At 64.4% G+C, this 461,373-nt stretch carries 405 protein-coding genes, 5 tRNA genes, 1 pseudogene and 1 riboswitch (2 of these 412 only partly in view); of the genes and pseudogenes, 133 read left to right on the top strand and 278 right to left on the bottom strand.

Going from position 1 to position 461,373, the window contains the following annotated elements; all coding sequences use genetic code 11:
* Nucleotides 1-606, bottom strand: partial view of a LysR family transcriptional regulator gene (locus AC56LN_RS06070; protein WP_499570429.1) — the 5' portion only. 291 nt of this gene lie to the left of the window's left edge; only the first 606 of its 897 coding nucleotides appear in the window; its start codon is at nt 604-606; its stop codon lies off the left edge, out of view.
* A gap of 98 nt (nt 607-704) precedes the next feature.
* On the opposite strand from AC56LN_RS06070, the gene AC56LN_RS06065 reads away from it, so the two are divergent.
* Nucleotides 705-1,910, top strand: a complete 1,206-nt coding sequence (locus AC56LN_RS06065) for an MFS transporter (protein WP_499570428.1) — start codon at nt 705-707, stop codon at nt 1,908-1,910.
* A gap of 5 nt (nt 1,911-1,915) precedes the next feature.
* Here AC56LN_RS06065 and AC56LN_RS06060 read toward each other — a convergent pair whose 3' ends face one another.
* The gene (locus AC56LN_RS06060) at nt 1,916-2,629 is read right to left on the bottom strand and encodes a glutathione S-transferase (protein ID WP_499570427.1); all 714 of its coding nucleotides are present in this window, start codon (nt 2,627-2,629) and stop codon (nt 1,916-1,918) included.
* Nucleotides 2,630-2,721: 92 nt separating this feature from the next.
* The gene (locus tag AC56LN_RS06055) at nt 2,722-3,057 is read right to left on the bottom strand and encodes a hypothetical protein (RefSeq protein ID WP_499570425.1); all 336 of its coding nucleotides are present in this window, start codon (nt 3,055-3,057) and stop codon (nt 2,722-2,724) included.
* Between the two features lie 307 nt (nt 3,058-3,364).
* On the opposite strand from AC56LN_RS06055, the gene AC56LN_RS06050 reads away from it, so the two are divergent.
* Nucleotides 3,365-4,111: a DUF535 family protein gene (locus AC56LN_RS06050; RefSeq protein ID WP_499570424.1), complete on the top strand. Its 747-nt coding sequence runs from the start codon at nt 3,365-3,367 to the stop codon at nt 4,109-4,111.
* A gap of 56 nt (nt 4,112-4,167) precedes the next feature.
* A riboswitch (TPP riboswitch) is annotated at nt 4,168-4,265 on the top strand.
* Between the two features lie 83 nt (nt 4,266-4,348).
* Nucleotides 4,349-6,478 carry a TonB-dependent siderophore receptor gene (locus tag AC56LN_RS06045; protein WP_499570423.1) on the top strand — a complete coding sequence of 710 codons (2,130 nt, stop codon included), beginning with the start codon at nt 4,349-4,351 and terminating at the stop codon, nt 6,476-6,478.
* Nucleotides 6,479-6,881: 403 nt separating this feature from the next.
* Here the strand turns inward: AC56LN_RS06045 and AC56LN_RS06040 are convergent, their stop codons facing one another.
* The 4 genes from AC56LN_RS06040 to AC56LN_RS06025 all read right to left on the bottom strand — a co-directional run bounded on the left by AC56LN_RS06040 (nt 6,882) and on the right by AC56LN_RS06025 (nt 11,269).
* Nucleotides 6,882-7,850, bottom strand: coding sequence for an HDOD domain-containing protein (locus tag AC56LN_RS06040; RefSeq protein WP_499570422.1), 969 nt, complete (start codon nt 7,848-7,850; stop codon nt 6,882-6,884).
* Between the two features lie 139 nt (nt 7,851-7,989).
* Entirely contained in the window at nt 7,990-8,523 is a 534-nt protein-coding gene (locus tag AC56LN_RS06035; RefSeq protein ID WP_499570420.1) for an AAA family ATPase, read from the bottom strand.
* On the bottom strand, nt 8,520-9,113 hold the full coding sequence (gene pnuC, locus AC56LN_RS06030; protein ID WP_499570419.1) for a nicotinamide riboside transporter PnuC: 594 nt from the start codon (nt 9,111-9,113) through the stop codon (nt 8,520-8,522). The genes AC56LN_RS06035 and pnuC overlap by 4 nt, the downstream gene beginning before the upstream one ends.
* 17 nt (nt 9,114-9,130) lie before the next feature.
* Nucleotides 9,131-11,269 carry a S46 family peptidase gene (locus AC56LN_RS06025; RefSeq protein ID WP_499570418.1) on the bottom strand — a complete coding sequence of 713 codons (2,139 nt, stop codon included), beginning with the start codon at nt 11,267-11,269 and terminating at the stop codon, nt 9,131-9,133.
* A gap of 175 nt (nt 11,270-11,444) precedes the next feature.
* On the opposite strand from AC56LN_RS06025, the gene AC56LN_RS06020 reads away from it, so the two are divergent.
* Complete coding sequence (locus AC56LN_RS06020) at nt 11,445-12,752, top strand: GGDEF domain-containing protein (RefSeq protein WP_499570416.1); 1,308 nt, start codon at nt 11,445-11,447, stop codon at nt 12,750-12,752.
* Between the two features lies 1 nt (nt 12,753).
* Here AC56LN_RS06020 and AC56LN_RS06015 read toward each other — a convergent pair whose 3' ends face one another.
* The 9 genes from AC56LN_RS06015 to AC56LN_RS05975 form a co-directional block, all read right to left on the bottom strand.
* On the bottom strand, nt 12,754-13,716 hold the full coding sequence (locus tag AC56LN_RS06015) for an HDOD domain-containing protein (RefSeq protein ID WP_499570415.1): 963 nt from the start codon (nt 13,714-13,716) through the stop codon (nt 12,754-12,756).
* 46 nt (nt 13,717-13,762) lie between these two features.
* A complete protein-coding gene (locus AC56LN_RS06010) occupies nt 13,763-15,229 on the bottom strand; it encodes an efflux transporter outer membrane subunit (protein ID WP_499570414.1) in 1,467 nt (488 codons plus the stop codon).
* Nucleotides 15,230-15,234: 5 nt separating this feature from the next.
* Nucleotides 15,235-18,516, bottom strand: coding sequence for an efflux RND transporter permease subunit (locus AC56LN_RS06005; RefSeq protein WP_499570413.1), 3,282 nt, complete (start codon nt 18,514-18,516; stop codon nt 15,235-15,237).
* Nucleotides 18,513-21,608, bottom strand: a complete 3,096-nt coding sequence (locus AC56LN_RS06000) for an efflux RND transporter permease subunit (RefSeq protein ID WP_499570411.1) — start codon at nt 21,606-21,608, stop codon at nt 18,513-18,515. The genes AC56LN_RS06005 and AC56LN_RS06000 overlap by 4 nt, the downstream gene beginning before the upstream one ends.
* Before the next feature lie 220 nt (nt 21,609-21,828).
* Entirely contained in the window at nt 21,829-23,154 is a 1,326-nt protein-coding gene (locus tag AC56LN_RS05995; RefSeq protein ID WP_499570410.1) for an efflux RND transporter periplasmic adaptor subunit, read from the bottom strand.
* A 288-nt stretch (nt 23,155-23,442) separates the two neighbouring features.
* Entirely contained in the window at nt 23,443-25,299 is a 1,857-nt protein-coding gene (gene sppA, locus AC56LN_RS05990) for a signal peptide peptidase SppA (RefSeq protein WP_499570408.1), read from the bottom strand.
* 29 nt (nt 25,300-25,328) lie between these two features.
* Nucleotides 25,329-26,798 carry a sodium:solute symporter gene (locus AC56LN_RS05985; RefSeq protein WP_499570406.1) on the bottom strand — a complete coding sequence of 490 codons (1,470 nt, stop codon included), beginning with the start codon at nt 26,796-26,798 and terminating at the stop codon, nt 25,329-25,331.
* A gap of 56 nt (nt 26,799-26,854) precedes the next feature.
* Nucleotides 26,855-27,286, bottom strand: coding sequence for a hypothetical protein (locus AC56LN_RS05980; protein WP_499570405.1), 432 nt, complete (start codon nt 27,284-27,286; stop codon nt 26,855-26,857).
* An 86-nt stretch (nt 27,287-27,372) separates the two neighbouring features.
* Nucleotides 27,373-28,962 carry an NYN domain-containing protein gene (locus AC56LN_RS05975; RefSeq protein WP_499570404.1) on the bottom strand — a complete coding sequence of 530 codons (1,590 nt, stop codon included), beginning with the start codon at nt 28,960-28,962 and terminating at the stop codon, nt 27,373-27,375.
* Nucleotides 28,963-29,139: 177 nt separating this feature from the next.
* Between AC56LN_RS05975 and curA the strand changes: the two genes are divergently transcribed.
* Nucleotides 29,140-30,150, top strand: coding sequence for an NADPH-dependent curcumin/dihydrocurcumin reductase (gene curA, locus AC56LN_RS05970; protein ID WP_499570403.1), 1,011 nt, complete (start codon nt 29,140-29,142; stop codon nt 30,148-30,150).
* A gap of 131 nt (nt 30,151-30,281) precedes the next feature.
* The gene (locus AC56LN_RS05965; protein ID WP_499570402.1) at nt 30,282-32,192 is read left to right on the top strand and encodes a PAS domain-containing hybrid sensor histidine kinase/response regulator; all 1,911 of its coding nucleotides are present in this window, start codon (nt 30,282-30,284) and stop codon (nt 32,190-32,192) included.
* A gap of 160 nt (nt 32,193-32,352) precedes the next feature.
* Here AC56LN_RS05965 and AC56LN_RS05960 read toward each other — a convergent pair whose 3' ends face one another.
* Nucleotides 32,353-32,922: a GNAT family N-acetyltransferase gene (locus tag AC56LN_RS05960; RefSeq protein ID WP_499570401.1), complete on the bottom strand. Its 570-nt coding sequence runs from the start codon at nt 32,920-32,922 to the stop codon at nt 32,353-32,355.
* A gap of 184 nt (nt 32,923-33,106) precedes the next feature.
* Complete coding sequence (locus AC56LN_RS05955) at nt 33,107-33,631, bottom strand: cold shock domain-containing protein (protein WP_499570400.1); 525 nt, start codon at nt 33,629-33,631, stop codon at nt 33,107-33,109.
* A 187-nt stretch (nt 33,632-33,818) separates the two neighbouring features.
* Between AC56LN_RS05955 and AC56LN_RS05950 the strand changes: the two genes are divergently transcribed.
* Nucleotides 33,819-34,241 (top strand): DUF7684 family protein, encoded by a 423-nt coding sequence (locus AC56LN_RS05950; protein ID WP_499570398.1) that lies wholly within the window; start codon nt 33,819-33,821, stop codon nt 34,239-34,241.
* A 20-nt stretch (nt 34,242-34,261) separates the two neighbouring features.
* On the opposite strand, the gene AC56LN_RS05945 is transcribed toward AC56LN_RS05950, so the two are convergent.
* Entirely contained in the window at nt 34,262-34,681 is a 420-nt protein-coding gene (locus AC56LN_RS05945) for a DUF1810 domain-containing protein (protein WP_499570397.1), read from the bottom strand.
* 61 nt (nt 34,682-34,742) lie between these two features.
* On the opposite strand from AC56LN_RS05945, the gene AC56LN_RS05940 reads away from it, so the two are divergent.
* From AC56LN_RS05940 to AC56LN_RS05930, 3 genes are all read left to right on the top strand, one after another.
* Nucleotides 34,743-34,970 (top strand): DUF3820 family protein, encoded by a 228-nt coding sequence (locus AC56LN_RS05940; protein ID WP_499570395.1) that lies wholly within the window; start codon nt 34,743-34,745, stop codon nt 34,968-34,970.
* Between the two features lie 77 nt (nt 34,971-35,047).
* Complete coding sequence (locus AC56LN_RS05935) at nt 35,048-35,449, top strand: response regulator transcription factor (RefSeq protein ID WP_499570394.1); 402 nt, start codon at nt 35,048-35,050, stop codon at nt 35,447-35,449.
* A gap of 50 nt (nt 35,450-35,499) precedes the next feature.
* A complete protein-coding gene (locus AC56LN_RS05930; RefSeq protein ID WP_499570393.1) occupies nt 35,500-37,203 on the top strand; it encodes a hypothetical protein in 1,704 nt (567 codons plus the stop codon).
* 7 nt (nt 37,204-37,210) lie between these two features.
* Here the strand turns inward: AC56LN_RS05930 and AC56LN_RS05925 are convergent, their stop codons facing one another.
* Nucleotides 37,211-39,502, bottom strand: a complete 2,292-nt coding sequence (locus AC56LN_RS05925; protein ID WP_499570391.1) for an ATP-binding protein — start codon at nt 39,500-39,502, stop codon at nt 37,211-37,213.
* A 255-nt stretch (nt 39,503-39,757) separates the two neighbouring features.
* On the opposite strand from AC56LN_RS05925, the gene ribA reads away from it, so the two are divergent.
* The 3 genes from ribA (at nt 39,758) to AC56LN_RS05910 (ending at nt 42,933) form a co-directional block, all read left to right on the top strand.
* The gene (gene ribA / locus AC56LN_RS05920) at nt 39,758-40,441 is read left to right on the top strand and encodes a GTP cyclohydrolase II (protein ID WP_499570390.1); all 684 of its coding nucleotides are present in this window, start codon (nt 39,758-39,760) and stop codon (nt 40,439-40,441) included.
* Nucleotides 40,442-40,519: 78 nt separating this feature from the next.
* Nucleotides 40,520-41,986 carry a S1 family peptidase gene (locus AC56LN_RS05915; RefSeq protein ID WP_499570389.1) on the top strand — a complete coding sequence of 489 codons (1,467 nt, stop codon included), beginning with the start codon at nt 40,520-40,522 and terminating at the stop codon, nt 41,984-41,986.
* Nucleotides 41,983-42,933 (top strand): FHA domain-containing protein, encoded by a 951-nt coding sequence (locus AC56LN_RS05910; RefSeq protein WP_499570387.1) that lies wholly within the window; start codon nt 41,983-41,985, stop codon nt 42,931-42,933. The genes AC56LN_RS05915 and AC56LN_RS05910 overlap by 4 nt, the downstream gene beginning before the upstream one ends.
* A gap of 9 nt (nt 42,934-42,942) precedes the next feature.
* On the opposite strand, the gene AC56LN_RS05905 is transcribed toward AC56LN_RS05910, so the two are convergent.
* Entirely contained in the window at nt 42,943-44,547 is a 1,605-nt protein-coding gene (locus AC56LN_RS05905; RefSeq protein ID WP_499570385.1) for a hybrid sensor histidine kinase/response regulator, read from the bottom strand.
* Nucleotides 44,548-44,745: 198 nt separating this feature from the next.
* Here AC56LN_RS05905 and AC56LN_RS05900 point away from each other — a divergent pair, with 198 nt between their 5' ends.
* The 4 genes from AC56LN_RS05900 (at nt 44,746) to AC56LN_RS05885 (ending at nt 48,717) form a co-directional block, all read left to right on the top strand.
* Entirely contained in the window at nt 44,746-45,801 is a 1,056-nt protein-coding gene (locus AC56LN_RS05900) for a sensor histidine kinase (protein ID WP_499570384.1), read from the top strand.
* A complete protein-coding gene (locus AC56LN_RS05895; RefSeq protein WP_499570383.1) occupies nt 45,789-46,505 on the top strand; it encodes a LytR/AlgR family response regulator transcription factor in 717 nt (238 codons plus the stop codon). The genes AC56LN_RS05900 and AC56LN_RS05895 overlap by 13 nt, the downstream gene beginning before the upstream one ends.
* Nucleotides 46,506-46,584: 79 nt before the next feature.
* Nucleotides 46,585-47,802, top strand: a complete 1,218-nt coding sequence (locus AC56LN_RS05890; protein ID WP_499570381.1) for an acyltransferase family protein — start codon at nt 46,585-46,587, stop codon at nt 47,800-47,802.
* Nucleotides 47,803-47,919: 117 nt separating this feature from the next.
* Entirely contained in the window at nt 47,920-48,717 is a 798-nt protein-coding gene (locus tag AC56LN_RS05885; protein ID WP_499570380.1) for a hypothetical protein, read from the top strand.
* Nucleotides 48,718-48,768: 51 nt separating this feature from the next.
* Here AC56LN_RS05885 and AC56LN_RS05880 read toward each other — a convergent pair whose 3' ends face one another.
* From AC56LN_RS05880 to leuC (AC56LN_RS05865), 4 genes are all read right to left on the bottom strand, one after another.
* Nucleotides 48,769-49,383, bottom strand: a complete 615-nt coding sequence (locus AC56LN_RS05880) for a flavin reductase family protein (protein ID WP_499570378.1) — start codon at nt 49,381-49,383, stop codon at nt 48,769-48,771.
* Between the two features lie 39 nt (nt 49,384-49,422).
* Nucleotides 49,423-50,340 (bottom strand): LysR substrate-binding domain-containing protein, encoded by a 918-nt coding sequence (locus tag AC56LN_RS05875; protein WP_499570377.1) that lies wholly within the window; start codon nt 50,338-50,340, stop codon nt 49,423-49,425.
* A gap of 76 nt (nt 50,341-50,416) precedes the next feature.
* Nucleotides 50,417-51,055, bottom strand: coding sequence for a 3-isopropylmalate dehydratase small subunit (gene leuD / locus AC56LN_RS05870; protein WP_499570375.1), 639 nt, complete (start codon nt 51,053-51,055; stop codon nt 50,417-50,419).
* Complete coding sequence (gene leuC, locus AC56LN_RS05865) at nt 51,055-52,470, bottom strand: 3-isopropylmalate dehydratase large subunit (protein ID WP_499570374.1); 1,416 nt, start codon at nt 52,468-52,470, stop codon at nt 51,055-51,057. The genes leuD (AC56LN_RS05870) and leuC (AC56LN_RS05865) overlap by 1 nt, the downstream gene beginning before the upstream one ends.
* Before the next feature lie 282 nt (nt 52,471-52,752).
* Between leuC (AC56LN_RS05865) and AC56LN_RS05860 the strand changes: the two genes are divergently transcribed.
* Nucleotides 52,753-53,709, top strand: coding sequence for a Bug family tripartite tricarboxylate transporter substrate binding protein (locus AC56LN_RS05860; RefSeq protein ID WP_499570373.1), 957 nt, complete (start codon nt 52,753-52,755; stop codon nt 53,707-53,709).
* Nucleotides 53,710-53,719: 10 nt separating this feature from the next.
* On the opposite strand, the gene AC56LN_RS05855 is transcribed toward AC56LN_RS05860, so the two are convergent.
* From AC56LN_RS05855 to AC56LN_RS05705, 31 genes are all read right to left on the bottom strand, one after another.
* The gene (locus tag AC56LN_RS05855; protein WP_499570372.1) at nt 53,720-54,619 is read right to left on the bottom strand and encodes an ion transporter; all 900 of its coding nucleotides are present in this window, start codon (nt 54,617-54,619) and stop codon (nt 53,720-53,722) included.
* Nucleotides 54,616-55,170: an NADPH-dependent FMN reductase gene (locus AC56LN_RS05850; protein WP_482899445.1), complete on the bottom strand. Its 555-nt coding sequence runs from the start codon at nt 55,168-55,170 to the stop codon at nt 54,616-54,618. Before AC56LN_RS05850 ends, AC56LN_RS05855 begins: the two co-directional genes overlap by 4 nt.
* Nucleotides 55,171-55,244: 74 nt before the next feature.
* Entirely contained in the window at nt 55,245-55,550 is a 306-nt protein-coding gene (locus tag AC56LN_RS05845) for a hypothetical protein (RefSeq protein ID WP_499570371.1), read from the bottom strand.
* Nucleotides 55,551-55,552: 2 nt separating this feature from the next.
* Nucleotides 55,553-56,818 (bottom strand): MFS transporter, encoded by a 1,266-nt coding sequence (locus AC56LN_RS05840; RefSeq protein ID WP_499570370.1) that lies wholly within the window; start codon nt 56,816-56,818, stop codon nt 55,553-55,555.
* A 51-nt stretch (nt 56,819-56,869) separates the two neighbouring features.
* On the bottom strand, nt 56,870-57,385 hold the full coding sequence (gene ispF / locus AC56LN_RS05835) for a 2-C-methyl-D-erythritol 2,4-cyclodiphosphate synthase (RefSeq protein ID WP_499570369.1): 516 nt from the start codon (nt 57,383-57,385) through the stop codon (nt 56,870-56,872).
* Nucleotides 57,386-57,406: 21 nt separating this feature from the next.
* Nucleotides 57,407-58,126, bottom strand: coding sequence for a 2-C-methyl-D-erythritol 4-phosphate cytidylyltransferase (ispD, locus tag AC56LN_RS05830; RefSeq protein ID WP_499570786.1), 720 nt, complete (start codon nt 58,124-58,126; stop codon nt 57,407-57,409).
* Between the two features lie 19 nt (nt 58,127-58,145).
* Complete coding sequence (locus AC56LN_RS05825) at nt 58,146-58,841, bottom strand: hypothetical protein (RefSeq protein ID WP_499570368.1); 696 nt, start codon at nt 58,839-58,841, stop codon at nt 58,146-58,148.
* Nucleotides 58,842-58,846: 5 nt separating this feature from the next.
* The gene (locus AC56LN_RS05820) at nt 58,847-59,404 is read right to left on the bottom strand and encodes an NUDIX domain-containing protein (protein WP_499570785.1); all 558 of its coding nucleotides are present in this window, start codon (nt 59,402-59,404) and stop codon (nt 58,847-58,849) included.
* Nucleotides 59,405-59,460: 56 nt separating this feature from the next.
* On the bottom strand, nt 59,461-59,787 hold the full coding sequence (locus tag AC56LN_RS05815; protein ID WP_499570367.1) for a DUF2818 family protein: 327 nt from the start codon (nt 59,785-59,787) through the stop codon (nt 59,461-59,463).
* Between the two features lie 3 nt (nt 59,788-59,790).
* Nucleotides 59,791-61,305, bottom strand: a complete 1,515-nt coding sequence (nuoN, locus tag AC56LN_RS05810) for an NADH-quinone oxidoreductase subunit NuoN (RefSeq protein WP_499570365.1) — start codon at nt 61,303-61,305, stop codon at nt 59,791-59,793.
* Between the two features lie 6 nt (nt 61,306-61,311).
* Nucleotides 61,312-62,814, bottom strand: a complete 1,503-nt coding sequence (locus AC56LN_RS05805; RefSeq protein WP_343025373.1) for an NADH-quinone oxidoreductase subunit M — start codon at nt 62,812-62,814, stop codon at nt 61,312-61,314.
* Nucleotides 62,815-62,836: 22 nt separating this feature from the next.
* A complete protein-coding gene (nuoL, locus tag AC56LN_RS05800) occupies nt 62,837-64,951 on the bottom strand; it encodes an NADH-quinone oxidoreductase subunit L (protein WP_258834887.1) in 2,115 nt (704 codons plus the stop codon).
* A gap of 39 nt (nt 64,952-64,990) precedes the next feature.
* A complete protein-coding gene (gene nuoK / locus AC56LN_RS05795; RefSeq protein WP_183557698.1) occupies nt 64,991-65,299 on the bottom strand; it encodes an NADH-quinone oxidoreductase subunit NuoK in 309 nt (102 codons plus the stop codon).
* Nucleotides 65,296-65,973, bottom strand: coding sequence for an NADH-quinone oxidoreductase subunit J (locus tag AC56LN_RS05790; RefSeq protein ID WP_499570364.1), 678 nt, complete (start codon nt 65,971-65,973; stop codon nt 65,296-65,298). The genes nuoK and AC56LN_RS05790 overlap by 4 nt, the downstream gene beginning before the upstream one ends.
* A gap of 31 nt (nt 65,974-66,004) precedes the next feature.
* A complete protein-coding gene (gene nuoI / locus AC56LN_RS05785) occupies nt 66,005-66,493 on the bottom strand; it encodes an NADH-quinone oxidoreductase subunit NuoI (protein ID WP_183557692.1) in 489 nt (162 codons plus the stop codon).
* A 10-nt stretch (nt 66,494-66,503) separates the two neighbouring features.
* Complete coding sequence (nuoH, locus tag AC56LN_RS05780; RefSeq protein WP_332531045.1) at nt 66,504-67,595, bottom strand: NADH-quinone oxidoreductase subunit NuoH; 1,092 nt, start codon at nt 67,593-67,595, stop codon at nt 66,504-66,506.
* Nucleotides 67,595-69,937, bottom strand: a complete 2,343-nt coding sequence (gene nuoG / locus AC56LN_RS05775; RefSeq protein WP_499570363.1) for an NADH-quinone oxidoreductase subunit NuoG — start codon at nt 69,935-69,937, stop codon at nt 67,595-67,597. The genes nuoH and nuoG overlap by 1 nt, the downstream gene beginning before the upstream one ends.
* Nucleotides 69,938-69,958: 21 nt before the next feature.
* Nucleotides 69,959-71,254 carry an NADH-quinone oxidoreductase subunit NuoF gene (nuoF, locus tag AC56LN_RS05770; protein WP_499570362.1) on the bottom strand — a complete coding sequence of 432 codons (1,296 nt, stop codon included), beginning with the start codon at nt 71,252-71,254 and terminating at the stop codon, nt 69,959-69,961.
* On the bottom strand, nt 71,251-71,727 hold the full coding sequence (gene nuoE / locus AC56LN_RS05765; protein WP_258834891.1) for an NADH-quinone oxidoreductase subunit NuoE: 477 nt from the start codon (nt 71,725-71,727) through the stop codon (nt 71,251-71,253). The genes nuoF and nuoE overlap by 4 nt, the downstream gene beginning before the upstream one ends.
* Before the next feature lie 20 nt (nt 71,728-71,747).
* A complete protein-coding gene (locus AC56LN_RS05760) occupies nt 71,748-73,001 on the bottom strand; it encodes an NADH-quinone oxidoreductase subunit D (RefSeq protein ID WP_183557677.1) in 1,254 nt (417 codons plus the stop codon).
* Entirely contained in the window at nt 73,001-73,594 is a 594-nt protein-coding gene (locus AC56LN_RS05755; protein WP_482899456.1) for an NADH-quinone oxidoreductase subunit C, read from the bottom strand. The genes AC56LN_RS05760 and AC56LN_RS05755 overlap by 1 nt, the downstream gene beginning before the upstream one ends.
* 18 nt (nt 73,595-73,612) lie before the next feature.
* Nucleotides 73,613-74,089 (bottom strand): NuoB/complex I 20 kDa subunit family protein, encoded by a 477-nt coding sequence (locus tag AC56LN_RS05750; RefSeq protein WP_147933132.1) that lies wholly within the window; start codon nt 74,087-74,089, stop codon nt 73,613-73,615.
* Nucleotides 74,090-74,092: 3 nt separating this feature from the next.
* A complete protein-coding gene (locus AC56LN_RS05745; RefSeq protein WP_183557670.1) occupies nt 74,093-74,452 on the bottom strand; it encodes an NADH-quinone oxidoreductase subunit A in 360 nt (119 codons plus the stop codon).
* 172 nt (nt 74,453-74,624) lie between these two features.
* Nucleotides 74,625-74,709: transfer RNA gene (locus AC56LN_RS05740), tRNA-Leu, on the bottom strand.
* 360 nt (nt 74,710-75,069) lie between these two features.
* The gene (gene secG, locus AC56LN_RS05735) at nt 75,070-75,480 is read right to left on the bottom strand and encodes a preprotein translocase subunit SecG (protein WP_343025365.1); all 411 of its coding nucleotides are present in this window, start codon (nt 75,478-75,480) and stop codon (nt 75,070-75,072) included.
* 86 nt (nt 75,481-75,566) lie between these two features.
* Nucleotides 75,567-76,316 carry a triose-phosphate isomerase gene (gene tpiA, locus AC56LN_RS05730; protein ID WP_499570360.1) on the bottom strand — a complete coding sequence of 250 codons (750 nt, stop codon included), beginning with the start codon at nt 76,314-76,316 and terminating at the stop codon, nt 75,567-75,569.
* Nucleotides 76,317-76,463: 147 nt separating this feature from the next.
* Nucleotides 76,464-77,450 (bottom strand): NAD(P)H-quinone oxidoreductase, encoded by a 987-nt coding sequence (locus AC56LN_RS05725; RefSeq protein WP_499570359.1) that lies wholly within the window; start codon nt 77,448-77,450, stop codon nt 76,464-76,466.
* A 102-nt stretch (nt 77,451-77,552) separates the two neighbouring features.
* Nucleotides 77,553-78,521: an MYG1 family protein gene (locus tag AC56LN_RS05720; protein ID WP_499570358.1), complete on the bottom strand. Its 969-nt coding sequence runs from the start codon at nt 78,519-78,521 to the stop codon at nt 77,553-77,555.
* Between the two features lie 94 nt (nt 78,522-78,615).
* The gene (locus tag AC56LN_RS05715) at nt 78,616-79,131 is read right to left on the bottom strand and encodes an Rv1443c family protein (RefSeq protein WP_499570357.1); all 516 of its coding nucleotides are present in this window, start codon (nt 79,129-79,131) and stop codon (nt 78,616-78,618) included.
* A 115-nt stretch (nt 79,132-79,246) separates the two neighbouring features.
* Nucleotides 79,247-79,870 carry a tetratricopeptide repeat protein gene (locus AC56LN_RS05710; protein ID WP_499570356.1) on the bottom strand — a complete coding sequence of 208 codons (624 nt, stop codon included), beginning with the start codon at nt 79,868-79,870 and terminating at the stop codon, nt 79,247-79,249.
* A 74-nt stretch (nt 79,871-79,944) separates the two neighbouring features.
* A complete protein-coding gene (locus tag AC56LN_RS05705; RefSeq protein ID WP_482899463.1) occupies nt 79,945-80,721 on the bottom strand; it encodes a GIN domain-containing protein in 777 nt (258 codons plus the stop codon).
* A 305-nt stretch (nt 80,722-81,026) separates the two neighbouring features.
* Between AC56LN_RS05705 and AC56LN_RS05700 the strand changes: the two genes are divergently transcribed.
* From AC56LN_RS05700 to AC56LN_RS05685, 4 genes are all read left to right on the top strand, one after another.
* The gene (locus AC56LN_RS05700) at nt 81,027-82,436 is read left to right on the top strand and encodes a M16 family metallopeptidase (RefSeq protein ID WP_499570355.1); all 1,410 of its coding nucleotides are present in this window, start codon (nt 81,027-81,029) and stop codon (nt 82,434-82,436) included.
* A 10-nt stretch (nt 82,437-82,446) separates the two neighbouring features.
* On the top strand, nt 82,447-83,853 hold the full coding sequence (locus AC56LN_RS05695; RefSeq protein WP_499570353.1) for a M16 family metallopeptidase: 1,407 nt from the start codon (nt 82,447-82,449) through the stop codon (nt 83,851-83,853).
* Between the two features lie 369 nt (nt 83,854-84,222).
* A complete protein-coding gene (locus tag AC56LN_RS05690; protein WP_499570352.1) occupies nt 84,223-87,237 on the top strand; it encodes a M12 family metallo-peptidase in 3,015 nt (1,004 codons plus the stop codon).
* A 75-nt stretch (nt 87,238-87,312) separates the two neighbouring features.
* Nucleotides 87,313-87,897, top strand: a complete 585-nt coding sequence (locus tag AC56LN_RS05685) for a cohesin domain-containing protein (RefSeq protein ID WP_499570351.1) — start codon at nt 87,313-87,315, stop codon at nt 87,895-87,897.
* Nucleotides 87,898-87,987: 90 nt separating this feature from the next.
* On the opposite strand, the gene AC56LN_RS05680 is transcribed toward AC56LN_RS05685, so the two are convergent.
* The 4 genes from AC56LN_RS05680 to AC56LN_RS05665 all read right to left on the bottom strand — a co-directional run bounded on the left by AC56LN_RS05680 (nt 87,988) and on the right by AC56LN_RS05665 (nt 91,462).
* Nucleotides 87,988-88,188: a globin family protein gene (locus tag AC56LN_RS05680; protein ID WP_183557631.1), complete on the bottom strand. Its 201-nt coding sequence runs from the start codon at nt 88,186-88,188 to the stop codon at nt 87,988-87,990.
* A 68-nt stretch (nt 88,189-88,256) separates the two neighbouring features.
* Nucleotides 88,257-89,255: an EthD domain-containing protein gene (locus AC56LN_RS05675; RefSeq protein WP_499570349.1), complete on the bottom strand. Its 999-nt coding sequence runs from the start codon at nt 89,253-89,255 to the stop codon at nt 88,257-88,259.
* A 45-nt stretch (nt 89,256-89,300) separates the two neighbouring features.
* Nucleotides 89,301-90,281 (bottom strand): LLM class oxidoreductase, encoded by a 981-nt coding sequence (locus tag AC56LN_RS05670; protein WP_499570348.1) that lies wholly within the window; start codon nt 90,279-90,281, stop codon nt 89,301-89,303.
* 5 nt (nt 90,282-90,286) lie between these two features.
* Nucleotides 90,287-91,462, bottom strand: a complete 1,176-nt coding sequence (locus AC56LN_RS05665) for an MFS transporter (protein ID WP_499570346.1) — start codon at nt 91,460-91,462, stop codon at nt 90,287-90,289.
* A 141-nt stretch (nt 91,463-91,603) separates the two neighbouring features.
* Between AC56LN_RS05665 and AC56LN_RS05660 the strand changes: the two genes are divergently transcribed.
* Nucleotides 91,604-92,566: a LysR family transcriptional regulator gene (locus AC56LN_RS05660; RefSeq protein WP_499570345.1), complete on the top strand. Its 963-nt coding sequence runs from the start codon at nt 91,604-91,606 to the stop codon at nt 92,564-92,566.
* On the opposite strand, the gene AC56LN_RS05655 is transcribed toward AC56LN_RS05660, so the two are convergent.
* Nucleotides 92,537-93,382, bottom strand: a complete 846-nt coding sequence (locus tag AC56LN_RS05655; protein WP_499570344.1) for an AraC family transcriptional regulator — start codon at nt 93,380-93,382, stop codon at nt 92,537-92,539. The two genes, AC56LN_RS05660 and AC56LN_RS05655, sit on opposite strands and share 30 nt — an antisense overlap.
* 67 nt (nt 93,383-93,449) lie before the next feature.
* On the opposite strand from AC56LN_RS05655, the gene AC56LN_RS05650 reads away from it, so the two are divergent.
* Together AC56LN_RS05650 and AC56LN_RS05645 are read left to right on the top strand one after the other, a co-directional pair.
* Nucleotides 93,450-93,806, top strand: a complete 357-nt coding sequence (locus AC56LN_RS05650) for a cupin domain-containing protein (protein ID WP_499570343.1) — start codon at nt 93,450-93,452, stop codon at nt 93,804-93,806.
* 113 nt (nt 93,807-93,919) lie between these two features.
* Entirely contained in the window at nt 93,920-94,396 is a 477-nt protein-coding gene (locus AC56LN_RS05645; RefSeq protein ID WP_499570342.1) for a hypothetical protein, read from the top strand.
* Nucleotides 94,397-94,412: 16 nt separating this feature from the next.
* Here the strand turns inward: AC56LN_RS05645 and AC56LN_RS05640 are convergent, their stop codons facing one another.
* The 7 genes from AC56LN_RS05640 to AC56LN_RS05610 all read right to left on the bottom strand — a co-directional run bounded on the left by AC56LN_RS05640 (nt 94,413) and on the right by AC56LN_RS05610 (nt 100,556).
* Nucleotides 94,413-94,772 carry a translation initiation factor Sui1 gene (locus AC56LN_RS05640; protein WP_499570340.1) on the bottom strand — a complete coding sequence of 120 codons (360 nt, stop codon included), beginning with the start codon at nt 94,770-94,772 and terminating at the stop codon, nt 94,413-94,415.
* 5 nt (nt 94,773-94,777) lie between these two features.
* On the bottom strand, nt 94,778-95,005 hold the full coding sequence (locus AC56LN_RS05635) for a hypothetical protein (RefSeq protein WP_499570338.1): 228 nt from the start codon (nt 95,003-95,005) through the stop codon (nt 94,778-94,780).
* A 208-nt stretch (nt 95,006-95,213) separates the two neighbouring features.
* Nucleotides 95,214-96,371: a branched-chain amino acid ABC transporter substrate-binding protein gene (locus AC56LN_RS05630; RefSeq protein ID WP_499570337.1), complete on the bottom strand. Its 1,158-nt coding sequence runs from the start codon at nt 96,369-96,371 to the stop codon at nt 95,214-95,216.
* A 22-nt stretch (nt 96,372-96,393) separates the two neighbouring features.
* Nucleotides 96,394-97,743 carry an amidohydrolase gene (locus AC56LN_RS05625; protein WP_499570336.1) on the bottom strand — a complete coding sequence of 450 codons (1,350 nt, stop codon included), beginning with the start codon at nt 97,741-97,743 and terminating at the stop codon, nt 96,394-96,396.
* Nucleotides 97,744-97,834: 91 nt separating this feature from the next.
* The gene (locus AC56LN_RS05620; protein ID WP_499570335.1) at nt 97,835-98,095 is read right to left on the bottom strand and encodes a hypothetical protein; all 261 of its coding nucleotides are present in this window, start codon (nt 98,093-98,095) and stop codon (nt 97,835-97,837) included.
* Nucleotides 98,096-99,097: 1,002 nt separating this feature from the next.
* On the bottom strand, nt 99,098-99,706 hold the full coding sequence (locus AC56LN_RS05615; RefSeq protein WP_499570334.1) for a PH domain-containing protein: 609 nt from the start codon (nt 99,704-99,706) through the stop codon (nt 99,098-99,100).
* A gap of 43 nt (nt 99,707-99,749) precedes the next feature.
* Entirely contained in the window at nt 99,750-100,556 is an 807-nt protein-coding gene (locus AC56LN_RS05610) for a TOBE domain-containing protein (RefSeq protein WP_499570333.1), read from the bottom strand.
* Between the two features lie 61 nt (nt 100,557-100,617).
* On the opposite strand from AC56LN_RS05610, the gene modA reads away from it, so the two are divergent.
* The 3 genes from modA to modC are packed head-to-tail and all read left to right on the top strand — an operon-like array spanning nt 100,618 to nt 103,122.
* Nucleotides 100,618-101,361: a molybdate ABC transporter substrate-binding protein gene (gene modA, locus AC56LN_RS05605; RefSeq protein ID WP_499570332.1), complete on the top strand. Its 744-nt coding sequence runs from the start codon at nt 100,618-100,620 to the stop codon at nt 101,359-101,361.
* 4 nt (nt 101,362-101,365) lie between these two features.
* On the top strand, nt 101,366-102,049 hold the full coding sequence (modB, locus tag AC56LN_RS05600; protein WP_499570331.1) for a molybdate ABC transporter permease subunit: 684 nt from the start codon (nt 101,366-101,368) through the stop codon (nt 102,047-102,049).
* Nucleotides 102,046-103,122 carry a molybdenum ABC transporter ATP-binding protein gene (gene modC / locus AC56LN_RS05595; RefSeq protein ID WP_499570330.1) on the top strand — a complete coding sequence of 359 codons (1,077 nt, stop codon included), beginning with the start codon at nt 102,046-102,048 and terminating at the stop codon, nt 103,120-103,122. Before modB ends, modC begins: the two co-directional genes overlap by 4 nt.
* 7 nt (nt 103,123-103,129) lie before the next feature.
* Here the strand turns inward: modC and AC56LN_RS05590 are convergent, their stop codons facing one another.
* The 11 genes from AC56LN_RS05590 to AC56LN_RS05540 all read right to left on the bottom strand — a co-directional run bounded on the left by AC56LN_RS05590 (nt 103,130) and on the right by AC56LN_RS05540 (nt 116,281).
* On the bottom strand, nt 103,130-105,025 hold the full coding sequence (locus tag AC56LN_RS05590) for an ATP-binding response regulator (protein WP_499570329.1): 1,896 nt from the start codon (nt 105,023-105,025) through the stop codon (nt 103,130-103,132).
* Nucleotides 105,022-106,398, bottom strand: coding sequence for an ATP-binding protein (locus AC56LN_RS05585; protein WP_499570328.1), 1,377 nt, complete (start codon nt 106,396-106,398; stop codon nt 105,022-105,024). The genes AC56LN_RS05590 and AC56LN_RS05585 overlap by 4 nt, the downstream gene beginning before the upstream one ends.
* Complete coding sequence (locus tag AC56LN_RS05580) at nt 106,395-107,423, bottom strand: ATP-binding SpoIIE family protein phosphatase (protein WP_499570326.1); 1,029 nt, start codon at nt 107,421-107,423, stop codon at nt 106,395-106,397. Before AC56LN_RS05580 ends, AC56LN_RS05585 begins: the two co-directional genes overlap by 4 nt.
* On the bottom strand, nt 107,411-107,878 hold the full coding sequence (locus tag AC56LN_RS05575; RefSeq protein WP_499570325.1) for an anti-sigma regulatory factor: 468 nt from the start codon (nt 107,876-107,878) through the stop codon (nt 107,411-107,413). The genes AC56LN_RS05580 and AC56LN_RS05575 overlap by 13 nt, the downstream gene beginning before the upstream one ends.
* A complete protein-coding gene (locus AC56LN_RS05570) occupies nt 107,878-108,234 on the bottom strand; it encodes an STAS domain-containing protein (RefSeq protein ID WP_183555342.1) in 357 nt (118 codons plus the stop codon). The genes AC56LN_RS05575 and AC56LN_RS05570 overlap by 1 nt, the downstream gene beginning before the upstream one ends.
* A gap of 10 nt (nt 108,235-108,244) precedes the next feature.
* Nucleotides 108,245-109,111 carry an STAS domain-containing protein gene (locus AC56LN_RS05565; RefSeq protein WP_482899494.1) on the bottom strand — a complete coding sequence of 289 codons (867 nt, stop codon included), beginning with the start codon at nt 109,109-109,111 and terminating at the stop codon, nt 108,245-108,247.
* A gap of 128 nt (nt 109,112-109,239) precedes the next feature.
* On the bottom strand, nt 109,240-112,416 hold the full coding sequence (locus AC56LN_RS05560) for an efflux RND transporter permease subunit (protein WP_499570324.1): 3,177 nt from the start codon (nt 112,414-112,416) through the stop codon (nt 109,240-109,242).
* Nucleotides 112,406-113,587 carry an efflux RND transporter periplasmic adaptor subunit gene (locus AC56LN_RS05555; protein ID WP_499570322.1) on the bottom strand — a complete coding sequence of 394 codons (1,182 nt, stop codon included), beginning with the start codon at nt 113,585-113,587 and terminating at the stop codon, nt 112,406-112,408. The genes AC56LN_RS05560 and AC56LN_RS05555 overlap by 11 nt, the downstream gene beginning before the upstream one ends.
* Complete coding sequence (locus AC56LN_RS05550; RefSeq protein WP_499570321.1) at nt 113,584-114,864, bottom strand: TolC family protein; 1,281 nt, start codon at nt 114,862-114,864, stop codon at nt 113,584-113,586. The genes AC56LN_RS05555 and AC56LN_RS05550 overlap by 4 nt, the downstream gene beginning before the upstream one ends.
* A gap of 82 nt (nt 114,865-114,946) precedes the next feature.
* Entirely contained in the window at nt 114,947-115,303 is a 357-nt protein-coding gene (locus tag AC56LN_RS05545; protein ID WP_482899498.1) for a cation efflux protein, CzcI family, read from the bottom strand.
* Nucleotides 115,304-115,336: 33 nt separating this feature from the next.
* Nucleotides 115,337-116,281, bottom strand: coding sequence for a LysR family transcriptional regulator (locus AC56LN_RS05540; protein WP_499570319.1), 945 nt, complete (start codon nt 116,279-116,281; stop codon nt 115,337-115,339).
* A 100-nt stretch (nt 116,282-116,381) separates the two neighbouring features.
* Here AC56LN_RS05540 and AC56LN_RS05535 point away from each other — a divergent pair, with 100 nt between their 5' ends.
* Nucleotides 116,382-117,212, top strand: coding sequence for an SDR family oxidoreductase (locus AC56LN_RS05535; RefSeq protein ID WP_499570318.1), 831 nt, complete (start codon nt 116,382-116,384; stop codon nt 117,210-117,212).
* Between the two features lie 16 nt (nt 117,213-117,228).
* On the opposite strand, the gene AC56LN_RS05530 is transcribed toward AC56LN_RS05535, so the two are convergent.
* The 4 genes from AC56LN_RS05530 to rpsO all read right to left on the bottom strand — a co-directional run bounded on the left by AC56LN_RS05530 (nt 117,229) and on the right by rpsO (nt 123,263).
* On the bottom strand, nt 117,229-119,085 hold the full coding sequence (locus tag AC56LN_RS05530; protein WP_499570317.1) for an ABC transporter ATP-binding protein/permease: 1,857 nt from the start codon (nt 119,083-119,085) through the stop codon (nt 117,229-117,231).
* A gap of 252 nt (nt 119,086-119,337) precedes the next feature.
* A complete protein-coding gene (locus tag AC56LN_RS05525; RefSeq protein ID WP_499570316.1) occupies nt 119,338-120,531 on the bottom strand; it encodes a DUF1444 domain-containing protein in 1,194 nt (397 codons plus the stop codon).
* Between the two features lie 181 nt (nt 120,532-120,712).
* On the bottom strand, nt 120,713-122,815 hold the full coding sequence (gene pnp / locus AC56LN_RS05520) for a polyribonucleotide nucleotidyltransferase (RefSeq protein WP_332531003.1): 2,103 nt from the start codon (nt 122,813-122,815) through the stop codon (nt 120,713-120,715).
* Between the two features lie 178 nt (nt 122,816-122,993).
* Entirely contained in the window at nt 122,994-123,263 is a 270-nt protein-coding gene (gene rpsO, locus AC56LN_RS05515; protein ID WP_183555352.1) for a 30S ribosomal protein S15, read from the bottom strand.
* Between the two features lie 163 nt (nt 123,264-123,426).
* Here rpsO and bamE point away from each other — a divergent pair, with 163 nt between their 5' ends.
* Nucleotides 123,427-123,918 carry an outer membrane protein assembly factor BamE domain-containing protein gene (gene bamE, locus AC56LN_RS05510; RefSeq protein ID WP_482900235.1) on the top strand — a complete coding sequence of 164 codons (492 nt, stop codon included), beginning with the start codon at nt 123,427-123,429 and terminating at the stop codon, nt 123,916-123,918.
* Between the two features lie 19 nt (nt 123,919-123,937).
* On the opposite strand, the gene AC56LN_RS05505 is transcribed toward bamE, so the two are convergent.
* On the bottom strand, nt 123,938-124,828 hold the full coding sequence (locus AC56LN_RS05505; protein WP_499570315.1) for an alpha/beta hydrolase: 891 nt from the start codon (nt 124,826-124,828) through the stop codon (nt 123,938-123,940).
* A 19-nt stretch (nt 124,829-124,847) separates the two neighbouring features.
* On the bottom strand, nt 124,848-125,714 hold the full coding sequence (gene pssA, locus AC56LN_RS05500) for a CDP-diacylglycerol--serine O-phosphatidyltransferase (RefSeq protein ID WP_499570314.1): 867 nt from the start codon (nt 125,712-125,714) through the stop codon (nt 124,848-124,850).
* Between the two features lie 204 nt (nt 125,715-125,918).
* On the opposite strand from pssA, the gene AC56LN_RS05495 reads away from it, so the two are divergent.
* Nucleotides 125,919-126,893: an IS1595 family transposase gene (locus AC56LN_RS05495; RefSeq protein ID WP_499570313.1), complete on the top strand. Its 975-nt coding sequence runs from the start codon at nt 125,919-125,921 to the stop codon at nt 126,891-126,893.
* A gap of 38 nt (nt 126,894-126,931) precedes the next feature.
* On the opposite strand, the gene AC56LN_RS05490 is transcribed toward AC56LN_RS05495, so the two are convergent.
* From AC56LN_RS05490 to AC56LN_RS05475, 4 genes are all read right to left on the bottom strand, one after another.
* Complete coding sequence (locus AC56LN_RS05490) at nt 126,932-127,702, bottom strand: SIMPL domain-containing protein (RefSeq protein WP_499570312.1); 771 nt, start codon at nt 127,700-127,702, stop codon at nt 126,932-126,934.
* A 181-nt stretch (nt 127,703-127,883) separates the two neighbouring features.
* Nucleotides 127,884-128,900 (bottom strand): ketol-acid reductoisomerase, encoded by a 1,017-nt coding sequence (ilvC, locus tag AC56LN_RS05485; protein WP_183555357.1) that lies wholly within the window; start codon nt 128,898-128,900, stop codon nt 127,884-127,886.
* 47 nt (nt 128,901-128,947) lie between these two features.
* A complete protein-coding gene (gene ilvN, locus AC56LN_RS05480; RefSeq protein ID WP_183555358.1) occupies nt 128,948-129,439 on the bottom strand; it encodes an acetolactate synthase small subunit in 492 nt (163 codons plus the stop codon).
* Nucleotides 129,440-131,167 carry an acetolactate synthase 3 catalytic subunit gene (locus AC56LN_RS05475; protein WP_499570311.1) on the bottom strand — a complete coding sequence of 576 codons (1,728 nt, stop codon included), beginning with the start codon at nt 131,165-131,167 and terminating at the stop codon, nt 129,440-129,442.
* A gap of 613 nt (nt 131,168-131,780) precedes the next feature.
* Here AC56LN_RS05475 and AC56LN_RS05470 point away from each other — a divergent pair.
* Together AC56LN_RS05470 and AC56LN_RS05465 are read left to right on the top strand one after the other, a co-directional pair.
* Entirely contained in the window at nt 131,781-133,118 is a 1,338-nt protein-coding gene (locus tag AC56LN_RS05470) for a methyl-accepting chemotaxis protein (protein WP_499570310.1), read from the top strand.
* Between the two features lie 3 nt (nt 133,119-133,121).
* The gene (locus AC56LN_RS05465; RefSeq protein WP_499570308.1) at nt 133,122-134,435 is read left to right on the top strand and encodes a chemotaxis protein CheW; all 1,314 of its coding nucleotides are present in this window, start codon (nt 133,122-133,124) and stop codon (nt 134,433-134,435) included.
* Between the two features lie 17 nt (nt 134,436-134,452).
* Here the strand turns inward: AC56LN_RS05465 and AC56LN_RS05460 are convergent, their stop codons facing one another.
* From AC56LN_RS05460 to AC56LN_RS05445, 4 genes are read right to left on the bottom strand one after another with little or no spacing between them, the layout of a single operon-like run.
* Complete coding sequence (locus AC56LN_RS05460; protein ID WP_499570307.1) at nt 134,453-135,307, bottom strand: ABC transporter permease; 855 nt, start codon at nt 135,305-135,307, stop codon at nt 134,453-134,455.
* Nucleotides 135,304-136,137: an ABC transporter ATP-binding protein gene (locus tag AC56LN_RS05455; protein WP_499570306.1), complete on the bottom strand. Its 834-nt coding sequence runs from the start codon at nt 136,135-136,137 to the stop codon at nt 135,304-135,306. The genes AC56LN_RS05460 and AC56LN_RS05455 overlap by 4 nt, the downstream gene beginning before the upstream one ends.
* Before the next feature lies 1 nt (nt 136,138).
* Nucleotides 136,139-137,143 (bottom strand): ABC transporter substrate-binding protein, encoded by a 1,005-nt coding sequence (locus AC56LN_RS05450; RefSeq protein ID WP_499570305.1) that lies wholly within the window; start codon nt 137,141-137,143, stop codon nt 136,139-136,141.
* 18 nt (nt 137,144-137,161) lie between these two features.
* Nucleotides 137,162-138,037, bottom strand: a complete 876-nt coding sequence (locus tag AC56LN_RS05445) for a TauD/TfdA dioxygenase family protein (protein WP_499570304.1) — start codon at nt 138,035-138,037, stop codon at nt 137,162-137,164.
* A 221-nt stretch (nt 138,038-138,258) separates the two neighbouring features.
* Between AC56LN_RS05445 and AC56LN_RS05440 the strand changes: the two genes are divergently transcribed.
* The 6 genes from AC56LN_RS05440 to AC56LN_RS05415 all read left to right on the top strand — a co-directional run bounded on the left by AC56LN_RS05440 (nt 138,259) and on the right by AC56LN_RS05415 (nt 143,856).
* Entirely contained in the window at nt 138,259-138,831 is a 573-nt protein-coding gene (locus AC56LN_RS05440; protein ID WP_482899513.1) for an RNA polymerase sigma factor, read from the top strand.
* Nucleotides 138,828-139,214, top strand: a complete 387-nt coding sequence (locus AC56LN_RS05435; RefSeq protein ID WP_499570303.1) for a DUF3619 family protein — start codon at nt 138,828-138,830, stop codon at nt 139,212-139,214. Before AC56LN_RS05440 ends, AC56LN_RS05435 begins: the two co-directional genes overlap by 4 nt.
* Complete coding sequence (locus tag AC56LN_RS05430; protein ID WP_499570302.1) at nt 139,211-139,990, top strand: DUF3106 domain-containing protein; 780 nt, start codon at nt 139,211-139,213, stop codon at nt 139,988-139,990. Before AC56LN_RS05435 ends, AC56LN_RS05430 begins: the two co-directional genes overlap by 4 nt.
* Entirely contained in the window at nt 139,977-140,534 is a 558-nt protein-coding gene (locus AC56LN_RS05425) for an RDD family protein (RefSeq protein ID WP_499570301.1), read from the top strand. Before AC56LN_RS05430 ends, AC56LN_RS05425 begins: the two co-directional genes overlap by 14 nt.
* A 170-nt stretch (nt 140,535-140,704) precedes the next feature.
* Nucleotides 140,705-142,762, top strand: a complete 2,058-nt coding sequence (locus AC56LN_RS05420; protein ID WP_499570300.1) for a PAS domain-containing sensor histidine kinase — start codon at nt 140,705-140,707, stop codon at nt 142,760-142,762.
* 92 nt (nt 142,763-142,854) lie between these two features.
* Nucleotides 142,855-143,856 (top strand): SDR family oxidoreductase, encoded by a 1,002-nt coding sequence (locus AC56LN_RS05415; protein WP_499570299.1) that lies wholly within the window; start codon nt 142,855-142,857, stop codon nt 143,854-143,856.
* Here the strand turns inward: AC56LN_RS05415 and AC56LN_RS05410 are convergent.
* The 14 genes from AC56LN_RS05410 to AC56LN_RS05345 all read right to left on the bottom strand — a co-directional run bounded on the left by AC56LN_RS05410 (nt 143,853) and on the right by AC56LN_RS05345 (nt 156,537).
* A complete protein-coding gene (locus AC56LN_RS05410; RefSeq protein WP_499570298.1) occupies nt 143,853-145,454 on the bottom strand; it encodes a choice-of-anchor I family protein in 1,602 nt (533 codons plus the stop codon). The two genes, AC56LN_RS05415 and AC56LN_RS05410, sit on opposite strands and share 4 nt — an antisense overlap.
* 126 nt (nt 145,455-145,580) lie before the next feature.
* A complete protein-coding gene (locus AC56LN_RS05405) occupies nt 145,581-146,270 on the bottom strand; it encodes an RNA pseudouridine synthase (RefSeq protein ID WP_499570297.1) in 690 nt (229 codons plus the stop codon).
* A complete protein-coding gene (ltaE, locus tag AC56LN_RS05400) occupies nt 146,267-147,301 on the bottom strand; it encodes a low-specificity L-threonine aldolase (RefSeq protein WP_499570296.1) in 1,035 nt (344 codons plus the stop codon). Before ltaE ends, AC56LN_RS05405 begins: the two co-directional genes overlap by 4 nt.
* Before the next feature lie 7 nt (nt 147,302-147,308).
* Nucleotides 147,309-148,193, bottom strand: a complete 885-nt coding sequence (locus AC56LN_RS05395) for a class I SAM-dependent methyltransferase (protein ID WP_499570295.1) — start codon at nt 148,191-148,193, stop codon at nt 147,309-147,311.
* Nucleotides 148,194-148,198: 5 nt separating this feature from the next.
* On the bottom strand, nt 148,199-148,540 hold the full coding sequence (fdx, locus tag AC56LN_RS05390; protein WP_482899523.1) for an ISC system 2Fe-2S type ferredoxin: 342 nt from the start codon (nt 148,538-148,540) through the stop codon (nt 148,199-148,201).
* A gap of 163 nt (nt 148,541-148,703) precedes the next feature.
* Nucleotides 148,704-150,593 (bottom strand): Fe-S protein assembly chaperone HscA, encoded by a 1,890-nt coding sequence (gene hscA / locus AC56LN_RS05385; RefSeq protein ID WP_499570293.1) that lies wholly within the window; start codon nt 150,591-150,593, stop codon nt 148,704-148,706.
* A gap of 116 nt (nt 150,594-150,709) precedes the next feature.
* The gene (hscB, locus tag AC56LN_RS05380; RefSeq protein ID WP_482899525.1) at nt 150,710-151,225 is read right to left on the bottom strand and encodes a Fe-S protein assembly co-chaperone HscB; all 516 of its coding nucleotides are present in this window, start codon (nt 151,223-151,225) and stop codon (nt 150,710-150,712) included.
* Between the two features lie 6 nt (nt 151,226-151,231).
* Nucleotides 151,232-151,555 (bottom strand): iron-sulfur cluster assembly protein IscA, encoded by a 324-nt coding sequence (gene iscA, locus AC56LN_RS05375; RefSeq protein ID WP_183555379.1) that lies wholly within the window; start codon nt 151,553-151,555, stop codon nt 151,232-151,234.
* A 53-nt stretch (nt 151,556-151,608) separates the two neighbouring features.
* Nucleotides 151,609-152,004, bottom strand: a complete 396-nt coding sequence (gene iscU, locus AC56LN_RS05370) for a Fe-S cluster assembly scaffold IscU (RefSeq protein ID WP_332530981.1) — start codon at nt 152,002-152,004, stop codon at nt 151,609-151,611.
* A 46-nt stretch (nt 152,005-152,050) separates the two neighbouring features.
* Nucleotides 152,051-153,307 carry an IscS subfamily cysteine desulfurase gene (locus tag AC56LN_RS05365; protein ID WP_499570292.1) on the bottom strand — a complete coding sequence of 419 codons (1,257 nt, stop codon included), beginning with the start codon at nt 153,305-153,307 and terminating at the stop codon, nt 152,051-152,053.
* Between the two features lie 19 nt (nt 153,308-153,326).
* A complete protein-coding gene (gene iscR, locus AC56LN_RS05360) occupies nt 153,327-153,803 on the bottom strand; it encodes a Fe-S cluster assembly transcriptional regulator IscR (protein ID WP_332530980.1) in 477 nt (158 codons plus the stop codon).
* Between the two features lie 206 nt (nt 153,804-154,009).
* On the bottom strand, nt 154,010-154,804 hold the full coding sequence (locus AC56LN_RS05355) for a uracil-DNA glycosylase family protein (protein WP_499570291.1): 795 nt from the start codon (nt 154,802-154,804) through the stop codon (nt 154,010-154,012).
* A gap of 66 nt (nt 154,805-154,870) precedes the next feature.
* Complete coding sequence (gene maiA, locus AC56LN_RS05350) at nt 154,871-155,515, bottom strand: maleylacetoacetate isomerase (protein WP_482899528.1); 645 nt, start codon at nt 155,513-155,515, stop codon at nt 154,871-154,873.
* Entirely contained in the window at nt 155,512-156,537 is a 1,026-nt protein-coding gene (locus AC56LN_RS05345) for a fumarylacetoacetate hydrolase family protein (RefSeq protein ID WP_499570290.1), read from the bottom strand. The genes maiA and AC56LN_RS05345 overlap by 4 nt, the downstream gene beginning before the upstream one ends.
* A 110-nt stretch (nt 156,538-156,647) precedes the next feature.
* Here AC56LN_RS05345 and AC56LN_RS05340 point away from each other — a divergent pair, with 110 nt between their 5' ends.
* Nucleotides 156,648-157,553, top strand: a complete 906-nt coding sequence (locus AC56LN_RS05340; protein ID WP_499570289.1) for a LysR family transcriptional regulator — start codon at nt 156,648-156,650, stop codon at nt 157,551-157,553.
* A gap of 54 nt (nt 157,554-157,607) precedes the next feature.
* Nucleotides 157,608-158,189 carry a gamma-glutamylcyclotransferase gene (locus tag AC56LN_RS05335; RefSeq protein WP_499570288.1) on the top strand — a complete coding sequence of 194 codons (582 nt, stop codon included), beginning with the start codon at nt 157,608-157,610 and terminating at the stop codon, nt 158,187-158,189.
* Here AC56LN_RS05335 and AC56LN_RS05330 read toward each other — a convergent pair.
* From AC56LN_RS05330 to AC56LN_RS05275, 12 genes are all read right to left on the bottom strand, one after another.
* Nucleotides 158,170-158,766: an AAA family ATPase gene (locus AC56LN_RS05330; protein ID WP_499570287.1), complete on the bottom strand. Its 597-nt coding sequence runs from the start codon at nt 158,764-158,766 to the stop codon at nt 158,170-158,172. The genes AC56LN_RS05335 and AC56LN_RS05330 overlap by 20 nt on opposite strands.
* Before the next feature lie 61 nt (nt 158,767-158,827).
* On the bottom strand, nt 158,828-160,129 hold the full coding sequence (locus AC56LN_RS05325) for an MFS transporter (RefSeq protein ID WP_499570784.1): 1,302 nt from the start codon (nt 160,127-160,129) through the stop codon (nt 158,828-158,830).
* Between the two features lie 183 nt (nt 160,130-160,312).
* On the bottom strand, nt 160,313-160,915 hold the full coding sequence (locus tag AC56LN_RS05320) for a hypothetical protein (protein WP_499570285.1): 603 nt from the start codon (nt 160,913-160,915) through the stop codon (nt 160,313-160,315).
* Nucleotides 160,916-161,004: 89 nt separating this feature from the next.
* Nucleotides 161,005-162,402 carry a S41 family peptidase gene (locus AC56LN_RS05315; protein WP_499570284.1) on the bottom strand — a complete coding sequence of 466 codons (1,398 nt, stop codon included), beginning with the start codon at nt 162,400-162,402 and terminating at the stop codon, nt 161,005-161,007.
* 128 nt (nt 162,403-162,530) lie between these two features.
* Nucleotides 162,531-163,724 (bottom strand): PA0069 family radical SAM protein, encoded by a 1,194-nt coding sequence (locus AC56LN_RS05310; RefSeq protein WP_499570283.1) that lies wholly within the window; start codon nt 163,722-163,724, stop codon nt 162,531-162,533.
* Between the two features lie 77 nt (nt 163,725-163,801).
* Nucleotides 163,802-164,524, bottom strand: a complete 723-nt coding sequence (gene ubiG / locus AC56LN_RS05305; protein ID WP_499570282.1) for a bifunctional 2-polyprenyl-6-hydroxyphenol methylase/3-demethylubiquinol 3-O-methyltransferase UbiG — start codon at nt 164,522-164,524, stop codon at nt 163,802-163,804.
* Entirely contained in the window at nt 164,521-165,555 is a 1,035-nt protein-coding gene (locus AC56LN_RS05300) for an NAD(P)/FAD-dependent oxidoreductase (protein ID WP_499570281.1), read from the bottom strand. The genes ubiG and AC56LN_RS05300 overlap by 4 nt, the downstream gene beginning before the upstream one ends.
* Complete coding sequence (locus tag AC56LN_RS05295; protein WP_499570280.1) at nt 165,552-165,968, bottom strand: thiol-disulfide oxidoreductase DCC family protein; 417 nt, start codon at nt 165,966-165,968, stop codon at nt 165,552-165,554. The genes AC56LN_RS05300 and AC56LN_RS05295 overlap by 4 nt, the downstream gene beginning before the upstream one ends.
* Nucleotides 165,969-166,061: 93 nt before the next feature.
* The gene (locus AC56LN_RS05290; protein ID WP_499570278.1) at nt 166,062-166,652 is read right to left on the bottom strand and encodes a tRNA-uridine aminocarboxypropyltransferase; all 591 of its coding nucleotides are present in this window, start codon (nt 166,650-166,652) and stop codon (nt 166,062-166,064) included.
* Between the two features lie 14 nt (nt 166,653-166,666).
* Nucleotides 166,667-168,046 carry an efflux transporter outer membrane subunit gene (locus AC56LN_RS05285; protein WP_499570277.1) on the bottom strand — a complete coding sequence of 460 codons (1,380 nt, stop codon included), beginning with the start codon at nt 168,044-168,046 and terminating at the stop codon, nt 166,667-166,669.
* Nucleotides 168,043-169,134, bottom strand: coding sequence for an HlyD family secretion protein (locus AC56LN_RS05280; protein WP_499570276.1), 1,092 nt, complete (start codon nt 169,132-169,134; stop codon nt 168,043-168,045). The genes AC56LN_RS05285 and AC56LN_RS05280 overlap by 4 nt, the downstream gene beginning before the upstream one ends.
* A 1-nt stretch (nt 169,135) precedes the next feature.
* The gene (locus tag AC56LN_RS05275; protein ID WP_499570275.1) at nt 169,136-170,818 is read right to left on the bottom strand and encodes an MFS transporter; all 1,683 of its coding nucleotides are present in this window, start codon (nt 170,816-170,818) and stop codon (nt 169,136-169,138) included.
* Between the two features lie 197 nt (nt 170,819-171,015).
* Between AC56LN_RS05275 and AC56LN_RS05270 the strand changes: the two genes are divergently transcribed.
* Both AC56LN_RS05270 and AC56LN_RS05265 read left to right on the top strand, forming a co-directional pair.
* Nucleotides 171,016-172,287: a dienelactone hydrolase family protein gene (locus AC56LN_RS05270; RefSeq protein WP_499570274.1), complete on the top strand. Its 1,272-nt coding sequence runs from the start codon at nt 171,016-171,018 to the stop codon at nt 172,285-172,287.
* A gap of 137 nt (nt 172,288-172,424) precedes the next feature.
* Nucleotides 172,425-173,618, top strand: coding sequence for an esterase/lipase family protein (locus tag AC56LN_RS05265; protein ID WP_499570273.1), 1,194 nt, complete (start codon nt 172,425-172,427; stop codon nt 173,616-173,618).
* A 1-nt stretch (nt 173,619) separates the two neighbouring features.
* On the opposite strand, the gene AC56LN_RS05260 is transcribed toward AC56LN_RS05265, so the two are convergent.
* A complete protein-coding gene (locus AC56LN_RS05260; protein WP_499570272.1) occupies nt 173,620-174,180 on the bottom strand; it encodes a DUF2325 domain-containing protein in 561 nt (186 codons plus the stop codon).
* Nucleotides 174,181-174,338: 158 nt separating this feature from the next.
* Between AC56LN_RS05260 and AC56LN_RS05255 the strand changes: the two genes are divergently transcribed.
* Nucleotides 174,339-176,597 (top strand): ATP-binding protein, encoded by a 2,259-nt coding sequence (locus AC56LN_RS05255; protein ID WP_499570271.1) that lies wholly within the window; start codon nt 174,339-174,341, stop codon nt 176,595-176,597.
* Nucleotides 176,590-177,045 (top strand): response regulator, encoded by a 456-nt coding sequence (locus AC56LN_RS05250; protein ID WP_482899547.1) that lies wholly within the window; start codon nt 176,590-176,592, stop codon nt 177,043-177,045. The genes AC56LN_RS05255 and AC56LN_RS05250 overlap by 8 nt, the downstream gene beginning before the upstream one ends.
* On the opposite strand, the gene AC56LN_RS05245 is transcribed toward AC56LN_RS05250, so the two are convergent.
* Nucleotides 177,027-178,676 (bottom strand): response regulator, encoded by a 1,650-nt coding sequence (locus AC56LN_RS05245; RefSeq protein ID WP_499570270.1) that lies wholly within the window; start codon nt 178,674-178,676, stop codon nt 177,027-177,029. The genes AC56LN_RS05250 and AC56LN_RS05245 overlap by 19 nt on opposite strands.
* Nucleotides 178,677-178,841: 165 nt before the next feature.
* Between AC56LN_RS05245 and AC56LN_RS05240 the strand changes: the two genes are divergently transcribed.
* On the top strand, nt 178,842-179,159 hold the full coding sequence (locus tag AC56LN_RS05240) for a hypothetical protein (RefSeq protein WP_499570269.1): 318 nt from the start codon (nt 178,842-178,844) through the stop codon (nt 179,157-179,159).
* Nucleotides 179,160-179,221: 62 nt separating this feature from the next.
* Here the strand turns inward: AC56LN_RS05240 and AC56LN_RS05235 are convergent.
* Nucleotides 179,222-179,297, bottom strand: a tRNA-Asn gene (locus AC56LN_RS05235).
* 131 nt (nt 179,298-179,428) lie between these two features.
* Between AC56LN_RS05235 and purT the strand changes: the two genes are divergently transcribed.
* Nucleotides 179,429-180,643 (top strand): formate-dependent phosphoribosylglycinamide formyltransferase, encoded by a 1,215-nt coding sequence (gene purT, locus AC56LN_RS05230; protein WP_499570268.1) that lies wholly within the window; start codon nt 179,429-179,431, stop codon nt 180,641-180,643.
* A gap of 46 nt (nt 180,644-180,689) precedes the next feature.
* On the opposite strand, the gene AC56LN_RS05225 is transcribed toward purT, so the two are convergent.
* The 6 genes from AC56LN_RS05225 to AC56LN_RS05200 all read right to left on the bottom strand — a co-directional run bounded on the left by AC56LN_RS05225 (nt 180,690) and on the right by AC56LN_RS05200 (nt 184,542).
* Nucleotides 180,690-181,328 (bottom strand): hypothetical protein, encoded by a 639-nt coding sequence (locus tag AC56LN_RS05225; RefSeq protein ID WP_499570267.1) that lies wholly within the window; start codon nt 181,326-181,328, stop codon nt 180,690-180,692.
* 63 nt (nt 181,329-181,391) lie between these two features.
* Entirely contained in the window at nt 181,392-182,033 is a 642-nt protein-coding gene (locus AC56LN_RS05220) for a hypothetical protein (protein ID WP_499570266.1), read from the bottom strand.
* A 140-nt stretch (nt 182,034-182,173) separates the two neighbouring features.
* A tRNA-Asn gene (locus tag AC56LN_RS05215) sits at nt 182,174-182,249 on the bottom strand.
* 57 nt (nt 182,250-182,306) lie between these two features.
* Complete coding sequence (locus AC56LN_RS05210; RefSeq protein ID WP_499570265.1) at nt 182,307-183,065, bottom strand: alpha/beta fold hydrolase; 759 nt, start codon at nt 183,063-183,065, stop codon at nt 182,307-182,309.
* Between the two features lie 76 nt (nt 183,066-183,141).
* Nucleotides 183,142-183,217, bottom strand: a tRNA-Asn gene (locus AC56LN_RS05205).
* Nucleotides 183,218-183,330: 113 nt separating this feature from the next.
* Nucleotides 183,331-184,542: an amino acid aminotransferase gene (locus AC56LN_RS05200; protein WP_499570264.1), complete on the bottom strand. Its 1,212-nt coding sequence runs from the start codon at nt 184,540-184,542 to the stop codon at nt 183,331-183,333.
* A 119-nt stretch (nt 184,543-184,661) separates the two neighbouring features.
* On the opposite strand from AC56LN_RS05200, the gene uvrB reads away from it, so the two are divergent.
* A complete protein-coding gene (gene uvrB, locus AC56LN_RS05195; protein ID WP_499570263.1) occupies nt 184,662-186,749 on the top strand; it encodes an excinuclease ABC subunit UvrB in 2,088 nt (695 codons plus the stop codon).
* A 21-nt stretch (nt 186,750-186,770) separates the two neighbouring features.
* Here the strand turns inward: uvrB and AC56LN_RS05190 are convergent, their stop codons facing one another.
* The 18 genes from AC56LN_RS05190 to ndk all read right to left on the bottom strand — a co-directional run bounded on the left by AC56LN_RS05190 (nt 186,771) and on the right by ndk (nt 206,488).
* Nucleotides 186,771-188,795 carry a hybrid sensor histidine kinase/response regulator gene (locus AC56LN_RS05190; protein WP_499570262.1) on the bottom strand — a complete coding sequence of 675 codons (2,025 nt, stop codon included), beginning with the start codon at nt 188,793-188,795 and terminating at the stop codon, nt 186,771-186,773.
* 87 nt (nt 188,796-188,882) lie between these two features.
* A complete protein-coding gene (locus tag AC56LN_RS05185) occupies nt 188,883-189,479 on the bottom strand; it encodes a MarC family protein (RefSeq protein ID WP_499503164.1) in 597 nt (198 codons plus the stop codon).
* Between the two features lie 184 nt (nt 189,480-189,663).
* The gene (locus tag AC56LN_RS05180; RefSeq protein WP_332530947.1) at nt 189,664-190,203 is read right to left on the bottom strand and encodes a phosphoribosyltransferase; all 540 of its coding nucleotides are present in this window, start codon (nt 190,201-190,203) and stop codon (nt 189,664-189,666) included.
* Nucleotides 190,204-190,227: 24 nt separating this feature from the next.
* Nucleotides 190,228-191,544, bottom strand: coding sequence for an adenylosuccinate synthase (locus AC56LN_RS05175; RefSeq protein WP_183555412.1), 1,317 nt, complete (start codon nt 191,542-191,544; stop codon nt 190,228-190,230).
* Nucleotides 191,545-191,547: 3 nt separating this feature from the next.
* A complete protein-coding gene (locus AC56LN_RS05170) occupies nt 191,548-192,702 on the bottom strand; it encodes an ATP phosphoribosyltransferase regulatory subunit (protein ID WP_183555413.1) in 1,155 nt (384 codons plus the stop codon).
* 271 nt (nt 192,703-192,973) lie between these two features.
* Nucleotides 192,974-193,852: a protease modulator HflC gene (hflC, locus tag AC56LN_RS05165; RefSeq protein WP_499570260.1), complete on the bottom strand. Its 879-nt coding sequence runs from the start codon at nt 193,850-193,852 to the stop codon at nt 192,974-192,976.
* Nucleotides 193,852-195,138, bottom strand: coding sequence for an FtsH protease activity modulator HflK (hflK, locus tag AC56LN_RS05160; RefSeq protein WP_499570259.1), 1,287 nt, complete (start codon nt 195,136-195,138; stop codon nt 193,852-193,854). Before hflK ends, hflC begins: the two co-directional genes overlap by 1 nt.
* Before the next feature lie 4 nt (nt 195,139-195,142).
* Nucleotides 195,143-196,366, bottom strand: coding sequence for a GTPase HflX (hflX, locus tag AC56LN_RS05155; RefSeq protein ID WP_499570783.1), 1,224 nt, complete (start codon nt 196,364-196,366; stop codon nt 195,143-195,145).
* 32 nt (nt 196,367-196,398) lie between these two features.
* Complete coding sequence (gene hfq, locus AC56LN_RS05150) at nt 196,399-196,638, bottom strand: RNA chaperone Hfq (protein WP_183555416.1); 240 nt, start codon at nt 196,636-196,638, stop codon at nt 196,399-196,401.
* 147 nt (nt 196,639-196,785) lie between these two features.
* The gene (gene der / locus AC56LN_RS05145; RefSeq protein ID WP_499570258.1) at nt 196,786-198,123 is read right to left on the bottom strand and encodes a ribosome biogenesis GTPase Der; all 1,338 of its coding nucleotides are present in this window, start codon (nt 198,121-198,123) and stop codon (nt 196,786-196,788) included.
* A 6-nt stretch (nt 198,124-198,129) separates the two neighbouring features.
* Nucleotides 198,130-199,284, bottom strand: a complete 1,155-nt coding sequence (gene bamB, locus AC56LN_RS05140) for an outer membrane protein assembly factor BamB (protein WP_499570257.1) — start codon at nt 199,282-199,284, stop codon at nt 198,130-198,132.
* Between the two features lie 85 nt (nt 199,285-199,369).
* Nucleotides 199,370-200,056, bottom strand: a complete 687-nt coding sequence (locus tag AC56LN_RS05135; protein WP_499570256.1) for a YfgM family protein — start codon at nt 200,054-200,056, stop codon at nt 199,370-199,372.
* Between the two features lie 47 nt (nt 200,057-200,103).
* Nucleotides 200,104-201,456, bottom strand: a complete 1,353-nt coding sequence (gene hisS / locus AC56LN_RS05130; protein WP_499570255.1) for a histidine--tRNA ligase — start codon at nt 201,454-201,456, stop codon at nt 200,104-200,106.
* Nucleotides 201,457-201,601: 145 nt separating this feature from the next.
* Nucleotides 201,602-202,903 carry a flavodoxin-dependent (E)-4-hydroxy-3-methylbut-2-enyl-diphosphate synthase gene (ispG, locus tag AC56LN_RS05125; RefSeq protein WP_499570254.1) on the bottom strand — a complete coding sequence of 434 codons (1,302 nt, stop codon included), beginning with the start codon at nt 202,901-202,903 and terminating at the stop codon, nt 201,602-201,604.
* A 22-nt stretch (nt 202,904-202,925) separates the two neighbouring features.
* Nucleotides 202,926-203,930, bottom strand: coding sequence for a RodZ domain-containing protein (locus tag AC56LN_RS05120; protein ID WP_499570253.1), 1,005 nt, complete (start codon nt 203,928-203,930; stop codon nt 202,926-202,928).
* Between the two features lie 27 nt (nt 203,931-203,957).
* Nucleotides 203,958-204,767: a type IV pilus biogenesis/stability protein PilW gene (gene pilW / locus AC56LN_RS05115; RefSeq protein ID WP_482899563.1), complete on the bottom strand. Its 810-nt coding sequence runs from the start codon at nt 204,765-204,767 to the stop codon at nt 203,958-203,960.
* Complete coding sequence (gene rlmN / locus AC56LN_RS05110) at nt 204,767-205,936, bottom strand: dual-specificity RNA methyltransferase RlmN (RefSeq protein ID WP_499570252.1); 1,170 nt, start codon at nt 205,934-205,936, stop codon at nt 204,767-204,769. The genes pilW and rlmN overlap by 1 nt, the downstream gene beginning before the upstream one ends.
* Nucleotides 205,937-206,062: 126 nt before the next feature.
* The gene (gene ndk / locus AC56LN_RS05105; RefSeq protein ID WP_367610835.1) at nt 206,063-206,488 is read right to left on the bottom strand and encodes a nucleoside-diphosphate kinase; all 426 of its coding nucleotides are present in this window, start codon (nt 206,486-206,488) and stop codon (nt 206,063-206,065) included.
* Between the two features lie 252 nt (nt 206,489-206,740).
* Here ndk and AC56LN_RS05100 point away from each other — a divergent pair, with 252 nt between their 5' ends.
* Nucleotides 206,741-207,424, top strand: coding sequence for a Bax inhibitor-1/YccA family protein (locus tag AC56LN_RS05100; protein ID WP_482899565.1), 684 nt, complete (start codon nt 206,741-206,743; stop codon nt 207,422-207,424).
* A 308-nt stretch (nt 207,425-207,732) separates the two neighbouring features.
* Here AC56LN_RS05100 and rlmD read toward each other — a convergent pair whose 3' ends face one another.
* From rlmD to surE, 5 genes are all read right to left on the bottom strand, one after another.
* The gene (gene rlmD / locus AC56LN_RS05095; protein WP_499570251.1) at nt 207,733-209,103 is read right to left on the bottom strand and encodes a 23S rRNA (uracil(1939)-C(5))-methyltransferase RlmD; all 1,371 of its coding nucleotides are present in this window, start codon (nt 209,101-209,103) and stop codon (nt 207,733-207,735) included.
* A 113-nt stretch (nt 209,104-209,216) separates the two neighbouring features.
* A complete protein-coding gene (rpoS, locus tag AC56LN_RS05090; RefSeq protein WP_499570250.1) occupies nt 209,217-210,212 on the bottom strand; it encodes an RNA polymerase sigma factor RpoS in 996 nt (331 codons plus the stop codon).
* Nucleotides 210,213-210,218: 6 nt separating this feature from the next.
* On the bottom strand, nt 210,219-211,097 hold the full coding sequence (locus AC56LN_RS05085) for a peptidoglycan DD-metalloendopeptidase family protein (RefSeq protein ID WP_499570249.1): 879 nt from the start codon (nt 211,095-211,097) through the stop codon (nt 210,219-210,221).
* A 53-nt stretch (nt 211,098-211,150) separates the two neighbouring features.
* Nucleotides 211,151-211,999 (bottom strand): protein-L-isoaspartate(D-aspartate) O-methyltransferase, encoded by an 849-nt coding sequence (locus AC56LN_RS05080; protein WP_499570248.1) that lies wholly within the window; start codon nt 211,997-211,999, stop codon nt 211,151-211,153.
* The gene (surE, locus tag AC56LN_RS05075; RefSeq protein ID WP_499570247.1) at nt 211,996-212,745 is read right to left on the bottom strand and encodes a 5'/3'-nucleotidase SurE; all 750 of its coding nucleotides are present in this window, start codon (nt 212,743-212,745) and stop codon (nt 211,996-211,998) included. The genes AC56LN_RS05080 and surE overlap by 4 nt, the downstream gene beginning before the upstream one ends.
* 237 nt (nt 212,746-212,982) lie before the next feature.
* Between surE and AC56LN_RS05070 the strand changes: the two genes are divergently transcribed.
* Nucleotides 212,983-213,957, top strand: coding sequence for an NADPH:quinone oxidoreductase family protein (locus AC56LN_RS05070; RefSeq protein WP_499570246.1), 975 nt, complete (start codon nt 212,983-212,985; stop codon nt 213,955-213,957).
* Nucleotides 213,958-213,963: 6 nt separating this feature from the next.
* Here AC56LN_RS05070 and yoaA read toward each other — a convergent pair whose 3' ends face one another.
* Both yoaA and AC56LN_RS05060 read right to left on the bottom strand, forming a co-directional pair.
* The gene (yoaA, locus tag AC56LN_RS05065; protein ID WP_499570245.1) at nt 213,964-216,057 is read right to left on the bottom strand and encodes a DNA repair helicase YoaA; all 2,094 of its coding nucleotides are present in this window, start codon (nt 216,055-216,057) and stop codon (nt 213,964-213,966) included.
* Nucleotides 216,058-216,104: 47 nt separating this feature from the next.
* Nucleotides 216,105-216,305: a YdcH family protein gene (locus AC56LN_RS05060; RefSeq protein WP_343025543.1), complete on the bottom strand. Its 201-nt coding sequence runs from the start codon at nt 216,303-216,305 to the stop codon at nt 216,105-216,107.
* A 193-nt stretch (nt 216,306-216,498) separates the two neighbouring features.
* On the opposite strand from AC56LN_RS05060, the gene AC56LN_RS05055 reads away from it, so the two are divergent.
* On the top strand, nt 216,499-217,263 hold the full coding sequence (locus tag AC56LN_RS05055) for a PP2C family protein-serine/threonine phosphatase (protein WP_499570243.1): 765 nt from the start codon (nt 216,499-216,501) through the stop codon (nt 217,261-217,263).
* Here AC56LN_RS05055 and AC56LN_RS05050 read toward each other — a convergent pair.
* From AC56LN_RS05050 to AC56LN_RS05025, 6 genes are all read right to left on the bottom strand, one after another.
* Entirely contained in the window at nt 217,260-217,946 is a 687-nt protein-coding gene (locus AC56LN_RS05050; protein ID WP_499570242.1) for a hypothetical protein, read from the bottom strand. The genes AC56LN_RS05055 and AC56LN_RS05050 overlap by 4 nt on opposite strands.
* Before the next feature lie 29 nt (nt 217,947-217,975).
* Nucleotides 217,976-219,073 (bottom strand): cell division protein ZapE, encoded by a 1,098-nt coding sequence (gene zapE / locus AC56LN_RS05045; RefSeq protein WP_332530926.1) that lies wholly within the window; start codon nt 219,071-219,073, stop codon nt 217,976-217,978.
* 91 nt (nt 219,074-219,164) lie between these two features.
* The gene (gene lpdA / locus AC56LN_RS05040; RefSeq protein ID WP_482899576.1) at nt 219,165-220,595 is read right to left on the bottom strand and encodes a dihydrolipoyl dehydrogenase; all 1,431 of its coding nucleotides are present in this window, start codon (nt 220,593-220,595) and stop codon (nt 219,165-219,167) included.
* Between the two features lie 179 nt (nt 220,596-220,774).
* Nucleotides 220,775-221,128 carry a PspC domain-containing protein gene (locus tag AC56LN_RS05035; RefSeq protein WP_499570241.1) on the bottom strand — a complete coding sequence of 118 codons (354 nt, stop codon included), beginning with the start codon at nt 221,126-221,128 and terminating at the stop codon, nt 220,775-220,777.
* Between the two features lie 54 nt (nt 221,129-221,182).
* Nucleotides 221,183-222,460 (bottom strand): 2-oxoglutarate dehydrogenase complex dihydrolipoyllysine-residue succinyltransferase, encoded by a 1,278-nt coding sequence (gene odhB, locus AC56LN_RS05030; RefSeq protein WP_499570240.1) that lies wholly within the window; start codon nt 222,458-222,460, stop codon nt 221,183-221,185.
* Nucleotides 222,461-222,535: 75 nt separating this feature from the next.
* On the bottom strand, nt 222,536-225,391 hold the full coding sequence (locus tag AC56LN_RS05025; RefSeq protein ID WP_499570239.1) for a 2-oxoglutarate dehydrogenase E1 component: 2,856 nt from the start codon (nt 225,389-225,391) through the stop codon (nt 222,536-222,538).
* 411 nt (nt 225,392-225,802) lie between these two features.
* On the opposite strand from AC56LN_RS05025, the gene AC56LN_RS05020 reads away from it, so the two are divergent.
* From AC56LN_RS05020 to AC56LN_RS04950, 15 genes are all read left to right on the top strand, one after another.
* Nucleotides 225,803-226,435, top strand: coding sequence for a PepSY-associated TM helix domain-containing protein (locus AC56LN_RS05020; protein WP_482899580.1), 633 nt, complete (start codon nt 225,803-225,805; stop codon nt 226,433-226,435).
* 51 nt (nt 226,436-226,486) lie between these two features.
* Complete coding sequence (locus AC56LN_RS05015; RefSeq protein WP_499570238.1) at nt 226,487-226,996, top strand: DUF2271 domain-containing protein; 510 nt, start codon at nt 226,487-226,489, stop codon at nt 226,994-226,996.
* Nucleotides 226,997-227,017: 21 nt separating this feature from the next.
* A complete protein-coding gene (locus AC56LN_RS05010; RefSeq protein ID WP_499570237.1) occupies nt 227,018-227,836 on the top strand; it encodes a DUF4198 domain-containing protein in 819 nt (272 codons plus the stop codon).
* Between the two features lie 15 nt (nt 227,837-227,851).
* Entirely contained in the window at nt 227,852-228,859 is a 1,008-nt protein-coding gene (locus AC56LN_RS05005; protein WP_499570236.1) for an FAD:protein FMN transferase, read from the top strand.
* Between the two features lie 18 nt (nt 228,860-228,877).
* Nucleotides 228,878-230,221: a sulfite reductase subunit alpha gene (locus tag AC56LN_RS05000; protein WP_499570235.1), complete on the top strand. Its 1,344-nt coding sequence runs from the start codon at nt 228,878-228,880 to the stop codon at nt 230,219-230,221.
* Nucleotides 230,222-230,453: 232 nt separating this feature from the next.
* Nucleotides 230,454-230,810: a hypothetical protein gene (locus AC56LN_RS04995; protein ID WP_499570234.1), complete on the top strand. Its 357-nt coding sequence runs from the start codon at nt 230,454-230,456 to the stop codon at nt 230,808-230,810.
* 143 nt (nt 230,811-230,953) lie between these two features.
* Complete coding sequence (locus AC56LN_RS04990) at nt 230,954-231,364, top strand: lysozyme inhibitor LprI family protein (RefSeq protein ID WP_499570233.1); 411 nt, start codon at nt 230,954-230,956, stop codon at nt 231,362-231,364.
* Between the two features lie 174 nt (nt 231,365-231,538).
* Nucleotides 231,539-232,036, top strand: coding sequence for a hypothetical protein (locus AC56LN_RS04985; RefSeq protein WP_499570232.1), 498 nt, complete (start codon nt 231,539-231,541; stop codon nt 232,034-232,036).
* Between the two features lie 243 nt (nt 232,037-232,279).
* A complete protein-coding gene (locus AC56LN_RS04980; RefSeq protein WP_332533270.1) occupies nt 232,280-232,534 on the top strand; it encodes a hypothetical protein in 255 nt (84 codons plus the stop codon).
* A 169-nt stretch (nt 232,535-232,703) separates the two neighbouring features.
* Nucleotides 232,704-233,336: a hypothetical protein gene (locus AC56LN_RS04975; protein WP_499570231.1), complete on the top strand. Its 633-nt coding sequence runs from the start codon at nt 232,704-232,706 to the stop codon at nt 233,334-233,336.
* 194 nt (nt 233,337-233,530) lie between these two features.
* On the top strand, nt 233,531-234,007 hold the full coding sequence (locus AC56LN_RS04970; RefSeq protein WP_499570230.1) for a hypothetical protein: 477 nt from the start codon (nt 233,531-233,533) through the stop codon (nt 234,005-234,007).
* A 732-nt stretch (nt 234,008-234,739) separates the two neighbouring features.
* Complete coding sequence (locus tag AC56LN_RS04965) at nt 234,740-235,273, top strand: DinB family protein (protein ID WP_499570229.1); 534 nt, start codon at nt 234,740-234,742, stop codon at nt 235,271-235,273.
* 180 nt (nt 235,274-235,453) lie between these two features.
* Nucleotides 235,454-236,743, top strand: a complete 1,290-nt coding sequence (locus AC56LN_RS04960) for a serine hydrolase domain-containing protein (RefSeq protein ID WP_499570228.1) — start codon at nt 235,454-235,456, stop codon at nt 236,741-236,743.
* A gap of 66 nt (nt 236,744-236,809) precedes the next feature.
* The gene (locus AC56LN_RS04955) at nt 236,810-238,354 is read left to right on the top strand and encodes an ATP-binding protein (protein WP_499570226.1); all 1,545 of its coding nucleotides are present in this window, start codon (nt 236,810-236,812) and stop codon (nt 238,352-238,354) included.
* Entirely contained in the window at nt 238,351-239,016 is a 666-nt protein-coding gene (locus tag AC56LN_RS04950) for a response regulator (RefSeq protein WP_499570225.1), read from the top strand. Before AC56LN_RS04955 ends, AC56LN_RS04950 begins: the two co-directional genes overlap by 4 nt.
* Before the next feature lie 3 nt (nt 239,017-239,019).
* On the opposite strand, the gene AC56LN_RS04945 is transcribed toward AC56LN_RS04950, so the two are convergent.
* The 9 genes from AC56LN_RS04945 to AC56LN_RS04905 all read right to left on the bottom strand — a co-directional run bounded on the left by AC56LN_RS04945 (nt 239,020) and on the right by AC56LN_RS04905 (nt 256,409).
* Nucleotides 239,020-240,297, bottom strand: coding sequence for a sugar MFS transporter (locus AC56LN_RS04945; protein ID WP_499570224.1), 1,278 nt, complete (start codon nt 240,295-240,297; stop codon nt 239,020-239,022).
* Between the two features lie 36 nt (nt 240,298-240,333).
* Nucleotides 240,334-242,757 (bottom strand): GH92 family glycosyl hydrolase, encoded by a 2,424-nt coding sequence (locus tag AC56LN_RS04940; protein ID WP_499570782.1) that lies wholly within the window; start codon nt 242,755-242,757, stop codon nt 240,334-240,336.
* Entirely contained in the window at nt 242,757-243,680 is a 924-nt protein-coding gene (locus AC56LN_RS04935; protein ID WP_499570222.1) for a carbohydrate kinase family protein, read from the bottom strand. Before AC56LN_RS04935 ends, AC56LN_RS04940 begins: the two co-directional genes overlap by 1 nt.
* Nucleotides 243,673-244,890 (bottom strand): AGE family epimerase/isomerase, encoded by a 1,218-nt coding sequence (locus AC56LN_RS04930; RefSeq protein WP_499570221.1) that lies wholly within the window; start codon nt 244,888-244,890, stop codon nt 243,673-243,675. Before AC56LN_RS04930 ends, AC56LN_RS04935 begins: the two co-directional genes overlap by 8 nt.
* Nucleotides 244,891-244,912: 22 nt before the next feature.
* The gene (locus tag AC56LN_RS04925; RefSeq protein ID WP_499570220.1) at nt 244,913-245,998 is read right to left on the bottom strand and encodes a LacI family DNA-binding transcriptional regulator; all 1,086 of its coding nucleotides are present in this window, start codon (nt 245,996-245,998) and stop codon (nt 244,913-244,915) included.
* A 179-nt stretch (nt 245,999-246,177) separates the two neighbouring features.
* Nucleotides 246,178-249,495 carry a GH92 family glycosyl hydrolase gene (locus tag AC56LN_RS04920; protein ID WP_499570219.1) on the bottom strand — a complete coding sequence of 1,106 codons (3,318 nt, stop codon included), beginning with the start codon at nt 249,493-249,495 and terminating at the stop codon, nt 246,178-246,180.
* Nucleotides 249,492-252,191, bottom strand: coding sequence for a beta-mannosidase (locus AC56LN_RS04915; protein ID WP_499570218.1), 2,700 nt, complete (start codon nt 252,189-252,191; stop codon nt 249,492-249,494). The genes AC56LN_RS04920 and AC56LN_RS04915 overlap by 4 nt, the downstream gene beginning before the upstream one ends.
* Before the next feature lie 308 nt (nt 252,192-252,499).
* Entirely contained in the window at nt 252,500-255,694 is a 3,195-nt protein-coding gene (locus AC56LN_RS04910) for a TonB-dependent receptor (protein WP_499570217.1), read from the bottom strand.
* A gap of 454 nt (nt 255,695-256,148) precedes the next feature.
* Nucleotides 256,149-256,409, bottom strand: a complete 261-nt coding sequence (locus AC56LN_RS04905) for a hypothetical protein (protein WP_499570216.1) — start codon at nt 256,407-256,409, stop codon at nt 256,149-256,151.
* 445 nt (nt 256,410-256,854) lie between these two features.
* Between AC56LN_RS04905 and AC56LN_RS04900 the strand changes: the two genes are divergently transcribed.
* Entirely contained in the window at nt 256,855-258,345 is a 1,491-nt protein-coding gene (locus AC56LN_RS04900; protein WP_499570215.1) for a SulP family inorganic anion transporter, read from the top strand.
* Nucleotides 258,346-258,424: 79 nt separating this feature from the next.
* Entirely contained in the window at nt 258,425-258,889 is a 465-nt protein-coding gene (locus AC56LN_RS04895; protein WP_499570214.1) for a DUF421 domain-containing protein, read from the top strand.
* Nucleotide 258,890: 1 nt separating this feature from the next.
* Here the strand turns inward: AC56LN_RS04895 and gluQRS are convergent, their stop codons facing one another.
* The 10 genes from gluQRS to AC56LN_RS04845 form a co-directional block, all read right to left on the bottom strand.
* Complete coding sequence (gene gluQRS / locus AC56LN_RS04890) at nt 258,891-259,793, bottom strand: tRNA glutamyl-Q(34) synthetase GluQRS (protein WP_499570213.1); 903 nt, start codon at nt 259,791-259,793, stop codon at nt 258,891-258,893.
* A 10-nt stretch (nt 259,794-259,803) separates the two neighbouring features.
* On the bottom strand, nt 259,804-260,307 hold the full coding sequence (locus AC56LN_RS04885; RefSeq protein ID WP_499570212.1) for a nuclear transport factor 2 family protein: 504 nt from the start codon (nt 260,305-260,307) through the stop codon (nt 259,804-259,806).
* Between the two features lie 64 nt (nt 260,308-260,371).
* Nucleotides 260,372-260,767, bottom strand: a complete 396-nt coding sequence (gene rnk / locus AC56LN_RS04880; RefSeq protein WP_499570210.1) for a nucleoside diphosphate kinase regulator — start codon at nt 260,765-260,767, stop codon at nt 260,372-260,374.
* 320 nt (nt 260,768-261,087) lie between these two features.
* Nucleotides 261,088-262,389 (bottom strand): citrate synthase, encoded by a 1,302-nt coding sequence (gene gltA, locus AC56LN_RS04875; RefSeq protein WP_499570209.1) that lies wholly within the window; start codon nt 262,387-262,389, stop codon nt 261,088-261,090.
* A gap of 96 nt (nt 262,390-262,485) precedes the next feature.
* Nucleotides 262,486-262,752 (bottom strand): FAD assembly factor SdhE, encoded by a 267-nt coding sequence (locus AC56LN_RS04870; protein WP_482899604.1) that lies wholly within the window; start codon nt 262,750-262,752, stop codon nt 262,486-262,488.
* Nucleotides 262,753-262,913: 161 nt separating this feature from the next.
* The gene (locus tag AC56LN_RS04865; RefSeq protein WP_183555470.1) at nt 262,914-263,624 is read right to left on the bottom strand and encodes a succinate dehydrogenase iron-sulfur subunit; all 711 of its coding nucleotides are present in this window, start codon (nt 263,622-263,624) and stop codon (nt 262,914-262,916) included.
* Nucleotides 263,625-263,681: 57 nt separating this feature from the next.
* Entirely contained in the window at nt 263,682-265,460 is a 1,779-nt protein-coding gene (sdhA, locus tag AC56LN_RS04860; RefSeq protein ID WP_499570208.1) for a succinate dehydrogenase flavoprotein subunit, read from the bottom strand.
* Nucleotides 265,461-265,462: 2 nt separating this feature from the next.
* The gene (gene sdhD, locus AC56LN_RS04855; protein WP_499570207.1) at nt 265,463-265,831 is read right to left on the bottom strand and encodes a succinate dehydrogenase, hydrophobic membrane anchor protein; all 369 of its coding nucleotides are present in this window, start codon (nt 265,829-265,831) and stop codon (nt 265,463-265,465) included.
* 3 nt (nt 265,832-265,834) lie between these two features.
* Nucleotides 265,835-266,260: a succinate dehydrogenase, cytochrome b556 subunit gene (gene sdhC, locus AC56LN_RS04850; RefSeq protein WP_499570206.1), complete on the bottom strand. Its 426-nt coding sequence runs from the start codon at nt 266,258-266,260 to the stop codon at nt 265,835-265,837.
* A 228-nt stretch (nt 266,261-266,488) separates the two neighbouring features.
* Nucleotides 266,489-267,253 (bottom strand): GntR family transcriptional regulator, encoded by a 765-nt coding sequence (locus AC56LN_RS04845; RefSeq protein ID WP_499557462.1) that lies wholly within the window; start codon nt 267,251-267,253, stop codon nt 266,489-266,491.
* Nucleotides 267,254-267,567: 314 nt separating this feature from the next.
* Here AC56LN_RS04845 and AC56LN_RS04840 point away from each other — a divergent pair, with 314 nt between their 5' ends.
* The 4 genes from AC56LN_RS04840 (at nt 267,568) to acnA (ending at nt 273,012) form a co-directional block, all read left to right on the top strand.
* Nucleotides 267,568-268,557: a malate dehydrogenase gene (locus tag AC56LN_RS04840; protein WP_183555475.1), complete on the top strand. Its 990-nt coding sequence runs from the start codon at nt 267,568-267,570 to the stop codon at nt 268,555-268,557.
* A gap of 98 nt (nt 268,558-268,655) precedes the next feature.
* Nucleotides 268,656-269,645 carry an HpcH/HpaI aldolase/citrate lyase family protein gene (locus AC56LN_RS04835; RefSeq protein WP_499570205.1) on the top strand — a complete coding sequence of 330 codons (990 nt, stop codon included), beginning with the start codon at nt 268,656-268,658 and terminating at the stop codon, nt 269,643-269,645.
* A gap of 8 nt (nt 269,646-269,653) precedes the next feature.
* A complete protein-coding gene (locus tag AC56LN_RS04830) occupies nt 269,654-270,199 on the top strand; it encodes a hypothetical protein (RefSeq protein ID WP_499570204.1) in 546 nt (181 codons plus the stop codon).
* Between the two features lie 107 nt (nt 270,200-270,306).
* A complete protein-coding gene (gene acnA, locus AC56LN_RS04825) occupies nt 270,307-273,012 on the top strand; it encodes an aconitate hydratase AcnA (RefSeq protein WP_499570203.1) in 2,706 nt (901 codons plus the stop codon).
* 140 nt (nt 273,013-273,152) lie between these two features.
* Here acnA and AC56LN_RS04820 read toward each other — a convergent pair whose 3' ends face one another.
* The gene (locus tag AC56LN_RS04820; RefSeq protein ID WP_499570202.1) at nt 273,153-273,836 is read right to left on the bottom strand and encodes a Fe2+-dependent dioxygenase; all 684 of its coding nucleotides are present in this window, start codon (nt 273,834-273,836) and stop codon (nt 273,153-273,155) included.
* 375 nt (nt 273,837-274,211) lie between these two features.
* On the opposite strand from AC56LN_RS04820, the gene AC56LN_RS04815 reads away from it, so the two are divergent.
* Nucleotides 274,212-275,465 carry a DUF2863 family protein gene (locus AC56LN_RS04815; protein WP_499570201.1) on the top strand — a complete coding sequence of 418 codons (1,254 nt, stop codon included), beginning with the start codon at nt 274,212-274,214 and terminating at the stop codon, nt 275,463-275,465.
* Nucleotides 275,466-275,786: 321 nt separating this feature from the next.
* On the opposite strand, the gene glf is transcribed toward AC56LN_RS04815, so the two are convergent.
* From glf to AC56LN_RS04785, 6 genes are all read right to left on the bottom strand, one after another.
* Nucleotides 275,787-276,941 (bottom strand): UDP-galactopyranose mutase, encoded by a 1,155-nt coding sequence (glf, locus tag AC56LN_RS04810; protein ID WP_482899612.1) that lies wholly within the window; start codon nt 276,939-276,941, stop codon nt 275,787-275,789.
* 249 nt (nt 276,942-277,190) lie between these two features.
* The gene (locus tag AC56LN_RS04805; RefSeq protein ID WP_499570200.1) at nt 277,191-278,348 is read right to left on the bottom strand and encodes a serine hydrolase domain-containing protein; all 1,158 of its coding nucleotides are present in this window, start codon (nt 278,346-278,348) and stop codon (nt 277,191-277,193) included.
* Nucleotides 278,345-278,824, bottom strand: a complete 480-nt coding sequence (locus tag AC56LN_RS04800) for a CYTH domain-containing protein (protein WP_499570199.1) — start codon at nt 278,822-278,824, stop codon at nt 278,345-278,347. The genes AC56LN_RS04805 and AC56LN_RS04800 overlap by 4 nt, the downstream gene beginning before the upstream one ends.
* 4 nt (nt 278,825-278,828) lie before the next feature.
* On the bottom strand, nt 278,829-279,950 hold the full coding sequence (locus tag AC56LN_RS04795; protein ID WP_499570198.1) for a M14 family metallopeptidase: 1,122 nt from the start codon (nt 279,948-279,950) through the stop codon (nt 278,829-278,831).
* Nucleotides 279,951-280,039: 89 nt separating this feature from the next.
* Entirely contained in the window at nt 280,040-280,444 is a 405-nt protein-coding gene (locus tag AC56LN_RS04790) for a hypothetical protein (protein ID WP_499570197.1), read from the bottom strand.
* 153 nt (nt 280,445-280,597) lie between these two features.
* On the bottom strand, nt 280,598-280,912 hold the full coding sequence (locus AC56LN_RS04785) for a KGG domain-containing protein (protein WP_499570196.1): 315 nt from the start codon (nt 280,910-280,912) through the stop codon (nt 280,598-280,600).
* Between the two features lie 287 nt (nt 280,913-281,199).
* Here AC56LN_RS04785 and AC56LN_RS04780 point away from each other — a divergent pair, with 287 nt between their 5' ends.
* The 3 genes from AC56LN_RS04780 to AC56LN_RS04770 all read left to right on the top strand — a co-directional run bounded on the left by AC56LN_RS04780 (nt 281,200) and on the right by AC56LN_RS04770 (nt 283,406).
* The gene (locus AC56LN_RS04780; protein WP_499570195.1) at nt 281,200-282,066 is read left to right on the top strand and encodes a hypothetical protein; all 867 of its coding nucleotides are present in this window, start codon (nt 281,200-281,202) and stop codon (nt 282,064-282,066) included.
* 180 nt (nt 282,067-282,246) lie between these two features.
* Nucleotides 282,247-282,846: a hypothetical protein gene (locus tag AC56LN_RS04775; RefSeq protein WP_499570194.1), complete on the top strand. Its 600-nt coding sequence runs from the start codon at nt 282,247-282,249 to the stop codon at nt 282,844-282,846.
* Nucleotides 282,843-283,406, top strand: coding sequence for a D-glycero-alpha-D-manno-heptose-1,7-bisphosphate 7-phosphatase (locus tag AC56LN_RS04770; protein WP_499570193.1), 564 nt, complete (start codon nt 282,843-282,845; stop codon nt 283,404-283,406). Before AC56LN_RS04775 ends, AC56LN_RS04770 begins: the two co-directional genes overlap by 4 nt.
* Here the strand turns inward: AC56LN_RS04770 and AC56LN_RS04765 are convergent.
* The gene (locus tag AC56LN_RS04765) at nt 283,403-284,044 is read right to left on the bottom strand and encodes a cation efflux transmembrane domain-containing protein (RefSeq protein ID WP_499570192.1); all 642 of its coding nucleotides are present in this window, start codon (nt 284,042-284,044) and stop codon (nt 283,403-283,405) included. The two genes, AC56LN_RS04770 and AC56LN_RS04765, sit on opposite strands and share 4 nt — an antisense overlap.
* Nucleotides 284,045-284,105: 61 nt before the next feature.
* Between AC56LN_RS04765 and cadR the strand changes: the two genes are divergently transcribed.
* Nucleotides 284,106-284,507, top strand: coding sequence for a Cd(II)/Pb(II)-responsive transcriptional regulator (gene cadR, locus AC56LN_RS04760; RefSeq protein ID WP_482899622.1), 402 nt, complete (start codon nt 284,106-284,108; stop codon nt 284,505-284,507).
* A 35-nt stretch (nt 284,508-284,542) separates the two neighbouring features.
* On the opposite strand, the gene AC56LN_RS04755 is transcribed toward cadR, so the two are convergent.
* Nucleotides 284,543-284,782, bottom strand: coding sequence for a hypothetical protein (locus AC56LN_RS04755; RefSeq protein WP_499570191.1), 240 nt, complete (start codon nt 284,780-284,782; stop codon nt 284,543-284,545).
* A 231-nt stretch (nt 284,783-285,013) separates the two neighbouring features.
* Here AC56LN_RS04755 and AC56LN_RS04750 point away from each other — a divergent pair, with 231 nt between their 5' ends.
* The 7 genes from AC56LN_RS04750 (at nt 285,014) to AC56LN_RS04720 (ending at nt 294,847) form a co-directional block, all read left to right on the top strand.
* Entirely contained in the window at nt 285,014-286,048 is a 1,035-nt protein-coding gene (locus AC56LN_RS04750) for a transporter (protein WP_499570190.1), read from the top strand.
* Nucleotides 286,049-286,138: 90 nt separating this feature from the next.
* Nucleotides 286,139-287,107 carry an IS1595 family transposase gene (locus AC56LN_RS04745; protein ID WP_499570189.1) on the top strand — a complete coding sequence of 323 codons (969 nt, stop codon included), beginning with the start codon at nt 286,139-286,141 and terminating at the stop codon, nt 287,105-287,107.
* A gap of 96 nt (nt 287,108-287,203) precedes the next feature.
* Nucleotides 287,204-290,035 carry a hybrid sensor histidine kinase/response regulator gene (locus AC56LN_RS04740; protein ID WP_499570188.1) on the top strand — a complete coding sequence of 944 codons (2,832 nt, stop codon included), beginning with the start codon at nt 287,204-287,206 and terminating at the stop codon, nt 290,033-290,035.
* A gap of 85 nt (nt 290,036-290,120) precedes the next feature.
* Nucleotides 290,121-291,293, top strand: coding sequence for a sensor histidine kinase (locus tag AC56LN_RS04735; protein ID WP_499570187.1), 1,173 nt, complete (start codon nt 290,121-290,123; stop codon nt 291,291-291,293).
* Nucleotides 291,290-291,826, top strand: coding sequence for a GNAT family N-acetyltransferase (locus tag AC56LN_RS04730; RefSeq protein WP_499570185.1), 537 nt, complete (start codon nt 291,290-291,292; stop codon nt 291,824-291,826). The genes AC56LN_RS04735 and AC56LN_RS04730 overlap by 4 nt, the downstream gene beginning before the upstream one ends.
* A 165-nt stretch (nt 291,827-291,991) precedes the next feature.
* Nucleotides 291,992-292,543, top strand: a complete 552-nt coding sequence (locus tag AC56LN_RS04725; protein ID WP_499570781.1) for a response regulator — start codon at nt 291,992-291,994, stop codon at nt 292,541-292,543.
* 204 nt (nt 292,544-292,747) lie between these two features.
* Nucleotides 292,748-294,847, top strand: a complete 2,100-nt coding sequence (locus tag AC56LN_RS04720) for a hybrid sensor histidine kinase/response regulator (RefSeq protein ID WP_499570184.1) — start codon at nt 292,748-292,750, stop codon at nt 294,845-294,847.
* A 52-nt stretch (nt 294,848-294,899) separates the two neighbouring features.
* Here AC56LN_RS04720 and AC56LN_RS04715 read toward each other — a convergent pair whose 3' ends face one another.
* Complete coding sequence (locus tag AC56LN_RS04715) at nt 294,900-298,091, bottom strand: ATP-binding protein (RefSeq protein ID WP_499570183.1); 3,192 nt, start codon at nt 298,089-298,091, stop codon at nt 294,900-294,902.
* Between the two features lie 268 nt (nt 298,092-298,359).
* On the opposite strand from AC56LN_RS04715, the gene AC56LN_RS04710 reads away from it, so the two are divergent.
* A complete protein-coding gene (locus AC56LN_RS04710; protein WP_499570182.1) occupies nt 298,360-300,033 on the top strand; it encodes a methyl-accepting chemotaxis protein in 1,674 nt (557 codons plus the stop codon).
* Nucleotides 300,030-301,310 (top strand): HD-GYP domain-containing protein, encoded by a 1,281-nt coding sequence (locus AC56LN_RS04705; RefSeq protein WP_499570181.1) that lies wholly within the window; start codon nt 300,030-300,032, stop codon nt 301,308-301,310. The genes AC56LN_RS04710 and AC56LN_RS04705 overlap by 4 nt, the downstream gene beginning before the upstream one ends.
* Before the next feature lie 81 nt (nt 301,311-301,391).
* On the opposite strand, the gene AC56LN_RS04700 is transcribed toward AC56LN_RS04705, so the two are convergent.
* The 4 genes from AC56LN_RS04700 to AC56LN_RS04685 all read right to left on the bottom strand — a co-directional run bounded on the left by AC56LN_RS04700 (nt 301,392) and on the right by AC56LN_RS04685 (nt 306,230).
* A tRNA-Pro gene (locus AC56LN_RS04700) sits at nt 301,392-301,468 on the bottom strand.
* Between the two features lie 89 nt (nt 301,469-301,557).
* Nucleotides 301,558-303,444 (bottom strand): MFS transporter, encoded by a 1,887-nt coding sequence (locus AC56LN_RS04695; protein ID WP_499570180.1) that lies wholly within the window; start codon nt 303,442-303,444, stop codon nt 301,558-301,560.
* Nucleotides 303,445-303,646: 202 nt separating this feature from the next.
* Nucleotides 303,647-304,966 (bottom strand): homoserine dehydrogenase, encoded by a 1,320-nt coding sequence (locus AC56LN_RS04690; protein WP_499570179.1) that lies wholly within the window; start codon nt 304,964-304,966, stop codon nt 303,647-303,649.
* A gap of 40 nt (nt 304,967-305,006) precedes the next feature.
* Entirely contained in the window at nt 305,007-306,230 is a 1,224-nt protein-coding gene (locus AC56LN_RS04685; RefSeq protein ID WP_499570178.1) for a pyridoxal phosphate-dependent aminotransferase, read from the bottom strand.
* A 146-nt stretch (nt 306,231-306,376) separates the two neighbouring features.
* On the opposite strand from AC56LN_RS04685, the gene AC56LN_RS04680 reads away from it, so the two are divergent.
* The 3 genes from AC56LN_RS04680 (at nt 306,377) to AC56LN_RS04670 (ending at nt 309,500) form a co-directional block, all read left to right on the top strand.
* The gene (locus AC56LN_RS04680; RefSeq protein WP_499570177.1) at nt 306,377-306,757 is read left to right on the top strand and encodes an Mth938-like domain-containing protein; all 381 of its coding nucleotides are present in this window, start codon (nt 306,377-306,379) and stop codon (nt 306,755-306,757) included.
* 180 nt (nt 306,758-306,937) lie between these two features.
* Nucleotides 306,938-307,405, top strand: coding sequence for a peroxiredoxin (locus AC56LN_RS04675; protein WP_499570176.1), 468 nt, complete (start codon nt 306,938-306,940; stop codon nt 307,403-307,405).
* Nucleotides 307,406-307,661: 256 nt separating this feature from the next.
* The gene (locus AC56LN_RS04670; RefSeq protein WP_499570175.1) at nt 307,662-309,500 is read left to right on the top strand and encodes a PhoH family protein; all 1,839 of its coding nucleotides are present in this window, start codon (nt 307,662-307,664) and stop codon (nt 309,498-309,500) included.
* 82 nt (nt 309,501-309,582) lie between these two features.
* Here the strand turns inward: AC56LN_RS04670 and AC56LN_RS04665 are convergent.
* Nucleotides 309,583-309,734: pseudogene (locus tag AC56LN_RS04665) on the bottom strand (IS1595 family transposase); the annotation flags it as partial.
* Between the two features lie 190 nt (nt 309,735-309,924).
* On the opposite strand from AC56LN_RS04665, the gene AC56LN_RS04660 reads away from it, so the two are divergent.
* From AC56LN_RS04660 to AC56LN_RS04640, 5 genes are all read left to right on the top strand, one after another.
* Nucleotides 309,925-310,281: a YciI family protein gene (locus AC56LN_RS04660; RefSeq protein ID WP_499570174.1), complete on the top strand. Its 357-nt coding sequence runs from the start codon at nt 309,925-309,927 to the stop codon at nt 310,279-310,281.
* Between the two features lie 93 nt (nt 310,282-310,374).
* Nucleotides 310,375-310,776, top strand: a complete 402-nt coding sequence (locus AC56LN_RS04655; protein WP_499570173.1) for a YciI family protein — start codon at nt 310,375-310,377, stop codon at nt 310,774-310,776.
* Between the two features lie 7 nt (nt 310,777-310,783).
* On the top strand, nt 310,784-312,055 hold the full coding sequence (locus tag AC56LN_RS04650) for an RNA polymerase sigma factor (protein WP_499570172.1): 1,272 nt from the start codon (nt 310,784-310,786) through the stop codon (nt 312,053-312,055).
* A gap of 124 nt (nt 312,056-312,179) precedes the next feature.
* Nucleotides 312,180-313,070, top strand: a complete 891-nt coding sequence (locus tag AC56LN_RS04645; RefSeq protein WP_499570171.1) for an MBL fold metallo-hydrolase — start codon at nt 312,180-312,182, stop codon at nt 313,068-313,070.
* A gap of 115 nt (nt 313,071-313,185) precedes the next feature.
* Complete coding sequence (locus AC56LN_RS04640; RefSeq protein ID WP_499570170.1) at nt 313,186-313,431, top strand: hypothetical protein; 246 nt, start codon at nt 313,186-313,188, stop codon at nt 313,429-313,431.
* A 63-nt stretch (nt 313,432-313,494) separates the two neighbouring features.
* Here the strand turns inward: AC56LN_RS04640 and AC56LN_RS04635 are convergent, their stop codons facing one another.
* The 7 genes from AC56LN_RS04635 to rpsF form a co-directional block, all read right to left on the bottom strand.
* Entirely contained in the window at nt 313,495-314,505 is a 1,011-nt protein-coding gene (locus tag AC56LN_RS04635; RefSeq protein WP_482899635.1) for an inorganic phosphate transporter, read from the bottom strand.
* A 21-nt stretch (nt 314,506-314,526) separates the two neighbouring features.
* Nucleotides 314,527-315,153 (bottom strand): DUF47 domain-containing protein, encoded by a 627-nt coding sequence (locus AC56LN_RS04630; protein WP_332531558.1) that lies wholly within the window; start codon nt 315,151-315,153, stop codon nt 314,527-314,529.
* 113 nt (nt 315,154-315,266) lie between these two features.
* On the bottom strand, nt 315,267-316,655 hold the full coding sequence (locus AC56LN_RS04625) for a replicative DNA helicase (protein WP_183555512.1): 1,389 nt from the start codon (nt 316,653-316,655) through the stop codon (nt 315,267-315,269).
* A 119-nt stretch (nt 316,656-316,774) separates the two neighbouring features.
* Nucleotides 316,775-317,227 carry a 50S ribosomal protein L9 gene (gene rplI, locus AC56LN_RS04620; RefSeq protein WP_482899636.1) on the bottom strand — a complete coding sequence of 151 codons (453 nt, stop codon included), beginning with the start codon at nt 317,225-317,227 and terminating at the stop codon, nt 316,775-316,777.
* A 36-nt stretch (nt 317,228-317,263) separates the two neighbouring features.
* On the bottom strand, nt 317,264-317,554 hold the full coding sequence (gene rpsR / locus AC56LN_RS04615; RefSeq protein ID WP_183555514.1) for a 30S ribosomal protein S18: 291 nt from the start codon (nt 317,552-317,554) through the stop codon (nt 317,264-317,266).
* A 28-nt stretch (nt 317,555-317,582) separates the two neighbouring features.
* Nucleotides 317,583-317,882, bottom strand: coding sequence for a primosomal replication protein N (gene priB, locus AC56LN_RS04610; RefSeq protein WP_343025176.1), 300 nt, complete (start codon nt 317,880-317,882; stop codon nt 317,583-317,585).
* Between the two features lie 37 nt (nt 317,883-317,919).
* On the bottom strand, nt 317,920-318,327 hold the full coding sequence (rpsF, locus tag AC56LN_RS04605; RefSeq protein ID WP_183555516.1) for a 30S ribosomal protein S6: 408 nt from the start codon (nt 318,325-318,327) through the stop codon (nt 317,920-317,922).
* A 292-nt stretch (nt 318,328-318,619) separates the two neighbouring features.
* Between rpsF and lexA the strand changes: the two genes are divergently transcribed.
* Nucleotides 318,620-319,249 (top strand): transcriptional repressor LexA, encoded by a 630-nt coding sequence (gene lexA / locus AC56LN_RS04600; RefSeq protein WP_499570169.1) that lies wholly within the window; start codon nt 318,620-318,622, stop codon nt 319,247-319,249.
* A gap of 60 nt (nt 319,250-319,309) precedes the next feature.
* Here lexA and AC56LN_RS04595 read toward each other — a convergent pair whose 3' ends face one another.
* The 20 genes from AC56LN_RS04595 to AC56LN_RS04500 form a co-directional block, all read right to left on the bottom strand.
* Nucleotides 319,310-319,999: a tetratricopeptide repeat protein gene (locus AC56LN_RS04595; protein ID WP_499570168.1), complete on the bottom strand. Its 690-nt coding sequence runs from the start codon at nt 319,997-319,999 to the stop codon at nt 319,310-319,312.
* 174 nt (nt 320,000-320,173) lie between these two features.
* On the bottom strand, nt 320,174-321,415 hold the full coding sequence (locus AC56LN_RS04590; protein ID WP_499570167.1) for a cystathionine gamma-synthase family protein: 1,242 nt from the start codon (nt 321,413-321,415) through the stop codon (nt 320,174-320,176).
* Nucleotides 321,416-321,417: 2 nt separating this feature from the next.
* Entirely contained in the window at nt 321,418-322,938 is a 1,521-nt protein-coding gene (purF, locus tag AC56LN_RS04585) for an amidophosphoribosyltransferase (protein ID WP_499570166.1), read from the bottom strand.
* A 62-nt stretch (nt 322,939-323,000) separates the two neighbouring features.
* Nucleotides 323,001-323,489: a CvpA family protein gene (locus AC56LN_RS04580; protein WP_499570165.1), complete on the bottom strand. Its 489-nt coding sequence runs from the start codon at nt 323,487-323,489 to the stop codon at nt 323,001-323,003.
* 13 nt (nt 323,490-323,502) lie between these two features.
* Nucleotides 323,503-324,483: an SPOR domain-containing protein gene (locus AC56LN_RS04575; RefSeq protein ID WP_499570164.1), complete on the bottom strand. Its 981-nt coding sequence runs from the start codon at nt 324,481-324,483 to the stop codon at nt 323,503-323,505.
* 12 nt (nt 324,484-324,495) lie between these two features.
* Nucleotides 324,496-325,794, bottom strand: coding sequence for a bifunctional tetrahydrofolate synthase/dihydrofolate synthase (gene folC / locus AC56LN_RS04570; protein WP_499570163.1), 1,299 nt, complete (start codon nt 325,792-325,794; stop codon nt 324,496-324,498).
* A 139-nt stretch (nt 325,795-325,933) separates the two neighbouring features.
* Nucleotides 325,934-326,806 carry an acetyl-CoA carboxylase, carboxyltransferase subunit beta gene (gene accD / locus AC56LN_RS04565; protein ID WP_183555523.1) on the bottom strand — a complete coding sequence of 291 codons (873 nt, stop codon included), beginning with the start codon at nt 326,804-326,806 and terminating at the stop codon, nt 325,934-325,936.
* 386 nt (nt 326,807-327,192) lie between these two features.
* Nucleotides 327,193-327,477, bottom strand: coding sequence for a hypothetical protein (locus AC56LN_RS04560; protein ID WP_499570161.1), 285 nt, complete (start codon nt 327,475-327,477; stop codon nt 327,193-327,195).
* Between the two features lie 310 nt (nt 327,478-327,787).
* Nucleotides 327,788-328,588, bottom strand: a complete 801-nt coding sequence (gene trpA, locus AC56LN_RS04555; protein ID WP_482899645.1) for a tryptophan synthase subunit alpha — start codon at nt 328,586-328,588, stop codon at nt 327,788-327,790.
* A gap of 75 nt (nt 328,589-328,663) precedes the next feature.
* Nucleotides 328,664-329,917, bottom strand: coding sequence for a tryptophan synthase subunit beta (gene trpB, locus AC56LN_RS04550; protein WP_482899646.1), 1,254 nt, complete (start codon nt 329,915-329,917; stop codon nt 328,664-328,666).
* Nucleotides 329,886-330,593, bottom strand: coding sequence for a phosphoribosylanthranilate isomerase (locus AC56LN_RS04545; protein WP_499570159.1), 708 nt, complete (start codon nt 330,591-330,593; stop codon nt 329,886-329,888). The genes trpB and AC56LN_RS04545 overlap by 32 nt, the downstream gene beginning before the upstream one ends.
* 8 nt (nt 330,594-330,601) lie before the next feature.
* Complete coding sequence (gene truA / locus AC56LN_RS04540) at nt 330,602-331,402, bottom strand: tRNA pseudouridine(38-40) synthase TruA (protein WP_499570158.1); 801 nt, start codon at nt 331,400-331,402, stop codon at nt 330,602-330,604.
* On the bottom strand, nt 331,399-334,449 hold the full coding sequence (locus tag AC56LN_RS04535) for a motility hub landmark protein FimV (protein ID WP_499570157.1): 3,051 nt from the start codon (nt 334,447-334,449) through the stop codon (nt 331,399-331,401). The genes truA and AC56LN_RS04535 overlap by 4 nt, the downstream gene beginning before the upstream one ends.
* Nucleotides 334,450-334,737: 288 nt before the next feature.
* The gene (gene asd, locus AC56LN_RS04530; RefSeq protein WP_499570155.1) at nt 334,738-335,865 is read right to left on the bottom strand and encodes an aspartate-semialdehyde dehydrogenase; all 1,128 of its coding nucleotides are present in this window, start codon (nt 335,863-335,865) and stop codon (nt 334,738-334,740) included.
* A gap of 26 nt (nt 335,866-335,891) precedes the next feature.
* A complete protein-coding gene (gene leuB, locus AC56LN_RS04525) occupies nt 335,892-336,962 on the bottom strand; it encodes a 3-isopropylmalate dehydrogenase (protein ID WP_499570154.1) in 1,071 nt (356 codons plus the stop codon).
* 54 nt (nt 336,963-337,016) lie between these two features.
* On the bottom strand, nt 337,017-337,664 hold the full coding sequence (gene leuD / locus AC56LN_RS04520) for a 3-isopropylmalate dehydratase small subunit (RefSeq protein WP_499570153.1): 648 nt from the start codon (nt 337,662-337,664) through the stop codon (nt 337,017-337,019).
* A 10-nt stretch (nt 337,665-337,674) separates the two neighbouring features.
* Complete coding sequence (locus AC56LN_RS04515) at nt 337,675-337,797, bottom strand: hypothetical protein (RefSeq protein WP_258835162.1); 123 nt, start codon at nt 337,795-337,797, stop codon at nt 337,675-337,677.
* Nucleotides 337,798-337,851: 54 nt separating this feature from the next.
* Nucleotides 337,852-339,252 carry a 3-isopropylmalate dehydratase large subunit gene (gene leuC, locus AC56LN_RS04510; RefSeq protein WP_499570152.1) on the bottom strand — a complete coding sequence of 467 codons (1,401 nt, stop codon included), beginning with the start codon at nt 339,250-339,252 and terminating at the stop codon, nt 337,852-337,854.
* A 258-nt stretch (nt 339,253-339,510) separates the two neighbouring features.
* Nucleotides 339,511-341,418 (bottom strand): chemotaxis protein CheA, encoded by a 1,908-nt coding sequence (locus tag AC56LN_RS04505; protein WP_499570151.1) that lies wholly within the window; start codon nt 341,416-341,418, stop codon nt 339,511-339,513.
* Nucleotides 341,418-342,287: a protein phosphatase CheZ gene (locus tag AC56LN_RS04500; RefSeq protein WP_499570149.1), complete on the bottom strand. Its 870-nt coding sequence runs from the start codon at nt 342,285-342,287 to the stop codon at nt 341,418-341,420. The genes AC56LN_RS04505 and AC56LN_RS04500 overlap by 1 nt, the downstream gene beginning before the upstream one ends.
* A gap of 155 nt (nt 342,288-342,442) precedes the next feature.
* On the opposite strand from AC56LN_RS04500, the gene AC56LN_RS04495 reads away from it, so the two are divergent.
* The 4 genes from AC56LN_RS04495 (at nt 342,443) to AC56LN_RS04480 (ending at nt 345,141) form a co-directional block, all read left to right on the top strand.
* Nucleotides 342,443-342,661: a hypothetical protein gene (locus AC56LN_RS04495; RefSeq protein WP_499570148.1), complete on the top strand. Its 219-nt coding sequence runs from the start codon at nt 342,443-342,445 to the stop codon at nt 342,659-342,661.
* A gap of 11 nt (nt 342,662-342,672) precedes the next feature.
* Entirely contained in the window at nt 342,673-343,137 is a 465-nt protein-coding gene (locus tag AC56LN_RS04490; RefSeq protein ID WP_499570147.1) for a universal stress protein, read from the top strand.
* 142 nt (nt 343,138-343,279) lie between these two features.
* Nucleotides 343,280-343,924, top strand: coding sequence for a response regulator (locus tag AC56LN_RS04485; RefSeq protein WP_183555538.1), 645 nt, complete (start codon nt 343,280-343,282; stop codon nt 343,922-343,924).
* Nucleotides 343,925-344,346: 422 nt separating this feature from the next.
* Nucleotides 344,347-345,141, top strand: a complete 795-nt coding sequence (locus AC56LN_RS04480) for a Crp/Fnr family transcriptional regulator (RefSeq protein WP_482900240.1) — start codon at nt 344,347-344,349, stop codon at nt 345,139-345,141.
* A gap of 69 nt (nt 345,142-345,210) precedes the next feature.
* Here the strand turns inward: AC56LN_RS04480 and AC56LN_RS04475 are convergent, their stop codons facing one another.
* The 17 genes from AC56LN_RS04475 to AC56LN_RS04395 all read right to left on the bottom strand — a co-directional run bounded on the left by AC56LN_RS04475 (nt 345,211) and on the right by AC56LN_RS04395 (nt 370,006).
* Nucleotides 345,211-345,963, bottom strand: a complete 753-nt coding sequence (locus AC56LN_RS04475) for a hypothetical protein (RefSeq protein WP_499570146.1) — start codon at nt 345,961-345,963, stop codon at nt 345,211-345,213.
* 83 nt (nt 345,964-346,046) lie between these two features.
* Entirely contained in the window at nt 346,047-346,697 is a 651-nt protein-coding gene (pdeM, locus tag AC56LN_RS04470) for a ligase-associated DNA damage response endonuclease PdeM (protein ID WP_499570145.1), read from the bottom strand.
* Entirely contained in the window at nt 346,694-349,153 is a 2,460-nt protein-coding gene (locus AC56LN_RS04465; protein ID WP_499570143.1) for a ligase-associated DNA damage response DEXH box helicase, read from the bottom strand. Before AC56LN_RS04465 ends, pdeM begins: the two co-directional genes overlap by 4 nt.
* Nucleotides 349,150-350,784, bottom strand: a complete 1,635-nt coding sequence (locus tag AC56LN_RS04460; RefSeq protein WP_499570142.1) for an ATP-dependent DNA ligase — start codon at nt 350,782-350,784, stop codon at nt 349,150-349,152. Before AC56LN_RS04460 ends, AC56LN_RS04465 begins: the two co-directional genes overlap by 4 nt.
* Complete coding sequence (locus tag AC56LN_RS04455) at nt 350,777-351,835, bottom strand: ligase-associated DNA damage response exonuclease (RefSeq protein WP_499570141.1); 1,059 nt, start codon at nt 351,833-351,835, stop codon at nt 350,777-350,779. The genes AC56LN_RS04460 and AC56LN_RS04455 overlap by 8 nt, the downstream gene beginning before the upstream one ends.
* An 8-nt stretch (nt 351,836-351,843) precedes the next feature.
* Nucleotides 351,844-353,526: a RecQ family ATP-dependent DNA helicase gene (locus AC56LN_RS04450; protein WP_499570140.1), complete on the bottom strand. Its 1,683-nt coding sequence runs from the start codon at nt 353,524-353,526 to the stop codon at nt 351,844-351,846.
* A 484-nt stretch (nt 353,527-354,010) separates the two neighbouring features.
* Nucleotides 354,011-355,585 (bottom strand): alkyl hydroperoxide reductase subunit F, encoded by a 1,575-nt coding sequence (gene ahpF, locus AC56LN_RS04445; protein ID WP_482899664.1) that lies wholly within the window; start codon nt 355,583-355,585, stop codon nt 354,011-354,013.
* A 100-nt stretch (nt 355,586-355,685) separates the two neighbouring features.
* A complete protein-coding gene (gene ahpC / locus AC56LN_RS04440) occupies nt 355,686-356,249 on the bottom strand; it encodes an alkyl hydroperoxide reductase subunit C (RefSeq protein ID WP_258835175.1) in 564 nt (187 codons plus the stop codon).
* A gap of 146 nt (nt 356,250-356,395) precedes the next feature.
* Nucleotides 356,396-357,598: a hybrid sensor histidine kinase/response regulator gene (locus AC56LN_RS04435; protein ID WP_499570138.1), complete on the bottom strand. Its 1,203-nt coding sequence runs from the start codon at nt 357,596-357,598 to the stop codon at nt 356,396-356,398.
* Nucleotides 357,595-358,200, bottom strand: a complete 606-nt coding sequence (locus AC56LN_RS04430) for a chemotaxis protein CheB (RefSeq protein ID WP_482899666.1) — start codon at nt 358,198-358,200, stop codon at nt 357,595-357,597. The genes AC56LN_RS04435 and AC56LN_RS04430 overlap by 4 nt, the downstream gene beginning before the upstream one ends.
* Nucleotides 358,197-358,988, bottom strand: coding sequence for a CheR family methyltransferase (locus AC56LN_RS04425; protein ID WP_482900241.1), 792 nt, complete (start codon nt 358,986-358,988; stop codon nt 358,197-358,199). The genes AC56LN_RS04430 and AC56LN_RS04425 overlap by 4 nt, the downstream gene beginning before the upstream one ends.
* Nucleotides 358,989-359,023: 35 nt before the next feature.
* Nucleotides 359,024-362,536, bottom strand: coding sequence for a response regulator (locus AC56LN_RS04420; RefSeq protein ID WP_499570137.1), 3,513 nt, complete (start codon nt 362,534-362,536; stop codon nt 359,024-359,026).
* A 154-nt stretch (nt 362,537-362,690) separates the two neighbouring features.
* Nucleotides 362,691-365,234, bottom strand: coding sequence for an excinuclease ABC subunit UvrA (uvrA, locus tag AC56LN_RS04415; RefSeq protein WP_499570136.1), 2,544 nt, complete (start codon nt 365,232-365,234; stop codon nt 362,691-362,693).
* 77 nt (nt 365,235-365,311) lie between these two features.
* Entirely contained in the window at nt 365,312-366,553 is a 1,242-nt protein-coding gene (locus tag AC56LN_RS04410) for a glycosyltransferase (RefSeq protein ID WP_499570135.1), read from the bottom strand.
* A 19-nt stretch (nt 366,554-366,572) separates the two neighbouring features.
* Nucleotides 366,573-367,109, bottom strand: a complete 537-nt coding sequence (locus AC56LN_RS04405; protein WP_499570134.1) for a pyridoxamine 5'-phosphate oxidase family protein — start codon at nt 367,107-367,109, stop codon at nt 366,573-366,575.
* A 138-nt stretch (nt 367,110-367,247) separates the two neighbouring features.
* Entirely contained in the window at nt 367,248-367,727 is a 480-nt protein-coding gene (locus AC56LN_RS04400; RefSeq protein ID WP_499570780.1) for a cyanophycin metabolism-associated DUF1854 family protein, read from the bottom strand.
* On the bottom strand, nt 367,727-370,006 hold the full coding sequence (locus AC56LN_RS04395; RefSeq protein WP_482899672.1) for a cyanophycin metabolism-associated ABC transporter: 2,280 nt from the start codon (nt 370,004-370,006) through the stop codon (nt 367,727-367,729). Before AC56LN_RS04395 ends, AC56LN_RS04400 begins: the two co-directional genes overlap by 1 nt.
* A 299-nt stretch (nt 370,007-370,305) precedes the next feature.
* Between AC56LN_RS04395 and AC56LN_RS04390 the strand changes: the two genes are divergently transcribed.
* The 5 genes from AC56LN_RS04390 (at nt 370,306) to AC56LN_RS04370 (ending at nt 379,916) form a co-directional block, all read left to right on the top strand.
* On the top strand, nt 370,306-372,483 hold the full coding sequence (locus AC56LN_RS04390) for a cyanophycin synthetase (protein ID WP_499570133.1): 2,178 nt from the start codon (nt 370,306-370,308) through the stop codon (nt 372,481-372,483).
* Between the two features lie 87 nt (nt 372,484-372,570).
* Nucleotides 372,571-375,144: a cyanophycin synthetase gene (gene cphA, locus AC56LN_RS04385; protein ID WP_499570132.1), complete on the top strand. Its 2,574-nt coding sequence runs from the start codon at nt 372,571-372,573 to the stop codon at nt 375,142-375,144.
* Nucleotides 375,145-375,195: 51 nt separating this feature from the next.
* A complete protein-coding gene (locus tag AC56LN_RS04380) occupies nt 375,196-376,041 on the top strand; it encodes a MaoC/PaaZ C-terminal domain-containing protein (RefSeq protein WP_499570131.1) in 846 nt (281 codons plus the stop codon).
* A gap of 252 nt (nt 376,042-376,293) precedes the next feature.
* On the top strand, nt 376,294-378,963 hold the full coding sequence (gene mutS, locus AC56LN_RS04375; RefSeq protein WP_499570130.1) for a DNA mismatch repair protein MutS: 2,670 nt from the start codon (nt 376,294-376,296) through the stop codon (nt 378,961-378,963).
* A complete protein-coding gene (locus AC56LN_RS04370; protein WP_499570129.1) occupies nt 378,963-379,916 on the top strand; it encodes a hypothetical protein in 954 nt (317 codons plus the stop codon). The genes mutS and AC56LN_RS04370 overlap by 1 nt, the downstream gene beginning before the upstream one ends.
* Before the next feature lie 59 nt (nt 379,917-379,975).
* Here AC56LN_RS04370 and AC56LN_RS04365 read toward each other — a convergent pair whose 3' ends face one another.
* The gene (locus AC56LN_RS04365; RefSeq protein WP_499570128.1) at nt 379,976-380,509 is read right to left on the bottom strand and encodes an FKBP-type peptidyl-prolyl cis-trans isomerase; all 534 of its coding nucleotides are present in this window, start codon (nt 380,507-380,509) and stop codon (nt 379,976-379,978) included.
* Between the two features lie 77 nt (nt 380,510-380,586).
* Here AC56LN_RS04365 and AC56LN_RS04360 point away from each other — a divergent pair, with 77 nt between their 5' ends.
* From AC56LN_RS04360 to AC56LN_RS04350, 3 genes are all read left to right on the top strand, one after another.
* Nucleotides 380,587-381,708: a JmjC domain-containing protein gene (locus AC56LN_RS04360; RefSeq protein WP_499570126.1), complete on the top strand. Its 1,122-nt coding sequence runs from the start codon at nt 380,587-380,589 to the stop codon at nt 381,706-381,708.
* 2 nt (nt 381,709-381,710) lie between these two features.
* On the top strand, nt 381,711-382,187 hold the full coding sequence (locus AC56LN_RS04355) for a DUF7931 domain-containing protein (protein WP_499570125.1): 477 nt from the start codon (nt 381,711-381,713) through the stop codon (nt 382,185-382,187).
* Between the two features lie 292 nt (nt 382,188-382,479).
* Nucleotides 382,480-382,761, top strand: coding sequence for a hypothetical protein (locus tag AC56LN_RS04350; RefSeq protein ID WP_482899682.1), 282 nt, complete (start codon nt 382,480-382,482; stop codon nt 382,759-382,761).
* A 235-nt stretch (nt 382,762-382,996) separates the two neighbouring features.
* Here the strand turns inward: AC56LN_RS04350 and bamC are convergent, their stop codons facing one another.
* From bamC to AC56LN_RS04300, 10 genes are all read right to left on the bottom strand, one after another.
* Nucleotides 382,997-384,190: an NlpB/DapX family lipoprotein gene (bamC, locus tag AC56LN_RS04345; protein WP_499570123.1), complete on the bottom strand. Its 1,194-nt coding sequence runs from the start codon at nt 384,188-384,190 to the stop codon at nt 382,997-382,999.
* Nucleotides 384,191-384,230: 40 nt separating this feature from the next.
* Complete coding sequence (gene dapA / locus AC56LN_RS04340; protein WP_499570122.1) at nt 384,231-385,115, bottom strand: 4-hydroxy-tetrahydrodipicolinate synthase; 885 nt, start codon at nt 385,113-385,115, stop codon at nt 384,231-384,233.
* A gap of 55 nt (nt 385,116-385,170) precedes the next feature.
* Nucleotides 385,171-385,758: a class I SAM-dependent methyltransferase gene (locus AC56LN_RS04335; RefSeq protein ID WP_499570121.1), complete on the bottom strand. Its 588-nt coding sequence runs from the start codon at nt 385,756-385,758 to the stop codon at nt 385,171-385,173.
* Between the two features lie 4 nt (nt 385,759-385,762).
* Nucleotides 385,763-386,416, bottom strand: a complete 654-nt coding sequence (locus AC56LN_RS04330) for a site-2 protease family protein (protein ID WP_499570120.1) — start codon at nt 386,414-386,416, stop codon at nt 385,763-385,765.
* An 81-nt stretch (nt 386,417-386,497) separates the two neighbouring features.
* On the bottom strand, nt 386,498-387,121 hold the full coding sequence (locus AC56LN_RS04325; RefSeq protein ID WP_183555570.1) for an L-threonylcarbamoyladenylate synthase: 624 nt from the start codon (nt 387,119-387,121) through the stop codon (nt 386,498-386,500).
* A gap of 21 nt (nt 387,122-387,142) precedes the next feature.
* Complete coding sequence (gene htpX / locus AC56LN_RS04320; RefSeq protein WP_499570119.1) at nt 387,143-388,018, bottom strand: protease HtpX; 876 nt, start codon at nt 388,016-388,018, stop codon at nt 387,143-387,145.
* 84 nt (nt 388,019-388,102) lie between these two features.
* Nucleotides 388,103-389,233, bottom strand: a complete 1,131-nt coding sequence (locus tag AC56LN_RS04315) for an extracellular catalytic domain type 1 short-chain-length polyhydroxyalkanoate depolymerase (RefSeq protein ID WP_499570118.1) — start codon at nt 389,231-389,233, stop codon at nt 388,103-388,105.
* 32 nt (nt 389,234-389,265) lie between these two features.
* On the bottom strand, nt 389,266-389,682 hold the full coding sequence (locus AC56LN_RS04310; RefSeq protein WP_229424778.1) for a ribbon-helix-helix domain-containing protein: 417 nt from the start codon (nt 389,680-389,682) through the stop codon (nt 389,266-389,268).
* Nucleotides 389,683-389,823: 141 nt separating this feature from the next.
* Complete coding sequence (locus AC56LN_RS04305; RefSeq protein ID WP_499570116.1) at nt 389,824-390,657, bottom strand: 3',5'-nucleoside bisphosphate phosphatase; 834 nt, start codon at nt 390,655-390,657, stop codon at nt 389,824-389,826.
* A 42-nt stretch (nt 390,658-390,699) separates the two neighbouring features.
* Nucleotides 390,700-391,587, bottom strand: coding sequence for an alpha/beta fold hydrolase (locus AC56LN_RS04300; RefSeq protein WP_499570115.1), 888 nt, complete (start codon nt 391,585-391,587; stop codon nt 390,700-390,702).
* A 163-nt stretch (nt 391,588-391,750) separates the two neighbouring features.
* Here AC56LN_RS04300 and AC56LN_RS04295 point away from each other — a divergent pair, with 163 nt between their 5' ends.
* Nucleotides 391,751-392,275: a gamma carbonic anhydrase family protein gene (locus tag AC56LN_RS04295; RefSeq protein ID WP_499570779.1), complete on the top strand. Its 525-nt coding sequence runs from the start codon at nt 391,751-391,753 to the stop codon at nt 392,273-392,275.
* 3 nt (nt 392,276-392,278) lie between these two features.
* Nucleotides 392,279-393,259 carry an Hsp33 family molecular chaperone HslO gene (gene hslO, locus AC56LN_RS04290; RefSeq protein ID WP_499570114.1) on the top strand — a complete coding sequence of 327 codons (981 nt, stop codon included), beginning with the start codon at nt 392,279-392,281 and terminating at the stop codon, nt 393,257-393,259.
* A gap of 27 nt (nt 393,260-393,286) precedes the next feature.
* Here hslO and AC56LN_RS04285 read toward each other — a convergent pair whose 3' ends face one another.
* Nucleotides 393,287-393,685 carry a VOC family protein gene (locus tag AC56LN_RS04285; RefSeq protein ID WP_499570113.1) on the bottom strand — a complete coding sequence of 133 codons (399 nt, stop codon included), beginning with the start codon at nt 393,683-393,685 and terminating at the stop codon, nt 393,287-393,289.
* 236 nt (nt 393,686-393,921) lie between these two features.
* Between AC56LN_RS04285 and AC56LN_RS04280 the strand changes: the two genes are divergently transcribed.
* Nucleotides 393,922-394,437, top strand: a complete 516-nt coding sequence (locus tag AC56LN_RS04280; protein ID WP_183555578.1) for a Dps family protein — start codon at nt 393,922-393,924, stop codon at nt 394,435-394,437.
* Between the two features lie 185 nt (nt 394,438-394,622).
* On the opposite strand, the gene AC56LN_RS04275 is transcribed toward AC56LN_RS04280, so the two are convergent.
* From AC56LN_RS04275 to pyrG, 5 genes are all read right to left on the bottom strand, one after another.
* Nucleotides 394,623-394,898, bottom strand: coding sequence for a helix-turn-helix domain-containing transcriptional regulator (locus tag AC56LN_RS04275; protein ID WP_499570112.1), 276 nt, complete (start codon nt 394,896-394,898; stop codon nt 394,623-394,625).
* 10 nt (nt 394,899-394,908) lie between these two features.
* Entirely contained in the window at nt 394,909-395,268 is a 360-nt protein-coding gene (ftsB, locus tag AC56LN_RS04270) for a cell division protein FtsB (protein WP_482899694.1), read from the bottom strand.
* A 74-nt stretch (nt 395,269-395,342) separates the two neighbouring features.
* Entirely contained in the window at nt 395,343-396,629 is a 1,287-nt protein-coding gene (gene eno / locus AC56LN_RS04265) for a phosphopyruvate hydratase (protein WP_367610692.1), read from the bottom strand.
* 97 nt (nt 396,630-396,726) lie between these two features.
* Nucleotides 396,727-397,581, bottom strand: coding sequence for a 3-deoxy-8-phosphooctulonate synthase (kdsA, locus tag AC56LN_RS04260; protein ID WP_183555582.1), 855 nt, complete (start codon nt 397,579-397,581; stop codon nt 396,727-396,729).
* Entirely contained in the window at nt 397,578-399,275 is a 1,698-nt protein-coding gene (pyrG, locus tag AC56LN_RS04255; protein ID WP_499570111.1) for a CTP synthase, read from the bottom strand. Before pyrG ends, kdsA begins: the two co-directional genes overlap by 4 nt.
* A 285-nt stretch (nt 399,276-399,560) precedes the next feature.
* Here pyrG and AC56LN_RS04250 point away from each other — a divergent pair, with 285 nt between their 5' ends.
* Both AC56LN_RS04250 and AC56LN_RS04245 read left to right on the top strand, forming a co-directional pair.
* The gene (locus AC56LN_RS04250; protein ID WP_499570110.1) at nt 399,561-401,372 is read left to right on the top strand and encodes a methyl-accepting chemotaxis protein; all 1,812 of its coding nucleotides are present in this window, start codon (nt 399,561-399,563) and stop codon (nt 401,370-401,372) included.
* A 338-nt stretch (nt 401,373-401,710) separates the two neighbouring features.
* A complete protein-coding gene (locus tag AC56LN_RS04245) occupies nt 401,711-403,066 on the top strand; it encodes an MFS transporter (RefSeq protein ID WP_499570108.1) in 1,356 nt (451 codons plus the stop codon).
* 5 nt (nt 403,067-403,071) lie between these two features.
* Here AC56LN_RS04245 and AC56LN_RS04240 read toward each other — a convergent pair whose 3' ends face one another.
* From AC56LN_RS04240 to AC56LN_RS04230, 3 genes are all read right to left on the bottom strand, one after another.
* Nucleotides 403,072-403,755 (bottom strand): putative outer membrane beta-barrel protein, encoded by a 684-nt coding sequence (locus AC56LN_RS04240; RefSeq protein WP_499570106.1) that lies wholly within the window; start codon nt 403,753-403,755, stop codon nt 403,072-403,074.
* A 92-nt stretch (nt 403,756-403,847) separates the two neighbouring features.
* A complete protein-coding gene (locus AC56LN_RS04235; protein WP_499570104.1) occupies nt 403,848-404,603 on the bottom strand; it encodes a DUF6624 domain-containing protein in 756 nt (251 codons plus the stop codon).
* A 62-nt stretch (nt 404,604-404,665) separates the two neighbouring features.
* Complete coding sequence (locus tag AC56LN_RS04230) at nt 404,666-405,925, bottom strand: DUF2254 domain-containing protein (protein WP_499570778.1); 1,260 nt, start codon at nt 405,923-405,925, stop codon at nt 404,666-404,668.
* A 205-nt stretch (nt 405,926-406,130) separates the two neighbouring features.
* Between AC56LN_RS04230 and AC56LN_RS04225 the strand changes: the two genes are divergently transcribed.
* Together AC56LN_RS04225 and AC56LN_RS04220 are read left to right on the top strand one after the other, a co-directional pair.
* Nucleotides 406,131-407,507, top strand: a complete 1,377-nt coding sequence (locus AC56LN_RS04225) for an MFS transporter (RefSeq protein WP_499570103.1) — start codon at nt 406,131-406,133, stop codon at nt 407,505-407,507.
* Nucleotides 407,504-409,873 carry a GH36-type glycosyl hydrolase domain-containing protein gene (locus AC56LN_RS04220; RefSeq protein ID WP_499570102.1) on the top strand — a complete coding sequence of 790 codons (2,370 nt, stop codon included), beginning with the start codon at nt 407,504-407,506 and terminating at the stop codon, nt 409,871-409,873. Before AC56LN_RS04225 ends, AC56LN_RS04220 begins: the two co-directional genes overlap by 4 nt.
* 1 nt (nt 409,874) lies before the next feature.
* Here the strand turns inward: AC56LN_RS04220 and AC56LN_RS04215 are convergent, their stop codons facing one another.
* The 3 genes from AC56LN_RS04215 to AC56LN_RS04205 all read right to left on the bottom strand — a co-directional run bounded on the left by AC56LN_RS04215 (nt 409,875) and on the right by AC56LN_RS04205 (nt 415,240).
* On the bottom strand, nt 409,875-411,656 hold the full coding sequence (locus AC56LN_RS04215) for a glycoside hydrolase family 16 protein (protein WP_499570101.1): 1,782 nt from the start codon (nt 411,654-411,656) through the stop codon (nt 409,875-409,877).
* Nucleotides 411,657-413,062: 1,406 nt separating this feature from the next.
* Entirely contained in the window at nt 413,063-414,472 is a 1,410-nt protein-coding gene (locus tag AC56LN_RS04210) for an MFS transporter (RefSeq protein WP_499570100.1), read from the bottom strand.
* Nucleotides 414,473-414,490: 18 nt separating this feature from the next.
* The gene (locus tag AC56LN_RS04205) at nt 414,491-415,240 is read right to left on the bottom strand and encodes an SDR family NAD(P)-dependent oxidoreductase (RefSeq protein ID WP_482899703.1); all 750 of its coding nucleotides are present in this window, start codon (nt 415,238-415,240) and stop codon (nt 414,491-414,493) included.
* Between the two features lie 157 nt (nt 415,241-415,397).
* Between AC56LN_RS04205 and AC56LN_RS04200 the strand changes: the two genes are divergently transcribed.
* The gene (locus AC56LN_RS04200; protein ID WP_499570098.1) at nt 415,398-416,324 is read left to right on the top strand and encodes an AraC family transcriptional regulator; all 927 of its coding nucleotides are present in this window, start codon (nt 415,398-415,400) and stop codon (nt 416,322-416,324) included.
* Here the strand turns inward: AC56LN_RS04200 and AC56LN_RS04195 are convergent.
* On the bottom strand, nt 416,321-416,833 hold the full coding sequence (locus AC56LN_RS04195; RefSeq protein WP_482899705.1) for a gluconokinase: 513 nt from the start codon (nt 416,831-416,833) through the stop codon (nt 416,321-416,323). The genes AC56LN_RS04200 and AC56LN_RS04195 overlap by 4 nt on opposite strands.
* Before the next feature lie 248 nt (nt 416,834-417,081).
* On the opposite strand from AC56LN_RS04195, the gene cynS reads away from it, so the two are divergent.
* Nucleotides 417,082-417,531, top strand: coding sequence for a cyanase (gene cynS, locus AC56LN_RS04190; protein WP_499570096.1), 450 nt, complete (start codon nt 417,082-417,084; stop codon nt 417,529-417,531).
* A 6-nt stretch (nt 417,532-417,537) separates the two neighbouring features.
* On the opposite strand, the gene gntR is transcribed toward cynS, so the two are convergent.
* Complete coding sequence (gntR, locus tag AC56LN_RS04185; protein WP_499570095.1) at nt 417,538-418,560, bottom strand: HTH-type transcriptional regulator GntR; 1,023 nt, start codon at nt 418,558-418,560, stop codon at nt 417,538-417,540.
* A gap of 341 nt (nt 418,561-418,901) precedes the next feature.
* On the bottom strand, nt 418,902-422,093 hold the full coding sequence (locus tag AC56LN_RS04180) for an error-prone DNA polymerase (RefSeq protein WP_499570094.1): 3,192 nt from the start codon (nt 422,091-422,093) through the stop codon (nt 418,902-418,904).
* A 208-nt stretch (nt 422,094-422,301) separates the two neighbouring features.
* Between AC56LN_RS04180 and AC56LN_RS04175 the strand changes: the two genes are divergently transcribed.
* Complete coding sequence (locus AC56LN_RS04175) at nt 422,302-424,707, top strand: TonB-dependent receptor plug domain-containing protein (RefSeq protein ID WP_499570093.1); 2,406 nt, start codon at nt 422,302-422,304, stop codon at nt 424,705-424,707.
* Between the two features lie 57 nt (nt 424,708-424,764).
* Here AC56LN_RS04175 and AC56LN_RS04170 read toward each other — a convergent pair whose 3' ends face one another.
* Nucleotides 424,765-425,349, bottom strand: a complete 585-nt coding sequence (locus tag AC56LN_RS04170; protein ID WP_499570092.1) for a PEP-CTERM sorting domain-containing protein — start codon at nt 425,347-425,349, stop codon at nt 424,765-424,767.
* 31 nt (nt 425,350-425,380) lie between these two features.
* Entirely contained in the window at nt 425,381-427,675 is a 2,295-nt protein-coding gene (locus AC56LN_RS04165) for a family 43 glycosylhydrolase (protein WP_499570091.1), read from the bottom strand.
* A 391-nt stretch (nt 427,676-428,066) separates the two neighbouring features.
* Here AC56LN_RS04165 and AC56LN_RS04160 point away from each other — a divergent pair, with 391 nt between their 5' ends.
* On the top strand, nt 428,067-428,795 hold the full coding sequence (locus tag AC56LN_RS04160; protein WP_499570090.1) for a hypothetical protein: 729 nt from the start codon (nt 428,067-428,069) through the stop codon (nt 428,793-428,795).
* Nucleotides 428,796-428,821: 26 nt separating this feature from the next.
* Here the strand turns inward: AC56LN_RS04160 and AC56LN_RS04155 are convergent, their stop codons facing one another.
* From AC56LN_RS04155 to AC56LN_RS04135, 5 genes are all read right to left on the bottom strand, one after another.
* Nucleotides 428,822-429,952 (bottom strand): branched-chain amino acid ABC transporter substrate-binding protein, encoded by a 1,131-nt coding sequence (locus tag AC56LN_RS04155; protein WP_499570089.1) that lies wholly within the window; start codon nt 429,950-429,952, stop codon nt 428,822-428,824.
* A gap of 62 nt (nt 429,953-430,014) precedes the next feature.
* Nucleotides 430,015-431,367 (bottom strand): ATP-binding protein, encoded by a 1,353-nt coding sequence (locus AC56LN_RS04150; RefSeq protein ID WP_499570088.1) that lies wholly within the window; start codon nt 431,365-431,367, stop codon nt 430,015-430,017.
* On the bottom strand, nt 431,364-432,026 hold the full coding sequence (locus AC56LN_RS04145; protein ID WP_258835222.1) for a response regulator: 663 nt from the start codon (nt 432,024-432,026) through the stop codon (nt 431,364-431,366). The genes AC56LN_RS04150 and AC56LN_RS04145 overlap by 4 nt, the downstream gene beginning before the upstream one ends.
* A 52-nt stretch (nt 432,027-432,078) precedes the next feature.
* On the bottom strand, nt 432,079-433,632 hold the full coding sequence (locus tag AC56LN_RS04140) for a Do family serine endopeptidase (RefSeq protein WP_499570087.1): 1,554 nt from the start codon (nt 433,630-433,632) through the stop codon (nt 432,079-432,081).
* A 228-nt stretch (nt 433,633-433,860) separates the two neighbouring features.
* Complete coding sequence (locus AC56LN_RS04135; RefSeq protein WP_183555607.1) at nt 433,861-434,331, bottom strand: Hsp20 family protein; 471 nt, start codon at nt 434,329-434,331, stop codon at nt 433,861-433,863.
* Nucleotides 434,332-434,542: 211 nt separating this feature from the next.
* Between AC56LN_RS04135 and AC56LN_RS04130 the strand changes: the two genes are divergently transcribed.
* The 3 genes from AC56LN_RS04130 to AC56LN_RS04120 all read left to right on the top strand — a co-directional run bounded on the left by AC56LN_RS04130 (nt 434,543) and on the right by AC56LN_RS04120 (nt 438,093).
* Entirely contained in the window at nt 434,543-436,456 is a 1,914-nt protein-coding gene (locus tag AC56LN_RS04130) for a M61 family metallopeptidase (RefSeq protein WP_499570086.1), read from the top strand.
* Between the two features lie 191 nt (nt 436,457-436,647).
* Nucleotides 436,648-437,184, top strand: coding sequence for an REP-associated tyrosine transposase (locus tag AC56LN_RS04125; RefSeq protein ID WP_499570085.1), 537 nt, complete (start codon nt 436,648-436,650; stop codon nt 437,182-437,184).
* A gap of 159 nt (nt 437,185-437,343) precedes the next feature.
* Nucleotides 437,344-438,093: an AAA family ATPase gene (locus AC56LN_RS04120; protein WP_499570084.1), complete on the top strand. Its 750-nt coding sequence runs from the start codon at nt 437,344-437,346 to the stop codon at nt 438,091-438,093.
* Between the two features lie 55 nt (nt 438,094-438,148).
* On the opposite strand, the gene AC56LN_RS04115 is transcribed toward AC56LN_RS04120, so the two are convergent.
* The 3 genes from AC56LN_RS04115 to imuA all read right to left on the bottom strand — a co-directional run bounded on the left by AC56LN_RS04115 (nt 438,149) and on the right by imuA (nt 440,787).
* Nucleotides 438,149-438,511, bottom strand: coding sequence for a hypothetical protein (locus AC56LN_RS04115; protein WP_499570083.1), 363 nt, complete (start codon nt 438,509-438,511; stop codon nt 438,149-438,151).
* A gap of 97 nt (nt 438,512-438,608) precedes the next feature.
* Nucleotides 438,609-440,150, bottom strand: coding sequence for a Y-family DNA polymerase (locus tag AC56LN_RS04110; protein WP_499570081.1), 1,542 nt, complete (start codon nt 440,148-440,150; stop codon nt 438,609-438,611).
* On the bottom strand, nt 440,080-440,787 hold the full coding sequence (gene imuA, locus AC56LN_RS04105) for a translesion DNA synthesis-associated protein ImuA (RefSeq protein ID WP_343025089.1): 708 nt from the start codon (nt 440,785-440,787) through the stop codon (nt 440,080-440,082). Before imuA ends, AC56LN_RS04110 begins: the two co-directional genes overlap by 71 nt.
* A gap of 156 nt (nt 440,788-440,943) precedes the next feature.
* On the opposite strand from imuA, the gene hepT reads away from it, so the two are divergent.
* The 4 genes from hepT to AC56LN_RS04085 all read left to right on the top strand — a co-directional run bounded on the left by hepT (nt 440,944) and on the right by AC56LN_RS04085 (nt 446,810).
* Nucleotides 440,944-441,384 (top strand): type VII toxin-antitoxin system HepT family RNase toxin, encoded by a 441-nt coding sequence (hepT, locus tag AC56LN_RS04100; protein WP_499570080.1) that lies wholly within the window; start codon nt 440,944-440,946, stop codon nt 441,382-441,384.
* A 121-nt stretch (nt 441,385-441,505) separates the two neighbouring features.
* Nucleotides 441,506-442,090 (top strand): DUF2760 domain-containing protein, encoded by a 585-nt coding sequence (locus AC56LN_RS04095; protein ID WP_482899722.1) that lies wholly within the window; start codon nt 441,506-441,508, stop codon nt 442,088-442,090.
* Nucleotides 442,087-443,967: an Hsp70 family protein gene (locus AC56LN_RS04090; RefSeq protein WP_499570079.1), complete on the top strand. Its 1,881-nt coding sequence runs from the start codon at nt 442,087-442,089 to the stop codon at nt 443,965-443,967. The genes AC56LN_RS04095 and AC56LN_RS04090 overlap by 4 nt, the downstream gene beginning before the upstream one ends.
* Complete coding sequence (locus AC56LN_RS04085; protein WP_499570078.1) at nt 443,964-446,810, top strand: Hsp70 family protein; 2,847 nt, start codon at nt 443,964-443,966, stop codon at nt 446,808-446,810. The genes AC56LN_RS04090 and AC56LN_RS04085 overlap by 4 nt, the downstream gene beginning before the upstream one ends.
* Nucleotides 446,811-446,817: 7 nt before the next feature.
* Here AC56LN_RS04085 and AC56LN_RS04080 read toward each other — a convergent pair whose 3' ends face one another.
* The gene (locus AC56LN_RS04080; RefSeq protein ID WP_499570076.1) at nt 446,818-447,489 is read right to left on the bottom strand and encodes a class I SAM-dependent methyltransferase; all 672 of its coding nucleotides are present in this window, start codon (nt 447,487-447,489) and stop codon (nt 446,818-446,820) included.
* Between the two features lie 122 nt (nt 447,490-447,611).
* Between AC56LN_RS04080 and AC56LN_RS04075 the strand changes: the two genes are divergently transcribed.
* The 3 genes from AC56LN_RS04075 to AC56LN_RS04065 all read left to right on the top strand — a co-directional run bounded on the left by AC56LN_RS04075 (nt 447,612) and on the right by AC56LN_RS04065 (nt 450,453).
* Nucleotides 447,612-448,268: a DUF4230 domain-containing protein gene (locus tag AC56LN_RS04075; protein ID WP_499570075.1), complete on the top strand. Its 657-nt coding sequence runs from the start codon at nt 447,612-447,614 to the stop codon at nt 448,266-448,268.
* Between the two features lie 228 nt (nt 448,269-448,496).
* A complete protein-coding gene (locus AC56LN_RS04070) occupies nt 448,497-449,375 on the top strand; it encodes a tripartite tricarboxylate transporter substrate binding protein (protein ID WP_482899727.1) in 879 nt (292 codons plus the stop codon).
* Between the two features lie 283 nt (nt 449,376-449,658).
* Complete coding sequence (locus AC56LN_RS04065) at nt 449,659-450,453, top strand: DUF8692 domain-containing protein (RefSeq protein WP_499570073.1); 795 nt, start codon at nt 449,659-449,661, stop codon at nt 450,451-450,453.
* Between the two features lie 36 nt (nt 450,454-450,489).
* Here AC56LN_RS04065 and AC56LN_RS04060 read toward each other — a convergent pair whose 3' ends face one another.
* Entirely contained in the window at nt 450,490-450,963 is a 474-nt protein-coding gene (locus tag AC56LN_RS04060; protein ID WP_499570072.1) for a transposase, read from the bottom strand.
* A gap of 226 nt (nt 450,964-451,189) precedes the next feature.
* Here AC56LN_RS04060 and AC56LN_RS04055 point away from each other — a divergent pair, with 226 nt between their 5' ends.
* Nucleotides 451,190-452,230 (top strand): SDR family oxidoreductase, encoded by a 1,041-nt coding sequence (locus tag AC56LN_RS04055; RefSeq protein WP_183555629.1) that lies wholly within the window; start codon nt 451,190-451,192, stop codon nt 452,228-452,230.
* A gap of 363 nt (nt 452,231-452,593) precedes the next feature.
* A complete protein-coding gene (locus AC56LN_RS04050) occupies nt 452,594-453,265 on the top strand; it encodes a PRC-barrel domain-containing protein (protein WP_499570071.1) in 672 nt (223 codons plus the stop codon).
* A 54-nt stretch (nt 453,266-453,319) separates the two neighbouring features.
* Here the strand turns inward: AC56LN_RS04050 and hrpA are convergent, their stop codons facing one another.
* Complete coding sequence (gene hrpA / locus AC56LN_RS04045) at nt 453,320-457,429, bottom strand: ATP-dependent RNA helicase HrpA (protein WP_499570069.1); 4,110 nt, start codon at nt 457,427-457,429, stop codon at nt 453,320-453,322.
* 54 nt (nt 457,430-457,483) lie between these two features.
* On the opposite strand from hrpA, the gene argA reads away from it, so the two are divergent.
* Together argA and AC56LN_RS04035 are read left to right on the top strand one after the other, a co-directional pair.
* Complete coding sequence (gene argA, locus AC56LN_RS04040) at nt 457,484-458,797, top strand: amino-acid N-acetyltransferase (protein WP_499570068.1); 1,314 nt, start codon at nt 457,484-457,486, stop codon at nt 458,795-458,797.
* Between the two features lie 48 nt (nt 458,798-458,845).
* Nucleotides 458,846-459,118, top strand: coding sequence for an oxidative damage protection protein (locus AC56LN_RS04035; protein WP_183555634.1), 273 nt, complete (start codon nt 458,846-458,848; stop codon nt 459,116-459,118).
* A gap of 166 nt (nt 459,119-459,284) precedes the next feature.
* Here the strand turns inward: AC56LN_RS04035 and AC56LN_RS04030 are convergent, their stop codons facing one another.
* Entirely contained in the window at nt 459,285-459,611 is a 327-nt protein-coding gene (locus tag AC56LN_RS04030; protein WP_499570067.1) for a hypothetical protein, read from the bottom strand.
* A 14-nt stretch (nt 459,612-459,625) separates the two neighbouring features.
* Nucleotides 459,626-460,303, bottom strand: coding sequence for a ribose-5-phosphate isomerase RpiA (gene rpiA, locus AC56LN_RS04025; RefSeq protein WP_332531414.1), 678 nt, complete (start codon nt 460,301-460,303; stop codon nt 459,626-459,628).
* Nucleotides 460,304-460,475: 172 nt separating this feature from the next.
* On the opposite strand from rpiA, the gene AC56LN_RS04020 reads away from it, so the two are divergent.
* A protein-coding gene (locus AC56LN_RS04020) for an efflux RND transporter periplasmic adaptor subunit (RefSeq protein WP_499570066.1) crosses the window boundary here: on the top strand, nt 460,476-461,373 show its 5' portion. The gene runs 308 nt beyond the window's last position; the window shows 898 of its 1,206 coding nt (coding positions 1-898); it begins with the start codon at nt 460,476-460,478; the stop codon falls past the right edge of the window.

The following is a 461,373-nucleotide window of genomic DNA, read 5'->3' as shown; positions in this document are numbered from 1 at the left end:
CGGCCAGGTATTCAACAGTGCCGGCGCCGTGAAGCCCAGCGTGCGATGCCCAGCCAGCGCCGCCGTATCACGCGGCGCCTCATGGCGTTCGAGATACGCGGGTGAAGCCAGCACGCGCAGCCGCGCCGCGCCCAGCCGGCGCGCATTGAGCGTCGAATCGGGCAGCGCGCCGATGCGGATTGCCAGGTCGGCCCGCTCTTCGATCAGGTCGACATAGGTTTCACCGCTGACCAGCTCCAGCCCGATCAGCGGATACGCATCCAGGAATTCGGCGACCAGTGGCGCGAGCAGATGCCCCAGCGCCGGCGTGGCGGCATTCACGCGCACCAGGCCCGCCGGCTGAGAACGGCGCGCCGCCGCTTCGGCCTCGGTGTTGGCCAGGTCGGCCAGAATCGTTCGCGCCCGTCCCAGCAGCCAGGCGCCCTCCTCGGTCAGCTGCAGGCGCCGCGTGGTGCGCTGGATCAGCGTCATGCCCAGGCTGCCCTCGAGGCGCGAGATCGTGCGCGAGACGCCCGACGGCGTCTGCCCCAGGCGCTCGGCAGCGCGTGAAAACGAGCCGGCATCCATGACTGCGGAAAATACAATCAGCGCATCCACATCAATCATTGATGACTCCGAATCAAAAGTCCATTGTAGCCGAGCGTATTTTTCCAGGCTGGCAAAGGCGGCACACTGCACGCCTGTCATCTCTGAGAAAGTACATCATGCCACTCGCACTCTGGGCGCTCGCATTGAGCGCCTTTGCCATCGGGACGACCGAATTCGTCATCGTTGGCCTGATTCCCACCATCGCCGCCAGCCTGCAGGTGTCGGTGCCCTCCGCAGGCCTCTTGGTGAGCCTGTACGCACTGGGCGTGGCCATCGGCGCACCGCTGCTCACTGCCATGACGGGCCGCGTCCCGCGCAAGCAGCTGCTGCTTGGCCTGATGGTGTTGTTTACGATCGGGAACCTGGTGGCCTGGATGGCCCCGGACTACACGGCGCTGATGGCCGCGCGCGTGCTCACTGGCCTGGCGCACGGCGTGTTCTTCTCGATCGGCTCGACCATCGCCACCAGCCTGGTGCCGAAGGAAAAAGCGGCCAGCGCGATCGCGTTGATGTTCACCGGCCTGACCGTGGCACTGGTCACCGGCGTGCCGCTCGGGACCTTCATCGGCCAGCACTTCGGCTGGCAGGCGACGTTCCTTGCGATGTCGCTGCTGGGCGTGATCGCCGTTATCGGCAGCGCCATCCTGGTGCCGTCCGATATCGCCGGCAGCAAGCCGGCGCCGCTGTTGACGCAACTGGCGGTGCTGAGGAAGCCGCGCCTGCTGCTCGTGTATGCGATCACGACGCTCGGCTACGGCGGCAGCTTCATCGCCTTCACGTACCTGGCGCCGATCCTGCAGCAAGTGTCCGGCTTCGCGGCGTCGACCGTGAGCCTGGTCATGCTGGTGTATGGCGTGTCGGTCGCGGCCGGGAATATCTGGGGCGGCAAGCTGGCCGATCGTCTCGGGCCGGTGCGCGCGCTGCAGATCGTGTTCGCGCTGCTGGCCCTCGTGCTGCTGGTGCTGACCTTCACGGCCCCGAGCAAACCGCTGGTGCTGATCACGGTCCTGGCCTGGGGCGCGGTCGCCTTCGGCAACGTGCCGGGCCTGCAGGTGTATGTGGTGCGGCGCGCCGAACGCGATGCGCCGCAGGCGGTCGATGTGGCGTCGGGCCTGAACATCGCCGCCTTCAATGTCGGCATCGCGCTGGGCGCCTGGGGTGGTGGTCTGATCGTCGCGCACCTCGGCCTGATGGCCACGCCGTGGATCGGCGCGCTGGTGGTCGTGGGCGCCCTGCTGCTCACGACACTGGCCGGCTGGCTCGATCGCCGCGACAGCGTGCCTGTAAAAGGCATGACCGCCGCGCCGGCCGCGCTGCACTGACCTGCTTACGCGTCCAGCTCGGGATAGTGGCGGAAGATGCCATCCTGGTTGAATGGAATACGGCGCGGCGATGCCAGGTAGGCCGCGATCTTCGGCCGCGCCGCCACGCGGTCGCGCAGGGCCGTGAGCTGGGGATGCTCTGCTTCGACCTTCTTCATCGCGTTGGGGAATGCATAGCGCAAGCCCTCGATGACCTGGAACAGCGACAGGTCGGCGTAGCTCACGTGCTCGCCCAGCAGGTAGTCGCGCGGTTCGGGATGGACGAGCAGCCGCGCAAAATAGCCCATGAACTTGGGGATGCGCGTCTTCACGAAATCGGCCGCGCGGCGCTCTGCCTCGGCTTTCTGGTCTTCGTAGTACAGCATCGAGGCGATCGGGTGATGCGTGTCGTGCGTCTCGGTGACCAGGTCGGCGATCGTCAGTTGCAGCTGGTGCACCCAGAGCCGGCCAGGTTCGGTGCGCGGCGCCAGGTCATGCTGTTCGCCCAGGTACAGCAGGATGTTGGCCACCTGGCCGATGGTCTGTTCGCCGGCCTTCAGGAATGGCGGAGCGAAGGCGGGATGGTCGCCGACTTCGAGCGCGGCCATCAATTGATCGACGCCGCCATTACCGCGCGCCACGTCAACATAGTCGACGCCCGCTTCCTCCAGCGCCAGGCGCACGAATTCGCCGCGGCCCTGGATCGACGGCCAGTAAAACAGTTCGTAGGGATGCGCCATGATTGTTTTCCTGTTGATGGAGAAAATTCATGGTAAACCGAACAGCACGGCCGGGAAGCACGGTACGCCGGTCAAGCAGGCGGCCTTCGATATCAGGCAACTGCACACCACCGTTTGGCGATCGTTGGCGGCAGATTGAAATGCTTCGCCGTTTCGGCAATCGATGCCTTGTTTGCTTTCTTCCATGCCGAGACCTGGCTGGCGTTGGGCCGTTGAGGACTGCCCGTGCTGTCCTTGTCCTTGGCCGTCTTGGCGGTCGCAGCGCGCGCCCCCTGGCCGCCGACGCGACTGGAGGCCGTGCGGTGCATGCTGCGGGTCTGCGCCATGTCCGCAGCGGTGCGTGCTGCTGACACGCTGTCGTCGACCGGTTCGTTCCCGGTCACAGGGCCCTGCGCGAGGGCGGCTTCCGGCGGCTGGTTGTGCGTCATGGATGTTCTTTCGTGCTGATAAATAAGTGCCGCCATTATGACCTGCTCCGGATCGCGCCCCCGCATTCGGGGCGATCAATGTGACGCGACAAGCCGGGCGCGCCACAGGCATCGCCCGATTGTCGCTATTGAGCAACATCCCACCGTGGGCCGAACCCTGTCAACAGGGCCACTGGCCCCAATCCTGTTGGTTCCTGACGAATCATTACACTTTCTCCAAGCGCACGTTGGCAATCGGGAACATAATTGCACTTAGGAACTAATTTAATAAAGTTCGCCCGCCACTTTCTGCCCAATGGAGCGCTCGATGATCTTCGCGCGATTGACCCAACGCTGGCACGCCTTGCGCCATTGGCGCGAGCGCCAGTCCCTGAATGCCCACGTCCGCTTCGAGGACACGACCTTCAACCGGGCGTACCGCGATGCGGTGCATGGCGACGCCGGCCTGGTCCTGTGGCAGCAGGATGGCGAACATGGCCACTTCGCGCTGCAGTTGCGCGCGGCGCAGCGTGACGATCCGCAGGGCGGGCTGACCTTGATGCTGCTCGCGAATGGCGCGGTCCTGCACCGCCTGTCCTGGACCTGGACCGACGGCGCGCCGCTGGTGACCCACAACGCCGGCCTGTGGCGCGACGCCGGGCCGGCCTTCGATGCCTTCGAACGCGCGTTCCCGAATAATTCACCCAGCTTCTTCGCGTTCGCCGCCTTGCAGGGCGCGGCGCAGGCGCTGGGCATCGAGCGCGTGCTCGCGCTGCGCGCCACCGCCCACCCGGCGTATCACGCAGACCAGCACGCGGCATTCGAAAGCGGCTATGACGGTTTCTGGCGCATTCTCGGCGGCGCCGAATACGATGCGCGCCACTACCAGATCACGCTGCCGTTCTACCTCAAGCCACTGGCCGACATGCCATCGAAGCACCGCAAGCGCGCCGCCCAACGCCGCGAGCAGTGGCGCGCGATCGGCGAGGCGGCGCGCGGCACGCTGCTGCACTATATGGCGCCGGTCGCCACGACCGCTGCCGCTGCCAGAGCGCCCACCATCGCACAAGCCTGACCCCACCACGACGCTTGCCAGATTCACCACGGCCATCAAGCGTCGTGCTACACTCGCGCCTTCGCTAGGGGTCCTGGAACGTTGTTCCGGGTGAGACATACCCTTCGTACCTGATCTGGATAATGCCAGCGAAGGAAAGCGCAAAGCAGCCCTCCCGTTCGTTTGCCCTTCCCCCACGTTGGCTCCGGCTTGATTTCAAAGCGGCGCGCCTCTGTGGCGCGCAAACACGAGCACACCATGACCTTCACTCTGAAGCACCCCGTTCTTGCCTGCGCCATCCTGCAGGCCTTCGTTGTCACGCCTGCCGCAGTCGCACAGGACACCATCCCCTCGGTCGTCGTCACCAGCAGCAAATGGATCGCGCTCGACCGCGCCAGCGTCGGCGGTTTCGCCGAAACGCAGCTGCTCGACGCGCCAGCATCGATTACCTCGATCGGCCAGGGCCAGATGCAGGACCTGTCGATCCGCAGCGTCACCGATGCGAGCCGCTACGACGCCTCGATCGGCGACGCCTACAACGCCATCGGCTACGCCGAACAGTTCTCGGTGCGCGGCTTCACGCTCGACAACGCGACCAGCTACCGCAAGGACATGATCGCCATTTCGGGCGACACGCAGATCCCGCTCGAGAACAAGGAGCGCATCGAAATCCTGCGCGGCCTGGCCGGTCTGCAAGCCGGCGTTGCAGCACCCGGCGGCATGCTCAACTTCGTCACCAAGCGCCCGACCAATGCGCCGCTGCGTTCGGCCACGGTCGAAGTGCGCGAACGCGGCACCGTGTACGGCGCGGTCGACCTGGGCGGCCGCTTCGCCGACCGCCGTTTCGGCTACCGCATCAATGCTGCCGCCGAAGACCTGAAATCGTACGTGCGCGGCGCCGACGGCAAACGCCAGTTCATCTCGGCCGCTTTCGACTGGCAGATGTCGCCGGATGCGCTGTTCCAGATCGACGTCGACCACCAGCACAAGGAGCAGGTCACCGCCCCCGGCTACCAGTTGCTGCGCAATGAAACCCTGCCCACCGGGATCTCCGCAAAAACGCTGCTCAACGACCAGCCATGGACGCGCCCCGTCGACACGGACAGCAGCAATCTGGGCCTGCGCTTCGAGTACCGCATCAGCGACCGCTGGACCGCAACCGTCAACGCCAACAAGCACTGGTTCAAGCGCGATGACTTCACCGCTTTCCCCTACGGTTGCAGCAATGAGGGCGACGGCTACTATCCGGGCTACTGCTCGAACGGTGACTACGACGTCTACGACTTCCAGAGCACCGGCGAGCGCAAGACGCCATGGGGCGCGCAAGCGATGCTGCAGGGTCGCTTCGACACGGGCGCCGTGCGCCACGCGCTGACGCTCGGCATCGCGTACGCCGAACGCCACGACAGCTTCGGCGAATACGTCTACGACTACGTCGGCTCAAGCAATATCTGGCAAAACCAGATCGTGCCGCCGGTGGACAGCAGCCGCGTCACCGGGCCGGTGATGGAACGCCGCGCAACCGAAGAGCGTTCGCTGTTCGTGCAGGATGTCGTGACCCTGGCGCCAGCCTGGACGCTGCATGCCGGCGTGCGCTATGTCCAGCTCAAGCTTGATGCGCTGGAAGAAATCGATCAGGCGCGCGTGAAGTCAAAAGACTCGTTCGCGCTGCCGAACGTGGCGCTGGTGTACGCGCCGGCACCGGACTGGCGCGTGTACGGCTCGATCAGCCACGGACTGCAATACGGCGGCATCGCACCGATGGAGACGGTCAACCAGAACACGGTGCTTTCGCCAAGCCGCTCGAAGCAGTTCGAGTTCGGCGTCAAGCGCAATGTGAACGAGCAGCTGGCGCTGTCGGGCGCCGTATTCGAAATCACCCAGGGCCTCGAGTACACGAACGCCGCCAACGTCTTCGTGCGCGCCGGCGAGCAGACGCACCGCGGCATCGAACTGTCGGCGCAGGGCCGCGCCCTGCCCGGCCTGAACTACAACCTGTCGCTGATGGCGCTCGATACGGACCAGAAGGACACGGGCGACGCCAGCACCGAAGGCAAGCGCGTGACCAATGTGCCGGAACTGCGCACGGCTGCGTGGGTCGAGTACGCGGTGCCGCAGGTGGCGGGACTCAAGCTGGACGCGCAGTGGCAGTATTCGGGCAACAAGGTGTTCGATCCGGCCAACCGGGTCAAGGTGCCGGGGTACCACGTGGCCGGGTTCGGCGCGTCGTACCTGCTGCGCGCGGGTGGTTTGAACACGATCATCCGGGCGCGGATGGACAATGCGTTCGACAAGTTCTACTGGCGCGATGTGACGCAGTCGCTGGGTGGGTATTTGCTGCCGGGGGCGCCGCGGACGTTCAGGGTGTCGGCGCAGATTGATTTTTGATTGAAGCCGGTAGTGGACTACAGTTGCTGTTGTGACTGTGGTTCCTACCAGTGGCGGACGGGTCGACGCTTAGGCACATCAGGATGCGGTCGCGACGTGGACTCTTGAACTATCCCGGCTTTCTACGCTTATCATTTTGAATAATATGATAAGCGCGTCCATTAGGGTCCTGCTGAGCATATCTTTGTGACTGTCCATGCACGCGAGATACCAAGGTGCCGACTATTGCCCGATCTGTTGGTCAGCCAGAAAAATCAGGAGGGCGTGGGGGTTTCGCGCCTCATATCTGTCCGGTCACGGGACGCAATTCTACCGGGATGTCGCACGGCGTTCTGGTTTGGACGACGAAAGACTCGAACGGGACGCCGCACCCTCCTGCTGCACGCCTGGATGCACTCAGGACTTAATCCGACAACTCCTCCAACTTGCCCAGACACCGCCGCTCAAACCCGTTCAGCCCCTGCATCACGAGCGGATCATCGTCATTGATCACACCAGCATCCAGCAGCAGGCGCAACGTGGCGATCCTGTCACCAAGCGCCAGCGCCCTGGCCGGATTCGAGCCTTCCGGCTCATGTGCATGCGCGATCGCCTTGACGACATCCGGCGGGAAATCCCAGTGGCTGGCGATCACCGCCGACAGCTCGCGGCTGGCGACAAAGAACGCAATGCCAAATTCGCCGGAGCCCGGCACTTTGCCTTCGCAGACGCGGTCGGCGATCTGGAACGCCACCTGCAATCCCAGGTTGTGCATCAGGCCCGCCAGATAGGACTCGAACACGCCGGCGGACAATCCCGGCGCCATGACGCTGGCGGCGAATGCGCAGCGTTCGGCATGCTTCCAGACGACGGGCGCCACCTTGCGCGCAACGCCCTGCGTCGTCACGCGCAGCAGCGGACGAAACGCGATGCGCGCGAGCAGCATGCGCAAGCCGTTCAGGCCGAGCATCGTGACGGCGCCTTCAAGCGTTTCGATGGGCGTCACGGGTCGGTAATAGGCACTGTTCGCTTCGCGGATGACTTCGGCGACCAGCACCAGGTCGCGCCCCACCTGAGCGGACAGCGCGCCCGTCGAGATATTCTCGTCCGATAGCGCGGTCAGGAGCTGCGAAATCAGTTCGGGGATACGTGGCACGAGGCCGGAGGCACAGACAGGATCGGCGGCGAGCGAGCGCACTTCGTCCAGGATCTGGGCCTCCTGTTCGGGTGACGCCGCGCAGCGGCTGCTGGCCGTCAGCCAGCGATAATAGGTGGCGTGGACCTCAGTCGCCATGGCCTGACTGTCTTCGCCCGTCAGCGCTGCGCCGACGGCTGCGGGCGCGACGGTTTCCTTCTCCGCGCCGCCCAGCAAGCGACCAATCCAATTTTTCATCGCGTCCCGCCCCGTGTTCAGAAAGTGGCATATTGTAATGCCACAAAGAAACAAATAGTCGGCCTGGACAAACTATTTACTGCCGATCGGCCTTGTCTCTGGCATATCGGCGCAGTTTAAGTCGTACGCTTGAGGTAGATCAATCGGGCGCCGCAAGCAGCTGTTCTACCTGCACCATGCGCTGCGGCAGCTCGCCTGCCAGTAGGGTGTACGCGATGCCGCGCCTGGCCAGTGTTTCGAGGAGCATCCGGTGCACCATCTGGCGCACCGCTTCCGATTCGCGCTGCAGGCCGTCCGGCTCCCAAGGACCGTCGGGTGCGGTGACCAGCGTGACGGCATAGGCGTGACGCGCGGCGAGCTGAGCCAGTTGGGCATCCACCCGGTCCCAGTACACCTGGCTGTACAACGCCGTCATCAGGGCCGTCGTGTCGCAGAACAGGTAGCGCCGCGCGATGCGGGCCGCCGCATCCTCGCGCGCCAGTTGCGTGCGCGCGATGCCGAACTGGTCTTCCTCGCGCGGCACGCGGGCGTGCACGTCGACGAATTCGCGCAGGTACTCGGGCACCCAGACCGTGTCGTAGCGCCGCGCCAGCGCTTCGGACAGCGTGGACTTGCCTGACGATTCGGCGCCCAGGATCGCAATCCTGGCCACACCGGCAACGGGCATGGTCATGCCCGCTTCTCCACATGCGCGGCCCAGGCGCGCAGGCCGGCCATGGCCAGCAGCACGAACACGCCATACAGCACGGCCGTGAGCATCAGGCCCTTGTAGACATATAGGCCGACATACAGGATGTCGACGGCGATCCAGATGTGCCAGTTCTCGAGCTTCTTGCGCGCCAGGAGCAGTTGTCCCAGCAGGCTGCCGGCGGTCAGGAAGCCATCGGCGTGCGGCACATCGGTGTCGGTGAAATGATCGAGGAAGGTCGAGAGCAGCACGAAGCCGGCGACCCACGCGACGAGCACCCAGGCGCGCGCGCCGGGTTTGAGGCGCGTGACGACCAGCGGCGCATTGCCGGCGCCGCGCAGCCACATGCTCCAGCCCCAGATCGACGCGCCGATGAACACGAACTGCAGCCCCATGTCGCCGTACAGCCGCGCCTCGAAGAACACCACCGCGTAGGTGGCCGACGACGCGATCGAGAACAGCCAGGCCCAGTGCTTCTGGCGGATGTTGAGCACGACCGTGACGACGGCCAGCAGGAACGAAATCAGTTCGAGTGGCGACGTCGTCAGGCCGGCGAGGACAAGGGGTTCGTTCATGCGTGGATGTACCCGTCCTACTTCTTCGGATACTTGATCGTCATTTCCTTGAGCAGGTTGTCGGCATGATCGACCTCTTTCATTACCCACAGCATGTAGCGGATATCCACGTGGATCGCGCGCGTGATGGCGGTGTCGAAGTACCAGTCCTTGGTGATCGATTCATAGGTCGAATCGAAGTTCAGGCCCACCAGCTCGCCCCGCCCGTTCATCACGGCCGAACCCGAATTGCCGCCCGTGGTGTCGGCGCTCGACAGGAAGTTGACCGGCACGGTGCCCAGCGCCTTGTCCTTGAACACGCCGTAGCGCTTGCCCTGGATCGCTTCCTTGAGCGCGGCCGGCACGATGAACGGGTCCTTGTCGGTTTCTTTCTCAAGAATGCCTTCGACGGTCGTGAACGGCCCTTTCAGCAGGCCGTCGCGCGGCGCGTACGGCGATACCGTGCCATAGGTCACGCGCAGCGTCGAGTTGGCGTCCGGGTAGACCGGCTTGCCCTGCGACGTCTTGAATGCGATCACGGCCGCCATGTATTGCGGGATCACGCGTTCCAGGTTGCCGTCGATCTCGTTGCGCCCGTTTTCCAGCGCCATGCCGGCGTCGTGCAGGCGCACGGCCAGTGCGATGAACGGGTCGTTCGAGGCGCGGAACGCCTGCGGATCCTTGCCGATCCAGGCCAGGCGCTTTGCGGTGTCGGCCAGCTCGCTGCTGCGGTACATCGCCGGCAGCGCCGCTTCGGTCGGCAGCAGTGCGTCGAGGCCCTGCGGGCGCACGGCGCCATCAATGCGGGCGTAGCGGGCCAACGCGGCCTTGTAGCGCGCTTCGTCCACCGCTGGCACGAACGATTGCTCGAGCCGCGTCAAACGCGCCTTGATGAACGACAGGTCGCGTTCCTGGTAGCCGCCTTCGCGCTCTGCGTCGGGCTTCTGGCGCTCGAGGGCCAGGCGATACAGCGTGCGCGCGCTCTTGAGCAGGTCGCTGTGGGTCGCTTCGTTCCAGGCGGCTTCCTGGCGTTGCAGCGCCATGTCGCGGGCGATCACGGCGTCCAGTTCGGTCAGCAGGTTCTTGTTGGCGCCGGCGTGGCGTTGCTGCCAGGTGCGGAACTCGGCGTCCTGCACGTCCTTGATGGCGGCGATGTCCTTGCGCGCGAAGCCGTCCATCAGGCCCTGCGTCTTTTTCAGCACGTTGTTCAGGCTCTTGGCCACGCTCGCATAGCGCACGTCCCAGGCCGGATTGCCCTTGGTTGCGGCGGCGATGGTCGCCAGGTCGGCCGTGATCGTGGCTGCCTTGGCCGGGAAATCGACGTCGCGTGCGAAGCGGATCTCGCTTGGCAGCTTGTAGCGGCTGGTGCGGCCCGGATAGCCGGCCAGCAGGATCGGATCGCCGTTCTTCAGGCCTTCGGCCGACACCACCAGGAAGTCCTTCGAGCGGTATGGCACGTTGTCCGGCGACGGGTCGGCCGGGCGGCCGTCCTTGCCGACGTAGGCGCGCAGGAACGAGTAATCGCCCGTCTGGCGCGGCCACTCGTAGTTGTCGATGTCGCCGCCGAAGTTGCCGATGCGGTCGGACGGCGCGTGCACCAGGCGCACGTCGCGGATCATCAGCTGCCTGATGCGGTAGTACTCCAGGCCGCGGTGAAACGCCGGCACCGAGCAGCGCGTCGATTTGTCGGTTTCGCACTCGGCGATCAGGGCCTTCACGCGCGCGGCGACCAGCGCATGGCGCTCGCTGCCCGACAGCGTGGGGCTCAGGCCATCCAGGACGCGCTTGGTGACGTTCTCGACCTTTTCGGTCACGTAGATCAGCGTGCTCGGGCCGCCCGGCAGTTCTTCGGCGCGGGTCCTGGCCAAAAAGCCATTGACGATGTAGTTCTGCTCTGGCGTCGAATTGCGCTGGATCGCACCGTAGGCGCAGTGGTGGTTCGTGACCACCAGGCCATCGGGCGACACGAACGAGGCCGAGCAGCCGCCGAGCGACACCATGGCGCTCATCGGATGCTTGCTCAGGTCGGCCAGCTTCGCGGCCGGCATCGTGATGCCGATGCGCTTGAGTTCGGACGAGAGCTGCGGCAGCTGGTGCGGTTGCCACTGGCCTTCGTCGGCGAAGGCGGCGGTCGCGGCGCCCAGGAGGGCGACAGGCAGGAAAATCGATTTGAACAAGACAACACCCTGGATGAAAAAAGCAATGCGGGAGTATATCGCCGTTGTATCCCGGCCGTGGCGATTTATGGCGAAGCGACCGCCGCACCGGTCGCGTCAACACTGCGTCACATTGCTCTGGCAGGATGTAATATTGTCGTTTTGCAAGACAGGCATCCAGGGAAGGCATGCAAACATGACAAGCGAGGCGCCACTGTACCGACATACTGTTCTGTACCTGTGCCAGAGTTTCTTCATCAAGGACAACCGGGCAGAGTTGCTGCTGCACTCGCACAAATACGATTTCGATATCCGCTTCTTCAGCGAGCTGGCGCAGTATGTCGCGGCCATCGAGGCCGATCGCGGCACCAGCCTGTTTGTGATCGATCTCGACGCCCTGCACAATATGCAGGCCGACCTGCAGGATGCGCGCAAGACGCTGATGCTGGGTGAACTGCTGGCGCGCCTGCCGCCCGGTCACAGTTACGTCTACCTGCAATCGAGCCGCCAGGGCAGCCGCTTCCTGCTGCAGCAGCGGCTGGTCGACAGCCATTGCCTGGCGTATGCCGAAAAGCCGATCGCCAACGATGTGCTGGTCGACAAGCTGTTCAACCTGTTCGTGCAGCGCAAGCGCGGCGACGCCGTCACCCTGGTCACGCTCGGCGTACCGGGCAGCCTGAATGACGCGGCGCTGCGCGACCAGCGCATCGACGTCAGTTATCACGCCGAGCCATCGACGCTGCACCTGCGGGTCAAGGAACTGCAGCCCGACCTGGTCTTGATCCCCGACAGCGACTACCTGCGGGTGGACGCCCTGGCGCGCGTGATGCAAAAGAATATCGAGGCCGATCCGGTGCGCGAAATCGTGTTGCTGCAGCGCCGCCCGGACGACGCGCTGGCCCGGCGCGCACTGGGCGATGGCTTCGATGCAGTCCTGCCCGACACCGGCTCGGGCATGCTCGAAGCGCAACTGGCCAACCGCGCGGCCAAGATCCGGATCAACAAGGATCTGATCGGCAAGGACCGCGCAACGGGGCTGCTCAACAAGGTCGGGCTGCGGCGTAAAACACAGGACCTGATCCGCCAGGCCACGCTGGAAGACAAGCCACTGGCCTTCGGCGTCATCGACATCGACAAGTTCAAGACCATCAACGACACCTGGGGCCACCATTTCGGCGATATCGTCATCAAGCGCTTATGCCTGTGCCTGGCGCCGCAAATGGACGAGCGCGATCTGCTCAGCCGCTTCGGTGGCGAAGAATTCGTGGTGGTGTTCTGGGATTGCACGCCGGCGCAGGCGTGGGCGCGCCTGGACGCGCTGCGCGCATCGTTCGGCGCCATCGCGTTCCAGGTCGCGCCGGGCGACGAGCGGCGCTTTTCGTTCAGCGGCGGGCTGGCGGCGTTTCCCGCGCAGCGCAGCGAAAACGAACTGTTCGTGCAGGCCGATGCAATGCTCTACACGGCCAAGCAAGGTGGACGCAACCGGATCTGTCCGGCGCCCTGAGCTAGCCTTTGGCGTCGGACAGCTTGCCCAGGCAGCGCCGTTCGAAGCTGTTCAGGCCATCGGCAACGAGGTTGTCGTCCTCCGCGACGACGTGGGCATCGATCAGCACGCGCAGCTTGGCGATCTGGTCGCCCCGCTCGAGCGCGCGGGCCAGCGCCGATGCGGCCGGCGTGCCGGCGCTGGCGATGGCGTTCACGACGTCCGGCGGGAACTCCCAGTGCGCCGCAATCGACGCCGACAGACCGCGGCTGACGGCGAACAGCCGTGCACCGAACTCGCTCGAGCCGGGAATCTTGCCCGCTTCGGCCGCGCGCTCGGCCAGGCGGAAGGCCACCAGCAAGCCCAGGTTCTGCATCAGGCCCGCCAGGTACGCTTCGAACACGCCGGCAGCCATGCCCGGCGCCATCAGGCTCGACGCCAGCGCGCACTTTTCGGCCTGATGCCAGACGAGCGGCGCCGCCTGGCGCGCAAAGCCGGTGTCGGCCATGCGCAGCAGCGGGCGGAACGCGATGCGCGCCAGCAACATGCGCAGGCCGTTCTGGCCGAGCATCAACAGTGCGGCATCGAGCGACTTGATCGGCTGCAGCGGGCGGTAATACGCGCTGTTGGCTTCGCGGATCACTTCGGCCACCAGCACCGTGTCGCGTTCGACCGAGCGCGCCAGCGCCCCCTGCGATACGGCGTCGTCGGCCAGGTCGCGCAGCAGTTCCGGGATCAGTTCGGGGATGCGGGGCACCAGACCGCTGGCCGCGCCCGGATCGAGCGCCAGCGTGCGCACCAAATCCAGCAGGTGTTCTTCGACGTCGGGCGTGGCTTCATAGCCGGCCTTGGCGGTCAGCCAGCGGTAATAGGCACCGTCGACCTGCTCGGCCAGGTCGGGCGCAGGCTCACTGGCCGGCGCTTCGCTCGCGGCCACGGCTGGCGTCTTGTCGGCGCCCAGCATACGGTCAATCCATTTTTTCATAAAGTCGGTCGGGCCTCGGATGCGTCATTGTAAGCCCTGACGCGACTCAATTGACAATCGCCGGCGCGTTGTTCACCTCTCCGTCGGTCCAGCCACCGCCCAGCGCCTGGATCAGCGCCACCGCCGTCGTCTGGCGGTCAGCCTGCACCTGCACCAGCTGGCGCCGCGCATTGAGCGCCGTGACCTGCGCCTGCACCACCTCGGTATAGCTCACCTGCCCCGACTTGTAGCGGTTCAGGATCTGCTCTTCGACCAGCCCGGCTGCTTCGGCGGCTTCGACGCGCAACTGCTGCTGCTGCTCGAGCACGCGGGTGGCGGCCAGGCCGTTCTCGACATCGGCAAACGCCGTCAGGACCACCTGGCGGTAGCTGGCCACGGTGGCCTGGTGGCGCGCTTCGGCGCCTTCCACGCTGGCGCGCGTGGCGCCGGCATTGAACAGCGTCTGCGCCGCCGACAGGCCGAACGACCAGGCCGCGTTCGACAGCGAGAACAGGTCGCCCACGCGACTCGTGTTGTTGCCGTACGAAGCCGACAGCCCGAAAGTCGGGAAGTAGGCCGAGCGCGCGATGCCGATGTCGGCATTGGCCACGGCCACATTGCGTTCGGCGGCGGCGATGTCGGGCCGGCGCTGCAGCAGTGTGGACGGCACGCCGACCGGGACGGCCGGCACCACGACCTGCCATGGCGTGCTGGCCAGCGCAAAGCTCGACGGACTCTGGCCGACCAGCACCGCAATCGCATGTTCGAGCTCGGCGCGCGAGCGCGCAAGGCCAAGCGCGTCGCTGCGCGCCGTGGCCAGCTGCGTCTGCGCCTGCAGCACATCCGAGCGCGCCGAGACGCCCGCTGCAAAGCGGTTCGACGTAATCTGCAGCACGCGTTCGTAGCCCTCGATGGTGGACGCGAGCATCCCGATCTGGGCATCCGTCTGGCGCAGCGAGAAATAGTTGATCGCCAGCTCGCCAAGGGCCGCAAGGCGCACGCTGGCCAGGTCGGCGGCGCTGGCCTGGGCGCTGGCTTCGGCCGCACCGACCGCCGTGCGCAGGCGGCCGAACACATCCGGCTCCCAGCTTGCGCCGATCTGCAGGCGGTAGGCGCTGGCGGCGCCGCGGTTGGTGTCGCCGCTGCTGCCGCTACTACCGCCGCCGGCACGGTCACCGCCGGCGCCAAGCGACACCACCGGGAACAGCGATGCGCGCTGCTGCGCGACAATGGCACGCGCCTGCGCGTAGTTGGCCACGGCGACGGCGATGTTCTGGTTGGCGGCTTCCACCTGGCGGCTGAGGCGATCGAGTTCCGGGTCGTTGAACAGCTGCCACCAGGGACCGCGCTCGAGCGCGTCGGCGGGTGCTGCCGGCGCCCAGCCCGGCAAGGGCGCGTTGACGCCCTTGTACGATTCCGGCACCGGGCCGGCTGGCAGCGCCGCAGGCCGTTGGTACGCCGGGCCGACGGCGCAGCCGCCAAGGCCGAGAGCCATGGCGAGGAGGGTCAGGTGCAGGGAGGTAGAGATTTGCATGGGCATCATGGTTTGGCGAGCGATGGGCCGGCACCCGGCGTCGGATCGACGTCGTGCGGGTGGCGGGTCAACGCGTGTTCATCGGGTTTGCGGGTGCGCAGCTTGTCGAGCAGGACATACACGACCGGCGTGGTAAGCAGTGTCAGGAGCTGGCTCGCGACCAGGCCGCCGATGATGGCGATGCCCAGCGGACGGCGCAGTTCGGAGCCTTCGCCGAAGCCGATCGCCAGCGGCAGCGCGCCCAGCGCGGCGGCCAGCGTCGTCATCAGGATCGGGCGGAAGCGCAGCATGCAGGCCTCGCGCACCGCTTCCATTGCGGTGAGACCGCGCGCACGCTCGGCCTCCAGCGCGAAGTCGATGATCAGGATCGCGTTCTTCTTCACGATGCCGATCAAGAGGAACACGCCGATCAGCGCGATGATCGAGAACTCCATCTTGAACATCAATAGCGCCAGCACGGCGCCCACACCGGCCGACGGCAAGGTCGAGAGCACGGTGATCGGATGGATCAGGCTTTCGTACAGGATGCCGAGCACGATATAGATGACAACGATGGCGGCCAGGATCAGCAGCGGCTGCTCCTGGCTCGATGCCTGCGCCGCTGCGGCGGTGCCCTGGAAGCTGCCGCGCACATTGATCGGCATGCCGATGTCGGCTTCGGCCTGTCGCACGGCGGCTTCGCCGTCGGTCAGCGTGAAGCCTTCGTTCAGGTTGTACGACACCGTGGTGGCCAGTTCGCCATCCTGGTGGCTGACCGAGGTGGCGGTCGCGCTTTCGGCGAAGCGGGCGATGGCCGACAACGGCACCATCGTCGCGGCGCTGTCGGCCAGCGCCTGGCCACCGGACGGATCGCGCGCCGCCGTCAGGCTCGCTGTCGCCGATGTCGCCGCGCCCGCAGCGCCGGCGGCAGCTGCCGTACCGGTGCTGGAAGAGACCACGTTCTGGCTCCCGCCAGCGGCCCGCGCCGGCACGTACACGTCTTTCAGCGCCTCGGGTGACTGCGCGTACTTCTGCGCCACGCCCATCACGACGTGGTACTGGTTCAGCTCATCGTAGATGTTCGCCACCTGGCGCTGACCAAAGGCGTTGTACAGCGCATTGGTCACGTCGCGCGTGGTGATGCCCATGCGCGCCGCACTCTCCTTGTCGATCGTGACATAGGTTTCCACGCCGTTTTCGGCCTGGTCGGTGTCGACGTCGACCAGCGCCGGTTGCGCCTTCATCGCCTCGGCCAGTTTGGCCGCCCACTGCTTGAGGTCTTCCGCGTTGTCGCTCTTGAGCGTGTACTGGTAGGTCGAATTGCTCGAACGCCCGCCCATGCGCAAGTCCTGCACCGGGTTGAGGAAGATCGAGATGCCCGTGACCTTGGCCAGTTGCGGACGCAGGCGCGCGATCACGGCCTGCGCCGCGACATCGCGCTCGCTCACGGGTTTCAGGTTGACGAACATGAAGCCGCCACCGGCGCGCCCGCCGCCGGTGAACGCGACGACTGTTTCAACCGCCGGATCCTTGCGGATGATCTCGACCAGCTGGTAAATCTTCTTCTGCATGGCCTGCGACGAGATGCTCTGGTCGGCGCGGATGCCGCCATTCATCTGGCCCGAATCCTGCTGCGGGAAGAAGCCCTTCGGCGCATTGGTGAACAGGTAGATGTTCAGGCCGACCGTAAACAGCAGGATGATCATGACCAGCACCTTGCTGGCCAGCGCCCAGTCGAGCGCATGCTCGTAGACGCGCAGCACGCGGGCGAAGCCGCCTTCGGACCAGCGCGCAAGGCGTCCCGGCTTCTTGTCCTTGTCTTCGGGACGCAGCAGCCAGGCGCACATCATCGGCGTGGTGGTCAGCGAGATCACGAGCGAAATCATGACCGCCGCCGACAGCGTCACGGCAAATTCGCGGAACAGGCGCCCCACCTGCCCGCCCATGAACAGTAGCGGGATGAACACGGCCACCAGCGACAGCGAAATCGACAGCACCGTGAAGCCCACTTCGCGCGCGCCCAGCAATGCCGCGGCCATGCGGTCCATGCCGTTCTCGATATGGCGCGCCGTATTTTCCAGCACCACGATGGCATCGTCGACGACAAAGCCGGCGGCCACCGTCAGCGCCATCAGCGACAGGTTGTTGAGCGAAAAGCCCAGCGCATACATGACGCCGAAGGTGCCCAGCAGCGAGACCACCGTGGCCACCGCGGGAATCACGGTCGCGCGCAGGCTGCGCAGGAACACGCTGACCACCGCTACGACCAGCACGATCGACAGCACAAGCGTGAATTCGATCTCGTGCAGCGAGGCGCGAATTGAATTCGTGCGGTCCGATGCAATCGCCAGCTGGATGTCGCCCGGCAGCTGCGCCTGCAGCGACGGCAGCAGGTCGCGGATGCCGTCGACGGTTTCGATGACGTTCGCGTCAGGCTGGCGCGTGACCAGCACGATGACGGCGGGCCGGCCGTTGAACAGGCCCAGTGTGTAGATGTTTTCCGGGCCGTCGAACACGGTGGCGACGTCGGACAGGCGCACGGCGGCGCCATTGCGCCACGCGACCACGAGATCCTTGTAATCGGCGGCGCTGCGGCCATCGCCGCCGGCCGGCTGCGAATAGATCTGCAGGCGGTTGCCGTTGCCGTCGATCTCGCCCTTGGGGCGGTTCGGATTGGTGGCCTGGATTGCGGCGCGCACGTCCTCGGCCGACACGCCATAGCGGTTCAGCGAATACGGCACCAGCTCGACGCGCACGGCCGGCAGCGAGCCGCCGCCGATTTCGACTTCGCCCACGCCCTTGACCTGCGCCAGGCGCTGCTGCACGAGGTTCGACACCGATTCGAAAATCTCGGCCGGTTCCTTGGTCTTGGAGGTCAGCGCCAGGATCAGCACCGGCGCGTCCGATGGATTGGCCTTGCGATAGGTCGGATTGCTGCGCAGCGTGGCCGGCAGGTCGGCACGCGAGGCGCTGATTGCCGCCTGCACTTCGCGCGCGGCGGAATCGATCTGGCGATTCAGTTCGAACTGCAGGTTGATCCGGGTCGATCCGGTGCCGCTGCTGGACGTCATCTCATTGACGCCGGCAATCGCGCCAAGGCGCCGCTCCAGCGGCGTGGCCACGCTCGAGGCCATCGTATCGGGACTTGCGCCCGGCAGCGACGCCGACACCGAAATGGTCGGGTAGTCAACCTGCGGCAGCGGCGCCACCGGCAGCACGAAGTAGGCGGCGATGCCGGCCAGCGCGATGCCGATGGTCAGCAGGACCGTGGCGATCGGCCGCTCGACGAAGGGGCGCGACAGGTTCATGCGCCCGCCCCCTCGGTCTTGTGCGGTGCCTTGCCGGTCAGGCGGCGCGCGGTACGGTCGAACGCCAGGTAGATGACAGGCGTCGTAAACAACGTCAGCAGCTGGCTCAGGACCAGGCCACCGAACATCGCCAGGCCCAGTGGGCGGCGCAGCTCGGCGCCCTCGCCTGTGCCCAGCATCAGTGGCACGGCGGCGAACAGCGCCGCCAGCGTCGTCATCAGGATCGGGCGGAAGCGCAGCAAGGCTGCCTGGCGGATCGCGTCCAGCGGCGACTTGCCTTCTTCGCGCTCGGCCTCGATCGCGAAGTCGATCATCATGATCGCGTTCTTCTTGACGATGCCGATCAACAGGATCATGCCGATGATGCCGATCACGCCCAGGCCCTGGCCACTGACCCACAGCGCCAGCAGCGCACCCACGCCGGCCGACGGCAGCGTCGACAGGATGGTCAGCGGGTGGATATAACTTTCATACAGCACGCCCAGCACGATGTAGACGCAGACAACGGCCGCCATGATCAGCCACAACTGGTTCGACAGCGACGACTCGTAGGCGCCGGACGCGCCGAGGAACGTCATGCTGACCGACGCCGGCATGCCAAGATCGACGGCAGCGGCGCGGATCGCGGCCACCGCATCGCCCAGCGAGGCACCGGCCGCCGTATCGAAACCGACCGTGGCCGCCGGGTACTGCGCCACGTGGATCACCTGCAGTGGCGCCTGGCGTTCGCTGATCGTGGCCACTGCCGACAACGGCGTCGACTGGCCGGAGCCGGTGCGCAGTTGCAGCCGGCCCAGCGCGGCAATCGACATCGCCTTGTCCTTCTGCGCCTCGAGAATCACGCGGTACTGGTTGGTCTCGGTGAAGATGGTCGAGACGATGCGCTGGCCGTAGGCGCTGTAGAGCGCATCGTCAATCGACGCGGCCGTGATCGACAGGCGCGAGGCCGTGTCGCGGTCGATGTCGATGAAGGCGGCAGCGCCGGTCGCACCGGCATCGGTGACGGCCGTGCGCAGCTCGGGCAAGGTGCCGATTTTCGTGGTGAGCTTGCGCGCCCATTCATTGACCAAATCAGTGTCGGCGCCTTCGACCGAGAAACGGTACTGGGTCGGGCCGCTTTCGGCGTCGATCGTCAGATCCTGGGTCGGCTGCAGGAACAGCTGCAGGCCCGCCACATTCGCCACGCGCTCGCGCAGACGCGCCATGGTCTCGGCCTGGTCGCCACGATCGGCTTTCAGGTTGATCAGCATGGTGCCGGTATGAAGCATCGTGTTGTTGGCCGCGTCGACGCCGACGTACGACGCGACCGACTCGACCGCCTCGTCCTGCATGATGCGGCGCGCCGCTTCCTGCTGCAGCTTGGCCATGTCGGTGTACGAGATCGACTGGCGTGCCTGCACGCGCGCCTGCAGCTGGCCGGTGTCCTGGGTGGGGAACAGGCCTTTCGGAATGATCGTCCACATGACGGCGGTCAGCACCACGGTGGCCAGCGCGACGAGCAGCGTCAGGCCCTGGCGCTTCAGCACCCAGCCCAGCATCACGTCGTAGCGCGCAATCACGCGGTCAAAGAACGCCTGGAACTTGACGGCGAAGCGGCCCGGTTTTTCGTTTTCGTGGCTGCGCAGCCAGCGCCCGGCCATCATCGGCACGAGCGTGAGCGAGACGACGCCCGAGATCAGGATCGTGATGGCCAGCGTGACGGCAAATTCGCGGAACAGACGCCCCACCACGTCGCCCATGAACAGCAGCGGAATCAGCACGGCGATCAGCGAGACGGTCAGCGAAATGATCGTGAAGCCGATCTGCGTGGCGCCCTTGATCGCGGCGGCCATCGGGGCCTCGCCTTTTTCGATATAGCGCGCGATGTTCTCGATCATGACGATCGCATCGTCGACGACAAAGCCGGTGGCAATCGTCAGCGCCATCAGCGACAGGTTGTTCAGGCTGTAGCCAAGCAGGTACATGACGCCGAAGCTGCCGATCAGCGAGATTGGCACGGCCAGGCTGGCAATCACGGTTGCGCGCAGGTCGTGCAGGAACGCGAAGATCACCAGCACGACCATGATCACGGCCAGCACCAGCTCGATCTGCACGTGCTTGACCGAGGCGCGGATGCCGGTGGTGCGGTCGCTCAGCACATCCATGCGCAGCGCGCTGGGCAAGCCGGCCTGCAGTTCCGGCAGGCGTTCCTTGATTGCGTCGACCGTGGCGATGACGTTCGCGCCCGGCTGGCGCTGCACGTTCAGGATGATGGCCGGCTTCATATTGGCCCAGGCGCCCAGGCGCACGTTCTCGGCGCTGTCGACAACCTTGGCCACCTCGAGCAGCTTGACCGGCGCACCGTTGCGGTAGGCGACGATCAGGTTCTGGTAATCGGGCACCGTGACCAGCTGGTCGTTGGCATTGATCGCGTACGAGCGCGTCGGGCCGTCGAAGCTGCCCTTGGCGCTGTTGGCATTGGCGGCGGTGATCGCGGTGCGCAGCGTGTCGAGGCCCAGGCCATACGACGCGAGGGCGGCGGTATCGGCCTGGATGCGCACGGCGGGGCGCTGGCCGCCGGACAGCGACACCTGGCCCACGCCGGAGACCTGGCTGATCTTCAGGGCCAGGCGCGTGTTGACGAGGTTCTGGACTTCGGTCAGCGGCAGCGTGTCGGACGTGATCGCGAGCGTGAGCACCGGCGCGTCGGCCGGGTTGACTTTCGCGTAGACGGGCGGCGCCGGCAGGTCGGTCGGCAGCAGCGAACCGCCGGCATTGATCGCGGCCTGCACTTCCTGCTCGGCCACGTCGAGTGTCTCGCCCAGCGCAAACTGCAGCGTGACCATCGACACGCCGGCGGCGCTGGTGGAACTCATGCGGGTCAGGCCGGCCATCTGGCCGAACTGGCGTTCGAGCGGTGCGGTGACCGTGCGCGCCATGACTTCGGGACTGGCGCCCGGGTACAACGTCTGCACCTGGATGGTCGGGAAGTCGACCTGCGGCAGCGCAGCCAGCGGCAGGAAGCGGTAGCCGACCAGGCCCGAGAGCACGATCGCCAGCATCAGTAATGCGGTGGCGACCGGGCGCTGGATAAAGGGGGTGGAAGGACTCACGCGTTGCTCCCGCTGCCGTCGTGGGCGCGGGCCAGGCGCAGGCTGGCTGCTGGCATACCACCGTCGTTCCCGCGAAGGCGGGAACCCAAGTTCGTGGCGCCGTCGACGCGGCATGCGCTTCTGGCGACGCTGGCACCCTTGGGTTCCCGCCTGCGCGGGAACGACGTGCCTTGGCTGCGGGCCAGGCGCAGGCTGGCGCCGTGCACGAGATTCCCAACCATCATCGCTGCGCTCCCTGCGCCGGCCGGCCTGCGCCTTCGCGCCCGCCCGCCCCCGCGCCACGCCCGCCGCCCGGCTTGTCGCCCGGCAGCACGACGCTGGCGCCATCGCGCAGGCGGTCGGCGCCTTCGGTAATCACCTGCTCGCCGGCTTTCAGGCCGCTGGCGATCTGCACCTTGTCCACGGTCGCCTGGCCGCGCTTGACGATGCGCAGCGACACGGTGCGCTTGGCGGGGTCGAGCACGTAGACGAAGTCGCCGTCGGTACCGTGGCGCAGCGCCGTGACCGGCACCTGCACGGCGTTCTGGATCGTGTTGACCGTCAGGCGCAGGTTGACGAACTGGCTCGGGAACAGCTTGCCATCGGTATTGGTAAAGCGGGCCTTGGCGCGCACGGTGCCGGTCGACGTATCGACCTGGTTGTCCAGCGCGATGAAGCTGCCCGTGGCCAGCGCGTCAGTGCGGGTGCGGTCCAGCGCGGTGGCCGGCAGCTTCGCGCCTTGCGTGATGCGCTGCTGCAGCACCGGCAAGCCATCCTGCGGCACCGCGAATTCGACGTCGATCGGGGCCAGTTGGGTGATCACGGCGATGCCGGCGGTGTCGCCGCTGCCTACCAGGTTGCCCACGTCGACCGTGCGCAGGCCGACGCGTCCGCCGATCGGTGCGCGCACCGTGGCGTAATCGAGATTGAGCTGGGCCGTGCCTTCGGCGGCGCGGTCGATCGTCGCCGTGCCTTCGAGCTGCTTGACCAGCGCGGCCTGCGTATCGACTTCCTGGCGCGCGATCGAATCCTGTTCGAGCAGCGTCTGGAAGCGCTTGAGCGTGACGCGCGCGCTGTCGAGCTGCGCTTCGTCGCGCTGACGCTGGCCCCGCGCCTGCAGCAGCGCCATCTGGAACGGGCGCGGGTCGATCGTCGCGAGCACCTGCCCCGGCTTGACCAGCTCACCCTCGGTAAAGTGGATCTTCTGGACAACGCCCGAGACTTGCGGGCGCACCGTCACGATCGCGGCCGGCACCACGGTGCCCAGCGCTTCGAGCGTGACGGGAATGTCTGCCAGGGTCGCCGTCGCAACGCCAACCGTCGTTGCCGGTCCACCCCGACCACCCCCGGGGCCACGCCCCCCGCCGCCACCACCGCCAGGCCCGCCGGCAGACATGCCAGGGCCGCCCGGCCCGCCCGGGCCGCCCGGCGCCGGGTTGATCAGCGTCCAGGCCAGGTAACCCAGGGCGGCCATCGACAGCACGGCAATCGTGCCGCCAATGAGACGGGTGCGCCGGGTACGCGGCGGGCGGCTGGTGGCGGGAGGGATCGGAGAATGCTGGTCCATGCTTGTCCTTGTCGATTTTTTTTGTCAATGCGCGCTACGCACTACTACTCACGGCGACTGTAGCATGCGAATTTCACATGGAATGTTTCGTAACGTACATAGAATAAGGAGCGAACCGGCCTTGAAACGCCGCCACGCAACCTCACTTAACGCCGATTTACACGGTTAGCCCCAGAATGACGGCAGTAAACGGCAACGGGCGCGACACCAAGGTGTTGCGCCCGTCCCGCCTTTGTCTCAATCAGTTACAAAGTCGCTACATGTGCAGCATGCACGCGCTGCCGTGCGTCACCAGTTGCCACAGAAGCAGTGCGTGACGGCGGCAAACGGTTTGCGCTCGGTCGTCAGTTCCGACAGGAACGCCATGTCGCCAGCGACCTGGTTCACCGGCCCGGCAGGAATCGCGTTTTCGATCAGGCCCAGCTTGACCTGGATCGTCATCGCCTGGACTGCCGAGGCGCCCGCCATCTGCAAGAAACGCTCAACGCGCGTGACTGGCCGCTCGACGTACACGACGCGGTAATCCTTGCCCAGCTTGGCGCGGCCGGCAGCCGAGGCCAGCGCATCGTTGTAGCCGCCCAGGCGATCGACCAGGCCGCGCTCCTTGGCCTGGACACCGGTCCAGACACGCCCCTGCCCCACTTCGTCGATCTTGGCCGGCGTGGTCTTGCGCGCCGCTGCTGCCTTGGTGGTGAAGTCGCTGTAGACGTTGTTGATGCTCGACTGGACCAGCTGCTCGAAGCGCGGATCAAGTGGACGCAGCGGGTTGTACGCGTCGGCCAGCCAGGTGGTGGTCACGCCATCGGTGTGGATGCCCAGCTTGGCGGCGACCTTGTCGGCCGTGGGCAGCAACGCGAACACGCCGATCGAACCGGTGATGGTGGCCGGGTCGGCAATCACTTCGTCGGACGCCATCGAGATCCAGTAGCCGCCGGAGGCCGCCACGCTGCCCATCGACACGACCACCGGCTTGCCGGCGGCGCGCGTCAGTTCCAGCTCGCGCCGGATCAGTTCCGAACCGTAGGCGCTGCCGCCCGGCGAATCGACGCGCAGCACGAGCGCCTTGATATTGTCGTCCTCGCGCGCCTGGCGAATCAGGTTGGCCATGCTGCGCCCGCCGATCACGCCGGGGCCGCCGTCGCCGTCGGTGATCGAGCCGGATGCCACCACCACGCCGACTGCATCGCCGAACTGCTTCTGCGGATGGCGTGACAGGTAGTCATAGAAGCCGATCTGGCGGAACGACTTGATGTCGTCGTCGGCCACGCCGCGCTTGATCATCAGGTCGCGCAGTTCGTCGCGGGTTTTCAGGCCATCGACCAGCTTTGCCTGCAACGCCACCTTTGCAGCGCTGCCGCCGGCATTTTCCATGCGCTCGGGGAGCGATTCGATCATGCCCGCGATTGCGCCATCGGGCAGCTTGCGGTTCTTCTCGACCAGGCCCGTATAGCCGGACCACAGCGCGTTGTACAGATACGCATCGGCTTCGCGCGCGGCATCGGACGGGCCATTGGCGATATACGGTTCGGCGGCGCTCTTGTAGGTGCCGACCTTGATCAGGTTGACCGTGACGCCGACCTTGTCGAGCGCATCGCGGTAATAGTTGCGGCGCCCGCCGAAGCCTTCGATCATGACCATGCCCATCGGATGGACATAGACTTCGCTGGCATGCGAGGCGACCAGGTAACGCTTCTGGTCGTAGCTGCCGCTCCAGGCGACGACCGTCTTGCCGCTCTTCTTGACGCGGTCGACCGCCGCGCCGAACTCGCGCAGCATGGCCATGCCGCCGCCCTGCATCTCGTCGAGCAGCAGCACGACGCTCGAGATGTTCGGATCGCGCGCGGCAGCGTCGAGCACGACGATGACGTCGCGCAGGCGCACCGTGCGCTTGGAATCGCCGCCGACATTGTCGAGCACCGTGTCGCGCAGCGTGGTTTCATACTGCTCGACCAGGTCGCCCCGGATCTCGAGCACCAGCGCCGTCTTGTTCGAGAGCGGCTTGACGCCGCCACTGAAGAACAGCGAGACCACGATGATCACGATCAGCAGGAACAGCAGGTTGACGAAGGTGCGGCGGGTCACGTCGAGCGCGGTCCACAGCATGACGAACCCGCGCCGCAGGGCGCTCAGGGGCTTGAAGGCCATCGAAACTCCATAAAAGATTACTGCAAAGGTTAAGCGGACTGCATGGAAGGACGGCCGCCTGTGCGCAGGGAAATCGCGTACAGCCCCGCGAACACCAGCATGCCGTTGATCATCAAGAGTTCCAGCCCGAGCCGGTACGAGCCGAGCAGATACGCCTGATTGTACTCAAGGATCGCGCACAGGACCGGCGCACCGATCGTGACCAGCGGTACAAGGCGGTTGCGCGGCACGCGCGCCGTAAACATGCCGAACGCGAACAGGCCAAGCAGCGGACCGTAGGTGTACGCCGCGAGCTTGAGGATCACGCCGATCATGCTGGGATTGTCGGCGGCCTTGAAGCCCATCACGAGCAGCAGGAACAGGAACGCATAGCCGAGGTGCACGCGGCGGCGCAGGCCCTCGGCCTGAGTTTGGGTCAAATCCTTCCTGCGTTTGATGCCCAGCAGGTCGATGCAGGTCGACGAGGTCAGCGCCGTGATCGCGCCATCGGCGCTTGGAAACAGCGCCGAGATCAGCGCGATCAGGAAGATGATCTGCAGCGCGGGCGGCAGGTGGCCCATGACCACAGCCGGGAAGATCTTGTCGCCGGTGGCCGTCACGCCCACGGTCGGCGCATACAGGTACAGCAGGCCGCCCAGGAACAGGAACGACAGCAGCACGACCACCAGCACGGCCGTCAGCGCCAGCAGGTTCTTTTGCGAGTCGGCCAGCGTCTTGACCGAGATGGTCTTCTGCATCATTTCCTGGTCCATGCCGGTCATCGTGATGGTGATCAGCGCGCCGGCCACGATCTGCTTGAGCCAGAAATTCGGGCTGTTCAGGTCTGTCGTGAAGACGCTCGCCAGGCCGCTCGAGCGCATCTGCTCCAGGCTGTCCGGCACCGACAGGTTCAGTTCACCCAGCAGGAACCAGGCGCACGCGAACAGGCCGAACAGCATGCCGGTCGTTTGCAGCGTGTCGGTCCAGACGATGGTCTTGACGCCGCCCTGGTAGGTGTAAAGCAGGATCATGCCCAGCACGACCAGTGTGCTGAGCCAGAACGGCACGCCCAGGCTGTCGAGGATGACCGCCTGCAGGATGTTGACCACCAGGTACAGGCGCGCCGTGGCGCCCAGCAGGCGCGAGATGATGAAGAACCCGGCCCCGCTCTGGTAGGCGCGCCGGCCGAGGCGCACGTCGAGGTAGTGGTAGATGGACGTCAGCTGCAGCCGGTAGTACAGCGGCAGCAGCAGCCAGGTGACGACGAGGTAGCCGATCACGTAGCCGATCAGGATCTGCGCATAGCCGAAGCCATCGACCCCGACCGCGCCCGGCACGCTGACGAAGGTCACGCCCGAGAGCGTGGTGCCGACCATGCCGAAGGCGACCAGCACCCAGTTGCTGCTCTTGTTACCGATGAAGAAGCTGTCGTTATTGGCGCCGCGCGAGGTGGCCCAGGCTACGGCCAGCAGCAAGGCGAAGTAGCCGATGAGGATGCAAAACAGGAGTAACGGGGACATGAAAAGCCAGGGATGATCGTTTTGCCCAGCAATATACACTGCCGGGCAAGCGGCGTTCAAACCTCTTCGCTGCGTACGCGCCGGAACGGGCCGATACAGGTCTGCATGGTCTGGTCAGCGCACATCAGGAAAATTGTGCGTGACGGATGGAACTGGATGAAGTTGATGACCTGGGCGCCCGGCTTCATGACGTTGCCCGAACAATCGGGCTTGCCGTTGTCCTTCACGATCCGGTCTTGCAGCCGGTAGAAGCCCTGCTTGTCGGGCTGCGCAGAAATGGTATAGACGCTTTCCGAGATCTCGGCGGCGCTGGTGACGAACGTGGTGCCGTCCGCGCGAAAGCGGTATGTCTCGGCACATTCGGTGCCCGGCACGGTGAGCCGCCAGATACCGAGGATCGGATGACCGGCGGCGACATCCGCCGGCGCAGCGGCCAGCGCAGGCGCGCCGAGGCAGGACAGCAGCAACAGGACGGCAGGTGCGCGCATGGGTGACTCCATCAAGCGACAACGCCTGCCCGAAAACCGGACAGGCGTCGTGATTATGGCATCGCCCGTAGGGGCGCGGCGCGCGATCAGCTGTTGTCGGAACCGGCCTTCGGCTTGGCCGGACGACGGCTGCGTGGCGCGGCCTTGCGCGCCGGACGGCCGCCCTTGGTGCGCGCCGGCGTGGCGTCTTCTGCATCCGCCTCCGCTTCTGGCTCAGGCGCGACCTCGTCCTGCGCCGCAGCAGCAGCCTGTGCTTCGGCTTCAGCTGCCGCAGCGGCTTCAGCTGCAGCCTGCTCCGCCAGCTTCTTGGCCGACGGCTTGCGTGGCGCGCGGCGACGTTCCTTCTCGACCGGCGCCGGCGCTGCTTCCATCTCCACCGGCTCGGCGTCGCTCACGACCAGCGTGGGCTGCGATGCCGGTTCGTCGAAGGTCTCGTCCTGGACTTCCGGCGCGTAGGCGACCGGCTCCAGCAGCGCAGGCACATTCGACGCATCGTTGCGGTTGCCACCCTTGCGTCCGCCAGCGCCGCGGCCGCGACGGCCGTCGGTCCGGGCCGGCTGCGCTGCGGGTTGTGCTGCCGGCTCTTCGTACGCTTCTTCCAGTGGTTCCGCCTCGACAGCGACCGGCTCCGGCAGCACCTGTACGTTTGGCGCGTCGTTGCGGTTACCACCCTTGCGGCCACCGCGGCCACGGCCACGGCGGCCATCGTTCTTGACCGCCTCGTCATTGCCCTCGACCGGCGCTGCCGCATCGAGCATGTCCTGTACCACGGCGTCCGGCGCCTGCGTGCCGTCCTGCTGGGCTTCCTGCCCCGCCGCTACATTGCCCGCATGCGCGCTGCGGAAGACATAGGTGCCGGATTTTTCGTCGCGGCCGAATTCGAACAGGCCGCGCGTCTGCGCTTCTTCGAGCAGGTTGCCGAAAGTGCGGAAGCCGTAATAGGTTTCCGAGAAATCGGGACGGCGGCGCTTGAGCGTGTCCTTCAGCAGCGAGGCCCAGATTTTGCCGGTGTCGCCGCGCTCGGACGTGAGCGCGTCGAACGTCTCGACCACCATGTCGAGCGCCTGCACCTTGCGCGCTTCGAGTTCTTCCTTGCGCTTGTCGTCGCCGACATTCGTGTTGGTGTTGTTGCTGGCGTTCGAGCGGCGCGGTTGCGGCGCGGCCTTGCGCTCGTCGCGCTTGGCGGCGGTGCGGCGTTGTTCGCGCACCAGATCATCGTAAAAGATGAATTCGTCGCAGTTCGCCACCAGCAGGTCGGAGGTCGACTGCTTGACGCCGACGCCGATCACCTGCTTGTTATTTTCACGCAGCTTCGAGACCAGCGGGGAGAAGTCCGAGTCGCCGCTGATGATGACGAAGGTGTTGACGTGCGACTTCGTGTAGCACAGGTCGAGTGCATCGACGACGAGGCGGATGTCGGCCGAATTCTTGCCCGACTGGCGCACGTGCGGGATCTCGATCAGCTCGAAGTTCGCTTCGTGCATCGCCGCCTTGAAGCCCTTGTAGCGGTCCCAGTCGCAGTACGACTTCTTGACCACGATGCTGCCCTTGAGCAGCAGGCGTTCCAGCACCGGCTTGATGTCGAATTTTTCGTAATTGGCGTCGCGAACGCCCAGTGCGACGTTTTCAAAGTCGCAGAACACCGCCATGCTGATGTTGTCGGAAGAAGAGGCCATGAGTTGTTTTTTCTGTAGTGATAGGGCAAACGTATGGCGATTATACGCACGCCCTTCCGTTTCGCGCCGTATGACATTGCCTGGCGGCCAGTTTCAGCGATTGCGTGTGGCGCGTGGGCAGCATCGGCCAAGGTTCTTTATGCTATGCCATCCGATTCACTCCAAGGAGCTCAACACATGACCGCAACCACCAACCGCCGCATCGTTCTCGTCTCGCACCCGAAAGGCAAGCCAACTGCAGAGAACTTCCGCATCGAGGATGCGCCGATCCCGACGCCGGGCGACGGCGAACTGCTGCTTGAAACGCTGTTCCTGTCGCTCGACCCGTACATGCGCACGCGCATGAACGGCACCGCCACCTACGCCGCCGCCCTGGAGCTGGGCGACGTGATGGTCGGCGGGACCGTCGCCCGCGTCAAGCAGTCGAACCACCCGGACTGGAAAGAAGGCGACATCGTCGTGGCCTACTCCGGCTGGCAGTCGTTTGCCATCTCGGATGGCAGCAACCTGCGCCGCGTCGATCCGGACAGCGCGCCTGTGTCCACCGCCGTCGGCGTGCTCGGCATGCCAGGCTTCACGGCGTATGCCGGCCTGCTCGAAATCGGCCAGCCGAAGGCCGGTGAAACCGTCGTCGTGGCAGCCGCCAGCGGCGCTGTCGGCTCGGTCGTCGGCCAGATCGCCCGCATCAAAGGCGCGCGCGCCGTGGGCATCGCTGGCGGGCCCGAGAAATGCGCGTTCATCAAGGACGAGCTGAAATTCGACGCCGTCGTCGACCACCGCGCACTGGACTTCGCCGAGCAGCTGGCCAAGGCCTGCCCGGACGGCATCGACGTGTATTTCGAGAACGTCGGTGGCCAGGTGCTCGAAGCCGTCAAGCCACTGCTGAACAACTTCGCGCGCATTCCCGTGTGCGGCCTGGTGTCGCATTACAACGATGCGGGCGCGGGCGCCTCGATCGACCTGAGCCTCACGCTGTTCAAGAGCCTGACCGTACGCGGCTTCCTGCAGAACGAGTTTGTCGAGCGGCTCGAGCCGACCTTCCTGAAAGAAGCCGCAGGCTGGATCAAGGATGGGTCGCTGCGCTACCGTGAAGACATCATCGAGGGGCTGGACAAGGCGCCCGAAGCGTTCATTGGCCTACTCGATGGCAAGAATTTCGGCAAGCTGGTGGTGCGCGTCGCCGAATAATGACACGCCACGCATGACGCCTGGCACGGCGCAGTCCACGTCCAGCAGGACTGCGCCGCCCGGTTTTAGCCCGTCATCCGTCAAATGTGGCCTATAATTATTTAACCTTTGCAACCGCTAGTCGAACATCGATGCTGCCCAACAACCTGTTCGAGTCTGTCTTCAACCGATCGCCCTTCGGGCATTACCTGCTTTCCCCGACACCGGAAGCAACCATCCTCGCCGTCAACGATGCGTTCCTGAAAGCGTCGGCGCGCACGCGCACAGAATTGGTGGGACTCAGCCTGTTCACGGCATTTCCCGGCAATCCGGCCGACCCCGCGGATTCCGGCGAGGTGCTTCTGCGCGACTCGCTGGCGCGGGTGCGCGCCAGCAGCCGCCCCGACACCCTGCCCGCCATCCGCTATCCGATTCCGGTTCTGCTGCCCAATGGCGAGACGGGCTTCGAAGAACGCTTCTGGACCGCGACCAGCACACCGATCTTCGGCACCGATGGTGAACTGGTCTGCATTTCACACAGCAATATCGACGTCACCGACCAGGTCAACTCCGAAGCCGCCGTGCGCGAAAGCGAGAAACGCTTTCGGGCGCTGACCAATGCAACGGCCGACGTCATCTACCGCATGAGCGCCGACTGGTCCGAGATGCGCCGCCTCGAAGGACGCGGCTTCATGAAGGACACGGACTCCCCCACGGGCAACTGGCTCGACGACTACATTCCGCCTGACGACCATGCGCTGGTCCAGGCCGGGATCGCGCGTGCGATGCAGGGCGGCGCGGTGCTCGAACTGGAGCACCGGGTCTGGCGCAGCGACGGCAGTTGCGGCTGGACGCTGTCGCGCGCCGTGCCGATGTTCGACGCGACTGGTGCACTCTATGAATGGATCGGCGCGGCCAGCGATATCAGCGAGCGCAAGGCGTGGGAAGACAAGCTGCGCGAGGCCGACCGCCGCAAGGACGAATTTCTCGCGATGCTGTCGCACGAGCTGCGCAACCCGCTCGCGCCAATCGGCGCGGCGGCCGAACTGCTGCAGCGCGCGAAGCTCGACGATGGCATGCTCAAGCGCACCAGCCAGATCATCGGGCGCCAGGTAAAACACATGACGGCGCTGATCGACGACCTGCTCGACGTCTCGCGCGTCACGCGCGGCCTGGTGGAACTCGACCAGACCGTGCTGGATGTGGGCGCCGTGCTGCACGAAGCGGTCGAACAGGTCACGCCGCTGATCGAAGCGCGCGGCCATGCGCTGACGCTGACGCTGCCCCCGCCCGGCACGCAGGTGCTGGGCGACCGCAAGCGCCTGGTCCAGGTGGTGGCCAACCTGCTGGGCAACGCCGCCAAGTACACACCCGAAGGCGGTCGCCTCGCCGTGAGCGCTTTCGGGCGCGACGGCCAGCTGTGCATCGATGTCCTCGACAACGGGATCGGCATGGCGCCCGAGCTGGTGGCGCGCGCCTTCGACCTGTTCACGCAGGCCGAGCGCAGTTCGGACCGCTCATCGGGCGGCCTCGGGCTGGGCCTGGCGCTGGTGAAAAGCCTGATCGAGCTGCATGGCGGCGAGGTCGCCTGCGACAGCGCCGGGCCAGGCCAGGGCAGCCGCTTCTCGGTCTGCCTGCCGCTGCTGCATGCGCCTGAAGCGGCGGCGCCGGTACCCGATGCGCAATCGGCCGCCGGTCCGGCGCCACTGCGCGTGCTGGTGGTCGACGACAATGTCGACGCCGCCGTCACGCTGGCGATGCTGCTGGAAGCAAATGGCCACGAGGTGCAGGTCGAACACGATCCGCTCGTCGCGCTGGCCGCCACGCTGGACACGCCCCCGCAGGTCTGCCTGCTCGATATCGGCCTGCCCGGCATCGACGGCCTGGAACTGGCGCGCCGCCTGCGCGCCCGCCCCGGCACCGCCGACGCGCTGCTGATCGCCATCACCGGCTATGGCCAGGACAGCGACCGCCAGAAGATCCTGCAGGCCGGGTTCGACCATCACCTGGTCAAGCCGATCGATATCGCGCAGCTGTACACGTTGCTGGACGGTGTCGGCTAGCGCACTACCGCGATCAGATCGCTTACTAAACATAAGGTGTTCCGCAATCGCATACCGGAGCTTTAGGGTTCATAGCTTGTCACAACACAGTGAGACGCAACATCCACGATCTACCCCTCCGACTGTCCTGTATCGACCCTGACCGGTCTTTACAGCGACGCTATCGGGACGTCGATGTATGGACGAAGTCGAAATCTTGCTTTAACAGGGCGTACACGTGTTGATCGACGAAAACACCGTTGAGATATTCTTCCTGTCGTAAGATTCCCTCATGCATAAATCCTAATTTCTCGGCAACCCGCATGCTGGGCGCGTTTCCTTTAGCACATCGCAATTCGATCCTGTTCAGACTGAGCGGCCCAAAACAGAATCCGAGGACTGTACGCACCGCTGCAGTGACTATGCCTCTGCCAGCAAACCGATGATCGATAAAGTATCCAATCTTCGCCTTGAGATCATTTCTGTCGATGTCTTTGACGCGTATTGATCCGCACAATGCTCCTTCAACGAAAAGGTGCCACTCAAAAATTTCACCCTTAGAGGCGCATTCCACAGCAGAGCAAAGGTGGTCATTGGCAGACTCGACCGAAGATAAATTTGCGACAGCAGGCAGAAAGGCTACCAGGTGCTCGATGTTCGTCCGCACCAACGATGCAAGAGCAACTGCGTGCTCGACTGCAACCGGAATGATGGAAACGCCTGAGGAAGTTTGGAGTGGTTGAGGTTGCACGGCGTCCTTATTTGATAAATTGTGCTGTGGTTCGAACGTCGGCTTTTGGCCGAGTTCGTCAGTTGGCTTCAGCCTGGAAACTTGTCGGACTGGAGAGTCACCGATTGTCTTGAGATGCAGATGTTGCCCTCATAGCTGGTTTATGGGCAGATAAGTGACCAGTATTTACGTTGCCGTTTGAAACTCAGTCGCACCATTGCTGCTCGCAAGGAATGCCATCGCGATCACCGTCCATATCAGGAACGTTGCATTTTTCCTGGTGAAATAGCGCATCGGTACAAGATGCCATTTTCGAACACGAGTTCTTCTCTGGCTTGCACTGAAACTCTGGTTGTGACTTGAGTGCATCCCTCGCCGAAACGATCTTGTATACGCTCGCGGAGATTGTGCTATTCGGATGAGAGAGTCGAACATAGCCTACATAACCAAGCATAAGCAGAAGTGCCAGGCCCGCTATTGCAGATAAAAATGCTTCGGCAGAACTTTGCGTGGATAACCTGGTGCCGACGAGCTCAGCACTAGCGGCCCGGAATCGACCTTTTTCATCTCGCCGGATTTCATAGGTGATCAAGCTCCCCAAAAGTGGACGACTTCCCCCCTTGCGAAATGCAGATATGTGCAAGAACATCCGCGCGCTTTCCCCGTTCTGCACTACGAAACCAAAACCGCGTTCATCATTCCACTCGATGATTCTTCCTTGAAGTCGCATGTGTATAAGCCAAATTGAAGAAATAAGTCCATTCCGATCCCGGTGCCAAACATTATCGTCCAGTGTATGACTTGATCGTTGGGTGCAGGACTTTATTGTTCGTCCGCATCGGCTGAAGGCCGCCGCATGCTGCGGCCTGGAGCCTGCGATAATGCCCCCTTTGAACCACCGATCCGGCACCAACACCATGCAAGCCAAAGCCCACTACCTGCAACTGCGCCCACACGACGCCCTGCCCGACCTGACCCACCTGGCGCCATTCATGGCGATCGTCGTCATCGATGACGACAGCGACGAGATGTGGCGCTGGGACGTGGCGCGCTGGCTGGTCGCATCGGGCTGCCGCAGCATGCTGGCCTGGGGCAAGGAATGCGAAAGCTGGCACGACGCCGTCGAGGATGCCGCGCTCGAAGCGTTCGACTACGACGACATTCCGCCCGAGCAGATCGTGACGGTGTCCCAGCATGCCGACGAAGATCTCGACGAGGTGTTCTGGTTTGCGCGCCACCGTGCCAGCCATCCGGCGCTGCGCCTGAGCACGGCAGTCATCCTGCACGTGGCGCTGCGCGGCCGGCCGGACGAACTGCTGGCGCAGCTGGCCGAGGCCTGAGCGCGCCTGCGGTGCCACTGTTATAGCCGGGCCAGCGTTTCCGGGTCGGCCTGGCCGTCGAAGTATTTGTCGATGCAGGCCTGGAACACGGCTTCGTCGGGCGCCACGTCGGCGAACAGCGTCATCGACGAATGAAATTTCAGTTCGTCCGGATGGCTGAAGATGGCGCCGGCCGAATCGGTGGCGAGTGCGGCGACGATGCCGGCGCACTCGCGCAGGCGTTTTCCCAGCACCGGATGCGCCAGATACGCGGCCGCTTCGTCGCCGGACGCCATCGCATACCGCTGCGCCATGGCGCTCGTGCCCAGGCCGGCGATCTGCGGGAACACGAACCACATCCAGTGCGTGCGCTTGTGGCCGGCGCGCAGCTCGGTCAGCACCGCGGCGTACACCGGATCCTGCGCCTGCACAAAACGGTCGAGATCGAATTGATTGTCCATGGTGGCCTCCCTTGTCTCCGGAATCCTACAACGTCGCCGTTGTTTGCTAAAGTGCCGCACAATGAATGCTGACCATTTAGCCCTCCTGCTGGTTCGAGAAATGCCCTACGGTAAATACAAGGGCCGCAAGATTGCCGATATACCCGGCCACTATCTCGGCTGGCTTGCGCGCGAGGGGTTCCCACGCGGCGAGCTGGGCCAGTTGCTGGCCCTGATGTACGAGCTCGATCACAACGACTTGCGCGGCTTGCTCGATCCGCTGCGGACTCCGTCAAGCCGGCGCGGGTAATTGATACTTTCTGGCAATAAATGTGACATACCGCCGATGCGGATCGGTATAATCGGACATTCATTGACGAGTTCATCATGCCGAACGAACAAGCATCACCGCCACTGGTCCTGGTTGTCGAAGACGATGACCACATCGCGCAGGTATTACGTTTCATGCTCGAGCGCCAGGGCTACCGTGTCACCCACCTGGCCGACGGCCGCGCCGCGAGCGCACACATCGCTGCCGCCGCCGAGGCACCGGCCCTGATCCTGCTTGACGTGATGCTGCCCTACCTGGACGGCTTCGAGCTGGTTGCGCTGGTGCGTGCAAGGCCCGACTGGCATGCGGTGCCGATCCTGATGCTCACGGCAAAAAACACCGAACGCGACACGGTGCGCGCGCTCGACGCCGGCGCCAACGATTTCGTCAGCAAGCCCTTCGAGCCCAACGCCTTGCTGGCGCGCGTGCGGCGCCTGATCCAGGTCCAGGGCGCCTGACCGGACCGAAGCGTACGCACCGATTCGGACGCTTGACTTAAAATCAAGTCATGTCCCGTTCGCTCCCACTCCTGTTTGTTCTTTCGCTGTCGACCACCCCCGCGCTTGCTGCCACCCTGCAGCTGTGTCCGGGCCCGCTGGTCGTCTCCCCTGGCGCCATCACCGCGCAGACCACCGCGCGCGACGGCACGATCCTGCATGCCATCGTCACCGAAGAACCCGGCAAGCAGCAGGCCAATTGCCGCGTGCTGCCGCTGCCGACGGCCGTCATGGGCGTGCAGGCGCTGCACTTCCTGCCGCCGGACGCCAGCCCCGGCAAGACCATCCTGCTGCGCGGGATCGAAGCCGACAAGGGCAAGTCGTTCAGCGTCAGCGAACACACGCTGGTCAGCGACCAGCCCGCGCCGCGGCCCCAGGCCCCGATGCCGTTCGGTGCCAGCCTGCTGGGCGCGATGCAGGCGCGCACCCATGGCGACACGGCGCGCGTCAATGCCGACATCAAGGACGGGCGCCTGTACCTGACCTGCCGCGCCGGCGCCAAACCGGCCGGCGTCACACTGCTCGGCCCGTGGTTCATGCCACGCGCACGCGCCGTGCTGCAGGCGGCGCATTCCGGCGACGGCCGCTTTGCACTGCAAGCGACCAGCGGCGCGCCGGGCAAGCCGGACCAGGCATTCGATCTGGGCAGCCTGGACGCCGGGCAACCCGTGCAGACGGCGCGCTTCGACCTGCCCGAACAACTGGATCGAGCCCATTGGCGCGCGCTGTCGCTGGCCTGCCCGCAAGGCGCCGCGAAACTCACGGTCGCCGCGCTGACGCTCCAGCCTGCCGGTGACACGGATGCGGCTGGCGCGCCACGCGCGACCTGGACCTGGAGCCCGAACGAATGGCGCGAACGTGGCGCCGCGCTGCTGGACTGGGCAGTCCAGCAAAAGATCGGCACGGTCTTCATCACGGTCCCGCTGCGGGACGGCAGTGTCGACGACGCGGCGCAACTGGGCGCATTCCTGCGTCAGGCCGGTAGCCGCGGCATCGCGGTCAGCGCGATGGAAGGCGACCCCGAAATGGTGCTGCCTGCAGCCCAGGGCGCGGCCATCGCACGCCTGCGCGCCTACGCCGCCTACAACGCAGCGGCCGCCGACGGGGCGCGCCTGAAGGGTGTCCAGTATCACATCGAACCGTACCTGGTCCCGGCCCACGTGCTGCCCCAGGCGCAGCGCGACCGGCGTTACCTCGAACTGGCGGCAAAACTGCGCCAGGCGGCCGGTCCGCTGACGCTGGACTTCGTGGTACCCCACTGGTGGGCCGACAAAAAGGCACTGCTGGGCGGACTGGCGAAGTATGCCGATATCCTGACGGTCAAGAGCCCGCGGACCAATCCGGCGCAGATCTATCGCCTGGCGGTGCCGTTCCTGGATTGGGGCGTCGAGCATGGCAAGACCGTGCGCGTGGCGCTCGATGCAGGCCCGATCGGCGCCGGTGTCCAGCGCCGCTATGAACGGCGTCCACCCGGCGCGCGCGGCGACCTGCTCGTGTTCACACTGGGGGGCCAGAAGATCCTGCTGTTGCAGCAGGTGCCGGCGGCGCACGAACAGGCGCAGGCCTACGCACTGGCTGCAAGTCAGGAGATCGATGCCGCCGACGCCAGCTTCCACGCCGACAAGGGCGCGCTGATGCGCTTGCTGCCGCAGCTCGAACGCACGTTCGGGGCCTGGGAAAGTTTCGGCGGCATGGCCTTGCACGACCTGCGCTGAACCAGGGTCAGGCCAGCGGCAACTCCACCGTAAACCGCGTTCCCGCGCCGGTCCGGGTTTCGAATCCGATCGACCCGCCGTGCTCTTCGACGATCGCCTTGCTGATGGAGAGGCCCAGGCCCGAGCCGCTGCGCTGGCGCGAGTCGGCAGCGTCGGCCTGCGCGAAGCGTTCGAACACGCGGCTCTGGAAGGCCGGCGGGATGCCGGGGCCTTCATCGGTCACGCTCAGGCGCGCCCAGCCCGGGCGCTGCGCGAGGCCCAGCGTGATGTCCTTGCCGGCCGGCGTGAACTTGATCGCGTTCGACACCAGGTTGGTCAGCACCTGCACCATGCGGTCGTGGTCGATCTCGGCCTGGACCCACTCGGCGCCCGGCGGCATGTCGAGGCGCAGCGTCACGCCCGCCTGGCGGGCCTGACCTTCCATCGCATCGGCCACGTGATGCATCAGCGGCGCGAGCAGCTGGGCGGTGCGCTGGTACTCCATGTGGCCCGCTTCGATCTTCTGGATGTCGAGCAGGTCGTTCACCATCCGCATCAGGCGATCGCAGCTCTGGCTGGCGATCGCGACCAGCCTGGCGGCGTCGGGCGGCAGGTTGCCGGCCATCCCGCCGTCGAGCATCGACAGCGACGCGTGGATCGACGTCAGCGGCGTGCGCAGCTCGTGCGAGACGGTCGAGACGAATTCGTTCTTCATGCGCTCGACCTTCTTGCGCTCGGAAATATCGTGCAGGAAGATCGAGAAGAACGCGTCCTCGCCCCCGCCGGCCAGCGTCACCGTGCTCTCGACCGTGAACTCGAATCCCTGGCGGTTGATCACGGTGCGCTCCATGCGGCGGGCCAGCATGAACTGGCCGTTCTGGCGGAACGACTGCAAGGCCTTGCCGATGCTGTCGCGGTAGCGCTCGGGCAGGATCATTTCTGCCAGCGGCCAGCCCACGGCCTCATGCCTGGTCCAGCCGAACATGCGCTCGGCGGCCGGGTTCCAGTCCACGATCATGCCGCGCAGGTCGACCGCGATGAACGCATCCTGCGCCGCTTCGACGATGGCGATGATGCGGCCCTCGCTGGCGCGCACCGCGACCAGCGCGCGTTCCAGTTCTCGGGTGCGGCGGTCGACCCGCTGCTCCAGCGTGTCGTTCAGGGTCTGCAGGTCGGCGCGGCGCTGCACCAGCGCCGTCACCAGCGCATTGAGCGCGCCCGACAACTGGTGCACTTCGGTGTAGCTGCTGCCGGCCGGCACCAGTTCATGCGTGTCGCCGCGGCGCAGGCCGTCGGCCGAACTGGCCAGCGCCGCCAGCGGGCGCGTAATCCGGCGCGCCAGCAGCCAGCCGCCCAGCGAGAACAGCAGCGCCAGCGCGGCGCCGCTCCACAGGGCGCGTGACCGCAATTGCCGCACCGGCGCGTAGGCATCCTGGATATCCTGGCGCACCAGAACATGCCACCCAAGGCCAGGGTAGTCGCCCACGGCCTTGGTCGACGCGTAACCGACCAGATACTCATGCCCATCCGGCCAGTGCTCAACTGCATACCCGGTGCGCCCTGCGCGCGCCGCGTTCAGGCTGCCCAGCTTCACGGTCGTGTCGAGCAGGTCTTGTGGCCCGAGCAGCACGACGCCTTCGGCGCTGACGATCAGCGCCTGCACCTTGTTGCGGGTCTGGACCGGCGCGATGATCGAGCGCTCGACGTCGCGCGCCCATTCCCACGACAGGTGCGTGCCCATCACGCCGGCCGGCTGGCCGTCGGCACCGAGGAAGGGAAAAGCGACATCGACGAAGCGGCGCGGCTCGCCCTGCTGTACCGGCAGCAGCTTGGCCAGAAGCACCGCCTCGTGCACGTCACCGACATACTTGCCCGCCAGTGCATTGCTGAACCAGGGCCGCTTGGCGACGTTTTTGCCTTCGAGCAGACCGCGCGCCTCGACCAGCACATTACCGTCGAGGTCAGCCAGGCCAATCCATTCGTAGAATCCATAGGTAGACTGCATGTCGGCCAGGATACGGCGGCGTTCGGCCTGGCTGGTCGCCGGCGAAATCAGGTCGTTACGGCGCGCCATCAGGCGTACTTCACGGAACCGTTCGTACAGGCCGCGATCGAGCTTGTCAGCAGTCTGCATTGCCATCTCGCCCAGGCCCGCGCCGATGCTGCTCTTGACCTGCGCGGTCGCCGAGCGTTCGACCACTTCAACCAGCAAGAGCGTGAGAATGCCGCTCATCAACGTAAACGCGAGGGCAAGCCGGGCGCCAAGGCCGCGCGGAGTCAGGCGGTGCCAGAAAGATTGGGTGTTCTGCATGGAAGACATGACTGTGTCGATTCTCCAAGCGTAGCATGCAGCTGATGGCTCAGGGCAATACTACACTTGGTAGACTACCGAGAGTTACACGAAAAACCCGCGTGATTACCCGATCTGCTTAAATGTGTTGTGAGGCCGCCTTGTCAGACTGTAGCCGCAGGTCGCGGTGTTGCAGCGGCGGCCGGGGTGATTCCGCACGGCCACGCCGGATTTCCGATAAACTTGCGCCTTACAAGTCTATCGTCATCGATTGGAAACACCGTCATGCAAGCCGCCGCCATTCCCGCCAACGTCCCGCCCGCCCTGCTCGACTACGCCACCTCGTGTGCGCTGCCGACGCCGTGGGCCGAGTTCACGCTGCATGCCTGGGTCGAACCAGCCACCGGCAAGGAACACCTGGCGATGGCGCTGGGTGACCTGGGCAACGGCGAGCCGGTGCTGGCGCGCGTGCATTCCGAATGCCTCACCGGCGACGTGATGTTCTCGCAGCGCTGCGATTGCGGCGCCCAGCTCGAAGGCGCGCTGCGCCGCATCGCCGATGAAGGCCGCGGCATCGTGCTGTACCTGCGCCAGGAAGGCCGTGGCATTGGCCTGGTCAACAAGATCCGCGCCTACCGCCTGCAGGAAGCCGGCGCCGACACCGTCGAAGCCAATCTGCAGCTGGGCTTTCACGCCGACGCCCGCAACTACGAACTGTGCCGCCCGATGCTGGCGCAGTTCGGCATCAAGGCCGTGCGCCTGATGACCAACAACCCGCGCAAGATCGACGCCCTCACCCGCCTGGGCATCACGGTCACCGAGCGCGTGCCGCTGCTGGTCAACCGCAATGCGCACAACAACAGCTACCTCAATACCAAGCAGGCCAAGCTGGGCCACATGATGGCGCCCATGACGTCCGTCGAGCAGGGCGAGCCAGTGGCGCCGGCTGCGGTCACGCCGTTTGCCTAGCCAATGGCGCGCTAACGCGCGCAAGCCTGGCCGCTGCGATGGCAAGATAGCGGTTTCTTCCTGTCCCCTGGCAACTGCATGAACCGCGCCACCCTCGCACGTTCGTTCACCCTCCTGCTGACTGGCCTGGCGCTCGTGGCAGCGCCCACGATGGTCGCGCCACCGGCAGTCGCGCAGACGGGCGCTGGCGCCGCCGCGCGCGCCGTGCTGGCCGCGCCGGCACCGGCGCCTGGCGCCACGCCGGTGCCGCAGATCGCGGTCGACACGCCCCCGGCCGCCACGCCGACCGAACTGATCCCCGGCGAAGTCGACACGCAGGACGCCCTGCCTCAACCGTCCTCGGCCGCGCAGGACCTGTACGAATCGGCGCGCAGCGACCTGCTGCAGATCCGCATGCTGCTCAAGAACGGGCGCACCCAGTCCACGGTGGGGTCGGGCTTTTTGGTCGGCACCAGCAATCTCGCGCTGACCAATTACCACGTGGTCTCGCAGATGGCGCTCGACCCGGCCATCTACACGGCCGAATACATCGACACCGACGGCAATACCGGCCCGGTCGAACTGCTGGCAGTGGACGTGCTGCACGACCTGGCGGTGGTGCGCATCAACCGCAATGGCAGCGGCTTCTTCAAGGTGCCCGAGCAGAAAGTGAAGCTGCGCCAGGGCCAGCCGCTGTACTCGCTGGGCAATCCGCTCGACCTGGGCTTCGCGATTTCCGAAGGCGCCTACAACGGCGTGCTCACGCGCAGCTTCTACGACCGCCTGATCTTCAGCGGCCCGATCAACTCGGGCATGAGCGGCGGCCCGAGCGTGACGGCCAGCGGCACCGTGGCCGGCATCAACGTCTCGCGCCGGCGCGACGGCGAATCAGTCAGCTTCCTGGTGCCCGTGATGTATGCGCAGGAGCTGCTGCGCAAGGTGGCGCAGCAAGCCGCGCCGCCGCCCGACTTCAATCCGCTGATCGGCAAGCAGCTGCTGGCGCACCAGGCCGGCATGGTCGACCGGCTGCTCGAAGAGCCGCTGACGCTCAAGGGCATGGGGCCGTACCTGGTGCCGGTGCGCGAGTCCGGCCAGGTGCGCTGCTGGGGGCGCTCGAATTCGCGCGGCGCCGCGTACGCGGTCGACGCCATGAGCTGCGTGATGCAGTCGGCGGTGTTCGTGTCCGACGTCCAGCAGACCGGTAATGTCTCGATGACGCACCGCTACATCCGCTCGGGGACGATGGACCCGATGCGCTTTGCCGCGCTGGCCACCGATATTTTCCAGGTCGATAACCTGGGCAGCACGGGCGATCCGCGCCTGACCAAACCATTCTGCACCGAGCGCTTCGTGCACACCCGCACGCTGCCGCTGCGCGCCGTGACCTGCGTGCGCGCCTACCGCAAGTTCGAAGGACTGTACAACTTCACGCTGCTCACGGCCAGCACCGACGCCTCGCAGGCCAGCCTGCAAAGCCGGCTCGATGTCTCGGGCGTGTCGTATGAAAACGGCATGCGCGTCACGCGCGCCTATCTCGGCGCATTCGGGCGCACGGTGCGCAAATGAGCGGCCCCTGGACCATCGAAACGCTGGCGCGCAATGGCGAGGTGCTGCACCGCCATCGCGTGACCACGCTGCCGATCCGCCTCGGCCGCGCCTACGACAACGACTTCATCGTCGACGACGAATACGCCGCGGCGCATCACGCAATGGTCGACCTTGGCCCCGACGGCGCCCTGCTGCTGCGCGACCTCGATACGAAGAACGGCATCAACCACAAGGGCCGGCGCGTCAAGGAACTGACAATGGGCGGCGACACCGTCGTGCGCATGGGGCACACGTCGCTGCGCATCCGCCCGGCCTCGCACCCGGTGCCGCCCGAACTGGTCGACCGCACGATGCACGGCTGGGAAGGCATGCTGCCGGGTGGCGCCGGCATCGTGTTGTGCCTGCTGACCGCGCTGCTGGTGGCCTGGCTGCTCGACGCCGGCGGCGACCCCGAACGCTATGCGCTGTATCCGGCGCTGGCGGTGGGCGCGGGCCTGGCCTGGAGCGGCATGTGGGCGTTTTCCAACCGTCTGTTCGGGCGCCGCGCGCGCCTCGGGCGACACCTGTTCATTGTCGGCTTCGGCCTGGCCGCACTGGTTGGCGTGCGCCTGCTGGCCAGCGTGGTGGCGTATGCGTGGTCGCTCGAATGGCTGACCGGCTACGGCTCGCACGCGGTCGTGGTGACGGTGTCCATGATGATCTACTTCCACCTCGCCACCGTGACGCCGCAGTTCCGGCACCGCCTGCGCCTGTCCTGCGCCGGGATCGCCGTGCTGGTCTCGCTCCTGATCCTGGCCGGGAACATGCAGCGCAATGGCCGCACCGCCGACGAGCTGTACATGCCGGTGCTGCTGCCGCCCGAGCTGCGCGCCAGTCCCGACGTACCGGTGGCCGACTACATGGGCAGCGTCGGCGCGATGAAGCGCGAGATCGACGCCGAGCGCCACGGCAACGCGGGCGAATAAAACAGCGATTCAGTCCAGCGCCGCCAGCAGGCGGCTCACTGTCTCGGCCGCGATCGGTTTGGTGAAGTGCTGGTCGAACCCGGCTTCGCGCGAGCGCGCCTGGTCTTCTTCCGACCCCCAGCCGGTGACGGCGACGATGGTCATGCGCGCCAGCGCCGGCATCGCGCGCAGGCGCGTGGCCAGTTCGAAGCCGGTCATGCCGGGCATCCCGATATCGAGGAACGCGACGTCTGGCACGAACGCTTCGGCCAGCGCCAGCGCATCTCGGCCATTGGTGGCGGTGCGGATCTCGTGTGAATTCAGCTGCAGCAGCAGCGACAGGCTTTCGGCGGCGTCGATATTGTCGTCCACCACGAGGATGCGATAGGTACGGCGCTGCGCCGTGCGGCGGTCCTGCCGCGGGGTGTCGTCGCCCGGCACCGCCATGCGCGCGCCCAGTGGCAGGCGCACGGTGAACGTGCTGCCAAGGCCGGCCCCGGGACTGTCGGCGCTGACGCTGCCGCCATGCAGCGCCACCAGCTGGCGCACCAGCGACAGGCCGATGCCCAGCCCGCCCTGCGCCAGGCCCATGTTGCGGCCGACCTGGTTGAACATCTCGAAGATCGTGTCCTGGTGCCCCGGCGGGATGCCCACGCCGCTGTCGGTCACCGATACCACCGCCTGCCCGCCGCCACTGGCACCGCCGCGCTCCTTGCGCACCGTGAGGCGGATGCTGCCGCCGGGCGGCGTGTACTTGGCCGCGTTGGTCAGCAGGTTGTTGATCACCTGCGCGACGCGGGTCGGGTCGATGTCGAGCAGCAGCGGCTCGCCCCACATGTCGACGTCGAGCACGTGGCGCGCGCCCTGGATCATCGGCGTGCTGGTCTCGACCGCGCTCGCGACCACGCGATTCAGGTCGACCAGCTGCTTGCGGATATCGATCTTGCCACTGGTGACGCGGGCAACGTCGAGCAAATCGTCGATCAGGTGCGTCATCTGGCACGTCTGGCGCTCGAGCATTTCGCGCACGCGCTCGATCGTTTCGGGATTGTCGGCGCGTAGGCGCATGATTTCCAGGCCGGTGCGGATCGGCGCCATCGGGTTGCGCAGTTCGTGCGCCAGCACGGCCAGGAATTCGCTGCGGTGGCGGGTGGCCTCGGCCGACTCGTGCGCCTGGCGCTGCAGCGCCGCTTCGACACGGTGATGCTCGCCGGCGTCGATCTCGAAGGCCGTATGGAAGAACCCGTGCACGGTGCCGGTGGCGTCACGCAGCGGTGAAAAGGCGGCGCTGACGTGGCGCATACCGCTGGCCGGCACCAGCAGCACGTCGTCGAGCCAGGCCGGCGCACCGGCAAGCGCACTGCCAACCAGCGGCGCCAGGCGCGGCCAGGCATCGGGGAGGATGGCGGACAGCGGCTGGCCCAATGCTCGCGGGTACCCTGCCCCCAATAGCCTGGCGTAGGCATCATTGAACAGCACCGGCATGGCCGGCGATGCAGGGGTGCTCCAGCCAACCAGCGCCGGGTGGCGCGCATCGAGCATCAGGTCGACCGCGACCCGCAATTCGGGGGGCCAGCCGGCCGCATCACCCAGCGCGGTGGCTGCCCAATCGTGGTCGCGCACCAGTGCGCGCATGCCTCCATCATCGGAGGAAATGGAAGAAGGTCGGACCGGATCGCTCATGGCGCGATTGTCGCATGAACTCCAATTAACGGTCGGCAATTGAATCCCTGAATGATGCAATTTCGCCGCAGCGGCATTCACCATGCATGCCACTTTGACACGCGTCCGGGAATGCCGGAAGATCGACCGTCTTCCTCCCCGGCCTGCCCCATGCCCTCACGTCGCACCATGCTCGTCGCCGGTATTGCCTGGCTCCTGTTCTGGACGCTGATGGTGCTGGTCGCCGTGGAAGACTACCGGCGCGACGGGGGCGGCGCGCCGTGGCAGCCGGTCTTGTGGGAGACCTCGTCGGCGCTGGTGGCCACCTGTCTGTTCCTGATCCAGCGCCGTTTCAGCGCGCAGCACGACGTGCTGGTCGCCACGCCCTGGCGCTGGTTCGCCCAGCAGGCCCGCTGGCTGCCGCTGTACTGGTTCGGCTTCACGCCGGTCGTGTTCGCGCTGCGCCACGCGGTCTATACATTGGCCGGCACCCATTACGAACACGAGGCCTGGGCCGAGGTGTTCGTCTACGAGGCAATGAAGATCTCGCTGTTTTTCGGGCTGTTCACGACCATCGGCTTCGGCCTGCTGTCGTACCGCGAAATGATGAAGGAGCGCGTGCGCGCCGAGCAGGCCGGCGCCCTGCTGCGCGAAGCCCAGCTCGAACGCCTGACGCGCCAGATGCAGCCGCACTTCCTGTTCAATGCGCTCAACACGATTTCCTCGCTGATGCATACCGATGTGGCGCGTGCCGATGCGATTCTCGTGCGGCTGGCCGACGTACTGCGCGCCACGCTGGCGCTCGGTGAAAAACCGCAGGCGAGTCTGGCTGACGAATTGCGTCTTGCCCAGGGCTACGCCGCCGTGATGCAGGAACGGTTCGACGGACGCGTGACGCTGGCCTGGGACATCGAACCGGCGGCCCTGCCAGTACTGCTGCCCGCCATCAGCCTGCAGCCACTGCTTGAGAACGTGTTCAAGCACACGGTGGCACACCGGCGCGCACCGACGGCGATCCGGGTCACGGCCCGGATCATCGAGGGCGCACTGCGTGTTTCCATCGAGGACGATGGCGGCGTGCTGGCGCCATCGGGTACGCCGGGCATCACGGTGATCAACCTGCGCACCCGCCTGGCCGCGTTGCACGGCGAGCGCGCGGCCCTGACGCTGGATGCGCTGCAGCCGGCCGGCGTGCGCGCCGAACTGAGGGTCCCATGCGCCTCCTGATCGTCGACGACGAACGGCCGGCACGCGAGCGCCTGCGCCGCATGCTCGCGCACGAGCCGGGCGTCACGTCGGTGATGGAAGCAGCCGATGGCGTCGAAGCGCTGGCGCTGGTCGCACGCGATGCGCCCGACGCACTGCTGCTCGATATCGAAATGCCGGAACTGTCAGGCATCGACGTGGCCGCTTCGCTGCCGACGCCAGCGCCACTGGTGGTGTTCGTGACCGCGTACGATGACTACGCACTGCGCGCGTTCGATGCCGAGGCGGTCGACTATCTGCTCAAGCCGTTCGATGGCGCGCGGCTGCGACGCACGCTGGATCGGCTGCAGAGCCGGCTGACCGCAGCGGCACGCGCGCCGGCAAGCACCGGTGCACCTCCGCGCCAGCTGCTGGTGACCGAGCGCGGCACCACCCGCGTCGTGCAGGTCGCCGATATCGAGTGGCTCGAAACGGCCGACAACTACGTCGCGCTGCACACCCACGACGGCGCGCCGCTGCTGCGCCAGTCCCTCGGCACCTTGCTCGACCAGTTGGGCCCGGCGTTCGTGCGCTGCCATCGTTGCGCGGCGGTGCGCGTGGCCGCCGTCAGCCGCATCGTCCCACACAGCAGGGGCGATTGCACGCTGGTGCTGCACAGCGGCGCCGTCGTTCCGTGCAGCCGGCAATACCGGGCGGCCCTGCTCGATCCGCTTCGCCCCGCCTGAAGTCCGGTTCACCCCATGGCGCTGGCGCCGCCACGCAAGGCTGCGCGATGCTGGGGCCTTCAAACGATGAGGACATCCCATGCAGCCATCCGCTCCTGCCACCAGCGACCGCCTGTACTTTCTCGACTGGGTACGCATCCTGGCGTTTTTCGTGCTGATCGCCTATCACGTGGGCATGTATTACGTGAGCTGGGACTGGCACGTGAAGAGCCCGCACGCCAGCGAAGCGGCCGAACCCTTCATGCTGCTGTCGTCGCCGTGGCGCCTGACGCTGCTGTTCTTCGTGGCCGGCGTTGCCTCGCACTTCCTGCTGGCGCGCCTGGGTCCGCGGCTGTTCGTGCGCCGGCGCAGCCTGCGCCTTCTGGTGCCGCTGTTGTTCGGGATGCTCGTGATCGTGCCGCCGCAGCCGTATCTCGAGGTGGTTGAAAAGCTCGGCTACTCGGGCGATTACCTGGCGTTCATGCGGCTGTACCTGATCGGCTACGACGGGTTCTGCCGCGAAGATTGCCTGTCGCTGCCAACCTGGAATCACCTGTGGTTCGTGCTGTACCTGTGGTGCTACACGATGGTGCTAGCCGCCGCCGCGGCGCTACTGGGAGAACTGCGCATTGCCGCGCTTGCGCGCCGGGCCGGCGCCCTGCTGGACGGGTGGCGCCTGATCGTCTTGCCTGTCGTGGTCCTGGGCGTGGTGCGAATCCTGTTGCTCGACCGTTTCCCGCAAGACCATTCGCTGACCAACGACTGGTACAACCATGCCACCTACCTGCCGGTCTTCGTGCTCGGTGCACTGCTGGCGCGCACGCCACGGATCTGGGCCACGATGACGGCGCAGCGCTGGCCTGCGCTATGCCTTGCCCTGGCGGCCTGGGCGGGAATCGTGCTGTGGCTGCTGGGGGCGCACGAGACCATGGCGCCGCACGACATCGAACGCTGGCGCACCGGGATGCGGTTCGTGTACGCGCTGTGCGGCTGGAGCGCCATCATCGCGGCCTGCGGCTTTGCCCGCCGCCACCTGAACCACGACGGGCCGGCCCGGCGCTACCTGACCGACGCGGTGTTCACCGTCTACATCGCGCACCAGACGCTGATCGTCGTGATGGCGCATGCCTTCAAGCCGCTGCAGCTGGCGCCCGGTCTCGAAGCGGTGCTGTTGATGATCCTGACCGCCTGCGGCAGCTTCGCGCTGTACGAGGCGGTGCGGCGCGTGCCGCTGATGCGGCCGCTGTTCGGCCTGGCGCCGCACGCCAGCACGCCCCGGACCACCGACGCCGTGGCCGGTGCGGCGCTGCGGCAGTAAGCAGCAGCCCGCGTTCGAGGTGCACCAAATGAGGACGCGTCGATGCGCGTCAGCCATGCTCCTGGGCTGGCCCGATCCTTGCATATATTCAGGCACACTGAACTGCGGGAGAAGTCGATGTTGACCCAAAACGATGTGCTCGAATACACGGGCATGCATGGCCATAGGATCCGCGTGCTGTGGATCGACCGCGCCCGGGCGCTGGCCTGGACCTACCGGCTGGCCAGCCCGTCGGCGCTGCCCGAACCGACGCCCTTGCACGACCTCGAAGACGAACTGCGCAGCGGCGGAGCGCGCCGGCTGCTTGTCGATCCGTTCGCGGCCGCACCGCCGCAGGAGCCTGTGCCGCAAGGCTACCTGTCCCTGCAAGCCAAGGCATGGTCGGCCGTGCGCGCCCTGCACGCCGACCGCCAGGCGCTGTACCAGCCGCGCGAGCGCGCCATCCTGATGGCCGCTTACGCTGCGGCCCATGGCATCTCGAAGTCCAGCATCATGCGCTACCTGCGCCGTTACTGGGAACGGGGCCAGACGCCGGACGCGCTGCTGCCGGACTACGGCAACTCGGGTGCACCGGGGCGCACGCGAGCCGTCACCGCCGGCGTCAAACGCGGCCGCCCACGCAAGGGCGAGGCCACGGGCACCAATGCCGACGAACGGATGCGCGCGATCTTCCGCGCCGCTGCGGCGCGCTACGCCGCCAGCCACGACGACTTTTCGCGCCGTGCGGCGTACCGCCAGATGCTGGGCGACTTCTTCCAGGGCCAGGATGCAGGTGGTTTGCCGAGTTTCGGCCAGTTCAACTACTGGCTCGAACGCGACGCTGCTGCCCCGCCAGCGGTCACGCTGACACGCCCGTCTGCACCATTGCCGGGCCGCGCTGCACCACGCTTTGCCCACCACGCGGCCATGCCGTAACCCACCAATCCGGTGCGCCGCACGCCAGCGTGGTGCGCACCGGATTGTTTTTTAACGCGGCCGGTGCATCTGGAACAGCTGTTCCGGCCCGACCGAAAAGTAATCCGCCGGCCCACCCGCGCGCAGGATATGGCCGGCGTTGGCGGTGTCGTAGACGCCGTCCTTCAGCGACGCTGCAGCGATATGCACACCCACCACTTCACCCAGCACCAGCCAGGTCGGCACCGTCTCGCCACTGGCCTGCTGCAGCTGGATGATCTGCGTGACCTTGCACTCGAACGCGACCGGGCTTTCGGCCACGCGCGGCGCGGTCACCAGGCGCGATGGCGCCGGCGTCAGCCCGGCCAGCGCGAATTCATCGACCTCAGGGCCGACAGCGGCGCACGAGGCGTTCATGGCCTCGGCCAATGGGCGGGTCGCGAGATTCCACACGAATTCGCCCGTCTCCTGCACATTGCGCAGCGTGTCCTTGGCGCCGATGCTGGCAAATCCGACGATCGGCGGCACGTAGTTGAAGGCGTTGAAGAAGCTGTACGGGGCCAGGTTGCGCACGCCGGATGCACTCAGCGACGAAATCCAGCCGATGGGCCGTGGGCCGACGATGGCATTGAAGGGATCGTGGGGCAGCCCGTGACCTTGACGGGGTTCGTAGAAATGGATCGACATGGGTTGGTTTTTTCGTGAATGGATTGGAATGGTGTGCGTTCAGGGCGCGTTGATCGCGCGGGCCGCATCGGCGCTCAGGCAACTGGCCAGCAACCTGACCGGGGCCGGCAGCGCCAGCGTGCTGCGCAGCGCAAGCAGCAGCGTGCGCTCGGCCCAGTCGTCGGTCAGCGTGATCAGCTTCAGGCCCATCGAGCGCACGTGGGGTTCAGCGGCCAGGCGCGGCAGCACGCCGATGCCCAGGCCGACCATCACCATGCGGCAGACGGCGTCGAAGCTGCGCACCTGGATACTGAGCTTCAGTGGCTTTTCAAGGCGGCTGCATTCAGTGCGCAGCCGCTCGGCCAGCGACGTCGCCTCGGACAGGCTGACGAATTCATAGTCCAGCGCATCGGCCAGCCGTACGCTGTCGTGCGTGGCCAGTGGATGATCGAGCGACACGATCAGCACCAGCCGGTCCTGGCGGTAATCGAAGACGTCGATGTCGCCAACGGCGGTGCGGTCGGCGAACAGGCCGATGTCGGCACGGTTCTCGCGCACCGCCGCCACGACGTCGCCGCTGTTGCGCTCTTCCAGGCTGACGCGGATGCCCGGATGCTCGCGCCGAAAGCGCGTCAGATCGTCCGGCAGGAACTGCGTCACTGCCGAGGTGTTGGCCCAGATGCGCACCTGGCCCCGGCCGCCGGCAGCGAAGTCGGACAGGTCACCGGACATCCGGTCGACATCCTGCAGGATGCCCAGCGCGTGCTGGAAACACGAGCGGCCTGCTTCGGTCAGCGTGACGCCATTGGCGTGGCGGTACAGCAGCCGCGTGCCCAGATGCGCCTCCAGGTCGGAGACACGCTTGCTCGCCGCCGCGACGGCGAGATTGGATTGCTGGGCGCCGCGCGTGATGCTGCCGGTGCGCGCAATCTCGATGAACAGGTTGAGCGTGACCAGATCAAAACGCGCGTAGTTCAACAGCACTCTCCTGGGATGACGACGAGGTGGACAGCGTGCATCTTGCCACAAGCAGGCGGGGTCGTTGCGCGCAGCTTCAGAACACCCAGTCTTCTTCCTTCCTGCGCCATGCCTCGTAGGCCCGGATCTTGTCCGCGTGGCCGATCGTCAGCGCGATATCGTCGAGGCCATGCAGCAGGCGCTCCTTGCGCGCCGGGTCCACCTCGAACCGGCTGACGCGGTCAATGCCTGGCCAGGTGACGATCTGCGCCGGCAGGTCGACCTTCAGCGAAAAACCGGGCGCGGCATCGCACGCCTTGAACAGCGCATCGACCTCGTGGTCCGCCAGCACGATCGGCAGCAAGCCGTTCTTGAAGCAGTTGTTATAAAAAATCTCGGCAAACGACGGCGCGATGAGGACGCGAATGCCGAAGTCGGCCAGCGCCCACGGCGCATGCTCGCGCGAACTGCCGCAGCCAAAATTCTCGCGCGCGAGCAGGATGCTGGCGCCCTGGTAGCGCGGCTGGTTCAGCACGAAGTTTGGGTTCAGCGGCCGGCCGCTGCAGTCCTGGTCGGGTTCGCCGGTATCGAGATAGCGCCACGCATCGAACAGATTCACGCCAAAGCCGGCGCGGCGGATCGACTTGAGAAACTGCTTGGGGACGATGGCATCGGTATCGACATTGCCGCGATCGAGCGGCACGACCAGCCCTTCGTGTACGGTAAAGTGTTCCATCAGCACCACTCCCGGATATCGACGAAATGTCCCATGACGGCCGCGGCCGCGGCCATTTCCGGACTGACGAGGTGCGTGCGGCCACCCGCGCCCTGCCGTCCTTCGAAATTGCGGTTCGAGGTCGAGGCCGCGCGCTGGCCGGGCTGCAGCTGGTCGGCATTCATGCCCAGGCACATCGAGCAGCCCGGCTCGCGCCATTCGAAGCCTGCCTGGCGGAACACGGCGTCCAGACCTTCTTTCTCAGCCTGCTGCTTGACCAGCCCGGAGCCCGGCACCACCATCGCCAGTTGCACGTTGTGCGCGACCTGCTTGCCGCGCACAATGGCAGCTGCAGCGCGCAAATCCTCGATGCGGGAGTTGGTGCACGAGCCGATGAAGACGACGTCGACATGGATGTCGGTGATACGCGTGCCGGGCGCCAGGCCCATGTACGACAACGCGTGCACAATGCCGGCGCGCCGGGTCGGGTCCGGCTCATGCGCCGGATCGGGCACCATGCCATCGACGGTCGTGACCATCTCGGGCGATGTTCCCCACGTTACCTGCGGCTTGAGCGAGGCCACATCGATCGTGATGGTCGCATCGAACACGGCGCCCGGGTCGCTCGCGAGGGTGCGCCAGTACGCGACGGCGCGCTGCCACTGCGCGCCGCGGGGCGCTTCCGGGCGGCCATCCAGATAGGCGATGGTTCTGTCGTCCACCGCGATCATGCCGCAGCGCGCGCCGGCCTCCACGGTCATATTGCACAAGGTCATGCGGCCTTCCATCGACAAGGCGGTGACCGCCGCGCCGGCATATTCGACCGCATAACCGGTCGCGCCCGCGGTGCCGATCTTGCCGATCATGGCCAGCGCCATGTCCTTGGCCGTCACGCCGGGCGGCAGCACGCCGTCGTAGCGCACCAGCAGGTTCTTCGACTTCTTGCCAAGCAGGCACTGGGTCGCCAGCACATGCTCGACCTCGGACGTGCCGATGCCAAATGCCAGGCAGGCAAATGCGCCGTGCGTGCTCGTGTGGCTGTCGCCGCACACGACGGAGAGGCCCGGCAGCGTGACGCCCTGCTCCGGCCCGATGACATGCACGATGCCCTGGCGACGGTCCGTCATGCCGATTTCATCGATCCCGAACTCGCCGCAATTCTTCGTCAGCGTTTCCACCTGCAGGCGCGAGACGGGATCGTCGATGCCGGCCGCGCGGTCGGTGGTGGGAATATTGTGGTCGGCCACGGCCAGGTTCGACGCGATGCGCCAGACCTTGCGCCCGTGCGTGCGCAAGCCTTCGAAGGCCTGCGGGCTCATGACTTCATTGAGCAGGTGGCGGTCGACATACAGCAGCGTCGTGCCGTCATCCTCGACATGCACGGCGTGCCGTGCCCACAGTTTGTCGTACAGCGTGTCGCCTGGCGTGTCTGCCATGATCTGTCGTCTCCATCGCGATCGTTCGATTGCCGGCACTGTCCGCTCTGCGGCGGCGTTGTCGGTGGACCAAGTGTGGCCCGGTTTGCGATGGCCAGGGAATCCCTGAATCGGCAATTCCCGCTTCGCGGATGACGAAGGCTTCGCGGAATGCGAAACCTGCACGACCGATAATACGAATGCCGGACGCGCGAGAAATCAGTACATTGACTTGTACCTTGCTGCACCCAAAGCCCGCCCCAGAGAGCGGGTCATGACGGACACATTCACAGGAGACGTACGATGCTTCGCACCCTTGCCGGCAGCATGCTGCTGCTTGCCTCAGCCGCAACCCTTGCCCAGTCGTTGCCATCCAAGCCGATCACGCTGATCGTTCCCAATCCGCCCGGCGGCGTCGTCGACACGGCCGCGCGCGTGGTCGCGCAACCGCTCGGGCAGCTGCTCAAGCACACGGTCGTCGTCGACAACCGGCCCGGCGGCAGCGGCAATATCGCCTACCAGACGGTGGCACGCTCGGCGCCGGACGGCGCCACGCTGCTGGTGTCGTATTCGGCGTATCACACCGCCAATCCATCCCTGATGACGAAGCTGCCGTGGGCGCCGAAGGATTTCACGCCCGTCGCGCTGCTGGTCACCGCGACCAATGTCGTGGCCGTGCATCCGTCCCTGCCGGTGAACACGCTCGGTGAGCTGGTGGCCTACCTGAAAAAGAACCCGGGCAAATTCAGCTACGCATCGCAGGGCAATGGCTCGCTGTCGCATATCGGGACCGAGCTGTTCAAGCAGCAGACCGGCACCAATATGCTGCACGTTCCCTACAAGGGTTCCGGCCAGGCGATCGCGGACGTGCTGTCGGGACGCGTGCACGTGTTCATCACGACGCCGCCGTCGGTGATGCAGCACGTCCAGTCCGGCAAGCTGAAGGCGCTGGCCATCGCCGGCAAACAGCGTCATCCGATGCTGCCGCAGATCCCGACGACCGCCGAAGCCGGCTATCCCGAGTTCACGCTCGAAGCCTGGGTGGGCCTGTTCGCGCCGGCAGGCACGCCGCTTGCCCTCGTGACGCAACTGACCAATGGCGTGAAGGGCGCGCTGGACACGCCGGAAGCGAAAAAACAGGCCGACGCGCAGGGCGTCGAGATCCACTACCTGAATCCGCCTGCGGTCGCCAGCCTCGTGACGGGCGAGCTCGACTACTGGAACAAGGTCATCAAGAAGGCGAACATCACGCTCGATTGATGCCCTGCCGTCAGGCCTGGTCTGCGGCCAGGCCTGCGCCGCAGTCCTTGCAGAACTGCGCGCCCGGATCGTGGCCCGTGCTGCCGCAGCTCTTGCAGGTACGTAATTCGCCGCGCGGTGCATGGCGCGACAGCTTTTGCGACGTCATCTCGGCGCTGACGATCCCCGTCGGCACCGCCAGGATGCCCCAGCCGAGCAGCATCATGAACGACGCGATGGCCTTGCCCAGATGGGTGTGCGGCGTGATGTCGCCATAGCCGACCGTCGTGATCGTCACCGTGGCCCAGTACATCGCCATCGGGATGCTGGTAAAACCGCTCTCGGGGCCCTCGACCACGTACATGACAGTACCGAGAATCAGGATCAGCATCAGCACGACCGACAGGAACACCATGATCTTGCGCTTGCTGGCCACCAGCGCCTCGCCGAGACGCGTGTACTCGTCGACGTAGCGTGTGAGCTTGAGGATGCGGAAGATGCGCAGCAGGCGCAGGATGCGCACGTCGAGAAAGACCTGGCTGCCCGGGACCAGCAGCGAAATCCAGGTCGGCAGCACCGACACCAGGTCGATCACGCCATAGAAGCTGCGCGCGTAGCGCAGCGGGCGCTGGACGCAGACCAGGCGCGCGATGTACTCGAGCGTGAAGAAGATCGTGAAGGTCCATTCGAGCACCGACATCTGCGCCGCATAGCGCCGGCCGATCGCCGGCACGCTGTCGAGCACCACGGTGAGGATGCTGAGCAGGATGATCGCCACCAGCGCGAGGTCGAAGCGGCGCCCGGCCGGCGTGTCGGTGCCGAAGATGACGTCGAACATGCGCGCGCGCCAGCCGTCCGCCGGGCGGCCCAGCAGGGTTGGCATATCGCGCGGCGCGGTCGGGGCGTGGTCGTGGTCGCTCGCCCGGCTCATCGGGCGTGCTGCGTGACCCAGGCGCCGAAGGCAGCCATGAATTTTTCGAAGAACGCGCGCGTGCTGTCGTCGATCAGCGTGTCGCCTTCGTACTTGGCGGCGACGCCACCGATATACGCTTCCGGCGCAGGCATCGTCGGCATGTTCAGGAACGGCAGCATCTGGCGCAGGTGGTGGTTGGCACCGAACCCACCCAGGACGCCGGGCGAGACACTGACGACGGCGCACGGCTTGTCGGCAAATGCTGCCTTGCCATACGGGCGCGAGCCGACGTCGATGGCGTTCTTGAGCGAACCCGGCACCGAGCGGTTGTATTCGGGCGTGCAGAACAGGATGGCGTCGGCAGCGCCAATCGCCTCGCGGAACACGGTGAATGCGGGCGGCGGCGTGGCGGTCTCGTCGTCCTCGTTGTACAGCGGCAGGTCGCGCAGTTCGACGATCGTCAGCTCAAAGCCGTCCGGTGCCACATCGATGAGGCTGTTGGCAACGCGGCGGGTGAATGATTCCTTGCGCAGGCTGCCGACGAGGACGGCGATTTTCTTGGTGGTCATGGGAATTCCTTGGTTATGCAGGATGTATATTGTCGATCGCTCATGATACCCAGTTTCACCCCGACGCTGGGCCGTTACAGGCGCAGGCGCCGGTACATCTGCAGGAAGCGCTTGCGCCCTGCCTTGCTCAAGACCACGACCGGATCGCCATGCCACGCATACAGGAACGGCGCGCCGCCCTGGCGGTCACTGATGCGTACCGACAGCAGGAACGATGTGCCCAACGGATACTGCGCCAGGTCGAGCAGGCGACGCGAGCACTGCACGCGCATGCCCGTTGAAAACGCCTGGCCAGAAACAGGCGAAATGCACGGCCGGCCACGCCAGTCGAGCCGTGATTCGACGGCCACTTCGCGGTAGGCCCATGCATCGCGCGCCATCGCTATGCCTTCGCCAGCGCCGGCGTACGGACCACGTGCGCCTCGCGGATCGGCAGATTGATGAGCGCTGCGGCAGCGGCCAGAGCCATGTCGGCATACCACATCCAGCTGTAGTCCCCCGTGTGGACGACGGCCAGTCCGCCCAGCCAGGCGCCGAAGAAGCCGCCGATCTGGTGCGACAGCAGCGTCATGCCGAACAGCGTGGCCAGGTAGCGCACGCCGAACAGCTTGCCCACCAGCCCTGCGGTTGGCGGCACCGTGGCCAGCCACGTAAAGCCCAGCGCGCCGGCGAAGATGTAGAACGTCCAGGCCGTCTTGGGCGCCAGCAGATACAGGCCGACGATGACGACGCGGCTCGCGTAGATCCAGAACAGCAGTGACTTCATCCGGTACCGCGACGCCAGCATCCCGGCCGACAGGCTGCCGGCGATGTTGAACAGGCCGATCAGCGCGAGCGCCGTCGCCGACACGGTCGTCGGCAAGCCGCACATGGCGACTTCGCCCGGCAAGTGGGTGACGAGGAAGGCGATGTGAAAGCCGCAGGTGAAGAAGCCCGCATGCAGGCACAGGTAGCTGCGGTCGCGCAGCGCCTGGCGCAGTTGCTGGCCGAGGGCGATGGTGGGTGCTGCCGATGCGGCCGGTGCGGCCGGTGCGGCCGTCGGCAATGCTGGCGCAACGGCAGCGCGCTTGCGGCGCAGCGGCCAGGCCAGCGGAATGGTGAGCAAGGCGGTGGCGGCCAGCGTCAGCATCGCCACGATCCAGCCGGCGCCGGCGATGATGGCGCCCATCAACGGGGCCAGCGCGAACTGCCCGAACGAGCCGCCGGCATTGATGAAACCGGATGCGAATGCGCGGCGTTCGGGCGGCAGGCGCTGGGCCGTGGCGCCGATCAGGATCGAGAAACTGCCCGCCCCTGCCCCGGCCGCCGACAGGAAGCCCATCGTCAGCAACAGCGCCCACTCGGACCCGACGAACGGCGTGGCGGCCGTGCCGACCGCGAGCATCACGCCACCCAGGGCAATCACGCGGCCCGGGCCGTACTTGTCGGCCACGGCCCCAAAGACCGGCTGCGCCACACCCCACATCAACTGCGCCACCGCCATCACGAAACTGATGGTGGCCACGCCCAGGCCGGTGGCCGTGTTGAGCGGTGACAGGAACAGGCCGCTGGTCAGGCGCGTCCCCGTCGTGATCATCATGACGGCGCTGGCAACCAGGATCAGGGTCCAGGCCGCGCGCGGCGACAGGTGGGCGGGGACGTTTGTCATTTGGCAATTATAGGGCCACCGCCCCGCCGCGGGCGACGGTGAGTTGACAGATTAGTCAGCTGGCATGCGAATCAGCAATGCGGTCGATTGCGCGGCCATGCCCTCTTCGCGCCCGAGGTAGCCGAGCTTCTCGTTGGTCTTGGCCTTGATATTGACCTGCTGCGGCGACACGCCCAGGTCTTCGGCGATGCGCGTGACCATCAGCGGGATGTGCGGCGCCATCTTCGGCTGCTGCGCGATGATGGTCGCGTCGATGTTGCCGATCGTGTAGCCGGCCTGCAGCACGCGGTTCGCCACTTCGCGCAGCAGCGTGCGCGAATCGGCGCCGGCAAACATCGGATCGGTGTCCGGGAAGTGCTTGCCGATGTCGCCCAGTGCAGCCGCGCCCAGCAGCGAGTCGATGATCGCGTGCAGCAGCACGTCGGCATCCGAATGGCCTTGCAGGCCCAGGCGGTGCGGGATCGTCACGCCACCGACGATGAGCTTGCGCCCTTCGACGAGCGCGTGGTTGTCATAGCCGGTGCCGATGCGAAACGGTGGAGTGGGATTGTAGGATGCGAGTGCCATGATGATGGGTTGTTGTCTTGGTCAGATGGAGGCGTCGGCGGCCAGGTACATCTCGGCGATGCGGATGTCCGATGGCAGCGTGACTTTGAGGTTGCGCGGGTGCCCTTCGACCAGCCTGGGGGCCAGCCCGAGGGCTTCGACCGCACTGGCGTCGTCGGTGATCGCTTCGGGATCAGTCGCCGCGTCGAGCGCGCGGCACAGCAGTGCGTAAGTGAACATCTGCGGCGTCTGGGCCAGCCACAGGTTGGCGCGGGCCACGGTCGTGATGCCGCCCTCGCCCCTGCGCTTGACGGTGTCGACCACCGGCAGGGCCAGCAGGCCACCGGCCGGATGGTCGCCCGTCTCGGTGATCAGGCGTTCGATCAGCGCCGCGTTCAGGCCGGGGCGCGCGGCGTCGTGCACCAGCACGTGGTCGGTATCGGCCAGCGTGACGCGCACGGCGTGCAAGCCGTTGCGGATCGATTCCATGCGCGTCGCGCCGCCGCAGCGCAAGACCGTCACGCGGCTGGCAGGATCGGTGGCGTCCGGCAGCACGGCGTCGATGAACGGGTCGTCGGGGCTGACCACGACGTAGGTGTGCGCGATCAGCGGGCTGGACAGAAAGGCGTCGACCGTGTGGCGCAGCATGGGCTTGGCGCCGATCGGCAGGTATTGCTTGGGACTGCCGGCAGCCATGCGGGCGCCGACGCCGGCGGCCGGAATCAGGGCCACGTGGCGGGTTACGTCGGGTTGTTCATTCATTGTCATCAACAGCTGGTTGTCATCCATTGCGGCGCGCGGTTCTCAGCAACGACTGTACCTCACCTGCACAAACCTTGCCCAGGCGGGCGTACTCCTGCGGCGTATCGATCGCGGCCTGCAGCACTTCGACCCTGGCCATCTCACCTTTGATATAGGGCATCCAGCTGCGGTCGATCTCTCGCTGCAGCAGCGCCTGCGCCTGGCCGATGGGTGCGTACAGCGGCTTGCCGGCAAAGCGCCCTGCCAGCCGCGCGCGCACGGTCGCCTCGGCCTTCGGCATGAAGGTCTGGTAGGTCGTCAGGTGGCGCATTTCGTGGGCCAGCACTTCGCGGTAGGCGCACGATGCGGGCGGGAATTCGCGGCTGACATACACGACGATGGGCGCGTAATCGAGGCTGACGTCGATGCGCGGCGCCACGCATTCGTAGCCGGTGGCCGGGTCGGCCAGCATGCGCCCGCCGACATTGATGCGCACGCGAGCTTCGGTATGCGTCAGGCCCAGCACCCACGAACCGCGCCGCACGCTGGGCATCAGGCGCGTGAGGTCGTGGTACGAGCGGGTGTTATCGATGCGGTAGCCCTGCTCGCGCGTCGACAGCACCGAGATGCTCTCGCCGATCGTGTCTTCGCAGCGCGCCTGCAGTGGCGTGCGGGTCTGGGCCGACGCTGACGGGATCAATAATGACAGCAGTGCTGCCAACAACAAATACGGCATCTTGCTCAGTCAGGCGTCCAGTCGCCGGCCAGGATTTTCTCGAGCCAGAACGTGCCGATGATCGTCTTGACGTCGGTGATCTCGCCGCGGCGCACGAGGTCCAGCAGTTCGGGGAGCGTGACGCTGAACAGTTCGAGGAATTCGCCCGCATCGAGTTGTTGTTCGCCGTGCGTCAGGTCTTCGGCGAGGAAGATCTCGAGGTGCTCGTCCGAGTAGGCGATGGCATTGTGGATGGTGCAGACGAAGCGCCACTTCGCGGCCGTGTAGCCGGTCTCCTCGACCAGTTCGCGCTTCGCGCAGTCGAGATGGTCTTCGCCCGGGTCGATCTTACCGGCCGGGAATTCGATGAAGACCTTGCCATTTGGGTAGCGGAACTGGCGTTCCAGCAGAATGCGCCCATCCGGCAGCAGTGGCAGGATGACGACGGCGCCGGGGTGGCGGATGAATTCGCGGTGGCTTTCCTTCCCATCCGGCAGGCGGATACGGTCGCGTTCGACCTTCAGGAAGGGTCCATCGTAGACGACGCCGCCATCGAGGCGGGTTTCTTTCAGTTCCGACACTATGTGCTCCTTATCGTTGAGGCTGCGATACGAAGCATCATAAGCGAACCGCCCGATCTCTACCTGCGTGGCTTGTGCAAATACCGCATGACGAAGCCGGGAAATGCGAGCACCAGGAACAGGCACCCGGTCACGGCATGAAATTCCCAGGTCTGAACCGCCACCGAGCCAATGCGCGATTCGAGCAGGCGGGCAATCAAGCCCACCACGAAGTACAGCACGATCAGCTCGAGGAGCCGCACCGGGAACGGCTTGGTGCGGCGCTCCCCGGCCGGCTTGCGGCTGGGGAGCGTCACGAGCCCGAACAGGCGCTCGTTGATGAACGGCAGGTTGGCGGCAGCGAGCGCGAGCAGCACCACCAGCCAGGTGGCCAGGTTCAGATCCACGCCTTACTTGGCCAGCGTGGCCTGCATGGCGCTGTAGCAGACAGCCAGCAGGCTGCCCGGGATCACGCCCATCACGACAATCGCCACACCGTTGAGCGACATGATGATGCGCATGTCCAGCGGGGTCGAGATGGCCGAGGTGTCGGCAGCTTCGTCGAACCAGATGGTCTTGACGATGCGCAGGTAGTAGAACGCACCGATCAGCGAGAACATCACCGCGACGACGGCCAGCCACACCATGCCGGCATTGGCGACGGCCTGCAGGACAGCGTACTTGGCGATGAAGCCCACCATCGGCGGCACGCCGGCCAGCGAGAACATCAGGATGGTCATGACAATCGCGAACCATGGGCTGCGCTTGCCGAGACCCTTGAAGTCGCTGATCAGCTCTGCTTCATGGCCGGCGCGCGCCAGCATCATGATCAGGCCGAAGGTACCGACCGTCGTGAGCACGTAGATGATCGTGTAGTACATGCCGGCGCTGTAGGCAGCGGCGGCATCGGTGGTATCGCTGCCGGTATAGCCCACCACGAGGGCCAGTACGACAAAGCCCATCTGGGCAATGGTCGAGTAGGCCAGCATGCGCTTGATGTTGGTCTGCGCAATCGCGGTGATGTTACCGAAGGCCAGCGAAAGCACGGCCACGACCATCAGCATCTGCTGCCAGTCGGTTGCCATCGATGGCAGTGCTTCGACCAGCAGGCGGATCACGATGGCAAACGTCGCCAGCTTCGGCGCGCCGCCCAGCAGCAGCGTGACAGCCGTCGGTGCACCCTGCACGACGTCGGGCACCCACATGTGGAATGGCACGACGCCGAGCTTGAACGCCAGGCCGGCGACCAGGAACACCAGGCCGAAGACCAGGATCATGCGGTCGGCTTCGCCGGCGCCCGTGACCTGGCTGATCGTCGTGATGTCCAGCGAACCGGTGGCGCCGTAGATCATCGACATGCCGTACAGCAGGAAGCCCGAGGCCAGTGCGCCGAGGACGAAATACTTCATCGCCGCTTCGGTCGAGATCGCGTGATCGCGGCGCAGTGCCACCAGGGCGTACAGCGACAGCGACATCAGTTCGAGGCCGAGGTAGATCGACAGCATGCTGTTACCGGAGATCATGATCATCTGGCCCAGCATCGAGAACAGTGCCAGCACGTAGAACTCGCCGCCCAGGTTGCCCGACATCATGTGACGCTCGCCGACGTACTGGCGCGAATAGATCAGGGTCATGGCCGTGGCCACGTAGGTAAACAGCTTGAGCAGGTTCGACATCGGGTCGGACACATACATACCACTGAAGGTAAACACGGTCGTGCCGGCATTGAAATCGACGAACGAGAACACGGCGCAACCGGCGATTGCCAGCAGCGACAGCGCATACGTCAGGTTGCGCTTGCCGGCCTTCAGGTACATATCGATCAGCAGGATCGCCGATGTCGCGATCAGGAGGAAGATCTCGGCGTACACCGGCACCAGATTGGTGTCGGCTGCCGATAACAGGGTTGGGGTCATCTCATTCATGGCGTTTTATTGAGGCACTTTGCTGACTGCGACATGTTGCAGGAGATCGGTGACCGACACCTGCAGGGTCTCGGCGATCGGCGCAGGGTACAGGCCCATGGCCAGGGTGGCGATGGCCAGCACCGACAGGATGGCGAACTCGCGGCCGTTGAGGTCGACCAGTTCGGCGACATGCTTGTTGGCGACCGGGCCAAAGATGACGCGCTTGACCATCCACAGCGAATAGGCGGCGCCCAGGATCAGCGCGGTGCCCGACGCAAGACCCGTCCAGAAGTTGAACTCGACGGCGCCCAGGATGACCATGAACTCGCCGATGAAGCCCGACGTCGCCGGCAGGCCGGCATTGGCCATCGAGAACAGCACGGCGAAGGCAGCGAACTTCGGCATCGTGTTGACGACACCGCCGTACGCGGCGATTTCACGCGAGTGCACACGGTCGTACAGCACGCCGATACACAGGAACATCGCGCCCGACACGAAGCCGTGCGAGATTGCCTGCATCAGGCCGCCCTGCACGCCCAGGTCGTTGAACATGAAGAAGCCCAGCGTGACGAAGCCCATGTGAGCAATCGACGAGTACGCCACCAGTTTCTTCATGTCCTTCTGGACCAGCGCGACCAGGCCGATGTAGATCACGGCGATCAGCGACAGCACGATGACAACCGGCGCCAGGTACTGGCTTGCGTCCGGGGTGATCGGCAGAGAGAAGCGCAGGAAACCGTACGCGCCCAGCTTCAGCATGATCGCAGCCAGCACGACGGAGCCACCGGTTGGCGCTTCGACGTGGGCATCCGGCAGCCACGTGTGCACCGGCCACATCGGGACCTTGACGGCAAACGCCATGAAGAACGCGCAGAAGATCAGGATCTGCTCTTTCATCGTCAATGGCAGCAGGTGCCAGTCGAGGATGTTGAACGAGCCCGACGCGTTGTACAGGTAGATGATCGCGACCAGCGTCAGCAGCGAACCGAAGAACGTGTACAGGAAGAACTTGAACGCTGCATACACGCGGTTCGGACCGCCGAACACGCCGATGATGATGAACATCGGGATCAGCGTCGCTTCGAAGAAGAAGTAGAACAGCAGGCCATCCAGCGCGCAGAACACGCCGATCATCAGGCCCGACAGGATCAGGAACGAACCCATGTACTGGGCGACACGTTCCTGGATCACTTCCCAGGCCGCCAGCACGACGATGATCGTGATGAAGGCGGTCAGCGGCACGAACCACAGCGACAGGCCATCCACACCGAGGCGGTAGAAAATGTTGAAGCGATCGATCCAGGCCGCTTCTTCAAAGAACTGCATGCCGTGGGCGGCGTTGTCGAAGTTCGTGATCAGGGGAATCGTCGGCAACAGGCTGACGATGGCGCCCACGAGCGAGAGCATGCGTACCATGCCGGCGTTCTTGTCGCGGCCGACGGCCAGGACCAGCACGCCGAACAGGATCGGGAGCCAGATGGCCAGGCTCAGGTACGGTGGAAATGTTGAAATTGTAGACTGCATCATTTTTCGTTATCTCTGCCTGTGATTAACCGCGCCAGAACGGGAAGAAGTACAGCATGGCCGCCAGCACGCCAACGATCATCACGAACGCATAGTGGTAGATGTAACCGGTCTGTGCTTTACGGGTGATGGTCGAGAACCAGCCGACTGCCTTGGCGCTGCCGTTGACGACCAGGCCGTCGATCAGGCCGCGGTCGCCCACTTTCCACAGGCCGCCGCCCAGCAGCAGCGAGCCGCCGGCGAAGACTTTCTGGTTGAACGCATCCATGTAGTACTTGTTGTCCAGCAGGGTGTGCAGTGGCTTGAACTTGGCATAGAACCAGGCCGGCACGCGTGGGTTGATCATGTAGCAGTAGTAGGCGGCAACGACGCCAGCCAGTGCCAGCCAGAACGGTGCGGTCTGCAGGCCGTGCAGGGCCATCGCGGCAGCGCCGTGGAACATTTCGCCCAGTTCGGCCATGGCCGGGTGGTTCGGGTTCACGGTGATGACGCCATCGAAGAACGTGCCATGCAGCATCGGCTGGATCGTGAAGAAACCGATCAGCATCGACGGGATGGCCAGCAGGACCAGTGGCACCGTCACGACCCATGGGGATTCGTGCGGTTTCTGGCCCGGGGCCAGGCCGTGGTGGCCGTGGTCGTCGTGCGCGTCTTCTTCGTGGTGCGAGCCGGAATCGTGCAGTGCGTGCGGATCCGAATGATCGTTGGCAGCCGCCTTGTGATGCGCGTGATCGTCATGATGGTCATGCGCATGGGCTTTGCCGAAACGCTCTTCGCCGTGGAACACGAGGAAGTACATGCGGAACGAGTAGAACGCCGTGACAAACACCCCGGCCAGCACTGCGAAGTTCGCAAAGCCGGTACCTGGCAGGTTACTTGCGTGCACCGCCTCGATGATCGAATCCTTCGAGTAGAAGCCCGAGAAGAACGGCGTACCGATCAGGGCCAGCGAACCGATCAGCGACGTGATCCAGGTGATCGGCATGTACTTGCGCAGGCCGCCCATGTTGCGCATGTCCTGGTCGTGGTGCATGCCCATGATGACCGAGCCGGCGCCGAGGAACAGCAGTGCCTTGAAGAACGCGTGCGTCATCAGGTGGAATGCGGCGACCGAGTAGGCCGACACGCCCAGTGCCACAGTCATGTAGCCCAGCTGCGACAGCGTCGAGTAAGCAACTACGCGCTTGATGTCATTTTGAATGATGCCCAGGAAGCCCATGAACAGCGCGGTGATCGAACCGATGACGATGATGAACGACAGCGCGCCATCGGACAGCTCGAACAGCGGTGACATGCGCGACACCATGAAGATGCCGGCGGTAACCATCGTTGCGGCGTGGATCAGTGCCGAGATCGGGGTCGGGCCTTCCATCGAGTCAGGCAGCCAGACGTGCAGCGGGAACTGCGCCGACTTGCCCATCGCGCCGATGAACAGGCAGATACAGGCGGCGGTCAAGAGCGGCCAGTCGGTGCCCGGCACCGTCATCAGGGCCAGCTGGTCGGCCTGGGCGAACACTTCGGCGTAGTTCATCGTGCCGGCAGCGGCCAGGATCAGGCCGATACCGAGGATGAAGCCGAAGTCGCCGACGCGGTTGACCAGGAACGCCTTCATGTTGGCAAAGATCGCCGTTGGACGCGTGTACCAGAAGCCGATCAGCAGGTACGACACCAGGCCCACTGCTTCCCAGCCGAAGAACAGCTGCAGGAAGTTGTTGGACATGACCAGCATCAGCATCGCGAACGTGAACAGCGAGATGTACGAGAAGAAGCGGTTGTAGCCGTCATCCTCGGCCATGTAGCCGATCGTGTAGATGTGCACCATCAGCGACACCGACGTGACGACGCACATCATCATCGCGGTCAGGGTGTCGATCTGGAAGCCGACGGCCAGCTTGAGCGTGCCGACGGTCATCCAGGTGTACAGGTCCTGGTTGAGCGTGAAGCCGTCGAGCGCGGCCATCAGGGTCATGACCGAAATGACCAGCGCGATCGCCACGCCGAGGATGGTCGCGGTATGCGACACCTTGCGGCCGACGACATTGCCCAGGAACTTGGTACCCAGCAGACCGGCAATTGCCGAGCCTGCGAGCGGTGCCAGTGGCACTGCCAGTAAGAGTGAGGTTGAAATTTGCCCCGCCATGTTGAACCTTATTCGTTATAAGTTATCGAGCGAGACCGATCAGCCCTTGAGGCTGTCGAGGTCTTCCACGTTGATCGTGTCCAGATTGCGGAACAGGACCACCAGGATCGCCAGGCCGATTGCACTTTCGGCGGCCGCGACGGTCAAAATGAAGAACACGAAGATCTGCCCCGCCGCGTCGCCCAGGTAGTGGGAAAACGCGATGAAGTTCAGGTTCACCGCCAGCAGCATCAATTCGATGGCCATCAGCAAGATGATGATGTTCTTCCGGTTCAGGAAGATACCGACCACCGAGATCGCGAACAGGATCGCGCCCAGGATCAGATAGTGTGCGAGGGAGACGGTCATTTGCTTTCCTTCGGTTCGGCAGGTGCGGCGGCAGCAGCAGCGGCAGCGGCCTTGGCCACGTTCGCGGCATCGATGGCCGGCTGGTTCACGGTCGCGACCTTGATGATCTTCAGGCGGTCGTTGCGTTTCACACGCACGGCGTCGGCCGGATCGATGGCCTTGCTGTCCTTGCGGCGGCGCAAAGTCAGGGCAACGGCTGCGATGATCGCCACCAGCAGCACCACGGCGGCAATTTCAAAGCCGTAGATGTAGCGGGTGTAGATCTGCAGGCCCAGTTCCTTGGTGCCGCCGATGTTCAGGGCAGCTGCTTCCGGCGTTTGCTGGAAGTTGCTGTAGCCATGCCACAGCACCGCGCCCATTTCGAGCACGATCAGCGCGCCGACGCCCGAGGCGAGCGGCAGGAAGCCCCAGAAACCTTCGCGCATGCGGTCGATATTAATATCGAGCATCATGACGACGAACAGGAACAGCACCATGACGGCGCCGACATAGACCAGCACCAGCACGATGGCGAGGAATTCGGCCTTCAGCAGCAGCCAGATACCGGCGGCGTTGAAGAAAGCCAGCACCAGGAACAGCGCGGCGTGAACCGGGTTCTTGGCGGTGATGACGCGCAGGCCGGCCAGCACCATCACGGCCGCGAACACGTAGAACAAAATATCAGTAAATGTCATGACTAACCCAGGAGCCTCTTGTAATTAACACTTAGCGGAACTTGGCGTCCGCCTCGCGGGCAGCGGCAATCTCGGTTTCGTAGCGGTCACCCACGGCCAGCAGCATCTCTTTGGTGTAATAGAGGTCGCCGCGTTTTTCGCCGTGGTATTCCAGCACGTGGGTTTCGACGATCGAGTCGACCGGGCACGATTCTTCGCAGAAGCCGCAGAAGATGCACTTGGTCAGGTCGATGTCATAGCGCGAGGTGCGGCGGGTGCCGTCTTCGCGCTGGGTCGACTCGATCGTGATCGCCATGGCCGGGCAGACTGCTTCGCACAGTTTGCAGGCGATGCAGCGCTCTTCCCCGTTGGGGTAGCGACGCAGCGCATGCAGACCGCGGAAGCGGTTCGACATCGGGGTCTTTTCTTCCGGGTACTGGACCGTGATCGAGCGCGACAGAGCGTAGCGGCCGGTCAGGGCCAGGCCCTTGATCAACTCGGTCAGCATCAGGCTGCCGAGGATTTCTTTCATACGTGACATGTGCGTCCCCTTACTTCCAAATATTCCACGACGTCTGCATCCAGGCGGCGATGAACACCAGCCAGATCAGCGTGATCGGAATGAACACTTTCCAGCCCAGACGCATGATCTGGTCGTAGCGGTAACGTGGGAACGTACCGCGCACCCAGATGAAGAACGTGACCAGACAGAACGTTTTCAGGAACAGCCAGAAGAAGCCGATGAAGCCGCCCAGGGTGCCGCCGACTTCGAGGAAGCTGAACGGTGCCGACCAGCCGCCGAGGAAGAACAGCGATGCCAGGCAGGCGATCAGGATCATGTTGCCGTACTCGGCCAGCATGAACATCGCGTACGACATGCCCGAATACTCGACCATGTGACCGGCAACGATCTCGGATTCACCTTCGATCACGTCGAACGGGTGACGACCGCACTCGGCCAGGCCCGACACCAGATAGATGATGAACAGCGGGAACAGCGGCAGCCAGTTCCACGACAGGAAGTTCACGCCCCAGCCGGCGAACGTGCCCATCTGCTGACCGGCAACGATGTCCGACAGGTTCAGGCTGCCCGTGACCATCAGCACGACGACCAGCACGAAGCCCATCGGGATTTCGTACGAGATCATCTGGGCCGATGCGCGCATGGCGCCCATGAACGAGTACTTCGAGTTCGACGCCCAGCCGGCGATGATGATGCCGTAGACCTCGACCGAGGTGATCGCCATCAGCAGCAGCACGCCGGCGTTCACGTTGGCCAGCGCAAACTGCGGACCGAACGGGATGACCGACCACGCGGCCAGCGCCGGCATGATCGTCATGACCGGGCCGATCACGAACAGGCTCTTGCTGGCCTTGGCCGGGATCACGATCTCTTTGATCAGGAGCTTCAGGCCGTCGGCCATCGGCTGCAACAGGCCGCCAGGACCGACGCGGTTCGGGCCGACGCGGATCTGGATCCAGCCGATGAACTTGCGTTCCCACAGCGTGGCGTAGGCGATCGCGATCATCAAAGGTGCCAGCACCGCGATGATCTTGATCAGGGTCCAGACAATCGGCCAGACCGGGCCGAGCAGGTCTGCACCGCCGGCGTTGAATGAATCAATGTAACCGGGCGCGGCCATTACTTGCTCTCCCCTGCTTTTGCAACTTGGATGGAACCGAACATGGCGCCCAGACCTGCCACGGCCGGATGGCCGGCGGCGACCCGCACTGCGTTCGATGGCAGCGTGGCGTCGACATCGGCCACCAGCACGGCCGAACCGGCGCCCTGCGTGACGGTGACGCTGTCGCCGGCCTTGACGCCGATCGATTCAGCCACTGCCTTCGACAGCGTGACCAGCGGCGCGTTCGCGTCGGCGGTGCGCTGCAGCGGCTCGGCGCGGCGTGCCAGCGCATCGGTGAAGTACACCGGCACGTCGGTCACGCGCTCGAGCTGGCCGGCCGGCGCATAGGCGCCAACGGTCGGTGCCAGCGTGGCTTTGTTGTTCAGCTTGCCCGACAGGTCGGTGACACCCTTGCCGAACACCTCGTCGCGGATCGATTCCGACGTGTCGTAGTCGAAGCCTTGCAGGCCCAGGAGGTTACCCAGCACGCGCAGCACTTTCCAGGCTGGACGGGTGTCGCCCAGCGGACGCACGGTGCCGTTGAAGCTCTGTGCGCGGCCTTCGCAATTGACGAACGTGCCCGAGGTTTCCGAGAACGGCGCGATTGGCAGCAGCACGTCGGCGTAGTCCAGGCCATGCTTGAAGGCCGACATGACGACAACCATCTCGGCGCCGGCCAGAGCGGCACTGGCTTGCTGCGGGTTGGCAGCGTCCAGTTGCGGCTCGGCGTTCAGCAGCACGTAGGCTTTTTTCGGCGTGGCGAACGGTGCTTCGTTCTTGCCCGACGTGGCGCCCACCAAGTGGCCGCCGATCGTGTTGGCCGATTCGACCAGATAACCGAACGAGCAACCGGTCTGCTCGGCGATCCACTGCGCTGCGGCGTGGATTTTCGACGCTTGCGGATGTTGCGCAGCAGCGTTGCCCAGCAGGATCGCGCCTGGCAGTTCAACGTCGCCAACGACGACCAGCGACGCGGCGATGGCTTTGGCGATGTCCGATGCTTCGATCTGCTCGAAACCGGCTGGCGCCGCGATGCCCTTGTCGGCAGCGATCGCAACGACGATTTCCGACAGCGCGACGAGCCAGTCGCTCGGCGCGGCGATCAGTTTGTGCGCCACTTTCATCAAGAGTTCGTCGTCCGCGCCGGCCACCAGCGACAGGCGCAGGCCCGACTTGGTGGCGGCGCGCAGACGCGTCGTGACCAGCGGGTGATCCTTGCGCAGGAACGAACCGATGACCAGCGCGCGCTTGAGCGTGCTCAGCTGGGCGATCGGCATGCCGAGCCATGGCGTGACCTGGCCGTCGAGCGAAAAATCGCTCTGGCGCAGGCGGAACTCGACGTTGTCGGAGCCCATGCCACGCACGGCCTTGTTCAGCAGGTGCAGTTCTTCGACGGTCGAGTGCGCAGTCGCGACGGCAGCGATCGCATCGGCGCCGTGCTCGTGACGGATATTGCGCAGGCCGTGGGCGACGTATTCGAGGGCGGTCTGCCACTCGGCTTCCTGCCACATGCCGCCCTGCTTGATCATTGGCTTGGTCAGGCGGTCGGTGTTGTTCAGGGCTTCATACGAGAAACGCTCTTTATCCGACAGCCAGCATTCGTTGACCGCTTCGTTCTCGAGCGGCAGCACGCGCATGACGCGGCCACCCTTGACCTGGACGATCAGGTTCGCGCCCAGCGAATCGTGTGGCGAGACCGACTTGCGGCGCTGCAGTTCCCACGGACGGGCCGAATAACGGAATGGCTTGCTGGTGAGCGCGCCGACCGGGCACAGGTCGATCATGTTGCCCGAGACTTCCGAGTCGACGGTCTTGCCGACAAACGTCGTGATCTCGGAATGCTCGCCGCGGCCCAGCATGCCGAATTCCATGACGCCGGCTACTTCCTGGCCGAAACGCACGCAACGGGTGCACTGGATGCAACGCGACATCTCTTCCATCGAGATCAGCGGGCCCGCTTCTTTCGGGGCCACCACGCGCTTTTCTTCTTCGTAGCGCGAGCCGCTCTTGCCATAGCCCACAGCCAGATCCTGCAACTGGCATTCGCCGCCCTGATCGCAGATCGGGCAGTCGAGCGGGTGGTTAATGAGCAAAAATTCCATCACCGACTTCTGGGCCTGCACGGCCTTGTCGCTGTGGCTGCGCACGATCATGCCAGGCGAGACCGGAGTCGCGCACGCTGGCAAAGGCTTCGGCGCCTTTTCCACTTCGACGAGGCACATGCGGCAGTTCGCAGCGATCGACAATTTCTTGTGATAGCAGAAGTGCGGAATGTACGTTCCGAGCTTGTTTGCGGCGTCCATCACCATCGAACCCGGTGGGACTTCAACTTTCTTGCCGTCTAATTCAATTTCAACCATGGGATCGTTACCTGACCTGGTTTAAAGGTATGAGGGCACGAGGCAGTGCTTGTGCTCAATGTGATATTCAAATTCTTCGCGGAAGTGCTTGATCATGGCCTGCACTGGCATCGCAGCCGCATCGCCGAGCGCGCAAATCGTGCGGCCCTTGATGTTGTCAGCGATGTTGTTCAGCAGATCCATGTCGTCCGGTCGGCCCTGGCCATGCTCGATGCGGTGAACCATGCGGTACATCCAGCCCGTGCCTTCGCGGCATGGCGTGCACTGGCCGCACGATTCTTCGTAATAGAAGTACGACAGGCGCAGCAGCGACTTGACCATGCAGCGCGTCTCGTCCATGACGATCACGGCGCCCGAACCCAGCATCGAGCCGGCCTTGGCGATCGAATCGTAGTCGAGATCGGTTTGCATCATCTGCTCGCCCGGCACCACTGGCGCCGACGAACCGCCTGGAATCACGGCCTTGATCTTCTTGCCACCGCGCATGCCACCGGCCAGTTCCATCAGGGTCGCAAATGGCGTACCCAGCGGAACTTCGTAGTTGCCTGGCCGCTCGACGTCGCCCGAGATCGAGAAGATCTTGGTGCCGCCGTTGTTCGGCTTGCCCAGCACCATGTAGTTCTCGGCGCCGATGTTCAGGATGAACGGGACCGCAGCGAAGGTCTCGGTGTTGTTGATCGTCGTCGGCTTGCCGTACAGGCCGAACGAGGCCGGGAACGGCGGCTTGAAGCGCGGCTGGCCCTTCTTGCCTTCGAGCGACTCGAGCAGCGCGGTTTCTTCGCCGCAGATGTAGGCGCCATAACCGTGGTGCGCGTGCAGCTGGAACGAGAACGTGCTGCCCAGGATGTTGTCGCCCAAAAAGCCCGCGGCGCGCGCTTCTTCCAGCGCTTCTTCAAAGCGCAGGTAGTCTTCGAAGATCTCGCCGTGGATGTAGTTGTAGCCCACGGTGATGCCCATCGCGTAGGCGCCGATGGCCATGCCTTCGATCAGCGCATGCGGGTTGTAGCGAATGATGTCGCGGTCCTTGAACGTGCCCGGCTCGCCTTCGTCGGTATTGCAGACGAGGTATTTCTGGCCCGGGAACTGGCGCGGCATGAAGCTCCACTTCAGGCCGGTCGGGAAACCGGCGCCGCCGCGGCCGCGCAGGCCCGACGCCTTCATGTCGGCGATGATCTGCTCGGGCGTGATCTTTTCTTCGATGATGCGGCGCAGCGCCGAGTAACCACCACGGTTGACGTAGTCGTTCAGGTGCCAGTTGGTGCCGTTCAGATCCTTCAGGATCAGCGGCTTGATGTGACGATCGTGCAGGCTGGTCATTTGTTCAGTTCCTCAAGCAGGGCGTCGATCTTGGCGTCGCTCATGAACGAACACATGCGGTGGTTGTTCACCAGCATGACGGGTGCGTCGCCGCAGGCGCCCATGCACTCGCCTTCCATCAGCGTGAACTTGCCGTCCGCCGTGGTGTCACGGAAGTCGATATTCAGGGCATCCTTGATGCGCTGGGCCGCGCGTTCACCGCCCGACAATGCGCATGGCAGGTTGGTGCACACGGTGATCTTGTGCTGGCCAACCGGCTTGACGTTGAACATATTGTAGAAAGTCGCCACCTCTTGCACGGCAATCGCCGGCATCTCGATGTAGTCGGCGATTTCCTGCATCGTCTCTGGCGACAGCCAGCCCAGTTCGACCTGGGCGTGGGCGAGCGAGGCCATCACGGCCGACTGGCGTTGATCGGCTGGGTACTTGGCCAGCTCCCGATCGATTTTTTGATAGCACTGCGGGGATAACATATTCTTCTCTGCCTTTCGGACTAGCGGTCAATACTGCCGAACACGATGTCTTGCGTACCGATGATGGCGACGGCATCAGCGATCATGTGTCCGCGTGCCATTTCGTCGAGGCTCTGCAGGTGGACATAGTCCGGCGTGCGGATTTTCAGGCGGTATGGCTTGTTGGCGCCGTCGGAGACGATATAGATGCCGAACTCGCCCTTCGGATGCTCGACCGCAGCATAGGCCTCGCCCTCGGGGACGTGGAAGCCTTCGGTGAACAGCTTGAAGTGGTGAATCAGCGATTCCATATTGGACTTCATGTCCATCCGGTTCGGCGGCGCAATCTTGTTATTGTCGATCATGACCGGGCCCGGATTCGCGCGCAGCCACGTGATGCATTGCTTGATGATGCGGTTCGACTGGCGCATCTCTTCCACGCGCACCAGGTAGCGGTCGTACGAGTCGCCATTGGTGCCGACCGGGATGTCGAACTCGACCTTGTCGTAGGCTGCATACGGCTGCGTCTTGCGCAGGTCCCAGGCGATGCCCGAGCCGCGCAGCATGGCGCCCGTGAAGCCCATCGCTTTCGCGTCTTCCGGCGTCACGACACCGATGCCGACGGTACGCTGTTTCCAGATACGGTTGTCGGTCAGCAGGGTTTCGTATTCGTCGACATAGCCGTCGAAGCGCTTCGTGAACGCGTCGAGGAAGTCGAGCACGGAGCCCTGGCGGTGCTCGTTCAGTGCGTCGATGGCCTTGGCGCTGCGGATCGGCGAAGCCTTGTGCTGTGGCATCGTGTCCGGCAGGTCGCGGTACACGCCGCCCGGGCGGTAGTAGGCCGCGTGCATGCGCGCGCCCGACACCGCTTCATAGACGTCGAACAGGTCTTCGCGGTCGCGGAAGCAGTACAGGAACGGGCCCATGGCGCCGATGTCCAGCGCGTGCGCGCCGAGCCACATCAGGTGGTTCAGGATGCGGGTGACTTCGTCGAACATCGTGCGGATGTACTGGGCGCGGATCGGCGCCTGGATACCCAGCAGCTTTTCGATGGCCAGCACGTAGCCGTGTTCGTTGCACATCATCGACACGTAGTCGAGACGGTCCATGTATGGCACCGATTGCAGGTAGGTGCGGGTTTCGGCCAGCTTCTCGGTGCCGCGGTGCAGCAGGCCGATATGCGGGTCGGCGCGCTGGATCACCTCGCCGTCGAGTTCGAGCACGAGGCGCAGCACGCCGTGCGCTGCCGGGTGCTGCGGACCAAAGTTCAGGGTGTAGTTCTTAAGCTCAGCCATTATTTCGTCCCGTAAGTCTCTTCGCGAATCACGCGGGGAATGTTCTCGCGCGGTTCGATCGTGACGGGTTGATAGATCACGCGTTTCTGCTCGGGGTCGTAGCGCATCTCGACATAACCCGAGATCGGGAAGTCCTTGCGGAACGGGTGGCCGATGAAACCGTAGTCGGTCAGGATGCGACGCAGGTCGCCGTGGCCATCGAACAGGATACCGAACAGGTCGAAGGCTTCGCGCTCGAACCAGTTGGCGGCGCGCCAGATCGGCGTGATCGATTCGACCAGCGGCATGTCGTCGTCCGGGCAGAACACCCGCACGCGCACGCGCCAGTTGTGGGTCAGCGACAGCAGGTGCACGACGACCGCAAAGCGCGGTCCTTCGTAGGTGCCTTCGCCATATTCCGAATAGTCGACGCCGCACAGGTCGATCATCTGCTCGAAGGCCAGCGCAGGGGTATCGCGCAGGGCCGTCATCGAGCGGATGTAGTCGGCGGCCTTGACCACCACCGTGACTTCACCCAGCGCGCTGGAAATAGCGGCGCCCTCACCCAATGCAGTCTGCAGGGCGAGTTGAAGGGTTTCGAGTTTTGTCGTCATGGAGTACGCCGTCCGTTTTTAGCGCGCGATGGTATTGGTGCGCTTGATCTTGTTCTGGAGCTGCATGATGCCGTACAGCAGAGCTTCGGCGGTCGGTGGACAGCCTGGCACGTAGACATCGACCGGGACGATGCGATCGCAGCCACGGACGACCGAATACGAATAGTGGTAGTAGCCGCCACCGTTGGCGCAGGAGCCCATCGAGATGACCCAGCGTGGCTCGGCCATCTGGTCGTAGACCTTGCGCAGCGCCGGCGCCATCTTGTTGCACAGCGTGCCGGCAACGATCATGACGTCGGACTGGCGTGGCGACGGGCGGAACACGATACCGAAACGGTCCATGTCATAGCGGGCCGCGCCCACGTGCATCATCTCGACCGCGCAGCAGGCCAGACCGAACGTCATCGGGAACATCGACCCGGTACGTGCCCAGTTGACCAGCTTGTCGGCTGTGGTGGTGATGAAACCTTCGTTTAATACGCCTTCAATAGCCATGGCTTATTCCCAATCAAGGGCACCTTTCTTCCAGATGTACCAGAAGCCCACGACGAATTCGGCGATGAACACCATCATCGTGATGAAACCGGTGAACCCCAGTTCGCGCATCGAGACGCCCCATGGGAAGAAGAATGCCGTTTCAAGATCAAACAAAATAAACAGGATCGCGACCAGGTAATACCGGACGTCGAACTTCATGCGCGCGTCTTCGAAGGCTTCGAAGCCGCATTCATACGGAGACAGTTTGGCATCGTCGGGCTTGTGCGGCCCGAGCAGGCGACCAAGCACCTGCGGGGCAACACCGACACCGATGCCAACCAGGATAAAGAGAAGAACGGGGAGATAACTTTCGAGGTTCACGATGAAGCCTTCTGAACGATCGGTTAATGGAACGCTGCAGAGATGCAGCACCGAATCGTGCGAACCTGGCTTCGAGCCTGCCGCCAGGATCGTACGACAGATCCTCGTAAAAAAGCCAGCTCAGGCATGAGGTAAAGACTCGTGCGCCCTTGCTGGCTTTCTTTCTAAATTTTGGTGCCGACGGCGAGACTCGAACTCGCACAGCTTGCGCCACTACCCCCTCAAGATAGCGTGTCTACCAATTTCACCACGTCGGCTGGAGAACAGTATTTTAACCTGCTTTAGCACTATCTTTCAATGCTCAAATTGCGCAATCACAAAGATATTTGCTATTTATTTGAATCATATCGCCGAACAATCTATTGGACGCTCTTTTACTGACATGAGCATGACAACCTTCGTTGCGACACGACTGTTCATATTGCAAGGCTGCCCGTGGAGGTTGTCCAACCCTGTCACGCGCCGCGGTATTCTACGCCTAAAAACAACAATGCGCCCGATAAAAGGCGCATTGTTTTCGAACCACAACGGCGCGCATGGCGCCGGGACAGCGTGACCTGGTTTTATGCCGGCATCGGTACGGACCTGATCACCGAGCTGGCCACGATGCTGGTTGCTTATTTGGTCGCTGGCGCAGGCACTGCCGGCGCTGGCGCCGGGACTGCCGGCACTGCACTGCCGGCTGGCAGCGTCGGCACGTCGGCTGGCGCCGTCTGCACCGGAGCCGTGACCGGGATACCGGCTGCAGGCGCCTGGGCGCGGCCCATCACGCCGGCGTTGTCGCCACCGCTGCGGTCGTTGCCGATGTAGGCCAGCGTCAGCGTGGTGCCGAAGAACACGGCGGCGGCCACTGCCGTTGCCTTGGACAGGAAATTCGACGAACCGGATGCACCAAACAGGCTGCCCGAGGCGCCGGAGCCGAAGGCCGCGCCCATATCAGCGCCCTTGCCGTGCTGCATCAGGACCAGGCCAATAATGGACAGGGCCGAGATAACCTGCACGACGATAATAAGATTAGACCAGATCATTGCAATTCCATTCCAAGGTTTAACAGCGTTTCAAATTTTTTGTAATTCCAAAATCTTCGCAAAACTAAATGCAGGAGATTATGTCCTTATGCGGCGCGCAGAATGCCGAGGAAATCGGCCGCTTTCAGTGCCGCCCCGCCGATCAGGCCGCCGTCGATGTCCGGTTGCGCCAGCAGCTCGCGTGCATTCTCCGGCTTCATGCTGCCGCCGTAAAGGATTTGTACGGTATCGGCCGCGTCAACGTTGCACTTGCGCACTAATGCGCGCATGTCGGCGTGGACCTGCTGCGCCATTTCAGGCGTCGCGGTCTTGCCGGTGCCGATCGCCCATACCGGCTCGTAAGCCAGCACCAGGCGCGGAACATCCTCGAAGCCCACCAGCTCCAGCACGGCGTGCAACTGGCCGCCGACGACGTCGTTGGTCTCGCCCGCTTCGCGCTGCTCCAGCGTTTCGCCGATGCAGACGATCGGGGTCAGGCCGGCGTCCAGCGCCGCCTTCGCCTTGCGCGCGACCAGCTCGTTCGACTCGCCGTGGTAGCCGCGGCGCTCGGAGTGGCCGACGATCACGTAACGGCAGCCGAAATCCTGCAGCATCGACACGCACACTTCGCCGGTGAAGGCGCCGCACGGCTCGGTCGCGACATCCTGCGCGCCCCAGGCCACGCTGCTGCCAGCCAACAACTGCTCGCACTGGAACAGGTACGGCGCGGGGACGCACACCGCGCACGCTGCCTGAATCTCAGGGCCCAGTCCAGCGAGAATGCCTTGCAGCAGCTCGGCATTGACTGCCCGGCTGCCGTTCATTTTCCAGTTACCTACTACGAGTGTGGGACGCATACTACCCCATGTCAAATAACCCGCTATTCTAGCGGTCGATATTGTGGCGGTCAAACAGTGGCTGACAGCGTCAACCGGCCTGAAACCGCCCGTGGATGCACCGCGCGGGGCCCATGGACCCCGCCGGCGCGCCTGTTGTTTTTATGGTCAGTCGGCCAGCACCTGCAGCACGATCTTGCCCACGTGGGTGCTCGATTCCATCATCGTGTGCGCTGCAGCAGCTTCCGCCAGCGGGAACACGTGATGGATCACCGGCTTGATCTTTTTCTGCGCAAACAGCGGCCAGACCTGCTCGCGCAACTGGCGCGCAATGGCTGCCTTGAATTCGACCGAACGCGGCCGCAGCGTGGACCCGGTGATGGTCAGGCGACGGCGCAGTACCTGGTTCATGTCCAGATTCGCCTGCGCACCACCCAGCAGCGCGATGACGACCAGGCGGCCGTCGTCGGCCAGGCAGTCGATTTCGCGCGCCACGTAGTCGCCCGCGACCATATCCAGAATCACATCGACACCACGGCCGTCCGTAAGTTCCTTGACCACGGCAACGAAATCTTCATCGCGGTAATTGATGCCGCGCTCGGCGCCGAGCGCTTCGACGGCGCGGCATTTGTCGTCGCTGCCGGCCGTGATGAACACGCGGTGCCCCAGCGCGCTGGCAATCTGGGTGGCGGTCACGCCGATGCCCGAGCTGCCGCCCTGCACCAGCAGGCTTTCACCTTCGCTCAGGCGGGCGCGGTCGAACACATTGCTCCAGACCGTGAAATAGGTTTCCGGCAGCGTTGCCGCTTCAAGCGGGCTCAGGCCTTCCGGCACTGGAAGGCATTGCGCGAGCGGCGCGGCGCAGTATTCGGCGTAACCGCCGCCCTGCACCAGTGCGCAGACGAGGTCGCCCTTGGCAAAACCGCTGTCACCCAGGTCGCCGTCGACGATTTCGCCGGCTACTTCGAGGCCCGGCAGATCGGAGGCGCCCGGCGGCACCGGGTATTTGCCCAGGCGCTGGAACACGTCCGGGCGGTTGATACCGGCAGCATGGACCTTGATCAGGACTTCGCCGTTTTTCAGGACCGGCATCGGCCGGTCGCACAGTTGCAGGACGTCGGGCTGACCCGGCTTGGTAATCTCGATGGCGCGCATGGATGGCTCCCGCATTAGCAAAACCGCAATTGTACGGGAGTCGGCGACGGCTTGCCGGTCACCCCGGCGATCGTGCGCGCCACCGGATACAGAGCCGAAAGGCTACGAATAGGTCGTGACCGTCACGCCCTGCTCGACCGCATCGAGCGCCTGGCGCGCCATCGTGCGAATGCCCTCATAGCTGCGCGCGGCGGCGATGAAGCGGCCCGTGTGGCAGAACACGGCATCCGGCACGCCCGTCACGGCAGCCAGGTCCGCTTCGCGCAGGCCCGCCCAGGTTTCAGGCAGGTCGGCGCGCGCATCGAAGCTTTCCGTGTCGACCGACACCGTGTGCAGGATGTAGCGGTTCTCGGTCAGGCTGTGGCTGATGACGAACAGGATCTTCGGCATTTCCTTGCGCACGATGCTGCTCCACGGCAGCGCGGCGTTCTTCAGGAAGAGCAGCTTGCCGCCCTCGAGTACCTCGGCCTGGCGCACCTGCGTGACGGCCAGCATGGCGCCCACGCGGTAGCGCACGGCATTGCCCATGATATCGATGAGAAACTCCACCGCGCGCATGAACTGGCCCATGCGGTACACGTCGACCGCTTCGCCGTAGCCCAGGCGCTGCTCGTCGAGCCAGCCCGGATTGAAGCCCGAGACCACGGCCGACAAGCCATAGCTGCCCGGCGCATTCTTGGCCACGCCGACATCCGACAAATCCAGGTACTGGACGATATCGACGTCAATGGCGTACGCGATCTGCTGGGCCGTATCGTCCGATAAGGTTTCGCCCGTATGGCGCAGCGCCAGCGCGGCGACGCATTGCGCACCGTGGTCGCGCCAGACGAGGCCGGCGCTGGCATACGGCACGCCGGATGGACGGGTGGCGTTGAATTCCTTCTGGTGGTGGTCGAACCGGCCCGTGGCCGGGTCCCACACCCCGCCGACATCGATCGCGAAGTCGGCGGCATCGATTTTGGCCTGCTCGCGCGTACGGATGACGTCAGCGTCGGGGAACAGCACCTTCAGGACGGCGACTGCCCACGCATCATCTGCGTGGAATTTGCCGCCGTGAGTGGCAATCAACATACAAGCTCCAAATTGCCGCTACGCCACGATTGTGTCGGGCGCGCGAGTGAGTCAAAGCCGAAGCCTACCATGCAAGCACGCATTTCAGCCGATCTCAGCGCGCCCGGCCAGCCTGGCGGCGGTCGCCGGCGCCCTGTTGGCCGGTCGCCGCGCGCTCGCCCAGTGCCAGCGCCAGCTTCTTGTGGCGGTGTGCGAAAAACAGCTTGACGAGGTAGCGCACGACGGGCGTGGCCAGGCGTGGCGTAAAGGCCAGGTGGTCCGTAATCTGCGCGCCCCGGCCATCGGCCGACGGCGTGATCACACGTTCATGGCGCCACGAGCGCATCGACAGCAGGTCGGATTCTTCGACGAAGCGGTGGCCCGGCTCCATCTCGGTAAAGCGCAGCTTGGACATATCGATCGGAAACAGACCGAACAGCAAAAACTGGCAGCGGCCCAGAACGGTGTTGAGCGCGGTATCGGGGCCGATATGCGTCATCGCCCTGGGAAAGACCACCTTGAGCAGCGGGCGCATTTCGGTACGCACCCCTTCGAGCGATGTCGACCAGGCCCAGGCTTCGCCGGTCGAGACCGGCACGATGGTCGTCATCGTCAGTGTTACCTTCGCCATTGCGACTCCTTGACAGTGTGTTCACACCATCATGGCCTGCCTTGCACGCCGGTTCGGTTCGCCAACCCGCATAACCGGACGATTGCCGGACTGCTGCGCAGAGCGCGCTGGCGCACTAGGCGTCGCCGCCCGTCTTCGACGTCGTCGGCAGCGGCGTGCCCGGCTTCCAGGTACGCGACAGCGCCTGCGCTTCTTCGATCTGCTCCTGCGTCATGCGCCTGGCGATGGCAGCGCGCTGGTCGACGGCATTGCGGTTGCCGCCGGCCGCAGCCAGGTTGTAGAGCATGTACGCCAGCACGACATCCTGCGGCACGCCGGCCACGTGGTAGCGGTACATCAGTCCGAGGGCGTTCTGCGCCTCGGCATGGCCCTGCTCGGCCGCCTTGCGGAACCAGGTCACGGCGTGCTTCTGGTCTTGCGGCACTGAGTTACCCGTGTAATACATGGCGCCGACCACGTACTGCGCATCGGCCTTGCCCTGGAGCGCGGCCTTCTGGTGCCAGGCGAACGCCTGCTTGTAGTCGCGCGCGACGCCCCGTCCCATGTAATACATGAGCCCCAGCAGATGCTGCGCTTCGGCATGGCCGGCCCTGGCCAGCGGCGTGACTTCCTTCAGCGCGAGCGCATAGTTGCGGGCGTTGTAGGCACTGGCGCCTTCGGGAAAACCGGCATGGGCGCTGCCCTGCAGACCGAACTGCAGGCACAGCGCCAGGAGAATTGCAAAGAGTGGTGTCGTCATGGTTCGTACACAGAGTCCAGGTCGTTGCCGATGCCGCCGGGATACCTCCGCCCGGTGTGGTGGTCGCGCGTCCGTCATTTCCAGTTGACCTTGCCCAGCCCGTCGAGCGCCACCTTGCGATTGACCGGCTTGCCCAGTACCGTCACCGACCCCATCCCCGACAGCGACACATTGATACTCTGGCGCACGTTGACGGTGGCATTGCCGAGCCCCGACAGATCGAGCGCCACCGAGTCGACGCTGCAGCCCTGTGCATCGAGCCCGCCCAGGCCGCCCAGCTCGGCCTTCAGGCGCTTGCTGCGGCCGGTCAGGGTCACGAAGCCGGCGCCGCCCAGGTTCAGGTCGATGCCCTCGCTGTCGATCCCGTGGATCTTCAGGTTGCCCACGCCGCCCAGGTTGGCGGTGATGAAGCGGTAATTAGATGATGATACCGACATTGACCCCGCGCCATCGAGATTGATGTCGAGTGACTGGCCGGCAAAGCCGCTGACCGTGGTGGCGCCGATACTTTCGGACGAGACCGCGCGCAGGTTCGGCAGCACGAGTTCGGCCTGGATGCCGGACGAGCGGCCGAAGTTGAAGCCCCCGCGGCGGCTTTCGGTCTCGATATTGAGCGTGTCGCCGCGCTGCGTGGTGGTGGTGCGCGACAGCAGGCGCGCGTCGCCCGTCAGCACCAGCGTGGCCGGTGTGCCCTGGCGGATCACCAGATCCCCCACCCCTTCGAGCGTCACGCGCACGACCTGCGCATCGACCGGCCGCGTCTCGCTGACCGTGTCCGGCGCGGCGCGCACGAGGCCCGCCGTGGCGCCCAACAGGGCGGCAACGGCGCCCAGCTTGAAAAGGTGATTCATCGCGGTTCTCCGGTATGTTGCGGCCCGGGCGGGTGCCGGGACTTGTCATGATGAAACTATATCCCGAAACGCCGACGCCCCTGCCGTGTGTGCGATGAACTGCAAAAAACGGCGTCCGAACTGCGCGGCGGTGGCAGTTTGCGGCAGCACGACACGGGCCCATGCAGCACGCATGGCCGCGCGTCACCCTGCGCCAGCGCAACAAAAACATTCTTTTAAAGCATGCCATTGCGCTAAGATGTTTCGCCGGCGGCGCACCCTGCCCCGGTCACATTCATTTCATTGCGATCCATTTCGAGGTCCCCATGCGCATGCGCCACTACCCCGCCCTGCTGGCCGGGTTCACCCTGTCGATGTCGGCATTTGCCGCACCGGCCGACGGGTGGACCTTGCCGGTCACCATGAAAAAACTCGACAACGGCCTGACCGTGATCGTGTCGGAAGACCGCACCTCGCCCACCGTCGGCGTCTCGGTCGTCTACCACGTCGGCATGCGCCTCGAGCCGAAGAACCGCACGGGCTTCGCGCACCTGTTCGAACACCTGATGTTCCAGGGCACACCGAATGCGCCGAAGGGCGTGTTCGATACGACGATCACGGGCGGCGGCGGCTGGAACAACGGCTCGACCCGCCCCGACTTCACCAACTACATCGAGACCGTGCCAAGCTCGGCGCTCGAGCCGATCCTGTGGCTGGAAGCAGACCGCATGAAGACGCTCGACTTCAGCCCCGCCACGCTGAAGAACCAGCAGGACGTCGTCAAGGAAGAAATCCGCGTTAACGTGAAGAACCAGCCGTATGGCGGCTTCATGTGGATCGACATCAGCCAGCACGCGTTCCAGAAATGGGAAAACAACCACGACGGCTACGGCAGCTTCGAAGACCTGGAAAACGCCAGCCTAGACGACGTGCGCGCATTCCACCGCGACTACTACGGCCCAAACAACGCGGTGCTGGCGATTGCCGGCGACATCACGCCGCAGCAGGGCTTCGCGCTGGCCCAGAAATACTTTGGCGCCATTCCCGCGCGGCCGGTACCGAATGGCACGGATTTCAGCGAACCCCTGAACACGGCCGAAAAGCGCCTGCAGCAAAGTGACGCACTGGCCCAGGTGCCGGCAATTGCCGCAGCCTGGAAGGTGCCCGAGCGCGGCAGCCGCGACCAGGCGCCGGTCGCCGTGCTGGCCGAGCTGCTGGGCGGCGGCGATGCGTCGCTGTTCTACCAGGGCCTGGTCAAGGGCCGCGAGATCGCGCTGAACGTCGACATCCTGTTCGGCCTGACCAGCCCGTGGGAATACAACGGCCCCACCCTGATGACCGTGCATGCGCTGTACAAGCCCGACAGCAGCGCGGACGCGATCCTCAAGGCCATGGACGAAGAGATCGCCAAGGTTGCCAGGGACGGTGTCGACGACGCGACCCTGAAGCGGGTCAAGACGCGCATGCTGGCCGACTGGAACAACAAACTGGAAAGCTTCGTCAACCGCGCCGACACGATGGCCAAGCTGCAGGTGCTGTGGGGCGACGCGAATGTCGTCAACAAGATTCCGGGCTGGATCGATGGCGTGACCTCGAGCGACATCCAGCGCGTCGTCAAGACCTATCTGGTACCGACCAACCGCACCGTCATCGACCGCAAGCCGGCCGCCATGATCGAGGCCGCCAGGACGGCTGCGGCCCCTGCCACCACTGCGCCTGCCGGCGTCACCAAATAAGGAGCGCCTCATGAACAAATTGATGCTCGCGCTTGCCGTCTCGCTGGCGTTCGCGCCAACGCTGCATGCACAAACCAAGGCCCCGAACGGCATGCCTGCCTACGGCCAGGAAAAATCGATTCCCGCACCGAAGATCAGCAAGCAGACGCTGGCCAACGGCCTGACCGTCTGGGTCGTGCCGCGCCAGGGCTTGCCGCGCGTGGACTTCGTGCTGGCGCTGCGCGGCGCCGGCTTTGCGGCCGACGCCCCGACACAAGGGGGCTTTGCGGCAATGCTCGCCGGGATGCTCAACGAAGGCACGGCCAAGCGCGATTCACGCGCCATTGCCGAAGCGGCGCAAGGCATGGGCGGTGAAGTCGCGGCCAGCCCGGCCGCCGACGGCATCATCCTTTCGGCCAATGCCGTCGCCTCGCAGGCGGGCGGGATGCTGGACCTGATGGCCGAGATCGCGCGCCAGCCGTCGTTCCCAGAGAACGAGGTGGCGCTGGCCAAGGCCAATGCGCTGCAGGCGCTGCGCGTGGCCGAGACCCAACCTGGGTTCCGCGCCGAGCGCGCGATCAAGAAAGCCGTCTACGTCGATCACCCGTACAGCCGCACCGATCCGACTGCCGAGTCGATCAATGCCGTGAACGCGGCGCTGCTGCGCACCGAACACGCCAGGCGCTTCCGCCCTGACCGCGCCCTGCTGGTCATCACCGGCCGCATCACCGAAGCAGACGCGATGAAGCTGGCGCAGACCGCGTTTGGCGACTGGAAGGCCAGCGGCGCCGCATTGCCGGATACGCCCGCCGTCGCCACGAACGTGAAGCCGGCGCGCATCGTGCTCAAGCGTGATGGCAGCGTGCAGTCGACGCTGCGCGTGGGCAGCCCCGGCATCGCCGCCAGCGCCGCCGACCAGATTCCGCTGCGCCTGACCAGCACCATCATCGGCGGCGGCTTCTCGAGCCGGATCAACACCAATCTGCGTGAAGAAAAGGGCTACACCTATGGCGCCTCGGCAGGTGCGCGCATGAGCCGCGCGGGTGGCATGATGGTCGGCGGCGCGGACGTGCGCAACGAAGTCACGGGCGCAGCGCTGGCCGAATACTTCAAGGAATACAAGCGCCTGGGCAGCGAGCTGGTGCCGGCCGCCGAAATGGAGATGAACAAGCGCTACGTCGCGGGCGGCTACCTGCTCAGCAACCAGCTGCAGCGTTCGGTCGCCAATACGCTGGCCGCGAACTGGCTGGTGGGCCTGCCGCCCGAATTCCTGGGCGACTACGTGCCGATGATCCGCAAGGTCACGCCGCAGCAGGTGCGCACGGTGGCGCAGAAATACTTTGCGCCCGAAAAGCAGTCGATCGTGATCGTCGGCGACCCGTCCAAGCTTGACGCGCAGCTGGCGCCGTATGGCGAATTCACGGTGACGGACAAGTAATCCATTCACCGCTGTCGCGATGCCTGCCCCGTGTAGTTTGCGGGGCATTTTTTTCGTCTCAACCTTTTCGTCTTGACCTTTATTTATCAACAAGTATGCAGCGGGAATAAGCGTGCATATTTAGCACGATGAAACGCTCCATGCCAGCGTCACAATTCATCAGATCAATTATTTCAACACGATTGCAACAAGAAAGTATTTACTTGCTTTCAATATCAACGCAGCAATAATATCGATGCGCCCGCATTGCATTTCTTGCATCGTGAAGTTCGGTGTGCAACGCATCGCTGGCAACAGGAAGGCCGCTCCGGAAGACCCATCACCGCTTACCACAACGACACACTTCTACCAGTCGCGAAAGGACTACGCATGAGAACGAAGCCTTTGCGCTTGCCGTACCACGGCAAGCCACGCCAGCCGCACGCTGCTCCGCTGAAGAAAGGATCGCTCGCGCTGTGCATCGCGCTGGCGCTGGTTGCCGGCACCCCATCCGTGCTGGCGGCGCAGGTCGGTCCGGTCCAGGTGCAGAACCAGCGCGCAGCCGCATTCTGGCAAGACGTGACGGTGCCGGCTGCCACGACGACCGCGCGTACCGGCGGCGCCAGAACCCCGGCCCTGCAACTGCGCCGGGTGCGCGCCGCTAGTCTCGACCTGGCCGGTATCCGTGGCGTTGCCCGCGAAGCGCCGATGGCGCGCAGCGGCGACCTGTCGGCGAGCAGCCTGACCATTTCGCTGCCCCATCCGGACGGCGGCTACCAGCGCTTCACGCTCGAAGAGTCCCCGATCATGGAACCGGGCCTGGCGGCCAGGCACCCCGACATCAAGACCTACCGCGGCAAGGGCGTCGACGATCCAGGCGCCACGCTGCGCATGGACATCACCCAGCTCGGCCTGCATGCGTCGGTCCGTTCGCCGGGCGGCAGCTGGTATGTCGATCCCTACTATCGGAATGACACCAGCGTCTACGCCAGCTACACGCGCGCCGACCTGATCAACCCGCGTGGTCCGCTGATCGAGGGCACCATCGAGCCGCAGCTGAGCCTGTCACGCTCGTTCTACCAGGAAGGCGACAGCGTCGTGGTCACCGGCGCCGGCTTTACGCCGGGCGCGAGCGTCAGCCTGAACATCGCGGCCGACGGCGATGGCGTGGCGCTGCAGAGCGTCACGGCCACTGCCGACAAGTCCGGCGCGATCAGCGTCACGCTGCCGGCCGCTGCCACGCGCCAGGGCGCCTTCGACATTACCGCCAACGACGGCCGCAACAGCACCAGCGCACCCTACCGCGTGGTCGACGCCGGCATGGCGGCCAATGCCGTCGTCGGCAGCGCGCTGCGCACCTACCGCCTGGCGCTGGTGACCGACCCGAGCTACGCGAACTACTTCGGTGCCGCCAACGTCACGGCCGCGAAGGTCACGCTGATCAACCGCGTGACCCAGGTCTACGAAGACGAGACCTCGATCAGCCTGGTGCTGATCGACGCAACCGATGCGCTCAACCTGAATACGTCGGCCGAGATGACCACCACCAACGGCCCCTGCGGCGGCGCAGCCTGCTTCACGCCGACCCAGGCAAGCGGCTGTTCGGGCAGCACCCTGACCCGTAACCGGATCGTCACGGGCCTGCTGGCGGGCGCGAGCAACTTTGACGTCGGCCACATCGCCTTCGGACTGGACGGCGGCGGCGTCGCCAGCCTGGGCGTCGTGGGTGGCAGTGGCAAGGCGCAGGGTTGCACCGGCATCCCCACGCCGACGGGCGACTTCTTCGCCGTCGACTACGTCGCGCACGAGCTGGGTCACCAGTTCTCGGGCAACCACACATTCAACGGCACGGTAGGCAGCTGCAGTGGCGGCAACCGCAACGGCGGCACCTCGGTCGAGCCGGGCAGTGGCTCGTCGATCATGGCGTACGCCGGCATCTGCGGCACCGATAACCTGCAGCCGCACAGCGACCCGTACTGGTCGCAGCGCAGCTTCGACGAGATCGTGGCTTACACGTCGGGCGCTGATTTCGCGATCAACGAAGTGCAGGTCGGCGCCCTGACCGGCTTTACCGACGACGGCCAGCAGTTCCGGCTGAGCTTTAACGGCAACCTGTCGGCCCCGATCGTGCGCGGCACCAACTTCACCACCACCGGCATCAAGGCGGCCATCGAAGGCATCACCGGCTGGCCAGCCGGCGGCACCGTGACGGTCAGCGCGCTGAGCGATACGGGATTCACCGTTACCTTCGGCGGCGCGCTCGCCGGCACCGACGTGCCGTCACTGGCGGTGAGCAACGTCCTCGGTGGCGGAAACGGCTTCATCGGTGAAGTCGCGCGCGGCGGGCTGACCAACCGCGGCGGCAGCGTGGCGGGCACGACCAATTCGGCGCCGAGCGTCACCGTGGCCCCGACCTTCACGATCCCGGTACGCACGCCATTCGCCCTGACCGGCAGCGCTGTCGATGGCGACGACGATACCGTGACGTATATGTGGGAGCAGAATGACCGGGGCGGCAGCGCCGGCACCTCGCTGATCGATAACGTCAAGCTCAACGGCCCGCTGTTCCGCCAGTTCAGCACGCGCGCCATCGTGACCGCTGCCGGTACGCTCGAGTACGGATCGCCAGGCCAGAACCAGGTGACCACCGATCCGACCCGCGTGTTCCCGGACATGCCGCAAATCCTGGCCAACAACACCAACGCCGTCACCGGCGCCTGCCCGACGGCCAGTACACCGCTGACGGCTGCGCAGATCGACTGCTACTCGGAGTTCCTGCCAACCGCCGCCTATGTGGGCCTGGCCGGGACCAATGCCGCGCCGCCGTCGCTGAACTTCAAGCTGACAGCGCGTGACGGCCGTGGCGGCGTCAACAGCGCCACCACGACGCTGGTGCTGGCGCCGGCGGCCGGCCCGTTCCTGGTCACGTCGCCCAACACGGCGGCTACCATCAACGCCGGCCCGCAGACCGTGACCTGGAGCGTGGCCAACACCAATGCAGCGCCGGTGAACACTGCCAACGTGAAGATCACGCTGTCGACTGACGGCGGCGCGACCTGGCCACACCTGCTGGCGGCCAGCGTGCCGAACACAGGCAGCGCCAACGTCACGTTCCCGGCACTGCCGACAATGCAGGGCCGCATCAAGGTCGAGGGGGTGGGCAATGTGTTCTTCGACGTCTCGGACGCCAACTTCACGCTGGCGAACGCGCCGGTCGTGGGTGACGTGACCGGTGACGGCGTGGTCGATTGCGCCGACGTGGCGGTGGTGCGTGCTGCGCTGAACAAGCGCACCGGTCAGGCCGGTTTTGATCCGCGCGCCGACGTGAACAGCGACGGCATCGTCAATATCCGCGACCTGAACGTCGTCACGCAGCGCGTGCCCGCCGGCACGGTCTGCACCTGATCCGAACGGCGGGCCGGCTCACCGTAGCCGGCCTGCCAGCACCATTGATTGCATTCTCAACTTTAGGATCACACCATGAGCAAATGGAAGCACTTCCTCGCCGCCGTCCTGCTGGGCGCCAGCACCCAGGCCTGGGCCGCCCCCATCCTGTCGTTCTCCACCGGTCCGGCCGCGCAGGTCGGCACGACCGTTACCTATAACATCGCGATCAACGATATCGCTGACCTGTACGCGTACCAGTTCTCGATCAACTACGATGCGCGCTACCTGCGCGCACTGAACGTGACCGAAGGCGCCTTCCTGGGCACGGCGGGCAGCACGGTCAGCGGCGTTCTGGGCATGGAACCGGGCTTCATCGACTTCGTCTACGGCAGCCTGCTCGGCCCGATCCCGGGCGCCTCGGGCAGCGGCCTGCTGGCCAGCATCACCTTTGAAGCGATTGCTGCGGGAACGTCCGCGCTGTCGTTTGCCGACGTGATCTTCCTCGACCGGGCTGGCAATGACATTGCCGGCTTGAGCGCACTGGCGGGTGAAGGCGTCGTGCTCGCGGAACCGGGCGGACCGGTCGATGTGCCGGAACCGGCCAGCGTCCTGCTGTTCGGCGCCGGCCTGGCGGGTGCTGCCGCGCTGCGTCGCCGCCGCCCGGGCGCTCGCGCGTAATCAGCAACGAGCAACGAGCAACGGGCACAAGCAAACAGGCCTGCACCGCGGTCACGCGGTGCAGGCCTGTTTTCATCGACATCTCTGTCGTTACGCCAATGCTTCCTTGGCCGCCTCTTCAGGCGTGAGCGAATCGTAGAACTGGTCGGTGAACCATTCGATTTCTTCCTCGATATGGTCCTGCGCCTGCCGTACGGTAGCGCCGCCCGCGACTAAAAACCCCTCGACCTCGATACACCAGTTGACGAACGCCAGCGTTTCTTCGTCGAGTTCTTCTTCCTTCTTGGCCATGGCAAATCCCCGTATCACGTTACCGCCGGTCGGCGCGACCGGCGTTGGCGTGATTCTACCGTAGCCGGTCAGCGCTCGGTGGCCACTTCCGGCATCAGGCGATTCATGACGCTGTAGTTGATTGCCGTCCACCACTCCGAGCCTTCGCCGGTCAGCGCCGCTTCGGACTGTGCAATCGCCTCGTGGTCATTGCTGACCAGATAATCCTCGACATCGTTCAGTGACGCAAACGACAGGATCGACACGGCGTCAATCTTGCTGCCTTCCGGGTCCTTCTGGGTCGAGCCGATATTGAGCAGCACCGCGTAGCGCTTCACAAACTCGGTCGTCGCCGACTGGGCCATGACCAGTGGCGCGTGCTCGTCCAGCAGGCGGCGCTGGAATTCTTCGCGTGACAGGTCCGGGTTGCGCATGTGGATCTTGACAAGGCTGACCGGGTCACGGTGACGCGCGCTCGGGATCAGGATGTATTCGCGCGTGATTTCACGCGTGACCATCCGAAACGCGACCTGCTCGTCGGCGATGATCCGCTCGGCAAACTTCTCCTGGCCCAGCACGCGTTCGATATCGTCCTGCTCGGCATACGTGATGTAAGCCAGACCATCCCAGCGCGGGCGCCCGTACGGCGGCACGCACTTCTCGGGTTCCGCCGGCAGCTTGCCGTCGTCGCCGATCATCGCGCGGTACGGTGGCGGGAAGAACGACGACGGGCCCGATGCAATACGGTGCACCTGGTCGTAGCGCAACACATGCTCGGACGAACTGCCCGGCTCATCCCACGCAAATTTCGGGCCGTGCACCTTGCGCCAGTATTCGTCCCAGTGCTCGAAGGCCAGGTTTTCATTGCCTTCCAGCGCCAGTGCGCCGGGACGCCAGTTCGGCAGATGCACCTCGTTGCCGTGCTTGCTTTTGGCCGAGCCTGCATCTTGCGGACGCTCGCTGCGCGGCGTGCTGTCGACGCGGCTGACAAAGGTCGCCGTGACGATCAATGGATGCGAAATCGGCTCGCGGGTCTGGCCCATCGGTGGGCGCTGCAGGTTGTCGCTACGGTCGAAATCTATGGTCATGACATTCCTTTTTCTTGATCGTGCGTTAAAAGACAATGGTAAAAATCAGTCCGCGTGAAACAGCGGCAGCACATGCTCCGCCAGTTCGGCCAGCGCATCCTGCGCGGGCCGGCGCAGCGGCTTCAGGTTCAGTGCCACATGGCTCACGCCTTGTTCCTGCTGATGGTAGAACAGCTCGATGAGTGCATGGCGGCCGGTACGAATGCCGTTGCGCACGAAGCGCATGGGTTCATGCGGGTCTTCGGCCAGGTCGAACATCGTGCCGTAACCGTACGGGCGTACCCACTGCCCCGGCTCGTGGCTGGCGCGCCATGCTTCGATCAGTTGCGGCAGGCGGGCGAAGTCGCTCAGGTGCCAGATCCAGCCGTCACTGTGGCGGGCGATCCACGCCATCTCCTGGCGCGCACGGCCAACGACAATCATCGGCAGGCGCGACGCCGCCGGCTTGGGCACCAGATCAATGCCGCCATCGAGGTTGCCGTAGTGGGCCGTGCGCGCGTGCGGAAAGTCCTGTTCGGTGACGGTCTTGATCAGGCCGAACGCTTCGCGAAAACGCTCGCCGCGGTTATCGAAATCCAGGCCAAACGCCGGATATTCCACGGGCCGGTCGCCCGTCGACAGGCCCAGCACCAGGCGCCCGCCCAGCAACTGGTCGACTGACACGGCTTGCTTGGCCACGATCAACGGCTCGCGCAGTGTCGCCACGATGCCAGCGGTGCCCAGGGCGATGCGGCTCGTGTGCGCTGCCAGAAAGCCCATGTACACCATCGGATCAAGCACCTGGCCGGTGTCGCCGAAGTTCGGGTCGTAGAACGGCACGTCGCGCAGCCACAGGGTGGAAAAGCCGGCCTCGTCGGCCACGCGCGCCATCGCCTGGTGATTGGCCAGCGTCGGGAACGGTGAATCCGGATAGCCTTCGAGCGGCATGATGAAGCCGAAGGTCAGCTTGCCTGGCTTGAAGATGCGCTGGTAGCCGGCGTGGGTTGCCAGTGCGGCCGGCAACGGGCCAATGGGTGCGAGTGTCATGGTCGTTACGCCTTGGCCGCTGGCGTCATACGCGCGACCAGGCCAGTGGCCAGTGCAGCCAGCACGGCAATGCCCGCCGCCACATATCCGACATTGCCCGCGCCCCAGTTGGCCACTGCAACGCCACCGATCACGGCGCCCAGCGCAATGCCGCCATTGGCCGCCGAGACATTGATGGTGCCAGCCAGCGCCTGGGCGCCGGTTGCCGCCTTCATCACGCGGATCTGGCAAATCGGATACAGCGCCGTATTGGCAATGCCCCACACGCCCAGTGCGATGGCAAACCCGATGCTCAGGCCCGCAAACAGCATCGACGCCGCCATGCCGCCTGCCAGCACGAGGCTGAAGATGGCGGTGGTGGCCAGCGGTTTCTGGTCGACCCACAGGCCACCCAGCCAGTTACCGATCAGGCCAACCGCGCCAAAGCCCATCAGCCACCAGCCCACCTGCGCGGGGGCGACGCCAGCGGATTTTTCCAGCGTCTCGGCCAGATAGGTGTAGCCCGTGAACATGGCGGTGAACACCAGGATCGACAGCGCGACGTTGGCCATGAAGAACGGACTTTTCAGAATCTTGGCCTGTTCACGCATGGCGACCGGCTGCGATGCGCGCACCGTCGGCATGCTGAAGAACATGAGCACGGCAACCAGCAGCGACAGCGCAGCCAGCAGGCCGAACGCACCGCGCCAGCCGATCGCATCGGCTGCCAGTGTCCCGAGCGGAATACCAAACAGCATCGCGGCCGATATGCCGAGATACACGGTCGAGACAGCGCGGCCGGCTTTTTCCGGCCCGGCAATCTGGGCTGCGGTATCGCTCGCCGTACCCCAGAACACGGGCAGCGCCAGCGCCGGCAGCAGGCGCGCCAGCGCCAGCACCCAGATGTTTTGTGCGACCGCCGCCAGCGCATTGGTTGCCGCGAACAGCACCAGCACGGCGATGAACAATTTCTTGCGGTCGACGTTGGCCAGCCACGCCGTCAGGAACGGGCCGCACACCATGACGACCACGGCAAACAGCGTGACCAGCTGGCCGGCAGTCGCCACAGTGATGGACAGGTCGCGCGCCAGGGCCGGCAGCAGGCCGACAATCAGGAATTCGGTGGTCACGATGACGAACGCCGCGATGGCAAGAATCGTGATGGACAGCGCGCCCCCGGTGGCCTGGGGCTTGTCTGTCATCGTATCGACGGTAGTAGCAGATAGATTGGGCATTGCGTGGAACTCCAGTAAATAGTTGACGATCATGATATAAAAGATAAAAATTCCTGTGTTGGATAAGAATTCGCGCATCATGTGGAATAAATTTCCAGGAATAAGCCAATGACCCCTGCAGAACGCCTGAAAGGCCTCGAAACCTTCGTCGCCGTCGCCGATGCCGGCAGTTTTACGGCAGCCGCTGACCGGCTCAACCTGACCAATTCGGCCGTCGGCAAGGCGATCGCCCGGCTCGAAGGACGACTGGGGCGGCCACTGTTCGACCGCACCACGCGCAAGCTCGAAATGACGGACGCCGGCAACGTCTTCTACAAAGTCTGCGTGCGCGTGCTGGACGAGCTCGAAGCGGCCGAGCGGCTGCTGGCGCACGACCATATCGCCCCGTCGGGCCGCTTGCGCGTGGACATGCCAGCCACCTTCGGCCGCCTGCACGCCGTGCGGTCGCTGCTGGCGTTTGCCGAGCAATACCCGCAGGTGCAGCCGCATGTGTCGTTCACCGACCGCTTCGTCGATCCGGTCGAGGATGGCCTGGACGTGGTCGTGCGCATCGGCGGCTCGGACACCTGGCCGGCGGCGCTGTGCTACCGGCATCTGGGTGACGAAGAACTTGTCTTCTGCGCGTCGCCCGCCTACCTGGCGCGGCACGGCGCACCGACGACGCTGGACGGGTTACTGCAGCACGACGCCGTGCTGTACGGCCGCGCCGACGGCAGCACGAGTCCGTGGCTGATCAAGGATGGCGCCCTGCCGCTGGCGCGCCAGCACGTGAAGGGGCGCATCGTGCTGGGACAGGCCGAGGCCGAGGTCACGGCCGTGGAGATGGGATTGGGGATCGCGCAGCTGGCAACCTGGCTCGTCGAGCAGCAGCTGCGCGATGGCAGCCTGGTGAAAATCCTGCCGGAGCTGGCCACATCCGGCCTGCCGCTGTATCTGGTGTGGCAGCGCAGCCGCCAGCATGCGCCCAAGGTGACGGCCCTGATCGCCCACTTCGCGCAGACGCTGACCATCCGGCCTGCAGCGGCCGGCGCAGCGGACGCGCTAGCGCCGCAGCCGGTCGCGCCAGCCTGACGGGGTCACGCCGACACAGCCCTTGAAGCGCCGGGTCAGGTGACTCTGGTCGGCAAAGCCGCACTCCAGCGCCACCGCCGCCAGCGGCATCCCGCCCCGGATCAGCGTGCAGGCGTGGGCCATGCGCACCGAATTGAGGTACACGTGCGGCGGCGTGTGGTACGCCGCGCTGAACGCGCGCGTGAGATGCGTGCGCGACATGCCGGCCACGACCGCGAGGTCGGCCACCGTGATATCGCGCTGGAAGTACGTGCGGATGTAGTCCCTGACCTGCGCCATGCGCGCATCGGCGACAAATGCGCCGCTGCGCACGGCGGACGCCCCGGGACGCTCGCCATGGCGCGCCAGCATCGTGCCCAGAAACGCACGCAGCATCGTTTCCGCCCGCAGTGACTCGGCCGGTGTCGCCAGCAGGCTGCCGGACAGCCGCGCAAACGCCGCAGCCATCCGGTGGTCGGTCACGCAGGGTGTGGTGAAATAGCGGCCGGTGGCGCGCTCGCCCTCGGGCGCGATGCAGCTCGCAACGAAATCGTCGGGCACATACCAGATCGCATAGCGAAAGCCGTCGGCGGTGCCGGCGCTGCCATCGTGGTCTTCATCCGGATTGAACAGGACGAAGTCGCCCACCTGGCTGTCGTACTGCGCGCCCTTGCAGCGAAACCTCTGCACCCCGGAGGTGGTCATGCCGATGGCGAAACCATCGTGGCTGTGGCGCTCGAACGCGTGATCGGTGAAGATTGCCCGCATCAGCGTGACGCCATTGGCCAGCGCCGAAAAGGTGGCGTCGTTGACGGGCCGGGCGGGTGCGGGGTGCATGCGACAATTGTACAAGACCCCACGACTCCCGCAGGCGCACCATACCGTTTTCATTCACGGAGAACGCATGAGCGCCGCAATCGACCTGGCCAGCAAACTGGCCACTTTTACCGAAGCCTGGCAACCGCGGACGGTCAGCCGGTTCAACGGTCACGACGTCATGGTCGCCAAGTTGCGTGGTGAATACCACTGGCACGTGCACGACGATTCGGACGATTTTTTCCTGGTGCTCGCCGGCAGTCTGGAGATCGATCTCGACGACGGCACGACCGTGACGCTGGCACCGGGCCAGCTGTATGTGGTGCCGCAAGGCGTGCGGCACCGGCCCCGCGCGCCCCTCGAAGCGCACATCGTGCTGATCGAGCGCACCGGCATTCCCAACAGCGGCGACCTCGCCACGGCGGCCCCGCGCCGCGTGATCTAGCGTCCATACAGAACAGGCCGGATTTCCATTTTGTGTTAAAAATAAGGCAACTGAATCAATCTTGTATTCGGTTGAACAACGTATCGAACAACACAACTTGCTTAGGACTTACCATGAAATCTACCAGCCTGCTTTCTTCCGCCCTGATTGGCGCCGTCGCCAGCGCCCGCTCGATGACCCCGATGGCCACCCTTGCCGCCGCACGCCTGGCCGGCCGCCAGACGTCGGGCAACCTGGTCCTGCTGGACCGCCCGTTGTTCAAGTACGGCGCCCTGGCCATGGGCGCGGGTGAACTGTACGGCGACAAGATGAAGTCGGCGCCGGACCGCACCGTGTTCCTGGGCCTGCTGGCACGCGTTGCGAGCGCCGGCATCGCCGGTGCCGCGCTGGCACCGGAAGGTCGTGAAAAGGCAGGCGCTGCTGTTGCTGTCGCGACCGCCGTACCGCTGGCGTATGCCACGCTGGCCGCCCGCAAGCAGGCAATGGCCAAGATGGGCCAGACCCGCAGCGGCCTGATCGAAGACGCGCTGATCGTCGCGGCAGGTGTTGCCGTGGTGGCGCTGGCAACGCGCGCCGCACGCGATTACTGATGTGTTCGGGCCGGCGTCAGCCGCCGGCCCGCTTTGCCCGATGGCCGAGTTTGGCCAGCGCCTGCAGGACAGTATCGCAATGGTCGCCCTGTACTTCGATCACACCGTCCTTGACGGTGCCGCCTGCGCCGCAGGCAGTGCGTAATTGTTTGCCGAGCACGGCCAGTGCCATGGGGTCGAGCGCCACACCCTTGACGAGCGTGACGCTCTTGCCGCCCCGCCCCTTGCTCTGCAACGACACGCGCACATTGCCATCGCCGACCGGCGCGGCATTGGCCGCTGTCTTGCACGTGCACTGCGCGGCAGGCTGGCGACAGGTCGGGCACATGCGGCCCGTTTCCGTGGAATAGACGAGACCGCCGTTCGAACTGCGCATCGTGATCAGTCCAGGCGCTTGAGGCGCTGCCCCATGATGCCCCAACGGCAATCGACGCCGTCGACCCGGCCGACCAGCGCCCAGCCAGTGCCGATCTTTTCGACGGTGACGGGGCTCTCGATTTCCTTCGCAAGCTTTTCGGCCCAGCCACTGGCGGCGCCCTGCCCCTTGAAGAGTTCCTTGCCGTCGTAAATCACGGTTGCATCGAAGACGGACATGGCGAATATGGTCATTGCTTCCTCTGGACTTCTGAACGAAAGCAGCATCCTACCATCGGTCACCGTGGCGGGCCGAGCTTGCGCAGCAGGTAGTCCGGCATGGCGTGAGCCACCACGGCGGGCTGCCCAATGCCCTGGTGAAGGTATTAAGCTCGAGTCCGTGTCCAAATGTCAGACCTGACCCCGGCTGTTCTGGCGACTGACGAGCGCCCACACGGGCGCGTCAGCGCAGCACGGCCAATTTGGCTTTCTTGCCTTTGCGGAAGGTGTAGATCGTCATTGCGGCGTCGCGCAAATCGCCTTTCTGATCAAAGGCGATGCTGCCAGTAACACCCTCGTGTTTGATAGCGGCGAGCGTTGGGAGGAACCTGGCCGGATCGCTTGAATTTGCGGTCTGCATTGCTTTCGCAAATACCATCACTGCATCGTAAGCATAGGGCGCGTACGTCTGCACGGGGAGCTTGTAGCGCTGCTGGTAACGCTGCGTGAACGCATTCAGGCCCGCTTCCTGCGCAGCGCCAACGCCGCCCGCCACGACGCAGTACACCTTGTCGTCGACCAGTGCGTCACCGGCCAGCAGTGGCATTTTTTCCGAGCAGACGCCGTCGCCCGAAATGAGCTTGGCGCGCAAGCCGAGCGCCTTCATCTGTTTCAGCATCGGCCCGGCCACCGCATCCATGCCGCCATAAAAAATCACATCCGGATCGCGCGCGCGGATCTGGGTCAGGATGGCGCTGAAATCGGTTGCCTTGTCGGTCGTGAACTGGCGGCTCACGACGCTCCCGCCTGCCCCCGCCTTCTTGACGCCCTTGACGAATTCGTCCGCCAGGCCCTGGCCGAAGGCAGTGCGGTCGTCGATCACGGCAATCTTCTTTGCTTTCAGGGTGCCGACCGTATAGGTGGCCAGCGTGCGGCCGATCAGGTTGTCGTTGGCGACGACGCGAAACGCCGTCTTGAAGCCCTGGTTGGTATAGACGGGCGTCGTGGCCGCTGGCGAGATCTGTGGAATGCCGGCGTTGGCGTAGATTTTCGAGGCCGGTACTGTCGTGCCCGAATTCAGGTGCCCCACGACAGCCGCCACCTTCGCATCGACCAGCTTTTGCGCGACCGCGGTGCCGGTCCGTGGATCGCCGCCGTCGTCCTCGGGTTGCAAGACCCATTGGACCTTGCTGCCACCCAGCACGATGCCCTTCGCGTTGAGTTCATCAATCGCCATGCGCGCGCCGTTTTCGATGTCCTTCCCCGAATGGGCGGTGGGACCGGAGAGCGGCGATACGGTACCGATTTTGACTTGCAACACCTTGCCTGCAGGCTGGGCCTGGGCGAGCGGTACGGCGGCAAGGACGAGGGAGGACGCGGCGGCGAAGACAAGAATATGCATGACGGACCTTATGCTGGTGCGCCTAGCGCTGTGGCGCCATCAGGTCGAGCAGGATCGCAGTCTCGGCCTTGATGGTATTGGTGAGTGTCGGCTTCAGGTCCGGCGCCCATTGTGGCGAATGGGTACCCGGCAACGGCTTGCCGGCTTTCTTCGCTGCCTCGAGGCGGCCGGCATCGACCGCCCCCACGTGCAGCAGCAGTGCCTTGACGCCAGGCTGCTGGCCATACATGGCGAAATCCTCCGACGTCATCTTGGCCGGCATCTCCTTGACGAAGTCCGGGCCGACGGCCTTCTCGACCGCCTTGACGGCGCGTGCCACGAGTTGCGGATCGTTGACCACCGAATCGGTGCCCGTCTTGACTTCCACCAGTGGCTCTTTCGGCGCGCCGGCGGCAAGCGCCTCGCCCTTGGCTTCACGCGCAATGCTGGCCAGCACGCGCTGGCGCACTTCGGGCCGGAAGGTACGCACCGTGAGCGCGAGCTTGACCTGGTCCGGCACGATATTGGCCTGCGTGCCGCCCTGGATGCTGCCCACCGTGATGACCACCGGGTCGAGCGGATTGTTCTCGCGCGAGATCAGGGTCTGCAGCGCCATCACCAGCCGCGCCGCCATCACCACCGGGTCGCGCGTTTCGTGCGGCACGGCGCCATGGCCGCCCTGCCCGAACATCGTGATGGTGACAGTGTCGGCCGACGCGCGGAATGGCCCGGCGTGCCACATCACCGTGCCCGATGCCATCGACGCATCGTCATGCATCGACAGCGCGTAATCCGGTTTCGGGAAGCGCGTGAACAAGCCGTCCTTGAGCATGGCGGCCGCTCCCGTCAACGCTTCTTCGGACGGCTGGCCGATCAGCATCAAGGTGCCACTCCAGGCCTTGCGGTTCTCCGCCATCAGCTTTGCCGTGCCATACCAGGCGGCCATGTGCAGGTCGTGGCCACAGGCGTGCGCCACCGGCACGGTGTCGCCGGCAGCATTCTTCGTCGTGACCTTGCTGGCAAACGGCAGGCCGGTCTTTTCCAGCACCGGCAGTGCATCCATCTCGGTGCGCAGCATCACGGTCGGCCCCGGACCATTCTTGAGGATCGCCACCACGCCGGTGCCACCGACGCCGGTGGTCACCTCAAAGCCGAGCGCCTTGGCCCGTTCGGCCAGCTTGGCGGCGGTCTTGTGCTCCGCGAATCCGAGTTCGGGATTGGCGTGCAGGTCACGGTAGAAGGCTTCGAGCTTGGGAAAGTCGGCGGCCAGTTGGGTATCGAACGGCGCCGGAAGCGACGCGGCCTGCGCGGCGACCTGGGACAGGCCAGCCAGCAGGCTGGCGGCGAGGACAGTACGACGGAATGTACTGCCGAAGGTGCGTGAAAATGACATCGTGACTCGCTTCAAGAGTTGGGAAGAGGCAGTTCCAAATTCATTCTGACTGCGCGCTGGCGCGCACGAGGATGGCGGCGCGCCATCGAACTCAGGCTTGTTCCTGCTGGAACTGGGTGCGCTGGGTGCCGATTTCCTGCATGTAGCCCTCGAACTCGGCAGAGGTCTCGACGCGTCGCACGACCTGCTCATTGCTGTCGTTCACCGTGAACACGCCGCCACGTTCCAGCACGCCCAGAATGGCGGCACGAACGTTTTCAAGGGATACGTCACTGCCCGTCGTGGCCAATGCGGTCCAGGTATCCTGGTCGATCGAGACGTCGTGTTCAAGAAATTGCAGGTTGAAGACCATGGTATGTTCTATCTCTGAGGGAATGGGATTCCAACATAGCATGAACGCCGCCGCGACGCGTTTCGCCTGCAATAACAAGCTTAACAAGCGGGGTCAGGTCTGACATTCAGACACGAGCTCAACAAAAAGTCTGTTTATGGATGCCCGAATGAAGGTGGCCGGATATCACTGCCATGTCAGAACACAGTGCATTTTTTCGTGTCCGTCCTGGTGAGCCAGCAATTGCCATGACAAGGTGTGGGACCGTCGCAAACAAAGCCAAGTAGCCTGAGCAACGCTCAAGAAAAAAATATACCGTAAATCAAGAGAATCAAAAACACAGCGACTATCGACCACAACGCGGTCCGTACGACTGGATACCGTTTCGCACCGATTGGAACGAAGATATTCAAGATCAGGTCGGCCAACATACTTTTCCTTTGGTTTCTTCAGCAGCATGCTCGCAAACGTTTGCCGATCCGAAACTGATGACCGCCACGTTATTGCCAATTTTTTGACGGAAACGCGAATATGAGGATCACCCGGCCTAGCGCTGAAAAAAGGCGGTTAAGGGTGAGAAAACACATGAGGGAGACCACCCCCTGAGCGAATCCGGTGACAGGCCACGTGCCAGCGGCAATCAGCAACGGAATTGAAGTAAGCGCAGTGACAAAAGAGACCATGCCAATGAACCACCACGTCTTTTCAATAGTCAAATTCATACTCCATGAAGCCAAGTTCTCCACATCAGGCTGACAGTATCAAAAAATCCCTGACGCCCCAAAACGGCCCGAACCGACCCCAGCGCGACGAGAAAGGCAATCCCGAGGCCGGAAACGGTCATGAAAATAGCCGCCATTGCTACGAGCATATCAGGTTACCGAACTGGAAAAGTCACAGACTATTTCCACAGCCGGCGACCGTTCCAGACAGCAGAACGTCGTAGATCCTGAGGAGCTGTCCTCGCCGTGGCGATATGCCATGGATCAGCAGCGAGCCTCCCAGGCCCGCCGCCGCCCTCAATCAGTTGTGAATATACTTGGTATACACGTCGCTGAAATCGCGCTTGGTATAAGTGTCGAGCATCGCCGTATTCAACGCCGTCAGCAATTCATCGAACTGGCTGACCAACCCGCCTGCGCCGGGCGCGATATTGAGCTTGTGCACCGATGCCGTGGCGTCCAGCGTGCGCAGCGCGTTATTGCGGCACACCGCATCACGCTGCTGCTGCTTGCCGATTGAGATCAGGGCTTTGTAAATGTCCTTGAGCTGCTCGATGAACGCTTTCTTGACATCGATCGAGAACCTGGTGTCGTCCAGATTGAATTTGAGCTCGATATCCATATCGAGCGTGCCGGCCGTTTCAATGGTCACAGCGCTAATCTGGTGCGACGCGTAATCGTAGCGCTTGATCGAACGCTTCGACGAGATGGCCGAGTCGCCATCCACATGGACCAGTCCAAGATTGGTGAAGCAGTATTCGTCCTTCTTGCTTTTGATGAGAAAGAAGATCTGCTCGCCGTCTTCGGTAAACAGGTAGTCATCCGCATCGACATTACCGTAGTCAGCCGGGCTGACAATAACGCCGATATCGCTGATGCCGAGTGCTTCTGCCGCCATACGCTTGAACATGATCGCCTTTCAGTGGTGGGGAAAAAAGATACATTACCACCGTTTATTCGGGCACCCCAAGAATGACGCTGGACGCCTTGAACACGGCGGTTGCAGCTAGCCCCTCCGCCAGCGCCAGCGTATCGACACTCTCGTTGGTCACGGTGGCCGCGACCGTGCCCCCACCACCAAGCGCGATCACGACTTCGGCATTGACCGCGCCGCGCGTCAGGCGTGCGACCGTACCGGCCAGCTGATTGCGCGCCGACAGCCGCACGCCCTCGCCCGCCGTCATGACGATCACCGACGACGATTTGATCAGCGCAAACACTTGCCGGCCCGGCGCCAGCGCCAGGTGTTCGGCGCTCTCGCGCGTGACGATCGCGACGATCTTCTGTCCGCCCGCAATCGCGAGTTCGACCTCGTCATTGACCGCGCCCGGCAAGACGCGCGTCACGGTGCCGAAGAACTGGTTGCGTGCGCTCGTTCGCATCTTGAACCTCGTGAATAATGCGGCATCGTCGGCCGCGCCACCCGCCTGCCGATTGAGCCGTTCCAGAAAATCATGATGGAGTTGCTCGATCATGGCGAAGTTCTCGACCAACTGCGCGCCGCGCGCCGTCAGGCGCGTGCCGCCGCCGCCCTTGCCGCCGGTCGAGCGTTGCACGAGTGGTTCGCCGGCCAGGTTGTTCATCGTGTCGATCGCATCCCATGCCGCCTTGTAGCTCAAGCCGACCTGTTTCGCAGCCGCGGTGATCGAACCGCACCGTGCCAGCGCCGCCAGCAGCCCGACCCGGTCGGTGCCGCCCAGCTGCGCGCCGCCAACCGTCATCCAGACGGTGCCTTCGAGAGCGATCTGCCTGTCATCCATGTGCGCTCCACATTCCGTTATATACTTGCGACTATAACGCTTTTCACGATCCGGAGACGAGATGAACTACCTTGCCAGTGTGCTTGCCGTAATGACCTGCGTGGGCACCGTCCATGCCGGCGAAGTGCAGGTGGCGGTGGCCGCCAATTTCGCCGGCCCGATGGAAAAGCTGGCCGGGCAGTTTCAGAAGGACACGGGCCACAAGGCGATCTTGGCCAGCGGCGCCACCGGCAAATTCTACGCACAGATCCGCAACGGCGCGCCATTCGAGGTATTGCTGTCGGCCGACGACGAAACGCCTGCCAGGCTGGAAGCCGAAGGCCAGGTGGTCGCCAAAAGCCGCTTCACCTACGCGGTCGGCCGCCTCGTGCTGTGGTCGGCCAAAGCCAACTATGTCGATGCCAACGGCGCCGTGCTCAAGACCGGCGACTTCAAGCACCTGGCCATCGCCAATCCGAAGACGGCCCCGTATGGAGCGGCGGCAACCGCCGTCATCGACAAGCTGGGCTTGAGCGCGCGCCTGCAGCCACGCCTGGTCCAGGGTGAAAACATCGCGCAAACCTTCCAGTTCGCCAGCACCGGCAACGCCGAACTCGGCTTCGTGGCGCAGGCGCAGGTCTGGCGCGACGGCGCATTCACCACCGGATCGGGCTGGATCGTTCCTGCGACCATGCACGCGCCGATCCGCCAGGACGCCGCGCTGCTGACCAAAGGCGCCAGGAACCCGGCCGCGCAGGCGCTGCTGGACTATCTGCGCACCGACAAGGCCAAAGCGCTGATCCGCGCCTACGGCTACGAAGTCTAGGCACATGCTCGACGCGTCCGACTTCGCCGCGATCTGGCTGACGCTCAAGCTCGCGACCCTCGTCACGCTGCTGCTGCTGCTGTTCGGCACACCGCTGGCGTGGTGGCTCGCGCGCACCCGCTCGCGCGCCAGGCGCGTCGTCGGCGCGCTCGTCGCCCTGCCCCTCGTGCTGCCGCCGACCGTGATCGGCTTTTACCTGCTGCTGGCGATGGGGCCCAACGGCCCGCTCGGGCAGCTGACCGGCGCGCTGGGCCTCGGTACGCTTGCCTTCACCTTCACAGGCCTCGTGATCGCCTCGGTGTTCTATTCGCTGCCGTTTGTCGTGCAGCCCTTGCAGAATGCCTTCGAGGCCATCGGTGAGCGCCCGCTCGAAGTGGCCGCCACGCTGCGCGCCGGGCCGTGGGACACCTTCTGGTCAGTGGTCGTGCCGCTGGCGCGCCCGGGCTTCGTGACCGGCGCGATCCTGGGCTTTGCGCACACGATCGGCGAATTCGGCGTCGTGCTCATGATCGGCGGGAATATCCCGGACAAGACGCGCGTCGTCTCCACGCAGATCTACGACCATGTCGAAGCGATGGAATACGCGCAGGCGCACTGGCTGGCCGGCGGCATGCTGGTGTTCAGTTTTGTCGTTCTGCTCACCTTGTACACGCTGTATCCGCAGTCGATGCGAGGGACGCAGCGATGACGCCCATCTCGCTGGCATGCCGGATCGACCGCGGCGCGTTCAATCTCGATGTCGATCTGGCCCTGCCCGGACGCGGCGTGACGGCGCTGTTCGGCCATTCCGGCTCTGGCAAGACCACGCTGCTGCGCGTGCTGGCGGGACTCGAGCGCGTGGCCGGGGCCCGTGTCACGCTTGGAGACGAAGTATGGCAGGACGATGCGCGCAAAGTGTTCGTGCCGACCCACGAACGCGGTATCGGCTACGTGTTCCAGGAAGCGAGCCTGTTCCCGCACCTCTCTGTGCGTGCCAATCTCGAATTCGGACGCAAGCGCCTCAAACCGGCCGAGCGTCGCTTCGACCTGCTGGCAGTGGCCGAACTGCTCGGCATCGAACGCCTGCTCGATGCCAGCCCCGCCACGTTGTCGGGCGGCGAGCGCCAGCGCGCTGCAATTGCGCGCACGCTGCTCGCGTCACCGCGCCTGCTGTTGATGGACGAGCCGCTCGCCGCGCTCGACCTGCGGCGCAAACTCGAGATCCTGCCCTACCTGGAACGCCTGCACGACGAACTGGCGCTGCCGGTCGTGTATGTCAGTCACGCGGCCGACGAAGTGGCGCGCCTGGCCGATCATCTGGTGGTGCTGGAAGAAGGCCGCGTGCTGGCCAGTGGCCCATTGGCCGCAACGCTCGCGCGCCTGGACCTGGCGGCAAATTTTCAGGACGACGCCGGTGTGATGATCGAAACGCGATTGCAAGCGCACGACGCCGATGGCCTGTCGCACCTGGCGTTTACCGGTGGCGTGCTGCTGGTGGGCCAGCGTGACGTCGCGATCGGCACCCGCGTGCGTTGCCGCATCCATGCGCGCGATGTCAGCCTGGCGCTGGAACGACCGCGTGGCAGCAGCATCACGAACATCCTGCCGGCGCAGGTCGATGCGGTGGGGCCGAGCGGCACGCCCGGGCAGGTGCTGGTGCGGCTGCTGGTCGGTGACACGGTGCTGCTGGCGCGGATCACCGAGCGGTCGCGGCGCGAACTGGCGATCGCGCCGGGCTGCGCGGTATGGGCACAGGTAAAGGCCGTGGCCTTGCTGGCCTGAGCCTGGATTACCCGCGCAACGCCGCTTCCAGATCGGACAACTCGGCCGGCTTGACCAGGTGCGCATCGAACCCGGCCTCCTGCGCGCGGCGCCGGTCTTCCGGCGAGCCGTAGCCGGTATGCGCCACCAGCCGGATGTGCGCCATTTGTGGATTGCTCTTGATGCGGCGCGCCACCTGGTAGCCATCCACTCCCGGCAAGCCGATATCGAGCACGATCACCTGCGGATCGTGGCGCGCGGCCAACTCTTCGATCTCGTTGGCGTCGGCCGTGGTGTGCGCCTCGTAGCCCATCTCGGCCAGCAGGAAACCCATCATCTCCATCGCATCGACGTTATCGTCCACCAGCAGCACGCGCATGCCACCGCTCTGCGCTTCGGTAGCTGCCTGCGGTGCGGCCACATCGCTCTCGCCGGCGCCGACATGCAGCAGCGGCAGGTCGACCATGAACGTGCTGCCAAGGCCGATGCCATCGCTGGTGGCCGACAGGTGCCCGCCGTGCAGTTCGAGCAGGTGCGACACCAGCGACAGGCCAATGCCCAGGCCTTCCGGCGCGCGGTCGGGCGGCACCTCGACCTGGGTGAACATGCCGAAGATGCGCGGCAGGTTGTCCCTGGCGATGCCGATGCCGTTGTCGCGCACCGCAATGCACACGCGCGCACTGTCGGTCACGTGCACGGCCAGGTGGATTTTGCCGCCGGTCGGCGTGAACTTGGCGGCGTTGTGCAGCAGGTTGCCGACCGACTGGGCCAGGCGCACCGGGTCGCCCGAGACCCAGATCTGGTGATCCGGCTGTTCGACGCTCAGGCTGTGCCCGCGGGCGTTGATCAGCGGCGCCGCGGTCTCGATGGCTTGCGCGATCACGCCATTGATGTCGACTTCTTCATTGCGCAGCACGATCTTGCCCTCGGAGATGCGGGCCACGTCCAGCAGGTCGTCCACCAGGTGCGCCAGGTGATCGACCTGGCGCGTGATCACGTCGCGCGCATGCGCCTGGCGCTCGGCCGACCCTTCGCCGATGGCGCCCAGCAGCGCGGCCGCGTTGCGGATCGGGCTCAGGGGATTGCGCAATTCATGCGCCAGCGTCGCCAGGAACTGGTTCTTGTTGCTGTCGGCGGCGCGCAGCAGCGCTTCCATTTCGCGCCGGCCCGTGATGTCGCTGGTCACGCGCGCCACCCGCACCACCTGGCCGCGCGCATCGCGCACCGGAAACACGCGGTCGCGCACCCAGCGCACCTGGCCGTCGGCGCCGGCGATGCGGAACTCGTCGTCGTAGTGCGCTTCGAACGCCACGCGTTCCCAGCGCGCCGCCATGCGCGCGCGGTCGTCCTGGTGCACGGCGGCCAGCCAGTCGTCCGGCTGCTGGCCCAGCGCCTCGGCGCTGCGGCCCCACACGGTGGCGTAGGCCGGGCTGACATACACCACCTCGCGCGCCGGCACCGAGAACATCCAGAACACGTCGTCGATATTGTCGGTCAGCTGGCGGAAGCGTTCTTCGCTGTCGCGCAGGTCGACCTGGATCTGGCGCATGCGCAGCAGCGCGTTGACGTTGGCGATCAGTTCATCGGCCTCGATCGGCGCGGCCAGGTAGTTGTCGGCGCCGCCTTCCAGGCCACGGATCTTGTCGGCGCGGCCGGTCAGCGCGGCCGACGTCTGCAGCACCAGCACCGTGCTGCTGTCCGATTCGGCCTTGATGCGGCGGCAGACTTCGATGCCGTTGATGTCGGGCAGCTTCACGTCGAGCAGCACCAGCGCCGGCAACGTGTTGCGCACGATCTCCAGCGCGTCGGTGCCGTTGGCCGCTTCCAGCACCTCGAAGCCGGCGCTTTGCAGGATGCGGGTCTTGGCGTAGCGCGCGCCGTCGTTGTCGTCAACGTTGAGAATCTGGGTCGGATGGGAGTTCATGATCCTGTGGGGTCAAATGCTGGTGACGTCGGCGCCAGGCTGCGCGGAAGGGTCAGGGTGAAGGTCGAACCGACACCGACGGTACTGGCCACATCGACCCGCCCGCCGAGCAGTTCGGCCAGCTTGCGGCACAGGGGCAGGCCGAGCCCGGTGCCCTTGCTGCGCCGTTGCAGCGGATGTTCGATCTGGCTGAATTCTTCGAAGATGAGTTGCAGGTTCTCGTGGCTGATGCCGATGCCGGTATCGGCCACGGCAAACGCGATCGTGTCCGCCTCGGGATCGTGCGCGGCAAACACCAGCACCGACCCCTGCTCGGTGAATTTCAGCGCGTTCGAAATGAAGTTGCGCAGGATCTGCGAAATCTTGCCTTCATCCGAATACAGGGGCTCGTGCACGCCGGACGGCTCGAACACCAGCTCGACGCGGCCCTCGTCCACCAGCGGGCGCAACATGCCCTTGAGCGCGCGGAACAGGTTCTCGACCACCACCGGCTCGACCTGTACCTGCACCCGTCCCGCCTCGATCTTGGCCAGGTCGAGCAGGTCATTCACCAGTTCCGACAGGTCGTTGGCGGCGGTGGCAATGAAGCTCACCTGGCGCTCCTGTTCTTCGGTCAGGTCGCCATCCATCCGGTTGAGCAGCAACTGGGCCAGCGCGCGGATCGACGACAGTGGCGTACGCAATTCGTGGCTCGTGTTGGACAGGAAGCGCGATTTCATCTCGTCGGCGCGGCGCAGGCGTTCGGCCTTGTCCTCGATCTCGGCGTACAGCGCCACGATGCCGCGGTTGGTGTCTTCCAGTTCGCGCGTGAGCGAGATCAGGTCTTCCTGGCGCTCGCGCAGCTCGGCCAGTGTCGAGAGCAGCTCCTGGTTCTGCAACTGCAGTTCGTGCACCGGATTGGCGTCCGGGCTGTCGGCCAGGCGCGCACCGATTTCAGCCAGGCGCGGCGCCGTGATGCGCTCGTGCGCCGGCAGCGCCTTGCGCACCGTGACCCTGGTCGCGCCGGTTTCGCCCGGATCGACTTCGCACGCGTCCATCAGGCGATGGGCGGTGATGATCGCCAGTTCGCGCAGCGACTCGGGCCCCATCTGGCGGCCCGCCGGGTCGATGCCATCGCTGCTGCGGGGCTGCCCGGCGCTGATCAGGATTTCGAGATGCTGGCGCCCGTCGCGTTCGCACAGCTGGAATACGGCGCGCCCGCCGGGACCCTGGTAGCTGGCGCCGCGCGCCACTTCGGATACCGCCGTGCCGACCCGCACCTGGTCCTGCTGCGAGAGTCCCAGCAGGGCCGAGATCTGGCGCGCACGCTGGCGCACCAGCACCACATCCTGCTCGCTGTCCAGGCCAACGCTGAGGATGCGCCGGGATGTCATGCGAGGATCGCCGCCCGGCGCACGACGACGACCATCGCGTCGTCGCGCCCGCGAATGAAGTCGCGCATCAGCACCGCCGCGATCAGCGCCGGTGCGCGGCCGTGCAGACCCGGATACTTGTGCAGGTCCCACTGGGTCTGGATGCCGTCCGAGCACAGGATGCACAGCGCGCCGGCCGGAAACGGCACCGAAAACTCCTGCACCTTGCGCATATTGGCGCCGACGATGCCGTTGTGCGAGACCAGTGCGCGCCGGTCGTCGTCGATCACCACGCCGGCGATATTGCCCACACCGGCAAACGTCAGTTCGTCGTTGTAGAAATCAATGCGCGCCGCCGCCAGCGCTGCGCCGCGCGTGCCGCGCAGCGCCTCGTGCGCCGCGTGCACCATCTCTCCGGCGCCGACCGGGCCGCGCTCGGCCAGCGCATCGATCGCGGCGTTCGTGGCCGCTGCGGCATTCGGGCCGTGGCCCAGGCCATCGCAGGCCAGGATCGTGGCGCCGTCGTCGCCGCACGAGACGGCCCAGCCGTCGCCGCATTCGTCTTCGCCGGCGATCGGCGCCCACAGCGCGCCCACTTCGACACCGCGCGGGTGCGGGGCCGGTTCGTCGCGCCACAGGCGCATGAAGAACGCGGCGCCCTCGCCGCGCTTCGTGTACACATCGAATTCATCGGACAGGCGCAGCAGCGCGCCCAGGCCCGTGCCGGCGGTGCCGGCGCTCGAGACGCCATCGAGCAGGCAGTTGTCGATGTCAGCGATGCCGGGGCCCTTGTCGAGCGCCAGGACATCCACGCCGATGCCGGCCGGCGACTGCGCCGGACCGACATGCATGGCGCCGTCGCCGGCGTGCTTGAGGATATTGGTGGCCGCTTCGGTGATAATCAGGGCCAGCTGGCCGGCCTTGACTTCATTGAAGCCCAGCGAGTCGGCCACCTTCTGGCCGGCGCGGCGCACGGCCGCGACATCGCTGGCATGGGTGAGGTTGAAAACGAAGTGCGACGACTGAGAACTGATCAGCGTTTCCATTTGATAATCAGCACCGCAGTGCCCTCCTTCGGACGGCTGTCGATGTCGAATTCGTCGACCAGCCGCTTGGAGCCGCCCAGGCCGAGGCCCAGGCCGCCGCCGGTGGTGAAACCGTCACGCAGTGCGCTCTCGATGTTCGGGATGCCCTGGCCGGCGTCGACGAACAACAGGCCGATGCCAGGGCGCGCGCCGTCGTCGAAGGCATCGAGATGCACCTCGCCGCCGCCGCCGTATTTGATGGTATTGCGTGCCAGTTCACTGGCCGCCGTCACCAGCTTGGTCTGGTCGACCAGCGAGAGACCGATCGCCACCGCGCGTTCGCGCACCTGCTTGCGCACGCCCACCACGTCTTCGTCCGAGCGCAGGCGCAAGGTCACGCGGCCGGTGCGCTGCGCGCGGCGATGCTCCAGCAACGGCGTCTCGAACAGCACCGTCTCGGTTTGCGCGTCGACCATTATCGATAGCTCTTTCCGAGAAGCGCCATGCCCTTCTCGACATTGAGCGCCGTCTGCACGCCATGCAGGGTCAAGCCAAGCTCCACCAGCGTGATCGCGACCGCCGGCTGCATGCCCACCACCACGGTGCGCGCATCGAGCACGCGCGCCATGGCGGCGGTGTTGCTGATCATGCGGCCGATGAACGAGTCGACCAGGTCGAGCGCCGAGATGTCGATCAGGACGCCCTTGGCGCTGTCGCTCACGATGCGCTGGGTCAGGTCGTCCTGCAGCTGCATCGCCAGGCGATCGTGCATGTCGACCTGGATCGTCACGAGCAGCAGGTCACCCATGCGCAGGATCGGGATACGTTCCATAGCAATCGCCTCAGGCTGCGTTCTTGATCATGATCGACGCGCCGGTGCGCTCGAGCGCGACCAGGAACGCATCGGCCAACGTGGCCTTGGTGATCACGTCTTCCAGGTTCACGCCCAGGTGCACGATAGTTTGCGCGATCTGCGGGCGGATGCCGCTGATGATGCAGTCGGCGCCCATCAGGCGCGCCGCAGCGATCGTTTTCATCAGGTGCTGGGCGACCAGCGTGTCGACCGTCGGCACGCCGGTGATGTCGATGATGGCGATCATGGCGCCCGTATCGACGATCTTTTGCAGGATGTTTTCCATCACCACCTGGGTACGGGCCGAATCGAGCGTGCCGATCAGCGGCAGCGCCAGGATGCCGTTCCACAGCTTGACCACGGGCGTGGACAGCTCGAGCAGCTCCTGCTGCTGGCGCACGATGATCTGGTCCTTCGTTTTCTGGAACACTTCAATCGTAAACAAGCCCAGCTTGTCGATCAGCGTGTTGACGGTCCAGGATGCCGTCGCCAGGCCATCGGCATCGGTCTCGAACGCGTCGCGCAGGCGCGCGAACAGCGGCTGCTTGAGCGAGAACACGAGCGTGGCCGTCTCGGCCGGGGTGGAGCCGGCCTTGGCGCGGGTAGCCGAGATTTCGCTGAGCAGGTCGCGCACTTCGTCCCACGAGCGGTGCTCGATGTTTTCGAGTTCACCGCTGCGGGTCGCGACAGCGAACGCCTTCAGCAGCTGCTGGCAATGCGCGCGCAACTGCTCGCGCGCCGCGCCGCTGCTGCGCACCGTGATCGATTCCAGCTGGGCAAGCCATTCTGCGCCAATCCCTGATTCTTCTGCAAGAATCGCCTGGCTGATCCGGTCCGCATAATCGTTCATGCTCATCTGTCGTGTCCTCAAATAGTAGGTGGCTCAGCACATTGTTTCGTCAAGCTTGGACTGATTTGGCAAAGGTGCTGTCAAGTATCCAACTATACCATTTTCAATCTAGACAATTGGCATTGTTCTGTTGACTAGAGGATATTTTTGCGCACCCCGCGCACACCTGCGCGATGGGCCCATTCATACAGCACCGGCAGCAGCAACAGGGTCAGCACGGTCGACGACAGGACCCCGCCGATGACCACCGTGGCGAGCGGTCGCTGGACCTCGGCGCCGGTGCCCGTCGCCAGCGCCATCGGCACGAAGCCGAGCGAAGCGACCAGCGCCGTCATCAGCACCGGGCGCAGGCGCGCCAGCGCGCCATCGCGTACCGCCTCCGGCAGTGCCATCCCCTCCTCGCGCAGGCTGCGGATGAACGCAATCAGCACCAGGCCATTGAGCACCGCCACACCGGACAACGCGATGAAACCCACCGCCGCCGACATCGACAACGGAATGCCGCGCGCCCACAGCGCCGCGACGCCGCCGGCCAGCGCGAACGGGATCCCGGTGAACACGAGCAGGCCGTCGCGCAGGTTGTTGAAAACGAGGTACAGCAGCACGAACACGAGCAGCAGCGAGGCCGGCACGATCAGGCGCAGGCGCTCGGCGGCCGTCGTCAGGTGCTCGAACTGGCCGCCCCAGGCTGTCCAGTAGCCGGGCGCGATGCGGACATCCTGCGCGATGCGCGCCTGCGCTGCCGCGACGAACGAGCCGATGTCGCGCCCGCGCACGTTGGCGGTGATGACCACGCGGCGCTTGCCTTCTTCGCGACTGAGCTGGTTCGGGCCGGGCGCGACGTCGAAGGTGGCGATTTCGCCCAGCGTGATGAAGCTGTGCCCGCCCTCCTTCGTGCCGGGCAAGGCCACCGGCAACCGGCGCAGCGCGTCGATATCGGAACGCCTGTCTTCCGGCAGGCGCACGACGATGTCGAAGCGGCGGTCGCCCTCGAACAGCGTGCCGGCCACGCGCCCGGCAGTGGCCGTGGCGATCATTTCCTGCACGTCGCCGATGTTCAGGCCCATGCGCGCGGCGCGCTCGCGGTCGACCCGGATCTGCAGGATCGGCAGGCCGGACGTGGCCTCGACCTGGACCTCGGCCGCGCCGGCGACCGTGCGCAGGCTGGCGGCGATCTGGCCCGCAGTCGCTTCCAGCACCGCCAGGTCGTCGCCAAACAGCTTGACGGCGACGTCGCTGCGCACGCCCGAAATCAGTTCGTTCACGCGCAGCTGGATCGGCTGGCTGAACTCATAGCTGTTGCCGGGCAGGCGTTCGAGCGCCGTGCGGATCGCCTCCTGCACGGCGGCGCGCGAGCGCTTCGGTTTTGGCCACGTGGATTCGGGCTTGAAGATGATGTAGCTGTCGGCCACGCTGGGCGGCATCGGGTCGGACGCGATTTCGGCCGTGCCGATGCGGGCGAACACGCGCGCGATCTCGGGCACCTCGCGCATCAGGGTCGTCTCGATCTGCTGCTGCATCCTGACCGACTGGGTCAGGCTGGTGCCCGGCACGCGCACCGTCAGCACGGCCATGTCGCCTTCGTCGAGATTCGGTGCGAACTCCAGGCCCAGGCGCGTGGCCATCAGCACCGCCAGAGCGATCACCAGGCCGGCAAACACCATCACCACCGCGCGGTTGGCCAGCGCATAGTCGAGCGCCGGCGCATACCAGCGGCGCGCGGCCAGCATGACGCGGCTGTCCTTTTCGGCGACCTTGCGGCCGATGAACAGCGCCACGGCGGCCGGCACGAATGTCACCGACAGGATCATTGCACCCAGCAGCGCGAACACCACCGTGAACGCCATCGGGTGGAACATCTTGCCCTCGATGCCGGTCAGCGCAAAGATCGGCAGATACACGATCATGATGATCAACTGCCCGTAGATCAGGGGCCGCCTGGCTTCGCGCGCAGCGGCGAAGACTTCGGCAAAGCGCTCTTCGCGGCTCAGGAGGCGCCCGAGCCGGTGCTGGGCGCCGGCCAGCCGGCGCACGCAGTTTTCGACAATGACGACGGCGCCGTCGACGATGATGCCAAAGTCCAGCGCGCCCAGGCTGAGCAGGTTGGCGCTGACGCCGCCGGCCACCATGCCGGAGAACGTAAACAGCATCGCCAGCGGAATCACCAGCGCGGTCAAGAGCGCCGCGCGCAGGTTCCCGAGGAAGAAAAACAGCACGGCGATGACGAGGATCGCACCTTCGATGAGGTTCTTGCGCACGGTGGCAATCGCCTTTTCGACCAGCACCGTGCGGTCGTACACGGTGACCGCCTTGACGCCCTTGGGCAGGCTGCGGTTGATCTCGAGCATGCGCGCATCGACCGCCTGCGCCACCTTGCGGCTGTTCTCGCCGATGAGCATGACGACGGTGCCCAGCACCACCTCGACGCCGTTCTCCGTGGCCGCGCCGGTGCGCAATTCACGCCCGATGCCCACTTCGGCGACGTCACGCACCCGCACCGGAATGCCATTGACGCTGGTGACGACGATATTGCCGATGTCGTCGATCGACGCGGCCTGGCCCGGCGCGCGCACCAGGTACTGCTCGCCTTCGCGCTCGATGTAGCCGGCGCCGACATTGCTGTTGTTGCGCTCGAGCGCGCGCACGATGTCGATCAGTTCCAGCCCGTACGACGACAGCGTCGCCGTATTCGGGGCCACCAGGTATTCCTTGTCGAAGCCGCCGATGGAGTTGATGTCGGTGACGCCCGGCACCGTGCGCAGTTGCGGCTTGATGATCCAGTCCTGGATCTCGCGCAGGTCGGTCGGCGTGTAGGGCGTGCCATCGGGCTTCTTCGCCCCCGGCTCGCTCTCGACGGTCCACTGGTAGATTTCACTCAGGCCCGTGGCGATCGGCCCCAGTGCCGGCACCACGCCGGCCGGCAGGTTCTCGCGCGCGTCCTGCAGGCGCTGGCTCACGAGCTGGCGCGCGAAGTGGATGTCGGTGCCCTCGTCGAACACCACCGTCACCTGCGACAGGCCATAGCGCGACAGCGAGCGGTAGGTTTCCAGGTGCGGCAGGCCGGCCAGCACCGCTTCGACCGGGTAGGTGATGCGCTGCTCGACCTCGAGCGGCGAGTAGCCCGGCGCGGCCGTGTTGATCTGCACCTGGACGTTGGTCACGTCGGGGACGGCATCGATCGGCAGGCGGCCATAATTGTAGATGCCGATGGCGGCCATCGCCAGCACGGCCAGCAGCACGAGCCAGCGCCGCTCGATACTGAGCGTGATGAGGCGGTCGAACCAGGTGGTGGGGTGCAGGTCAGTGTTCATGGCTGGCCTCGCCCTTGCCCTGTTCGGCCTTGATCGTGAAGCTGCCGCTGGCAGCGTAGGTGTCGCCCGGATTCAGGCCGGCCGTGATCTCGATGAAGCGTGCATCCGCGCGGCCGGTGCTGACCGGCTGCGCAATGAAGCCTTCCTTGACGCGCTTGTAGACCACCTGCCGTGTATCGACAGTCTGGATCGCTTCGCGCGCCACGGCCACCGGCACGTCGCTCGAACCGGTCACGATGTCGACATTCACGGCCAGGCCAGGCCGCCAGGCGGCGCCCGGGTTGGCCAGCACCACGCGTGCCTTGGCCGAGCGTGACGCCTCGCCCACCAGCGAACTGACGAAACTCACCTTGCCGGGCGCCGTCGTATCCGAGGCAATCGACCGGATCACCGCGGTCGTGCCGACGCGCACGATGTCCAGGTCGCGCGCCGGCACCACCACGTCGGCCCACACGGTCGACAGGTCGGTCAGCGTGAACACGCGCGTATCGGCGCCCACCACCTCGCCCAGCGTGATGTGCTTTTCGACGATGATGCCGTCGAACGGCGCGCGGATGGCGAGCAGGTTCGAGCCGCCGCTACCGCCTGCGCCCAGCGCCTGCAACTGCTGGCGCACGGTGTCGCGCGCGACTTCGGCCTCGGTCAGTTCCTGCTCGGCTTTCAGCAGATCCTGGCGCGCCGTGATCTTTTCTTCCCACAGCGTGCGCTCGGTCGCCACATTCCTGCGCGCATAGTCGACGCGTTTCTGCGCCGCCGTCAGCGCACCGCGCTGGCCGGCGATGTCGGCGCTGGCAATGCTGGCAAGGATCTGATCCTTGCGTACCTGCTGGCCCAGGTCGGCGCTGACGTCGCGCACCGAGCCGGCTGCGCGCGGCGTGACGTGGGCGGTGCGGTCTTCGTTCAGCGCGATCTGGCCCGGCATGCGGATGAAGGTGTCCAGGTGCTTCGGACCGGCCGCCGCGAGCGTGATGGCGGCCACCGTGATCTGGTTCGGTGTGAAGTGGATGACCCCGTCGTCGGCGTGCGCGGTTTCTTTTTCTTCGGCCTGTTCGGCGTGGTCATCATGCCCGTCGCCTGCCGGCTGCGCGCGGTCGCGCAGCATGACAAAGGCGGCAAGTGCCAGCGCGATGGCCAGCATGATGACGATGATGCGGGTTTGCTGCTTGTTCATGGGTTCTCCTGCACGGCTGCTTGTCCAAGCAGGCGTGCGATATCGGCCTGCGCGCGATGGCTCTCGGCGACGGCATTGAGGTATTGGTAGGTGGACTGCGCCAGCACGCGCTGGGCATCGAGCACGTCGATCAGGCCAAACTTGCCGAGCTCGAAACCGCGGCTGGCGGCACGCTGCGCATCCTGCGCGCCGGGCAGGATCTCGCCGGCGATGAGCGCGCATTCGGCCAGCGCTGTCGCCAGGCGCGCATGGGCCTGACCCAGTTCGGCGCGCAGGCGCGCGCCTTGCGCTGCCTGTTCGTCCTGCGCCTTGTCGACACGGCGCAGCGCATCGAGGACGGCGCCGTCGTTGCGATTGAACAGCGGCAGCGGCACCGACAGGCCCAGCACAGTCCTGTTGCGGGCATCTTGCCCTTCGCGCTGGGCACCGACGATCACGCTGACATCTGGCGTGCGGCGCGCCTGTTCGAGCCGGGCCAGCGCCTGCCTGTGCTCGAGGTTCGCCCTGGCCTGGCGCATGCCGGGCGCGGCGTCCAGTTGCGCCAGCAACCGGTCCAGTGGCGGCAGCGCCGGCAGCGTGACGGTGGCCGGTTCGACGACCTCGAGCCCGCGCGCGTCGCCGGCCCACAGCGCCGCGAGCTGGATCCGCGCCGTGTCCAGCACGCGCCCGGCCTGCAGCGCCTCGATGCGGGCGCTGCCCTGCGCCACGCGGGCGCGGGTCTGCTCGACGGGCGACAAGGTGCCGGCATCGACCCGCTTGCCGGCAGCATCCAGTGCCCGCCCCGCGAGGCTGACCAGTTCCTGCGCCATGCGTTCGCGCGCCAGGGCGGCCACGACATCGTGGAACGCGGCAATCACGTCGGCGCGCACGCGCGCCTGCTCGGCGTTCAGCGCCAGTGCCGCCAGCTGGCCTTCCTGGCGCGCTGCATCGATGCGCGCAGCGCGCTTGCCGCCCAGCTCCACCGGAATGGTCAGGAGCGCCGTGAGCGTGCGGTTGTCACTGCGCTCGCCTTCACGCAGCAGCTCGAGTTCGGGATTGGGCCGCGCCCCGGCCTGGGCCTGTGCGCCTTGTTGCGCGGCGACTTCCTGGCCGGCCGCGCGCAGCGTCGGGTTCAAACGCAGGGCCAGCGCGATGGCGGCGTCGAGCGTCAAGGGCTGCAGGGGGGCGGCCACGGCGGCGGCCATGGGCGCAGCGTGGGCGGCAAGCGGCAGGCCAGAAGATGCCAGCGCGCACGCAACAGCGAACGCCGCCAGCGGCGGTGTCAAACGGTATTTCATGATGGTGCTCCGAACGGGTGAATGTCCGGCGAAGGCAATCGGGCGGCCGCGCGTGGCGGGCCGGCGATGGAGGTTCGCCGCGCTAGATGCGCAGCAGGCGGTCGGGTGGCGGGATCAGATCGGGCACGTGCGAGACGTAGCGCCGTGTTTCGCCGCGCAGGTGCGGCGCCCCCTTGGGCAGGGGCAGATTGGGTTGCGACGACAGGACTGCGCTGGCCGACAGGTGGTGGCAGGCGTCGCAGTCGTTGCAGGGGTCGGCCGGGCTGGCGTCGTCCTGGCTTGCGGCCGTGGACGACGATGCGGTCGACGATGCATGCTTGTGGGTGTGGTGGCCCGGGTGCATGGTCTTTTCATTGTGCGTGCAATAGGCAGCACCCGCCGCCCAGGCGGCCTGGAAAGGCATGGCGAACAGCAGCAGGATGAGGAAAAGACGGCGCATTGGTGTATTAAATACCCTGTAGCCGCTGGAGGGTCAAGCACTATCGACAGCCCGGCGGCCGGCGTCCCGTTTTTGGCCCGCTTCGGGCCGGAATACTTCCTGCAGCACGTCGATGAAGGCGCGCAGTGCGGCAGGCACGTGGCGGTGTCCGGGATAGTACAACGCCAGCTCGCTCGACGGTGCACACCAGTCTTGCAGCAGGGGCACCAGACGGCCGGCCGCCAGATGGTCGCGCGCGCTGGTGTCGGGTACATAGGCGATGCCCTGCCCGGCCAGCGCCGCGTCGACCATCAGGCCGACCTGGTTCAGGATCAGCGTGCCCGGCACGTCGAGCGCCATCGCCTGGCCGTGGCGCGTGAACTCCCAGCGGTAGATCTTCCCGCTTTGCATGCGCATGCGGATGCAATGTTGGCCCAGCAGGTCGTCCGGGACGGCCGGCATGCCATGCACCTTCAGGTAGGCGGGCGAGGCCATCGGCATGAATCGCACTGGCGCACCGAAGCGCGCCATGTGCATATCTTGCGGCACCGCCTCGGCCAGGCGCACGCCGGCATCGAAGCCGCCGGCGACGATGTCCACCAGGCCGTTGTCGACGAACAGGTCGAGTGCAACGGCCGGGTAGCGCGCCTGGAACACGGGCACTGCATGTTGCAGCAGCCAGTGCGCGGTCGGCTCGGCCGTGTTGATGCGCAGAAGGCCGCCCGGCTGCTGGCCGACACCGTTCACGTCTTCGCAGGCCGCGCCCAGTTCGCGCAGGACCGGCTCGATGCGGCGCAGGAACCCCTCGCCCGCCTCGGTCGGTGCGACGCTGCGCGTGGTGCGGTTGAGCAGGCGCACGCCAAGCTTTTCTTCCATCACGCGCATCATGTGGCTCAGCGTCGACGGCGATACGCCCAGTTCATCAGCCGCCTTGCGAAAGCTGCGGCGGTTGGCAATGGCGACAAACGCGCGCAGATCACCGAGGTCGGGCTGGGACATTGCTGGCAATCCTTCACGAATGCATGCGAGATTCATCCGATGATAGCAGCAGATTAGTTCGCTATCGTGGTGGCTCCATTGACCCCGACAGGAGAACAACATGCAACGCACCTGGTTCATCACCGGCACGTCCAGCGGCTTTGGCCGCATCATGACCGAACAACTGCTGGCGCGCGGCGACCGCGTCGCGGCCACGCTGCGTACGCCGTCGGCACTGGCCGACCTGCAGGTGCGCTATCCGCAGCAGTTATGGGTGGCCCGGCTGGACGTCACTGACGATGCGGCGATCGATGCCGTGCTGGCCCGCGCCTTCACCGAGCTGGGGCGGATCGACGTCATCGTCAGCAATGCCGCGTATGGTCTGTTCGGCGCGGCCGAAGAACTCACTGGCGCACAGGTGCGGCGCCAGCTCGACACCAACCTGCTGGGCGCGATCCAGCTCATCCGCAGCGCCCTGCCCTGGCTGCGCAAGCAGGGCGGCGGCCGCGTGATCCAGGTGTCATCCGAGGGCGGGCAGATCGCTTACCCGAACTTCAGCGTGTATCACGCGACCAAGTGGGGGATTGAAGGCTTTGTCGAAGCGGTTGCGCAAGAGGTAGCGCCGTTCAGCATCGAATTCACGCTGGCCGAGCCGGGGCCCACGCCCACCAATTTTGCCGCCGGCCTGGATACGGCGCCGGCCATGGCCGCGTACGACGCAACGCCATCGGGCGCGGTGCGGCGCGCGCTGGCCGACGGCAGTTTCAAATTGAGTGGCGATCCGGTGCAGATGGTGCGGTCCATGATCGATTCGGCCGACCAGTCGCCGGCGCCGCGCCGCATTGCACTGGGTTCGACCGCCTACCGGTCGATCCATGCTGCGCTGACGGACCGGTTGGCCAGACTCGAGGCGCAACAGGCCATCGCGGTCAACGCGGACCTGGAAACGTGAAGAACGCTTTGGCGGATTAATCCACCAGCACGCCTGCACGCGGCTGGGTTGCCGCCTGCGCTTCATGAGCGCTGCTGCGCGCAGGCACCGGCACATCGAACTGATAATCGGCCGCCGCATGCACTTCCCAGCCGCCGTCGCCCGTCAGCCACAACACATGGGTATGGTGACGCAGCACGCCGGCGCGGTGCGCGACGCTGACCAGCGTCGTGCCCTTGTCGCGCAGGCGCTTGTACAGCGACGATTCGTTGGCACTATCGAGCGCGCTGGTAGCTTCGTCCAGGATCACGATGGCCGGCTCGTGCACCAGCACACGGCCGAACGCCAGGCGCTGCTGCTCGCCGATCGACAGCAGCTTTTCCCAGTCCAGTACGGCGTCCAGGCCCCCGACGCGCCCGGCCAGGTACGGCAGGTGGACCTGTTCGAGAATGTCGGTCAGCTGCTCGTCGCTCAGCGACGTGCGGGTGCTTGGATAAATGAGCTGGCTGCGCAGCGTACCCGGCTGCAGATATGGCTGCTGTGGCAGGAAGAAGAAATCCTCGCGTGGCGGATGATGGATCACCCCGCTGCCCTTGTGCCACAGCCCGGCAATGGCGCGCAGCAGCGAGCTCTTGCCGCAGCCGCTGTCGCCGTTGATCAGCAACGCGTCGCCGGGTTCCAATGACAACGTCAGGTCCTTGATCAGCACGCGGTCGGACTGCGGCGGGCACACGGTCAGCGACTCGAGTGCCAGGTGGTCGCCAGGCGTACGTGTGATGCGGGCCTGCGTGTCGCACGGATTGGCGCTTGGCGGCTCGGGCATCACATGCATCGATAAGGTCTGCAGGCGGCCAATGCCGGCAACGAAACGGCTGAGGCTTTCGAAGTTGTCGACGATGACGCCCACCGCCGCCAGCACTGCCGTGAACGCGCCGGCTGCCTGCACGGCGCGTCCCACCTCAAGCTCGCCCGACAGGACCGCATCGGCCAGGATCACGAACGGCAGCACCAGCGTGAGCTGGCTGAAGGTGCGCTGAAACAGGTTCAGTGCGCGCTGCTTCTTGATCAGGCGCGAAAAATTATGGATGACCTTGTTGAACTTGCTGTCGATGTGCGCGCGCTCCTGCGCTTCGCCGCCATAGAAGGCAATCGACTCGGCATTCTCGCGCAACCGGATCAGGCTGAAACGGAAATCCGCTTCGCGCCGCAACTGCCAGAAGTTCAGGTGGATCAGCGGATTGCCAAACACGACCAGTGCGATGATCGTGCCCAGCAGCGCATAACCCACCAGGACGGCCACCAGCACGTGCGAGATCGACCACAGCACGGCGCTGAAGGCCACCAGCTGCATCAGCGAGCCCAGGAAGATCAGCATGAAGTGGACCGAGCGGCCGGTGAACGTGTTGACATCCTCGCAGATGCGCTGGTCGGGGTTGTCGATTTCCTGGTTCGAGCCCAGCTCGTAGTATTTGCGCCCGCCCACGTACCCATCGAGAAAGCGCCGCGTCAGCCAGCGGCGCCACTTGTTCGCGAACAGGTCGCGCATGTAGTAATAGAACGCGTAGATCGGCACGGCGAACGCCAGCACGATCAGGCAAGCCTGGACCGCGCCCCAGAAGCGGTTGCGGTCCTTGCCGGCCAGCGCCGAGGTCAGCTCGCCGGCCTGGTCATTGAGCATCACGGCGAGCTTGGTTTCCACCAGCATCAGCACGATCAGCAGTGCCAGTAGCAGCCAGGCCCGCTTGCGCTCATCGCCCAGCCAGTACGGCTTGGCGACGCTGACGAACTGTTTCCATGCCGCCACCGACAAGGGCGGGCCTCTGCGCTTTTTCTTCGTGTTGCCAGGAATGTCGCGCGGCGTTCCCTCGTTAAGCGTCTGTGTATGGTCCGTCATGATTCTGCAATGCCTGTTCCCGGCGCGTCCGACCACGAAAACGCGTCCGGTGGTACGTTGATTCGTGCTGGCATCGGCAGCGATGGGCTGCGATGTCGGCAAACCTGCGAACTGTATTTACCCAGCTCACGTACGCAGCATACGGTCGCGTCTGCAAGTAATCCGTGCGGAAACAGACATAACGACACTATCTTGATGGAATCCTTAGTCGAAGCAACATCAAAGGGGGCCAGCCAGTTGAAGGGCATGCCGTCAATGCACTTTCAGCAGGGTCAGGTCAGGAAACTGCCTCACACGGTAGCGGATCGGGTAGGTGTCGGGCTCCGGCGTCATCAGGTGCCCCGCCACCGCGCTCACCGTGTCCCAGTCATACATGCCGGCACGCTGCGCCTCTCCCTGCTCATTGAAGCGTACCAGGGCGATCCTGTCTGATTTGGGCAGAAGCGCATCGACACCCTCTGACCAGGTACAGAGGCTGAATTCCTCGCGCGCATGGTTGTCTTGTACCAGCATGAAGCTCGCGACAATGAAGTCGATGTCATGTTTGTCATGCAGATCGTCCAGCAGTGTTTTCTGGTCCGCATAGTCTTCGGCCAGATAGCGCTGGCGCAATTGGGCCAGGCCGCGTGCCACCTCCTCGTCGTCAGGCGTATAGGGTTGTGCGCTGCGGTTCCGGAAATGGTACATCGCTGCCGATACCGTACGGCCCTGCTCTTTCCTGGCAGTGTCGGCCATGGCAAGCATGGCCAGTAACGCACGGCGATCCCCGGCCGGGGCCAGCAAGATGCTGTCGCGCGTGGGAATCATCGCGACCGGGTCGCCGATGCCGGCGCGGTGGACCACGTCCGGCAGCAGCAGGCGCGACGAGTCATAGGCATCATTCCAGTCGCCGACCATCACGCCATCGGGGCCGCGCGCGAACCCGCCACCCGGGATGGCACGCAGATTATCGAGCGCCGCGTCCAATGCCTCGTCGAACGACACTCCCCATGTATCGAGCTGCGCTGCCGTCACGATGCTCATCGAATCGGCGTCATCGACGGCAATCACGGTCACGACATCGTCGCCAAGTGCTGCCGCGGACGTGCCGGGCAATGCCGTTCCCGCAAGACGCGCCGACAGACGGACCGACTCGGCGTACGAGCGCGCCCGAACAGCCGGCAGCAGTTTGGCCCTGACCTCCTCGAAGGTCTGCGGAAGCGAGGTGTCGCGCAAGATGGCCATGCACATCTCGAGAACGCGCGGCCGGTCAGCGCGCGCAGCATCACGGTATTGTTTGTAGAGGTTGGCGAGATTGACGATCTGGTCACCGTTTGCACCGGTGAGGATGCGGGCCCGGTCCGCGTCAAAGTGCATCGGATGGGCAAAGCTGTTGCGCTGCGCATGCGCCATCAGCGCCTGGGCGAACTTTTTCAGGGATGGCTTGAACTGGAAGAGTGTCAGCATGGCGCGCCTTGATCGTGGTGATCCACGAATGTAGCGTACCCGATTGCCGGCGTCGAATCGCCTTGCATAGGGTATCGATCCGATGCGTCACGAAGCGGCTACGCCCGCTTTTTTTCATGCACACCGGCGTAAAAAAACCGCCAGGCTCACGCACTGGCGGTTTTTTCACATTGCAGGGTGATTACACCGCTGCGCCTTCGACCGGATCAGCTGCCTTCATCGACAGCTTCAGACGACCACGCTCGTCGGTCTCGAGGACCTTGACGCGCACTTGCTGGCCTTCTTTCAGGTAGTCGGCAACAGCGTTGACACGCTCGTTGGCGATCTGCGAGATGTGCAGCAGGCCATCCTTGCCTGGCATGACTTGCACGATCGCACCGAAGTCCAGCAGTTTCAGCACGGTGCCGTCGTAGGTCTTGCCCACTTCGACCGATGCGGTCAGCTCTTCGATGCGGCGCTTGGCTTCCTGGCCGGCGGCAGCGTCGACCGACGCGATCGTGACCACGCCTTCGTCGCTGATGTCGATCTGGGTGCCGGTCTCTTCGGTCAGCGCGCGGATGACAGCGCCGCCCTTGCCGATGACGTCACGGATCTTTTCTGGGTTGATGCGGATGGTGATCAGGCGTGGCGCGAAGTCCGACAGCTCGGTCTTCACGGTTGGCATGGCCTTCTGCATTTCGCCCAGGATGTGGTGACGGCCTTCTTTGGCTTGCGCCAGTGCCACCTGCATGATTTCCTTGGTGATGCCCTGGATCTTGATGTCCATCTGCAGCGCGGTGATGCCTGCTGCGGTACCGGCCACCTTGAAGTCCATGTCGCCCAGGTGATCTTCATCACCCAGAATGTCCGACAGCACGGCGAACTTGCCGCCTTCCTTGATCAGGCCCATGGCGATACCGGCCACGTGCGATTTCATCGGCACGCCGGCGTCCATCAGTGCCAGGCAGCCGCCGCAGACCGACGCCATCGACGACGAACCGTTCGACTCGGTGATTTCCGAGACCAGGCGCACCGAGTAGCTGAAGTCTTCCGGATCCGGCAGCGCAGCGATCAGCGCGCGCTTGGCCAGACGGCCGTGGCCGACTTCGCGGCGCTTTGGCGTACCGACGCGGCCGGTTTCGCCGGTGGCGAACGGAGGCATGTTGTAGTGCATCATGAACGAATCGGTGTACTCGCCCATCAGCGCATCGATCTTCTGGCTGTCGCGGGCGGTGCCCAGCGTGGCAACGACCAGCGCCTGCGTTTCACCGCGGGTGAACAGGGCCGAGCCGTGGGTGCGTGGCAGCACGCTCGAACGGATCGAGATCGGACGCACGGTGCGGGTGTCGCGGCCGTCGATGCGTGGCTCGCCTTCGAGGATCTGCGAACGCACGACCTTGGCTTCCATGTCGAACAGGATGTTGCCGACGTCGCCAGCATCTGCCGTCACGCCAGCGGCGTTCAGGTCAGCCATCACTTCGGACGACAGCGACTTCAGCTTTTGCTGACGCGCCGATTTTTCGCGGGTCTGGTACGCATCGCGCACTTTCGCGCCGGCCAGTTCGCCGATACGGGCGATCAGCTCTTCGTTCTTTGGCGCCGGCGCCCATTCGACTTCCGGCTTGCCGCCTTCGGCGACCAGGTCGTGGATCGCATCGATCACGACTTTCATCTGGTCATGGCCGAACACGACGGCGCCCAGCATGATTTCTTCGGACAGTTGCTTGGCTTCCGACTCGACCATCAGGACGGCGGTTTCGGTACCGGCCACGACCAGATCCATCTGCGAAGTCTTCAGCTCGGTGGTGGTCGGGTTCAGGATGTACTGGCCATTCGCGTAGCCGACGCGCGCGGCGCCGATCGGGCCGCTGAACGGGATACCGGCGATGCACAGGGCGGCCGAAGCGCCGATCATCGCAGGGATGTCCGGATCGATTTCAGGGTTGACCGACAGCACGTGGATGATGACCTGGACTTCGTTCAGGTAGCCTTCCGGGAACAGCGGACGGATTGGACGGTCGATCAGGCGCGAGGTGAGCGTTTCTTTTTCGGAAGGACGGCCTTCGCGCTTGAAGAAACCGCCCGGGATTTTACCCGCAGCATACGTTTTCTCGAGGTAGTCGACGGTCAGCGGGAAGAAGTCCTGGCCCGGCTTGGCATCCTTGCGTGCGACCACGGTTGCCAGCACGACGGTATCTTCGACCGACACCACGACGGCGCCGCTTGCCTGGCGCGCGATTTCACCCGTCTCCAGGGTGACAGTGTGTTGACCGTACTGGAAGGTTTTCGTAACTTTGTTAAACATGGGGTATCCCTTTCATTTTGCCGACAGATTTTCAGGTGCTGTCGTTCACCTCTCACCACGGGCCGCTCAGGAGCGGAGCAGCCTTGCAACAACAAACAAACCGCGCAAAAACGAAAAATGCCCGCGACAGAGAACTGGCGCAGGCATCTTCAGACTTAAACCGTCTGGCGCAAACGAATTACTTACGCAGGCCCAGTTTGGCGATCAGGTCGCGGTAACGGTTCAGATCCTTGTTCTTCAGGTACGACAGCAGGCTCTTACGACGGTTGACCATCATGATCAGACCACGACGCGAGTGGTGATCTTTCTGGTGGGCCTTGAAGTGGCCGTTCAGGTCGTTGATGCGTGCGGTCAGCAGTGCAACTTGCACTTCTGGCGAACCGGTGTCTTTTTCGCCGCGTGCGTTGTCCGCGATAATCGCGGCTTTGTTCAGAGTTTCTACGGTCATGATGTTACCTTTCACATGCGGTGCAAGAGTCGCAACCCAGCGCACCGTGATTGATTGAATGCCTGCCCGGATTCGGACAGACCGGCAAGTATAGTGCAAATCGCGGGTGCCCACCAGCGTTTGCCCGCCTTGCCGCCAAGTAAAGGACAAAATAATGCACCCAATGATGAAAATAACAACGCTGGCCGCCGCGCTGCTGCTGGCGGCATGCGCCACGCGCCCTGCCCCGCTGCCGGGCGAAACGGCCGATGCGGTCCAGGCCAAGCTCGGCAAGCCGACGTCCATCTATGTCGATCCGGATGGCGCGGCGCGCTCGCTCGAGTACGCGACGGGGCCGATGGGCCAGTACACGTGGATGGCACGCCTGGGGCCCGATGGCCGGCTGACGGCCTACGAGCAGGTGCTGACCGGTGAAACCTTCGCCACGCTCAAGGTGGACCAGGCCACCAAGGAGCAGGTGTTGCGCACGATTGGCCGTCCTGCCGAACGCTCGCGCGTGGCGATGCAGAACTACGAGGTCTGGTCGTACCGCTACAAGGAGGCGGGCGTCTGGAACTCGATGATGCACGTCCACTTCGACGAGCAAGGTGTCGTGCGCCAGATGATGAACGGGCCGGACCCGATGTACGAGCCAAGGGAGCGCAGCCCCTGGTAGGGGCTGCCGTGTGAAGCGGCTAGCGCGCGGGCGGCAGCTTGCGCCCGCCGTCGCTGTGCACGAAGTCTTCGATCGCGTCGAGCGACGGCGCCAGGCGGCGCAGCGAGCTCGACAGCGTTGCGAGCAGCGTGACGTGGTTCACGCCGGTGAAGCTGACCTCGCGCACCGGCACGCCCGTCGCGCGCATCCGGTCGGCCAGCGCGCCCGTGTTGCGCTCCGGGTCGACCGTCGAATCGTTGCGCGCCGCGATCAGGAGCGCGGGCGGCGCATTGACCGTCACGTGGTTGATCGGTTGCGAATCGCGCGGCGTATTCGGGTACAGGAACACCGGGCGCGTCGTTTCATTTTCCACGGGCAGGAAGTTGTACGGGCCGGCCATGCCGATCCAGCCACGCAGGATGCTCGGCGCCGTGCCCTGCGCGCGCAGCCAGCGGGGATCGAGCGCCAGCATCGCGGCATTGTAGGCGCCGGCGCTGTGGCCCATCGCATAGATGCGCTTCGGATCGCCGCCATAGGCCTTGATGCGGCGCGACGTCCAGGCCAGCGCTTCGGCGCTGTCGGTCAGGAAGTCCGGATAGCGCACCTGCGGATACAGTCGATAGTCGGGAATGACCACGACGAAACCACGCGCCGCCAGCGCACGGCCGACGAATGCATAGTCGCCCCGCTCTCCGTTGACCCAGTTGCCGCCGTAGTAGAACACGATGACGGGCGCGGGGCCGGTCCAGTTTTCGGGCCGGTAGATGTCGAGTACGTGACGTGGATTGGTGCCGTAGGCGGCCGAGGCCACCGTGCGCGTGGCGCCGCTCGGCGAGACCGCGTTGACCAGCGACAGCGGCGAGCAGGCGGCAAGCAGACCTGACAGGACCAGAACAGCAGCGGCGCAGGCCGCGAAATAAGGAGTTCTCATGGTTGCGGGCGGCCGTTGGTCAGCGGTGGAGATCGTCGTCGGCGTCGTCAAGCGGGATGATGCTGACCCGCTTGCCCTTGGCACGCTGCCATACGTACACGGCGTAACCCGACAGGCCGTAGATCACGAAGATCGGCCACAGCACTTTGGGCGGATCGATTGCCAGCAGTGCCAGCACCAGTGCAATCAGGAACACCGCGATGAACGGCACCGACTTGCGGAAGTTGATGTCCTTGAAGCTGTAGAACGGCACGTTCGAGACCATCGTCAGGCCGGCGAAGACCGTGATGCACCACGACACCCACTCGACCTTGCGCGGGATGACGCTGATATCGGGATCGATCATCATCATGATGAAGCCGATCACGAGCGCAGCTGCAGCCGGGCTGGGCAAGCCCTGGAAGAAGCGCTTGTCGACGACTTCGATATTGGTATTGAAGCGCGCCAGGCGCAAAGCGGCGCAAGCGCAGTAGATGAAGGCCGCGACCCAGCCGAGCTTGCCAAGGCCGTTGAGAGACCATTCGTACATCACCAGCGCCGGCGCAGCGCCGAACGAGACCATGTCGGCCAGGCTGTCGTACTGGGCGCCGAATTCGGACTGGGTATTGGTCAGGCGCGCGATGCGTCCGTCCAGGCCGTCGAGGATCATCGCGATGAACACGGCCCAGCACGCCTGGTCGAAACGCTGGTTCATCGCCATGACAATGGCGTAGAAGCCGCAGAACAGCGCCGCCGTGGTGAAGGCATTCGGCAGCAGGTAGATGCCGCGGCTCCGCTCACCGGCCGCCCGTGCTTGCGTACGGGGCGCGAAACGCTTTTTCAGGCGGGAGAATCGTGGACCGTTGGGCTGGGTCCCTGGCTTTCTTCTTCGTGGAAAAGTTGGCATAAGCAATCGTATTCAAGTGAGCCGCCGAGCGACCGTTCGCAGCCATTATAGAGGCGCGACCCGTGTTAGCGAAACACTACGCTAACCCAGCTGGCAATTGCATGGCGCCTACTTGAAGGCGCAGTCAACGTTAAATAGAGCCGAGCCATGAACTGATGAGCGGTTTCGTGGTCCAACGCCTGTCCGCAGCGTCAGGAGTGACTCATGAAAGCGCCTCGTTTCAAGAACTGGTTTGCCAAGTTGTCAGCGCTGAATCAGCCACAGCGCCGGCAAGTGCTCGACGCCCTGCATCCCGCAGCGGGCCTTGACCAGGTGGTCGCACTCATTGCGCAGGCCAGAGCGCCAGCGCGCTGCTGCCCCAGCTGTGGCAACCAACACTGCAATCGACACGGATTCGCCAACGACCTGCAGCGCTTTCGCTGCTGCGCCTGTGGCCGCACGTTCAACGACCTGAGCGGTACGCCACTGGCACGGCTCAGACACAAGGCCAAATGGCTCGCTTACTCGCAGGTGCTGCTCGATTCACTGTCCGTGCGCAAGGGGGCAGACCGGGTCGGCGTGCACCGCAATACCGCCTTCCGGTGGCGCCACCGATTTCTCGATTGGGTCAAGCTCGACCGGCCGACAACGCTCAACGGCATCGTGGAGGCCGATGAGACATTCCTGCTCGAATCGCAAAAAGGATCACGCACGCTCGACCGCCCGCCACGCCGACGGGGCGGCCGCGCCCCCAAACGTGGCATTTCCCGCCATCTCGATTGCATCCTGGTGGCGCGCGACCGCAATGGCCGCACCATCGATGCCGTCACTGGCCGTGGCGCACTGATCGCCGCGCAGCTCGAACGCGATTTGCTGCCCAGACTCGATCCGCAGGCGCTCCTGGTCAGCGACAGCCACGCTGCGTACCGGGCCTTTGCACGCAAGCATCGGATTGCGCACGAAACGGTCAATCTGCGTGCAGGCGTGCGCGTCAGGCATTCGGATAGCCGCGCCATTCACGTACAGAACGTGAACGCGTACCACGGGCGCTTCAAGGCCTGGCTACTGGGCTTTCGCGGGGTGGCATCGCGCTACCTGCCCAACTACCTGGGATGGCGCTGGGCCCTGGATGGCGGGCGGGTCAGTTCCGCAGAACAATTGTTTTGCATCGCAATCGGCGTCATCAATAGACAACGCTGACTGCGCCTGCTTGAACACGACCGTGCCGGATGGCGCGATTACTTGAACTTGACCTTGCCCACCAGGCGCATTTGCAGCGTGGTTTCGCCTGGCTCGAAGCTTGGTTCGGCGACGCCGTCATCCATCTCGCGCTTGGCGCTCGAGCGCATCATCATGGCCGGCGCACCCTGGGCATCGCCCGCGTAATTGCCCGAACCTTCGAAATCGACCGTATCAAGCACGGCGTCACCTGGCTGGCGGCCCATCGCCTTGGCGATCGACACAATGCGCTCATTCAGGTTCTGGTACGTGGCAGCGATGCGCTGGTCGTCCAGGCGCTTCTCGGTCGCCGGGGTCAGGCCAAAGTTGATGTTATTGATCTGCAGGACCTTCTGCGCGGCGGCGGCCGTTTTCGGCAGCGCGGCCAGGTTCGTGGTCTTGACTTCCAGGTACTGGCCGACGCGCCAGGCGATTGGCACCGGCTTGACCGGCGCGACCACGCGGCCGACCGGCTGTGGCTGGACTTCAGGATAGACAGGATAGGTGTAATAGCCCTGCGTTTTCAGTTCGGCTTTCGGATCGGCGCGGCGCACGATCTCGGTGCCCTCTTTCATCTTGCGGTTGACGCGGTCGGCGGCGGCGTTCTTGTCCTTGTCGTGCTCTTCGACAGCGAAGGTGATCGTCGCTTCGTCATTGGCGTGCTTGACTTCGCCGAAGGCAGGGACCACGACCATGGTGCCGGTGGTTGCAGCGGACGACGCGGTCTGCGCCTGGGCAGCGCTGAAGGCCAGCACGAGCGCAGCGGCGACGAGGGATTTGGTGAATGCCATTCTTGTTCTCCTGTGGGTTGCGACGTATGTCCGGCGTAGTTATACGATACCGTGCACAGGGAAAACATCGGTAATTTGTAATGGACAGTTGCAAATGAGTAGCTTTTGACGTGGTTTGTAACAACCGGCGCCCCATGAAAAACGGCGCCCGAAGGCGCCGTTCCTGTCCCCTACTGCGACATTAATTCTTCGACTGATCCACCAGCTTGTTCTTCGCAATCCACGGCATCATCGCGCGCAGCTTCGCGCCGACTTCCTCGATCGGATGCTCGGCCGTCAGGCGACGACGCGAGATCAGGGTCGGTGCACCGGCCTTGTTTTCCAGGATGAAGCTCTTGGCATACTCCCCGGTCTGGATGTCCTTCAGGCACTGGCGCATCGCGTTCTTGGTGTCTTCGGTCACGACGCGCGGGCCGGTGACGTATTCGCCGTATTCCGCGTTGTTCGAGATCGAGTAGTTCATGTTGGCGATGCCGCCTTCATAGATCAGGTCGACGATCAGCTTGAGTTCGTGCAGGCACTCGAAGTACGCCATCTCCGGCGCGTAACCGGCTTCGGTCAGCGTCTCGAAGCCCGCCTTGATCAGTTCGACCGCGCCGCCGCACAGCACGGCCTGCTCGCCGAACAGGTCGGTCTCGGTTTCTTCGCGGAAGTTGGTTTCGATGATGCCGGCGCGGCCGCCGCCGTTCGCCATCGCGTACGACATGGCGATATCACGGGCAGCGCCCGATTTGTCCTGGTACACGGCGATCAGGTGCGGCACGCCGCCACCTTGCGTGTAGGTGCCGCGCACCGTGTGGCCCGGCGCTTTCGGCGCGACCATGATCACGTCGAGGTCGGCGCGTGGGACGACCTGGCCGTAGTGCACGTTGAAGCCGTGAGCAAAAGCCAGCACAGCGCCCTGCTTCGCGTTCGGCTCGATGTTCTGCTTGTAGACTTCGGCGATGTTTTCGTCCGGCAGCAGGATCATGATGACGTCGGCGTTCTTCACTGCTTCATCGACTTCCGCCACTTTCAGGCCGGCTTGCTCGACCTTGCCCCACGAGGCGCCGCCGCGGCGCAGGCCGACGGTGACATTGACGCCCGATTCGCTCAGGTTCTGTGCGTGCGCATGGCCTTGCGAGCCGTAACCGATGATGGCAACGTTCTTGCCCTTGATGAGGGAGAGGTCGCAGTCCTTGTCGTAGAAAACGTTCATTTTTTTATCCTGTTATTGAATTTGAATTGTGTAATGTTGAGCGTTGCTCAAACTTTCAGAATGCGTTCGCCGCGGCCGATGCCCGAGCCGCCGGTGCGCACCGTCTCGAGGATCGAGGCGCGGTCGATGGCGTCGATGAAGGCGTCCAGTTTCGATTTGGCGCCGGTCAGCTCGATCGTGTAGGTCTTTTCGGTGACGTCGATGACGCGGCCACGGAAGATATCGGCAGTGCGCTTCATTTCTTCGCGCTCCTTGCCGACCGCCCGCACCTTGATCAGCATGAGCTCACGCTCGATGTGCTGGCCTTCGGTCAGGTCGACCACCTTGACGACCTCGATCAGGCGATTCAGGTGCTTGGTGATCTGCTCGATGATGTCATCCGAGCCGGACGTGACGATCGTCATGCGCGACAGCGTCGCGTCTTCGGTCGGCGCCACGGTCAGCGTTTCGATGTTGTAGCCGCGCGCCGAGAACAGGCCGACCACGCGCGAGAGCGCACCGGCTTCGTTCTCCAGCAGGACAGAAATAATATGGCGCATTTACAGGTCCTCCGAGCCGAGCAGCATTTCGTTCAGGCCGCGGCCCGCCTTGACCATCGGCCACACGTTTTCACTCTGGTCGGTGATGAAGTTCATGAATACCAGGCGGTCTTTCATGGCAAATGCGTCGCGCAGCGCGCCGTCGACATCGCCCGGCTTTTCGATCTTCATGCCGACGTGGCCATAGGCCTCGGCCAGCTTTTCGAAGTCAGGCAGCGAATCCATGTACGACTCGGAATAGCGCGAGCCGTAATCGATCTGCTGCCACTGGCGGACCATGCCCAGGAAGCGGTTGTTGAGCAGGATGATCTTCGGCGTCAGGTGGTATTGCTTGCAGGTGGCAAGCTCCTGGATGCACATCTGGATCGAGCCTTCGCCGGTGACACAGGCCACGGTGGCATCCGGATTGGCCATCTGCACGCCCATCGCGAACGGCAGGCCCACGCCCATCGTGCCCAGGCCACCGGAATTGATCCAGCGGCGCGGCTTGTCGAACGGGTAGTACTGCGCGGCCCACATCTGGTGCTGGCCGACGTCGGACGTGATGAACGCGTCACCACCGGTGACCTTGTGCAGCTGCTGGATCACGGACTGCGGCTTGATCAGCGTGTCGGAGCTCGCATACGCCAGGCAATCGCGGCCACGCCATTCGGCGATCTGCTTCCACCAGCTTTGCAGCGCCGGCGCATTCGTGTGGCCAGTGCCCGCCTCGAGCTGCGCGAGCAGTTCGATCAGCACGTCCTTGACGTTGCCGACGATCGGGATATCCACTTTCACACGCTTGGAAATCGACGACGGATCGATGTCGATATGGATGATCTTGCGCGGATGCGAGGCGAAGTGCTTCGGGTTGCCGATCACACGGTCGTCGAAGCGGGCGCCGATGGCGATCAACACGTCGCAGTGCTGCATCGCCATGTTCGCTTCATAGGTGCCGTGCATGCCCGGCATGCCGACGAAATGCGGATCGGACGAGCGCGATCCGCCCAGGCCCATCAGCGTATTCGTGATCGGGAAACCGGTGGTCTCGACCATGCGGTTGAGCTCATTCGAGGCATTGGCCAGGATGACGCCGCCGCCCGCATAGATCATCGGCCGCTCGGCATTCTGCAGCAGCGCGACCGCTTTGCGGATCTGGCCGGCATGGCCCTTGTCGACCGGACGGTACGAGCGCATGTCGACTTCGCGCGGGTACTCGAACAGGCATTTGTTGACCGTGATGTCCTTCGGGATATCAACCAGCACGGGGCCGGGCCGGCCGGTACGGGCGATGAAGAAGGCTTTCTTGATGGTCGAGGCCAGGTCGCGCACGTCCTTGACCAGGAAGTTGTGCTTGACCACCGGGCGGGTGATGCCGACCGTGTCGCATTCCTGGAACGCATCCTGGCCGATCGCGTGACTTGGCACCTGGCCCGAAATCACGACCATCGGCACCGAATCCATATAGGCGGTCGACAGGCCGGTGACGGCATTGGTGACGCCCGGACCGGACGTGACGAGGGCGACGCCCACGGTGTTCGAGCTGCGCGAATAGGCATCGGCAGCGTGCACCGCGGCTTGTTCGTGGCGAACGAGAACGTGCTGGAATTTATCTTGCTGGAAGATCGCGTCGTAGATATACAGAACCGCGCCGCCCGGATAACCGAAAACGTGCTTGACGCCCTCTTCTGCCAGACAACGGACAACGATTTCAGCGCCCGTGATGGGGACTGTTGGATCGAAACTCATAACCATTCCTTTCAAAACCCATAGGGTTGATTGATCGGATGCTCGTTCCTGGCGATATGCGTGCTGCGCTTACAACCCTCAGGCTCCACTTCTTTCTGCGTGCACGTCGATGGTTCGGGTCGCCGTAGGGACCGTACGCATTGACGCTGGGCGCAACTCGTTAGGCTTGAGTGTTTGTAGCGGTTGGACGCATCTCTCGCGCTTGTGGCACGGGTCGGAGCAAACTGCCTACAAATGAAAGCGTGCCATGGCGGACGGGGCGTTGTGGGCGACTCCCGCATGACGTTGATGCTTTGAGGGTGCAAAGCGTGAGGAACACCATACCGCGCCGCACCATTCTGGTCAAGCTTTGTTCTTCGACAAGGTGTTGCTGAAACCGCCTGCCAGCCCGGCAGAGCACCTGGCGGCATGCGCATACCTGCCCTGCCCACCCTTGCCGGTGCAGCCCGATGGCCCCGCGCGCACGGTTTCGGTGCGCAGCAACAGGTGTGTCGCCGACGCCGCATGAGACAAAAAAAAATCGATGCCCGGAGACGAAAATAAAGATTTCCACAAATAAACTGATTAAAATGATTTCCAACAACACTTGATGGATATCCAGACGAGTTCCGCCATGCAAGCCCACAACGATACCTTGCAAGAAATAGCCCTTGCCACCATGCGTGCGATCGACCGTGCCCAGGCCGTGATCGAGTTCGATCTCGACGGCGCGATCTTGCACGCCAACGGTAACTTCCTGAGCACCTTCGGCTATGAGCGCGACCAGGTCGTGGGGCATCACCATACGATGTTCTGCGAACCGGACTGGCTGCATTCCGCCGACTACCGGCGGTTCTGGCACAGCCTGGCACAGGGCGAGTCCCACACCGGCGAATTCCGGCGCATCCGCAGCGACGGCGGACGGGTCTGGATCCATGCCACCTACAGCCCCGTCCTGGATGCGGCCGGCAAGCCGGTGAAGGTGATGAAGTTCGCCACCGACATCACGCAGCGCAAGCTGCTGGCTGCCGAATCGCGCGGCAAGCTCGATGCGCTCGGGCGCTCGCAGGCGGTCATCGAGTTCGACATGCGTGGCACTGTCCTGTCGGCGAACGCCAACTTCCTGCGCACGATGGGCTATACCGAAGAAGAAATCGTCGGCCACCATCACAGCATGTTTTGCACGCCGGACATGGCCAGGAGCGCCGACTACCGCCACTTCTGGGCCGACCTGGCCGAAGGCAGGTTCCAGGCCGGGCGCTTCCGGCGCCGTGGCAAGCACGATGCCGACATCTGGATCCAGGCCACCTACAACCCGATCCTCGATGCGGCCGGCAAACCGTACAAGGTGATCAAGTTCGCGATGGACGTCACGGCGCAGGTGCACCGCGAAGAACTGGTGAGCGCAAAGATCGATGCGATCAGCACGGCCCTGACCATCCTGAGCCGATCCATCACCGGGATCGCCGATGGCGCACAGGAGTCGGCCGTGCTGGCCGCGCGCACCCGTGACGGCGCGGCCAATGGCAGCCGCCTGCTGGAGCGTTCCAAGAGCGCGATGCAGGCCATCCAGACGTCCTCCGGCGACGTGCACGAGATCATCGACACCATCACCAGCATCGCTGGCCAGACGCACCTGCTGGCCTTCAATGCCGCGATCGAGGCGGCGCGTGCCGGCGAGCACGGCCAGGGCTTTTCCGTGGTCGCCAACGAAGTGCGCAAACTGGCCGAAAAATCCGCACTGGCAGCGCGCGAAATTTCCAAGCTCATCAACGAAACGGTCGGCCGCGTCGACGAAGGCACCCGCCTGGCCGGCGAGGTGGAGCACGCATTCGAACGCATCGTCGAGTCCGTCGCAGACACGAGCGCCTCGATCGCGGGCATTGGCGGGGCCACGCAACAGCAGGCCGACGCCACCCGCGACGCTTCGCGCCTGCTGGCAGAGCTCGAAGCGGTGGCGCGGGAGCGCTAGGCGATGCGCGAACCCGGCCGCGCTGCGCTGCAACTGGCGCGCATCCGCATCGGCGCCGTTCCGGTCGGCGTACCGATCGGGGCCGTGATTCAGGCCCTGCCGTTGCAGGAAACCCTCGGTCGGCTGCCGCTGCGCACCCATGCGCTGCTCGGCATGGTCGAGCACCAAGGCATGGCCGTGCCGGTGGTCGACCTGGCGCGCTGGCTGGACGTCGGCGCGCCACCGGCCGACAGCGTTGCGCAACTGCTGCTGCTGCGCGATGGCGACCGCAGGGTTGGCCTGCGTGTCGATGCGCTCGACGAGCTGGTCGAGGTCGACGCAGCAGCGCTGCAGCGCCTGCATCACGGCGACGATCCGGACGATGTGTTCCACAGCGCCGTGCCAATCGGGAACGGCATGCTTCTGAGCCTGCTGGAAGTGGCCCGGCTGGCCGATCTGGCGCTGTGCTGGAGCACGGCGCCGACGGCTGCCGCGCCCGCAGCGCTGCCTGTGGCCGACACGCTGCAACGCACCTGCTACGCACTGCTCGACACCGGCCACGGCCTGATCGGCGTGCCGCCGGCCGCGCTGGCCGAAGTGCTTGCCATGCCGGCGCTCACGCATATCGGCAGCAATGCCTGGTGCCACTGGCACGGCAGCCAGCTGGCGCTGATTGCCAGCGCGGCGCTGTTCCACGCGCCTGGCGTCGACTCCGGCGTCGCATCTGCGCCCCTGCTCGCCGTGCTGCAGCTCACCGGCCTGGCGCTGGGCGTGCCGGTGCAGGCCGTGCTGCGGCTCGAGGACTTCTGTCCCGGCGTCCCCAGCACGGCCGGGATTGGCGAGAACGTCATCGACGCCAGCGGCGCCACGGTGCTGCTGGTCGACGTCGCGCGCCTGATGGCGCGGCATCCCGAGGCGGCCCTGGCGCGCGGCGACAGCGGTACGCCCACCACGACCGCCAGCGCCAGCGCCAGCAATGCCGAAGCCTATGTCGTGTTCGATGCGGCCGGCCTGCAGGCGCTGCCGCTTGCCGCAATTGAACAGATCGTGCCGCTAGCCGTGCCACCCGGCCAGACCATGGCCTGGCATGGCGCGGCCATCCCGCTGGTCGACCTGCGCGGCGAGGCACCCGGCACGGATGGCGCAGTGCTGGTGGCGCACAATGCGCAGGGCCTCGCCGGCCACATCGTGCGCCGCGTGCAGTCGCTGATCCCGCCCGGGGCCGGCCGCATGTTCCGGATGGGCGCCAACCGCGCCGAGTTCATCATGACGGACGATGGCGGCCAACAAGCGACGTACCGCATTGCGACACTGGGCATGCCACAAGCGGCGAGCTGAGCCTGGCCGCCTTGGCTTCAGCGTTGCATGCCCCAGCGCCGCACCGTGACATGCTCCAGCGTCTGGAAGGCGAAACGCTCGATCGCCAGGCCAATCAGGATCACCGTGGCCAGGCCCGCGAACACTTTATCGGTGAACAGCTCATTCCGGTTCTGGAAGATGTACCAGCCCAGGCCACCCTGCCCCGACGTGCTGCCAAAGACCAGCTCCGCCGCGATCAGCGTGCGCCAGGCGAAGGCCCAGCCGATCTTCAGGCCCGACAGGATCGATGGCAGCGCTGCCGGCACCAGGATCTGCAGCACCATGCGCAAGCCGCCCAGGCCATAGTTGCGCCCAGCCATGCGCAGCGTGTCGGGCACCGCGCGAAAGCCCGCACTGGCATTGAGCGTCAGCGGCCACACGACCGAATGGACCAGCACCATCAGTAGGCTGCCCTTGCCCAGGCCGAACCACAGCAGCGCCAGCGGCAGCAGCGCAATGGCCGGCAGCGGATTGAACATCGACGTCAGCGTGTCGATCAGCGCGCGACCGAAGCGGTTCGACACGGCCAGCCAGGTCAGCAGGAACGCAATCGCCACGCCCAACAGGAAGCCCTGCACGAGGATGGCCAGTGATACCGTCACATAACCAATCAGCTCGCCCGACGCGACGCCATCGATGAACGCGCGCGCCGTCTGCAGCGCGCCCGGTAGCAGCAGGTCGTTGTCGACCCAGCGTGCCAGCAACTCCCACACGATCACCAGCGCCAGCAGGATCGCGGGTTTGCCCAGCCAGTCCAGGCGGTCGACCCGCCCGGGTTGCGGCGCGGCGCTGGCCACGCGCTGCGGCGCAACGTACTCCGGCCGGACCGGCGGTTCATGCACGGCGCTCATGGTTGCACCTGCGCCGGCTGTGGTTGCGCGGCCGGTGCATCGGCATCCGCGCCGAACAGCAGCGCGTGGATACGCTGCGTGGCGGCCTGGAACTCGTGGCTGCCCGCACTAGCCAGGCTGAACTGATGACTATTGAGCTCGGCCCGCACGCGGCCCGGGTGCGGCGACAGTAGCAGGATGCGGTTACCCACCACCAGCGCCTCTTCAATCGAGTGCGTCACGAACAGCATCGTGAAGCCGATCTCGTCCCACAGTGCCTGCAGCTCTTCCTGCATGCTGCGCCGGGTCAGCGCATCGAGCGCGGCAAACGGCTCATCCATCAGCAGCACCGCCGGCTGCATCGCCAGCGCGCGGGCAATCGCCACCCGCGCTTTCATGCCGCCCGACAGCGTGTGCGGATAGGCATCGGCAAACCGCGCCAGCCCGACCTTGCCGAGCCAGTGGCGGGCGCGCACCTCGGCCTCGGCCCGCGCGACACCACCCGCCAGCATCGGAAACAGGACATTCTGCTTCACCGTCTTCCACGGCGGCAGCTGGTCGAATTCCTGGAACACGACGATGCGGTCCGGGCCCGGGCCTGTGACGGGCTTGCCGCCCAGGTGCAGGCTGCCGGCGCGCGGCGCGATGAAGCCGCCGATGGCTTTGAGCAGCGTCGACTTGCCGCAGCCCGATGGTCCCAGCAGCACGAAGCGGTCGCCCCGGTAGACGTCAAAGCTGACGTCGTCGGTCGCGCGCACAATGCCGCGCTCGCTCGCATATTCCAGCGTGACATGCTCGGAGCGCAGCAACGGTTCTGGCTTCACCAGATTGAAGGGGGCAGTGGCGCGCATATCAGCTTCCGTTGGCAATGGCCGGATGCGCGAAGAAGTAATCGCGCCACGACGCCGGCTTGTTCTTGATGGCGCCGACCTGGTGCAGGAACTGCGCCAGGCCCAGCGTATTTTGCGGCGCCACACTGAACTGCGTCTTCGGATCCTTGATGACCTTGAGCAGCAGTGCCCGGTCGACGTTGCCCTTGTTCACGCGCAGGTAGGCATCGGCCGCGCCTTCCGGATTGGCGGCAATATACTGCGCCGCTTCGGCCAGCGCATCGATGAAGGCGCGGTACGTCTTCGGGTTGTCCTTCACGTACTTCTCGGTGGCATACAGCACCGTGGCCGACGACGGCCCGCCCAGCACCTGGTACGAGTCGAGCACGACGTGCGCAGCAGGATTGCCGGTCAGCTCGAGTTGCTGGAACGGCGGCGCGGCGAAGTGCGCGTTCAGCTCGGTCTTGCCGGCGATGAGGGCGGCGGCTGCATCCGGATGCGGCACCGTCTGCGTGAGGGGATCGATCTTCTTGAACCCGGCAAGGCCCCACTGTTTTGCTGCCGCCATCTGCAGGATGCGCGCCTGCACCGACACCGTCACGGCCGGCAACGCAATCCGGTCCTTCGCGCTGAAGTCGGCAATCGTCTTCACGGCCGGGTTGGTGCTGACGAGGTAATACGGAAAACTGCCCAGCGAGGCGATGCCGCGCACGTTCTGGCGGCCCCTGGTGCGATCCCAGATCGTCATCAACGGACCGACGCCGGCGCCGGCCACGTCGATGGAACCCGACAGCAACGCATCGTTGACGACCGCGCCGCCCGACAGCTTGACCCAGTCGACGTCGACATCGATCCCCTGCTTCTTGCCATGCTTTTCGATGAGCTTCTGGTCTTGCGCCACATTCAGCAGCAGATACACGACACCGAACTGCTCGGCCACGCGGATATTGCCTTCGGCCTGCCCCGTTGACGGCAGCGCCAACGTCAGCGCTGCGGCCAGTGCCAACAATTTTGTAGTGAGATTCATGGATATCCTGGAATGAGGTCAGAAAGGCACGTCGCCTTCGATCGTCGTGCGGTACAGCTTGCGGCGCAGGTGGTCCGGGCAGCCGGCGGCCAGGTGCATCAGCGAGCGGTTGTCCCAGAACACCATGTCGTGCGGCTGCCATTGATGGCGGTAGACATGCTCGGCGCGGGTGCCGTAATCGAACAGCAGGTCGAGCAGTTCGCGGCTGCGCTGTTCGGACACGCCCAGGATGCGGGTGGTGAAATGCTCGCTGACGAACAGCGCGCGCCGGCCCGTCTCGGGATGCGTGCGCACGACCGGATGGCTGACCGGCCGGACTTCGTCGATCTGCGCCTGGGTCAGCTGCGGCCGATACGGGTTGCGCTGGCGCAGTTCGTCATAGCGCGCCAGGTACCAGTGCTCGGCCTGCAATCCTTCGACCTCGCGCTTGAGGTCATCGGGCAAGGCGTCCCACGCCGCGTGCTGGTTGGCAAACAGCGTGTCGCCGCCCTCGGCCGGCAACTCCTGCGCATGGAGCATCGAGCCCAGGCTCGGCGTCTCTTTGTACGACAGGTCGGAATGCCAGAAGTGACCGGCGTCGCCCAGCCCGACCGGCTTGCCGTCCTGCTGGATATTCGAAATCACCAGCACCTCGGGCTGCCCGGGCAACTGGAAATTGCGCAGCACGTGGATCTGCAGCGCGCCGAAGTGGCGGCTGAAGTCCACCTGCTGCGCGGGCGTGATGTGCTGGTCGCGAAACACCAGCACGTGATAATCGAGGTGCGCGCGGTGCAGACGCGCGATATCGGCCGTGCCCAGCGGCAGCGACAGGTCGAGGCCGACGACCTCGGCGCCCAGCGGCGCGCCGGTGAACGGATGAATGGCAAAGGACTGGCGAACAGAATCGAGTGGCATGGCGATGGCGTGGCTGAATGATCGTGTTGTTACGATAGCCACGCCAGGTGGCCCCAACAACGAATCATTTCAGCTATCGTCATGCGGTTTTCGCCCGCCATGCACCAGGCATGGCGGGAGCCCACCCTGAGCGATTCCGATGCAGGCCGGGTGGTTTTTTGCTAGGATGCGACAGTTTTCCCTAAAGCACGACCCACTCGCGCGCCTCCCCCTGAACCTGCATGGCCACAGACAAAGAACTTAACGACTTTCTGCAGAATGTCGAACGGCGCGCGTTCAAGCAGGCGGTCTATGCGGTTCGCAAGGACGAATCGGCGCTGGACATCGTGCAGGACGCGATGATCAAGCTTGCCGAGAAATACGGCGACAAGCCGGCAGCCGAGCTGCCGATGCTGTTCCAGCGCATCCTCCAGACGACGATCCTCGACTACTTCCGCCGCGAAAAGGTGCGCAATACCTGGGTCAGCCTGTTCTCGGGCTTCGGGCGGGGCGAGGGAAACGACGATGATGACTTTGATATACTCGCCTCACTCGAGGCCGAGCAGGGTTCGGCGGCCGCAGAGTCGAGCGCGGACCAGGTCGAGCGCACCCAGACCTTGCGCCTGATCGATGACGAAGTACAAAAACTCCCGACACGTCAACGGGAAGCCTTCCTCATGCGTTACTGGCAAGATATGGACGTCGCCGAGACGGCGGCAGCAATGGGATGTTCCGAGGGCAGCGTCAAAACGCATTGCTCACGCGCCACCCACGCCCTCGCGGCAGCGCTCCAGGCCAAGGGAATCACACTATGAATACCGACGACATCAATCTGGCGTACAAGATACGCCACGCGCTGGATGAACAGCTCGACCACCTGCCGGCTTCCACCGTCGACCGGCTGGCCGCCGCACGCGCTGCCGCCATGGCGCGCAGGAAGCCCGATGCCCGGGCCGGCTTCAGCTGGCACGGGGTTGGCGCATGGTTTGCCGGGCCGGCCGTGTCGCGCCTGGCCATTGCCGTGCCGCTCCTGGCGCTGGTGATTGGCATGGGTGGCTTTTACCAGCACGAGCAACAGCAGCAACTGGCCGCACTGGCCGACATCGACGCCGCCGTGCTGGCTGACGAATTGCCGCTGACCGCCTACCTCGACCCGGGTTTCAACGCCTATCTGGAGTCGCAGCAGCGCCAGCAATGACCAAGAAGAACGTCTCGACATCGCGCTTTCCCGTGCTGAAAACAGTCATCGGCGTCGTTGCCGCTGCTGCGCTGGCCTGGGTGATCGTCGATCGCTTCGAGAAGCCGTCGATCCTGCCTGCGGCGACCGAGACTATCGCCAGCGTGCGGCCGTTGCGCAAGGCCCTCGACAAGCCCCTGTGGCGCGACCTGAGCAACGCACAACGCCTGGCGCTGGCACCGCTCGAGTCCGAATGGGACCGCATGGAAGGCCCGCGCAAACGCCGCTGGATCGAGGTATCGGCCCGCTTCGGCTCGCTGGACCCAGCCGAGCAGCAACGCGTGCACGAGCGCATGCGCCAGTGGATGAAACTCACGCCGAAGCAGCGTGACCTGGCGCGCGAAAACTTCAGCAAGACGAACAAGCTGGCGCAGGGCGACAAAGCCGCCAACTGGGAAAACTACAAGCAGCTGTCGGCCGAGCAAAAGCGCAAGCTGGCCAGCAAGCCGCCCGGCGTCCTCAACAGCGCGCCGGTTGCGTTGCCGGAAGCCCCGCTGCTGGTCGTGCCGATGCCATGTGCATCAAACACCACGCGCCGTGGCGCCGAGTGCGTGCTGATCGGCACGCCCGATGCGGCAGCGCCATCGGCGATTGCCGGGACGCCAGCGCCAGCGCCTGCTGGCGTGACGCCGTCAGTTGTACCCACCCCTGCCCCGGTGGCGCCCGGCAATGGTGGTGCAGTCGTCACGCCCGGCACCCAGTCAGGCACCGCCCAGGCCGCAAATGCAGGCAACTGAGCCGCCTGTGCTGGTGGCCGAGGCGGCGTCGCCGCTGCCTGGCACGCCCTCGATCAGGCGGCGCCTGGCCGTCATGGTCTACGAATTCTTCCTGCTGTTCGCGGTCGAGATGCTGGCCGTCCTGCTGTATCTGTTCGTCACCGGCAACCGCCAGGACGCGCCATTCCAGCACGGGCTGAAGGTGTACCTGTTCGTGATCACGGGCCTGTACTTCACCTGGTGCTGGCGCGACAGCGGCCACACGCTGGCGATGAAGACCTGGCGCATCCGGCTCGTGATGCCGGGCCACGCCCGCCTTCCCTGGCGCGTCGCCATCCTGCGCTACCTGGCCGCATGGGGCTGGTTCGCGCCCGCATTGATCGTCTGCGCCGTCTTCGGGCTGCATGCCAAAGCGGGCATTGCCGGCGCGCTGGCGCTCGGCATTGCCGTCTGGGCTGGGACCGCCTGGTTCGACCGTGACCGCCAGTTCCTGCATGACCGCCTGGCCGGCACGCGCCAGATCAGCCTGCCCAAAACCGTGCGGCGCGGGGGCAAGCAGGCCTGACGCAGGCCGGCCGGCGCTGTCCGGCATGATGCATTTTGCATGACCAGCGTGGTCTTCACGCAGCAGCACGATGATCGTTGCATCAAGGCGGCCTGGCTGTGACATCATGCGGGTCGCAAAGTCATCATCAGCGCGATCACGTTCCAACATCAGAATCAGAATCAACCAGCATGCCGGACACCCGTTTCCAGGCCCTGTTCGAACAGGCGCCAATCAGCATCCAGATCCTCGCGCCATCGGGCCACACCACACGTGTCAACAAGGCATGGGAAAACCTGTGGCAGATCCACGAAGGCACGCCGCTCATGGCATACGTGCTCAGCGACTACAACGTGCTGCACGACCCGCAACTGGCCGACAACGGTATCGCCGCGCTGCTGGCGCGGGCATTGCAGGGGGAGCGGATTGAATTGCCGGCAGCGCTGTACGACGTCAGCGCGCTCGATGGTCATGGCCCCAAGCGCTGGGTCACCGCGCGGGCGCGGCCGATCAAGGACAAGGAAGGCAACACCCTCGAGGTGATGCTCATGCACGAGGACATCACCGAACGCATGGCCACCGACAGTGCGCTGCGGCTGCGCGAGCAGCGCTTTCGCTCGCTCGTGATGGCCACGTCGCAGATCGTCTGGTCGAATACCCCGGATGGCCGCGTGCTGGAAGACTCGCCGTCGTGGCGCGCCTTTACCGGCCAGACCTATGACGAGTGGAAGGAATTCGGCTGGGTCGACGCCTTGCACCCGGAAGACCGCGCACCGGCCCGGGAGTTGTGGCTGGCCTGCGTGGCCGCGCGCTCGGTGTTCGAGACGAAATACCGGCTGCGCAGGGCGGACGGCAACTACCGCTGGACCGCGGTCAAGGGCATCCCGATCCTGGCCGAGGACGGCACGATCCGCGAGTGGATCGGCGCCAACACCGACATCCACGACACGATCTCGACCGAGCTCGAGCTGGCCCAGCGGCTGGAGCGTGAAAAACGCAACAGCGCCCTGCTGGCCAAGGTCGCGCAGGCCAGCCGTACGCTGCACACGGTGCTGGCAGCGGACGACATCGCGCAGGCGCTGGTGACCGCGGTGCGCGACATCCTGCAGACGCACCAGGCGGTCGTCTCGCTGACCGAGGCGGGCGGCTGGACCCAGGCGATCAATGCTGTCTCGCTGTCGGACAAGTACGCCGCCTACCGCGGCTACGATGCCAGGACGGACGGCTCCGGCATCTATGCGCAGGTATGCCGCGACAACCGCGTGATGCGCCTGACCCAGGCGCAGCTCGAGGCGCATCCGGCCTGGCGCGGCTTTGGCGAGCATGCCGGTGCGCACCCGGTGCTGCGCGGCTGGCTCGCGGTGCCGCTGATCGACCGCATGGGCCGCAACATCGGCCTGATCCAGGCATCGGACCGCTTCGAAGGCGACTTCACGGACGAGGACGAAGCCATTCTCGTGCAACTGGCGTCGATCGCCGCCACCGGTTTCGAGAATGCACGCCTGTACGGCTCGCTGCAGGAACAGGATCGCCGCAAGGACGAGTTCCTGGCGATGCTGGCGCACGAACTGCGCAACCCGCTGGCGCCGATCGCGGCGGCAGCAGAAGTGCTGAAGTTCGGCACCGCGAACGAAGAGCGGGTGCGGCGTTCCAGCGAAGTGATCAGTCGCCAGGTGCGTCACATGACGTCGCTGGTCGACGACCTGCTCGACGTGTCGCGCGTGACCCGCGGCCTGATCAAGCTGGACCGCGCCCTGCTCGACCCGATGCAGCTCGTTGCCAACGCCGTCGAGCAGTCACAGCCGTTGATCACGGCGCGCCGCCATGCCTTGAACTTGACGGGCGACGTGGGTGGCGCGCGCATCGCCGGCGACGCGCACCGCCTGGTCCAGGTGCTGGCCAACCTGCTCAACAACGCGGCCAAGTACACGCCCCATGGCGGCTGCATCGATGTCACGGTGGCGCGCCAGGGCGACACGGTCACCATCACTGTGCGCGACAATGGTGTCGGCGTCGACGCGCTGCTGTTGCCGCGCATGTTCGACCTGTTCACCCAGGCCGAACGCTCGCCGGACCGCGCCCAGGGCGGCCTGGGCATCGGGCTGGCGCTGGTACGGACCATCATCGACCTGCATGGCGGCGACGTCATCGCCGCCAGCGACGGCCCCGGGTGCGGCAGCACCTTCACGGTCAGCCTCGGCGTTGCCGATGCAGTCGCCGGGAGCGAACCCGTCCTGCAGCCGGAATAACTTGTCACGCGGAATTCGAAATACGTCGTCGCGGGAATACCCCAATAATTGAACAGTCTGTGAACTCGTCAATTATTGAATAAGGGTACGCCATGCACCAATCCCATCTTCGCGTCGTCATCATGGGCGGCTCCAGCGGCATCGGCGCCGCCACCGCCATCGCCTTTGCCCGCCAGGGCGCCCACCTCGTGCTCGGCGCCCGTGGCAAGGAAGGTCTCGACGACATCGCCCGGCGCTGCCGCCAGGCCGGCGGCCATGCCGACGTGCTGGTTGTCGATGCCACCGATGCCGACGCCGTCGCTGCGTTCGCACAGGATGCGCGCGCGCTCCTGGGCCAGATCGACCTGTGGTTCAGCAATGTAGGCAGTGGCGTGGTTGGCAAGTTCACCGATGTGCCGATCGCCCACCACCGCCAGGTGATCGAGACCAACCTGATCACGCACATGAACGATGCGCACGCCGTGATGCCGATCTTCCTGGAGCAGAACTACGGCATCTGGGTCAACATGATTTCGTCGGGCGGTTTCGTGGCGATGCCGTATGCGTCGGCCTACGGCGCCAGCAAGTTCGGGCTGCGCGGCTTCAGCGAGGCGCTGCGCGCCGAGCTTGGCAAGCAGCGCGACATCCACGTGTGCGACATCTATCCGACCTTCGTCGACACGCCGGGCTTCCATCACGTGGCCAACTACACCGGCGCAAAGCTATCGTATCCGCCGGGCGTGCTGGCCCCCGAGAAGGTGGCCGATGCCGTCGTTGCGCTGGTGCGCAAGCCGCGGCCCGTCACCGTGCTGGGCGCACCCGATGTGACCAAGAAGCTGACGCAACTGGCGCCGGACCTGATCGCGTCCGGCATGAACCGCTTCATGGAAACGTGGGCCAGGCGTGCCGACCCGACGGGCAACACGGTGGGGGCGCTGTACGAGCCGCAGCATGGCGCCAGCGGCGTACACAGCGGTATGGTGAAGCGCCCTTCCCGGCCGCGGCGCGACGTTCAGGCTGGTGCGCCGTCGAATGACCGCACGCTTGCCGTGGGCGCCGTGCTGATCGCCGCCGCGATCGGTGTCAGCCTGCTGGGCAAGCGCACTGACAATTAATACGTCGGATTGATCTGCATGACGGCAGTCGTTCCGCTGACCTCGTTACCAACGATCAGCAACGGCTTGCCGTTGGGCGACTTGTGCGCCGGGATGAAGGTCAGCCCCTCCGGTCCCAGGTCGCCCTTGTCGCCATCACGCGTGTTCAGGTAAGTCACGAACGATGCCGACGCCGGTTTCGTGATGTCGTAGACCATCACGCCGCCGATGCGCTCCAGGCCGACAAACGCATACTGCTTGTCGCCGAACTTGCCGACCACGACGCCTTCCGGCTCCGGGCCTTTGGAGGCGCTGCGGTCTTCCAGATTGTTGTTGTCGTTGCTGGCATTGAAGCGCGCATTCGGCAGCGTGCTGGTGCGGCGCTCGAATTCGTCGCCCGAATCGTAGACGCGCTTGATGTCGGTGTCCCAGATCGAGAACGAACGGCCACCAAACGTGTACAGCTCGGTGCATTGGCCGGCAGCGTTCTTGCCGGTCATGCCACCGCCATTCGGCGTGGTCGTTACACGCAGCCGGCCCAGGTTCGAGTCGAACGTCGCGCTGCCGGCGTTCGGGAACACGCTCGGGTCCAGGCCTGCCGTGCAATGCGCGCGGATACGCGTCTCTTCATTGAAGCCCGGCCAGTCAGCGCGGGCATCGCCCTCGTTTGCGGTCACCAGATAGTGCTTGCCATCGACCGTGAAGCCGGCAATCGCGTCCGGCAGGTACATGCCCTTGACCGGCTGCGGGCCGATCTTCGTGGCCGGCGTGCCGCTGTTGGTATTGGTGCCGCCATCTTCATCCGATGCGTCCATACCGAAGCCAGCAATGTTGTGGTCCTTGAAGCCGAGCGGCTTGATCGATGTGACCTTCGCACTCGCGACGTCAACGATGGCAATGGCATTGTTTTCCTGCAGCGTGACCCAGGCCGTCTTGCCGTCTTCGCTGACAGTGATGTATTCAGGCTCGAAGTCCTGCGCCGCCGTGGCGTTGGGCCCGAAGATGCGGATGCCCTGCGCACGCAGCGCCGTTTCCTGGCCATTGAAGCTGCGGAAGTCGGCGGTGGCGACAGTTGGTGCGCCACCGCGATTCACGGTGATGATGCTGACCGCGCCTTCCGGATCGCTGGTGCCGGGCACGCCGTAGCCGCTTGGCTCGCCTTCGTTCGCAACAAGCACTTTGGTGCCGTCCGGCGTGAACACCAGCATGTCGGGCAGCGCGCCGACCTTCACGCTGTTAATCAATTTGAGGTCGGCCGCATTGTAGAACGCCACGGTGCCCGGATCGGTCTTGACCGCTGACTCGATCGCCAGCGCGACCAGGCCGTCATGCACGGCGACGCTGTTGACGGCCTTGCCGATGCCGGCAACGCTGATCGTGCCCAGCAGCTTGGGCGCATTCGGCGCGCTCAGGTCCAGCACGTCGACGGTGCCATTGGCGCCGTTGACGACGAACAGGCGCTTGCTGGCCGCATCGTAGGCGGTGATCTCGGCCGCGCCGACGGCGCCGCCGTTGTAGCTGCCGATTTTTTCCAGCGTCAGCGTGGTGGGCGTCGGTTCGTCGTCATGGTCGCCGCCGCAGGCAGCGAGCGTGCAGGCCAGCGCAATCATGGTAATCATCGGGAGGTAGCGGAAAGTAGCAGGGGCGCGGCGTAGCATGATGGTCGGTTTTCCAGGGATGAAAAACCGCCAGCATAGGATGCGGCGATGACAGCAGCATGACATGTCATCAACACGCCCCCTGTATCAGAACTGGTCGGTGTCGCGCAGGAAGCGCCAGCCGCCGGCCGGCATCGGGCCCATCGAGATGCGGCCAATGCGCAGGCGGCGCAGCGCCGTCACGCGCAGACCCACGTCGCCGCACAGGCGCTCGATCTGGCCGCGCTGGATATTCTTGCCGGCGATGCGCAGGCGCTGCTCGCTTTGCCAGCTGGCCTTGAACATGCGCCCAAGCTTGGCCATGCCATTGTCGGCGATCTGGCCGTCGACCTCGACGACGTACTCGGACTCGTTGCGCGATGCATCGTGGACCAGCTTGCGGATCACGCGGAAATCCTGGCTGAACACGATCAGGCCCGAAGCCATGGTTTCCAGCGGCGTGGCGGCCGTGGTCTTGAACAGGTGCCGGCGCAGGAACGGCTTGCCGCGCCCGTGTTCCAGTACCTGGGTGTCCGCATTGATCGTCGCGAGCGCCGCATCGACCTCGATACCGGCCGGCTTGTGCATCAGGATCGTCACCGGGTCCGGTTCGACGGGCGTCGCGCCGGGCAGCAGTTCGACCTTTTGTTCCGGCGTGACGCGGGTGGCAGGATCTTCGGCCACGGCGCCGTCGACGCTGACCCAGCCGCCGGCGATATAACGCTCGGCATCGGCGCGCGAGCACCCTGCCACGTCGGCCACGCGCTTGGCCAGGCGGATTGCTTCTTCAGTTGTCATGCACGCCAATCAGTAAAAAATGTGGTGAAGACGTCGACCGTGCGCTGGACATCGCGCGCGGAGACATCGAGGTGCGTCACGAGACGCATTCTGGGACCGACCGTGGCGCGGATCTGCGCCCGTTCGAGCGCCGCGCGCAGCGGTGCGCAGGCGGCAGCCGGCACGTCGATCCAGAAGATATTCGTTTGCGGGGTGCTGACAGTGAGCGCCGGGATCAGGGCCAGGCCGCGCGCCAGTTCGGCGGCGTTGTCATGATCCTGCGCCAGCAGCGCGACATTGTGTTCGAGCGCGTAATGCGCAGCAGCAGCGATCACACCAGCCTGGCGCATGCCACCGCCCAGCATCTTGCGCCAGCGCTTGCCCTGTTCGATGAAGGCCTTCGGGCCAAGCAGTACGGAGCCGACCGGTGCGCCCAGGCCCTTCGACAGGCAGACCGAGACGGTGTCGAAGCCCTTGACGGCGTCCGCCAGGCTGATGCCCTGCTTGACCGCGGCATTGCAGATGCGCGCGCCGTCCAGGTGCGTGGCAAGGCCCTTGTCGTGGGCCAGCGTCGTGGCTGCAGCCACATACTCCTGGCTCAGCACACGGCCGCCGATCGTGTTTTCCAGCGCCAGCAGGCGCGTGCGCGCGAAGTGCATGTCGTCGGGCTTGATGTAGGCCTCGATGTCGGCGAGCAGGATCGAGCCGTCCGGCTGGTTCGCGATCGGCTGCGGCTGGATACTGCCCAGCACTGCGGCGCCGCCGCCTTCGTACTTGTAGGTGTGCGCTTCCTGGCCCACCAGGTATTCGTCGCCGCGGCCGCAGTGCGTCATCAGGGCGATCAGGTTGGTCTGCGTGCCGCTCGGGGCGAACATGCCGGCCTCGAAGCCGAACAGCTCCGCCGCGTAATCCTGCAGGCGGTTGACGGTGGGGTCGTCGCCATACACATCGTCGCCAACCGGCGCAGCCACCATCGTGGCGCGCATCGCGGCGCTGGGCTGCGTGACGGTATCGCTGCGCAGGTCGATCCAGCCTTGCGTGTTCTCGCTCATGCTTGTGTCACTCCGTGGTGGCGGCTTGCGGGGAATAGAAACGTTGCGTCATTTCGCTCAGGCCCAGTTCACCCAGCACCTCGTGCAGGCGTTCGGTCGGGCGGCGGCGCGGCAGGTTCTTGTAGGTGGCGATGATCAGTTCGTTCTTCATCGAGTGCTCCCAGCCCACCAGCTCGGTCACGGTGACCTGGTAGCCATGCGCCTCGAGCTGCAGGCAGCGCAGCACATTGGTGATCTGGCTGCCGAATTCGCGCGTGTGGATCGGGTGGCGCCAGATTTCGGTCAGTGCGCTGCGCTTCACGTCCTTGCCCTTGTTCTTGCGCAGGACAGTAGCGACTTCGGCCTGACAGCACGGCACCAGCACCATGTGCTTCGCGTTCTTCTTCAGTGCGAAATCGATGGCGTCGTCGGTGGCGGTGTTACACGCGTGCAGCGCGGTGACCATGTCGATCGATTCCGGCAGCGCGCTCGACGTGGTCGACTCGGCCACCGACAGCGGCAGGAACGACATGCCCTTGAAACCCAGGCGCGCGGCCAGCTCGGTCGATTTGGCAACCAGTTCTTCGCGCGTCTCGATGCCGTAGATGTGCGAACCTTCGCCTTGGGCTTTGACGAACAGGTCGTACAGGATGAAGCCGAGGTAGGATTTGCCGGCGCCATGGTCGACCAGCGACACGCTGCCCTTCTCCGCCTGCACATCGCGCAGCAGCGGCTCGATGAAGTTGTACAGGTGGTAGACCTGCTTGAGCTTGCGGCGGCTGTCCTGGTTCAACTTGCCGTCGCGGGTCAGGATGTGCAGCTCTTTGAGCAGCTCGATCGACTGGCCCGGGCGCACCTCTGGCGGCAGCTCGGGCACGGCGGGGGCTTTCTTGACGTTCTCGACACGCTTCATGAAGATCAGTGGTTCTTTTCGGCGGCGTGGTTGATCGTGTACTTCGGAATCTCGACGACCAGGTCTTCGTCGGCGATGATCGCCTGGCACGACAGGCGCGAATTGGGCTCCAGGCCCCAGGCCTTGTCGAGCATGTCTTCTTCCTGCTCTTGCTGTTCGTTGAGCGAATTGAAACCTTCGCGCACGATCACGTGGCAGGTCGTGCAGGCGCAGACGCGGTCGCAGGCGTGTTCGATGTCGATGTCGTTCTCGAGCAGGACGTCGCAGACCGATTTGCCGCTTGGCGCGTCAAGCACGGCGCCTTCCGGGCACAGCACTGGGTGGGGGAGGATGACGATTTGTGGCACTTGGGTTACCTCGGTTGATTGTTGTAATGGTGCGCTTTCACGACGTCGTTCCCGCGAAGGCGGGAACCCAAGCCAGTTGGCAGCGCGCCTGCGTTTGATAATCAAGGCAACGCTGGCAAACTTGGGTTCCCGCCTGCGCGGGAACGACGGTTCGGGTTGCGTCTTAAATCTCGTCCAGCGACTTGCCCGACAATGCCTTGCGCACGCTCTTGTCCATGCGGCGCGCTGCGAATTCTTCGGTGCCGTGCGCCAGCGCCTGGACCGCATCGTGCACCGCGTTCTGGCGCACGCCAGCCTCGAGCGCCGTATCGTTCGACATCGCCACCGCATCGCGCACCAGTTGCAATTGCGCGGCAATGGTGGCCTGCTCGTCGGGCGACAGCAGATCGGTGTCGCTGTCCAGCGCCGACTGCGTCGCCAGCAGGATGCGCTCGGCCTCGACCTGCTCTTCGCGCAGTGCGCGCATCTGCATGTCGCTCGAGGCCGACGTGTACGAATCCTGCAGCATGCGCGCCACCTGGTCGTCCGCCAGGCCGTACGACGGCTTGACCGTGATCGACGCTTCGACGCCCGAACGCATTTCGCGCGCGGCCACGGCCAGCAAGCCATCGGCGTCGACCTGGTAGGTCACGCGGATGCGCGCTGCACCGGCCGCCATCGGCGGGATGCCGCGCAGCTCGAAGCGCGCCAGCGAGCGGCAGTCCGAGACCAGCTCGCGTTCGCCCTGCACCACGTGTACCGCCAGCGCCGTCTGGCCATCCTTGAAGGTCGTGAATTCCTGCGCGCGCGCGACCGGAATCGTCGAATTGCGCGGAATGATCTTCTCGACCAGGCCGCCCATCGTCTCGATGCCGAGGGACAGCGGCGTCACGTCCAGTAGCAGCCAGTCTTCGCCATCGGCGCGGTTGCCGGCCAGCAGATTGGCCTGGATCGCCGCGCCCAGCGCCACGACGCGGTCCGGGTCGATATTGGCGTGCGGGATGGTCTGGAAGAATTCCGATACCGCCCGGCGCACATGCGGCATGCGCGTTGCGCCGCCGACCATGACAACGCCGTCGACGTCCTCGACGCTCGCGTCGGCATCGCGCATCGCCTTGCGGATCGCATTCATCGTCTTGCCGACCAGGTGCTTCGTGATCTCGACGAACTCGCTGGCCGTGATCGTGACCTGCACCAGCTCGCCGGATTTGAGGATCGCCTCGATCGTCGTTTCTTCGTTCGTCGACAGCAGTTCCTTGGCCTGACGGGCCTTGACCATCAGCGTCGCGGTGTCCTGGTCCGATAATGGCGCCAGGCGCGCTTTTTCCGTGATCCAGCAGAACAGGCGATGATCGAAATCGTCGCCGCCCAGCGCCGAATCGCCGCCGGTAGCCAGCACTTCGAACACGCCTTTCGACAGCTTGAGGATCGAGATGTCGAACGTGCCGCCACCCAGGTCGTAGACGGCGTAGATGCCTTCCTTGCCCTGGTCGAGGCCATACGCGATGGCGGCGGCAGTCGGCTCGGACAGCAGGCGCAGCACGTTCAGGCCGGCCAGCTGGGCCGCATCCTTGGTCGCCTGGCGCTGCGCATCGTCGAAGTATGCCGGCACCGTGATCACGGCGCCGACCAGGTCGTCGCCCAGCGAATCTTCGGCGCGCTGGCGCAGCGTGGCCAGGATCTGGGCCGAGATCTCGACGGGGCTTTTCACGCCCGCGACGGTATTCAGCTGGACCATGCCCTCGCCATCGACGAAGTCGTACGGCAGGTTTTCCGCATGCGCGATGTCTTTAAGGCCACGGCCCATGAAGCGCTTGACCGAGACGATCGTGTTCTTCGGATCGGTGGTCTGGTGCGTGCGCGCCTTGTGGCCTATGTGGGCGTGGCCGTTTTCCAGGTAGCGCACGATCGACGGCAGCAGCGAGCGGCCCTCCTCGTCGCTGAGCACTTCGGGGCTGCCGCTGCGAACGGTGGCAACGAGCGAATTGGTGGTGCCCAGGTCGATGCCCACGGCCAGGCGGTGCTGGTGCGGGGCGGTGGACATGCCGGGTTCGGCGATTTGGAGGAGTGCCATAGTCGTGATACCAGTGTTATTTTTGCGTGCCGGGACGGTGCGGACGCTATTTTACGCGTACGGCCGGAATAGCGTGGCGTGGACGACGTTGCCGCCCACGATGAAGAGCAGGAAGGTTACGCCTCGATCGCTTCGAAGGCGTACTGCACTTCGTCGCCGAACTTGTCGAGGAACATCAGCGAACGCACGCCCTGTGCGGCAGCGGCGTAGTCGCCCGCATCGAGCTGCTGGCCAACGGTGACCAGCATCTGCTTGCGTTCGGCGCGCACCTGCGCATCGAGCGCATCGAGTGCAGCGGCATCCTTGCCGGCGCGCGCGTCACCGAGTTCTTCGCGCCACTCCATCTGCTGCATCAAAAACGCAGCAGGCATCGCAGTATTCGATTCGGTCTGCAGGTCGATGCCGTTCAGCTCGCACAGATACTGCGCGCGCTTCTGCGGATTGCGCAGGGTCTGATAGGCGTCGTTGGCGCGCGTCGCCCATTGCATGGCGACGCGTTTTTCGCCATCGCTGCTGCCGACGAACCGGTCAGGATGGACGCGGCCCTGGATTTCGCGGTAGGCGGCGTCCAGGGCGTGCTGGTCGACCTCGAAACGGGCCGGCAGTTGAAACAGTTCGAAGTGATTCTGCATGCGCGATCAGATGCGGAAGCTCTCGCCGCAGCCGCAATTGTCCTTGACGTTCGGATTATTGAAGCGGAAACCCTCGTTGAGGCCTTCGCGGGCGAAATCGAGCTCGGTGCCATCGATGTACGGCAGGCTTTTCGGGTCAACGAACACCTGCACGCCATGCGATTCGAAGACGCTGTCTTCGTTGGCGCTTTCATCGACGTACTCGAGCTTGTAGGCCAGGCCGGAGCAGCCGGTGGTGCGCACACCGAAACGCAAGCCAATGCCCTTGCCCCGGCGTTCGAGGTAACGGTTGACGTGCTTTGCAGCTTTTTCGGTCAGGGTGATTGCCATGTTGTGCTTCTCCAGCTGTGTTCTATTACCAGGGATTACGCTGCTGCCAGGGATTACGCTGCTGCCTTATCGGCGTGCTTTGCCTTGTAGTCGGCCACGGCAGCCTTGATCGCGTCTTCTGCCAGGATCGAGCAGTGGATCTTGACCGGCGGCAGTGCCAGCTCTTCGGCGATCTGCGTGTTCTTGATCGCCAGTGCTTCGTCCAGGCTCTTGCCCTTGACCCACTCGGTGATCAGCGAGCTCGATGCGATGGCCGAACCGCAGCCATACGTCTTGAACTTTGCGTCTTCGATCAGGCCCTGGTCGTTGACCTTGATCTGCAGCTTCATGACGTCGCCGCAGGCCGGCGCGCCGACCATGCCGGTGCCGATGTCATCGTCGCCCTTGTCGAACGCGCCGACGTTGCGTGGGTTTTCGTAGTGGTCCAGTACTTTGTCCGAATATGCCATGGTGATGCTCCAGTATGTGTAGTAACGCGTGCTCGTTATGAGCAGATCAGTGTGCTGCCCATTGGATCGAGCTGATGTCGATCCCGTCCTTGAACATGTCCCACAGCGGCGACAGTTCACGCAGCTTGCCAACTTTGCTCTTGAGCAGGTTGACGGCGAAATCAATTTCTTCTTCAGTCGTGAAACGGCCAATCGAGAAGCGGATCGAGCTGTGTGCCAGCTCGTCGCTGCGACCCAGGGCGCGCAACACGTACGATGGTTCCAGGCTGGCCGAGGTGCAGGCCGAACCGGACGACACGGCCAGGTCCTTGATCGCCATGATCAGGGACTCGCCTTCGACATAATTGAACGAGACGTTCAGGTTATGCGGCACGCGGTGGTCCATGTCACCGTTGATATAGACTTCTTCGATCTCCATGAGGCCACGGGCCAGGCGATCGCGCAGGGCGCGCACGCGTTCCAGCTCGCTGTCCATCTCGACCTTGGCCAGGCGGAATGCTTCGCCCATGCCGACGATCTGGTGCGTCGGCAGCGTGCCCGAACGCATACCGCGCTCGTGGCCACCACCGTGCATCTGCGCTTCGAGGCGCACGCGCGGCTTGCGACGCACGTACAGCGCGCCGATGCCTTTCGGGCCATAGGCCTTGTGCGCGGTGAAGGTCATCAGGTCGACCTTCAGGACGTCGAGGTTGATCTCGACCTTGCCGACGGCCTGGGCCGCGTCGCAGTGGAAGATGATGCCCTTCGAGCGCAGCAGTTCGCCGATTTCGGCGATCGGCTGCACGACGCCGATTTCGTTATTCACGAACATGACCGACACCAGGATCGTGTCAGGGCGGATTGCCGCTGCCAGCTGCTCGACGGTGATCAGGCCGTTGGCTTGCGGCTCGAGGTAGGTCGCTTCGAAGCCGACGCGCTCGAGTTCACGCACGGTATCCAGCACAGCCTTGTGCTCGGTCTTGACCGTGATGATGTGCTTGCCCTTGGTCTTGTAGAACTGGGCCGCGCCCTTGATCGCCAGGTTGTTGCTTTCGGTCGCGCCGGAGGTCCAGACGATTTCACGCGGATCGGCACCGATCATCGCGGCGACGTGGCCGCGCGCTTCTTCGACGGCCGCTTCGGCGTTCCAGCCGTAGGCATGGCTGCGCGACGCAGGATTACCGAACTGCTCGCGCAGGAACGGGATCATCTTGTCGGCGACGCGTGGATCGACCGGCGTCGTGGCCGAGTAATCCATGTAGATCGGGAAATGTGGAGCTGGCGCGAAGCTCTGCTCGGTGGTCTTGTCCATTGGCGCGTTCATCTGATTTACTCCGGTAACTTTAGTTATGTCCGACTGCGGCGGGGGCGCCGCGGTGCACGTGCACGACGTTCTGTTCTTTCTGGCGCTGCTGGTCGACCAGGTCTTGCAGCGAGACCGAATCGAGGTAGTCGACCATTTTTTCGTTCAGCGTGGTCCACAGTTCATGGGTCATGCAGCGGGCGCCGTCGGTATGGGCGCCATGGCAGTTCTCTTTACCGCCGCACTGGGTTGCATCGAGCGGCTCGTCGACGGCGATGATGATGTCCGCCACCGTCACCTTGCCCGCCGCGCGCGCCAGGCTGTAGCCACCGCCCGGACCGCGGATCGATTCGACGATCTCGTGGCGGCGCAGCTTGCCGAACAGCTGCTCCAGGTACGACAGCGAAATGGCCTGCCGCTGGCTGATGCCCGACAGCGTGACCGGACCGTTGCCTTGACGCATGGCAAGGTCGATCATCGCAGTGACAGCAAAACGGCCTTTGGTGGTCAGACGCATTTCAACCCCGGTGAATGATAAAATATTTCTCTTGCCCAAGTACCAAGTCTGCGCCGCAGTGTGCGGTGTATTTCCCTGTGAAGCGGGGGAAAGACCTGATTAGTTGAACGATTTAGTCAAGTATAGCAAATCGCAATGATCTTGTCTTGGACCACCCCAAAAACGGCGGGTCATGTTCGGCGCGAATATCCCATCCCCGCGCCTCGTCAACGGGCCCGCAACAACGCCATCGGCCCGAACAGCGCCTGCATGCCCGGATGCCCGATGAAGCTCAGATTGTAGGGATGCTCGGCCACCGCCTGCGGGAAGGCAGCCGTCTCCGGCAACTTCTGCAATTGTTCAGCGATCTTGCCCCATAGAACCAGCGTCGGCACCTGCGGCTGGGCGGCCAGCGCCGCCAGCACCGTCTGCAGAAACGGCAACCAGGCGCGCGCATCGATGACCGGCTTGACATGCTTGCGAAACACCAGCGCGGCATTGAGCAGCAAGAAGCCCTCGTGCACCAGATTGTCCTGCAGTTGCGCCAGGGTCTGGATCGATCCGTCAACCCGCGCGGCCCGGGCAACCGGCGCCAGCGCCTCCCCGCTGGTCGCATCGGGCTGCAACTGGCCGCTTGCCACCAGCAGCATCTTCATGAAGTTGCGCAATGACGTGGCCCGGTTGACCGGTTTTGACAGGCCGGCATCGCTCCACAGGTCACCAACAGCGCCATCCATGAAGCTCACGCCGGTGGCGCTCGCAGCGCGCGGGTACGGCCCCTCCCCCACCAGCACGTAGCGCACCTTGTCCAGTGGCTGGGCAAAGGCGGCGAACATGCGGTGTTCCGTGGGAACGTACTCATCCTGCGCCAGCGCCGGCAGGTAGCCGGGGTTGGCATGGGCTACCGCCTGCAGGCCCGCTTCGAGGATCGGACGCCACGAGGCATTGGCCAGGTCGAGGGCCTGCAGGATCGGTGCAGGGATGGCGATGGGACTGGAGGCAGGCGCGGCGGTGGCGGTCATGGCGAAATGGCAATGGAAGGAGGCGGCGATTGTAGCGCGCCGCCGTCCTTTGCAGCCACCCGCGCGCTATTCGGCGTCCGGCTGGCGCGACGGGTGCGCCGCCTGAAACGCCGGCAACGCGATGCACAGCGCGTTGATGCGCTCGATATTCGGATAAGCCGACACATCGATATTGAAACGCTGCGCATTGAATACCTGCGGCGCCAGGTAGCAGTCGGCAATGGTCGGATGGGCGCCGTGGCAGAACGGCCCCGCGCCCGGATCGCGCGCCAGGTGGGCTTCGAGCGATTGCAGCCCTTCGATCACCCAGTGGCGGTACCACTCGGTCTTGGCCTGGTCGGGCACGCCGATCTCGCGCGCCAGGTAATTGAGTACACGCAGATTGGTGATCGGATGGATGTCGCAGCCGATGATCTGGGCCAGCTCGCGCACGCGCGCCCGGCCCGGCGCATCCTTGGGCAGCAGCGGCACGTCCGGATACACTTCTTCGAGATACTCGATGATCGCCAGCGACTGCGACAGCGTGATGCGGTCATCCTGGAACGATGGCACCAGGCCGCTCGGGTTGATCTGGCGATAGTCGTCCTGCAGGTGCTGGCCGCCATCCTTGAGCAGGTGCACGGGCACCGCGTCGTAGGCCAGCCCTTTCAGGTTCAGCGCGATGCGCACCCGGTAGGCGGCCGAGCTGCGGAAGTAGGTATACAGTTTCATGGTTGCCTCTCGTGGTAACGGACGACTTCCTGATCGATGGCGCCAAAGATGCTGGCCCCGCTCGCATCAAACATCTCGATGCGCACCGTGTCGCCGAAGGACAGGTACGGCGTCTTCGGGGCGCCGCCTTCGATGGTTTCATACATGCGCACTTCGGCCAGGCAGCAATAGCCCACGCCGCCGTGCTCGACGCTCGAGCCATACAGCCCGCCCTGCTTGTTCGACACGGTGCCCGAGCCGATGATGCTGCCCGCACATAGCTCGCGCGTGGTCGCCGCGTGCGCGACCAGCTGGGCGAAGCTGAAGGTCATGTCTTCGCCGGCATTGGGCTTGCCGAACGCGGCGCCATTGAGCGTGACCAGGATCGGCAGGTGCAGCTTGTTGCCCTGCCACGCGTCGCCCAGTTCGTCCGGCGTGACTGCCACCGGCGAGAACGCGCTGGCCGGCTTGGACTGGTAGAAACCGAAACCCTTGGCCAGCTCGTTCGGGATCAGGTTGCGCAGCGACACGTCGTTGACCAGCATGACGAGGCGGATGGCGCTGGCGGCCTCGGCCGCGTCAGCGCCCATCGGCACGTCGCCCGTGACCACGGCCACCTCGGCTTCGAGATCGATGCCCCAGTCTTCGGACAGGGCCGCAATCGGGTCGGTCGGGCCGACGAACGAATCCCCGCCGCCCTGGTACATCAGCGGATCGGTGTAGAACGACGCCGGCACCTCGGCGCCACGCGCCTTGCGCACCAGCTCGACGTGGTTGATGTAGGCCGAGCCGTCGGCCCACTGGTACGCGCGCGGCAGCGGCGAGTGGCAGGCGGCCTCGATGAACGACTCGGCACTGTCGGCATTGCCGTCGTTGAGCTGGGCGTACACGTCTTCGAGCTGCGGCTTGCACGCATCCCAGTTGTCGAGCGCGGCCTGCAGCGTGCGCGCGATGTTCGGGACTTGCTGGCACGTGACCAGGTCGCGGCTGACGACGACCAGGGTGCCGTCGCGGCCGCCGGCTTTGAGGGTGGCGAGTTTCATGGGGCTGTCCTTTGTTATTGCAGAGTAGTCGCCATTACAAGGTAAAACGCACTATCATACAAACGATATTTTTCAGCTCGATATATCAGCTTATCTAATCAATCCATCCGATGAATCCAACCCTGCGACAAATGCGCGCCTTCGTTGCGCTGGCCAGGACTGGCACGTTCACGCTGGCCGCACAGACCTTGCACGTGACCCAGTCTGCGCTCTCCGGCCTGATCAAGGAACTCGAGCAGACGCTGGACGCCCGGGTCGTCGACCGCAGCACGCGCCGGATTGGCCTGACCGAGATCGGCCGCGAACTGCTGCCCTTATTTAGCCAGATCATTGACGACCTGGACGGTGCGCTGGCTAACGTGGCCGACCACACGCGCCTGAAGAAAGGCGTCGTGCGCATCGCCGCGCCACAGTTGATGGCGTGCACCCTGCTGCCGCCCAGCATCGCCGCCTACCGCGCGCAACACCCGGAGATCGTGATTCGCCTGGCCGATACCGAAGTTGAAGGTGTCATCACGCGCGTGTTGTCAGGCGAAGCCGATGTGGGCATCGGCCCGGAACGCACGCCTGCCCCGCCGCTGCTGGCGCAAGAACTGTTCACCATGCCGTTCGCGCTGGTGTTTCCGCAGCAGCACCCGCTGGCCGCGCTCGAGCGCGTGACGTGGCAGGATGCGGCGGCCTATCCGTTCATCTCGCTGCAGGGTCAGTTCACCGACTTGCTGCTCGACGCCGTGCAGGATGCGCGTACGGGCATCGCGCTCACGCCGGCCCACGAGGTGACCTTCATGACGACGGCGCTGGCCATGGTCAGCGCGGGCCTGGGGGTAACGGTGTGCCTGCCCTACGCCGAGCCGCTGGCCACGCTGTACGGGCTGACGATGCGCCCGCTCGATGCGCCGACCGTGCAGCGGCGCTTTTTCGTCTACACGCGGCCCGGGCGGTCACTGTCGCCGGCCGTCGAGAGTTATCTGGAATTCCTGTTTGCATATGTAAAACGGTCGCAAGGGGAAGGCTGATTCTCACCAAAAGGCACGCTACAATGAACCGTGTCTTTTTTTATCGGACCCCCGATGTCCCTCGATACGATCGCGATCAACCGCCAGATGAACAAGTTCGATGGCCATGCCAGCGTCTGGCTGTTTGGCTACGGCTCCCTGATCTTCAAACCCGATTTCCCGTTTCTTGAGCAGCGCGCCGCGTCGATCAGCGGCTGGACGCGCCGTTTCTGGCAAGGCTCGCACGACCACCGCGGCACCGAGACGGCGCCGGGGCGCGTGGTGACGCTGGTGCCGGACCCGGACGCCGTCTGCCACGGCATGGCGTTTCTCGTCACGCCCGAAGAATTCGCGCATCTCGACCATCGCGAAAAGAACGGCTACCTGCGCCTGGCGACGCAAATGCAGTTTGACGACGGCAGCAGCGACGAAGGCATCGTCTATATCGCCACGCACGACAACGCGGCGTATCTTGGCCCGGCCGACGAGCACGCGATTGCGCGCCAGATCGCCACGGCGCGCGGCCCGAGCGGCCCGAACAGCGAGTACCTGCTGGGCCTGGCCCGGTCATTGCGCGCGCTGGGCAAACCGGATGCGCACGTGTTCGAGATCGAGCGGCACCTGGCGGCGCTGGGGGTTACGCAGCAGTACGCTTGACGGGGTCAGCGTATGAGTCGGCCTGCTGCGCGATGGCTGCAAGCGTGGTCAGCACGCGCGCCGCACGCTGTTCGAGCGAACCCGTCAGGATCGTATAAGCGATGCCGCGCCGGTCCAGGTCCTCCAGGACCAGCTGCTGGATCTGCGTGCGCCACGCCACGTTTTCGCGCACGCCCGGTTCTTCTTCATACGGGATGTCGTCAGCGCACACGAAATGGTGCAGGTAGCGCGTGCGGCATTCCAGCGCGTAGCGCAGCAAGGCCGGTGGCACGGGCTCGGTGACCTGGCCAAAACGCAGGCCAAGCAGCAGCGTGGTCAGTGCATTGGTGTCGACGAAGATGTAGTCGCCGCCCGCGATGGCAACAGCGGCGTCTTCGGCAGCGCGGTGCCGCTCCGCGATCTCGACATAATCGGCGGCCACCAGCTGGCCCTGCTTTTCTTCCCAGACGAAGCGGTCGATCTCGGGCACGAACTGCGCGCCCTGCTCGCGCGCCAGCATGCTGGCCAATGTCGATTTCCCCGTCGACTCGGCGCCGACAAACACCACCAGCCGACTGCCCGTCCCTTGCTCACCCATGCCTGCATCCTGTAACGATCGATGCGACATCCTAGCCGAGCCGCCGTGACAACTCAACGGCTCAGTCGAGTGCGCGCTGGCGCGACTCGGTGTCCACGCACAGGATGGCGATCGCGCCCATGAGCAAAAAGCCAGAGAGCATGATCAGCGCCAGCGTGAAATGCGTCGCCATCACCGGCGCGATGATCGCTGGCGCGAACAGGCCGCCGAAGCGGGCAACTGCCCCCGCCATGCCCATGCCGCTGGCGCGCAGGCGGGTCGGGTAGACCTCGGGCGTGAACGCATACAGCGCGCCCCACGTGCCCAGCAGCGCAAAGCTCATCAAGAGCGTCGAACCGACGACCAGCACGGTCGAGCTGCCCAGGCTGTAGCCGAGGCAGCCGACGCTACTGAGCAGAAGGAACCCCACCAGCGTCGGCTTGCGGCCCCAGCGTTCGACGCCATACGCGGCCAGCGCAAAGCCGGGCAACTGGACCAGCGCCAGCACGATCAGGAATTCCTGGCCGCGCATGAAGCCGAAGCCTTCCGCGCTCAGGCGGATCGGCAGGTAGACGAACACGCCGTAATAGGCAATCGAGATCAGGCCCCAGGCGACAAACAGTGCGAGGCTGCGCCGAAGCAGTCCATCCGAGAACAGCGACAGCAGTGTCGTCCTGACGTGCGCTTCGGGCAGCAACGGCGGCATCGTCAGCGTGCGACCATTGGTCCTGGCCACGCGTTCCAGCACCGCGCGCGCCTGCTCCGGCTTGCCGCTGCGATGCAGGTACATGGGCGACTCGGGGATATACCAGCGCAGCACGATGCCGATCAGCGCCGGAATCCCGGTGACAAAAAAGATCACGCGCCACGCATCGTCGCCCCACCCCACCGCCCACAAGGCCAGCACGGCCAGGGCAATCGTGCCCAGCGCCCAGAATGATTCGAGCAGCACCAGCCAGCGCCCGCGCCGGTCGCTGGGAAGGAACTCGGCCATCATCGTGTAATCGACCGGCAGCGTCGCGCCCACGCCGATGCCCGTCATCAGGCGCAGCGCCAGCAGCCACGTGAAATCGGGCGCAAACGCGGATGCCACGCCGAAGCAGGCGTCGATCACCACCGCCATCAGCAGCACGGGCCGGCGACCGATGCGGTCCGCAAGGCGCCCGAAGACAAAGGCGCCAATCAGCATGCCGACGAAGAACACGGTCCCCGTCTGCAAGGCCTGCGGCATCGACAGCCCGAAGGTTTTCGCGATCGACGGCGCAGAAAAGCCGATCGACAGCACCTGCATCGCGTCGGCCAGCCAGACCAGGCCGAAGATCAGGAAGATCCGGTACTGGAACCGGCCAACGCCGGCAGCCTGCAAGCCCTGCTCCATCGTCATGGCGGCAGCGCCAGCCTCGTTCGGGCCGCTGGCGGGAAGGCCGGTCTGTCCTGGTGTCACTGGTGTGGTCATGAATTCTTATCGAGGCGACTGGGACGGCGCGCGGATCGGCGCGCCTGTCAATGCCGCATCTTAGAATAAAACGAGCTCTTCAGTGACGTTTTACCCATTGTCGGCGCCCGATCAGCCGCCGAAGTTCAGCGAGGCTCCGCCCGGCCCACCCGGCCCCTGACCGGCACCGGGGCCACGCCCGTTGCCAGTCCCGCCGCGTCGGTTCTGCTCGTCACGCGGTCCAGACGGTGCGCCACTGCGCTGGCTACCGCCAGGCACCACGCGCAGCAACTGCTCACCCAGCCGGCCGGCGACCTGGCGGCGCTGGTTGTCGTCGAGGCCATCGTTCACGTCGAGCCACAGCGCGCGCAGTTGCCGGTCCTCGCCGTTCGCGGTTGCGCTTTCGGCGTCGGTGGCGGCGTCAAGCTTGCGCAGGTCGGCGTCCGGGCTGGCCAGCAAGGTTCTGGCCCATTCCTGCAGTGCGGCGCGGCGCCGGGTGCGATCGCGCAGGATCGTGCGCGACGCTGCCTCGGTCTTGTTCCACAGGGTTTGCTGGTTGGTGCTCAGGTTGAGCGACTGCTTCAGGTCGCCCGCCATCGGCAGCAGGTCTTCGGCGCGCAGATCGGTCAGTGGTACAGCGTGCGCCGTGCCGGCGCCAGCCATGGCCAGAGTCAGTGACAGCAGGCAGGTGCGCAGCCAGCAAGGCAAGCGCGAGAACGTGGTTTGAATTGGCATACGACACCCATGGTCAGGAAAGGACGATCACGAATATAGGCGCACGCCAGTTGGCTGTCGTGCTGCTTTACCGAAACTTACCCGGCGCGTCACCATCGTTTCAGTGCTGCGCCAAGTTGCTTCAGGCTTGGGGACAGTGCGCCGAGCACGCTGCCAGCACGGGACGTCTGCCCCGGCCCAAGCAAGCTAACGGCAGCCGCCAGCGCCTTGTCGTCGCGCGTGCCGAACATGCGCGTGCTTTCCACGCCGGCGCGTGTCGCGGGCGGCGCATCATCGTGTGCAGGCAGGATTGCGCTGAGATGCTGCGCCAGGTCTTCTTCGCGCAGTGCCAGTCCAGTCGCACCAGCCTCCGTGCGATCCTGTGCCACGATCACATCCGGCGTGATCCCGCGCGCCTGGATTTCGTGGCCGTTGGGCGTGAAGTAGCGCGCCACCGTGAGCTTGACGGCACTGTCCCCGGTCAGCGGAAAGATACTCTGGATCGAGCCCTTGCCGAACGTGCGCGAGCCAAGCACGGTGGCGCGGCGGTGGTCCTGCAATGCCCCGGCCAGCAATTCGGCGGACGAGGCCGACGCGCAGTTGACCAGCACCGCCAGCGGGACTGTTTGCGCCCATGCGGGCAGGTCGGCCAGCACGTCCGGCTCGCCTGGCCGCCGGTAGAAACGCGGATCGACGGTGACCGTGGCATCGGCCGCATCAGTGGCAGTGGCACGCCCGCGCGCCGAAAACAATGGCGTGCCTGGCGGCAGGAATGCCCCTGCCACCCCGACCGCGGCCGACACCAGGCCGCCCGGGTCGTTGCGCACATCAAGCACGATGCCGCGCGGCGCCCCGCTTGCGTCGAGCGTTTTCAATGCCGCAACCAGGTCCTGCGCGGTGCGCCCTTCGAACGCTGTCACGTGGATCCACGCGATCCCGTTTGCCAGCGAGCGCACCCGGACGGTCTGCGCCAGCAATGCAGCCCGGTGCAGACCGATCGTGCGGACGGCGCCGCTGCCGCTGCGCCGAAACCCGATCTCCAGTGCGCTGCCGGGCACGCCGCGCATGCGCCGCGCGATGTCGGGCAAGCGCATGCCGACGATCGTCGTACCGTCGATCGACGCGATGGTGTCGCCCGGCTCGATGCCGGCAACGTCGGCCGGCGAGTCGGCGGTGACTGCCGTCACCACCATGTCGGCGGCGGAGAAATCGACGCTGATGCCGATACCGGTGTATTCGCCGGCATCGTCCTTCCGGACTTCATCGAGCTCGTCCTTGTCGAGGAAGCTTGAGTGGGGGTCGAGCGAGGCGAGCATGCCGGCGATCGCCCCTTCAAGCAGCTTCTTGTCGTCCGGCGCCTCGACGTACCGGGTTTTTACCAGCGCATAGGCCGACAGCAAGGCCTGGAATTCGGCAGCGGGAACCACGACGGGCTCGCCTGCCCGGCAGGTGCTTGCGGCGACAAGGGGAAAGAGAAGGCAGAGAATGGTGGCGCGCAGTCGCTTCATGAGTCGGTGTCCTTGATGATCGACCGATTCTCTGCTGATCGCGTGTTGTGTGCGGTTAAGCGCTTGTAAGCAGGTGTAAGCAGGCGCTGTGCAGATCTGCGTTCAGCGCTGGCGCATCCGCTGCATTCTCAGAACAGGTCCAGCTGCCCTGCCCCCTGCGCACTGCCGCGCCGTGTCGTCGCAGGCACGACCACCGGTCGCCGGAATTGCGAGCGATCGAGCCGCCCGAAGCGCCCGCGCAATGACTTGAAGCCAAGGCGTTCGACGGCTTTTTCAAAGCGTTGCCGGATCAGGTCGGCCCACACGCCGTCACCATGCATGCGCTGTGCAAAGTCAGCATCGTAATCCTTGCCACCACGCATTTCGCGGATACGGTTCATCACCCGCTGCGCGCGATCCGGGAAATGCGCCTGCAACCATTCCTGGAACAGCGGATTGACTTCGTGCGGCAGGCGCAGCACCGTGTAGTGGGCGCCGACCGCGCCAGCGTCGCGCGCCGCTTCGAGGATGCGTTCGATCTCGGGCTCGGTTACGAACGGAATGATCGGCGCGACGCTCACGCTGACGGGAATGCCGGCGTCGGTTAGCGTGCGGATCGTGCGCAGGCGCCGCATCGGCGCGGCCGCGCGTGGCTCGAGCGTGCGCGAAATCTGTGCATCGAGCGTCGTGAGCGTCACCGCCGCGCACGCCAGATTGTTGGCCGCCATCGGCGCCAGCAGGTCGATGTCGCGCTCGATCAGCGACGACTTGGTGATCAGGCCGAGCGGGTGGTGGCATTCGGACAATACCTCCAATACCTGGCGCATGATCTGACGCTCACGCTCACAAGGCTGGTAGGCGTCGGTATTCACGCCAATGGCGATGTGTTCGGGGACGTAGCCGCGCCTGGCAAGTTCGCGCCGCAGCAGTTCGGGAGCATTTACCTTGGCGAAGAGTCGGGATTCAAAATCAAGGCCCGGCGACAGGCCGAGATAGCTGTGCGTGGGCCGCGCGAAGCAATAAATGCAGCCGTGCTCGCAACCGCGGTAGGGATTGAGCGATACGCTGAACGGAATATCGGGCGACGTGTTGCGCGACAGGATAGTCTTAGCGAACTCGTCGGTGACTACCGTCTTGAACGCCGCCGCCTCACCGTCCGACCCGGCAGCCGCTTCGGAATCGGCATCGAACCAGCCGTCGTCAAAGCGCTCGCGACCGTTGACCTCATAGCGTCCTTGCATATTCGACACCGCACCACGCCCCTTGCGTGCAAGGCGCGGCGGCGCCAGCATGATGTGTTCTTCTACCCGCTCGCGGCGGATGGGCTCATCGGTGTCGATCATGGCCGCTGCTCCATACTGTATATTTATACAGTATCTTACGCCGCTACCCCGTCAAATTCAAGCGCGCACGTCAGCCGCTAGTTGTGCGGACGGCCAAAGGTCGCCAGATAGTTCACGCTCGTATCGCTGCACCATGAGGCCCGATGCAACACCGGCAGGTAACGCATGCCGCGCAGGTCGATCCGCTGCAGCCCGGCACCGGTGGCGGCGGCTGACAGCTCGGCGGGTGTGACGAAGCGGCGCCACTGGTGCGTGCCACGCGGCAGCACGCGCAACACGTACTCCGCTGCCACGATGGCCAACAGGTAGCTCTTCCAGCTGCGGTCGATCGTCGACGCCAGCAGCAGACCACCGGGCGCCACGCGCCGGGCTGCCTCTTCGATGAAGGCACGGGGGTCGGCCACATGCTCGGCTACCTCCAGCGCCAAGACGACGTGGAAGCGTTCATCGGGCCGCAGGACGGTTTCCAGTTCGCCCAGGCGATAATCGACTGCCGCTCCGCTGGCGTCGGCGTGGCGTTGCGCCGCCGCCAGGTTGCCGGGCGAGGCGTCGATGCCGACCACGTGCGCGCCGCGCAGCGCCAGCGGTTCGGACAGCAGTCCGCCGCCGCAGCCGACGTCGAGGATGCGCAGATCCTCCAGCGACGTATCGGCGCGACCGAAATGCGACGCCATGCACGCCAGCAGATAGGCCTGGCGCAGCGCGTTCGTGACGTGCAGCGGCCGCATCGGGCCGTTCGGGTCCCACCAGGTGGCGCCGAGTCGGTCGAAGCGGGCGATTTCGTCTGCAAGCGCGCTCATGCCCGGTCCCCGCCCGCAGCAGCGGTCACCAGCGCGGCCAGTGCGCGGCCGGAACGCCAGGCCCCTTCCACACCGCCGCCGGCAAGGGCATCGCCGCACACGCCAAGCCCGATGCCTGCATCCCACCAGGCACCAGCGCCCTGCTCGTCGCCGGGTGTCGCTGCCAGCGTTGCATACAACCAGCGATGCACGGCCGCGAAACGCCAGGCCAGAGCGCCGCCGACGCAATCGGCAAGCGCCGCCTGCAGCATCGCCTGAACCTGATCGGGCGGCGTGTCCAGATGTGCGCCGGTCCAGTCGGGCGTTGCGTGCACCACCCACTGGGCCTGCCCCGCCAGCACGGTGCGCGCCGGCTTCGCATCGTTGCGCACCACCAGCGCCAGCGGGCCGGATGCGGGCAGCGCCAGGTCCCAGTCACCGCCCGTTGCTGGCGCATCGGTCATGCCCATCAAGACCCAGACGGGCAACATCGGCACTGCCTGCGCGCGCGTGGCCCAATCCGGGCGATGCACGCCCAGCAGCGCCGCCGCCTGTTGCGGCGGGATCGCCAGGGCCACGGCATCGAAGCCATCGGCCAGGGTCACACCGCCGCTCTCCAGCGACCACGTTGCACCGCTGCGACGCACGCCATCGACCGTGCACAGGGTATGCAGCGGCAGGTCCTTCAACAAGGCGCGGCACAGGGCCGGCATGTCGGGCGTGGCAACCCACATCGCGCCGCCAAGCAGCGCTGCTCCCTGTGGGGCCAGGCGCGGCGTCCAGCGCGCCAGCAGCCCGGCCCGCTGCCCGTGCTCGACGAAACCGAGGAAGTCGGCGCCCGTGGCAGCAAAGGCCGGCGTTCCGTGGTCCAGGCCCAGCATGGCGTCGGTGCCAGCGATCGGCGTTACCCGCCTGGTGGACATGCGCCCGCCAGCGCCGCGCGACTTGTCAAACACCTGCACCGCATGCCCGGCATCGGCCAGTGCGCGCGCGCAGGCTGCCCCGGCAATGCCCGCCCCGACGACGGCGACCCGCATACTCGTGCCACTCATCGCTTGCCTCCGCGGCCGCGCCACAGTGGCCTCATGACCAGGAACAGGCGGTAGGCCGGCTCCAGCAACGCCAGCGCGATCCTGGAGCCCAGCAGCCGTCCAAGCCAGGCCCAGCGCGGCAGGGATCGCCACAGCAGGGTGAATGCCTCCGCACCACTGGCCAGGCTGCCATCGGGACGGCGCATGTGCAGGCGCGCCATGGCGGCCTCGCGGTTCAGTCCGGGGCCAAGCGCTTCAGGCGCGCAATGGGCGACGTCGACCCAGCACACCTGGTCGGCCCCATCCTGGCGCTGATAGAGGGCGATCTCGCGGGTGCATACCGGGCAGCCGCCGTCGTAGTACACCGTAGGGGGGAGTGAGGATGGTTGTTGCATGATTTGATCATACAGGAAGCAGGCACGAATGCGGTTCATGAACCGAATCTTTCCGTTTCGATTGCCTTCTGAACGGTTCAGCTCCTGTTCAACTCATGGGGCTAATCCAGCAGCCTTGATGGGTGCGGCAGCTCAAGCGCGCACGTAGGCCGCTTGTTGTGCGACAAACCCGTCAAAGGCGTCGAGCAGCGGACCGAAGTGTCCAAACGCGCCTTCCAACTGGCCCAGCGCCAGCGCGGCCGCTTCCAGGCTCGACAGCTGATGCGGCGCGTGTGCCTTGCGGATGCGGTAGTTCGACGGTGCCACGTCCGTCAGGCCCAAGCGCGGCAAGCGTTGCAGCGCGGGGTTCAGGTACAGCATCTTGCGGCTCTTGCGCCAGGTAGCGTCGAGCAGCACCAGCCGCACGGCTTCCGCAGGCAGCGCCGGCATTGGCGGCGGCACGGGCAAACCCGCGTCGCCGGGTGTGGCCGGATACAGCAGCACGGGCGTGCGCCCATCCGCATGCAACAGGCTATCGAGCACCCCGGTCTCGAAGGCTTCGCCGGTCGCCATCACGCTGCCGGTCACGCACAGGTGCAGCAGGCGCGCGCTGTTCTTGGCATTACCCACTTCCAGCGGATGCTGCAGGATCAGCAGGTGCGCCTGCGCCTGTAGCGGCGTGATCCAGCGGCAGATGCAGCCCGACTGTGCCCGCAGGCACCTCTCGCAGACAGCGCGTTTCAAGCCAGCTGCACCCGTCACGGCGCCGGCGTCCAGCCGCCACCCAGCGCCCGGTACAGGTCAACATGCGCCGCCAATAAACTCGTGCGCAGTTGCAGCGCCGCCAGATCGGCACTGAACGCGGTACGCTGCGCGTCGAGCTCTTCCAGGTACGACGCATAGCCATTCGTGTAGCGGTTGTGGGCCACGCGCAGCACTTCGCCGGCCGCCGCGCGCCGCGCCTCCGCTTCCACCAGTTGCCGCTGCAAGCCATCGATCGACGCCAGCGCATTCTCGGTCTCGGCAAACGCCGTGCGCACCACGGTCTCGTAACCATAGATGGCGCGATCACGCACCGTACCGGCGATCTCGGCCTGGGCACGCAGGCGGCCCGCATCGAACAACGGTGCAAGCACGCTGCCGCCAATGCTCCACAGTTCGGTTGGCGAGCGCAGCAATTGCGAGATGCCGCCCGCCCCTGCCCCGAGCGACGCCGTCAAGCGGATTGACGGCAGCAGCGCATCGCGCGCCACGGCCAGGCTGGCGTCGGCTGCCGCAATGGCTTGCTCGCCCTGGGCGATGTCGGGCCGGCGCCGCAGCAGTTCGGACGGCAAGCCGGCGCCCGGGGTCGGCTCACGCAGCGACAGCAGATCGGTACCGCGTGCGATCGGGCCCGGACTCGCGCCCAGCAGCAGATTGAGCGCCTGCTCCTGCTGCGCCACCTGCCGCTCCAGCTGCGGGACGGCGCCGGCGGTCGCGTGCAATTCGGCCTCGGCCTGCGACATTTCCAGGCGCGAGCTGTAGCCCACTTCGAACTGGTGCCGCGCCAGATTGTACGAGCGCTCGCGCGACGCCAGCGTGGCCTTGGCCAGGGCCAGCTGCGCATCCAGTCCCAGCAGGTTCAGGTAGCCCGACGCGGTATTGGCCGCCACCGCCAGCGCCGCTGCTTCCAGCGCCGCCTCCTGCGACTGCGCCTCGAACCGCGCCGCCTCGACGGTGTTCGCCACGCGGCCAAACAGGTCCAGCTCGTAACTGGCCTGTACCGCCCCCACGATCGAGGTCGATTCAACCGGCGTGCCTTGCGGGCCGATGGCGCGCGCACGGGTCGGCGCCAGAGACAGGTTCAGTGCCGGCAGGCGCGCGCTGTCGGCCACGCGAATGCGCGCCTGGTATTCCTGCAGCCGCGCGCGGGCAACCTTGAGGTCGCCGTTGTTCGCCTGCGCCTGTCGCACCAGCGCGTCCAGCGCCGGATCGCCGAATGCCCGCCACCAGTCTCGCTCGACGCTGGCATTCGCGCCGGGCAAGGTCGTGCGCCATGCCACCGGGACCGTCACCGAGGACGGCGGCGCCGGCTGCGGCGCCATCGCGCAGGCGGCCAGCAGCAACGGCGCCGCCAGAACCACGAAGCGCCGCTTCATCGCTGCCCCGCGTTCGCCGTCGTGGCAGCCGCCGTATCGATCGTCGTCACCACCGACATCCCGGGCCGCAGGCGCTGGGCCAGCGGCTGGTTCGGGTCGATGCTGATGCGCACGGGAATGCGCTGGGCGATCTTCACGTAGTTGCCGGTGGCGTTGTCCGGCGCGATCACCGAAAACTCCGAGCCGGTGGCCGGCGCGATGCGCTCGACGTGGCCGCGCAGTTTCGCGCCGCCCAGCGCATCGACACTGAAGCTGACCGGCTGGCCGACGGCCACACCCGCCATCTGCGTTTCCTTCAGGTTGGCGATGATCCACATCTGGTTCGGCACCAGCGCGGTCAGCTGCGCGCCGGCATTGACGAAGGCGCCCTGGCGCACGGTGACTTGCCCCAGCTGGCCGTCGCGCGGCGCGATGATGTTGGTGTTGGCCAGGTCGATCTCGGCCAGCTTCACGGCCGCTTCGGCACTGGCGACCGCCGCTTCGAGGGCAGCGCGGTTAACGCCGACGGACGCCAGGTTCTGGCGGGCGATCTCGACAGAGGCGCGGGCCTGGTCGCGGCTGGCCGCGGACTGGGCGCGGGTGGCGCGCGCGGCGTCGAGTTCGCGCGCGGACAGCGAACCGTCGGCCGCCAGTTCTTCCACGCGGCGCAGGTCGGCGCTGCTGCGCCGGGCCTGGGCTTCGTTCGAGGCCAGCAGCGCTTGGTTCTGGGCGATGGTGGCGCGGGCGCTGGCGTTGGTCTGCGCGAAATTGGCCAGCGCCGCCTTGCGGTTGGCGAGTTCGGCGCGTGCCTGCGCCAGGCGCTGGATCGGGATCCGGTCATCGATGCGCAGCAACAGCTCGCCCTTCCTGACGGTCTGGAAATCCTGCACGCGGACCTCGGTCACGTAACCGCTCAGTTGCGGACTGATGATCGTCACCTGGCCGCGCACCAGCGCGTTTTCGGTCGCCTGCAACGCACTGCGAAACGGCGGCAGGTTCCAGGCATACAGCACGATCAGGATGCCGGCGAGCGCGATGGCGGCAAAGGCCAGCGCACTGAGGATGATCTTGCGCTTCGGGCGCGCGGGAGTAGTAACGGGTTCTGACATATCAATCGGTAACGGTAATGGGTGCGGGAGTGTTATTGACAGGGGCTGCGGGTGCTGGCGCCGATTCCGGAGCGGTAGCCGGGAGGTTGTAATGCATCCAGACGGCGTGCAGGAAGATCCAGGTCGCGCTCACGGCAGCAATCAGGGCGATCATCAAAAACACGTCGTTGTAAGCCAGGATGTTGGCTTCGCGCGTGGCACTGGCGGCCAGCGACGCCAGACTCTGGCGCGTGCGCGCGGCCGGGTCGGCCAGCAGTTGCCCCGCCGCTGCTGCCCCGGACTGAATACGGCTGGCCACCAGCGGATCGAGCAAACTCAGGCCCTCGACAATCGTCGACGAATGGAATTTCTCGCGCGCGATCTGGAACGTGCCGACCAGCGCCGAGCCGATCAGACCGCCCAGGTTCTGCGTCAGGCCGAACAGCACCGAGAAACTGATCAGCGCGCCGGGATTGCCGATCACAGTGACGATCATCGAAATCAGCGACGGCCCGATGAACAGCGTGCCGCCGAACGCGAGCAGGCTCTGGCTCAGGTACATCTGCTCGGCGCGGGTCTGGTTATTGGCATGCGCATCCATCCAGGCGCCCAGCGCCATCAGCACCAGCGCGATGACCTGCGGCGCCATCAGATGCTTCACGTCGACTGTCAGGGCCGACACGACGATCCCCGCGACGGTGGCTGCCAGCACGCACAGGAACAGCGACTGCATCTGGTTGTTGTCCAGCCCCACGGCGCGCAGGAAGCCGACCGCGCCCACGCTCTGCTCGGACAGCACGATGCGCACCAGCAGCAGCGACAGCGCCACGCGCAGGATCTTGCGGTTGGTCAGCCAGCGCAGGTTCAGCAGCGGATTGGCCCGGTTGTGCTCGACGCACATGGCGGCGGCAAGCAGGAAGATCGACACGGCCAGCGCCACGCCGATCCACGCCTGTTCGGTCCACCAGAAGATGCGCCCGAACGTGAGCACCATGCACAGCAGCGCCATGCCCGGCGCGAACAGCGAGAACGTGACGAAGTCGGTGGGCCGGAACGCCTTGATCCGGTCGCCCGGCGGCAATTTGAGCAGCAGCACGGCGCCCAGCGACACCAGCGCCAGGCCCAGTTCGAACATGTACAGGCCGCGCCATTCGGCGATGCGCAGCAGGTCGCCCGAGAAAATATACGCCAGCGGCAGCGCCAGCTGGGCCGTACCGAGCGAAATGGCAATGCCTTTCAGGCGCCACTCTTTCTTGAACCCCTGCAGCGTGTAATACAGGCCGAGCGGACTGACGGCGGCGGCCAGCATGCCGTGGGCGGCGCGCACCGCGATGGCCGAGCCGAGGTCATTGACGAACAGGTGGGCCAGCGTGACCAGCGCGTACAGAACCAGGAAGCATTCGGTGAACAGGCGCAGGCCGAATTGTTGCCGGAATTTCACCAAGAGCAGGTTCATCGACGCGTTGGCCATCACGTACGCGGCCGGCAGCCAGGCCGTTTCGGTCTGGTACGCGCCCAGCACGCCCTGCAGATTGATCAGGTTGACGGCGACCAGCGCATTGCCCAGGCCGCCCGTGATCGTGACGAGGATGCCGACCGCCAGGTAGGCCAGTCGCAGCTTTGTCGTGTGCGCTGGCGTGGACGGCGAGCCGGGCAGCATCGGCTTTTCGTCGGGTGCCCATTCGCGTGGCGCGTACTTGCTCATCCTGCTGTTTCACCATAATTGTCAGGCTCGCTATCTTACGCCTTTGCTCGACATCACGTCGGATGGCACTTTCGCCACACCCAAAAATTTAATCCGAAAGTTGGCCAACCAGATATTGCCCTACGGATTTATTGACTCTAGACTCAAGTTGTTCCGTACGGAAATTTTTTCGCACGGCAGCATGTCCAGAGTCAGCCATGTCGAACATCCACGCCATCCGCACCCTGATCTCCGCTTCGCTCGCCGCGCTGGCCATGCTGCCCGCGTCCGGCTTCTCACAGACGCTGCCGGCAACACAGCCCGTCGCCAGCACGCTTGATTACCGGATGAACGAGCACGTCATCCAGGTGCCGGCCGGGCCTGACGATGTGCTGCTCGAGACCACGGTATTCCAGCCCGATGGCCCCGGCCCATTCCCGCTGATCGTCATCAACCACGGCAAGGACCCGGGCCGCCCGAGCCTGCAGTCGCGCGACCGCTTCTATCATATGGCGTCCGTGTTCGTGAAGCGCGGCTACGCGGTGATGGTGCCGATGCGCCAGGGATTTTCGAAGTCGGGCGGACGCTACCGTGATCGCGGCTGCGACATGACGGCCAATGGCTATACACAGGCCGAAGACATCCGCGCCACCCTCGCCTACGCGCGCCAGCAGCCGTGGATCGACGGCGCGCGCATGATCGTGGCCGGCCAGTCGTACGGCGGGCTGGCGGCCATCGCGCTGGGCACCGAGGCGCTGCCGGGCGTGCGCGGCGTGATCAATGTCGCGGGTGGCTTGCGCGACGACAGCAACCGCTGCGCCTGGCGCTCGCAACTGGTGGCCGCGTTTGCCGACTACGGCGCCAAAGCCACAGTCCCGAGCCTGTGGCTGTATGGCCAGAACGATTCGCTGTTCGGTCCGGAGCTGGCCGGGCGCATGCACGCCGCCTATGTCGGAGCCGGGGGCCGTGGCCGCCTGGTCGAGTTCCCCGCATTCAAGCGCGATGCCCACGGCATGCTGGCCAGCCGCGACGGCGAGAAAGTGTGGTTGCAAGATACTGAACAGTTCCTGCGCGAGATCGGCATGCCGACCGCCATCGTGGTCGACGTCCCTGCCCCGCCCAGCCCGGCGCGCACCGATTATGCGCAGGTCGACGATATCGACGCGGTGCCATTCCTGTCCGAGTCGGGCCGCCGTGCTTACCGGGAGTACCTGACCAAGCTGACGCCGCGTGCGTTTGCCGTGTCGGCCAGCGGCGGCTGGACCTGGGCCGAGGAAGGCGAAGATCCGGACGGGCGCGCACTGGCGACCTGCTCTGCAAAAAGCAGGGAGCCGTGCCGGCTGTACTCGGTTGATGACTATGTGGTCTGGCATGACGAACGCATCGACGGGGCCGGGAAAGCAGCGGCGACGGCGTCGGTCATGGCGGCGCCAAACCCGCTTGCCGAATCCGATCCGACGACGTCGGTGGGCAGTACGACCGCGCGCTGATCGCGCAGGCTTGTCAAGCGGCCTGCGCAGTTCTTGGTGCACGAGTTCGCTTTATCGCGCATCGGGTCGATCCAGCGCAAACCGTCGCCTGGGGATACGCCTGACAATGCGGCTGTCGCATTGTCAGGAGCATATCGATGGTCCGTCTCGCCCACGTCTGCGCTGCTGCGTTGATCCTCCTCGGCCTGATCGCCGCCCCCGTCGCACCTGCTGCAAACAACGATCCCGTCGTGCTGGTACACGGCGTTCTGGGCTTTGGCCCCGACGAGTTCCAGCAGAGCGGCTTCAACTACTGGGGCGGTTATGGCGACATCGCAGCGCACATGCAGGTCTACCGCGGCCCGCACGCGGTGGTTGCCGCCGCCGTCAGCCCGATCGCGTCCAACTGGGACCGCGCCGCCGAACTGTATGCGCAGATCAAGGGCGGCTGCGTCGACTATGGCAAGGCGCACGTCGCCACCCAGGGCGTGCCTGGCCAGGTACAACAGCCAGCTGGCAAATGCTGGGCCGCCGATCCGCGCGACAACCCGCACGCCTATCCGCCGGCGCTGTACCCGCAATGGGGCCGTGCGCATCCGATCCACATGATTGGCCACAGCCAGGGCGGCACGACCATCCGCGCACTGATCCAGCTGCTGGAACACGGCTCGCTGGCGGACGAAGGCGACAGCGCGCTGTTCAAGGGCGGCAAGACCGGCTGGATCCGCAGTGCGACGACGATCTCGGCCCCGCACAATGGCACCACGCTGACCGACGCGGTCTTCAATATCCTGCCCAACGTGCCCATCGTGCTGCGCGACATCCTGCGGCACCGGGCAGCCAGCTGGGAGCTCGCGCCGGACGGCGCGCGCGAATTCAATCGGTGGGCGCTGACCTCGCCCAATGTCTACTATTTTTCAGTGGGCACGCTCGCCACCGCCAGCGGCAGCTGGTGCTGCAACGGCACCGACCGCGCGATCGCGCCGATCCAGACAACGGCGTTCCAGTACGCGCGCGCCGACATGATGCCTTACTTCAAATCGTTCGCCGGCGAGTGGATCGTGCCGTCGGCAGCGCAGCGCGGCATGGGCAGCTACACCGTCAATGTGCCGACACGGGTGCGCGTCGACAGCGACTGGTTCCCGAACGATGGCGTCGTCAACACGGTCAGCATGCGCGCACCCGGCGGGCACCCGGCGCGCAACTACAACGGCACGGCGCTCCGGGGAACGTGGAATTTCCTGGGCAATTACCTGGGGTATGACCACTTCGACATCCTGAACTGGCCCAACCAGGGACCGCCGGCCAATCCGCTCTACGACCGGATCAGTGACATCATCTTCGCGCTGTAGCTCACGGTGACAACACCTCGGCAGGCCGGTGAATGCGCACGATCTGCAAGCCGTCGGGCTGGTCCACCAGCATGCACAACTTGCCGGTGCGCTTGCAATGGTCCTGCACACGCCAGTAGTCGCCATGGCTCATGCAACCGGTCTGGCAGATCACCAGGTCCGCGGCCTGCAGGCTCGCTTCCAGGTCGGCCGCCAAGGTGGCTGGCATGCGCTGCGGATCACCCGCGCTGCCCGCCTGCGCGGCCAGCTCACGGCGCTGTAACGTGCGCGTCAAGTCATGCACACGCGCCTGCAACGCGGCCACCTGGCGCCCCAGCGCAACGCGCCGACCGAGGCCCGGCAGCGCCGCGTCGAGGGCGGCGCGGTCTTCGCGTTCCCAGGCCAGCGTCGTCGTCGCGCGCATCGTCGCGGCGCGCGCGCGGATCAGCTGGGCTTCCATGGCGGCGATGCGCGTGGCCTGGGCCTGCAGCAGTGTGCTGCAGCGTTCCTGCGCCTGCGCATGCGCCCTTAGCAATGTCACGTGCTCGCCAGCCAGGCCATCGGCTTCCCTGTATGCGGCCATCTGCACCTCCTGTTCCTGAACCAGAACTCATCTTAGATGAGAACGATTCTCATTTCAAGGGCGCGTCGAAGCAGGGACAAATCGACACATCGTGACGTGAAAACAAACTTTCACGATACAATATGGCCCTGCTCACCTGTGCGTTAACCCGACGGCCCATGACCCAGGCATCTCCCGACCAACTCGACATTTCCAGCTGCGCCAGCGAGCCCATCCGCACGCCTGGCGGCATCCAGCCGCACGGCTTCATGCTGACGCTCTCGCCTGCACTCGACGTGTTGCAGGCCAGCGCCAACCTGCTCCCGCTGGCCGGCCTGGCGGCAGAAGCGGCGATCGGCCTGCCCTTGGCAGCCGTCATCGGCAAGGCATGTGGCGAGCGCATGGCGCGCGAACTCGCCACCGACACGCTTGGCCAGCGCCCCATGTATCTGGGCACCGTCACGCTTGGCAACGGCCGCCATTTCGATGTTATCGGTCACGTCTGGGATGGCCTCGTGATCGCCGAGTTCGAAGCCGTCGATCGCGCCGAGCCGGCTGATTTTCGGCATCTGTATCCGCTCATTACCGACTTCCTCGCCAAAGTCGGCGAGCACGCATCCATCCCTGCGCTGACCGACCTGGCTGCCCGCCATATCCGTTCCGTCACTGGCTATGGCCGCGTGATGGTGTACCGGTTCGACCCCGATGGCCACGGCCGCGTGGTGGCCGAAGCCAAAGCGCCCGACTACGACTCGTATCTGAACCAGTCTTTTCCGGCCAGCGACATTCCATCCCAGGCGCGCGAGCTGTACCTGAGTTCGCCGATCCGCGTCATCCAGAATGCCGACTACGATGCCTCACCGCTGGTACCTGAGGTCAATCCGGCCACGGGCGCCCGTAACGACCTGACGTACGCGGCGCTGCGCAGCGTCTCGCCCGTGCACCTGCAATACATGCGCAATATGGGCACGCAGGCCTCGATGTCGGTCTCGCTGATCGTCAAGGGCAAGCTGTGGGGCCTGATCGGGTGCCACAACGCCGTCCCGTGCGCGGTATCGGTCGAAAAACGCACGGCCTGCGAACAGCTCGGCCAGATCCTCGCGCTGTGCGTCGAGAGCCGCGAAGACAGCGCCGAGCTGCAGTTCCGCCTGGACGTGCGCCGCATCATGGTCGAAATCCTTGGCCGCCTGACCAAAAGCGCCGACTTCATCGACAATCTGCGCGGCGTGTCGGGCGAGCTGCTGCGCTTTGCCCGCGCCGGCGGCGTGGCCATCGTGGCCGACGACCGTATCTTCACTTACGGCGATACGCCGGACGACGCCGCCATTCGCGACCTGTCGACCTGGCTCGCCGTGCATGGCCACACCGAGGTGTTCCACACCGACCAGCTGGCCGCCGTGTACCCGCCGGCCAGCGCGTTTCTCCACAATGCCAGCGGCTTGCTGGCGCTGCCCATCTCGCGCATCCACCAGCATTATCTGCTGTGGTTCCGCCCCGAAATGATCCAGACCGTGGAATGGGCCGGCAATCCGTACGAGAAGGAAGCCGCCCCCGGTGCGCCGAGCCGGCTGTCGCCGCGCCAGAGTTTTGCCACCTGGCGCGAAACCATCCACGGCCACAGCCTGCCATGGCACGCCGCCGAAATCGAGATGACCACCGAGTTCCGCACGGCGCTGCTGGGCATCGCGCTCGAGCGCGCCGAGCAGATGGCCGAACTGGCCGAAGAACTGGGCCGCGCCAACAAGGAACTCGAAGCGTTTTCGTATTCGGTCTCGCACGACCTGCGCGCGCCGCTGCGCCACATCGCCGGCTTTTCCGACCTGCTGCTCGAATCGGCAGGCAGCGAAGACGTGGCGCTGCGCCAGCGCTTTTTAAAGAACATCAAGGAGTCGGCGCGCCTGGCCGGCAAGCTGGTCGACGATCTGCTGTCGTTCTCGCAGATGGGCCGCGCCGCACTGCGCCCCACCAGCATCGACATGACCGACCTGGTATCGGGCTGCATCGACAAGCTGGGCATCGAGATCGGCCAGCGCCGTGTCGACTGGCACATCGACCGCATGCCCGTCGTCCAGGGCGACCCGAGCTTCCTGCACCTGGCGATGTTCAACCTGCTGTCCAACGCCGTCAAGTTCACGGGCGGGCGCGACCCGGCCGTGATCCGGATCTGGGCCGAGGACGACGGCGACGACTACGCATTCCACGTGGCCGACAACGGCGCCGGCTTCAACCGCGACTACGTGCACAAGCTGTTCGGCGTATTCCAGCGCCTGCACCGCATGGAAGATTTCCAGGGCACCGGCATCGGCCTGGCCAATGTACGGCGCATCATCGAACGCCACAACGGCCGTGTCTGGGCCGACTCGATCCAGGGCGAAGGCGCGACGTTCTCCTTCACCCTCCCCAAACAAGCCATCACAGAACAAGGCACGCATGCTTAAGCCCATCCTCCTGGTAGAAGACAATCCCCACGACCTGGAGCTCACCCTCATCGCCCTGTCGAAGAGCCAGCTGGCCAACGAAGTCGTCGTCGCGCGCGACGGCGCCGAAGCGCTCGACTATCTGCACCGGCGCGGCGAATTCGAAGGCCGCCAGCTCGGCAACCCGGCCGTGATCCTGCTCGACCTCAAATTACCGAAGGTCGACGGTCTGGAAGTGCTCAAGGAAATCCGCACCACCGCCGAACTGCGGTCGGTGCCGGTGGTGATGCTGACGTCGTCCAAGGAAGAACAGGACGTGATCCGCAGCTATGAGCTGGGTGTGAATGCGTATGTGGTCAAGCCGGTTGACTTCAATGAGTTCGTGCGCGCGATTGCCGACCTGGGCATTTTCTGGGCGGTGCTCAACGAGCCGCCGCCAGGTTCGCACCGTTACATCAAGCCGAAGTGACTGGCCGTTTGCGGCTTGCCTGAGGCGCGCCGCGAACGACGCAGCAGATGACGGATGCGCGCACTGAGCGCGTCCGGATGGTAGGGTTTTTGCAGCAGGTGGACTGAGGCGTCCAGCTTGCCTTCATGGGTCAGCACGCCTTCGGCATACCCCGACGTATACAGCACTTCGCATTCCGGCAGGTGGCGCCGCACGATTTCGCCCAGCTGCAGGCTCGACAGCGGCCCCGGCATGATCACGTCGGTAAACACGAGGTCGATGTGCCGGCCTTCTTCGACCAGCGCCGCAGCGCTGGCCGCATCGCTTGCTTCCAGCACGTCATAACCCAGCGCCGACAGGATGCCGCACGTCGACGAGCGCACGTCGTCTTCGTCTTCGACCACGAGAATGGTTTCCAGGCCGCCCGTCAGCGACGGGTGCACGGCTGCCTCGGCTTGCTCGGCCGGAATCGCGCTGCTGCGTGGCAGATAGATGCGCACGCTGCTGCCCTCGCCCGGCTCGCTGCGCAGCACGATCTCGCCGCCTGACTGCTTGACGAAACCATACGCCATCGACAGCCCCAGGCCCGTGCCCTGGCCGGTCGGCTTGGTGGTAAAGAATGGCTCGAACGCCCGGCGCAGTACATCGGGCGGCATTCCCTTGCCGGTATCGGCGATCTCGAGCATCACGTAATCGTTGTGCGGCACGTCGGGTGGCAGATCGTCGTCGGCGGCAGCGTTGACGGCGCGGATGGTCAGCGTGCCGCCATCGGGCATCGCGTCGCGCGCATTGATGACGAGATTCAGCAGCACGTTGTTGAGCTGGTTGGGGTCGACCATGGTGCTGCCCAGTTCGGGCGCGACCTCGGTCACGACACGGGTGCCGGCGCCAAGGACACGGCGGGCCATGTCGTCGAGTTCGCGCACGAGGTGCGTCGGATCGATGACGACCGACTGCAGCGGCTGACGACGCGCGAAGGCCAGCAGGTGCGCGGCCAGCTTGGCGCCGCGCTCGACGCCCGACAGCGCCATCTCGACGCGCGTGCGCGCAGCATCATTGAGGTTACCGACCATCTTCAGCAATTGCAGATTGCCGCCGATGATTTGCAGGACGTTGTTGAAATCGTGGGCCACGCCGCCGGTGAGCTGGCCGATCGCTTCCATTTTTTGCGCCTGGTGCAGCGCCAGCTGGCTCGCCGCCAGTTGCTCCTGGCTCAGGCGCAGCGATGCAAAGGCTTCGTCGCGTTCGCGCCGCGCGATGCAGGCCCCGCTGTGATACCGCACGCGCGCCACGAGCTCGCGCGGATCGGGCCACTTGACCATGTAATCGTTGGCGCCGACGGCAAAGGCCTTGGCCTTGGTATCGGGATCGTCCTCGGAAGACAGCAGGATGACCGGCACGTCATGCGTGTCCGGATGCGCACGCAGCATGGCGATCACGTCAAAACCATCCACACCGCCAGGCATGCGCAAATCGACGATCACCACCGTCGCATCGACATCGCGCGCAACCTCGACGGCACGCGCGGGGCTGGATTCGTACCGGAGCTGGTGACCGACACAGCTTTTGAGGCCATGGGCGATGATGTCCTGGGCAAACGACTCATCGTCGATCAACAGCACGGAACAAACGGTGGAGTTGTCTTCGATCATTGCAAACTGCGTCGCTTTCAAGGCTGGAGGGATAACGTGCTGCGTGATAATTCAGGGTTAATTCTACACTAATACCATTTAACAAGGGTTCGTCCCGCTTGGTATCATTCCAGCAAACACGGGTCAAGACTTGTGCGATAAAAAATCGCCCTGCATATGGCGCGCATGCCACATCACCACGCCATCACCACCACGCCCGAGGACCCCTGCCCGCTGTGCGGACGGCCGCTGGGAACGGAGCACGTCGACCGCCATCATTTGATCCCGAAGACGTTCAAGGGGCGCGACCAGTACCCGATCCACAAGATTTGCCATCGCAAGATCCACTCGGCATTCACCGAGCGCGAACTGCTGCAGACGTATCACACGTGGGAAGCGCTGCGCGGGCACGCGGATATCGCGGCGTTCATCCTGTGGGTGGCAAAGAAACCGGCGGGGTTTTATACGCGCACCTACACCGCGAACAAGAAGAAGGGGCGCTGACGGAATGACCGGCGCCGGAAATGCAAAAAGGGCCGCATTCGCATGCGGCCCTTCTCTTGTTCTGGCTCCCCGACCTGGACTCGAACCAGGGACCTGCGGATTAACAGTCCGTCGCTCTACCAACTGAGCTATCAGGGAATTGAGGCAATATTATAGCCGGGCATTTGCGGTTTGACCAGAGCAGTGTGTGAATCGGCTGTCCGGCCGCTGCCAAAGGACCCTTTTGATATAGTCGTAGCTCCCATTACCCTCTTTGATCCCCGAACGACATGACCACTTCCCGCACCCTCGGCACCCCACTTTCTCCTTCCGCAACCCGCGTCATGCTGCTCGGCTCGGGCGAACTGGGCAAGGAAGTGATCATCTCGCTGCAACGCCTGGGCGTCGAGGTGATCGCAGTCGACCGCTACCCGAACGCCCCGGGTCACCAGGTCGCGCACCGCGCGCACGTGATCGACATGACCGACGGCGCAGCGCTCGAAGCGCTGATCGCGCAGGAACGCCCTCACCTCGTGGTGCCGGAAATCGAAGCGATCGCCACCGACAAGCTGGCCGAACTGGAAGCGGCCGGCCGCATCACCTGCATCCCGACCGCGCGCGCGGCGCAACTGACGATGAACCGCGAAGGCATCCGCCGCCTGGCCGCCGAGGAACTGGGCCTGGCCACGTCGCCCTACCAGTTCGCCAGCAGCCTGACGGAATTGCAGGCTGCCTGCGCTGCCGTGGGGTTCCCGTGCGTGGTCAAGCCGGTCATGTCGTCGTCGGGCAAGGGCCAGTCGAAGCTCGATGGTGCGGACGACGTGGCCGCGGCCTGGGCCTACGCTGCCAGCGGCGGGCGTGTCGATGCCGGACGCGTGATTGCCGAAGGCTTCATCGACTTCGATTACGAAATCACGCTGCTGACGGTGCGCTCGCTGGGCGCTGACGGCCAGGTCGAGACGAGCTTCTGCGATCCGATCGGGCACAAGCAGGTTCAGGGCGACTACGTCGAATCGTGGCAGCCGCACCCGATGCAGCCGCTGGCACTGGAACGTTCGCGCGAGATCGCTGCCAAGGTCACGGGCAATCTGGGCGGGCTGGGCGTGTTCGGCGTCGAACTGTTCGTCCAGGGCGATATGGTGTGGTTCTCGGAAGTGAGCCCCCGCCCGCACGATACGGGCATGGTGACGATGGCCAGCCAGGTGCAGAGCGAGTTCGAACTGCATGCGAAGGCGATTCTCGGCTTGCCGGTGAATGTGGCCCTGCGCGCACCGGGCGCGTCGGCCGTGATCTACGGCCGGCTCGACGAGGCCGGGATCGCGTTCGAGGGCGTGGCCGAGGCGCTGCAGGTGCCGGGCGCCGATGTGCGCCTGTTCGGCAAGCCGGAGTCGTTTGCACGCCGGCGCATGGGCGTGGCACTGGCGACGGCGGACGATATCGCCACGGCGCGTGAACGTGCGCTTGAGGCGGCGGCGAAGGTCAAGCCGGTGTCGGGCACAAACTAATGGGAATGGGCAGGCAAGCACTGCTGGAGCCTGCCTGCTCAACCCGTCAAGCGTTTGCAGAACTGTGAAATTTCGGCTCGAAGCCATGCGCAAACGCTTGCACCACCGAGCGCGGTGTCAATACCGCCACGGTCGCGGCAGTGTCCATATCAGCCCTCCCGCCATAACCGCTGAATGACCACGGCAGGAAGCCATGTGGAGTGACCAGGTAAGCAGTATCCTGGTGCTCGAACATGGCGCCGACAGGAAGGCTGCAAAGCGCCGCATCGAACGTCACTTTTGCGCCATCTTTTCTTGCGCGCTCCGCATGAAGCAGTCGGTCGACGTCAGCTATTAAGATCGGCGCACCTGTTTTTTCAGCCTCGTTCGCACGCACCCAAGCTTCCTTGAACTTGAGATGGCGCTCGCGCTGACAATAAGCGCAGGGCCGGTGGCCGGCTGCAAACGCAGTCGCCTCGTCAATAAAAAACAGTTCCGAATAATTCCCTTGCGAGAACGGTTTCGCTCGCTTGATGCTTTTGAATTCAAGTAAACACGTCACCCAAGCTTTGTGCGCCCATGGTCTAACGATCCTGTTTTCGTCATCATGCAAAATTCCGCGGTTGCCCATCAGCGCGCCCCGGTTCGCATCAGCGCACAGCCGCCCCCAAGGGTCGACCCGATTTTGTAGCGTACCAAACGTCATTCATCTGCTTTCGATCGCGTGTTGGGTGACGGGGCAACGTACATTTGGCGTTGCCAGAGCGGCTTACGATTCATTGGTAGCCTGAGGTGTCGAAGTTACCGACGCACCAGGCTGAATACTGACCATGAAGCGCTCAAGGATTGCAGAAGATGGAAAGGACAACGCCGTTACTTCACGTACGACGTCCAGAGCTTGAGCCCATCCCCTTAATACCTCCAAATCCCCATCAATTTTTTGGTAGCAGCTATCCAGATAGGCTGACGCAGCAAGGCAGTCTTTGACGTTCGAGATATCAAAACGCTCGATAAAATGGTGTACCAGATGATTTCGCATTTCGAGCAACTCGGCCAAGCCACGTCTAACGTGAGCCTCCTGCTCAGATGACATGCCGATTGAATAGCGAGAGCTCACCCATGGCGTATCGACAGGTTTTTGAGAAACACAGTCATTTTCTTCGAACCGGGATTCGGAGTTGAGGTAACCAGTGAACTTGCCGACCAGTACGCCCAAGCACTGTTTGCTCATCGCATGAACTTGCTTCGCCCGGACCTCTTCCAGCCCTGCCATCGAACCTTCGAGCGCCATGCCTGCGACCATTGCTTTAAGCAGGCGCTCGTATTGCTGCAGCCGCAACATGCAGCGCCCAAGCTTGCGCTGAACTTCGCGCTGCGCGTCTTCTACCTTGATATTGTCAGCAGCGTCCAATGTGTCGAGCCCCCATCAATTTCACTTGGAGCAAGTCTACGCACAGAAGATTTTCCTGTCCACCGGGAACTAGTCAGCCTTTCAGGCCCACAAAGCAAAAAGCCCAACCGGTAAGGGCTGGGCTTTTGCGTTGCGTATTCTGGCTCCCCGACCTGGACTCGAACCAGGGACCTGCGGATTAACAGTCCGTCGCTCTACCAACTGAGCTATCAGGGAATTGAGGCCGCATTATACCTGCTGGTGTCGATTTCGCAAATTTTTCGACAAGAAAATCTAGCGAGGGATCCGCGCCAGCAGGCGTTTGAGCGTATCAATCACCAGTTCCGGCTCGGACAACTGCGGAAAATGCGCGCTGCGCTCGGCCACGACCCGCTCACCCAATGGCGACAAGGCGGCCAGCGCCAGCTGCGAACGTTCGCGCTCACGCACCAGCGCCGTTGGCACCAGCCAGCGCGGCAGGCGCTTCGTGCCCGACAGCACCGTCACTGGCACGAGCGGGAACGCGGGCGCTTCGATAATATCCCTGACGGTCTCACGCTCGTTGCGGATTTCGTCAAACGCATCGCGCGGCGACACACGGTCGAGCAGCTTGACGAAGCCCCGCTGCAGCGCCGACTGGTACTGCTTGAGGTTGTCGACGTCCTGTGGCGCCGTCGCCTCGATGAACAGGACGCCCGCCACCTCATCGGCAAACTCGCGCGCGAACAGGTTGGCGTGCAGGCCGCCGAACGAATGCGCCACCAGCACGAACGGTGGCGGCACCTTGGCGAACTGCAGCAACAGGCGCAGCTGCGCGACGACGGTCTCGCCATACTGCGCTTCGGTCGGCTTCGGACTGCCGCCCGTGCCTGGCCGGTCGTAGCTGAACACGGTGCCCAGCGCCTCGATCTCGGGATAGAGCTTGAACCAGCCATCGAGCGGGCCGCCGGCGCCGCCGATCAGCACGATCGAGGGACTGCCCTGCCCGGCTCGCGCGAAGCGGAACATCTGCCCTTCGATAAGGGTGGCGTGGCTCTTGAGTGGTTGCTTCACGCGATACCTCCAAAAAGACGACATGACGCCGCATAACGAAAAAGGCCGCATCCTTCGATGCGGCCTTCTTGTATTCTGGCTCCCCGACCTGGACTCGAACCAGGGACCTGCGGATTAACAGTCCGTCGCTCTACCAACTGAGCTATCAGGGAATTGAAGCTGGCATTATATGATTCACGAAACGTTTCTGTCAAATCAGACCAGGCGTTGCGCTTTTCATCTGCCGCTCTCTTGAACGCACACAGCGATCAAGAGAGCCGCGATTTTAGAGAACTTTGGCGATGGCGTCAACGACGCGATCGATGTTCGTGGAATTGAGCGCCGCCACGCAGATGCGGCCCGTGTCCACGGCGTAGATCGATTCGTCGCGCAGCTTGCCCACCTGCTCTTTGGTCAGGCCCGAGTACGAGAACATGCCGACCTGCTCGCGCACGAATTCGAAGTCGTGATCCGGCGCCTTGGCCTTCAGCTTTTCGACCATCGCGCTACGCATTTCGCGGATGCGCACGCGCATGCCGGCCAGTTCTTCTTCCCACAGCTTGCGCAGCTCAGGCGTTGCCAGCACGGTGGCGACAACCTTGCCGCCATGCGTTGGCGGGTTCGAGTAGTTGGTGCGAACGACGCGCTTGAGTTGCGACAGCACGCGCGTGGCTTCTTCGCTCGTGGTGGCCACGATCGACAGCGCGCCCACGCGCTCGCCGTACAGCGAGAACGATTTGGAGAACGAGTTCGACACCAGCATCGCCATGCCGGTCGCAGCGAAGCGACGCACGACGGCGCCGTCTTCATCGATGCCGTTGGCAAAGCCCTGGTACGCCATGTCGAGGAATGGCACCAGATTGCCAGCCTGGACGGCAGCAATCACCTGGTCCCACTGGTCTTGCGTCAGGTCGGCGCCCGTCGGGTTGTGGCAGCACGCATGCAGCACGACGATGGAACCTGCCGGCATCGACGTCAAAGCGGCGAGCATGCCATCGAAGTTCACGCCGCGGGTAGCCGCGTCGTAATACGCGTAGTTGTGCACCGTGAAACCGGCGCTTTCGAACAGCGCGCGGTGGTTTTCCCAGCTCGGGTCGCTGATGTAGACGTCGGACGACGGCAGGAAGCGCTTGAGGAAGTCGGCGCCGATCTTGAGGGCACCGGTGCCGCCGATGGCTTGCACGGTCAGCGCGCGTTTCTCTTGAATTACCGGGCTGTCGGCACCAAATACCAGCTCTTGCACCGCTTTGTCATACGCTGCCAGACCTTCGATCGGCAGGTAGGTTCGCGGCGTTGGCTGCTCCATCAGTTTCGCTTCCGCTTTCTGTACGCACTCGAGCAGCGGCACTTTGCCCTTGTCGTCATAATAGACACCCACGCCGAGGTTGATTTTCGCGGTGTTCGTGTCGGCGTTGAAGGCTTCGGTGATGCCCAGGATCGGGTCGCGTGGGGCCATTTCAATGGCACTGAACAAGCTGGCGGAGGCAGTGGAAGTCATCTGATAAACTCGGTTTTGTTGGCTGGATTGACAGCGGCGGGGTTTGCAATTGTATAGACAGCGGCCCCTGAACCTGCAGGGCCGCGAGCGGATTCTCATTCTAACAAAGGTCTGTAAGCATGGCTGAATTATCCATCGCAACTTCTCCCGAACCGACCGTCATCACGTTTCCGGATTCGCCGTTCAAACTGCACCAGCCGTTCGAGCCGGCGGGCGACCAGCCCACCGCGATCAAGGGGCTGATGGAAGGCATCGACGACGGCCTGATGTACCAGACGCTGCTGGGCGTGACGGGCTCCGGCAAGACCTACACGATGGCCAACGTGATCGCGCAGGCCGGCCGGCCCGCGATCATCTTTGCGCCGAACAAAACGCTGGCGGCCCAGCTGTATTCGGAGTTCCGCGAATTCTTCCCGCAAAACGCGGTCGAGTATTTCGTCTCGTACTACGATTACTACCAGCCCGAAGCCTACGTGCCGCAGCGCGACCTGTTCATCGAAAAAGACTCGTCGATCAACGAGCACATCGAGCAGATGCGCCTGTCGTGCACCAAGTCGCTGATGGAGCGGCGCGACGTGGTCATCGTTGCCACCGTCTCGGCCATCTACGGTATCGGTAATCCGAACGAATACCACAAGATGATTCTGACGCTGCGCCACAAGGACAAAGTGGCCCAGCGCGACATCATCGCGCGCCTGATCCAGATGCAGTACACGCGCAACGAGATGGATTTCTCGCGCGGCTCGTTCCGCGTGCGTGGCGACACGATTGACATCTTCCCGGCCGAGCACGCCGAGCTGGCGATCCGCGTCGAGATGTTCGACGACGAGATCGAATCGCTGCAACTGTTCGATCCACTGACGGGCCGCGTGCGCCAGAAGATCCCGCGCTTTACCGTATATCCGGGTTCGCACTACGTCACGCCGCGCTCGACGGTGCTGCGCGCAGTCGAATCGATCAAGGCCGAGCTGCGCGACCGCCTCGAAGAATTCCGCCAGCAGAACAAACTGATCGAAGAGCAGCGCCTCGAACAGCGCACCCGTTTCGACCTCGAAATGATGGCCGAGATCGGTTTTACGAAGGGCATCGAGAACTATTCGCGCCACCTGTCGGGCGCAATGCCAGGCGAGCCGCCGCCGACGTTGATCGACTATCTGCCAAAAGACGCGCTGATGTTCATGGACGAGTCGCACGTGATGATCGGCCAGCTCAACGCGATGTACAACGGCGACCGTTCGCGCAAGGAAAATCTGGTCGAGTATGGCTTTCGCCTGCCATCGGCGCTGGACAACCGGCCGCTGAAATTCATCGAGTTCGAAGGCAAGATGCGCCAGACGATTTTCGTCTCGGCCACGCCGGCCGAGTATGAACAGGGCCGCGCCGACAACGTCGTTGAACAAGTGGTGCGCCCGACAGGCCTGGTCGATCCGATGATCATCGTGCGCCCTGCCCTGTCGCAGGTCGACGACCTGATGGGCGAGATCAACGACCGCATCGCCAAGGACGAGCGCGTGCTGGTGACGACGCTGACCAAGCGCATGTCCGAGCAGCTCACCGAATACCTGGGCGACCACGGCATCAAGGTGCGCTACCTGCACAGCGATATCGACACGGTCGAGCGCGTGGAAATCCTGCGCGACCTGCGCCTGGGCACGTTTGATGTGCTGGTCGGCATCAACCTGCTGCGCGAGGGCCTCGATTTGCCGGAGGTATCGCTGGTGGCCGTGCTTGACGCCGACAAGGAAGGTTTCCTGCGCTCCGAGCGTTCGCTGATCCAGACGATCGGCCGCGCGGCGCGTAACCTGAACGGCGTGGCGATCCTGTACGCGGACCGCGTCACCGATTCGATGCGGCGTGCCATCGACGAAACCGAACGCCGCCGCGCCAAGCAGATCGCGTTCAACCTCGAGAACGGCATCGTACCGAAAGGCGTGCACAAGAAGATCAAGGAAATGATCGACGGCGTGTACAGCCCGAACGCGGCGCGCGAAGTGCTGGAAGACGCCAAGGAAACGGCGAAGATCGAATCGATGAGCGAGAAGCAGATCAGCAAGGAGATCAAGCGTCTCGAAAAACTCATGGTCGATCACGCCAAGAACCTGGAGTTCGAGAAAGCCGCGCAGGTGCGCGACCAGTTGCACGTGCTCAAGCAGCAGGCGTTCGGCGCGCCAGGGGCCGACAACGTTGTTTCGATGCTGGGCAAGTAAGGCCAGCGCGGCGTTGCCGGCCTAGCGCTTTATGCTGGCCAGTAACGTCAGCAACCTATCCAGATCGGCCGGCTTGACCATGTGATGGTCAAAGCCGGCCTCACGTGCACGCTGCTGGTCTTCGGCCTGGCCGTACCCGGTCAGCGCCACCAGCACCGCCCCTGCCGTCGCGGGCTGCGCGCGCAGCCTGCGCGCCAGTTCGTGGCCATCCATATCGGGCAAGCCAATATCCAGCAGCGCCACGGTGGGCGGCTCGCGCAATGCCGCAGCCAGTGCACTGGCGCCGTCGAACTCGACCTGGACGGCATACCCATTCATTTCCAGCAGCGTGGCCAGCATCTCGGCGGCATCGACGTTGTCGTCGACCACCAGCACGCGCAAGCCCGACGCTTCCGTTGCAGGCACGGCCGACTCGGCAGCGGCTACAGGCACGGCCGGCTCCAGCAGCGGCAGATACACGACAAATTCGCTGCCCTCGTCCAGCCCGTCGCTGAGCGCATCCACCCGGCCACCATGCAGCTGGACCAGGCTCTTGACGAGTGCCAGCCCGAGGCCCAGCCCGCCTTGTGAACGGTCCGGCGTGCGCTCGGCCTGGGTGAACAGGTCGAAGATGTACGGCAGCATCGGGGGTTCGATGCCCTGGCCATTGTCACGCACGGCAATGCGCACATCGCCACCTTCCATGCGCACGCTCAGCACAATGCGGCCTCTGGCAGGCGTGTACTTGGCGGCATTGTTCAGGATATTGGACAGCACCTGGATCAGGCGCGTGCGGTCGCCCAGCACATACAGGCCCGGTGCGATGTCGACGAACAGTTCATGGTGGCAGCTGTCGATCATCGGCCGCACCTGCTCCACCGCTTCCTGCACGAGCGGCTCGACCGCCACGGCTTCCTGCGCCATCGTGACCTGCCCGCGCGTCACGCGCGAGACGTCCAGCAAGTCGTTGACGAGCGCCGTCATGTGCCCGGCCTGACGCGCGATGATTGCACTGGCGCGCGCAATGCCCGGCGTGTCCATCTCGCCGCGCTGCAGCAACTGGGCGGCGGTGGTGATCGGCGCGAGCGGATTGCGCAGCTCGTGCGCGAGCATCGCCAGGAAGTCATCCTTCTGGCGGTTGGCTTCGCGCAGCTCATCCTCGATGCGCTTGCGCACGGTGACGTCGCTGCCTTCCACGAAAATACCCGTCACCCTGCCCTGCTGGTCGCGGATCGGCTGGTAGACAAAATCGAGAAAGCATTCTTCGAGCGGCCCATCCGGCTCGCGTTGCACGCGTAGCGGCACGGCATGGCCGACAAATGACTGCCCGCTGCGATACACCTCGTCGAGCAGCTCGAAGTAGCCCTGCCCCTGGACTTCGGGCAACGCGTCGCGCACCGGTTTGCCGATCAGGTCGCGGTGACCGACCAGCGCCAGGTAGGAACGGTTGGTCAGCTCGAAGACATGGTCCGGGCCACGCAGCACGGCAATGATGCCGGGCGCTTCCTCGAACAGGTTGACCAGGCGCGTGTTTTCTTCGTCGCGATAGCGCTGCGCCAGCACTTCATCGGTAATCTCGACACAGGCGCAGAACATGCCGGCCACGAGGCCATCATCGCCTCGCACAGGCGAGTACGAAAAACGGAACCACGTTTCTTCGTCGTACCCATGGCGGCGCATGGTCAGCGGAAAGCGATCGAGGTAGATGGACTCGCCACCCATCGTGCGCGCGACCAGTGGCGCGACATCGTCCCAGATATCCGGCCACACATCGCGAAAGCGCAGGCCGAGCGAGGCCGGATGCCTGGCGCCCAGAATCACGCTGTAGGCATCGTTGTACAGGAAGCCCAGTTCATCGCCCCAGGCGACGAACATGGGAAACTTGGAGTCAAGCATCAGCGCGACGGTCGTGCGCAAGGGCTGTGGCCAGTCGCGCGGATGCCCGAGTGGCGAGGCAGCCCAGTCGTGGTCGCGCATCAGCGCGCGCATCGTGCCGCCACCGCTGAGGAATAACAGCGGTTCGTGCCGCACGCCCGCCGACATCTCCATTCCCTGATTCATACCCATGATGCTTCGTGTTGATCCGCGCACATCGCGCAAGGCCAGTGTGCCAGAATTACGACACGGCTCACGCACGGCTGAGTGCAGTGAACGTTACAGTGTCCGGACAAACTCGCGGATACCGCCCAGCAGCATCTCGACCGCCATGGCCGTCAGGATCAGGCCCATCAAACGCTCGAAGGCCGTCATGACTTGCGGCCCCAGCTTTTGCTGCAGCTTTTCGGCGCTGAGGAACACGGCCAGCCAGACAATGCCCACCGCCGCCAGTGCGGCCACGTGGACCATCGTTTCGGTAAAGCTGGTGGCCGACAGCAGCAGCACGGTGGCCAGCGCCGATGGCCCGGCCAGCGCAGGAATCGCCAGCGGCACGATGAACGGCTCGCCACCCTCGCTCTTGCCCAGCACGCCATCCGGGTGCGGGAAGATCATGCGGATCGCGATCATCAACAGGATCACCGCGCCGCCGATGCGCAGCGCGATCGGGCTCAGGTGCAACGCTTCGAGGAAGTGCTTGCCGAAGAACATGAACACCAGCAGCAGCACGAAGGCAATCGCGCACTCGCGGATCACGATGCGGTTGCGGCGCTCGATTGGCGTGTCTCTCAGGGCGGCGGCGAACAGCGGCACGTTACCGAACGGGTCGGTCACAAGGATGAGCAGGATGAAGGTCGAGAAGAAGCTTTGGGTCATGGCTTGTTATTGTTGGGTTTACCGACGATGGAACAACTGCAATCTTACCAGAGGGCATGGTTGCATAGACAGCTTCTCGGCGTCCGACTGTGGCATAAAAAAGCGGGGACAGGCTGCTGCCTGTCCCCGCTGCGACCCGTCGATGATGACCGGGTTATTTCTCGAACGATTATTTCTCGAACGATTATTTCTCGAATTTCTTCAGCCAGGCCGCCAGCTGATGCGGACGCAGGCCGTCGTACTCTTCGAACGGCTGGTGAATCCACGGGTTGTGCGGCAGGTCGTCCAGGAAATAATCCGGACGAATCGACGACGTGCCCTTGACCCAGATGACCGCCGATTTGACTTCAGTGACCTGCGGGTAGTTCTCGGTCAGGTGCTGGCTGACTTTGCGCAGCGTGACACCCGAGTCGGCCAGATCGTCGACCAGCAGCACGCGGCCAGCCAGCGGACCTTTGGTCATCGTCATGTACTTCGAGATGTCCAGGTCGCCTTGCTTGGTGCCGGCTTCTTCGCGGTACGAGCTGGTCGACAGGATCGCCAGCGGCACATCGAAGATGCGCGAGAACACGTCGCCCGGACGCACACCGCCGCGCGCCAGGCACAGCACCTGGTCGAACTTCCAGCCTGATTCATACACTTGCAGCGCCAGGCGCTCGATCAGGCGGTGGTATTCGTCCCACGAGACCCACAGGTCTTTTTCCGTCGATACAGGGGAATTCATCTTTTTTAACTCCAGATTTTGTCGTTAGGCCGCGAACGGGTGGCGCAGCACGATCGTTTCTTCGCGGTCAGGACCGGTCGAGACCATGTCGATCGGCACGCCGACCAGTTCTTCGATGCGCTGGATGTAGGCGCGGGCGTTGGCCGGCAGCTCTTCCATCGACTTGGCGCCGACGGTGCTTTCGGTCCAGCCTGGCATCTCTTCGTACACTGGCTCGCAGCGGGCTGCGTCTTCAGCGCCGACCGGGAAGATGTCGACGGCGCGGCCGTCGATCTTGTAGCCGGTGCACAGCTTGAGCGACTCGATGCCGTCCAGCACGTCGAGCTTGGTCAGGCACATGCCCGACACACCGTTGATCTGGACCGAGCGGCGCAGGAGCGCGGCATCGAACCAGCCGCAGCGACGGGCGCGACCCGTGACGGTGCCGAACTCGTGGCCCACGCGCGACAGGTGCTCGCCGACGCCAGCGTCGGTTGGCAGTTCGGCCGGGAACGGGCCCGAACCGACGCGGGTGGTGTAGGCCTTGGTGATGCCCAGGATGTAGTGCAGCATGTTCGGACCGACGCCGGCGCCGGCGGCGGCATTGCCGGCCACGCAGTTCGACGAGGTGACGAACGGATAGGTGCCGTGGTCGACGTCCAGCAGCGAGCCCTGCGCGCCTTCGAACAGCAGCTTGCCGCCGGCCTTGTGCGCCGCGTACAGCGCGGACGAGACGTCGCCGACCATCGGACGCAGGCGTGGCACGAGGGCCATCGCGTCGTCGAACGTGGTCTGGAAGTCGATCGCTTCAGCGCCCAGGTAGTTCACCAGCACGTGGTTGTGGTAGTCGAGGTTCTCTTTGAGCTTCTCGGCAAAGCGCTCTGCATTGAGCAGGTCGGCGATGCGGATGGCGCGGCGGGCGACCTTGTCTTCGTAGGCCGGGCCGATGCCCTTGCCCGTGGTGCCGATCTTGTTCTCGCCACGCTTGAGTTCGCGTGCCTTGTCGATGGCGACGTGGTACGGCAGGATGATCGGGCAGGCTTCCGAGATCATCAGGCGCGAGACGACTTCGACGCCGGCCGCGGCCAGCTTGTCGATTTCGCGCATGACGTCCGGCACCGAGACCACGACACCGTTACCGATGTAGCAGGCCACGCCTTCGCGCATGATGCCCGACGGGATCAGCTGCAGCGCGGTTTTCTGGCCCTTGATCACCAGGGTATGACCAGCGTTATGGCCGCCCTGGAAACGCACCACGCCAGCGGCGTGGTCGGTGAGCCAGTCGACGATCTTGCCCTTGCCTTCATCGCCCCACTGGGTGCCGATGACAACGACGTTCTTTGCCACGTTAGTATTTGACATCACTTAACCTAAGTTTTTGAGAATCCAATTTCCACTTTCGAGGACGAGTACGCGGTCGCACTCGAACTCGTCCTGAACATTGTCGTGACCCGGCATGCTCTGGATCACGACTTCGCCTGCCTTGCGCAGGTCAGCGATTTTTTCCTTCAGCTCGGGGGCATTGCCCCACGGCGCGCGAATGGAATGCTTGCGCTCGGCCATCGGCAACAGCCGGGCCAGTTCGCGCAGGTCGAGCGAGAAGCCCGTCGCGGGCCGCGCACGGCCGAAGGCTTCGCCCACGTGGTCGTAGCGACCACCGCGCGCAACGGCATTCGGCAAGCCCGTTACATACAGCGCAAACATGGCGCCGCTTTCGTACTGGTAGCCACGCAGGTCGGCCAGATCGATGGCGATCTCGGCGCGGCCCAGCGCACCGGCGGCCAGCGCTGCCAGCTCGGCCAGCGCGCGCTGCACGCCCGGCAGCGCCGGAAGTGCGTCGCGGGCTTCGGCCAGCACATCGATATTGCCGTACAAGCGCGGCAAGGCCAGCAGCGCCTTGCGGGTCTGCGGGTAGTAATTCTGCGAGATCGCGTCCAGGCCCGGCGCATCCTTGGCGCGCAGCAGGCTGTAGAGCTGGTTCTCGTCGCGCTTGGCGGCCGGGTCGTCGTCGAGCAGTGCGCGCAGCACGCCGACGTGGGCCAGGTCCAGGCGCACGTTCGTGAAACCGGCCAGGGCCAGCGAACCAAGCGCCAGTTCCTGGATCTCGGCATCGGCTTCGAGGCCCGCGTGGCCGTAGATCTCGGCGCCGATCTGCATCGGCTCGCGCGTCGCATGCAGGCCCGACGGACGGGTATGCAGCACGCTGCCGGCGTAGCACAGGCGGGTGATCGAGTCGCGGTTGAGCAAGTGCGCGTCGATGCGCGCCACCTGCGTGGTCATGTCGGCGCGCAGGCCGAGCAGGCGGCCAGACAGCGGGTCGACGACCTTGAAGGTTTTCAGATCGGTGTCCGCACCGGCGCCGGCCAGCAGCGAGTCGAGATACTCGAGCAGCGGCGGCATGACCAGTTCGTAACCGTAGAGCCGGAAGTTGTCGAGCATCAGTCGGCGCAACTCTTCGATCTTGCGCGCTTCGGACGGCAAGACGTCGGCGATATTTTCAGGCAATAGCCAGTTCGGCATGGGCAACGACGTAATGGGTTTGGGATAGTCAATGGCAAGCGTCGTACGACAGGCGTGCCAGCGCACGACGCGAACGCCGAATCGGTGATTTTAACCGAAAACAGTCTGACTGCGGCAGCGAAAGCGGGACTGGCGGGGGTCAAGGTTGATAATCTGCCACGATCTGCGGCAGCGCCGGCAATGCATGCCGCAAACGAAACTGGGGGAGCAAGGCCGATGGCCCTGCTCCCCCAGTTTGGTCAACCGCGCCCGTCAGCAGGCGGGAACGGTGTTACTTGCCGCTGCCGGCCGGTGCCTTGAAGTACTTGAAGAACTCCGAGCTCGGATCGACGACGATGACATCGCTGCGGTCCTTGAAGCTCGCACGGTAGGCTTCCAGCGAACGGTAGTAACGCGCGAATTCCGGGTTCTTGCCGAAGGCTTCGGCGTAGATCGCCGATGCTTTCGCATCGCCGTCACCCTTGACTTTTTCAGCGTCGCGGAACGCTTCGGCGATGATCACGGTGCGCTGGCGATCGGCGTCGGCGCGGATCTGCTCGGATTCGGCAGCACCGGTCGAACGCGATTCGTTGGCCACGCGGACACGCTCGGCGCGCATCCGTTCGTACACCGAATTGATGTTCTGCTCGGTGTACTCGACGCGTTTGAGGCGCACGTCGACGATGCCTATGCCGACTTCCTTGGCTTCGGCGACGAGCTTGGCCTGCACCGCTGCCATCACGGCTGCACGCTGGCCCGAAATCACTTCACGCACGGTGCGCTTGGTGATCTCGTCGCTCAGTGCTGCCTTGATGATCTGCGACAGCCGGTTCTGCGCGCGCGTTTCATCGCCCGCAAAACTGACGTAGTACAGGCGCGGATCGCTGATGCGCCACTTGATGAACGAATCGACCAACACGTTGCTCTTCTCGGACGTGATGAAGCGGTTCACGTCAGGCGTGTCGAGCGTCAGGATACGCTTGTCCATGTAGACCACGTTCTGGAACGGTGGCGGCAATTTGAAGTGCAGGCCCGGCGTGTCGATCACTTCCTTGACCTGGCCGAGCGCAAACACGATCGCATAGCGGCGCTGGTCGACGACGAAGATGGTGGACGACAGCAGCATCAGTGCGATGAAGCCGGCCACGAAGATGGTAACGAGGCGGTTCATTAACGGGTCTCCCGATCACGTGAGGAATCACGGCTGCGCTCATCACGCTGGCGCACCGCTTCCAGGGCCTGGGTCACTTCGGCCGGCTGGGCAGTGCTTGGCACCTGCACCGGACCCGACTTGCTGCCGACCTGGGCATCGTTGGCCGCAACCTGCTGCATCAGCTTGTCGAGCGGCAGGTACAGCATGTTGTTGTTGGCACGCGAGTCGATCATCACCTTGGTGGTGCTGGAGAAGATCTGCTGCATCGTGTCGACATACATGCGGTCACGGGTCACGCCCGGCGCCTTGGCGTAGGCAGCGACGACCTGATCGAAGCGCGACGCATTACCGGTCGCGTTTTCAACCACCATCGAGCGATACGCTTCGGCGTCCTGCTGCAGGCGGAACGCCTGGCCGCGCGCGGCCGGGATCACCTGGTTGGCATACGCTTCGCCTTCGTTGCGGGCACGGGCACGGTCCTGGCTGGCGCGTACGGCGTCATCGAACGCGTTCTGCACCTGCTCCGGCGGTTGCACGCCCTGCATCGTCACGTTGCTGATCAGCGCGCCCAGCTTGTAGCGGTCGGTGATCGTCTGGATCAGCGCCTGGACGTCGGCCGCGACTTTTTCGCGGCCTTCGTACAGGACGAAGTCCATCTTGCTGCGACCGACCACTTCGCGGATCGCCGTCTCGGCAGCCTGGCGCACGGTGTCGTCCTGGTCGCGGTTGTTGAACACCCAGGCGACCGGGTCTTTCAGCGTGTACTGAACGGCAAACTGGATGTCGACGATGTTTTCATCGTCGGTCAGCATCAGCGACTCCTGCGATTGCTTGTTGGTCGCGGTGCCGCGGTAGCCGATCTCGGCGGTACGGATCGTCGACACGTCGACGATCTCGTGCGCCTGGATCGGGTACGGCCAGCGCCAGTTGAAGCCTGGCGTGGTCGTGTGGCTCAACTGGCCGAACGTCGTGACCACGGCCGTCTTACCCTCTTGCACGATGAACGCACCGGAGGCCAGCCAGATGAAGCCGACGATGATGGCAATGACGCCGGCACCGATGCCCGCGCCGCGCATTTCGTGATTCGGACCACCGCTGTCACCGCCGCCGTTGTTGTTGCCACGGTTGCCGAACATCTTGTTGAGACGCGCATTGAAATCGCGCCACATCTGGTCGAGGTCGGGAGGACCATCGCCCGGACGGCGACCGTCCTGGGCCTTGCGGTCATCTTCTGGGTTGCGGCCCCAGCGTGGGTCGTTCAGCGACAATTTGACGCCGAATCTTTTTAGTATGGAAACAAACATAGGCTTAGCGTGGCCCGACAAGGGTGGAAGTTGGCAGATGGTCGGCAGGACCTTCGGGTAGCGCGCCGGAGAGGGCGTCCACCGACGCGTCGTCCCCGGCGAGCTCGAAAGCGTCGTCCTGTTCTTCGTTTTCCGGGGCGTTCCGGTAGCTTTGGCCAGGCGCGGACCGGGCCGTTTCGGCGATCGCCGAACGCAGCAGATCCAGGCCGGCACCGCTATGGGCACTGATGAACACCCGGTTGATCTTATCATACTCATCACGCTCGACTTCGGGCTCCAGGCCCGCTGCATCGATCTTGTTCCAGACCAGGATTTGGGGAACATGATCGGCGCCGATCTCGCGCAATACCTCGTTGACCTGCTCCACCTGCTCCATGCGCGTCGGCGACGCACTGTCGACCACGTGCAGCAGCAGATCGGCGTGGATCGTCTCTTCGAGCGTGGCGCGGAATGCCGCCACCAGCTGGTGCGGCAAGTCGCGCACGAAGCCGACGGTGTCAGAGATCACGACACTGCCGACGTCGTCGCCCAGGTACATGCGGCGACTGGTCGTGTCCAGCGTGGCGAACAGCTGGTTCGCCACATACACGCCGGCCTTGGTCAGCGCATTGAACAGCGTCGACTTGCCGGCGTTGGTGTAGCCCACCAGCGAGACGGAGAACGTGTTGTTGCGGCCGCGCTGGCGGCGCTGCGTTTCGTGCTGCTTGCGCAGCTTGGTCAGGCGCGCGCGCAATGCCTTGACCCGCTCGCCGATCAGCCGGCGGTCGGTCTCGAGCTGGGTTTCACCCGGGCCGCGCAGGCCGATACCACCCTTTTGCCGTTCGAGGTGGGTCCAGCCGCGAATCAGGCGCGTGGCAAGGTGCTGCAACTGCGCCAGCTCGACCTGCAGCTTGCCCTCGTGGCTCTTGGCGCGCTGCGCAAAGATGTCGAGGATCAGGCTGGTACGGTCGACGACGCGTAATTCGAGACGACGCTCGAGGTTACGCTGCTGGGCAGGCGAGAGTGCGTGATTGAAGATGACGATGTCGACGCCGAGTGCCTTGGCGTCGAGGGCGATTTCATCGGCTTTGCCGCTGCCGATGAAGAGTGCGGGATCGGGGCTCGAGCGCTTGGCCGTGATCGTGGTGATCGGGTCGGCGCCAGCGGAGCGTGCAAGCAGGGACAACTCTTCGAGACTGGCGTTGAAGTCGCCAGTCCCGAAGTCGATGCCGACCAGGGCTGCGCGCATGAGCGGCGTGCCAGGGGCGTCAGCCATCGGCCTTACTCGGCTTCGCTGGAGTCAAGATTGAGGTTGACGGCGCGGGCCGGCACGACGGTGGAGATGGCGTGTTTATAGACCATCTGGGTCACGGTGTTGCGAAGCAAAACGACGTATTGGTCGAAGGATTCGATATGACCCTGCAGCTTGATACCGTTGACCAGGTAGATCGAGACAGGGACGTGTTCCTTGCGCAAGGCGTTGAGGAATGGGTCTTGTAACAGTTGCCCTTTGTTGCTCATAACAGCTCCGTGATGTTGTTGTAGTTAAAAGTTTGAGGCGATTTGCCGATTTTCAAGTAGTCATGCCACATGGGTGAGGCCATATTCTGCCAAAGCGAATGCGGCCCTGAACTACTGTAACCTGTTTCGCCACTTTTTGTCGTACTGCTACGGCTTCGCGAACGGGTTTTTGCCACTGCGCAGCTCGATCCGCAGCGGGGTGCCGACCAGGCTGAACGTCTCGCGGAAATGCTTCTCGAGATAGCGCTTGTACGGCTCGCTGATCCCGTCCAGGGCATTGCCGTGGATGACGATGATCGGCGGGTTCTGGCCACCCTGGTGGGCGTAGCGCATCTTGGGACGGCCCGAGCCCTTGCGTTTCGGCTCCTGCTTCTCGACGGCCTCTTGCAGCGCGCGCGTCAGGCGCGGCGTCGACAGGTTGGCGGTGGCAGCAGCGTAGGCCGACTCGACCGATTTCATCAGTTGCGTGATGCCCGTGCCGCGCAGTGCCGAGACGAAGTGCGTGTTGGCGAAGCTGAGGAAATCGAGTTTGCGGTCGAGGTCGATCTTGACTTCGTCGCGCTCGTCGGTCTTGAGACCATCCCATTTGTTGACGGCCACGACCAGCGCCCTGCCCGACTCCAGGATAAAGCCGGCGATGTGCGCGTCTTGTTCCGAGATGTCTTGCTGGGCGTCGAGCAGCAGCACGACGACGTTGGCGTCGGCGATCGACTGCATCGTCTTGACGACCGAGAATTTCTCGATGGCTTCAAAAATCTTGCCGCGACGGCGGATACCCGCGGTGTCGATCAGCGTGAACTTCTTGCCGTCGCGTTCGAACGGCACTTCGATCGAGTCGCGCGTGGTGCCCGGCATGTCGAAGGCGATCACGCGCTGCTCGCCGACCAGCGTGTTGATCAGGGTCGACTTGCCCACGTTCGGGCGGCCGACGATGGCGATCTTGATGCCATGGTCGACGTGCTCGAGTTCGGCCGGTTCGTCCGGCCGCGCGGCGAACGCGGCGTCGAGCGCCTCGACCACGAGGTCGGTCACGCCGTCGCCGTGGGCGGCCGAAATGACGTACGGGTCGCCCATGCCGAGTTCATAGAAGTCGGCGGTGACGGCCGTGTACTTCATGCCTTCGGATTTATTCACGACGAGCATGACCTTGCGGCCGCTCTTGCGCAGGAAATCGGTGATGGTCTTGTCGTGCGGGGTCAGGCCCTGACGACCGTCGACGATGAACACGACCACGTCGGCTTCGGCGACGGCCTGGCGCGTTTGCAGCGCCATTTCATGCATGATGCCTTCTTTGGCGACCGGCTCGAAACCGCCCGTGTCAATGACCAGGAATGGTCGTTCGCCAATGCGGCCTTCGCCGTAGTGGCGGTCGCGCGTCAGGCCTGGCATGTCGGCCACCAACGCGTCGCGCGAACGGGTCATGCGGTTAAATAAGGTCGATTTCCCGACGTTGGGTCGACCTACGAGTGCGATTACCGGCTTCATGTTTTCTTATTCGACCGCGATGGCGGTCACAGTTCCGTTTTGTGTTTGAAAAATCAGGTTTGTGCCGGCCACCAGCGGCGTGCCCACGATCGGGCTCCCGTCGGTTGCGGCGCGCGCCAGGAAAGAGCCATCTTCGCGCGACAGGAAGTGCACGTAGCCTTCGTAATCGCCAACCGCGACGGCGCGGCCATACGACAGCGGGGTCGACAGGCGGCGGAACGACAGTTTGTCGTTCTTCCAGCTGCTGGCGCCCGTGTCGCGGGTGAATGCATTGAGTGCTCCCTTGTCGTCCGGTGCGAACACGAACAATTGGTCGACGGCGACGCCGACGCTGGAAGACAGGTCGCGCGTCCAGCGCGCCGAACCGGTCACCAGGTCAAAGCAGCCTACGCGTCCCTGATAGGATGCGGCGCACACCTCGTTCTCGAACAGCACCGGGGCGCCGCCGATATCGGTAACGCGCTCCAGTTCGGTCGCGCCGCGCGAGATGCCGACCTCGACGTCCCAGCGCGGTGCGCCGGTCGCCATGATCAGCGCGGACAGCTTGCCGCCTGGCTGGGCGACGATGACGTCGGTGCCGGCCACGATCATGCCCGGTGCGTTGCGCAGCGTCAGCGGCGGCGCGACCTTCTGCACGGTCCATTTCTTGCTGCCATCGGTCGCATCGACACCGACGATGCGGTTGTCGATCGAACGGGCAACGACGATGCCTTGCGACACGACCGGTGCCGACAGGATCTCGCTCGACAGCTGCGTTTTCCAGAGCAGCTTGCCGTCCATGTTGTAGCCCATCAGGATGCCCTTCTCGCCACCGACGACGATCAGGTTGCCATCCGTGCCCACGCCTGCCGACAGGTCACTGTCGGCCTTGACGCGCCACAGCTGCTTGCCGGTGGCGGCATCGACGCGCGCGATGGCGCCATCGGCTGCGGCCACGACGAGCGTGTCGCCGGTCAGCGCAGGCGAGAACTGGTAGCCCTTGGCCTTGCCGATGTCGAGTTTCCATGCAGTGCGCACGGCCATGCTGCCCTTGAGTTCGACGAGCTTGGCGGGTTGATCGCCCTTCTTGTCGGATGCAAATGGATTGAGCGAATTGAGGGTCGAGCAACCCGTCATCAGGGCCAGTACGCCGACGCCAACAAGCTTGCTGCTAATACGCATTATGTTCTACCTTGTTCCTGGACTATAAAGGACGCAAAGCCCGCGGCCGCTCGAAGGCGGACGCGGGCCATCTCATGCGAAAAATTTACGCAGCCGCTTTCTGGTCTGCGGCTGACGTCGTTGCCGTGTTCTTGTCTGCCGGCACGGTACCGCCAATGGCTTCGAGCTTGACCTGCACCAGTTGACGAGCCGGGCTGGCAGCATCCATCGCGGCCAGGGCGGCGACGTACGCAGCGCGTGCTTCGTTCAGCTTGTTCTGGCCAACCAGTACATCGCCCTTGCGGTCGTTCACTTCGGCCGTGAACTGCGGCAGGAAGGTACTGTTCAGGACTTTCAATGCCTCGTCGAACGCTTTTTCATCGAGCAGCACACCCGCCAGGCGCAGCTTGGCGATCGACTTGTATTCATCGTTCCCGTTGTCGGCCGCCCATTGCAGCTGGGCCTTGGCAGTCTTGAGGTCGTTTGCTTCGAACGCCGTCTTGGCCGCGGCCAGCGCTGCCATCTGCGTGTACGGCGAGCTTTCGTACTTGGTGCGGATGTCGCCGGCGATCCGCTGGACCTTGGCGTTGTCATTGGCCAGCAGCGACGTCTGCAGTTCGTCGTACAGCGCCGAAGCTTCGATCGACTTGTTGGCCTGGTGGGTCTTCCAGAAATTCCAGCCGGCGAACGAGCCGAGCGCCAGGATCAGGACCCAGACAATGATGTTGCCGTATTTCGACCAGAACGCCTTGAAGGAATCAAGCTGTTCCTGCTCTTGGTGATCGTATGCCATGTGCGTGTTCTTGTAGTGGTTGAATGGTTTGCGGGGTACGACGGGTGTTAATGCTTGTGCGCGTGGTCGTGATCGTGCCCGCAGTGTTCGTCATGCACGTGCGCGCCGGTGATCTGGTCGACCAGGTAGTCGACCACTTCCAGGAACGGCACGGTGCTCTGCTGCTGCTCGCCGATCTCGCCGCGCATCGTCTTGACGGCAGCGGTTTCGTTGGCCACTTCGTGGTCGCCGATGATCACGGCAAACGCCGCGCCGGACCCGTCCGCCTTCTTCATCTGGCTCTTGAAGCTGCCGGCGCCCGACGGCGTTGCGCAATGTAACACAACATCCAGCCCGGCATCCCGAATGCGCTCGGCCAGGATGAAGGCTTGCAGCTGCGCCTTCTCGCCCTGATGGACCATGTAGACGTCACATTGGTTCGGCTCGGCCGGCTCGCCCATCGCCTTCATCAGCTCGATGATACGCTCCATGCCCATCGCGAAACCGACGGCCGGCGTGGCCTTGCCGCCGAACGTTTCGACCAGCGGATCGTAGCGCCCGCCGGCGCAGATCGTGCCCTGCGAGCCGAGCGCATCGGTGACCCACTCGAACACGGTGCGGTTGTAATAGTCCAGGCCGCGCACCAGGCGCGGGTTCACGGTGTACTGCACCGCGTTCTGGTCCAGCAGGAATTTGACGCCGTTGAAGTGCGCCAGCGATTCTTCGCCCAGGTAGTCCAGCAGGCGCGGGGCCGCGTTGACCATCTCTTGCATCGCCGGGTTCTTGGTGTCGAGGATGCGCAGCGGATTGCTGTGCAGGCGGCGCTTGGCTTCGGCGTCCAGGATGCTGTCGTGCTGCTCGAGGTAGGCGATCAGGTCGGCGCGGTGACGCTGGCGCTCTTCGGCATTGCCGATCGAATTCAGTTCGAGGCGAACGTTTTCGATGCCCAGGTCATCCCACAGGCGGCGGCACATCATGATCAGCTCGGCGTCGATGTCCGGGCCCGAAAAACCGATGGCTTCGGCACCGAACTGGAAGAACTGGCGATAGCGGCCACGCTGCGGACGCTCGTGACGGAACATCGGGCCCTTGTACCACAGACGGCGCGGGCCGTCGTAGACCAGATTGTGCTCGAGCACGGCACGCACGACGCTGGCGGTGCCTTCCGGACGCAGCGTGAGCTGGTCGCCGTTCATCGAATCTTCGAACGAGTACATTTCTTTTTCGACGATATCGGTCACGGCGCCGATGGCGCGCGAGAACAGGCTTGTCTGCTCGACGATCGGCGTGACGATCTTCTGATAGCCGTAGCTTTTCAGGATCGTTTCAGTGGTGTTCTCGAACAATTCCCACAGCGGTGCATCGCTGGGCAGGATGTCGTTCATGCCTTTGATGGCGACGATTTTTTCTGGTTTGGACATTTCTGTTAACTCTTTTTTGCGTTCAAACGTTGCGATACTGCCTGAACCAATTCTTCGGGTAGGGTGGACGGCTATGCCGTCCACGCGTTCCAGCAGCGCATGCACCGGTTGAACGCGTGGACGGCCAAGCCGTCCACCCTACGTATCATTCAGTCACCGACTCGCGGCTGTAATTCTTCTTCACGTAATCGAGCACGATCGTCTGGAACTCTTCGACGATCCGCTCGCCGCGCAGCGTGGCAAACTTCTGGCCGTCGACAAACACCGGCGCCGCCGTCGATTCGCCCGTGCCCGGCAGGCTGATGCCGATGTTCGCGTGCTTCGATTCGCCCGGACCGTTGACGATGCAACCCATCACGGCCACGTTCATGCCTTCCACGCCCGGGTAGGTCTTTTTCCATTCCGGCATCTGGTCGCGCAGGAAGGTCTGGATATTGTCTGCCAGCTCCTGGAACACGGTCGACGTCGTGCGGCCGCAACCCGGGCACGCAATGACCATCGGCGTGAACTTGCGCAGGCCCATCGTCTGCAGGATTTCCTGGCCGACGATGACTTCGCGCGTGCGGTCGCCGCCCGGCTCGGGGGTGAGCGAAATGCGGATCGTGTCGCCGATGCCCTCTTGCAGCAGCACCGACAGCGCGGCGGTCGAGGCGACAATGCCCTTGCTGCCCATGCCAGCCTCGGTCAGGCCCAGGTGCAGCGGGTAGTCGCAGCGGCGGGCCAGTTCGCGGTAGACGGCGATCAGGTCCTGCACGCCCGAGACCTTGCACGACAGGATGATCTTGTCGCGCGCCAGGCCCACTTCTTCGGCGCGGATGGCGTTTTCGATGGCCGACGTGATCAACGCTTCATACATGACGGCCTGCGCCGACCATGGATTGGCGCGCAAGGCGTTCTCGTCCATGATGCGCGCCAGCAGCGACTGGTCCAGACTGCCCCAGTTCACGCCGATGCGTACCGGCTTGTCGTACTTGGCGGCGATCTCGATCATCTGGGCGAACTGGGTGTCGCGCTTGGCGCCCTGCCCCACATTGCCCGGATTGATGCGGTATTTCGACAGCGCCTGCGCGCACTCGGGATAATCGCGCAGCAGCAGGTGGCCGTTGTAGTGGAAGTCGCCGACCAGCGGCACATCGACTTCCATACGGTCGAGCTGGGCGCGGATCGCCGGCACGGCAGCCGCAGCTTCCGGCGTGTTCACGGTGATGCGCACGATCTCGGAGCCGGCACGTGCCAGCTCCTTGATCTGGATCGCAGTGCCGATCGCATCGGCGGTATCGGTATTGGTCATCGACTGGATGACGACGGGCGCGTCGCCGCCGACCCACACCTGGCGCGCACCGTGCGCGACCAGGACCTTGCGGCTGGCGCGGCGGGCCATCGGGCCCGACGGAATGGCGGCGGCCGATGCAAACTCGGGGACAGGGGTTTCGTTCAAGGAATTCATGTTGGTTCCAGCGAGATTCAGCTTATTTCAGGGCCACGCGTGCGATGGTCTTGCCCGGCTGCTGTGGCAGCGGGACGTCGGCGCCGCGCAGCGTCGCGGTCACGGCGCCCGGCACGCCGACGACCAGGTTGACGGGACCAGCGACCTCAACCGTTTCGGTGCTGCCGGCCTTGACCAGGCGCGAGATCAGCGGACGACCGCCGCCGCTCGGGCGCACTTCGATCCACGAATCGGCGCGCACGTTCAGCACCAGGGTATTGGCGCCGGCGGTGGCCGGTGCTGCGGCAGCGGGCGCTGCAGCGACTGGTGCCGGCGTGGCGGTAGCCGGCGCAGTGACCGGCGCCGCGGCAGGCGCCGCAGCCGGTGCGGCCGGCGTGGTTGGTGTCGTCGTCGTTGGCGCACCGGCCGGGGCCGTACCCTGGCTCGATGGCGACGGCACCGAAATGAGCGGCACCGATGGATTGATCAGGCCTTGCTGGACTGGCGCAGCAGTGCCCGGCGCCACGACGCCGGCAGCCGGATTCTCGAGCACCATCGTATCGCCCGATTCGACATCACGGTTCAGGCTTGGTATCAGGTTGAACTGCCATGCAGCAACAGCCGCGCCGGCCACGATGACCACGGCGGCGATCCAGCCCAGCGGCAGGCTGCGACGCTTGCCGTTGATCGGGAACCGGGTTTCCGAGAACGCAGCCGGCTTCTGTTCGCGGCGCGACGCTGCCATCGCCGACTGGGCGCCGGCGCGGGCTTCCGGCGGCATGTTCAGTTCGATCATCGACACCAGTGGCGCTGCGTCGATGCGCAGCAGCTTCGCGTAGGCGCGCACGAAACCGCGCGTGACGGCCGGGCTGGGCAGCGAGGCGTAATCGCCCGCTTCCAGCGCCAGCACCTGGCGCGGTGCCAGCTTGAGCTGGTCGGCAACCTGCTCGACGCTCCAGCCCATCGTCTCGCGCTGGGATTGCAGGGTCTTGCCAGGGATGCCGGACGCGTTGCCCGGTGCGGCTGGCTGGTCTGCTTGCTCGTTCATTGTCCTTGTCCTTGTCCTTGTTCTTCTTTACTCATCAAACGCCCCGCGCTCGAACGCTGCGTATTCGGGCGAACCGGGGAAGCGGCGCCGCAGCTGGGCCGCCAGCGACGCTTCATGAGTCCGGTCACCCGCCTTGCGACCGATGCGCATGGCAAGCCACAGCGCATCGGCCGACAGCGTCTCGAGCTTTGCTGTCTCGAGCAGGCGGTTGATGAAAAAACCGGCGCGCTCAAGGTCGCGCCGCTCGTAGTACACCCGCGCCAATCCGGTATTGACCGTCGGCAGGCCGGGGTTCAGACGCAAGGCTTCGAGCAGATAGCGCTCGGCCGCATCGTTGTTCCGGTTCTTGATGCTGCACACGCCCGCATTCACCAGCGCACTGAGCGGCGTCTGGTACGTGGGATTCTTCAGTGCAGCATCGAAATAACGCATTGCCTCGGCCGGACGGTTGACCGACTGGCAGAGGAACGAACCGAAGTTGTTTGAAAACTCGGGGTCATTCGGGCGCAGGCGCAGCGCCTGCTGGTAATTCTCTTCGGCCAGCGGATACTGGCCCATCGACGTGTAGACCAGCGCGCGCAAACCGTACGCATCGGCATAGGCCGCATCGGCCGCCAGCGCCTTCTTGATTTCGTCGAGCGCGATCTCGTACTTGCCCTGCTGGTAATAACCGACCGCCAGTTGAATGCGGATCGACGCACGCTTCTCGCCCGCCGTCTGGTCCGACGCCGTCTTGAGCTCGCCGGTGGTGCCGGAGCCGCTGCCCGCGTTGCTGGCGCATCCGGCCAGCAGGGTCAGGGTCGAGGCGAGTGCAAGCGCGGCGGCGGCAAGCTTCATCAGGTCGGGATCTCCACGATGCGCCCGAAGTCGGCGCCGAACTTTTTCTGGTACTCGGCCATTTTCTCCATGCGCTCGACTACCCGGGTGCGGTCCTTGACCTCACCGGCCAGCTGGCCGCAGGCGGCGTCGATATCGTCGCCGCGCGTCTTGCGCACGGTGGTGACGATGCCGGCATCCATCAGCACCTGGGCAAATGCCTTGATGCGGGGATTCTTGGAGCGGAACAGGCCGGACTCGGGGAACGGATTGAACGGAATCAGGTTGAACTTGCAGTTCACGCCGACGACGGGGTCGTTGACCAGTGCGATCAGTTCGCGAGCGTGCTCGTCGCTGTCGTTGAAACCGTCGAGCATGCAGTATTCAAAAGTGATGAAGTCGCGTGGCGCAAACTCGAGATAGCGCTTGCAGGCGGCCATCAGTTCGCGCAGCGGGTATTTTTTGTTCAGTGGCACCAGGATATCGCGCAGCGCATCGTTCGACGCGTGCAGCGACACGGCCATGGCCACCGGCACGTCCTGCGACAGTTTGTCGATGTTCGGCACCACGCCCGAGGTCGACAGGGTAACGCGGCGGCGCGACAGGCCGTAGGCGTTATCGTCGAGCATCAGCTTGAGCGCGGTAACAGTGGGTTCGTAGTTCAGCAGCGGCTCGCCCATGCCCATCATCACCACATTCGTGATCTGGCGTTCGCCCTTTGGGCCTGGCTCGATGCCTTTGGTGCGACGCAACTCGAACTCTGCCATCCACAGCTGGCCGATAATTTCGGCAACTGTGAGGTTACGGTTGAAGCCCTGCTTACCCGTCGAGCAGAAGCGGCAGTTGACGGCGCAGCCGGCTTGCGTGGAGATGCACAGCGTGCCGCGGTTTTCTTCCGGGATGAACACGGTTTCGACCGCATTGCCATTGCCGACGTCGACCAGCCACTTGCGCGTGCCGTCGGTGGACGTGTTGTCGCTGACGATGGCTGGCGCGCGCACTTCGGCGCGCGTGCGCAACTTTTCACGCAGCGATTTGGCCAGGTCGGTCATGCTGTCGAAGTCCGCGGCGCCAAACTGGTGAATCCAGCGTTGGAGTTGCTTGGCGCGGAACGGCTTCTCACCCAAGTCGGCGCAATAAGCGACGAGTTGCGCGGGATCGAGGTCCAGCAGGTTGGTGAGCGTCGTCATGGCAAAAATTCCTCAGTTTCAGCACCCGCTCGCGTCAGCCCTTGGCCGCAGGCGAGCGGGTTACTCATTGCATTAGTCCGGGGAGAATGCTCCGGGGCGCGCCCGGACTGCGCTCCCCCTTACTAATTAACGCGAGTAGACGTTCAGTGCAGGGAAGTAGTAAGCGATTTCCACAGCAGCGGTTTCGGCAGCGTCCGAACCGTGAACAGCGTTGGCATCGATCGAGTCAGCGAAGTCAGCGCGGATGGTGCCGGCGTCAGCTTTCTTTGGATCGGTTGCACCCATCAGGTCGCGGTTTTTCAGGATCGCGCCTTCGCCTTCGAGGGCGGTGACCATGACTGGACCCGAGATCATGAAGTCGACCAGGTCCTTGAAGAATGGACGAGCAGCGTGCACAGCGTAGAAGCCTTCGGCTTCAGCGCGCGACAGTTGCACCATGCGTGCAGCGACGATCTTCAGGCCAGCTTCTTCGAAACGGCTGTAGATTTTGCCGATCACGTTTTTTGCAACTGCGTCAGGCTTGATGATGGACAGGGTGCGTTCGATTGCCATGAGAAAACTCCAATAAAATGAAAGGTTTAGAACTGAGCGATGTAAACAAACTTTGGGACTCAATTAACCTTCAATTTTACCATATCCGACCCGAAAAGCTCATATTGCGGTGGCGGTCGGCAAGGTGGTACAGTGGCGGCAAACTTACGTCCAGCTTCTTTGTCAACCTTCATGCTCGTTTAAGCTGCGTGTTATAGGATGATCAGTAGTTGCTGTACAGTACCTGCAGTTATTCATTTCTCCGGAGGCACTATGTATCCTAGTACCCAAAGTACCATCGACCTGACCAAAGGTGGCCAGGCCTCGCGTAACCGCGTGCTACGCAATACTTACTGGTTGCTGGCGCTGTCGATGATCCCGACCGTGGCAGGCGCCTTCCTTGGCGTGTCCATGGGTGTGGCGCTGTTCAGCGGCATCCTCGGCTTCGTGATCTTTATGGCCGTGGCGTTCGGCTTCATGTGGGCGATTGAAAAGAACAAGGACTCGGGCCTGGGCGTTGCCCTGCTGCTGGGCTTCACGTTCTTCATGGGCCTGATGCTGGCCCCGCTGCTGACGCACACGCTGAACTATTCGAACGGTGGCAGCCTGATCATGACCGCCTTCGGTGGTACCGCGATCGTGTTCGCCGTGATGGCCAGCATCGCCACCACCACCAAGCGCGATTTCTCGGGCATGGGCAGCTGGCTGATGGCCGGCGTCGTCGTGCTGCTGCTGGCAGTCGTCGCCAACATCTTCCTGCAGATGTCGGTGCTGTCGATCGTGATCTCGATCCTGGCGATCGGTATCTTCTCGGCCTTCATCCTGTATGACGTGCAGCGCATCGTCAACGGCGGCGAAACCAACTACGTCACCGCCACGCTGTCGATCTACCTGAACGTCTTCAACATCTTCTCCAGCCTGCTGCGCCTGCTGGGCATCGTGGGCGGCGACGACTGATCGTCCTTCGCACGAAAAAAACCGGCCACTGGCCGGTTTTTTTTCACCCACTTCTTTACCAAAAGCCGGGGTCAGGTCTGACATTCGGACACGACCTCAGCCTTGACCACCTCCACAGCCGGGGTCAGGTCTGACATTCAGACACGACCTCAGCCTTAGCAATCTCCAACGGTGTCTCGCTCATAATCAGCATGGCCCGATGCCGGCTAGCCTCCACCGCCCACTGTCGAGCTCGTGTCCAAATGTCAGACCTGACCCCGGCTTTGCATCCGAGCTCGTGTCCAAATGTCAGACCTGACCCCGGCTTTTCAGGTCCACTCTTCTGCCGGGGTTGGCTTTTCGCCCAGTTCGAATACGCCGATCGATTCTACGTGCGAGGTGTGCGGGAACATGTTCACGACGCCTGCTTTGGTCATCACATAGCCTGCTTCGTGGACCAGGATGCCGGCGTCGCGCGCCAGTGTCGACGGGCTGCACGAGACGTACACGATCCGCTGCGGCATCAGGTGCTCGTGGGTCGTGCGCAGCTCGGCCAGCGCTTGCGCCAGTGCCATGGCGCCATCGCGTGGCGGGTCGATCAGCATGCGGTCGAAGCGGCCCAGCGCCACCAGGTCTTCTTTCGTGATGTCGAACAGGTTGCGGGTCGAGAACGACGTTTTCGCGGCCAGGCCGTTGGCGCGGGCATTGTCCAGTGCGCGCTCGGTCAGCGCCGTGCTGCCCTCGATGCCGACGACCTCGCGCGCCTGGGTTGCCAGTGGCAGCGTGAAGTTGCCCAGGCCGCAGAACAGGTCGGCCACGCGGTCGGTCGGTTGCACCTCCAGCAGGCGCAGCGCCTTCGAGACCAGCACGCGGTTGATCTGGTGGTTGACCTGGGTGAAGTCGGTTGGCTTGAAGGGCATGCGGATGCCGAACTCGGGCAGCGTGTAGTACAGGTCGGTGCCCAGCGGATAGTACGGATGCGCTGAATCGGGGCCCTTCGGCTGCAGCCACCAGTGGATCTTCCAGGTGTCGGCAAACGCCTTGAGCAGCGTTTCGTCCTGGCGGCTCAGCGGCGCCATGATGCGCAGCACCAGCACCGTCGATTCTTCGCCGATCGCCAGCTCGATCTGCGGCACGTGGTCGATCACGGACAGCGCCGCGATCAGTTCGCGCAGCGGCACGATCAGGCGCGCGACGTGGTCGGGCAGGATTTCGCAGGTGACGATGTCGGCCACCAGCGCCGAGGATTTCTCGTGGAAGCCCACCATCACCGTGTTTTTCTTCGGCACGTTACGCACCGACAGGCGCGCGCGGTAGCGATAATCCCAGGTCGGCCCGTACATCGGCCGCAGGATGGTGTCGGCCCTCACCTTGGCGATGTGCTTGAGGTTATCTTCGAGCACGCGCTGTTTCATCGCCACCTGCGCGCCCGGCTCCAGGTGCTGCATCGAGCAGCCGCCGCAGTCACCGAAGTGGATGCATTTCGGCTCCACCCGCATCGAGGATGCGCGCTGCAGAGCAACCATGCGGCCCGCTTCCCAGTTCTTCTTTTTCTTCAGCAGTTCATAGCTGACGCGTTCGCCCAGCAGCGCGCCTTCGACGAAGACCACTTTACCGGGCGAACCGTCGGCGTTCTCGAGGTGGCCAACGCCGCGCCCGTCCATGTCGAGGGATTTGATGTCGATGAAAATGTCGTGCATGGGCGATCAGAAAGGAGTGAACGTCGGGAGGAGGATGCGCTGGCAGCGCGGCCGTACAGGCGGCGCATGATAGCAAGGAAACGGATGAGGCGCTACCAGCAGCCCCAGCCCCGCTACAGCAGCGAATCGCGGTGAACGCCGCGCGCCGCCATCGCCCGCTTGAGCTTGACGAGCGCTTCCTGCTGGATCTGGCGCACCCGCTCGCGCGTGACGCCCAGCTCGTCGGCCAGCGTCTCGAGCGTGGCCGGCTCGTCATTGTCCAGGCCAAAGCGGCGCGTGACGACCAGCCGCTGCTTGTCCGGCAGTCGCGCCAGCCAGTCGCGCACCAGCACTGCGGCCTCCTGCTGCTCGGCGTGGGCGTCGGGGCTGCTCTCGCCATCGTCGGGCAGCACGTCCATCAGGCTCGATTGCGGATCGTTATCCAGTGGCGCGTCGAGCGAGGTGGGATGCTCGGACAGCATCAGGATATCCTGCACCTCTTCGACCGGGCGGCCGATCAGGCTGGCGATGTCCTCGCTCGAGGCGTCCTTGCCGTTGCGGGTTTGCGCCTCGAGGTGGTACTTGGCCCGCAGCACGCCATTGAGTTCACGCACCATGTGCACCGGCAGGCGCACCGTGCGCGCCTGGTTCATGATCGCGCGCTCGATGCTCTGGCGAATCCACCAGGTCGCGTAGGTCGAGAACCGGAAGCCGCGCTCCGGCTCGAACTTGTCGATCGCGCGCATCAGGCCGATATTGCCTTCCTCGATCAGGTCGAGCAGCACCACGCCGCGGTTGATGTAGTGCTTGGCGATCGAGACGACCAGACGCAGATTGTGCTCGATCATCGTCTGGCGTGCGCCGAAATCCCCGGCCTTGGCCAGCGTGGAGAAATGGACTTCTTCGGCGTGCGTGAGCAGCGCGCGGGTGCCGATCTGGTTCAGGTAGTGCTGGGTGGTGTCGGTCGCAAGCTCGGCCTGCAAGACCTTGCGCAGCTCATCGACCGTGTCGACGACCGCCGCAACCGCCGCCGGTTCGCCGTCATCCGCAGCAGGCACCGCCTCGCTTTCCGGATCATCCGGAAACTCTTCGGTGTCCTGCGAATCGAGCGAGTGCGGCGGCTGCGTCATACCATCCTATCGAACGGGCAGGAACCTCGTCGGGTCGACCGGCTTGCCCTGCTGGCGGATCTCGAAGTGAAGCTTGACCAGATCGGCGTCGGAATCGCCCATTTCGGCGATCAGCTGGCCCTTGGTCACATTGTCGCCTTCCTTCACGACGATCTTGCGATTGTGCGCGTAGGCCGACAACAGGCTGTTGCTATGCTTGACGATGACGAGGTTACCATAACCGCGAATCCCGCTGCCCGCGTACATGACCTTGCCGGAACCGGCGGCGACCACGGGCTGGCCGGCCTTGCCGGCGATGTCCAGGCCCTTGTTGCGACCGTCGTCGAAGGTGGCGATCACGCGCCCTTCCGATGGCCACATCCAGCTCAGGCGTGCTTCGTCGCTGGCAGCGGCAGCCGGGGCGGCGGGCGCGGCCGGCACGACCGGCGTGACGGCAGGAACGCTCGGGCGCGTGTCGGCCACGGCGCCCTCGGTGAAGGGCTTCTTGTCGACGCGCGGTTCGGTCTTGCGCGGCGCGGCGGCGGCCGGCGGCATCGGAATCGGCTGGGTCTGGACGTTGGCCGTGCGTTCGCCACCGGGCGCGCTCACGCGCAGTACCTGGCCGACCTTGATGTCGTCCGGATTGGCCAGTTTGTTCCACTCGACCAGGTCGCGGTAGTTCTGGCCGAAGTCGAAGGCGATGCGCAGCAGCGTGTCGCCCTTGCGCACGGTGTACATGCCGCGCTCGTCATGCTTGGGGCTGTCGTCGACGCGCACCGGGGCCGGACGGGTCTGGACAGGAGGGGTACCGCGTTCGACGACGGGCGCCTGGCGGGAGGTGGTGGAACAGCCGGCCACGAGGCCGATGAAAATCGTCAGGAGAGCGAAACGCGGTGCTTGTGTCATTGGCATTCTTTAGTCTTGTCGGCGTGCTGCGGGCCTGGCGGCCCGGATTGAAATTAGATGGTGCCCGGACGCAGTGGCACGAAGTGGCACGCTTCCAGCGTTTCGCTGGTCCACTCGGCCTTGCCGGTGCGGGTTATGCGGTGCAGGTGCTGCACCTCGGCGCCAATGGGCGCCACGAGATGCGCTCCAATGGCCAGCTGCTCGAGCAGCGCGCGCGGCACTTCGAGGCCGGCGGCCGCGAGAATGATACCGTCGAACGGCGCCACCTGCGGCAAGCCTAACATACCATCGCCATACTGCAAACGCAGGTTCGATATGCGCATCGGGCGCAGATTGGTTTTGGCGAGCTCATGCAGGGGCTTGATGCGCTCGATCGAGTACACGTCTTTCGCGACAAACGACAGCACCGCGGCCTGGTAGCCGCAGCCCGTGCCGATCTCGAGCACGCGATCGAGCTTGCGGCCCGCGCACAGGATATCGATCATGCGCGCCACGATGTACGGCTGCGAGATCGTCTGCTGGTGGCCGATCGGCAGCGATGCGTCGACATACGCCTGGCCCGACATGGCGGGCTCCAGGAACAGATGGCGCGGCACGATTTCCATGGCGCGCAGCACTTGCGGGTCATTCACGCCCTGGCGCGCGATGCGGGTCACCATCGCGCGGCGCACCGCTTCGGTGGCAGCCAGGTCGGAACGCTGGGCGGTCGGCGCGCCGGTAGCGGCCGGCACATAGCCAGGGGCGCGTGCGCCTGGTCCGGGCGCCGGTGGCGCCATGCTGCCGCTGGCGGCGTTGCGGGTGGCGGTCTGCGGCGTGAACACGGGCGACGGAGCCCCGGGTTTACGCGCGGCGCCCGTCGTCGACGACAGGGGCAACGGGAAGTTCGGACGCGCGTCCTTCATGGCAAGGCTCCAGCCAGCAGATCGAGCTGGGTCTTGTGGGTGAGGTCGATCTGCAGCGGTGTGATCGACACGCGCCCCTGCGACGTCGCATGGAAATCGGTGCCCTCGCCCGCATCGAGGCAGGCGCCGGGCGCGCCGATCCAGAAGATTTCGCGCCCGCGCGGATCCTGCGCGCGGATTACGGGTTCGGCCTGGTGACGCCGGCCGAGGCGGGCTGGCGTCAACGGGCCGATCTGGTCGTACGGCAGGTTCGGAATATTCACGTTGAGCAGGAACGGCGACGGCAACGCGGCAAAACCGCCGGCCGCGAAGCGCTCGACGATGTCGCGCGCCACGCGGGCCGCGTCGTCCACATGGGCCCAACCGCTGTTGACCTGGGAGAACGCGATGGCAGGCACGCCGAACAGATACGCTTCGGTGGCCGCGGCCACGGTGCCGGAATACAGCGTGTCGTCGCCCATGTTCTGGCCATTGTTGATACCGGACACCACGAGGTCGGGCAGCGCGTCGGACATCCCGGTCAGCGCAATGTGCACGCAGTCGGTCGGCGTGCCGTTGGCGAAGTAAAAGCCGTTGACCGCCTTGTGCACCGACAGCGGGCGGTCGAGCGTCAGCGAGTTGGACGCGCCCGAGCGGTTGCTGTCCGGCGCGACCACGACGATCTCGGCGATCGGCGCGAGCGCGTCCGCCAGCGCCTGAATGCCGGGCGCGAGATAGCCATCGTCGTTGCTAATCAGTATCCGCATGCAGGCGATTTTACCTGAAGCAACGCTTGTATCGACACTTGGTCGCGGAAAAATGCGCCGGGATTTCATGATCCGGAACGTTGAATGCTGGTTTGACAAGCCAAGCAAGCGGATGTCTTGCCGAATCGACAAGCAGCGTGGCAAGAGCGGCAACGGCCAGAAAACCACGCCCGGGGCATGGCGGCGGCAGCGCAGCGTCAGGCATAATGCGCCGCGTCGCTACCGATGAAAGACGCCATGAAAGCCATCCGCTGTACCGCCTGGGGCCCGCCCGGCAACTTGACCCTCGCCGACCTGCCCGACCTGGTGCCGGGCCCGGGCGAGGTGGTGGTCGATGTCCGCGCTGCCGGCGTGAATTTTCCGGATGTGCTGACGGTCCAGGGCAAGTACCAGTTCCGCCCGCCCCTGCCCTTCACACCCGGCAACGAGTTTGCCGGCGTCGTGCGCGGGGTCGGCCCTGGCGTGACCGCGTTCACGCCGGGCCAGCACGTGATCGGTTTTACGCGCACCGGCGCCTTCGCCGAGCAGGCGCTGGCGCCCGTGGGCGCGCTGCTGCCGATGCCGGCCACGATGGATTTCGATGTGGCCGCCGCGCTGACGCTCACCTACGGCACCGCGTACCACGCACTGGCCGACCGGGGCGCCGTACAACCGGGCGAGACGATCCTGGTGCTGGGTGCGTCGGGTGGCGTCGGGCTTGCCGCAATCGAGGTCGGCAAGGCGCTGGGCGCGCGCGTGATCGCGGCCGCCTCGACCGACGACAAGCTGGCGCTGTGCGCAGCGCATGGCGCAGACGCGCTGATCAATTATGAACGGGACGACTTCCGCGACGCGATCCGCGCCGCCACCGACGGGCGCGGGCCGGACGTGATCGTCGATCCCGTCGGCGACAAGTACAGCGAACCGGCGCTGCGCTCGATCGCCTGGCGCGGCCGCCACCTGGTGATCGGCTTCGCCGCGGGCAGCATTCCGCAACTGCCGTGGAACCTGATGCTGCTGAAAGGCGCGTCGGTGGTGGGTGTGTTCTGGGGCGATTTCACGCGCAAGGAAATCGACGCCCACCATGCCGCGATGGCGCAACTGGCCGCCTGGCATGGCGAGGGCAAGCTGCGCCCGCTCGTGTCGAAGCGCTACGCGCTGGCCGACACCGTGCAGGCCCTGGAGGACATGGCGGCGCGCAAGGTGACCGGCAAGGTCGTGATCACGCCGTAAGCGCGTTCAAACCGCGCCAGTGTCGGCGTCATCGGCCGGCGCCGGATCGAAGAAGCGCAGCACGTCTTCCTGCACCCGCGTGCGCTTGAACGACGGCAGGCTCTGCCAGATGCGGCGCCCGTACGGCTTGGTGATGATGCGCGGATCGCAAATCATCAGCACGCCACGGTCGTCGACGTCGCGGATCAGGCGCCCGGCGCCCTGCTTGAGCGTGATGATCGCCTCGGGGAGCTGGTGGTGCATGAAGCCGTTGAGGCCCTGCTTTTCCATGACCTCGATGCGCGCGGCCAGCACCGGATCGTCCGGCGGTGCAAATGGCAGCTTGTCGATGATCACGAGCGACAGTGCATCGCCGCGCACGTCGACACCTTCCCAGAAGCTCTGGCTGCCCACCAGCACGGCATTGCCGGCCGTACGGAACGAGTCGAGCAATTCGGTGCGGCCCCGCTCGCCCTGCACGAACAGCGGGAAATCCCAGCCGCGCTCGGCAAATTCAACCCGCAGGCGTTCCGCCACCTTGTTCACAGCGCGAATCGTCGTGCACAGGAAGAATGTGCGCCCGCCGGCGGCCTTGATGACCGGCAGCGCCGCGTCGACGACGGCGTCAGTGTAGACGGCCGCCTGTGGCTCCGGCAAACCGGTCGGCACGTACAGCAGGCCCTGGTTCACGTAGTCGAACGGGCTTGGCCAGGTCTTGGCCGGCTCGCCCGTCAGGCCCAGCTGGTCGGAGAAATGCTTGAAGTCGTTTTTGACCGCCAGCGTTGCCGACGTGAAGATCCAGCTGCGCGGCGTGCCTTCGCGCTGGTTGGAAAAGATCGGCGCGATCGACAGCGGCGTCTTGTGCAGCTGCAGCGACGAGGCGAACGCCTCGGCCCACAGCACCGCCTGCTCGGCGGCCGGTGCCTTGGCATCCGGTTTCCAGCCCTCGATCGCGGCGGCCAGGTCGTGCGCCCGCACGCGGCAGGCTTCGATCGTTTCAGCGCGCGCCGCGTTTTCTTCGAGCGTCGTGATCATCCCGGCCAGCTCGGCCTTGAGCTTGTCGAGCGCCGGGAAGAATTGCGACGTCGGCATGATCTGCGGCAGCGACAGGCGCAGATTGCCTTCGCCGAACGCCAGGCGCAGGTCACGCGCCGCTTTCTCGACGACGGTGACGACCTTGGCCCAGTCCGGCCCGCCCCGTGCATGGGCCAGGCCCTCGGCCAGCACATCGCGGCACAGTTCGAGCACTTGCGAGGTCGATACCGACTGGCCGAAGAACAGCGTCGCCGTGTCAGGCAGCTGGTGCGCCTCGTCGAAGATGATGGTGTTGGCCGATGGCAGCAGCTCGGCCACGCCGGTGTCCTTCAGCGCCACGTCGGCAAAGAACAGGTGGTGGTTGACGACGACGATGTCGGCCTGCTGCGCTTCGCGCCGGGCCTTCATGACGAAACAGTCCTGGTAGTACTGGCACTCGGCGCCCATGCACGTGTCGCGCGTGGACGTGACCAGGTTCCAGACCGTGGCGGTTTCCGGCACCTTGGCCAGCTCGGCCTTGTCGCCCGAGTTCGTCATTTTGATGAAGCGCGAGATTTCGCGCAGGTGGCCAACGTCGTCGCGCGACGTCAGGCGGCCATTCTGCAGCGTGCGCTCCAGGTGGAAATGGCAGACGTAGTTCGAGCGGCCCTTGAGCAGCGCCACCGAGACCGGCGCGCGCAGCGCGGCGCGGATGGTCGGGATATCGCGCATGAACAGCTGGTCCTGCAGGTTCTTGGTGCCGGTCGAGACGATCGTCTTGCCGCCCCACAGCAGCGCCGGGACCAAGTAGGCGAAGGTCTTGCCGGTACCCGTACCAGCCTCGGCCATGAGCACTTGCTGGTTGTCGATGGCGTGGGCGACGGCCTTGGCCATCTCGGTCTGGGCCTGGCGTGGCTTGAAGGTGCCGACGGCGGGCGCGAGCGGGCCGCCCGCACCGAACAGGCGGTCGAGGTCAGCGTCGTACTTGCCGGCGGGGACAACGGGGTCGGTCGACGCGGTGGAGAGTGCTTCCACGGCGCCAGTGGCCGACCCAGCCGTCCCGACCGGCTCTGCGGCAGGGCCGGGAACAGGGAGATGGTCGGTCAATGTATGTGTCGTAACTTTGCTTGTAAGACGTGGCCTGAGGCAATGGCTCAGGCCGGGATATCGGGGACCAGCTGCATCTTCAGCAGCGTAATATGATCTTTGAGCTGCAGTTTACGCTTTTTGAGGCGGCGCAGTTGTAACCCGTCCGCGTGACCGTCCGCCGTCAACAGGGCAATGACGGCATCGAGGTCGCGGTGTTCCACATCGAGTTCAATAATACGGCGCTGGATGTCCTGGACATCGATCATGATGGTCTGTTCCAAACAGTGTTTACAGATGGGATTGCGGGAATGGGAGCCGGTCGGCGCTGGCGCAGCGGGCCTTCCAGTATTGCTGTAAGCAAATCTTCTTGCTTGTTGCTTGGTTCTCGGTGCATAGTTTAATCCACGCGGTCATTGCCGCCAACAAAGATTGGCGTTAGGCTAAAGAAAACAAGCATTTATGACTTCCTACAGGATTGAAGCGGGCACCGCGCAACACATCGGTAACCGCCCCCAACAGAACGATCGCGCCGCCCTGTTCACGGGCGCGCGCGCGCCCGGCTACGTGCTCGCGGTGCTGTCCGACGGCATCGCCAGCCCTGCCGGGGCCGAACAGGTACTGCACACGGCGCGCCAGGTGTTCGACGAATTCAAGCCGGGCGACCACCCGGACATCGAGCGCCTCGCCCAACTGCTGCACGAGATCATCAGCGAAACGCACACGGTGATCAAGATGAACGCCATCGCCGGCAAGACCGAACTGCACGCCAGCTTCGTCGGCCTGGTCATCAGTCCGCATGGCGAAGCAGTTTGGGCCCATGTGGGCGACTCGCGCCTGTACCGCTTCGAGCACGACAAGTGCGCAATGCGCACCAGCGACGTCGCCTATGTCGAACATCTGATCTCGAGCGACCGCCTGCCAGCCGATGCGGCGCGCAACCACCGCCGCTCCAAGCTGTTGCTCAATGTACTGGGCAACAGTCGCAAGGAACCGTTCGTCACGACCGGCAGCCACACGGGCCTGGTCGCCGGCGACAGCTTCCTGCTGGGTTCCGATGGGCTGTGGCACTTCTTCACCGACGCCGAACTGGCCGCCGTGACCGCCAAGTCCACGCCGCGCCAGGCGGCCGAAAAGCTGATCAGCAAAGCCGCCGAACGCTCTCAGGGCAAGGGCGGCAACTGCACGATGGCGATCGTCAAGCTGGCCAAACCGGCCAGCGCCTAGTTGCTCGCTGCCGGCGACTGGCCGGCTTTCTTCGCAGCCTCGTCAGCGGCGCGCTTGGCGGCCTTCGCCTCGCGTTCGGCGACGCGGCGCGCAACCTGCTTCTGGCGTTCGATCGATTCCACACGCCGCGCTTCGGCCGCTGCCACATTCTGCGCTGCCCGTGCCTGGGCGCTCTGGGTGCGGGCGGCATTTTCCTGCAGGCGCCTGGTGCGGGCTGCGCGCGACTCCGACGGCGTCGTGCGCGCAGCCGGCAAGGCGGTGTTCGGCGGCGCCTTGACGGCCGGTGGATTGGCCGCCAGTTCGGCTTCTTCTTTCTGGAAAGCGGCTTCGGACACGGCCAGGGCGCGATCGCGCTCGTCGACCTTGGCCTGGCGCAGGTAGCGCGACGCTTCGATCTCGATGGCGCGCTGCTCCAGCAGCGCGACGCGTTGCTGTTCGCGTGCATCGTCGAGGCAACTGGTGACGAAGAATTTCTCGTAGCAGATGACTTCGCGTTCGGCGTAGCGGGTTTCGATGGCGCGGCGCTCGGCGGCCACGGCTGCCAGCCGCTGTTGGGCCTGGTCGGTCGAAGTGGATGCCGGCGGCGGCACGTCCGGCGCGGCTGGCCCGGTGGTCGAGCAGGCGGCCAGCAGGCTGGCGAAGGCCAGGAGCGCACCCGCGCGCAGCATGGAATGTGGTGTCATGGTGATCCTTGTTGTCGTGCTTGATCGCATCAGGCGATCTTGTCGGCCGCGCCGCGCCGCTCGGAGAGCATGTATTCGCGCGACTGCATCTCGATGATACGCGATACGGTCCGGTGGAATTCATTGGCCAGCTGGCCCTGCGTGTAGAGCTCTTCCGGCTCGACAGCTGCGGACATGATCAGCTTGACCTTGTGGTCATAGAACACGTCGATCAGCCAGGTGAAGCGGCGCGCTTCGGACGACTGCGAGGCCGACATTGCCGGAATACCGGACAGCACCACCGTGTGGAACTGGCTGGCCAGTTCCAGGTAATCGTTTTGCGAGCGCGGGCCGCCGCACAGCGTGGCGAAGTCGAACCAGATCACGCCACCGGCACGGCGCAGCGCGCGGATCTCGCGGTTCTCGATGTGCACGATCGGCGCTTCATCGGCAATGTCGGCCACCTTGGCGTAGGCGTCGCGCAAGGCACGGTCGGACGCGGCATTCAGTGGCGTGTAATACGCCTCGACTTGCTCCAGCGCGCGTTTGCGGTAATCGTTGCCGGCGTCGACGTTCAGCACGTCCAGTTTCGCCTGCAGCAGCGCGATGGTGGGCAGCATGCGGTCGCGGTGCAGGCCGTCCGGGTACAGCGTCGATGGCTCGTAGTTCGACGTCATCACGAAGCTCACGCCATTGTCGAACAGCGCCTTGAGCAGGTTGTACAGGATCATCGCGTCGGCGATGTCCGAGACGTGGAATTCATCGAAGCAGATCAGCCGGTACTTTTTGGCGATGCGCTTGGCGACTTCGTCGAGCGGATCGGCCACGCCTTTCAGCTCATCCAGTTGCCCGTGGACGGCGCGCATGAATTCGTGGAAGTGCAGGCGCGTCTTGCGCACGACCGGCACCACCGAATAGAACGAGTCCATCAGGAACGATTTGCCGCGCCCTACCCCGCCCCACATGTAGACGCCCTTGGGCACCGTGGGACGGTTGATCAGGCGCTTGAAAGCGGACGACCGCTGGGCCTTGTAGGCGACCCAGTCGTCGTACGCCTGCTGCAGGCGGTCCACCGCCATTTGCTGCGCGGGGTCGGACGTGAAACCACGCGCGTTAAGCTCGTGCACATAATATTCTTGAACGTTCATGGGATACCGATAAAAACATGGGGTGGACGGCGACGCCGTCCACCCCATGGAATTCACGCGCCGGCACGCATGCCGGCGAAGTTTCTGCTGCTTAGAAGTTCAGCGAACGCTTGTCCACCGCCAGAGCGGCTTCTTTGGTGGCTTCCGACAGCGACGGGTGCGCGTGGCAGATGCGGGCGATGTCTTCGCTTGATGCCTTGAACTCCATCGCGACAACGGCTTCCGAAATCAGCTCGGACGCCATCGGGCCCACGATGTGCACGCCCAGGATTTCGTCGGTCGTGGCATCGGCCAGGAACTTGACCATGCCCGACGTGTCGCCCAGTGCGCGTGCACGGCCGTTGGCCATGAACGGGAAGGTACCGGCCTTGTAGGCAATGCCTTCGGCCTTGAGCTGCTGCTCGGTCTTGCCGACCCACGAGATCTCTGGCGACGTGTAGATGACCCAAGGAATCGTGTTGAAGTTGACGTGACCATGCTGGCCGGCGATACGCTCGGCCACGGCAACGCCTTCTTCTTCGGCCTTGTGCGCCAGCATCGGGCCGCGCACGACGTCGCCCACTGCCCACACGCCTGGCAGATTGGTACGGCACTCGTCGTCGACCACGACAAAGCCGCGCTCGTCGAGCTGCACGCCCACGGCTTCGGCGTTCAGGCCGATCGTGTTCGGCACGCGGCCGATCGAGATGATCAGGCGGTCGAACGTGACGCTCTGCTCGGCACCGGTGCTGTCGGCGTAGGCGACGGTAACGTTGTTCTCGCCCTTGGTGATCGCGCCGATCTTGCAACCGAGGTTGATTTTGAGGCCCTGCTTGACGAACAGCTTGTGCGCTTCTTTGGCGATCTGCTCATCGACGGCGCCCAGGAAGGTCGGCAGACCTTCGAGCACGGTGACGTCAGCGCCGACACGGCGCCAGACGCTGCCCATTTCGAGGCCGATGACGCCTGCGCCGATCACGCCCAGCTTGCCCGGGACTGCGTCGATCGCCAGTGCACCGGCGTTCGACAGGATCAGTTTCTCGTCGAATTCGGCGCCTGGCAGCTGGCGTGCGTTCGAACCGGTCGCGATGACCACGTTCTTGGCGGTCAGCGTGTCGGTGGTCGGGCCACTGACGTTGATGGTGTAACCGCCTTCGGCAGTGCCGGCAAACGCGCCGCGGCCGTGGAAGAAGCTGACCTTGTTTTTCTTGAACAGGAACAGGATGCCGTCGTTGTTCTGCTTGACGATCGTGTCCTTGCGACCCAGCATCTTGCCCAGGTCGAGCTCGAGGCCGGAGACGTTGATGCCGTGGTCGGCAAACGCGTGACCGGCGTGCTCGAAGTGCTCGGACGACTGCAGCAGCGCTTTCGACGGGATGCAGCCGACGTTGGTGCAGGTGCCGCCCGGGGCAGGCTTGCCGGCGGCGTTGCTCCATTCGTCGATACAGGCAACCTTGAAGCCCAGCTGGGCTGCGCGGATGGCGGCAATGTAACCGCCAGGACCGCCGCCGATGACGACGACGTCAAATTGTTTATCGCTCATTACATGATTCCTTGTTGGTTGGAAGCGCATTCATCAGCACGTCGTCCCGGCGCAGGCCGGGACCCAAGTGTGCCCGCGTGGTCGCTGCGTTCGATCGAGCGGCAACCCGGCGGACCTGGGTTCCCGCCTTCGCGGGAACGACGTGCCGGGACTGGTAGCCAGCGCACGCTTCAACATGGTTATTCTTCGGGTACAAACACCCACAGCAGTAAGTAAATCAGGATGCCGAAGCCGAACGTGAGGACGAACAGCACGAAGATCAGGCGCCAGACCCATGACTCGAGGCCATAGGTGCGCGCCAGGCCGCCACACACACCGCCGAGCCAGCGATCGACCCGCGTGCGTCGCAGGCCGCTGAGCAGGTCGTCGCGGTGCGCGTCGAACGATGAGCCGCTCTTGAACGCGCTCTCCTTCGTCAGGCTGACGGTGGAGGCACCAGAGAGGATGCGCGCCTTGGCCTGCTCGAATTCGGCGTCGGACAGCGCGCCGGCCTGGTGCAGCTCGTGCAGCCGCTTGATTTCGTCTGACAGCATGTCGTTCTCCGGCAAACTATGGCCGGCGCCATGCGGCGCCGGCCAGGTTGAGACTTACAGGTCCAGCAGCAGGCGGGCCGGATCTTCCAGCGCATCCTTCATCGCGACCAGGCCCAGGACGGCTTCGCGGCCGTCGATGATGCGGTGGTCGTACGACATGGCCAGGTAGTTCATCGGACGGATCACGATCTGACCGTTTTCGACGACTGCGCGGTCCTTGGTCGCGTGCACGCCCAGGATGGCCGACTGTGGTGGGTTGATGATCGGGGTCGACATCATCGAACCGAACACGCCGCCGTTCGAGATCGAGAACGTACCGCCGTTCAGATCGTCCAGGGTCAGCTTGCCTTCCTTGGCTTTCTGGCCGAATTCACCGATTTTCTTTTCGATATCGGCGATCGACATCTGGTCGGCGTTGCGCAGGATCGGCACCACCAGGCCACGTGGCGAACCGACAGCGATACCGATGTCGAAGTAGCCGTGGTAGACGATGTCGTTGCCGTCGACCGACGCGTTCAGCACCGGGTACTTCTTCAGTGCGGCAACGGCAGCCTTGACGAAGAACGACATGAAGCCCAGCTTGACGCCGTGTTCTTTCTCGAACTTGTCCTTGTACTTGTTACGCAGTTCCATGACTGGCGCCATGTTCACTTCGTTGAACGTGGTCAGGATGGCGTTGGTCGACTGCGATTGCAGCAGGCGCTCGGCGATACGGGCGCGCAGGCGGCTCATCGGCACGCGCTCTTCCGGACGGTCGCCCTGGCTGGCAGGGGCCGCGGCAGCGACTTGCTGCAGTGGCGCCTTGGCTGGTGCGGCGGCTGGTGCAGGTGCTGCAGCAGCGGCTGGCTTGTTGGCGACAGCGGCCAGGGCGTCGCCCTTGGTCACGCGACCGTCACGGCCCGAACCGTCAACGCCGGTGGCGCTCATATTGTTGTCAGCCAGGATCTTGGCAGCGGCAGGCATTGCCACGCCGGCTTTCGACTGGTTCGATGCAGCTTCCGGGGCTGCTTGCGATGGCGCGGCAGCGATCGGTGCGTTTGGCGCGGCCGACGGGATGGCTTTCACTGGCAGCGGGCTGGTCTGCGCCGATGCTTCGGTGTCGATGACGGCAATGACTTCACCGGCGACGACGGTTGCGCCGTCGGCCTTGAGCAGTTGCACGATCACGCCGGCGCTAGGCGCTGGCAGTTCCAGGACCACCTTGTCGGTCTCGATGTCGATCATGTTCTCGTCGCGCTCGACGGACTCGCCGACTTTCTTGTGCCAGGACAGCAGGGTCGCTTCAGCAACCGATTCCGACAATACAGGGACCTTGACTTCGATTTGTGCCATTTAAAACTCCAGTAATTATTCTTTGCAAGAAACCCCGACGCACTGCGCCGGGGTCGTGGTCTTACTTATTGGTGATCACTTCGTCAGGATGAAGCCCTTGAGCTTCGAGAACGCCGTCTCCAGCAGTTCTTTCTGCTGCGCGATGTGCTTGTCGGCATAACCGACCGCAGGCGACGCCGAGGCGGCGCGGCCAGCGTATGCCAGGCGCTGGCCATCTTCCATGCCTTCGAAGATGTTGTGCTGGATCTGGAACCACGGACCCTGGTTTTGCGGCTCGTCCTGCACCCACACCACTTCAGCCGCGTTCGGGAACTTTTTGAGTTCGGCGCCGAACGACTTGTGCGGGAACGGGTACATCTGTTCCATGCGGATGATCGCAGTGTCGGTGACAGCGCGCGCCTTGCGTGCATTGACCAGGTCGAAGTAGACCTTGCCCGAGCAGACCAGCACGCGCTTGACCTTCGATGCGTCGATCTTGTCGTCGCATTCGCCGATCACGGTCTGGAAACCGCCCTTGGCCAGGTCGGTCAGCGGCGAACCGGCATCCTTGTTACGCAGCAGCGACTTCGGCGTGAAGATGACCAAAGGCTTGCGGAACTGACGCACCATCTGGCGACGCAGCAGGTGGAAGATCTGTGCGGCGGTCGTTGGCTGGACCACTTGCATATTGTTGTCTGCGCACAGTTGCAGGAAACGCTCGATACGTGCCGACGAGTGCTCAGGACCCTGGCCTTCGTAGCCGTGCGGCAGCATCATGACCAGGCCCGACGCGCGGCCCCACTTCACTTCGCCCGAAGCGATGAACTGGTCGATCACGACTTGCGCGCCGTTGACGAAGTCGCCGAACTGGGCTTCCCAGATCGTCAGCGTGTTCGGTTCGGCGGTCGAGAAACCATACTCGAAGGCGAGCACGGCTTCTTCGGACAGCACCGAGTCGATCACGGTGAAGTTGGCCTGGTTCTCGGACACATTGGCCAGTGGCAGGTAAATGCCCTGGTCCCAACGTTCACGGTTCTGGTCGTGCAGCACGGCGTGACGGTGCACGAACGTGCCGCGGCCCGCATCCTGGCCCGACAGGCGGATGGCGTAACCCGACGACAACAGCGACGCGTAGGCCAGGTGTTCGCCCATGCCCCAGTCGAGGTTGACTTCGCCGCGGCCCATATTGGCGCGGTCGGCCAGCACCTTGTCGACCAGCGAGTGCGGCTTGAAGTTCTCCGGCGTCGTGGTGATGCGTTGTGCCAGGCGCTTCAGTTCGGTCAGTGGCACGGCGGTATCGGCAGCGTCGGTCCACTTCTTGTTCAGGAACGGCGCCCAGTCGACAGCGTACTTGTTCTTGAAGTTGGTCAGCACCGGATCGACCGTGTGCTTGCCGGCGTCCATCGCATCGCGGAACGCAGCGACGAGCTTGTCGCCGCCGTCGGCTTCGATGGTGCCCTGCGCTGCCAGCTTTTCGGCGTACAGCTTGCGGGTGCCCGGGTGCTTGGCGATCTTCTTGTACATCAGCGGCTGGGTCAGCGCTGGCGTATCCTGCTCGTTGTGGCCGAGCTTGCGGTAGCAGATGATGTCGACGACGACATCCTTGCCGAATTCGGCGCGGTAGTCGAGTGCGATCTGGCTGGCCAGCACGACGGCTTCAGGATCGTCGGCGTTCACGTGCAGCACCGGTGCTTCGATCATCTTGACGACGTCCGAGCAGTACAGCGTCGAGCGCGCATCGCGCGGATCCGACGTCGTGAAACCGATCTGGTTGTTGATGACGATGTGGACCGTACCGCCCGTACCGTAGCCGCGGGTCTGCGCCAGGTTCAGGGTCTCCATGACCACGCCCTGGCCGGCGAATGCAGCATCGCCGTGCACGAGGATCGGCAAGACTTCTTTGCCCTTGCGGTCGCCACGGCGTTCCATGCGCGCCTTGACCGAACCTTCGACGACCGGGTTGACGATCTCGAGGTGGGACGGATTGAAGGCGAGTGACAGGTGAACCGGACCGCCCGGCGTGGTGATGTCGCTCGAGAAGCCCTGGTGGTACTTGACGTCACCGGCTGGCAGGTCGTCGGCGTGCTTGCCTTCGAATTCTTCGAACAGGTCGGCCGGGCTCTTGCCCAGGGTGTTGACCAGGACGTTCAGGCGACCGCGGTGGGCCATGCCGATCACGATTTCCTGGACACCCTTTTCACCGGCGCGCTGGATGACTTCGTCCATCGACGCGATGAACGATTCGCCACCTTCGAGCGAGAAGCGCTTGGCGCCGACGTACTTGGTGTGCAGGTAGCGCTCGAGGCCTTCGGCCGCGGTCAGGCGCTCGAGGATGTGCTTTTTCTTTTCGGCCGAGAAGGTCGGGGTCGAACGGATCGATTCCAGACGCTCTTGCAGCCAGCGCTTTTCGGTCGGGTCGCTGATGTACATGAACTCGGCACCGATCGAGCGGGTGTACGTGTCACGCAGCATGTTCAGGATATCGCGCAGGGGCGCGGTCTCTTGACCGAAATACGTATTGGTGATGTTGAAGACCGTGTCCATGTCGGACTCGGTGAAGCCGTAGAACGCAGGATCGAGTTCTGGCAGCAGTGGACGTTCCTGGCGCTGCAGCGGATCCAGGTTGGCCCAGCGCGAACCGAGGTAACGGTAGGCGGCGGTGATCTGGGTCACGGCGACGCGCTTGCGTCCCAGTTCGGAGTCAGCCGAGGCGACCACGGTGCGGATCGGGCCCTGCTTGGCGCGTTCGGCGAACGACGCAATGACCGATGAATGGACGACGTCAGGACGGTTCGAGCCATCGACGGCCGGCACGTGCTGCATCTGGTCGAAGTAGGCGCGCCAGTTTTCTGGCACCGACGTCGGATTGTCCAGATAGGCCTCGTACAACTCTTCCACGTACGGGGCATTGCCGCCGAACAGGTATGAGTTGGCGTTTTGTTGTTGCATCATTCTTGCTCACCTTTCTTTTCGCGCTTCGCGAGGGTTGGGCGGGTTATTTAACCTTCCGCGACACGGCCTGACCGTTTAGCGGATTGCACTTCAAGACATCAAGTTGTGGGGGAAGGACTGTTTCGGTACCAATACATGTGCAAAATCCTGCCTGTTTGCGCTCATGATTGTAACGCATGATCTCCCGCAGGGCAGATTACATTCCCAGAATAATTTATTTCCAAATGTGTTTTTGAACACTCACTACCGGGCAGCAAATGTGCGCTTGTCGTCAATACCACATTGACCATGTAAATGATAATCGTTATCATTTATGGCATGTCCACCTCCACCCCGTCCCCTGATGTTGCCCAGCCAGCGTTACCGGCATCGGCCAAAGCACCCGGTACCTCTGCCCCAGTCGCTTGCGGCATGCCCCAGCGCCTTCCGGGCGCTGGCCGCGCCATGTTTCTCAAGCAGTTGCACCAGTGGCACTGGATCAGCTCGGCGATCTGCCTGATGGCGATGCTGCTCTTCAGTTTCACGGGGCTGACGCTGAACAACGCGGCGCTGATCAAGGCCACGCCCGAAGTCACGCGCCTGAAAGCCACGCTGCCCGCGCCGCTGCGTCCTGAATTCCAGCAATGGGCCGAAGAACACGCGGACGCCAAGGTGCCGCTGCCAAGCAGCATCGCCGACTGGACCAACAGCGCATTCCCCGTCGATGTGCGCGGCCAGCGCGCCGAATGGACCGAGGAAGACGCCTACATCGCCCTGCCCCGCCCCGGTGGCGACGCCTGGCTGCGCATCGCCGTCGACGGCAGCGCCGAATTCGAGCGCACCGACCGCGGCTGGATCTCGTGGCTCAACGACATGCACAAGGGCCGCAACACGGGCGCCGTCTGGAGCTGGTTCATCGACATTTTTTCGGTCGCCTGCATCGTGTTCTGCATCACGGGCTTCTTGATCATGAAATACCACGCGGCCAACCGGCCGTCGACCTGGCCGGTGATCGGCTTCGGCATCGTGTTGCCGGCCGTGCTGGCGTTGTTGTTTGTCCACTGAAGTTTGCTAACTGATCGTTCTACCGATTTCCAACCTGAGAGAAGACCAAGCATGAAACTGTCCCACTCGCTCGTCCTGACGCTGCCGCTCGTTTCCGGCTGGGCCATGGCTGCCGACCTGTCGGTCAAGTTCGACCTGCCGCAACTGAACGTGGCCGAATACCACAAACCGTATGTGGCGATCTGGCTCGAGCGCGCCGACCAGAGCGTCGCGGCCAATCTCGCCGTGCTGTACGACCTGAAGAAGGACGCCGCCGGCGACAAATGGGTCAAGGACCTGCGTACGTGGTGGCGCAAGGCCGGGCGTGATGCCAAATTCCCGCTCGATGGCGTCAGCGGCGCCACCCGCCCTGCAGGCAGCCAGACGATGAAATTCGCCGGCGCCAAGCATGGCCTCGACAAACTGCCAGCCGGCGACTACAAGCTGGTCGTCGAAGCATCGCGCGAAGCGGGTGGGCGTGAACTGGTCAAGGTGCCGTTTACGTGGACCGGCAAGGGCAAGGTGGCAGCGAATGCCGCCGGCAAGGAAGAACTGGGCGCCGTCGCCCTCGAGCTCCAATAACAACAATCAAGAGAGAATCCCATGCACAACCGTATCCTCAAGGGCGCCCTGCTCGGCCTGGCCCTGGCCGGCATGTCGATGAGCGCGCAGGCGCACCGTGGCTGGCTGTTGCCCAGCACGGCCATGGTCGAAGCGAAGGAACCGTGGGTCACGCTCGACGGCGCGATCTCGGAAGGCCTGTTTGAATTCCACCACGTGCCGCTGCGCCTGGACAACCTGACGATCACCGGGCCCGATGGCGTGACGACCAAGGCCGAAGGCGCCGTGCTCGGCAAATTCCGCAGCACGATCGACATCCGCCTGCCGAAAGACGGCACCTACCGCCTGGCCATCGTCAGCAACAACGTGATGGGCAGCTACAAGCTGGGCGGCGAGGTCAAGCGCTTCCGCGGCGTTGAAGGCACACCGGGCGCGCAAGTGCCGGCTGGCGCGACCGACGTGACCACCAGCACCACGCACTCGCGCCTGGAAACCTTCGTCTCCGCCAATGACATGAACGATACGGCCCTCAAGCCAAGTGGCGTCGGCCTTGAAATGGTGCCGGTCACCAACCCGTCCGACCTGCGCGCGGGCGAGCCGATCACGTTCCGCTTCCAGCTCGACGGCAAGCCGCTGCCGAACTTCCCGTTCAGCATGGTGCCGGGCGCCGTCAAGTACCGCGGCACGCTGGGCGAACTGCGCTTCACCACCGATGCCAAGGGCGAGGTCAAGTTCACGGTCCCGGAAGCGAATATGTACTGGCTCTCGGCCAAGTTCCCGCTCGAGACGCCAAAGGGGCCGCCAACGCCGGGCGCGAAGCGCTACAGCTACACGGCCACGCTCGACGTCCTGCCGCAGTAAGGGCGTACGGGCTCGATGCGTACCATTCTCGTTCCGTTGGCCGTCGACGCGGCCATGCCGCCCGGCGGCAGCACGCTGTTCACCACATCCGGCACGTCGATGGGCACGACCTGGTCGGCGCGGCTGATGCTGCCGCCGGGCGCCGATGGCGCCGTGCTCACCGCCGCGCTACAAGGCGAGCTGGACGAGATTGTTGCGCAGATGAGCCATTGGGATGCCGATTCCCTGTTGTCGCGCTACAACCGCGCGCCTGCCGGCAGCTGGCACGCGCTGCCGCCGCAGTTTTTTGCCGTCGCCGAGTATGCGCTGCAGGTGGCGGCAGATAGCGGCGGCGCCTACGATCCGGCCGCCGGCGCGCTTGTCGACCTGTGGGGCTTCGGCGCCCACGGGCGCTACGATCAGCCGGGGTTCCAGGCGCCGCAGATTGAGCTGGTTGCCGATGTTCTCGCGCGCCGGGTTGAGCGCCAGCCGGTGCTCGACCATGCCGGGCGACGCCTGCTGCAACCGGGCGGCGCGATCCTGGATTTCTCGTCGGTCGCCAAGGGGTATGCGGTCGATCGCATGGCTGCCTGCCTGGTGGATCGCAGCGTGCGCCATTTCGTTGTCGAAGCGGGCGGTGAATTGCGCGGCGCCGGGGTCAAGCCGGATGGCCAGCCATGGTGGGTCGAGGTCGAGGGCGTGCCGGATTGCGAGGCTGTCGGGCAGACGATCGTTGCCCTGCACGGGCTGGCGATCGCCACCTCGGGTGACTACCGGCGCAGCTTTCAATATGGCATGCGGCGCATGGCGCACACGCTCGATCCGCGCAGCGGCTATCCGGTCGATCACGACCTGGCCTCGGTCACGGTGCTGGCGCCGACCTGCATGGCGGCTGATGCGCTGTCCACTGCACTGACGGTGCTGGGGCCTGATGACGGGCTGGCGTTTGCGGAGCAACGGGGGATTGCGGCGCGCTTTCTTGTGCGTGGCACGGTCGGCCTGAAAGAAACCACGACGCGCGACTGGCGCTCAATGCTCCAATGATGCTCCAATGATGATGCAATGATGTTGACAATTGAACCGCTGCGCTGGGGCAGTGCATTGGCGCTGTGCGGCGCTTATTTGATCCTGTGCGTGGGACTGTGGCGCATGCATCTGGCCAAAGCGCGCCCCAGCGGTGTGGCTGCCGACTGGCTCGTGGTCTACGCGAGCCAGACCGGTAGCGCACAATTTCTCGCCGAACGGACGGCCGCAACGCTGGCGCTTGGGGGCCTGGACGCGCGCGCGGCCTGCATCTCGACACTCGACCTGCCAACCTTGTCCGGCGCGAGCCGCATCCTGTTCGTCTGCAGCACCTACGGCGAAGGCGACGCACCCGATCCCGCCGCGCGCTTTGCCACGCAGACGATGGGCACGGCGCCGGACCTGTCACAGCTGCACTTCGGCATGCTGGCCCTGGGCGACATCACCTATACCAACTACTGCGGCTTCGGCCGCGCGCTCGATGCCTGGCTGCGCGAGCGCGGCGCAACGAGCCTGTTCGAGCGGATCGACGTCGACCGCGGCGCACCGGACGCACTGGCCGCATGGCAGCACCACCTGAGCCACCTGGCCGGCACGAGCGACGCTCCGGACTGGGAAGCGCCCGCCTACGGCGCATGGCGCATCGCCGAACGCACGCTGCTCAATCCCGGCAGCGCCGGCGCACCGCTGTACCGCCTCGCATTGGTGCCGCAGGATGGCGCACTGCCGGCGTGGGAAGCAGGCGACCTGGCGCAGGTGAGCGCGCCGGCCGACCCGGCGCATCCGCGCGAGTATTCGATTGCCTCGGTACCGGCAGAAGGCCAGCTCACGTTGCTGGTGCGATTGCAGCAGCGTGCCGACGGGACGCCGGGCGCGGCGTCGGGCTGGTTGTGCACGGACGCGCTTGCGACAGACACGATCCGGCTGCGGGTGCGCGCGCATGCGCGCTTCCGGCTGGGCGAGAATGCGCTGCGGCCCCTGATCGCGATCGGTAACGGCAGCGGGCTGGCGGGCCTGCGCGCGCTGCTCAAGGCACGCATCGACGCTGGCACCCACGACAACTGGCTGTTGTTTGGCGAACGCAATGCCGCCCATGATTTCCTGTGCCGGGGCGAACTGGAGGAATGGCGCGACAGCGGCGCCCTTGCGCGGCTCGATCTGGCGTTTTCGCGCGACGGGAGCACGGCGCGCTATGTGCAGCATCTGGTTGCCGCGCAGGCTGACCTCTTGCGCCAGTGGGTGCGGGATGGCGCGGCGATCTACGTCTGCGGCAGCCTGCAGGGAATGGCTGGCGGCGTGCATGATGCACTGATCGACGTGCTGGGCGCGGCCACGGTTGAGGCCATGATGGGCGATGGGCGCTATCGGCGGGACGTGTACTGATGCCCTGATCAAGTTCAATTTTCTTGTCAGTACACTTCTTTTCAGTTATCACTGACTGAGCATACAGTGACTGAGCATGAGTATGGACGGACAAAAAAGTCACACACAAAGCCATAAAGTTCGATCCAAAAAAATTATATTTGACACAAGAGACTGACGGGAAAGTGCTATTAGGAACTTCCGCTTTCGGCCAGAAGCGGTCATTGAAGGTTGAGAAGTCAACGAGGATTCTATGTCTCCACACCGTGCCAATATCGTCAATCTGTTGAACTTGATCGCTTCTAAAAGCGATCAACTTGACTACCAAAAGCGGGCGCCGGTCAACGTGGCAAACGAATTGGTGAATCAATGGTTTGGCGACTTCTACCACCCAACAGACGAACTTTTCAAGAGCGAGTTCTCCAACGAGGAATTGGCGTCCCTACGAGATTTCGATGCGTACTACGAAGTTCGGCACGCCATGCTGCCAAACTCTTTAGATGAGATGTTGAAAACTAAAGAATGGCAAGAAATGATGCATTTTGCTAGGGAAGTACTTGACGCGCATGGCTGGCGTGGTATCGAAGCGCGTTACGACGTCAGTGACTAGAACGCGACCGTCCGCTTCGGGTCGGAACCAGCCGGTCGTGACAATCCGAGGAATTTTCCGCCCAGCAAGCTGCTATCGCGCTCCCACAGGCCGGATTCGGCCAATAGCGGACATATCCTAACGTCGAAGGCATGCGTGGTTTGATGAAAAAATTCACCCTTGGAGCTTCAATATTGCTCGGTATGTTGATCAGCAGCGGCGTGTCTGCATCGCGTATTCCGACCTGTGATCGAACGAGCAGCCAGCCAAATTTGGGTGCTTGCTCTTACGACGATCTTGTCGCTGCGGAAAATGAGATGGAATCTGTCTATCGGAGTGTTGTTGCAAAATACGCAAGCAATTCGCTGTTCTTAGAACGGCTTGCCCACGCTCAAAACTCCTGGTTGACTTTTAGAGAGGACGATTGGAAAGCACAGTTTGCATGCCCCGAGTTCAACACGCAGCTGTGCTGGGGGGCGAAAGCGTTCATCTACGTAAATGAACGTAGAACGAAGCTGACGAAGGAGCGAGAGCAGAGTCTGCGAAGTCTGCTGGAGAATGGTCCAGGCCGCTAAGCTAGTTGCTATCGCCGATAAGACAGTCTGCCTCCGGCCAAAAGCGGACTTCTCGAGAAGGCGTAAGCGTTGATATATCGTTTCCTGTCTGTTGTGGTGAGAATCCGAGCATTTCCTCCTAGCTGTCGTCTGGTAATCTCGCGCATCTTCAACAAAAACAACGCGCAGATTCACATGATCGGCTCTTTGAATAACTGGCAACGTCGTGGACTTGGCGTCCTGTCCATCGGTGGCGGGGCACTTGGATTTGGCTCAAGCATGACCGCAGTTCTGCAAGGTCAGGAGCTAGTCCCAACAAATATCGTTCCCTTCGCACTCGGCATGGGTTTTTTTCTATGGGGTATATGGTGTGGCGTGCAAATTCTTGAAGGCACTCGGAACGCCCTATACCGCAATGTGATTTTCTGGTTTGTGCAGACGCCTCTGCTACAGACACCCTTTCTCGGCTACACAGTGTTTTGCGGTGCGCAACTTCAGGTCTTCGCCAAGCTGTCACCATTTCAAGTCGGATTTTTCGGTTCGGGATTTGGTGCGCAATTCAGTATCAACTTGGGACAACCGGGTGCGCGTGTCGCCATCGGAATAAACCTTGTCGCATTGTGCATTTCACTCTGGCTCATGCATAAATGCGAATTCGATCATCCAGCGTTATCTTCGGTCCCAACGAAGTGAGTCTGGCAGCGGATTAGATATAGCGCAAAAGGTCGCCATCTCCGCGCCGGGTCGGTAGCGGCCTGCCGTGACAGTCAGTGCTGTTTCAAGCCGTACAAACTGCTAAGCTGATGTGAACGGCCGGGTTCGGCCAAAAGCCATCATTCGGAGGCTACGTTTGTGACAAAGTGCGCGTCTTCGTGGCTCTACCGCTTGTAGAATTAGAGGGGTACAAAGATTCAATAATTATTGTCAGAAGATTCAATGAAGAGCACACGCAAAAGCGAATGGAAAGAACTTAGGGTAGCTGGTTGTTCAGCCTGGGTCAGCAAACGAGGTATTCTCGGGTTTGGCGTGCCTATGGGTTTATTTTTTGCTAGTCAGGCTTGGATTCAAAATGGATTCATGCAGGCGTTGATTGTATTTGCTCTAACAACCATCATTGGCGGTGCCCTTTTTGGATTGGGTACGTGGCATTTATCGGAATGGCTATACCGAAGAGATAGCAGAAATCAATAGATTCGTCGGGGTTTGCCGCAACTGCTGTAAAGGGCCGCTTTGGGTCGGTTGCACCCTTTCGTGACAATCCGCGACTTTTCCGCTTTGGCGACTTGATATGTTCAGTTGGACGGCTGGCTTCGGCCAAAACCGGACCTACCCACCGTTGATAACCATACATTCACGACCTATGCTCGACCTTCCAGCGCCCAATAAACTGAAACGCATCATGCAATCTCTTGCAATGCTCGATGCAATATTGGAAGAGGACTGGGAGTACCGGTACTTTTCTTTCGATGCCCGCTGGTCTCCCGCTACACAGATGGGTTCAATGCGAAATGGCCAAGGCGACGACCTGTTTGCTGTTTTTGATCCAGCCGGGTGTTTTATTCGAGGGTTCGATCACGAGTCGCCAATGTCGCCGTGGACTTCGCATCCTGCGAAAATCTGGCCGGGTGTCCTTGAGCACGTCCCGCCCCAGTTCTCGTCCTCATTGATGGAGCCGGCGTTTCATATGGACGATACGACCTTCTGCATCTGGTTCCCAGCAGGTGCTCAGGCTTGGTGTAAGGGCAAGATCGAATATCCTTCGGCGACTGATCCGGATGGCTCGTCATGGCTGCTCTCCTACTACAAGGGTGAACCTGAAGCTTATCTTGACTTTGCCCAGCATTACTACGGGATCGATATTCCCGTTGAGGCCATTGCACGGGTCTACAAGCACGAGCCCCTTTCTTCGGCCTTGGTCGAAAGGCTGAAGTCACTGCGCCACTTCGATCAGCTCGTCGTCGAAGCTGCTGCAATTGGCTATCCGACTTTGTGACCCATGCTCATCTTGTGTCCGCTTCGGGTCGGTACCGGCCTGTCGTAACAGTCAGTGCTTTTTCAAGCCAGGCAACCTGCTAAGCTGACGTGAACGGCCGGGTTCGGCCACAAGCAGACATTGCCCGGCACAACGAAGACAGGTGAGCCTGCTAATGTGGTACCGATAGGGTACAGAATATTTTGGAGATAGATTTGCAACTAAAGTTTTTGATAGCCGCCACCGCACTTTTGCCACATGCAGCCGCGCAGGGCGCCAATGAAATGCTCCCTGAAATGGTCTATTGCGCTAAGGCGGCCGTTTTTGCTGAGGTCTTTACGCAAAGCAAGCTTGCAAACAAGACTAATAATGAAAGTGTAGAGGCGGCAGTGACAGCTCTCAATGGAATGTACGCCGACAAGGTGAATGAGCAGGATCGTAAATTATTGATTCCTTGGGCGGTGATGGTAGACAAGCTCCGTGGATATCGGCCGAGCACAGGTGGTGCCTTGGTAGCGAATAGCTGCTTTAATTTTTTGAAGAACGGGAAGTATCTGCAAATGGGTTCGCCGTCCGTCATCGCCTCTGTCCGAACAATGCTTGATTCTTGCGATAGCGAACCTACTGCGGATTCGGTTAGTCAGTGCATCAAAAAGAACTATGGCGCGCTTCCCTTGGAGGATGAAAAGTAAGGGTTTCATTCAGTCGAGACGTCATTGTGGCCGTCCGCTTCGGGTCAGTTCCGGCCGGTCGCGGCCACCGCTCGATATCCGACCTGACGACCTGCTATGCTGCCCTGAATAGTTGGGTTCGGCCAGAAGCGGTCATCCAGCGTTAATTCGAAAAGCTGCCCCCCCCATCGGAAGCGCAGAACCGCGTAGAAAATGTCGGGCTCATGTATCTGCAAAAGCGCGTGCGCCGCGAGTTCTGGCCAATGGCCAATTTCATGCGACTTCGCGGATCGCTGAGGTTTTGGCAGGAGGTCGGGATTCTTGCAAAAACCGGAGCCGAAGGCGTAGGCGTCAAAGCTCGCTGGATGCTACTTGCACGAGACAACGCTCCTATTCGTCGTTGGATTAGTCGTGAGGTTTCTCGGTCAAGGTATGAACCAGGATACGTCCCACGTCGCAATTTTTTGTTCGACTAGTGATTCCCGCGAAGATCGGCTTTGGGTCGGCTCCCGCCCTTCGTGACAGTCCGCGACTTTTCAGGCTTGGTGAACTGATATGCTCAGCTGAAAGATTGTCAAGCTCCAGCCTGGTTCGGTCCTTAATGTCCACAATGGGTCGGTTCCGGTCTGTCGCGGGCAACGCTGAATTTTAGATCTGGCAACCTTCTATGCTTCCTCAACCGGCCGGATTCGGCCAGAAGCGAACGTCAGCAGTTCCCACATCTTCAGAAACCGACTAGGGAACGCAAGCAAAATGCCTAGCAAGAAAGACATTGTTCTACTAGCCACGTATAACGCTTCCATGAATGAAAAGCTGTATGTCGCGGCGGCCACTTTGTCGCAGCAAGCGCTGATTGCGGATCGTGGAGCGTTTTTCGGCTCCATTCTAGGCACCTTGAATCATATTGTGGCTGGCGACACCATCTGGCTTCGCAGGTTTGTGGCACATCCTTCCAGTCTGTCGTCGTTAAAAGTCATGGAAGCAATTCCGGCGCCTACTAGTCTTGCTGATCGGTATAGCGATGATCTTCAAGTACTGTCGGAGCATCGTAGGCGACTCGATGCAATCATTGAGGCCTTGGCAACAGAGCTCTCGGATAGTGACCTGGAAGCGCCGCTCCTATACAAGAATTCGCGTGGCGAATTTCGCAAGAGCTTCGGGAGCTTATTGCTACACCTGTTCAATCATCAGACGCATCATCGAGGTCAGGTAAGCACCCTGCTGTCGCAATCGGGCGTTGATATTGGCGTCACTGACCTTGTTGAGTGGATACCTTGCCACAAGTAGAGCTGTCAGCGACTTCTGCTTTGGGTCAGTGGCCCGTCGCGGCCACCGCTGGATTTTCAACTTGGCAACCCGATATTCAAATCATCACCAAACCGGAGCTTTATGCGCCTCATTTACCTCGCCCTCTTTTCATTGATCTTGGCCAGCCCCGTCCATGCCGATAGCCTCGACGACGCTGTGATGAAGGAAATGAAACGGCGTCACGTACCCGGCCTGAGTGTCTTGGTGCTCAAGGATGGCAAAGTCATCAAGGAAAAGGGCTACGGCACGGCGAACCTCGAACACAACGTTCCGGTCACGCCGCAAACGGTGTTCCAGTCTGGCTCGATCGGCAAGACCTTCACTGCGGCGCTGATCCTGTTGCTCGAACAAGATGGCAAGCTGAAGCTCGACGACCCGATCTCACGCCACCTGCCCGATACGCCGGCGGCCTGGGCGCCAATCACGATCCGTCACCTGCTCAGTCACACCTCCGGGCTGGGCGACCCGTACGAGATCATCGACTTCCGCAAGGACTACACCGACGAGGAACTGATCGCGCTCGAAGCGACCGTGCCGGTGCGCTTCGCCCCCGGAGAGAAGTGGGCTTACAGCAACATGGGCTACCATCTGCTCGGCTTCATCGCCAACCGGGCCGGCGGCAAGTTCTACGGTGACCAGTTACGCGAACGTATTTTTGCGCCTCTCGGCATGAGCACGCGCGTAATCAGCGAAGCCGACATCGTTCCGCACCGCGCTGCCGGCTATGAATGGAAAAAAGACGCTTACAAAAACCAGTCCTGGGTGGCGCCAAGGCTCAATACAACGGCGGATGGCAGTCTCTACCTGACCGCGCGCGACCTGGCCACCTGGGACCAGGCCCTGTACGGCGACAAGATCCTGGATGCGCGCTTGCGTACGGCCAGCTTCACGCCGGTCAAGCTGAACGATGGCGCCGACGCACCTTATGGGCTGGGCTGGTTCGTCGATACGGTCAAAGGGCGCCGGCACATCGCCCATGGTGGCGCCTGGCAAGGCTTTCGCACACAGCTGTGTCGCTATGTCGATGACAAGCTGACGGTGGTCGTGCTGGCCAATTCGACGACTGCCCTCCCCGCCAGGTTTGCCGACATGATCGCGGCGCACTACGTGCCCGCATTGTTCGACGCCCCGCCAAAAGCCATTGCGGACCCGAACCCTGGTCTGACGGCGCAAGTGCGCGCCTTGATGGCGAGTCTTGCAGCAGGCAAGCCGCCTGCCAGGCTGACCCCTGACCTGGGCGCGCGGTTCACGCCTGCCCACCTGGCCTACCTGAAGGAGCGATCCGATGATAAGGGGCCGCTTCAAACGGTCGAACTCTTGTCCAGCGAAACGAAGGAAGGGGGCCGCAGTCTGCGCTACCGCTTCACGCACGCCAACGAGACCATGCTGGTATCGGTGCTTGTCGACCAGGCCGGGCTGTTCAGCCAACTGGGTTCGTGGCCCGAGTAAGCGGTACGTGGCCGGCAGGTGCGCCACGTAGGCGCCAAATCTTGTGCGGGACGCTGATGGCTTACCATGCACCATCACCACTTCCTTGCCCGCCCCGTGAAAATCGCCATCGGCCACCGCCTGTTTGCCTCCGTGCTCCTTGCCATGCTGACGGTGGCCGCCGCCGCCGTGCTGCTGCTGCGCCAGAATGTGCTGGGCAGCTTCGGCGACTATGCGGTGGCGATTGAACTCGATCGCCTCGATGAACTCTCGGGCTCAGTCGCGCGCCAGTACAGCCAGCATGGTGACTGGACCTTCCTGCCGCCTGGTGACGAGCGGCGCGACTGGATCGGCGGCGAGCTGAGGCGCCTGCAGTCCGTGCGCGGGAAGCCGGTGCCGCCAGTCAGGCCAGTGGACCCTGTCGCCCCTGTGGCACCTGCCGCGCCGGCGTCGCCCGCCGCTCCTCTGCACAAGCGAGCAGGCCCGCCGATGCCGCCGCTACCACCGCCCCCACCCGCCCCACCCGGCGTCATCGCGGATCTGCACACACGCATTACCCTGCTCGATGCGAATGGCGGCTATCTCGCCGGCCGCCCGCCGGGCAACCTGCCACTGGCCCGGCGCGCGATCACCGTGGATGGCCGCACGATCGGCTATCTTGGCGTTGCGCGCAGTGCGCGCCCCAGCGACGCGATGGCGTACGCATTCCTCGACCAGTTGCAGCGCAGCCTGTGGCTGATCGGTGGGCTGGCCCTGGTGCTCAGCGCACTGGCCGCGATCGGCCTGGCGCGCCACTTCCGGCGCCCGATCGACCGCCTCGCACGCGGCGCCGGCGCACTGGCCGCAGGCGACTACGCCGTGCGTCTGCCGGTCCAGCGCAGCGACGAACTGGGCGACCTGGCACGCCACTTCAATGCGCTGGCCGAGCGGCTCGATCAGGCCGAGGCGGCGCGCCGTCAATGGGTGGCCGATACGTCGCACGAACTGCGCACGCCGCTGGCCGTGCTGCGCGCGCAGCTCGAAGCAATCCAGGACGGCGTGCGCCAGGCCACACCAGCCACCGTCGATGCGATGGTGCTGCAGGTGCATGCGCTGACGAAGCTGATCGACGAACTGTATGCGCTGGCACGGGCCGACGTCGGCGAACTGGCGTGCCAGCGCGTGCCGCTCGACCTGTGGCAGCTGGCGGTCAATGAATCTCAAGCATTCAGCGCGCGCTTCCAGGCGGCCGGCCTGGCGTTCGAGACCGGCGGGGCGCCAGCATACTCACAGGTGCTGGGCGACCCGGACCGCCTGCGGCAGGTACTGGCCAACCTGTTCGAGAACAGCCTGCGCTACACGACGCCCGGCGGCGCGGTGCGGCTAAGCGCGCAGGTGCACGACGGCCAGTTGCTCCTGACGCTCGACGACAGCGCGCCCGGCGTGCCGGATGCCGCGCTGGCGCGGCTGGCCGAGCGCTTCTACCGCGTCGATGCATCGCGCAGCCGCGCGCATGGCGGCGCCGGTCTGGGTCTGGCCTTGAGCCGGCGCCTGCTTGCCGCGCAGGGCGGCGCGCTGACGTTCGCCCATTCACCAATGGGCGGCCTGCGCGTGACCGTCTCGCTGCCGCTTCTTGAAAAGGAGACGCCATGAGCAGCACGATCATGATCGTCGAGGACGAGCCCGAACTGGCCGCCGTGGTTGCCGACTACGCACGCGCAGCCGGTTATGTCCCGACCGTGCATGGCGACGGCGCGCAAGCCCTGGCCGCGATCCGCACGGCGACACCGGATCTGATCGTGCTCGACCTGATGCTGCCTGGCCTGGATGGCCTGGCGCTGTGCCGCGCGGTGCGCGCGTTCTCGGAGGTGCCGATCGTGATGGTGACGGCGCGCGTCGAAGAGATCGACCGCTTGCTGGGACTGGAGCTGGGCGCCGACGATTACCTGTGCAAGCCGTTCAGCCCGCGCGAACTGATGGCGCGCATCAAGGCGATCCTGCGCCGCGCCGGAAGTAGCGACGTCGCGCCGGCGGCCCTGCTGCTCGACGAAGGCGCGCGCAGCGTCAGGATCCACGGCCACGCGCTCGACCTGACGCCAAGCGAATACGCGATCCTGGCCGCGCTGGCGCGCCGGCCGGGCCAGGTGCTGTCGCGCGCCCAGTTGCTCGACGCGGCCCGCGCCGACAATCTCGACGCCACCGACCGCGCGATCGACAGCCACGTCAAGAACCTGCGGCGCAAGATCGACGGGGCGGCGCCGGGGCTGGAGCCGATCCGCTCGATCTACGGCCTGGGTTACCGCTACGACGCGTGAAGCTTACCTCGGCGCGTACATCGACGCGTAACGGGCGCCGAAATACAGGATGAATGCATAGCATGCGGCCGGCAGCAAGAACGAGATCTGCACGCCCAGGCTATCAGCCAGCGCGCCCTGCGCGAACGGCACCAGCGCACCGCCGACGATGGCCATGCACAGGATGCCGGAACCCTGGCCCGTGTGCTTGCCCAGGCCGTGCAGCGCCATGCTGAAGATCGTCGGGAACATGATCGAGTTGCACAGACCGACCGCCAGGATCGCCCACATCGCGATATCGCCCTGCGCGAACGTGCCAACCAGCACCAGCACGATTGCCGCCACCGAATTGAATGCCAGCGTCTTGCCGGGGCTGACCACGCGCATCACGGCAAAGCCGATGAAGCGCCCCACCATCGCGCCGCCCCAGTAGATGCTGACGTAATGGGCAGCGTCCGCGTGCGCCAGGCCAGCGATCTGCGGCTCGCCGATGAAGTTGATCAGGAAGCTGCCGATGCTCACTTCGGCGCCCACGTACAGGAAAATACCAATCGCACCGAGCACCAGATGGCGGTGCGCCAGCACCGAGCCACCCGCCGCCACTGGCGCGCCATCGTCATCGGCCGCGACGATCGTTGGCAGCTTCGCCGCCAGGAACAGCACGGCCAGCACCACCAGCAGGCCGGCCAGCATCAGGTACGGCCCGCGCACGCTGGCCGCTTCCGCCGCTGCATCGGTGCCCGCCACGGCCGCAGCGCCCGCTGCCGACAGGATCAGCACCCCGCCCACGGCCGGCCCGATCGTCGTGCCCAGCGAATTGAACGCCTGCGTCAGCGTCAGGCGGCTCGACGCCGTACGCGCCGGTCCCAGTACCGCCACGTAGGGATTGGCCGCAACCTGCAGCACCGTGATGCCCGATGCCAGCACGAACAGCGCCAGCAGGAACATGCCGTAGCCACCGGAAGCGGCCGGATAGAACAGCGTGCAGCCGCCGGCGGCCACCAGCAGGCCCGTCACGGCGCCCTTCTGGTAACCGATGCGGCGAATCAGCACGCCGGCCGGCAGCGACACGATCGCATACGCGCCGAAGAAGCAGAACTGCACCAGCATCGCCTGCACATACGTCAGTGTGTACACCGCCTTCAGGTGCGGGATCAGGACGTCGTTGAGCGACGTGATCAGGCCCCACATGAAGAACAGGATGGTGACGATGACGAGCGCCCCCGTGTTACTGCCTTGTTGCGTCCCGGGGGGACCGTCCTGCCGCGCGACTGGTGCCGCGCCCGTTGCCATATTGGCCATGCTGTCTCCTGATGATTGTTATTGTGGTCGGGGTGCTTAGCGGGCCATGCCGGCGGGCGGCCGTGGCAGGTCGCGGGCACGGGTGCCCCAGCCCTGCGCATCCGGCTGCGGCGCCAGCTGGTACTTCAGCGCGCCGCCCGACTGCAGTTGCTCCCAGTCGAGCCAGACGCGTTCCACCGCGCGGCCACCGTAATTGACCGACTTGACGAAGCCGCGCTGGCCCGGCTTGGCGCCCGCAGCGTCGATGCGCAGCGTGCGGCCCTGGGCCAGGTCGATCTCGGCGCCGGCAAAGCGCGGCGCGTGCAGCAGGAAGCGGCCGCTGCCCGGCATGTCCGGATAGATGCCCAGTGCGCTGAACAGGTACCAGGCCGACATCGTGCCCAGGTCGTCGTTACCCGTCACGCCGCCCGGCCCATTCGTAAACAGCGTTTCGGCAGCGCGCAGCACGGTCGTCGTCTTCCACGGCTGGCCCATCAGCGTGTACATCCACGGTGCGTGCAGGTCCGGCTCGTTGTTCGGGTTGTAGCGGAACTGCGCGTAGTAGCTGTACGGCCCCACCACCCACGACTTGCGCACGGCGTTCGGATCGGCCAGCACGGCCGGGTAGTCGAAGAACTGGTCGAGGCGACCGAGGGCCGACGCCTGCCCGCCCATCGCTGCCGCCAGGCCCGGCACGTCCTGCGGCGCCAGCCACTGGTATTGCCACGCCGTGCCTTCATGGAAGCCATGGTCGCCGCGCGGGTCGAACCCGCTGCCGACATCGGCGAACCAGCTGCCGTCGATCAGGCGTGGGCGCGGGAAGCCGCGCTGGCCGGTCGGTTCGTCGACCGCATTCGCGTCCCAGACGGTTTTCCAGTTCAGCGCGCGTTGCGCCAGCACACGGGCATCGTCCTCGTGGCCCAGCGCCTTGGCCATCTCGGCCAGCGCGCCATCGGCCAGCGCGTATTCGAGCGTCGCCGAAGCACCGTGGTGCGGGTCGGTGTCCATTCCTTTCGACACAAAACTACGGTCGTACTGCACGAAGCCCTGCTTCATGTAGTTCGGATTGCCAGAGCGGCCTTGCGGACGGATGCCGTGGGCCGGCACGCCGAATGCATTCTCGCGCAGCGCCGTGTAGGCCTGCGCTTCGCGGCCCTTGAGCGCGCCGAAGCGCCACAGATCGACCAGGAACGGCGTGACCGGATCGCCCGTCATGATATTGGTCTCGAAGTTGGCGTAACCCCAGCGCGGCAGCCAGCCGCCCTGGTCGCGGATCGCCAGCACCGAGGTCGCGATATCGCGCGCGCGCTCGGGCCGGATCAGCGCCAGCAGCTGGTTCTGTGCGCGGTAGGTGTCCCACAGCGAGAAGAATTCGTAGTAGGTCCAGTCCTTCGCGGTATGGACCGCATCGTCGTAGCCGCGATAGCGGCCATCGGCGTCATTGCCCGTCAGCGGCTGCAGCAGCGCGTGGTACAGCGCCGTGTAGAACACTGTGCGGTCATCCTTGCTGCCGCCCTTGATGCGCACGCTCTTGAGTTCACGCTGCCAGTTGGCCTGCGCCTTGGTCTTCATGGCGTCGAAGCTCAAGGGGTTGTCGCCCGTCTTGCCGTCGGCGGCGAGGTTGATGCGTGCGCCTTCCGCGTCGACATGCGAGATCGCGCTGACGGCCGTCACGGCCTGGCCATTTTTCAGATCAAAAGTCAGCCACACGCCATGCGGCTTGGCCTCGCCCTGCTGGCTCGGACCGGCGGCGCCGGGCCAGCCGCCACGGTCGTCCCAGACGCCCTTGGCGGCGATCGGCTGGTCGAACTCCATGCGGAACCAGGTCGTGTACTTGGCGCCGCCGCAGAAACTGCGGGTGACGATCTTGCCCTCGACGGCGCGCTCGCCGACGACCTGTACTTCGCTGCCGATGACGCCATGGCGCTCGTTGGCCTGGGCGACGTTGAGCAGCACGTGGCCGGTCTTGGTGCCGGGCGCGTAGGTATAGCGTTCGGCGGCGGCGCGGGTCAGCGCGGTCGCTTCGGCCGTGATGCCGCCGTAGCTGGTCAGCTTGACCTTGTAGTAGCCGGCCTGGCCGACTTCGCCGTCATGCGTGTAATCGGCGGCATAGCGCTTGTGGTCGAACGTGCCTTTCTTGGCGGTGTCGAAATCCCCGCCCGGGCCGATGGTGCCCGTGACCGGCAGCACCGACAGCTGCCCGCCCTGCTCCCAGCAACCGGCGCCGGACAGGAACGAGTGGCCAAAACCCCGGATCCGCTTGTCGCTGTAACGGTAGCCGGCGTAGTGGTCGGCGATCGGGCTGACCTGGATCATGCCGAACGGCGCGGAGGCGCCGGGGAAGGTATTGCCTTCATCCTGGGTGCCGATGAAGGTGTTGACCGGCATGCTGTCGGCCGCCAGCGCGACCTGTGCGCCCAGGGGCAGCAGGCAGGCCAGCACCAGCGTGGGGACACTGAAACGGGTACGGAAATGCGGCATCACGATGCTTCTCCTTCGAGCAGTTCGAACAGTTGGTGCATGGCCGCCGGTGGCGGTGGGGTAGCGCCGGCCTGCAGGCAGGCGGCGGAGCCGGCCGCCAGTGCGGCGTGCAGGTGCGCCTGCAAGGCGCGCTGCGGATGGCGTGCAAGGCTGTGCAAGAGGCCAGCGGCGCTGGCGTCGCCCGCGCCCACCGTGTCCACGACCGCCACTTTCGGCGCCAGCGCGTGGCAGCGCTCATCGCCATGGAACAGGCTCGCGCCCTGGCCGCCGCGCGTGAGCAGGCAGTAGGCCCCCGGGTTGAACGCGCGCAGGCGCGCCAGGGCATCGTCCAGACCCAGGCCGGGGAACAGGCCGCGCAGGTCGTCGTCCGATACCTTGATCAGGTCAGCCAGGGTGGCCATCGCTTCGAGCGTCGGCGTGTAGCGCGCATCCATCAGGTTGCGGTAGTTCGGATCAAAACTGATCGACACGCCGCGCGCCTTCAACGTGCGCGCCAGCGCCACCAGCGTGGCGGCCAGTGGCTCGCGCGCCAGGCTGATGCCGCCGAAGTGGGCCCAGCGCAGGCCGTCGAAGGCGCCGGCCGGCAGCGCCGACGGATCGAAATGCAGGTCGGCGCTGTCGTCGCCGATGAAGAAGTAGCGCGGCGGCTCGCCGCCCTCGACCACGGCCAGCAGCGGCGAACGGTCCACGCGCTGCAGCAGGCGCAGGTCCAGGCCGGCCGCTTCGCTGGCCGCCCACAGGGCGTCGCCAAAACGATCGCGGCTGATCGCGCCGGCAAATGCCGTCGGCTCGCCCAGCACGGCCAGCGCGCGCGCCACGTTCCAGGTCGAGCCGCCCACGCGGCTGACCCAGCGTTCGTCGCCCTGGTGGATCATGTCGGTCAGCGCTTCGCCGGCGCACAGCATGAACGGCGCATCAACCATGGCGGCCTCCCTTCATCGCGGCGACGATGTCGTACACCGCGCCCATCGTGTGGTAATCGACCTTGCCGGCCGGGCTTTTCTCGTCACTGAGCTTGCCGTTTTCGCGGTCGAGGATGCGGTACCAGGCGCCGTGCTCGTGGTCGACGAAGTGGCTCCAGCTGTACTGCCACAGTCGTTCGTACCAGGTCCAGTAGGCGTCGTTGCCGGTCCGCGTGGCCAGGAGCGCCGCTGCGGCGGCACTTTCGGCCTGCACCCAGAAGTACTTGTGGCTGTCGCAGACGGTCAGGTCGGGCGCGAGCGAATAGGCCACGCCGCCGAACTCGTTGTCCCAGCCCTTCTCCACCGCCACCTTGAACAGGCGCTCGGCGGTTGGCAGCAGCCAGCTCAGATCATCAAGCAGGACACCCGGGGCGCGCGCTTCGAGCTGCACCAGCAGCTTGGCCCATTCGGTGAAGTGGCCGGGCTGGAAGCCCCACGGGCGGAACAGGTTTTCCGGATCGTCGATGTTGAATTTCCAGTCAGGCTGCCAGTCCTGGTCGTAGTGTTCCCAGACCAGGCCACCGCAGCGCGCGGCCTGGCGCTGCGTGATGTTGCGGGCCACCAGATACGCGCGCTCGAGGTAGCGCGCTTCGCCCGTGGCCTGGTGCGCTGCCAGCAGCGCTTCAACCGCGTGCATGTTCGCGTTCTGGCCGCGGTACGTCGACAGCGTGCTCCAGTCCTGGCTCGCCTCGTCGGCGTACAGGCCATCGGCCGCGTTCCAGAAGCGCGCTTCCATCAGGTCGAACGTCTCGCCGATCCAGGCACGCGTCTCGTCCAGCCCCGCCATCGCCGCATGCGAATACGCCAGCAGCACGAAGGCCTGGCCGTAGGCATGCTGGGTGCCGTCTTCGACGTCGCGCCCATCGAGCATCCAGGCGTAGCCGCTGCCGTCCGGCGCGCGGTGCGCGTCGCGCAGGAAGCGTACCGCGTGCTGCAGGCCGTCCAGGTAGGCCGGATCACCGAACTGGCGGTACGCCATCGCGTAGGTGAACACGAAGCGCGTGCTGCTCACCAGGTGCCGGTGGCGCGGGTCGTAGACGGCGCCGTCATCCTTGAAATAATGGAACATGCCGCCGGCGGGATCGATCGCGCGCGGATGGTAGAAGCGCATCGTGTGGCGTGCGTGGTCGAGCAGCAGGTCCGGGCTGCGAAAGTTCGGGAACGTGGTCATGGTGGGTGTTGGTGGTTGTTCGCTAGTCGTCGTAGCTGCTCTCGCGCACGATCATCTCGACTGGCAGGGTTATCTGGGTGGCGTCCACGTCGCTCTGCTGGAGGCCGGGCTGTTGCAGGTTGGTTTGTTGGAGCTCGGGTTTGGCGAGCAGCGCATCGACGCCGGCGCGGCCCAGCGCTTCCTTGTCCACGCGCACGGTGCTCAGTGGCGGGATGGCGGCAGCCGCGGCGGCGATGTCGTCGAAGCCGACGATGGCCAGGTCGTAGGGAATCTTGAGCCCCTCGCCCAGGCAGTACTTCATCGCGACCAGCGCCGTGCTGTCGTTGTAGCAGAACAGCGCGTCGGGCCGCTTCGGCAGCGCCAGCAGGCTGCGCATCGCTTCGATCACGCCGTCGTCGCCCTCGCCCATGGTGGGCACGCTCACTTCAAGGTTCGGATCGGCATGCATCTTCGCGTCGAACAGCGCCTGGCGGAAACCGCGGTTGCGCTGCCCGATGCTGTAGTGGGCCAGGGACCCCGACAGCATCGCGATGCGCTTGCGCCCGACGCGCAGCAGGTGCTGCGTGGCGAGGTAGCCGCCGCTGATATTGTCCGGGTTGATCGACGTGAAACCGCGCCGGTGCATGTCGACCAGTACCATCGGCTTGCCGGTCTGCTGCAGGGCCGTGAGGATTTCCGGCTCAAAAAAGCCGGCGCACAGGATCGCGTCCGGCTGGTGCAGCCGGATCTGTTCGAGCACCGGTTCGGCCGGTCCGACGACGATCAGCGACAGCGCGATGCCCTCGCGCCGGCACGCTTCTTCGGCCCCATGCAGCACGGGCGTGAAGAAGGGGCTGGACGTGAGGGTGTTGTGCTGGCTGTGCAGCAGGAAGGCGATGCGGCGGATGCGGCCTTTCTTGAGCAGCGAAAAGTCGTAACCCAGCCGCAGCGCCGCGTCACGCACGGCCGTGCGGGTGGCCTCCGTCATGCCGCCCTGGTTTTTCAGCGCGCGCGAGACGGTGCCAATCGACAGCCCGGTCGCGCTGGCGATGTGGCGCAGCGTGACCTGGCTCACGGCCGCACCGCCGGCATGCCGGGCATCGTGATCATGGACATGATCGGTCTCCAATCGTTGGTTTAATAAACGCCTCTGTGGGCGTTTTTTGCGTCGTTCGGATGGCATCCGGCGCGCGTTGTTCCAGTGCGTTTTATAACAGCCGCGCCTCTGGAGCGTCAACGCGGGCAGACTAAACTGCCCGTGTTTTAGCGCGTTTTAGTAAACAAGCCGTACCCCAGAGTGCCGCGTGTTTACCGCGCTTCGAGCAGCTCCACTTCGGCCAGCTCGAACGCCGCGCCTTGCGCAAAGCGCAAGCGGTACACCTTGTACACGCCGGGCTTGACGATGCCGAATGGGCGCAGCTGACGCTCCCAGGCAAAGACTTCGTTCTCGCGCGTGTCGAGCGCAACCCAGCCACCCTTGGCGTCGCGACCTTCCAGCGTCCACGACACCTTGCCCAGCGGCGCCATGCCGCCGGTGAGCGTGTAGTGGCTGATGCGCGCGCTCTTGCCAAGGGTGATACCGATGTTGGCAGCCGCCGGTACTTCCACGGCTGTCGCCGCATCGTCGTCGGTCAGCATTGCGGAGGCGCGCTTGCCGTCCAGCGTGAGCGTGGCGCCCTTGCTGCGGTCGATCAGGCCTGCAGGCCGTTTGCCCGTTGGCGTCAGCGATGCCGGCAAGGCGCCGGCGCCGGTGCCCCAGGTCGATGGCGTGCTGCCCATCGTGAATTCCAGCGTCGCGCCGCCAGCGATGTCGTCGTGGCGGATCCATGGTTTGGTCCACGGCTTGCCATTGACCTTCAGCGACTGCACGTAGACGTTCTCAGTGCTGTTGTCATGCGCGATCACGGTCAGCGTGCGGCCGTTTTCCAGGCGCACGTCGGTGCGCGCGAAGGCCGGCGAGCCGATCACGTATTCCGGTGACCCCATCCGCAGCGGATACAGGCCCATCATCGCGAACGTGTACCAGGCCGACATCTCGCCATTGTCTTCGTCGCCCGCATAGCCTTGCCCGATTTCGCTGCCCAGGTACAGGCGTGCCAGGATGTCGCGCGTGATCTTCTGCGTCTTGGCCGGCTGGCCGGCGGCCGCGTACATCCATGGGATGTGGTGCGACGGCTGGTTGCTGTGGGCGTACATCCCCATGCGCACGTCGCGCGCTTCGGTCATTTCGTGGATTACCTGGCGGTAGCTGCCCGAGAACGCCGCCTGCGCCGTTTCGGGCGTGGCGAAGAACGTGTCGAGGCGCTTGCCCAGCGCCGCGCGCCCGCCCATCAGGCTGGCCAGCCCTTCGGCGTCGTGCGGCACGGTGAACGCGAAGTTCCAGGCATTGGCTTCCGTGTAGTCGCCGCCCCAGCGGCGCGGGTCGAATGCCTTGGCCGGTTCGCGCCACGCACCCTTGGCGTCGCGGCCGCGGAAGAAGCCCGTGGCCGGGTCGTACAGGTGGACGTAGTCGGTGGCGCGCGCGCCGAAGTACGCGGCTTCTTCGCGGTAGCGACGCCCGCGCGCGGTGTCCCCTTCCCCGCCGGCCAGCGCGGTCGCCATCTGCGCCAGGCCGAAGTCGTTCAGCGCACCTTCGAGCGTCCACGACATGCCTTCATGGACCGACGCATCGGCATAGCCGCGGTACATCGACTTGCCCAGACCCTTGCGCCCGACGTTCGACACGGGCGGCACGACGGTCGCGTTTTTCAGCGCTGCCTCATAGGCCTGATGCGCATCGAAGCCGCGCACGCCCTTTAGCCAGGCATCGGCGAAAGCGACGTCGGAACTGGTGCCGACCATCAGGTCAGCGTAGCCGGGCGACGACCAGCGCGCCACCCAGCCGCCATCGCGGTACTGCTGCAAGAAGCCGTCGACCATCTCGCCGGCGCGGGTCGGCGCCAGCAGCGCGTAGGCCGGCCACGTCGTGCGGAACGTGTCCCAGAAGCCGTTGTTGACATACACCTTGCCGGCGACGACCGGTGCGGAGGTCTTGTCGGCGTCGCCGCCGGTGTTGGCCTGCGACCAGCCGCTCTGGTCGGCATGACGCCAGTCGGGCTGCTGCGCGCTGCCGACGTTTTCATGGCCGACGTTCGGGTACAGGAACAGGCGGTACAGGTTCGAGTAGACCGTCGTCAGCTGGTCGTCGCTGGCGCCGTCCACCTTTACCCGCCCCAGCTCCTTGTCCCACGCGGCCTGCGCGCGCTCGCGCACGGTGTCGAAACCGGCGTCGCCGATTTCCAGCGCGAGGTTTTTCTGCGCCTGCTCGACCGAGATCAGCGACGTGGCGATGCGCATGCGCACTTCGCCGCCGTCGGCGTTGAACTTGATGTACCCGGTCGGGCGGCCTGTTTCGAGGGGGCCGCTGGCCTGCCAGCGCTGGTCGAAGCGGGCGAACACGAACATGCGCGTGGCACCGTTCGACAGGCCGCTGCGCGTGTCGGTGTAGCCGCGCAGCGTCTGCGTGGCCGCGTCCAGGCGCAGGCCGCCGCGTGCGTCGACGTTATCGAACAGCAGGTTGGCGTCGCCCCCTTGCGGGAAGCGGAAGCGGAAGATCGCCGCCCGTTCACTCGGCGCGATCTCGGCGCGGATGCCGTTGTCGAAGTCCACGCGGTACGTGTGCGCACGCGCCACTTCGTTCTCGTGCGAGAACGACAGCGCGCGGCGCTTGCGGTCGGCATCGGGCTGGCCGCTCGCGTTCGACGGCATGATCTGGAAGGTCTGGCGGTCGCCCATCCAGGGGCTCGGCTGGTGGCTCAGCGACAGCGCCTGCAGGCGCGGGCGGTTGTTTTCGTCGTTCTGTTCGTTCCAGCGATACAGCCAGCTTAGGGTGCTGGCGTCGGTGGCGGGCGTCCAGAAGTTGAAGCCGTGCGGCATCGCCGTGGCCGGGATATTGTTCCCGCGCGAGAAGGTGCCGTTGGCCTGGGTGCCGCGCGTGGTCAGCACGTGGTCGGTCAATCGCTTGACGCCTGCCTGGGTCTGTTCACCGATGACGATGTCATCGAGCCAGCCGCTGGCGCCGGCAGCGGCAGTGGGCTGCAGCGCCAGCTCGATCGCCTTGATGCGGCGCCCCGCCAGGCTGCCCAGGCGCACCGACTTGTGCGCCCACTGCTGCGGATACAGGGTGTTCGACCTGGCCTGCGCCGCCGCGTCGATGCGCACGCCGTGGTTGTCGCGCAGGTCCAGGCTCGAGATCCGGCGACCGTCGTCCAGCACAAGGTCCAGCGCCACGCCGGTGGAGGTGGCGATGTCGCCATCGACGATTTCGGGCAGCACCTTCCACGACAGGACCGTGTCGGCCTTGATCGCCAGGTCGACCGCGAACAGCGGCAAACGTCCGCCCTTGCCGTCCGCGCGATACTGCAGCGCGCGCAGGCCCGTGTACCCGGCCTTCGCCTTGGCCGCGTAGGGTTTATCAGGGCCGCTGCCCGGCGTGACCCGCATGCCCTCGCCCGCGGCGGTGGCAGGAACGGGTTCGTTCGCTTCGAACGAGGTGGCAAAACCGTTCGCAGTGCGGGGTTCGGCGGCATTGGCCATGCCAGCCAGCAGCATGGCCACGGCGGCGCCGATGGTGTGGGTCTTGTTCATGGGGTGATCTTCCAGGAAGTTGGGTTGGTCGCGCGCATGGCATCACGCAGCGAACGGACATGAAGGGCGGCGCGCAGCACGCTGTCGCTGGCGGTAGAGGTCACGTGCACGGTGACGGGTTCGCCCGGCAGCACGGTCAACGCATTGTCGTGGAACTGCGCATCGACGTCGCCGGCATCGAGCCAGACGCCGCGCGCCAGTGTCGCTGCCGTGAGCTCGATGCGGTAGCCATCGCCATCGCGGTGCACGGTCGTGTGCAGGCCGGGATCGCGCCAGGCGACGTCTTTTGCCGGCACGAAGTAGACGACGCCGGTCGATGCCGGCTCGCCATCCACCTGCAGCGTGAACACGGCGACGGTCGATGCAGGATCGGCGCCAGCGAGCAAGTCGGCGTCAGCATACGCGCCCGCGTCGACCGCCGACAGCGGCGCGATGGTCATGGCCTCGCGCGTATCGCGCAGCACGGCGCCATCGAGCGACATCACGCGCGTTCGCAGTGTCCCCTGCACGGTGTGCGTGCGGTCGTTGAGCAGGCTGACGCGCGTGGCGCCCCGGGCGTCGCGCAATGCCGCGACGGCGACCGGCGCAAAGAAGCGGCGCGCATGAAACTGCAGCGCCTTCGGGCGGCCGAACCAGTCGATGCTCGACCACGACGCGCCCGGCCACACATCATTCAGTTGCCAGTATAGCGAACCCATTGTGTGCGGGCGGCTGCGCCGATGGTGCAGCGCGGCCAGCTCGATGCCGTCGGCCTGCATCACCTGGCTCAGATAGGCAAACGCGGGAAAATCAACCGGTTCGCCGAATTGCGCCTGCACGTATTTCATCAGGCGCTCATTGCCCTTGCCGGCCATGAATTTCTGGTGCGCTTCGATGACCGGCGTGGCCACGCCCTGCTCGGCGCGCGTGGCAAACGCATCGATCGTGCGCTGGACCGGCCACGCTTGCAGCCCATACTCGGACATGAAGCGCGGCGTGATGTCGAGGTAGTTGGAGACCGGATGCGCCGGATTGCCCCACACTTCCCAGTAATGCATGTCGCCACTGCCGGGCGTGTTGGCCGCCTCCTGCAAATCGTTGCCGGGCGAGCTTGACCAGTAGCCGATGCCGCCGCCTTCTTCAGCCACCACGCGGCGCAGGTCGACGCCGAACAGCGCAACATAGCCGTCCCAGACCTGGCTGGCGAACACCGGATCGGCGCGCTCGAGCGTCTTGCGGTGGCCCCAGTTTTTCCAGGCGATCTCCTGTTCGTTATTGCCGCACCAGAGCACGACGCTCGGGCGGTTGCGCAGTCGCCGCACCTGGTCGCGTGCCTCGTGGACGACATTCGCGCGAAACGCCGGATCGTACGCCGGCTGCATCCCGCCGCCGAACATGAAATCCTGCCAGACCATCAGGCCCAGTTCATCGGCCATGTCGTAGAAATCCTCGTCCTCGTAATAGCCACCGCCCCAGCTGCGCAGCATGTTCATATTGGCGTCGGCGGCCGATTGCAGCACGCGCCGTAGCTGCTCGCGGCGCACGCGCGGCTGGAACATGTCGAACGGGATCGTGTTGGCGCCCTTGGCAAACACGGGGATCCCGTTGATGACGAAATAGAAGCCCTGGCCGGCGGCGTCGCGGTCGCGCCGCAGTTCGACGCTGCGCAGGCCCGTGCGGGCAGCGTGCGTCGCAAGTGTGCGGTTACCATGGTCGACTTCGAGCTGGTAGCGGTACAGCGGCTGCTTGCCGTAGCCGTTCGGGAACCAGCGCTGTGGATCGTCGATCCGTACCGGTAATTCAATGCGGTTGGCGCCGGCGCGCAGGTCGATGCGCTGCGTCGCCGCGAGCGTACGCTCGCCGCCGGGCGCCGTCTGCCATAGGCGCAGCGTGAAGCGCCCGGCGCGCACCACGTCGAGCGACGCGATGGCGGCGACATCCGCGCGCGCGGCGTCGACGCGGTCCTGGCGCAGCTGCAGGTCGTCGATGCGCACCGCATCCCAGCTGTGCAGCACGACGGGCTTGCCGATGCCGGCTGTGACGTAGCGCGGGCCCCAGTCCCAGCCATAGTGATAGCCGGGTTTGCGCACGAAGTTCGCGCTCAATACGTCTTTCGGTTCATCGCCGTAGGGCGACGCGTAATTGCCGGCGATCTTGTGCGGCATCGCGGCGACCTGCGGCAGCATCGTGTTGATTGGTGAACGGAAGACGATGCGCAGGATGTTGCCGTGTTCACGCAGGCGGCCCCCCACCGGCACGCGCCAGGTGCGAAACGCATTGTTCGCATCGAGCAGCTTGACGCCGTTGAGCCAGACTTCGGCAAAGGTGTCGAGCCCGGCGAAGACCAGCTCGCTGCGCGCGCGCTGCAGCACGGCGCGCGGGACGTCGAACGCGGTGCGGTATTCCCAGTCGGCCAGGCCGATCCACTGCAGGTTTGCTTCGGGCGCGCCGACGTACGGATCGGGAATCAGGCCGTGGGCCAGCAGGTCGGTGTGCACGGTGCCCGGCACGGTGGCGGCGCGCCATGGCATGAGGTCGGGGTGCGCTGCTTCGCGCGCGTCGCCCGGCAACAGGTGGAAGCGCCAGCCGCCGTCGATGACGAGCTTGTCGGATGGGTTGGCCAGGGCGAGGCCCGCGCAAAAGAAAAGAAGCAGGCCGGCGCACAGCGCGCGCCAGCCGCCGCCGGCCGTCGAGATCGTGTTGATCCGGTCGTTCATGGCGTGATCCTGGAAAAGAGACACTGTCCTGCGTTTAAACCAACCTGATTTTGTGACGAACCCGGGGGTCGTTGGACGCGTGGACGGGGAACCCGTCCACCCTACGTGTGTGGCAAACCCCGGGGTCATTGGACGCCAGTGGCAAACCCCGGGTTCGTTGGACGCGTGTGGCAAACCCGAGGTTTGTCGGACGCGTGTCCTGCGGGCGTAGGGTGGACGGCTACGCCGTCCACGCGTTCAACCCAACGTGATTGTGTGGCAAACCCGGGCTGGTTGAACGCGTGACCGCGGCGATGGTTGCTGCAGACTCAGAACTTGTAGTTCAGGCCCATATACGCCACACGGCCGGCGTAGTTGTTGCTGTAGAAGCGCGACTTGGTGTCGTTGCCCAGGTAGGAGTGCGACTCTTCCTCGGTGGCGTTCAGGACCGATGCGGTCAGGCTCAGCTGCGGCGTGAAGTTGTACGACGCGTTCAGATCGACCTGGCTGTACGGCGCCTCATACACGTTCAAGCCGTTCATCAGGCCGTTGACCACCAGCCCGCGGCGGTTGTACGACGCGCGCAGCATGAGCCGGTCCGTCGAGTAGAACACCGTCACGTTGGCCTGGTTCTTGGCGCTGCCCACCAGTGGCGAGGTGCCGATCTCGGTGCCGTCGGCCAGCGTGATGGCAGCCTGGTTGGTCTTGTTGTACGTGTAGTTGAGCTGGAAGCCGATGCCATTGTCGAACGTGTGCTGGGCGTACAACTCGATGCCTTTCGACACCGCGTCGCGCCCGCCGGCACTGGTCGAGTAATTCTGCACCGCGATCGCCTCGCCACCCAGGTTCAGGTTGACGTCACGCACCACCGGCACCGCGAAGTTCTTGACGTTCTTGCGGAAGATGCCGGCGCCGAGCACCGAGCCGCGGTGGAAGTACCACTCCAGGCCCAGGTCGTACTGCGTGGCCTGGTACGGCTCAAGATCCTTGTTGCTGCCCGAACCGAACCAGCCCTGGCGGTCACCGCCACCGATCAGGCGGCGATCGTTGACGTATTCCTGGCTGTAGTTGCTCAGGGAACCCGGCGCGCCGATATCGTTGTAGCTCGGGCGTGCCACGACCTTCGAAGCGGCGCCGCGCAGCAGCAGCGTGTCGGTCAGGTCGTAGGCGACGTTCAGGCTTGGCAGCACGTCCGTGTAGGTGCGGTCGAGCGCGCTGACGACGTAGGTCGACACGTGGCCCGTGGCCGGATTGGTTTCGCTGTCCGGCACGACCGTGAAGCCGCTCGTGCAACCCGAGCCGGCAGGCGCACCGGCGGCTGGCAGGCCACCGGCCAGGCATGGTGCCGGCGTACCGTCGGGACCGTCGAAGAAGTAGTCGTTGTAGTAGTCGACCTTGTCCGTCGAATCGGCATGCTGGCGGGTGCGCACGACGCGCACGCCCAGGTTACCGCGCAGGCGGTCAGTCTTGAAATTGCCCTGCAAATACATCGACGTGATCTTTTCATCCACGTTGTAGATGAAGTTGTCTTCGTTGCGGGTCTGCATCTCGCCATACGTCTGGTTCAGGTACGAGATATACGCCGGGTAATTGATGCCCGGGAAAGCGCTGGCCTTCAGGCCGCCCGTCAGGTTGCCCAGCGATTCGTCGTACAGGAACTCGGGACGGAACTGGTTGGCCGACGAATCGCAGCCGTTCTGGTAGCGGCTGTCGTAGTCGCCTGGATTGGCGCCCTTGCAGACCCAGTAGTTGTTGCCGGTGCTGCGGCTGGTGCCGCCGTCGCGGTACTTGGCGCCGAACTGGACCGAGTCGAGCCAGCTGCTATCGGCGTGCCAGGTCAGGTCGGCCTGCGCGTAGTTCTGTTCGGTGCTGTTGCGGGTCCAGGACGACGAGGTGGAACCCAGGTCGATCTCGCCGATGCCGTTCTTCAGGTTCTGCATCAGTTCCGGCGCGAAGGTCATCGTCGGCGTGCCGCTCACGTCCCACGACGTGGCCGTGTTACCGAGCGACCAGCTGCCGTCGGCATTCTGCCGGCGCGGCTTGATCGGCATGCCGAATTGCAGTTCCGGGCCGCCCTTGGCCCAGGTGCGGCCAGCCTTGACGGTGGCGTCGACGGACTCGCCCTTCCATTCGACTTCGAAGTCGGCCGTCTGCGACAGCGCCTTCTCGCGGCTGTAGCTGCCGGCGATCTGCGGGGTCGGGATCGTGCAGTCGTCCGGACCGAAGCCACCGGTATTGGTCAGCCCGCCGGCGCCGGCCTGCGCGCTGTTGCAGTAGTACGCTTTGCCCGGGCGCGCGCTGTACTGCGCGCCGGTGACGATGGTGCCGCTCGGGTCGAACGTGAGGCCATCGAGCAGGCGCCCGCCCGGCCAGTTGCCGTCGCCGTCGTAGCGCGCGATATTCCACTCAGGGACCTTCAGCTGGTTGAGCTGCGAATTCTGCTGCAGGTCGAAGCGGAAGTAGTTGGCCGTCATGTTCAGGTTGCGCAGCGGCTTGAACTGCAGCGTGACCTGCCCGCCCTTGCGCTCGCGCTCGGTGGTGCGCACGTCCAGCGCGACGGCGGTCGGCATCGCGAACTTGGTGTAGTACTTGCCCGACTGGTCGTAGAAGCCCGACTGGCCCCACCAGAACGAGTTCAGCTTGGATGGCTGGCCATCCGCGCCCACCGGCGGCTGCGCCTTGTAGTCGTCGGCATACCATTGCCAGTTCTCGGTACTCGCGCCCATCGTGCGCGTGGTGCGCTTTTGCTGGGTGTAGCCAACCAGCACGCCGAAGCGGTTGCTCTCATCGTGCCACGCGTACTGGCCGGAGAACTGCGGATCGGTCTTCTTGGTGGTATCTGCCCAGGTGCCTTCGGCATTGACGAAGCCCGTACCCGACTTGACGTCGAGTGGCCGGCGCGTGCGCAGGATCACCGTGCCGCCGATGCCGCCTTCGTCGAAGCGCGCTTCGGACGTCTTGTAGAGCTCGGCGCTGGCCAGCATGTTCGACGGCATCAGCATGTAGTTGAACGAGCGCGACGGATCGCCATTCGATTCGGCGGTGGCGACGTAGTTGCCATTCAGCTGGGTCAGGGTCAGGTCGGACGACAGGCCGCGCACGCTGACGTTCTTGCCTTCGCCGCCACTGCGGGTGACGACCACGCCCGGCACGCGCTGCAGCGCATCGGCCACGTTCTTGTCCGGGAATTTGCCGACGTCTTCGGCGGTCACCACCTCGACGATCGAATTGGCCTCACGCTTCTGGTCGAGGCTTTTCTCGATGGAGTAGCGGAACCCCGTCACCACCACCGTCGTCGGGCTGGCGCCAGCGGGCTGGTCAGCGGACGGCGCATCGGTGGCTGCGGCTGCGGCCGGGAACGTCTGCGCTGCGCCAGGCTGTGCGGCCGGCGGCTGGGCTGCTCCGTCAACCGGCACGGTCTGGGCGTGGACGGTGGACAGCGACAGCAACGCGAGGCTGACGGCCATGGCGATGGGCGTGACGCTGCAGCGCTGCCGTGAAGCGCGGTGGATGTGTGAATGCATGTGTGTCTCCTGGTCGTGCCCTGTATGGGCTATCTTTTATGGCGGCAGCTGGTTTGGCGTTGGTCAACCGGCAGCCTTTGCGCACCGCAACGTGAAGCGTCCCGATGGTCAAACCGGCGTGACACGTTCTCACGGTGTCGCAGGCCGGCCTGTCGCAGATTTACTAAACGGCGTGCATCTCTCCTGCATATCGCAGGGTGCTGCAAACCGGTACCGCAAATTTATACAAGTAATGTGTGAGGCCTCAACAAACTTTGGCAGTTTGCGTGAAGTTTAGTGCCGTTTAGTAAACGACGATTGCAAAATTTGCCCTCAGGAATGTTTCGCGTTGAATTGACGAGATCGGGTGTCTCCACGATTTCTCCACATTGTTGGCGCACGATGTGTTTCATGCCCACCAAGGAGAACATCATGAACCGTATCATCCGATCCAGCCTCGCCCTCGGCCTGGCCATCAGCCTGCCACTGTCAGCCAGCCTGGCGCACGCTGCCGGGCAACCCGACTGCCGTGGCACCACCAGCAAGTGCGCACCACCACCAGTCCCACCAGTCCCACCAGCACCGCCAGCTGGTGAACTGGCGCCACCAGCACCGCCGGCACCACCAGTCGGCGCGCCACCGCCACCGCCACCACGGGGTGGTCACGCACTGAAAGACAGGCCAGCGCCGCCGGCGCCACCGGCACCACCAGCGAACGGCAAGCGGGCTGCGCCACCGCCGCCACCACCGCCAGTCGCGGGGACGTCTGACGCGCCAGCGCCAGCGCCCGCAACGGTTGATGGGCCGGCCGTCAAGCCGCCAGCAAGGTAATCGGGGACGCACCGCAGCAGCATGCGACTTGACTGAAGTTATGTTGCGGTGCAAAATAATGGGCTATGACCGTCATGTTCCTCCCCGCCACCCAGCTCCCCCGCGCCCAATGTGCTCACAGCACGCGTCGCGCCGTGATGCGGCTGGCTGCGGCATCCTTCCCTGGATGCGGACTGCCACGCGGTTATTTCTGCTCAGTAACACCCCCGTAATACCCCTTCCCCATTGCACGTCCATGCACCGCCGTCATCACGACGCCGGTGCGTTGTCGTTCGTCTTGCTGCGCCCTGCTTCGTGCATGGCGCGTCCATTTCTTGCACTCGGCTGTTACAGCCCGGGAAGGTATTCTCATGGTATTCCAACACATCCGTCAGGACTGGTTCTCCAACGTCCGCGGTGACCTGCTTGCAGGCATCGTCGTCGCTCTCGCCCTCATCCCCGAGGCCATTGCGTTTTCCATCATTGCCGGCGTCGATCCGAAGGTCGGCCTGTACGCGTCGTTCTCGATCGCGACGCTGATCGCGTTTTTCGGCGGGCGCCCGGGCATGATTTCCGCTGCCACCGGCGCCATGGCGCTGATCATGGTCTCGCTCGTGAAGGAGCACGGCCTTGACTACCTGCTGGCCGCCACCATCCTGACCGGCGTGCTGCAGATCGTCGCCGGCTGGATCAAGCTTGGCCGGCTGATGCGGTTCGTTTCGCGTTCGGTGGTCACGGGCTTCGTCAATGCACTGGCGATCCTGATTTTCCTCGCGCAGTTACCCGAACTGACGGACGTCACGTGGCACGTATACGCCGTCACGGCGGCCGCGCTGGTCATCATCTACGGCCTGCCGTACCTGACGCGCGCCGTGCCGTCGCCACTGGTCGCGATCGTCGTGATGACCGGCACATCCATTGCGCTGGGCCTGGACATCCGCACCGTCGGCGACATGGGCCAGCTGCCCGACAGCCTGCCGTCGTTCCTGATCCCGAACGTGCCGTTCAGTCTCGAAACCCTGCAGATCATCTTGCCGTACTCGGCCACGCTGATGCTGGTGGGCCTGCTCGAATCGCTGATGACCGCCACGATCGTCGACGACCTGACCGATACCCGCAGCGACAAGAACCGTGAATGCGTCGGCCAGGGCATCGCCAACGTCGCCACCGGCTTCATCGGCGGCATGGCCGGCTGCGCGATGATCGGCCAGTCGGTGATCAACATCAAGTCTGGTGGACGCACCCGCCTGTCGACGCTGACCGCCGGCATCGTGCTGCTGTTCATGGTCGTGTTCCTGGGCGACTGGGTGCGCCAGATTCCGATGGCGGCGCTGGTCGCCGTGATGATCATGGTGGCGATCGGCACGTTCAGCTGGGGCTCGATCAGCAACCTGCGCGCGCATCCAACCAGCTCGAGCATCGTCATGCTCGCCACCGTCATCGTCACCGTGGCCACGCACGACCTGGCCAAGGGCGTGCTGGCGGGCGTGCTGCTGTCTGGCGTGTTCTTTGCGCAGAAAGTCAGCCGGATGCTGGGCGTGACCTCGCGCGTCGAGGCGAACAAGGACGGCAGCGAAGTCCGCCACTATCTGGTCAGCGGCCACGTGTTCTTCGTGTCGTCCGACCAGCTCGTCCATGCGTTCGACTACAGCCCGACGCGCGCTACCGTGCATATCGACCTGAGCGACGCGCACTTCTGGGACATCACCGCCATCGGTGCACTCGACAAGGTGGTGCTGAAGTTGCGCCGGGCCGGTGCGCAGGTGGTCGTGCATGGGCTGAATGAAGCCAGCGCTACCTTGATGAACCGGTTCGCCATTCACGACAAGGACGGCGCTGAAGACATGCTGGCCGGTCACTGATCGGGCATGGCGCAGACGGGCGTCATGATGTTGGCAGATTGATTACAATCAGCGCCTATTTCATGCCCCTGGAGGCGCCATGTTCGACTTCGATCTTCCCTGGTGGGAGCTGATCGCGCGCGGCGCGATCGTCTACTGCGCCCTGCTCGCGATGATGCGCATTTCAGGGCGCCGCACGGTGGGGCAATTCAAGCCATTCGACCTGCTGGTGGTGATGCTGTTGTCCGAATCCGTGTCCAATTCGATGACGGGTGGCGACGAGTCGCTGCTCGGTGGGCTGGTCATCGCTGCGACGCTGGTGGCGCTGACGGTGCTGGTCGCCTTCCTGACATCGCGCAGCCGTAAGTTCGAGTCGATCATCGAGGGCAGCCCCGTGCTGATCGGGCGCGATGGCGTGTTCTTCAAGGATGTGATGAAGCGCTGCCGTCTGTCGCAGGACGATGTCGAAGAAGCGCTGCGCGGCGCCGACTGCCCGCGCCTGAAGATGAAATGCGCGTTCCTCGAAGTGAACGGCTCCATCAGCATCATGCAGAATCCGCAGTAAATCAGATCGCTGCGGCGCGTTCTGCCAGCAGGCGGCCCCAGGCGGGAATAGCGACGCGCCAGAATCCCTCGATGGAATCTGGCGCTGGTCCGTCGAGTGCAAGCCCCAGAAACGCTGCGGTCTCCATCAGCACGCCGATTGCAGCAGGCGCGTCGCCTGCCGTGACGGCAAGCGCGCCCGTCTGCTTCGACAACTTCTCCCCATTGCTGTTGCGAACCACCGGCACGTGCAGGTAGCGCGGCGTCGGTGCTCCCAGCAGCCGCTGCAGATAAATCTGGCGCGGCGTCGAGTCGAGCAGATCTGCGCCGCGCACGATGTCGGTCACGCCCTGCTCGATGTCGTCCACCACGACCGCCAGTTGATAGGCCCAGAATCCGTCGGCGCGTTTGAGCACGAAGTCGCCGGCATCGCGCGCCAGGTGTTGCGTGACGGGTCCGGCAAAGCGGTCGACGAAGGTGATGGCATCCTCGCCCGCCGCCGGCACGCGCACGCGCAGGCTGCGCATCGTGCGGCCCGGGCCCAGGCCATGGCGGCAGGTGCCGGGATAGATGGCGCTGCCGTCGGGCGCCACGCCGATCCGTGAATCGGCGATCTCGCGCCGGTTGCAGCCGCATGGATAGGTATCCTGCGCGATGTGCGCGGCAGCGGCTTCATACAAATGCTTGCGCCGGCTTTGCCAGACGATCTCACCGTCGTGCGCCATCCCCAGCGCGGCGAGCAATTGCAGGATGCCTTCGGCCGCGCCGGGCACGCTGCGGCCTTCGTCGATGTCTTCGATGCGGATCAGCCAGGTGCCGCCATGCCAGCGGGCATCGAGGTAGCTGGCCATGGCCGCGACCAGCGAGCCGGCGTGCAGCGGCCCGGAAGGCGATGGCGCAAAGCGGCCGATGTAATGCGCGTTCACTGCAGGCGGCTTATTTCTTTGGTTGCTTTTCGTGATCGGCGATGATGCCGACGACCTGGTCGTTGACGGCATTGGGCACCGCCAGCGAGAGCTGGTAGTGGACGATCTCGAAGCCCGTTTTCGTCTTGCGCAGCACGCCGCTGGCCATGGCCGGCCCCATGTTCTTCGTATCGAGCAGCTCGTCGAACCAGATCAGCGACTTGTCGGCGGACGCGTAGACATTGCGGCGCGTCGCCTTGAAGGTCCAGGCGGACTTGGCGTCGAAGTACTTCTTCGACCAGGCCTTGAATTCGTCGCGCGTCCACAGCTCGGTGCGGTCGGTGCCGATATACACACCATCCCTGGCGATCTTGTCGAAGTACGCCATGCGCGTGTTGGCGGCGTCATCGTGCCAGCCATCGACGAAGGCATTGACCTCGCGCGTGAGGGTCGCATCGGTGGCAGCGTGCGCGGCGCCGCTCAGGCCCAGCGACAAGGAAAGGCACAGACAGCAGGCGGCGAAAAGGCGTTGCATGGTGGATCCCTCGATGACAGTCATGAGCGAAGCATTCTACACATGCACGCAACAGGCCGGGGCGCTACCGCTTGGCCGGTTCGGGTTGATACTCGATGCCGAGCACCGTGGCCTCGTGCGGCCCATCGGGCTGCCGCCACGCCATCCGCCCGCCGACACGCGCGCCCAGCAGCGCCATGCCGGCCGGCGTGAGCACCGACAGGCGCTCCGCAGTGTCCTGCATATCGTTCGGGTAACTCAGCGTCATCGTTTCTTCTTCGCTGGCGCCAGCCACGCGAAAGCGCACGCGCGAATTCATGGTCACGACATCTGGCGGCATCTCCCACGGCTCGACCAGTTGCGCATGTTCGAGTTCGCTCAGCAGCGCGTCGCGCGCCCTGGCCTGCGCTGGCGAAAGCCGGTCGAGCACACGCTCGAGGCGCTCGAGGTCCAGCCACGATACAACCATTGAATCACTCATGTCAGTCTCCACGGTCAGCTTGGAAAGAGCCGGCTTGCCGCTGCGATGGCGGCGCCTGGCTGCGGCGCTACACACTGATACCGTGCGCCGCTCGGCCATGGGCTGCACGGAGTAAGCCCAGCCGCGCCAGCGTGCGTGCGCCAATGGGTTCGCCTGATCGGGAAGACATGGAATATTTCATATCGGCAATTAATACTGATGAGCTCAGTATAGACCTCTTCAGCGCCAATGAAAGGGGTCGGCCAATGAAATAATGTCGCTGCATGCGCCCATGAAAAAAGCGGGCCGCAGCCCGCTTTTTTAGCGATCGAACGGGCGAATTAACGCTTGTCGATTTCCGGCACGTCACGCGCCGGCGAGCCGACGAACAGCTGACGTGGACGGCCAATCTTCTGCTCTGGATCGGCGATCATTTCGTTCCACTGCGCGATCCAGCCGATGGTACGGGCCATCGCGAAGATGCCGGTGAACATGGTGACCGGGATACCCAGTGCCGATTGCACGATGCCCGAGTAGAAGTCGACGTTCGGGTAGAGTTTACGCGACACGAAGTATTCGTCTTCGAGGGCGATGCGTTCCAGTTCCATTGCCAGCTTGAACAGCGGGTCGTCCTGCAGACCCAGCTCGGCCAAGACTTCGTGGCAGGTTTCGCGCATCAGCTTGGCGCGCGGGTCGAAGTTCTTGTACACGCGGTGACCGAAGCCCATCAGCTTGACGCCCGAGTTCTTGTCCTTGACCTTCTCGATGAAGGCCGGGATGTTCTCGACGCTGCCGATTTCCTTCAGCATGTTCAGCGCTGCTTCGTTCGCGCCGCCGTGGGCAGGGCCCCACAGGCAGGCGATGCCGGCTGCGATACAGGCGAACGGGTTGGCGCCCGACGAACCGGCCAGACGGACGGTCGAGGTCGATGCATTCTGCTCGTGGTCTGCGTGCAGGATCAGGATGCGGTCCAGGGCGCGCACCAGCACGTCGTTGACCTTGTACTCTTCGCACGGGTTGGCGAACATCATGTACATGAAGTTGGCGCTGTACGACAGGTCGTTGCGTGGGTACACGAACGGCTGGCCGACGTTGTACTTGTAGGCCATCGCGACCAGGGTCGGCAGCTTGGCGATCAGGCGGATTGCCGAGATTTCGCGCTGCTTGGCATCGTTGATGTCCAGCGAGTCATGGTAGAACGACGCCAGCGCGCCGACCGTACCGACCAGTACCGACATCGGGTGCGCGTCACGGCGGAAGCCACGGAAGAAGAAGTTCATCTGCTCGTGGATCATCGTGTGCTTGGTCACGGTGTCGGTGAACACTTCTTTTTGCTCTGCGTTTGGCAGTTCGCCATTCAGCAGCAGGTAGCAGGTTTCCAGGAAGTCGCAGTTGACGGCCAGTTGCTCGATCGGGTAACCGCGGTACAGCAGCTCGCCCTTGTCACCGTCGATGTAGGTGATGCTCGAGTTACAGGCGGCGGTCGACATGAAGCCAGGATCGTACGTGAACTTGCCGGTCGCGCCGTACAGCTTGCGGATGTCGACGACGTCCGGGCCGATGGTGCCTTTGTAGATCGGCATGTCGATCGACGGGCTGCCGTCCGAGAACGACAGGGTGGCTTTGGTATCAGAGATGTTCATGGCACTTCCTTCTTGTGGGAGTGGGTCTACAAAATAAAACGAAACCGGGGGGCGCCGCAACGTGCCGCGTTGGCGAATCGGATGCCCATAGTTCGCTTACGCTAGCCGCAGTTTCGCCAGCAAGGCGTGCACGTGCGGCAGGTCGAGCTCGCCGGAGGGCTCTTTGCGCCCCAGCAGCAGGTCCAGCAACGGGTTGTCAGCCAGATCAAGCAGGCGCGTCAGCGCATCGACCTCGTCGTCGGTCAGGTCCTGTTCATGCGCGTCGAGAAAGCGCGTCAGGATCAGATCGTTCTCGAGCAGGCCACGACGTGCACGCCAGCGCAGGCGCGAACGGTTGGCAGGATCGGCTTGATGTGTAATCACATTAAAATCCGTTGTTGGTTCGACATCATACTCCGGCTGCCGTGATTCGGCAGTACGGTACTTTTACGGTAATGCACACATTCGTCGAGCGCAATGCTCGACGCACGTCTGGACACCGGAACGCGTGCGACGCCGTTTGCGGCGCCACACGCATACATCGCTTAAATCGCGCGACGCACCAGCAGTTCCTTGATCTTGCCAATCGCCTTGTTCGGATTGAGGCCTTTCGGGCACACGTCCGTGCAATTCATGATCGAGTGGCAGCGGAACAGGCGGTACGGATCTTCCAGGTTGTCCAGGCGATCGTTGGTCGCTTCGTCGCGCGAGTCGGCGATGAAGCGGTACGCCTGCAACAGGCCGGCCGGACCGACGAACTTGTCCGGGTTCCACCAGAACGACGGGCACGAGGTCGAGCAGCAGGCGCACAGGATGCACTCGTACAGACCGTCGAGCTCTTCGCGCTCTTCAGGCGACTGCAGACGCTCTTTTTCAGGGCGGATCGACTCGTTGATCAGGTATGGCTTGACCGAGTGATACTGCTTGAAGAAGTTGGTCATGTCGACGATCAGGTCGCGCACCACCGGCAGGCCTGGCAGAGGACGCAGCACGATCGGCTGGGTCAGCTCGTTCAGGTTGGTCGTGCAGGCCAGGCCGTTCTTGCCGTTGATGTTCATTGCGTCCGAACCGCACACGCCTTCACGGCACGAGCGGCGCAGCGCCAGCGAGTCATCGACATCCGCCTTGATGCGCTGCAGGACGTCCAGCAGCATCTTGTCGGTGTCTTGCAGCTCGACCGAAACGTCTTGCATGTAAGGCTTCGAATCCTTGTCCGGATCGTAGCGGTAAATTTTCAGTTGGACAGTGCGTGCCATGTTTTACCTATCTCATCACGGCCACCGGGCGACAATCGCCAGGCAGCCACAAAATGTTTAGAAAGTGCGTGCTTTTGGCTTGAAGGTCTCGACCGTCAGCGGCTTTTGCACAACGCCCTTGTACTCGAGGCGGTTGCCCTCGGAGAAGAACAGCGTGTGCTTCATCCAGTTCGCGTCGTCACGGGTTTCGTAATCGCTGTGGGCGTGGGCGCCGCGCGATTCCTTGCGGGCCTGAGCCGACACGATGGTCGCTTTCGCGGTCTCGATCAGGTTATCCAGTTCGAGTGCTTCGACGCGGGCCGTGTTGAACACCTTCGACTTGTCCTTGAACGACACGTTCTTGCGACGCTCGTCGAGCACCATGATCTCTTTGACGCCCTGCGTGAGCAGCTGGTCGGTGCGGAACACGCCGCAGTACTTCTGCATCGTGGCGCGGATATCGTTGGCGACGTGCTGCACTTTTTCGGTGCCGGTCGACGTTTCGAGGCGGTTCAGGCGATCCAGCGCGAAGTCGGCAGCGTCAGCCGGCATCGGCTTGGCAACTTTCTTCTTCAGATCGGACGCGACGACGTGGTTGCCGGCCGCGCGGCCGAACACGATCAGGTCGAGCAGCGAGTTCGTGCCCAGGCGGTTCGCGCCGTGGACCGAGACGCAGGCGCATTCGCCGATCGCGTACAGACCATTGACGATCTTCTGGCCGCCCGCGCCGTCCGGTGCCACAACCTGACCATGGATATTGGTCGGGATGCCGCCCATCTGGTAGTGAATCGTCGGCACGACAGGAATCGGTTCCTTGGTCGCATCGACGTTGGCGAACTTGTGGCCGATTTCCAGGATCGAAGGCAGACGCTTCTTGATGGTGTCGGCGCCGATGTGACGCAGGTCCAGCAGCACGTGGTCCTTGTTCGGACCGCAGCCGCGGCCTTCCTTGATCTCCTGGTCCATCGAGCGCGACACGAAGTCGCGCGGCGCCAGATCCTTCAGCGTCGGCGCGTAGCGCTCCATGAAGCGTTCGCCGTTGCTGTTGATCAGGATACCGCCCTCACCGCGCACGCCTTCGGTGATCAGGACGCCAGCGCCCGCCACACCGGTCGGGTGGAACTGCCAGAACTCCATGTCCTGCAGCGGCAGGCCGGCACGCGCCGCCATGCCCATGCCGTCACCGGTGTTGATGAAGGCATTGGTCGATGCAGCGAAGATACGGCCTGCGCCGCCGGTGGCGAAGATGGTGGTCTTCGCTTCCAGGATCATCACGTCGCCGGTTTCCATTTCCAGGGCCATCACGCCGACCACATCACCTTCGGCGTCGCGGATGACGTCCAGCGCCATCCATTCGACGAAGAAGTGGGTGCGGGCACGGACGTTACGCTGGTACAGCGTGTGCAGCAGCGCGTGACCGGTACGGTCGGCCGCCGCGCAGGCGCGCTGGACCGGCTTTTCGCCGAAGTTGGCCGTGTGGCCGCCGAACGGGCGCTGATAAATCGTGCCGTCCGGGTTACGGTCGAACGGCATGCCGAAGTGCTCCAGCTCGTACACGACCTTCGGTGCTTCGCGGCACATGAATTCGATCGCATCCTGGTCGCCCAGGTAGTCGCCACCCTTGACGGTGTCGAACATGTGCCAGTACCAGTCATCCTCGCTCATATTACCGAGCGAGGCGCCGATGCCGCCCTGCGCCGCCACGGTGTGCGAGCGGGTCGGGAAGACTTTCGACAGGACAGCAACGTTCAGGCCGGCTTCGGCCAGTTGCAGGGATGCGCGCATGCCGGAGCCGCCCGCGCCAACGATGACCGCGTCAAAACGACGGGTAGGAATTGCAGTTTTGATAGCTGCCACGATTACACACTCCAGAGAATTTGCACGGTCCAGGCGGCGCAAGCGAGCAGCCAGAAGATCGTTGCCAGCATCAGGAACAGACGCAGGCCTGCCGATTTAACATAGTCCATCCAGATGTCGCGGATGCCGACCCAGGCGTGGTAGTACAACGCGAGGAAGGTCACCAACGAGAACAGCTTGAACCATTGGCGGGAGAACAAGCCTGCCCAGCCTTCGTACGAGAAGTCCTGGGCGGTCAGGAAAGCGACCAGCAGGATGACCGTGTAGACCGCCATGACGATGGCGGTGACGCGCTGCGCCAGCCAGTCCTTGACGCCGTAGTGTGCGCCGACGACAAGGCGGCGCGGGCCAATATTATTCTTGGTTGCCATGATTTAGAACACTCCGAACAGTTTCAGGCCGACCAACGCGGTCAGCGCCAGGCTGATGACCAGGACCCAGCGCGCGGTCGACTGGGCTGCATCCTTGTCCAGGGCAATGTGATTGTCCATGAACAGGTGACGGATGCCGGCGGTAAAGTGGTGCAGGTAAGCCCACGACAGGCCCAGCAGGACCAGTTTGGCCAGCGGATGCGAAACGATGCTGGCGAAGTAGCCGAACGACGATTCCGACAGCAGGCTTTGCTGGAACAGGTACAACAGGAACGGCAGTGCCAGGAACATGCCGGCGCCGCTGATACGATGCAAAATCGACACAATGGCCGATGGCGGCATGCGATATTTGCCAGTGATATCAGTGATGCCGATATTGCGGAACTCCGGCCGCCCCTTCTGCTTTGCTTCTCTCACGGCTTCGGACATGATGGTACACCTCCCTTATGACAACAATTTTTATATGAACCCTATGGATTTTCGCTGATTTCCCTGTCCTGGTCCGTTCTCGCGACGCCAGGTGGGCGGGACAGCGAGCGTAGGACCGGGTCATGTCCGCCGCACACCCAAAACCAAACTATTTTAGTCGCTCTTGCCGACTTTCGCTGCGGTCGATATTGACCGCAGCAAAGTATTTCCGTACTGCTGAGCTACTCGTCAGGACAGCTCGTTCTGATAGTGATGTTGTTCCGTCAAGTACATCCCGCGGCGCAGCTCGACTGCCTTGTCGCCATACGTGAACGAAACGCGCTCGCCGCACAGCAGCGGCGTGCCTTCCGGCACCTTCAGGTAGTCCGCCGTGGCGGCATCGGCCGCCACCGCGCGGATCTTTTCGGTCGCGCGGATCATGCGGGTGCCGAATTCGGTTTCGAACAGGCCGTACATCGGGCCCTTGTATTCCACCAGGCGCTCGGCGCTCAGGCCCTTGAACAACTGGCCCGGCAGCCACAGCTCTTCCAGGATGGTCGGCTTGCCCTCGAACGACTGCACGCGCTTGATGTAGACGACCGCGTCGCCCGCTTTCAGGTCGAGCAGGCGCGCCACCTCGGCCGGCGCCCGGATGCGCCTGACTTCGAGGAAGCGGTTTTCGGGATGGTGCGGCAGGCCTTCGTCGGGGCGCAGGCGCAGGAAGCGAAAATGCGCGCGCTCTTCGGCGTGGCTGGCGACAAACGTGCCCTTGCCCTGCCGGCGCACGACCAGGTTCTCGGCCGCGAGTTCATCGATGGCCTTGCGCACCGTGCCCTGGCTGACCTTGAAACGCCCGGCCAGCTCGACTTCGCTCGGCATCATTTCGCCCGGTTTCCACTCGCCGGCCTGCAGGCTTTTGGTGATCAGGGCCTTGATCTGCTGGTACAGCGGCCGGAAGGACGGCGAGCCGCTGGCGGCAGGGTCGGCAGCCGGATTGGACGAGGTGGAATTCATAGACCGGGATTTCACCACAAAAGTGACATACCGTCCAGCTTTTGAGGCATTCAGATATCTGTCTTATATAAGACATAAGATATGAATTGACAGCCTTCATGGGGCAGGCATACACTCATGCCCGACCGGGAGTCGGTGGCACTCTTACCAGAGTACGCGCGCGACACCCGCGATTGACTTTTGAATAGCCCGGCCAACGCTTTTTGTTATCATTGCAGTCTGATTAAAGTCTGATTGCAGCTGAGCCCTACAAGCGTATGCTCGGCGTCGACCTCGGTGCAAACCGTTTTCATTCCCACTTTTGGAGATTCATCATGGCTAAAACCCCAATGCGCGTCGCTGTGACCGGCGCTGCCGGCCAGATCGGCTATTCCCTGCTGTTCCGCATCGCCAACGGCGACATGCTCGGCAAGGACCAGCCGGTCATCCTTCAGCTGCTCGAAATCGACAACGAAAAAGCACAGAAGGCGCTCAAGGGCGTCATGATGGAAATCGATGACTGCGCGTTCCCGCTGCTCGAAGGCATGACCGCGCACTCGGATCCAATGACCGCGTTCAAGGATGTCGACGTCGCCCTGCTGGTCGGCGCCCGTCCACGTGGCCCGGGCATGGAACGCAAGGACCTGCTCGAAGCCAATGCCCAGATCTTCACCGTGCAGGGCAAGGCACTCGACGCCGTCGCGTCGCGCAACGTCAAGGTCCTGGTGGTCGGCAATCCAGCCAACACCAACGCCTACATCGCGATGAAATCGGCACCGAACCTGCCAGCGAAAAACTTCACCGCGATGCTGCGCCTGGACCACAACCGCGCGCTGTCGCAAGTGGCCGCCAAGACCGGCAAGGCCGTCAAGGACATCGAAAAAATGGTCGTCTGGGGCAACCACTCGCCAACGATGTACGCCGACTACCGCTTCGCCACCGCTGGCAGCGAGCAGGTCAAGGACCTGATCAACGACCAGGAATGGAACGCCAACACCTTCCTGCCAACCGTCGGCAAGCGCGGCGCTGCGATCATCGAAGCGCGCGGCCTGTCGTCGGCAGCTTCGGCCGCCAACGCAGCGATCGACCACGTGCGTGACTGGGTCCTGGGCACCAACGGCAAGTGGACCACGATGGGTATCCCGTCGGACGGTTCGTACGGCATCCCTGAAGGCACCATGTTCGGCTTCCCGGTCACGACCGAGAACGGCGAATACACGATCGTGCAAGGTCTGGACATCGATTCGTTCTCGCAAGAGCGCATCAACCTGACCCTGAAAGAGCTGGAAGAAGAAAAAGCCGGCGTCGCACACCTGCTGGGCTAATCAGTACAAGGCGCATGGCAATTGCCATGCGCCAACCACGCCGTGCCAGTCAACCGGCACGGCGGTGTTTTATGCAACCAAGCGTTGTCAAGAAATCTATGCATCCTTCCGAGGTTTTATTCCAGGGCAAACGCCAGCCGCTGCTTCTCCCTGCCTGCGATCACTACGCCGGCTCAGAGAAACTGATGCGCAAATCGCTGACCCTGCAACAAGAGCTTGGTCCCTTGTTTGACATCACCTTCGACTGCGAAGACGGCGCCCAGGCCGGCGTCGAGCACGAGCATGCCGTCCTGGTGGCGAGCCTGCTCAATAGCGAAGAAAACCGCTTCAACCGTGTCGGCGCGCGCCTGCACGAGCCGGCCAGCATCCACTTTGCCAACGACGTCGCCCTCATTGTCGGCGGCGCCGCGGCGCGCCTGGCGTATGTCGTGCTGCCGAAAGTCGACGGTGTCGAAGAGGTGCGCGGCGCAATCGAGCTGATCAATAAATATGCGCTGGCTGCCGGCCGCGCCGACCTGCCCGTTCACGTGCTGATCGAAACCCATGGCGCGCTGCGCGACGCCTACGCGATCGCGGCGCTGCCACAGGTCGAGTGCCTGTCGTTCGGCATCATGGATTTTGTCTCGGCCCACTACGGCGCGATTCCCGCCAGCGCCATGCGCACGCCCGGCCAGTTCACGCACCCGCTGGTGGTGCGCGCGAAGCTCGAAATGGTGGCGGCCTGCCATGCCCACGGCAAGGTGGCTTCGCACAATGTGACGACCGACATCAAGGACAGCGCGACGGTGGCGAACGATGCCCAGCGCGCCGGCGCCGAGTTCGGCTTTACCCGCATGTGGAGCATCCACCCGGATCAGATCAAGCCGATCCTGAAGGCGTTCACGCCGCGTTTGTCCGAAGTCAATGAAGCAACGAATATCCTGACCGAAGCCATGGCGGCGGGCTGGGGACCGATTGCGCAACACGGGCGCTTGCATGACCGTGCGAGCTACCGATACTATTGGTCGGTGTTGCAGCGGGCCAAGCTGGCCGGCCTCGCACTGCCCGAGGCAGCTGCAGCCATCGTCAACCTCTCCGACTCCCGATAATCCCGACCATGGCCACCCTCCTCTCCCCAGTCATCGCTGCCTGCGCCCTTGCGCTTGCGGCTGCCGTCGCCTGTGCGCCGGCCAATGCTGCCACGCCGGTAGCACACCCCAAAGCCTCCGCCGTGCTCGCCGCTGACGCGGCGAAAAAGCCGGCGAAGAAGCCTGGCAAGAAAGCCAAAGCCGCTGCCGCCGTTACCGCTGCTGCCGTCGTCGCTGCCAACCCGCTCGAAGTCGACGAGCCGGACATCACCGACAACAAGACCACCGATTACGACTGCGAGCTGGGCAACAAGATCACGATCTACACGAACGACAACGATGCGGCCCACATCGCGCTGCGCTGGAAGAACCGGCTGCACCGCCTGGCCCGCATCGGCACCACCACCGGCGCTTTGCGCTTCGAAAATCCGCACTATGGCCTGATCTGGATCGGCATTCCGTCCAAGGGCATCCTGCTTGATTCGAAGCTCAACCGCCAGCTGGCCAATGAATGCAAGAACGCCACCCAGTCCGCGATCGTGGCGACCGCGGAGCCGGAGGCGAGCAAGACTTGAGCCGCGGCCTGGGTTTCCCGGATCCAGACCGTCCTGTCGCCTGATGTTATTTGATGCTGTTGAAATAACAACGTTGTTGATAACAATATTCCACTGAAGGAGAGATTATGTCTCGCAACACCCTGAACACACTGAAGGAATTCCCGATCGGCGCAGGCCAGAGCGGCCAGTTTCACTCGCTGCCAGCGCTGGCGGAAACCCTTGGTGTGAACCTGTCGCGCCTGCCGGTGTCGATTCGTATCGTCCTGGAATCCGTGCTGCGTAACTGCGACGGCAAGAAGGTCACCGAAGAACACGTCAAGCAGGTCGCCGGCTGGAAAGCCACCGCCGAGCGCACCGACGAGATCCCGTTCGTCGTGGCCCGCGTCGTGCTGCAAGACTTCACCGGCGTGCCACTGCTGGCCGACCTGGCCGCCATGCGCAACGTCGCCGCCAAGATGGGCGCCGATCCGAAGAAGATCGAGCCATTGGTGCCGGTCGACCTGGTCGTCGACCACTCGGTCACGATCGACCACTTCCGCGAGCCAAACGCACTCGACCTGAACATGAAGCTGGAATTCTCGCGCAACAACGAGCGCTACCAGTTCATGAAATGGGGCATGCAAGCCTTCGACACCTTCGGCGTCGTGCCACCGGGCTTCGGCATCGTCCACCAGGTCAACCTGGAATACCTGGCGCGCGGCGTCATGAAGCAGGGCGACGTGTACTACCCTGACACGCTGGTCGGCACCGACTCGCACACCACCATGATCAACGGCGTTGGCGTCGTCGGCTGGGGCGTGGGCGGCATCGAAGCCGAAGCCGGCATGCTGGGCCAGCCGGTGTACTTCCTGACCCCGGACGTCATCGGCGTCAACCTGAAAGGCAAGCTGCGCGAAGGCTGCACCGCGACCGACCTGGTGCTGACCGTCACCGAACTGCTGCGCAAAGAGAAAGTCGTCGGCAAGTTCGTCGAGTTCTTCGGCGCCGGCACCCGCTCGCTGTCGACCACCGACCGCGCAACCATCGGCAACATGGCGCCTGAATACGGCGCGACGATGGGCTTCTTCCCTGTCGACGAAGCCACCGTCGACTACTTCCGCGGCACCGGCCGCACCGAAGAAGAACTGGCTGCGTTCGAAGGCTACTACCGCGCCCAGGGCATGTTCGGCATCCCGCAGGAAGGCGAAATCGACTTCACGCGCGTCGTCGAACTCGACCTGTCGACCGTCACGCCTTCGCTGGCAGGCCCGAAGCGTCCGCAAGACCGTATCGAACTGGGCAACGTGAAGAACAACTTCACGGAACTGTTCAGCAAGCCAACGACGCAGAACGGCTTCAACAAGAATCCGGAAGACCTGAACAAGCAATACACGACGACCAACGGCGTGAACGTGAAGAACGGCGACATCCTGATCGCCGCCATCACGTCGTGCACCAACACGTCGAACCCGAGCGTGCTGCTGGCCGCCGGCCTGCTGGCCAAGAAAGCCGTCGAGCGCGGCCTGACCGTGGCGCCGCACATCAAGTCGTCGCTGGCCCCTGGCTCGCGCGTCGTCACCGAGTACCTGACCGCTGCCGGCCTGCTGCCGTACCTGGAAAAGCTGGGCTTCGGCGTGACCGCCTACGGCTGCACGACCTGCATCGGCAATGCCGGTGACCTGACCCCGGAACTGAACGCCGCGATCACCCAGAACGACATCGTCGCCTCGGCGATCCTGTCGGGCAACCGTAACTTCGAAGCGCGGATCCACCCGAACATCCGTTCGAACTTCCTGGCGTCGCCACCGCTGGTCGTCGCCTACGCGATCGCCGGCAACATGACGCGTGACCTGATGACCGAGCCAGTCGGACAGGACAGCAATGGCGTGGACGTGTACCTGGGCGACATCTGGCCGACCTCGCAGGAGATCGGTGAGCTGATGCGCTTTGCGATGAATTCGGAAGTGTTCAAGTCGAACTACGCCGACGTCAAGGGCAACCCGGGCGAGCTGTGGGAACGCGTCACGACGACCGAAGGTCAGGTCTACAACTGGCCTGAGTCGACCTACATCGCCGAGCCACCGTTCTTCGCTGATTTCGAGATGACCCCGAAAGCGGTCGCCACCGGCATCACCGGCGCACGCGCACTGGGCGTGTTCGGCGACTCGATCACCACCGACCACATCTCCCCGGCCGGTTCGATCAAGGAAGACGGCCCAGCGGGCAAGTGGCTCAAGGAACACAACGTCCTGAAAGCCGACTTCAACTCGTACGGCTCGCGTCGCGGTAACCACGAAATCATGATGCGCGGCACCTTCGCCAACGTGCGTATCAAGAACCGCATGATCCCGGTCGGTCCGGACGGTTCGGCGATCGAAGGCGGCATCACGCAGTTCCAGCCAACCGGCGAACAGATGTCGATCTATGACGCCGCCATGAAGTACGTGGCTGACGGCACCCCGACCATGATCTTCGGCGGCGAAGAGTACGGCACCGGCTCGTCGCGTGACTGGGCCGCCAAGGGCACCCAGCTGCTGGGCGTGAAGGCCGTGATCGTGCGTTCGTTCGAACGCATCCACCGCTCGAACCTGGTGGGCATGGGCGTGCTGCCACTGCAATTCATCGGCAACGACAGCGTCGACAGCCTGGGCATCACGGGTAAAGAAACGTATGACCTGAAGGGCCTGGAAGGCGAGATCAAGCCACAACAGCTGGCCACCCTCGTGATCCACCGTGAAAACGGCGAGTCGCAGGAAGTGCGCGTCCTGCTGCGTATCGATACGCCGATCGAAGTCGACTACTACAAGCACGGCGGTATTCTGCCGTTCGTGCTGCGTCAGCTGCTGGCGTAAGCTGTTGGCAAGGCCCGCGCAAGCGGGCTGCTTCCAACGGAAAAGGGCTGGAATCCTCGCGGGTTCCAGCCCTTTTTACATCGTCATCCACGGTTGCATCGACGTAGGGTGGACGGCTCTGCCGTCCACGCGTTCAAGGATCACACTTCCGCCCACATCCTGAGCAGGTTGTGATAATGCGCCGTCAGCCCGACCGTGGTGGCCGAATCACCGTGTTCGCCGCGCAGCGCCTGAATATGCGTGTCCAGGTCGAACAGCATCGCCCGCTTGCCATCCTCCCTGACCATGCTCTGCGTCCACAGGAACGACGCCACCCGCTCGCCACGCGTTACCGGCCGCACCTGGTGCACGCTGCCGGACGGATACACGATCGCATCGCCTGCCGCCAGCTTGACCTCGTGCGTGCCATACAGGTCCACCACTTCCAGCTCGCCGCCGTCGTATTCGTCGGGCTCGCTCAGGAACACGGTCGTCGACACGTCGGCCCGCACCGCCGGCAAGCCGCCGCGCTGGGCCCGGATCGCACCATCCACATGCAGCCCGTAATGCTCGCCGCCCGCGTACGCATTGAAGTACGGCGCCAGCACCCGCAGCGGCAGCACGGCAGCGAAGAACAGCGGGTTGGCCATCAGGGCACCGCTGACGACCTGACCGAGCTCGAGCGCCAGCGGCGTGCCTTCGCCCAGCTGACGGTTGCGCTTGACCTGCGCGCCCTGCGCGCCGACGCTCTCGCGTCCGTCGATCCACTCCGGCGCGCGGTCGAGCCGGGCGCGGATTGCCGAGACCTGTTCTGGCGTCAGCACGCCGGGGATATGCAGCATCATGATGAAATTGGGTGGGTACGGCCAACAAAAAAATCCCCCCTGGCAAGCCAGGAGGGGCGAATCCGGTCTCCCGGCGGGGGTGGTACTCCGTGAAGAGCATCTGCCAGCGCTTTCCCGGTCGCCGGCAGGGTCGAACATTCCTTCCTTCTTCTCATTGATGTTTGAATGAGAATTGTTCTCATTATGGTAGGTGTGGGCGAACTTGGCAAGCGTCTTCCTGCAATCGGTACCTACCGGACGCGCCCGCCCCCCATTGTTCATGGCATGTGGCCGAATCAACTACAATACCGGGGATCAGGGATTATCATCATTATCCGGCTCCGGCCCGCTCCACTGACATTCGATCCACTAACTGACAAGAGACTCACTCGCCCCATGCGTCGTCCTTCCAAAGATTCAACACCCAAACTTTCCGCAGAAAGCCAGCGCCTCGTCAGCCTCTCGCAAGCCCTCATGCAAGCTGCCAGCCGTGCCGAAGAACGGGCATGGGAACGCCAGCTCGACACGCAACTGCAAAAACTGCTCAAGACCAACCACCAAGACAGCATCGACAGCGCGCTGAACGCGTTGTTCAAGAGCGATCTGGCCTCGTACGATGTCCTGATGGACACCGTCGAAGCGGTCAGCGAATCGGCCGTGATGGTCGAGCAGAAGGATGGCGTCGACGTCACCTGGCAGGCGCTCCTGATCGCCGCACCGATCCTGGCCTGGACCCGGTTTTCGATTGCCACCGGGACCATCCCGGCCGACCTGCTGTCCACGCTCGGCGCGCACTTCTCGGCGCACCTGCTGGCGGGCGGCACGAAAATGGCCATCGCCCCCACCCTGTATTCGATCGACCAGTTGCCGCGCACCCACGCCGAAACCTACGCGCTGACGCACAAGCTGGCCGCCGCCGCGCACAAGGGCAGCACGATCAAGCCGGCGCCGCAGCTGGAGGAAACCGCCCCCTTCCTGGCCGACACACGCTACATGCTGATCACGATCGTCGCGCCGGCGGGCGACCCGCTGTTCCGCTGGCAAGAGCCACAGCATCAGCTGCACGTCGTGCAAGAGCGCGAGCGCAGCCTGGAACAATGGCGCACGCAAGCCACCGCCAACATCGCCCGTCTGATGCCTGGTTGCGGCATCGAGCTGCTGCTGCCGGAAGCGTATTACGTCGCCTGCCGCGAAGCCGATAAGCTGATCCGTCCGATCTCGATCCGCGCCGCCGTGCACTACCTGACGAACACGCTGGGCGTCGAACCATCCGACCTGCGCGCGGTCGTTGCCGGCTTTGGCGAAGAGGCACCGGACATCCAGATCGACGAGTACCGCGTGTCGTTCACGATGCGCCAGAGCGCCGATGTCGTGTACGGCATCGTCTGGCCGCTGTACGGGCAGGAAGACGAGTCCGGCACGCCAGTAGAAGGCCCGCTGGCCATCACGCACGACGCCCTCAGCCCGCTCAACGAAATCGTCGCGCACCTGAACGAAGCCGGCATCGCCCACATCAAGCGCATCAACGAACGCTACGTGGCCGAATACTGCGACGACTGCGGCTCCCCCCTCTTCGCCGACCCAACCGGCGAACTGGTACACGCCGAAATGCCGGACGACACCCCGACCGGCAGCGAGCACTTCCACTGATATCCCACAGCCGGGGTCAGGTCTGACATTCGGACACGACCTCGGCTTTAGCGACTTCAAAAGCCGGGGTCAGGTCTGACATTCGGACACGACCTCGGCTTTAGCGACTTCCCATGCTTTCGTGTCCATTGCGAGCATCGCCCGATGCCCGCGGTTTCCGACCAACCTAGTGTCGAGACCGTGTCCGATTGTCAGACCTGACCCCGGCTTTACTGTCGAGCTCGTGTCCGAATGTCAGACCTGACCCCGGCTTTTTACAGATGCAAAAAAGGCCGGCACGTTGATCGTGGCCGGCCTTTTTTTTACGACTGCGTTAGCGCATTACGCCATCGGGTCGATGGTGAATGCCGGCATGCGGGCGTTGGTGCGGGCGCTTTCCAGGAACTTGTCGGATGTGGCCAGTGCTTCGGCGATCGTGACGTCCATGTCCAGGTAGCGGTAGGTGCCGAGGCGGCCGACGAAAGTGACGTTCGGCTCGTTCTGCGCCTTGTTCACGTACAGCTCGAGCATGGCCTTTTCGCGGTTCTGGCGGATCGGGTAGTACGGGATATCCTTTTCTTCGCACTGGCGGCTGTACTCGGCATAGCAGATCGTCTTTTCGTGCTTTTCCCACGGCGAGAAGTGCTTGTGCTCGGTGATGCGGGTGTATTTCTTGTCGTTGTCGCAGTAATTGATGACCGCGTTACCCTGGAAGTCGCCGTCCGCGCGGAAGACTTCGAAGTCCAGCGTGCGGTAAGGCAGGCGGCCTTCGGTGTGCTTGAACCAGGCGTCGATCGGGCCGCTGTAGAACACGTGCTCGTATTCGCCCTTGGTTGCCGGATCGAACGTGGTGTTCAGGTGCACCGTCACGCCCGGCGTGTCGATGATGTTCTGCACCAGTTGCGTGTAGCCCTCGGCCGGCATGCCCTGGTATTTGTGGTTGAAGTAGTTGTCGTCGTAATTGAAGCGCACCGGCAGGCGCTTGAGGATGCTGGCCGGCAGTTCGCTCGGCTCCAGGCCCCACTGCTTGATCGTGTACGTCTTGAAGAATGCTTCGTACAGGTCGCGCCCCACGAAGCGCAGTGCCTGCTCTTCGAAGGTAGTCGGGTTTTCGATGGTCTTGTCGCCCAGGTTTGCCAGGAACTCCTGCGCTTCGGCCGGGCCCATCGTCTTGTTGAAGAACTGGTTGATGGTCAACAGGTTGATCGGCAAGGTGAAGACTTTGCCGTCGGTAATGGCCTTGACGCGATTGACGTACGGCTTGAACTCGGCGAAGCGGTTGACGAATTCCCACGCGCGCTCATTGTCGGTGTGGAAGATGTGCGGGCCGTACACGTGGACCATGACACCGGTCTCGGCATCGCGCTCGGAATAGCAATTGCCGGCCACGTGCGGGCGCGACTCGAAGACGTCGACCGTGTAGCCAGCCTGTGCCAGTTGGTTGGCGATCACTGCCCCGGAGAATCCTGCACCAACAATGGCGATGTTTTTTTTCATTCTTGTGTCCTGGTGATATTGGCAATGCAGGAAGGAGGCTTGCGCCCGACCCTGTCAAGGCCGTGGCACGTGTCGCCGCATCGCGAGTGTATTTAGTGGCAAAAGAATATCACCCAAACCCCCTTTTGCCCCGCACAATTGGACAACGCGGTTTGTATGAAAAGGGGGTTGCATCCGCGCGGCTGAATGCAGCCCGGATACGGTCTGAATGAGGTCGGACCAGGGTCCGATGGTCTGCGAAATACCGGACTATTTGCGGATCGCGCCCACCACGCGCGTGGCGAATTCAGCGGCGTTACCCGCGTGCCAGCGCCAGACGATCACCAAGTCGTGCTCGGGCGAGACGACGATATCATTGCTGCCCGCGCCCAGCGCGGCAAACGTCGTGGCCGGCATGCCTGGCAGGTTCTTGCCCTTGGTATTGAGCCACCACAGGTAGCCATAATCCGGGCCGTTCGCACTTGGCGTCAGCGCCGCCGTCACATAGGCGGGCGGCAGGATCTGCTTGCCCGCCCAGTTGCCCTGGCGCAGCCACAGGTAGCCGAAGCGCGCCATGTCCCAGCTGTCGATCCACATGCCGCCACCCCAGCGCGTACCGCCGCTGACCGAAGCAACCTGCTTGCCGTTCAGTTCGACGTAGCTGTTATGGTACGGGACCCATTTCCAGCTCGACGAAGCGCCGATCGGATCCATCACCTGCTGCTGGAACACGTCCGGCACCGACTGGCCGAACACGCGCAGCAGCGACAGCGCCAGGCGGTTCACGCGCGTGTCGTTGTATTCGTAAAAAGTGCCCGGCGTCTTGATCGTGCGCGACTTCTTCTCGCCCTTGCCGAAGGCGGCCTTGCCGATGAAGTTGCTGTGCTTGCCCCAGAGCTCGCCTTCCCACTCGGACTCTTGCTGCAGATGCTGTTTCCACGTCACGGCCGCGTTGTGCGGCGTTGTGTAGCCGCCGTCGGTGACGCGCTGCGCCACCGGCTCATCGACCTGCAGGCGCCCGTCGCGCACGGCCACGCCTGCCACGGTGGCCAGCATGCTCTTGGCCACCGAGTAGGTCGGATCCACAAAGCGTGTGTCGCCGAACTCGGCCACCACATAACCCTTGTAGATGACTACGCCATTGGTCGCGGCACGCCGGGTCGGCATCGAGCCCAGGCGCGTACCGAAAATGGCTTCCTGGTCGGACAGGTCGAGCGGCCGCTCGGTCTCGCGCGATTGTGCAAACGCGATGGCGGCGGCAAGCGCCACCGGATCCATCCCGAGCGCGGCCGGGTCCTTGCGCGCCCACTCCCCGGCGGGCGGGAAGTAAGCAGCACCGACTGGTGCGGCCGAGGCGCTGGTCAACGCCAGACCCAATGCGCTAACGAGGACTACCTGGATGAGGCTACGGCGCGCGTGATGGGTCATGTGGGAGTATCGGTCCAGGTGGAATATGGCGCCCTGATCAGGCTGGAATTGTAATAACGCTTGTCGCCAGTGACTTCCTGGCCGATCCAGTCGGGCTTGTCGAACACGGCGTCCTCTGACGGCAGTTCGATCTCGGCCACGACCAGGCCCGCGTTCTCGCCCAGGAATTCATCGACTTCCCAGGTGAATCCGGCGTGCTCGATGCGGCGCCGGGTCTTTTCGACCAGCGGCCGCTCGCACAGGCGCTCGAGCAGTTCGGCGGCCTCCGCCAGCGGGATCGGATACTCCCACTCGCCGCGCGAAGCACCTTCGCTCTTGCTCTTGATGGTCAACACGCCCTGCCCGCCCTCGATACGCACGCGCACCGTGCGCGTCGGGTCGGCGCACAGATAGCCCTGGCGCAGCAGCGTGGCCGTGCCCAGCGTGCGCCAGCCATCGCCCGCCAGCAGGAACTTGCGTTCGATCTCGATGCCCATCGGTTCAGCCCAGCCCTTGCAGGATCGGCTGCAGCATGGCCGCGCCCAGACCTGCGCTGCGTGCGCCGTTCCAGCCGGTGTGCGCGTCGGGCAGGTTGGCGTTGTCCTTGAACGGCATTTCCAGCGTCAGGGACAGGCATTTGTAGTGGTGCCCGACATACTTCGACGCCAGCGTGAGCAGTTCGTCGTTGTACTTGCTGGCGGCGTAGCCGAACTCTTTCTGGAAGTCCGGGCTGCAGGCGATGTAGCGGTCGATGAAGGCGGTCTGCTCCATTGCGCGCTCGGCCGTGAAGTCGGCCAGCATCTCGCAGCCGGCCACGAAGTTGTAAGGCAGCGCTTCGTCGCCATGGATGTCGAAGAACATGTCGATGCCGACTTCTTCGATCTTCTGCTTCACGCACAGTACTTCGGGACTGCGCTCGGGCGACGGGTTCATCCATTCGCGGTTCAGGTTGGCGCCGGCGGCATTCGTGCGCAGGTTGCCGCGCACCGAGCCGTCCGGGTTCATGTTCGGCACGATGTAGAACACGGCGCGCTGCAGCAGCGTGCGCGCGACCGGGTTGGCGCTGTCCAGCAGCGCGTCCATCATGCCTTCGACGAACCACTCGGCCATCGATTCACCCGGGTGCTGGCGCGCGATGACCCAGATCTTTTTCTCGGCCTGCGGGTTGCCGATCACGACCAGATTCATGTCGCGGCCTTCGACCGTGCTGCCGATGTCGAGCACGCGCGCGATCGGGTTCTCGGCCACTTCACCCAGCAGGCGCAGGTGGCGTTCCCAGCTGTATGGTTCGAAGTAGGCGTAATACACGCTGTCCGTTTCCGGCGTGTGCTCGATCGTCATCACCTGGCCATCGAACGTGGTCGGGACGCGGAACCAGTTGTCGAGGTCATAACTGGCCACCGCCTGGTAATCCTCGAAGCCCTTCGGATACGTGGCCTGGCCGGCGTTCAAAAAACGCATCGTGACGGCCTGGTCGCGCGCGCCCTGCAGGCGAAAATGGAACCACTGGTGGATGTCGGCGTGCGAGTCGGCGCGCAGGTTCAGGTCGATGCGGGATGGGTGCTCGGCGTTGACGACATCGATCGATCCGGCGTCGAACATCGTGCTGATCTTGATGGACATGGTGATCCTTTCATGGCCCGCCGTGGAAGGCGGCGCGGGGTGACGAAGCGCCGGGCACCAGCCCGGCGAGAGGCGAGGACGAACCGTGTTTACTGCGCGTCGAGGTCGATCAGGTCCTTGGTGTACATCGCCATGATCTGGCGCATCAGCTCGACATTGCCGCGATCGAGCACGACCGTCAGGTCGGGCTTGGTCTCGAGGGCAAACGTCATGCGGATCATGCCTGGCAACTCTTTGCAATTGACGTACTGAACGCGTGGCGTGGCAGGGTTTTCCCAGTCGGCCTCGCCGATCACGGGACCGGCCGGTGGCGCCTTGAGCTGCGGGTCCTGATTGACCGGCAGGTGCTTGAGGAGCCAGAACACGACATTGGCCGGGATGTGGACGGCGACATCGCTCGCACCGATGGTGGAGAACTTGGTCAGCAACAGGTTACCAACCCGGTCGCAGGACATGGACAGGCTCTTGACTTGACGAATGACCGCTGGTTTCACGACGTTGATCCTTGGGGGAAAGGTTGAAAAAGGCGCTGCGATTCTACCGCATCCCCCCGCCCTTTTGGGCAGTTTGCACCACCGGACAGCAAAACGGGGAGCATGACGCTCCCCGTGAATGGCCATGCCGGTGCGCCGCCGGCGGCAGGCCGGTTATTCCTTGGCGCCACCGCTGCGGCTGCCACTTGAGGCGCTCTGACGGTTGCCGCTCTTGACCGTGCTGCGCGCCATGTCAGCGGCGCTCGCAGACTGGCGATTTCCGTGGCTCAGGCTACCTGCGAGACGGGCTTCTTCGGACGTGAATTCATGCGCCGTTCCCTTCGCATGGGCAGCCTTGCCGCCTTGGCTGGCGATTTCGCGCTGGCGTGCAGGGTCCATCGATGCGAAGCCGCGGTTGCGGGTACCGCCAGCGCTTTGACTGTTGCCGGGCGCACCCGATTGCTTGTTGCCCTGGTTGGTTGAGGCCATGATGAGGTTTCTCCCATATACACGATTGGAAACCGCCGCGTCCTGCGGCAGGCTTGAGGCCTGCCGACGCCCGAGTGGCGGCGACGATGAGCCCAAATCCATAGTAGGCACGGGTTTCGGTTGCTGCTATAGGAGTAGTCCAGATGACTTTGTAGGACAACACGCGAGAATTTGTGCCATCAGAAAACTAAAGTTCCATCACTCAATACCCAGCTCAGGAGCAGTCCTACAGACACCCCCTACGTCATCCTATTCTGTGCGCCGCCGGGTGCGCGCATGATGGGTGCATGCGGCAGGCACCGACCTGCCAGTTCACCAATGCACAGGAGACCGACATGGATGCGAACCAGCGTAGCGAAGTGAATAACCAGACCAACAATGGTGCCAACGAAAAGTGGAACCCGGACGCCAAGGGCACGACGCGCGACGGCGCCAGCGAACAACGCGCGCCGTCCGGTACCGGCATGGCGCAGACCGATCGTCCGGGCGCAGCGCACGGCCAGCTCGCCACCACCGGCGCGCAGCAAGGCACGACCGACAGCCATCAGCGCGCCATGGAAGCGCATTCCGGCGAGTGGGGTCAATTGAATGAGCCCGTGGGCAATCGCCAGGGCGAGACACGCACTGCCGACAACCCGAATGCCCCGGCGTCGGTCCAGCCGGCGCATGCCGGCGGCACCACGATTGGCACCGGCGTTGATACCGGTATCGTGCCGGGCACCGAAGAGCGCGACGCACGCGGCACGGAAGCCGGCGTGCCGGGCGTCCAGCATGGCGACATCTATGGCAACCGCCAGAGTGTGGACAACGCCAACGGCGAAAATCGCGCCGATACCCAGGATGCCAGTTCCAGCAAGATCCAGGAAAGCACCGACCGCAATGGAACGCAGACAGGCGAGACCCCGCGCGAAGTGCCGGCCGACCGCTTCCACCAATCCAACGATCTGGCCGGCGGACTGCCACGCAGCGGCGGCAACAGCGGCCCGCGCACCGAGGGCGACGGTTACCAGACTGGCGGCAGCATGAACGCCGAACCGAACCCGGTGCATGAATCGAACGATGCGGCAGGCGGCTATCCGCGCAGTCCGGGCGGCGCCAACAAGCTGGCCGGCGACAGCAAGATGGACGACGACACGGGCTTTTCCCGCAAGTGATGGCATAGGTTTTTCGCGGTAACACATTCCGGGGCGCCATTGGCGCCCCGGTTCGCATGCTACGGCGCTTGATCCAGCGCCAAGCTGCCCACCCCCGCTGGAACCAGTGCACGCCCATGCAGTCGAACCGCTCGCCATCGCCACCCATGCGCGCTGGCGCGCAACCAGCGGAGACTTGCCATGCCAGCGCTGCACGACCCACCCTGCCCTGCCGCCGCGCCGCCTCTCGGCGCACATCTGCCGGAACGCGGCCTGGCGCGACGACGCCTGGCCATTAGCCCAGCATGCTTCGTCGTGCTTGCCAGCCACCTGCATGCCGGTCGCCTTGCGCCAGGCGCTGGCATCGACACCGCAATCCTGGGCGTTGCCAGGCTGGGCCAGCGGCATGGTGTCGATGCGATGCTGCTGGTTGCTCTGGGCACCACTGCTGATGCAGATGCCGACGCAGAACTGGCGCGACTGCGTGAACTGGTCCGCGCGCTGGCCATGACAGCGCATGTGCGTTTTCTGGTTGCCGCGTCGCTGAACAGCTTGCGCGACTGTCAAGCGGCAGCCGATGTACTGGTCAGTACGCCGTGGCGTATGGCAGATGCCAGCAGCCTCACAGGCGCCGGGCGCGATGTGGCGTACGGGCAGGCTGCCGCCGTCATCCGCTCGCCGCGCGATGCCGAAGCGCTGGCCGCCGATCTGGCCAGGCTGCAGCGCCGGCGCGCCCCGGTGCAGGTGACGGGCGCCGCCAGTCGCGCGGCCATGACCGCATCGCGAAAGGCGCCCGCATGAAAGCCATTTTCCTGGACAACGACGGCACGCTGGTCGACGACATGCCCTTCGCTGCCGAGCCCCGCCGCATTCGCCTGGTCAGCGGCGCCGGGCCCGCGCTGCGGCTGCTCTCTGGCCTGGACTACCGCTTCTTCGTCGTCGCCAACCAGTCAGGCATTGCGCACGGCTGCTTCGGTGAAGACGCGATGACGCCGATGTCCGACCGCCTGCGCGACCTGCTGTTTCGCGAGCAGCTCACGCTCGACGGCTTTTACTATTGCCCGCACCATCCGCTGGGCACCGTCAGCAACTATGCCCATGCCTGCACCTGCCGCAAGCCGTCACCGGGCATGTTGCTGCGCGCCGCGCACGAGCATGACATCGACCTGCGCGCATCGTGGATGATCGGCGACATCCTGCACGACGTCGAAGCCGGCAACCGCGCCGGCTGCCGCACGCTGCTGATCGACAATGGCAATGAAACCGAGTGGCGCCTGGGGCCACGCCGGCTGCCCACCCGCATCGCGCCCGACCTTTACCACGCGGCCATGCTGATCGCCGGGCACGGCGACCCGCGCTAACGGGCCGGCATGCGCGCGAGCGTCCCTTGCTGCAATTCGCCCCGCGCCTGCCGGATGATGTCGCGCGCCGCATGCAGGCCGAGCAGCGCCATGATCGATGCCACCACGATATCGGGCCAGCCGGCCCCGGTGCCAAAGACACCCAGCGCGGCGAGCATGACAGCCACGTTGCCGATCATGTCGTTGCGTGTGCACAGCCACACCGAACGCATGTTCGCGTCGCCGTTCCTGAATGCATACAGCAACGCCGCCACCGCGCCATTGGCCGCAAATGCCAGCACGCTGACCACGCCCATGGTCTGGGCCTGTGGCACGTGGCCACCCGTGCCGAGCCACACGGCTCGCCCCAGCACCAGCAGGCCGAAGGCGCCCATCACGAGGCCCTTGGCGTAGGCTGCGCGCGAGCGCCACACGACCGCCAGGCCCAGCACGAACAGCGAGACGCCGTAATTGGCCGCGTCGCCCAGAAAATCGACCGAGTCGGCCAGCAGCGCCACTGAGCCGGCGGCCAGGCTGCTGACGATCTCGACGCCAAACATGGCGAAATTGATGACAAGGGCCGCCCACAGCACTTTGCGGTAGCGCCCGTCGGGCGGCGGTGTGGCAGAACTGCACGGTCCGGAACAGCATGACGACATGGGCACCTCCAATGACAATGGATGCATTAGAATCCCTGTAGTTACTACAAGGTCAAGGTGAATGTCGATGCGAATTGGAGAACTGGCGAAGCTGACTGGCTGCCAGGCCGAAACGGTGCGATTCTATGAACTGAAGGGCCTGTTGCCGCCGCCCGTGCGTTCGCAGGCGAACTACCGGGTCTACGATGCGAGCCACGCCGAACGATTGCACTTCATCCGGCGTTGCCGGGCGCTGGGGATGTCGCTGGCGGAAATCGCCACGCTGCTGGGCTACCAGGACCAGCCGGAGCGCTCATGCAGCGGCGTCAATGCGCTGGTCGACCACCAGCTGTCCGAGATCGATCGGCAGATCGCCGAACTGCAGCAATTGCGCACTGCGCTGTCGAGCGTGCGCGCGCGCTGCGACTCGGTGCAGACGGCGGGCCAGTGCGCGATCCTGCGTGAGCTGACCGAACCTGCCTGAGGCTACGCCGGCGGTCCGTTGCCGGCCACGGGCAATTACATGCGGGGATCCTCGATCAGAACCTGATCGTCCATGCGCACGAGTTCGCCCATCAGCACACGGTGGATCACGGCGCCATGCACGCCATGCTGCTTGAGAAATTCGACGGCGCTGAGTGTGCCCTGGCTGGCCTGGATCTGCATACCCTGGCGCACGACGTGGGTGGCGTCCGCGTACGGATTCGACTGCATGTACGGCAGGCCGACGTAGCGGCGATCAATCTGTGATGCTTGCATCTGATTTCTTTCGTGGGGCGCGAACACAAAAAATCCGTCGACATTGCCGCCGACGGAATAACGCGAAATCCGTCAGGGATTGCGCGAGAGAGAGACACAGCACCGATCTTAGCGGCCCCACATTTCAGCTTGATGACATCGCACGACTGCGCCGACATACGGTCCGATCCTGCACATGGCGCACGTGGATGGCTCTACAATTGCCCATCATTGATTCAACCAGGACGGGACATGGCGGCATCCGGCGCGGTATCCAGCTTTAACTACGGCTCCGACAATTCGGGCCTGGTGTGGGGTTTCCTGATCGATCCCGAAGCTGCCGGCGTGCCCACGGCGGTACCCATCGGCGTGGCCGACGCCGTGCGCTGGATGGCGGCGCCGCAGCCCAACCAGTTCATCTGGCTGCACTTCAACCTGTCGAACACGGCCAGCGAACGCTGGCTGCGCCAGCATTCCGGCCTGGCCGACGAGTTCTACGCCACGCTGCACCAGGGCTCGCGCTCGACCCGCATCGAAATCGCCGATGACGCCCTGATCGCCGTCATCAACGATGTGCTACACGGCTTTTCGCTCGACAGCGCCGAGATCTCGACCCTGTGGGCCCACGTCACGCCGCACGCGGTCATCAGCGCGCGCCGCAAGCCGCTGGCGTCGATCGAGCGCCTGCGCCAAGATGTGCTGCAGGGCGCGCCGCTGCGCTCGTCGAGCGAGCTGCTGGTGCACTTGCTGCGCGACCAGGCCGACGTGCTGGTCAACATCGTGCGCGATGCGGTGGCGCGCGTCGACACCATCGAAGACCGCCTGCTGGCCGGACGCCTGACGCGCCAGCGTGAAGAACTGGGCGCCCTGCGCCGCGTGCTGGTGCGGCTGCAACGCCTGCTGGCGCCGGAGCCGGCTGCGCTGTTCCGGCTGTTGCAGCGTCCGCCGGTCTGGGTGCATGCCGACGACCGCCAGGACCTGCGCCAGGCCACGGAGGAATTCACCGTGGTGCTGAGCGACCTGGCCGCGCTGCAGGAACGTATCAAGCTGCTGCAGGAAGAAATCGCCGCGCGCGTCAACGAGGACAATGCGCGCAGCCTGTACCTGCTCACGATCGTGACGGTCATGGCATTGCCGATCAACCTGATTGCGGGCTTGCTCGGCATGAACGTGGGCGGGGTGCCGCTGGCGGACAACGGCCACGGGTTCTGGATCGTCTGCGGCCTGATTGCGACCTTCACCACGGTGGCGGGCTGGTTGCTGCTGCGCCTGCAACGCAACACATGATTGGGCGCAGTCAACGTTAAATAGAGGCGAGCTTTGAACTGATGCGCAGCCCGGTGGTCGAACGCCTGTCCCCAAAGCCAGGAGTCGACCATGAAAGCGCCACGTTTCAAGAGCTGGTTCGCCAGACTGCCGTCGCTGAATCAGCCGCAACGCCGGCAAGTGCTCGATGCCCTGCACCCTGCGGCCGGCCTTGACCAGGTAGTGGCGCTGATCGCGCAAGCCAGAGCGCCTGGCCGTTGCTGCCCCAGTTGTGGCAACGGGCGCTGCCACCGACATGGATTCGCCAACGATCTGCAGCGCTTTCGCTGCTGCGCTTGCGGGCGCACATTCAACGACCTGAGCGGCACACCGCTGGCACGGCTCAGGCTCAAGGCCAAGTGGATCGCGTATTCCCAGGTGCTGCTTGACTTACTGTCCGTGCGCATGGGCGCAGATCGGGTTGGCGTGCACCGCAATACCGCCTTCCGGTGGCGCCACCGCTTCCTCGATTGGGTCAAGTTCGACCGGCCAGCATCCCTGAATGGCATCGTCGAGGCTGACGAAACGTTCCTGCTCGAATCACAAAAAGGATCGCGCACGCTCGATCGTCCGCCACGCCGGCGCGGTGGACACGCCGCCAATCGCGGCATCTCAACGCAGTTCGATTGCATCCTGGTGGCGCGCGACCGCAACGGCCGTACGGTCGATGCCGTCACCGGCCGCGGCGCACTCACCGCTGCCCAACTCGAGCGCCATTTGCTGCCCAGGCTCGATCCGCAGGCGTTGCTGGTCAGCGACAGCCATGCCGCCTATCGCGCCTTTGCTCGCAAGCACCGGATCGCGCACGAGGCTGTCAACCTGCGCGCCGGCGTGAGAGTCAGGCACGCCGGCAGCCGCGCCATCCACGTACAGAACGTGAATGCGTATCACCAGCGCTTCAAGGACTGGCTATCGGGCTTTCGTGGCGTTGCGTCACGCTATCTGCCCAATTATCTGGGTTGGCGCTGGGCACTGGACGGCGAGCGTATTAGTTCCGCAGAACAATTGCTAAGCATTGCGATCAGTGTCATCAACAGGTAACGTTGAAAGCGCCCATGATTGCCGCACGCCATTGGCATTGCGCATTGCGCAGCCAGCCCGTATCTTGAACGTTCGACCATCCCACCATCGAACCCCTTGAATTCACCTTTCAGTTTTATGGCCGGCGGCGGCGAGATGGGCGCCCTCATGCGCGCGCACGACTGGCAAGCCACCCCGCTGGGGCTGCCGGACACCTGGCCCATGGCGCTCAAGACCATGGTCCGGGTCGTATTGTCGAGCAATCACCCGATGTTCATCTGGTGGGGCGACGAACTGATCCAGTTCTACAATGACCGCTACCGCCAGACCCTCGGTCCGGAACGCCATCCGTCCGCGCTCGGCCAGCCAGGCCGGGACTGCTGGGCGGAAGCCTGGGACCTGATCGGGCCCGAGATCGAGTGCATCATGGCGGGCGGCCCCGCCGCCTGGCACGATGACCGGCTGATCCCGCTCACGCGCCACGGCCGGCGCGAAGACATCTGGTGGACCTACGGCTACAGCCCGATCGAGGATGACGGCGGCGTGCGCGGCGTGCTTGCCATCGTCAACGACGTCACGCACAGCCATTTGCTGCGCCAGCGCCTCGAGCAGACCCACCACGCGCTGTTCGACACCATGGACGAAGGCTTCGGCATGATCGAGATGATCGACGATGCCGACGGCAAGGCGATCGATTACCTGTTCGTCGAAGCCAACCCCGCCTTTGCCCGCCACACGGGCCTGGTCGACAGCGTCGGCAGAACCGCGCGCGCGCTGGTGCCCGGCATCGAGCAGAGCTGGATCGACACCTATGACGACATCGCCCGCAGCGGCGTGGCGCGCCGCTTCGAAGAGGGTTCGGAGGCGATGGGCCGCTGGTTCACCGTGTACGCCAGCCGCATCGCGCACCCGACCAGGCGCCGCGTGGCGCTGCTGTTTACCGATATCAGCAGCCAGAAGAACGCCGAGCGTGCGCTGCAGGCAAGCGAAGCAGCCGCGCGCGCCGCCCTCGCCCAGGCCGAGGCCGACCGGCGGCGGCTCGACGCGCTGCTCAGTTCGGCGCCTGTGGGGATCGTCTACGCCGACGCCCAGGGCGCGCTCTCGTCGGCCAACCCGATGATGCACGTGCTGTGGGGCGCGCATCCGATGACCACCAGCACCGAAGGCTACGCTGACTGGCGCGGCTGGTGGGCCGACGGTTCGCAGCGCCACGGCGAGCGGGTCCGGGCAGCCGACTGGTCGCTGGTGCGCGCGCTGCGTGGCGAGCAGGTCGACGCCGACTTCGTGGAGATCGAACCGTTCGGCCGGCCGCACGAGCGGCACACGCTGCTCACCCGGGCCGCACCGATCCGCGATGACGCCGGCAACATCACCGGCGCCGTGGCCGCGTCGATGGACCTGACGGCGCAGGTGCAGGTCCAGCGGGCGTTGCGCGAGAGCGAAGGCAAGTTCCGCACGATGACCGAGGCGATGCCGCAGATGGTGTGGTCAGGCCTGCCCGATGGCACCAACGATTACGCGAACCGGCGCTGGTGCGAATTCACGGGAATGTCGGGTCAGGCGCTGGCCGGCAGCGGCTGGACCCGGACCATCCACGCCGACGACTTGCCGGCGCTGCGGACGCAGTGGACGGCCAGCCTGGCCAGCGGCGTCCTGTTCGAGATCGAGCACCGGCTGCGCCACCACAGCGGCGAGTATCGCTGGGTGCTCAACCGCGCCCTGCCGGTGCACGACGAGACCGGCGCCATCATCCGCTGGATGGGCACGGTCACCGACATGCACGACCAGCGGCTGGCCGCCGAAGAACTCAAGGCGGCCAATGTCCGCAAGGACGAATTCCTGGCGATGCTGGCGCATGAACTGCGCAATCCGCTGGCGCCGATCAGCACCGCTGCCCAGATGCTCAAGCTCCCGGGCGTCGATCCGAAGCGTACTGCGCATGCGGCCGAGGTCATCGGCCGCCAGGTGCGCCACATGGTCGAGCTGGTGGACGATCTGCTCGACGTCTCGCGCGTCACGCGCGGCCTGGTCGAACTCGAGCGCCTGCCGGTCGACCTCAGGACCGTGATCCAGAGCGCCATCGAACAGGCGCGCCCGCTGATCGAGAAAAAGGGCCACACGCTCGCAACCCGCCTGGGCGCGGCCCATGTCACCGTCACGGGCGACCGCAAGCGGCTTGTGCAGGTCATGACCAACCTGCTGGGCAACGCGGCCAAGTACACGCCGGACGGCGGCGAGATCACGGTGTTTGCCGACGCCGCCGCCGATGCGGCCAGCGTGACCCTGTCGGTCAGGGACAACGGGATCGGCATCGACGCCGGCCTGCTGCCCGACATCTTCGAGCTGTTCACGCAAGCCAGGCGCCCGCCGGACCGGACGCAGGGCGGGCTTGGCCTCGGCCTGGCCCTGGTGCGCAGCATGGTGACGCTGCACGGCGGCAAGGTCGAGGCCTACAGCGACGGCCCTGGCCGGGGTAGCTGCTTTGCCGTCACGCTGCCGCTGGACGCCGATGCGGCCGATCCTGCCGCCACACCCCCGCAAGACAGCGCGCTGGCCGCGCACACGGCGCTGCGCATCCTGATCGTCGACGACAACCGCGACGCCGCCGAATCGCTGGGCATTGTGCTGGCGGCCATGGGCCACACGGTGCAGGTTGAGGCGTCGCCACATGGCGCCCTGCTGCAGGCCGAAACCCAGGCGTTCGATGTTTGCCTGCTCGATATCGGCCTGCCAGGCATGGACGGCTACCAGCTCGCACGCCGGCTGCGGGTCACGCCACGCGTGGCTGGCGCGGTCATGCTGGCGCTCAGCGGCTACGGGCAGCCACAGGACGTGGCTGCGTCGCAGGCCGCCGGCTTTGCGCAGCATCTGGTCAAGCCGGTGGACATTCCTTATCTGCTGGCGCTGCTGGATGTACTGGCGCCGGGCCCGGGGCGTATGCCCGCCTGACCACAATCGTACGGCACGCGCCCGTGGCACGGCGTAAGATGGCCGCTCGTCAATACGATACCAGCCATCGAAGGGATACCCTCCTGTGAGTTTCGCCAGCGACCAGCAAACTGCCTCCCAACCACTGTCGGCCAATGCGCAGCGGATGCTGGGCCTGCGCGAGGCCGTCTTCGCGACCTGGGAAGCACGCGTGCGCGAACGCGTGACCCAGGCACGTCACGTGCAGCATCCGATCCTGATCGATACGCTGCCCGTGTTCTACGACAATATCGTCCAGAGCATCAGTCCCGACTACCCCCGCGCGTCCGCGGTCGACGGCACCACCGTGGCAGCCGAGCATGGCGGCGAACGTGCCCGCATCACCTCGTATGACCACAGTGCACTGATCGAGGAATACCAGATCTTCCGCTGGGCCATCTTCGAGGTGCTGCACCGCGAACAGGTCGCCCTCGATCATCGCGAAGTCCACGCCATTCACGCATCGATCGATTCCGGCATCCAGGAATCCGTCGAGGCGTTCTCGCTGGTACACAGCGGTTTTCGCGAACGCTTCGCCGCCGCACTCACGCACGACATGCGCGGTCCGCTGGGCGCCACGGTCACGGCGCTGGAACTCATCCTGCGCAGCAATGACCCTGACCAGATCAGGACGGTGGCTGGCAAGGCGCTGGCCAATGCCCGGCGCATGAGCGGCATGGTCGACGAACTGCTCGATACGATGGCGTTTCACAGTGGCGAGAACATTCCCTTGCACATCACGGGCATTGCGATGGGCGAGCTGGTGGCCGAGGTGCTGGCCGACGCGCGCACCGCGCATGGGCCGCGTTTCGAGCTCGATGCACAGCCCGTCAATGGCTGGTGGGATCGCCCTGCGCTCACGCGGGCGATCGAGAATCTGGTGTCCAATGCGGTGAAATACGGGGCGCTGGGGACACCGATCAGCGTCAAGGTGGAGCAGCTTCACGAACGCCTCGTCTTGTCAGTGCACAACGATGGCCCGCCGATTCCACCACACGAGCAGGAATGCATCTTCCAGATGTACCGCCGCGCCGAACTGGCGCAGCACGGCGACCCGCAAGGCTGGGGCATCGGCCTGCCCTACGTGCGCGCGGTGGCTGAAAGCCATGGCGGCAGCATCGGCCTGGACAGCAGCCACGAGCGCGGAACGACCTTCTTCATCCACATTCCGATCGATGGGCGCGCGCATGCCGGCAAGCCCACGCTGGTCGACGGCGCGCCGACAGGGAGCCCGGAATGACGCACGACGTCTCGCTACGCACGCTCTCGCAACACGAGGCACTGGCCTGCAGCGAACAACTGGCCGATGTCCTGATCGATTGCGTCGAAGGCGGCGCGTCGGTCAGCTTCATGCTGCCGCTCGCGCGCACGACGGCGCTGCAGTTCTGGCACGACGTTGCCGCCGGCGTGGGGCGTGCAGAACGAACGCTGATCGTGGCCGAAGACAGCGCCGGTATTCTCGGCACCGTCCAGTTGATCACCGCAATGCCGGAGAACCAGCACCATCGGGCCGACGTCGCCATGCTGCTGGTGCGGCGCCGGGCGCGCGGTGCAGGCGTCGGCCGGCGCCTGATGGAAGCGGTCGAGCAGGCAGCGCGTGCCCAGGAGCGTAGCGTGCTCGTGCTCGACACGGCGGACGCGGTCGCCGGGCGCCTGTACGAACGGTCGGGATGGCAGCGTGCCGGCGTGATACCGGATTTCGCCCATCTTCCCGATGGCGCATTGTGCGCAACGACGTTCTTCTACAAACACTGCCGTGTGGGCGACGCGTAGCGCGCTGAACCGTAACAGCGACGTACGATACAATACAGCCAATTAAAACGAATTCAATGAATTCTCATTGATGGCGTAACAAACCGGCAGGGAGTCGTTCTGGTGGCAACGAAGAAAAGCGCAGTGGTGGCCGACGAGGTGTGCACCACGCAGGTGGCAGCGCACATGCTTGGCGTGTCGGTCTCGCTGGTGCAGCAGTTGGCAGAAACCGGTGTGCTGGAAGCCTGGAAGACCCAGGGCGGGCACCGCCGCATTCCGCTCAAGTCCATCCTCGACTACAAGCACAAGCTCGCCGGGAGCGTATCGCGGGAAGTCGGTGGGCGCGCGACCATTCTCGTGATCGAGGACAACGCCATCCAGCGCGCCCTGTACCAGCGCCAGTTCGGGGGCTGGGATCTGCCGGCGGAGTTCATCTTCTGTGAAAACGGCTACCAGGCGCTGCTGGAGATCGCCCGCCGTCCGCCCGACATCCTGCTGGCGGACATCGTCATGGATGGCATCGATGGCTTCGAGGTGGTCCGCACCGTCATGACCGACCCGCAACTGGCAGACGTCAGCATTGCCATCCTGTCCGGGCTGCCCGCCGATGAACTGGCAGCGCGTGGCGGCGTCCCGGCGGGCGTCGTGTTCTTCGCAAAACCGATCAACTACGATGAGCTGCGCGGTTACCTGCGCGCCAATCTCGCGCAACGCGCCCGCATACCGGGCGCAATGTAGCCAATACGCATCGTCAATCATCAAAATCACCAAATACAATTTATTAAATTAAATTAACTGATTTAAAGGTTTTAAACTATACTCGTGGTCTACCGGGCGAGCCGGTATGGGCACGGGCATTTGCCGTTCCCGTGCCACGCGCTGGACACCTCGCAGGGTGCCGACCAATTCCGACGGGGGGCATGGGTGATCGCGGATACATCGATGAACGGCGTGCCTTGGTGGCATCGCCTGCAGCAACTGGGCACGCGCCGTACCAGCGCCCTGATCTGCGCCGCCCTGGTGCTGCTGCTCACGCTCGGACTGGCGAGCTCGGCGTGGGTGCTGCGCGATCGCGAGATCGACGACTGGGCCAGCGACCTCGATAATCTGACACTGGTGCTGGCCGAAAGCACCGCGCAATCGATGGCCTCGTCCAGCCTCGCGCTCGACAGCATCATCGCGGCGCTGCCGAAAGAGAACGACGACCCGGCCATGGGTGGTGAAGCTCTCTATCGCACCATGACCGACAAGATCAGCGGCCTGCCCCAGGCGGCCGTGGCCAGCATCATCGGCGCCGATGGGGCGATGCTCAATTCGACCCGTGCCTGGCCAGCCCCGGTCCTCAACCTGTCCGAGCGCGATTACTTTGTTTACCACCGTGCACAGCGCGGCACCGCCCTTCACGTCAGCCGGCCGGTGCGCAACAAGGTCAACGGCGCCTGGACCTTTTACCTGAGCCGGCGTCGCGAAACGCCCGATGGCCGCTTCGCGGGCGTGGCGGTGGTGGGCATTTCGTGCGCCTCGTTCATCGACTTTTTTCATTCCGTCAGTCCTGGCCAGGAGGCGGCAATCTCGCTGTTGTCGAGCGACCGGATCGTGCTGGCGTCGTGGCCGCAGCGTGACGCCATGATCGGCCATTTGCAGGACACCGCCGCGACCGCCGCTGAACCGCGCATGGTGGCGCAGCGGCCGGTTCGCAACTATCCGTTGATCATCGAAGCATCCGTGCCCGAAGCATTGTTGATGAGCCATTGGTGGCGCAACCTGCGCCCGCTGGGCGCCATCGCGATGACCGGCATGCTGGGCGTGGCCCTGGCCTTTGCCACGGTACTGCGCATCGTGCGCCAGCGCGAGCGCGATGCCGTCGAGGCGCTGGCACTCAAAGCCCAGGCCGAGGCCGCCAACCAGGCCAAGTCGCGCTTCCTGGCAATGATGAGTCACGAGATCCGCACGCCAATGAACGGGATCGTCGGCATGTCCGAATTGCTGCTCGGCGCCGGCCTGGCGGCGCCCCTCGACCGGTATGCGCGCACTGTCCACCAGAGCGTGCTTGAGCTGCTGCGCACCATCAACGACATCCTCGACTTTTCAAAGGTCGAGTCAGGCAACTTCGAGATGGTGCCACAGGCATTCGACCCGCTGCGCCATGCGACGCAGCGCGTCGATTCGTACCGCATGAGTGCGGAACGCAAGCGCCTGGCGATCGTGCTGCGACCGGGCGTGCTGCCACCGGCGGTCATGGCCGACGCCGACCGCATCGGCCAGGTGCTGGGCAATTTGCTCAGCAATGCGATCAAGTTCACGCCGGCCGGCGGCGGCCCGATCGAACTGACCGTGCTGGCCCGGCGCGATCCGCAAGCGCCCGGCGGCTGGATGCTGCTGTACCAGGTCGCCGATCACGGCATCGGCATCGACCCAGCTGCGCAGGCGCGCCTGTTCCAGCCATTCAGCCAGGCTGACAACACGATCAGCCGCGTGTATGGCGGCACCGGCCTGGGACTGGCCATCTGCCGGCGCCTGGCGGACCTGATGGGTGGCAGTATCGACCTGGTCCCGCGCACCGGCCCCGGCGCCTGTTTCCGCCTGCTCGTGCCGTGCAGCCTGGCGACGACGCCGGTGCCCGACGCGGTCACCGCGTCTGGCCTGCGCACCACCGTGGGCTCGCCACGCGTGCTCGTGGTCGAGGACACCGAGATCAACCGGGAACTGCTGCGGATCCTGCTCGAAAAGCTTGGCTGCCGGGTCGACGAGGCGGTCAACGGCGAGGTCGCGCTGGCGGCGCTGGCGGCCCGCACCTATGACCTGGTGCTGATGGACTGCATGATGCCGGTGCTCGATGGCTACGAAGCGTGCCGCCAGTTGCGCCAGCGCGAAGGCGCCACCGGCGCGCCGCGCATGGCGGTGGTGGCGTTGACCGCCAGCGCCATCGACGGCGACCGCGAACGCTGCCTGGCGGCCGGCATGGATGATTATCTGAGCAAGCCGTTTACGGCGCAGCAGCTTGGCGACCTGGTGCGCCGCTGGACGCAGCCAGGCCGCTGACGTACGTTCCTCCCCTCCCCCCCACATCGGCATTGGCCAGCAGCACGGTGGCTCAGTGCGCTTCTGTCACCGGTACGGACGCCATCAACGCGCGTGCAGCGGCCTCGGCTGCGCGGAAATCGAAGCGGCGCAGCGGATGCCACACGCGATCGAGCACCGCCGCAGGCAGCATTGGCGCCAGCGCCGCCAGGCAGGCCTCGGCCGCGTCCAGCGCGTCAGCCTCGAGTGCGTCCAGCAGACCGGCCAGTTGCGCGTGCAGCACTTCCGGTGACGCTGCCACGGGCGGCGGCGCCACGGCCGGGCCAGGACCGAGGTACTGTTCGATGGCGTGGCGCGCCTGCGCCAGCACCCGCGCCAATGGCGCCAGGTCGACTGCGCTGGCGTCAGCGCCCGGATCGCGCATCGCGGCGTACAGCATGCTCTCGGCCTGATGGGCGGCGGCGTGCGTGGCAGGCAGGGCCAGGCTGGCGGCCACGCCGGCCAGCTTGTGGGCCAGCGCCGCCGCTTCCGCGGGCCGGTCGGCAGCCAGGCTGGCGCCGATGACCACCGCGCTGTCGCCATGCAGGTCGAGGAACTGGGCCAGATACTGGCGGTAGGCCGCACCGTCCAGCCACAGGGCCAGGCCGGCGGCCACGTCGAGCGCTTCGGTGTCGGTTTGTGGTGACACCTGGCCGGTCGTGACACCCTTGTCATGGCACGAGCGCGCGATCAGCGCGAGCATTGCCGGCACGTCGAATGGCTTGCTCAGCACATGGGACATGCCGGCCGCCAGCGCGGCTTCCTGCTGTTCCTTGAACGCTCCGGCAGTGAGCGCGATCACCGGTAGGTCGTCGAACTGCGGCATGCGGCGCAGCTGCCGGGTGGCTTCGATGCCGTCCATGACCGGCATCTGCACGTCCATCAGCACGACGTCGGCCTGCGTGGGATGCGCCAGCAACCAGTCGAGCGCCTGCCGGCCATCGCCCACGCAGACGGTGTCGGCGCCCTGGTCGCGCAGGATGCGCCGGACCACCTCGCGGTTGATGTCGCTGTCGTCGACCACCAGCACGCACACGTCGCGCAGCATCTGCTCGGGCGGCGCATTGGCCGCGCAGACCGGCGTGGCGTCGACCTCGGCGGATGCCTGCAGCGGCAGGCTGAAGCTGAACACGCTGCCGCGCCCGGGCGCACTCTCGACGACCAGCGTGCCGCCCATCAGTGCGACCAGCTGGCGGCAGATGGTCAGCCCCAGGCCGGTGCCGCCGAAACGCCGCGTGGTGGAGCTGTCGGCCTGGGTGAACGGCGAGAAGATCGCCTCCTGGGCGGCGGGGTCGATGCCGATGCCGGTATCGTGCACGCTGAACTGCAGCACCAGCGCATCGCCATCGCGCCGCAGCAAGGCGCAGCGCAGCGCGACCTGGCCGGCCGGGGTGAACTTAACCGCATTGCCGGTGAGGTTAAGCAGCACCTGCTCCAGCCGCAACGCATCACCGAGCAGGATGCCGACACCGTCAGGCGGCGTGTCCACGGTCAGTTGCAGGTCCTTGCCGGCCGCGCCGATGCGCATGCTGGTGGCGACCTTCTCCAGCAGCTCGGCCAGGCAGAAGGGCGCGGTCTCGATCAGCATGTGCCCGGCCTCGATTTTCGATACATCCAGGATGTCGTTGACGATGGCCAGCAGGGACTGGCCGGAAACCCGGATGTTATGCACCATGCTGCGCGCGTCGGCATCGATCGCACGCTGCTCGAGCAGGTACGCGAACCCGAGCACCGCGTTGAGCGGCGAACGGATCTCGTGGCTCATATTGGCCAGGAACTCGGCCTTGCTGCGGCTGGCCGCCTCGGCCGCGTCGCGGGCCAGCAGCATCTCGGCCTCGGCGCTCTTTTGCGCCGAAATATCCTGGGCGAAGACCAGCGTTGCCGGTCCGTCCGCCAGTTTCACCTGGGCGGTGGTCTTGTAGACCGGCACACTGCAGCCCCACTTGCTCACGCCGATCGCCTCGAAATGCTGCTCGGTGGGGGTGTCGGCCTCGATCAGGGCCTCTTGCAGCGCCAGGTCGGCCAGCGACTGCGCAGCGATCATCGCGCGCCAGCGCAGTCCGGTCAGATCGTCCGTCGCCGCATAGCCATGCAAGGCCCGGTAGCGCGGGTTGGAATAGATAAAGCGGCCGTGGCGCAGAATGGCAATGGCCAGCGGCGCGTCTTCGATCAGCGTGCGAAAACGCGCCTCGCTGTCGTAGACGCCCTGCATGGCGGCGCGCGCGCGCGCCTGCTCGGTATCCTGGCGTGCCCACTGCGCGCCCTTGCGCTGCAAGACCGCCAGCCCCGCGCAGGCGCCGGTTGCCAGCACGGCGAACAGTACGGCCAGCGTCAGCCCCTGACGCCGCAGCGGCGCAGCGACCGCGGTCGCGTCGCGGCTCAGGCCAATCACGAGCGGATAGTCCATCGCCAGCGCCGCCGGCGCGATCGTGGCCATGGCCATGACCCGCTGCTCACCTGTGGTGTAGACCTTGCCTTCGAGTATGCCGGCCATCTTGCCGCTGCTGCGGTGACGCTGGAAGAACGTGCCCGGGCGCGCCAGGTTGGTACCGTCGATGTTGCCCTTCGGCGGATAGTTCAGCAATTGCCGCCCGCCGCCATGGACCACCAGCGCCCAGACGTCGGGCGCATACATCGCGGTGCGGAACTGGCCGGTGAAATATTCGGGGTCGAGGGTGGCGAGCACGAGTCCGGCGAAGCGGCCGGTTGCGTCCGGCACCATGCGCGCAACCGTCACGACCTGATCACCGCGGATCGACCGGAACGGCTCGGCCACGTACAGGGTGCGGCTGCTGGGAGCGCGCCGCACTGCCGCCACATAATCGCGCCGGGAAAAGTCGCGCCCGTACAGGTCTTGGTGGCTTGCCGCGCGCACCTGGCCGTCGCGATCAAACACCATCATCGCGCGCAGCCCCGGCATGGCGCCTACCAGCGCGGCAAGGCGACCGGACAGAGCAGCATCGGCCACGATGCCGTCCGGCTCGCTCAGATAGTCGCGGACGACACCTTCCAGAGCCACATTGGTGGCCACGAGATCGGTCTGGATATTGCTGGCCAACAGCGTCGTCAGCGACAGCAGCCGGCCCCGCTCACTGCTCTCGATACGCGCGACCTCGGTCAGGTGCAGGTAAGCGAGGCTGGCGCCAATCAATACCAGTGCGGTCGCCAACATGGCGAACTCGACATACCGACGCCGCAGGACGGGACCGAGGGGTGGATTGACCATTTTTCTCATGCTACACCTGGCTGGTGAAAACACAACGACGACATGCCCGGCTTGCAGCGAACGCGCTGCAGTCGTCATGCGTCATTCCATGGTGCACCAACTGCGGCAATTTGCGACATTGAACGTGAAAAATCGCAACACCTGCACAAAAATAATTCGATTTATTCGTTTTATTTGCGATCTTCGATTCTTATGACTTAGAATTGTTGCTGGTATGAATCAATTGGTGGCGCGCAGCGCCCGCCCTCTTTCCAAGCCGGAGCTTCCCATGCGCAATAATTTTCCAGTTACCAATGTTGAAATCGAACTGAGCGATACGGATACCATCGTGTCGACCACCGATTTGCAGGGCAACATCACGTACGCCAACCCTTACTTCATTGCCATCAGCGGCTACACCGAGGAGGAGCTGATCGGCGCCCCGCAAAACATCCTGCGCCATCCCGACATGCCGGTGGAGGCTTTCGCCGATTTCTGGGCCACCATCCGTTCGGGACGGTCGTGGACGGGCATGGTCAAGAACCGCTGCAAGAACGGGGACGCGTACTGGGTCATGGCCAACGCCACGCCGGTCATGGAAAATGGCAAGGCCGTCGGCTACATGTCGGTGCGCACCAAGCCGACGCGCCAGCAGATCACGGCAGCGGCAGAACTTTATCGCAACATGAAGGCCGGTACTGCCGGCAATATCCGTCTGGAACAGGGTGTGGTGCGCGCCACGGGACTGCGCGGCCGGCTGGCTGCCATCACCAGGATGTCGCTGCGTCGCCGCATCGCGCTGAACCTGACGGGCCAGTGCGCGATCCTGTTGCTTCTGCTGGGTTTCCACCTGTTCGACGGCGCCACCCGGTTTGCGCATCTCGAGACCACACTCACCGTCTTGACCGGTGCTGCCATGGCGTCGCTGCTGTATTTCTGGTACGCGCTGCACGCGACCCTGCTGCGCCCGATGGAAGCAGCGCGCCAGGCCTGCCAGATCATGGCAGGTGGCGATCTGACCTCCGATTTCAGCAGCGACCGGCAGGACGAAATGGGACAGCTGATCCGTGCCATGCGCCAGGTGCGTGTCAACCTGCAGTCCATCGTCGGCGACGTGCGCAGCAACTTCCAGCAGATCAGCGTGGCAACTGCAGAGATCGCCACCGGCAATATGGATCTGTCGGGACGTACCGAGTCGCAGGCATCGGCGCTGGAAGAAACGGCCTCCAGCATGGAAGAGCTGGCCTCGACCGTCCAGCAGAACAGCGCCAGCGTCGGCCAGGCCAGCACCATGGCCGAGGCAGCCGACGGTACCGCCGTCAGCGGTGGCCAGATCGTCAGCGAAGTGATCGCAACCATGGACCAGATTTCGGAAGCGTCGCGCAAGATCGGCGACATCATCGGCATCATCGAAGGCATTGCCTTCCAGACCAATATCCTGGCGCTGAACGCGGCGGTCGAGGCGGCCCGTGCCGGCGAACAGGGCCGCGGGTTCGCCGTCGTCGCCAGCGAAGTGCGCAACCTGGCCCAGCGCAGCAACACCTCGGCGCAGGAAATCAAGCGGCTGATCGCGGCCTCCATCGCGCAAGTCGAGGCCGGCGCCACGCTGGCCACACGTGCCGGCGAGACCACCCAGCAGGTGCAGGCAGCAGTGCGCAAGGTCAGTGGCCTGATGAGCGACATCGCCTCCGCCTCGCGCGAGCAGGTCGCGGGTATCGGCCAGGTCAATGACGCCATCACGCAGATGGATGGCGTGACCCAGCAGAACGCCGCTTTGGTCGAGCAATCGGCGGCCGCCGCCGCCGCCCTGCAGGATCAGACGCGCAAGGTGGTGCAGGCGCTGGCCGTGTTCAAGCTGGCCAGCAGTGCAGGCCCGGCCAGAACGCCGGCAGCGCAGGCATCGACATCCCGCCAGGCTCCGGGCGTCAAGCGCGCCACCGCACTGCAACTGGCCCTGCCATGATCGGGAGCGGTCGGCAGGCAGCGCCGGTCGCGCGTGCGGGCCTGAAGAAAGTCCGCGTCGCGCAGTTGCGGTTAGGAATGTATGTGGAACAACTGTGCTGCTCGTGGATCGACACGCCGTTCTGGCAATCGTCGTTCCTGATCGAGTCGGCGGCGCAGCTCGAGCGCATCGCAGCCAGTCGCGTCGCCGACGCCTGGATCGATACCGAGCGCGGACTTGATGTGGCGTCCGCCCCGCATGACGATCGCACGGCGCCGGCCACCCCGCCACCGGCAGCGGGAACGGCATTTCGCTTCCGCACCGCTGCGCGGTCCAGCATGGAAGACGAGCTCGGCCGCGCAGCCGTGCTGCTCAATGCCTCCAAGCGTGCCCTGTTCGACATGTTCAACGAAGCGCGCATGGGCTGCGCGGTCGAGATGCGCCACGCCATGCCGCTGGTCGAATCCATCGCCAACTCGGTATTGCGCAACCCTGGCGCACTGATCGGCCTGGCGCGCCTGAAAACGGCCGACAACTACACGTATATGCATTCGGTGGCCGTCTGCGCGCTGATGATCGCGCTGGCGCGCCAACTGGGCCTCGACGACCATCTCACGCGCGAACTGGGCCTGGCCGGTCTGCTGCATGACGTCGGCAAGATGGCGGTGCCGGCTGACGTGCTCAACAAACCGGGCAGCCTGACCGAGGACGAATTCTGCGTCGTTCGCGGCCACCCGGAAAAGGGCCACGCGATGTTGCTGGCCTCACCCGACGTTGGCCCGGTTGCGCTGGAAGTGTGCCTGCACCACCACGAACGCCCCGACGGCCGGGGTTATCCGCACCGATTGTCCGGTGACGCTCTGGGACTGTATGCGCGCATGGGTGCGGTGTGCGACGTGTACGACGCCATCACCTCGAACCGTCCCTACAAGGCCGGCTGGTGTCCGGCCGAGTCGCTGCGGCGCATGGCGGAATGGGCCCGCGCCGGTCAGTTCGACGAGGCCGTGTTCGCCGCCTTCGTCAAGTGTCTCGGCATCTACCCGGTGGGCACGCTGGTGCGCCTCCAATCGGGCCGTCTGGGCGTCGTCGCAGAACAGCCCTGCGGCAAATCGCTGCTGCTGCCCAAGATCAAGGTATTTTTCTCGACCCGGGCTCGGGCGTACATCCGGCCGGAGTTGATCGACCTGGCGGCGCCGGGGGTGCGCGATGCGATCGTCGGATGCGAGAGCGCCGCGGACTGGGGCCTGCACGATATCGATCATTACTGGCTGGGCGACAGCGTCGCGAAGACGCCCTGAATGGTGGGCTGGCAGCAGCGTGGATGCAGCGGCCGGGCAGAAAAAAGGCCAATCCGAAGATTGGCCTTTTCTTGATTCTGTTGGTCGGGGCGAGAGGATTCGAACCTCCGACCCCGTGCACCCCATGCACGTACGCTACCAGGCTGCGCTACGCCCCGACTAGTCAATAATTATATCAGAGCCACAAAAAAAATCTTGCGCTTTTGCCATACCCAACGAGGCGGTATGGCCCGGCGCTCGCCCGCGTTTACTTCCACTCCCCGCGCAACGTCATCACCTGCTGCTGCAGATATTCCGGCGTCGCCAGCTCCGGCGCAACCGGCGTGCCCACCGCCAGCGACAGTTGCGAGCGCATGCCGCGCGCGATGCGCCGGCCGAACAGATTGCCCTTGTCGCGCGTGAACCAGCTGCCCCACAGGCCACGCAGCGCCATCGGGATCACCGGCACCTTGTTGCGCTCGACGATCTTCGTGATGCCGTTCCTGAACTCGCTCATCTCACCCGTCTTGGTCAGGCGCCCTTCCGGGAAGATGCAGACCAGCTCGCCGTCATGCAGTGCATGCGCGATATCGACGAAGGCCTTTTCCATCGTCCATGGGTCTTCCTTGGCCGGCGCGATCGGGATCGCATTGACGGCGCGGAAAATCCAGCGCAGGAACGGCGTCTTGAAGATGCGGTGGTCCATGACGAAGCGGATCGGGCGCGGGCTGGCTGCGTTGATGACGATCGCATCGACGTAGCTCACGTGATTGCAGACCAGCACCGCCGGGCCGTCGGCCGGGATGTGCGAGGTGTCGATCATGCGCACGCGGTAGACGGTGTGGATCAGGATCCAGGCCAGGAAGCGCATCAGGAATTCCGGCACCAGCGAGAAGATATAGATCGCGACGACCGCATTGAGCAGCGCCGTGGTCAGGAACAGTTCCGGAATCGAGAAGCCCTGCCCCAGCAGCAGGATCGCCACGCCGGCCGAGGCGACCATGAAGATGGCATTCAGGATGTTCATGCCGGCGATCGTGCGCGAGACGTGCTTCTGGTCGCAGCGCGTCTGGATCAGCGCGAACAGCGGCACGATAAAGAGGCCCCCGAACACGCCGATCATCACCAGGTCAAACAGGATGCGCAAGGCGCCCGGCTGGCCCAGCAGCGCCAGCCAGTCGACGATCGCCGTGCCCGCAGTGAAGCCGGAACTGGCGAAATACAGGTCGATGCCGAACACCGACAGGCCGATCGAGCCGAACGGCACCAGGCCGATCTCGACCTTGTGGCCCGACAGGCGTTCGCACAGCAGCGAGCCGGCGCCGATGCCGAGCGAGAACACGGTCAACAGCAGCACGAACACGCTGTGGTCGCCGCGCAGGTAATCCTTGGAAAACACGGGGAACTGGGCCAGCAACAATGCGCCATAGAACCAGAACCACGAGTTGCCGAGCATCGACAGGAACACGGTGCGGTTCTTGCGCGAGTACGCCAGGTTGCGCCACGATTCGGCAATGATGTTGCGGCTGATGCGCAGCTCGGGCACCGGGGCCGGTGATGGCGGGATGCGCCAGCTGGCCAGCAGGCCCAGCACGGCGAAGAACAGCGTGGCGCCGGCCACCAGCATGATGCCGTTCGGCCTGCCGACCAGCACCGCGCCGGCCACTTCGCCCAGCAGGATGCCGACGAATGTTCCCATCTCCACGACACCATTGCCGCCAACCAGTTCGTCGGGCTTCAGGTTCTGCGGCAGGTAGGCGTACTTGACGGGGCCGAACAGCGTCGAGTGCATGCCCATGCCGATCACGGCCGCGATCAGCAGCCACAGATTGTGCGTCATCCAGCCGATACCGGCCACCAGCATGATCGCGATCTCGGCGATCTTGACGATGCGCGCGAGCCTGGCCTTGTCGAACTTGTCGGCGAGCTGGCCGGCCGTGGCCGAGAACACCACGTACGGCAGGATGAACAGGCCCGGGATCAGGTTGTTGATGAGCGACGGGTCGAGCGTGGTCCAGTTCAGCGCGTCATAGGTCATCACGACCAGGAGTGCCGTCTTGAACAGGTTGTCGTTGAACGCGCCCAGGAACTGGGTCCAGAAAAAGGGGGCGAAACGGCGCTGGGTCAGCAGGGAGAATTGGCTCGGTTGGCGCATGCTGGAGGGCTCGGGTGACTAGGAAGCCGTAATGTACAACGGCAAGCACAGCCGAACAACGCATGTTTCTCATATTCATGCTTGCGTATTCGCATCTGATACCGAAGGTCGTGACCGGCGATACGAAATAGCCCTGATGCATCGCGCAGCACGACCCGGCCGGCATGGCGCGGGTGGCCCGGCGGCCACCCTGCCCTCTGACTTAGCCCAGCGACTCCAGGCGAATCCGCGTTACCTTGCCGATCACGGTCGGCATCGCTTCGATCCTGGCAATTGCCGCATCGATGCTCTTTTCCTGCGTCTGGTGCGTCAGCATGATGATGTCGATATCGGTCTGGTCGCCCGGCTCTTTCTGCAGCACGGCGTCGATCGAGATGCCGCCGTCGGCAAGGATGCGCGTCAGGTCGGCCATCACGCCCAGCTGATCCTGCACATGCACGCGCAGGTAGTAGCTGGTGGTGATCTCGGCCATCGGCATGATCGCCATGTCGCTCATCTGGTTCGGCTGGAACGCCAAGTGCGGCACGCGGCCCGACGGGTCCACGGTGGCCAGGCGCGTCACGTCGACCAGGTCGGCGATCACGGCCGACGCGGTCGGCTCTGCGCCCGCGCCCTTGCCGTAGTACAGCGTGACGCCAAGAGCATCGGCATGCACCAGCACGGCGTTCATTGCGCCCTCGACATTGGCGATCAGGCGCGCGGCCGGGATCAGGGTCGGGTGCACGCGCAGCTCGATGCCTTCGCCGGCGGGGCCCGTCGTGCGGCGGGTGATGCCCAGCAGCTTGATGCGGTAGCCCAGCTGTTCGGCGTAGCGGATGTCCACTGCCTGCAGCTGGCTGATGCCTTCCACGTAGGCCTTGTCGAACTGCACCGGGATACCGAAGGCAATCGCCGACATGATGGTCAGCTTGTGCGCGGCGTCCACGCCTTCGATGTCGAAGGTCGGGTCGGCCTCGGCGTAACCCAGTGCCTGCGCCTGGGCCAGCACGGTGGCGAAGTCCAGGCCCTTGTCGCGCATCTCGGACAGGATGAAGTTGGTGGTGCCGTTGATGATGCCGGCCACCGATTCGATGCGGTTGGCGGTCAGGCCTTCACGCAGCGCCTTGATGATCGGGATACCGCCGGCCACGGCCGCCTCGAACGCGACGATCACGCCCTTCTCTTGGGCGGCCGCGAAAATCTCGTTGCCGTGCAGCGCCACCAGCGCCTTGTTGGCAGTGACCACATGCTTGCCGTTGGCAATGGCTTGCAGCACCAGTTCGCGCGACAGCTCGTAGCCGCCGATCAGTTCGACGACGATGTCGATATCGGGATGGTTCACGACGGCGAACGGATCGCTGACGACTTCCACGCCATCGCCGGTGACGCTGCGTGCGCGCTCGGTATTGCGCGCGGCGACCATCGTCACCTCGATGCCGCGGCCGGCGCGGCGGCGGATGTCTTCCTGATTGCGCTTGAGTACATTAAAGGTGCCGGCACCAACGGTGCCGATGCCCAGCAGGCCAACTTGAATCGGTTTCATAAAATCTGTTTCTCGTGAGGTCTGGGCGCGACGCGCTGGATCAGGCGTGGCGCCGTCGGTAACCGTCGAGGAAGCGCGCAATGCGTCCGCAAGCGTCGGTCAGGTCGTCGGAATTAGGCAGGAACACCAGCCGGAAATGGTCCGGGGTAATCCAGTTGAAGCCGGTGCCTTGCACCAGCAGCACTTTTTCCTCGGTCAGCAGTTCGCAGATGAACTGCTGGTCGTCCGTGATCGGGTACATCTTCGGATCGAGGCGCGGGAACATGTAGAGCGCAGCTTTTGGCTTCACGCAGGACACGCCCGGTATATCGGTAAGCAGTTTGTAGGCAAGATCGCGCTGCCGGAGCAGGCGCCCGCCCGGGCCCACCAGGTCATTGATGCTCTGGTGGCCGCCGAGCGCGGTCTGGATCGCGAACTGGCCCGGCGCATTGGCGCACAGGCGCATCGAGGCCAGCATGTTCAGGCCATCGATATAGCCCTTGGCATGGCGCTTCTCGCCCGACACCACCATCCAGCCGGCGCGGTAGCCGCACGAACGATAGTTCTTCGACAGGCCGTTCAGGGTCACGAACAGCACGTCGTCGGCCAGCGACGCCATCGAGACGTGCTCGGCCATGTCGTACAGCGTCTTGTCGTAGATTTCGTCGGCGTAGATGATCAGCTGGTGCTGGCGTGCCAATTCGATGATATCGAGCAGCACTTCGCGCGGGTACAAGGCGCCGGTCGGGTTGTTCGGGTTGATGACGACGATGGCGCGCGTGTTGGGCGTGATCTTGCTGCGCATGTCGGCGATGTCGGGCATCCAGCCGGCACCTTCGTCGCAGATATAGTGGCGCGGCGCGCCGCCGGCCAGGCTCACGGCGGCGGTCCACAGCGGGTAGTCGGGCGCCGGGACCAGCACTTCGTCGCCATTGTTGAGCAAACCCTGCATCGACATGACGATGAGTTCGGACGCCCCGTTGCCCAGGTAGATGTCGTCGATCGTCACGCCGGTGATGTTTTTCTCTTGCGTGTAGTGCATGATCGCCTTGCGTGGCGCGAACATGCCTTTGCTGTCCGTATAGCCGGCTGCGCCGTGCATATTGCGGATCATGTCGCTGACGATTTCGTCCGGCGCATCGAAGCCGAATACGGCGAGGTTGCCGATATTGAGCTTGATGATCTTCTGGCCGTCTTCTTCCATCTGGCGCGCCTGCTCCAGGGCCGGTCCGCGGATCTCGTAGCAGACGTCGTCGAGCTTGTTCGATTTGGCAATCGGTCGCACAGTATCCCCTGGAAAATCGCCTGCACTGTTGCAGTGCGCAAAAATACCATTCTGCCCAAAGCGCACGGTTTAGGCAACCTTGCCGATCCGGTTACAATGGGCATCCGCACAGTCACCGCTCAACAGCGTCCACTTCGCCTATCGCCATGAAGCTCCATTCCGACAATACCCAGCAATACCAGACCGTCACCGGCGTCGATGCCAGTGGCGTCGAGATCAACGCCCAGCGTTACGACTACAGCCTGACGCTGCTGCCGGAGGTCCCGCCCCGCCCTTGGCCCGTGACCGATTTCGACCAGCTCACTGCTGCCCATTTCGACGAACTGGCACTGGATGCGCCGGATGTCGTGATCCTCGGCACCGGTGCGCGCCAGCGTTTCGTGCACCCGCGCCTGGTGACCAGCCTGTCGAGCCGGCACATCGGCGTGGAGAGCATGGACAACGGCGCCGCCTGCCGCACCTACAACGTGCTGATGGGCGAAGGCCGCAAGGTCACGCTGGCTTTGATCCTCGAACGCACCGCCTGAATCGATACAACCTCGGTTCAATGGGGCCACAAACGTTTCAATCCGGGTAAATATTGCGATTCTGCCCACGACAACACTAGCGGCATACGGGGCCGACGGATTATCATGGGGTGCCGCTCCCCGCCATGGCGCGCCGGGAGGGTCACCCTGCAGCTGCGCTGCGACCGTCAGGAGAAACCCGTGGCCGAGAGCCAACTTGCAACCTTTGCCCCCTTCACCGCCCCAATGACGGGCGAAAAACCGTTTGAACTGCTCGGCCGTCCCGCCAAGTACACGGTGCTGTACTTTTATCCCAAGGACAATACCCCTGGCTGCACCACCGAGAGCATCGCCTTTCGCGAGGCGTATCCCGAGTTCCAGGCACTGGGCGCCGATATCTATGGTTTGTCCCGCGATTCGCTGCGCTCCCACGAGAACTTCAAATCCAAGCTCGGCCTGCCGTTCGAGCTGATCTCGGATGCCGACGAAGCCGTGTGCATGCAGTTCGATGTCATGAAGATGAAGAACATGTATGGCAAGAAAGTGCGGGGGGTCGAGCGCAGTACGTTTGTCATTGACGCTCAAGGCCGATTGGTGAAAGAATGGCGTGGCGTGAAGGTCAGTGACCATGTGACTGAAGTGCTGGAATTTCTGAAGAGCCAGCCCTGACAATGGATGGCTCCAGTTTGTTCAACCTGCTGGAACGCTGCCACTTATTTTGAGTCGATCTGTAATTCAACCTGCCCCGCACCTGCACTATCCCCACCCGGTTGCCCGCCGGGCCGGCGCATTTCCCGGCTCGGCCGTGTTGCAACAGTTCAATCGCAATACCCCTTTCCCCTGTTTAGTTGCGTCATTTCGTGCGCCAGCGCCATGTGGCCCGCGCGCGCACGGTCTTCCAGACTTTTTTTAGATTGAGAACCTGATGCCACTGCCAAAAATACCGAATGAACCAGCAACCATGCTGCTGGTCAAAGATTACCCCAAGGCCGAACCCGGTCGTTCGCCGGTGCGTTCGATCTCGGCCAAGCCCGATCCTGAAGTCGATGACCTGATCAGCGGTCAAGCGGTGCCAACGCCGAAGTCGCGCGCACGCCGCAAAGCGCAAGACACCCTCGCCGCCGCGCAGGCACCCGTACGTGCTGCGCCGGTTGCCGAAGCGAAGCCGCAGGCTGCTCCCGAAGCTGCACCAAAGGCTGCACCTCAGGCTGCACCGCAGGCTGCACCGCAGGCACCGAACGTTGCCCCGATCTCGGCCAAGCTGCGCGAGCAGGATGCCGAACAACTGCATTCCACCAAGCACAAGCCGGTGGATCCCCAGGTCAAGTCGTCGACCAGCCGCAAGGCCGACCGTTCGGGCCTGACCAAGGTGTTCGTGCTCGACACCAATGTGCTGATGCATGATCCAAGCTCGCTGTTCCGTTTCGAGGAACACGACGTCTACCTGCCGATGATGACGCTCGAGGAACTCGACAACCACAAGAAGGGCATGTCCGAAGTGGCGCGCAATGCACGCCAGGTCTCGCGCACGCTCGACGCGCTGATCGCCAACGTCGACGACGACGCGATCGAGTCGGGCATTCCGCTGTCCAAGCTGGGCAACAAGGATGCCAAGGGTCGCCTGTTGTTCCAGACCCGCCTGACCAGTGCGCCGCTGCCGGAAGGCCTGCCGGAAGGCAAAGCCGACAACCAGATCCTGGGCGTCGTGCGGGCACTCGAGCAGCAGCAGGCAGGCCGCGCGATCGTGCTGGTGTCGAAAGACATCAATATGCGCATCAAGGCGCGCGCCATCGGCTTGCCGGCCGAAGATTACTTCAACGACCACGTGCTGGAAGACAGCGACCTGCTGTACTCGGGCATCGTCCAGCTGCCGGACAATTTCTGGGACACGCACGGCAAGGACGTCGAATCGTGGCAAGAGAACAAGCAAGGCAACTCGGCGACCTACTACCGCGTCACCGGCCCCTTGATCACGACGCTGCTGGCGAACCAGTTCGTGTACATGGAGCCGAAGGATGGCCAGTCGCCGCTGTACGCCCAGGTCAAGCAGATCGACGGCAAGACCGCCGTGCTGCAAACCCTGCGCGACTATAGCCACAACAAGAACAATGTGTGGGGCATCACGGCGCGCAACCGCGAGCAGAACTTCGCGCTGAACCTGTTGATGAATCCGGAGTGCGACTTCGTCACGCTGCTGGGCCAGGCCGGTACCGGCAAGACCCTGCTGGCCCTGGCCGCCGGCCTGGCGCAAGTGCTCGAGACCAAGCTCTACAACGAGATCATCGTCACCCGCGTGACGGTGCCGGTCGGTGAAGACATCGGTTTCCTGCCAGGCACTGAAGAAGAGAAAATGTCGCCGTGGATGGGCGCATTCGACGACAACCTCGAAGTGCTGATGAAGTCCGACGGCGATGCCGGTGACTGGGGTCGCGCGGCAACGCAGGACCTGATCCGCTCGCGCATCAAGATCAAGTCGCTCAACTTCATGCGCGGCCGCACCTTCGTCAACAAGTTCCTCATCATCGACGAAGCGCAGAACCTGACGCCCAAGCAGATGAAGACGCTGGTCACGCGCGCCGGTCCTGGCACCAAGATCCTGTGCTTGGGTAATATCGCGCAGATCGACACGCCGTACCTGACCGAAGGCTCGAGCGGCCTGACCTATGTGGTCGACCGCTTCAAGGGCTGGAACCACGGTGGCCACGTCACGCTGGCGCGCGGCGAACGCTCGCGCCTGGCCGACCACGCCAGCGACGTGCTGTAATCGTTGTACCGCCTGCCACGCGCAGGCGCAGTGCCCGAAAGCCCGCCCTCACCGGCGGGCTTTTTTTTGGGCGCAGTCAGCGTTATCTGTTGATGACGCCGATAGCGATCCGCAGCAATTGTTCTGAAGAACATACCCTGCCACCCAGCGCCAGCCAGGACAATTGCGCAGGTAGCGAGAGGCCACGCCACGAAAGCCCGGTAGCCAGGCCTTGAAACGCCCGTGATACGCGTCATGATCGGCTCCTGACGCTGGGGGCAGGTTGGACCACGGGGCTGCTCATCAGTTCAAAGCAGTCCTCTTTTTAACGTTGACTGCGCCTTCTTGCCCAGCCAGCGCTATCTGTCGACGATCGTGATTGCGATGTGCATCAATCGCGCTACCATATTCACACGTTCAACCACACCATCACCGGAGAATCGACGTGCCGCACATGCTCCTGATCCACGAAGCGATCGACCAGCGCGCCACGCGCACCGATACTGAAGGCCGCGCCCTGTATGAAAGCATGCTGCGCTGGGGTGACGACCTCAAGACGCGTGGCCTGCTGCTGGCTGCCGAATCGCTCGCCCCGGCCGCGACCTCGGCCCGCGTCACACTGATCGGGGGCAAGGCCCGCGTCGTCGACGGCCCGTTTGCTGAAACCAAAGAGATGATTGGTGGCTTTTTCCTGGTCGATGTCGGCTCACGCGAGGAAGCCATCGCGCTGGCAGCCGAGTGCCCTGCCGCCGCCTGGGCCACGGTCGAGGTGCGCGCACTGGCGCCGTGCCATGTGCGCTAAATTTTTTTCGCACCCCGTTGTCGAATGTGGGTAACGCCGTTCGTCGTCGTAGTCAGGAGGCCGACAACCGGACTCCAATCACAGGAGAACACCATGCGTTTCATGATCATCGTCAAAGCCAATGCCGACACCGAAGCGGGCGTCATGCCACCGGAATCCCTGATCGCCGCCATGCTCGACTACAACCAGGAACTCGCCGCCGCCGGCGTGCTGCTCGACGGTAGTGGCCTCAAGCCCACCAGCCAGGGCTGGCGCATCCGCTATGAAGGAGACCAGCGGCGCGTCATCGACGGTCCGTTCACCGAAACCAAAGAGCTGATCGCCGGCTACACGCTGATCCAGGTCGGCTCGCGCGAGGAAGCCATGGAATGGAGCCGGCGCTTCCCCAACCCGCACGGGCCAGGGGCACCGGCCGAGATCGAGGTGCGCCCGATGTACGAACTCGCGGATTTCCCGCCATCCCCGTCGATCGAGCGCATGTGCGCGATGTCGTAGCAGCACGATGGCAGGCGACATCGACAATCTGCTTGCGGCGCTGTGGCGCATCGAATCGGCGCGTATCGTTGGCAGCGTGGCGCGTATCGTGCGCGATGTCGGCCTGGCCGAGGACCTGGCGCAGGATGCCCTGGTCGCCGCACTCGAGCACTGGCCGCGCGACGGCGTACCGGATCGGCCGGGCGCGTGGCTGATGACCGCGGCCCGCAACGGCGCGTTCGACCTGCTGCGGCGTGACCGTCTGCTGCGTGACAAGCTCCAACAGATTGGCGCCGACCTCGACGCCCTGGAAGCGATGCACGTGCCCGATATTGCCGATGAACTTGATGCGCGGCGGGGGGCCGTGGTCAGGGACGACCTGCTGCGTCTAATGTTCACCGCCTGTCATCCCGTGCTGTCGCTGGATGCGCGCCTGGCGCTTACGCTCAAGCTGCTCGGCGGTTTGTCGACCGCCGCGATCGCTCGTGCCTTCCTCGTCTCCGAAGCGACAATCGCCCAGCGCATCGTGCGCGCCAAGCGCACCCTGCACGACGCCAATATTCCGTTCGACCTTCCGGCCCCTGGCGAACTGGAAGAGCGGCTGGGCACAGTGCTCGAAGCGGTCTACCTGATCTTCAACGAAGGCTATAACGCCAGCACCGGCGCCGACTGGATGCGCCCGGCGCTGGTCGACGAGGCACTGCGCCTTGGCCGTATCCTGGCCGGACTCGCCCCGTCCGAACCGGAAGTCCATGGCCTCGTCGCACTGATGCAATTGCAGGCTGCGCGCATGGCTGCGCGCCTGGACGCCGCAGGGCAGCCGGTGCTGCTGCTCGACCAGGACCGCTCACGCTGGGATCGCGTGCTGCTCCGGCGCGGCCTGGCTGCCCTGGCGCGCGCCGGTGCAGGTGGCGCACCCCGGCGCTACGTGCTGCAGGCCGAGATCGCTGCCTGCCATGCCCGCGCACACCGTGCGGACCTCACCGACTGGCACCGCATCGCTGCCCTGTACGGCAAGCTCGCCGTCTGCCAGCCTTCACCCGTGGTCGATCTCAATCGGGCGGTTGCCATCAGCATGGCCGACGGCCCGGCGGCAGGCCTTGCCATCGTTGACCAGCTGGCACAGGAAGGCCGGCTGAACGGCTACCACTGGCTGCCAAGCGTGCGTGGCGATCTGCTCCACAAGCTCGGCCGCGACGATGAAGCGCGTGCCGAATTCGGGCGTGCAGCCACGATGACAACCAATGCTGCCGAGCGCACCCTGCTGCTGGCACGAGCCGGTCGTCGTTGCGTCACATGACCTTGCACCCTTCTGCGCTGCGCCAGGCGCCAGAGATTTATCTGGTACAGATGCCTGCAAGCTACAATCTCGCTATTATTCAGACTGTATAAATTGCGAGGTTCTGACCTGCGGGGGATGCAACATGAAATTTCGTTTTTGGGGAGTCCGCGGCTCGATCCCGTCGCCGGGTCCGCGCACGGCGCGCTATGGCGGCAACACGACCTGCATCGAGGTGCGTACCGACGACGACACGCTGATCGTGCTCGATGGCGGCACCGGCCTGTTCCCGCTCGCACAACACCTGCTGGCCCGGCCGCCCGTGCACGCGAATATCTTCATCACGCACAGCCACTGGGATCATATCCATGGCCTGCCCTTCTTCACGCCGCTGTTCGTCAAGGGCAGCCGCGTGCGCCTGCATGGCGCACACGATCCGGTTACGGGCCGCGGCATCGAGCACGTGATGGGCGTGCAGCTGCAAAACAGCTATTTCCCCGTGGGCGAAACGGACATGAGCGCCACCATCGAGTACCGTACGCTGACGGTCGGTGAGCCGCTCGCGGTGGGCGATGCTCTGGTATCGAATGTGGTGATGAACCACCCGGTCACCAACCTTGGCTACCGCATCGAGTGCAATGGCAAATCGGTCTTTTTCACGGGCGACCACGAACCCTGGTACAACCCGCATCCGGTCGGGCACCCGTCGCACGAAGTAGCCGAACTCCAGATGCGCGACGCCGAACGCCGCATGGACGCCGCGATGGCGGGCGTGGACGCACTGATCGTCGATTGCTCGTACACGATCGACGAATACCCGTCCAAGCAGGGCTGGGGCCATGGCACCTTTGATGGCGCCATCGCGATGGCGCTGCGGGTTGGCGCGCGCACGCTGTACTGCACGCACCATGAACCGACCCGCGGCGACGATGAACTCGAGGCGGTGTTTGCCGATGTCATGGCGCGCCACGCCGGGCGCCTGGGCGAACTGCAGGTGCGGCTGGCGCATGAAGGCCTGGAAGTCGAACTCGGCTAGCCGACTTCGCGTACACGATCACCTGTCAATTCTGTCAGGCTGGCGCGCGCCGTCGCAGGCGTAGAATGGGGTGCGGCTGTCAATACGGAACAGCCACTTTCCCGAGCCTGCTACCATGACCCTCCCGCTGACATCACTCTTTACCTCGTGCGCCGCCGCCCTGCTGCTGGCCGCCTGCACCAGCCCTGCGCCTGACGGCGCGAACACCGCGAGCGTGCGCGAGGAACGCACGACGCCGATCGGCACCTACCTGCCCCGCAAGAAAGGCCAGACCGCCAACAATGCCGGCACGGTCAGCGACATCGAGCGCGAGAACATGCGCAATTCCGGTGTCGGCACGGGCGCGATGACGCAGCACTGACGCGCATCCCCGAAAAGAAAACGGCGCCGAGGGCGCCGTTTTCTTTTGCCAATCAAGCCGCAATCACATGATCTTGGTGCCGATCCACCAGGCCACGGCCGCCATGAAGGCCGACGCCGGGATCGTGAAGATCCACGCCCACACGATATTGCCCGCGACGCCCCAGCGCACGGCCGAGGTCTTGCGCGCGGCGCCCACGCCGACGATGGCGCCGGTGATCGTGTGCGTCGTCGATACCGGAATGCCGAACGCGCTCGAGAGCAGCAGCGTCACCGCGCCGCCGGTTTCAGCGCAGAAACCGCCGACCGGCTTGAGCTTGGTGATCTTCTGGCCCATGGTCTTGACGATGCGCCAGCCGCCGAACAGCGTGCCGAACGCGATCGCCGCATAGCACGAGATGATGACCCAGGCCGGTGGATATTCGGCCGTCGCGCTGGTATATCCCGCTGCGATCAGCAGCATCCAGATGATGCCCATCGTCTTTTGCGCGTCGTTACCGCCGTGGCCCAGCGAATACGCCGCCGCCGAGACCAGCTGCAGCTTGCGGAACAGGCCGTCGACTTTTCTGGGCGTGGACTTCACGAAGATCCAGGCCACCATCAGCATGATGATCGAGCCCAGCGCAAAGCCCAGCAGTGGTGCGACGACAATGAACGCCACGGTCTTGATCAGGCCACCCGAGATCAGCGAACCGGTGCCCGCTTTGGCCACGGCCGCGCCCACCAGGCCGCCGATCAGTGCGTGCGACGACGAAGAGGGAATGCCGTAATACCAGGTGATGACGTTCCACGAAATCGCCCCGACCAGGGCGCCGAAGATCACGTAATGGTCGACCACGTGCGGGTCGATCGTGCCCTTGCCGATGGTTTGGGCAACCTTCATGTTGACCACGAAGATCGCGATGAAGTTGAAGAATGCCGCCATTGCGACGGCGTGCTGGGGTTTCAGGACCCCGGTCGAGACCACGGTGGCAATCGAGTTTGCCGAATCGTGAAAACCGTTCATGAAGTCGAATACCAGTGCCAGGAGCACGAGCATTCCCAGCACGTAAATGCTGATGTTGAGATTATCCATGGTTATGCAGGTCTGCGACGCTTACGCGTTCTCGACGATGATGCCTTCGATGATGTTGGCCACGTCTTCGCAGCGATCGGTAACCGTCTCGAGGATCTCGTAGATGGCCTTCATCTTGATCAGGTTACGCACGTCCGGCTCGTCGCGGAACAGCTTGGACATCGCGGCGCGCATCACGTGATCGGCGTCCGATTCCAGGCGGTCGATCTCTTCGCACAGCGCGACGATCTTGGCGGCGTTGTCCATATTGTGCAGCAGCGAGACGGCTTCCTCGACCTTCAGGCAGCAGGCCAGGCACAGCTCGGCCAGGCGTTTGGCTTCCGGCGTCACGGCTTGCAGGTCGTACAGCGAAATCGTCTGGGCCGCGTCTTCCATCATGTCCAGGATGTCGTCCATGCGCGTGATCAGCTTGTGGATGTCGTCGCGGTCGATCGGCGTGATGAAGCTCTTGTGCAGCAGGTCGACCGTGGCATAGGTGATCTTGTCAGCCTGCTTTTCGATCGTCTCGATCGCATGGGTGCGGGTTTCGAGGTCGTCGAAGTTGGTCATCAGGCTGACCATTTCCTGCGCCCCTTTGACGCACAATGCGGCGTGCTGATTGAAAAGATCGAAAAACTTGCCCTCGGTGGGCATGAAACGTCCAAACATAGATTCTCCGTATTGACTCTCTGGGATTACGCGGTCGCGCCGAAAATGCGGCCACGCGTAAAGGCGGCCATTAAAACATCAATGGCCGCCTTGGTGTTACTACAAATGGTTATTTAGTCACCCTGATACACAGACAGGTTACCGCTGTAATTGCCGAACTTGGTGTACTGGCCGATCCAGGTCAGGCGGATTGCGCCGATCGGACCGTTACGCTGCTTGCCGATGATGATCTCGGCGGTGCCCTTGTCGGGCGAATCCGGGTTGTAGACCTCGTCGCGGTACAGGAAGATGATGACGTCGGCATCCTGCTCGATTGCGCCGGATTCGCGCAAGTCGGACATCACGGGGCGCTTGTTCGGCCGTTGCTCCAGCGAGCGGTTCAGCTGCGACAGCGCCACCACCGGACACTGCAGCTCTTTGGCCAGGCCCTTGAGCGAACGTGAAATTTCCGAGATTTCTGCAGTGCGGTTATCGCCCGGCTGGCTGCCCTGCATCAGCTGCAGGTAGTCGACGATGATCAGGCCGAGCTTGCCGCACTGGCGCGCCAGGCGCCGCGCGCGCGCGCGCATCTCGATCGGGTTCAGCGCCGGGGTTTCGTCGATGTACAGCTGGGCGTCGTTCATCTTCTGGATGGCGTGCGTCAGGCGCGGCCAATCCTCGTCGTTCAGGCGGCCGGTACGCAGGCGGTGCTGGTCGAGCTGGCCGACCGAACCCAGCATACGCATCGCCAGCTGGGTGCCGCCCATCTCCATCGAGAAGATCGCGACCGGCAGGCCGGCTTCGATCGCAACGTTCTCGCCGATATTGACCGAGAACGCGGTCTTGCCCATCGACGGACGGCCGGCGACGATGACGAGGTCGCCCGGCTGCAGGCCGGATGTCATGCGGTCAAGGTCGATGAAGCCCGTCGGCACGCCGGTGATTTCACCCTGGTTCTCGCGGCTGTAGAGCTCATCGATGCGCTCGACGACCTGCGTGAGCAGCGGCTGGATCGGATTCCAGCCCTGCTGGCCGCGTGAGCCGGATTCGGCAATGGCAAAGATCTTGGACTCGGCTTCGTCGAGCATCTGCTTGACTTCCTTGCCCTGCGGGTTGAACGCATTGCCCGAGATTTCATCGGCCACGGTGATCAGCTTGCGCAGGATGCCGCGGTCGCGCACGATCTCGGCGTAGCGCCGGATATTGGCGGCGGACGGCGTGTTCTGCGCCATCGCGTTCAGGTATTGCAGGCCACCGACATCATCGGCCTTGCCGAGCTGGTTGCAGGCTTCGTAGACGGTGATGACGTCGGCCGGTTTGCCGCCGTTGATCAGGCGCACCATCTGTTCGAAGATGATGCGGTGGTCGTAGCGGTAGAAGTCTTCCGCGTTCATGAAGTCGGCGATACGGTCCCATGCGGCGTTATCGCGCAGCAGGCCGCCAATGACGGATTGCTCGGCTTCGATGGAGTGCGGGGGGATGCGCAGGGCGTCGAGTTGCGGATCTGGAGATGCTGCATTCATGGGCGGGATTATACCTTTTCCGGTCCTGCGACTGGCAATAATGGAAAGCCGAAAAGCAAAAAAGCCGGGCGAACCCGGCTTTTTCAGAACTGCGTGCTCAGCACATGTACAGCGTGTGCTTAGGCAGCTTCGCCCACAACAGCGACGGTGATTTCCGACACGACGTCGGTGTGCAGAGCGACTGCAACCGGGAATTCGCCGGTGGTTTTCAGCGGGCCGGTTGGCATGCGCACTTGCGACTTCTCGACAGCGAAACCTTGCTTGGTCAGCGCTTCGGCGATGTCGAAGTTGGTGACCGAACCGAACAGACGGCCATCAACGCCGGCCTTCTGGCCGATGGTGACGGTCATGCCGCTCAGCTTGTCGCCTTCGGCCTGGGCAGCCGACAGCTTTTCAGCTGCTGCTTTTTCGAGTTCAGCGCGCTTGGCTTCGAACTCGGCGACGGCGCCGGCGGTAGCGCGGCGTGCCATCTTTTGTGGGATCAGGAAGTTACGTGCGTAACCGTCCTTGACCTTGACGACGTCGCCCAGGTTGCCGACGTTGACTACTTTTTCCAACAGAATGATTTGCATAGTGATCTCCAGATGTCTGACTGTCGTGACCGACGATTAACCGTGGTGCAGGTCGGTGTACGGCAGCAGCGCAAGGTAGCGTGCGCGCTTGATCGCGGTGTCGACCTGACGCTGGTAGTGCGCCTTGGTGCCGGTCAGACGTGCTGGCATGATCTTGCCGTTTTCCTGGACGAAGTCCTTCAGGGTGTCGACGTCCTTGTAGTCCACCTGCTCAACGCCAGCGGCGGTGAAGCGGCAGAATTTCTTGCGCTTGAACAGCGGGTTTTGCTGTTTGCGCTTCTCTTTGAGTTTCGCTTTGTTTTTGTCGAACTTTTTACCGAATGCCATTTGAGGCTCCTGTATCTAAATTGCCGGGTTAAGCGGCACTGAAATCAATGATGTGAAACACCAGGGCTTTGCTGTTGCGATTTTTCCGTGCAAGAAATCCGTTGAACCTGTAGCTGGCGCCCAATTCGGCGCTGGCGAACCTGCCCGAAATCTCGCCCGCGGCGAACGCGGGGACTTCGAACGCGACCGACCTTTCGACCCCGGCCTCTTCCTGCTGCGATTCGTGCATCAGGACGGCTGAAACGATTGGCACACCGGCCGGGGTGTAACGCAGTACGTCGCGCTCGGCGATGGTCGCCATGAGCTGGAGGTGGTTTGCGCTGTGCACCCGGTATTACTGGTTACTACGAATAACTGGGGAAAACTTAAGCAGCAGCAGGCGCTGGCGCAGCGGCTGGAGCGGCTGCTGGCGCAGCGGCTTCGGCACGGTGGCTCTTGGCTGCGTCTTCGCGCTGCACCGATTTCATCATCGGCGACGGTGCGGTTTCAGCTTTTTTCAGCTTGACGGTCAGGTGACGCAGAACCGCATCATTGAACTTGAATGCAGTTTCCAGCTCGACCAGGGTCTCGTTGTCGCATTCGATGTTCAGGCAGATGTAGTGTGCTTTTGGCAGCTTCTGGATCTGGTATGCCATCTGGCGGCGGCCCCAGTCTTCAACGCGATGGATGTTACCGCCGCGGCTGGTCACCGTGGTCTTGTAACGCTCGATCATCGCCGGGACTTGTTCGCTCTGGTCCGGATGGACGATAAACACGATTTCATAATGACGCATGCATTACTCCTTGAGGACGTTTAACAAATGCCCACCTCGGCGTCAAGACGAGTGTGGGAAGGGAAAGCCGGCAATTATAACCCGGATATCGGCAGCTTGGAAAGCCCAATGACGCATCGCAGGCGCGAGCTGGCGAGTTCCCGGCAGTCTGACTCGACAATTCCACGGTTTTGGCGCATGTTTGTACGCTGAATCGGGATTTTGACGATATTTTTTGCGTTTCCTCTTGCGCGCGGGAGAATACTGTACAAAAATACAGGTTACACACATAACCGGTTGCTGTAACACATTTATGCTAAAGCTCACTGCACGGCAAGAACAGATCCTGAACCTGATCAAGGAAGCGATCGAGAACACCGGTTTCCCTCCGACCCGGGCTGAAATCGCTTCCGAACTGGGTTTCCGCTCGGCCAACGCGGCTGAAGAACATCTGCAAGCACTGGCGCGCAAGGGCGCCATCGAAATTTCGCCGGGCACATCGCGCGGCATCCGCCTGATCGGCGCGAGCGTCGAATCAGTTCCGATGCCGCCGCCGTCGTTCATGTCGCTGCCGCTGGTGGGGCGCGTTGCTGCAGGTAATCCGATCCTGGCGCAAGAGCATGTCGAAGCCACCTACAACGTCGATACCGCCATGTTCGCGGCGCGCCCCGATTTCCTGCTGAAGGTCAAAGGCTGGTCGATGCGCGATGCCGGCATCATGGATGGCGACTTTTTGGCGGTCAAGAAAATCGACAGCGCCAAGAACGGCCAGATCGTCGTTGCACGCCTGGGCGACGAAGTCACGGTCAAGCGCTATCGCAAGACGGGCGACCTGGTGGAACTGCTGCCAGAGAACCCCGACTTCAACATCATTTCAGTCTCGCCGGACGAAGAGTTCGCACTCGAAGGCCTGGCTGTTGGCCTGATGCGTAGCTGGAACTGATGTAACGGCGCCGGCTTCTTCCTGCCGGCGCCTGTCCTTTCCTGCGCTGCCCTGCCCTGCCTACTTCGACGCCTTCTTCACGACCGCATTGTGCTGGCTGACAAACGCCTCGGTCGCACTGCGCCACGCTGCAAAATCCGCCAGGATCATCTTTGAATTGACCTTCGCGCCTTCCGCGATATTCTGCCGCACCTGCTCCAGATAGGCTGCCGAAGCATCCGCTTCCTGTTTGTTCATCAGCTTGGCGATATCGGCGGGAATCTTCTTCGTCAGCGGCGACTGCGCGTTCAGGTTCGTGACCATCTTGTTGTAGCAATCCTGCCAGCCCGTCACCAGCTTGTTGACGCGATCGATCTCGTCGTTCACCTTCGACACGGCCGGGATGCGCGGCGACGGGCAGCGGTATTCGCCCGACTGCAGCTCGGCCCCGTCATAGCCCTTGATCCAGTAATCGATCTCGGCGCGCTTGGTCACGCGCTGTTCCATCACGACCAGCGATTCTGCCGCGACCTTATTGCCCTTGGCCGCCGACTTCTCGAACAATGCTTTCGCTGCCGCCTCATCGACAGCGCCCGCTTCGCCATACCAGTACATCTGGCCCAGTTGCTGCTGCGCCTGCGCATTGCCGGCATTGGCCAGCTTGGTGTACAGCTTGAGCGCGCCCGCGTAATCCTTCTTTTCGAACAGCGCGTTGGCGTCTTCCAGCTCGCCCGCACAGGCGGCGCTGGCGATGCTCAGGGACAGGGACATGGAAAGGCAGAGCAGGAAACGTTTCATGGGCACCCAAAAATGACAAGCTGACGATGGCGCATCATAGCCCCCTTTTACAGCGCGACTCAACCGTAAAAATGACTAGGCCGGCATTGCGCCGGCCTTCTTTGCATCGCTTTACGTCACGCGGTAACGTCGCGCGGTACGCCGCGCTTACGCGTCCAGCGCCTGGCGGAAGTCTTCAACCAGGTCATCGGTGTCCTCGATGCCCACCGACACGCGGATCAGCGACTCGGCAATGCCCATGCTGGCGCGGCGCTCGGCGCCCATCTCGAAGAAGATGGTGTGCGCGACCGGAATGACCAGCGTGCGGTTGTCGCCCAGGTTCGACGCGGGAATCGCCAGCTGCAGGCGGTTGAGGTAATCGAACGGGTCGATATCCTCGCGCAGCTCGAAGCTGAGCAGTGAACCACCGGCGCGGAACAGCGACGTGACGATACCGTGCTGCGGATGCGAGGCCAGGCCCGGGTAGTGGACCTTCGCCACGCGCTCATCCGCCTCGAGCATCGTTGCCAGCGCCAGAGCATTGGCACAGGTGCGGGTCATGCGCAGCGCCAGCGTCTCGGCGCCAACGGCAATGTGATGCGCTGCCTCCGGTCCGAGCGAGGCGCCGAAGTCGCGCAGCGCTTTCGCGCGCAGCTGCGCCATGCCCTGCGCCTGCGCCGGCTGCTTGCGGAAATTCGGCGCGATGTTCGGGTACGCGCTCCAGTCGAACAGGCCGGTATCGGTCAGCGCGCCGCCCAGCGCAATGCCGTGGCCGCCAATCGACTTGGTCAGCGAATTGACCACGAGACCGGCGCCCACGCTCTTCGGGCGGAACAGCCAGGGCGAGGTCATCGTGTTGTCGACCACGTACAGGATGCCCCGCGCACGGCACAGCTCGCCGATGCGGGCCAGGTCCGCCACTTGCGTGCGCGGATTGGCGATCGTCTCGACAAACACCATGCGCGTGTTCGGCGTCAAGGCTGCCTCGACCTGCGCCACATCGGTTGCATCGACAAAGGCGACATCGACGCCCTGCCCTGCCACCGTCTGCCACAGGCTGTTGGTATTACCAAACAGGAAGCTCGACGAAACGATGGCGTCGCCCGCCTTCAGCAGCGCCTGGAACAGCGCGCCGATGGCGGCCATGCCGGTGCCGAAGCACAGCGTGGCGACGCCATCCTCCATCTTGCTGACCTTGTCCTCGAGCGCGCTGATGGTCGGATTGCCCTGGCGACCATAACGGAAGCCCGGCTCCTTGCCCTGGAACACGGATGCCAGCTGACGCGCATCCGTGTAGCCGAACGCGACCGAGGTGTGGATCGGCTTGTGCAGCGAACCGTGCTCGATCGGCTTGTGCCGGTCGTTGTGCAGGATCGTGGTGGTAAAGCCGTAGGATTTTTTCTCGCTCATGCTTACTCGGCGGCGACGGCGGGGTTCAGATTCAGTTGGGTACGGACCTGGTCTTCATCCTTGGCAGCAGGATTGTGACGCGCGGTTTCCTGGCGATCCAGGTATTCCGGCGTCACGTCGCCCGTCACGTAGATGCCGTCGAAGCACGACGCCTCGAAGTTCTTCAGTGCCGGATTGACGTCCGAAATCGAGCGCTTGAGGGCGTCGATGTCCTGATAGATGACGCGGTCGGCCGTGATCTCGCGGCAGACTTCTTCGGTCGTGCGGCCGTAGGCGATCAGCTCGTCGCGGGTCGGCATGTCGATGCCGTACACGTTCGGGTACAGCACCGGTGGCGCAGCCGAGGCGAAGTACACCTTGCGCGCGCCGGCTTCACGGGCCATCTGCACGATCTCGCGACTGGTGGTGCCGCGCACGATCGAATCGTCGACCAGCAGCACGTTCTTGTCCTTGAATTCGGAAATGATCGCGTTGAGCTTCTGGCGTACCGATTTCTTGCGCATGCCCTGGCCCGGCATGATGAAGGTGCGGCCGATGTAGCGGTTCTTGATGAAGCCTTCGCGGTATTCGACACCCAGCTTCAGCGCCAGCTGGATGGCGGCCGGACGCGACGAATCGGGAATCGGCATGACGACGTCGATATCTTCGACCGGGATTTCACTGAGCACCTTGTCGGCCAGGTATTCACCCATGCGCAGGCGCGTGGCGTAGACCGAGGCGCCGTCGATCACCGAGTCCGGACGGGCCAGGTAGACGAATTCGAACGCGCATGGATTGAGCGATGGATTTTCGGCGCATTGGCGCTCGGACAGCTTGCCGTCGTTGGTGATGAAGACCGCTTCGCCCGGCGCAATGTCGCGCACGAAACGGAAGCCCAGGCCTTCGAGGGCGACCGACTCGCTGGCCACCAGGTATTCGTTGCCGTTTTCGGTTTCGTTCACGCCCAGGCACAGCGGACGGATGCCGAACGGATCGCGGAAGGCCAGCATGCCATGGCCGGCGATCTGTGCTACGACCGCGTAGGCACCACGCACGCGGCGGTGCACGACAGCGACCGCCTTGAAGATCGCCTCGGCGTCGAGCGAGAAGCCATCGGCCGCTTCCTGGATTTCATGGGCCAGCACGTTGAGCAGCACCTCGGAATCGGAATCGGTATTGATGTGGCGGCGGTCGTTGCGGAACAGCTCATCCCGGAGCTGGGCCTGGTTGGTCAGGTTGCCGTTGTGCGCCAGCGTGATGCCGAACGGCGCGTTGACGTAGAACGGCTGCGCCTCTTCTTCGCTCGACGAACCTGCGGTCGGGTAACGGCAGTGGCCGATCCCGGTGTTGCCCTGCAGCGAACGCATGTTCCGGGTACGGAAAACGTCACGTACCAGGCCGTTGGCCTTGAACATGGAGAACATGCTGCTGTGATTGGTCGCAATGCCCGCAGCGTCCTGGCCGCGGTGCTGCAGCAGCAGCAATGCATCGTACAGAAGCTGGTTGACGGGAGAGTGCGAAACGACGCCGACGATGCCACACATGAGGTGCTCCTAAAAGCTTGGGTGCAAAATGACAGAAAACTGCGAAAACTACGACTACTGGTTCAGTAATTAATATGCTCCGCGAAGGCAGCGGGCAAGAATGGTTTGACGGTGCGCGCGCCGGTCTCGGCAATGGGTGACAACAGCGCATCGCGCCAGAATGCCTGCTGCGGAATCGCCGTCATCCCGCACAATATGACGCCGGCCAGCACAATCACAATGCCCCGCGCCAGGCCGAACAGGCCGCCCAGGCCCCGGTCCGCCAGCGACAGGCCGGTGGCGGCAACCACCGCGCCGATCGCCATCGACAGCAGACCCATCAGGATTCGCACGCCCAGGAACAGCGCGATGAAGGCCGCCATCAGGCGCGCCGTGCCGCCCGGGATGACTTCGGGCAGCAAGGGCGCGAGCTGGGCGCCGTAGACATTGGCCACCACGAAGGCGACCACCCAGCCCACCAGCGACAGGATTTCCTTTACCAGGCCGCGCAGCGTGCTGATCACGACGGACGCGATCAGCACGAACAGCACCAGGTAATCGAAAATCGTCACGCGGCAGCGAGGATCAGAGCGGCACCATCGTGCCGGACAGACCGATGCCGCCCAGTTTGGCGCGCACTTTCTCTGCTTCTTCCTTGCTGAACGGGCCGACCCGTACGCGGATCAGCTCGCCAGACTTCTGGGTGAACGAGGCAACACCAGCAGCGCGCAGGCGGCTTTGCAATTCGGTGACTTTTTCCTGGCTGGCCAGCGCGGCAACCTGCACCACGAAGCGTGGGGCCGGGCCTTCGGCCTTGACCGTTTTCGGCTCGGGCTTGTCAGCGGGCTTGTCTTCGAGGATGGCGATGGCGCGGGCGGCGTCGTCCGGACGGGCCGGCTTGGCGACGTGCTCGGCTTTCGGATGCGACTCGGCCTCTTTCGACTCGGCGACCTTGACCGGCTTTTTCTCGGGCTCGGGCTTGCGCTCGGTCTTGACCGGCTCGGGCTTCGTCACCGGCTTGGCTTCAGGTTCTGCCTTTGGCTTGGCTTCAGGCTTCGGCTTGACGGTCTCGACCGGCTTGGCTGGCTCGAGCATGCGCATTGGCGGCACCTCGCTGGCCACTGGCGCTGCCGCCACGGCGACCGGCGGCGTGCGCGTGCCTGCAGGCGGCGAAGGGACCGGCTCGATGATCTCTTCGTCGCTGTCGACGCTGGCCGTTGGCGCAACCTGCTCGGACGGCACCGGCAGCGGCGCAGCCTTGTCTTTATCAGGGATATGGATCGCGATGTCGGTGGCCAGCGGCTTGGGCTCGGAATCGAGCAGCATCGGCAGGGCCACGACGGCGGCCAGGACCAGCGCAATGGCGCCAACCAGGCGGCGGCGCGCGCGTTTTTTCTCGGGCAGGATCGGATCGCCACGGCTCGAGCGGCGACCGCCCTCACCGGCCGAGCTGGCGCGCTTGGAGCGTGCGCGCTCGGTGTAGGCGGCCTCGTCGTCCTTGACGAAGTGACCGCTGTCGCGAACAGTTTCTTGCTTGTTTTTAGTGCCGAACGAGAACAAGCCCATGCGATTGAGGTATCAGTGTAGTGAGGATTTACGGGCCGCCATCACGCCGGCAACCGTGTAGAACGAACCAAAGACCACAATTCTATCATTCTCCTCAACCCGGCTCAGTGCATTCGCGTAAGCCTCGGCGGGTGAATCGAAGGTGGTGACCGAAAAATCGTCGGCTTTCGCGCCCGCTGGCTTCAATTCGGCGATCTTGTCAGCCAGCGCCGCAGGGTCGGCCGAGCGCGGCGAATCCAGGCGCGTGACGCACCAGTGATCAATGACCGAGGCCATCGGCGCGATGACGGCGTCGATGTCCTTGTCGTCCATGATGCCGAACACCGCGTAGGTAAAGCGGTGGAAGCCCATATTGCCGAGATTCTGCGCGAGCGTCGCGGCGGCGTGCGGATTGTGGGCGACGTCGAGCACCTGGGTCGGGCGCCCGGCCAGCACCTGGAAGCGCCCCGGCAGCTCGACCATTGCGAGGCCGGCGCGGGTTTCCTGGGCGCCGCACGGCAAGGTCATGCGCAGCGCCTCGAGAGCGGCCAGCGCGGCGGACGCATTAAGCAACTGGTTGGCGCCGCGCAGGGCCGGATAGGCCAGCGAGTTGCGGCGCCCGGTGCGGCCGGCAAAGCTCCACTGCTGCTGGTCGCCCTGGTAATTGAAGTCGCGGCCCAGCAGCCAGAGGTCAGCGCCGATGCTGGTTGCGTGGTCGATCAGCGACTGGGGCGGCACCGGGTCGCTGCAGATCGCCGTTTTGCCGGCGCGGAAGATGCCGGCTTTCTCAAAACCGATTTTTTCGCGCGTATCGCCCAGATAGGCCGTGTGGTCGATGTCGATGCTGGTGACAATGGACACGTCGGCATCGATCACGTTGACGGCGTCGAGACGCCCGCCCAGGCCGACTTCGAGGATGGCAACGTCGATCTCGCTGGTCGACAGCAGGTGCGCGATGGCCAGCGTGGTGAATTCGAAGTACGTGAGGTCGGTATCCCCGCGCGCGGCTTCGACGGCGTTGAATGCGGCGATCAGGACATCATCGGAGGCCATCTCGCCATTGATACGGGCGCGCTCGTTGAAGTCGAGGAAGTGCGGCTTGATGTAGAGGCCGACGCGGTATCCGGACTGCAGCAGGACCGACTCGAGCATCGCGCAGGTCGAGCCCTTGCCGTTGGTGCCGGCCACCATGATCACGGGACACGAGAACGCCAGCTGCAGGCGTTCCTTGACGGCGCGGACGCGGTCCAGGCCCATGTCGATATGGGTTTCGGCGTGACGCGATTCGAGCAGCGCCAGCCAGTCGGGCAAGGTAGTCGGTAGTGGGGACATGGTGCTCAGAAAAGAGGATATCGGCGGGCGATGCGGGGAATGTGAAAGGCGACCGCGAGGGCCGCCGTCTGGCATGCCCGCGCCGGTCGCCCCTGGCGATCATGTTCGCGGGTTGCCCTCGCGGTGGCCTTCGGATCGATCAGGCCAGGACTTCGGTCGCCTGGTTTTGCAGCAGGGCCAGCAGGCGCGCGATTTCTTCACGCATCTTGCGACGGTCGACGATCATGTCGACAGCGCCCTTCTGGACCAGGAACTCGGCGCGCTGGAAGCCTTCCGGCAATTTCTCACGGACCGTGTTCTCGATGACGCGCGGGCCGGCAAAGCCGATCAGGGCTTTCGGCTCGGCAATGACGACGTCGCCCATGAAGGCGAACGAGGCCGAGACACCGCCCATCGTCGGGTCAGTCAGCACGCTGATGAACGGCAGCTTCTTCTCGGACAGCTTGGTCAGCATCGCGGTGGTCTTGGCCATCTGCATCAGCGACAGCAAACCTTCCTGCATGCGCGCGCCGCCAGTGGCGGTGATGCAAATGAACGGCACCTTCTGCTCGAGCGCAACTTGCGCGCCGCGCACGAAGCGCTCACCAACCACCGAGCCCATCGAGCCACCCATGAATTCGAATTCAAAGCAGGCGACGACCACCGGCAAGCTCATGATCGAGCCACCCTGGACGATCAGCGCATCGGTCTCACCGGTGGCTTCCATCGCCGCCTTGAGGCGGTCAGGATACTTCTTGCTGTCCTTGAACTTCAGGGTATCGACTGGCAAGGTCTCCTGGCCAATGTCGTAGCGACCGCCTTCATCGAGCAGCGAATCCAGACGCGCGCGGGCGCGGATGCGCATGTGATGCGAGCACTTCGGGCACACGTGCAGGTTGGACTCGATATCCGCCCGGTACAGCACCGACTCGCACGACGGGCACTTGACCCAGAGGCCCTCGGGCATGGTCTTGCGGTTAGCGGCATCGGAGCGCTGGATCCGAGGGGGCAGCAATTTTTCCAACCAACTCATATTCTCTCCTTTGCGGCAAATCTTACAGTGGGGCGTAGTGTAGCCGCTCGGAGGCAGCTTGTCGAATCGTAGCAAGCCATCAATATTGCCATCGAAGCATCACCTACCCCACCCAGCCCGCGCCCCACATCAACCACCACCAACAATGAGGGTCAGAGTCGAATTGTTTGACAACTTTCGATAATTTCCCAATAAATAGCACCGATCCTCGGCTGAATGAACGCCGAGTTTGATCTCCGAAGCAAAATGAGGGACAGAGTCACGTTGATGAGCTAAATAATCAATTTCTCAACAATTAGGGTCAGAGTAGACTTATTGGGCAATTCCTCAAAGTTGTCAAACAAATCGACTCTGACCCTAATTTATTTATGCGGCAATTTTGGCGATTATTTCGCTGGCGAAGCGATGTCGTTGACGGTGTATTCAACGCCTCCCAAGCGGGCAGCCACGATGTTATATATCCACGCACTCAGCATTCCTGCCAGATAGACGCTGACGATATACACAACTGCAAACAGAATGACCACACCTGCCCCGATGGACGGCATCTCCACGCCCGTCAACATGGCGAGGAGAACGATCGCCAGCAATGGGAGCATAGCGACAAAATAAACTGCCGCCAGCATCTTTCCAAACTGGGCCACTGCAATATGCTTGACACGCTTTTTCATCGAACACTCCTTCAGGTTGAGCTACGAAGAGATCAATTTACTGAGGGAGATTGAACAAGTCTTAAGCTTTTATCAATTAGCAGGAAAGATGTGGCGGTACGCCTGTGAAAAACCCGTCGGCCATAACGATCGCAGCCGGACATTGAAAAGATTCATCAGGCAATCGCTAAAAGTTGTCAAACAATTCGACTCTGACCCTAATTGGATTGCAAGAATCTAAAAGCAATCACAATGAGGGTCAGTGTCGAATTAAGTGACAACATTTTCCGGAGAAATTGCTCAACAATTCGACTCTGACCCTAATTAAGATTTAGCGCGCGTCGAGGGCGGTGCGGATGGTGGCGGTGAAGGTGCGGACGGCGTCGACGGCCTGGTCTGGCGGGCTGTTTTCGATTTCCTGGATGATGCGGCTGCCGATCACGACAGCGTCGGCCACTTCGGCCACGGCTCTCGCCGTGGCGCCGTCGCGGATGCCGAAGCCCACGCCGATCGGCAGTTTGACGTGTTCGCGGATCGCGGCCACGCGGCGGGCGACGTCGGCCGTGTCGATGGTGCCGGCGCCCGTCACGCCTTTCAGCGAGACGTAATAGCTGAAACCGCCACCGTACTGGGCCACTTGCTTGACGCGCTCCGTGGTCGACGTCGGCGCGAGCAGGAAGATCAGGTCCAGGCCGTTGTCGCGCATTTCGGTTGCGAACGCGGCGCATTCTTCGGGCGGGTAGTCGACGACGATGGCGCCATCGGCACCGGCTTCTTTTGCGCAGCGGATGAATTCGGTCTGGCCGATGCGTTCGATCGGGTTGGCGTAACCCATCAGGACGACCGGGGTATCGGGGTCATTCTTGCGAAATTCGCGCACGAAACCGAACACGTCTTTCAGGCCGACGTTGAATTTCAGCGCGCGCTCGCAGGCGCGCTGGATGACCGGGCCTTCGGCCATCGGGTCCGAAAACGGCACGCCCAGTTCGAGGACGTTGGCGCCGCCCTCCACCAGTGCGTGCATCAGCGGGACGGTCAGTTCGGGGCCGGGGTCACCCGCCGTGATGAAGGTGACGAGCGCGGTCTTGTTGTGCGCCTTGAGCGCGGTAAAAGTCTGTTCGATGCGGGACATGCTGGGTTCCTCTGGTAATCGGAAAAGGCGAATGCCCCGGCTGACCGGGGCAGGATGGGATGGTTGACGCCGGCATCAGCCGAAATCAAGCCCCATCCGCTGCGCCACCGTGTGCATGTCCTTGTCGCCGCGGCCCGACAGATTGACCAGGATGATCTGGTCCTTCGGCAGCGTTGCCGCCAGCTTCACCGCGTACGCGATCGCGTGCGACGATTCCAGCGCCGGGATGATGCCTTCGATGCGGCAGCAATCGTGGAAGGCCTGCAGCGCTTCGTCGTCCGTGATCGAGACGTACTCGGCGCGCAGCGTGTCCTTCAGCCACGCGTGTTCCGGCCCGACACCCGGATAATCCAGGCCCGCCGACACCGAATGCGTCTCGATGATCTGCCCGTTCTCGTCCTGCAGCAGATAGGTGCGGTTACCGTGCAACACACCCGGCAGGCCGGAGGTCAGCGAGGCCGAGTGCTTGCCCGAATCCAGGCCCTCCCCCGCCGCCTCGACGCCCACCAGCTTGACGCCCGGCTCGCCGATATACGGATAGAAGATGCCCATCGCGTTCGAGCCGCCGCCGATACAGGCGACGACGTAGTCGGGCTGGCGCCCCGTCATCGCAGGCATCTGCACGCGGCACTCTTCGCCGATCACCGCCTGGAAGTCGCGCACCATCATCGGATACGGGTGCGGGCCGGCCACGGTGCCGATGATGTAGAACGTGTTTTCGATGTTCGTGACCCAGTCGCGCATCGCTTCATTGAGCGCATCCTTGAGCGTCTTCGAGCCCGATTCCACCGGCACCACCGTCGCGCCCAGGAGCTTCATGCGGTACACGTTCTGGGCCTGGCGCTTGACGTCTTCGCTGCCCATGTAGATCACGCATTCCAGGCCGAAGCGCGCGCAGATGGTGGCCGTGGCCACGCCGTGCTGGCCGGCGCCCGTTTCGGCGATGATGCGCGGCTTGCCCATGCGCCGCGCCAGCAGCGCCTGACCGATCACGTTATTGATCTTGTGCGCGCCGGTGTGGTTCAGGTCTTCCCGCTTGAGGTAGACCTGCGCGCCCCCGGCCATCTCGGACCAGCGCCGCGCGTGGTACACGGGCGACGGGCGGCCGACGAAGTGGGCCAATTCGTAGCGGTATTCTTCGAGGAATTCGGGGTCTTGCGCGTACTTTGCGTAAGCTTCGCTCAGCTCGGCCAGCGCGTGCGTCAGCGTCTCGGCGACGAACGAGCCGCCATAGGGACCGAAGTGCCCCTGCGCGTTCGGCAGGGCGTAATCAGGGGTCTTGAACAGCGGCGCGGCGTTAGGCGCTGCCTTGAATGGGGTGTTCTGCATGGTATGTCTCGCTATGAATAGTGGCATCGGCTGCCCGCACGGCCGCGACAAACGCGGCCATCTTGCGGGCGTCCTTGATACCCTTTGCGGCTTCGACACCACTGCTGATGTCGACGGCAAAAGGCCGAACGCGTACGACACCGTCAGTGGTGTTGTGTACGTTCAAGCCACCACTCAAAACGACCCGAGGCGCGAGCTCTTTTGGGATGAGAGACCAATCGAAGACCTTTCCTGCGCCGCCATAAGCGTCCACGTACGTGTCAAGCAGAAGGCTCGAGAACCATGGACTGGCGGTGCGGTATGCAAGCTCACATTCTAGCAGCGTGCCAGGGATCGTGTCAGGCTTGACCCGAAACGCGCGCATGAACGGGCGCTGGACGGCCGCCGCAATCGCCGCGCACTGCTCGACCGTCTCGTCGCCGTGGAACTGGATCAGCGCAAGCGGCATCGCTGCGGCGACTTCCTGCACCTCGGCCAGTGTGGGATTGACGAACAGCGCGACGCCGCTGACGAAGGGCGGCAGGCCGGCGCACAAGGCGCCGGCGCGCTCTGGCGTCACATAGCGTGGGCTCTTCGGATAGAACACGAAGCCCAACGCATCGGCGCCCACGGCGACAGCGGCGCTCAGGTCTTCTTCGCGGGTGATGCCGCAGATTTTGATACGGGTGCGTTGCATGAGAGTCCTTACAACCAGGGCAGCGGCGCGACCGCTTCCTGCGGCAGCTTCCAGATCGGATCGTACTCGATCCTGGCGAAATACAGGCCGTCGGGCATGAAGGTCGGTGCGGCGACGTCGCGCGAGCGGCTCTCGAGCACATCGTGCATCCACTCAGGCTCTTGCCGTCCCAGCCCAACATACACGAGCGAGCCGACGATATTGCGCACCATGTGATGCAGGAAGGCGCTGGCGCGCAGCGTGAACACGATGATGTCGCCGTGGCGCTCGATGCGCACTTCGTGCATGTCCTTGACCGGGGTCTTGGCCTGGCAGCTCGAGGCGCGAAACGCCGAGAAGTCGTGGGTGCCGATCAGGTGGCGGGCGGCGTCGATCATGCGCTCGACATCGAGCGGCCGGAACATCCAGCCGGCGCGGTTGGACAGCAGCGCCGATGGCGTCGGATGGTTGTACAGCACATAGTGGTAGGTGCGCGAGCGGGCCGAGAAGCGGGCATGGAATTCCAGCCCGTCCTCGCCCAGCGGCACCTCTTTGGCCCAGCGCACGACAATGGAATCGGGCAGGAAGGTGTTCACGCCGCGCACCCAGGCCTGCGTCGGGCGCACCAGATCGGTGTCGAAATGGACTACCTGCTCGATCGCGTGCACGCCGGTATCGGTGCGGCCGGCACAGGTGGTGGCCAGCGGCGTGCAGGCGAACTTCTCGAGCGCCATTTCAAGACGGTCCTGGACCGTATTGCGTTCCGGCTGCTTTTGGTAGCCGTTCCAACCGGTGCCGATGTACTGGACACCCAGAACAATCCGCGTCACGCCAGCAGCTCTCGCATCGCGCTGGCACGGCCAACCTGCTCGGTGCTGCCGCCCTTGATGACTTCGTCGAGCAGTTCGCGTGCACCTTCCTTGTCGCCGATTTCCTGGTAGGCCACGGCCAGATCGAGCTTGGTTTCCATTTCCATGTGCTCGGGCGAGAGCGGCGCCGGGGCTGCAGCGGTATCAGCGACCGGATCAGCATCGAACGCCGCTGGCGCCGGCGCATCGGCCGTGGCCGACGCCGGCAGATCCAGGTCGAAGTCAAGCGTGTCGAGCGAGTTGCGCTGCAGCGTCGGTTCGTCGCTGACCGGCGGCGCCGACAATTCTTCGGGCGCCGGCACGGGCGCCGGGGTATCGGGCAGGTCGAACATGTCGAACGGATCGTCCTGGCGCGCCGCGAAGTCTTTCGGCTCCGCGCCGCCGGAAGCGCGCGGCTCGGCCGGCAGGCCGAAGTCCATCGCGTCCAGGTCGAACAGCGGATCTTCGGACACATTCGCGTTCGACGTACCGCGCACGGCAGGCAGCGGATCATTCACGGGCGCTGGCGTCGCCGGCGTGACCGGTGCGCCAAAGTCCATCGAATCCAGGTCGAACAGCGGATCGCTCGGCGCTGCGGCGGCGGGCGCCGGCTGCGCCGGGCTGGCTGGCAGCGACGGCAAGCCGTCGAAGTCCCTGGCCAGGCCGGCCATGTCGACCGGCGTGGCCTGCACTTGCGGCTGCGGCGTCAGGTCGAGCGAGAAGTCGTCGCGCAGATCGGCCGGGGTGGCCGGGGTGGCTGCAGCAGCTTGCCCGGCAGGCGGCGCATCGAAGTCCATGTCGAATTCGAGGTCGTTGACGTCGGTCGACAGCGTCGACGCGGGCGTGGCTGCCGCTGCCGGCGGCAGCATGTCGAAGTCGAGATCCGGCACGGCAGTCGCGTCCGGGTCGGGACGGCTCGTGGTTGCCGGCGTCGGGGCCTCGGCGTGCGTGACCGGCTCGAACGCCAGCCCGCCAAGGTCGAAGTCGAGCGCGTTGTCATCAAGGCGTGGCGCTGGCACCGGCTCGGCATGCGGCGTTGCGGTGTGCTCAGCATCGTCCTTCGACAGCGAGAACGCCGACGCAGCAGCGACGGCGCCGGCAGCGGCCGCGCCAGCAACGCGTGCACTGGTGTTCGAGACAGTGGAAGGCTCGTCAGCACGCAGCGCATCCTGGTACTGCTGCGACAGGATCGCCTGCTGGCTGCGTTCCTGCGCCGACGGCGTTTGCGCCGGCGCCGGCGCGGCGTTCGCGTACAGCGAATTTTGCGGATCGATGCCCAGGCCCAGCGCCGCAGCGTGTGCCCAGTCGTCGCCCTGGCCGTTGGTGAGTGCATGCAGCTCGCGCGCCTGCACCTCGAAGGCGCGGGCGTCCTTGCGCGTGGCGTAGATCTCGAGCAGTTTCAGACGCACCGGGTGACGGTCCGGATGCGTGCGCAGCGCTTCCTTCAGGATTTCCTCGGCCTGCGCGTCGCGCCCGTAGGCAATGTACACGTCGGCTTCAGCCACCGGATCGACTTCGTTCGTATCGAGCTGGCTGGCCGATGGCGCGAAGCTCGAGTTGAAGACGCTGTTGTTGGTGTCGACGCTCTGGCCGCCGCTTTCGGCGAACAGCGACTGGGCGCCTGCGCCCTGCCCGCCCAGCACCGACGGTTCGGTCGGCGCTGGCGCCACCGGCGCGGCATTGCGCTTGCGGCGCTGCGCGACGCCGAACAGGATCAGGAGCAGCACCAGCAGCGCTGCAGCGATGTAGAGCATATTGTCCAGCAGCGTGTCGACCAGGCCTTTTTCTGGCTCTGGCGCCGGCACCGGTTTTTTCAGGCGTGGATGCGTGACCGGCTTGGCCGGCGTCGCCACGACGGGCGCCGCTGCAGCCTGCTCGGCTTCCGCGCCCGCGCGGCTTGGCACCGTCATCAGGTTTTCGAGCTCGCCAACGTTCTTTTCAAGTTCCTTGACGCGGGCCTCGGCCTGTTCGAGTTCGCGCTGCTTGGCCAGCGTGTCTTCGACGCTGGCGGTGCCGTCCTGCGGCGCGGTGCCGGTTCCCGGCGTGGCCTTCGACAGGCGCAGCTTGTCCTGCGCTTCGTTGGCGGCCGTCGGTTGTTCTTCGACGCGCGCCGTCACGCGCCCGGTTGCGCTCTGGCCGCCCTGCGGCGCGCTGCCCGGCGTACTGGCGGCGACCTGGCCGGCGAGCTTGTTGCGGTAGGCGTCAAAATCGGCCGCATGCGCGACGACCACGCCGCGCGCTTCGCCCTGGCTCGCGCCACCACGCAGCGCATCGCTGTCGGGCACACTCAGGATCTGGCCCGATTTCAGGCGGTTCATGTTGTTGCCGATGAAGGCATCCGGGTTGGCGCGGTACAGCGCCACGAGCATCATGTCGAGCGAGATTTCGGCCGGCTTCACGCGGGTGGCGATGCCACTGAGCGTGTCGCCGCGACGCACACGGTAGGTGCTTTCGGCTGCTACCGCATCGCGCTGCGCGGCCTGGCGCTGGGCGCCTTCGCGTGCAGCAGCAATGCGGGCGCGCTCGGCTGCATCAAACGCCGGGGCAGCAGCGACAGCAGCAGCGGCAGGTGCGGCGGCAGCAGGCTGCGACGACGCGCGCGGCGCCGGGCTGCTGGCCACCTGCGCCGGCTGCGTCGTGCGCAGTTCGGCCGGATCGAGCAGGAACGTGTACTCGCGCACCAGGCGCCCGTTATTCCAGGTCAGCTCGAGCAGCATGTCGACGAACGGTTCGTTCAGCGGCTGGCTGGAATTGACGCGGATGATCTGGCGGCCACCGCGCTGCTCGACGGCGAAGCGCAGCGACAGCAGCGCCGGATTGAAGTCGATGTTCGCGCTGCGGAAGGCCTCAGGTGTGGCCAGCTTGACGGCCATGCTGGCCGGGTCTTCGCCGGCGCTGGTCGTCAGTTCGATCTCGGCGCGCAGTGGCTGGCCAAGTGCCGACAACACGGTCAATTTTCCAAGCCCGGCCGCGCTGGCGGCGGAAGTGACGAACACTGCACTGGCAATCGCCGCAGTGAGGGTTTTCAACGCAGGTGCCATGAGCTGAGATTGTTCCGAAAAATGCATAGTGAGCAGCGAGTTAGTTGGCCGAGGGAAAGACGGTTTCCCGGAGTCTCAACATAACATCATGCTCTAGGGCACGCAAGCGATGCGCACGTTTACAGCAGGGGGAACGGGGTGTTTTGTGGCCTGCGAGACATGCCTTGATGGGGTTCGATAACCACCAGACATGGTAGTTGCAATGAATGCAACCGGCGATGACGAACTGTACATAACGGGCCGGCCGCGAAGCAGCCAGCCCACTGTGCAAAGCGTTTAACGCTCCAGCACGATGCGCAGCATGCGACGCAGCGGCTCGGCCGCGCCCCACAGCAGCTGGTCGCCGACCGTGAAGGCGGACAGGTAATCGTCACCCATCGACATCTTGCGCAGGCGGCCCACCGGGATGGTCAGACCACCGGTGACGGCAGCCGGCGACAGGTCGCGCATCGATGCTTCGCGGTTGTTTGGCACCACCTTCGTCCACTGGTTATGCGAAGCGATGATGTCGCTGATTTCGTCGAGCGGCACGTCGCGGGTCAGCTTGATCGTGAGTGCCTGCGAGTGGCAGCGCATCGCACCGATGCGCACGCACAGGCCATCCACGGGAATCGGTTTGGCGTCGAAGCCCGCACCGCGACCGAGGATCTTGTTGGTCTCGGCGCCGGCCTTCCACTCTTCTTTCGACTGGCCGTTGCCCAGGTCCTTGTCGATCCACGGGATCAGGTTGCCGGCCAGCGGCACGCCGAACTGCTTCGTTTCGTCGCTCGAGAGGCCATGCTGGGTGGCCAGCACGGTGCGGTCGATTTCCAGGATGGCCGATGCCGGGTTGTCCAGCAGCGGCTTGATCGCGCTGTTGATGGTGCCGAACTGCGTGAGCAGTTCGCGCATGTGCTGCGCGCCGCCGCCCGATGCCGCCTGGTAGGTCATGGACGTCATCCACTCGACCAGGCCGGCCTCGAACAGGCCGCCCAGGCCGATCAGCATGCACGACACGGTGCAGTTGCCGCCGATGTAGTTCTTGACGCCGCGCGACAGTGCCGCGTCGATCACGGCGCGGTTGACCGGGTCGAGCACGATGACCGCGTCGTCGTTCATGCGCAGCGTGGACGCGGCGTCGATCCAGTAGCCGTTCCAGCCGGCCGCGCGCAGTTGCGGGAACACCTCGCTCGTGTAGTCGCCGCCCTGGCAGGAAATGATGATCTCGCATTTGGAGAGCTCGGCGATGTCGCTCGCGCTCTTCAGGGTGGTTTCATTCTTCGCCATCGCCGGCGCGGCGCCGCCCGGATTCGACGTCGTGAAGAACACCGGCTCGATGTGGTCGAAATCGCCCTCTTCCTGCATGCGCTGCATCAGGACCGAGCCAACCATGCCGCGCCAACCTACCAGACCAACTAATTTCATCGTCTTCTTTCAGTGTGATTACAGTGTTATCCGAGCGCCGCGACGACCGCGTTGCCCATTTCTTCGGTGCCCACGCGGGTGGCCCCTGCTTCGTGAATATCTGGTGTACGCAGACCTTGCGCCAGCACGCGCTTGACGGCGTTGTCGATGCGGTCGGCTTGCTCCGTCAGGCCAAAGGTAAAGCGCAGCATCATCGCGGCCGACAGGATCGTCGCCAGCGGATTGGCCACGCCCTGCCCCGCGATGTCCGGCGCCGAACCGTGCGACGGCTCGTACAGGCCCTTGTTCTTCGCGTCGAGCGAGGCCGATGGCAGCATGCCGATCGAACCGGTCAGCATCGCGGCGGCGTCCGACAGGATATCGCCAAACATGTTGCCGGTCACGAGCACGTCGAATTTTTTCGGCGCGCGCACCAGTTGCATGGCGGCGTTGTCGACGTACATGTGATCGAGTTCGACGCCGGCGTATTCCTTGTGGACGTCGGTGACGATATCGCGCCAGAACTGGCCCGTCTCGAGCACGTTGGCCTTGTCGACGCTGGTCACGCGCTTGTCGCGTTTCAGCGCGGCCTGGAACGCCACGTGCGCGATGCGGCGAATCTCGCCTTCGGCGTAGCGCATCGTGTCGAAGCCTTCGCGCTGGCCCTTGAACGGGCCGTCCGGGCATTCGCGCACGCCGCGCGGCTTGCCGAAATAGATGTCACCCGTCAGTTCGCGGATGATCAGGATATCCAGGCCCGACACCACCTCGGGCTTGAGGGTCGACGCGCCGGCCAGCTCCGGGTACAGGATGGCCGGGCGCAGGTTGGCGAACAGGCCCAGTTCGCGGCGCAGGCCAAGAATCGCCTGCTCGGGGCGCAGCGCGCGTTCGAGCCCATCGTATTTGTAGTCACCCACGGCGCCGAACAGCACCGCATCGGCATCCTTGGCCAGCTTGAGCGTGCTGTCGGGCAGCGGGTGGCCGTGCGCGGCGTAGCCGGCACCGCCCACTTCGGCGGTGTCCATCTCGAACTGCTCACCGAGCGCGTTCAGAACCTTCACCGCCTGGGCGGTGATCTCCGGGCCGATGCCGTCACCTGGCAGGATCGCAATCTTCATGCTCGTCTTTCTCGTCTTGGTTTCTTGTCTTGGTTGCTTGTCCTGGCGCCGCGATCAGATCGCGTTGGCCAGCCACGGCTGGGCCGCGAGATGGCGTTGTTCGAAGGCGCGGATATCGTCCGCATGGCGCAGCGTCAGGCCGATATCGTCCAGGCCATTGAGCAGGCAGTACTTGCGGAAGTCGTCGATGGCAAAGCCGAACGACAGGCTGCCGTCATGCGTGCCGATGCGCTGCTGTTCGAGGTCGATCGTCAGCTGGAAGCCCGGCTGGCGCCCGACTGCCTGGAACAATGCTTCGACTTCGTCTTCGCTCAAAGCGATCGGCAACAGGCCGATCTTGAAGCAGTTATTGAAGAAGATGTCGGCAAAGCTCGGCGCGACGACAGCGCGAAAACCGAATTGCTGCAGCGCCCACGGCGCGTGCTCGCGCGACGAGCCGCAGCCGAAGTTCTTGCGCGTCAGCAGGATCGAGGCGCCGGCAAACTGCGGCTGGTTCAGAACGAAATCGGGATTGAGCGGCCGCGCGCTGTTGTCCTGGCCTGGTTCGCCGTGGTCCAGGTAACGCCATTCGTCGAACAGGTTCGGGCCGAAGCCGGTGCGCCGGATCGATTTGAGGAACTGCTTCGGGATGATGGCGTCGGTGTCGACGTTGGCGCGGTCGAGCGGCGCCACCAGGCCTTCGTGTACGGTGAACTTATCCATCTGGTCGGCCTTATTTGCCGCCGGCGCCGGTCACGACCTGGCCGACTTTCGAGACATCGCGGCCGATGCCCGAAACGGTGTTGCAGCCGGCCAGCAGGATGGCGACGAGGGAGAGTGCGAGAGCTTTTTTCATGATGTCCTGAGCGAGAAAATGATCGTGGAATTGGTCGCGATACGCCTTAACGCATCAGAGTGCGCGTACGTCGACAAAGTGCCCCGCAATCCCTGCAGCGGCGGCCATGGCCGGCGAGACCAGGTGCGTGCGGCCACCCTGACCCTGGCGGCCTTCGAAGTTGCGGTTCGACGTCGACGCGCAGCGTTCGCCCGGTTCCAGGCGGTCGGCGTTCATTGCCAGGCACATCGAGCAACCCGGCTCGCGCCATTCGAAGCCGGCGGCCAGGAAGATCTGGTCGAGGCCTTCGCGCTCGGCCTGTTCCTTGACCAGGCCCGACCCCGGCACGACCATCGCCAGCTTGACGTTGGGCGCGCGCTGGCGGCCACGCACGACATCGGCGGCGGCGCGCAGGTCTTCGATGCGCGAGTTGGTGCACGAGCCGATGAACACCTTGTCGATCGCCACTTCGTCGATCGGCGTGCCGGCAGCCAGGTCCATGTAGACCAGCGCTTTTTCGATGGCGCCGCGGCGCACCGGGTCGTTTTCGTCCAGCGGATCCGGCACGCGGCCGTCGATCGCAATCACCATCTCGGGCGAGGTGCCCCAGGTGACCTGCGGCTGGATGTCCTGCGCATCGAGTTCGACGACCGTGTCGAACACGGCGCCGTCGTCGCTGTGCAGCGTGCGCCAGTAGGCCACCGCTTGTTCCCACTGGTCGGCCGTCGGCGACAGCGGCCGGTCCTTGACGTAGGCGATCGTGGTGTCGTCCACTGCCACCATGCCGGCGCGCGCGCCTGCTTCGATCGCCATATTACAGACCGTCATGCGGCCTTCCATCGACAGCGCGCGGATCGCCGAGCCGCCAAATTCGATGGCATAACCGGTGCCGCCGGCCGTGCCGATGCGGCCGATCACGGCCAGCACGATGTCCTTGGCGGTCACGCCCGGGCGCAGGTCGCCCTCGACCTTGACGAGCATCGCCCTGGATTTCTTGGCCAGCAGCGTTTGCGTGGCCAGCACGTGCTCGACTTCCGAGGTGCCGATGCCATGCGCCAGGCAGCCGAAGGCGCCGTGGGTGGACGTATGCGAGTCGCCGCAGACGACCGTCATGCCAGGCAGCGTGGCGCCCTGCTCCGGCCCGATCACGTGCACGATGCCCTGGCGCAGGTCATTCATGTTGAAGTACGTGAGACCGAAGGCCTTGGCATTGGCATCGAGCGTTTCAACCTGCAGGCGCGAGGTCGGATCGGCGATGCCCTGGGCGCGGTCGGTGGTCGGGACGTTGTGGTCGGCCACGGCCAGCGTGCTCGATGTCCGCCATAGTCCGCGGCCAGCGTCGCGCAGGCCATCAAAGGCTTGCGGGCTGGTCACTTCGTGTACCAGGTGCCGGTCGATATACAGGACGGTGGTGCCATCGGCGTCGGCACGCACGACATGGGAATCCCAGAGTTTGTCGTAGAGCGTTTTTTGCATGGTCAGTCCATTGATGCGGTGTGGGGGCGCACAGGGTGCGCGCGGTCGCCGGGACAGGGTGCCCGGCAGCCGGGTTTTCGATTATGCCATAGTTGTGCTGTGGTGCACCATGCCGGGGCGGCGCATGTTTATGCCAAGGACCTTAACATGTGGCAAATTAAGTTTGCAAGGGGTTTGCCATGCACAAATAAAAAAAGCCCGGATCACTGACCCGGGCTTTTCCCTGCGCTTTTGCCGGCGCGCGGCATTGGCGTTGCTTTATGCTGCCAGGCGCACGCTGCTGCGGCAGCCGTCCATCAGGAACGACAGGCCCACGACCAGCACCAGCTCGCCCTCGGCCGAACGCGCCGTGCCGGTGATGCCTTCGACCGACAATGCGGTCATCGGTTTGATCACCAGGTCGGCCGTGCCATCGACCGCTTCCATCGCCAGGATGTACGGTTGTGGTGCATTGATGACGATACCGACTTTCTCGGAACCGGCCTCGTAGCCCAGCGCCAGCGCCAGCGAGCGCACCGGCAGTGGACGGCCCTGGTCTTTCAGCACCGGGGCGCCGCCGACACAGGCGAATTCGTCCGGCAGTTCGACGACGCGCTCGACGACGGCCATCGGCAGCGCCAGTTGCGCGCCCGAGGTCGACACCAGCATCGTCGGCACGATCGACAGTTCGATCGGCAGACGGATTGCAAAGCGCGTGCCCTTGCCCATCTGCGATTCGATGCGGATGGCGCCGCGGTTCTTCTCCACCGCCGTCTTGACCACGTCCATGCCCACGCCGCGGCCCGAGACCGAGGAAGCGACTTCCTTGGTCGAGAAGCCCGGCAGGAACACCAGCTGGTAAGCGTCTTCGTCGCTCTGCGCGCCGTTCTCGCCAATCAGGCCCTTGTCCATCGCGATCTTGCGCAGGCGGGTCGGGTCCATGCCCTTGCCGTCATCCTGCAGCACGATCATGACGCTGTTGGCTTCCTGCCAGGCTTTCAGCAGGATGAAGGCCTTGGCCGGCTTGCCATTGGCGACGCGGTCGGCGGGCGACTCGACACCGTGGTCCAGCGCATTGCGCAACATGTGCACCAGCGGATCGTACAGGCTGTCCACCACGACGCGGTCGACTTCGGTCTCGGCGCCTTCGATGGTCAGTTCGACGTCCTTGCCCAGGTCTTTCGCCAGTTCGCGCACGAGGCGCGGGAATTTCTGGAACAGGCGGCCCACCGGCTGCATGCGGGTGGCCAGCGTGGCGCGCTGCAGTTCGGCCGAATAGCGCGATGCGCGTTCCAGCGTTTCGGCCAGCGTGGCGATCAGCGTCGCCGCCTGGCCTTCGAACTTGAACTGCTGCAGACGTTCGAGCAGCACCGCGGCCTGATTCGCGGCCTGGACCGACTCGCCGGCCACTTCGAGCAGCGCGTCGAGCTTGACCGCATCGATGCGGATGCTTTCATCCTTGGCCGGCGCGTTGGCGACCGGCTTGGCATCGTTGCGGCGTTCGGTGCCGTCCCAGCCTTTACCGCCGGCGACGGGGGCCGCCGTGGTGGCGACTGCCGTGGACGGGGTGGCGGCTGCGGGTGCGGCTTGCGCCACTGCTGGCGCTGCGGTGGTCACGGCAGCAGCAGCGACGGCTTCGCCGGCGATGGCGTTGGCGGCCGGGACGACGGTGTTGTACATGCCAACCCAGTCCAGGCCATCGTCGCCGACGACCGGTGCGACGGCGGCCGCAACCGCGACGGGCGCGGCTGCGACGGGCGCTGGCACCACCGGCGCGGCGACTGGCGCTGGCGCGCTGTTGCCCTTGCCTTCGATCGCGTCCATCAGAATGCGCTCGAGGTCGGCCGGCATCTGCGCCAGGCCTTCCGGCGGCGTGCCGTTGTTCAGGTCACCCAGCTGGTCGGCCACGAAGCCCGATGCCTGCAACGCTGCTTCGATCGCGATTGGCGTGACCGGCGCGGCGCCGGTGCGCAGCGCATCGAACAGGTTTTCGGTCAGGTGGCAGGCTGCGACGAGCGCAGGCAGGCCCATGAAGCCGGCGCCGCCCTTGATCGTGTGGAACGACCGGAACACCGCGTTCAGGGTTTCCTTGTTGTCGGGATCGCGTTCGAGGCGCAGCAGGTGCTCTTCGACGTTGACCGCCAGATCCATCGCCTCGACGACGAAATCCTTCAGCATATCGTCCATTAGAATCCCAGATCGGCAAGAAGATCGTCAACGTTGTCCTGGTTCAGCGCCGCTTGCGGCACTGACGGGCCTTGCATCAGTGGTTCCGGTGTTGCCTGCTTCTGCGCCAGCTTTTCCTTGAGGTCAGGCGGTGCATTGTCGCGCAGCAGCTGGGCCAGCTCGCCCTCGACGGCCTGCGTGATCTTGACCACTTTCTTGATCAGCTGACCGGTGATGTCCTGGAAGTCCTGGGCCATCATGATTTCGAGCAGGCGGGCTTTTTCGGCTTCGGTGGCCGCCGTGACGCTGGTAGCGAACTGGCGCGAATCGCCGGCCAGTGCCTTGAACTCGTCCAGGCTCAGCTTGCCATCGAACAGGTCGCCCCAGCGCAGTTCCATGTCCTTCGACTGCTTCGACAGCACATCCTGGGCCGGCATGCCTTCGTCGAGCGTGTTCAGGACCTTGTTGGCAGCCTGTTCGGTCAGCGTGGCGACGTACTCGAGACGGTCCTGTGCATCGACGATCTGCGACGAGGCTTCATTGAGCGCCTTGTCATAGCCCAGTTCGCGCAGCGAGTCGTGCAGCAGGCGCACGATGCCGCCGAGGCGCTCGAACATGCCGCCGTTTTCGTTGCCCTCTTCACCGGCGGCCGGGGCCGTGGCGGTGGTTGCCGCTGCAGCGGGCGCCGCGGGTGCGGCTGCGGGTGCGGCGGACACGGCGGTTGCCGACACCTGGTCGAACAGCGAGTCGAGATCGTCCTCATCGTTGCTGGCAGCGGCTGCGGGGGCAGACGCTGCAGCAGGGGAAGTAGCAGGACTTGGCGAAGCGCTGGTGCGCTGCGCCGCCACTTCCTCGAATAGTGCGTCGAAATCGTCAGCGGCGTTGGTCATAATCCCTGCTTCTCCATAATATAAATTCGCAATCAGCTCTGCAATACTGGGGGTGTTGCGTCCACCGGGCCGGTCGTTTCCGGGCCCATCGATGGGACTAGTGTTGCCTGCGAGTGTATCAGCGTGGTTGCCGTAGGTAAATCTAAGAGAAGGCAATGCAACAAAATGGGCATGAAAACTTAGTTCCGCGACAATTAAAACGTGCAATTCCTGATCGTTTTTATATGCTGTGTGTTGTATTTTGTGATCGTGCTGTTGTTTTCCGTGAGAAAGTGTCGCATCCGGACGGTTACCTGACGTTTGAGCAAGCTCAACACTTTGCGTTTTCAACACTGGCCATTCGGCATGCAGTCGGCAGAATGGAGATGCCCTGAGGAGAATCATCATGTACCGAAAAATTCTGATCACCACTGACGGGTCGGCCGTCTCGCAGCACACCGCCTGCGCCGGCGTCAAGTTTGCCCAGCAACTGGGCGCAGAAGTGCTGGCCCTGTTCGTTGCGCCCGAATACCAGTACCCGGTGTACGTCGAAATCATCCCGCCCTCGTACCCCAGTGAAGAAGAATACGCGGCCCAGATGCGCCGGATGGGCGAAGAATACATGGGCAAGATCACGCGTTCCTGCGCCAGCGCGAATCTTGCGCACCAGTGCCTGACTGCTTTTTCCGACTCCGCAGCGCTCAAGATCGTCGAGGTCGCCGAGCAGCAAGGCTGTGACCTGATTTTCATGGGCTCGCACGGCCGCAGCGGCTGGAACCAGCTGTTGCTGGGCAGTGTCACGAACAAGGTGTTGTCGCATACGGCCAAGCCGGTCCTGGTGCACCGCCTGATCGCCGAGCCTGCGGCCTGAACCAGAAACGGCGGTCGGCACTTCGCACAAAAGAACACCAGGGCAACCCGCAGTGTTGATAGCAGGACTTACCCCGATCAATCGTGTCTGATTGATTAACGGTTTTCGGGGTAGGAAAACTCTTAATGTGTGAGGAATCGAAATGGTCAGAATTGTCATCGCCGATGATCACACGATCATGCGCGAAGGTCTCAAACGTATCCTGGAAGGCGCCGAGGAAGTTGACATTGTCGGCGAAGCAACCAACGGGTTCGAGGTGCTGGCGCTGGTGCGCCAGGGCGGCTTCGATCTGTTGCTGCTCGACTTGTCCATGCCCGGGCGCAGCGGTGTCGACCTGATCCGCCAGGTGCGCAGCGAGGCGCCCAAGCTGGCCATCCTGATTCTGACGATGCACGAAGAAGAGCAGTACGCCGTGCGCGCGATCCGGGCCGGCGCGCAGGGCTACCTGACGAAGGAAAGCGCAGGCACGCAGCTGGTGGGCGCCATCCGCAAGGTCGCCTCCGGGCGCCCCTATATCAGTACCGAAGTGGCAGAGCAACTGGCCCTCAACATCATGGCCCCCAGTGAGCAATTGCTGCACAAGCAGCTATCTGACCGCGAATTTGAAGTATTTTCCCATCTGGTCGGTGGGAAATCGATTACAGAGATCGCCAATGGCCTGCATCTCTCGGTCAAGACCGTCAGCACCCACAAAACCCGCATCATGCAGAAAATGGGGATGAGTTCGCTCTCGGAGATGGTCCAGTACGCTGTCGCGCACCGCCTGCTCTCGCCGATGAAAGCATGAGCAAGGCATATGCGTGGCCACTGTCCTGCTGCTGATCCGATGTTGCGCAACAACTGCATCCCCGGACGAGTTTGTCCAGGAACAAGGTTCTGAACTTCCTGTTTCACCCCTCCGCCATTCGGGCAACACCTCTGCCTGGTAGGAATATTCCTACAAACCTACCATCTGTCCTACCTACATATTCAGGCAACGCTGATAGTCGTGCCGGGCTCGTGTTGGCATACTGAATTCACCGTTTCGACTTGCTCGCGATCCAAGTCACGGCGTCAGCCGCTAGCAATCAATGGCATGGCAGATGTGCGTCACCATCGGCTCTGCCGCCGGGGTCGCCTCAAACCCTGAGTTTCTTACCGGAGAAGAGCATGCAGTCTCAGCCACCGTCAGAACCACGCAACGCCACCCAGCCGACCCTGCATTCCCCGATGGAGGCCGGTCGCCAGCGCCAGGGACGACTCTGGTCCAATCTCAAGGAAGTCTGCGACCTGCTGCGCATCCAGGCCAGCGTCTCGGTAAGCTCCGAAGAACTGTTGTTCCAGCATGTCCAGTTCAAAACCGGCCAGCGCGTCCACACGATCGGGCAAGCCTTCGACACGCTGTACATCGTCAATTCGGGCTTTCTCAAGACCGTGCTGATCGACGAGTTCGGCAATGAGCAGGTGCTGAGCTTTCCAATGAAGGGCGACATGCTGGGCGTCGACGGCATCCACACGCGCCACTATGCGTCCGAGGCGGTGGCCTTGTCCGACTGCGACCTGATCCTGCTGCCGTTCAAGAAACTGACGGCGCTGGGCCGCGTCCACAACGAGCTCGAGAACATGATGTACGGCGTCATGAGCCGCGAGCTGGTGCGTGAACAGACGATGATCGGCATGCTCGGCGCCCTGTCGGCCGAGGCGCGCGTGGCACGCTTTCTCGTGTCGCTGGCCGACCGTTTTGCCGCGATGGGCTACTCGAGCAAGCTGTTCAACCTGCGCATGACCCGCCACGAGATCGGCAGCTACCTCGGCCTCACGCTGGAAACCGTCAGCCGCACGCTGTCGGCCTTCAACGAGATCGGCATGATCACGGTCGACCAGCGCACCATCGGCATCAAGGACGCCGAATCGCTCAAGACGCTGCGCCGCCTGCCGCCGTCGCGCGCACGCATCAAGGCCAGTGCCAAGCAAAAGGCCGAGCTCGATCAGCCGGGCGACGATCAGGTGCTGGCCACGGCCTGAATCACGTGCACAGAAAGAACAACGCCCGCCAGTGATGGCGGGCGTTGTCATTGGAGCGTGCGTTTGTGATTACTCTTGCTTGTCGAGCGTCAGCACGCCATCGTTGACGCGCACCCGGTCACCCGTCCGGTAGCCCGGATTGTTGGCGAACTCCAGTACCTGCGTGGTATCGGTCGTGTTCAGGCGCACCGTCACGCGGTAGTACTGGCGCGCAGTGGCGTCGCTGGCCAATGGCCGTGGATTGGGCAAGGCGCCCTGCACGGTTTCCACTTTCTCGATAATGCCGCAGCTGGTGCAGTAACGCGCCACGCGCGGACGCTCCGTCGCGCGCGGTGCCGGTGGTGGCGCGGCGCCCGGCGCGGCAGCGGCGATGCGGGCATCCTTCGTCGCCAGCTGGCGCGTGTCGTCCGCGGGCTGCGCCACGTCGCTGCGCACGAGCGACTCGCGCAGCACGCTCGTGGCCACCTCGTTGCCCATGCGCAGCTCGGCGGTCACGCGACTGTCGGCCTTCAGGCGGTCACGCGTACCGATCACGTAATAACCGGTGTACTGGCCAGGTTCGACTTCGGTCAGGTGCAGCGACCGGTTCGCGCCATCGAGGTTCAGCGTGGCATTCCCGCCCGGCGTGCCGTACAGATTGAACTGCAGGCGCACCCCCTGGTCGAGGCGCGCGACTTCTTCGACATTGAAACCGTTGATCGCAGGCGTGGCGGTGCGGCTTTGCGGCGCAGGCTGCGCTGCGGCAGTGCCGCTGGCAGTCAACAGCACCGTGGCCGGCGCCATGGCGGCGGCGATGGTGCACATCATGAGGCGTAGTTTCATTGGCATTCTCCTGGCATCAGCGGATCAATGACCGACCTTACGCCTGCGCTCGCCCCGGGTCGGTACGCTGACGTACGAAGCTGCTAGGCAACGCCGTGCACCATGTCGCCCGACGTCACGTAAATCCGGTCGCCCGGCCCCGGCTTGACCGCGTGGCCGCCCGTGAACGCGCCGAACGACGGCAGCAGCAGGCCCTGCGTGCCCACGACAAAGCATGGCAGGCGCAGCGCATCGAAGCGCGTGGCCAGCACGTACACCGGATGCACGTGCCCGGCCAGGCCGTAACCCGCCGCATCGACGCCCGGGTGGTGACAGAACGCAAACGGCCCGATCGCATGCGGCTCGTCGACCAGTTCGATGCCCAGCGCCTCGGCCGGATCACCCGCGTGCAGGTCGTGATTGCCGCGCACGAGCGTCAGGGCCAGGTCCGGGTGGCGCCCGCGCCAGGCCAGCATCGCCAGCTGGGTCGAACTGGCATGGGCCGCGCGTGCATGCAGAAAGTCGCCAAGGAATGCGACGTGGCGCGCGTCGTGCTGCGCGACCAATGCGTCCAGGCCTGCCAGGTTTTCCGATGTGGTTCCGCGCGGCACGGGCACACCCAGCGAACGAAACGCCGCTGCCTTGCCGAAGTGGATGTCGGCGACGATCAGCATGCGCCGGGCGGGCCAGTACACGGCTTTCTCGGGCAAGAGCAGCAGCGTCTCGCCCGCCACCTGGATGGTTGCATGGGTCATGCCGCCGCTTTCTCGAGTTCGCGCACCATGCGCGCGACGCGGTCGCTCAGTTTCTCGGTGCTGACCTTTTCGCGGAAGCGCTCGACCATCAGCGCGAACCCGAACGGCGTGGCGCGCTTGACCTCGCGGTAGGCCACGCGGCGCGCGTGCAGCTCGAGCAGCGTGTCGCGCAGGCGCGTCAGTTCCAGCTCCTGCTCCATCACTTCGCGCTCGGCCTGCGTCAGCAGCAGGTTGCCGGCGTCGTGCTTGCGAAACACCTCGAAGAACAGCGACGACGACGCCTGCAGCTGCCGGTTCGATTTCGGCTGGCCCGGATACCCCTGGAACACGAGCCCCGCAATGCGCGCGACTTCGCGAAAGCGCTGCTGCGACAACTGCGTCGCATTCAGGCTGTCGACCACGTCTTCCAGCAACCGCTCGGTATCGAACAGCGCCACCCCTGCGCCAGCAGGCGCGTCGAACATCCCCGCCCAGTCCACCGGCTCGGGCGACATCAGCTCGAAGCCATAGTCGTTGATCGCAATCGAGAACGTGATTGGCTGCAAACGCCCGACCCGAAACGCCATCAACGACGCCAGTCCCATGTGCACCGAGCGGCCCGCGAACGGGTAGACGAACAGGTGATACCCTTCGCGGCTCTTCATCGATTCGAGCACCAGCGTTTCGCTGGTGGGCAATGCCGACCAGCGCTGCTGGATCTCGATCAGCGGCGCCAGCGCGCGCATCTCGGGGCCGTCGAACACGCCGGCGTCGGCCAGCCGCAATTCTTCCAGCGCGGCGTGCGCCAGCTCGTTCGACATCGGCATCTTGGCGCCCTGCCAGCGCGCGATGGCGCCGCGCGTGCCGGTTGCGCGCCGCACGAACGCCGTCAGCTCGTGCACGCGCACGAATTCGAGGATGCGCCCGCCGAACAGGAAACGGTCGCCCGGTTTCAGGCGCGAAATAAACGATTCTTCGACGCTGCCGATGCGCCCGCCCGACATGTACTTCACCTGGATCGTCGCATCCGACATGATGGTGCCGATGCCCATGCGATGGCGGCGGCCGATCGCGGCATCCGGCACGCGATACATGCCCTCCTCGTCCGGCAGCACACGCCGGTATTCCGGATACACGGTCAGGCTCTGGCCACCGCGCGCGACAAAGTCGAGCGCCCACTGCCATTCTTCCGGCGTCAGGTGCCGGTACGACCAGGCCTGGCGCACTTCATCGTACAGTTCTTCGGAGCGAAAGCCACCGCCCAGGGCCACCGTCACGATGTGCTGGACCAGCACGTCGAACGGCTTGTTGGGCACATAGCGCCCTTCGATGCGGCGCGCCGCCACCGCCTTGCGCGCGCCCGCAGCCTCGAGCAATTCAAGGCTGTTGGTCGGCACCAGCGTCACGCGCGAGACGCGCCCCGGCGCATGGCCGCTGCGGCCCGCGCGTTGCAAGAGGCGCGCCACGCCCTTGGCGCTACCGATCTGCAGCACGCGCTCGACCGGCAGAAAATCCACGCCCAGGTCCAGGCTCGCGGTGCAGATCACGGCCTTGAGGATGCCGCTTTTCAGGCCAAGTTCGACCCATTCGCGCACCTCGCGGTCGAGCGAGCCGTGGTGCAGCGCGATGACGCCAGCCCAGTCGGGCCGCGCCTCGAGGATGTTCTGGTACCAGATCTCGGACTGCGAGCGCGTATTGGTAAACACGAGCGTCGCCTCGTGTTTTTCGATCTCGTCGACCACGGGCTGCAGCATCTGCAGACCCAGGTGGCCGCCCCATGGGAAGCGCGACACGTTCTCGGGAATCAGGGAATCGACAACGATCTTCTTGCGCGTGTCACCTTCGACCAGCACGCCCGCATCCGCGCCAAGCAGTACCTGGCGCGCCAGGTCGAGATTGCCCATCGTCGCCGAGACGCCCCAGACCAGGAGCTCGGGCCGCCAGCGCCGCAGTCGCGCCAGCGCCAGCTGCACCTGCACGCCGCGCTTGCTGCCCATCAGTTCGTGCCACTCGTCGACGATGATCATGTCGAGATTGCGGAACTGCTCGAGCGCCGCCGCATTGCTGATCATGAGCGTCAGGCTTTCGGGCGTCGTCACCAGCGTGGCCGGCATGCTGCGCGTCTGGCGTGCCCGCTCGCTGGCCTTCGTGTCGCCGGTACGCGCGCCGATGCGCCACTCGGGCATCAGCTCGGCCGCGGAGTCTTCCAGGGCGCGCTGCGTATCGGCCGCCAGTGCTCGCATCGGCGTGATCCACAGGACGCGCAAGCCCGCCTTGTTGCGGCCCGACGCCAGCCCCGCGCGCTGCAACGCCGCGAACCAGACGGCGAACGTCTTGCCGGCGCCAGTGTTCGCGTGCAGCAGGCCGGATTCGCCTTTCAGCGCCGCCCTCCAGACATTGCGCTGGAACGGGAACACCGTCCAGCCACGCCCGGCAAACCACGCGTCGACCCGGTCCTTGACCTCGTTGCGACTCATGCCGTAGCCGCCTCCAGCAACCCCTTCAGCGTATCGAGCGTGTCGGCTTCCTCGACCGGTTTGTCGGTGCGCCGGCGCAGGATGCGGGGGAACCGCACCGCAATGCCGGCCTTGTGCCGCGGCGAGAGCGCGATGCCCTCGAAGCCGATCTCGAACACCATCGTCGGTTTCACCGACCGCACCGGACCAAACTTCTCGATCGTCGTGCGCCGGATGACATTGTCGACCTGCCCGATCTCGGCATCGGTCAGGCCCGAATACGCTTTCGCGAACGGCACCAGCTTGCGCTCGTCGCCCTCTCCGTCCCACACGGCGAACGTATAGTCGGTGTACAGCGACGCGCGCCGCCCGCTGCCCGGCTGCGCATACAGCAGCACCGCGTCAATGGCGTACGGATCGATTTTCCACTTCCACCAGGTGCCCACATCCTTCGTGCGTCCGACGCCATACTGCGCCGTGCGCGCCTTGAGCATCATGCCTTCGACACTGCGCGCGCGCGAACCGGCGCGCAGTTCGGCCAGCGCTTCCCAGCTCTCGGCCTCGACCACCGGCGACAGCCGCAGCTGGCGCTGATCGAGTTTGGCCACTTCGACTTCCAGCAGCGCGCGCCGCTCGTGCTGCGGCAAGCCGCGCAGATCCACACCATCGAGTTCGAGCAGGTCATAGCAGCACAGCACCGCTGGCAGTTCGGCCAGCAGCTTGGCGGACAAGGTCTTGCGGCCGATGCGCTTTTGCAAGTCGGCAAACGGCGACGGCATGGCCGCATCGGGCTGCCAGATCAGCACTTCGCCATCAAGCACCATGCCGTCCGGCAGGCGCGCCGCGGCCAGTTCAGGGAACCGTTCGGTAATCAGATCTTCGCCGCGCGACCACAGGAAACTCTGACCGTCGCGCCGCACGAGTTGCGCGCGGATGCCGTCGTACTTCCATTCGACGATCCAGTCGGACGGCTCACCCAGCGTGGCCGGTTCAGCCGCCAGCTGATGCGACAGGAAGAATGGGTACGGCTGGCCACCGCGCAGCTTGTGTTCTTCGGCCGACTGCTCCGCGATCAGTTGCAGGAAGCCGGCCGCCGTCGGCTTCACGCGCCCGTCGGTCCAGCCCATCAGGCGCTGGGCAATGAGTTTGCTGTCCACCGCCGCAATCGCAGCAAGCGCGCGCGTGACGAGCAGGCGCGAGACGCCCACACGGAAACCGCCGCCGATCAGCTTGACGAGCAGGAAGCGCTCGCGCCAGTCGAGTTCATTCCAGTAGCCGAACAGCGCCTCGCGGATGCGCCCCGGATCGGCGCCGCGCAACGGGCCGATGCGCTCTTCCATCCACACGGCCAGGCCGACGTCGGAGCGTTCGGTCGGTGGTGGCAGGATGTGCGCGATGGTCTCGGCAAAGTCGCCCACGGCTGCGTAGGACTCGTCGAACAGCCACTCGTCCAGCACGGCGTACTCGATGGCAAACTGGCGCAGCAGTTTGGTCGGTACCGCCTGGCGCGGCTTGCCGCCGGCCAGGAAGTACACGGCCCAGGCGGCATTCTCGGGTGCGGCGTTGGCAAAGTAGGCCTGCAGCGCATCGAGCTTGCGGGTGGTCGACGTGGTTTCGTCGAGGTCGGCGTACAGGCGGGCGAATTCACGCATCGGCCGCTCCTGCTGCCTTCTCGGGCGCGACCGGTTCCTTCGGCGCGCCATCGGATGCGGCCTCGCCTGCTTCTTCGTCGCCGTACTCGGTCTCGAAGCCGGACGCCTCAAGACCGTTCTGGTTCAGCCAGCGCACGAGCGTGGGAATCGAGCCGTGCGTGACAATCACGCGCTCGGCCTCCGTCGCCTTGATGGCGCTCATCAAGCCAGGCCAGTCGGCATGGTCCGACAGCACGAAGCCGCGATCCACGCCGCGCCGGCGGCGCGCGCCGCGCAACAGCATCCAGCCGCTGGCGAAGGCATCGCTGTAGTCGCCGAAGCGCTTCATCCAGGTGGAACCACTGGCCGATGGCGGCGCAATCACCATCGCGCGTCGCAGCAGTGCCTTGTCAACCTCGGTCACCAGCACGGTCGGTGGAATGTCGACACCTTCGGCGCGGTAGGCGCGGTTGAGCGGTTCGACCGACCCGTGGCAGACGATCGTGCCGATGCTCGCGTCCAGGCCCGCCAGGATGCGCTGCGCCTTGCCGAACGAGTACGCGAACACGACGCTGCAGCGGCCCTCGTCGGCATTCTTGCGCCACCAGGCATTGATCTCGGCCATCAGCTCGGCCTCGGGTTGCCAGCGATAGATCGGCAGCCCGAACGTCGATTCGGTGATGAACGTGTCGCAGCGCACCGGCTCGAACGGCGCGCAGGTTTTATCCGGCTCGACCTTGTAGTCGCCCGACGCAACCCAGACTTCGCCACCGATTTCCATGCGCACCTGTGCCGAACCCAGCACGTGGCCAGCCGGGTGCAGCGAAATCTTGACGCCGTTGTGCGTGACTGACTGGCCGTATTCCATCGCATCGACCGTGATGTCACCCAGGCGCGATTTGAGCACACCGATGCCAGGCGCGGCGGCCAGGTAGTGGCCGTGACCGACACGGGCATGGTCGCCATGCGCGTGCGTGATCACGGCGCGCGGCACGGGGCGCCATGGATCGATGTAGAAATCACCCGGTACGCAGTACAGGCCCTCCTTGCGGACGACGACCATGTCTCCCATGGCCATCCTTATGCCGGGGTGAGGAAGTCGACCATGAAGGTCCGGCTTTCTCCATCGGCAAAATCGAGCGTGATCTGGTCACCGGCAACGGCAGTCACGATACCTTCGCCATACTTGGCCGAACAGGCGCGCGCGCCGACGACGAACTTGGGCGCTGGCGCTTCGGCCACCGGCTCGTGGTCGAACTCGTCGTCACGGATCTCGATGCCTTCCGTCAGCGACAGCTCGGGCGGATTGCGGCAGTTGTCGCACTTGCAGCAGTGTTCGAAGCCTGCCACCTTGTCGTCGAAATAGTCGAGGATCAGCTTCCAGCGGCAATACCCGCTGACCGCATAGCTGACCATCTGCTCAAGCGCGTGCTTGCCGTGTTCCTGCTTCTGGACATAGACGGCGGCCAGCTTGTCGAAGATGCCGGGCTTTGGCTCGGCGCTGGCTGCGATGTATTCGAGCTTGCGGTTCTGGCGAATCAGCTTTGCATCCTTGAGCAGCTTTATGCAGACCTTGATGCTCGATTCGGCCAGGTCTTCCAGCGCCTCTTCCAGCCGCGCCGGGGTCACGGGGCCCGTGTCGCCCAGTCCGCGCACGGTGCAGTGCACCAGTTGCAGCTCCTGCGCGCACGGGTAATGCTTCATCAGGAAGAACTGCTGGAGGCGCTTGTCGTCGCGCAGGTACAGCAGCGTGCAGGTGGCGTCGAGACCGTCGCGTCCGGCGCGGCCGGACTCCTGGTAATACGATTCGAGGTTCGGCGGAATCTGCAGGTGGATCACGAAGCGCGTGTCGCACTTGTCGATCCCCATGCCGAACGCATTGGTTGCGACCATCACGCGGCGCTCGCCGTCCATGAACAGATCCTGATTCTGCTTGCGCTCCGCGGCCGGCAGTTTGCCGTGGTAGATGGTGACCGATTCGCCCGCTTCCTCGAGCACGGCCAGCATGTCTTCTGCTGCCTTGACGGTGGCGGCGTAGACGATGCCGACGCCTTCGGAGGCCTGCACCAGGCGCAGTGCGGCCTGGTACTTGTCGGCCACGCTCGTGACCTGCTGGACCGCATAGTGCAGGTTTGGGCGGTACACGCCGGTATTGATGACATTGAGCTTGCGGCCCAGCTGCTTGTTGATGTCGGCGACCACTTCATCAGTCGCGGTGGCCGTGAGCGCCAGCACCGGCGGGCGGCCGATCGCTTCGATGGCCCCGCCCAGGCCGATGTAGGCCGGACGGAAGTCATGGCCCCACTGCGAAATGCAATGCGCCTCGTCGATGACGACGATGTCGAGCATGACTTTCTGCAGCGTGGCGATGAATTCGGGCGAGACCATGCGTTCGGGCGTGCAGAACACGATCTCGCAGGTTTCCTGTTCGATGGCCGCAATTGCCGCATGCTCTTCTTCAGCGTTCAGGCAGCTGTTGACCTGCACGGCGCGGATGCCCAGTTCCTCGAGCTTTTCGAGCTGGTCCTTCATCAGCGAGATCAACGGCGAGACGACGACCGTGATCCCCTTGAGCATCTTGGCCGGGATCTGGTAGCACAGCGATTTACCGCCACCCGTAGGCATGATTGCCAGCGTGTCCTTGCCATCAAGGACGCTGTCGATCACGCGTTGCTGCCCGTCGCGCAGTTTGGCAATGCCGAAGACGCCTTCGAGAAGGCGCTGGATGGAGTTGCGACGCACGGCCATGAGGCCGCGGTGCATGAGGGTGGGGTCGTGTCGTGTCATGGTGATATCGACTGTAGGTTGAGCGCCCCGCCTCGACTATAGGACGCCACCTACTTCGGGCGTAGGAGCGCCGCCTTCCAAAAATATTGTCGATTAGATCTCAATTGTGCGACACAAATTCGCAAGAAGGTTTAGTCCTACAGAACGACGGAGTATTTACCGATGCCCAGGGTCGACATGGCGACATAAGATGTGATCCACATTCACAGTATTGCCACCACCCAGGAGATTCATCATGCGCCGCCACCCAATGACATGGACTGCCGTCCATCTGGCCCTCGCCAGCGCTGCCACCTGGTTCTTGCTGGAATCCGGCGCCCTCGCCTCGACTGTACTGTTTTCGCTTCACTAAACAAACAACGCCATCTTCCACTGGGAAGACGGCGTTCATTTTCATTGCGAGCAAGCCTTCCGGCTCGCTCCAACTTGTTCTGAAGCGGGCCTTTCGGCCCGCTTTTCATTACGCAGCTTTCTGCTCTTCTTCTTCCACTTCCACCGGCTGGCGGATCAGGTAATCGAAGGCTGCCAGCGATGCTTTTGCACCCTCTCCCACGGCAATCACGATCTGCTTGAACGGCACCGTCGTCACGTCGCCGGCGGCAAACACGCCCGGCATCGAGGTGTGGCCACGGGCATCGATTTCGATTTCGCCGTGCGCCGACAGATCGATCGAACCCTTCAGGAATTCCGAGTTCGGAATCAGGCCGATCTGCACGAACACGCCTTCCAGATCGATCCGGTGGATGGCGCCGGTATTGCGATCCTTGTAGCTCAGGCCGTTCACGATCTTGCCGTCGCCATGGATTTCGGTGGTTTGCGCCGACTTGATCACTTTCACGTTCGGCAGCGACATCAGCTTGCGCTGCAGGACCGCATCGGCGCGCAGCTCATTACCGAATTCGATCAGCGTGACTTCCTTGACGAGGCCAGCCAGGTCGATCGCCGCTTCCACGCCCGAGTTACCGCCGCCGATCACCGACACGCGCTTGCCCTTGAACAGCGGACCATCGCAGTGCGGGCAGTACGCCACGCCGTGGTTCTTGTACTCTTTTTCGCCCGGCACATTGATTTCGCGCCAGCGGGCGCCCGTCGCAATGATCACCGACTTCGATTTCAGCACCGCACCGCTCTCGGTATGCACTTCGATCAGGCTGCCGCCCACCACCTTGCTGGCGCGCTGCGTGTTCATGATGTCGACGTCGTAATCCTTGACGTGCTCTTCCAGCGCGACGGCGAATTTCGGGCCATCGGTTGCCTTGAGCGACACGTAGTTTTCAATTGCCAGCGTATCGAGCACCTGGCCACCGAAGCGGTCAGCCAGCACGCCGGTACGGATGCCTTTGCGGGCGGCGTAGATTGCTGCAGCCGCGCCGGCAGGGCCGCCGCCGACGATCAGCACGTCAAACGCTTCTTTTTCGCTCAGTGCCGCCGCTTTTTTCGCGCCACCGCTGACGTCGATCTTCGACAGGATCTCTTCGACGCTGGTGCGGCCCTGGCCGAAATGCTGGCCATTCAGGAACATCATCGGTACGGCAAGAATCTGCTTGCTTTCGACTTCCTGCTTGAAGACACCGCCATCGATCGTCACGACCTTGATGCGCGGGTTAATCACCGACATCGTGTTCAGTGCCTGCACGACTTCCGGGCAGTTGTGGCACGACAGCGAGATGTAGGTTTCAAAGACATAGTCACCATCCAGGGCAGCGATCTGGTCGATGACCGCCTGCTCCAGCTTGATGGTGTGGCCACCCACGTGCAGCAGTGCCAGCACGAGGGAGGTAAATTCATGGCCCAGCGGGATACCGGCAAAGCGCACGCCGACATCGGTGCCGACGCGATTGATCGCGAACGACGGGGTGCGCTCATTGGCTTCCTGGCGCACGGTGATCTTGTTGCTCAGCTCTGCGATTTCACGCAGCAGCTCATCCATTTCGCGCGCTTTCGGCGAATCATCCAAGGATGCAACCAGCTCGATCGGCTGCACCACTTTTTCCAGATAGGCTTGCAACTGTTTCTTGAGGGTCGCGTCAAGCATGATGGTTTCCTTAAACTCTTTGAATCAATAAATGGAGGGCGATAAAAGCACCGGGCCGCCGCAGCGGCCCGGTCAGGGGGCTACCAGACTACCGTTTTACTTAGATCTTGCCGACCAGATCCAGCGATGGGGTCAGGGTCTCAGCGCCTTCGGTCCACTTGGCTGGGCAGACTTCGCCTGGGTGAGCAGCGACGTACTGGGCAGCTTTGACTTTGCGCATCAGTTCCGATGCGTCGCGGCCGATGCCGTTGTCATGCACTTCCATGACCTTGATCTGGCCTTCTGGATTGATGACGAAGGTACCGCGCAGTGCCATGCCTTCTTCTTCGATCATGACTTCAAAGTTGCGCGACAGGGTGCCGGTCGGGTCGCCGATCAGCGGGTAGTTCACTTTCTTGATCGCGTCCGAGGTGTCGTGCCATGCCTTGTGAGCGAAGTGGCTGTCGGTCGAGACGCCGTACACGTTCACGCCCAGCTTTTCGAATTCAGGCTGGAACGAGGCCAGATCTTCCAGTTCGGTTGGGCAGACGAAGGTGAAGTCGGCCGGGTAGAACATCACCACCGACCAGGTGCCCTTGAAGTTTTCTTCGGTCAGGTCGATGAATTTGCCATTCGCGTAGGCGGTGGCTTTGAACGGTTTGATCTGGGTATTGATAAGGGACATGTATTCTCCTGTTTGTGGTGGATGAAACGTATGACAAGCAGTGTACCGCTCAGCTCGTCTTTTGGGAAATTGATTGATTGGATACAGTTGATTGATTTTGACTATCGTATGAGCGACAGCATGCCGGGCTGCCCGCGGCTATGCCGTCAGGCGCACACCGGCACGGCCGTGCAGGGCAACATCAGGCTGAAGGTTGACCCTTCACCGGGGTTGCTCGTCACGCGCAGCTCGCCGCTGTGCGAGATCGCCAGCTGGCGCGAAATGTACAGGCCCAGCCCCAGCCCCTTTGGTTCGCCATTGCGGGCGCCGCGCTCGAAGGGCTCGAAGATGCGTTCCAGGTCGGCTGGCGCGATGCCCTTGCCGCTGTCGCGCACGTCGATGCGCACGCACTCGCCCATCTGCTCGACCCTGACTTCCACCGGCTGGCCGCCGCCATAGCGCAGCGCATTGGTGAGCAGGTTGACGATCACCTGCTCGACGCGGAACTCGTCCCAGCAGCCGCTGACCGGCTCATGCGGCAGCAAGGTCAGCGAGCTGCCGGTCGTGGCCGCCTGCAGCGACAGGTCGCTGACAACACGCTCCAGCAGCGTCATCAACTGCACCTGCGTCGGCCGGATCGACAGCTTGCCGCTGCGCATGCGCGAGACGTCCAGCATGTCGTCGATCAGGCGGATCATCGACTTGATCTGGCGTTCGTCGCGCTGGACCATCGCTTCCATCTGCTGCGGCGCGAATGCAGCCGCATTGCCGCGCTTGATCTGCAGGCTGCGCATCTGGGTCTCGAGGAACAGCGTATTGAGCGGCGTGCGCAGTTCGTGCGCGACAAGCGACATGAATTCGTCGCGCATCTTCAGCGAACGCTGCAGCTCCTGCTGGGTCTGGTTCAGCTCGCGCAGCAAGGTTTCCTGCTCTTGCCGGCTGCGCTCGAGCGCCAGCATCTGGCGCCGCGTCTCGCGGCGCTGCTGGTCGAGCGCGACGAACACGGCGACCTTGCTGCGCACCGCGCCCGGGTCGATCGGCTTGTAGAGAAAGTCGACTGCGCCGTTTTCATAGCCCTTGAAGGCGTAGTCGAGCTCTCGACCGGCCGCCGAGACAAAGACGATCGGGATATGGCGCGTGCGCGACGTCGAGCGCATCACCTCGGCCAGTTCGAAGCCGTTCATGCCCGGCATCTGGACGTCGAGGATGGCCAGCGCGAATTCGTGCTCGAGCAACAAGGCCAGTGCGGCGTCACCGGAACTGGCCTGGTGAATCACGCGCTGGTCGTGGCGCAGCAGCGCCTCAAGCGCCTGCAGGTTCTCGGGCAAGTCATCGACGATCAGGATTTTGCTTAATTCATGGGCGCTCATGGGGTCTCCAACAGGGGCAGCGCGGCGCGGATCGCAGCCAGCGGCAACACCAGGTGTGGTGCGCAACGCCGGATGGCTTCTCTCGGCATCGTACTGGCGTGCGCTTCTTCAGGGTCCTGGACAATGGTCAGGCCGCCGTGTTCGCGGATACTGCACATCCCTTCGGCGCCATCAAAATTGGCGCCGGTCAATAGTATACCGGCCATTGCTTGTCTATACACGCTGGCAGCCGATTCCATCAGAATATCAATCGACGGTCGTGCAAACTGGACAGGCGCTTCGCAGCTGAGCGAAAAACTGCGGTCCTCCTCGATCGACAGATGGTACCCCGAGCCGGCAAAGTAGACGATGCCCGGCTCGATCGGCGCCTTGTCGCGCGCTTCGCGCACCGGCAGCATCACGCGCGCATCGAACAGCTCGGCCAGCCGGCTTTCGCGGTCGCCCGGCACATGCAGGATGCAGACCACGGCCGGCGTGTAGCCCGGCTGCAGCGACGGCAATAAGCTCAGCAGCGCATCGACGCCGCCGGCCGAGCCGCCGATCAGGACCATGTCGATGCGCCGCTTGCCCAGCGCCGCCGACACCTGTTCGTTCAGGGTCATGGCACGGCCTTGCGATACACCCGTTCCCGCCGCGCCAGCGGCTCGAAACGGCCGGCATAGCTGGAAAAGTCGATGCTTTCCTTGCTGCCCAAGCCCAGGAAGCCCCGGTAGCACAGCGATTCGTGGAACAGGCCAAACACGCGGTCCTGCAGCGTGCGGTTAAAGTAGATCAGCACATTGCGGCAGCTGACGAAATGCGTTTCCGAGAACACGGTGTCAGTGGACAGGCTGTGGTCGGCAAACGTGACGTTGTCGATCAGGCTGCGTTCGAACAGCGCGCCACCGTAGGCCGCCGTGTAATAGTCCGAAAACGCGGCCTTGCCGCCGGACTTCTGGTAATTCTCGGTGTACAGGCGCATGCGGTCGATCGGGTACACGCCACGCCGGGCCGTCTCGAGCGACTTCGGATTGATGTCGGTCGCATAGATGATGCTGCGGTCGAGCAGGCCTTCTTCTTTCAGCAGGATCGCCAGCGAATACACTTCTTCGCCCGTGCTGCAGCCGGCCACCCAGATCTTGAGCGACGGGTAGGTCTTGAGGAACGGCGCAACCTGCTCGCGCACCGCCCTGAAGTACTCCGGGTCGCGGAACATTTCGGTGACGGGAATCGTCAGGTATTGCAGCAGCTGGGCAAACCCGTTCGGATCATGCAGCACGCGCGACTGGAGCTCGGAAACCGTGCTGCACCCCATTTCACGCATGGCCACCAGCACGCGGCGCTTTTGCGACGCGCCGGTGTAGTTGCGGAAGTCATAGTTATATTTCAGATAGACGGCTTCGACGAGCATCCGCAGCTCGATGTCGAAGTCGCTCGGCGTATGGCTCAAATGCGCTCCAGGGTCGGCATCCAGACCCGCAACAGGGAGTACAGGCGGGACAGGTCAATCGGCTTGGCCAGGTAATCGTTGGCGCCGGCGGCCAGGCATTGCTCCTGGTCGTCCTTCATCGCCTTGGCCGTGATGGCGATGATCGGGAGGCGGTCGAAGCGGCCGTCGGCGCGGATGCGGCGCGTCGCTTCCATGCCGTCCATCCCCGGCATCATGATGTCCATCAGCACCAGGTCGATGCCCGGCACGTCATCGAGTTTCGCGATCGCTTCGAAGCCATTGCGGCCCACTTCGACCTTCGCGCCGCGCTGCTCGAGCGCCGCGGTCAGTGCGAACACATTGCGCACATCGTCGTCCACCAGCAGGATCGTGCGGCCTTCGAACACGCGATCGCGGCCGCGCACGGCCTTGAGCATGCTCTGGCGCTCGGTCGACAGTTCGGATTCGACCTTGTGCAGGAACAGCGTGACTTCGTCGAGCAGGCGCTCGGGCGAGCGCGCGCCCTTGATGATGATCGAGCGCGAGTAGCGCAGCAGCTGCGCCTCTTCGTCGCGCGTCAGGTTGCGGCCCGTGTACACGATCACGGGCGGGAACGAGCACAGTTCTTCGTGCGACATGCGCTCGAGCAGTTCGCCGCCCTGCATGTCGGGCAGTTTCAGGTCGATGATCATGCAGTCGAAAATCTCGGTGCGCAGCAGATTGAGCGCATCGCTGGCCGTGCCCACCGCCGCGATCTGCACGTCGTCGTCGGCGATCAGCGCCACCACGCTCTCGCGCTGGCGTTCGTCATCCTCGACCAGCAGCACGCGCTTGATCTTCTGCGCCGACTTCTCTTGCAGCTTGCGGAACACGTCTTCGAGTTCTTCGCGGCTCGCAGGCTTGAGCGCATAGCCGATCGCGCCCAGGTGCAGCGCCTCGCCGCCATTCTCGATGCTCGAGATGATATGGACCGGGATATGGCGCGTGGCCGGGTTGTCCTTCAGTTGCTGCAGCACGGTCAGGCCCGAGCGGTCCGGCAGGCGCACGTCGAGCAGCACGGCGTCCGGGCGCTGGCTGATGGCCAGCGCCAGGCCTTCTTCGGCGCTCATCGCCACCAGGCAGCGGTAATCGAGCTCGCGCGCCAGGTCGTACAGGATGCGCGCGAACGCCATTTCGTCCTCGACCACCAGCACGCTGCGACGGCCATCGGCCGGGCGGTCGCGGTCATCCGGGAAGCTTTCGTAGTGGTCGGTCACGACCGGCGCAGGTGCCGGTGCCGGCGCCGGTGCCGGCGCGGACGCGCGGACCACCGGGGCTGGCGCATGGTACGGCTGCGCGCTGGTCACGACAGGTGCCGACATCGACGAGGCCGACGACAGCGGGGAATCCGGCAGGCGCTGCGGCAGCGTCAACGTAAACACGCTGCCTTCATTTGGCGCGCTCGACACGGAAATGCCGCCGCCCAGCAGGCGCGTGAGGTCGCGCGAAATCGACAGGCCCAGGCCCGTGCCGCCGAAGCGGCGGCTGGTCGTGCCATCGGCCTGGTGGAAGGCGTCAAAAATCTTGTCCTGCTGGTCGGGCGCGATGCCGATCCCGCTGTCCTGCACGCGGAACGCGACGGCGCCATCGGTCGTGGTGAGCACCGACAGCGTGACGGCGCCGGAATCGGTGAACTTGACGGCGTTCGACAGCAGGTTCTTGAGGATCTGCTCCATGCGCTGGCGGTCGGTATTGATCGCTGCCGGCACGTCGGGCGCCACGTCGATGCGGAACTCGAGCGACTTCTGGCGCGCGAGCGGCTCGAACGTGCGCGCCAGGCCTTCGACCACGCGCCGCACCGGCACGTCTTCTGGCACCAGTTCGAGCTTGCCTGCCTCGACCTTCGAGATGTCGAGAATGTCGTTGATCAGGTGCAGCAGGTCGTTGCCGGCCGAATAGATGGTTTGCGCGAAGCGCACCTGCTCGTCGCTCAGGTTGCCCGGCGTATTGTCGGACAACAGCTTGGCCAGGATCAGCGAGCTGTTCAGTGGCGTGCGCAGCTCGTGCGACATATTGGCCAGGAACTCGGACTTGTAGCGGCTGGCGCTTTCCAGTTCCACGGCGCGCTGCTGCAACTGCTCCTGCGCCGACTGCAGCGCCGAATTCTTCATGTCCAGGCTCAAGGCCTGTTCGGCCAGCTGGTCGTTGGTGGTGCGCAGTTCGGCCTGCTGGTTTTCCAGCGCCGACTGCGATTCTTCCAGTGCGCGCGACTGCTCTTCCAGCTCTTCGTTGGCGGTGCGCAGCTCTTCCTGCTGGACTTGCAGTTCTTCGTTCAGGGTCTGGCTTTCTTCGAGCGAATCCTGCAGGCGCTGGCGGTACAGCACGGCCGCCATGGCTGCGCCCACCGCCTGCGCGATGAAGCCGAGGAATTCGCGGTCACGCAGCTCGACCGGGCGCAGGAAGGCGATCTCGAACACGCCCTTGACCTTGCCGTGGTTGTAGAACGGCGCGATGATCAGCGCGCGCGGCGGTGTTTCGCCCAGGCTCGAGCCGACCTTCATGTAGCCAGGCGGCAGCTCATCCAGCACCATCAGGCGGTTTTCCTGCGCCGCCTGGCTGGCCAGCGAGGCGCCGGGCTGGATGAATTCGGCGCGTTCGGACGGGGTGTGGTTGAACCCATAGGCACCGATGCGGCGCAGCACGCCGTCTTCGCTGCGCACATACATCGCGCCCACGACGCCGTCGAGATACTTGACGACGTACGGCAGAACCGCCTCGGCCAGCGGCTCGAGGTGATGGATACCGGCGCTGCGCACGGTCAGTTCGTTCTGGCCGGTACGCAGCCACTCCTGGTGACGCAGTTTTTCGTTGTGCTCGGCTTCGTGGCCCAGCACTTCGTTGTAGGTATTGGACAGCGTCATCAGCTGGCGCCGGCCAAAGAAGGCCAGGCCGCCGCCCACCAGCGCCGAGAGCAGCAGGAACAGCGCCACCGACCAGAAGGTCGTGTTGCGCGCGTTGTCGCTGCGTTCCTGCAGCAACCGGGCTTCGGCCGCCAGCACCAGGTCGAAGTTGCGGCGCATCTCGTCGGTGAGCAGCCGGCCGCGCCCGCTCCTGACCGCATCGATATACGTCAGGTCATTGGCCCGGCGCCGCGCGATCATCTCGTCGGCGAACGCTTCCCACTGTTTCTGGACCTGCGAAATGCGCTTGATGCGCTCGGCCTGCGCGCCATTGTCCTTGACCAGATCTTCCAGCGTGTCGAGGCTGCTGCCCATCCGCTGCGCCGACAGCAGGTACGGCGTCAGGAACTCTTCGTCGCCCGCCAGCAGATAGCCGCGCATGCCGGCTTCCATTTCGGCCGACAGCTTGCGGATCTCGTGCGCATTGCCGATCACCTTCTGGGAATGCTCGACCCAGGTCAGGTTGTTGATCAGGTATGCAATGATCCCAACGAAAACGACCGCACTGACGATGCTCATGCCTAATGGCAGCGCTACATTGCGGGAAAGGATGCGGCGAAACGCGCTGTTGTCGATGTTTGGACCGGGCATGCCTGTTGTTCTGTTAGAAAAAAAATATCCCAAGTGTAACGCAAACGTGACATCGCGCCCACACGAAATGCGCACGGTCGTGCCAAAGCGCGACCGTGCGCAACATCCGTAATCTTAGCAAAATGGATACGCGCCGGGCGCACCGCTTCGCGTGCTACCGTGCCTGGGCCAGATGCGGCTTCAGGTACTGCGCTGTGCGGCTTTTCTTGCTGCGTGCGACATCCTGCGGCGGCCCGGCCACCACGATATTGCCGCCCAGATCACCAGCGCCGGGACCGACATCGATCACCCAGTCGCTGCCGGCCACCACGCGCATCGTGTGCTCGACTACGATCACCGTGTTGCCGGCGTCGACCAGGCGGTTCAGCTGCACCATCAGGCGGTCCGCATCGACCGGGTGCAGTCCGGTGGTCGGCTCGTCCAGCACGTACAGCGCATTGCCACGCGTGGCGCGCTGCAGCTCGGACGCCAGCTTGATGCGCTGCGCCTCGCCACCCGACAGTTCGGTGGCCGGCTGGCCCAGGCGCAGGTAATCCAGCCCGACCTCGTTCAGCACTTCCAGCGAGCGCTCGACCAACGCTTCATCCTTGAAGAAGGTGATCGCCTCGCCCACCGTCATGCCCAGGACCTCGGCAATGTTCTTGCCACGGTAGGTCACTTCGAGCGTCTGCGCGTTGTAGCGCGCGCCGTCGCAGGTCGGGCATGGCGCGTACACGCTCGGCAGGAATAGCAGTTCGACCATCACGAAACCTTCGCCCGCGCAGTGCTCGCAGCGGCCCTTGGCGACGTTGAACGAGAAGCGGCCGGCATCAAAACGGCGCTTCTTTGCATCCGGCGTAGCGGCGAACAGCTTGCGCACCTGGTCGAACAGCCCCGTATAGGTGGCCAGGTTCGAGCGTGGTGTGCGCCCGATCGGCTTCTGGTCGACCCGCACCAGGCGCCGCACGCCCTCCATGCCGGCCACGATGCGCCCTTCCAGCGGCAGGGCTTCGTCGCGTTCCAGATCCGGTTCATCGGACTGCTCTTCGGCCACCGCGCTGCCCTGCCCCAGGGCCGCGCCGACCAGTTCGACCAGCACCTGGCTGACCAGGCTTGATTTACCCGAGCCCGACACGCCCGTCACGCTCGTCAGCACACCGAGCGGGAACGCGACGGCGAGGTCCTGCAGATTGTTGCGGCGTACACCCTCGAGCTTGAGCCAGCCGGTCGGTTCGCGCGGCGTGCGCGGCGCCAGGGACGCTTCGCCGAACAGGTAGCGCCGCGTCTGCGATGCTTCCACATCGCGCAAGCCTTCCGGCACGCCGCTGTAGAGCACCTGCCCACCGCGCTCGCCGGCCAGCGGTCCGACGTCGACGATCCAGTCGGCTTGGCGGATCACGTCCAGCGCGTGTTCGACGACGAACAGCGAGTTGCCGGCGGCTTTCAGCTGCGCCAGCGCGTCGAGCAGCGCTTCGGCATCGGCCGGATGCAGGCCGGCCGACGGTTCATCGAGCACGTAGACGACGCCGAACAGGCTGGAGCGCACTTGCGTGGCCAGGCGCAGGCGCTGGAGTTCACCCGGCGACAGGCTTGGCGTGCTGCGATCGAGCGCCAGGTAACCGAGGCCAAGCGCCAGCAGCACCTCGATGCGCGCCGACAGGTCGTCGGCGATGCGCCGGCGCACGATCAGCTGCTCGGCATGCAAGCCTTTCTCGACCTTGCTCGTCGCGTGGGTGTACGGCGCCAGCAATTCGGCCAGGCGCGCCAGCGGCAGGCGCGAGAGTTCGGCGATGTCCATGCCTGCGAACGTCACCGACAGCGACTCGCGCCGCAGGCGCTTGCCCTCGCACTCCGGACACGCGGTGCTGACCATGTAGCGCGCCACGCGCTTTTTCATCGATGCGCTTTCGGTATTGGCAAAGGTCTGCATCACGTAGCGGCGCACGCCGGTGAACGTGCCCTGGTAGCTGGGCGTGTCCTTGCGCTTGAGCGCGGCGCGGGTTTCCTTGGGCGTCAGGCCCGCGTACACGGGCACGCTCGGGCTTTCGTCGGTGTACAGGATCCAGTCGCGGTCCTTCTTGGGCAGGTCGCGCCACGGCGTGTCGACGTCGTAGCCCAGCGTGACCAGCACGTCGCGCAGGTTCTGGCCGTGCCAGGCCGGCGGCCAGGCGGCAATCGCCCGTTCGCGGATCGTCAGGCTGTCGTCCGGGACCATCGATTGCTCGGTCACCTCGAACACGCGCCCCATGCCCGAACAGCGCGGGCACGCGCCCTGCGGCGTGTTGGGCGAAAAGGATTCGGCGTACAGCAGCTCCTGCCCGGCCGGATAATCGCCGGCACGCGAATACAGCATGCGCAGCGAATTGGACAAGGTGCTGACGCTGCCGACCGATGAGCGGGCCGTCGGCGTGCCGCGCTGCTGCTGCAGGGCGACGGCCGGCGGCAAGCCTTCGATCGTGTCGACTTCGGGCACCGGCATCTGGTGAAACAGGCGCCGGGCATAGGGCGAGACCGATTCGAGATAGCGGCGCTGGGCCTCGGCGTACAGCGTGCCGAAGGCGAGCGACGACTTGCCCGACCCCGAGACCCCGGTAAACACGACGAGCTGTCCGCGCGGGATATCGAGGCTGACGTTTTTCAGATTGTGTTCGCGGGCACCGCGGACATGGACGAAGCCGTCTTCGGCAGCGTTCTGGGGGGTGGTTTTCTTGCTGGGCATCTGCCCTCCGGCATATTCTAGATACGCCATTGGACGCCCTTGGGACAACGGTGTCGGTGCGCTTACCAACAATCGGCTCAACCGTGCGCCAGGTCTTCCAGTTGGCGACAGAGCGCATCGAGCCGGTCCGGCGTGGTGAAACGGGCGGCAACAGCCGCCGCCTGTGATGCCACTGCGCCCGTCAGAACCTGCTGCAGCGCGGTCGCCATCCTTGCCGGTGTCACGCGCCGGGCGTGCAGGCTGGCGCCCGCTCCCAGCGCCATGACCCTTGCCGCGTTATCGAACTGGTCGTGCGCGAGCGGCACCACCAGTTGCGGCGTGCCGGCGCGCAGCGCTTCGGCCGTCGTACCGATGCCGCCGTGGTGCACCAGCGCGGCCACGTGCGGCAACAGGGCCTTGAGCGGCACGTAATCTTGCCAGCAGATGGATGGCGGCAGCGAGCCGGGCAGCTGCTCGCGGTGCGGCGTCAGGAAGATCGCGCGCAGGCCCAGTTGCGCGACGGCTTGCGCCGCCGCTTCGAAGTAGCGCCCCGCCTGCCGGTTGCCGGTGCCTGGCGTGAACACCACCGGCGGCGCGCCGGCGGCGAGAAACGCCCGCAGCGTGGCGCTGGGCGCCGCGTCGGGATCGGGATCGTAGAGGGGAAAGCCGGTCTGGACCAGCGGTTGCGGCCAGTCCGGCACGGGCGCGGCAAACCAGTCGGGGAACAGCGCCAGCGACAGGTCGGGAACGGTGTGGATGTAGTCGATCAGGCTGCGCACACGGGGCAATCCGCGCTCGGCACGCGCCGCATTCAGGCCGGGCAACGCGACCGGATCAATGAAGCGCGCGGCGAGCGTGCGCCACAACCAGCGCCGCACGCCGTGCGGCACCCAGGTCGGCACGGGCCAGGGGCCCAGCAGCAGCGGGTCATGTACGGTAGGCAGGTTCGATGGCGCCAGCCAGGTCGCCGCGATGCGCAGACCGGGCCGGTTGTGGCGGCACAGATCTGCTTCGGGCAGTGCCAGCGGATGCACGAGCAGCAAGGTGTCCTTGCCGCTGTCGAGCGCTGCCACCATGGCAGGCAGTTGCGCCATTGCCGGCCGCGTTGCGTCCCACACCACGGCCAGGCCACGGGTGGGATGCCACAGGTCGGGATGATCGAGGACGGCAGGATCAGCCGGCAAGCCGTGAAAGGTCAGGCCAGCGGCATCGACATACAGTGCATGCAGGTCGGGGCCCAGAAAATCGACGCGGTGACCGCGCTCGCGCAGCGCCCGCCCGATCCACAGGAACGGGAACAGGTCCCCGGCAGAGCCCATCGTCACCAGGATCACATGCATGGGCCCTGCCCTCCCCGAATTAGAAGGTCAGCGTGCCTTCAATGGAATCGTCCAGCGTCTTGCCGATCACGGCGCCGATCGCCATCTTCGCGCCGGCCACGATGCCGCCGTGCTTGTTGTCCCAATAATAACCGGACTTCGGCGTCACCTTGATCACGATGATGCGCGGGTCGTCCTCGCCTTCGGTGAACCAGGTTTTCAGCAGCGGCTCCCACAGCTGCTTGATGCGGGCCTTGTCCTGCGATACTTCAGCGTGACCGTCGAGCTCCAGGAAACCAGCGTTTTCGCCCGCCTGGAAGAACAGTTTGACGGTGGGATTGGCCTGCAGTTCCTGGTTCGTGTGGCTGTCGATCGCGCCCAGGTACCAGATGGCGCCGTTGTCGTCGGTCTCGCGCACGCTCATCGGGCGCACGCCGCGGCTGTCGCCGGTGCCGCCGCCGGTGATGAAGAAGCCGGTCTCGGCATCGTCGATGATGTCCTTGATGCGTTCAATGGCGTCAAGACCTGCCAGATCGCGGCGGTTTTCTTCGGGCTGGTTGCGGTTGATGGAATCCATGGTCGTCTCCTGTTAGCGAAGGCCGTGTGGCCGATGAGACAACTGTAACGTCATCCGCGCCGGCGGTATGTGGGCCGACGAACGGATGGAAGCACATGCCCCCGCTCACGGGTCAAAGCGGAGGCGCCCCCCCCTGGATCACAGGAAACGATCGAGAATCTTGCGGCTGTGCTTGTCGATCTTGAACATGTCGCGCACCAGAAAGTTGATGCCGTGGCTGTCGGCCACCAGCAGCGATGCTTCGCCGATGCGGCGAATATCTTCGTCGAGCTTGAGCACGAACTCGGTGTCGCCCCGGTCGGTCGTCACGTACCAGGTGCACGGCGTGGCAAAGCTCGACACATCCTTGATATTGATGATCTCGGGGATGAATTCGCGGCCGCCGATTTCGTCGCTGACGAGCGTGCGGATATCCTCGGGCATGGTGGCCAGGTCGTCGATCCAGGCGACTTCCTTGCCGCCGTCGCGCACCAGCGAAATGCCCCTGGTTGGCGCCTGGATCGGGAAGGCGCGCACGGGCGTCACGCCCACATATTCTTCACCAGTCTCGAGGGTGATCACCAGCTTGCCGAATGCATCGCGGCGCAGCTGGAACGGGGTGGTCGAAACGATACTCATCATGCGTCCTTGTCGTCGAGGTCCTGGTCCACGTTGCGCGCTTGCGCTTCGTACAGGCGGTGATACGCGCCTTCGCGCGCCATCAGGTCATCGTGGCTGCCCTCTTCCACCACCACGCCGCGGTCGAGCACGACCAGGCGATCGGCGCGGTGCAGCGTCGACAAACGGTGCGCGATGGCAATGGTCGTGCGGCCCTGCACCAGATTGTCGAGCGCCTTCTGGATTTCTTTCTCGGTTTCCGAGTCGACCGACGAGGTGGCCTCGTCCATGATGAGGATCGGCGGATCGATCAAGAGCGCGCGAGCAATCGAAATGCGCTGGCGTTCGCCACCCGACAGGCCCTGGCCGCGCTCGCCGACCATCGAATCGTAGCCCTGCGGCAGGCGCAGGATGAATTCGTGCGCATGCGCCGCCCGGGCCGACGCGATGATGTCTTCGCGCGATGCGTCCGGCTTGCCGTAGGCGATGTTCTCGGCAATGGTGCCGAAGAACAGGAACGGTTCCTGCAGCACCAGGCCGATATTGCGGCGGTAATCGGCGACAGCGAACGAGCGGATGTCCTTGCCATCAAGCAGGATCGCGCCTTCGGACACGTCGTAGAAGCGGCAGATCAGATTGACCAGCGTGCTTTTGCCCGAACCGCTGTGGCCGACCAGGCCCACCATCTCGCCAGCCTTGATATTGAGCGAAATGCCGCGATTGACGGCGCGGTTGCCGTAACGGAAACCGACTTCGCGCAGCTCGATATTGCCTTCGACCTTGGCCACCTTCACCGGGTTGACCGGATCGGGCACGCTCGAGACGTGATCGAGAATGTCGAAGATGCGCTTGGCGGCCGAGGCCGACTTTTGCGTGACCGACACGATGCGGCTCATCGAATCGAGACGCACATAGAAACGGCCGCTGTAGGCGATGAACGCGGTCAGGGTACCGACCGTGATGTCGCCGCGCGAGACTTGCCAGATGCCGAAGCACCAGATCACCAGCAGGCCCAGCTCGGTCAGGAACGACACGCTCGGCGAGAACAGCGACCACACGCGGTTGAGCTTATCGTTGACGTTCAGGTTGTGCCGGTTGGCTTCGCGGAAACGGGCCGCTTCGCGCTTCTCTTGTGCAAAGGCTTTCACGACGCGGATGCCGGGGATCGTGTCGGCCAGCACATTGGTCACTTCGCCCCAGACGCGGTCGATCTTTTCGAAGCCGGTGCGCAGTTTGTCGCGCACCAGGTGGATCATCCAGGCGATGAATGGCAGCGGTGCCAGCGTCACGAGGGCCAGCCACGGATTGATGGAGAACAGGATCACGCCCGTCATGATGATCATCAGTACATCGGACAGGAAGTCCAGCAGGTGCAGCGACAGGAACACGCAGATGCGGTCGGAGCCACTGCCGATGCGCGCCATCAGGTCGCCCGTGCGCTTGCCGCCGAAGAATTCGAGCGACAGGCGCATCAGGTGCTCGTAGGTGGTCGAGCGCAGGTCGGCGCCGATGCGCTCAGAGGCCAGCGCCAGCACATAGGTCTTGGCCCAGCCCAGCGCCCAGGCCAGCACGGCCGAGGCCAGCAAGCCGCCCATATACATATACACGAGGCTCGTGTCGATCTGCTGCCCGTTCTGGTACGGGATCAGGACATTGTCCATCAGCGGCATCGTCAGGTACGGCGGAATCATGTGTGCGCCGGTCGAGCCCAGCATCAGCAAGAAGCCCAGGAACAACTGCCCCTGATACGGCTTGGCGAAGCGCCACAGGCGGAACAGCGTCCACGTCGATGGTGGCGTGTGCAGAACTTTTTCGCAGATCGGGCAATCGTCCTGGTCGGCGTCGAGAGGCGCCTTGCAACTTGGACAAGTATGCTGCTCGGGCGGCTGGATGGCCACGCCCGTCAGCGCGCTTTCCATTTGATCCTGGAACTGGTCGGCCACACGCACGGCGTGCAGGTTCTGGCCCAGCGTGAAGCGCCAGCTGGCCAGGAGCCCGTGCGCATCGGTCAGTTCGAGATGCCCGACACCGGCATGGTCGTGGTGGCGCAGCGCCAGTCCTTCGCGGTATGACCAGTCGCGCCACGCCGTTTCGCCCGGCGCGCGCGCCAGAAGGCGCCGGTCGGTCACCAAAACTAATCCTTTTGAGAAATGTAATTTCGCATCGAGGTCAACCTCAACGCTGCTTAAAACGTTTTCCCCTGATGCAAGCTGTTTCGCGACGTCACTTTCCCAGTTATCTGGCAAGAAATTGGCGGCTATTGCCAGCGACGACGGATTGGCAAGTTGTTTTGTTGTCATGGTTTGCGCCCGAAACGGGCTTTAATTCGGCAAAGATTCGGTATGGGTAAAGCGAGCGGCGGTTGTTGTTATGCCAAGCATGAAACGCTCTACAGAGCGCTAGAACGTTTTTGGGCAGAGTTTGGATGACACGAAATGTGTTTTGACGAAAATATTGCGGCTAAGTAAAAGCAGCAACTGGATAGGATCAGCGCTGATGTGCGCTGCGATTGGCGGCCTTTCGCTAACGTAGTGACACCTCAGGCATACAAGGACAAGTCGCCGGTGTGGGAGTAGCGCCAGGTGACCAACGTATTTACATGACGAAAAAGAACGATATCAAATTCCTGCGCATTACTTATCTGGCGGGACCGAACATCTGGACCTACCGTCCCGTGCTCGAGGCCTGGCTCGACATCGGCGAACTGGAAGACTATCCGTCGAATCTGCTCCCCGGGTTCACGACGCGCCTGACCACCTGGCTGCCCGGCCTGATCGAACACCACTGCGGCGTCGGTTACCACGGCGGCTTCATCGAGCGCCTGAACGAAGGTACCTGGGCCGGCCACATCCTCGAACACGTCGTGCTCGAAGTGCAGAGCCTGGCCGGCATGAAGACGGGCTTCGGCAAGACCCGCTCCACCGGTGAGCATGGCGTCTACAAGATGGCCTTCCGCACGCGGGATAACGTCGTCGGGCGCGCCGCGCTGGAAGTCGCCCATCGCCTGATGATGGCCGCGATCAACGACGAGCCGTTCGACCTGCCCGCCGCGATTGCCCGCCTGACCGACATGGTCGACCGCCTGTGCCTGGGCCCGTCGACCGCGCACATCGTCGACGCCGCCACCGACCGCCGCATCCCGTCGATCCGCCTGACCGACGGCAATCTGGTGCAACTGGGTTACGGCGCCGCGCAGCGCCGCATCTGGACCGCCGAGACCGACCGCACCAGCGCGATTGCCGAAGGCATTGCCAGCGACAAGGACATGACCAAGAACCTGCTCGCCTCGTGCGGCGTGCCGGTGCCGGAAGGCGCCATCGCGCGCAGCGCCGACGCAGCGTGGGAAGAAGCGCAGGACATCGGCCTGCCGGTGGTCGTCAAGCCGGTTGACGCCAATCACGGCCGCGGCGTCTCGCTGAACCTGAATACCGAAGCCGAAGTGCGGGCCGCTTACCTGATCGCCTCCGAAGAAGGCGAAAGCCGCTCGGTGCTGGTCGAGCGCTTCATCACGGGCAGCGAGCACCGCCTGCTGGTGGTCGGCCGCAAGGTCGTTGCCGTCGCGCGCGGCGAATCGCTGTGGGTAACGGGCGATGGCCGCCAGAACGTGGCCGAGCTGTGCGACAGCCAGATCAACACCGACCCGCGCCGTGGCGAGAGCGAAGAATTCCCGCTCAGCCCCGTCGAGCCGCGCAAGAGCGAAGAAAACCAGTTGCAGCTCAAGCGCCAGGGCCTGACGCCGGATTCGGTGCCGCCTGCCGGCCATAAGGTGCTGATCCAGATGAACGGCAACGTCGCCGATGACGTCACCGACCAGCTGCACCCGGACGTCGCGCATGCCGCCGCGCTGGCCGCGCGTATCGTCGGCCTGGACATCGCCGGCATCGACTTGGTGTGCGAAGACATCGGCCGCCCGCTGCTCGAGCAGCGTGGCGCGATCATCGAAGTCAATGCCAGCCCGGGCCTGCTCGCCCACACCAAGCCGGCCAGCGGCACCGCGCGCAACGTCGGCAAGGACATCATCGAACACCTGTTCGCGCCGGAAGAAACAGCGCGCATCCCGGTGGTCGGCGTGACCGGCTCGCTCGGCTGCAGCCTGATCACGCGCCTGATCGGCTGCCTGGTCAACATCACCGGCAAAGAGGTCGGCGTGGCCAACGGCGAAGGCCTGTACCTGAATGCGCGCGTGATCTCGAACCGCGACAGCACGAGCGTCGAAGCCGGCCAGCGCATCCTGATCAACCGTAACGTGCAGACGGCGGTGTTCGAATCGAACGCCCGCTCGATCCTGCAGGACGGCCTGCCGTACGACCGCTGCACCGTGGGCGTCGTGACCGACATGGCGGGTCTGGCCGACCTGGCAGAATTCCATATCCATGATGACGACGCACTGCGCAACGTGATCCGCACCCAGGTCGACGTGATCCTGCCGGAGGGCGTGGCCGTACTCAACGCCGCCAACGAGCAGGTCGCGGCGCTGGCCGAACTGTGCGACGGCGGCGTGATCTTCTACGCCTTCGACGAACACCATGCGGTGCTGGCAGCGCACCGCGCGGCCGGTGAGCGCATCGTGTTCGTCCGTGACGGCCGCATCATGCTGGCCGAAGGCGACGCCGAGACGCGTCTGAACACGCTGGACACGATGAAGCCGTCGACCGTGAAGTACCCCGAAAACGTGCTGGCGGCAGTGGCAGCGGCGTGGGCGCTTGGCGTGCCGAGTGACCTGCTGTGCGGCGGCCTGCGCGCGTTCGACGCGACACCAAAACAAACGACCTATTGAATGACATTGCCCGGCGACCTGCCGGGCCTGGTGCCCGCCCCCGCGCATGTGCGCACGGTGCGCGGCCCGCGAAAGGAATGACGGTTTATGGAAGTATCTCGCGTACGGGCCCTGCGTGGCCCCAATCTCTGGAGCCACCACACCTCGGTCGAGGCGATCGTGACGTGCACGCCCGAGGAACAATCCATCGGCGAACTGCCCGGTTTCGAATCGCGCCTGCGCGTACGCTTCCCGCAGATCGGCGGCCTGCAGCCGTTCGGCCACTATGAAACGATCCCGCTGGCCCACGTGCTCGAACTGGTCGCGCTGCACCTGCAAGCGGAAGCCGGCTGCCCGGTGACCTTCAGCCGCACCACCGCCACGCTGGAAACCGGCATCTACCAGGTCGTTGTCGAATACAGCGAAGAAGACGTCGGCCGCCAGGCCCTCGAACTCGCGCAGCAGCTGATCGCAGCTGCCCGCAACGACACCCCGTTCGACGTGCCCGCCGCGCTGGCGCAACTGCGCGCGACGGATGAAGACGTGCGCCTGGGCCCGTCGACCGGCTCGATCGTGCAGGCCGCCGTGGCCCGCAACATCCCGTTCCGCCGCCTGACCGAAGGCAGCATGGTCATGTTCGGCTGGGGCAGCCGCGCGCGCCGCATCCAGGCCGCCGAGATCGACGCCACCGGCGCAATTGCCGAATCGATCGCGCAGGACAAGGAGCTGACCAAGAAGCTGCTCGACGCGGCCGGCGTGCCGGTGCCACAGGGCCGCGGCGTCTCCGACCCCGATGACGCGTGGGCTGCCGCGATGGAGATCGGCCTGCCGGTCGTGATCAAGCCGAAGGACGGCAACCAGGGCAAGGGCGTGACCGTCAACGTCACCACGCGCGAGCAGCTGGACGCCGGCTTCAAGGCCGCCAGCGAATTCCGCGACGACATCCTGGTCGAGCGCTACCTGCCGGGCCACGACTACCGCCTGCTGGTGGTGGGCGACAAGCTGGTGGCCGCCGCGCGCCGCGAACCGCCACAGGTGGTGGGCGATGGCGAGCGCAGCGTGCGCGAGCTGGTCGAGCAGGTCAACCTGGATCCGCGCCGCGGCGATGGCCACGGCACGTCGCTGACCAAGATCCGCTTCGACGACATCGCCATCGGCACGCTGGCCCAGAACGGCTTGAGCCCGGACTCGGTGCCCGCCATCGGCCAGCGCGTCGTCCTGCGCAATAACGCGAACCTGTCCACCGGCGGCTCGGCCACCGACGTGACCGACGACGTGCACCCGGAAGTCGCGGCGCGCGCCGTCGCTGCCGCCCACATGATCGGCCTGGATATCTGCGGCGTCGACCTGGTCTGCGACAGCGTCCTGCAACCGATCGAAGACCAGAACGGCGGCATCGTCGAAGTCAACGCCGCGCCGGGCCTGCGCATGCACCTGGCGCCATCGTTCGGCAAACCGCGCCCGATCGGCGAAGCGATCGTCGACACGCTGTTCAAGGACGGCGACGACGGCCGCATCCCGATCGTGGCCGTCACCGGCACGAACGGCAAGACGACCACCGTGCGCCTGATCGCGCACCTGCTCACGGCGTCCGGCCTGCGCACCGGCATGACCAATACCGACGGTGTGTACATCGAAGGCCGCCGCATCGAAAGCGGCGATTGCAGCGGCCCGCGCAGCGCGCGCAACGTGCTGCTGCACCCTGACGTCGACGCGGCCGTGTTCGAGACGGCGCGCGGCGGCCTGCTGCGCGAAGGCCTGGCCTACGACAAGTGCCAGGTCGCGGTGGTGACCAATATCGGCTCGGGCGACCACCTGGGCCTGAACTACATCACCACGCTCGAAGACCTGGCCGTGCTCAAGCGCGTGATCGTGCAGAACGTGGCCGTCGGCGGCATGGCGGTGCTCAACGCCGCCGATCCGACCGTGGCGGCAATGGCCGAAAGGACGCGCGGCGACGTCACGTTCTTCGCGCAGGACGTGGGCAATCCCGTCATGGCGATGCACCGCGCGCAGGGCCGCCGCGTCGTCTTCGTCGAAGAAGGCTATCTGGTGGCGGCGCAGGAATCGTTCGTCGAACGCATCGACCTGAAGGAAGTGCCGATCACGCGCGGTGGGGTGGTGGGCTTCCAGGTCGAGAACGTGATGGCGTCGGTGGCTGCAGCGTGGGGCGTGGGCACGTCGTGGGATGCGATCCGCCTGGGCCTGAAGACCTTCGTCGGCGAGAGCGACAATGCGCCGGGGCGTTTCAACGTGTTCGACTACAAGGGCGCGACCGTGATCGCTGACTACGGCCACAATCCGGATGCCATTGCCGCGCTGGTCAATGCAGTGGAAAGCATGCCGGCCAAGCGCCGCTCGGTGGTGATCAGCGGCGCCGGCGACCGGCGCGACCAGGACATCACGCAGCAGACCGAAATCCTGGGCGCGGCATTCGACGACGTGCTGCTGTATCAGGACCAGTGCCAGCGTGGCCGCGCCGACGGCGAAGTCATTGCGCTGCTGCGCGCTGGACTGAGCAATGCGACGCGCACGGGCCACGTCGAAGAAATCAATGGCGAGTTCGTGGCGATTGACCGGGCGCTCTCGCGTCTGGGTGATGGCGACTTGTGCCTGATCCTGATCGACCAGGTCGATGAGGCGCTGGCGCATATTACGGCGCGGGTCAAGGCAGCAGCCTGAGTCTCGGTGCTGTATTAACGGGGACGGGCGACGACACGGTATGCTGCATCGATGAATAGCCCGTCCCCGTCATCCTTCCCTGCCCTGCCCAGGGCCAGTGCCTGGCCGCTGGTGCGGGCATTGTTCAAGCGGCCCGCGCGGGTGTCGGCGGAATTGGTCCAGGCCAGCTACCGGCTGGACCGGATCGATGCCGATCACGTGCGGCGCTACAGCGATGCATTCGGCTTCCCGCCCGGCCCCGTGCCGCTGACCTACCTCTATCTGCTGGCGCAACGCGCGCAACTGGCGACGATGCTTGATCGGGCCATCCCGTTTCGGATTGTCGGATTGATTCATGTGTCGAACGATCTCGCGATGCATTGCGAGGTACGCACTGATGCGCCGCTGATGCTCGTGACCACATTGTCGATGCCGCAACCCGGGGACAATGGCGCCGTCGAATGTGTGCTGGAGACAGTGGCAAGCGCTGATGGAAAAACGGTCTTCACCTGCACCAGCCGGTACCTGATCAAACGCGGGAAACGCGGCAGGCATGCTTCCGCCTCACCTTCGATCATGCCCGCAGGCAACTTCATCGCAGAATGGTTCGTAGCCGCCGATGCAGGGCGCCGCTATGCGGCCTTGTCTGGGGACTGGAATCCCATTCATCTGTGGCCATGGAGTGCGCGGCTGATGGGGATGCATGCGCCGATCATCCACGGCATGGAAACCATGGCACGCGTCTGCGCAGCGTTCGAACAATCGACCAATCGTCGCGTTACGAGTTTGGCGTGCCGCTTTAAACGCGCAGTGCCGCTCGGTGCTTCGGCAACGTTGATGGCCTGCGAAGTCCCCGGCAGTTTTGTCGTGCTGTGCAGCAATCGCGTGGCCGTCGAAGGTACGCTCGGCTACGCGTAATATCGCGCGACCCGCAAAAAGCCGAAAAAGCCGGGGTCAGGTCTGACATTCGGACACGAACTCGACAGTAGAGTAGTTGGAACTACCTGACACGGTGCCATGCTGATCAGCACAAGATACCCTGGGATGCGGCTAAGGCTGAGGTTGTGTCCGAATGTCAGACCTGACCCCAGCTGTGCCGCGCGCAGCGTCAATCGCGGTAAAATACGCAGCTCTGGCCAGCCTCTGCCTCGCCGTACCCAATCCGAAGAAATGACCACCGTTCCCACTGAAATCAACGCCGCAGCCGTCAAGAACAGCGCGACCGACAAGCACACCCCGATGATGCAGCAGTACCTGCGCATCAAAGCCGACTACCCCGACATGCTGGTGTTCTACCGCATGGGCGACTTCTACGAACTGTTCTTCGACGACGCCGAAAAAGCCTCGCGCGTGCTGGGCATCACGCTGACCGCGCGCGGCAAGTCCGAGGGCAATCCGATCAAGATGGCCGGGGTGCCGTTCCACTCGCTCGATGGCTATCTGGCCAAACTGGTGAAGCTGGGCGAGTCGTGTGCGATCTGCGAGCAGATTGGCGACCCTGCGCTATCCAAAGGTCCGGTCGAACGCAAGGTCATGCGCGTCGTCACGCCAGGCACCCTGACCGATTCCGACCTGCTGCCCGAAAAAGCCGAGCGCCCGCTGCTGGCCCTGTGCCTGCAAACCCAGCGCAAGACCGTCACTGCGGGTCTGGCCTGGTTGTCGCTGGCGAGCGGCAATCTGCGCCTGATGGAATTTTCGGGCGACGCGCGCGCCATCGAGGCGCGTCTGGCGCATGAACTCGAGCGCATCGCGCCGGCGGAAATCCTGCGCGCCGATTGCGGCGACATGTTCGACGATGGCGCATCCACCGTGCACACCCAGCGCGTGCCGGAATGGCACTTCGACGTGGTCAAGGGCCACGGCGCGCTGCTCGAACAATTGAAGGTCGCCACGCTCACGGGCTTTGGCGCCGATGGCCTGGGCGCCGCGTTCGGCGCGGCCGGCGCGCTGCTGCGCTATGCCCAGGCGACGCAAGGCCGCGGGCTGCAGCACGTGCGCGGGCTGGCGTGCGAGAACGAGAACGAATACATCGGCCTGGATGCCGCCACGCGCCGCAATCTGGAGCTGACCGAAACCATTCGCGGGCAAGAGTCGCCGACGCTGTTTTCGCTGCTCGACGGCTGCCGCACGGCGATGGGTTCGCGCATGCTGCGCCACTGGCTGCACCACGCGCGCCGCGACCAGTCGATCGCGCGCAGCCGTCACCAGTCGATCGCCGCGCTGCTGCAGGCGGACGCCATCGACAACCTGTCGCCGACGCTGGCGCAGGTGCCGGACATCGAGCGCATCACCACGCGTGTGGCACTGCTCAGCGCGCGCCCGCGCGACCTGGCGAGCCTGCGCGATGGCCTCAAGGCCTTGCCGATGCTGCGCGAGCTGGTGGCGCGCTGCTTCGTGCCGGGCGATACATCGCTGCTGCGCGAGCTGCATGACGACCTTGCCACGCCCGCCGATTGCCTCGACCTGCTGGTGCGCGCCGTGCTCGAAGAGCCGAGCGCGATGATCCGCGATGGCGGCGTGTTCGCGCGCGGCTACGATGCGGAACTCGATGAACTGCAGGCGCTGTCCGAGAATGCCGGCCAGTTCCTCGTCGACCTTGAAACACGCGAGCGCGCCCGTACCGGCATCGCCAACCTGCGCGTCGAGTACAACCGCGTGCACGGCTTCTACATCGAAGTCACCAATGGCCAGGCGACCAAGGTGCCGGACGATTATCGCCGCCGCCAGACGCTGAAGAACTGCGAACGCTACATCACGCCCGAACTGAAGGCGTACGAAGACAAGGCGCTGTCGGCGCAGGACCGCGCGCTGGCGCGCGAGAAAATCCTGTACGACGACTTGCTGGCGCAGCTCGCGCCACACATCGGCGTCCTGCAAACCATCGCGCGCGCGATCGCGCAGGCCGACGTGCTGGTCGCGCTGGCCAGCCACGCGCTGCGCCATGGCTGGTGCGCACCGCAGCTGGTCGATGCGCCGTGCCTGAACATCATCGAAGGCCGCCATCCGGTGGTCGAGAACCAGATCGAGCGCTTCATCGCCAACGATTGCCGCTTCTCCAACGAGCGCCGCCTGCTCCTGATCACCGGTCCGAACATGGGCGGTAAATCGACCTTCATGCGCCAGGTCGCGCTGATCACGCTGCTCGCGTATGTCGGCAGCTATGTGCCGGCGGCAGAAGCCACGCTGGGGCCGATCGACCGCATCTTCACCCGCATCGGCGCCAGCGACGACCTGGCCAACGGCCGCTCGACCTTCATGGTCGAGATGACCGAATCGGCCGCGATCCTCAACGGCGCCACCGAGCATTCGCTGGTGCTGATGGATGAAGTCGGGCGCGGCACCTCGACCTTCGATGGTCTCGCGCTGGCGTGGGCCATCGCGCGCCACCTGATCGACACGAGCCGCAGTTTCACGCTGTTCGCGACCCACTACTTCGAGCTGACCCAATTGCCGGAATCGTACCCGAGCGCCTACAACGTGCACCTGTCGGCGGTCGAGCACAAGGACAGCATCGTGTTCCTGCATGCGGTGCAGGATGGCCCGGCGTCGCAAAGCTACGGCTTGCAGGTGGCGCAGCTGGCCGGCGTCCCGCAGCCGGTGATCAAGGCCGCGCGCAAGCACCTGGCGCGCCTGGAAGCGCAGGCCGCCGGTGGCACGCCGCAGCGCGACCTGTTCGCCGCGCCGCTGCCCGAGCACGATCTCGACGAGGCCCCGGCGCCAGTCGTGGCAGAGGTCCAGGATGACGGCCTGCGCGACGCGCTCGACGCCATCGATCCGGACGCGCTGACGCCGCGCGAAGCGCTCGAACGGCTGTACGAGCTGAAACGGCTGGCTGCCTGATGTCCATTTCGCGCCCGGTCATTGCCTGCTCCGCCCTGCTGGCGGTCGCCCTGGCCTGCGCGCCGCTGGCGGCCAAGGACAAGGAAGAGCGCCCCGCGCACCGCTTCGCCGTGGTCGGCAATGACGCCGCCGCCGAAAGCGACGCACGCCTGAAGCAGGCGCTGGCCGATTCGTCCGAAAAATCGGTGTCGTTCGTGGTCCTCACCGGCATCAAGGGCGAAAACGAAAGCTGCGGCGACAAGCTGTACCAGCAGCGGCGCGACCTGTTCGAGCATGCCAAGCGGCCCGTGATCGTGTCACTGGCCGGCAGCGACTGGACCGGCTGCCGCAACTCGGCCAAGCGCACCAATGCGATCGAGCGCCTGAATCGCCTGCGCGAACTGCTGTACGGCGAGCCCGAATCGCTTGGCGCAACCAGGATCCACCTGACGCAGCTGTCGGCCAGCCCGCGTTTTCGCAGCTACGCCGAAAACGCACACTGGAAGGTGGACAAGGTGCTGTACGCCACCATCAATCTGCCGGCCGCGAACAACCACTTCCTGCCGGCGGCGGGCCGCAACAGCGAATACGAAGACCGGGCCGTGGCCAACCGCTTCTGGCTGAATCGCCTGTTCGCGATGGCACGCAGCGACAAGGCGCAGGCGCTGGTGCTGTTCTCGGAAGGGGCCGTGCGCCCGTTCCATCTCGATCAGCCGGCGGGTCTGCGCGGCCTGTTGCGGCGCGCGCCGGCCGAACGCGACGGGTTCGAAGCGGCGCGGCGTCAGATCCAGGCGCAGGCAGTCAAGTTCGATGGCAAGGTGCTGCTGGTCGACAGCAGCGCGCCGGGTGGCCGCACGCCGCACATTACGTGGAAGGATAATCTGGGCCAGCTGTCGGTGGGAACCAAAGCCGTCGAGGTGAACGTGATGCTGGGGAAGGATGCGGCGTTCACGGTGGTGGACGCGAAGCAGTAAAACAGAGGCTTGATGCAAACGCGGCCACCGCGTGATGCGGTGGCCGCGTACCAACCGGATTACTGCAGCGGCTGGCTACGGAAGTGATCGCCATCATCGCTGTCATCGATCTCGTGATGATGACCGCCGGCGCCATGCACGTGACCGTGCTGGATTTCTTCAGCGGTCGCAGCGCGCACATCGACCACGGACAGGTCGAAGCGCAGTGCCATGCCGGCCAGTGGATGGTTGCCATCCAGGACGACCTTGTCGTCAGCGATTTCGGTCACGGTGAAAATCACCGGATCGTCATCACCGTTTTCGGCCACGCCTTCGAACTGCATGCCGATTTCGATCGGTTCCGGCAGGCGCGAACGCTCTTCGACCTTCACCAGCTCTGGCTCGTAGTCGCCGAATGCGTCGTCCGGTTCTACCTGGATCGTCGAGGCGTAGCCGGTTTCTTTGCCGTCCAGCTCTTCTTCGATCTTCGGCAGGGTATTCTCGTAGCCGCCGTGCAGGTACACCATCGGCTGGGAGCCCTCCTCGATCAGATTGTTCTGGGCATCCGACAGTTTGTAGTTAACCGTCACGACTGTGTCTTTAGCAATCTTCATCGTCCATCCTTTCATTGTGAGCTGCGGATTATACTCTCGATGGGTCTAGGGCCCGCTTCGGCTGGTTATAATGTCGCATGAAAAAACTACCGCTTTTAGGGAATCTTTCCCCCGCTGAATTCCTGCGCGATTACTGGCACAAGAAACCGCTGCTGATCCGTGGCGCCATCCCCGGCTTCAAGCCGCTGCTCAAGTTCGAGAAGCTGGCCGAGCTGGCCGCGCTGAACCATGTCGAATCGCGCCTGGTCTCGCTGCGCGACGGCGAGTGGGACATGCAGCACGGCCCCCTCACCGACTTGCCCGCCCGCAGCGAGCCCAACTGGACGATGCTGGTCCAGGGTGTGAACCTGCATGACGAGCGCGCCGACGAGCTGCTGCGCCAGTTCCGCTTCGTGCCGGATGCCCGCCTGGACGACCTGATGGTGAGCTTTGCCACCGATGGCGCCGGCGTCGGCCCCCATTACGACTCGTACGACGTGTTCCTGCTGCAGGCGCACGGCAAGCGCCGCTGGCGCATCGGCGCGCAGCAGGACCTGACGATCATCGAGGGCTTGCCGCTCAAGATCCTGGCCAATTTCGAGGCCGAAGAAGAATTCGTGCTCGAGCCGGGCGACATGCTGTACCTGCCGCCACAGTACGCGCACGACGGCATCGCCGAAGGCGAATGCATGACCTATTCGATCGGCTTCCGCTCGCCGTCGTTCCAGGAACTGGGCGAATCCTTCCTGCAATTCATGGCCGATTCCATCGACCTGCCGGGTCGCTACGCCGATCCGGAACTGCAAGAAACAAAGAACCCGGCCGAGATTCCGAAGCACATGCTCGCCACCGTCACCGAAGAACTCAACAAGGTGCGCTGGGACGAAGAAGACGTCACCATCTTCCTCGGCGAGCACATGTCCGAGCCGAAGCACAATGTGTTCTTCACGCCGCCTGCCAAACCGCTGACCTTCGGGCGCTTCATGGAAACGGCAGCCAAGCGCGGCGTCAAGTTGTCGAGCAAGACGCTGATGCTGTACCGCGGCAAGAACGTCTTCATCAACGGCGAATCGCTGGCCGCTGGCCGCGCCGACAAGGTGGTACTCGACGTGCTGGCCAACGACCGCCGCATCGATGGCGCCACGCTTGGCAAGGCCACCGACGACGTCACCGAATCCTTGTACGCCTGGTACCAGGACGGCTGGGTCGAGCTGGGCTGACCATGGACGCGCGCGCCATCCCGTTCGACACCCGGCGCGATTGCGAGGCGCAGTTTCTCGCCATCGTGACGGCCGCGCAGCACAGCCTGCGCCTGTTCGATCCGGATGGTGCCGTGTTCGCGCTGGGCGCTGTCCAGGTGGATGCGGCGCTGCGCGCGTTCCTGCAACGGGGCGGCACCTTGCGCCTGGCCCTGCACGAGCCGGGCCATATCGAACGCCATTTCCCGCGCTTCGTGCGTCTGCTGCGCGACTACGGCCATGCCTGCGAATGCCGCCAGAGCCCGAAGAACCTGCGCCAGCTGACCGACTCGTTCTGCATCGCCGACGAACAGCATGTGGTGCGACGCTTCCACAGCGACCACATGCGTGGCGAAGCCAACTTCGATGATCCGCACGCTGTCGATGTGCCACAGCATCGATTCGATGCAATCTGGGAAGCATCGCGGCCAACACTGCAGCCGACGACCACCGGGCTGTAGGGCATCCAGCCAGCATGAGCCGTTGCCTGATAGTTACTTTTCAGGCATTCCGTCATGTACGTAGCATCTTGTAACAATATGAAGCTTATCAAAGCGGAAAATTCTTACACCACGGCATGTGTTCGCTATTGCGAAACTGTAAAATTGTCTATAATATCAATCAGGAAGGTTCCGTTGCGCCCGTGGCAGTCTTGCTATTTGTGAAGGCACGAGAATTCCATCGAGAAATAATTACCGGTAATTATTATTCGTATCAAGTAGTTCTACTTTTGTAAATACTAAGGAAAAAACCATGAAAAAATCCCTGCTGATCGCTTCCCTGTTCGCTGTTACCCTGGCTGCTTGCGCTAAGAAAGAAGAAGCTCCAGTCGCACCAGTGACCGAAACCCCAGCTGCTGTCGTCGCTCCTGCTGACGCAACCATGCCAGCTGCTGACGCAACCGCTCCAGCTGCTGCTGCTGCTGACGCTGCTGCAACCGACGCTGCTGCTGCTGCAACCACCGCAACCGACGCTGCTGCTGCTGCTCAGACCTCGGCTACGCAAGCTGCTGACGCTGCTGCTACCACCAAGTAATTCGTTACTCGGTAATGAAGAAACCGGCCTGCGGGCCGGTTTTTTTACGTCTGTGCTTGATGGAACAGGATGCTGGAGTGGCGTAGGGTGGACGGGTTTCCCGTCCACGCGTTCAACAAACGGTGAAGCGCCACAAGATGTAGTTGATCAGAACGCGTGGACGGCATAGCCGTCCACCCTACGACGCATAAAAAAACCGGCCAGTTGGCCGGTTTTTTTGTTGCCGCTGCGAGGCTTACTTCAGCTCGTTGTTCAGCAGGGTCAGGATCTTGGTCGTCGTTGGCGAGGTTTCTGCCTTGCCGTCGTTGGTCTGCACCGACACTTCGCTGACGTTCGCACCTTGTGCGGCCTTGACCAGCACGCGGTAGCGCTGCGCTTCCTTGGCGTCGTCTTCCGACTTGCCGAACGTGAAGAGGCGCTTGAAGAAGCCATCCTTGGTCTCGCCCGCATCCGGATCGACGTAGCGCACGAAGTAGATACCCTGTACGCGGTCGCGGTCTTCGACGGTGAAGCCGACGCGATCGAGCGCCAGGCCGACACGGCGCCATGCGCGGTCGAATCCTTCATCGACTTCGACCTTGTCGCCCACCAGCTTGGCGTGCTGCGGTGCCAGCGGCGCGTTGGCGACCATGGCTTCGGCCGGGGCGACTTCTTTCGCACCCGTCAGCAGCGCAACGATACGGCTCAGGTATTGCGACTCGAGACCCGGATCGTTGGGACGCACGGTCCAGGTCGTGGTTTCGCTTTGTGGGCCGGTCAGGACTTCTTCGGCGCCGCGGTGGCTGACCCAGATCTCGGTCGAGCCATCTGGCAGGCGCTCGAGGCGCGTGCGGAACTTGTCGCGCTCGCCGGTGGAATAAGCGCTGTCGAACACACGGCCGATGGCGCGACGGACGAAGTCCTGCGGGATCTTCGAGCGGTTCTCGACCCAGGCGGTTTCCATGGTGCCGGTGGTGGCCGACTCGGTCTCAAGTGCGAAGCCCTGCTCTTCCCAGAACTGGCGCAGTTGCGGCCACAGCTGTTCAGGCGTCTGCTTGACCACCAGCCAGCGCTGGTCGCCATTGCGCTGCACGCTGACAGCATCGGTCGAGATCGGGCCGATCGGCTGGCCGGAGGCCGAGACACCGGCCACCGCAGGCACGCCGCTCGCAGCTGCTGCTGCCTGGCCCTGCTGGAATTCGGATGCCGTGGCAACACCGCGGCCGTCGGGGATCGCATAGCGGTTATCGCGCTGCAATTTGGTCAGGTCAGGCGGCACGTCCAGCGGTGCAGCTTTCTTGGCGCCTTTGTAGTCGACCTTGTCGCCACCGAAAATCGTGGTGCAGGCCGTCAGGCTGAACGCGATGACCGTGAGCGAGAGCACACGGGCGACGGCAGGAGCGTTGATCAGGGATGCGCCGTTGGAATTCTTAGTCTTGCGAATAGTCATGTCGTTCGATATCAGGTCAGTAACCCGAACCCTTGCGGATTCAGGATGGGGAATGAACGCCGGCTTCCACCAGGGCGGCACGTACGATCTCGTGGTATTGGGAGGACAGCGGCGCGAGCGGCAGGCGCAGGCCGGCCGGCATCTTGCCCATCTCGGCCAGTGCCCATTTGACGGGCACCGGATTCGGTTCGACGAACAGCTTGGCGTGCAGGCCGAGCACGCGGTTGTTAATCTCGAGCGCGCGGGCGATGTCGCCGTTCATGGCAGCCACGCAGAGCTCGTGCATCGCGCGTGGCGCCACGTTGGCGGTGACCGAGATATTGCCGGCGCCGCCGCAGAACATCAGCGCCATCGCGGTCGGATCGTCGCCCGAATACACGGCGAACGATTTGTCGACCATCTTGAGCAGTTCGATGCCGCGCCCGATATTGCCGGTGGCGTCCTTGATGCCGACAATGTTCTCGATCGGCGCCAGGCGCGCGACCGTCTCGTTGGCCATGTCGGCCACGGTACGGCCCGGCACGTTGTACAGGATGATCGGCAGGTCGACGGCTTCGGCGATGGTGCGGAAGTGGCGGTACATGCCCTCTTGCGTCGGCCGGTTGTAGTACGGCACGACCTGCAGGGAGGCATCGGCACCGACGCTTTTCGCGTGACGGGTCAGCGCGATGGCTTCCACGGTCGAATTGCCGCCGGTACCGGCGATGACAGGGATGCGGCCGGCGACGTGGTCGACGGCCAGCTTGACGAGTTCGCAATGCTCTTCCGGCGACAGCGTCGCCGATTCGCCGGTCGTGCCCACGATGACGATCGCGTCGGTACCTTCGGCGATATGCCAGTCGATCAGCGCGCGCAGGGCGTCGCGGTCGACGGTGCCATCTTCGAACATCGGGGTGACGATTGCTACGATACTGCCCTTAATCATAATCTTTGGACCGTGCCATTCATTTAAAAATCTGATTGTAGCGGATAGCCCGCCCCTATGGTTCATTCCTGACCACAATATGGTCGAGCCGGGCCTCGGTTTTGCGGTATGCATGACCGGCGGCGCACAGGCGCTGCACCTGCGCCGGATGGGGCCGCTCTACGTGGCCATCCTCGTACGCCAGCACCTGCAGGCCGCCCTCATGGGCCAGCGCCAGCAGTTCGCCGGGCGCGAGCAGGAAGGCCGGATTCGATGGTTTGCCATAGACCTCGTTACCTTGCGCGAAGGTTTCGTAGATCAGGATGCCGTCGGGCCGCAGGCTGGCCGCGATCTGCGCGAACAGCGGCCGGTGCAGGTAATTGGTGACGACGATGACGGCGAAGCGCCCGGCCTCGAAGGGCCAGGTTGCGCCATCAGCTTCGAGATCGCAGGCCATGGTCGTTACGCCCTCGCCCGCGCTGGCGGCCAGCGCGGCCGGATTGCGATCAACCGCCAGCACCTTGAAACCTTGCGCCGCGAGCAGGCGCGTGTGGCGCCCATTGCCGCAGGCCAGGTCGAGCGCTTCGCCGGGCCGCGCCAGGGGCACGAAGCGCGCTACCCAGGGCGACGCGGGCAAGGCCGCCATGTGAACGCCGGTGCTCATCGGCTCAGAGCAGGAAGAACGTGAATGGCGTGGCCGCCAGCTGCACCAGATAGCCACCCAGCGCCATCACCGGCGTAAGCCAGTAACCGACGACCTTGAGCATCACCAGCGCCAGCACGACGAAGAAGCCGTAGGGTTCGATGCGCGCGAATGCGTAGGCCGCGCGGTGCGGCAGCATCGCCGTGACGACCCGGCCACCATCGAGCGGCGGGATCGGCAGCAGGTTGAAGGCCATGATCAACAGGTTCGTGAAGATGCCGGCCTGCGCCATCTTGTGCGGAAATTCTTCGCCCACCTGGAAGAACACGAGCAGCACGCCCATGATCAGCCACAGCACGGCCATGACGAAGTTGGCAAACGGGCCGGCCAGAGACACCCACGCCATATCGCGCTTCGGGTTGCGCAGACGCCCGAATTCGACGGGCACCGGCTTGGCATAGCCGAACACGAACGGCGTGAACAGGAACATCAGAACCGGGATCACGATCGTGCCCCAGATGTCGATGTGCACCAACGGATTGAGGCTCATGCGCCCCTGCGAATAGGCGGTGTTGTCGCCAAAGTACTTGGCAGCGTAGGCGTGGGCAGCTTCGTGCAGCGTGATTGCAAACAGGACCGGCAGCGCATACACCGCGAGGGTGCGAATCGTTTCTTCCATGGGGGCTGATTCTATCAGAGCGCGGCGCGTACTTGACCGGTGGAATACTTAAGGCAGCCTTGAAGGCTGCAGCCCGGCTGATTACAGGCCGAACGCTGCCGGATCGCCCCTGCCCTCGCGAATCAGCACCGGCTCGGGGCCGGTCAGGTCGATCACGGTGGTGGCTTCCAGCATGCCAGCGCCGCCGTCGATGATCAGTTCGATCTGCTTTTCGAGGCGTTCGCGCACTTCATCGGGATCGGACAGCATGTGCTCGTCGCCCGGCAGTTGCAGCGTGGTGCCGATCAGCGGTTCGCCCAGTTCTTCGAGCAGCGCCAGCGTGATGCGGTTTTCCGGTACGCGCAGGCCAATCGTCTTGCGCGACGGGTGCGACAGGCGCCGCGGCAGCTCACGCGTGGCTTCCAGGATCACCGTGTACGGGCCCGGCATCGTGGCCTTGAGCAGGCGGTATTGCGTGTTGTCCACGCGCGCATACTGCGCCACCTCGGACAGGTCGCGCACCAGCAGCGTCAGGTGGTGCTTGTCATCGACGCCACGGATGCGGCGCAGCTTCTCGACCGCGTTCTTGTCGTCCAGGCGGCAAACGAGCGCGTACGCGGAATCAGTCGGCAGCGCGACGATGCCGCCGGCGCTGACGATCTGCGCGGCCTGCTTGATCAGGCGCGCTTGCGGGTTTTCAGGGTGAATCTGGAAAAACTGGCCCATGGATGGTGTCCTTGTTATTGGTTAGCGCAGCGACTGGAGCGCGGCGATACGCTGCTCCATCGGCGGGTGGGTCGAGAACAGCGCGCCCCAGCCGCCGCCGCTGCCGGAAATGCCCGATGCCGACATCGCTTTCGGCAACGCGCCCGGCGCGAAGCCGCCCAGGCGGGCCAGCGCGTGCTGCATCGGCACCGGGCTGCCCATCAGTTTGGCGGCGCCGGCGTCGGCGCGGAATTCGCGCTGGCGCGAGAACCAGGCCACGATGATCGAGGCAAGCAGGCCGAACAGGACTTCACAGACCATCACGGTGGCGTAATAGCCGATGCCGGGCGCGTCGCCCTCTTTACGGAACAGCAGCTTGTCGACAAAGAAGCCGACCACACGCGCAAAGAACACGACGAAGGTATTGACCACACCCTGGATCAGCGTCAGCGTGACCATGTCGCCATTGGCGATGTGGGCGACTTCATGGCCCAGGACAGCCTCGACTTCGTCCTGGTTCATGCTCTGCAGCAGGCCCGTGGACACGGCGACCAGCGCCGAATTCTTGAATGCGCCGGTGGCGAACGCATTTGGCTCGCCATCGTAGACGGCAACCTCGGGCATGCCGATGCCGGCGCGCTCAGCAAGGCGACGCACGGTACCTACCAGCCACTGCTCGGTGGAGTTGGCCGGTTGTTCGATCACGCGCGCGCCGGTCGACCACTTGGCCATCGGTTTGCTGATCAACAGCGAAATGAACGACCCGGTAAAGCCGATGACGAGCGACATCACGGCCAGTGAAGCGAAATCGATGCCCTGCGCCGAGACGGCGCGGCCAAGACCGAACACGTTCATGACCAGCGTCAGCACCAGAACGACGGCAAGATTGGTGGCGAGGAAAAGAACAATGCGCTTCATGGCGGACAACTCCTGAATGGATGACAAGATGCCAATATTGGGCTTCTTGTCGGAAAATTCAAGGGCACGGACTACAAGCCCGCATCAGCGCTTCGTTCCCAGGAAAAACCGCAGCATTTCCTTCGACGCAGACGGCCCCGCCGCATCGGTATGCGACCCGGCTGCATTGCCGCCCGCCCACGCATGCCCTGCTCCGTGCACGACCCACTGCTCCGCCATGGCCCGGCCCGCGTCATCGCGCCAGACACTGCGGCGGCAGCGGCGTCCGCCATGGGCTGCATCGTCGTGACGCACGCTCAGCGGCGCAGCGTGCAGGCCGGCGTGAGCGCCCACATACTGTTGCAGGACGGCGTCGCCATTGGCCGGCGCCACCACGTGATCGGTGCTGCCATGGAACACGATGACCGGCACGGCCTCGCGCAAGGTGCGCCCCCTGGCCGGCTTCTTCATCGCCTGCAAGCCGGTGATCATGTCGCGCCCGCTACCAGCCGGCAAGCCGGAGTGCACGCCCACTGCCGCGAACAGGTCCGGATACTCGGCGCCCAGCACGGCGGCCATCGCCCCGCCCGCCGACATGCCGGCCACGAATACCTGCGCCGGATCGGCGCCGTGCTCCTTGACGATCTGCCGCGTCAACCCGGCGATGATGCCCGGCTCGCCCGCATCGCGCGTCTGGTTGCCCGCCTCGAACCAGTTCCAGCACTGCGTGCGGTTCGACCCGCTGTCCTGCTCGGGATACAGCACGAGGCAGTTGGCTTCTTCGGCCAGGCGATTCATGCCGGTGCCGAGCGCGAAATCATCCGGATTCTGCGTGCAGCCGTGCAGCATGACGATCAGCGGGCGCGGTATGGTCGATGGCTGCGACGGAATGTACAGCTTGTAGCGACGGCGACCGGCTGCGTTCGAAAAGACGCCTGCCGTGAACGTGCCACCGGCAATGTCTTCCATGACCGCCACGTCGTCATCCAGAGGCATGCCAATGCCGACACCGACGCCGGCGGCGCGCATGGCCGCCTGACCCTTGCGCAGCTGGGCTTGCCAATCGGGCGCCGGGTTGATGTCCACAAAGGCGGTGGCGTCCTTGCTGGCGGGCGCGGCGCCCTGCCCCTGCCCCGGCATCAGGCCGGCCTGCGCCAGCGCTTGCTGGATCGTGGCGGTGGCCGAGGCCACATCCTTGTTCTGCACGAGGCGGGCAGAGGCCATCATCTTGTTCATGAATTGGTCGAGCGATTTCATCATTATCCAGTCTAGGTGAGGGTGCGATCTGCCAGCGCGGCGCGCACGGCAGGTGATGCAACAAATGCGCCCAGGACCTGGATCGACGCGATCGCATTCCGGGCAAGTTCAGGTGATACGTTGTCTTCGATGACCGCCAGGCCCAGCACATGGATGTCCAGTTGCTGACCCTCTGCCACCAGTTGTTCAAGTTCCTGCACCGAATAGCGGTACAGGCCCATCACATAGCGCTTGCGCACGATGGTCTGACGGATCACGTCGGCATGCTGCGTGAGCAGGTTGCGGATGGCCGTGCGCACCAGATCGGTGCGGTTGGAATAAAACCCTTCCTCGACCAGCAGGTCGACCTGGGCCAGGTCGACCAGGCCGACATTGACCGTGACCTTGTCGCTGTCAGGGAGTTTCTGTTGGGGTAAAACTGCTTTCATCGTGCTCTCCATACGCTGCATATACTCCAATTGGAGTATAAATCGGCTTTTACAAGAGCTGGTGGGAAAATTCTTTATAAAAACAGGCGCAGCGCGGCCAGCCGCAGAAGCGGCAGCCGTAGGGTCAAGCAGGAGAAAGTGTTAGAACCAGTCGTGCCAGATCGGCGTCACGCCGGATGGCAGCGGCGGCAATTCAGCGAACTCGACCCGCGATTCGCCGGGTGCATGGAAATCGGTGCCGCGCGAAGCGAGAAAGCCATAGCGGCGCGCAACTTCGGCGTAGGTGCCGTACTGGTCCGGCGTGTGGCTGCCGGTCACGACTTCGATGGCAGTGCCGCCCAGTTGGCGGAACTCGTCGAACATCGCGCCCTGCGCCGTGTCGCTGAACTTGTAGCGCCCCGGATGCGCAATGACAGCGATACCGCCCGCGCCCTGAATCCAGCCCATCGCCTCGCCAAGCGTCGCCCAGCGATGCGGCACGTAGCCTGGCTTGCCTTCGGTCAGGAAGCGGCGGAAGACTTCGGAAGTTGTCCGGCACACGCCGATTTCGCACAGATAACGCGCAAAGTGGGTGCGCGACATCAGGTCGGGATTGGCGACGTAACGCAGCGCGCCTTCGTACGGTGTGGGAATGCCGGCCTGCTCGAGCTGGGCCGCCATCTCGCGGGCCCGTTTTTCGCGGCCATTGCGCGTTGCCGCCAGGCCGGCGATCAGTGCCGGATTGTCTTCATCGACTTGCAGGCCGACGACGTGGACGGTGTCGTTGGCCCAGGTGACCGAGATCTCCACACCGGCCACAAAACGCATGCCCAGCGCCGTGGCTGCCTTGCGCGCCGCCTTCACGCCGCTGATTTCGTCATGGTCGGTCAGCGCCCAAACGTTCACGCCACTCTTGCCGGCGTAGGCGGCCACGTCCGATGGCGCTAGGACACCGTCGGAGACATTGGAATGGCAGTGCAGATCGACTTTCAGCATGGGCTTATCAACGGGCGGGATGGACGCTCCATTGTACGCGCATCAATCTGCCGGCGCAGCGAGGAAGTCCTCGATCATGCGCGCCAGCAATTCCGGCTGGTCATGATGCAGCATGTGCCCCGCCTGCGGCATCATGCGCGCCGTGACGTTCTTCAGGTACCCCATACGGCGATCGACCTCGGCGCGCGCCTGCTCCTTCGCGCCCATCCAGCGCCACATGTCGGTGTCCTCGGCCTCGACCCACAGCACCGGCGCCGTAATGGCCGACCACGCCGCCATGATCTCGTCGACGTGGTACAGCAGCGGCCCCGTCATCTTGTGCGCCGGATCGCCCAGGATGCGCCACTGGCCGTCGCGGTCCTGCTCGGACCAGTGCGCAGCAAGAAAGCTCGAGCGCTCGTAGGCCAGGCGCGGGTTGGTCTTGCGCAGGCGCGCCGCCACCTCGTCCAGGCTGGCATAGCCGCGCATCTCGGGTGGCGCGCGCAGTTCGTCGAGCCAGCTGGCCATCCGTTTCGGATACTGCGCCGCTGTCGTCGTCGGCAGGCCGAAACCTTCCAGGTTGATCAGCTTGGCCACGCGATGCGGCCGCACGCCCGCATACAGGCCGGCGATATTGCCGCCCATGCTGTGGCCGAGCAGGTTCACGGCCTCGTCCGGGGCAAACCGGTCGAGCAGCGCATCGAGATCGGCCACGTAATCCGGGAACCAGTAAGTATCGGCGCCCGAGCGGTCGCTGTGCCCGAAGCCGCGCCAGTCCGGTGCGATCACATGCCAGTCACCCGCCAATGCATCGACGACAAACTGGAACGAGGCCGCCACATCCATCCAGCCGTGCAGCATGAACAGCTTGGGTGCACCTTCGTTTCCCCAATGGCGTACGTGAAGGCGCAGGCCGCGTACGGTGACGAATTCAGAGCGTGAAAGTTTCATGAAGCCTCGAAAAAAGTACGATCGTTCAGGCGATTATATCGCCGGCCCGTTGAATTCGCGTACCACGGCCCCATCTGCCGGTCTTCGGGCGATGGCAAAGCCGGCGCTGACCCAGGCCTGGAGCGGTAAAATAGCCCCATTCCAACCTTCTGCGAGCGCATCCATGGCCATTTACCAGCTGGGCGAACATGCACCCGAGATCGATCCGTCGGCGTTCGTCGCCGATTCGGCCACGCTGATCGGCAACGTCACACTGGCGGCCAACACGTCGGTGTGGTTCGGGGCCACGTTGCGGGGCGACAACGAACGCATCACCATTGGCGAAAACAGCAATGTGCAGGAAGGCACGGTGATGCATACCGACATGGGCTATCCGCTCGACATCGGCCGCGGTGTGACGATCGGCCACCAGGCCATGCTGCACGGTTGTACGGTCGGCGACGACTCGCTGATCGGCATCGGCGCCGTGATCCTGAACGGTGCCCGCATCGGCAAGGGCTGCCTGGTCGGCGCCGGCGCGCTGGTCACGGAGAACAAGACATTTCCCGATCACTCACTGATCCTGGGTTCGCCCGCGAAAGTAGTGCGGACCCTGACACAAGAAGACCTGCTGCGCCTGCAGGGCAATGCCGCGAGCTATGTCGCGCGAGGCCAGCTATTCAATACACAGCTAAAGAGAATCGGATAAAGAATGACGACACCAGACACCACGCTTGACATCACGAGCACCACCGGCGACACGCTGCAAAAATTCATCTTCGACAATGCCGCCGTGCGCGGTGAGCTGGTCGAGATTTCCGACACCTGGCGCGAGATCCAGGCGCGCCACGGCTACCCGAAAGCGGTGCGCTCGGTGCTGGGCGAGATGGTGGCCGCCTGCGCGCTGCTGTCGGCCAACCTCAAGTTCAACGGCTCGATCGTGATGCAGATCCACGGCGACGGCCCGGTGCGCCTGCTCGTCGTCGAATGCGATGCCGACCTGCGCATGCGCGCCACGGCCAAGCTGGCGCCGGACGTCGACGTCACCGACGACGCCACGCTCGGCCAGCTAGTCAATGTGCAGGGCACGGGCCGCTTCGTGATCACGCTCGACCCGCTCGAAAAGATGCCGGGCCAGCAGCCGTACCAGGGCATCGTGCCGCTCGACGGCGACGATGTCGCCACGGTCATCGAAAACTACATGCTGCGTTCGGAGCAGCTCGACACGCGCCTGTGGGTCGCGGCTGACGACAAGGTCGCGCGCGGCATGCTGCTTCAAAAACTGCCGCGTCACAGCGGTGGTGAAGACCAGACCAAGCAGGCCTCCGAAGCGGAAGACCTGGAAACCTGGAACCGCGCTGCAGCGCTGGGCGGCACGCTCAAGCACGAAGAGCTGCTGTCGACCGACATCTCGACGCTGCTGCACCGCCTTTTCTGGGAAGAAACCATCCGCGTGTTCGACCCGATGCACCCGCAGTTCCACTGCAGCTGCAACCGCGAAAAGGTCGGCAACATGCTCAAGATGCTGGGCCAGCCAGAAGTGGAAACGGCGCTGGAAGAACTGGGCGAACTGGGCATCAACTGCGATTTCTGCGGCAAGCATTATTCGTTCGACAAGGTCGATTGCGCGCAGCTGTTTGCCGTGGATACCGCGGCCCAGACGCTGATTCCGCCGAGCGGCAGCACGCACTGAAGCAATCCCCCGAAGTGCCGCAGCCCATCAGGGCTGCGGCGCCATCCACACCAGATTCCACAGATGACCATCGAGGTCTTCGAAGCCCTGGTCGACCATGAAGCCATGGTCCTCCAGCGGATGCGGAATACGGGCGCCCGCAGCGCGCGCCCGGTCGATCAGGCTGGCAAGTTCTTCGCGACTCTCGCAACTCAGGCAGATGATGACTTCATTCGCCTGGCTTGCCTGCACCACGGGTTTGTCGATCAGCGAAGCGAAGAACGTTTCGGTCATCAGCATCGCATGGATGCAGTCGTCGACGATGACCATGTAGGCCGTGCTGTCGCTGCTGTATTGCGGCTTGAAAGTGAAGCCGAGACTGGAAAAGAACGCCTTTGACCGCTCAAGGTCCTTGACCGCAAGGTTGAAGATGACCTGCTTGTTCATGATGTCCTCCAGTCTGACAACGATGGGATCATGCATCCGCGCCACGCACCGTGGCGCACTTTCGCCGACACACGCTCCAAGGTAGCAGGACTGCGCGCCCCTGTATTGCCCCGATTTCAGAAATTCTCGTGGACTTCAACTTTTTGCGCGAAGTGATAAGCTGATGCTTGTTTGATACTGTTGTATTTTCAGACAGTGGCACCACCTAGACATCACTGACTAATGGAGAAACACACATGAACATCGATATTGGCATCAACACCGAAGACCGCGCAAAAATCGTCGAATCGCTTTCGACCGTCCTGGCCGACAGCTACATGCTGTACCTCAAGACCCACAACTTCCACTGGAACGTGACCGGTCCGATGTTCCAGACTCTGCACGTGATGTTCCAGGAGCAGTACACCGAGCTGTGGACCGCACTGGACGATATCGCCGAGCGCATCCGCGCACTGGGCCACTTCGCACCAGGCACCTACAAGCGTTATGTGGAACTGTCGACCATCACCGAAGAAACCGACGTGCCGTCGGCCAAAGAGATGATCCGTCAACTGGTCGAAGGCCAGGAAGCCGTGATCCGCACCGCGCGCGCTGCCGTGCGTATTGCTGACGAAATCGACGATTTCCCGACCGCCGACATGCTGTCGACCCGCATGGAAGTGCACGAGAAAAATGCATGGATGCTGCGCGCATTCCTGGAACAGGGCGCCGGCCACGAGCAGGGCGACGCATCGTCGCAGTCGAAAGAGTAAGAAGTGCTGCGGCCCGTTGCGGGCCGCTCTGGCGCTAATTCAGTTAGCGTCAAAACGTCGTTCCAGCGCAGGCTGGAACCCAAGCACGTCGCGCAGTCGGTACTTTATAAGTAGCCAGTCTGCACGCAAACTTGGGTTCCCGCCTTCGCGGGAACGACGTTTTTTTACGTGCGTGGTGAAGCGTGTTACTTCCCGCCACTCATGTGCAGGTCGACCACCTTCATGATCTCGAGGGTCAGGTCCATATCGAACTCCCCTGCCGTCATCGCTGCTTGCAGCGCGTCGCGCGGCATGCCCACGCTGGCGGCCAGCTCGCCCAATGCAGGCGCCTGCGCCACTGCCTGCAAGGCGGCGGTAATCACGGCGCCATCGCCATCTTCGAACGCGTCGGCCAGGCAGTCTGCGATCGCATCGAGCGAGTCGAGGCTGGCGGGATCGATCGGGGTGTTTTCTTCGGTCATGATGATAGGTTCAGTGTGCGGCAGCGCCGGTGGGCTTGGCGCCCGGTTTCGGCGGCGGCGGTGGTGGCGGCACGGTCATCGATTCGACCGGGATTTCATTCTTGCGCAGCACCTGCACGAAAATCTCGTTCTGCTTGATCATGCCCAGGTCGTAGCGCGCACGCTCTTCGACGGCCCCGGTGCCTTCGGTCAGGTCATCGACTTCGGAATCGAGCTTGCTGTTGCGCGCCGTGAGCTGCTCGGTCTTGATGCGCGTGGTTTCGACCTGGTTCTGCATGTCGGCCACGGACAGCCAGCCGCCTTTGCCAAGCCAGAGGGGATACTGGATCAGCACGAGCAGCGCAGCCAGGACAATCGTGATCAGGCGCATGGTGAAAAACGAAGGAGATGAAAAAGCCGGCGCGCGGGTGGGATGATCCCATCCCGCGCGCCGGCCCCAGGGAATTACTTCAGGTTGTAGAACGCGTCACGGCCCGGGTAGCTGGCGATGTCGCCCAGGTCTTCCTCGATGCGCAGCAACTGGTTGTACTTGGCCATGCGGTCCGAACGCGACAGCGAACCGGTCTTGATCTGCAGCGCGTTCAGGCCCACCGCGATATCGGCGATGGTCGAATCTTCGGTTTCACCCGAGCGGTGCGAGATCACGGCGGTGTAGCCGGCGCGCTTGGCCATCTCGATGGCGGCGAACGTCTCGGTCAGGGTGCCGATCTGGTTGATCTTGATGAGGATCGAGTTGGCGATGCCCTTCTGGATGCCCTCTTTCAGGATCTTGGTGTTGGTGACGAACAGGTCGTCGCCCACCAGCTGGACTTTCTTGCCCAGTGCGGCGGTCAGCGTGGCCCAGCCTTCCCAGTCGCCTTCGTGCATCGCGTCTTCGATCGAGATGATCGGGTACTTGTCGCACCAGGTCGCGAGCATGTTGGTGAAGTCGGCTGCCGACAGGCTCAGGCCGCCTTCGCCTTCGAGCACGTAGCGACCGTCCTTGTAGAATTCGCTGGCGGCGCAATCGAGGCCCAGCGCGATGTCCTGGCCGGCAACGTAGCCTGCCTGCTCGATTGCTTCCATGATCAGCTTGATGGCTTCTTCATGGTTGGCCACCGACGGGGCGAAACCGCCTTCGTCGCCCACTGCCGTGTTCAGGCCGCGCGCGTGCAGGATTTTCTTGAGCGTGTGGAAGACTTCGGCGCCGTAGCGGATGGCTTCCTTGAACGATGGGGCGCCCACCGGGATGATCATGAATTCCTGGATGTCCAGGTTGTTGTCGGCGTGTGCGCCGCCGTTGATGACGTTCATCATCGGCACCGGCATCTGCATCGCGCCCGAACCGCCGAAGTAGCGGTACAGCGGCAGGCCCGCTTCTTCGGCAGCAGCCTTGGCCACGGCCATCGACACGGCCAGCATGGCGTTGGCGCCCAGGCGGCTCTTGTTTTCGGTGCCGTCGAGATCGATCAGGGTGCGGTCCAGGAACGCTTGCTCGTTCGCGTCCAGGCCCATGATCGCTTCGGAGATCTCGGTGTTGATATTTTCACAGGCTTGCAGCACGCCTTTGCCGAAGTAGCGCTTCGGATCGCCATCACGCAGTTCGATCGCTTCGCGCGAGCCGGTCGATGCACCCGACGGCACTGCCGCGCGGCCCATCACGCCCGATTCGAGCAGGACGTCGCATTCGACGGTAGGGTTGCCGCGCGAATCCAGGATTTCGCGGCCGATGATATCAACGATAGCACTCATGTTTCTCAGTCTCCAGAAGGTAGGTAATCTTGGGGGGACCACCGTGCTCCGGGTCCCCCAGGGATACCCGCAACACGGTGCATCCAAACCTGAACGGTTACTTGAAGTCGAATTCCAGGAATGGCGACTTCTTGACGACGCGGTCGATCTCGACCAGCGTCGTCAGGAGCTCTTTCATGCGCGCCAGCGGCACCGCATTCGGGCCATCCGACATCGCATTGGCCGGGTCCGGGTGCGTTTCCATGAACAGGCCGGCGATGCCCGACGCCACGGCGGCGCGCGACAGCACAGGGATGTGCTCGCGCTGGCCGCCCGACGACGTGCCCTGCCCGCCCGGCAGCTGCACCGAGTGGGTCGCATCGAACACGACCGGGCAGTTCGATTCGCGCATGATGGCCAGGCCACGCATGTCCGAGACCAGGTTGTTGTAGCCGAACGAAGCGCCGCGTTCGCACGCCATGAAATTGTCTTCTTCGAGGCCGGCGTCGCGCGCAGCGGCGCGCGCCTTGTCGATGACGTTCTTCATGTCGCCCGGGGCCAGGAACTGGCCCTTCTTGATATTGACCGGTTTACCCGAACGCGCGCAGGCGTTGATGAAGTCGGTCTGGCGGCACAGGAAGGCCGGCGTCTGCAACACGTCGACGATGCTCGCCACATGCGGGATCATTTCGGCGTCATGCACGTCGGTCAGCACCGGCACGCCGATTTCGCGGCGCACGTCGGCCAGGATCTCGAGACCCTTTTCGATGCCAGGACCGCGGAACGACTTGCCCGACGAGCGATTGGCCTTGTCAAACGACGATTTGTAGATGAACGGAATACCCAGTGCCGCGGTGATTTCCTTGAGCGTGCCCGCCGTGTCCATCGCCATCTGGCGCGATTCGATCACGCAGGTGCCGGCGATCAGGAAGATCGGGTGCTCGAGGCCGACGTCGAATCCGGCGAGTTTCATGCTGCGTCTCCTTGGAGTGCTGGTGCAGCCAGTTCAACGTTGGCGGCAGTGTTGGTATTCGATGCCTGGTGCGCCAGGGCAGCCTTGATGAACGACGTGAACAGCGGGTGGCCGTTGCGTGGCGTCGACTTGAACTCGGGGTGGAACTGTACGCCCATGTACCAAGGGTGCGAGTTCGCGCCGGTGCGTGGCAATTCCATGATTTCGCACAGGTCTTCGTTCGGCGTACGCGCCGACACGGTCAGGCCGGCAGCCTCGACCTTTGGCAGGTAGTGGTTGTTGCCTTCATAGCGGTGACGGTGACGCTCGGTGACGACGTTGCCGTAGATTTCAGCGGCCAGCGTGCCCGGGTTCACGGCGCAGGTCTGCGCGCCCAGGCGCATCGTGCCGCCCAGGTTCGAGTTGGTGTCGCGCTTTTCGACCTTGCCGTCGTGGTTCTGCCACTCGGTGATCAGGGCGACGACCGGCTGGTCGGTGTCAGGATCGAACTCGGTCGAGTTGGCGTTGGCCAGGCCCGCCATATTGCGTGCGTACTCGATCAGCGCGACCTGCATGCCCAGGCAGATGCCCAGGTACGGGATCTTGTTTTCGCGGGCGTAGCGGGCAGCGGCGATCTTGCCTTCGACGCCGCGCTTGCCGAAGCCGCCCGGCACCAGGATCGCATCGTACTTGGCCAGGTGATCGCAGCCGCGGGTTTCGATTTCTTCGGAGTCGAGGTACTCGATGTTGACGCGGCTTTCGGTGTGAATGCCGGCGTGGCGCAGCGCTTCGGTCAGCGACTTGTACGACTCGATCAGGTCGACGTACTTGCCGACCATGCCGATCGTGACTTCGTGCTTCGGATTCTCGAGCGTATGGATCAGCTTGGTCCACATCGACAGATCGGCTTTTGGTGCTTCCAGGCCAAGGGCTTCGAGGATGATGTCATCCAGGCCCTGGTCGCACAGCACTTGCGGCACCTTGTAGATGGTGTCGACGTCCCACACCGAAATGACAGCCTGCTCTTCGACGTTGGCGAACAGCGAGATCTTGGCGCGCTCGTCGTCCGGGATCGGGCGGTCAGCGCGGCACAGCAGCGCGTTGGGCGAGATGCCGATTTCGCGCAACTTCTGCACGCTGTGCTGGGTCGGCTTGGTCTTGAGCTCGCCGGCCGACGCGATGAACGGCACGAGCGTCAGGTGCACGAATGCGGCGCCCTTGCGGCCCGAACGCAGCGACAGCTGGCGCGCCGCTTCAAGGAACGGCAGCGACTCGATGTCGCCAACGGTGCCGCCGATTTCGACCAGCGCCACGTCGACGCCTTCGGCGCCGCGACGAATGTAATCCTGGATCTCGTTGGTGATGTGCGGGATCACCTGCACGGTCTTGCCGAGGTATTCGCCACGGCGTTCCTTGCGGATCACCGATTCATAGATCTGGCCCGTGGTGAAATTGTTCACCTTCTTCATGCGGGTGCTGATGAAGCGCTCGTAGTGGCCAAGGTCGAGATCAGTCTCGGCGCCGTCGTCGGTGACGAAGACTTCGCCGTGCTGGGTTGGACTCATGGTGCCCGGATCGACGTTGATGTACGGATCGAGCTTGAGCATGGTGACTTTGAGACCGCGGCTCTCGAGGATTGCGGCGAGGGAGGCGGCTGCAATCCCTTTGCCCAGGGAAGAGACGACGCCGCCAGTGACGAATACGAATTTGGTCATTGTGCTGATGGTGCCGAACGGCACACGCGGGAAATAGAAATTATACCTTAAAGCGGCAAATATCGCCTCATATCAAGACGTTAACTCCCTGGGCACGGTGTCGCTGGGCGTTCACAAAACCACCAATTATCTCGCTTTCTGGATGCAATTATCTTTCGGCTGGGCAATAATCGTTACAAGTCACTTTAACCTTTAAGTAAATTACAACACCGGTCAAGGCCGTCGGCAGAACACCGTTTCCGATGCTGGGCCACGCCGCATTCCCACACCTTACGTAAAGCAAACATGGGCAACTTCATCAAACTCAATATCGGAACGCGACTGGCAGCCGGGTTCGCACTGACCCTCATGATGACGGTCATCATTGCGACCGTCGGCGTCTGGCGCCTGAATCAGGTCGCACAAGAAACGCAGATCATCCTGGCCGAGCCGCTGGCAAAAGAACGCATGATCGCCGAATGGTACACGCAGATTTTCGCTGCAGTACGCCGCACCGCCGCCATCGTCAAGAGCAGCGACGGCTCGCTGACCGCCTACTTCAAGGAAGACGCGGCCGCCACCGGCAAGCTGTCCGCCGATCTGGTCAAGAAGATCGAGCCTTTGATCAGCGGTGACGAGGAAACGGCCCTGTTCAAGTCGGTGATGGAACACCGCGCTGCCTACAGCAAGGCGCGCGACGGCGCCATCAAGGCCAAGGCCGATGGCAATACCGAACTGGCTGAACAGATCCTGACCCAGCAATTCACGCCGGCCGCCAAGGCCTACGAAGAGCGCGTCCACGATCTGGTCAACCTGCAGCAACAGCACATCAGCGACAGCGCGGCAATGATCGCCGGCACTGCCGCGCGGGGCAAGGTCGTCATCGGTTCGCTGGCAGCCGGCGCCCTGCTGCTGGGCGGCGTCTTCGCCTGGCTGCTGACCCGCTCGATCACCGGCCCGCTGCGCCGCGCCGTGCAGGCTGCCGAACAGGTTGCCGCCGGTGACCTGACCGTGCGCATCGACAGCAGCGCCAACGATGAAACGGGCGCCCTGCTGCGCGCGCTGGGCCATATGAACGACAGCCTGGCCAAGATCGTCGACGAAGTACGCACCGGCACCCAGACCATCAGCGGCGCCTCGGGCGAAATCGCCGCCGGCAGTTTCGACCTGTCGAGCCGCACCGAACAGCAGGCAGCGGCGCTGGAAGAAACCGCCGCGTCGATGGAAGAACTGACGGGCACCGTACGCCAGAACGCTGACAATGCGCGCCAGGCCAACCAGCTGGCGATTGCCGCCTCGAGCGTGGCGACGCAGGCCGGCGCCTCGGTCGACCAGGTCGTCGCCACGATGGGCTCGATCAACGAATCGTCGCGCAAGATCGTCGACATCATCAGCGTCATCGACGGCATCGCGTTCCAGACCAACATCCTGGCGCTGAACGCCGCGGTGGAAGCCGCGCGTGCCGGCGAACAGGGCCGCGGCTTTGCGGTCGTCGCGTCCGAAGTGCGCACGCTTGCGCAGCGCTCGGCAGCCGCCGCCAAGGAAATCAAGGGCCTCATCGGCGACTCGGTCGAGAAGGTCGACACCGGCACCAAGCTGGTCGACCAGACCGGCGCGACGATGCGTGAAGTGGTGGACTCGATCCGCCGCGTGACCGACATCATGGGCGAGATCTCGTCGGCCAGCCAGGAGCAGATCACCGGCATCGACCAGGTCAACCAGGCGATGGGCCAGATGGACAACGCGACCCAGCAGAACGCCGCACTGGTCGAGGAAGCCACCGCTGCCACCGCGTCGCTGCAGGATCAGGCCAAGCGCCTGGCGCAGGTGGTCGATGTGTTCAAGCTCGATGCTGCGCACACGACGCCGGCCGTGGTGAGTGCACCCGTCAAGCGCCCGCCACCGGCACGGCCAGCGCTGAACAAGCCGGCGCCGCGTGCGGCGGCCAAGCCTGCTGTCACGCCGGCTGTGCCCCCTGCTGATACGACTGCCGAAGAGCCTGTGAGCAAGCCAGCAGAAAAGCAGGCAGCCAAGCCCGCCAGCAAGCCGGCCACAAAGCCGGCCAACAAACCGGTCGCCGCCACCAAGATGAACGAAGCGGAGTGGGAAGAGTTTTAAGCTTCCCGCCACTGCCGACAAAAACCGTCGTCCCCGCTCCGGGCACGGCGGTTTTTTACTTCCTGATCGCATCTTTCAGCAACGTCGCCCATCCGCACGAAATTCACTAACAAGTTAACACATTTGTGCAAATGTGATACTATTTGGAAAGATCAACTTCGGTCTCACGCAATGGCGCGGTCACGCGTCGCTGCTTGCCGTTCCCACGGCATGTCACGGGCATCCTTGCCCTGAGTTCCTCTCCGGAACTGCCAGATTGCTCGCCCACAGCGTGCTCAATTCGCCCCTTTCGGGTCGCCTATCGCGTTCACGAACGCCACGATTTTGCAGGTGCTAATTTGTCTCCAACTACAAACCGCATGCCAACGGCATCGCCACATCTTCCCTCTTCCCAACCGGGCATCCTCGACAGGCTGTGCGACAAGCTCGGAATTCCCCGCTCGCTGCTGTGGGGCTTCGTCGGCCTGCTGGTCTTCATGATCGGCGATGGCGTCGAGCTCGGCTACCTGGCGCCCTACCTGGCCCAGAAAAACATGGTCGAAGCCGATATCGCAGTCCTGTTCACCGTGTATGGCGTGACGGTGGCAATCGGCTCGTGGTGTGCCGGCGCGCTGTCGAATATCTGGGGCCCGAAGAAAGTCATGCTGATCGGCGCCGGGATCTGGGTCGTGTTCCAGGTGGTGTTCCTGACGTTCGGCGTCGGCCAGATGAGCTACCCGATGATGCTGGCCGGCTATGCGCTGCGTGGCTTCGGCTATCCGCTGTTCGCCTACGGCTTTCTGGTCTGGATCGTCGCCGCCACGCCGGCCAAAAAGCTCGGCTTGGCGATGGGCTGGTTCTGGGTGGCCTATGCGGCCGGCCTGCCGACCCTCGGCGCACTGGTGGCCAGTTTTTCGGTGCCGCTGATCGGCGCGCTGGCCACATTCTGGCTGTCGCTGATCCTGGTGATTGCCGGCGCCGCACTGGCTCTGCTGTGCGTGAAGGATGCCGCCGGCACGAAGCGCCTGGCGCCGGTGGGCGAAAAGCCGTTGACGTCACTGATGGGCAGCGTCTCGATCATGTGGGAAGAGCCGAAGACCTCGCTCAGCGGCGTGGTGCGTACCATCAATACCGCGTCGATGTTCGGCTTCTTCATCGTGCTGCCGGGGTTCTTCATGGACGTGATCGGCTTCACGCTGGAGCAGTGGCTGCGCCTGGTGACGGTGATTTTTGTCGCCAATATCGCCGGCAACATCATCTCGAGCCGCCTGGCCACGCGTTTCGGCCTGCGCAACACCGTGATCTGGATGGGCGCCGTCGGCAGCGCCATCACCACGCCGCTGTTCTTCTACATGCCGCAGCTGTTCATCGGTAATTTCTACATCGCCGCGCTGTTCGGCGCGATGTACGGCATGACGCTGGGCGGCTTCGTGCCCCTGTCGGCGCTGATGCCGCTGCTGGTGCCAAAAAACCGCGCCGCCGCGCTGTCGGTGCTGAGCCTGGGCGCGGGTGCATCGACCTGGGTCGGGCCGGCGATCGTCGCGATCTTCAGCGCGTCGCTGGGCGTGGCGGGCATCATCTGGATCTTTGCCGGGCTGTATGCACTCAGTGCATTCCTGATGATTCCGCTGCGCGATCCGGAAGAACTGCGCGACGACAAGGTGGCCAGGCGTGCTTCGGCGCCGGTCACAGCGGCACCCGCCGCCGCGCACTGACGGGATCAGAATCCCATCTGCATGCTGCCCTTGATGCCGTCCTTGATGACGCTGCCAAGCTTCTTGGCCGCGTCGCCGTGCCGCGAGAACTCGGCATTGACCGACGTTGATTTGTCGAGCTTGAGTTTTGCACCCGCGCCCGTGTACAGCCCCGTATCGGACCCGGCACTGAGTCTCTGGCCAGCGCCGTTGTAAGGCCCCATATCGGGCCCGGCATTGATGCCGCGCTTGACCTCGCTGTAGGCGATCCCCGCCTTGGCATAGGCCGACAGTCGCTCATCCTCGGGCGTCGATAGCTTGACAGCCAGATGGTTGCTCGAGCCTTTTTCGCCAAGCCCCTGCGATGCACCCTCGGCCCTGCCCTGCTCGTCCCGATACAGGCCGCGGTCGGGCAGATTGACGTAACCGGCCTCGAGCGCGACATGCGGGGCGACCTTGACGCCAACGATCAGGCGCGGATCGCGCCGGAAGCCCTTGAAGACATGGTCATTGGGCTGGGCAGCAACGTCCGCGCCGTACACGCGCGACGCGCTCGTACGCGTTCCGGCGAACGGGTCGGGTTCGTGCAGCTCATCGGCCTTGAGCACCGCGGGGCCGGCCGGCGTCTGGATTGGCAGCAGTTCCTGCGCCTGCGCTGCACACGCGGCGAGCACGCCAACGGCCAGCGCCATGATCCGGGTCATCGTCATCTTCATCCCTCCAATGGACAGACCCGAAGCTTACGCCCGAAACCGCCCGGCGCAACATGCGAATTGCATGACTTGGTAACAAGTTGTCGCGGCTACCTGCGTGGCAGGCCCATTTGCAGGCGGCGTTGCTCGAGGCGCTCGATGTTTTCAATCGGGTACGGCGCCCCCTGTTTCTTGTCGTCCGGACGGTATTGGGTGCCGTAGATTTGCTTCCTGCCTTCGTACACGCGGACCCGGTCGATCGACGTCGCCAGGTTGTACGGCGCGATCTCGTGCCTGGTGGCGGCTTCCTGCATCAGCGCGAGCCACGGTTTCAAGCGCGCCAGCGGTGCGTGCTGGGCGATGAGCCAGGCAGCATTGGCAGCTTCCCAGCCCACCATCGACAATGTCGGCCAGCCATGGGTGGCGATGATCGCCGTTAGCCGCTGCTGTCGCGCCGCATCACCTACCCGCAGGCGTTCGAGGGCGTCCGGATCATTCGGGCGCGCATGTTCGCCGCGCAATGCCTGGTCGTCCCTGCCCAGTTCGAGCAGTTCGCGCGCGAGTTCTGGCTGCGGCACCTGCCGCGGATATACCAGCAGCGGCAGCGGGGCCGTCACGTTGACATCCTCGACGACAAGCGGCAGGGCTTCCCACTCTTGTTCGCCGACAAAGACCATGCAGCGCGTGCCCGCAGGCAGGTCGATGCGATAGCGCCTGCCTTCGACCTTGCCGAAGATGCGCGGGCGATCTGCGCAGCTGGCAAACGCCGCCAGCCGTGCAGGGAACACCTTGGTCGAACTGTGCAGCTCACCGGCAAAGGGCAACATGCTGCCGGGTTCTGCTGCGTACAGGCCGGTTGCCGGCATCAGCATCGCCGGCGCAAGACACCAGGGCAGGAGAACGCTGCGCAGCCTGCTGGCACAAGCCCTCATGCCGGCCCCCAGTAATCGGCGTGCCGCCGGCGCAGTTGCGCCAGGTCCGGCGCGAAATCCAGTGCAGCTGCCGAGCGTGCCAGGGCTTCTTCGGCCTGACGCTGCGCCACGGCGCGCAGGTGCGGATCGCCGCAGCGACCCAGCTCGCCGCACACCCATTGCAGGTGCAGCGCGATTTCCAGCACGCCGGCGCCATCACGGGCCAGCGGCGGGAAGATATCGTTGAACATGTCGTCCAGCGACAGTGGCGGCACCTCGACGCGGTCATGGTCCGGCTCGACGCCAAAATCGGGATGGGTCCAGGCATTGAAGATCCGGTACACCGCGTTGAGCACGACGATGGCCGTGCCGGGATCGTTGATGCCGGGGGACAGTGCGCGGCTGCCGATTTCGGTCAGCACGACCAGCCCGAAGCCCGGGTCTTCGTCGAACTGGCGCAGTGGTCCGACCGTGAATGCCTTGGCGATCAGGTCCGGTTCGATCGTGCCGGCGTCTTCACCATCGGGCAGCACGTACCCGATCGGGCGCGAACAGACGATCAGCGCGCCAGGCGCAACGGCCAGCGTGATGCGCAGCTTGCGCTCGGCGGCGATGCGCTGCAGGGCATCCATGTCTACCCGCTGCAGATAGCCGCTCGCCTGGCTGTGAAAAGCCAGGCCGGCCGGCGGCCCGAAGGCCACCATGCCGCCCATGCAGGGCATCCGGGTGCGGCGCGCCATCGCTTCGGCGGCCGCCCGTTCGACCCGGGTGATCACGGCGCCCAGACGGCCCAGGCGGGCGATGCTGTCGACCCAGCGCACGAACACGAGCACGACGATCACCAGCGTCAGCAGGGTCAGCACGAACAGGGTGAAGCGGCCCGGCTTGCCGAAGTAGTCGTTGGTCGTCGCGCTTAAACCGATGATGGCGAAGATGAAGGCGCCGACAAAGATCGACAGCGCGTTCTGCGAAACGTCATCGGCAATCACGAGCGGAAACGCGCGCTCGGTGGCCGACTGCCCCGTCGACGCATACGCGGCCACCATCGACGCGACGGCGAAGGTCGCGACGCCCAGCATGCTGGCGGCAATCACCTTGAGCAGGTCGACGATCGAGCCTTGCGCAATTTCCGGCACCTTCCAGTCGATCGGGATACTGTCGACCAGATGCGCCAGCGCCACGCCGGCAACAGACAGGACGCAGGCGATCATGGGCTTGACCCACAGGCGCTCGCGCAGACGGTTCATCAGGAATTGCATCCGGGCCGGCAGGATCATGGTGGTCAATCGACTCCTCTAGTCAAAGCGTGTGATGGCAAGCTGCCCCGGCAGTGTAGAGCAATGATCAAAACAACCACATTTCAGTACGGCGCGCCGGTATGCCGCAGTGTGTTGACACGCCATCCCGGCAGCGCCATACTTGCCCGATGTTAGCGTTATCACTCAATGCTGGCATCACCATAAAAATATCTGGAGACAATCAATGTTCAAGCGCGGGCCTGAGACACCTGTGGCGACGGGCGGCAACCTCGGCTGGCGAGAAAAGATCAGCTATGGCGTGGCCGACATGGGCTTCAATTTTTATTGGGCCAATATCGCCACCTTCCTGCTGATCTTCTACACCGACACGTTCGGCATCTCGGCGGCGCAGGCAGCCACCCTGCTCGCCTCGATCAAGCTGATCAACGCCTTTACCGACCCCGTGATCGGCGCCTTTGCCGACCGCACCAATACCCGCTTCGGCAAGTTCCGCCCCTATCTGATCTGGATGTCGATCCCTCTTGGCGCGGCTGCCGTGCTCACCTACACCACGCCCGACCTGGACGCCAACGGCAAGCTGCTGTGGGCCTACGGCAGCTACCTCGCGATGATGGTCTGCTACACCTGCGTGAACATTCCCTACAACGCGCTCTCCGGCGTGATCTCGAACGACCCGCAGGAACGCTCGACGATCAACGGCCTGCGCTTCATCTTCGCCTTCGCTGGCAGCACGCTGGTCACAGCCGCCACGCCGGCGATGGTGGCATGGCTCGGCGCCGGCGACGACGTGCGCGGCTGGCAACTGACGATGCTTGCATGGAGCGTGGCCGCATCGGTCATGTTCCTGATTACCTTTCTCAATACGCGCGAACGCGTGCTGCCCCCGCCCGGCCAGAAGAGCGACGTCTGGCGCGACATCCGAGACCTTGCCTCCAACCGGCCCTGGGTCGTGCTGTTCGTGCTGGCCCTGGTGATCATGGTGACGATCACGCTGCGCACCACGACCTCGGCCTACTACTTCAAGTATGTCGTCGGCCGCCCCGAGCTGATGGCGACCTTCGTGCCGACCTATATGGTGTTTGCCGCCGTGGGCGCGGCCTGTACGCCGCTGCTCACGCGCTTCATCGACAAGAAGCTGTTGATGATCGGTTTGATGAGCTGCACCGCCGTGCTGTCGTCGCTGTTCTTCCTGATCCCGGCCGACCGGATCGACCTGATGTTCGTGCTGCAGGCAGGCCTGGGCCTGGTGCTCGGGCCCAAGTCGCCGCTGGCGTTCTCGATGTATGCCGACACCGCTGACTACAACGAATGGCGCACCGGCCGGCGTGCCACGGCGATGACCTTCGCCGCTGCGACCTTCTCGCAAAAGCTCGGCACCGCGGTGGCGGTCAGCGTCATCGGGGCCGTGTTCACCTGGCTCGGCTATGTGCCCAACGCGGCGCAGAGCATCGGCTCACAGGCCGGCATCGTCTGGCTGATGTCGTTCGTGCCGGCCGCCTTTGCAATGGTGGCCGTGCTGGTCATGTGCTTGTATAACCTCGACGCCAGGGCCCTGGCGCGCATGGGCGCCGAACTGGCCGCGCGCAAGGCGGCGCCATGAATCCAACGGAGATTGCCCCGATGCTGTACCCGCAAGACGACCGCTATGTGCTCACCAGCCCGACCGCCATGCCGCAGGCGGGCGGCTTCCTATGGAACCGCAGGATGATGATCCAGACGACCTGCCGCGGCTACGCCACCGCGCAGTTCATGCAGCCCGAACCCGGCAAGTATTCTCACGGCCCGAACATGGAAGCAAAATCGTTCATGCAGCCGGAGCAGAATTACTATGCCCACCATCCGGGCCGCTTCGTGTACGTGAAGGACGAAGACACGGGCGAACTGTTCTCGGCGCCGTACGAACCGGTGCGCGGGGGGCTCGACCGCTATGCGTTCTCGGTCGGGCGCACCGACCTGCAATGGACGATCGAAAAGCTGGGTATCCGCATCGACCTGACGCTCGCGCTGCCCGTCGACGACGTGGCCGAACTGTGGACGGTGGCCGTCACCAACCTGACCGAGCGCCCGCGCCGCATCAGCATCTACCCGTACTTCACGGTCGGCTACATGTCGTGGATGAACCAGTCGGCAGAGTACCGGCATGACCTGGGCGGCATCGTCGCAACCTGCATCACGCCGTACCAGAAGCTGGACGATTTCTTCAAAAACCGCCTGCTGAAAGACCGCACCGTGCTGCTGTGCGAGCAAGCACCAGACGCCTGGGAAACCGGGCAAAAGGTGTTCGAAGGCGAAGGCGGCCTGCATGCGCCATCGACGCTGGTGCCTGCTCTGCTGCCCTGCGGCGACGCGCGCTACGAAACGCCCGCCGCCGTCGTCCAGTACCGCCTGGCCCTGGCGCCGGGCGAAGCCGCCACCCGCCGCCTGCTGTTCGGCCCTGCGTTTGACGATGCCGAGATTGCCCTGCTGCGCCAGCGCTACCTGAGCGAAGAAGGCTTTGCCGCTGCCGCGCGCGACTACGCCGCCTACATCGCCGAGGGCGACGGCGTGCTGCAGATCGCCACGCCCGACCCCGAACTGGACAACTTCGTCAACACGTGGCTGGCGCGCCAGGTGTATTACCACGGCGACGTCAATCGTCTCAGCACCGACCCGCAGACCCGCAACTACCTGCAGGACAATATGGGCATGGTGTTCGTCAAGCCGGCCGCTGCCCGTGCCGCCTTCCTGCACGCGCTGAGCCAGCAGGAAGCCAATGGCGCCATGCCGGACGGGATCCTGCTGTTCGAAGGCGCCGAACTCAAATACATCAACCAGATTCCGCATACCGACCATTGCGTCTGGCTGCCGGTCTGCCTGCAAGCCTATCTCGATGAAACGGGTGACAGCGCGATCCTCGACGTGCCGGTCAGCGCGCACGGCGGCGACGTCAAATCTGCGTTCGAGCGCATCTGCCTGGCGATGGACTGGCTCTTGCTGCGGCGCGATGCGCGGGGCCTCTCCTACATCGAACAGGGCGACTGGTGCGATCCGATGAACATGGTCGGCTACAAGGGCCGCGGCGTCTCGGGCTGGCTGACCGTGGCGGCCGCCTACGCGCTGAACCTGTGGGCTGACGTCTGCGCCGCGCGCGGCGACGACGCGATGCAGGCGCGCTACCGCGACGGCGCAACAGCCATGAACGCCTCTGCCAACGCGCACCTGTGGGATGGCAGCTGGTTCGCACGCGGCATCACCGATGACGACGTCAAGTTCGGCGTGGCCGCCGATACCGAGGGCCGCATCTACCTGAACCCGCAAAGCTGGGCGTTCCTGTCGGGCGCCGCAAACGACGCGCAGCGCGCGCAGATACTGCCCGAGATCGACGCGCAACTGAAGACACCCTACGGCGTGCAGATGTTCGCCCCGCCCTACAGCGCCATGCGCGAAGACATCGGACGCGTCACGCAAAAGCATCCCGGTTCGGCCGAGAATGGCGCGGTCTACAACCATGCTGCAGTGTTTTACATCTTCAGCCTGTACACGATCGGCGAGGCCGACCGCGCTTTCGACGCGCTGCGCAAGATGATTCCCGGCCCGGACCTGGCCGACTACCTGCAGCGCGGCCAGCTGCCCGTATTCATCCCCAACTACTACCGCGGCGCGTACCACGAGTACCCGCGCACGGCCGGGCGCTCGAGCCAGTTGTTCAACACGGGCACCGTGGCCTGGGTGTATCGCTGCCTGATCGAAGGCCTGTGTGGGTTGAAGGGTGATGCGAATGGCTTGACGGTCAATCCGCAACTGCCGTCCGGCTGGCCCGGCATGACGGTCACGCGGCGCTTCCGTGGTGCGACGTTCGAGGTGGATATCCGGCGCGGCGCAGTCGGGCGCGTGACGGTGACCTGCGACGGCGTCGAACTGGCTGCGGCCCGCATCGACAACATCGACGCGGGCCGTACGTATCGCCTGCAGGTGCTGGTGCCCTAGATCACTGCATCGTGTAGGTCTGCTGCGCCGTATCGACGGCAAAGTTGCGCGCGGCATCCCAGTACGTGAAGCTGTAGCGCACCACGTTGCCGATCGCCAGACCACCGGCCGTGAACGTGTTCACGCCATTGGCCAGCTGCATGCGCACGTTCTGCTGCGGGCCGTTGTTGACCGTGTAGTGCACGTCGGCCCAGCCACCGGTGGTGGTGCGGAACTGCAGCATCGTCGACGACGTCTGGCTCACCGAGGTCGGCCCCGTCTCCGCTGGCGGCGGCGTGGTGCCGCCGCTGCCGGATTCCCAGACGATATCGTCGATCGCGAACTGGAAGCTGGACGTGGGCAGGCTGCCGTCGATGCTCGAGATCATGAAGATGTCGTACAGCGACTGCGCCGCCACCAGGGGCCCGAGCAGCGTCGACACGGGGATCGATGCCTGCGCCCACTGCCCGTTGCGCACGAGCCCATAGGCGGTGGTATTGGCCGGGAAGTTCACCCAGTTCTGGTTGGTGAACGTGTCGCCCACGCCGATCCGGAAGCCCACGTTGGCCGGGATCTTGATGCGGAACTTGACGGTGCCGTTGGTACGGTAGTTCGACAGGTCGCGCACCTGGCGCGCCTGGATGCCGCCGCCGAACCACTGTCCCGGCGCCGTGTAGTTCCAGGCAATGACGTTGCTGCCTTCGTACGGCGCCGTGTTGCCGGCGCCGCTGGACGCCGCATTCCACAGGAAGATGTCGGAACTGGTACCCGCCACCAGCTTGGCATTGACCGCCGTGTTATCGGTGAAGATGCCGAACTTGCCCGCCACTTCGGGTGCGCTCTGGTTCCCAAGCTTGACCTGCCCCTTGCCATCGAGCTGGTACACGCGCACATAGTCGACATACATCGTGCCAGGCAGCGGCGCCGTGACCTGGCTGGCATTGGCCGCATCGGTGAAGTTGCCGCCCACGGCCATGTTCAGCAGCAGGTAGAACGGCGCCTGCAGCGCGCTCGAATTGACCGGCAACGGCGCGTTGTACAGATTGTGCTCGACGCCGTTGTCGACGACCGAGAAGCGCATTTCACTCTCGGCCCAGTAGAAGCGGTAGGTGACGAACCGGTTCGCCAGCGAGGTGGCCGGCACGTGCCAGTTATCGGTCTGCCACGCGGTCGATGCGGCGCAGCTCTCGTTGCCGGGCACGCAGGCGGCCTGCTGCCAGGTGATCACGTTGGCGCCGACGAAATGGTTCGACGACGGCGCCCCGCCCTCGGCCCGCACCGCAGCCTTGTGCCCCATCTCCATCATGTCGATCTCACCGTTGCGCGGCCAGGTCTGCGGACTCACGCCCAGCAGCCAGGCAGCGGGCCACAGGCCGGTGCCCAGGTTCGGCGTGGCCATGCGCACTTCGATCATCCCGTACTGCACCTGCACCTTGTTGCGGGTGTCGAGCCGCGCCGACGTGAACAGGTTGCTGCCCACGGTCTGGCTGCGCGCCTGGATCGCCAGCGCACGCGTGCCCGATTCGAACGGCACGTTGGCGATGGTGGCGTTGTTCGGGCTGTAGTAGTGCAACTCGGCGTTGCCGTAGCCGCACAGGCCGATCTGGCAGCCGTTCCCGTCCTGCAGGTTCCAGACGCCGGTATTCACGCTGGTGCCGTTGAATTCTTCGGACCACAGCAGCTGGCCGATGACCGGGTTGGTGACACTGGCGGTCACTTGCGCGCTGCACGCCAGCGTAAGGCCGGCGACAAGCAGCTGGAAAGGCTTCCATTTGGAGCGGTATTGCTGGTGTAGGTGACTCACGTTGACTCCTCTTTTCTCACGACAAGAAAATGTGGCCGTGCCGGATTGCCGTGCCACACGCCGCCAACTTTGCGTTGGTCTCGAATGGTTTTGGTGCGGAATACCGAGTTGGAAACCTTTCCAATTTGCTGTAAAAAATATAGTCCGATTTGTTACCTGCGTCAAACCAATCGGTATGTCCCGCGCAAATTACCCGATGTGCATGGCGTGGTAGCGAACGTGGCGCTGGTGCTGCCCGGGGCAGCATGAGCACCATGCTCGGTGTGCTGTGAACGAACAATAAAGTCGGACCCAAAACAATAAGGTTTGACACAAGACACCCGGGCGGACATGCTCTGACAACTTCCGCTTTCGGCCAGAAGCAGACCTTGGACGCAAGCTGCAATTGCATCGCTTCAGCTAATGCGTAAAGATAGATTGGAAACAGCAGGCGCAGTTCGCGTGCGCAAGAAGTGGGGCGTTTGCTATGGGTATAGGTGGATTGGACGAGTACGAAGCATGGCTGGATACACTCGATGCCAAGTTTCGTATAGTGAATGGAGGAATTCGTTCTGATTTTGATGTGCCTTTCTCCATATCTCTTCTTGACTGCAACGACGTTGATGGGATTGTGAAGTGCGCGACAAAACTAAGGACTGTTTTTTTGTCGAACTCATCACATCTTCCCGTTGAGTATCTTCTTAAGCGATTCATACGGCTTGCCATCGACGCAAATCGCCTTCCGATCCCAAAAGCAGAGATCCTAAGCCGACTTCCAAAAGAGTGGGATTTCAGCAATTGGATTTGATGATGTCCGGTTAACTCGTCACCGCTTAGGCAACGGCTGCTTCGGGTCGGAAGCGGCCTGTCACGGCCACCGTTCAATTTTCAGCCTGGCAACCTGCTATGTTGCCTTGGCCGGCTGGGTTCGGCCAACAGCAGACCTGATCTTGACGATTGATGGGCTAGAACATTGGAGTGAAATTGAAAAGATACGAACTGCAACCACCGAGACAGCGATACTTCAAGCGAATCAGAAAGTATGTAGCACTGGTATCGCTTTCGCTAGCGGCGTCGATCTTTTGGGGAGCAGTCGTTGCCGGCGCTCTCAAATGGGTGTTTGATCTCGGTGAGGTTAATGCGCTTCTCTTTTGCGGCTTTCCTACGGCCATGATGTGCCTACTTTATCTCTACATCAACAGACATCAGCTCGCACGCTCAGCGGGTTTTGACGACGACATGTAGCGATACGTCCGCTTCGGGTCGAAAGCGGACGGTCGAAGGGGCAAAGGAACCAGCAGGTTGTGTCACACTTTATTGTTGCAATCCTGAGGTCTGCGGACATTAGACTTGCGTCTGTGTCAAACTTTATGTGCGTGCCCGGCATGTCGAAATCATTCGCCTTATAGCAGGGCTTTTGTCCAACTTTATTGTTCGCCCACATGTGCGGCCAGCGGCGTCATCGCCGTCCGTGCATCGAGCGCCATCCAGGCGACCAGCGCTGCGACAAAGGACAGTGCTGCTGCACAGGCAAACGCCACGGGCAGGCCCGACATCGGGTGCCCGGGCACGGTGCCAAGCGCCCTGACCGACGCGATCACCGCGATGCCCAAAGCGCCGCCAATCTGCTGATCCATCTGCAGCAAACCGGACGCCGCGCCGGCATGCGACGCCGGGACACCATCCATGATGGCCACGGTGCCTGGCGCGAACACCAGTGCGATGCCGACAGCATGGACCAGCAGCGGTGCCAGCACCGCCGGCAGATAGCCGTCATGCCCACCCAGCAGCGCAAACCCGCCGAGGCTCACGGCCACCAGGACGCTGCCCGCCGTCAGCAAGGTCCGTGCACCGAAGCGGCCCAGCAGGCGTGGCACCGCCTGGCTGATCACGCAGACCGCGGCGGTGAGCGGCAGATATGCCAGCCCGGCGAGCAGTGGCGAATAACCCAGCGCGCGCTCGAAGTACTGCACCAGCATGAACAGCAGCGCAAAGTGCATGCCGACGATCACAGCCATCACCGTGAGGGCGCCGAGACGCTGCCGGTTACGCAGCAGATGCAGGTCGAGCAACGGCTCGCTGTGGCGCCGCTCGGTGCGCACGAACAGGAGGAACAGCGGCGCCGCCAGCGTGAACGACAGCAGCGTGCCGCTGGCGCGCCAGCCATGTTCGGCCGCGCTGATGAAGCCGTACACCAGCGCCACCGATCCCAGCGTGGCAGTCAATGCGCCGATGGTGTCGAGCCGTGCCGGCCTGACCGTGGTTTCGGGCACCAGGCGACCAATCGCGACCAACACCAGCAGGCCCACCGGCACATTCACCAGCAGCGACCAGCGCCATGACAGGAAGCCGGTCAGCACACCGCCGAGCATCAGCCCGGCCGAGGCGCCGATGGACGAGACGGCGATGAACAGCGACATGCCGCGCGCCTGCTCGGCAGGACTGCGCGCCATCGCCATCACCAGCGCCAGCACGCCCGGCCCCGCAAGCGCCGCGCCGGCCCCCTGCAGTACCCTGGCGACGATCAGCATGCCGGGCGTCGTGGCCAGCCCGCCCAGCAGCGACGCCAGGACGAACAAGGCAATCCCGCTGCGAAAGACCCGCACCTGGCCCAGCATGTCGCCCAGGCGCCCGCCCAGCAGCAGCAAACCGCCGAACGCGAGCCCGAAGGCATTGAGCACCCACGTCAGCCCGGCCGGGCTGAAACCCAGGTCATGTGCGATGCGCGGCAGGGCCACCACCACGATCAGCAGGTCCATCGCGAACATGCATTGCGCCGCCAGGACGGTGGTCAAGGCCAGCGTACGGCGTCGCGAGGTGGGAACGAGGCTGGTCATCGTGGAATCCCGAGGGGCCTAGTAGCCCACACCGCGCACGCCGCCGGCGGCGCGCAGCGATTCGCCGGTAACCCAGTGCGCGTCGCCCGAGGCCAGGAACACGGCCACCGGCGCGATGTCTTCCGGCTCGCCGAAGCGGCCGAGCGGCGTCCCGGCAATCAGCATCTTGCCGAAATCACCGTCAAAGTTGCCGGCGGTGGCGGGCGTGTTCGTGTGGCCCGGCAGGATCGCATTGACGCGGATCCCGCGCGGTCCCAGTTCACGCGCCAGCGCGAATGTCAGCGTATCCACGGCGCCCTTGGTGGCTGCGTACACGCTCGACGCCAGGTACGGATCGGTGCTCAGGATCGAGCTGATGTTGATGATGCTGCCGCCATCCTTGAACACCTTGAGTGCTTCGCGAATGGCCAGGAAGTAGCCAAGCACGTTGACATTGAACTGCTTGTGGAACGCGTCCTCGGTCATCTCGGCCACCATCTCGAAGACGGCCACGCCGGCATTGTTGACGAGGATGTCGAGCGTGCCGTAATCGGCCTTCACGCGCTCGAACAGGCCCGCCACCTCGGCTGCCTTGCTCATGTCGGCCTGCAGCGCGACTGCCTTGCCGCCGGCCGCCTCGATCGAGGCGACCACCGCATCGGCGCCCGCCTTGCTGCTGGCGTAGTTCACGATGACGGTGGCGCCCTGGGCGCCGAATGCACGGGCAATACCGGCGCCGATGCCGCTCGATGCGCCGGTGACAACGGCGATTTTATTGGTCAGTTTCATGGTGTGTCCTTGGTCGATGTGCCCCGAAGCCCAATGGCTCCGGCGACAAGGACAATGCTACGCAGGCGCGGCGTGCGCCACATGCCGGTTCTTCGCGCATGCTTGCCTATTCTTCTCAAAGCCCGTTGCATCGGCGTGGCCGGTGCTATATTCGGACATGGATAAAGCGATCACCGATGCGGCAGGCAAAGCAGGTAACGTATCGATGGATGCGCTGCGCGCCATTGCAATGACCGCAGGCGACACCTGGACCGCGACCGGCCTGCCGCGGGTGGCAATGGTGCGCGCTGAAGCCTGTTCAAACCAGGTCTATGGCCCGATGCTGCATCTGGTACTGCAAGGGTCAAAGAGCCTGTCCATCGGCGGCCAGGTCGTGCACATCGAGGCGCCCGGCTACTTCATCGTGCCGGTGGCCTTGCCGGCGCTTGGCCAGGTCACCGCGCAATCGGGCGCTGCGCCGTATCTCGCGGTCAGCCTGGCGCTGGAACCCGCCATCATTGCCGCCATGCTGGCCGACCTGCCCGACGCCGGCAAGGTCACGCATGGGCCGGACGTTGGCGTGGCGCAGGCAGGCCCGGACCTGATCGATGCCTGGCTGCGCATGATGCAGCTGGTCGCGCGGCCTGACGACGTGGCGATGATGGCGCCGCTGATCGAGCGCGAGATCCTGTTTCGCGTGCTCCAGGGGCCGCATGGCGATTTGCTGCGCCAGATTGCGCACGCCGACAGTCGCCTGTCGCAGGTGCGCCGCGCGATCGACTGGATTCGCGAACACATGGCGCAGCCGCTGCGGGTCGGCCCTCTTGCGGCGCTGGCCGGGATGAGCGTCGCGGCGTTCTACCGCCACTTCAAGGCAGTCACCGCGATGACGCCGATCCAGTACCAGAAAAGCCTGCGCCTGTTGAAGGCGCGCCGGCTGCTGCTGTTCGAGCCGTTCGATGCGGCGTCGGTGGCATTCACGGTCGGCTACGAAAGCGCGTCGCAGTTCAGCCGCGAGTACGCCCGCATGTTCGGGCTGTCGCCGATGCGCGACGTGGCCCGCTTCAGGACGCCGGCGCAGAGCGCGCCGGCAGGCAGCGCCTAGGCACTGGCGAGAATCTGCGCGACCAGTTGCGCCGGCGTGTCGCGGATGTCGAGCGTGATGCCCGCTTCGTCCGGCTGCAGCGGTTCGAGCGTTGTCAGCTGGCTGTCGAGCAGCGATGGCGGCATGTAGTGGCCAGGGCGATGGCTGACGCGCTCGGCCAGCAGGCTGCGCTCGCCGGCCAGGTGCACGAAGCGCACGTCGCCGCCGGCGCTGCGCAGCAGGTCACGGTAGCTGCGCTTGAGCGACGAGCATGACAGCACCGCCCCGCCCTCGCGCCGCGCCAGCAGGTCGCGCAGCGTCACGAGCCAGTCGTGGCGGTCGTCGTCGGTCAGCGCGATGCCGGCCGACATCCGGGCGATGTTCACGTCGGAGTGATACGCGTCGCCCTCGATGAATTCCACGCCGAGCTGGTTACCCAGACGCGCACCGATCTGGCTCTTGCCGCAGCCGCTCACGCCCATGATGACCCAGGCCGTTCCCTTGTTATCGCTCGTTGGTTCTGTCGTCATTGCCTTATGTTACCGCTAACAAACATACCGCGATTGTGCGCTCCCGGCCTGGAAATGTAAACCCGCCGGCCGTGCACCCATTTCGGGCGGCTGCGCCTGCGCAGTGCGTGGTTCGCTCGCATCGTGCTGACCTCCTGCTGGCTTTGTGGCCTGGTCTGTCTGCATCGTCGTCGACTTCATGCATGGCACGCGCCTTGCTGAGGTAAGGCGTGAGCACGAACATCCCACCACTTTCCGGAGCCGCCAACATGATTTCATGCCGTGAAGATGTCACCAAACTGATCGTATCCGCGAAAGTCCGCAAGGGCATCAAGTGGCGCGACGTGACCGAGGCCACGGGCCTGTCGAAGGAATGGACCACCGCCGCCTGCCTGGGCCAGATGACGCTGACCAAGCCGCAGGCCGAAGCGGTCGGCAGGCTGTTCGAGCTGTCGGACGAAGCGATCGCCTGGCTGCAGATCGTGCCGTATAAAGGCTCGCTGCCGACGGCCGTGCCGACCGATCCGCTGATCTATCGCTGGTATGAGCTGGTGAATGTGTACGGCACGACAATCAAGGAACTGATCCACGAAGAATTCGGCGACGGCATCATGAGCGCCATCGACTTTTCGATGGACATCCAGCGCACCGAAGACCCGAAAGGCGACCGCGTGAACGTGGTCTTGTCGGGCAAATTCCTGCCCTACAAAACCTACTGATCCCGCTTACGCGCTTTCGCGGTCGCGCAGCGTGAAGCCAAGGTCGATGCGGCGCTCGGCCGGTTCTTCGCCCTTGATCACTTGCAGCAGCAGGCCTGCGGCTTCGAAGCCGATCTGGTAACGCGGCGTGTCGACCGTCGTCAGTGACGGCATCATCCAGGCCGACGCGGGCAAGTCATTGAAGCCGCATACCGCGATGTCCTGCGGGATGCGGATGCCTTGCCGCTGGCAGTGGAACACGGCGCCGTGGGCCAGGTCGTCGTTGCAGCAAAAGACGGCGTCGCAGTCGGGCCGCAGCGCCAGCATCTGCGCCATCAGGCCGGCGCCCAGCGCGATCGTCGAGCGTTCGGGCACCATCAGTTCGAGGCCGGGGTCGGCCAGGCCGGCCGCTGCCATCGCGGCGCGGTAGCCATCAGCGCGGCGCAGCGTGCGCTCGTCGAGCTGCGCGCCGATGAAGCCGATGCGTGTGTATCCCTTGGCGATCAAGTGGCGCGTCATGGCCATGCCGGCCTCATACTGCGAAAAGCCGACCGACAGCACGGCAGGATCATCGGACAGATCCATCATGGCCACCGCCGGCACCTGCGATGCCGCCAGCATCTTGGCCACGGCGGGGCTGCGCACCTGGCTCGAGAACAGGATGCCGTCGGGGTTCGACTGCAGATAGGTGCGCAGCAGCTTTTCTTCTTCGAGCTGCGAATAATAGGTATTGCCGATCAGGAGCTGGTACTGGCCAGGGGCCACGGCATCGTGGATGCCCTCAAGGACGGCGGTGAACACGGCATTCGACAGCGACGGCACCAGCACCACGATCACGTGCGACTGCGACGACGCCAGCGCCCGCGCGGCGCGATTGGGCACGTAACCCAGTTCAGCCACCGCATGTTCGACCTTGCTGCGCGTGGCGTCGGACACCAGCTTCGGCTGGCTCAGTGCGCGCGAGGCAGTCATGATCGACACTCCAGCCATGCCCGCGACCTGCTCAAGCGTCACCCGCCCCGTTCCCCTGCCCCGGCTTGTCTTGTCCATGCTGTTCCCGTGATATTTACGCAATGACCATTCTATCAACGCAACGGCCCACCGCCACAGGAAAGTTGGCACCCCAAGAAAAAGCCGGGGTCAGGTCTGACATTCGGACACGATCTCGACAGTGGAGTAATCGGAACCAGCTGGCTCAGAGCCATGCTAATACTGGGCAAGACGCTATTGGAAGTGACTAAGGCTGAGGTCGTGTCCAAATGTCAGACCTGACCCTGGCTGTGCCGGCTTTGGAAGTGACTAAGGCTGAGGTCGTGTCCAAATGTCAGACCTGACCCCAGCTGTGCCGGCTGAGGTCGTGTCCAAATGTCAGACCTGACCCCGGCTGTGCATCAGCAGAAATCCCTGCTGCGCGTATCGAGCCCACCGAGCAGGTGGGACAGATCCACCAGCCGCTTGGCCACCAGGTGGCGCACTTCGCCCTCGCGCTGCCAGACGCCGTAGACCCCGAGCAGCGGTGCGTTCAGGACCTCGCGCCGCTGCTGCTCTACCAGCGATGGCCACACGATCACGTTGACGTTGCCGGTTTCGTCTTCCAGCGTCAGGAACAGGACGCCCTTGGCCGTGCCCGGGCGCTGGCGCACCGTCACCAGGCCGCAGCCGCGCGCCAGCTGGCCGTTCTGGAAATCCATCAGCGTTGACGCGGGCAGGAAGCGCTGCGCCAGCAGGCGTTCGCGCAGCAGCGCCAGCGGGTGGCGGCCCAGCGTGAGGCCCTGCGCGCGGTAGTCGCCCACGATTTCTTCGCCTTCGCTCGGCGCCGCCAGCACCGGCGCTTCTTCGCGCGGTACCGTTGGGCGCAGCAGGTCCTTGTCGGGCGCGGCGCCGGAGGCTTCCCACAATGCTTCGCGCCGGTGCCCCGCCAGCGATTGCAGCGCGCCGGCCGCCGCCAGCACCTGCAGGTCGCTGCGGTCCAGACCCGCCCGGCGCGCGAGGTCGGCCACATCGGCAAACGGCCGCACGGCGCGCGCCTGCTCGATGCGCTCGGCCGCATCGACCTTCATCCCCCGCTGCAGCGACAGGCCGAGGCGCACCGCCGGCTGGCGCGTGCGCTCGTGCGGATCGTATTCTTCCAGTGCCGAATCCCAGCCACTGACGGCGACATCGACTGGCCGCACCTCGATGCCATGGCGGCGCGCGTCCTGCACCAGTTGCGACGGGCTGTAGAAGCCCATCGGCTGGCTGTTGAGCAGCGCGCACAGGAAGGCGGCCGGCTCGTGGCACTTGAGCCACGAACTGGCATACGCCAGCAGCGCGAAGCTGGCCGCATGCGACTCGGGAAAGCCATATTCGCCGAAGCCCTGGATCTGGCTGAAGATCGCCTCGGCAAATTCGAGGGAGTAGCCGCGTTCGAGCATGCCGGTCGTGATGCGCTCGTAATAGTGTTCCAGCCCGCCCTTGCGCTTCCAGGCCGCCATCGCGCGGCGCAGCTGGTCGGCCTCGCCCGGCGTGAAGCCCGCGCCCAGGATCGCCACCTGCATCACCTGCTCCTGGAAGATCGGCACGCCCAGCGTGCGCTCGAGCGCCACCTTCATTTCAGCGCTCGGATACACGACCGGCTCGAAGCCCTGGCGGCGCCGCAGATAGGGATGGACCATGCCGCCCTGGATCGGGCCGGGGCGCACCACCGCCACCTCGATCACCAGGTCGTAGAAGACGCGCGGGCGCATGCGCGGCAGCATGCTCATTTGCGCGCGCGATTCGATCTGGAACACGCCCACCGTATCGGCCTGGCAGATCATGTCGTAGGTGGCCGTATCGTCGGCCGGGATGTCCTGCATCTCGAACACGTTGCCGTAGCGCTGGCCAACGAGTTCCAGGCCGCGCCGCATCATCGACAGCATGCCCAGCGCCAGCACGTCGACCTTCATCAGCCCCAGTTCTTCGAGGTCGTTCTTGTCCCACTGGATGACGCTGCGGTCCGCCATCGCTGCGTTCTCGATCGGCACCAGGCGCGAGAGCTTGCCGCGCGCGATGACGAAGCCGCCCGGATGCTGCGACAGGTGACGCGGGAAGTTCAGCAGCGACTGCGCGAGCGTGGCCCACTGGCGCGACAGCGGCGCCTCGGGATCCAGCCCGCTCTCGGCCAGGCGGCCCAGCAGGTCGGCGCGGCTGTCGAACCAATGGTGGGTCTTGGCCACCTTCTCGACGATGCCAAGGTCGATCCCCAGCGCGCGGCCGCTGTCGCGCAGTGCGCTCTTGGGGCGGTAGCTGATCACCACCGCCGCCAGCGCCGCGCGATCGCGCCCGTACTTGTTGTAGATGTACTGGATGACTTCTTCGCGCCGCTGGTGCTCGAAGTCGACGTCGATGTCGGGCGGCTCGTTGCGCTCGCGCGAGATGAAGCGCTCGAACAGCAGGCTGGCGCGGGCCGGATCGACCTCGGTGATGCCCAGGCAGTAGCAGACGGCCGAATTGGCCGCCGAACCGCGGCCCTGACACAGGATATGCTGCGAGCGGGCGAAGCGCACGATGTCGTACACCGTCAAAAAGTAATGCTCGTAGCGCATCTCGGAAATCAGCGCCAGCTCGTGCTCGATCTGCGCCTGCACCTTCGCCGGAATCCCGTCGCGAAAACGCCGGTGCGCGCCGATCCAGGTCTCGGCGCGCAAAAAACTCGCGGCCGTGTGGCCGGGCGGGACCACTTCATCCGGGTATTCGTAGCGCAGTTCGTCGAGCGAGAACGTGCACAGGCGCGCCACGCGCACCGTTTCGGCCAGCACTTGAGGCGTGTACAGATTGGCCAGGCGCAGGCGCGAGCGCAAGTGCTGCTCGGCGTTCTGCGCCAGCCCGTAGCCGCAGTCGGCCACTGCCTTGTTCAGGCGCGTGGCGGTGAGCGTGTCCTGCAGCGGTTTGCGCGAGCGCACGTGCATGCACACGTGGCCCAGCGCCACGATCGGCAAGCCATGCTGCCAGCCGACTTCTTCGACGGTGGCGCGGTGCGCATCGTCGAACGCGCGGTGCAGCGACGTCAGGCCCAGCCAGGCGCGGCCCGGGAAGGTGGTGGCCATCCACGCGGCCTGCGCATGCAGGCGGTCGACGTCCTGCGCCTCGTGCCCCGGATACGGCGGCAGCAGGATCGCCAGGCAATCGGGCATGTGGCGCAGGTGCGCGTTCTCCGGCGCCGGGTCGGCCAGGTCATCGGGTGTCAAAAGGTACGTGCCCTTCCCGGCACGCGTGCGTCCGAGCGTGATGAATTCGGACAGGTTGCCGTAGCCCTCGCGGTTCTGCGCCAGCAAAATCAGCGATGGCGCCGGACTGCCATCGGGGTTCTGCAAATGAAAATGGGCGCCGATGATGAGCGGCAGGCCGGCCTCCTTGGCTTCGGCATGCGCGCGCACGACGCCGGCCAGCGAGCATTCGTCGGTGATGGCGAGCGCGAAATACCCGAGCTGCACCGCGCGCAGCACCAGCTCCTCGGCATGCGACGCCCCTTGCAGGAACGAGAAGTTCGACAGGCAGAACAACTCGGCATAGGGCGGCAGTGTCTGGGCTGCGGGGGGTTGGTTGATCGGAGGCTGTGTCACGCCGGGCTCATGTCGAATGACAAATACTGTATAAAAACACAGTATAGCCGACCTTTTTCAGCGCACGCTCTTTATTTACCCCAGGAAATTACTTATGCACCCGAGTTGATAATACAAAGTTATACAACAAGAACGTTGTGTTAATGCCACATTGCAACGGTAATCGAAGGATCCATTGATAGTATCCGAACATCCTTCGGAGAAACCTGTGCTCAAACTCAAAATCATGCCCCGCTCCGTGTTGTCCAGTCTGTATGGCAGCACCATCCTTGCTTCCCTTGCCCTCGCCCCTGTCGCTGTTCAGGCGCAAACCGCACCCGCCATCACCACCGACGCCGTCGTGCCAAGCGTGAGCGTCGTCGGCTCGCGCCGCGTCGGCGCCGCCTCCAGCACCGATACCCCGGTCGCCATCGACTTCATCCCGATGACGAAAGCGGCCGAACAAAGCGGCCAGTTCGACCTCGCGCAGGTGCTGAGCAACCTGTCGCCGTCGTTCAACTCGACGCGCCAGACCGGCGCCGACGGCGCCGACCTGATCGACTCGGCTGCCCTGCGCGGCCTGGGCTCGGACCAGACCCTGGTGCTCGTCAACGGCAAGCGCCGCCACACGGTCGCGCTGGTGAACCTGTTCGGCGCGCGCAATCGCGGCAACACGGGCACCGACATGAACGGCATTCCCGTGATGGCGATCCGCGAAGTGCAGGTGCTGCGCGATGGCGCCGCCGCCCAATACGGCTCGGACGCGATTGCCGGCGTGATCAACATCGACCTGAAGAAAAGCCTGGGTTGCGAATCGGTGGCCGGCTACGGCCAGTACACCGAAGGCGACGGCGAGAACTGGCAGGCGTCAGCCTACTGCGGCGTTGCCCTCGGTGGCGGCGTGCTGGGCATCACCGGCGAATACTCGGACCGCGGCCGCTCGAACCGTTCGGAGCCCGGCAACCCGCGCATCATCGGCGACACCAAAGCCGACAACCAGACCATTTACCTGAACGGCGAATTCCCGGCCGGCGCGGGCGGCAAGTTCTACTTCACCGCCGGCGTGCAGCAGCGCGACGCCTCGTCGGCCGCCTTCGGCCGCGAAGGCCTGGGCTCCGAAGACATCCCGTCGCGCAATTCGGCCGCGATGTACCCGGACGGCTTCGTCCCGTTCATCAACGGCAAGGTCGATGACCGCTGGGGCACCGTCGGCTACCGCTGGACCGCCGGCGAATGGAATGCCGACCTGTCGCAGACCTACGGCTACAACCGCCTGAAGTACAACATCGCCAACACGCTCAACGCCTCGATCGCCAACCTCGATCTGCTTGGCGGTGGCCCGGGCCGCAGCGCCGACCGCTTCTACGCGGGCGCGTTCTCGTTCCGCCAGGCGACCACCAATGCCGACATCAGCCGCTTCTACAGCGACGTATTCAAGGGCATGAACGTCGCGTTCGGCCTTGAGCACCGCCGCGAGAACTACCAGATCTTCGCCGGCGAAGCCGGTTCGTACATCGACGCCGATGGCGTGGGCATCGGCGGCAACGCCGGCAGCCAGGGCTTCCCGGGCTTCCAGCCAGGCGACGAGACCGACACCGACCGTCACAGCAACGCGGCCTACGTCGACATCGAAACCGACCTCACCGACCGCCTCAAGATCCAGACCGCGCTGCGCCACGAGCGCTATTCGGACTTCGGCTCGACCACCACCGGCAAGCTCGCCGCCGCCTACCGCCTGGCGCCGGACCTGCTGCTGCGCGGCTCGGCCAGCACGGGCTTCCGCGCGCCGTCGCTGCAGCAGGCCTACTTCTCGTCGACCTTCACCGACTTCGTCAGCGGCCAGCCGCTGGACGTCGTGCTGGCGCCGAATGGTGGCCGCGTGGCCGCCGCTGCCGGCATCCCGCAACTGAAGGATGAAGAATCGAAGAGCTATACGCTGGGCCTGACCTGGTCGCCAACGCAGGCACTGTCGGTCACGGCCGACCTGTATCGCATCGACATCGATGACCGCATCGTGCTGTCGGGCCGCTTTGACGCCGACAACTACCCGGCGCTGGGCGCGACGCTGCAGCAGCTGGGCGTGGGCCAGGCGCAGTTCTTCGTCAACTCGGTCGACACCAAGACGCAGGGCCTGGACCTGACGGTCTCGCACCGCGCCAACGTGGCCGCGGGCCGCCTGACGACGTTCCTGGCCGCGAACTTCAGCAAGACCGAAGTGCAGCGCGTGAAAGCGCCAGCCGCACTGGCAGGCTTCGAAGACGTGCTGCTGTCCGAGCGCGAGCGCCTGTTCATCGAAGAAGGCGCGCCGCGCCGCAAGGCCACGCTGGGCTTCGACTACGTCCAGGGCAAGCTGGAAACCGCGCTGCGCGTGATCCACTTCGGCCCGCAGACGCTGGGCACGTTCTCGGGTCCACCGGTGCCGAACCAGAAGTACGAAGCCAAGACGTCGGCCGACCTGGCCTTCACGTGGGCCTTTACCGAGAAGACCCGCCTGACGGTCGGCGGCACCAACATCTTCGACGTCAAGCCAACCGTGCAGGATGCGAACGAGACCGACAACGGCTTCAAGTACGAGAGTGTGCAGTTCGGCCTGAATGGCGCTGCGCTGTTCGCGCGCCTGGCGCACCGCTTCTGATCTGACCTGATCACGCGGTGAAACAACGGCCTGCAAGCGATTGCAGGCCGTTGGCGTTTACGCCCGCTGCAACGGCCTGCGCCTGCGCGCCGCCAGCCACCCCGCAGCAGCAATGCCGCACAGCGCCAGCGTCCCCGGCTCCGGCACCGTGTTCGGCGCCGTAGCGGATGCCGTAAAGGCATCCATGGCCCACTGGGTGCCGCTGCTGTTGTAGATCGTGAGCGTGTCGATGCCGCGCCAACCGAGTTCGATCCACTGCGGCGTGAACGTGTCGATCCCGTACGACACGTCGGTCGCGAACAGCAACTGGCCTGCACGGCTGCCCTCGAACGCGAGTTCCTGTTCATACCAGGCCGACGTGAAGAACGCGCCGATGAAGTCGAAGCCGGCCACATTCGAGATCGTGACGGTGCCGCCCCCGTGGTTGAAGGCGACATTGGCCACCGAGACCACGCCGTTGGCAAAGCCGCTGTCGGGATAGGCATCGGCGCCGATGACGCCAACGCCGGTCCAGTTGAAGCCCGCGTAGCCGTCGGCGATGACCGCGGTCTCGCTGCTGGCCAGATCGTCGAAACCAATGACGTCGGCGTGCACACTCGCGCAGCATGCCGCCAGCAACAGCGAAAAGATACTGTGTTTCATAGGGTGCTCCTTGATGTGAAAACGTGGCGGGTTACTGGCGCACGAGCGCCGCGATGTCGGCGTCGCTCAGTGCCGAGCCGTAGATGCGCAGATCGTCCATCGCGCCCCGGTATGGCGCATCCCACCAGTTCACGCCCAGCGCAAACACGCCGCTGGTGCCGGTAAACACGTTGGGGAAACCCGCGCCGCTGAATCGCTTGCTGCCGTCGACATACACGTTGACCGCGCCGTTTCGCACGGTGAAGGCCAGGTGCGACCAGCGGCCGACAGGGATCGTCATGCCAAGGCCGGCGTCGTACCAGGCCGTGCCCGACCACAGCATCGATGCGCCGCCCACGCCGCCATGGCCCATCGGCAGCAGGCTGACCCAGGATTCGGTCGTGCGCGCGCCAAAGAAGGTCGTGGAAAACGCCGTCAGTGCCGCCGGCTTGAGCCACAGCGCCACGCTGTAGTTCTGGCTCGCGATGAGGCCATTGGGCAGCCGCACCCCGCTCGCGCCGTCAAAGACGGCCGCCCTGCCCTTCACGCCGGCCTCGAAGACGATGCTGCCGCCTGGCGCATCGATCCGGTTGCCGGTCACGCTGCCGGCGCCGAAGATGCCGTTCGCGTCGGCCAGGTTGCCATCGAAGGTGTAGTGGGCCAGCAGGCCGCCGGCCTTGCGCACGGTGACGACGAAGGTCTTGGTGACCACCATATTGCCCTTGGCGATGCGCGCCGTGAGCGTGACATTGACGTCCCCGCTGGCCGGACTGGTGACCACCCCGGTGTTGCTGATGACGGCGGGATTGGACGACGTCCAGGTAATCACCGCGCCGCGCGTGCCGCGCGTGGGCAGCGCAAGATTGGCCGTGACGGCGCTCGTGTTGCCCAGGCTGAGTTCCGCGGCGACGGCATTGACCACCTGCGCCTCGGTGCGTGGCGGCAGCCGGCTGCCGAACAGTGAGATGCCTTCGCGCGAGACCGCCGAGAAGGTCATCGCAGGGCTTTTGGCCGTTTCATCCCAGCCGTTGATGAAGACACCCTTGTACGGCGAAGCGCCGGGCAGGCGGATCTCGATCCCGTTGCTGCCGGTGAGCAGCCAGCTGCCGCCCACGGCGCCCGTGATCGTGCCGTCGGCGTTGAGGGCGATGGGCTGCGACTTCTTGATAATGGCCGAGATGTCCTTGCCATGATTGACCAGCATGTAGTCGCCCTGCACGAATTCGCGCCGCACGGCGCCCAAGGTCTCGCCCGTGTAACGGCGCGGCGCGACGACCGGCCAGCCGTCCGCATTCATGAACAATTGGTGCGTGCGGATTTCATGCTGCTCGCCGCGCTCGGGAAAGCGCGCATGGAAAATCAGGAAGTGCTTGCCGCTGGCCGGATCGACATACGCCGAGTTGTGGCCGGGCGAGACATAGCCGGTGCCGATGCCTGTGCCGGTGTCGCCCAGGCTGCGCTCGAACAGGAAGCTGCCCATCAGCTTGACACCATAGGGCGCGATCGATGCATCGTCGAACAGCGGCTTGGTAGGATCGGATCTGACAGCCGCCATGTCGTTGCCCTGGGCGTCGACATACGGTCCGTCCGGATTGAGCGAACGCGCGACGCGCATATTGTAGCCACCGGTCGAATCCAGGCCGCCAAAGGACGTGAACAGGTAGTAGTGCGACGTGGCGGGGCTGTACATCACGTACGCGCCTTCGATGCGTGCATGGTTGCCGCCCATCAGGCGCTTGCCGTAGCCCTGCCCCGGCAATGGCATGCCGGTCGAGGGATTGAGCGCCAGGATGAAAATCCCGCCCGAATACGAGCCGTAGACCATCCACAGTTTGCCGGCGCGATCCGAGAAGACGTGTGGGTCGACGGCATTCGGATGTTTTAGTGCGTCGTAGATCGTGCCATCGTGGCTGGGCTGGCCCCACATGCCGGATTTTAAAATGATGCCCTTGTCGACATAAGGACCTTCGATATTATTCGCTACCGCAATACCCAATGCGGAACGTGGCGAATCGCCCTTGCAGGCGTTGTAATACATATAGAATTTTCCGTCCGGCATACGCTTGACGTCGGCCGCCCACAGTGTGGACGACTGCGCCCAGCTGAATGTTTCGGCCAGTTCGGTGAATACATTCGATGCGCCATTGAGAAATAATGGATTGCTTGCAGTGACACCGTCACTGACTTGCTGCCATTTCATCAAATCACGCGATTTGGCGGCCGCCAGGTGCGAGCCGAACACATAGAACATGTCGTCCACCTTGATGACCGACGGGTCGTGCACGGCAGCATTCTGGAAGACGATCGGGGCGGGCGCGGCCTGGGCGGCGGCGAATGAAGGAAGCATGGCCGATGACAATACGGCCCATGTTCCAAATGAGGAAAGGGTGTGATGCACGCTGGTCTCCGTTATATTTATTTGAATGTGCATTCTGATGATCGAATGCCGGAAACGAGAATGCGATATTTTTAAATGGTTTGCAACCGGATTGCATACGCTTATTTGAAGCGTTTCTTGAGATAAATATTTGCGATAACATAAATAGCGCAAAATCTTATAAAAGCGATTGAAAGAATATCGCAGCCACTTCTGCGATATGTTTTTTTCGCATGAATCGTTTTAAATCCACAAAAAAGTAATCGCCTGGTTTTTCAAGAAAGAATGGCTGTTGGCGCCGCACCACAGCGGTACCCGGGTACGCGATGTGTCAAAATGCCCCCTTTCCAGCGAGAACACCATGCACAAACTGATTGCCGAATTGATGCGGCTGTACCTTCCCGCCGATGTGCTGTCATCTGACGTCCTCGCGCTGCCGGTCAGCCTGACGGACGGCGACGGCCAGACGCGCGCCATGATGATCCCGTTTCGCAAGACCAAGGGCGCCGACAGCGAAGCGCACTGGACGCGGCTGTGCGAAGTGGCCAATGCGCTGCAGACGACGCTCAAGCTGCCCGCGCCGGCGGTGAGCATCTCGGGCGGCGACGCCTATTATTTGTGGCTGTCGCTCGCGACGCCGGTGCCGGCCGAGCGCGCGCAGGCTTTTCTGGAACGCCTGCGCGATGCGTACTTCCCCGAGGTCGAGCTGGCGCCGGACGCGGTGCGCGCGCCGGTCGCCCTGCCGCCCTGCCTGCACCCGCGCACCGGCAAATGGGCCGCCTTCATCCACCCGGGCATGGGCGCGTCGTTTGCCGATGAACCGGGGCTGGACATGCAGCCGCCGCCGAACGGCCAGGCCGGGTTTCTGGAAGGGTTGGAGAGTATCGATGCGGAGCAGTTCGAGCATGCGTGGCGCCTGCTCGAACCGGCTGCGGTGAGTGCGCCGGTGGCTGCTCCGGCGCCCGCCCCTGCGCCTGCGCCTGCGCCGCCGGCAGACTTGCTGCTGAAAGACGCGACGCTGGAGGACATCGTGCGCCACCTGCACGCGAAGAACATCGAGCCGACTTTCCGGCACCTGATGACTGTTTGAACGCGTGGACGGCGCAGCCGTCCACCCTACTTGGTCACCGTGATCAAGGAGCGCTTGCCGCCCTTGAAACCGTACAGCGTGATCGTCCCGTCACGCACATCGCCGCGCGCATCGAACGCCACGGGGCCGGTCACGCCCTTGTAATCGGCTTTGGCTAGGAACGGCAGGTATTTGGCCGGGACGGCCGATCCGGCCTTGACCATCGCGTCGGCCATGACCATCGTCGCGTCGTACGCATACGGTGCGTTGATCTGCACATCGATGCCGAAGCGCTTCTTGTAGTCGGCGCGGAACTTGTCCATGCCCGCCTTGCCTTCACCGCGCACGCCACCCGCTTCCGCGCACACGACCTGGCCGTCAGCCATGGTGCCGCCGGACAGCTTGAAGATCTCGTCCGAGCAGATGCCGTCGCCGCCCATCATGCGCACGTTCATGCCCAGCTGCTTCATCTGGCGCAGCATCGGGCCGGCCGTGGCGCTCAGGCCACCGAAGAAGACCATGTCCGGCTTGGTGGCGCGGATGCGGGTGACGATGGCGCTGAAGTCGGTCGCCTTGTCGTTGGTGAATTCGCGCGCGACGATCGTGCCGCCCTGCTGCTGCAGGCTCCTGGAAAATTCCATCACCAGGCCCTGGCCGTAAGCGGTCCGGTCATCGACGACGGCCACGCGGCGCACCTTCATGGCGCCGGTCGCGTAGCGGCCCAGGGCCTGGCCCAGCTGCACGTCGTTGGCGATCGTGCGAAACGCCGTATTGAAGCCCTGCTGCGTGTATTTCGGGCTGGTGCTCGACGGCGAAATCTGCGGGATACCGCCGGTGTGATAGATCTTCGATGCCGGAATCGTGGTGCCCGACGTCTGGTGTCCGATCACGCCATTGACCTTGGCGTCGACCAGCTTCTGCGCCACGCTGGTGGCCTGTTTTGGATCGCCCGCGTCGTCTTCGGCCACCAGCTGGAACGTCACCTTGCGGCCGGCGATCGTGGTGCCGCGCGCGTTGAGATGTTCGATCGCCATGCGCGTGGCGTTCTCGGTGTCCTTGCCAAAGTAGGCCACCGGCCCGGTGATCCCGGCCACATGGCCGATCTTGACGATGTCCTGGCTTGACGCCAGGCCGGCCGTTGCCGCCAGTACGCTGGCGGCCAATATGTTCTTGTTCATGGGTTCCCTGGTAAGCAGACAGGCGGGCAAAAAGCCGCCAAACCGGTTATTTTACCGTGCGCTCAGGCAGCTGTCTGCACAGGGGTCTTGAACGTGACGGTCGCCATCAAGCCACCCAGCCGCTCGGACGAACCCAGCGTCAGCACCGCGCCATGGCGCTCGGCGATCGCCTTGATGATGGCCAGGCCCAGGCCACTGCCGGCCGCCTCGCTGCCGGCCACGCGGTAGAAGCGGTCGAACACGCGTTCGCGTTCTTCCGGCGGGATGCCGGGGCCGCTGTCTTCCACTTGCACCGCCACCGTGCCGGCGCCGCTGAGCACCGAGATGTCGACGGTGCCACCGCCAGGGGTGTACTTGACCGCGTTGTCGACCAGGTTGCGCAGCAGGATCTGCAGCGCGTCGGGCTGGCCGTCGACGCTGGCCGGGTCGGCCTGCTGCAGGCCCAGGTCGACGCCCTTGGCGGCGGCCACGCCGGCCAGGTCGGCGGCCGTACGGCGCGCCAGGTCGGCCAGGTCCACCGGCCGGGTCTTGGTCGCCGCACCTTCGGCGGCGGTGGCTTCCTGCCGCGCCAGGATCAATAGCTGTTCGACCAGGCGCGTGGCGCGGTCGATGCCAGCCGTCAGGCGGCTCACTGCCACCTGGCGCGCTTCGGGCGTGTCAGCGCGGTCCAGGCTTTGCGCCTGCAGGCGCAGCGCCGCGAGCGGCGTGCGCAGTTCGTGCGCGGCGTCGGCCACGAAATGCTGCTGGGCCTCGAACGCAGTGCGCACGCGGCCAAACAGCAGGTTCAGTTCTTGCACCAGCGGGCGCACTTCGTCGGGCAAGCCGGTATCGGATACGGGCGACAGATCGTCGGCCTGACGCGACGCCACCTGCGAGCGCACGCGCGCCACCGGTTGCAGCGAGCCGCTCACGACCCACCACACGACCAGCATCAGGATCGGCATCATGACCGCGATGGGCCCCAGCGTACGCAAGGCCAGATTGCCCGCCATATTGCGGCGCACGGCCAGGTCCTGCGCGACCTGCACCGTCTGATTCGAGGTCTGGATCGAGAACACGCGGTAGGTCGTGCTGTTGGCGCGCACGTTCGAAAAGCCCAGCACCGCGCGCTGCGGCAGGCGCGCACGCGAGACGCTGTGGAACATCTGGGCGCCGTCGGGGGACCACATCTGCACCACCATGTCGTCGTTGCCACCGGCGCTTTCGGCTTCCTGCCGCGCGCGTGCTTCGTCGTTCGACAGCGGTGTGCTCGAGCGCAGCGACAGGGCCATCTGCTGCATGTGGTAGTCGAAGATCTGGTCGGCGTCGTGCAGCGCGGTGCGGTAAGCGATCGTCGCCTGCGCCACCGCCGCGATCGTGATCGCCGCGAGCAGGAACCAGAGCAGGCGCCCGCGCAGCGAGTGCGTCATCTTCATGCTTTCGGCACCATGTAGCCGACGCCGCGCACGTTCTGGATCAGGTCACTGCCCAGTTTCTTGCGCAGGCCGTGGATATACACTTCCACCGCGTTGCTCGAGACTTCGTCGCGCCAGCTGTACAGCTTTTCTTCGAGCTGCGCGCGCGACAGCACGGCGCCGGGCCGCGCCACCAGCGCTTCGAGCACAGCCCACTCGCGCGCCGACAGCGACACCTGAGTGCCGTCGACCATGATTTCGCGGGTGACCGGATTGATCGTGATGTTGCGGTACTCAAAAATCGGCTCGGCGCGGCCGGCAGCGCGGCGCAGCAGCGCGCGCAGGCGCGCCAGCAGTTCGTCGAGATCATAGGGTTTGAGGACGTAATCGTCGGCGCCGGCATCCAGGCCCGCGATGCGCTGGGCCACCGAGTCGCGCGCGGTGGCGACCAGCACCGGTGTGCGGTCCTTGCGCGCGCGCATTGAGCGCAATACTTCGAGGCCGTCCTTGCGCGGCAGCCCCAGGTCGAGCAGCACCAGGTCGTAGTTCTGGTTTTGCAGCAGGGCCGTGTCGGCCATTTCGCCGTCCTTGACCCAGTCGACTGCGTAGTGCTCGGCCCTGAGCAGGTCGAGCACTACTTCGCCGATCATCGTATCGTCTTCCACCAGCAGCAGCCGCATACATCCCCCGTTGTAAAAGTGCGACCCGAGGGCCCTACGCTATCTTAACCAATTAACCGATCCGCACCGGAATGAAGATCTTGTCGCCGCCGCGCTGGATCAGCAGGGCCACCGACTTGCTGGCCTTGGCCACCATCTCGCGCACCTGTGCTACCGAGTTCACCGGCCGGCCATTGACCGAAATGAGCACGTCGCCCGGTTCAATGCCCGCGATCTCGGCAGCGCCCGAGGCGTCCTCGATCAACAGGCCCGCAGCGATGCCGCTCTGGCGACGCTCGATCGGCTCAAGGGGCCGCAGGGACAGGCCCAGTCTCGCGCTGTTGTCGACGGCGTTGCCCACGTCTTCGGCCTGAGCGCGGCGCGGCTTCTCGGCCGCGTCGGCCAGCGTCGCATCGATGCGCACCAGTTTGCCGTCGCGCCAGACGTCCATTGCCACCTTGTCGCCTGGCTTGGCCAGCGTCATCATGGCCGGCAGGTCGGCCGAGGCGACAATCGGCGTGCCATTGGCAACGCGAATCACGTCACCGGACTTCAGGCCCGCGCGTTCCGCAGGACTGCCACGCTCGACGCTCGACACCAGCGCACCCTCGACCGATTCGAGCTTGAACGAATCGGCAAAACTCTGTCCGACTTCCTGCACGCTTACACCGAGCTTGGCATGCTGCACCTTGCCAGTGGCGACGATCTGGTCCTTGATGCGCACCGCAAGATCGATCGGGATCGAGAACGACAGGCCCTGGTAGCCGCCGGTCTGGCTGTAGATCTGCGAATTGATGCCGACCACTTCACCGCGGGTGTTGAACAGCGGACCACCCGAATTGCCGGGATTGACCGCGACGTCGGTCTGGATGAACGGCACATTGCTGTCGCCCTGGATCGAGCGGCCGGTGGCACTGACCACGCCGGCGGTGACGGTGCTCTCGAGGCCATACGGCGAACCGATGGCCAGCACCCACTCACCCACCAGCACTGACTTCGATTTGCCGATCGGCGCCACGGGCAAGCCCTTGGCATCGATTTTCAACACAGCCACGTCGGTGCGCGGGTCGGAGCCCAGGACCTTGGCGCGAAATTCGCGGCGATCCTGCAGCTTGACCGTGACTTCGTCAGCGCCCTGCACGACGTGTGCGTTGGTAAGGATGACGCCGTCCGGGCTTACGATAAAGCCCGATCCAGCGCCGAAAACGGGCGCTTCACGACCACCGCGCTCACCACCGGAGCGCGGGTCCTGAAACTGCTTGAAAAACTCATACAACGGATGGCCGGGGTCGAGGCTTGGCATGCCGCCGGCACCGCCACCACCACGGGCGGCTGTCTTGGTGCCGCCAACGACGCGGATATTGACCACCGCCTTGCCCTGTTGCGCAGCAATGCGCGTGAAGTCGGGCAGCGCCACGGTCGACGATGGGGCGCCCACGGCAGCAGCCGGCGCGGTGCCAGGGGCGGCCGCGACGACTGCCGGCACGCTTGGGGCGGCGGCATTGGCAGTGGCGTTATTGTGATTGACAGCGATGGCACCGACCGCGCCGCCGATGACGCCCGCGGCACACAGGGCCAGCGTGAGGCGTTTGGCAGTGATGGCAGTAACGGCACTTGGATTCGACATGGATGTGCTCCTGATGAAAATTCGGTGAATCGGTGATCGAGATTCGATGAAGCTAGTGTCGCGCAACCGTCTTAGACCATACTTAAGTTGACAGGCAACACTTCTTAGACACGGCTTAATGCACACGGTTTGCGGCTGCGCAGACACACGGCCCGCCAGATAGGACAAGGGCGCCCCGATACTGCAGGCGCCCTCCGTTCAAACCGTTATCACATCATGTGCCACAGCTCAGGCAGCGCGCTGTTCCAGTGCCTGGACGTTGTCGCCGCTGATCGTGGTGCCGGCAGCATCGCCGATGGCGATCTTGCGTGGCTTGAGCGCCTCGGGCACTTCACGCACCAGTTCGATGGTAAGCATGCCGTTGTCGAACGACGCCGTGGTGACCTTCACGTGATTGGCCAGCTGGAAGCGCTGCTCGAAATCGCGCGCTGCGATGCCACGGTGCAGGAAGGTGCGCTGTGCGTCGTCCTTCTGCTTGCGGCCAGTAACGTGCAGGCTGTCACGCTCGGTGATGATCTCGACTTCGTCGCGGGTGAAGCCGGCCAGCGCCATCACGATGCGGTATTGGTCTTCGCTCACCAGTTCAATGTTGTACGGCGGGTAGCTTGGCTGCGACTCGGCGCGTTGCTCGAGCAGGCTGGCCAGGCGATCGAAACCGATGGCGGAACGGTACAGTGGGGTCAGGTCGTAAGTACGCATGATGTCTATCCTTGTAAAGTTAAGCGATAAGGGTGCGGACCTCAGTTGAGCATCCGCTGGTACCAATCTAATGCCATCGATCGCGAAATCAAGACAAGCAAAATACGGAATTTCAAATATTTTTCCAAATTTTGTTTATATGATGTAGTAGTGAAAATCCAGCCCGACGGGCGGTGCTACACTGCCCGGCTTCCCCTCCCTGCTTTTTCCCATGACCGCATCCCGCACCTTCTTCACACGCGCTGCCCGTCCGGCGAGCGCTTTGGTTCTTGCCCTGGCGCTGGCCCTGCCTGCTTCGGCCCAGCTTCCCGTCGTCGGCGACGCGCCGTATCCCGGCACGATCGCATTGCATGTCGACGCGAGCAACCTGTCGCAACAGGTCTTCAGGATGCGCCTGTCGATGCCTGTGCAGGCTGGCCCGATGACGCTGCTGTATCCGCAGTGGGCGCCGGGGAACCACGGCCCGAACATTCCGCTGACCCAGCTCGCCGGCCTGAAATTCCGCGCCGGCGGCAAGCCAGTGGAATGGAAGCGCGACCCGGTCAACGTGTATGCGTTCCACGTTGTCGTGCCGGAAGGCGCCACCACGCTGGACGCCGAATACCAGTTCCTGTCGCCGCTCGATACGACGCAGGGCCGCATCACGATGACCGACGACATCCTCGGCGTGCAGTGGCAGTCGGTGGCGCTGTACCCGGCCGGCTACCAGGCGCGCCGCATCACCGTGCAGCCGACGCTGCGCCTGCCCGCCGGCTGGCAGTTCGCCAGCTCGCTGGCGGTCGAAGCACGCACCGGCGACGAAGTGCGCTTCAAGCCGCATGATCTCGATACGCTGGTCGATTCGCCCCTGTTCGCGGGCCGCTACTTCAAGCGCATCGACCTGGCGCCGGGCGCGAAGCAGCCGGTGATGCTCAATGTGGTGGCCGACAATCCCGAAAACCTCGAGGCCAAACCGGACCAGATCAAGCTGCACCGCGCGATGGTCGACCAGGCGCTCAAGCTGTTCGGTTCGCACCACTATCGCCAGTATGATTTTCTGTTTGCGATCTCGGACGAATTCGGCGGCATCGGCCGCGAGCACCAGCAGTCGAGCGAGAACGGCGTCAAGCTCGGGTACTTCACCGAGTGGAACCGCAACGAGGCCGGGCGCGAGCTGCTGCCGCACGAATTCGTCCACTCGTGGAACGGCAAGTTCCGCCGGCCTGCGGGCCAGGATGTCGCCAACTTCAACACGCCGCTGCAGAACGAGCTGCTGTGGCTGTACGAAGGCCAGACCCAGTTCTGGGGCAAGGTGCTCGCCGCGCGTTCGGGGCTGGTCTCGCAAACCCACGCGCGCGATGCGCTGGCGGCCGACGCGGCGCGCTACGACGCCACCCAGGGCCGTGACTGGCGCGCCGTGCAGGACACCGTCAACGATCCGATCATCAACGGGCGTCGTCCGATCGGCTGGGGCAACTGGCAGCGCAGTGAGGATTACTACACCGAGGGCATGCTGATCTGGCTCGACGTCGACACGATGATCCGCGAGATGTCGGGCGAGCAGCGCGGCCTGCAGGACTTCGCGCGCGCCTTCTTCGGCATCGACAACGGCAGCACGCAGACCACCTACTACACGTTCGACGACGTGGTGGCCGCCCTGAACAAGGTGCAGAAATACGACTGGGCGCCGTTCCTGCGCGCGCGCCTGGACGGCCACGGCCCGGGCGCCCCACTCGATGGCCTCAAGCGCGCCGGCTGGAAGCTGGTCTACGGCGACACGCCAAGCGACGCCGCGCGTGGCGCCGAAGAGCGCAACAAGACTACCGACTTCACGTACTCGCTGGGTTTCCAGGTGCGCGCCGATGGCGGCATCACCGGCGTGATCTGGGACGGCGTGGGCTTCCGCGCGGGCCTGGCGGCCAACACGACGATCGTTGCCGTCAACAACCGCGTCTACAAGGGCGATGTGCTCAAGGCAGCAGTGCGCGCGGCCAAGGATGGCAAGGCGCCGCTCGAACTCCTGGTACGCAAGGGGAACAACCTGCGCACGATCTCGCTCGATTACCGCGACGGCCTGCGCTATCCGCGCCTGGAACGCATTCCGGGCACGAAGGATCGACTTGAGGTGCTGTTCAAGGCGCTGTAGGGTGGATGGCTGCGCCATCCACGCGTTCAGGAATCGGCTGAGCAAAGGCGCACGCCAACGGAGTGTCGTTCATCTGCTGTAGGGTGGATGGCTCCGCCATCCACGCGTCCAACGATCGGCAAATCCAACACGCACGTCGCGCTTGACGTGCGACATCCCATTATCCCCTGCTGCCACATACGCTCGGCAGCATGTCCCATTTTCGCCGCGTCCGCTCTGGCCGGACTTATTTTTTCACACTGGTCGCCTTTCGTCGTCGCCCCATCCTGTGTGACGATGCGATCCGTTCATCCTTGCGCACTGCATTCGACCGAACGCGCCTGCGGCGTCCCTTCACGATCGACGCCATCGTGCTGATGCCGGACCATCTGCATTGCATCTGGACGCTGCCAGATGGCGACACCGACATCTCGACACGATGGGCACAGATCAAGCACCATGTTTCCTTTTCATGTCGCAATCAATATGACGACATCGTGCCTACCGAGTCGCGCCGCCGTCGTGGTGAATCGGCGATCTGGCAACGTCGTTTCTGGGAGCATCAGATCAGGGATGACGACGACATGACGCGGCATATCGATTACATTCATTACAACCCGGTCAGGCATGGTCATGTCACCAGCGCAGCGCAGTGGCCGTATTCATCGTTTGGGCGGTTTGTGAAAAACGGGATTTATCCGCTGAATTGGGGTGGCACCGAGGCAGCGCGGACGATGATTCTTGAGTGAATTGGCGGCGCGAGTTTTCTAAACCCGTGGGCGAGTTCGATGATCTTGCCGCCAACGATCACCGCGTGGACGGCCTAGCCGTCCACCCTACCGCTAAGCGCCGTTTATCTGCTCAACGTGTGCGATGATAATCAACATATCGACTTCCCCGTCTTCACCATGCATCGCTTCAGCGCCAAGCCTTACTTGCAACGCGTGTGGGCCGACTTCGGCAACGAGGTCGGCTTCGATGACTTCCCGTTCAACATTCCTGCCGTGCGCAAACTGCAGTCGATCGAATTCCACGCCGACGTGACCTTCTTCGTTGGCGAGAATGGCAGCGGCAAGTCGACCATGCTGGAAGCGATCGCGCTGGCACTGGGCTTTGGCATCGAAGGCGGCACGCTGAACAACCGCTTGCTGAACACGTCCGGCGAGCATACCCGTCTGGCGGATTACATTCGGATGTCGCGCAGCACACGCAGGCCCAGTGACGGCTATTTTCTTCGGGCCGAAAGTTTCTACAATCTCGCGACCTACCTCGACGAGATGCCGGAGACCACTGCCTTCGGCGGCTATGGCGGCAAGCAGCTGCACGCGCGCTCGCATGGCGAAGCATTCATGAGCGTGCTGCTCGACAAACTCAGGGGCAATGGCCTGTACCTGCTCGATGAACCAGAGGCGGCGCTCTCGCCCACCCGCCAGCTGGCAGCGTTGCGGGCGATGCATCAACTGGTGCAGGATCAGTCGCAGTTCATCATCGTGACGCACTCGCCGATTCTGCTTGCCTACCCCGGCGCGAAAATTCTGGCATTCGACGGCAACGGCATTGCCGAGATCGCGTATGAGGACACGGAACATTACGCCGTAACGCGCGACTTTTTGAATCACTATCCGCGCCGGCTGGAACAGTTGCTGGCGCCGGATTGAGCATGGTTATTTGACCGGGCGACGCCATGCACGGTCCATCAAGTGCGGACCAGGATTACTTCCATTCGCCACGCTGGTTTACCAGCGTTTTCTTACCCTCGGTGACCACCAGCCGGCCATCGGCGTACACGGTGTAGTTCACGCAGCCCGAGCGAAATACATAGCCCTGGAAGGCGCCGGGCGTGACGCCATCGGCTGCCATCGAATGCATGGTCTTGCCGCGCAGCTTGATCGCCTTGCCGGTCTTCTTGCTGGTGCCGGTGTAGCGCACGTCGTCGCAGGTGACGTTGCCTTCTTCGCATTGCTGCACGATCTTGACGGTAAAGCCGGATGTTTCCAGCGTCTGCTGCGTGTCGGCGTGGGCCGAAGCGGCGAATGCAAAGGCGGCCAGGGCGGCGAAATGAATGAATGGTTTCATGGGTTCTCCTGTCGACTGTCGATCGCTGAAGTATGCCTGACCGGGGCAAACAGTCCGTTCGCTGGCGCGCGCTGGCGACATGTTGACAGGCATCGCCTCACCCGAACAAGCCATGCAAAAACCAGCGCGGCGCCGCATCCTCGCCCGAGCCATTGATGCGCTCGCGGTAGATCCAGTACAGCGCGTGGTCCTTGCCTTCGGCGATGAAGTAATCGCGCGTTTGTGTCTGACTCCACCAGCCAGCTTCGATGCGTTCGGGATTGGACGCCACCCGCAACGGCGAGCCATAAAACGGCCGGTGGTCGCGCATCAGCAGCGCAAGCGGCTTGGCCAAGAGCCAGCTTGGCCGGGGCAGGCTTTGCACGTCGGGCGGCATCTGCGCGGCGCGCGCCGCGGCGCTCATTTTCTCGTGCACCGGCACCCAGGCGTTGGCGATCTCGGGGCGGTAGTCGGCATGCGGCAGGGCCTGCAGCACGTTGTCGGTGCCCAGGCGCGCGACCAGCAGTTCGATCATGCGCATGCGGTCTTCTTCGCTGCCGCCAGGATCGGGAAACAGCGAATCGGTCGGCGGCGCCATCGCCTGCAATTGCTGGGCTTCGAGCCGGATGCCGATCACGGGCGCGACAAGTTCGAGCTTGGCCAGGCGCTCACGCAGCAGCCGCATCAGGTGTTCGTCGCGCCACGTGGGTTCGGCCAGCGCGATGTCGACCGCCGTCGGCGGACAGGCTACCCTGCCCCGCTCGTGCTCGAGCAGCAGCCGGATGCGTTCGACCGCCAGCTGGCGCGCGCACAGCCAGCCCGTCATCTGCAGCACCAGGTGGTGGGCGCCGGCCAGCAGCAGGTCGGCGTGCTCGAGCCGGTCGAACAGTTCGAGCCGGGCCTGGAAGCGTTCGGGCGGCTCGATCCAGCGCAGCAGTTCGGGACTGTGGCCATACGCAGCGTCGAGCATGTCGAGCAGTGCGCGCCCGCAGCGCCGTTGCAGGCCGGGCCGGGGCAGGCGCTGCAATTCGTCGAGCCGGCGGCAGCCCAGGCCATCGAACCACGCAGAAAACGGCCGTGCCGGCGGCAACAGGTTCACCGGCAGGCGGTCGAGCCGCCGCACGAGCGAATCCATCTTGACTACGCGCCCGGCATCGCGGCGCGCCAGCAGCCAGGCGCCGCGCGCGGTGGGCGCGCAGGCAATGCACGCCGTAAAGCCGAGCGTGCGCAGGTTGGCGCGCACCCGCTCGCACAACTGCCGGATGCCGCCGAACAGGCGCAGGCTGGCGCCGATGTCGAGCAGCAGCGTGGCTTCTTCGGCCAGCGCCACTTGCGGCGTGTACTGCAGCATCGCCATGGCCACCGCCTGCAAGGCCTCGGCCTCGCGCTCGTGGCTGCGCTGGACGATGCGCGCGTCCGGCATCAGCATCAGCACGCCGCCACGCCGCATGCCGGGCAGCACGCCTTCGATATGCGCCGCCCTGGACAAGGCCATCACCCGCTCCTGCTCCAGAACCACGATGCCGGGATCACCCGCAGCACTAGCGTCGGCAGCATCGGCGCCATCGGCACCGTCGCCGTTGCTACTGCTATTGCACCAGCGTGGGCTGAAGACTTCGAGCGGTAGCTGGGGCAAATACAGGCCGATCCAGAGGCGCATGGCGTTGCAGTAGTGAAGAACCAAGGGGCAGGAACAGCGGCGCGTCGCGCTGCGGTCCCCGGCGTTTGAGGAAGTCGATCGTCATGCCGCCGGCAGCCGGACGCAGCGCAAGGCGCAGCGGCGCGGGCGACGCGTCCTGCGCGGCAGACAGGGGACGAAACATGAAGAACAGGGTCTCGCCCCCCTGCGCCGCCAGGTGCAGGCGGCGCAGGCTGTCGCTGCGCACGTGGTTGGTCCAGAACAGCAGCGCGCCGCAACTGCCGCTGCGCAAGACCTGCTCGGCCGCCCACAGCGCATCGGCACTGCGCGTCGAGCGCAGCCACAGCAATTGGGATGGATCGAGGCCCAGCGCGGCCAGTGCCAGGGCCTGGGGTGGATGCGGTGGCTGCAGCAGCACGATGCGGCGGGATGCGCAGGCGGCCAGCGCCGGGCGCAGCAGGCGCATTTCGCCGATGCCGGGTTGTTGCAGCAGCAGATCGACCAGGGTGCCGCCGGGCCAGCCACCGCCCGGCAACTGGCCCGACAAGGTGGCGTGGCCCGTGTCGATGCAGCGCGTGTCGGCATGCGCCAGCTGCGATGCGCGCCACAGCGATGGGTGCAATGCCTCTGGTGCGGCAAGGATGGAAGAAGGGTTCATGGCAGTGATAACAATGCAAGTACTGTATAAACGTACAGTACTCGTTGAAACGGGGCTTGGCAAGAGGTTTTCATTTTGTCTACCGCATCGGCACCTTGTGGATCGGCTCTTTGACGCCATATATATCCCTCGTGCCCCGTGATCATGGAGTTGTTAATGAGCAACGCAATGAGCAATGCCGATCTTCTGCTGAAGAAAGCCGGCATCATCGAACGCTGCTGCAGCCGCGCCCGCGACGAATACGAACGTGACCCCACGACGTTTTCCGATGACATCACGCGCCAGGATGCGGCCACACTGAACGTGATCCGTGCCTGGGAAGCGGCGATCGAGATGGGCGACTACGTGATCGGCTGCGCGCGCCTGGGGCCACCGCAAGACGAACGCGAAGTCATCACGCTGCTGGCCGAGCACGGCTGGATCGCGCCGACCCTGGCCGAAAACCTCAAGCGTACCGGCGAATTCTGCCGCGCCGAATGGGATTACCAGGCCGCGCCCCTGCCCGCCCTCGTCACGATCATCAAGCGCGGCCTTGGCGATTTCACCGATTACGCAGCAGCGCTCACGCGTGGCGCGCGCGCTGTCGGCCAACCCTGACCATGTCTTGTCAGTGCGCCAACGGTGCGCCTGCTGGTATCATGCGCCTCTTTTGGGAGCGGCATTCCCTGGCGCCGGATGCGCCGGGTCGCCGCTTTCGCACTGACCAATCAAAACAACCATGACCCAACAGACCAATTTGCCCGGCTTCTTCAGCCGCTTGTCGATCGCCTTCGGCGCCCTGTTCAAATCGCTCGGCGACGCCGAATTTGCCGCGCGCGTGCGCGATGACGGCGTCGGCCCGACCGCCGCGCCGGCACCAGTGCCAGCCCCGGCACCTGCACCTGTCGTGAAACCAGCGCCAGCACCGACGCCCCTGCGCGCGCCGACGCCGGATTCGGCCCTGCAGCTGCTGAGCCTCTTCCAGCGCGAAGCGCGCCTGATCGACTTCGCCCACGAAAACCTCACCAGCTATTCGGACGCCGACATCGGCGCTGCCGCGCGCGTCGTGCACGAAGGCTGCGCACGCGTGCTGCGCGAGCACTTCACGATCGAGCCGGTGCGCAGCGAAGCCGAAGGCGCCCGCATCACCCTCAACGAAGGCTTCGATGCAGCCAGCGTGCGCCTGACCGGCAACGTGGTCGGCACGGCGCCGTTCAACGGCACCCTGAGCCATCGCGGCTGGCGCGCTGCCAGCGTCACGCTGCCGCAACTGGCCGAGCGCCACGATGCGCGCGTGCTGGCTCCGGCGGAGGTCGAACTGTGAACGACATCGTCAATGACCCGTTGAACAATGCGGCCGAGCCGCGCTACGCCATCGGCATCGACCTGGGCACGACCCACAGCGCCCTCTCATATGTCGACCTGCAGGCCAGCGATGGCGAACAGGCCGTCGACGCCGTGCTGCCGATCCCGCAACTGACTGCCCCCGGCACGATCGAGGCGCTGCCGCTGCTGCCATCGTTCCTGTACCTGCCGCATCCGGACGAACTGCCGGCCGGCGAACGCGCGCTGCCGTGGAGCGACACCGAAGAAACCGCGATCGCCGGCGAGATGGCGCGCAGCCGCGGCGCGACCACGCCGATCCGTTTGGTCTCGTCGGCCAAGAGCTGGCTGTGCCACCCGGGCGTGGACCGCCGCGCCGCGATCCTGCCAACGGACGCGCCGGACGAAGTCACCCGTGTGTCGCCACTGGATGCCTCCACCCACTACCTGCGCCACCTGCGCCAGGCCTGGAACGCCGCGCATCCCGAAGCACCGTTCGACCAGCAATCGGTCACCGTCACCATCCCTGCCTCGTTCGATCCGGGCGCGCGCGAGCTGACGCTGGACGCCGCGCGCCTGGCCGGCTTCACGCCGACCCTGCTCGAAGAGCCGCAAGCGGCGCTGTACAGCTGGATCCAGGGCAGCGGTGGCCGCTGGCGCAAGCAGGTTGCACCGGGCGACATCATCCTGGTGGTCGACGTCGGCGGCGGTACCAGCGACTTTTCGCTGATCGCGATCCTCGAACGCGACGGCAAGCTCGAACCGCACCGCGTCGCTGTGGGCGACCACATCCTGCTGGGCGGCGACAATATGGACCTGGCGCTGGCCCACTTCGTGGCCCGCAAACTCGCCGCCAACGGCACGCAGCTCGACGCCTGGCAGATGCGCGCGCTCACGTACGGCTGCCGCGGCGCCAAGGAAGCGCTGCTGGCCGATGCCAACGCGACGACGCACCCGATCGTGGTGCCAAGCCGCGGCTCGAAACTCATCGGCGGCTCGATCCGCACCGAACTCACGCGCGACGAAGTCACCGCCTTCATCACCGACGGCTTCTTCCCGCGCGTGGAAGCCTCGGCGCGGCCAACCGTGCGCGCCCGCGCCGGCCTGACCCAGCTTGGCCTGCCGTATGCGCAGGATGCCGCGATCACGCGCCACCTGGCCGCGTTCCTCGCGCGCCAGGCCGGTGCCACCGCCGAACTCGAAGGTTTCACTGGCCGCGTCACGGCCGACCACACGTTCCTGCATCCGAGCGCGGTGCTGTTCAACGGCGGCGTGTTCAAGTCCGGCATCCTGGCGCAGCGCGTGATGGACACCATCAACGACTGGCTGTACATGGAAGGCGCCGAACCGGCGCGCATGCTCGAAGGCGCCGATCTCGATCTGGCCGTCGCGCGCGGCGCGGCCTACTTCAGCTACGCACGGCGTGGCGGTGGCGTGCGCATTCGCGGCGGCACGGCGCGCTCGTACTACGTCGGCGTCGAATCGTCGATGCCGGCCATCCCGGGCATGGAACCGCCACTCGAAGCCCTGTGCGTGGCGCCGTTCGGCATGGAAGAAGGCAGCGAACTCGAACTGCCGGGCCAGGAATTCGGCCTGGTGATCGGCGAGCCGGTCACGTTCCGCTTCTTCGGCTCCACCACGCGCCGCCAGGACCGCATCGGCGACGTGCTCGAATTCTGGGGCCCGGACGAGCTGCACGAAATGAACGAGATCCAGGCCACGCTGCCGGCCGATGGCCGCGCGGCGGGCGACGTCGTGCAGGTGAAACTGCATGCGCTGGCGACGGATGCCGGCACGCTCGAACTGCTGGCGGTGGCGCGTGATGGCCAGCGCTGGAAGATCGAGTTCGACGTGCGTACGGCGGCCGGGGTCCAGTGACCTGGCTCGTCGGCATCGATCTGGGCACCACCAACACGGTGCTGGCCTACGGCCGCAATGGCCCGGGCGGCATCGAGCTATTCCAGATCGATCAGTTGGTGGCGCCCGGCGAAGTGGCCGGCGCACCGCTGCTGCCGTCGATGCGTTACCACCCGGGGCCGGACGAACTGGCGCCCGGCGCCCTGCAACTGCCCTGGCAGCAGCCGGACGTCGCGGGCGTCGAGCGCGTTGCGCTGGGGCGCCTGGCGCGCGTGCTCGGTGCGGCCACGCCGGGCCGGCTCGTCACGAGCGCCAAGAGCTGGCTGTCGCACGACGGCGTCGATCGCATGGCGCCGATCCTGCCGTGGGGCGTCGACAGCGACGTGCCCAAGGTCTCGCCGGTGGCTGCCAGCGCCAGCTATCTTGCGCACCTGCGCGCCGCATGGAATGCGCGCTTTCCCAAACACCCCCTTGAACGCCAGCAGATCGTGCTCACGGTGCCGGCGTCGTTCGACGAAGGCGCCCGCGCGCTGACGCTCGAAGCGGCCAGACTGGCCGGCCTGCCGCAGGTCGCGCTGCTGGAAGAACCGCAAGCCGCCCTGTACGACTGGCTGTACCGCCATCGCGCCAGCCTGGCCGACGATCTGGGCGATGCGCGGCTGGTGCTGGTGGCCGACGTCGGCGGCGGCACCACCGACTTCAGCCTGGTCAAGGTCGATACCAAAGATGGCGAGCCGCACCTGACCCGCATCGGCGTGGGCAACCACCTGATCCTGGGTGGCGACAATATGGATCTGGCGCTGGCGCACCTGATCGAAGCGCGCATGGCCGAACAATCCGGCGACCACCATGGCAATGACGCCGTGCGCCCACGCCTGTCGGCCGCGCGCCTGGCCCAGCTCACGGAACGCTGCCGCGCCGCCAAGGAACAACTGCTGGCCATTGATGCGCCTGAATCCGTCGCCGTCACGCTGCTCGGCGCCGGCAGCCGCCTGATTGGTGCGAGTCGCAAGGCTGACCTGCTGCGCAGCGACATCGAGCGCATCGTGCTCGATGGCTTCCTGCCGCTCAACGCGGCGCAGGACGAACCGGTGCGTGCGCGTGCCGGCATCGTCGAATTCGGCCTGCCGTATGCAAGCGACCCGGCCATCACGCGGCATCTGGCCAGCTTTTTGCGCCAGCATGCGGCGGCGTCGCGCGAGGCGCTCGGCCTGGAAGGCGACGTGATCCCTGTGCCGGATACCGTGCTGCTCAACGGCGGCGTGTTCAGGGGCAGCGCGCTGGCGCGGCGCCTGGTCGATACGCTGACCGGCTGGCGCGGCGAAGGTGACGGAACAGCGTTACGCGTGCTGCACAACGAGAATCCGGATATCGCCGTTGCCCGTGGCGGCGTTGCCTACGCGCTGGCACGCCAGGGCCTGGCGCCGGCGATCGACAGCGGCGCGGCCCGCAACTATTACCTGCTTCTGGACGGCGAAGCGCGCGCCGGCCTGCTGCACGCCGTCTGCCTGCTGCCACGCGGCACGCCGGCAGCCACCGACGTCACGCTGGCAAACCGCAGCTTCGCGCTGCGCGTCGGCCGGCCGGTGCGCTTTCACCTGGTCTCGACGATTGCCGATGCCGGCGCGGCGCCGCAGGCCGGCGACCTGGTCGATCTCGACTTGGCCGACGTGGTGCGCCTGCCGCCGATTGCAACGGTGTTACGCGCATCAGGGTCCAATACAACTGCCGAGATTCCCGTGCATCTGGTAACGACGCTGAGCGAAACCGGTTCGCTCGAAGTGCATTGCGTGGCCGAAGATGGCGGCGGGCGCTGGCAGCTCGCGTTCCAGTTGCGTGGCGATGGCAACGACGTTGATGTCGACGCGCCGGACGAAGCCCTGCCCGCGAACCTGGACGCGGCAATCGACAAGATCGAACGCGTGTTCGGCGCCCGCTCGAAACAGGTCGAGCCGAAAGAAGTCAAGCAACTGCGCGCTGGCCTGGAACATCTGCTCGGCGCGCGCGAAAGCTGGACCACGCCGCTGTTGCGCCGCCTTTTCGACGCCCTGATGGCACGCGCGAAAGGCCGGCGCCGCTCGGTCGAGCACGAGCGCGCGTGGCTCAATCTGGCCGGCTACAGCCTGCGCCCCGGCTTCGGCCACCCGCTCGACGAGTGGCGCATGGAACAGTTGTGGGCCCTGTTCGAGGCGGGCGTGCAGCACCACAAGGACAGCCAGGTGCGCGCCGAATGGTGGACGCTGTGGCGCCGCGTGGCCGGCGGCCTGTCGCTCGATGCGCAACTGCGCGTGCTGGACGATTTCGCCTTCAACCTGCAGGCCGATGCCGCCGAGCGTGGCCGACGGCCCGTCACGCTGGTCGACGGCAGCGAAGAAGACCTGTTGCGCGTGGGCGCGTCGCTCGAACGCATCCCGTCGGCCTACAAGGCCGAGATCGGAGAATGGCTGTTCAAGCAGATCGCCGACATCCCTTCCGGCGGCAAGCTCGATGCCCGCGCCAGCGCGCGCTACGGCCGCTATCTGTGGGCACTGGGCCGCGTGGGCGCGCGCCAGTCGTTCCAGTCGAGCGCACACGAAGTCGCGCCGCCCGACGTGGCTGAAGGCTGGCTGCGCCAGCTCCTGCTGCTCGACTGGCGCAAGGTAGAGCCGGCGGGCTTTGCCGCCGCCCACATCGCGCGCATGACGGGCGACCGTTCGCGCGACATCGATGACGCGGTGCGCGGCGACGTGCTGCGCCGCCTGGCGGCCAGCGGCGCGCCGCCAGCATGGACGGCGATGGTGCGCGAGGTCGTGGAGCTCGATCAGGCCAGCGAAGCGCGCATGCTGGGCGATGCGCTGCCGCCGGGACTCAAGCTGCTGCGTTAGAACAGAATCACGCTTCCAGCTGGCCGATCAGGATCAGCGAGACTGGCTTGCCGGTACGCGGATGCAGCGGTTCGCGCATCGCGGTGACCCGCAACCCGTTTGCCGCAAACAGCGCAATCCAGCCCGCGACCGTGCGGAAGTACCACGGCGGCGCATCGGCGAAATCGCTGGAAAAGCCCGCCCAGCTGCCGGCACGCCAGCCGTCGACATACGGCGCATCGCCGCACGCCATCATCGGATGCACGGTCTGCACGACCAGCGAGCCACCCTGGCGCAGATAGGTCGGCGCCGCGCGCAACAGGCCATCGACGGCCTCGTTGCCGATCAACGAAAAATTGCAGACTGCGACATCGACCGCCAGCGCCAGCCGGCCCTGCGCGATCTGCTCGAACGACAGCACGCAAAAGTCGCCGCCACCCGCGGCATCGGCTTTCCCGACCAGCGCGGGAATCGCATCGACGCCCACCATCGCCACGCCGGGCAGCGCGCGCACCAGCCAGCCTTCGCCGCAACCAAGATCGACGCCGGTGGCCGGAGCAAGGCTGCGCACTGCCTCGACGATGGCGGCATTGGTGACCAGTGTGCGTGTCTCGATCTCGCCGCCGCGCACGGCGGCAGTCCAGGGGTCGACGTTGCGCGACCACGCGTCGAGGACAGCGGCATCGGTAAGACCGGGCATGGGCTTCTCCTGTAATGACCCCATTATGCCGCAGGCAGTAACGGCACACCCGCGAACGACAACCATCCACAGGATCGGATAGACTGGCGCCGACTCCGCCAACGCACCCGCCCTGCCTGCCCATGAAACCATCGCAACACCTGCCGCTCCTTCTCGTCGCCGTCCTTGCCGCCGTCATCACCTTCGCCCTCATCAAGCGCCCGGTCGACGAAGCACCCGCACCGCCACCGCTGGTGTCGCTCGAGAAGATGGGGCACCTGGTGTCGCTCAAGATGAACTATTCGGACGTGATCGAATTCACGCAGCCGAATGCCGTGGACATCCCGTGGTCGCAATGGGAAGTACGGCTTGGCAGCACCCGCGTGCTGCTGGTCGCGCGCGGCGATTGCACGCTGGCCACCGACCTGCGCCAGGCGCGCTACGAAGACATCGACAACACGGCGCGCACGCTGACGGTCGTGCTGCCAGCGCCCTCGCCGCTGCAGGCGCGCATCAACCACGAACCGCGCGACAAGGGCGGCTCGTACTTCTATGCGATCACCGACCAGGGCTTGCAGGCGTTCATCCCATCGGCGCAAACGCGCACTACGGCCATGAACAACGTGCTGGCCACGGCGCAGAAAGCAGTGCAGGCCGCCTGCAGCCAGCCGACGGTGCTGAACACGGCGAAGGACAATGCCGCCACCGTGATGCAGGCCACGCTGCTGGCCACCGGCTGGACGCCGACCGTCGTATGGGAAGCAAGCACCGGCCAGCCCAAGGCTGCCACCACACCATAAGCTGTTGTAAAAAATTCCCACATAGAAACAAAAGATTACACCTGTGATGACGCAAGCGGCGTGACCCTTCGTGTAAAATCGCCTCAGCAGGTTATCGGAACAAATCAACTATATAGAGGTGACAACACCATGCGCGTCTTCCCATCCAGCGGAAAAACCCTTGTCTTTGCTCTCGCGGCAACCGTTCTTTCCACCAGTGTCTTCGCCCAAACCTGGCCTAGCGACACCGTGACCGTCGTCGTCCCATGGCCGGCAGGCGGCCCGTCGGACATCGCAGCGCGGCCGCTGGCCAAAGGCTTGACGACCGCGCTGGGCAAGTCGTTCGTCATCGATAACCGCGGCGGCGGCGGCGGCAATATCGGTTCGGCAGCGGTCACCCGCGCCAAGGCCGACGGCCAGACCATGCTGATCACCTCGAGCGCACCAATCGTGATCAACCCGAGCCTGTACAAGAAAATGGCGTTCAACCCGGCGACCGACCTGATCCCGGTCACGAACCTGTTGCGCGCGCCACTGGTGCTGGTTGCGCACCCATCGGTCCCGGCCAAGAACGTCAAGGAACTGCTGGCCCTGATCAAGTCGAAGAACGGCCAGTTTTCGTACGCGTCGGCCGGTAACGGTACCCCGCAACACCTGACCGGTGAAATTTTCCGCGGCGTGACCAAACTGGACATGGTCCACGTGCCCTACAAGGGTTCGGCGCCAGCGATTTCCGACCTGCTGGGCGGCCACATCCCGATCATGTTCGACAGCACCATCGCGATCATGCCGCACATCAAGAGCGGCAAGGTCAAGCCAATCGCCATTTCGGGCAACAAGCGTTCGCCGCTGCTGCCGGACGTACCAACCTTCGCCGAAGCCGGCCTGCCAATCGAATCGTATGCGTGGTACGGCATGTTCGTGCCAGCCAAGACGCCGAAGGCCGTGGTCGACAAGATCAACGCCGAAACGCAGAAGGTCATGAAGTCGCCTGACTTCCAGCGCGTGCTGGCCGATACCGGCACCGAGTACGTGGGCGACACGCCGGAGAACTTCGCCAAGTTCGTCCAGGCTGAAACCACCAAATGGTCGAAAGTCGTGAAAGACAGCGGCGCAACCGTCGACTGATTTTCAGCTACCAAGTAGTGCCCTGAAAACGGGTGACGCGGCTTTTGCCGGGTCACCCGTTTTTTTATGGTGCCTTTTTACGTGTCACAGTCATCACCTTGCCTAGGTTACCGCGCCAGAAGTTCATGGGGATGATGTCTTTACATGCCAGAAATCGACCATTTACGATGTCTTATTATTAAGGTAACCTCCGTTTTATCGCTGTCATCGTCTTGTCACAACACGGTGCGGTTCCTGTTATTCGAACAGAAATTCCTTTGGCGATCATCTTGGAGAAAACAATATGCCCGCCTATCGCCTGTCCAGCAGCCCACGCTCGGTTGCCTACGTTCTGGGTACGATCATCATCTGTCTGCTGTGCGCACACGCGGTTGGCCTGGTCATGCGGCTGGGGCTCGGCCACGATTCGGTCCATGGGCTGGTCCCGCTGTTCGACGTGAATGTCGAAGGCAATATTCCGACGTTCTTCTCGGTGTGCCTTGGATTGTGCAGCGCTGCCCTGTTTGCCGTGATTGCACTGGACGCAAAAGGTCGTGGTGACCGGGACGCCATCTACTGGACTGTTCTGGCTGCGGGTTTTCTGTTCCTGTCTTACGATGAATGCTTCCAGGTGCATGAAAGAATGACCGGGCCGATGCGCGCCATGCTGGGGGGCTCCGATCCCGCAAATGGCGCGAGCCTTGGCCTGATGTATTACAGCTGGGTCGTGCCGGGCTTGATTGGCGCGTTCATTGTCTCGCTGTTCTTCCTCAAATTCATGCTGCGCTTGCCCGTTGCCACCCGCCGCAGAATGATTCTGGCAGCAAGTCTGTTCCTCGGCGGTTGCCTCGGCATGGAACTGATCAATGGCAGTGTCATGGAAAGCCAGGGCGACGGTCTGCTCTACAACGTGCTTGTCATGACTGAGGAAGGACTCGAGATGACCGGCATGGCCACCCTGATTTATGCCATGACCAGCCATATCGCTGACAGCTGCGACCGACTTGAAGTGAATCTGCATGCCAGCAACACGGCAGCGGTGCGGCAAGCGACGCCGGCGCAGTACACTGGCCCCGCTGCCCGCACCACGTCTTCATGACGCATGCAGCGGCATTCGTCCGCTGTCATGACAACCTCATTGCTTCATGGTGGCCTTTTTCAGTGCGCGGCGAACTTTGTCAGTGGGCCACAGTCGTTCTTTATCAGCCGCGTCGAGAAAGCGATGGCGCCAGCGCAACGCGGTATTGCTATGGACGCCAACCTGCGCCGCCGCTGACCGTACCGATCTGGCCTCGCGCAGCATGACGATATAGTCAAGCCACTTCTCGCGCAGCCTGAGCCGTGCCAGCGGCGTGCCAGTCAGGTCATTGAATGTTCGGAGGCACTGGCGGCAGCGAAAGCGCTGGCGGTTATTGGCCTGGCCATGCCGGTTCAGTTGCCTGCACGCGCAATGCGGGCAGCAGCGTTGCATGGCCCTGCTATCGGCAATGAGCGCAGCGAGCCGGTCAAGACTGCCCTGTGGCTGCGGGAGCGTCGTCAACCGCACCGGCCGGGGATAACCAAGTAACGGGCGTTGCGAAACTGCTTTTACAAACCTGAACGATGTCACGGCGGGCTCCCTTGTCACAGTCGGAGTTCGACACCTGTTTGACCCACCAGTTCAATTTTCGTCATCGTGATGACGATCGCAGCCTGTTTCGCTCGGGCGTGTTTGCCCTCCTGTCCAAGACATTGCTCCACCGCTACCGAACACCATGGCTTTTCGATAACGACTAACATCTTTATCAACGTCGTGACCGCTATCGGCACCCTGCCACCACATCCAAGGAGCAAGCATGCATTCGGAAGACAAGAAGGTCGAGAACCAGACCACACAAGACATGGCGCCATCGCGTCGCCGGTTCGTCGGCACCGTGGCCGCCGGCGTCGCCGCCTCGGCCGCCGCCGTGCCGGCCCTGGCCCAGCAAGCCGCAGGCGGCAACCAGCCGGCCGCCGGCGCCGCGCGCGAGGCCGCCAAGCGCTATCCGCGTCCGCCGTTTCCCAATCAGGATCAGCCATGGCCGGCCCTGGCCAGCAAGATGACGCCGCGCCCTGACCACGGCGAAACCACCTATCGCGGCAGCGGCCGCCTGGCCGGCCGCAAGGCGCTGATCACGGGCGGCGACTCGGGCATCGGCCGCGCCGCCGCGATCGCGTACGCGCGCGAAGGCGCGGACGTGGCCATCGGCTACCTGCCGGCCGAAGAGCCGGACGCACGTGAAGTGATGCAGTTGATCCGGGACGCCGGCCGCAAGGCCGTGGCGGTGCCGGGCGATATCCGCGACGAAGCGTTCTGCAAGAAGATGGTGGAGACGGCGGTGCGTGAACTGGGCGGTCTGGACATCCTGGTCAACAATGCCGCGCGCCAGCAGAACCACGACTCGATCCTCGACATCACCAGCGAACAGTTCGACTGGACGATCAAGACCAATGTGTATGCGGTGTTCTGGATCACCAAGGCAGCGATTCCGCACATGAAGCCGGGCAGCGTGATCATCAACACGTCGTCGCAGACGGCCTACGATCCGCCTGAAAAACTGCTCGACTATGCGTCGACCAAGGCGTTCGAGGTGGCGTTCACCAAGTCGCTGGCCAAGCAGATGGCCTCGAAAGGAATTCGGGTCAATGCGGTGGCGCCGGGACCGGTATGGACACCGCTGCAACTGGCAGGGGGCAATTCACCGGAGGGCCGCGCAAAGTTCGGCGAAGACACGCCGATGAAGCGCCCTGGCCAGCCGGCCGAACTGGCGGCGACCTACGTCACGCTGGCGTCGGATGAATCGAGCTACACCACCGGCCATGTGTATGGCGTGGCGGGTGGTGGCGGGCAGCCGTAAGCGCCCACCAGTATGTCCGCCCGGTGTTGCCGGGTGGACCATCACCACTGCGTGCTCAGCGGCGACGCAGCAGACGCACCAGCAGCGAGGCCAGCGATCGGGTAGGAATATGGCGGCCCAGTGGCCCGGCATGGTTGCAGCGTGAAATGACAGTCATCGTGGTTCTCCGAGATATGTGACGAAGACTAACGATTGCCGTACTGCTCTTCTGTACGGTAATTCGCTTAAGCAATAACTTGCCCAGCCGTAGCGCGCGCACCACAAACGGACAGCAGCCTAGTATGTGGTTGCAGGGCCACGGTCGGCCTCGCCCGAGGATGGCCGCAGGCGTTGTTCAGAACGTCAACCGATATGGAGGAAACGATGAGCTACGCAAGTCGCGACAAATACGGGATGTACAAGAACACCGGCATCGCAGGTCCGGGGCCGTCACTGATGGGCGCCGATACGCTGATTGGCGACAGCGTCGTCAATGCCAATGATGAAGACCTGGGCGACATCAAGGACATCATGCTCGACATGCAGACCGGCCAGGTTGCTTATGCCGTGCTGGCCTTTGGCGGTTTTCTGGGCATGGGCGAAAAACTGTTCGCCGTGCCATGGCAGGCGCTGCACCTGGACACGATCAATCACCGCTTCGTGCTGGATGTCGAGAAAGAGCACCTCAAGACGGCACCCGGCTTCGACAAGGATGCCTGGCCCGACATGGCCGATACCACCTGGGCCGGCGGCATCCATGACTTCTATGGCACCGATCCGCATCGCTCCGGCGCACCGAGCATGGGGCCGGGTGTGCCGACGCCTGGCATCGTCGGTGGCGCTGGCGCGGGCACCGGCAGCAGCACGTATGCCGGCGGTTCGATGGGTTCGAGCATGGGCGCAGGCTCGGCCGGTTCGGCCAGTGTGGCAGGATCGGGCAGCAGCATGAGCGACTCGTCGCTCAATCAGGGCTCGGGCGCGAGTCTGGATCCACGCGCAGGCAACCTGGGCGCCGATGATGACCTGAGCCGGATCCGGGGCAGCAATATCGGCTGATCGAACGGTGACTTTACAATGGCTGGCGGCGCCGCCGTCAGCCATGCACCGTCATTACCGCTGCATCGACTCCCACACCTTCTGCAAGCGCTTGGCCGACACCGGCATCGGCGTTCTCAACTCCTGCGCAAACAGCGACACCCGCAGTTCTTCCAGCATCCAGCGGAACTCGATCATGCGCGGATCGTTGTTCTTCGACCCCATGTTCTTGAGCGTGCGCTGGAACTGCGCCGCCGCCGACTGCCACTCTGCCATCAACTGCGCATCGCGCGTCGGATTGCCGCGCAGCTTCTCCAGCCGCACGTTGATCCCTTTCAGGTAGCGCGGGAAGTGCGCCAGCTGGCTGTACTCGTTGTCGGCGATGAAGCGCTTGTGCACGAGCGCCTGCAACTGGCCCATGATGTCGGCCGATACTGCCTGCGGCAGGGTTTGCACGCGCTTGGGCATGCCGTGGAATTCAGCCAGCACCTGGCCCGCCAGGCGCGCCACCTCGTTGATCAAGAGGCCGATGCGGCCCTTGCCCTGGTCGCGGCGCGCGTTGAACTGCGCCGCATTGAGCGGCAGCGGATCCTGCAGGCAGGCGATGTCGATCGCCTTGGCCACGATCTGGTCGCGCAAGTCTTCCTGCGAACCCAGGCTCATGAACTGCATGCCCATCCCTTGCAGGCCGGGGATGTTCTTCTCGGCGAACTTGAGCTGCTCCTTGAACTGCAGCGCGAACAGGCGACGCAGGCCCACGCGGTGCGTGCGCGCCGCCACGTTCGGATCGTCGAACACTTCCAGATCGCAGTGCGTGATCTTGTCGACCAGCGCCGGGAAGCCGATCAGCGTCAGCTTGCCCTGGTTGATCTCCAGCAGCTCCGGCAAGTCGCCAAACGTCCACGCGGTCAGGCCCGTGTGCTGGCTGCTCGTTGACGCCCCTTTGGCAGAGGCCACCGCCGGCGCGGCCGGCTGGCCGCCCTTGCCCTTGGCCGCTGGCGCCGCGGCGGGTGCAGCGGCAGCCGCTGCGCCCGAACCAACTGCGCCAGGCCGCGCCAGCCGCGCAAGCGAACCGCTCGACGCCGGCGCCGACTCGGCCATCTTCTGGAAACTCTCGCGCGCCTGCCCGCCCAGTTCCGCCTGCAGCGTGGCCAGGTTGCGGCCCATGTCCAGCTGGCGACTATGCTCGTCGATCACCTTGAAGTTCATGAACATGTGCGCCGGCAGCGTCTCGATCTTGAAGTCGGCCGTCAGCACCAGCGTGCCGGTCTGCGCGCGCACGTCCGCGATCAGCACGTCGATCAGGTCGCCCCGTCCGAACGTGCCGGCCGTGTGAATGCGCTCGACAAACTTCGCCGCGTAGTCCGGCAGCGGCACGCAGTGGCGGCGCAGCTTTTGCGGCAACGACTTGAGCAGCAGGTGCACCTTTTCCTTGATCATGCCTGGCACCAGCCACGCTGCGCGCTCTTGCGGAATCTGGTTCAGCGCGAACAGCGGCACGGCCAGCGTGACGCCATCGCGCACGCTGCCCGGCTCGAAGTGGTACGACAGCCCCATCTCGATGCCGGTGACGGTCATCGTCTTCGGGAACAGCTCGGTGGTGATGCCGGCCGCTTCGTGCCGCATCAGTTCTTCGCGGTTCAGGTACAGCAGCTTCGGGTTCTCGCGCGCGACGTCCTTGTACCACTTCTCGAAACCGGCGCCATTGACGATGTCGCGCGGGATCTCGCTGTCGTAGAAGGCCGCGATCAGCTGGTCGTCCACCAGCACGTCCTGGCGGCGCGACTTGTGCTCGAGGTTCTCGATGTCCTTCACCAGCTTGTGGTTGTGGATATAGAACGGCAAACGCGTTTCATAGTCGCCCGCGACCAGTGCGTCGCGGATGAAGATCTCGCGCGCTTCGGTCGGATTGCGCTGGCCGTAGTTGATGCGGCGGGCGCCATAGATGACGATGCCGTGCAGCGTCGCGCGTTCGAGCGCCGTGACCTGCGCCTGCTTTTTCTCCCAGCGCGGCTCGCCCCAGGATTTTTTCAGCAGGTGCGCGCCGACCTTCTCGACCCACTCCGGCTGGATCTGCGCGATCGTGCGCGCATACAGGCGCGTCGTCTCGACCAGTTCGGCCGCCATGATCCAGCGCCCTGCCTTCTTGCCCAGCGTCGAGCCGGGCCAGATGTGGAACTTGATGCCGCGTGCGCCCAGGTAGATGCCGGCCTGCTCGTCCTCGGCCTTGAAGCCGATATTGCCCAGCAAACCGGTGAGCAGCGAGATGTGCAGCTGCTCGTACGTTGCCGGCGACTCGTTCAGGCGCCAGCCCTGCTCGCGCACGATCGTCAACAGCTGTGAATGCACGTCGCGCCACTCGCGCAGGCGCACCTGTGACAGGAAGTTGGCGCGGCAGTTTTCCTGCAGCTGGCGATTGGTTTTCTTGTGCTCGATCGCGTCTTCGAACCAGGCCCAGATCTTCAGGTAGCTGAGGAACTCCGAGCGCTCGTCGGCGAACTTCTTGTGCTTTTCGTCGGCCTGCTGCTGGTATTCGATGGGACGGTCGCGCGGGTCCTGCGTCGACAGGGCCGAGGCCACGATCAGCATCTCGGTCAGGCACCCGTTGTCGAGCGCCGCGAGGATCATGCGGCCCACGCGCGGGTCGAGCGGCAGCTTGGCCAGCTTGCGGCCCAGCGGCGTCAGTTCATTGGTGTCGTCGACCGCGCCGACTTCTTGCAGCAGCTGGTAGCCGTCGGCGATCGCGCGGCCCTGCGGCGCCTCGATGAACGGGAACGTCTCCACGTCCGTCAGGCGCAGCGCCTTCATGCGCAGGATGACGGCGGCCAGCGAGGAGCGCAGGATTTCGGGCTCGGTAAATTTGGGGCGCTTGAGGAAATCGTCTTCTTCGAACAGGCGGATGCAGACGCCATCGGCCACGCGGCCGCAACGGCCCGCGCGCTGATTGGCGGCCGACTGCGCAATTGGCTCGACCTGCAGCTGCTCGACCTTGTTCCTGAAGCTGTAGCGCTTCACGCGCGCCAGGCCCGTGTCGACCACATAGCGGATGCCCGGCACCGTCAGCGACGTTTCTGCCACGTTGGTCGACAACACGATGCGGCGCGCATTCGTCGTGCGGAACACGCGATCCTGCTCTTCGACCGACAGGCGCGCGAACAGTGGCAGGATCTCGACATGCGGCGGATGGTGCTTGCGCAGCGCCTCGGCGCAATCGCGGATCTCGCGCTCGCCCGGCAGGAACACGAGCACGTCGCCCTGCCCCAGGCGGCACACTTCATCGACGCCATCGACCACGGCGTCCATCAGGTCGCGTTTGTCGCGCGCGGCTTGCGCCTTCGGTGCAAGGTTCGGTGTCTCGCCAGGCTTGGGGGTGTTAACGCCGGCGACCGGATCACGATCGACGGGGCGATAACGCACCTCGACCGCATACAGGCGGCCCGATACTTCGATCACTGGCGCCGGTTTCAGATCCGCGCCATCGCCCTTGCCAAAGTGGCGCGCGAAGCGCTCGGCGTCGATCGTCGCCGACGTGATGATGATCTTCAGGTCCGGCCGGCGCGGCATCAGCTGCTTCAGGTAGCCGAGCAAAAAGTCGATGTTCAGACTGCGCTCGTGCGCCTCGTCGATGATGATCGTGTCGTAGTTGCGCAGCAGCGGATCGGTCTGCGTTTCGGCCAGCAGGATACCGTCGGTCATCAGCTTGACCGACGCGCCCTTTTGCAGCGTGTCGTTGAAGCGCACCTTGAAGCCCACGTGCTCGCCCAGCGGCGTGCCCAGTTCCTGCGCGATGCGCTTGGCGGTGGACGACGCGGCGATCCGGCGCGGCTGCGTGTGGCCGATCAGACCCTTGCTGCCGCGGCCCAGTTCCAGGCAGATCTTCGGCAGCTGGGTCGTCTTGCCCGAACCCGTTTCGCCCGAGACGATGACGACCTGGTTTTCCTGGATCGCCCTGGCGATTTCGGCGCGCCGGCCCGAGACCGGCAAGTCTTCGGGAAAGGTGATCGGTGGCAGCGGATTGCGCTCGCGCGGGACGTCCTCGCGCGGCGGGCGCTGCTGGCGTGGCTGCCCCTCGCCACGCGCGCGGCGTGGACGTGGTTGGGCAGGTGCAGGGGCCGCACTGGCGTTGGAGGTGGCGTCTACGGCGCGCGCCGGTGGTTGCGAAGGCTTGTTACTCTGTTCAGACATTGATTTTTACAAGGTTTTGGTGCGCACATCGCGCAGCGAATTATAATGCGGCAAATGGAAACTCCTACCCAATTCGTCCAGTGGCTGCGCTCGGTCGCGCCGTACATTCACGCATTCGGCGGCAAGACCTTCGTGGTCGCCTTCCCCGGCGAGCTCGTTGCTGCCGGCGCCCTACCAGTACTGGCGCAGGACTTGTCACTGCTGGTCGGCCTGGGCATCCGGATCGTGCTGGTGCACGGCTCGCGTCCGCAGGTGGCCGAACAGCTTGAACTGCGTAACGTCGAGGGCCGTTTCCACAACGGTGTGCGCGTCACCGACACCGCTGCCCTCGAATGCGCAAAAGAAGCCGCCGGCGAACTGCGTCTCGATATCGAAGCCGCCTTCAGCCAGGGCCTGCCCAACACGCCGATGTCCAATGCCCAGATCAGCATCGTCTCGGGCAACTTCGTCGTCGCCCGTCCGCTTGGCGTGATCGACGGCGTCGACTTCGAACTCACGGGCGTCACGCGCAAGATCGCCGCCGAAAAAATCCACCCGATCCTGCAGACCGAAGACAACCTGGTGCTGCTCTCGCCGCTGGGTTTCTCGCCCACCGGCGAAATCTTCAACCTGACGCTGGAAGACGTCGCCGCGTCGGCTGCCATTGCGCTGCACGCCGACAAGCTGATCTTCATTACCGAAACGCCGATGATCGTCGACGCGGCCGGTACCGAAATCCGCGAACTGTCGTCGCACATGGCCGAAGCCGTGCTGCAGGCGGGCTTTTTGTCCGACTCGGCCGCGTTCTACATGCAGCATGCGATCAAGGCCTGCAATGCCGGCGTCGATCGCGCCCACATCATCCCGTTCGAGATGGACGGCTCGGCGCTGCTCGAGGTCTTCACGCACGATGGCGTGGGCACCATGATCAGCCACGAAAACCTCGAAAGCCTGCGTCAGGCCACAATTGAGGACGTTGGCGGAATTATCAAGCTCATCGAGCCACTCGAAGCCGACGGCACGCTGGTGTATCGCGGCCGCGAGCTGATCGAACGCGAGATCGACCAGTTCTCGGTCATCGACCACGACGGCGTGATCTTCGGCTGCGCCGCGCTGTATCCGTTCCCCGAATCGAAGATGGGCGAGATGGCCTGCCTGACCGTGAGCCAGGACGCGCAGACGCAGGGTGACGGTGAACGCATCCTCAAGCACATGGAAAACCGCGCCCGCGCGGCCGGGTTGACCAAGCTGTTCGTGCTGACCACCCGCACGTCGCACTGGTTCAAGAAGCGCGGCTTCGTGCCGGCCACCGTGGACGACCTGCCTAAAGACCGGCAGCACATGTACAACTGGCAGCGCCGCTCACAGGTCTTGATCAAGACTTTATAATACGCGTCTTACATGACCGAATCACCGAACGAATAACAGGAGTACTCGATGGCCCGCACCGTCCACTGCATCAAACTGAACAAGGAAGCCGAAGGCCTGGATTACCCACCGGTCCCTGGCGAAATGGGCAAGAAGCTGTACCTGCAGGTGTCGAAAGAAGCCTGGCAGGCATGGCTCAAGCACCAGACCATGCTGATCAACGAAAACCGCCTGAACCTGGCCGACGACCGCGCGCGCAAATACCTGGCGACCCAGCTGGAGAAGCACTTCTTCGGCGAAGGCGCCGACCAGGCAATGGGCTACGTGCCGCCACCGGTGTAAGCACGTCGTACGAATTTAGCCAATTTACTAAAACCGTCATTCCCGCGCAGGCGGGAATCCAAGCTTTCCAGCGTACCAGCTTCGTTTGATCGGACTGGCACGCATAAGACCTGGATTCCCGCCTTCGCGGGAATGACGTTTTATGGCTGCGGGTTCAATCAAACCATTACATCTTTTTGCACTGACGCAGTTCGCAGCGCGCCATGAACACCTGGCCATTCTGGCACTGCATCCGGTAGACCTCGATCGGCCCCGGCTCGGTCACCAGGCCCGCACCCTGCATGCTGGTGCACGCCTGCGCCTTGGCCAGCTTCTCGACCGTGTGCGACGATTCGCCGACCTTGAACGGCGTGCGCTGGATCGCCGTCACGTCGGTCGATGCAACTGGGGCAGCAACGGCAGGCTCGGACAGATCGATCGAGCTGCCAAAGACAGAGCAACCTGCCAGCAAGGCAGCAAGCGAAGAAGCAGACAGCAGCAGCGCACGATTCATGGTCGGGTTTCCGGTTACAGCGACAGGGTCTTGACGCCGTCCGCCGTGCCAAGCAGGCAGACATCGGCGCCGGCTTTGGCGAACAGGCCAACGGCGATCACGCCGACGATCTGGTTGATTTTTTCTTCCAGCGCCACCGGATCGGTGATCTTCAGGCCTGCCACGTCGATCAGCTCTCCGCCGTTGTCGGTGATGAACGCCTGATCGGTACCAGCCTTGAGGCGCAGCTTCGGCTGGCCACCCAGCGCAGCCAGCTGGCGCATCACCGAGGCGCGCGCCATCGGGATCACTTCGACCGGCAGCGCAAACGCGCCCAGCGTCTCGACCAGCTTGGAGCCATCGGCGATGCAGACGAATTTCTTCGCCACCGATGCGACGATCTTTTCGCGCGTGAGCGCTGCGCCGCCACCCTTGATCATCGCGCCCTGCGCGTTGATTTCGTCGGCGCCGTCGATGTAGACCGCCATCGATTCGACATCGTTCAGGTCGAACACGGGGATGCCGTGGCCGCGCAGGCGGCTTGCCGTGGCTTCGGACGACGCGACGGTGCCCTTGATGCGGTCCTTGATCTTCGCCAGTTCGTCGATGAAGAAGTTGGCGGTCGAGCCAGTGCCCACACCGATGATTTCACCCTCGACCACGTAATCGATGGCGGCGCGTGCTACGGCTTGTTTCAGTTCGTCTTGAGTCATGATGCTTCGGTAAAAAGGGAATACGCCATTCTAGCGGATCGGCGGCGCCCTTTTTCCAAAATTGGCGGGCCTGCGCTGCCGAATTCAGGCTCGCCAATGCGCCATGCATTGCCATTCGCGCACGGGTGCATCAAACTCGGCCTTTACTTGGTATTTATCTGGCATACATACAATGAACATCTTCACCAGGAAGCGCGTTGTCATCGCCGTTGCCGTCCTCGCCGCTGCTGCAGTCGCCGTTGCCGTATTCAAACCGAAGAACGACGCCGTACCGCCATCGAAATACCGCAGCACCGTCGTCGACCGCGGCGCCATCAACCAGACCGTGACCGCCACCGGCACCATCAATCCGGTCGCGCTGATCAACGTCGGCTCGCAAGTGTCGGGCACCGTGGCCGAACTGAATGCCGACTTCAACGACCGCGTGAAAAAAGGCCAGGTGCTGCTCAAGCTCGAGCCGACCATCTTCAATGCCCAGGTACGCCAGGCCGAAGCGAGCATCGCGTCGGCGCGCGCCAGCCTGCGCCTGGCCCAGTCCACGTTCGAGCGCAACGAGCAGCTGGTGGCGCAGAACTTCCTGTCCAGCCTCGCGCTCGACCAGTCCAGGCGAGAGATGCAGGTCGCGCAGGCCAACCTGACGCTGGCGCAGGCGCAGCACGACCGCGCCAGGGCAGACCTGAACAACAGCGTGATCCGCTCGCCGATCGACGGCGTGGTCATCAAGCGGACGATCGACCTGGGCCAGACCCTGGCGGCGTCGTTCAACACGCCGAACCTGTTCCAGATCGCGCAAGACCTGACCAAGATGCAGATCGATACCAGCGTGTCCGAAGCCGACGTCGGCCAGCTCAAGGATGGCTTGCCGGCGCGCTTCGTCGTCGATGCCTATCCCGACCGCGAGTTCGCCGCCACCATGCGCCAGTTCCGCCTCGCGCCGAACGTCGTGCAGAACGTGGTCACGTACAACGTGGTGCTCGACGTGGATAACGTCGACGAACTGCTCAAGCCCGGCATGACGGCGCAGGTGCGTCTGGTGGTCGCAAACCGCCCGGACGTGCTGCGCATCCCGA

It is taken from the genome of Telluria sp. ZT3P26 (assembly GCF_059686035.1).
The sequence above is the reverse complement of the archived record's forward strand: the minus strand, read 5'-3'. Positions and strand labels throughout refer to the sequence as shown.

Bases quoted from the DNA above. Each gene is read 5' to 3' on its own strand.
- pdeM (WP_499570145.1), bottom strand. From the start codon at position 346,697: ATGACCCATGCAACCATCCAGGTGGCGGGCGAGACGCTGCTGCTCTTG.
- AC56LN_RS04690 (WP_499570179.1), bottom strand. From the start codon at position 304,966: ATGAAACCGATTCAAGTTGGCCTGCTGGGCATCGGCACCGTTGGTGCC.
- nuoI (WP_183557692.1), bottom strand. From the start codon at position 66,493: ATGTCACGTATGAAAGAAATCCTCGGCAGCCTGATGCTGACCGAGTTG.
- AC56LN_RS04785 (WP_499570196.1), bottom strand. From the start codon at position 280,912: ATGGCCTCAACCAACCAGGGCAACAAGCAATCGGGTGCGCCCGGCAAC.
- AC56LN_RS05460 (WP_499570307.1), bottom strand. From the start codon at position 135,307: ATGAGCGCCGTGCATGAACCGCCGGTCCGGCCGGAGTACGTTGCGCCG.
- AC56LN_RS05915 (WP_499570389.1), top strand. From the start codon at position 40,520: ATGAACCGCGCCACCCTCGCACGTTCGTTCACCCTCCTGCTGACTGGC.
- leuD (WP_499570375.1), bottom strand. From the start codon at position 51,055: ATGGAACACTTTACCGTACACGAAGGGCTGGTCGTGCCGCTCGATCGC.
- AC56LN_RS05945 (WP_499570397.1), bottom strand. From the start codon at position 34,681: ATGGACAATCAATTCGATCTCGACCGTTTTGTGCAGGCGCAGGATCCG.
- AC56LN_RS04795 (WP_499570198.1), bottom strand. From the start codon at position 279,950: ATGTCCATCAAGATCAGCACGATGTTCGACGCCGGATCGATCGATGTC.
- AC56LN_RS04625 (WP_183555512.1), bottom strand. From the start codon at position 316,655: ATGAATGCAGCATCTCCAGATCCGCAACTCGACGCCCTGCGCATCCCC.
- ahpC (WP_258835175.1), bottom strand. From the start codon at position 356,249: ATGTCCCTTATCAATACCCAGATCAAACCGTTCAAAGCCACCGCCTAC.
- AC56LN_RS05180 (WP_332530947.1), bottom strand. From the start codon at position 190,203: ATGAATTCCCCTGTATCGACGGAAAAAGACCTGTGGGTCTCGTGGGAC.
- AC56LN_RS04170 (WP_499570092.1), bottom strand. From the start codon at position 425,349: ATGAAACACAGTATCTTTTCGCTGTTGCTGGCGGCATGCTGCGCGAGT.
- AC56LN_RS05575 (WP_499570325.1), bottom strand. From the start codon at position 107,878: ATGGTCGACGCGCAAACCGAGACGGTGCTGTTCGAGACGCCGTTGCTG.
- AC56LN_RS05135 (WP_499570256.1), bottom strand. From the start codon at position 200,056: ATGGCATACGATCACCAAGAGCAGGAACAGCTTGATTCCTTCAAGGCG.
- AC56LN_RS04150 (WP_499570088.1), bottom strand. From the start codon at position 431,367: ATGAAGATGACGCACTCGCTGCGCGGGCGCCTGCTCTGGTTCCTGCTC.
- AC56LN_RS05625 (WP_499570336.1), bottom strand. From the start codon at position 97,743: ATGTCATTTTCACGCACCTTCGGCAGTACATTCCGTCGTACTGTCCTC.
- AC56LN_RS05655 (WP_499570344.1), bottom strand. From the start codon at position 93,382: ATGCACCCCGCACCCGCCCGGCCCGTCAACGACGCCACCTTTTCGGCG.
- AC56LN_RS05295 (WP_499570280.1), bottom strand. From the start codon at position 165,968: ATGAACCGCATTCGTGCCTGCTTCCTGTATGATCAAATCATGCAACAA.
- AC56LN_RS04455 (WP_499570141.1), bottom strand. From the start codon at position 351,835: ATGGGAGACATGGTCGTCGTCCGCAAGGAGGGCCTGTACTGCGTACCG.
- AC56LN_RS05170 (WP_183555413.1), bottom strand. From the start codon at position 192,702: ATGCCGAACTGGCTATTGCCTGAAAATATCGCCGACGTCTTGCCGTCC.
- AC56LN_RS04365 (WP_499570128.1), bottom strand. From the start codon at position 380,509: ATGAAGATTGCTAAAGACACAGTCGTGACGGTTAACTACAAACTGTCG.
- ispG (WP_499570254.1), bottom strand. From the start codon at position 202,903: ATGAATTCCTTGAACGAAACCCCTGTCCCCGAGTTTGCATCGGCCGCC.
- glf (WP_482899612.1), bottom strand. From the start codon at position 276,941: ATGAAAAAAAACATCGCCATTGTTGGTGCAGGATTCTCCGGGGCAGTG.
- AC56LN_RS06015 (WP_499570415.1), bottom strand. From the start codon at position 13,716: ATGAAAAAATGGATTGACCGTATGCTGGGCGCCGACAAGACGCCAGCC.
- uvrA (WP_499570136.1), bottom strand. From the start codon at position 365,234: ATGCCCAGCAAGAAAACCACCCCCCAGAACGCTGCCGAAGACGGCTTC.
- AC56LN_RS04515 (WP_258835162.1), bottom strand. From the start codon at position 337,797: ATGAAAAAAGCTCTCGCACTCTCCCTCGTCGCCATCCTGCTGGCCGGC.
- AC56LN_RS05200 (WP_499570264.1), bottom strand. From the start codon at position 184,542: ATGACTTCCACTGCCTCCGCCAGCTTGTTCAGTGCCATTGAAATGGCC.
- argA (WP_499570068.1), top strand. From the start codon at position 457,484: ATGGAAACTCCTACCCAATTCGTCCAGTGGCTGCGCTCGGTCGCGCCG.
- hflC (WP_499570260.1), bottom strand. From the start codon at position 193,852: ATGAACCGCCTCGTTACCATCTTCGTGGCCGGCTTCATCGCACTGATG.
- AC56LN_RS05680 (WP_183557631.1), bottom strand. From the start codon at position 88,188: ATGGCCAAGAAGGAAGAAGAACTCGACGAAGAAACGCTGGCGTTCGTC.
- tpiA (WP_499570360.1), bottom strand. From the start codon at position 76,316: ATGCGTCCCACACTCGTAGTAGGTAACTGGAAAATGAACGGCAGCCGG.
- AC56LN_RS04650 (WP_499570172.1), top strand. From the start codon at position 310,784: ATGGCAGGCGACATCGACAATCTGCTTGCGGCGCTGTGGCGCATCGAA.
- ndk (WP_367610835.1), bottom strand. From the start codon at position 206,488: ATGGCAATCGAACGCACCCTGTCCATCATCAAGCCTGACGCAGTTGCA.
- AC56LN_RS05750 (WP_147933132.1), bottom strand. From the start codon at position 74,089: ATGGCTATTGAAGGCGTATTAAACGAAGGTTTCATCACCACCACAGCC.
- asd (WP_499570155.1), bottom strand. From the start codon at position 335,865: ATGAAATTAGTTGGTCTGGTAGGTTGGCGCGGCATGGTTGGCTCGGTC.
- AC56LN_RS05405 (WP_499570297.1), bottom strand. From the start codon at position 146,270: ATGACAACTGAAGAAGCAATCCGCCTGGCCAAGCGCGTGGCCGACGTG.
- AC56LN_RS05585 (WP_499570328.1), bottom strand. From the start codon at position 106,398: ATGACATCCCGGCGCATCCTCAGCGTTGGCCTGGACAGCGAGCAGGAT.
- mutS (WP_499570130.1), top strand. From the start codon at position 376,294: ATGACCACCGTTCCCACTGAAATCAACGCCGCAGCCGTCAAGAACAGC.
- AC56LN_RS04670 (WP_499570175.1), top strand. From the start codon at position 307,662: ATGCCACTGCCAAAAATACCGAATGAACCAGCAACCATGCTGCTGGTC.
- AC56LN_RS04380 (WP_499570131.1), top strand. From the start codon at position 375,196: ATGAATAGCCCGTCCCCGTCATCCTTCCCTGCCCTGCCCAGGGCCAGT.
- AC56LN_RS04405 (WP_499570134.1), bottom strand. From the start codon at position 367,109: ATGGATTCCATCAACCGCAACCAGCCCGAAGAAAACCGCCGCGATCTG.
- AC56LN_RS05325 (WP_499570784.1), bottom strand. From the start codon at position 160,129: ATGACGATGGAGCAGGGCTTGCAGGCTGCCGGCGTTGGCCGGTTCCAG.
- AC56LN_RS05355 (WP_499570291.1), bottom strand. From the start codon at position 154,804: ATGACCGCCACCGCCGCGCCTGCCTCCAGTCCCATCGCCATCCCTGCA.
- hslO (WP_499570114.1), top strand. From the start codon at position 392,279: ATGACGACACCAGACACCACGCTTGACATCACGAGCACCACCGGCGAC.
- AC56LN_RS04435 (WP_499570138.1), bottom strand. From the start codon at position 357,598: ATGAGCGCCCATGAATTAAGCAAAATCCTGATCGTCGATGACTTGCCC.
- AC56LN_RS05475 (WP_499570311.1), bottom strand. From the start codon at position 131,167: ATGAGTTTCGATCCAACAGTCCCCATCACGGGCGCTGAAATCGTTGTC.
- AC56LN_RS05755 (WP_482899456.1), bottom strand. From the start codon at position 73,594: ATGACGACAAAACTCGAAACCCTTCAACTCGCCCTGCAGACTGCATTG.
- AC56LN_RS05060 (WP_343025543.1), bottom strand. From the start codon at position 216,305: ATGATCGATGTCCAGGACATCCAGCGCCGTATTATTGAACTCGATGTG.
- AC56LN_RS06050 (WP_499570424.1), top strand. From the start codon at position 3,365: ATGATCTTCGCGCGATTGACCCAACGCTGGCACGCCTTGCGCCATTGG.
- AC56LN_RS04295 (WP_499570779.1), top strand. From the start codon at position 391,751: ATGGCCATTTACCAGCTGGGCGAACATGCACCCGAGATCGATCCGTCG.
- sdhD (WP_499570207.1), bottom strand. From the start codon at position 265,831: ATGGCAACCAAGAATAATATTGGCCCGCGCCGCCTTGTCGTCGGCGCA.
- AC56LN_RS05100 (WP_482899565.1), top strand. From the start codon at position 206,741: ATGTATCCTAGTACCCAAAGTACCATCGACCTGACCAAAGGTGGCCAG.
- AC56LN_RS05285 (WP_499570277.1), bottom strand. From the start codon at position 168,046: ATGAAGCGGCGCTTCGTGGTTCTGGCGGCGCCGTTGCTGCTGGCCGCC.
- rpsR (WP_183555514.1), bottom strand. From the start codon at position 317,554: ATGGCATTCGGTAAAAAGTTCGACAAAAACAAAGCGAAACTCAAAGAG.
- AC56LN_RS05415 (WP_499570299.1), top strand. From the start codon at position 142,855: ATGCACCAATCCCATCTTCGCGTCGTCATCATGGGCGGCTCCAGCGGC.
- AC56LN_RS04845 (WP_499557462.1), bottom strand. From the start codon at position 267,253: ATGAATTCCACCTCGTCCAATCCGGCTGCCGACCCTGCCGCCAGCGGC.
- curA (WP_499570403.1), top strand. From the start codon at position 29,140: ATGACCGCAACCACCAACCGCCGCATCGTTCTCGTCTCGCACCCGAAA.
- nuoK (WP_183557698.1), bottom strand. From the start codon at position 65,299: ATGACCGTCTCCCTCGCACACTATCTGATCCTGGGCGCGATCCTGTTC.
- AC56LN_RS05855 (WP_499570372.1), bottom strand. From the start codon at position 54,619: ATGAGCCGGGCGAGCGACCACGACCACGCCCCGACCGCGCCGCGCGAT.
- AC56LN_RS05395 (WP_499570295.1), bottom strand. From the start codon at position 148,193: ATGAAGCGTGTCGAGAACGTCAAGAAAGCCCCCGCCGTGCCCGAGCTG.
- AC56LN_RS04750 (WP_499570190.1), top strand. From the start codon at position 285,014: ATGGCGGCATCCGGCGCGGTATCCAGCTTTAACTACGGCTCCGACAAT.
- AC56LN_RS05280 (WP_499570276.1), bottom strand. From the start codon at position 169,134: ATGTCAGAACCCGTTACTACTCCCGCGCGCCCGAAGCGCAAGATCATC.
- AC56LN_RS05825 (WP_499570368.1), bottom strand. From the start codon at position 58,841: ATGCCGTATTTGTTGTTGGCAGCACTGCTGTCATTATTGATCCCGTCA.
- lexA (WP_499570169.1), top strand. From the start codon at position 318,620: ATGCTAAAGCTCACTGCACGGCAAGAACAGATCCTGAACCTGATCAAG.
- AC56LN_RS05995 (WP_499570410.1), bottom strand. From the start codon at position 23,154: ATGGACCAGCATTCTCCGATCCCTCCCGCCACCAGCCGCCCGCCGCGT.
- AC56LN_RS04710 (WP_499570182.1), top strand. From the start codon at position 298,360: ATGCGCAATAATTTTCCAGTTACCAATGTTGAAATCGAACTGAGCGAT.
- AC56LN_RS05660 (WP_499570345.1), top strand. From the start codon at position 91,604: ATGACCCCTGCAGAACGCCTGAAAGGCCTCGAAACCTTCGTCGCCGTC.
- AC56LN_RS04280 (WP_183555578.1), top strand. From the start codon at position 393,922: ATGAACATCGATATTGGCATCAACACCGAAGACCGCGCAAAAATCGTC.
- AC56LN_RS04680 (WP_499570177.1), top strand. From the start codon at position 306,377: ATGAAGCTCCATTCCGACAATACCCAGCAATACCAGACCGTCACCGGC.
- AC56LN_RS04460 (WP_499570142.1), bottom strand. From the start codon at position 350,784: ATGCGTGAATTCGCCCGCCTGTACGCCGACCTCGACGAAACCACGTCG.
- AC56LN_RS05935 (WP_499570394.1), top strand. From the start codon at position 35,048: ATGCCGAACGAACAAGCATCACCGCCACTGGTCCTGGTTGTCGAAGAC.
- AC56LN_RS05715 (WP_499570357.1), bottom strand. From the start codon at position 79,131: ATGGCGAAGGTAACACTGACGATGACGACCATCGTGCCGGTCTCGACC.
- rlmD (WP_499570251.1), bottom strand. From the start codon at position 209,103: ATGCACGACATTTTCATCGACATCAAATCCCTCGACATGGACGGGCGC.
- rpsO (WP_183555352.1), bottom strand. From the start codon at position 123,263: ATGACCGTAGAAACTCTGAACAAAGCCGCGATTATCGCGGACAACGCA.
- AC56LN_RS05015 (WP_499570238.1), top strand. From the start codon at position 226,487: ATGAAACTGTCCCACTCGCTCGTCCTGACGCTGCCGCTCGTTTCCGGC.
- AC56LN_RS05455 (WP_499570306.1), bottom strand. From the start codon at position 136,137: ATGCGCGCCACTGCCCCCTTCAATCTGGTGAAGCCAGAACCGTTGCTG.
- bamC (WP_499570123.1), bottom strand. From the start codon at position 384,190: ATGACTATTCGCAAGACTAAGAATTCCAACGGCGCATCCCTGATCAAC.
- AC56LN_RS04300 (WP_499570115.1), bottom strand. From the start codon at position 391,587: ATGAAACTTTCACGCTCTGAATTCGTCACCGTACGCGGCCTGCGCCTT.
- iscR (WP_332530980.1), bottom strand. From the start codon at position 153,803: ATGCGTCTGACCACCAAAGGCCGTTTTGCTGTCACTGCGATGATCGAC.
- AC56LN_RS04165 (WP_499570091.1), bottom strand. From the start codon at position 427,675: ATGCTTCCTTCATTCGCCGCCGCCCAGGCCGCGCCCGCCCCGATCGTC.
- AC56LN_RS04805 (WP_499570200.1), bottom strand. From the start codon at position 278,348: ATGACCCATCACGCGCGCCGTAGCCTCATCCAGGTAGTCCTCGTTAGC.
- AC56LN_RS04080 (WP_499570076.1), bottom strand. From the start codon at position 447,489: ATGCCCGGTCTTACCGATGCCGCTGTCCTCGACGCGTGGTCGCGCAAC.
- AC56LN_RS04135 (WP_183555607.1), bottom strand. From the start codon at position 434,331: ATGCGTACTTACGACCTGACCCCACTGTACCGTTCCGCCATCGGTTTC.
- AC56LN_RS04720 (WP_499570184.1), top strand. From the start codon at position 292,748: ATGAACGGCGTGCCTTGGTGGCATCGCCTGCAGCAACTGGGCACGCGC.
- rpsF (WP_183555516.1), bottom strand. From the start codon at position 318,327: ATGCGTCATTATGAAATCGTGTTTATCGTCCATCCGGACCAGAGCGAA.
- AC56LN_RS04955 (WP_499570226.1), top strand. From the start codon at position 236,810: ATGCACCATCACCACTTCCTTGCCCGCCCCGTGAAAATCGCCATCGGC.
- AC56LN_RS06035 (WP_499570420.1), bottom strand. From the start codon at position 8,523: ATGACCATGCCCGTTGCCGGTGTGGCCAGGATTGCGATCCTGGGCGCC.
- AC56LN_RS04285 (WP_499570113.1), bottom strand. From the start codon at position 393,685: ATGAACAAGCAGGTCATCTTCAACCTTGCGGTCAAGGACCTTGAGCGG.
- AC56LN_RS05670 (WP_499570348.1), bottom strand. From the start codon at position 90,281: ATGACACTCGCACCCATTGGCCCGTTGCCGGCCGCACTGGCAACCCAC.
- AC56LN_RS04355 (WP_499570125.1), top strand. From the start codon at position 381,711: ATGGACGCGCGCGCCATCCCGTTCGACACCCGGCGCGATTGCGAGGCG.
- hscB (WP_482899525.1), bottom strand. From the start codon at position 151,225: ATGCAGAATCACTTCGAACTGTTTCAACTGCCGGCCCGTTTCGAGGTC.
- modC (WP_499570330.1), top strand. From the start codon at position 102,046: ATGACGCCCATCTCGCTGGCATGCCGGATCGACCGCGGCGCGTTCAAT.
- AC56LN_RS04275 (WP_499570112.1), bottom strand. From the start codon at position 394,898: ATGACCGAAGAAAACACCCCGATCGATCCCGCCAGCCTCGACTCGCTC.
- AC56LN_RS05345 (WP_499570290.1), bottom strand. From the start codon at position 156,537: ATGAAACTCGCCACCCTCAAAGCCGGCGGCCGCGACGGCACCCTGGTC.
- AC56LN_RS04840 (WP_183555475.1), top strand. From the start codon at position 267,568: ATGGCTAAAACCCCAATGCGCGTCGCTGTGACCGGCGCTGCCGGCCAG.
- folC (WP_499570163.1), bottom strand. From the start codon at position 325,794: ATGTCCCCACTACCGACTACCTTGCCCGACTGGCTGGCGCTGCTCGAA.
- AC56LN_RS05000 (WP_499570235.1), top strand. From the start codon at position 228,878: ATGATGTTGACAATTGAACCGCTGCGCTGGGGCAGTGCATTGGCGCTG.
- AC56LN_RS04900 (WP_499570215.1), top strand. From the start codon at position 256,855: ATGGTATTCCAACACATCCGTCAGGACTGGTTCTCCAACGTCCGCGGT.
- AC56LN_RS05525 (WP_499570316.1), bottom strand. From the start codon at position 120,531: ATGCTGACACTCTTCCAGTTCAAGCCATCCCTGAAAAAGTTCGCCCAG.
- trpB (WP_482899646.1), bottom strand. From the start codon at position 329,917: ATGCAGAACACCCCATTCAAGGCAGCGCCTAACGCCGCGCCGCTGTTC.
- trpA (WP_482899645.1), bottom strand. From the start codon at position 328,588: ATGTCCCGCATCGAACAGACTTTTACCGCGCTCAAGGCGCACAACAAG.
- AC56LN_RS05630 (WP_499570337.1), bottom strand. From the start codon at position 96,371: ATGCATATTCTTGTCTTCGCCGCCGCGTCCTCCCTCGTCCTTGCCGCC.
- AC56LN_RS04705 (WP_499570181.1), top strand. From the start codon at position 300,030: ATGATCGGGAGCGGTCGGCAGGCAGCGCCGGTCGCGCGTGCGGGCCTG.
- AC56LN_RS05900 (WP_499570384.1), top strand. From the start codon at position 44,746: ATGCCCTCACGTCGCACCATGCTCGTCGCCGGTATTGCCTGGCTCCTG.
- AC56LN_RS04395 (WP_482899672.1), bottom strand. From the start codon at position 370,006: ATGACAACAAAACAACTTGCCAATCCGTCGTCGCTGGCAATAGCCGCC.
- AC56LN_RS04865 (WP_183555470.1), bottom strand. From the start codon at position 263,624: ATGGCACGCACTGTCCAACTGAAAATTTACCGCTACGATCCGGACAAG.
- AC56LN_RS05260 (WP_499570272.1), bottom strand. From the start codon at position 174,180: ATGGCCGCATACAGGGAAGCCGATGGCCTGGCTGGCGAGCACGTGACA.
- AC56LN_RS05190 (WP_499570262.1), bottom strand. From the start codon at position 188,795: ATGGGTATGAATCAGGGAATGGAGATGTCGGCGGGCGTGCGGCACGAA.
- AC56LN_RS06005 (WP_499570413.1), bottom strand. From the start codon at position 18,516: ATGAACCTGTCGCGCCCCTTCGTCGAGCGGCCGATCGCCACGGTCCTG.
- AC56LN_RS05635 (WP_499570338.1), bottom strand. From the start codon at position 95,005: ATGACCATATTCGCCATGTCCGTCTTCGATGCAACCGTGATTTACGAC.
- rpiA (WP_332531414.1), bottom strand. From the start codon at position 460,303: ATGACTCAAGACGAACTGAAACAAGCCGTAGCACGCGCCGCCATCGAT.
- AC56LN_RS05050 (WP_499570242.1), bottom strand. From the start codon at position 217,946: ATGACACCACATTCCATGCTGCGCGCGGGTGCGCTCCTGGCCTTCGCC.
- cynS (WP_499570096.1), top strand. From the start codon at position 417,082: ATGATTTCATGCCGTGAAGATGTCACCAAACTGATCGTATCCGCGAAA.
- AC56LN_RS05340 (WP_499570289.1), top strand. From the start codon at position 156,648: ATGAATCCAACCCTGCGACAAATGCGCGCCTTCGTTGCGCTGGCCAGG.
- AC56LN_RS04960 (WP_499570228.1), top strand. From the start codon at position 235,454: ATGAAGGAAATGAAACGGCGTCACGTACCCGGCCTGAGTGTCTTGGTG.
- AC56LN_RS05885 (WP_499570380.1), top strand. From the start codon at position 47,920: ATGTTGACCCAAAACGATGTGCTCGAATACACGGGCATGCATGGCCAT.
- AC56LN_RS04095 (WP_482899722.1), top strand. From the start codon at position 441,506: ATGACCCAACAGACCAATTTGCCCGGCTTCTTCAGCCGCTTGTCGATC.
- accD (WP_183555523.1), bottom strand. From the start codon at position 326,806: ATGAGTTGGTTGGAAAAATTGCTGCCCCCTCGGATCCAGCGCTCCGAT.
- AC56LN_RS05980 (WP_499570405.1), bottom strand. From the start codon at position 27,286: ATGCGCGCACCTGCCGTCCTGTTGCTGCTGTCCTGCCTCGGCGCGCCT.
- AC56LN_RS04055 (WP_183555629.1), top strand. From the start codon at position 451,190: ATGCATTCGGAAGACAAGAAGGTCGAGAACCAGACCACACAAGACATG.
- AC56LN_RS05175 (WP_183555412.1), bottom strand. From the start codon at position 191,544: ATGTCAAATACTAACGTGGCAAAGAACGTCGTTGTCATCGGCACCCAG.
- AC56LN_RS05685 (WP_499570351.1), top strand. From the start codon at position 87,313: ATGAGCAAATGGAAGCACTTCCTCGCCGCCGTCCTGCTGGGCGCCAGC.
- AC56LN_RS04075 (WP_499570075.1), top strand. From the start codon at position 447,612: ATGAAACCATCGCAACACCTGCCGCTCCTTCTCGTCGCCGTCCTTGCC.
- odhB (WP_499570240.1), bottom strand. From the start codon at position 222,460: ATGGCACAAATCGAAGTCAAGGTCCCTGTATTGTCGGAATCGGTTGCT.
- AC56LN_RS04115 (WP_499570083.1), bottom strand. From the start codon at position 438,511: ATGAAACCATTCATTCATTTCGCCGCCCTGGCCGCCTTTGCATTCGCC.
- maiA (WP_482899528.1), bottom strand. From the start codon at position 155,515: ATGAAACTGTATACCTACTTCCGCAGCTCGGCCGCCTACCGGGTGCGC.
- AC56LN_RS04635 (WP_482899635.1), bottom strand. From the start codon at position 314,505: ATGGATAATCTCAACATCAGCATTTACGTGCTGGGAATGCTCGTGCTC.
- leuB (WP_499570154.1), bottom strand. From the start codon at position 336,962: ATGAAGATTGCGATCCTGCCAGGTGACGGCATCGGCCCGGAGATCACC.
- purF (WP_499570166.1), bottom strand. From the start codon at position 322,938: ATGTGTGGCATCGTCGGCGTCGTTTCGCACTCTCCCGTCAACCAGCTT.
- AC56LN_RS04155 (WP_499570089.1), bottom strand. From the start codon at position 429,952: ATGAACAAGAACATATTGGCCGCCAGCGTACTGGCGGCAACGGCCGGC.
- AC56LN_RS04130 (WP_499570086.1), top strand. From the start codon at position 434,543: ATGACCGCATCCCGCACCTTCTTCACACGCGCTGCCCGTCCGGCGAGC.
- AC56LN_RS05540 (WP_499570319.1), bottom strand. From the start codon at position 116,281: ATGTCCCAGCCCGACCTCGGTGATCTGCGCGCGTTTGTCGCCATTGCC.
- leuC (WP_499570374.1), bottom strand. From the start codon at position 52,470: ATGGCAGACACGCCAGGCGACACGCTGTACGACAAACTGTGGGCACGG.
- AC56LN_RS04895 (WP_499570214.1), top strand. From the start codon at position 258,425: ATGTTCGACTTCGATCTTCCCTGGTGGGAGCTGATCGCGCGCGGCGCG.
- rnk (WP_499570210.1), bottom strand. From the start codon at position 260,767: ATGAGTGATTCAATGGTTGTATCGTGGCTGGACCTCGAGCGCCTCGAG.
- AC56LN_RS06045 (WP_499570423.1), top strand. From the start codon at position 4,349: ATGACCTTCACTCTGAAGCACCCCGTTCTTGCCTGCGCCATCCTGCAG.
- AC56LN_RS04990 (WP_499570233.1), top strand. From the start codon at position 230,954: ATGAAAAAATTCACCCTTGGAGCTTCAATATTGCTCGGTATGTTGATC.
- AC56LN_RS05010 (WP_499570237.1), top strand. From the start codon at position 227,018: ATGCACAACCGTATCCTCAAGGGCGCCCTGCTCGGCCTGGCCCTGGCC.
- ilvN (WP_183555358.1), bottom strand. From the start codon at position 129,439: ATGCGCCATATTATTTCTGTCCTGCTGGAGAACGAAGCCGGTGCGCTC.
- AC56LN_RS05550 (WP_499570321.1), bottom strand. From the start codon at position 114,864: ATGAAATACCGTTTGACACCGCCGCTGGCGGCGTTCGCTGTTGCGTGC.
- cadR (WP_482899622.1), top strand. From the start codon at position 284,106: ATGTCGATGCGAATTGGAGAACTGGCGAAGCTGACTGGCTGCCAGGCC.
- AC56LN_RS05255 (WP_499570271.1), top strand. From the start codon at position 174,339: ATGACCCAGGCATCTCCCGACCAACTCGACATTTCCAGCTGCGCCAGC.
- nuoG (WP_499570363.1), bottom strand. From the start codon at position 69,937: ATGGTTGAAATTGAATTAGACGGCAAGAAAGTTGAAGTCCCACCGGGT.
- AC56LN_RS04945 (WP_499570224.1), bottom strand. From the start codon at position 240,297: ATGGCCAATATGGCAACGGGCGCGGCACCAGTCGCGCGGCAGGACGGT.
- AC56LN_RS06055 (WP_499570425.1), bottom strand. From the start codon at position 3,057: ATGACGCACAACCAGCCGCCGGAAGCCGCCCTCGCGCAGGGCCCTGTG.
- cphA (WP_499570132.1), top strand. From the start codon at position 372,571: ATGGAAGTATCTCGCGTACGGGCCCTGCGTGGCCCCAATCTCTGGAGC.
- AC56LN_RS05535 (WP_499570318.1), top strand. From the start codon at position 116,382: ATGCAACGCACCTGGTTCATCACCGGCACGTCCAGCGGCTTTGGCCGC.
- AC56LN_RS04420 (WP_499570137.1), bottom strand. From the start codon at position 362,536: ATGCCCGGTCCAAACATCGACAACAGCGCGTTTCGCCGCATCCTTTCC.
- hflX (WP_499570783.1), bottom strand. From the start codon at position 196,366: ATGCGCGCAGCCCTGGTCGGCATCGACTTCGGGACTGGCGACTTCAAC.
- AC56LN_RS04640 (WP_499570170.1), top strand. From the start codon at position 313,186: ATGACCCTCCCGCTGACATCACTCTTTACCTCGTGCGCCGCCGCCCTG.
- AC56LN_RS05315 (WP_499570284.1), bottom strand. From the start codon at position 162,402: ATGAAGCGACTGCGCGCCACCATTCTCTGCCTTCTCTTTCCCCTTGTC.
- AC56LN_RS06010 (WP_499570414.1), bottom strand. From the start codon at position 15,229: ATGCAAATCTCTACCTCCCTGCACCTGACCCTCCTCGCCATGGCTCTC.
- AC56LN_RS04240 (WP_499570106.1), bottom strand. From the start codon at position 403,755: ATGACGATGACCCGGATCATGGCGCTGGCCGTTGGCGTGCTCGCCGCG.
- AC56LN_RS04695 (WP_499570180.1), bottom strand. From the start codon at position 303,444: ATGCGCCAACCGAGCCAATTCTCCCTGCTGACCCAGCGCCGTTTCGCC.
- AC56LN_RS05890 (WP_499570381.1), top strand. From the start codon at position 46,585: ATGCAGCCATCCGCTCCTGCCACCAGCGACCGCCTGTACTTTCTCGAC.
- AC56LN_RS05570 (WP_183555342.1), bottom strand. From the start codon at position 108,234: ATGGAACGTATCCCGATCCTGCGCATGGGTGACCTGCTGCTCGTGACG.
- ahpF (WP_482899664.1), bottom strand. From the start codon at position 355,585: ATGCTTGACGCGACCCTCAAGAAACAGTTGCAAGCCTATCTGGAAAAA.
- AC56LN_RS04330 (WP_499570120.1), bottom strand. From the start codon at position 386,416: ATGGAAGAAACGATTCGCACCCTCGCGGTGTATGCGCTGCCGGTCCTG.
- AC56LN_RS04145 (WP_258835222.1), bottom strand. From the start codon at position 432,026: ATGCGGCTGCTGCTGGTGGAAGACGATACGATGATCGGCGAAGTAGTG.
- iscU (WP_332530981.1), bottom strand. From the start codon at position 152,004: ATGGCATATTCGGACAAAGTACTGGACCACTACGAAAACCCACGCAAC.
- AC56LN_RS04425 (WP_482900241.1), bottom strand. From the start codon at position 358,988: ATGCTCGTCGAAGCCGTCTATCTGAAATATAACTATGACTTCCGCAAC.
- AC56LN_RS05300 (WP_499570281.1), bottom strand. From the start codon at position 165,555: ATGAGTGGCACGAGTATGCGGGTCGCCGTCGTCGGGGCGGGCATTGCC.
- AC56LN_RS05365 (WP_499570292.1), bottom strand. From the start codon at position 153,307: ATGAACGCGCCAATGGACAAGACCACCGAGCAGAGCTTCGCGCCAGCT.
- AC56LN_RS05530 (WP_499570317.1), bottom strand. From the start codon at position 119,085: ATGACGGACCATACACAGACGCTTAACGAGGGAACGCCGCGCGACATT.
- AC56LN_RS04250 (WP_499570110.1), top strand. From the start codon at position 399,561: ATGGGCAACTTCATCAAACTCAATATCGGAACGCGACTGGCAGCCGGG.
- AC56LN_RS04035 (WP_183555634.1), top strand. From the start codon at position 458,846: ATGGCCCGCACCGTCCACTGCATCAAACTGAACAAGGAAGCCGAAGGC.
- AC56LN_RS04195 (WP_482899705.1), bottom strand. From the start codon at position 416,833: ATGACGACAGAACCAACGAGCGATAACAAGGGAACGGCCTGGGTCATC.
- AC56LN_RS04730 (WP_499570185.1), top strand. From the start codon at position 291,290: ATGACGCACGACGTCTCGCTACGCACGCTCTCGCAACACGAGGCACTG.
- AC56LN_RS05020 (WP_482899580.1), top strand. From the start codon at position 225,803: ATGCCCCAGCGCCTTCCGGGCGCTGGCCGCGCCATGTTTCTCAAGCAG.
- AC56LN_RS04910 (WP_499570217.1), bottom strand. From the start codon at position 255,694: ATGCATTCACACATCCACCGCGCTTCACGGCAGCGCTGCAGCGTCACG.
- AC56LN_RS04230 (WP_499570778.1), bottom strand. From the start codon at position 405,925: ATGATCCTGCCGGCCCGGATGCAATTCCTGATGAACCGTCTGCGCGAG.
- AC56LN_RS04030 (WP_499570067.1), bottom strand. From the start codon at position 459,611: ATGAATCGTGCGCTGCTGCTGTCTGCTTCTTCGCTTGCTGCCTTGCTG.
- AC56LN_RS04995 (WP_499570234.1), top strand. From the start codon at position 230,454: ATGTCTCCACACCGTGCCAATATCGTCAATCTGTTGAACTTGATCGCT.
- AC56LN_RS05320 (WP_499570285.1), bottom strand. From the start codon at position 160,915: ATGCCAATTCAAACCACGTTCTCGCGCTTGCCTTGCTGGCTGCGCACC.
- ispD (WP_499570786.1), bottom strand. From the start codon at position 58,126: ATGAATGAACAACCCGACGTAACCCGCCACGTGGCCCTGATTCCGGCC.
- AC56LN_RS05610 (WP_499570333.1), bottom strand. From the start codon at position 100,556: ATGGATGACAGGCAGATCGCTCTCGAAGGCACCGTCTGGATGACGGTT.
- hfq (WP_183555416.1), bottom strand. From the start codon at position 196,638: ATGAGCAACAAAGGGCAACTGTTACAAGACCCATTCCTCAACGCCTTG.
- AC56LN_RS04915 (WP_499570218.1), bottom strand. From the start codon at position 252,191: ATGAACGACCGGATCAACACGATCTCGACGGCCGGCGGCGGCTGGCGC.
- pyrG (WP_499570111.1), bottom strand. From the start codon at position 399,275: ATGACCAAATTCGTATTCGTCACTGGCGGCGTCGTCTCTTCCCTGGGC.
- AC56LN_RS04225 (WP_499570103.1), top strand. From the start codon at position 406,131: ATGTTCAAGCGCGGGCCTGAGACACCTGTGGCGACGGGCGGCAACCTC.
- AC56LN_RS05580 (WP_499570326.1), bottom strand. From the start codon at position 107,423: ATGGAAACGCTGATCAGTTCTCAGTCGTCGCACTTCGTTTTCAACCTC.
- dapA (WP_499570122.1), bottom strand. From the start codon at position 385,115: ATGATTAAGGGCAGTATCGTAGCAATCGTCACCCCGATGTTCGAAGAT.
- pnp (WP_332531003.1), bottom strand. From the start codon at position 122,815: ATGTTTAACAAAGTTACGAAAACCTTCCAGTACGGTCAACACACTGTC.
- pnuC (WP_499570419.1), bottom strand. From the start codon at position 9,113: ATGAACGAACCCCTTGTCCTCGCCGGCCTGACGACGTCGCCACTCGAA.
- AC56LN_RS04755 (WP_499570191.1), bottom strand. From the start codon at position 284,782: ATGCAAGCATCACAGATTGATCGCCGCTACGTCGGCCTGCCGTACATG.
- htpX (WP_499570119.1), bottom strand. From the start codon at position 388,018: ATGAAGCGCATTGTTCTTTTCCTCGCCACCAATCTTGCCGTCGTTCTG.
- gltA (WP_499570209.1), bottom strand. From the start codon at position 262,389: ATGAACATCTCTGATACCAAAGCCACCCTGTCGTTCTCGGACGGCAGC.
- AC56LN_RS05925 (WP_499570391.1), bottom strand. From the start codon at position 39,502: ATGTCTTCCATGCAGAACACCCAATCTTTCTGGCACCGCCTGACTCCG.
- AC56LN_RS04775 (WP_499570194.1), top strand. From the start codon at position 282,247: ATGCCAGCGCTGCACGACCCACCCTGCCCTGCCGCCGCGCCGCCTCTC.
- AC56LN_RS05705 (WP_482899463.1), bottom strand. From the start codon at position 80,721: ATGAATCACCTTTTCAAGCTGGGCGCCGTTGCCGCCCTGTTGGGCGCC.
- AC56LN_RS05435 (WP_499570303.1), top strand. From the start codon at position 138,828: ATGAATACCGACGACATCAATCTGGCGTACAAGATACGCCACGCGCTG.
- modA (WP_499570332.1), top strand. From the start codon at position 100,618: ATGAACTACCTTGCCAGTGTGCTTGCCGTAATGACCTGCGTGGGCACC.
- AC56LN_RS04815 (WP_499570201.1), top strand. From the start codon at position 274,212: ATGCGTCGTCCTTCCAAAGATTCAACACCCAAACTTTCCGCAGAAAGC.
- nuoF (WP_499570362.1), bottom strand. From the start codon at position 71,254: ATGACCAGCCTGCACGATCGTCACATCAAGCCGCTGATCCTGAAGGAT.
- AC56LN_RS05640 (WP_499570340.1), bottom strand. From the start codon at position 94,772: ATGCGCAGTTCGAACGGCGGTCTCGTCTATTCCACGGAAACGGGCCGC.
- AC56LN_RS05250 (WP_482899547.1), top strand. From the start codon at position 176,590: ATGCTTAAGCCCATCCTCCTGGTAGAAGACAATCCCCACGACCTGGAG.
- AC56LN_RS04940 (WP_499570782.1), bottom strand. From the start codon at position 242,757: ATGCCGCATTTCCGTACCCGTTTCAGTGTCCCCACGCTGGTGCTGGCC.
- AC56LN_RS05975 (WP_499570404.1), bottom strand. From the start codon at position 28,962: ATGGCCTCTTCTTCCGACAACATCAGCATGGCGGTGTTCTGCGACTTT.
- AC56LN_RS04360 (WP_499570126.1), top strand. From the start codon at position 380,587: ATGAAAAAACTACCGCTTTTAGGGAATCTTTCCCCCGCTGAATTCCTG.
- AC56LN_RS05430 (WP_499570302.1), top strand. From the start codon at position 139,211: ATGACCAAGAAGAACGTCTCGACATCGCGCTTTCCCGTGCTGAAAACA.
- iscA (WP_183555379.1), bottom strand. From the start codon at position 151,555: ATGGCAATCACCCTGACCGAAAAAGCTGCAAAGCACGTCAACCGTTAC.
- leuD (WP_499570153.1), bottom strand. From the start codon at position 337,664: ATGGATAAGTTCACCGTACACGAAGGCCTGGTGGCGCCGCTCGACCGC.
- AC56LN_RS05760 (WP_183557677.1), bottom strand. From the start codon at position 73,001: ATGGCTGAGCTTAAGAACTACACCCTGAACTTTGGTCCGCAGCACCCG.
- AC56LN_RS04125 (WP_499570085.1), top strand. From the start codon at position 436,648: ATGTCCCATTTTCGCCGCGTCCGCTCTGGCCGGACTTATTTTTTCACA.
- AC56LN_RS05905 (WP_499570385.1), bottom strand. From the start codon at position 44,547: ATGCGCGCACTGGTGCGCGACCACGATTGGGCAGCCACCGCGCTGGGT.
- AC56LN_RS04205 (WP_482899703.1), bottom strand. From the start codon at position 415,240: ATGAAACTGACCAATAAAATCGCCGTTGTCACCGGCGCATCGAGCGGC.
- AC56LN_RS05850 (WP_482899445.1), bottom strand. From the start codon at position 55,170: ATGACCACCAAGAAAATCGCCGTCCTCGTCGGCAGCCTGCGCAAGGAA.
- AC56LN_RS04335 (WP_499570121.1), bottom strand. From the start codon at position 385,758: ATGAGCACCGGCGTTCACATGGCGGCCTTGCCCGCGTCGCCCTGGGTA.
- AC56LN_RS06020 (WP_499570416.1), top strand. From the start codon at position 11,445: ATGACAAGCGAGGCGCCACTGTACCGACATACTGTTCTGTACCTGTGC.
- der (WP_499570258.1), bottom strand. From the start codon at position 198,123: ATGAAGCCGGTAATCGCACTCGTAGGTCGACCCAACGTCGGGAAATCG.
- gntR (WP_499570095.1), bottom strand. From the start codon at position 418,560: ATGGACAAGACAAGCCGGGGCAGGGGAACGGGGCGGGTGACGCTTGAG.
- AC56LN_RS04820 (WP_499570202.1), bottom strand. From the start codon at position 273,836: ATGATGCTGCATATCCCCGGCGTGCTGACGCCAGAACAGGTCTCGGCA.
- AC56LN_RS06065 (WP_499570428.1), top strand. From the start codon at position 705: ATGCCACTCGCACTCTGGGCGCTCGCATTGAGCGCCTTTGCCATCGGG.
- AC56LN_RS05545 (WP_482899498.1), bottom strand. From the start codon at position 115,303: ATGCGCCGTCTTTTCCTCATCCTGCTGCTGTTCGCCATGCCTTTCCAG.
- AC56LN_RS04975 (WP_499570231.1), top strand. From the start codon at position 232,704: ATGCTCGACCTTCCAGCGCCCAATAAACTGAAACGCATCATGCAATCT.
- ltaE (WP_499570296.1), bottom strand. From the start codon at position 147,301: ATGAGCGAGAACACGCAAGGCTGGATCGACCTGCGCAGCGATACCGTC.
- AC56LN_RS05930 (WP_499570393.1), top strand. From the start codon at position 35,500: ATGTCCCGTTCGCTCCCACTCCTGTTTGTTCTTTCGCTGTCGACCACC.
- hepT (WP_499570080.1), top strand. From the start codon at position 440,944: ATGAGCAACGCAATGAGCAATGCCGATCTTCTGCTGAAGAAAGCCGGC.
- AC56LN_RS05420 (WP_499570300.1), top strand. From the start codon at position 140,705: ATGCCGGACACCCGTTTCCAGGCCCTGTTCGAACAGGCGCCAATCAGC.
- AC56LN_RS05005 (WP_499570236.1), top strand. From the start codon at position 227,852: ATGCGTACCATTCTCGTTCCGTTGGCCGTCGACGCGGCCATGCCGCCC.
- purT (WP_499570268.1), top strand. From the start codon at position 179,429: ATGACCACTTCCCGCACCCTCGGCACCCCACTTTCTCCTTCCGCAACC.
- AC56LN_RS05695 (WP_499570353.1), top strand. From the start codon at position 82,447: ATGAACAAATTGATGCTCGCGCTTGCCGTCTCGCTGGCGTTCGCGCCA.
- AC56LN_RS04920 (WP_499570219.1), bottom strand. From the start codon at position 249,495: ATGAACAAGACCCACACCATCGGCGCCGCCGTGGCCATGCTGCTGGCT.
- AC56LN_RS05225 (WP_499570267.1), bottom strand. From the start codon at position 181,328: ATGACGTTTGGTACGCTACAAAATCGGGTCGACCCTTGGGGGCGGCTG.
- hflK (WP_499570259.1), bottom strand. From the start codon at position 195,138: ATGTTTGTTTCCATACTAAAAAGATTCGGCGTCAAATTGTCGCTGAAC.
- AC56LN_RS04370 (WP_499570129.1), top strand. From the start codon at position 378,963: ATGTCCATTTCGCGCCCGGTCATTGCCTGCTCCGCCCTGCTGGCGGTC.
- AC56LN_RS04800 (WP_499570199.1), bottom strand. From the start codon at position 278,824: ATGGGCATCGAGATCGAACGCAAGTTCCTGCTGGCGGGCGATGGCTGG.
- AC56LN_RS04350 (WP_482899682.1), top strand. From the start codon at position 382,480: ATGAAAAAATCCCTGCTGATCGCTTCCCTGTTCGCTGTTACCCTGGCT.
- AC56LN_RS05495 (WP_499570313.1), top strand. From the start codon at position 125,919: ATGAAAGCGCCTCGTTTCAAGAACTGGTTTGCCAAGTTGTCAGCGCTG.
- AC56LN_RS05615 (WP_499570334.1), bottom strand. From the start codon at position 99,706: ATGTTCAAGCGTATGGCGGCAGAAGCACTCGGCATCAGCGATATCGGC.
- AC56LN_RS05465 (WP_499570308.1), top strand. From the start codon at position 133,122: ATGCGCGAACCCGGCCGCGCTGCGCTGCAACTGGCGCGCATCCGCATC.
- lpdA (WP_482899576.1), bottom strand. From the start codon at position 220,595: ATGAGCGATAAACAATTTGACGTCGTCGTCATCGGCGGCGGTCCTGGC.
- AC56LN_RS05645 (WP_499570342.1), top strand. From the start codon at position 93,920: ATGAAATCTACCAGCCTGCTTTCTTCCGCCCTGATTGGCGCCGTCGCC.
- AC56LN_RS05665 (WP_499570346.1), bottom strand. From the start codon at position 91,462: ATGACAGACAAGCCCCAGGCCACCGGGGGCGCGCTGTCCATCACGATT.
- AC56LN_RS04430 (WP_482899666.1), bottom strand. From the start codon at position 358,200: ATGACCCTGAACGAACAGGTGTCGGCGGCGCTGGGCAAGCGGCGCATC.
- AC56LN_RS04930 (WP_499570221.1), bottom strand. From the start codon at position 244,890: ATGACCACGTTCCCGAACTTTCGCAGCCCGGACCTGCTGCTCGACCAC.
- AC56LN_RS04715 (WP_499570183.1), bottom strand. From the start codon at position 298,091: ATGGTCAATCCACCCCTCGGTCCCGTCCTGCGGCGTCGGTATGTCGAG.
- AC56LN_RS05555 (WP_499570322.1), bottom strand. From the start codon at position 113,587: ATGAACAAGCAGCAAACCCGCATCATCGTCATCATGCTGGCCATCGCG.
- leuC (WP_499570152.1), bottom strand. From the start codon at position 339,252: ATGCAAAAAACGCTCTACGACAAACTCTGGGATTCCCATGTCGTGCGT.
- AC56LN_RS04140 (WP_499570087.1), bottom strand. From the start codon at position 433,632: ATGTCGAATCCAAGTGCCGTTACTGCCATCACTGCCAAACGCCTCACG.
- kdsA (WP_183555582.1), bottom strand. From the start codon at position 397,581: ATGAAACTCGCCGGATTCGACGTCGGCCTCGAGCACCCGATCTTCCTG.
- uvrB (WP_499570263.1), top strand. From the start codon at position 184,662: ATGGCTGAATTATCCATCGCAACTTCTCCCGAACCGACCGTCATCACG.
- AC56LN_RS04965 (WP_499570229.1), top strand. From the start codon at position 234,740: ATGCCTAGCAAGAAAGACATTGTTCTACTAGCCACGTATAACGCTTCC.
- AC56LN_RS04950 (WP_499570225.1), top strand. From the start codon at position 238,351: ATGAGCAGCACGATCATGATCGTCGAGGACGAGCCCGAACTGGCCGCC.
- AC56LN_RS05650 (WP_499570343.1), top strand. From the start codon at position 93,450: ATGAGCGCCGCAATCGACCTGGCCAGCAAACTGGCCACTTTTACCGAA.
- rplI (WP_482899636.1), bottom strand. From the start codon at position 317,227: ATGCAAATCATTCTGTTGGAAAAAGTAGTCAACGTCGGCAACCTGGGC.
- AC56LN_RS04305 (WP_499570116.1), bottom strand. From the start codon at position 390,657: ATGCTGAAAGTCGATCTGCACTGCCATTCCAATGTCTCCGACGGTGTC.
- AC56LN_RS04450 (WP_499570140.1), bottom strand. From the start codon at position 353,526: ATGCACCGCGGCCTCATGGCCGTGCGTCGCAACTCCATCCAGCGCCTT.
- AC56LN_RS05690 (WP_499570352.1), top strand. From the start codon at position 84,223: ATGAGAACGAAGCCTTTGCGCTTGCCGTACCACGGCAAGCCACGCCAG.
- AC56LN_RS04480 (WP_482900240.1), top strand. From the start codon at position 344,347: ATGGAGGCCGGTCGCCAGCGCCAGGGACGACTCTGGTCCAATCTCAAG.
- AC56LN_RS04560 (WP_499570161.1), bottom strand. From the start codon at position 327,477: ATGAAAAAGCGTGTCAAGCATATTGCAGTGGCCCAGTTTGGAAAGATG.
- AC56LN_RS04505 (WP_499570151.1), bottom strand. From the start codon at position 341,418: ATGGACGATATGCTGAAGGATTTCGTCGTCGAGGCGATGGATCTGGCG.
- AC56LN_RS06060 (WP_499570427.1), bottom strand. From the start codon at position 2,629: ATGGCGCATCCCTACGAACTGTTTTACTGGCCGTCGATCCAGGGCCGC.
- AC56LN_RS04545 (WP_499570159.1), bottom strand. From the start codon at position 330,593: ATGCAACGCACCCGTATCAAAATCTGCGGCATCACCCGCGAAGAAGAC.
- AC56LN_RS04475 (WP_499570146.1), bottom strand. From the start codon at position 345,963: ATGAAACTACGCCTCATGATGTGCACCATCGCCGCCGCCATGGCGCCG.
- AC56LN_RS04935 (WP_499570222.1), bottom strand. From the start codon at position 243,680: ATGGTTGATGCGCCGTTCATGCTGTGCGCCGGCGAAGCGCTGACCGAC.
- AC56LN_RS05955 (WP_499570400.1), bottom strand. From the start codon at position 33,631: ATGCGACTTCAAGGAAGAATCATCGAGTGGAATGATGAACGCGGTTTT.
- AC56LN_RS05445 (WP_499570304.1), bottom strand. From the start codon at position 138,037: ATGCCACTCGATTCTGTTCGCCAGTCCTTTGCCATTCATCCGTTCACC.
- nuoH (WP_332531045.1), bottom strand. From the start codon at position 67,595: ATGGCCGCGCCCGGTTACATTGATTCATTCAACGCCGGCGGTGCAGAC.
- acnA (WP_499570203.1), top strand. From the start codon at position 270,307: ATGTCTCGCAACACCCTGAACACACTGAAGGAATTCCCGATCGGCGCA.
- AC56LN_RS04500 (WP_499570149.1), bottom strand. From the start codon at position 342,287: ATGACCAACGCCGCTGACGATTTCGACGCACTATTCGAGGAAGTGGCG.
- AC56LN_RS04235 (WP_499570104.1), bottom strand. From the start codon at position 404,603: ATGCCGGCAACCGGCCTGTACGCAGCAGAACCCGGCAGCATGTTGCCC.
- modB (WP_499570331.1), top strand. From the start codon at position 101,366: ATGCTCGACGCGTCCGACTTCGCCGCGATCTGGCTGACGCTCAAGCTC.
- AC56LN_RS05440 (WP_482899513.1), top strand. From the start codon at position 138,259: ATGGCCACAGACAAAGAACTTAACGACTTTCTGCAGAATGTCGAACGG.
- nuoN (WP_499570365.1), bottom strand. From the start codon at position 61,305: ATGAATGAGATGACCCCAACCCTGTTATCGGCAGCCGACACCAATCTG.
- AC56LN_RS04490 (WP_499570147.1), top strand. From the start codon at position 342,673: ATGTACCGAAAAATTCTGATCACCACTGACGGGTCGGCCGTCTCGCAG.
- AC56LN_RS04835 (WP_499570205.1), top strand. From the start codon at position 268,656: ATGCATCCTTCCGAGGTTTTATTCCAGGGCAAACGCCAGCCGCTGCTT.
- AC56LN_RS05245 (WP_499570270.1), bottom strand. From the start codon at position 178,676: ATGATCGAAGACAACTCCACCGTTTGTTCCGTGCTGTTGATCGACGAT.
- hrpA (WP_499570069.1), bottom strand. From the start codon at position 457,429: ATGTCTGAACAGAGTAACAAGCCTTCGCAACCACCGGCGCGCGCCGTA.
- AC56LN_RS05240 (WP_499570269.1), top strand. From the start codon at position 178,842: ATGCCACATCACCACGCCATCACCACCACGCCCGAGGACCCCTGCCCG.
- AC56LN_RS05790 (WP_499570364.1), bottom strand. From the start codon at position 65,973: ATGACATTTACTGATATTTTGTTCTACGTGTTCGCGGCCGTGATGGTG.
- surE (WP_499570247.1), bottom strand. From the start codon at position 212,745: ATGCGGATACTGATTAGCAACGACGATGGCTATCTCGCGCCCGGCATT.
- AC56LN_RS04830 (WP_499570204.1), top strand. From the start codon at position 269,654: ATGGCCACCCTCCTCTCCCCAGTCATCGCTGCCTGCGCCCTTGCGCTT.
- AC56LN_RS04980 (WP_332533270.1), top strand. From the start codon at position 232,280: ATGAAGAGCACACGCAAAAGCGAATGGAAAGAACTTAGGGTAGCTGGT.
- nuoL (WP_258834887.1), bottom strand. From the start codon at position 64,951: ATGGCGGGGCAAATTTCAACCTCACTCTTACTGGCAGTGCCACTGGCA.
- AC56LN_RS04770 (WP_499570193.1), top strand. From the start codon at position 282,843: ATGAAAGCCATTTTCCTGGACAACGACGGCACGCTGGTCGACGACATG.
- bamE (WP_482900235.1), top strand. From the start codon at position 123,427: ATGATGAAAATAACAACGCTGGCCGCCGCGCTGCTGCTGGCGGCATGC.
- AC56LN_RS05950 (WP_499570398.1), top strand. From the start codon at position 33,819: ATGCAAGCCAAAGCCCACTACCTGCAACTGCGCCCACACGACGCCCTG.
- AC56LN_RS06040 (WP_499570422.1), bottom strand. From the start codon at position 7,850: ATGAAAAATTGGATTGGTCGCTTGCTGGGCGGCGCGGAGAAGGAAACC.
- AC56LN_RS05675 (WP_499570349.1), bottom strand. From the start codon at position 89,255: ATGACCATAGATTTCGACCGTAGCGACAACCTGCAGCGCCCACCGATG.
- AC56LN_RS04120 (WP_499570084.1), top strand. From the start codon at position 437,344: ATGCATCGCTTCAGCGCCAAGCCTTACTTGCAACGCGTGTGGGCCGAC.
- AC56LN_RS05470 (WP_499570310.1), top strand. From the start codon at position 131,781: ATGCAAGCCCACAACGATACCTTGCAAGAAATAGCCCTTGCCACCATG.
- AC56LN_RS05330 (WP_499570287.1), bottom strand. From the start codon at position 158,766: ATGGGTGAGCAAGGGACGGGCAGTCGGCTGGTGGTGTTTGTCGGCGCC.
- AC56LN_RS04160 (WP_499570090.1), top strand. From the start codon at position 428,067: ATGCACAAACTGATTGCCGAATTGATGCGGCTGTACCTTCCCGCCGAT.
- AC56LN_RS05940 (WP_499570395.1), top strand. From the start codon at position 34,743: ATGAATGCTGACCATTTAGCCCTCCTGCTGGTTCGAGAAATGCCCTAC.
- ispF (WP_499570369.1), bottom strand. From the start codon at position 57,385: ATGGCACTCGCATCCTACAATCCCACTCCACCGTTTCGCATCGGCACC.
- hisS (WP_499570255.1), bottom strand. From the start codon at position 201,456: ATGTCCAAACCAGAAAAAATCGTCGCCATCAAAGGCATGAACGACATC.
- AC56LN_RS05080 (WP_499570248.1), bottom strand. From the start codon at position 211,999: ATGAAGGACGCGCGTCCGAACTTCCCGTTGCCCCTGTCGTCGACGACG.
- AC56LN_RS04210 (WP_499570100.1), bottom strand. From the start codon at position 414,472: ATGACCAGCCTCGTTCCCACCTCGCGACGCCGTACGCTGGCCTTGACC.
- AC56LN_RS05185 (WP_499503164.1), bottom strand. From the start codon at position 189,479: ATGACCCAAAGCTTCTTCTCGACCTTCATCCTGCTCATCCTTGTGACC.
- AC56LN_RS04780 (WP_499570195.1), top strand. From the start codon at position 281,200: ATGCGGCAGGCACCGACCTGCCAGTTCACCAATGCACAGGAGACCGAC.
- ftsB (WP_482899694.1), bottom strand. From the start codon at position 395,268: ATGCGCCTGATCACGATTGTCCTGGCTGCGCTGCTCGTGCTGATCCAG.
- AC56LN_RS05860 (WP_499570373.1), top strand. From the start codon at position 52,753: ATGCTTCGCACCCTTGCCGGCAGCATGCTGCTGCTTGCCTCAGCCGCA.
- AC56LN_RS05410 (WP_499570298.1), bottom strand. From the start codon at position 145,454: ATGATTACCATGATTGCGCTGGCCTGCACGCTCGCTGCCTGCGGCGGC.
- AC56LN_RS04325 (WP_183555570.1), bottom strand. From the start codon at position 387,121: ATGGGCCAGTTTTTCCAGATTCACCCTGAAAACCCGCAAGCGCGCCTG.
- ilvC (WP_183555357.1), bottom strand. From the start codon at position 128,900: ATGAACGTTTTCTACGACAAGGACTGCGACCTCTCCCTCATCAAGGGC.
- rpoS (WP_499570250.1), bottom strand. From the start codon at position 210,212: ATGACGCAGCCGCCGCACTCGCTCGATTCGCAGGACACCGAAGAGTTT.
- AC56LN_RS05335 (WP_499570288.1), top strand. From the start codon at position 157,608: ATGTCCCTCGATACGATCGCGATCAACCGCCAGATGAACAAGTTCGAT.
- AC56LN_RS04655 (WP_499570173.1), top strand. From the start codon at position 310,375: ATGCGTTTCATGATCATCGTCAAAGCCAATGCCGACACCGAAGCGGGC.
- AC56LN_RS05985 (WP_499570406.1), bottom strand. From the start codon at position 26,798: ATGTCCCCGTTACTCCTGTTTTGCATCCTCATCGGCTACTTCGCCTTG.
- AC56LN_RS04110 (WP_499570081.1), bottom strand. From the start codon at position 440,150: ATGCGCCTCTGGATCGGCCTGTATTTGCCCCAGCTACCGCTCGAAGTC.
- AC56LN_RS05025 (WP_499570239.1), bottom strand. From the start codon at position 225,391: ATGATGCAACAACAAAACGCCAACTCATACCTGTTCGGCGGCAATGCC.
- AC56LN_RS04200 (WP_499570098.1), top strand. From the start codon at position 415,398: ATGGATAAAGCGATCACCGATGCGGCAGGCAAAGCAGGTAACGTATCG.
- eno (WP_367610692.1), bottom strand. From the start codon at position 396,629: ATGAGTGCTATCGTTGATATCATCGGCCGCGAAATCCTGGATTCGCGC.
- AC56LN_RS04985 (WP_499570232.1), top strand. From the start codon at position 231,539: ATGATCGGCTCTTTGAATAACTGGCAACGTCGTGGACTTGGCGTCCTG.
- AC56LN_RS05310 (WP_499570283.1), bottom strand. From the start codon at position 163,724: ATGATCGACACCGATGAGCCCATCCGCCGCGAGCGGGTAGAAGAACAC.
- imuA (WP_343025089.1), bottom strand. From the start codon at position 440,787: ATGAACCCTTCTTCCATCCTTGCCGCACCAGAGGCATTGCACCCATCG.
- bamB (WP_499570257.1), bottom strand. From the start codon at position 199,284: ATGCGTATTAGCAGCAAGCTTGTTGGCGTCGGCGTACTGGCCCTGATG.
- AC56LN_RS05895 (WP_499570383.1), top strand. From the start codon at position 45,789: ATGCGCCTCCTGATCGTCGACGACGAACGGCCGGCACGCGAGCGCCTG.
- AC56LN_RS05710 (WP_499570356.1), bottom strand. From the start codon at position 79,870: ATGACGACACCACTCTTTGCAATTCTCCTGGCGCTGTGCCTGCAGTTC.
- sdhC (WP_499570206.1), bottom strand. From the start codon at position 266,260: ATGTCCGAAGCCGTGAGAGAAGCAAAGCAGAAGGGGCGGCCGGAGTTC.
- AC56LN_RS04220 (WP_499570102.1), top strand. From the start codon at position 407,504: ATGAATCCAACGGAGATTGCCCCGATGCTGTACCCGCAAGACGACCGC.
- hscA (WP_499570293.1), bottom strand. From the start codon at position 150,593: ATGGCACTCCTCCAAATCGCCGAACCCGGCATGTCCACCGCCCCGCAC.
- AC56LN_RS05490 (WP_499570312.1), bottom strand. From the start codon at position 127,702: ATGGCATTCACCAAATCCCTCGTCGCCGCTGCGCTCGTGCTGGCCTTC.
- AC56LN_RS05845 (WP_499570371.1), bottom strand. From the start codon at position 55,550: ATGGCGCGCGATGCATGGGCCTACCGCGAAGTGGCCGTCGAATCACGG.
- AC56LN_RS05565 (WP_482899494.1), bottom strand. From the start codon at position 109,111: ATGAGCATGAACGATTATGCGGACCGGATCAGCCAGGCGATTCTTGCA.
- AC56LN_RS04725 (WP_499570781.1), top strand. From the start codon at position 291,992: ATGCTTGGCGTGTCGGTCTCGCTGGTGCAGCAGTTGGCAGAAACCGGT.
- AC56LN_RS05450 (WP_499570305.1), bottom strand. From the start codon at position 137,143: ATGAATCTCACTACAAAATTGTTGGCACTGGCCGCAGCGCTGACGTTG.
- AC56LN_RS05055 (WP_499570243.1), top strand. From the start codon at position 216,499: ATGACTTCCTACAGGATTGAAGCGGGCACCGCGCAACACATCGGTAAC.
- pilW (WP_482899563.1), bottom strand. From the start codon at position 204,767: ATGAAGCTTGCCGCCGCCGCGCTTGCACTCGCCTCGACCCTGACCCTG.
- pssA (WP_499570314.1), bottom strand. From the start codon at position 125,714: ATGCCAACTTTTCCACGAAGAAGAAAGCCAGGGACCCAGCCCAACGGT.
- AC56LN_RS04630 (WP_332531558.1), bottom strand. From the start codon at position 315,153: ATGTTTGGACGTTTCATGCCCACCGAGGGCAAGTTTTTCGATCTTTTC.
- AC56LN_RS04645 (WP_499570171.1), top strand. From the start codon at position 312,180: ATGAAATTTCGTTTTTGGGGAGTCCGCGGCTCGATCCCGTCGCCGGGT.
- AC56LN_RS05070 (WP_499570246.1), top strand. From the start codon at position 212,983: ATGAAAGCCATCCGCTGTACCGCCTGGGGCCCGCCCGGCAACTTGACC.
- AC56LN_RS05620 (WP_499570335.1), bottom strand. From the start codon at position 98,095: ATGGTCTTCAACCTGCAATTTCTTGAACACGACGTCTCGATCGACCAG.
- AC56LN_RS05700 (WP_499570355.1), top strand. From the start codon at position 81,027: ATGCGCATGCGCCACTACCCCGCCCTGCTGGCCGGGTTCACCCTGTCG.
- AC56LN_RS05560 (WP_499570324.1), bottom strand. From the start codon at position 112,416: ATGAACACTGACCTGCACCCCACCACCTGGTTCGACCGCCTCATCACG.
- AC56LN_RS05910 (WP_499570387.1), top strand. From the start codon at position 41,983: ATGAGCGGCCCCTGGACCATCGAAACGCTGGCGCGCAATGGCGAGGTG.
- AC56LN_RS05880 (WP_499570378.1), bottom strand. From the start codon at position 49,383: ATGTCGATCCATTTCTACGAACCCCGTCAAGGTCACGGGCTGCCCCAC.
- AC56LN_RS05275 (WP_499570275.1), bottom strand. From the start codon at position 170,818: ATGAGCAAGTACGCGCCACGCGAATGGGCACCCGACGAAAAGCCGATG.
- AC56LN_RS04765 (WP_499570192.1), bottom strand. From the start codon at position 284,044: ATGTCGTCATGCTGTTCCGGACCGTGCAGTTCTGCCACACCGCCGCCC.
- AC56LN_RS04315 (WP_499570118.1), bottom strand. From the start codon at position 389,233: ATGAACAAGATGATGGCCTCTGCCCGCCTCGTGCAGAACAAGGATGTG.
- AC56LN_RS04495 (WP_499570148.1), top strand. From the start codon at position 342,443: ATGCAACAAAATGGGCATGAAAACTTAGTTCCGCGACAATTAAAACGT.
- AC56LN_RS04575 (WP_499570164.1), bottom strand. From the start codon at position 324,483: ATGGGCTTGTTCTCGTTCGGCACTAAAAACAAGCAAGAAACTGTTCGC.
- AC56LN_RS05590 (WP_499570329.1), bottom strand. From the start codon at position 105,025: ATGAACTCCCATCCGACCCAGATTCTCAACGTTGACGACAACGACGGC.
- AC56LN_RS05270 (WP_499570274.1), top strand. From the start codon at position 171,016: ATGTCGAACATCCACGCCATCCGCACCCTGATCTCCGCTTCGCTCGCC.
- AC56LN_RS04050 (WP_499570071.1), top strand. From the start codon at position 452,594: ATGAGCTACGCAAGTCGCGACAAATACGGGATGTACAAGAACACCGGC.
- AC56LN_RS05505 (WP_499570315.1), bottom strand. From the start codon at position 124,828: ATGAGAACTCCTTATTTCGCGGCCTGCGCCGCTGCTGTTCTGGTCCTG.
- AC56LN_RS05805 (WP_343025373.1), bottom strand. From the start codon at position 62,814: ATGATGCAGTCTACAATTTCAACATTTCCACCGTACCTGAGCCTGGCC.
- AC56LN_RS04590 (WP_499570167.1), bottom strand. From the start codon at position 321,415: ATGAGCGAGAAAAAATCCTACGGCTTTACCACCACGATCCTGCACAAC.
- secG (WP_343025365.1), bottom strand. From the start codon at position 75,480: ATGATCTGGTCTAATCTTATTATCGTCGTGCAGGTTATCTCGGCCCTG.
- AC56LN_RS04595 (WP_499570168.1), bottom strand. From the start codon at position 319,999: ATGTCCCTGTCCCTGAGCATCGCCAGCGCCGCCTGTGCGGGCGAGCTG.
- AC56LN_RS05265 (WP_499570273.1), top strand. From the start codon at position 172,425: ATGGTCCGTCTCGCCCACGTCTGCGCTGCTGCGTTGATCCTCCTCGGC.
- AC56LN_RS05965 (WP_499570402.1), top strand. From the start codon at position 30,282: ATGCTGCCCAACAACCTGTTCGAGTCTGTCTTCAACCGATCGCCCTTC.
- AC56LN_RS04410 (WP_499570135.1), bottom strand. From the start codon at position 366,553: ATGCATGTGATCCTGGTGACGATGGGCTCTGCCGGGGACCTGTTCCCG.
- AC56LN_RS04745 (WP_499570189.1), top strand. From the start codon at position 286,139: ATGAAAGCGCCACGTTTCAAGAGCTGGTTCGCCAGACTGCCGTCGCTG.
- AC56LN_RS04065 (WP_499570073.1), top strand. From the start codon at position 449,659: ATGCCCGCCTATCGCCTGTCCAGCAGCCCACGCTCGGTTGCCTACGTT.
- AC56LN_RS05035 (WP_499570241.1), bottom strand. From the start codon at position 221,128: ATGCTGTCAGACGAAATCAAGCGGCTGCACGAGCTGCACCAGGCCGGC.
- nuoE (WP_258834891.1), bottom strand. From the start codon at position 71,727: ATGTTATCCCCGCAGTGCTATCAAAAAATCGATCGGGAGCTGGCCAAG.
- AC56LN_RS05720 (WP_499570358.1), bottom strand. From the start codon at position 78,521: ATGTTGATTGCCACTCACGGCGGCAAATTCCACGCAGATGATGCGTGG.
- AC56LN_RS05840 (WP_499570370.1), bottom strand. From the start codon at position 56,818: ATGACAAACGTCCCCGCCCACCTGTCGCCGCGCGCGGCCTGGACCCTG.
- AC56LN_RS04390 (WP_499570133.1), top strand. From the start codon at position 370,306: ATGACGAAAAAGAACGATATCAAATTCCTGCGCATTACTTATCTGGCG.
- AC56LN_RS04400 (WP_499570780.1), bottom strand. From the start codon at position 367,727: ATGAGTATCGTTTCGACCACCCCGTTCCAGCTGCGCCGCGATGCATTC.
- AC56LN_RS04485 (WP_183555538.1), top strand. From the start codon at position 343,280: ATGGTCAGAATTGTCATCGCCGATGATCACACGATCATGCGCGAAGGT.
- AC56LN_RS04885 (WP_499570212.1), bottom strand. From the start codon at position 260,307: ATGCAACGCCTTTTCGCCGCCTGCTGTCTGTGCCTTTCCTTGTCGCTG.
- AC56LN_RS05425 (WP_499570301.1), top strand. From the start codon at position 139,977: ATGCAGGCAACTGAGCCGCCTGTGCTGGTGGCCGAGGCGGCGTCGCCG.
- AC56LN_RS04310 (WP_229424778.1), bottom strand. From the start codon at position 389,682: ATGAAAGCAGTTTTACCCCAACAGAAACTCCCTGACAGCGACAAGGTC.
- rlmN (WP_499570252.1), bottom strand. From the start codon at position 205,936: ATGACGACGCTCACCAACCTGCTGGACCTCGATCCCGCGCAACTCGTC.
- AC56LN_RS05120 (WP_499570253.1), bottom strand. From the start codon at position 203,930: ATGAACGAGCAAGCAGACCAGCCAGCCGCACCGGGCAACGCGTCCGGC.
- AC56LN_RS05725 (WP_499570359.1), bottom strand. From the start codon at position 77,450: ATGCGCGCCATCGAGATTACCAAGCCGGGTCAGCCCGACGTCCTGCAA.
- AC56LN_RS04465 (WP_499570143.1), bottom strand. From the start codon at position 349,153: ATGAGTCGCAACGAGGTCAAGGACCGGGTCGACGCGTGGTTTGCCGGG.
- zapE (WP_332530926.1), bottom strand. From the start codon at position 219,073: ATGAACGTTCAAGAATATTATGTGCACGAGCTTAACGCGCGTGGTTTC.
- ubiG (WP_499570282.1), bottom strand. From the start codon at position 164,524: ATGAGCGCGCTTGCAGACGAAATCGCCCGCTTCGACCGACTCGGCGCC.
- AC56LN_RS05085 (WP_499570249.1), bottom strand. From the start codon at position 211,097: ATGACACAAGCACCGCGTTTCGCTCTCCTGACGATTTTCATCGGCCTC.
- sppA (WP_499570408.1), bottom strand. From the start codon at position 25,299: ATGGCCTTCAAGCCCCTGAGCGCCCTGCGGCGCGGGTTCGTCATGCTG.
- ribA (WP_499570390.1), top strand. From the start codon at position 39,758: ATGCAAGCCGCCGCCATTCCCGCCAACGTCCCGCCCGCCCTGCTCGAC.